Origin of the sequence: Sodalis sp. RH22, from assembly GCF_047324165.1 — a bacterium.
Lineage (GTDB): Bacteria > Pseudomonadota > Gammaproteobacteria > Enterobacterales > Enterobacteriaceae > Acerihabitans.
Genome location: NZ_CP178731.1, coordinates 2,586,652 through 3,048,024, shown reverse-complemented (window position 1 = coordinate 3,048,024; position 461,373 = coordinate 2,586,652). Strand labels below are relative to the sequence as shown.

Sequence of the window (461,373 nt, the reverse complement as noted above, 5' to 3'; positions counted from 1 at the left end):
GAGCTGTACGCAATCGAAGCCGACATCCGGGGGCGTCCGGCCGAAGAACGAAGGCGGGCGAGCGAAACGCGCTCCCGGCCGATACTCATCGGTCTGGAGCGCTGGATTCGGGTAAAGCTCACTACACTGTCGCGTCAGGCCGATACGGCCAAGGCGTTCAACTATCTGATGAATCACTGGCCGGCACTGTATTACTACGCCGGTATCACTACGCCGGTGATGGCTGGGCGGAGATCGACAATAATATCGCTGAAAACGCGCTGCGGGGGTGAGCCTGTGCCGAAAAAATTATCTGTTCTTCGGCTCTGATAGTGGCGGCGAACGTGCGGCGCTGATGTATACGCTAATCGGCAGTTGCAAATTAAACGGCGTGGAGCCGGAAGCGTATCTGCGCCATATACTGGCGACTACCGCGGATCATCCCATCAATAAGATCACAGAACTCCTGCCGTGGAACCTCAGTATCCCTGCTGAATAAGCATCAATATGGCCCTGAATTGACGCTTACTGTGATAGTAAAATACAGGAAATTATTAATTAATCGAAAGTAAAAATTTAATTTGTACCTAGATTTTAAATATTCTGCTTAAATGCGATTACACAACCTTTTTGATTAGTTGGATAATGAATATATAGCTCGTTTTATAACAATCAAATATAATCATTTAATAATTGTATTTAATGATTATGCTTTGCTCTCGATAAGGATAAATTTTTCACGACTTATTGTTTAATCTGAGCTTAATGCTTATTCTTGGCATGTTTTCTATAAAAGGAATTTCGGGAGCAAAGAATGACAGTAAGGGAAGTATTAGGGATTGATCTTGGTACGACGAACAGTGCAGCCAGCCTATGGCTGGATGGGCGTCCGGTTCTGGTTCCCAACAGGCACGGTCATTTACTGACGCCATCAGTTGTTGGCCTTGATGACCATGGCAATATTCTTATAGGGCAGAGTGCATATGCCAGATTAATCAGTCATCCCCATATGACTAAGGCGAGTTTCAAGCGCCATATGGGTTCATCCACCAAAATTCAAATAGGTCATTTAAGCTTTCGAGCGGAAGAAATCTCCGCACTTCTTTTACGTCAGTTGAAAGAGGATGTGGAAACCTGGAATAAAGGATCATTTACTGATGCGGTAATAACCGTTCCGGCCTATTTCAATGATGTGCAGCGCAGGGCGGTTAAAACCGCGGGTCAGCTTGCTGGACTCAATGTTGTGCGTTTGCTTAACGAACCGACCGCTGCATCTTTAGCTTTCGGTCTTCTCGAAAATCATGAACAGAAATACCTGACCTTCGATTTAGGTGGTGGCACATTTGACGTCTCCATTATCGATATGTTTGAAGGCGTAGTGGAAGTTCGTGCCAGTTGTGGTGATGTGATGCTCGGCGGTGATGATTTCAGTGAGGCAATTTGCCGATGGATGTTAGAGGTTCATCCCGACCTTGAGCAATACATCCCCCAGATACATCCAAGCCTTCTGGCACAGGCGGAGGCCATGAAACGGAGCATATCTCTCAATAGTAATGGTAAAGCAGAGTTGACATGGGGCGGAAAAGAGTGGCTTTGGTCTTTAGATGAACACCAGTTTGCACAATCCTGTCAACCTTTACTTGAGAGATTACAGCAACCTATTATGCAGGCGCTCCACGATGCGCGTTTTTCACTATCCGATCTCGATCATATTCTGCTGGTCGGAGGTGCTACCCGCATGCCGTTGATTCGCCAAACAGTGGCGCGATTATTTGGCCGATTCCCCCGATATGATCTCAACCCTGATGAAGCTGTTGCTCTCGGTGCCGGCGTGCAGGCTGGCATGATTATGGCTGACAGTGCGGTAGAAGAAATTATTCTCACTGATGTCATGCCTTTTACACTAGGCATAGAAATTGCCAAGCAACATTCTGGACAGCTGGAGGAAGGGTTTTTCCTGCCTTTAATTGAGCGCAACACGTTCCTACCGGTAAGCATCATGAAACGTGTTTGCACTGTATTTGACAATCAAAAGGTTGTGCTGGTCAAAATCTTTCAAGGTGAGGCGCGTCGGGTAAAGGACAATGTCTTCCTGGGTGAAATGTCGGTAGAGGTACCGCCGAAAAAGGCAGAGGAGGTTTCCCTAGACGTGCGTTTCACCTACACCGTTGATGGCCTATTAGAAATTCAATGTAGCCATGATGATGCAACTGTGCCGATATGTATGGTCATCGAAAAAGTTCCTGGGCAAATGAGTGAAAAACAAATCGCAGAAAGTTTGCAGAGGCTATCTAATCTGAAACAAAACCCCCGAGACAATCCTATCAACCGCGCTCTTCTTGACCGTGGAGCTCGGCTCTTCAATGTCCTGCTTGGTGATGAGCGGCAGTGGGCTGACACGGTTATCACTGCTTTCGAGCAGGCGTTAGACAGCCAGGACCCGCGCCAAATTGCCCTTACGCGACAGCGAGTAGAGGCAGCCCTCGATCGCCTTGACGATGGAACGTCATAATGGATATCTGGACGATTCTGAACATTGCGCCCACTGAAGATCTGGCGCTGATTCGGCGCACCTATGCACACCAATTAAAATTGCATCGGCCTGACCGTGATCCCAAAGGCTATCAGCAGTTACGCGAAGCCTTTGAGCAGGCAAAGACATTAGCGGCTCAGCCCAATTTATCATTGATACCTTTAGACATTTCAGAGAAAAAAATAAAGCAACCAATAGTGAATTCGGTTGAACTGGAGATTTGTGGCAGCAATTGCGCAGGGACACCGTGGCTGCATGTTCCGGTGTCTCCAATGCCTTATACATTAGACGATGTCGCTCAAGTAGCCAAAGATGTCGTGCATAATGAAATGGTGGGATTGCCGGCATTGGATCGTTTGTGGACGCAAATTACTCGAAATGGAAACCTGGAGCAGCAACAGCAATTTCACCAACATTTCGCCATGGCGCTGGCTAATCAGCCAGGGATAATTGAAGGAGATATCGAAACAGTTTCTAAGAGGCTAGGGTGGGGCTGGGAAAAAAATAACACCTACCCAATGTTGCAGCCATTCGTGGTACAGGCAATTGAAACACAAATGCGGCAGACTGAGCTGGCGAGGGTCTGGAAACGCATACAGGTGGACAGTGAATCGGCAAGTTGTAGTGTGCGTCTTGCTAATCAGTTATTACTGAGTGAACGCCAATCATTGCCATTCTGGACGAGGTTGACGCCAAATCTAGTCGCTGATATGCACAAGCAAGCCTCTTTTTTTAAATACAAATATCCTGAATTAGTTACAAGACTTAATCCCGTTATTTTTAATTTTGTGTTGCAACCTCGGTTAGCATTAAATTGGTCTGGCTTGTTCCTTTTTGCTTTCTGGGGGTCTCTTCTTTTATGCATATTACCACATGCGAAGTTAAGCAAGGGGTCGACTTTCCTGGTCGGCCTGGTGGTAGTCTATTATCTATACGGTTGCAATATTGCTCAGATATCTCTAATGCGGCGACCAAGATTGCTTAACGCATACTTGCTGATAGAGTACCTAATTTCAGTAGTCGCTGCCTTAATATTTTTTGGTACGCTATTTTGGCTAGTAATAAAAATGACTACGCCTTTGGGACGGTCTGCACCTTATACTTCAATGATTGGATGTTTTTTTATTATAGTTTTCTTTAGATTATCCTGGCCCAGACATATGCCAAAAATTTGTCGTCCAGGGGGTTTACTAAACCAAGTTTTTTCAAGTCCATGGCGCCTCATTAAGTCGCTTAAATTCTCAATCAAAGGATGGGTGAGTGAATTTGTATTTTACATAATCTGCGCATGTGTAACTCACGAATTGCTTGAATTGTTACCTTAGATTTTGCGTAAAACGGGGGCAGTCCAGTCAGTCAGAGCCATGTGAGGGTCACCCCATTCATCGCACTGAATGACCCGTAATTTGACCCCACATTTTCCAGATACCTAGGGATAAATCAAAACGTATCGGAAAGGGTTCTTGCGATAACCTATTGAATTTAATATATATTGATTCATAAGAAAGCATAAAAAAGAAATGGTGGTGCCCGGACTCGGACAAAAACGCCGGAAGCGTTTTTGCACAGCGCGTCAGCGCTGGCCCGCAGGGCGAGCCTCATGGATGAGGCGAGTCATCGAACGTCGTTCGATGGAGAGTCCCGATGCCAGAAAGCAAAAAACCAGCTGCTAAGCTGGATTCGCTACATCATGGTGCCCGACTCGGGGTCATCCAGTTTTCTATTAAGTTGAATTCCTTAATAAATTTTATCCCTGCCAGTTGTCAAGATCCGCAGGTTGACCCGTATTTTTGCTTGTAGATCATGAGAGTGGGTCGGTAGTACGGAAATAAGTCCGGTTCGTTCCTTCGGTTCGATTCCCCCTCAATATATATAAATCGTAATGACATTGGCGTTACGGGTTCTGTATAATTAATATCCATCTGGCCAGCCATTATGCTGTTTAACAAAGCAGATGGGGTTTAGGCTTAGTAAGCAATCAATGCCAGGCGAGCTACGCTTACCACGTCTCGCGCCACGGCCTGACTTCCGTCTCAAAACTCCAACCTTTCCTGGGCTGAGTCGTCATAAAGTAGGCGGCCTCGGCTACTGCTTGCGGAGCAACAAATTCATCTTCAGGTCTGTCAGGCATGCTTTCACGTGTCTTAGGTAGATCAACAATACCGTCAATCACCACAACTGAAACATGAATGCCTTCTGGCCATAACTTACGTGCCATGGATTCAGCCAGACTATGCTGTGCTGCTTTAGCTGGCGCAAATGCCGCTGTATTAGCGCCGCCACGGCGGGATGCCGTCGCGCCAATGAAAACAATATCGCCCTTTTGATTAGCCTTCATTAGAGGAATAATTTGCTGCGCGCACAGCAACGCTCCATAGGCATTGACTCGCCATGCCGATTCAAACTGTTCCGGCGTGATGGATTCAACGTCGGCAAAAACACCGGAACCGGCGTTGAAGATTAACACTTCCGCATGCCCCAGCTCTTTATGAATGGCGCTAAATGCCGTAACTACAGATGTCTGGTCTCCTACATCACATGCATAGGCTTTGGCATTACTGATCTTATTCGCCAGTTCCTGAGTTTTTTCGAGGCTACGCGCTAGCAGGGCAACACTATATCCAGCGTCTGAAAAACGTTTTGCCAGAGCCTGTCCATTCCCGGCTCCTGCTCCGGCAATCACTGCGACTGGGCGGGCGTTCTTATCACTCATGGTTATTGCTCCATTGATAGTTGGCTATGGCTTACCCTTTAAAATGCTAGAACATATTTTTATTTTTAGACGTTCATATTACGGAATTGTGTTTTCCATTTATGGAATAATAAAACCATCACTATATAAGATAGTATCTGCTCCGCAGCATTCCTGAATTTATTAGCCCGCTATGAAGGAAATATTAAAAATGAATCATTTGGGTCATTCATGTCAGTTTTTTGGCTGAATAAATTTTTTCATCAGGATGAACATTAACACCATGATAGTAGAAGATGCCGTTTTAGGGTTGATTGTTGTGGCTTTTATAACCGGTTTTGTTGTGAATATTATTGGCCCCACAGTTTCTTATTTTAAACATGTGGGGGTTAGCGACTCTGGTTACGGCATGACTTATTGTGACTGCAGCCGTTCTGGTCGCTCTCTATCATCAGGAAATAGGACGGTTTTTCATTCCCTTAATTTTACTTGCCTTTATACTCATCTCAATTTCACGACCTATCTCAGTTTCTGTTAAAAGTGACAGGTACTTTCTCTCATCTTAATTTTTGCCGGGCGGCGTAAGATTGCAGCCCTAAATCATCCACCTTTCATTTTAAATGTTCACGTAGGTACTCGATAAATACCTGAACTTTGGCAGGTAACAAACGTGTTTCCGTCAATGCATAGATTGTCACCGCTTCAGCTTCATAGGGCGCTAATATCCTTGTTAAATCATTACGTTTAACATCATCTGCAACGATGAGTTCTGGCAACACCGCTACCCCTATCCCCATCGTCGCCAGGCGGCGCATCATCCCGATGCTGTTCATCTGGAAACGCCCGGAAGTCCGAACACTCACCTTTTCCTCGCCATGATAGAGATGCCAGCTCGCGGTTTTTTCCGGGCGCATGACAAGGCATTCATGTTCAGACAGGGCTTGTGGTGTGTCAGGAGTGCCTTTTGCCGCAATATATTGTGGAGAAGCATAAACATATCGAGGTAATGCACCCAGTTTACGCGCTATTAGTCCTGAGTCGGGCAGCGCCCCCATCCGGATGGCGAGGTCGAAGGGTTCCGACACCAGATCGACATTTCGGGGAGTAAGGTCGAAATCAAAGCTGATGCCAGGATAACGCTCAGAGAACTGGCAGATGATCGGTGTCAGAACCACGATGGCAAAATCAGCCGGCAGTGAGATTCTTAGCAAACCTTCAGGATTGGCCAACATGGTACCCAGTTGTTCATGCGCAAGTCGGGCTTCATCCACAATACGTCGGCAGCGCTCATAATAAATCTGGCCCGCTTCAGTCAGTTCTATCTTGCGCGTTGTTCGATGTAACAACCGCAGGCCAATGGTCTTTTCCAGCTCCCCAATCTTGCGAGAAAGCGTAGAGTTTGGCATGCCTAACGACTCCGCCGCGCCGCGAAAGCTTTTAGCTTTAACGACTTCAACGAAGTAAGACATGTGATTCAGAAGCTCCATATGCATTGTTCCATCAGTGGAATGTTTAATTCTAATTTTAGCTATTTATTCCAAAAATTGGCAGCCTATAATTTAGTCATTCGCACCGAATTAACAAAATCCTTGCGATGTGCTAACAAATGCACCTGCATAAAAACATTATTAAACAATAGGATAATACTGATGAGCTTTGAAAGATTTACCGCTGACAATTCCGCCATGCTGTTGATTGATCATCAGGTTGGTACGATGGGCTGGGCAAAATCGATGCCTTTCGACGAACTTAAACGTAATGCTCTGATGCTGGCAAAATCGGCTGCCATTCTGGATATGCCCGTCGTGTTGACCTCGAGCATGGAAGAATATGCGCAGGGGCCATTGCTTGAAGAACTGGAAACAATTATTCCAAAAGAATTCAAGGCGCGCATCAAACGCATGGGCATCGTCAACGCTATGGATGATGAGAAATTTGCCGCGGCGGTTAAGGCGACGGGAAGAAAGAAATTGATCATTGCTGGCGTCACTAATGATGTCTGCACCGTGTACCCAGCCCTAACGCTTGCCGCACAGGGTTTTGACATCCAGGTTGTTGCAGATGCAGGCGCATCTCCAACCAAAATGGCGGATGACATCGCGCTGCGCCGTATGGATAAGAACGGCATTACGCTTACCACCACTAATCAGCTCATTGCTGAGCTGGCTGGTAGCTGGGCCACGCCTGAAGGTGAAAAACTGGTTCAGGTCCTCATGGAGTCATTCCAGTAAGTTTGGGCGTGGACAATAAATTCAACTATTGCGATAGCAATTTAGCCTCGTTAACCACTTCCTGGCTGGTCGCGCCGTAATAAGGAATCATCATGGGCAATATGCAAAAAATTTTTCGTAGTAATAAACACCGTCATGGTTCAGGTGGTTTTGGTATCGAAATCCTCTGGCCGGGTATGGTGCAGCAATCTGATGATAGTGGTATTGGCGCCATAGGTCGTATTGACCATGCGAATATAAAGCCGGGTACAGTTATCTCTATGCATCCACATAAAGACGATGAAATCCTGACTTATGTGCGTAAAGGGGAAATGCTGCATCTCGACACCGTGGGTAATGAAGAAAAGATCTCAAATTCGCGTCTGATGCTGATGAATGCGGGCCATACTTTTCAACACGAAGAGCGCATCTTGGGTAAGCATGGCGATTCTATGCAGTGCCTGCAAATTTTTGTGCGCCCTGTTCAGAGCAACCTAAGGCCTCAGGTCCAGTTCCATGATTTTGGCACGCCGTACAGTGAACATGCCTGGAGATTGATCGCTGGGCCAGAAAATGCGCCATTGATCTTCCGGTCCCAAACCTGGTTGCAGGATGCTCGCCTGAGCCAGAATGAAGAGCTATCTTTGCCGAACATTCCCGTCCTTGGCGTTACGAGAATACTTTATGTTTTCGAGGGGCGAGCAAAAATTGGCGATATTGAACTCGAGAGTGGTGAAAGCGTCATCATCAGCGACAATGGGGCACATACTATAAAAGTGGAACAAAATACCGATCTGGTTTTATTTACCACTGATCCAGCCGCAAGGGTTTTCCGTGAAGGTATGTTCAGCGGCAATATCAGGTAAAAACCATTGAATTTGGCGAAACAATATAAGCCTGCCAAAATTAATGGGGTTGGCTTTTTCTAGGTCAGGTCAAATAGCATTGCACTATTTTTTTGAGAGTAGATGATGACATGACTTGCGTTCTGTCTTTAACCATCGTGCCCAGTATTTTCTCTCTGTTTCGCTGCAAGCAAGTTTTGCCGGAGCGGCGGGCATTTCTCTGCTTAACCTTGTAAACCCGTATATCCGCCAGCTCAGGATGCAGTAACAACAGAGTCAATTTGTCAGCCGCTCTGCCGAACCCAGTCTGGAGCGCTCTGCCTGACATCCGGACTTTATAACCTTAGGGAACGTTTCAATTTTCCAGCGATGCTGTACCTTTCCAGCTTTTCCGTGGCCTCAGCCAGACTTGTCATCGGCAGGTCCGTCGGTAACCCAGTATGGCCGGTAAGACCAACGCCGTTCAGTCCATCACCCCCTAGATGGACGATGCCCTCACATCTCATCTGCGGGCCAGTCTGACCGTGGATGACCGGCCCATGACCTCGCCTCGCTTTGAGCCCGATGCCCATCTGCTGTGCGGGTACGGCCAGGCGCTGGCGCGGTGGCTGGTGGAACGTAGATTATCGCCGGACTCGGACAAAAACGCCGGGAGCGTTTTTGCACAGCGCTTTAGCGCTGGCCCGCAGGGCGAGCCTCAGGGATGAGGCGAGTCATCGAACGCCGTTCGATGGAGAGTCCAGACGCCAGAAAGCAAAAAACCAGCTGCTAAGCTGGTTTCTTTAATTCATGGTGCCCGGACTCGGACAAAAACGCCGGGAGCGTTTTTGCACAGCGCGTCAGCGCTGGCCCGCAGGGCGAGCCTCATGGATGAGGCGAGTCATCGAACGCCGTTCGATGGAGAGTCCAGACGCCAGAAAGCAAAAAACCAGCTGCTAAGCTGGTTTAATCAAAAATGGTGCCCGGACTCGGAATCGAACCAAGGACACGGGGATTTTCAATCCCCTGCTCTACCGACTGAGCTATCCGGGCAACGCGCCGCATTAAACCGTATTGACTGCTGTTCGTCAATGGATTTATCAAGGATTTATGCGTAACCCCACTCAATCGCTGACTTTTCAGGCAAAAGAGCGCGCAATTCAGCTCAACGCGCCGTTTTTACGGCACAGCGCCAGCCGCAGGATATCCTCCGCCAAACGGCGCGCCACGGCCACATCCTGGAGCTGATGCTTCACCAGCAGCTTGCTCAGGCAACCTTCCAGGATCAGTTCCATTTGCTGCGCCACCATGGTGGGATCATCGGTTTCCAACTGGTCGAGCAGTTCGCGGGTGTAGGCGTAGGATGCCTGTTTTTGCCGTTCGGCCAACTGATGGATCGGATGGTCGGCGGCCGGATAAAAACTACAGGCGGCAACAAACAGGCAGCCGGGGTAACGCTGCTGGCGCACCTGCTCGTCCAGTACCTTATAGCGCGCCAACAGCTTTTGCTGCGGGTCAAGGGTCGCATCCAGCAGCAGCTGGCTGCGCCAGCCGTCCACCTGCTCGCCGTGGTAGCGCAGGCAGTCCAGCAGCAGCGCCTCCCGGTCCGGCCAGTACTGCTCAAGCTCGGCGCGCGGAATCGCCAGGCCGTCGGCAAGCATCTCCAGTGAAACGAGGGTAAAACCTTTTTGTTCCAAAAGGTTCAACGCATAATCCAGTACCTGTTCGCGTTGCACGTATGCCTCCTAAAAGCTTGCGGTTGCCAGTCCCTAGTGTCGGTTATGGGGCGACTTTCTGCAAATGGCGCTGAAAGTCATCGGCATCCAGGAAGCCGGTTACCCTTGAGCCAGGAATTTCCCGTCCCTGGCGGTCGAAAAACAGGATGGTGGGCAGGCCCAACACCCGCAACTCCTTGAGCAGGGCCTGTTGCTCCGGCGAATTGGCCGTGACATCCGCCTGTAATAACGTCAGCTTGGCAAGCTGACGTTTCACCCCATCGGCGGGGAAGGTGTATTTTTCAAATTCTTTACAGGCGACGCACCAGTCCGCATACAAATCCAGCATCACCGGCCGGTCGGGCGAGGCGTTCAGCGCCTGGTTAATCTGCGCGCTGGTGGCAACGCGCCTGAAGACGGGCGCCGCGCCGTCCATGGCGGCATTTACGCCCGCCGTGGGCGAAAATGCCCAGTCCTGCAGCGGCCTGGCCGCCACGACCATCAGCACCAGCAGGATCATTTGCAGCAGTCGGGCGCCGCGAAAACGGCCCTCCCGGCTGGCGAGCAGCGCCCAGGCGAAAAAAGCGACCGCCAGCCCGCTCCACAGCCGCAGTCCCCAGGTATCGCCAAACACGCGCTCCAGCAAAAACACCGGCAGCGCCAGGATAACAAAGCCCATGCCTTGTTTGATCTGCTGCATCCACGGGCCGCCGCGCGGCAGCAGGCGGTGGCCGAACACCGCCACCAGGATCAGCGGGATCCCCATGCCCAGGGCATACAGATAAAGCGTCACGCCGCCGACGGCCAGGTTACCGCTTTGAGCAATATACAGCAAAATAGCGCCGAGCGGCGCGGTGGTGCAGGGCGAGCAAAACAGCCCCGCCAGCGCGCCCATGATAAAGACGCCGGGCAAGGCGCCGCCCCGCTGCCGATTGCTCCAGAGCGTCAGGCGGGTTTGCAGCGCCACCGGCAGTTGCAGGGTAAATAACCCGAACATGGACAGCGCCAGGAGGATAAACAGCGCCGACAGGCCGATCAGCACCGCGGGCTGCTGCAATGCGGCCTGGAACCGCAGCCCGGCGGCGGCCACCGCCATGCCGAGCGCGGTATAGGTTATCGCCATGCCCTGCACATATACCCCGGCAAGCGCCAGTACCCGTCCGGTGCTGAGCCGCGCCGTACCGGCGCCGAGGATAATGCCGGAAATCAGCGGATACATGGGCAGCACGCAGGGCGTAAAGGCGATGCCGATACCGATAAGCAGCGCCCATAGCGGGGAGAAGGGCAGGGCGCCGGCGTCCGCCGGCCGGGACGGCGTTATCGCCGCCGGTGCGGAAGGGGCGCCGGTGCCGGCGACCGGCGATAACGGCACCACCCGGGTCTCGGGCGGATAGCAAAAACCGGCGTCGGCGCAGCCCTGGTAGGTAACCCGCACCGTCGCGCCGCCGGACGCGTCCAGCAGCGGCACGTTTAACCGCAGGCTGGTGCGGTAGATTTGCACGTCGCCGAAAAATTCATCGTGATGGTTCAGCCCTGTGGGCATGGCGGGGTCGCCCAGCCGGGCGCCGGCCGGTTCCAGCTTGATTTGTTGGCGGTAAAGATAATAACCGGGGCGGATCTGCCAGCTCAGCGCCAAATCGGCGCCCTGCTGGTGAAAATCAAAACTAAACGCCTGGTCGGCCGGCACAAAGGTCGTGGCCGGCGAATTGCCGAACAGCGCGGCGGCGGCGGGCGGCGGCAGGCCGATGCCCAGCCATGCCAGCAGGATCAGTGTAAGGACGCGTTGAGCCATGATAGATAATCTGGATCGCCACCCTGGACGGGTAATACCAGTAACTCCGGAGTTTGATAAGGATGGTGTTTTTTAATGCAGGCAATCAGTTCTTGCTGATGGCGGACATGGCTTTTTATCAGCATCTGCACTTCGTCTTCCTGTTCCAGCTTGCCTTCCCAGAAATAAAACGAGGTTGCCCCCGGCAGCAGCGTGACGCAACCGGCCAGCTTCGCGCCGAGCAGGGTGCCCGCCAGCGCCTGCGCGGTGGTTTTATCCGGGGCGGTGCAAAGGATGATGATGATGCCGTTTTCAGCGGCGCCGCATGCGGTGGAGCTGTTTTCAGATGTTTGGGTTTCAGTCGTGTCCGCGGCGCCGGGATCGGCTGCCGGGATACGTTTTCCTGCCGGGAATTTTGCTGCCATGACAACCTCGCGGTATAGCGCCGACCGGCAGTATAACCCGGCCGGCGCTACGGCGACAGCAATGAAAAACGCAAGAGGCTACCCGCGGCTACTCGTTGTCATCGGTATAGCGTACGGCTTTATAGGTCGGATGCATCAGGTTTTCCAGCGAAAAGATGTCATCCAGCTCGGCCGGCGTCAGCAACCCGCGCTCCAGCACCACCTCACGCACGCTTTTACCGGTTTCGGCACAGATTTTACCGACGATATCGCCGTTATGGTGGCCGATAAACGGGTTGAGGTAGGTGATGATGCCGATGGAGTTGAACACATAAGCTTCGCATACCGCCCGATTGGCGGTAATGCCGTTAATGCATTTATCCAGCAGGTTAAAGCAGGCGTTGGTCAGGATATGCACCGATTCAAACATCGCCTGCCCGATAACCGGCTCCATCACGTTCAGCTGCAACTGACCGGCTTCGGCCGCCATGGTAATGCAGGTATCGTTGCCGATAACCTTGAAGCACACCTGGTTGACCACCTCCGGCACCACCGGATTGACCTTGGCCGGCATGATGGACGAGCCCGCCTGCAGCTGCGGCAGGTTGATTTCGTTAAGACCGGTGCGCGGACCGGAGGACAACAGCCTGAGATCGTTACAGATCTTGGAAAGTTTTACCGCCAGGCGCTTTAACGCGCTGTGTACCATGACATAAGCGCCGCAGTCGGAGGTCGCCTCGATAAGATCTTCCGCCGGCAGCAAGGGCAGGTTGCTGATTTCCGCCAGTTTCTGCACCGCCAGCGCCTGGTAGCCGTCGGGCGTGTTCAGCCGGGTGCCGATGGCGGTGGCGCCCAGGTTCACTTCCAACAGCAGCTCGGCGGTGCGCAGCAGGTTTTTATTTTCTTCTTTCAGCAGCACGGTAAAGGCATGGAATTCCTGGCCGAGGGTCATCGGCACGGCATCCTGCAGCTGGGTGCGGCCCATTTTCAGGATAGTGGCGAATTCCTGCGCCTTGCGCTCGAACCCTTCTCCCAGCTGGCCCACCGCCTCGACCAGCTTGAGGATGGAAATATAGACCGCGATACGAAAGCCGGTAGGGTAGACATCGTTGGTCGACTGGCATTTATTCAGGTGATCGTTGGGGTTAAGGTATTGGTATTCCCCCTTTTGATGGCCCATCAGCTCCAGGCCGAGATTCGCCAGCACCTCATTGGTATTCATGTTCACCGACGTGCCGGCGCCGCCCTGGAAAACGTCGATGGGAAACTGATCCAGGCAGCGGCCTTTATCCAGTACTTCGTCACAGGCGGCGACTATCGTATCGGCAATGGCGCGCGGCAGGGTATGCAGCTCCTTGTTGGCCAGCGCGGCCGCCTTTTTCACCATCACCATGCCGCGAACGAATTCGGGAATGTCGCTGATTTTGGTATTGCTGATATAGAAGTTTTCAATGGCGCGCAGCGTGTGGATGCCATAATAAGCTTCAGAAGGAACTTCACGTGTTCCCAACAGGTCTTCTTCTATACGAATGGTATTCGCCATGAGTACTTCCTTAATAAGCGATGTTTTTAACGATTGACGCTGGATAATTTCAGATTAATTTTATTATCCAGCGCGTTGCACTGACAATGCACTTGTGCTCATCATTATATGCTGCTTAAACACTGACGCTATTAAGTTGATCACGATTATCTAACAGAATTATTTTAATGGCTTGCCATTCGTCCGGCCTGGGTGCCGGCAGGGCGCGCGGCAAGTCCGCGTGATGTAAAGTGCGGTAAATAACCCGCGCCGACACCCGCGCTTCAGGATACCATAACCACAGGCACGTTTTTGTCATCAGCCCGCCGCCGTCCGCCAGCATCCAATGAGGCGCCCGCGCCGGGCCAGTCAACCCAAGGAGAATTCGGTGCGTTGGATACCCTTATTACTGATATTTCTCGTGGCCTATATAGAGATCACGATTTTTATACAAGTCGCGCATGTCATCGGCGTGCTTTTTACGCTGCTGCTGATTGTGCTGACCTCGTTTATCGGCGTGTCGCTGGTGCGTACCCAGGGGCTGAAGATCCTGGGCCAGATGCAGATCAAGATGGCCAACGGCGAAAGCCCGGCCGCTGAAATGATCAAAAGCGTCTCCATCCTGCTGGCGGGATTTCTGCTGCTGTTGCCCGGCTTTTTTACCGATTTTCTCGGCCTGTTGCTGTTGCTGCCGCCGGTGCAGAATTCACTGACCCTGAAACTGCTGCCCCACCTGCGGTTCCAGCGCGGCGCGGCCGGCGGTTTTGCCTCCCATGATGCGGGCGGCGATACCTTCGAGGGCGAGTACAAACGTAAGGATATTCCGCGCGACGCCATCGAACACCGGCCCGAAGATGATAAATAGATGTTAATTTTTTTGGCGCAGGCTGCTTTTTAACGCAATGAAAATACTGAGGTTTTATTTACGGCGGCTAAAAAACAGCCGCTCAGACAAAAAAATTCTTTTTTTTCCCCTTGAAGCGTAACCGAACGCCCCCATCTTAATCACCACGAGGCAGGGCATGAAGGCATGCCCGGCATTCATCCCGAAACAGATACGGACTTTCTTAAGGAGAGCTTTCAATGAAAATTCGTCCATTACATGATCGCGTTATCGTCAAGCGTAAAGAAGTTGAATCAAAATCGGCTGGCGGCATCGTTCTGACCGGTTCCGCGGCGGGTAAATCCACCCGTGGCGAAGTACTGGCAATCGGCCATGGCCGCATCCTCGAAAACGGTGAAATCAAAGCACTGGATGTGAAAGTCGGCGATATCGTGATTTTCAACGACGGCTATGGCGTGAAAGTAGAAAAGATCGATAACGAAGAAGTCTTGATCATGTCCGAAAGCGACATTCTGGCCATCGTCGAGGCGTAATTCTCGCGTAATCATCTGAACTGAACGAATTTAAGGGAAATTCAAATGGCAGCTAAAGACGTAAAATTCGGTAACGAAGCCCGCATCAAAATGCTGCGCGGCGTGAACATTCTGGCAGACGCGGTCAAAGTCACCCTGGGTCCCAAGGGCCGCAACGTGGTGCTGGACAAATCCTTCGGCGCGCCTGTCATCACGAAAGATGGCGTGTCCGTGGCGCGTGAAATCGAACTGGAAGACAAGTTCGAGAACATGGGCGCCCAGATGTTGAAAGAAGTTGCCTCCAAAGCGAATGACGCTGCGGGCGACGGCACCACCACCGCCACCGTTCTGGCTCAATCCATCGTCAATGAAGGTCTGAAAGCCGTTGCCGCTGGCATGAACCCGATGGACCTGAAACGGGGTATCGACAAAGCGGTTATCGCCGCCGTCGAAGAATTGAAAAAACTGTCCGTACCTTGCTCTGACTCCAAAGCCATCGCCCAGGTAGGCACCATCTCCGCCAACTCCGACGAAACCGTGGGTAAACTTATCGCTGAAGCCATGGCGAAAGTAGGCAAAGAAGGCGTTATCACCGTTGAAGAAGGCTCAGGCCTGCAGGACGAGCTGGACGTGGTTGAAGGTATGCAGTTCGACCGTGGCTACCTCTCTCCTTATTTCATCAACAAACCGGAAACCGGCGCTATCGAACTCGAAAGCCCGTTCATCCTGTTGGCTGATAAAAAAATCTCCAATATCCGCGAAATGCTGCCGGTACTGGAAGCCGTTGCCAAAGCCGGCAAACCGCTGCTGATCATCGCTGAAGACGTTGAGGGCGAAGCCCTGGCGACCCTGGTGGTCAACACCATGCGCGGCATCGTTAAAGTTGCGGCTGTCAAAGCCCCGGGCTTCGGCGACCGTCGTAAAGCCATGCTGCAGGACATCGCCGTCCTGACCGCCGGTACCGTGATTTCTGAAGAAATCGGCCTGGAACTGGAAAAAGCCACCCTGGAAGATATGGGCCAGGCGAAACGTGTCGTCATCACCAAAGACACCACCACCATCATCGACGGTATCGGCGATAAAGCCGTCATCGAAAGCCGGGTTGCGCAAATCAACCAGCAGCGTGACGACGCCACGTCCGACTACGATCGTGAAAAACTGCAGGAACGTGTTGCTAAACTTGCCGGCGGTGTTGCCGTGATTAAAGTGGGCGCCGCGACTGAAGTTGAAATGAAAGAGAAAAAAGCCCGCGTGGAAGATGCCCTGCATGCGACCCGTGCGGCCGTGGAAGAAGGCGTGGTTGCCGGCGGCGGCGTAGCGCTGATTCGCGTAGCCAACAGCATCACCGATCTGCGTGGCGACAATGAAGACCAGAATGTCGGCATCAAGATTGCCCGTCGCGCCATGGAAGCGCCTTTGCGCCAAATCGTGGCCAACGCCGGTGAAGAACCTTCCGTGATTGCCAACAACGTTAAAGCCAGCAACGGTAACATGGGCTATAACGCGGCAACCGAAGAATACGGCAACATGATCGAAATGGGTATCCTGGATCCAACCAAGGTAACCCGTTCCGCGCTGCAGTATGCGGCCTCCATTGCCAGTCTGATGATCACCACCGAATGTATGATCACCGATCTGCCGCGTGAAGACAAAGCAGATCTGGGTGGCGCCGGTGGCGGCATGGGCGGTATGGGCGGCATGGGCGGCATGATGTAATGCCCCTGTTGCGCTGATAGCGTTAAAAAACCCCGGCTTGCCGGGGTTTTTTTTTGGCAAAAAATTATCAACCGGACCGTTTTTAAGGTATAAACAGGTAGCGGTATGGGCAGGGTAAACAGCGGTTTATGCGCTGACGGTTGCCCAAGGGAAAATATGGCGCACAGCAAAATTTTTGCCGGACATATCACTATTCGAGGATAACGATGCGAATCAAATTTTTACTCTGTCTTGGTGCGGGCACTTTATTATTAGCGGGATGTGCCACTACTAATGAACTGTCCGCCGCGGGGCAGTCGGTGAAGTTCACCGAAGACCAGCCGGGCAGTAATTGCCAGGCGCTGGGCACGGTTACCGGCACGCAAAGCAACTGGTTGTCGGGGCAGGGCGGCGAAGGCAGCTCCATGCGCGGCGCGGCCAACGATCTGCGCAATAAAGCGGCGGCCATGGGCGGCAACGTTATTTATAAGGCCGCCAGCCCGGTCGGCTTTACGGAAACCTATCTCTCGAGTTTTGCCCCGCTGGACAGCAAGATCCAGGGCCAGGTCTATAAATGCCCGTAGCCGCTGGCTTCCTGATGCCGCCCGGCGGCGTCGGGAAGCACGGCTTAGCGCTGGCGTAGTTTTAAATCAAGCAGGGTTTTGCTGTTTTCCCCGCCGATCTCCCGCGCCAGCCGCGGCACCAGATAGCCCGAGACCTTCAACAGTAATTGCTGCATGATCTCCCGGGCTTCATGGTCATCCACCATAAAGTGCGCCGCGCCCTGTACCCGATCTAAAACATGCAGATAATAAGGCAGTATGCCGGCGTCAAACAGCGTTTCGCTCAGGGTCGCCAGCGTATCGGCGTTATCATTTACCCCCCGCAGCAGCACGCTTTGGTTGAGCAGCGTCACCTGCGCCATGCGCAGGTGTGTCATACTCTCGCGCAGCGGCCGGTCAATCTCGTTGGCATGATTGATATGGGTGACCAGCACGACATTGAGACGGCTGCCGGCCAGGCGCCGGCAAAGAGCGGGGGTGATGCGCGCCGGGATAACCACCGGCAAACGGGTATGGATGCGCAGGGTGCGCAGATGGGGAATGGCTTCCAGCTGGCCGATAAGCTCGTCCAGCTCATGATCCTTGGCCATCAGCGGATCGCCGCCGGAAAAAATAATCTCGTTCAGCTGCGGGTGCTGCCGGATATACTCCAGCGCCCCTGACCAATTGGCCCGGTTGCCCTGGTTATCCTGATAGGGGAAATGGCGCCTGAAGCAATAGCGGCAGTTAACCGCGCAGCCGCCCTTGACCAGCAGCAAGGCGCGGTTACGGTATTTATGCAGCAGGCCCGGTACTACGGATTGCTGTTCTTCCAGCGGATCGGTGCTGAAACCGGGCACCTGCAGAAATTCCTCGCGTAGGGTGAGGACCTGTCGCAGCAGCGGGTCGGCCGGATTGCCCGGCTCCATGCGCGCCACGAACGCCCTGGGCACCCGTAACGGGAATAACCGCCGCGCCGCCGCGCCATCGCGCAGGTCCGGATGGTCGCTGAGTTGCAATTGTTGCAAAAGTTCGATGGGATCGGTAATGACATCGGCAAGTTGACGCAACCAATCTTCTCTAGTTGGGGTGTTTCGGGTTACAATATCTGCCATTTTTTTGGCTTAACGACCACGTAATATTAAGAGGACCACCATGGCGTCTTATAGTACCAATGAATTCCGTTCCGGTCTCAAAATCATGCAGGACGGCGAGCCGTGCGCGATCATTGATAATGAATTCGTAAAACCGGGCAAAGGCCAGGCGTTCAACCGCGTGCGCATCCGTAAACTGATTTCCGGCAAGGTGCTGGAAAAAACGTTTAAATCCGGTGATTCCGTCGAGGCGGCCGATGTCATGGATATGAACCTGACTTACCTGTACAACGATGGTGAGTTTTGGCATTTTATGAATAACGAGACTTTTGAGCAACTGGCCGCCGATAAGAAAGCGGTGAGCGACGCCGCCAAATGGCTGGTTGAGCAGGCCGAATGCGTGCTGACCCTGTGGAACGGCGAGCCCATCGCCGTCACGCCGCCCAACTTTGTCGAGCTGGAAATCATCGAGACCGACCCAGGCCTGAAGGGCGACACCGCCGGCACCGGCGGCAAGCCCGCCACCCTGACCACCGGCGCGGTGGTAAAAGTACCGCTGTTCGTGCAGATTGGCGAAGTGATCAAAGTGGATACCCGCTCCGGCGAATACGTATCCCGCATCAAATAACCGTTCAACCGGCATGCCCTGAGGCGTTATCAGGGTCAGGGCAGGCCGGGCGTTTTCAGGCGTGCGGGGAATCCGGCGATTATGTTAGGAAAAACAGTTAAACTGATCGTTATCTCATTAGTCATGTCAGCGACGCTGAGCGGTTGCAATACCGCGCGCGGCTTCGGTGAAGATGTGCAACACCTTGGCGGCGCTATTACGCGTGGTGCCAGCAAGTAGCTCGCAGACATCGTGCAGCCAACATCCAGGACATTTTCCAGTAAATAGTCCTAAAAGTGCGCAACCGGCCATATGTTTAGTATGTTTTGCCGGTTTTTTACTATGCTTAAAAGGCAAGCTTTTATCCACAGCAGTGCTATTTCATTTAGACAAAAAGTGATTCTACAAAAGGAAATCGTTATGTTGAAGAAAAGTATAATTGCCCTTTTATCTGTTCTGGTGTTGTCCTCATTAACGGCTTGTAATACCACCCGCGGCGCCGGTGAAGATATTTCGGCAGGCGGACAGGCCGTACAGCGGGCTGCACAGTAATATACACGGCTGTATTCAGCTAATGCCTCTGTATCCTGGTGAAATAGCCGCTGTCAGCGGGTTATCGGGGAATGAGAACCGATAGTGACAGCGGTGTCGGACTATGACGCGGTCATTTTGATTAAAATGACCGTTTCGTCACATTTAACTAATCGATTAATTAAATTCATTGGTCATTTTGCTAACGGCGGCATAAGATTATCCTTCCTTAGCAGGACGACCTGGTAAGCTGTCTTTTCTTCTGGGGACGACCCCATCGTTATGAGGTCGTCTCACATGTCATGGTTATTACTTATCCTCGCCGGCCTGCTGGAAACTGTCTGGGCCATCGGCCTGAAATATACCGAGGGATTTACCCGCCTGCTGCCAAGCGTGGTGACGCTTATCGCGATGATCATCAGCATCACGCTGCTGGGCCTGGCCATGCGCACGCTGCCGGTGGGTACCGCCTATGCCGTCTGGACCGGGATAGGCGTGGTCGGCACGGTTATCGTCGGCATGCTGTGGCTGGGTGAACCCGCACATTGGCTGCGCATCGCCAGCCTGGCGATGATTATGCTGGGGATCCTGTGCCTGAAGCTGTCGCATTAGGCCGTTTCAGGATTGATCCACCCAGATAAGCCGGTCCACCGCAAAACCCAGCCGGGCGGCGGTAGCGACCAGGTGGTCGCGCGTGGCCTGCGGCAGCGTTTTGGCGCGGGCCAGGATCCAGAGATAATCGCGGTTGGGGCCGCAGACCAGGGCGTAATCATAGCCTTCATCCAGCGCGATCACATGGTAGCCGCCATAAAAAGGGCCGAAAAACGAGACCTTAAGCGAGGCCCGCTGCGGCGAAGCCAGGAAATAGGCTTTGCCGTTGCTTTGCCGGAAGCGTTGCGTGGCCGGGGAATAGCCTTTATTGATGACGTCGAGGCCTCCGTCGTCCCGCAGGCTATACTGCGCCGTGACATGATCGAGTCCGGTTTCGAAACGGTGATCCAGCCGGGCGATTTCATACCAGGTGCCCAGGTAGCGGTTAACATCGAACTTCTCCACCGGCCGGACGCCCGACGGCGGGTTGACGCTGCACGATAGCGACAGTAAGGACGAGGCGACCAGCGCGACGGTTCTCCATAGGGACATACATACTCCATCAATAGCCTGCCTGAACGGTAAGTGTACACCCATTGGCGGTATGCAGGCGGTAAAGCGGCAACCCGCGGACGATGCAGGCGACCGGATTGAACTAGGTTTGTCTGCCTGAACGGATAAAGGTAGACTTCATCCCCTGTTTAACGGGAGAAAAAGTTATGAGCGAAATGGCAAGCTGGTTACCGAGCGCCCCCATCGCTAATCTATTAAAAAGAGCGGTGGTGATGACCCAGCTCCGGCGATTTTTTACCGACCGCGGGTTACTCGAAGTGGAAACGCCGGCCATGAGCCAGGCCACCGTCACCGATATTCATCTGGTGCCCTTTCAGACGCATTATGTCGGGCCGGGCGCGGCGCAGGGGCTGCCGCTCTATTTGATGACCAGTCCTGAATACCATATGAAACGCCTGCTGGCGGCCGGCAGCGGGCCAATATTCCAGATAGGGCGCAGTTTTCGCAACGAGGAATCCGGCCGGCACCATAATCCCGAGTTCACCATGCTGGAATGGTATCGCCCCCACTACGATATGTACCGCCTGATGAACGAAGTGGACGATCTGCTCCAGCAAATCCTTGATTGCGACAGTGCGGAAACCCTGTCCTATCAGCAGGTGTTTATCCGCCATATCGGCATCGATCCCCTGTCGGCCGACAAGGCGCAGCTGTGCGAGGCCGCCGCCAAACTCGAGCTGTCCGGCATTGCCACGGTCGAGGAGGATCGCGATACCCTGCTGCAGTTATTGTTTGCCATGGGCGTGGAACCCCACATCGGGCGTGATAAACCGACGTTCGTTTACCATTTTCCCGCCACCCAGGCCGCGCTTGCGGAAATCAGTACCGAAGACCACCGGGTGGCCGATCGTTTTGAAGCCTATTTCAAAGGTATTGAACTGGCTAATGGTTTTCGCGAGCTCACCGACGCCGCGGAGCAACGCCAGCGGTTTACCCAGGATAACCGCAAGCGCGCCGCGCTGAACTTGCCGCAGCAGCCCATTGATGAAAACCTGCTGGCGGCGCTGGCGCACGGCATACCGGAATGCTCCGGGGTGGCCTTGGGGGTGGACCGGCTGGTGATGCTGGCGCTGAAGGCGGACAGCCTGTCCGAGGTTATCGCATTCCCGGTCGAGCGGGCCTGAGGGCCGTCCCCGGCTCAACAACGGGCATGGCGCGCCGCCGCCGCGCCCGTGCCGTCAGGCCGGCGGGAAAGAACCTGTCCCGCGCGGCTACAGGGACCCGGATCTGAACGTCGTTGCGCCTTTGGCGGTTTCCATGCGCACCTGGAAAGGTGGGAACGGCATTTCCAGGCCGTGTTCGCGGTAGCCTTCAAGAATCAATTGGTTCAGCTGATGGCGCAGCGGCATGCGGTGGCCCATTTCCGCCGCGTGCACCCGCAGATCGAAGAGCATAATCCCCTGCTGTAAATCCACCAGATAGGCTTCCGGCGCCGGGTTATCCAGCACCAGCGGACAGCGCTGCGCCGCCTGGGTCAGGATGCGGGTGACTTCTTCGCTGTCGGCGTCCGGAGGCGCCGGGATGGTCAGCACGATACGGGTGACGGAATCCGATAGGGACCAGTTAACAAACTGCTCGGTGACAAAAGCCTTATTCGGCATGATAATTTCTTTGCGATCCCAATCGGTGATGGTGGTGGCCCGGGTATTGATGCGGGTGATATTGCCGGTCAGGTCGCGGATGGTCACGGTATCGCCGATGCGGATCGGTTTTTCAAACAAGATGATCAGGCCGGAGATAAAATTGGCGAAAATTTCCTGCAGCCCGATGCCCAGGCCGACGGTGAGCGCCGCCACCAGCCACTGCAATTTCGCCCATTCGATGCCGATCCACGAAAAACCGATCAACGCGCCAATCAGCATCAGCATATATTTGGTGATGGTGGTAATCGCATAGCCGGTGCCCGGCGTCAGCACCAGATGCTGCAGCAGGGCCAGTTCCAACAGGGCCGGTAGGTTCCTGACCAGTTGGGTGGTGATGATCAGCACCAGCACCGCGACCAGCACCGAGGCCAGCGAAATCGACTGGATCCCTTCCTCGCCCTTGATGGTGGAACTCACATCCCACAGCTGGATATTTTCCAGGAAGGCAAACGCCGAATGAATCTCCGACCATAACCAGATAACCGACACCAGGGCGATAAGCGTCAGGAGGGATCGCACCAGACGCAGCGACTGGGCGCTGATAACGTCCAGGTCGACTATCGGCTCATCCACTTCGGCGGCGGCTTCGGAAAGCTGCGACGGGGACAGATCTTCCTCGTGACGGGCGCGTTGCGCCAGCATTTCCGCGCGGCGCTGCTTGGCGCGCTCAAAGGCGATGCGCCGCCGCTGGATAAACATCCAGCGGCGGATGATATGGTAAATGACCAGCAGGAAAAACCAGATCGCCACCGAGGTTTCCAGCCGCGCCAGCAGGTCCTGCGCCGTGGCGAGATGGCCGAGCAGGGCGGCAATCGCCGCGACCAGCGGCGCGCACAGCATCAGGTTCCACAGGGTGCGGTTGACCACGTTGTCCCCGGTGCCGGATTTATCCAGGTAAAGCGGGATGCCGGCCCGTTTCAGGCTGCTGGTCACCAGGCTCAGGGCCGCGCACAGCAGGACAAAGCACAGGCGGCCCAGGGTACTGGAGAATTCGCGGTCATTAAGATTATCGAAGGTGATCAGGGCCATGATCAGCGGCACGATAAGGCCGATGGCCAGGGAATAATAACGCATCGCCCGCGCCACCCGTTTCTCCGGCCAGCCGAGATGCACGATAAACAGACCGCGCGCATGGGCAAAGTGGGCGCTGACCATAAACAGCCACAGCACCGGCACCGTGGCGATCACGCCGTCGCCGATGGCTACCGCCACCGGATAAGGCCACGCATGCTGCAGGCCATAGCCCAGCGCCGCCCACAGCACCGGCAGGGGAAGGGCGGCGGCTATCGACCAGAACACGGTGCGCAGCGTCAGGTAAAAATAGTCTTGATTGACCTTGCCGACCTTACTGGCCGAGCGCTCGAGGAAGGCGTGGTAATGACGGCGGGAACTGATGCTGAAACCGACCAGCACGATGGCGCAGAACAGCGGGATCAGCGTCTCCTGGCTGGTCGCCATCATGACCATGGCGCCGCTGAGCTGGGTGGCGGTATCCAGCGAGACCAAACGCCTGAGATCCTGGGCCACGTGGAGCGGAAACGCGAGGGTGACCGGGCTGACGTCCGCCACCCAGAACAGATAGCGGTGCGCCGCTTCCCGGATTTCCGCCATGGCGTCCACCAGCTGGCTGTTGGCTACCTTGAGCTTCGTCATTTCCAGTATCTGGTTATCGTAGCCGGACAACAGGGAATTGAGCAGCTCGCGCTGGGTACGCAGCTGCGCGTCCAGGATGCGCCGCTGCTCGGGCGTCAGCGGCGATCCGTCGTCCTGCTTGCTTTGATCCAGCTGGGGACGTTTGTTCATCAGATCTTCATAATGCAGGCGGCTTACGCGCAGCTGGGCCATATCGCTGTCGAGCTGCTGCGGTTTGGGCAGATCCGGCAGGCGCGACACCTGGGCGCGCAGCGTCTCGCCGAGCGCCGGCGAATCCCCCAGCCATTGCGCCTGCTCGCGCAGGGTGCTCAGCGCTTGCCTGACCTGCAGCGCCTGCGCCGCGGCCTGGCGCTGCTGGGAGGCGATTAAATCCATACGCTGCGCCTGCTCGTTAAGCGCCACCGACAGTTCGCGGTTTATCTGCAGTTGGCTGGTGATGACGGCGGGCAGGTCGCCGCTTTGCTCCGCCAGCTGTTCTGTGCGCTCCAGCGCGCGCTCCGCCTCCTGCTGGCGGAGACTGTTGAGCCGAAAGCGCAGCGCCTGCAGGTCCATATCCACCCGGTCGTGGCGTTTTTTCAGCATATCCATCCGCAGGCGCGACAGTTCCTGGCGGTTGTTGGCGCTCAGTTGCGCCAGCTCCAGTTCGTTGACCCGCGCCCGCCGCGCGGCGGCTTCCGCCTGGATCTGCATGAGGTGCGCCTGCGCCAGCGGCGTGGCGGCGCTGGCGCTCTGTGCCTGCAGCCGCTGTTCGCTATCGCTCAGGGCCCGGCGCGCTTCGGTTTGCTGTTGCGGCAACTGGCCCAGCGAGTCGCTGATTTCCCGGGCCTGTTCCTGCTCCTGTTGCAGTTGACGTGCCAGTTCCTGCAGGTCGCTGCTGGTCTGCAGCACGCGCTGCTCCAGTTCGCTTAGCGAGAGTTTGCCGCTGACGTCGGCGGCTTTGTCCGGTTCGCTGTCGCGTTGATCGCGCAGTTCCCGCGTCAGTTGAGGGAAATTGTCGATGGCGCTGCGATATTGTCCGGCGCGCGCGGCGGATACCTTGCCGTCGTTGATAGACGAAAGCGCGCCCTGGAGGGCGTCGATGATTTCCGCTTGATTCGCCGCGCCCTTATTCGCTTCCGCCTGCTGAAGTTCTTTTTTAACCTGGGCTTCGTCGGGAAAAGCGGCGGCGAATGACGGGGCGGCGAGCAGCCACCCCAGCAATAGGATGATAATCGGGCGCAATCGGGTTCTCTCTGGTTGCTCCGGGCCGGTTAAGGCAACGGACTGTCCGCCTGGGCGATGCCGGTGGCGAGACGTTCGCCGACGCGGGTTGCCGCGCGACTGTGAAGATGATCGCCCAGGGAAACGCCGCCTTTGGCAAAAAGGTTCACCACCGTGGAGCCAAGCTTAAACCGCCCCATCTCCTGGCCTTTCAGAAATACCACCGCACCGTCTTCATCCGCCGTCGGATAGCGCCAGCGCTTGATAATGCCGTCGCGCGGCGGCGTCACCACGCCGGACCAGGTGGTCTCGATACTGCCGACAATGGTGGCGCCGACCAGGATTTGCGCCATCGGTCCAAAATCGGTGTCGAATACGCAGATCGCCCGTTCGTTGCGGGCGAACAGGTTCGGTATATTGGCCGCGGTCAGCGGATTGACCGAAAACAGCTCGCCCGGCACATAAATCATTTCCCGCAGGATGCCGTTGCAGGGCATATGCACCCGGTGATAATCGCGCGGCGCAAGATAGGTGGTGACAAACGCGCCGTCGCGAAAGAGCTCGACCAGACGCTCGTTGCCCGCCAGCAGCGCTTCCAGGCTATAGTGATGCCCCTTGGCCTGAAAAACCTGTTCGCCCGCTATCGGTCCCGATTGGGAAATGATGCCGTCCGCCGGCATGACCAGCGTATCGGGATCGCTGTCGATGGGACGCGCGTCATCGCGCAGCGGCCGGACAAAAAAAGCGTTGAAAGTAGGATAGGCCGACGTATCGGGCTGCTGCGCTTCCTGCATATCCACCCGGTAAACCCGCACGAACAGATCGATGACCAGTTTCGTCAGCCAACCTGCCTGCAGTTCGGCCCCCCAGCCGGCCAATTGGGTCAGCCAACGCTTGGGCAATAAATACTGCAATGCTATTTTGATCCTATCGAGCACAGAAACCTCGTACATGCGTGGGTGAAACAACAACGAACCGGGAGAAATTGTAGCGGCGCTCAGGATAAATGTCAGTGATCCGTTTCGGAAAAGGATTTACGTGTTTTTACCTGCGACATGCTGTCGAGTATCTGATGATAATTCTCGAAACGAATGGCAGAAATGTCGCCGCTCTCCACGGCGGCGCGGATGGCGCAGCCCGGATCGGTATCATGCCGGCAGTCGCGGAATTTACAGTTGCCCAGATACGGCCTGAATTCAATAAATCCCTGGGTGACCTGTTCTGGTTCCAGATGCCATAAGCCGAATTCCCGCACGCCGGGGGAATCGATAACCTGGCCGCCGCTTTTGAAATGATACATGCGCGCCGTGGTGGTGGTGTGCTGGCCGAGTCCCGAGTTATCGGACACGGTATTGACCACGATCTGCGCGTGTTCAGGAGGCAGCAGGGCATTAAGCAAGCTGGATTTGCCCACCCCGGACTGCCCCGCGAAGATGCTGATGCGATCCGTCAATGCCGCCTCAAGCCCTGCCATCCCCTCGCGCGTCTGGCTCGATACCATCAGTACGCGATAGCCTATCCGGCTGTAGACTTCCATGGTGGCGTCCACCCAGGCCCGTTCCTTTGCGTCCAGCAGGTCGATTTTATTAAGTACGATCAGCGGTTCAACCTCCACTGTCTCGCAGGCCACCAGATAGCGGTCGATAATGTTCATCGACAGCTCCGGCAAGATGGCCGATACAATCACGATTTGGTTCATATTGGCGGCGATGGGCTTGACGCCGTCGTAAAAATCCGGCCGCGTCAGCACCGAGGTCCGGGGATGAATCGCCTCGATGATGCCCTTGATGCCTGATGAGGCCTCGCTGCCGGGCCGCCAGACCACCCGATCGCCGGTCACCACCGAACCCAGCGTGCGGCGCAGGTTGCAGCGGTGTATGATACCGTCCGCCGCTTCCACGTCGGCGTGCATGCCGAAGCGGCTGACGACCGTGCCTTCCTGGGCCTGGCCTAAAAGCGAGTCATCCCAATCGACGCCGCGATCGGTTCTCAGGCGGCGCTGATGATTTGCCTGTACGCGCCGCTGCTGGCCTTTGGACAGTTTATTTTTAGTCACCGTGCCTCACTTGTAGCTCATGAATCGCCCGTGGCGATGAAAACGTCTATGATACACAGTATTCTAACAGAAACGCCGTGAAACCTTAGCAACGAGAAAATCATGCCGGTAAATGACAACAACCTGATTTGGATCGATCTGGAAATGACCGGGCTTGATCCCGAACGCGATCGCATTATTGAAATCGCCAGCCTGGTGACGGACGCCAACCTAAATATCCTGGCGGAAGGCCCGGTATTGGCCGTGCATCAGACGCAAGAGCAACTGGCCGTCATGGACGAGTGGAACGTGCGCACCCATACCGCCAGCGGCCTGGTGGAACGCGTCCGGGCCAGCCGTATCGACGAGGACAGTGCGGTGGCGTTAACGCTGGCGTTTCTGCGGGAATGGGTGCCCGCCGGGAAATCGCCCATCTGCGGCAACAGCATCGGCCAGGACCGTCGTTTCCTGTTCCGCTATATGCCGGAACTGGAGGCCTATTTCCACTATCGTTACCTGGATGTCAGCACGCTTAAGGAACTGGCCCGGCGCTGGAAACCGCAAATCCTGGAGGGGCTGACCAAAAACAGCAGCCACCAGGCCCTGGATGATATCCGCGAGTCGGTGGCGGAACTGGCCTATTACCGCGAGCATTTTATTCGTCTTTGATTATTTATCGCCGGCGCCGCGCCGCTCACTGGCCGCGCGGATAAGCCGCTGATGTTTCATTGATTGCCGGTAAAAACGCCATATTGCTGTTTTTATCGGCAGTTGAGCGAAAAGCGCAGATTTTTGCCCGTCGGGGCTTGCAGGGAAAATGTTTTCTCGTATAATGCGCTCCCCGTACCGGTGCAAAATATTGTCGTGGCCGCGTGCGTAATCGGAATATAGCGTCAGCGATAGACGTGGACTTTATCACTCGGTGATAGAGCATAAAAAGCGGGAATAGCTCAGTGGTAGAGCACAACCTTGCCAAGGTTGGGGTCGCGAGTTCGAGCCTCGTTTCCCGCTCCAAACATTGCAACATCGGGTTTCGTCGGCATGACAAAACGCGATGCATAAAGAAAAAATGCCTTCCGGCATAAAAAAGTGATTCAGAATAACAATGCGGGAATAGCTCAGTGGTAGAGCACAACCTTGCCAAGGTTGGGGTCGCGAGTTCGAGCCTCGTTTCCCGCTCCAATTAGTACGTCGCGGGCGCCCGTTCAGGGCGGTGACGGATAGATGCCACAGGGCGAAAGCCCTGTGGCATTTTTCATTGCAGTCCCGGCACGCCCCCCGACATCCCTCCCCGCAGGCAGGCCATACCACGGTCAGCGCCGTGAACGCCTCAGCGCAAAAAGCGTTTTTCAATAGCGCGCATATAAGCATCCCCTTGCCAGGTGATGATATCCTTGACCGCGGGAAGGGTGGCGTCGACATTCTGTATGCCGCCGTCACGGCGGATCTGCGCGAACACGGCGCGCATCGCGCCCGCGGCGGCGCGAATGGCGTGATTGCCGTAGATCACGATGCCCACCTTGCCGCTGGCGGCGATATCGGCCTCGGTAAGCTGCGGATACGCCGTGGGCACCAGCACCAGGGGAACCCGGCCTGTCCAGGCGGCGATAAAGGCCAGGATCTCGTCGGGCGTCTTCTGCCTGGAGTGGATCAGGATGGCGTCCGCGCCGGCTTCCTCATAGGCTGCGGCGCGGCGCAGGGCCTCGTCCTGGCCCAGCCCCGCGATCAGCGCCTCCACGCGGGCGATAACGACAAAATCCTTGTGCCGCCGGGCGGCGATCGCGGCGCCGATCTTGCCCTGGAATTCCTCGATGCGCACCAGTTCCTGGCGGCCCTGCGCGCGCAGGCTGGTGTCCTTGGGAAAGGTCTTGTCTTCCATCACCACGGCCGCTGCGCCGGCGGCCTCGTATTGCGGAATGATGTAGCTGACGTTCACCGCATTGCCGAAGCCGGTGTCGATATCGGCGATAAGCGGCGTCGACACGGTGGCGGCGATGGCGCGCATCATCTCCAGATGGGTGCCCATCGACAGGATGTTGGCATCGGGCACCGCATAGCTCGCCGACAGTTCAAAGCCGCTGCCCCAGATACCGTCAAAACCCGCTTCCTCGGCAAGCCGCGCCGCCAGCGGATTGTGCGCGGCCATGGCGGTAAACAGGCGGCGGCTGTCGAGCGCCGCGCGCAGGGTGTTGGATGTGTGCATTGGTATAGTCCTGATAGCAGTTGACGTGGTTGGATGTTACAAAAAGCAAGGCAATTCGCCAAGGGAATAAGGCCGGCGGCCGGCCCGTCCCGGATAACGGTTCAGGTCGCCGGTCGCGCGCCGTAATGTAAACGCACCACCCGCCCTTCCGTTGCCGTAACGGGTAAATCGCCGTCTACGGTTCGCCGGGGAGAGACAATAAATTTCCGCCGAGTTATTGACTCTCTTAGGGTATCAGTCCATAATCTCGTCCATTCCTGAGCGGGGATTTGTAAAAAAAGCTTTCTATTTCAAATGGTTGAAAGCAGCTGTTTCGAAAAGGCGCCTTTGCTCGGCAGATGTTTTTTATCGGCGGTCGACGTGATGACCCAGGGTCATTCCCGCAACAGACAGCCAGACGTTACTCAGTCACACATAAAGCGGGAATAGCTCAGTGGTAGAGCACAACCTTGCCAAGGTTGGGGTCGCGAGTTCGAGCCTCGTTTCCCGCTCCAACATCAAAATCCGCTTACATTCAATGGCTATCATGCATTTGCGCATCGCGGCGGTTACAGCGCGGGCCAAAATGTTTTGAACAGAGTTATCCACAGCGCAGCCTCGTAATAATAATTTTCCCTTACCAGTGTTCAGATCAAAAGAAAAGTTTAGTCCTTTGATATTTATCAATTAAAATTTATTTAAAAACGTCGGTGGCGCCTATTGCCTTTTTTAGCGTGCTTGATTGCCAACGGTTTTTTAATTTTATCCACAGGCGGGAATTTTTAAAACATTGCGCTATAATCAGCTGCCGCGGCTTACGCGTCGCGAACTAAACCCTTTTCAATCGCCCTTACCAGCCGCTTTTGCTGCGCGGTCTGTACGCTGACCGTCCCGGCGTCCCGCCGCAGCAGTTGCTGATCGATGGCCCAGCGTATATGCACGTCAAGCATGGCGTTTTCGCCCAGCCGTTCCCGCAGGGCGAGCACGACATTATCTTCATAAGGGGCATTGCCCAGGGCTACCGCCACGTTGCGCAGCCAGCGCAAATGGCCGATGCGCCTGATGGCCGACCCTTCGGTAACGCGCAGGAACCGCGCCTCGTCCCAGGCAAACAATGCCAGTAATTCCGGGGTATGCAGTACCGCCCGGGGGCTGAAGTCCGGCTCGTCGGTTAATTGGGAAAAACGGTTCCACGGGCAGATTAGCTGGCAATCGTCGCAACCGTAGATGCGGTTGCCAATCAGCGGACGCAGCGCCTCGGGGATCTCGCCGTCCAGTTCGATGGTAAGATAAGAAATGCAGCGGCGCGCATCCACCTGGTAGGGCGCGACAATGGCGCCGGTGGGGCAGGTGGTCATGCAGGCGACGCAGCGCCCGCATTGTTCCTCCTGGGGCTGGTCTACCGGCAGGGGCAAGTCGATGAGTAATTCCCCGAGGAAAAACCAGGAGCCGGCCTCGCGATTCAAGATTAGCGAGTGTTTACCAACCCAGCCGATGCCGGCCTTGGCGGCCAGGGGGCGCTCCATGATCGGCGCTGAGTCGACAAACGGCCGAAAGTTTACCCCTTGGCACCAATCCTGAATTTTGTTGCCCAACTGCTTAAGACGCTGACGTAAAACCTTGTGATAGTCGCGTCCCAGCGCATAGCGGCTAACATAACCCATACGGGGATTATTCAGGGTACGGGCAAAGGCGGCCCCGGCCGGCAGGTAATTCATCCTGACGCTGATGACCCGCAGGGTCCCGGGCAGCAATTCATGGGGGCGCGCGCGCAGCATGCCGTGACGGGACATCCAGGCCATTTCGCCGTGATACTGGTTGTCCAGCCAGGTTTGCAAGGCGGGCTCATGGGCGGCCAGATCGGTATCGCAGATGCCGACCTGTTGAAAACCCAGTTCCCGCCCCCATTGCTTGATAAGCCGGGCTAATTCCAAAAGATCAAAAGGGTATGACATGGCGGACCATAAAAAGAAAACAAGCTCTGCAAGTTTACCACATTCCGTCTACGGGGCGGAGTGGCTGCGGGGCTGGGAACCGGAGGCGGCGGATCTTGCCGGGGTAACGCTGTATGAATTAATGGAGCGCGCGGGGGCCGCCGCCTGGCGCGCCCTGAGCTGGCTTTATCCGTTTGCCGGCCATTACCTGATCCTGGCCGGCCACGGCAATAACGGCGGCGACGCCTACGTGGTGGCGCGCCTGGCCCGGTCGCAACGCAGGCAGGTAACGCTTATCGAGTGTAAGGGGACCCACCCGCTGCCGGAACAGGCCCGGCTGGCGCGCCAGGCGTGGCTGGATGCCGGCGGGACGGTCCTGGGGGCCGACGCCGTCTGGCCGGAGCGGACGGACGTGATTATCGACGGTTTGCTGGGCACCGGCCTGGCGGCGGCCCCGCGCGCGCCTTATAGCACCCTTATCGCGGCGGCTAACGGCCATGCCGCCCCGGTCGTCGCGCTGGATATTCCCTCCGGCCTGAATGCGCAAACCGGCGCGGTGGCGGGGGCGGTGATAAACGCGGCGCATACCCTGACTTTTATCGCCCTCAAGCCCGGTTTGCTGACCGGCAAAGCGCGCAGCGTGACCGGACGGCTACACTATGACGACCTGGGACTGGCGCCCTGGCTGGCGCGCCAGGCGCCGGTTATGGAACGGCTGACCGCTTCGCAGCTGACGCGCTGGCTCACACCGCGCGATCCCTGTTCCCATAAAGGGGATAACGGGCGTTTACTGATCGTCGGCGGCGATCGCGGCCTGTCCGGCGCCATTCGCATGACCGGAGAGGCGGCGCTGCGCGCCGGCGCCGGCCTGGTGCGGGTACTGACCCGTGAGGAAAATATCGCATCGTTGCTGACCGCCCGCCCGGAACTGATGGTCGAGCCCCTTAACGACGCGTCCCTGCGCCAGGGGCTCGAGTGGGCGGACGTCATTGTCATCGGCCCGGGACTGGGCCAGACGGAGTGGGGGAAAAATGCGCTGCGCGTTGTGGAAAACTGCACTAAACCTATGTTGTGGGATGCGGATGCGCTTAACCTGCTGGCATTCAACCCACAGAAACGTCACAATCGTATTATCACCCCGCATCCCGGGGAGGCCGCCCGCCTGCTGAATACTAAGGTAGGCGACATTGAAAGTGACCGCTTACTCGCGGCGAAAAATATCATTAAACGGTACGGCGGCGTGGTGGTCCTGAAAGGCGCCGGCACGCTTATTGCCGACGATGAAGGCCGCATGGCCGTCGCCGATGTCGGTAACGCCGGCATGGCCTCGGGCGGCATGGGCGATCTGCTGTCGGGCATTATCGGCGGTTTGCTGGCGCAGAAACTGCCGCTGTATGAGGCGGCCTGCGCCGGCTGTGTCGTGCATGGCGCCACCGCCGACCAGCTGGCGGCGGAAAAAGGAACGCGGGGTATGCTGGCCACGGATTTGCTGCCCGCGTTATCTCAATTTGTTAATCCTGAACGTATCGCATAGAAATCAGACATGGACAAACGTGTATTACCTTTGCCGGACGAAACGGCGACCATAGCATTAGGCGCGGCGCTGGCCGCGGCCTGCCGACAATCCTGTGTGATTTATCTCTATGGCGATCTGGGCGCCGGCAAAACAACGTTTTGCCGCGGTTTTTTACGCGCCCTGGGCTACGCGGGCAATGTGAAAAGCCCGACATACACCCTGGTCGAACCTTATGAATTAACGCCGAGGACGGTCTATCATTTCGACCTTTACCGTCTGGCGGATGCTGAAGAACTGGAGTTTATGGGCGTGCGTGATTATTTCGATCAGGATGCCCTGTGCCTGGTGGAATGGCCCCAAAAAGGCCAGGGAATACTGCCTGACGCCGATATCGTCCTGTCGCTTGAGTATGTCGGCGCCGGGCGCCAGGCGCAGCTGGAGCCCCGATCCGATCGCGGCGCGCATATCCTGGCGCGGCTGGCGTCACGCCGGGAAAATCATTCATGATGCTGAAGATCAGGACGATTTTATTCATTGTGTTCGGGTGCCTGATGGGACAGGCGTTAGCGGCAAACCTCAGCGATATCAATGTGACCAACGGCGACGAGCGCTCGACGGTGACGCTGGGTTTTGCCGCGCAGCCGGTGTATGCCTTCTTTTCCTTGCACAATCCGGAACGGGTGGTGGTGGATATCCGCGATAGCGCCGTGGCCCAAGGGCTGCCGCTGAACTTTAACGGCCAGAACATCATCAGCCGCATTCGCAGCAGCCAGGCGCCCGACGCGCAGAGTATCCGGCTGGTATTTGAACTGACGCGCAAATCGCGCGTGCAGGCCGCCGCCGCACAAGAGAACGGCCGCTATACCCTGGTCTTTACCTTGACCGGACAGCCCCGGCCGGCGCAGGCCAGGCCCGCGCAGGTTACCCCGTCGCCAAATCGCGCGCGCGTTACCCGCGCGGCGTCCGGCGAGGCGACGCCGGCGGCGCAGGACAATCCGTTTGACGGCGCGCCCGCCAACGCGGCGCCTGCCGCACGGGGACCGCGGCGCGCGGTGGCGTCCGGCGATCGGGTGGTGGTGGCCATCGATGCGGGGCACGGCGGGCAGGACCCCGGCGCCATCGGGCCAAACGGCCTGAAGGAGAAGAATGTCACCATCGCCATTGCCCGCAAACTGAAAGCGCTGCTGGATGCCGATCCGATGTTCAGGCCGGCGCTGACCCGCGACGGCGATTATTTTATCTCGGTCATGGGCCGCTCCGATGTGGCGCGTAAACAGGGCGCCAGCGTGCTGGTGTCGATACATGCCGATGCCGCGCCAAACCGCAGCGCCAACGGCGCGTCGGTTTGGGTCTTGTCCAACCGCCGCGCCAATAGCGAAATGGGCAACTGGCTGGAACAGCATGAAAAGCAATCGGAACTGCTCGGCGGCGCGGGGGATTTGCTGGCCAACAGCGCCGCCGATCCGTATCTCAGCCAGGCGGTGCTGGATTTGCAGTTCGGCCATTCACAGCGGGTAGGGTACGACGTCGCCACCCGGGTGCTGCGGCAGTTGCGCAACGTCGGCTCGCTACATAAAGCGCGGCCGGAGCACGCAAGCCTTGGAGTATTGCGCTCACCGGATATTCCATCGCTTCTGGTGGAAACCGGTTTTATCAGCAATACCGGCGAAGAGCGGTTGCTGGGCAGCAGTGATTACCAGGATAAAATTGCCAACGCCATTTATCTTGGCCTGCGGGCGTATTTCGCGTCGCATCCGCAGCAAAACGGTCCGAAGCTGGAAAACCGGCCGCAGGGCGTCAGTTCGGCGATGGATGCCGGCGCCAGCGGCGTGCAGGCGGTGTCGCAATCCACCGCCGGCGCGGTACAGCCCGCGGGCGGCGCGGCGGCATCGGCAACGGTGACCCGCCATACCGTGCAACGGGGCGAGACCCTGTCCGGCATCGCGGCGCAATATGGCGTCAGCATGGCCGCGCTGCGCGATCTGAATAAACTGAAACGGGATGTCGTCTGGGTAGGACAGCGGCTGAAAATTCCGGCGGGCGCCGTGCCGCAACAAACGCAGGCCGCCCGCGCGCGCCGTCATAAAGTGGCGGTGGGGGATTCGCTGACCGGCATTGCCGCAAAATATGGGGTGCGCAGCGATACCCTGAAACGCGTTAATAAGCTTAAATCCGATAATGTCATGTTAGGTCAGACGTTGATTATTCCACCCGCATAATGCCAGAGGTAATGCCGTCATGCCCATTCAGGTGCTGCCGCCACAGCTAGCCAACCAGATCGCCGCGGGCGAGGTGGTGGAACGCCCCGCGTCCGTGGTGAAGGAACTGGTGGAAAACAGCCTGGACGCCGGGGCCACCCGCATCGATATCGATATTGAAAAAGCCGGCGCCAGGCTTATCCGCATCCGCGATAACGGCTGCGGCATCGATAAAGACGAGCTGGCGCTGGCGTTGGCGCGCCACGCCACCAGTAAAATTGTTACGCTCGACGATCTCGAGGCGATCGTCAGCCTGGGTTTTCGCGGCGAAGCGCTGGCCAGCATCAGCTCTGTGTCGCGCCTGACCCTGACCTCGCGCACCGAGGCGCAGAGCGAAGCCTGGCAGGCCTATGCCGAAGGCCGCGATATGGACGTGACCCTGAAGCCGGCCGCGCATCCGGTGGGCTCGACGGTGGAAGTGCTGGACTTATTTTACAATACGCCGGCGCGGCGCAAATTCATGCGCACCGAAAAAACCGAGTTCGCCCATATCGACGAGGTGGTAAAACGCATCGCCCTGGCGCGTTTCGACGTGACCTTTACCCTTACGCATAACGGCAAGCCGGTGCGGCAATATCGCGCGGTGACCCAGGAAGCCCAGCATCTGCGCCGGCTGGGCAGTCTGTGCGGACCGGCTTTTGTGCAGCGCGCGCTGGCGGTGTCGTGGAGCCATGGCGATCTGACCATTCGCGGTTGGGTTGCCGACCCCCGCGGCGGCGGCGAGCTGCCGGAAATGCAATATTGTTACGTTAACCAGCGCATGATGCGCGATAAGCTGATTAACCATGCTATCCGCCAGGCCTATCTGGAGCAACTGACCGAAGGCCAGCAGCCGGCGTTTGTGCTGTATCTCGAGGTGGACCCGCATCAGGTGGATGTCAACGTCCATCCGGCCAAGCATGAGGTGCGTTTCCACCAGGCGCGCCTGGTGCATGACTTTATTTACCAGGCCATTATTTCGGTGCTGCAACAAAGCGCCGCGCCGGCGCTGCCCCTCAATGACGAGGCGCAATCCGCCGCGCACTGGTCGCCGGAAAATCGCCAGGCCGCGGGTAAAAATACCCTGACCGCCCCCGCCACGGCGCCGCTATTCCCCGCCGCCGAACGCCCGGGGCGCGCCGGTGGCCCGGCCCGGGGGGCCGTGTCTGCGGGGGCGTCCGGCAGGGGCGCCCTGCGCGAACCGGCGGCGGCTTATCCCGCCGGCCCCGGTTACCAGAAAAAAGAGGGCGAATTATACCGGCGGCTGATCCAGCCGGGCGCGCCGGCGCGGGAGGATCGCGCGGCAGGGGCGCGTGATGCGCGCCAAACCGCGGCGCTGCCGTCGGCCGCCGCGCCGGATGATACCGGCGACGCGCAGAGTTTCGGCCGGGTATTGTCCATTTACCCGCCCTGTTATGCCCTGGTGGAATTTCGCCGGCGCCTGGCGCTTATCGCACTGCCGGTGGCGGAGCGCTGCCTCAAGCGCCGGCAGCTGACGCCGGAGGGCGAAGGTCTGCGCGCGCAGCCGCTGTTGATTCCCTTGCGCATGGCGCTGCAAGAGCCCGAAGTGGCCGCCTACCATCGCCATCAGGCTTTATTGACTGAACTGGGGATTCAATTGCAGGTTCATCAGCTTCAGGCCACGCTTAATGGCGTACCTTTACCATTACGCCAACAAAATTTACAAAACTTGATTCCCGAACTGTTAGGCTATCTGTCGGGAAAGGAAGCGGTTTCCACCGACATTATCGCCGGCTGGATCGCCGGCCGGTTGAGCAGCGAGCAGCATGACTGGAGCCTTTCCCAGGCAATCCAACTGCTCGCCGAGGTAGAGCGGCTGTGTCCGCAATGGGTTAAAAATCCGCCCGGCGACCTGCTGGTGATGCTGGATCTCGAGGCCGCCGTAGAGGCCCTGAAGCATGAGTGACGTGATGAACGACGCGCACCGTCCCACGGCCCTGTTCCTGATGGGGCCGACCGCCTCGGGTAAAACCGCCTTGGCCATGGCGCTTTGCCGGCATTTGCCCGTAGAGATCATCAGCGTGGATTCGGCGCTGATCTATCGTGGCATGGATATCGGCACCGCAAAACCCGGACCGGAAGAACTGGCGCAGGCGCCGCATCGGCTCATCGACATTAAAGATCCGGCGCAAGCCTACTCGGCAGCGGATTTTAGCCGAGATGCGCTGCAGGCGATGTCAGAAATCACCGCATCCGGACGTATGCCGTTACTGGTTGGCGGTACAATGCTCTATTTCAAGGCGTTGCTCGAGGGATTATCCCCCTTGCCCCCGGCAAATCCTGAAATTAGGGAACGTATCGCCCTGGAAGCGGGTCTTAAGGGATGGGAGGCTATGCATCGTCAGTTGCAGACGATCGATCCGGTGGCGGCAACGCGTATTCATCCTAATGATCCCCAGAGACTGTCCAGAGCACTGGAAGTTTTTTTCGTTTCAGGTAAAACTCTAACGGAACTGACGAAAATATCTGGCGAAGCATTGCCTTATCGGGTTCATCAGTTTGCGATTGCGCCGCAAAACCGCGAAGAGTTGCATCAGCGTATCGAGCAACGTTTCCACCAGATGCTGGCCGCCGGTTTCGAGCAGGAGGCCAGGGCGCTTTACCTGCGCGGAGATTTGCACGCCGATCTGCCCTCCATCCGTTGTGTGGGTTATCGCCAGATGTGGTCATATCTCTCAGGTGAAATCGATTACGATGAAATGGTGTTTCGTGGGATTTGCGCAACCCGTCAGTTGGCCAAGCGCCAAATGACATGGTTGCGCGGTTGGCGGTCAGTGCACTGGCTCGATAGTGATAAGCCCCATTCAGCCTTAGATACGGTATTACAGGTTGTTAGTGCATAGGTCGGGTGATTGTGTACAATTGAAAAGTACTGAACGCGTTTTTTTTTTAAATCGTTAATTTTAGAGCCACACATGGTTCTTGTTACAAACAACAAGCACATAAGGAAAAGATAGAATGGCTAAGGGGCAATCTTTGCAAGATCCGTTCTTGAACGCATTGCGTCGGGAAAGGGTTCCGGTTTCTATTTATTTGGTGAATGGTATCAAATTGCAGGGCCAGATTGAGTCATTTGACCAGTTTGTCATTTTGTTGAAAAACACGGTTAGTCAGATGGTTTATAAGCATGCCATTTCTACGGTAGTACCATCGCGTGCGGTGTCGCATCACAATAACAATCCGGCCAGTGGTGCCAGCAGCAGCAATTATCATCATGGCAGCAATCCTGCGGCGCCTGCACAGCCCCAGGAAAGTGATGACGTCGAATAAGGCGCATCCGGCTTAACCATACCGCGGTGCTTTAGCGTGTCGCTGACGCTAAGGCTCCGTTACAACTGCGGATTATCCGTTTGAGAGGTTGTACGCTTGTTTGACCGTTACGATACCGGTGAGCAGGCCATACTGGTTCACATTTTTTTCTCACAAGACAAAGACACGGAAGATCTACAGGAATTTGAGTCGCTGGTATCTTCCGCCGGGGTAGAAGCGTTGCACGTCATCACCGGGAGCCGCAAGGCACCCCACCCCAAATATTATGTCGGTGAGGGAAAGGCCGTTGAAATCGCCGAAGCGGTTAAAACCAGTGGTGCGTCTGTTGTATTATTCGACCATGCGTTGTCGCCGGCCCAGGAACGAAATCTTGAGAGCCTGTGCCAATGCCGTGTTATCGACCGAACCGGACTGATTCTGGATATCTTCGCGCAGCGCGCGCGTACCCATGAGGGTAAGCTGCAGGTTGAGTTGGCGCAATTGCGTCATCTTGCCACGCGCCTGGTGCGGGGATGGACCCACCTTGAGCGGCAAAAAGGCGGTATCGGTTTGCGCGGGCCGGGTGAAACCCAGCTTGAAACCGACCGCCGGTTATTACGCAACCGCATTACCCTGATACTCTCGCGCCTGGAGCGGGTGGAAAAAACGCGCGAGCAGGGGCGCCGCGCCCGCAACCGCGCCGATGTCCCCACGGTATCGCTGGTGGGATACACCAATGCCGGTAAATCCACCCTGTTTAACCGGCTGACCCAGGCGGGGGTGTATGTCGCAGACCAGTTATTCGCCACCCTTGACCCCACGCTCAGGCGTATAGAAGTCGACGATGTCGGCGATACGGTCCTGGCGGATACCGTCGGTTTTATCCGCCATTTGCCCCATGATCTGGTGGCGGCGTTTAAGGCCACGCTGCAGGAAACGCGCGAAGCCACTTTATTGCTGCATATCGTGGATGCGTCGGATGTGCGCAGCCAGGAAAATATCGCCGCCGTGGATGCGGTGCTGGCTGAAATAGACGCGGATGAAATACCGGAATTATTAGTCATGAATAAAATCGATATGCTGGACGATTTTGTGCCGCGTATCGATCGCAATGAGGAAAATGTGCCGGTACGGGTATGGTTGTCCTCCCAGACCGGCGAAGGAATTCCGTTGCTTTTTCAGGCGCTGACCGAGCGCCTGTCGGGCGAGATTGCTCAGCACGAGCTGCGCTTGCCTCCGCAGGCGGGACGTCTACGCAGCAGGTTCTACCAGCTTCAGGCAATTGAAAAAGAATGGATCGAAGACGACGGCAGCATGGGTTTGATAGTCCGGTTACCCATCATCGACTGGCGTCGTCTTTGCAAGCAGGAAAACGAGTTGGCGGACTATCTTGTCTGACCGTCCTTTGGGAACAAAAGCCTGAAGACTACTAATTAAGTAAAATGGAGCTAAAACATGGCGTGGAATCAGCCCGGTAATAACGGACATGACCGCGACCCGTGGGGGAGCAGCAATAATAATAGCGGCAACTCTGGCGGAAATAATAATAAAGGCGGACGTGAACAAGGACCTCCCGATTTGGACGATATCTTCCGTAAGCTCGGCAAGAAGCTGGGCGGGTTCGGCGGCAAGAAGTCACCGGATAGCACCGGCGGCGTCAGCGGTCCCGCGCGCGGCGGCCGTTATGTCGGTCTCGCTGTCCTGGCGGTGGTCATCATCTGGGCCGGCAGCGGTTTTTATACCATCAAGGAAGCGGAGCGCGGGGTTGTCACACGTTTTGGCAAATTCGATCGCCTGGTCCAGCCCGGCCTGAACTGGAAACCCACCTTTATTGATCAGGTGGTGGCCGTGAACGTCGAATCGGTACGGGAGCTGGCCGCCTCCGGCGTGATGCTGACCGCCGATGAAAACGTGGTGCGCGTGGAAATGAACGTGCAGTACCGGGTTACCGATCCCGAGCGCTATCTGTTCAGCGTCACCAATGCCGATGACAGCCTGCGCCAGGCAACCGACAGCGCCCTGCGCGGCGTGATCGGCAAATACACCATGGATCGTATCCTCACCGAGGGTCGTACCGTGGTCAGAAGCGATACGCAGCGTGTGCTGGAAGAAACCATCCGTCCTTACGACATGGGCATTACCCTGCTGGACGTCAACTTCCAGGCCGCCCGCCCGCCCGAGGAAGTCAAAGCCGCGTTTGACGATGCCATTGCCGCCCGCGAAAACGAGCAGCAGTATATTCGTGAAGCCGAAGCCTACGCCAATGAGGTGCAGCCACGCGCCAACGGCCAGGCCCAGCGCATCCTTGAGGAAGGCCGCGCCTATCGGACCCGCACCGTGCTGGAGGCACAAGGCGAGGTGCAGCGTTTCGCCAAGCTGTTGCCTGAATACAAAGCCGCGCCGGAAATTACCCGCGAGCGTCTTTACATCGACTCGATGGAGCGTTTATTGAGCCATACCCGTAAAATTCTGGTGAACGATAAAGGCGGCAACAATGTGATGGTGCTGCCGTTGGATCAACTGCTGCGCAATCCGCCGGCCCCCGACGCCAGCCGTAAGGATACCAGCGCCAGTACCCTGCTGCGCCTGCCGCCGCTGTCCGTCAACGCCGCTGGAGTGGCGGAGCCGGGCCAGAATGAAAACAGCGGTTCCGGTTCCGTCATGGACCAGCGCAGGGCCAACGCCCAGCGTGACACCACCACTCGCGTAGGGAGGGAATAACCGATGCGTAAGCCTTTAATCCTTATTGTTGTCGTGGCGCTGGTGGTGTTGTACGCCTCGTTGTTCGTGGTGCAGGAAGGCCAGCGCGGCATCGTGCTGCGCTTTGGCAAGGTATTGCGCGATAGCGAAAACAAGCCGGAAATCTTCTCGCCCGGCCTGCATTTCAAGATTCCGTTTATCGAAACGGTAAAAACCCTTGACGCGCGTATCCAGACCATGGAAAACCAGGCCGATCGTTTCGTCACCATGGAAAAGAAAGATCTGATTGTCGATTCCTATATCAAATGGCGTATCAGCGACTTCAGCCGGTATTACCTGGCGACGGGCGGGGGCGATGTGTCCCAGGCCGAGGTGCTGCTGAAACGTAAATTCAGCGACCGGTTGCGTTCCGAACTGGGCCGTCTGGACGTGAAAGGGATCGTTACCGATTCGCGTAACCGTCTGATGACCGATGTGCGCGAGGCGCTTAACAGCGGGACCGCGGGCGATGGCGAGGTGGAAACCACCGCGGCGGATAACGCTATAGCGTCGGCGGCGGCGCGTGTGGAACGGGAAACCAAGGGCGCGCAGCCGGCGGTGAACTCGAACAGCATGGCGGCGCTGGGTATCGAAGTGGTGGATGTGCGTATTAAGCAGATCAGCCTGCCGGCCGAAGTGTCGGACGCCATTTTCCAGCGGATGCGGGCGGAGCGTGAGGCGGTAGCCCGTCGCCATCGCTCGCAGGGACAGGAAGAGGCGGAAAAGCTGCGCGCCGCCGCGGACTATGAAGTGACCCGTACGCTGGCGGAGGCTGAGCGTACCGCGCTTATCACCCGAGGCGAGGCCGATGCGGAAACCGCCCGGCTGTTTGCCGACGCGTTTAGCCAGGATCCGGCGTTCTTCGCTTTTATCCGCAGCCTGCGGGCTTACGAGAACAGCTTTAGCAGCAATAACGACATCATGGTGCTGAGTCCGGATAGTGATTTCTTCCGATTTATGAAATCACCGGCCACGACCACCACGACGCCGTTGGGTCGTTGAGTTGCTAAACCCCAGGCACGGTCTCCCTTTAACACGCCTGCCTGGCGATGGGTGTTGGCGGGCCTGCCCTGCCATGGGGTCTCGGTCGGGCGGGAAAGCCACGCCCGATTCGACCCCATCGGCATGGTCTCCCTTTAACACGCCTGCCTGGCGATGGGTGTTGGCGGGCCTACCCTGCCATGGGGTCTCGGTCGGGCGGGAAAACCACGCCCGATTCGACCCCATCGGCATGGTCTCCCTTTAACACGCCTGCCTGGCGATGGGTGTTGGCGCGGGCCTACCCCGCCATGGGGTCTCCCTTTAACACGCCTGCTTGGCGATGGGTGTTGGCGCGCTCCTGCCAGGGTTAACACGGTATTGTTATCAAGTACGGGCCCGTTTGTACGGGCCTTTTTTTTATGAGGTCGTCATGAATCCTACTGTATGGATGGCGTTGGGGCTGGTATTGGTGCTGGAAGGCCTCGGTCCTCTGCTGTTTCCGGGCGCCTGGCGCAAAATGATCGGCGCCATGACCACGCTGCCGGATAAATTATTACGTCGCTTCGGCGGCGGTCTAGTGGTGGCCGGCGGTGTAATCTACTACATGTTGCGAAGCAGAATGGGAGGATGATCGCACAGATAAAAAACAGTCCGGCCTGAGGTTAAAAAGTACTGAAAGCCCGGGACTGAGATGTTAGAATCCTTTTTTAAGCAATCTGGTGAATTGAGAGATGGGTAAGAACGTTGTCGTACTGGGCACCCAATGGGGTGACGAAGGTAAAGGCAAGGTCGTAGACCTGCTGACTGAACGGGCAAAATATGTGGTTCGCTACCAAGGCGGACACAATGCCGGTCATACTTTAGTTATCAACGGTGAAAAAACCGTACTTCATTTGATCCCCTCTGGTATTTTGCGTGAAAACGTAACCAGCATCATTGCCAACGGCGTCGTATTATCGCCGGAAGCCTTAATGAAAGAGATGGGCGAACTTGAAGCGCGCGGCGTACCGGTACGTGAACGTTTGCTGATCTCCGAAGCCTGCCCGCTGATCCTTTCCTACCATGTTGCTCTTGATATGGCGCGTGAGAAAGCCCGTGGCGACAAAGCCATCGGCACCACGGGACGCGGCATCGGCCCCGCCTACGAAGATAAAGTTGCGCGCCGCGGCCTGCGCGTCGGCGATCTGTTCAACAAAACCACCTTCGCCGCCAAGCTTAAGGAAATTGTTGAATACCATAACTTCCAACTAGTGAATTATTATAAAGTGGAAGCGGTGGACTACCAGACCATCCTTGACGACGTTCTCGCGGTTGCCGATATCCTCACCGGCCTGGTGGTTGATGTGTCCGAGCTGCTGGACACCGCCCGTAAAAACGGCGAGCTGATCATGTTTGAAGGCGCCCAGGGCACCTTGCTGGATATCGATCACGGTACCTATCCGTATGTCACCTCATCCAATACCACCGCGGGCGGCGTTGCCACCGGCTCGGGTATCGGCCCGCGTTATGTAGACTACGTGCTGGGCATTGTTAAAGCCTATTCCACGCGTGTCGGCGCAGGCCCCTTTCCCACCGAGCTGTTCGATGACGTCGGCGAATACCTTTGCACCAAAGGCAACGAATTCGGCGCGACCACCGGCCGCCGCCGCCGTACCGGCTGGCTGGACGCGGTTGCGGTGCGCCGCGCGGTGCTGATTAACTCTCTTTCCGGTTTCTGCATGACCAAGCTTGATGTGCTTGACGGCCTGAAGGAAGTGAAAATCTGCATTGCCTACCGCATGCCGGATGGCCGCGAACTTAAGACCACCCCGCTGGCGGCCGAAGGATGGGAAGGTATCGAACCTATCTATGAAAGCCTGCCGGGATGGAGCGAATCCACCTTCGGCGTAAAAGAGTTTGATAAGCTGCCGGAAGCGGCCAGGCGTTATATTCGCCGTGTCGAGGAAGTCACCGGCGTACCGGTTGATATTATCTCTACCGGTCCGGATCGCACGGAAACCATGATTTTACGTGATCCTTTTGACGCGTGATCGCGGTTAAATCGTAAAAGCCAAAAAATGTAACAAACCGGGCATTGCCCGGTTTTATATTTATTATTAATAAGTTAGCCCGTCGGTAGCCCCTGTCTCCTCCCCAGCAGTTGACAAGTCTTATAGCCTGATTGGTTCCTAAAGGTTACTCTTATTACCATCGTTTTCTTGTTATCTGTCCTCTTGTCGCCATGCCCGCTGTTAGGGATAGCAGAAGTGCGGTTAGCAGGACGTAAACCCCGATCAATAATATTGATCTGTTGTAGTGCGGATATAGCGTGGATGTTGTGCGGAACGTGGTCGAATCGTCCCAGCCAGCTGTTTAAAACAGGAAATCCGCCGCTCTACACATTATTGCTTGTTGAATGATATCGGCACAGCAACCTGTTTTGGACAATGGAGGTAGCGCATGTCACAAGATCCCTTTCTCGAACGAGAGGCAGAAAAATACGAATTTCCCATCCCCAGCCGGGAGTTTATCCTGGCGCACCTGGCCAAACGGGAAACGCCCGTCAGTCGCGAAGAGTTGGCGCAGGATTTGGGCATTACCGGCGAAGACCAGGTTGAAGGCCTGCGCCGCCGCCTGCGCGCCATGGAGCGCGACGGCCAGCTGATTTTTACCCGCCGGCAGTGCTATGCGCTGCCTGAACGCCTGGATTTGCTGCGTGGCACGGTTATCGGCCATCGCGATGGTTTTGGTTTTTTACGAGTGGAAGGCAGCAAAGACGATTTTTACCTGTCCGCGGAACAGATGAAAATGGCCATTCATGGCGACGTGGTAATGGCGCAGCCCCTGGTGTCCGATCGTAAAGGCCGGCGCGAAGCGCGCATTGTGCGCGTGCTGGTGCCCAAGACCAGCCAGATTGTCGGCCGCTATTTTACCGACGCCGGCAGCGCCTTTGTGGTGCCCGACGACAGCCGGTTGAGTTTTGATATCCTGATCCCGCCGGAAAGCACCGGCGGCGCTCGCATGGGTTTTGTGGTGGTGGTCGAACTGACCCAGCGCCCAACGCGGCGCACCAAGGCGGTCGGCAAGGTGGTGGAGGTGCTGGGCGACAATATGGGTACCAGCATGGCGGTGGATATCGCCTTGCGTACCCATGATATTCCCTATGTCTGGCCGCCGGAAGTGGAAAGCCAGGTCGCGGAGCTGAAGGAAGAGGTGCCCGAGGCGGCAAAACGCGGGCGGGTGGATCTCCGGAGCCTGCCGCTGATGACCATCGACGGCGAGGATGCCCGCGATTTCGATGACGCCGTGTTCGCCGAAAAGAAACGCGGCGGCGGATGGCGTCTGTGGGTGGCCATCGCCGACGTCAGTTATTACGTCCGTCCCAATACGCCGCTGGACAATGAGGCGCGCGGTCGCGGCACGTCGGTGTATTTTCCGTCGCAGGTCATCCCGATGCTGCCGGAAAAACTCTCCAACGGCCTGTGTTCCCTGAATCCGCAGGTGGACCGTTTATGCATGGTCTGCGAAATGACCATCTCCGCGCAGGGACGGCTCTCCTCCTATAAATTTTACGAGGCGGTGATGAATTCCCATGCGCGGCTGACCTATACCAAGGTATGGCAGATCCTGCAGGGCGATCGGGAACTGCGCGAGCACTACCATCCGCTGGTCAAGCCGATCCAAACGCTGCATGAAATGTACCAGACGCTGGAACAGGCCAGGGTACAGCGCGGCGGCATCTCGTTTGAAACCGACGAAGCCAAGTTTATCTTTAACGCCGAGCGCCGCATCGATCGCATCGAACCGGTGAAGCGCAACGACGCGCACAAACTGATTGAAGAATGCATGATCCTGGCCAATATCGCCGCCGCGCGTTTTGTCGAGAAAAACGACGAGCCGGCGCTGTACCGGGTGCATGACCGTCCCAGCAACGATCATATCACCGCGCTGCGCACCGTATTGGCCGAACTGGGCCTGACGCTGGGCGGCGGGATTAAACCGGAGCCGAAAGACTACGCCGAGATGATGAATATCGTCTCCACGCGTCCGGATCACGAGATGCTGCAAACCATGCTGCTGCGCTCGATGAAACAGGCGATTTACGACCCGGAAAACCGTGGTCACTTCGGTCTGGCGCTGCAGGCTTACGCGCACTTTACCTCGCCCATCCGCCGTTATCCGGATCTGTCTTTGCACCGCAGTATTAAATATCTGCTGGCGAAGCAGGAAGGCGAGGCCAAAGGCCGGTCCACCCCTACCGGCGGCTGGCATGCCGAAATGGCGGAAATGCTGCAGTTGGGCCAGCAAAGCTCCATGAACGAGCGGCGGGCCGACGAAGCGACCCGCGATGTGGCCGATTGGCTGAAATGTGACTTTATGCAGGATCACGTCGGCCAGACCTTCAGCGGCATTATCGCAAGCGTCACCGGCTTTGGCTTTTTTGTGCGTCTGAATGATTTGTTTATCGACGGCCTGGTGCACGTTTCAACCCTGGATAACGATTATTACCGCTATGACAATATCGGCCAGCGCTTGATTGGCGAGTCGGGCGGACGGGTCTATCGCCTCGGCGACGTGGTGGAAATCAAGGTTGAGGCGGTCCATATGGATGAGCGTAAAATCGATTTCTCCCTGATCTCCAGCAAGCGGCAGCCCAGAGGCGCGGGTAAAACCGAACGTGTGCGCACACAGCAGGCCGCACGCGGCGCCACTGGCGGCACCGGTAGCGACGGCAAGCCGCCGCGCCGCCGCCGCTCCGGCCCAAAGGCGGGTAACTTCGAACCGGACAGCGCCTTTCGGCCGAACGATGGCAAAGGGAGCAAACCTAAAAGCGCGCCGTCCAGGGCGGCCAGCGCAGGCGCGTCGGACGCCGCCACCGGTGATAACCCGCCTAAAAAGCCGTCGGCCAGCAAACCACGTCGCAGCAGGAAAAAAAGCGGCGCGGAAAGCAAGCCGGACCAGCAATAAGTCCGGGCGCCAGCGTGCCGGCGACCGCCGGCAGACCTTAATCCATGGGCCGTTACGGCCCATTCGGTGATAAAAGAGCAACATGAGCGAAATCATTTACGGTATTCATGCCGTTAAAGCTTTACTGGAACGCGATCCGCAGCGTTTTCTCGATGTGTATATCATGAAGGGCCGCGACGATCGCCGCCTGCATGAGCTGGTGGTGGCGCTGGAAGCCAACGGTATCGTCATCCAGGTGGCCAATCGCCAATGGCTGGATGAGGCCGCGGAAGGGGCGGTGCACCAGGGCATAGTGGCAAGGGTGCAGGAAGGGCGCCAACTGCAGGAAAATGATCTGGAGGGGCTGCTGGCACAGCATGCCGCGCCTTTCCTGCTGGTGCTGGACGGGATTACCGACCCGCATAACCTCGGCGCCTGCCTGCGCAGCGCCGATGCCGCCGGCGTACATGCGGTTATCGTGCCGCGCGATCGTTCGGCGCAGCTCAACGCCACCGCCAAGAAAGTGGCCAGCGGCGCGGCGGAAACCGTACCGCTGATTCGCGTCACCAACCTGGCGCGCACCCTGCGCATGTTGAAGGAACACAACGTCTGGATCGTCGGCACCGCGGGCGAGGCGGATCATCATCTGTATCAAAGCAAGCTGACCGGCCCGCTGGCGCTGGTCATGGGCGCGGAAGGCGAGGGCATGCGCCGCCTGACCCGCGAGCACTGCGATGAGCTGATCGGTATCCCGATGGCGGGCTCGGTCTCGTCGCTTAATGTTTCCGTGGCGGCGGGCGTTTGCCTGTTTGAGGCCGTGCGCCAGCGCCAGCTTCCCTGAATGGGCCTGCCGCCGCCGGCGCCGGACAACGTGGCTGGCGGCGAGCGTCCGGCGCCATGACCCTTCCCGCTTAACGATATAAAATGGCCTCGCCGCGCCAGATGCCGGCGATAACGTCTTCCGACAGCATAATGATCTGATAATAGCGGGCCTGGCGGGCATTGGCCTGCGCGCGCAGCGCAGCTTCGGCATCCATCGGGCTGCCGCGTTCCTCGACGGCGATCCGGCCTATTTTGGTCAAGGTGCCGGCCTGATTGCGGCTGATTTCCTGCGCCTGGGCAGTGGGCGCAGGCGGCGGGACCGGCTTGCCTTCAAGCACGCTGCAGCCCGCCGTCAGCATGCTCAGGAGCAGGATTATAGGGTAAAGTGGTTTCATCAATGTCGGCCATAAAAAAACAACGCAGTGAGATAGAGATAGTATAAAAGAATAATGCGAAGGGGGGGCAATATGGTTGAAATGCATCAGGAGTCCGTCGGCGGTATCGACGTCATCCATGCGGTGCCGGCGGGGGGATACCCGCTGCCGCTGCCGACAATTTTCTTTTACCACGGCTATACCTCGTCAAAAGAGGTATACAGCTATTTTGGTTATGCCCTGGCAAAGGCCGGATTTCGCGTTATCCTCCCGGATGCCGCCATGCACGGCGCGCGGTTTGACGGCGACGAGCAGCGGCGCCTGGCCCATTTTTGGGCAATTCTACGCGCTAATATCGACGAGATGCCCGCCATGAAAACACATTACCAGCAGCGGGGGCTTATCGATGACGGGCGCATCGGCGTATGCGGCGCGTCCATGGGCGGCATGACCGCGCTGGGCGCTATGGCGCGCTATGAATGGCTGCGCGTGGCGGCGGACTTTATGGGCTCGGGAGATTATCTGCGGCTGGCGAAAACCCTGTTCCCGCCCGTGGCGCTAACGTCAAGCGCCGGGCAAAAAGAGTTTGAGCGCCAGATGGCCCCCCTGGCCGGCTACGAAGTCTTCCATCAGCTCGAGAAGCTGGCAAACCGGCCGCTGTTGATTTGGCATGGCGAAGCCGACCCACTGGTCCCGGCCACGGAAAGCCGCCGCCTGTACCAGGCGCTGGAGGCGCGTGGGCCTCATCAGGCGACATACCTCACCGAACCCGGCATCGGCCATAAAATTACGGTAACCGCGCTGTCCGCCGCCGTGACGTTTTTCGGGCGGCACCTTTGACCCGGCATCCAGCGTCGACGGCCAATAAAAAAGCCCCACAGGGGGGCTAAAATAAACTTACTTTATAATTATTGATGATTCCCTGGTGTTGGGGATTCTATCGCCGCCTTATCCCGGCGGCGCCGGCGACTGTTCACCGTCGCCAGTGATTTATTATTAAACAGTATATGCCAGCGCGCAGGGGAGGGAAATAACACTTTATTGATTGAATAAATCAGTTTTTTTGAACAAAAAACATACATATTGAATAGTTTTTTTGCTAATTAATGCTTTTCTATATAACTGTGCCCGTTCACCGCCGCTTTCCCTGCGCATCGGTCCTTGTATTTGCCGCCGCATAAATGTAAGATTGCGCGTCATTTTTCAGCCGCACAATTATCACGTTCCTTGCTTCCATGGGCCGCGGTTGACCCTGACAGGAGGCTGAATAATCCGTAAGGAGCAATTCTGTATGCGTCATTACGAAATCGTTTTTATGGTTCATCCTGACCAAAGCGAACAGGTTCCAGGAATGATCGAGCGTTATACCGGTGTTATCACCAACGCGCAGGGCATCATTCATCGTCTGGAAGACTGGGGCCGCCGTCAACTGGCTTACCCGATCAATAAACTGCACAAAGCCCACTATGTTCTGTTGAACGTAGAAGCCTCGCAGGAAGTGATCGATGAGCTGGAAACAAACTTCCGCTTCAACGACGCCGTTATTCGCAGCATGATCATGCGCGTTAAACATCCGGTTTCCGAAGCCTCCCCGATGGTCAAAGCAAAAGATGAACGCCGCGATCGCCGTGAAGATTTCGCCACCGAAGCCAACGATGACAATGATGCTGGGGATTCTGAAGAGTAATCGATGATGACGGCGAACCGTCTGATGCTGTCCGGCACCGTGTGCAAGGCACCCATTCGAAAGGTCAGTCCGTCGGGTATTCCTCACTGCCAGTTTGTGCTTGAGCACCGCTCGCAGCAACAGGAAGCCGGTTTTTCACGGCAAGCATGGTGCCGTATGCCCGTGGTGGTCAGTGGAAAACAATCGCAAGAGATTACTCGCAGTATAACGGTCGGTACGCAGCTCACCATCCACGGTTTCATTTGCAGCCATCAAGGCCGCAATGGGCTGAATAAAATGGTCCTGCATGCCGAGCAGATTGAATTGATAGATTCTGGAGACTAGCCAAATGGCACGTTATTTCCGTCGTCGCAAATTCTGCCGTTTCACCGCGGAAGGCGTTATTGAGATTGACTATAAAGACATCGCTACGCTGAAAAACTACATCACCGAAAGCGGTAAAATTGTCCCGAGCCGTATCACCGGTACTCGTGCCAAATACCAACGCCAGTTGGCCCGTGCGATCAAACGCGCGCGCTACCTGTCTCTGTTGCCGTACACTGATCGTCATCAGTAATCGGTCACTGTCCACTAAGACTTTGAGAGGATAAGGTAATGCAAGTTATTCTGCTTGATAAAGTTGCCAACCTGGGTAGCTTAGGCGAACAAGTTAACGTTAAAGCGGGTTATGCCCGTAACTACTTGGTACCGCAAGGTAAAGCCGTTCCGGCCACCAAGAAAAACGTTGAGTATTTTGAAGAGCGTCGTGCTGAGCTGGAAGCCAAGCTGTCTGAAGTTCAGGCCGCGGCCCAGGCTCGCGCCGATAAAATCACTGAACTGGGAAGTGTTACCGTTGCGTCTAAAGCAGGCGACGAAGGTAAACTGTTCGGTTCTATCGGTACGCGCGACATCGCCGACGCCATCACCGCTGCCGGCGTCAACGTCGCCAAAAGTGAAGTGCGCCTGCCTAACGGTGTGCTGCGCACCATCGGCGACCATGATGTCAGCATCCAGGTTCACAGCGAAGTTTTCGCTACCCTGAATGTTATCGTGGTGGCTGAAGCCTAATCGAAAGATTAAGCGATTGATAAAACGCCGGCTTATGCCGGCGTTTTGCTGTCTGGCGCCCGGAGAACGCGCCATGGGCGGTCAACTGCCGGGGGCGAATTTCTGCGCGTTCATGGGGAAGGGTAGCCTGGCCGGGGTTAAGGCCCGCGTTTAATGACGCAGGTAACTGCCGTCGGCCTGCCTGACAAAACGTATGCGGCTGTTGGCGCTGGTTTCAATCGTCAGCGTCTGCACGACACCCTGGGCATTCTGCTGGATTTCCACCTGCTGACCCGCCTGCAAGCTGCTAAGCGGTTTGTCGTCGCCTTCCGCCTGCGCCATCGCGAATACATCCCCTACCGGCAGATTATGCTCGCGAAACAATTGCGCCAGCGTCTGGCCCTCGACGATGCGATAGCGATGCAGCTGGCCGTCGCCGGCGGCGGGCGCCGGGGCCGGGGCGGCGGACCGGTTATTGTCCACCAGCTCCGCCTGGATAACCGTTCCCTGGCCATTGGCCGCGGTTTTCGCACCGGGGGCGGGCGTGGTATCCGTCGAGGGCGAATAGGGCCAAAGTATCGCCGCCGCGATAATCAACGCGGCAATCAGCACCAGACGGCGATGCAGCGGCGGTAACGGACCCATCCACTGGAAACCGTCGGGTAAGTGCCATACTCTTTTCAGCAGGGTCAGCATTGGCCGGCCTGATGCGTTGGAATCATCATCGGGCAGCAGACGCAGAGGCCACTTCCATTTGAATCCGCCGTAACCCAACGGGGAAAAACGTGGGGTTTTGTTTTTCCCGGGCGAAATTCTGCCCATGATAACCTCTCTTGCAATGGTTTACCTGTTGTAACCCTCGCGAGTATAAAGCGGCGCACAGGGAACCTCCATAGCTTAATTGACCGGTAAGCAAGAAGCCTGCCTGCCCGATGCAGGACTCATATTCATCATAGAGGATTTTACCCCAAACGCCTGCGCTGTTATGCTGCGCCTTTCGCTTTTTACCATTTCAAGGAAAAAACATGAGCGTACCTTCTTTAGACAGCGTGGAAGCCCAGGCCAGTTACGGCATTGGTTTACAAGTGGGCCAGCAGTTGCAGGAGTCGGGACTGGAAGGCTTGCTGCCCGAGGCCCTGCTGGCCGGGCTGAGCGATGCGCTGGCCGGCAATTCCCCGGCGGTGCCGGTTGACGCCATCCACCGCGCCCTGCGCATTATCCATGAACGCGCGGACGCGGTTCGTCTCGATCGCCAGCAGCATCTGGCGGTGGCGGGACAGCAATTCCTGGACGCCAATGCCAAGGAAGAGGGCGTGCGCCAGACGGAGTCCGGTTTGCAGTTTAAGGTCCTGGCGCAGGGCGACGGCGCCATACCGAGCCGCCAGGACCGCGTGAGCGTCCATTATACCGGGCGTTTGCTGGACGGCACGGTATTCGACAGTTCGGTACAGCGCGGCCAGCCGGCGGAGTTTCCGGTTAACGGGGTTATTCCCGGCTGGATAGAAGCCCTGACGCTGATGCCGGTCGGCTCGAAGTGGGAATTGTACATTCCGCACAACCTGGCCTACGGCGAGCGCGGCGCCGGCGCGTCCATACCGCCGTTCAGCGCGCTGATCTTCGAAGTCGAGCTGCTGGAAATCCTCTGATCCCCGCGGGGCGCGTTTGGCGCGCCCCGCCGCCGACACCCGCCGCTAGATTATTCCGATGGCTATTTTGTGAAAAAAAGCTAGTCTGGTGAATATGATGTAATGATCCAGGGGTGAGACATGATTGAACAGATTAGCCGGCTCTCGCGTGAGGCGGGCGCTGCGATTATGCGGGTCTACGATGGCGGTGCGCCCGTCGAGCTGACCCATAAAACCGACGATTCACCGCTCACCGCCGCCGATCTGGCGGCGCATCGGGTTATTGTCGCCGGACTGAAGGCGCTGGCGTCCGATATTCCCATTCTGTCCGAAGAGGACCCGCCGGCGTGGGACGTGCGCCGCGGCTGGACCCGCTTCTGGCTGGTGGACCCGTTGGACGGCACCAAGGAGTTTTTGCGGCGCAACGGCGAGTTCACGGTGAATATTGCCTTGATCGAAGACGGCCAGCCGGTAATGGGCGTGGTGTATGCCCCGGTCACCGATATTCTTTACGCCGCCGACGCCGGCAATGCCTGGAAGATAACGCCTGACGGCGAACGGCTGGCCATCCACTGCAAGGAGGCCCGGCCCCCGCTGGTGGTCATCAGCCGTTCGCACAGCGACGATAGCGAATTACAGGATTATCTGGCCCAACTGGGCGAGCATCAAACGGTGACCATCGGCTCCTCGCTGAAATTTTGCCTGGTGGCGGAAGGCAGCGCGCAGCTTTATCCCCGCTTCGGACCGACCAGCGTCTGGGATACCGCCGCCGGCCATGCGGTGGCCGCCGCCGCCGGCGCGCTGGTCAACGACTGGACCGGCCGCACGTTGGATTACCATCCCCGCGAATCCTTTCTGAATCCGGGTTTCAGGGTGTCGTTGTTCTGAACCGGCCTTAATGCGCGCCGCCTGGCAACAGGCGGCGCAGCAGCGTGGTGACCTGCTGTATCTCGGCAAACGACAGCGCGCCCTCCTTGGCATACCGTACCCGCCCCTGGGCATCCAATACCATGATCGCCGAGCTTTTCGGCTGCAGATGCCACGCCTGCAGTACATTGCCATGGGCATCCAGAATAAACTGGGAGCCGGGATAAATGGTCTTGTGATTTTCCACCCAGTTGCGGGCGAACGAGGGCCCGCTGCCGAAGACGGCGTCGTTTTCGTTGATGATTGTCGTCGTTTGGTAATATTTTGCCGGTAAGTTGGTTTTCTTGAGCGCTTCAATCATCGCGGCGTTCATCTCGCTGGCGGAGGATTGGGCGGCAATATGTTGCACCAGTCTGATTTTTCCCGCGAGCTGCGAGCTATCCCAGAATTTATAGCTAAACTTCTCTTTCTGGAGCAGCAATTCGCCTTGTTCGGCGACCGCCACCTTAGGTAGGGTCTTGCCGATAACCAGGCTATGGGCAAGGGCGCCGCAGGATAGCGGCCATGCCAGGAGTAATACGATTAACGGGCAGCGCATGATGCGGCTCCTTTAAGCGAAGGGAGGCCCGGATCGGCGCCGGGCGAGGGGGTTACCACCCCGATCGCCGTATTGCGCCGGATGACCAAGCTAATGCGTTTTCAGCATATTAGTACTGCTGTAATAGATAGGGCTTTTATAGCATTCTGTCAAATTGTGTAAAAGCAGCTCAGTGTTCTGTTGTTGCGTGAACTTAAGCACATATGAAGACTCTTATAAAGTGCTAGTGTGAGTTCCCTTGCCGGGTTTAACAACGCAACGGCAGGACGAGAAAAATAACGGGAGTTGAGTAAAAAAATGAGAATCTTCCATCGCTATAACGCTATCAAGGTAGCAACCTACGTTAAGACTTTATTCCGCGGTCGTATTTATATCAAAGGCTTCGGCGCCTTCGAATTTGATAAAGGCAAGATTTTGCTGCCGAAGGTGCGCGACAAGCAGCATTTCCACGTCATGTCGGAAGTCAACCGGCAGGTCATGCGGCTCCAGTCCGACATGGGCTGACCGGCCCTTTTCCTGATTACCCTGCCCGCAATACGATAATGACCTGCCCCCGGCGACTGCGCGCCCGGGGGCAGGATAAATCGCGCCTAACGGCGGGACGTGGACCGGACTTTCGCCTCAGGCAACGTGCGAGGTGTCCGTCGTCTTGGCCAGCACCAGCGTGGATTTTTCCTCAATACGGGTCACCAGCAGCTGATCGATTTTATAGCTGTCGATGTCCACCACTTCGAATTTATAGCCGCCATAGCGCACAAAATCAGTACGTTTAGGTATCTTGCGCAGCATGAACATCATAAACCCGCCGATGGTTTCATAATTTCCCGCCTGCGGGAACTCATCGATATGCAGCACCCGCATCACGTCGTCGATGGGCGTGCCGCCCTCGATAAGCCACGAATTCTCGTCACGGGTAACGATCTGCTCTTCCAGCCCCTGTCCCACCAGGTCGCCCATCAGGGTGGTCATCACGTCGTTAAGGGTAATGATGCCCACCACCAGCGCGTATTCGTTAAGGATCACCGCAAAGTCCTCGCCCGCGGTCTTGAAGCTTTCCAGCGCTTCCGACAGGGTCAGGGTATCCGGTACGATCAGCGCCGAGCGGATCTGGACGCCGCTGTTCAACGCCAGGCTTTGGTTGCCCAGCACGCGGTTAAGCAAATCTTTCGAATCCACATAACCGACAATATGGTCAATGTTGGCGTCGCAGACCAAAAACTTTGAGTGAGGATGCGTTGAGATTTTTTCTTTTATACTGTCCTCGGTCTCGCGCAAATCGAAATAAATGATGCTTTCGCGCGACGTCATGGACGAGGGCACCGTGCGGGACTCCAGCTCAAACACATTCTCGATGAGCTCATGCTCTTGCTTGCGCAGCACGCCCGCCAGGGCGCCGGCCTCCACCACCGCGTAGATATCATCGGAGGTAATGTCGTCCTTGCGCACCATCGGCAGCTTCAGCATGCGGAAAATGACGTTGGCCAAACCGTTAAACAGCCAGACCAGCGGGCGGAAAACCAGCAGGCAGAAGCGCATCGGGTTGATAATCCGGATGGCGCAAGCCTCCGGTGAAATCATACCGATGCGTTTCGGGGTTAAATCGGCGAACAGGATAAACAGGCTGGTGACCAGCGTAAATGAACAGATAAAACTGATTTGATCGGCCATCTCCGGCGACATAAAACGAATAAGAATGGAGGCGAAGGAAGGTGAGAACGCCGCATCGCCCACGATACCGCCGAGGATAGCCACCGCGTTCAGGCCGATTTGGATGACGGTAAAGAAGATGCCGGGCGTCTCCTGGAGCTTAAGCACGCGTTTGGCGTTGATATTCCCTTCATCCGCCATCAGCTTGAGTTTAATTTTGCGCGAAGCGGCGAGGGAGATTTCCGATACGGAAAAAAATGCGCTCACCGCGATTAATAGCAGGATAAGCAGGATACTGTTTAGCATAATTCGACCACTTCGGGCTGACAGTTATGCCAGCGCGCCTTTGAAGGGCAACGTGTTGGTTAAAGATAACATATTTCAGTCTGTTACGGGGAGCCGAAACGTCATTTACGGCTGCGGGCAGCCTGCAGCGACAATGGTCAGCCCGTTGCGGATACGCGACGTCATCAACTGCCCGACCGACAGTGGGCACAGTATAACAGCAGCCCCCTGGGGGCTGCTAAGATTAATAACGTGATGGGTTCCGGCGTCTTGGCCAGAGCCGGTTTATCAACAGGCCCCGCTGGCGAGATTACGCCTGCGGCGGCATGCATACCCCGATGCCGCCGAGATTACAGTACCCCTGCGGATTTTTGTGCAGATATTGCTGGTGCTCGTCCTCGGCATAGTAGAACGGCGTGGCCGGTTCGATGGCGGTGGTGATGGCGCGCCGATCGCCGGCCTGCTCCATCGCCTGCTGGAAACGCTGTTTGCTGGCCTGCGCCTCGCGTTCCTGCTCCGGGGTCAGCACAAAAATCGCGGAGCGATATTGCGAACCGATATCGCCGCCCTGGCGCATACCCTGCGCCGGATCGTGATTTTCCCAGAAATACTGCAACAGCTCGCGATAGCTGATGATTGCCGGGTCAAACACCACCCGCACCGCTTCCGCATGGCCGGTCTGGCCGGTACAGACTTCGCGATAGGTTGGGTTCGGCGTATAGCCGCCGGCAAACCCCGCCGCCGTGCTGTAAACCCCCGGGATCTGCCAGAACAAACGCTCCACGCCCCAATAACATCCCATGGCGAACAGCGCCACCTCCATATGATCGGGAACGTGAGTCATGGAATGGCCGTTAACCACATGGGTGGTCGCCACCGGCATCGGCGTCAGGCGGCCCGGCAGGGCTTCGCTTTGTGATACAAGCTGGGTTTTATCAAAATTCTGCGCCACGATAGACTCCTGTTGAGACGATTATCGAAATAATGGGCTATTGCCTGTTGTCTTGTACACTTTCTTTACAGACAATAAACGCCAATATTACGTTAAGCTGTAAGCTTATGACTGTATTTTAGGGTAAAAGGACTAAAAACAACCCCAGGGTCGTTTAATAATAAATATGACGGCGATTGTGCGCGTAAGGAATCCACCCGCGGGAAAGTAAGAAAATTCAGGAGCCAGCGTGCCAAATAATCGCCTTCTTTGCCTGTTTTGCATTCTACTGGCTACGCCATGGTCCTACGCCGCCAACGTGCGATTGCAGGTGGAAGGACTGGAGGGAGAATTGCAGCGTAATGTCCGCGCGCGCCTGTCCACCATCGGCGCGGATGAAATCACGGCCGATGCGCGATTCCAGGCGCGCGTCGACGGCGTGGTGCGGGAAGGGCTGCGCGCCCTGGGCTACTACTCGCCGCAAATCGATTTTGAGTTCCGCCCGGCGGTCAACGGCGGACGGCCCGTGCTGCTGGCCAAGGTCGCGCCCGGCCAGCCGGTGAAAATCGCCGGCGTGAACATCAGCCTGCGCGGCGACGCGCGCACCGATAGGGATTACCTGGGCCTGGTGCGGCGCAGCCGGCCGGCCATCGGCAGCGTGCTCAATCATGGCGATTACACCAATTTTATCAGCGGCATGACCGGCCTGGCGGTACGCAACGGTTATTTTGACGCGGATTTCCCCAAGCGGCAGCTTGGCGTATCGCCGGAACGCCACGAAGCGTTCTGGGATGTGATCTTTGACAGCGGCCAGCGTTACCGCTTCGGCAAGGTGCGTTTTCACGGCGCGCAAATCCGCGAGGACTACCTGCAGAATATTCCCGCTATCCGCGAGGGCGACGAGTACAGCGCCGTCTCGCTGGCGGAGCTTAACCGCCAGCTTGCCGCCACCAACTGGTTTAACTCGGTGGTGGTCTCGCCCGATTTCAGCGCCGGGAAAACCAATAAGGTCCTGCCGCTGGACGCGGTGGTAACGCCGCGCAGCCGCAATATTATCGAAACCGGGGTCGGATTTGCCTCCGACGTCGGGCCCCGGGTCAGAACCACCTGGAACCGGCCCTGGCTCAACGACCGGGGCCATAGCCTGCAGACCACGCTGAGCGTATCCGCTCCCGAGCAGGCGCTGGATTTCAGTTATAAAATCCCGCTGCAAAAAAGCCCGCTGGAGCAATATTATGTGGTGCAAAGCGGGTTTAAGCGCGAAGACCTTAACGATACCAAATCCGATGCCACCACGGTCAACGTGGCGCGCTTCTGGGATTCTTCTTCCGGCTGGCAGCGCTCGGTCAACCTGCGCTGGAGCCTGGACCATTTTACCCAGGCCAATGTCACCGATACCACCATGCTGCTCTATCCCGGCTTCACGGTTAACCGTACCCGGCAGCGCGGCGGGCTGATGCCCACCTGGGGCGACTCCCAGCGTTATTCCATCGACGTGTCCGATACCACCTGGGGCTCGGATGTGGATTTTTTCATTCTGCAGGCGCAAAACGTCTGGGTACGCACCCTGGCGGATAAACACCGTTTCGTGGCGCGCTATAACCTGGGCTGGATCGAAACCAATAATTTTGATCGCGTGCCGCCGTCCCTGCGTTTTTTCGCCGGCGGCGATCGCAGCATCCGCGGCTACCGGTTCCGGGCCATATCTCCCCGCGACGAGGATGGCAAGCTCACCGGCGCCTCGAAGCTGGCCACCGGTTCCCTGGAGTATCAATACAATGTGACCGGCAGGTGGTGGGGAGCCACCTTTATCGATACCGGCCAGGCGGTGAATGATTTCCGGCAGACCAGCCTGAAAACCGGCGCCGGCGTCGGGGTAAGATGGCAGTCGCCGGTAGGCCCGATCAAACTGGACGTGGCCGCGCCCGTAGGCGATCCCGAGGAACATGGATTGCAGTTCTACATAGGATTAGGGACAGAACTATGAGTCTTGCAAAAAAAATCGGCCTCGGCATCCTGACCGTTATCGTACTGCTGCTCGGCGCGCTGGCGTATCTGATCGGCACCACCAGCGGCCTGCATCTGCTGCTGAACGGCGCCGCGCGCTGGGTGCCGGGACTGGACATCGTCAGCGTCAGCGGCGGCTGGCGCGATCTGACGCTGAAGGGGGTGCGCTATCAGCAGCCGGGCATGACGGTAAACGCGAACGAGCTGCATCTCGCGCTTGATTTCTCCTGCTTTCGGCACAGTGCGCTGTGCGTCAACGATCTTGCCTTGAGCGGGGTGGATGTGGCGATTGACACCGCCGCGCTGGCGCCGGGCCAGCCGGACGCCCCGGCCGCGGCGCAGGACACCACGGCGATAAGTACCCCCTATCCGCTGATCCTGCGTAATCTCAGCGTCAACGGGGTGCGGGTGCAAATCGACCATACGGTCATCGCCCTGGACAGGTTCCACACCGGCATGGATTTTCGCGGCAATACGCTTATCGTCACGCCCACGGAGATTAATGGCCTGCTGGTGGCCCTGCCGAAAGCGGCGGCGGTGCTGGCCGACCAGGCAATCGACGCCGTGGCCCAGACCGATGAGCAACGACGCGTCGCCGCCCGCCTGGCGGCCGAAAAGGCGGCGGCACAGGCGCCGCCCTTGGCGGAAACCTTAAAGGCGCTATTCGCCGCCCCCGTGTTGCCCGGATTGCCGGATATCCAGGTGCCGCTCAATATCCAACTGCAGGAACTGCGCGGTACGGACCTGCGGCTTACCGGCGATACCGATATCCAGGTAACAAGCTTCCTGATGCAGGGGCGGACGCTGGATCGGGAGATCACCCTGGAACGCCTGCGCATCGACGCCGTGCAGGGTTTGCTGAGCGCCAGCGGCAAGGCGCGCCTGGAGGGACAATGGCCGCTGGAATTAACCGTTAACACCCAACTGAATATCGATCCGGTCAAGGGCGAGAGGATCAGGCTGACGGTCGGCGGCAGTTTACGCGATCGCCTGGATACCGCCCTGAATTTTTCGGGGCCGGTCAAGGCGCAAATCAATGCCGGCCTGCGCCTGGCCGACAGCGGCCTGCCGCTGGAGGTGACGTTCGCCAGTCCTGGCGCGCAGTGGCCGTTGACCGGCGAACCGCAGTATCGCCTGCGCGATCTGGCGCTGAAGGTTGATGGCAAGGCGGTGGATTATACGCTTGCCATGCAGGGCGCCGTCAGCGGCGAGGGCCTGCCGCCGGCGGATCTGTCCCTTGAGGGGAAAGGCAATCCCACGCAGTTTACCTTGACGCGCCTGCGCGTGGCGGCTCTGGAGGGAACGACCGATCTGACGGCGGTGATTGACTGGAGCGATGCGGTGAGCTGGCGGAGCGAACTGACGCTCAGCGGCATCAATACCGCCCGGCAATGGCCCGATTGGCCGGCCCGGCTCGCGGGCAAGATTTCCACCCGGGGCAGCATCCACGGCGGCAGCTGGCAGCTGCGTATCCCCGAACTGACGCTTAACGGCAATATCAAACAAAACCCGGTGACCGCCCGCGGCTCCCTGAGCGGCAACGCCGCCGGGCAGTGGCATATTCCCGATCTCCGGCTGGCGCTGGGGCGCAACAGTTTGGATATCAAGGGTGATTTAAACCAGCAACTGGCTCTCGACGCCGTGCTCGATGCGCCGAACCTGAACGGCGTCCTGCCCGGCTTGGCCGGCACCGCCCGCGGCCGGTTCACGGTACGGGGCGAGCGGCAGACGCCGCAGGTCAACATGGATCTTAACGCCGTCGGACTGCGCTGGCAGTCCCTGGCCGTGCGTCGCATCGCCCTGGCCGGCAATCTGCGCGTTAGCGATATCGTGCGCGGCGACCTGAACCTGCGCCTGGATCAACTCCAGCAGGATAATCTGCTGGTGCGCCAGCTTACCCTGGCGGTAACCGGCGACGAGCGCCGCCACCAGCTGCGCCTGAATCTGCAGGGCGATCCGATTGCCGGCGAGCTATCGCTTAACGGCGGCTATGATCGGCAGCGGCAGCGCTGGCAAGGCGCCCTGACCCAGACGCGTATCGGCACGCCGGTGGGCGACTGGCGGTTAACCCGCGCCATGACGCTGGATTATCAGCGTAGCGCGCAGCGCGTCGTTATCGGCCCCCACTGCTGGCAGAATCCCAACGCCCGGCTTTGTGTTCCCGCCGCCATCGACGCCGGCGCCGGCGGCCGGGCCGCGGTGGTGCTCGAGCGTTTCGACCTGGCGATGATCCGTCCCTTCCTGCCGGCGGACACCGCGCTGAGCGGCCTGTTTACCGGCCGGGCGGAGGTGAGCTGGCAACCGGGCGGCGGATTGCCCCAGGCGCGAATCGCCCTGGTGGGCAAGGGGGTAAAGGTGGTACAAAATGTCCAGGGCAATGCGTTGCCGGTAGCCTTCGAGACGTTAAATCTCAACGCCGGCCTGGATCACGACCGCGCGCGTCTTGACTGGCAGGTGGGCATCGCCGGCAACGGCCAGTTTACCGGCCAGGTGGCGGTGGCCGATCCCCAGGGGCGGCGCACGCTTTCCGGCGACGTCACTATCAGCCGGCTGTCGCTGTCTGTCCTTAACCCCATTTTGTCGCGGGGAGAAAGCGCCGCCGGCATCCTGGACGCCCGTCTGCGCGTCGGCGGCAGCGTCGCCCGGCCGCAGCTGTATGGGCAATTGGGCCTGGACCGGCTGCTGATGCGCGGCAACTGGATGCCGTTTGCCATGAATGAAAGCCGTCTGGCGATGGTGTTCAACGGCACCAGTTCGACGCTGCAAGGGGTTATCCACACCACCCATGGACAGCTTAACCTTGGCGGCAGCGCCGACTGGAGCAATATCAGCGCCTGGCGCGCGCGGATTGCCGCCCAGGGCTCCGGGATAAGAATTACCGTGCCGCCCATGGTGCGCATGGATGTCTCACCTGATATTGTGTTGGAGGCCGCGCCGCAGGTCTTTACCCTTAACGGCCGGGTCGATATACCCTGGGCGCGGATCGAGGTGAAGGAATTGCCGCCGAGCGCGGTGGGCGTGTCGCCCGACGAAGTGATCCTCGATAAGCAGCTGCGCCCGGTGGAACAGGCAAAGGTCAACACGGTTATCAACAGCAACCTGGTTATCCATGTCGGCCGCGATGTGCGGCTGGATGCCTTCGGACTGAAGGCGCGGCTGGAGGGCGATCTGAAAATGATCCAGGATAAGCAGGGCCTGGGCCTGAACGGCCAGATCAATATCCCGTACGGCCGTTTCCGGGCCTATGGGCAGGATTTGAGCGTCCGGCGCGGGCAATTGATGTTCGCCGGTCCGCCGGATCAGCCGCTGCTGAACGTTGAGGCCATTCGTAACCCGGATAACACGGCGGATGGTGTGATCGCCGGCGTCAGGGTGACCGGCATGGCGGATCAGCCACGGCTTGAGGTGTTCACCGAACCGGTGAAATCGCAGCAGGAGGCGCTGTCTTACCTGCTGCGGGGCCAGGGGCTTAATACGCCCGGCGCCGACAGCAGCGCGATGACGTCGATGTTAATCGGGATGGGGGTTGCGCAAAGTGGGCAACTTGTGGGTAAAATCGGCGCAGCGTTCGGGGTAAGTAATTTAACCCTGGATACGCAAGGTGTCGGCGACGAGTCCCAGGTCGTGGTCAGTGGTTATGTTGCACCCGGCTTGCAAGTTAAATATGGGGTCGGTATTTTTGATTCATTGGCAACGTTAACGTTACGTTACCGTTTAATGCCGAGACTTTATCTGGAAGCCGTGTCTGGTCTCGATCAGGCATTGGACTTGCTCTATCAGTTTGAGTTTTAACAATGCGAATAATTGTCTACGGTAGTCTGCGACGCAATCAGGGCAACAGTCATTGGATGACGAACGGCCAGTGGTTAGGCGATCACGTGATCTCCGGCTTTGAATTATACGATCTCGGTCATTATCCGGCGGTCGTCCCCGGCACGGGAACGGTATATTGTGAGGTATATCGCATTGATTCCTCGACGTTGGCCGAGTTGGATGCCCTGCGCACCAAAAGCGGCGAGTATAAACGGGCCCTGATCGCGACGCCTTACGGCGGCGCCTGGATGTATGTCTACCAGCGGCCGGTGGAGGGATTGCGGCGGTTGTTGAGTGGGGACTGGGTAAAACGCGCCGAAGAATCCTGAACCCTGAGTGATGGCAAGGAAATGCGCAAACCAGGCTTTGCGCATTTCCTGGACAGGGACAGGCGTAACTTATTTCTTAGCGCGTTCGAAGGAGGCGATAATTTCCGCTTTAGCGGCTTCGGCGTTTTCCCAGCCCGACACTTTCACCCATTTGCCTGCTTCCAGATCTTTATAATGTTCGAAGAAATGGGTGATTTGCGCCCGCAGCAGCGGAGACAAGTCTTCCACGTCTTTCACATTGTCGTACTCTTTCGTCATTTTGGTGTGCGGCACCGCCACCAGCTTGGCGTCTTCGCCGGCTTCGTCGGTCATCTTGAGCACGCCTACCGGGCGGCAGCGAATAACGGAACCGGGTTGCAGCGGGTACGGCGTCGGCACCAATACATCGACCGGATCCCCGTCGAGCGAGAGGGTATGGTTGATGTAACCGTAGTTGCAAGGGTAAAACATCGCGGTGGACATGAAACGATCGACAAACAGCGCACCGGTTGCTTTATCAACTTCGTATTTGATCGGGGAAGCGTTGGCCGGGATTTCAATCACGACGTAAATATCCTCGGGAAGATCTTTTCCTGCCGGTACCAGATTCAAGCTCATGTCAGTTTCCTTAACCTTTCCAATAATAATGGCCTAGCGCCTATTATAACCAAAAAATGCGGTAGTTCACCGCCGAATACTTGCCTGCGGCGAATTAACCGACCCAATCCGGCCTGTGAGGTGACTCACATAACGGATATATAACGGATTGATCCCCGCTGAATCGATAAAGTCTTCGCCGGTGCCACCGATAACCGATGCAGGGCGGAGTGTACAGCCTCTGCCGGGTGATTTGTATTCATCAACATCTGAAAATGCAGGGGCGGAGCTATGTTGAAAACCATGAGCGTCAAGGTTGGATTACTGACCTGGCTGATCGTGATGACCATTATTTTATTTATTGTCGGGGGTATCGGCATTCGTACCATTCAGCAAAGTTCACGTTCCCTGCAAGCCATTAACCAGGTTCAGGGCGAGGAGTTGGGCCTGTTATCCCGCAGCTATAACGCTTCGCTCAGGGCGCGCACAGAGGCGTCACTGGCGGTAAGGCAGTATGAGACCGGCCTTATCAACGAAGCCCAGGCATCGACGGCCAATGTCAAGGCGTTGGCCAAGCTGGCCGACCAAGATATGGCGGCGTTTCTGGCGACCGGTTCGGTGACCGCCGAGGGCGCCAGGCGCGCCCAGCAGCTGAACCTGGTGTATCAGCGTTATAATGAACAGGGCGTTAAGCCCGTCATGGTCGCCCTGAATAATGCGAATCCGGACGGGTATTATCAGGTGCTGGAGACGCAGCTTACTCCGCTCAGCCTGGAGATGGATAAGGCGCTGGACACTTTTCAGCACTATGCGCTGCAGACCGGGCAGCAGATCCAGCGTGACGCCGCCGATGCCGCCCGTATCCAGTTGATGCTGACGATTGTCGCCTGTGTGCTGGCCCTGGTGTTGTCGGTGATAGCCTGGCTGGCGGTGCGCAGATTTATCCTGCGTCCGCTGGATGGCGCCATTGTCCATCTGGAACATATTGCCGCCGGCTCGCTGTATTATCCGGTGAGCGCCAGTAAAGCCACCGAGCTGGCGCGTCTGAACAATGCGCTGTCGTTGATGCAGGATGCGCTGGCCGGCACCGTGAGCGAGGTGCGTGTGGCGGGCGGCCAAATCGATACCGGCACGCGGGAATTGGCCCAGGGCAATACCCATCTTTCCCAGCGGACAGAAGCCTCCGCCGCGGCGCTTGAACAGACGGCGGCGAGTATGGAGCAGCTGACCCAGACGGTGAAACTGAATGCCGAGCATGCCCGTCAGGCCCATGAGCTGGCCAGGGCAGTGTCCGATACCGCCGACAAGGGGAGCGAGGTGGTCTGTTACGTGATTGAAAAGATGCAGGCGATTACCGCGAGTTCGCGTCGTATCGCCGATATCCTGGGCGTGATTGACGGTATTGCGTTCCAGACCAATATCCTGGCGCTGAACGCGGCGGTGGAAGCGGCGCGCGCCGGCGAGCAGGGCAGGGGATTTGCGGTGGTGGCCGGGGAGGTGCGTAACCTGGCCCATCGCAGCGCGGAGGCGGCGAAGGAGATCAAGGGGTTGATCCAAGAGTCGCAGGGGCGGGTTAACGAGGGGTCGGAGATGGCCCATACCGCCGGCGAGACCATGGATGAAATTTCCGAGGAAGTGATGCGGGTGACCAAGCTGATGCGTGAGATTTCCAATGCCACCGATGAGCAGAGCCGCGGCATTGAACAGATTAGCCTGGCGGTGTCGCAGATGGACGCGGTGGCGCAGCAGAACGCCTCGTTGGTGGAGGAATCAAGCGCGGCGACGCGTTCGCTGCAGGCGCAGTCGCAGCAGTTGGCGAAGAGTATGGCGGTGTTTCAGCTTGAGGAGGTGGCGGCAGTGGCGGAAGAAGTGAGTGACGTGGAGGCGGCGGCCTGAAGGTGTAGTACCGCTGATCTGGCGTTGGCGCGTGCTCCCTTGGACATATCTGTGTTGAGTTCGGCGTTGGCGGGCTGATATGGTCCGGCCATCATATTGGGCACCCGTGAATATGGATGTCGTCACGGCGGGGGGGTGTAGCTTGCGGCGAGGGTTATGTCGTTGCGGTAAGGTTTATGATGCCGCGGTGAGGGTTATGTCGTTGCGGTAAGGTTTATGATGCCGCGGTGCAGGTTTCGCTTGCCGTGCGTTCGTGCGTTCGGTGGTTATATGCAGTGCCGGGTGCCGGCAAGCGACAAAGAGGCCGTACCGCGACGGCCTCCTTGACCTCCGCGCGGCCGGCAGATCGTGCGCCGCTGCGCGGTTCCCGGCAGCGCTGCATCCCGGCTTTTTGGACCGCCCGATATGCGCTCCCAGCGCAATCCGGGCTTTCGCCGCTCCCGGCGGCTCATCCAGCCGCGATGCGCGCCGCCGGCGCACTCTATGCCGGCATCACGTCAACACCATCGCCTGTGAGCAAATCGGCGTTTTGGGGTTCTTAGCGGTATGCGCTTACCGGGAAAACTATCAGTATTCATTTTTTTAGTGGCTGATGGCTGAAAGCGTATTTTTTACTGCTAAAATTTAACGCTGAAAGATGAATGTTTTACTGTTCGACTGCATAACGATAACGGGTAAGGGCATGTCTGAATAACCGGTTTTTCGCTGCGCCAGCTGTATTCCCTACTCGTTGCATCCCATAATAGTTAATCCTATGCCGACGCCTGACCTTATCCTAAGCAACAGCGCCGCTATCGCTTCATAACATGCAGTACGAACAGCGACATGTGGACCGGCATAAAACGCGCTGACGGCGCCTGTGCCCCCGGCATGAGCCGCCGGGAGCGGCGAAAGGCCCGGTGGCGCCGGGAGCGCTAACCGGGCCGGTGCATAACGGGGGCATGGGCGGCGGAAGGCATCGCGCAGCGACGCGCGACCTGCCGGGCGCGCGGAGGTCAAGGAGGCCGTCGCGGTACGGCCTCTTTGTCGCTTGCCGGCACCGGGCACGCCATATAACCACCGAACGCACGGCAAGCGAAACCCGCACTGCGGCAACATAAGCCCCCCGCAAGCGCCAGCGAAATCCCAGCCAAAGCTGGCCGCTTTCCATTTAAATGCAGGCAAATGCAGGCGAAAAGGTTCGTCTATCTCTGTTACGGCGTGCTGTATACGCAGCAGCCCTAATGGGCGCGCTCTCCCTTGAACACGTCTGCTTTGAGATGAGTGTTGGCGGGCCTAGCGCGCCATGGGGCGCTCGGTCGGGCGGGAAAAGCACGCCCGATTCGACCCCATTGGCACGCTCTCCCTTGAACACGTCTGCTTTAAGTTCGGCGTTGGCGGGCCTAGCGCACCATGGGGCGCTCGGTCGGGAGGGAACACCACGCCCGATTCGACCCCATTGGCACGGTCTCCCTTGAACACGTCTGCTTTGAGATGAGTGTTGGCGGGCCTACCGCGCCATGGGGCCTCGGTCGGACGGGAACACCACGCCCGATTCGACCCCATTGGCACGCTCTCCCTTGAACACGTCTGTTTTGAGATGAGTGTTGGCGGGCCTACCGCGCCATGGGGCCTCGGTCGGGCGGGAACACCACGCCCGATTCGACCCCATCGGCACGGTCTCCCTTGAACACGTCTGTTTTGAGATGAGTGTTGGCGGGCCTACCGCGCCATGGGGCCTCGGTCGGGCGGGAACACCACGCCCGATTCGACTCCATCGGCACGCTCTCCCTTTAACACGTCTGCGTTGAGTTCAGCGTTAGCGGGCCTGCCGTGCCGCGAGGCGTGGTTATTATTCGTCGGGGAAATCGCGCATAAAGCGCTCAGCGTCGTTGACCATGGATTCGGTGCCGACAAAGAACGGCGAACGCTGGTGGAGCTGTTGCGGCACGATATCCAGGATGCGGTTTTTGCCGTCGCTGGCCTTGCCGCCGGCCTGTTCGGCCAGGAACGCGACCGGGTTGCATTCATACAGCAGGCGCAGTTTGCCCTGCGGATGCGTGGCGGTGCTGGGATAAAGGTAGATGCCGCCCTTGAGCAAATTGCGGTGGAAGTCGGATACCAGCGAGCCGATGTAGCGGGAAGTGTAGGGGCGGTGAGTGGCCTCGTCCATCTCCTGGCAGTATTTGATGTATTTTTTAACGCCGTTGGGGAACTTGATGTAGTTGCCTTCGTTAATGGAATACATATTGCCGGTGGCCGGGAAGCGTACGCTTTCGTGGGAGAGGCAAAATACGCCGATGGAAGGATCGTAGGTAAAAGCGTGGACCCCGCAGCCGGTGGTATAAACCAGCATGGTGGACGAGCCGTATACCACGTAACCCGCTGCGACCTGCTTGCTGCCGGGCTGGAGGAAATCCTCGAGCGTCACCGGCGTGCCCACCGGCGTGACCCGGCGGTAGATGGAAAATATCGTGCCTACCGAGACGTTGACATCGATATTGGATGAGCCGTCCAGCGGGTCCATCAGCACGACATATTTGCCGCTGGTGGAGCGCTCGCCGTCAAAAATAACGATTTCGTCTTCTTCTTCGGAAGCAATGCCCGCTACCTGTCCGCGCGCCTTCAGCGCCGCTTTTAATTTTTCATTGGCAAACAGGTCGAGTTTCATCTGCACTTCGCCCTGGATATTGGATACGCCGCTGGTGCCGAGGATATCCACCAAACCCGCTGTATTAATATCGCGGTGAATGATCTTCGCCCCTAATTTTATCGCGGAGAGTAACGCGGTAAGTTCACCGGTGGCATGTGGAAATTCGTGCTGTTTCTCTACGATAAATTCGCCTAACGTTTTCATATCACTTTCCCTGGATCCAAAGAATGACCATGTTGCTAAGGATGAAAAGCGGTACAATCGATTTTCACTGACCAATTTCACTGACCGATTTCACTGACCGAGTAACAGTCCGGTTAACCTGACAGAGCTAACACTCATCGATTTGCCGCTTACGTATGTAATGCAGTTTAGCTTAAACGAATGCGAGTACATCATCAAATCCGTTTATATCAGTCGGCCGCAGCGGTAGAATGAGCCGCAGTTCGTGTTAAAAAATGGAAAAATTATGCGCATACACATTCTCGGGATCTGCGGCACATTTATGGGTGGGCTGGCGATGCTGGCGCGCGCGTTGGGGCATGAAGTGACCGGGTCCGATGATAACGTCTATCCCCCGATGAGCACGCTGCTGCAGGATCAGGGCATTGTGCTGATCAAAGGTTACGATCCGGCGCAGCTGACGCCCGAGCCGGAACTGGTCATTATCGGTAATGCGATGAGCCGCGGCAATCCCTGTGTGGAAGCGGTACTGGAGCGGGGTATTCCTTACATGTCCGGCCCGCAGTGGCTGCACGATCGCGTGCTGCAGCAGCGTTGGGTGATAGCGGTGGCCGGCACCCATGGCAAAACCACCACCGCCGGCATGGTAACCTGGATCCTGGAGGAGTGCGGCTATCAGCCGGGGTTCGTGATAGGCGGCGTGCCGGGGAATTTTACCGTTTCCGCACGTTTAGGAGACGGCGCGTTTTTCGTGGTGGAAGCGGATGAATACGATTGTGCGTTTTTTGATAAGCGTTCCAAATTTGTCCATTATTGCCCGCGCACCCTGATTCTTAATAACCTTGAGTTCGATCATGCGGATATTTTTGACGATCTGAAAGCCATCCAAAAACAGTTCCACCATCTGGTCAGGCTGGTGCCCGGCAAAGGGAAAATCATCCTGCCCGATAACGACCCGCATCTGAAGCAGGTGATGGCGATGGGCTGCTGGAGCGAGCAGGAATATGTCGGTGAGGAAGGCAGCTGGCGGGCGAAAAAAAGCGCGGCGGACGCCAGCCGGTTCCAGGTCTTCCTGCAAGGCGAGCTGATGGGCGACGTGCAGTGGGATCTGGTGGGCGAGCACAATATGCATAATGGCCTGATGGCGATTGCCGCCGCCCGCCACGTGGGGGTGCAGCCGGCCGATGCCTGCCGGGCGTTGGGATCCTTTATCAATGCCCGCCGTCGTCTTGAGCTTAAAGGGACTGCCAACGGCGTGAAACTCTATGATGATTTCGCTCACCATCCCACTGCAATCCTGGCGACCCTAGCCGCGTTGCGCAGTAAAGTTGGCGGTACCGCGCGTATTCTGGCGGTGCTGGAACCGCGCTCCAACACCATGAAAATGGGCTTGAATAAAAATGAGCTGGCGCCTTCGCTGGGCCGCGCCGACGAGGTATTTTTATTCCAGCCCCAGCATATTCCCTGGCAGGTGAGCGAGGTGGCGGAGGCGTGCGTACAGCCGGCGCATTGGAGCGCCGATGTCGATACGCTGGTGGAAATGATTGTCAAGACGTCGCAACCGGGCGATTACATTCTGGTGATGAGCAACGGCGGCTTCGGCGGCATTCATGAAAAACTGCTGGCGCAGTTAAACCTGAAAGCCGGCCTGGCGGTGTAGGCGCCGTGCGCAAGCCAAAAAAAACCCCCGCAAGCGGGGGAAAAGGTTCGCCGGATAGGACGACGAGAGGGAATCGGCTGTCCGCGTCTTGGGTTATTACTGGACACAGGAATAACTGAGGGCGACGACGGCATAACCGCTTTGACTTCTGGAGTAAACTCTTTCTGCACTGCGTTATTGATTATTTTTTCAAGCCTTGACGAACCCGCCGGCTTTCAGCAATTCAGCCCAGGGCGCGGCGGCAAGTCGCTGCCGGTGCCCTCCATCCATGCGCTTATTTATACAACTCGGCCGTGGCGTGCCAGGTATCATTTTCACGGGCTTCCGTGATGTGGTATGCCGTTGCGCCTTTGGCTTGAGCAGCTTGATTCAGCGCCTGATGGATGTCGGAAGGCGCGCCCGCGATCCCGCCTACGCTTACGGTGCCGAACGAATGCAAGCCGCTGGCCTGATCCTGCGAGATTGATTCTGCGGCGAAGGCGCCGAAAGATAAGGCTGACATTACGGTCATCAGTGATACTGCGGTTTTAATTTTCATGTTTTATACCTCTACTATTCTTTTGACTGACGTTCTTCATGCTGTTCTTTATTGCTGACAACAGGATGAAAACGTGATGTTCATCACGAAACAAAGTATACACTAGTAACGGCAGGTATTAGTAGTTTGCTCATAATTTATTATGAAACTTTATTTTTGTACTTTCGCATGATATAAGAAAAAGCTATTAAAAGTGGTTGAATAATATACAATTCATGTTAAATAATTGTAATTTCAATCAGATAGCGGTTTTTAGCCAAACGTGCTGTCTGGCCGGCTTCCGGCGGTGGAAACCACCGCGGTGAAACCATAGAGAGAATATTAGCGGGGCTTAGGGCCACAAAGGCAGCATCATTTGTGGCGTGATTACGCTTTTGCAGCGGCATAAAAGCGATGAAAAGCACGAATGTTAGGCGCTGGCGTTATAACGCGCCCGATCGTCGGCTTAGAGTTCCTGTTCAAACAGAATAAGGATGGCTTCGTAAAGCTGCTTTACGCTAAAACCCTTGGCGGGGGTGGTAAAGATCGTATCGTCCCCGGCTATGGTGCCCAGGATGCCTTCGGATTTACCCAGGGAATCCAGCAGCCGCGCGATAAGCTGGGCGGCGCCGGGACTGGTATGGATAACGATAACCGCGTCGTTGTGATCGACATCCAGCACCAGGTTTTTCAGCGGACTGCTGGTGGTGGGCACGCCCAGCTCCGCCGGCAGGCAATAGACCATTTCCATCTTCGCGTTGCGGGTCCTTACCGCGCCGAATTTAGTCAGCATCCTTGATACCTTGGACTGGTTAATATTTTCAAATCCCTGTTCTTGCAATGCAAAAACGATTTCACCTTGGGAGCTGAATTTCTCTTCCTTAAGCAAGGCCTTAAAAGCTTTCACCAGTTCTTCTTGTTTAAAGTGGTTGCGCATATTTTCCCAAACCAGTAGCCAGTATTGTCCGACGAATTATGCATAAATTTGCATTTTTATGCAATAACAATGCGCAGCCACCGCCAGGATGGCCAAATTAAGTCGGCAAAACAATCAGCTTAGCAATATCTATTCAAACCGACCATGACCGGGCTCCCATATTTCATGGCCGTTAAAAGTAAAGAGAATGTTATTAATTTGATGTTGTTTTAACCATTGCTGTCGGTGTAGTGTGGACGCTAACCACGGGTATTGAACGGCGGCGACAGGCATTATCCGGTGAGGTCATCCGGCATGGGAATTCGGGCGGCTAATAGGGATAAAAAAGGGAAGTTAATGCGTCAATTCTCAAATTTGCGATCGCTGATTTGTTTTTACCCGTTTATGTCTCTATGATCATAACCAGATGATTTGACGGCATTTAATTTTTCCTATAATAATAAGGAGATTAGAATGAAAGTCGCAGTTCTCGGCGCAGCGGGTGGCATAGGCCAGGCCCTTGCCCTGTTGCTCAAAACCCAGCTCCCTCCAGGTTCAGAACTCTCTCTTTATGACATCGCCCCCGTAACGCCCGGCGTGGCGGTCGATCTCAGCCATATTCCCACCGCGGTCAAGATTAAGGGCTTTAGCGGCGAGGACGCAACCCCCGCCTTGGCAGGGGCGGACATCGTTCTTATTTCCGCCGGCGTGGCGCGTAAGCCCGGCATGGATCGCGCCGATCTGTTTAACGTCAATGCGGGCATTGTACGCAACCTGATCAACCAGGTGGCGAAAGCCTGTCCCACGGCGTTAATCGGCATTATCACCAATCCCGTCAATACCACCGTGGCGATTGCCGCTGAAGCGCTGAAGAAAGCCGGGGTGTATGACAAACGCAAGCTTTTCGGCGTCACTACCCTGGATATCATCCGTTCCAATACTTTTGTCGCCGAGCTGAAAGGCTTGCGGCCCGAGGACGTGGAAGTGCGTGTGATTGGCGGCCATTCCGGCGTCACTATCCTGCCTTTATTGTCACAGGTGAAAGGCGTGAGCTTCAGCGAGCAGGAAATCGCCGATCTCACCCGCCGTATCCAGAATGCCGGCACCGAGGTCGTGGAAGCGAAAGCCGGCGGCGGTTCGGCCACGTTATCAATGGGCCAGGCGGCGGCGCGGTTCGGCTTGTCGTTGGTGCGCGCCATGCAGGGTGAAGCCGGCGTGGTGGAATGCGCGTACGTTGAAGGGGACGGCGAATTTACCCGTTTCTTTGCCCAACCGCTGTTGTTGGGCAGACAAGGGCTGGAAGAACGTCAATCCATCGGTACCTTGAGCGCGTTCGAACAGCAGGCGCTGGAACAGATGAAGGATGTGCTGAAGAAAGATATCGAACTGGGCGAAAAATTCATTAATCAGTAGCCTGTACGCCGCGACCCGGAACCCTGGGCCGCGGCTGTTAGCGATCGCCATCGCACGTGCCGGCGGTGGGACGCGCCGGTCATCTGCCGGCCTCCGACCCTTTCCCCTTCATTTGGTCCCTTCTTCATCAGGTTAAACGTATTTTACCCCAGCTTATGTGGACATGTTTTTCATCATTTACCAGCATGTCTTATCGGCGATTTCTGCAATTAAAAACGCGTTTTACCTGCCGCTAGGTTAATTACCTTACTTAATTATTCTATTGATAAATAGTGTTTATTTTCAGTTTATGGGATAAAAACCAACCACGATCTCATTTTTACATCCGTTGTAGCGCTTACTGCTTTTTTTGTGTTGTAATTGACGTAACGGCAAGCCGTAATGGCTAAACTGCAAAAGCGAACCTATAACGGAACCGTGCCTGGGTAAGACCGCTGCGTTAAAAGGGTTTTACAGGTATTGCGGAATGGAGATAACGAGAGTTATTACCAGACAAGGAGGGAAACGATGGCACTAAAAAAGGAATGGATAGCCACGCATGAACTGATAGGCGTCGGTGGGTTGCCTAAAACGCGCCAAGGGCTGAACCGGCGGGCGCGCGAAGAAGGCTGGCATAAAAGGCGACGCGAAGGGGCACGCGGCAAGGCTGTGGAATATGCATGGCAAAGCCTGCCCGACACGGTAAAAAAAACGCTGTCGCTCCGTTCCGGTACTGCTGAATATAAGGTCTCGCAGCAGGAACCTTCTTCCACCTGGCTGGAAATTCACCGACAGCTCTCCTGCGCGGAACGCGACTTCGTGGTGTCGTTTATTTTAAGGGAGGGCGTTTTAAACCTGTTAAAACGCCTGGATTATCCCGATGAATCCCTGGCGGGACTCGATCGGGAGTAGGAGGGTAAGACCGGCGCGCCCGGGGGCGTATTGCGGCCTGGTTTACTGTCAGCGGGAGCGTATCAGGCTTTTTCTGTCAACCAACTGATTCGTCTTTGGATCAATGTAACGGCTGGGCCAGATTTCCAGTGGGTGTATGCCCAAGGCATTCCCTATAAGCCATTCGCCTTTCGGCCATGGGCGGGTCATGGCGTTCGCCAGGGTTGACGAACTCAAGCCTGCATCCCGAGAGACGGCCGCAAGCGTGGTGCCGCGTTTACGTAACGCTGCAATGATATCGGCGGAGTGCCAATCTTTTATCCTTTCACACATATTCAATCCCTTGCTGCTCACTGAGGGTAGGTAAATGCACTAATTAGCATAAGTAAGTAACCCGTAGTTGATTTCACTATGCCACCGGAAAATTTATAGCACATTTTTTCCTAAAGTTTTTCCACCATTTTCTCAATGATGTCAAATTTTGCTATGGACGTCCCTTTTTGGAATGCAATAGATATGAAAAAAGCCTGGTTTAAGACCTGTGAACTCATTGGTGTAGCCAAGCTTCCGGGTACCCGGCAAGGCATTACCGCGCGGGCACGGCGGGAAAACTGGATCCGCCGTCCGGTTGTGGGCGTGCAGGGAAAAGGCCTGGAATTCGCCATTGAGAGTTTACCAGCCGAAGTGCAACAAGAGCTCACCAGCCGGCAAATGCAGGAAACGCCCGTTGCCGAATACCAGATCAATCCCGCGCGCAAGGCGCCGGAAAAAGACCCTCTCGGGGCCTGGATGGCTATATATCAGCAATTTCAACCGGAGGAACGGGATGAGGTCATCAGCCTGGTGTTGCGCGAGGGGATTACGGGGTTTCTGACGCGCCTGGGCATGACGCCCAAGCGCTGATAATCACCGGGAACGGATTTGCCGGCGGGTTTCCCGCTATCGGCCGCCGGTTTCCTAAAATTGCCGTTGCACCGCCAGGTGCGCCAGGCTTTCCAGCGCCTGGCGAAAAGGGGTCGGCTCCAGGCAGGCGAGGCAGGTGATGGCGTTATCCGCTTCCGCTTCCGCACGCTGCCGGGTGTACTCGAGGGAACCGCACTGATGCATGGTTTCCAGTACCGCGTCGAGCAGGTGGCGGCCGTTGCCCTGGATAATGGCCTCGCGGATCATCGCCGCCTGCCGCGCGTCCCCGTGGCGCATGGCATGCAGCAGCGGCAGGGTGGGCTTGCCTTCATTCAGGTCGTCGCCGGTGTTTTTGCCCAGGGTCTTGCCGTCGGCGCCGTAATCCAGCAGATCATCGATTAGCTGGAAGGCGGTGCCCAGGTAACGGCCGTAATCCCGCAGGGCGTTTTCCTGCTCGGGGGTGGCGCCGGCCAAAATGGCGGAAGATTGCGCCGCCGCCTCGAACAGGCGGGCCGTCTTGCTGTAAATCACCCGCATGTAGCTCTCGATGCTGATATCGGGATCGTTGCAGTTCATTAACTGTAATACTTCGCCTTCGGCAATGACGTTAACCGCCTCCGACATCAGCGCCAGGACCCGCAGCGATTCCAGGCCGGTCATCATCTGGAAGGCGCGCGTGTAGATAAAATCCCCCACCAGGACGCTGGCGGCATTGCCGAACGCCGCGTTGGCCGTGGCCTTGCCCCGGCGCATATCGGATTCGTCAACCACGTCGTCATGCAATAAGGTGGCGGTATGGATAAATTCAATCAGCGCCGCCACGGTCACATGCTTTTTGCCGTCGTAATGCAAGGCCCTGGCCGCCAGCACGGCTATCATCGGGCGGATGCGCTTGCCCCCGCCGCTGATGATGTAGTGGCCAAGCTGATTGATAAGCGCGACTTCGGAGTTCAACTGCTCGAGGATAATCGCGTTGACGTCCGCCATATCATGTGCGGTAAGTTCTGTAATTTGATCAAGGTTCATTATTGTCTTTAGGCTTTATTTTAACCGTTAGATAGTAACGCTGCTCATGGGGCCAGATGGTAGAAACTGTGTTACTGATTGTACTTGAAAAATGCCAGAGATAAATGCCGGTGAAGAAACTGCGCTTTTTTCGTCTCCTGTATGTATTCTGCACTTGTCATAGGGCGCTTTTTTGCGTAGAATTCGCGCCCTATTGTGAATATTTATAGCGCACTGTGGACGAATCTAAGTTGAGTGCGCGGAAAGCGGAGTTTTTTATGTACGCGGTTTTCCAAAGTGGTGGTAAACAACACCGGGTCAGCGAAGGTCAGACTGTTCGCCTTGAAAAGCTGGACATCGCAACGGGTGAAACCGTTGAATTCGACCAGGTGATGATGATTGCCAACGGTGATGACATTCAGATCGGCGTTCCTTTCGTCAATGGCGGAAAGATTCAAGCTGAAGTAGTTGCCCATGGTCGTGGCGATAAAGTGACGATTGTTAAATTTCGTCGCCGTAAGCACTATCGTAAGCAACAAGGCCATCGTCAGTGGTTCACTGACGTGAAAATTACCGGTATCGGCGCCTAACAGGGGAGCACACTCATGGCACACAAAAAGGCTGGCGGCTCGACTCGTAACGGTCGCGACTCAGAAAGTAAACGCCTGGGCGTCAAACGCTTCGGCGGCGAAGCTGTTTTAGCAGGCAGCATCATCGTTCGCCAGCGTGGAACTAAATTCCACCCCGGCACCAACGTTGGTTGCGGTAAAGACCACACTCTGTTTGCTTTGGCTACTGGTAAAATCCAGTTCGAAGTTAAAGGACCGAAAAACCGCAAGTTTGTCAGCATCGTAGCAGCTGAATAAATTTTCCGTTTTTTGCTGGCCGCGGCTCCGATAGCCCGGCCCAGGCAACACGTCCCGATAACAGAGCAAAGCCCCGCAATTCTTGCGGGGCTTTTTACTTTTCTTTCCGGCCACGTTTCGCGTTAAACACTCATGAAGACAAATCAGCAGGCGGGACAGCAGGCAGGGGTGGGCATCATGCTGGCGCTCACCACCGCAATGTGCTGGGGGGCGTTGCCCATCGCCATGAAACAGGTGCTCACCGACATGGAGCCGTATACCGTGGTCTGGTACCGTTTCATCATGGCGGGTATCGGTCTGGCCGTCATCCTGGCGCCGCGTCGCCAACTGCCGTCATTAACGCTGTTTTTGCGCTGGCGCTGGCTGATGATGCTGGTTATCGCCACCGCGGGCTTGCTGGGCAACTTTATTTTCTTCAGTTCGTCGCTGCAATACCTTAGCCCGACCGCGTCGCAGGTCATCGGCCAGCTTTCGCCGGTGGGCATGATGTTCGCCAGCGTGCTGATCCTTAAGGAACGCATGCGCGGCACCCAGATTATCGGGGCGTTGATGCTGATAAGCGGCCTGGTGATGTTTTTTAATACCAGCCTGCTGGAGATCTTTACCCGGCTGACCGACTACACCCTGGGGGTGATCCTGGGGGTTTGCGCGGCGACGGTCTGGGTCTGTTACGGCGTGGCGCAAAAGGTTCTGCTGCGCCGGCTGGCCTCGCAACAGATCCTGTTTTTACTGTATGTTTTGTGTACAATAGCCTTATCCGTCGTGGCCAAGCCCGCGGCGGTGATGCACCTAAGCTTGTGGCAGGTTGCCTGCCTGGTATTTTGCGGTGCCAATACATTGGTTGGTTACGGCGCGCTGGCGGAAGCCATGGCGCGCTGGCAGGCGGCGCAGGTCAGCGCTATCGTCACGCTGACGCCCCTGTTCACCTTACTTTTTTCGGATTTGCTGTCACTGGCCTGGCCGGATTATTTCGCTGCTCCGGCGCTGAATATTGTCGGTTATCTGGGCGCGTTTGTCGTGGTGGCGGGTGCGATGTTTTCTGCGGCGGGCCATCGGCTCCTGCCCGTGCGGGCCAACACAGGACCGGTGCTGCCCATTAAGCCGCCCGGCAAATGAATTACGGAGAGTTTCCATGAAGTTTGTAGATGAGGCCGCCATCGTGGTGGTCGCGGGCGACGGCGGCAACGGTTGCGTCAGTTTCCGGCGGGAAAAATATATTCCTAACGGCGGTCCTGACGGCGGCGACGGCGGGGACGGCGGCGATGTCTATCTGCTGGCGGACCGGAACCTGAACACCCTGATCGATTATCGCTTCGAGAAATCCTTCCGCGCTGAACGCGGTCAAAACGGCCAAAGCCGGGACTGCACCGGCAAACGCGGCAAGGACATTACCATCAAAGTCCCGGTGGGCACCCGTATCCTCGACCAGGGCACCGGTGAAACCATGGCCGACATGACCCGCCATGAGCAACGCGTCATGGTGGCGAAAGGCGGTTTCCACGGCTTGGGCAACGCGCGCTTTAAATCTTCCATTAACCGCGCCCCGCGCCAGAAAACCGACGGCACCAAGGGCGAAAACCGCGAACTGCAGCTCGAACTGCTGCTGCTGGCCGATGTCGGCATGCTCGGGCTGCCCAATGCCGGCAAATCAACGTTTATCCGCGCGGTGTCCGCCGCCAAACCCAAGGTGGCCGACTATCCCTTCACCACCCTGGTGCCGAGCCTTGGCGTGGTGCGCATGGATAATGAGCAGAGCTTTGTGGTCGCCGATATCCCCGGCCTGATTGAGGGCGCGTCCGAAGGCGCCGGCCTGGGCATTCGTTTCCTGAAACACCTTGAGCGCTGCCGGGTGCTGCTGCACCTGATCGATCTCGCCCCCATCGATGAATCGGATCCCATCGAAAACGCCCGGATCATCGTCAAGGAGCTTGAGCGCTACAGTGAAAAGCTGGCCGCCAAGCCGCGCTGGCTGGTATTTAATAAGATCGACCTGCTCGACCCCGAAGAAGCGGATCGCCGGGCCAAGGCCATAGCCGCGGCGCTCGGCTGGCAGGAACAGTTTTATATTATTTCCGCCGCCAGCCAGCAGGGCGTTAAAGCGCTGTGCTGGGACGTGATGGCCTTCATTAACAGCCATCCCCACGATCTGCCGGCTGAAGAGGCCGCCGCCCCGGTCAAGGTTGAGTTTATGTGGGATGACTATCACCGCGAACAGCTGGAAAAAACCGAGATCGTCGCTGAAGAGGACGATCTGGACGATGACGATTGGGACGAAGATGATGAAGAAGGCGTGGAATTTATCTATCACCGCTGACGGTTCTGGATTTGCCGCGATCCTGCACGGGTTGCATTAATACGCGCCCGGGCGGCCTCACCGCCGCTACAACGCCCCTACCGCTGTTTGCGGGGGGCGTTTTTTTATGGACGAGGGGGGCGCCAATCAGTTGTTTTGATAGATATCTTTATATAACCGGCTTTCGAAACGTACCAGGGGAATGCGCCTGGCCTTTTGATCCTCGGGCGGCACCGCGTATCCCGAGAGATACTGCACAAAAGCCATGCGCTGGCCGCTGACGGTGGTGATAAAGCCCGCCAGGTTATAAACCCCCTGCAACGAGCCGGTTTTGGCCGAGACTTTACCGTCCACGCCCGCCTCGTGCAGCCCGGCGCGATACATCAGCGTGCCGTCATATCCCGCCAGCGGCAGCATGGAGATGAAATCCAGGGTTTGGTCATGCTGGCCGATATATTGCAGCACCTGCATCATGGTGGCCGGTGAAATCAGATCGTGGCGCGATAAGCCGGAACCGTCGACGATAATGGTATTGCCCAGATCGATGCCGGCCTGCTGGCGCAGGATTTGCCGTACCGCGTCCGAACCGGCGCGCCAGGTGCCGGGCACCTTGAAACGCTCGCGGCCGATGGTGCGAAATACCGTATCGGCAATCATGTTATCGGATTTCTTCAGCATCACCCGCAGCAAATCATGCAGGGGCGCGGAATACGTCTGCGCCAGTATCTTGCCCGGCGCGCCGGGAACGGTTTGACGCAGCAGGGTGCCCGCCACCTCGATACCCGCTTCTTTCAGCTCGCTTTTCAGGATGGCTCCCGCATAGCTTGCGCCATCCTGGATGGCAAACGCCAGCGGCAGGGGTTCGGCGCGCTGGGGCAGGCAGCCGGTCAGGGTAAAGCGGTTCAGCTCGCCCGGCACCACGTCCAGCTCGCAATATTGTGCCTCGGGGGACCCTTTCGCCAGGGTGCGTACCTGGCTGTACATCTGCACCGGGTAATACGAGGCCACGCGGATAAACGCATTATCGCCGGCCTTGGGCGCGCTGTAGAGCGAAACGGAGAAGCAGTTGCGATCGACGATGGCCGCGCCCGGCGGCGCGCTGAAGCATTGGGTCAAGTCATTCCACGGCCATCCCGGGGCTTTATCGTGGCTGGCGAAGGCGGAGGTGTCGATGAGCAGATTGCCCGAAACCTGGCGGATGCCCTGCTTGCGCAGTTCGGCGACCATATTGCGCAACTGCTGGCGCCCCAGGGTCGGATCGCCGCTAAAACGGGCGATCAGGTTGCCGCGCAGCACGCCGTTGCCGACCGTGCCGTCGCTTTCCAGGGTGGTGCTGAAACGATAGGCCGGCCCCAGTTGCAACAATGCCGCCAGCGCGGTGATCACTTTCTGGGTACTGGCCGGCAGGGCCATCTGCTGGCTGTGATAATCAATGGCCGGCGTGGGGGCGCCGATTTTTTGTGCAATCAATGCCAGGTTGGCGCCGTCGGGTAACAGTTCCGTATAATTTTCCACCGGCGCGCCGTGCGCGGACAGCATAATAACGCCGGTCAATCCTGTGAGTATTCCTACAAAACGCATAATATTGTGCAACGGCAAAGTAACGTGGTGCCATACTACGGTGCAAACAGGGTTAAAGTAAACGATGACCCATCGGGAACTCTGGGTTAAAATACGTATCAAAATGCAAACCAAGACTGACCAGGCTCGTTGCGCCAGGTGCGGTTTTTTTTGCTTTTCGCTTAGGTGGTAGCGCAAACGGCTACGCCGTGACAACATTCAGTACCGTCAGGACGGCGACTATTTTAGCAGGATGTATTCATTTAGAGGTATTGCCATGACACCAATTCCGATGACTTTGCGTGGTGCCGATAAGCTGCGGGAAGAGCTCGAGTTTTTGAAAAGCGTCCGCCGCCCGGAAATTATCAAGGCCATCGCCGAGGCTCGCGCGCACGGCGATCTGAAGGAAAACGCGGAATACCATGCCGCGCGCGATCAGCAAGGGTTCTGCGAAGGCCGTATCCAGGAAATCGAAGCGAAGCTGTCCAACGCGCAGATTATCGATGTCACCAAGATGTCGGCCGGCGGCCGGGTGATTTTTGGCGCTACGGTCACTATCCAGAACCTGGAAAACGAAGACGAGCAGACCTATCGCATCGTTGGCGACGACGAGGCCGATTTTAAACAAAATCTTATTTCCATCAATTCCCCCATGGCGCGGGGTCTGGTCGGCAAGGAAGTCGGCGATATCGCCCTGATCCGGACACCCGGCGGCGATGTGGAATATGAGATTTTGCAGATAGAATATCTTTAATACGCTGAAAAAGCGGAATGAGATGATTTGTAAAGAAAGGAAAAAGGCCGTAAGCGGCCTTTTCCTCTATCGGGGAACATGGCACCTTTTCAGCAGAAAAGGTGTATTCAGCGCGGTAAAGTGATTTTATGGTCTTTACCCGGCCGGTACAGAACCAGGACGCCGCCGATGGCCTGCACGTTAACGGCGCCGGTTTCACGCACGATGGCATCCGCGATAAGCGTTTTGGTCTCGCGTTCTTCCGCGGCAATTTTCACTTTGATAAGCTCATGATGTTCAAGAGCCTGTTCAATTTCTGCCAGCACGCCTTCGGTCAGGCCGTTATTGCCCAGCATGACGACCGGTTTTAGCGGATGAGCCAGGCTTTTCAGGTGCTGTTTTTGCTTATTATTAAGATTCATTTGTCTTTTTTGCTTACGTTGGGATTGAAAACGGTACATTCTACCGCCATCTCATGGTTATCACCAAATCGGTCGTGATTGTATCTGGCGCACGAGTGCCCGCATCCCATCACAAATGCACTCTTTCAGGATAGTTGGAAAACACGATGACCACCAAAAAGCGTTCTGGAAGCTCCAGTCGATGGCTACAGGAACACTTTAGCGATAAATATGTTCTCGAGGCACAAAAAAAAGGACTGCGTTCGCGTGCCTGGTTTAAACTTGAAGAAATACAGCAGGGCGACAAACTGTTCAAACCGGATATGGCTGTCGTGGATCTCGGCGCCGCGCCCGGCGGCTGGTCGCAGTATGTCGCCACGCAAATTGGCAAGAAAGGGCGTATCATCGCCTGTGATATTCTCCCCATGGATCCCATCGTGGGCGTCGATTTCCTGCAAGGCGACTTTCGCGACCCGCTGGTGCTGCAGGCCTTGCTTGATAGGGTAGGCGAAAGCAAAGTACAGGTGGTCATGAGCGATATGGCCCCTAATATGAGTGGCACGCCGGCCGTTGATATTCCCAAGGCCATGTATTTAGTCGAATTGGCCTTGGAGATGTGCCGGGATGTACTGGCACCTGGCGGCAGTTTTCTGGTTAAAGTCTTTCAGGGAGAAGGTTTTGATGAATACCTGCGGGAAATTCGCTCCCTATTTACGAAGGTAAAGATTCGTAAGCCAGACGCTTCGCGCGCACGATCGCGGGAAGTGTACATTGTGGCGACAGGGCGCAAATTATAGTACCCTACGCTAATTGTTAACACCGTTGTAATATGAGGTTAATCCCTTGAGTGACATGGCGAAAAACCTGATTCTCTGGTTGGTCATCGCAGTAGTGCTGATGTCTGTATTTCAGAGCTTCGGGCCCAGCGAGTCCAATAGCCGTAAGGTGGATTACTCTACCTTTATGTCTGAATTAAATCAGGATCAGATTCGGGAAGCGCGAATTAACGGACGTGAAATTAACGTTACCAAGAAAGACAGTAACCGCTATACCACGTTTATCCCGGTCAATGATCCCAAGTTGTTGGATATTCTGCTGACCCGGAACGTTAAAGTCGTCGGTGAGCCGCCGGAAGAACCAAGCCTGCTGGCCTCGATCTTTATTTCCTGGTTCCCGATGCTGTTGCTGATAGGCGTCTGGATCTTTTTTATGCGTCAAATGCAGGGCGGCGGCGGCAAGGGGGCGATGTCCTTCGGCAAGAGCAAGGCCCGGATGCTGACTGAAGATCAGATCAAAACCACCTTTGCCGACGTTGCGGGCTGCGACGAAGCAAAAGAAGAAGTCAGCGAACTGGTCGATTACCTGCGTGAACCGAGCCGCTTTCAGAAGCTGGGCGGGAAAATCCCTAAAGGCGTGCTGATGGTCGGGCCGCCCGGGACCGGTAAAACCCTGCTGGCCAAGGCCATTGCCGGTGAAGCCAAAGTTCCGTTCTTCACCATTTCCGGCTCGGATTTCGTGGAAATGTTTGTCGGCGTCGGCGCGTCGCGTGTGCGCGACATGTTTGAACAGGCAAAAAAAGCCGCGCCATGCATCATCTTTATCGATGAAATCGATGCGGTGGGGCGCCAGCGTGGCGCGGGCCTGGGCGGCGGTCATGACGAACGCGAACAGACCCTGAACCAAATGTTGGTGGAAATGGATGGCTTCGAAGGCAATGAAGGCATCATCGTTATCGCGGCGACCAACCGTCCCGACGTGCTGGACCCGGCGTTGCTGCGTCCCGGCCGTTTTGACCGCCAGGTGGTCGTCGGCCTGCCGGATGTGCGCGGCCGTGAGCAGATTCTGAAAGTCCATATGCGCCGGGTACCGTTGTCCACTGATATGGACCCGTCGGTCATTGCCCGCGGCACCCCCGGTTTCTCGGGCGCCGATTTGGCCAACCTGGTCAATGAAGCCGCGTTGTTTGCCGCCCGCGGCAGCAAACGCGTGGTCTCGATGGTGGAATTTGAAAAGGCCAAGGACAAAATCATGATGGGCGCCGAACGCCGCTCCATGGTGATGACCGAAGCGCAAAAGGAATCCACCGCCTACCACGAGGCGGGCCACGCCATTATCGGTCGCCTGGTGCCCGAGCACGATCCGGTGCATAAGGTGACGATTATTCCGCGCGGCCGCGCGCTGGGCGTGACGTTCTTCCTGCCGGAAGGCGACGCCATCAGCGCCAGCCGCCAGAAGCTGGAAAGCCAGATCTCCACGCTGTACGGCGGCCGTCTTGCCGAGGAAATCATTTACGGCGTGCAGAAGGTTTCCACCGGCGCGTCCAACGATATCAAGGTGGCAACGTCCATTGCGCGCAATATGGTGACCCAGTGGGGCTTCTCCGAAAAGCTGGGGCCGCTGCTTTACGCCGAGGAAGAAGGCGAAGTGTTCCTGGGCCGCTCGGTGGCTAAGGCCAAGCATATGTCCGATGAGACGGCGCGTATTATCGACCAGGAGGTGAAATCCCTGATTGAACGCAACTATGCCCGGGCGCGCACTCTGCTGATGGAAAATATGGATATCCTGCATTCGATGAAGGATGCCCTGATGAAATATGAAACCATCGACGCCCCGCAAATCGACGATTTAATGGGCCGTAAAGCAGTGCGTCCGCCCGCGGGCTGGGATGATTCGCCGAGCAATCACTCCTCCGACAACGGCGGCACGCCTAAAGCGCCGACGCCGGTGGATGAACCCAACACCCCGACTGGCAACACCATGTCGGAGCAGTTCGGCAACAACTAAGCGCCTAAACAAAGCGTGGTGCCCGTACTCTCCTCCAACAGCCCCGGCTCAGCAGCCGGGGCTTTTTTATGCCTGGCCGGCCGGCGCGCGTCCCTGGTCGTGTTGTGCTCCTGCCGGTGTCCTATTGCGCATCGCAATGCTAAGATATGCCCGCGGCCGTATTCCGGCCTCTTCCCATTACGTTTTTAACGACGATGACGCCAGGACGCTGATTCGCACCACGTATTGCTCAAAGGAGAAAATCGTATGCAACTTCAGCTTGGCCAGCGCGTACTCGATCTGGGTTCCCCGCAGGTGATGGGGATCCTGAACGTCACGCCGGACTCCTTTTCCGACGGCGGCAAGTATCGCCGGCTTGACGCGGCGCTGGCCCATGCGCAGGCCATGGTTGCGGCCGGCGCGACGCTGATTGATATCGGCGGGGAATCCACCCGGCCCGGCGCCGCCCCGGTAAGCGACCAGGAAGAGGCTGACCGCGTGCTGCCGGTCGTCAGCGCGCTGGCGCAGCGGCTGGATGTGGCAATCTCGGTGGATACCTCGCGCGCGCTGGTGATGCGCGAGAGCGCGGCGGCGGGCGCCCATTTGATAAACGATATCCGCGCCCTGCGCGATCCCGGCGCCCTGGAGGCGGCCCGCGACAGCGGACTGCCGGTTTGCCTGATGCACATGCAGGGTGAACCGCGATCCATGCAGCAGGCGCCGCATTATGACGATGTCCTGACGGAGGTAGATCGCTTTTTCGCCGGGCGTATCGCCGACTGCGTGGCGGCGGGAATCCCGAAAAACAAGCTATTGCTCGATCCGGGTTTCGGTTTCGGCAAGGATTTGGCGCATAATTACCGCCTTCTGGCCCGAGTGGGGGATTACCATCATTTCGGCCTGCCGCTCCTGGTGGGGATGTCGCGCAAATCCATGATAGGCCAACTTACCCAGGCGCCCGCGGAACAACGCGTTATCGGCAGCGTGGCCTGCGCGGTGATTGCCGCCATGCAGGGCGCGCAGATAATTCGCGTCCACGATGTCAAGGCAACCGTCGAGGCGATGCAAATCGTCACCGCGACTCTTTTAGCGAAGGAATCACTATTTGTATGAGTAACCATAAATACTTTGGCACCGACGGTATTCGCGGCAAGGTCGGCGAAAGCCCCATTACCCCTGATTTTGTGCTGAAGCTGGGATGGGCGGCGGGCAAGGTACTGGCGCGACATGGTTCGCGTAAAATCATTATCGGCAAGGACACGCGCATTTCGGGATATATGCTGGAGTCGGCGCTGGAGGCGGGGCTGGCCGCGGCGGGATTGTCCGCCGCCTTTACCGGGCCGATGCCCACCCCGGCCATTGCCTACCTGACCCGTACCTTCCGGGCGGAAGCGGGCATTGTCATTTCCGCCTCCCATAATCCCTATTACGACAACGGCATCAAATTTTTCTCCATCGACGGCACCAAGCTGCCGGATGCGGTGGAGGAGGCCATCGAAGCCGAGCTGGAAAAAAACCTGACCTGTGTGGAAAGCGCCGAGCTGGGCAAGGCAAGCCGCATTGTCGACGCGGCGGGCCGCTATATCGAGTTCTGCAAAGGCACGTTTCCCAGCAACAGCAGCCTGAAGGGATTAAAAATCGTGGTGGATTGCGCCAACGGCGCCACTTACCACATCGCCCCCAGCGTGCTGCGCGAACTGGGGGCGCAGGTGGTGGCCATAGGCTGCCAGCCGGACGGCATGAATATCAACCAGGAGTGCGGCGCCACCGACGTGCGCCTGTTGCAGCGGCGCGTGCTGGAAGACAAGGCCGATCTTGGCATTGCTTATGACGGCGACGGCGATCGGGTGATTATGATCGACCACCTGGGCAACAAGGTGGACGGGGATCAGATCCTCTATATCATCGCCCGGGAAAAACTGCGCCAGGGCCAGCTCAGCGGCGGCGTGGTGGGTACGCTGATGAGCAATATGGGGCTGGAACTGGCGCTTAGGCAGTTGGGTATCCCGTTTGTGCGCGCCAAGGTAGGCGACCGTTACGTGCTGGAGAAAATGCAGGAGAAGGGCTGGCGCATCGGCGCGGAAAATTCCGGCCACGTGATCCTGCTGGATAAGACCACCACCGGCGACGGCATTATCGCCGGATTGCAGGTTCTCTCCGCCATGGTGGGCAATCATATGACCCTGCACGATCTGTGCAGCGGCATGCGTCTGCTGCCGCAAATCCTGGTGAATGTGCGCTTTGCCGGCATCGGCGATCCGCTGGAATCGGCGGCGGTAAAACAGGCGCAGGCGGACGTCGAGATAGCCCTGGCGGGGCGGGGCCGGGTGCTGCTGCGTAAATCCGGTACCGAACCCCTGATCCGGGTTATGGTGGAGGGGGAGGACGCGGAACAGGTTAACCGCTTGGCGCATCTTATTGCCGATGCGGTAAAAGCGGCGGATTAAGCGGCATGGCGCGCGGGCAAGCGCGCTTCCCGCTGCGCGGATGACGTTTTTTTCCGCAATCAGCGCGTTAGCCGCAATTTGCCCTTGCACGACTTAACGGCTTTAGTTAGTATTCACACCCGCTCCAGTCGGAGATTGTGACAACCGGATTGGGGCCATAGCCTAACGCGCGGTTTAACCCGCAAGGATACTGAAAAGATTATGTACGAAGCTCTGTTAGTCATATTCCTGTTGATAGCTGTCGGGCTGGTTGCGCTGATTATGCTGCAACAAGGTAAAGGTGCTGATATGGGGGCCTCTTTCGGCGCAGGCGCTTCCGCGACCCTGTTCGGTTCGAGCGGTTCCGGTAACTTCATGACCCGTGTGACGGCCGTGCTGGCAACGCTGTTTTTTATCCTCAGTCTGGTGTTGGGCAACCTTAGCGGCAGCCACAGCCAGAAAGGCAGCGAGTGGGATAATTTGAACCAGGCTCCGCAAGCGCAAAAGGCACCGTCCGAAGCGCCGGCGAAACCGAATAACGATATCCCGCAGTAATAGGTACCGTTTTATCTGAAGCGACGGGCGAAAAGAAAGACGCCGGAGTGAGCAAATGCTGGTATGCCCAAGTGCGGGTGTCCAGGGATGTCGGTGTGCAGAAATGCCGGTATCTCACAATAGCGTCACGGCGTTAAGTAATACCTGAAAATAACCGGTAACCAGCCGGATAAAAAGATAACTGGTTGCGCAATGCAGCGGATGTGAAAAAATCAGTGCCGAGGTGGTGGAATTGGTAGACACGCTACCTTGAGGTGGTAGTGCCCGATTGGGCTTACGGGTTCAAGTCCCGTCCTCGGTACCAAGTTTAAATAGAAGACGTCGCTGGACGTCTTTTTGCTTTTTAAGCACCGTCAAACCGGCGGGCAAACAGGCTTACCCTTCTTCAATTCGATGTTACCCTAATCTTCCCCTCCCTGAATGACACCCCTCTTTCCCGTGCCGGCATTCATTTGACCATAAGCGATTTATACAATTATACGCCCATGCGATATGAGAAATTAGCAGCGAAATAATTTTACATGGCCGGCTTTGGGCCGGGATGGCGGATCGCGCCAAGAGTATTGTCGCCAAAATGCATCCGAGCATTTAATGAAAAAGTGGGGGAGTAAAATGACAACAGTATCCTTTACGCCAGGGCAACAGCCCCCGGAATACAGGGGTTGGCAGGAGCGGTTAACGCGCACTGAGCAAGATAAAATCGACGCCGCCGCCGCCGGGCAGGCGCTAAAAAACATGGGTTCCGCATTTGTCGGTAAACTCTCCGGGGCAAAGAATTCACTGCTGACGCTGCGCTCCGGTATTAAACAAACATCCTGGGCGGTTGGACATGGCATGGCGCGTCTGTTGGATAAACTCGCCATCGCCGGCAAGAGGATAGCCGCCGCCGCGCGCCGCTCTTCCCATGCAAGCGCTAGGGATATGCTCACCAAGCCGGTCTATAGGACCGTGCGGCCTGACCATGTTATCGGCCCCTTGCTGAATGACGGCGATTCACTGGCAGTCAATGGTAAAGAAATCAGGGACTATTTAATCAATAACCCCGGCAGTCCCCTTTTTGCCTCCGGCAATATCAAGATTACCGGACACACCATTAGCTTCATACAGCCGGAGACTATCCCGGGTACCGCGATGACCATTACCGGGCTGACCCTGGATAGCCGGGATAGCCACAGCGGCGAGGTACTCGGCGCGCTAAGGGAGGTTTTGCAGGATCCCAAAGCAATCTTCGGCAGCCTGGCTGAGTTATGCGCAATAATGACCGTGAACGACAAGCTCAACGTCGTGAAGATGCGCACCGCGCAGCTTATCGCTGACCAGTTGAACCAACCGTCGGTGAGGAAGGCATTGGTAACGCCGAAGTACGAATCGGCGATCAATAGCCTGGTGGCATATGACCCCAGAACGGATACCTATAAGCCCTGGTTTACCCCTGCGGCGCTTCACCGGAACGTCACGCCGCCCGGCGAACCGGCATCTGCGGCGCGCGCGCCTGAAAAGCCGGTGGTCCCGCCGCGTCCGCCATGGCTTAGCAACGCCAGGTCAGTAGCGGTTCCAAACCGGACGGCGGGTACTGAGTCCACCATTGCCGGGGGCGTTAATAACGGCGCCGTTAATGCGCCGGTTGGGCGCGCGGGACCAACGGTCCACGATGCCGGCAAGAGCGTGGCAGAGCTGCGCAAGCTATTTGATAAGCCATGACTCTCGCGGTATTGCCTGTGATGGTTGGCCGGGAAAAGCATAGCCGCGCGCGCTGTGCTTTTCCCCCGCGGGTCGACGCTCTCTTCCCATCACCGGATGTCGGCGCGCGCTGAAAGAAGGCTTGCCCGACCGCCGGTGTTATGAAATACTCTGCCTCCCCAATCGCTAACGTCAGCCGCGTGCGGTTTCTACCAGGCGTTGCAGTATCGGTGGTTTGCCGGCGTCATTTTCCGCTAGGAAAAAAACGCTATGGCCCTTAAAAGGCCGTAAATACATGAGATTGGCGGGATCTTTTGCTCAACGTTACCGTTTGTTATGTAATGATAACTTGCTTTTTTATGGTTATCGGCGTAATATTTGCAACGTTTTCAGACGCGGGGTGGAGCAGCCTGGTAGCTCGTCGGGCTCATAACCCGAAGGTCGTCGGTTCAAATCCGGCCCCCGCAACCACTTTCCCTTAGAGTTCTTTTTCAAATATACTGCCCAGTACGTTATACTGTTTGATATCGCAGCGGCGTTTGAAAAAAGATTCTATGGAATGTTGTAAAGCCGCTTTGCGGCTTACAGGGTCCCAGTCGCAAAAAGCCCCGAATTTTCGGGGTTTTTTGTTATTAAACTATAGAAATACTGGGCTTTTTAGCCCTTTTTTTATGTCTTGGGGGTGGGCTTGTCCACATTAGAACAAAAATTGACTGAGATGATCGCCGCACCGGTGGAAGCCTTGGGCTATGAGCTGGTAGGCATAGAATTCATCCGGGGCCGGCAGTCAACGTTACGCATCTATATTGATAGTGACAAGGGTATCACCGTCGATGATTGTGCTGATGTCAGCCGCCAGGTCAGCGCGGTGCTCGACGTCGAGGATCCGATCCAAGTGGCCTACAGCCTCGAGGTGTCTTCTCCGGGCCTCGATCGTCCGTTATTCGCCGCCGCGCATTATACGCAGTTCATCGGTGAAGAAGTCAGCGTGGTTTTGCGCATTGCGGTGCAAAACCGTCGCAAATGGCAGGGAATCATTAAAACGGTTGACGGCGAAATGATCACGGTGACGGTGGAAGGAAAAGATGAAGTGTTCGCTTTAAGCAACATCCAGAAAGCGAACCTGGTACCCCACTTTTAACGTTTTAATGAGGCAACTAGGATGAATAAAGAAATTCTGGCTGTTGTTGAAGCAGTTTCCAATGAGAAAGCGGTTCCGCGCGAAAAAATTTTTGAAGCGCTGGAAACTGCACTGGCTACGGCAACAAAGAAAAAATACGAGCAAGAGATTGAGGTTCGTGTCAATATCGATCGGAAAACCGGCGATTTCGAAACCTTTCGCCGTTGGGTCATCGTGAATGAAGTCACGCAGCCGACGCGCGAAATCACCTTTGACGCGGCGCAGTTTGAAGATCCGGCGGCCGTATTAGGCGGTTACGTCGAGGACGAAATTGAATCCGTGGTATTTGACCGCATCACGACCCAAACCGCTAAACAGGTTATCGTCCAGAAAGTGCGTGAAGCCGAACGCGCCATGGTCGTGGATCAGTTCCGCCAGCATGAAGGCGAAATCGTCACCGGCGTAGTGAAAAAAGTCAATCGCGACAATATCAGCCTCGATTTGGGCAGCAACGCCGAAGCGGTGATTGGCCGTGAAGACATGCTGCCGCGCGAGAACTTCCGCCCCGGGGATCGTATCCGCGGTGTTCTTTATTCAGTACGTCCGGAAGCACGCGGCGCCCAGCTGTTTGTGAGCCGTTCCCGCCCAGAAATGCTGATAGAATTATTCCGTATCGAAGTACCGGAAATCGGCGAAGAGGTCATTGAGATCAAGGCCGCCGCCCGCGATCCGGGTTCACGGGCTAAAATCGCCGTGAAAACCAACGACAAGCGTATCGATCCGGTCGGCGCCTGTGTCGGTATGCGCGGCGCGCGCGTACAGGCGGTGTCCAGCGAATTGGGCGGCGAACGTATCGATATCATCCTCTGGGATGATAATCCGGCGCAGTTTGTCATCAACGCCATGGCCCCGGCCGACGTGGCCTCCATCGTGGTCGATGAAGACAAGCACCAGATGGATATCGCGGTGGAATCCGGCAACCTGGCCCAGGCCATCGGCCGTAACGGGCAGAACGTCCGCCTGGCCTCGCAGCTAAGCGGCTGGGAGCTGAACGTGATGACCGTCGAGGATCTGCAGGAGAAACATCAGGCCGAAGCCCATGCCGCCATCGATATCTTCACCAAGTATCTGGACATTGATGAAGAATTCGCCACGGTACTGGTTGAAGAAGGCTTTTCCTCATTGGAGGAACTCGCGTATGTCCCAATGAAGGAACTGCTGGAAATCGAAGGGCTTGATGAAGAAATGGTAGAAGCGTTGCGTGAGCGGGCGAAAAACGCCCTGACCACGCTCGCCCTGGCGCAGGAAGAGAATCGCGGCGGGGGCAAGCCGGCTGAAGACCTGTTAAGTCTACCGGAGCTTGAGCGCGAAATGGCGTTCAAGCTGGCGGAGCGCGGTGTTTGTACGCTGGAAGATCTTGCCGAACAGGGTGTCGATGACCTGTCAGATATTGAAGGGCTGAGTAGTGAAAAAGCCGGTGAGCTGATTATGGCCGCGCGCAATATCTGTTGGTTTGGCGACAACGCGTAATAAACTGTAGCAGGAAAGGAACAGCATGACAGATGTAACCGTAAAATCGCTCGCCGCAGAAATTCAGACTCCGGTCGATCGCCTGGTACAGCAGTTTGCTGATGCTGGTATCGACAAGACCGAAGCCGATTCTGTGACCCAGCATGAAAAACAAACGTTATTAGCGCACCTGAACCGTGAGCGGGGCAGCGCGCCGAATAAACTCACTTTACAGCGTAAAACCCGCAGTACCTTGAATATTCCGAGTACAGGCGGTAAAAGTAAATCGGTGCAAATAGAAGTCCGCAAGAAACGCACGTACGTGCAACGCGATCCCCAGTCCGCCGAACAGGCGGAAGCGGAAGAGCTGGCTAAACGTGAAGCGGAAGAACTGGCCCTTCGTGAGGCTGAAGAGCGTGCTGCGCATGAAGCCGCTGAAAAAGCCAAGCATGAAGCCGAAGAAAAAGCAAAACGTGCGGCCGACGATAAAGCCAAACGTGAGGCCGCTGATACAGCGAAGCGTGTGGCAGCGGAAAGTGAAAAATTGACCAACCAGCAGACCAATAATATGACTAAGTCACCACAGGCGGTCGAAAAAGCCCGCCGTGAAGCCGAGGCCGCTGAGCTTAGACGTAAAGCGGAAGAGGAAACGCGTCGCAAGGTTGAAGAAAGTGCACGCCTCGCTGTCGAAGAAGCCAAGCGGATGGCGGAAGAAAACGGCGGCACCTGGGTTGCCACGCCGGAACCGACGGAAGAAGATGCCAGTGACTATCACGTCACCACCTCTCATCACGCCCGCGAGGCGGAAGATGAAAACGACCGTAAGGTCGAAGGTGAGCGTCGCGCCCGCACGCGCGGCGGCAAGGCGACCAAACAGAAAAAGACCAGCCGTCTGTCCGAATCCAAGGCCGACCGTGAAGAAGCGCGCGCCGTGGGCCGTAAAGGCAAGCGCAAGCCAAGCACGCTGCAGCAGAGCTTTAATAAGCCCGCCCAGATCGTTAACCGCGATGTGGTGATTGGCGAAACCGTCACCGTTGCCGAACTGGCCAATAAAATGGCGGTGAAAGGTTCCCAGGTTATCAAGGCGATGATGAAACTCGGCGCTATGGCGACCATCAACCAGGTTATCGATCAGGAAACCGCGCAGCTGGTGGCCGAGGAAATGGGCCATAAAGTTATCCTGCGCCGCGAGAATGAACTCGAAGAAATGGTGATGAGCGACCGCGATATCGACGCGGCGGCCGAACCCCGCGCGCCGGTGGTGACCATTATGGGTCACGTCGACCATGGTAAGACCTCGTTGCTCGACTATATCCGCTCCACGAAAGTGGCGGCAGGCGAAGCCGGCGGCATCACCCAGCATATCGGCGCCTACCATGTGGAAACCGAGAATGGCATGATCACTTTCCTGGATACCCCCGGACATGCGGCGTTTACCGCCATGCGTGCGCGCGGCGCCCAGGCGACGGATATCGTGGTGCTGGTCGTGGCCGCTGACGACGGCGTGATGCCGCAGACCATCGAGGCCATTCAGCACGCCAAGGCGGCGAAGGTGCCGGTCGTGGTGGCGGTGAATAAAATCGACAAACCCGAAGCCGATCCGGATCGGGTGAAGAACGAGTTAACCCAGTACGGCGTGATCCCGGAAGAATGGGGCGGCGAAAGCCAGTTCGTCAATGTGTCGGCGAAATCCGGCGTCGGTATCGACGAACTGCTTGACGCTATCCTGCTGCAGGCCGAAGTGCTGGAGCTTAAAGCCATCCGCAACGGCATGGCCAGCGGCGCGGTGATTGAATCCTTCCTGGATAAGGGCCGCGGCCCGGTTGCGACCGTACTGGTGCGCGAAGGCACGCTCAATAAAGGCGATATCGTCCTGTGCGGCTTTGAGTACGGCCGTGTGCGCGCGATGCGCGACGAGTTGGGACGTGAAGTCTCCTCGGCCGGCCCCTCCATCCCGGTAGAGATCCTCGGCCTGTCCGGCGTGCCCGCCGCGGGTGATGAAGCCACGGTGGTGCGTGACGAGAAGAAAGCGCGGGAAGTGGCCTTATACCGTCAGGGCAAATTCCGCGAAGTCAAACTGGCGCGCCAGCAGAAGTCCAAGCTGGAGAATATGTTCGCCAATATGACCGAAGGCGAAGTCTCCGAGCTGAATATCGTGCTGAAAGCCGACGTTCAGGGCTCCACCGAAGCGATTTGCGATGCTCTCGAAGCCTTGTCCACCGCTGAGGTTAAGGTCAAGATTGTCGGCTCCGGCGTCGGCGGCATCACCGAAACCGATGCCACCCTGGCCGCGGCGTCCAACGCCATCATCCTGGGCTTCAACGTTCGTGCCGATGCCTCCGCCCGCCGGGTGGTTGAAGCGGAAAGCCTGGACCTGCGCTACTACTCGGTTATCTATGACCTGATTGATGAAGTCAAACAGGCCATGAGCGGTATGCTGGCCCCGGAATATCGCCAGGAAATCATCGGTCTGGCCGAAGTGCGCGATGTGTTCCGCTCGCCGAAGTTCGGCGCCATCGCCGGTTGTATGGTGACGGAAGGCGTGGTGAAGCGTCACAACCGTATCCGCGTGCTGCGCGACAACGTCGTGATCTACGAAGGCGAGCTGGAATCCCTGCGCCGCTTCAAGGATGACGTCAACGAAGTGCGCAACGGCATGGAATGTGGTATCGGCGTGAAGAACTACAACGATGTCCGTCCGGGTGATGTGATTGAAGTCTTCGAAACCATCGAGATTCAACGCACCATCGAGTAAACCGCCGCGAACATTTATTGATGCAAGGGGGCTTATGCCCCCTGTTTTGTCTGGAGAAATTATAATGGCAAAAGAATATAGCCGAACCCAGCGCGTCGCCCAGGAAATGCAAAAAGAAATTGCCATCATCCTGCAGCGCGAAATCAAAGATCCCCGCGTCGGCATGGCCACCGTCTCCGGCGTGGAAGTGTCGCGCGACCTGGCCTACGCCAAGGTGTTCGTGACCTTCCTTAATGATAACGAACCACAGCAGATAAAAATCGGCATCACCGCGCTGCAGGACGCCTCAGGGTTTATCCGCAGCCTGCTGGGCAAGGCCATGCGCCTGCGCGTCGTGCCGGAACTGACCTTCTCCTACGATAACTCGCTGGTAGAAGGCATGCGCATGTCCAACCTGGTCAGCCAGGTGGTGCAAAAAGATCGCGCCCGCCGCAGCGAAGCCGAACCCGACGAGGGCGGCGAGGGCAAGGAAGACTGATGGGCCGCCCAAGTCGTCGCGGCCGCGATATTGACGGCATCGTATTGCTGGACAAGGGGATGGGCCTCTCCTCCAACGATTTGCTGCAAAAAGTTAAGCGGCTGTTCCACGCCAATAAAGCCGGGCACACCGGCGCGCTGGATCCGCTCGCCACCGGTATGCTGCCCATTTGCCTGGGGGAAGCGACTAAATTCTCCCAGCATCTGCTTGATGCGGACAAGCGCTACCGGGTGGTGGCCCGGCTGGGCCAGCGCACCGATACCTCCGATGCCGAGGGCATTATCATCAGCGAGCGTCCGGTGGCAATCGATCAGGTCCGGCTGGAGCAGGCCCTGGCGCGCTTTCGCGGCGAAACGCCGCAAACGCCCTCAATGTATTCGGCGCTGAAATACCAGGGCAAACCGCTGTATGAATATGCGCGCCAGGGAATAGATGTACCCCGTCCCACGCGTTTGATTACCCTGTATGCGCTGGAGTTGATCCGCTGGGATCAGGATAGCGTCGAGCTGGAAATCCATTGCTCGAAAGGCACCTATATCCGCACGATCGTCGACGATCTGGGCGAAATGCTGGGCTGCGGCGCCCATGTGATTGTCCTGCGCCGCCTGGCGGTGGCGCGTTATCCCGCGGAGCGCATGGTCACGCTGGAACAGTTGCAGGCGCTGGCCGCCGCCGATCCGCTGGCGCCGGCCACCCTCGCCGCGCTTGACAGCCTGCTGCTGCCGATGGACAGCGCGGTGGATGATATGCCCGAGCTCAATTTGCCGCCGGCCGCCGCCGGCCTGGTCAGAATGGGCCAAACGGTCGCCACGGCCGATGCGGCGCGGACGGGTATGGTCCGGTTGACCGAAGGGGTGGAACGGCGCTTTTTCGGCGTGGGGGAAATCACCGAAACCGGCCTGGTCGCCCCCCGGCGGCTGGTGGCCGAACCGCGCGTTTGATTGAGTGCGCGCCTTGCGATCGGGGTGCGCTAAGAGTAGAATAGCGCGGCTTATGAATGGGGTTGCTGAATTAGAGATCGGCGCCTGTGTATTTCACAATAAATCTGGAGTGTTATAATGTCTCTAAGTGTTGAAGCGAAAGCTAAAATTGTTACTGATTTCGGCCGTGATGCCAACGATAGCGGTTCCACCGAAGTACAGGTTGCTCTTTTGACCGCTCAAATCAGCCATTTGCAAGGCCATTTTGCGGAACATAAAAAAGATCACCACAGCCGTCGTGGCCTGCTGCGTATGGTTTCACAGCGTCGTAAGCTGCTTGACTACCTGAAAGGTAAAGATGTCGCACGTTACACCGGCCTGATCGAGCGCCTGGGCCTGCGTCGCTAAGCCAGACAGTTTCGGTAGAAAGGGGCCTTATGTGGCCCCTTTCTTCTAGGGAGCAATAACCTTTCCCGGTAATGCGTTGTTGCTTAAGTAGATTCTTCAATTGCTGACATACGCGCGGCTAATGAGAGACTTTATCCGCAGGGTAAGGATTGTCATTAGTCGCGAGGATGCGATAAGAAGATGGGTTAGTCATCGGTGAGTTTTTCTGATTATGCTCACCCTGAAAAAGGATATCATTTTGCTAAATCCGATCGTGCGCAAGTTTCAATACGGCCAACATACCGTCACCCTCGAAACCGGTATGATGGCTCGCCAGGCGACCGCCGCCGTGATGGTCAGCATGGACGACACCGCGGTATTCGTTACCGTGGTCGGGGCCAAGCAGGCCAAGCCGGGACAGAGTTTTTTCCCGCTGACCGTGAACTACCAGGAAAGAACGTATGCCGCCGGGCGTTTCCCGGGTGGCTTCTTCCGTCGCGAAGGCCGTCCCAGCGAAGGCGAAACCCTGATTTCCCGTCTGATTGACCGTCCGATTCGCCCGCTGTTCCCGGAAGGCTTCCTCAATGAAATCCAGGTGATTGCCACCGTGGTATCGGTCAATCCCCAGGTAAGCCCGGATATCGTGGCGATGATTGGCGCTTCCGCCGCCCTCAGTCTGTCCGGCATTCCGTTCAGCGGCCCGATCGGCGCGGCGCGTGTCGGTTATATCGATAGCCAGTACGTCCTGAACCCGACCATGGCCGAACTGGCCGTAAGCCGTCTGGACCTGGTGGTCGCCGGCACCGCGAACGCCGTGCTGATGGTTGAGTCCGAAGCGCAGCTGCTAAGCGAAGACGAAATGCTGGGCGCGGTGGTGTTCGGCCACGAACAACAGCAGATTGTCATCGACAATATCAATGCCCTGGTTGCCGAAGCCGGCAAACCGAAATGGGAATGGCATGCCCCGGAAGTCAACGCCGCGCTGCAAAGCCGCGTTGCCGCACTGGCTGAAGGCCGCCTGGGCGATGCTTACCATATTACGGAAAAACTTGAGCGCTACGCCCAGGTCAACGCCATCAAGGCCGATGTGGTTGCCGCGCTGCAGGCCGAGGACGACACCCTCGACGAAGGCGACATCAAGGAACTGCTGGGCAGCCTGGAAAAAACCGTGGTCCGTAGCCGCGTATTGCGTGGCGAACCGCGTATCGACGGTCGCGAAAAAGACATGATCCGCGGCCTGGATATCCGTACCGGCGTACTGCCGCGCACCCATGGCTCCGCCCTGTTTACCCGCGGCGAAACCCAGGCGCTGGTGACCGCCACCCTCGGCACCGAACGCGACGCCCAGAACATTGATGAGCTGACCGGCGAGCGTACCGACCGTTTCCTGCTACACTATAACTTTCCTCCGTACTGCGTTGGCGAAACCGGTATGGTCGGCTCGCCGAAACGTCGCGAAATCGGCCATGGCCGCCTGGCGAAACGCGGTGTGCTGGCGGTAATGCCTAAAGCGAGTGAATTCCCGTATACCGTGCGTGTGGTATCGGAAATTACGGAATCCAACGGTTCTTCGTCCATGGCCTCCGTTTGCGGCGCGTCATTGGCCTTGATGGACGCAGGGGTGCCTATCAAGGCGGCCGTTGCCGGCATCGCGATGGGCCTGGTGAAGGAAGGCGACAATTTTGTGGTCCTGTCCGATATCCTGGGCGACGAAGATCATCTTGGCGACATGGATTTCAAGGTGGCCGGCAGCCGTGAAGGCGTGACCGCGCTGCAAATGGATATTAAGATTGAAGGCATCACCCGCGAAATCATGCAGGTGGCGTTAAACCAGGCCAAAGGCGCCCGGTTGCATATCCTGGGCGTGATGGAACAGGCTATCAGCCTTCCGCGCGGCGATATCTCCCAGTTCGCGCCGCGTATCCATACCATTAAAATCAGTCCCGACAAGATCAAGGACGTGATTGGTAAAGGCGGCTCGGTTATCCGCGCGCTGACCGAAGAAACCGGCACCACCATCGAAATCGAAGATGACGGTACGGTGAAGGTGGCGGCGACCGATGGTGAAAAAGCCCGTCATGCCATTCGTCGTATCGAAGAGATTACCGCTGAAATCGAAGTGGGCCGCATCTATAATGGTAAAGTGACCCGTATCGTTGATTTTGGCGCGTTTGTGGCCATCGGCGGCGGCAAGGAAGGTCTGGTGCATATCTCGCAAATCGCCGACAAGCGCGTGGAGAAAGTGTCCGACTTCCTGCAGATGGGTCAGGAAGTCCCGGTTAAGGTCCTGGAAGTCGATCGCCAGGGGCGTGTGCGCCTGAGCATCAAGGAAGCGACCGCGCCCGGGCAGGATCAGGTTGTGCCGGAAGTAGAATAATCAGCACGGAATTAGAGTAGAATAACTGTTAGCGCATTTTACAGCTCCTTACCGGGTAGGGAGCTGTTCGTATCACAAGGGCGGGACGCCTTGTGTTAAGCCGATGGGGGACAGGACGTTCATCCAATGTTTTTCTTCGGGAGTGGGAAATGAGGCCTTACTTGCGCTGGTGGTTCGTTGCGATGGCGTTTATGCTGGCAGGATGCAGCAACATTGATTGGCGTAAAGATGACGTTTTAGCTGTGCCATTACAGCCGACGTTACAACAGGAAGTCATCCTGGCACGCATGGAACAAATCCTGGCGAGCCGGGCACTAACCGATGATGAACGAGCACAGCTATTATATGAGCGCGGAGTGCTGTATGATAGTCTCGGGTTGAGAGCGCTGGCGCGAAATGATTTTTCACAAGCGTTGGCTATCCGGCCTGATATGCCTGAGGTTTTTAACTATCTCGGCATTTATTTGACGCAGGCAGGCAATTTTGATGCTGCCTATGAAGCGTTTGATTCTGTACTAGAGCTTGATCCAACTTACAACTACGCGTATTTAAACCGTGGCATTGCCTTGTATTATGGAGGCCGCTACCGTTTGGCGCAGGATGATCTGCAGGCGTTTTATCGCGACGACCCAAATGATCCTTTCCGTTCGCTGTGGCTTTATCTGGTTGAGAAACAAATCGATACCAACAAAGCCAAAGATGCGCTGACTCAGCGCTATAAAAAAGCGAACAGGGGGCAATGGGGATGGAATATTGTCGAGTTCTACCTGGGGGACATCAGTGAAACTACGCTGATGGAGCGCCTTAAGGCGGACGCAACGGATAACACTTCGCTCGCCGAGCATCTCAGTGAAACTGACTTCTATTTAGGTAAGCATTACCTAAGTCTGGGGGACAAGAACTCCGCTTCGGCGCTGTTCAAACTGACGGTCGCTAACAACGTACATAACTTTGTTGAGCACCGCTATGCATTGTTGGAATTGGCGCTCTTAGGCCAAGGGCAAGACGACCTATCAGAATCGGACCAGCAATAGCTGACGAACTAAACTATTCAGCCCATTACCTTTTTTATCATCTGCAAGGGTGAGGGCTTGTTTGTTCGTTTTAAATCCAATTTGAGCCGGTTCACACTTTTGATGAAAATGAATGAATGTTTTCACGACGAGGTATGTAGACTGGCCGCCATGATGAAATGAGGCACGTGTACATGTCTGAAGTTGAAACCAAAGCAGAAATTAATTTTGCCGATCTGGGGCTTTCCACCCCCATCCTGAACGCCCTGACCGACCTGGGTTATGAAAAACCATCGCCGATCCAGTTAGAATGTATTCCGCAGCTGCTCGCGGGACGCGACGTCTTGGGTATGGCGCAAACCGGGAGCGGCAAGACCGCCGCGTTTGCCCTGCCTTTATTACACAATATCAATGCCGAACTGGCTGTACCGCAGGTGCTGGTGCTGGCGCCGACCCGTGAGCTGGCTGTGCAGGTCGCGGAAGCGATTTCCGATTTTGCCAAGCACATGAAAGGCATTAACGTGGTGGCGCTGTACGGCGGCCAGCGTTATGACGTGCAGCTGCGCGCCCTGCGCCAGGGTCCGCAGGTGGTGGTGGGCACGCCCGGTCGTTTGCTCGACCATTTGAAACGCGGCACCCTCGACCTGTCCAAATTAAGCGGACTGGTGCTGGACGAAGCCGATGAAATGCTGCGCATGGGCTTTATCGAAGACGTCGAAACCATTATGGCGCAGATCCCGGCCAAGCATCAGACCGCCTTGTTCTCGGCCACCATGCCGGAAGCGATTCGCCGCATTACCCGTCGTTTTATGAACGACCCGCAGGAAGTGCGCATTCAATCAAGCGTCACCACCCGTCCGGACATCAGCCAGAGCTACTGGACGGTGCAGGGCATGCGTAAGAATGAAGCGCTGGTCCGTTTCCTGGAAGCGGAAGACTTTGACGCCGCCATCATCTTCGTGCGCACCAAAAATGCCACGCTGGAAGTGGCGGAAGCGCTGGAGCACAGCGGCTACAACAGCGCGGCGCTGAACGGCGATATGAACCAGGCGTTGCGTGAGCAAACGCTGGACCGCCTGAAGGACGGCCGCCTCGATATCCTGATTGCCACCGATGTAGCTGCGCGCGGCCTGGATGTTGATCGCATCAGCCTGGTCGTGAACTACGATATCCCGATGGATTCTGAGTCCTACGTTCACCGTATCGGCCGTACCGGCCGTGCGGGCCGCGCCGGCCGTGCGTTGCTGTTTGTTGAAAACCGCGAACGCCGCCTGCTGCGTAATATCGAACGCATCATGAAGCTGACCATTCCGGAAGTGGAAATCCCGACCGGTGACGTCCTGAGCCAGCGTCGCCTGGCTAAATTCGCCGCCAAGGTCCAGGCCCAGTTGGAAAGCAGCGATTTGGATATGTACCGCGCGCTGCTGGCTAAATTACAGCCGGCGGAAGAGCTGGATATGGAAACGCTGGCCGCCGCGTTGCTGAAAATGGCCCAGGGCGAACGCCCGCTGATCCTGCCGCCTGATCCGGTCATTAATCGTCGTCCGCGCAGCGAGTTCCGCGATCGTGACGAACGTCGCCCTGAAGGCGCCGATCGCGGTGGCGAACGTCCGGCCCGCCGTGAACGTCGCGACGTTGGCGAAATGGATCTGTACCGCATTGAAGTGGGCCGTGATGACGGCGTTGAAGTACGTCATATCGTGGGCGCCATTGCCAACGAAGGCGATATCAGCAGCCGCTATATCGGCAATATCAAGCTGTTTGCTTCCCACTCCACCATTGAGCTGCCGAAAGGCATGCCGGGCGATATGCTGTCGCATTTCACCCGTACGCGCATCCTGAATAAACCGATGAACATGCAGTTTGTCGGCGAAGCAGTGGCCGCGCCGCGCGGTGAACGCCGTGGCGGCGGTGCCGGTGCCGGTGCGCCGCGTGGCGCCTTTGGCGGCGAACGTCGTGAAGGCGGCAACGGTGCTCCCGCCGGTCGTCGCAGCTTCAGCGGCAGCCGTGAAGGCGGCGCGCCGGCGGAACGTCGTTTCAGCGGCAGCCGTGACGGCCAGCGCGGGCCGCGTCGCGAAGGCGATGCCGCCGCCGCGCCGACCACGCGTCGCCGTGATGCATAATCGCTGAATGATAAAAAAACCCGCTGCGGCGGGTTTTTTTATGGCGGAAGGCAACCCGGCTCGGGGGACAGGGTCAGGTGGGATTTAACAAGCGATTACGCCGTCAGTGCCGACCGCGCCGCCATCGCCAGCTCAAACGAACGCAGCCGGGCCTGGTGATCAAAAATCTGGCCGTTGATCATCAGCTCATCCGCGCCGGTTTTATCGATAATCGCCTGCAGCCCGGCGCGCACCTGATCGCGATCGCCCACCACCGACATGCGCAGCGCCTGTTCCACGCCATATTGCTCGCCTTGCGACCATAACGCGTCGAGGTCCTGCACCGGCGCCGGCAGCGGGCCGGGCCGGCCGCGGCGCAGGTTAATGAACTGCTGCTGCATGGAGGTAAACAGGAAACGCGCGTCGCGTTCGCTGTCGGCGGCCACCACATTGATGCACACCATGGCGTAAGGCTGTTCGAGGGAGGCGGACGGTTTGAAATTCCGGCGGTAGAGATCCAATGCCTGCCACAACAGGTCCGGCGCGAAATGCGAGGCGAAGGCAAACGGCAGCCCCAATGCCGCCGCCAGCTGGGCGCTGTACAGACTGGAGCCCAGCAGCCAGATTGGCACATGCAATCCCTGTCCCGGCACGGCCTGCACCGGCTGGCCCGGCTTCGCGTCGTCGAAATAGCCCAACAGCTCCTGCACGTCGCGCGGGAAATTATCCACCTCGCCGGCCAAATGGCGGCGCAGGGCAATCATGGTACGCTGATCGGTGCCCGGGGCGCGTCCCAGGCCCAGATCGATACGTTTGGGGTAAAGGGTTGCCAGCGTGCCGAACTGTTCGGCAATCACCAACGGCGAATGGTTCGGCAGCATTACGCCGCCGGAGCCTATCCGCAGCGTCGTGGTGCCGCCGGCGATATAGCCCAGCAGCACCGCGGTGGCGGCACTGGCGATACCGGTCATATTGTGGTGCTCGGCCGCCCAGTAACGATGATAGCCCCAGGCTTCGGCGTGGCGGGCGAGATCAAGCGAGCATTCAAACGCCTGCCGGGGCGTGGAGCCCTGGGGTACCGGCGCCAGGTCGAGCAGCGAAAAAGCGATAGGTTGTTGTTTAATCATAAGTAAACTCACAGTCAGTCGTCGCCCATAGCTTTGCGGGCTAATGATAACTATGAGTATTACCCAATTTTCCGCTTTCCGATACTACTAATATTTGTAGGGTTATCGACCGCCGAATCCGCGGCGCACGCCTTGGGGACGCCCGCTACTCCACCAGTTCCAGCCCGGCGATACGCCGCCAGTAGCCGTTGCAGTCCCTGTCGCGCGTCAGCGCCAGGGGCTGCTGTCCCTGCTGGTTGGCCCTAAAACGCTCCAGCATGGCGAGGGTATCCATTCCCTGCGGCGACAGCCGAACCACATCCACCATACCTTGCATGGAGGTCTGTTCGTTAATCAGGTTATAGCAATAGCCGCTTTGGGTCTGGATGCCGTTGAGGACGAATACCCGCTGCTGTTCCTGCGACAAGACCTCGCGCCCCTGCGGATACTTAATGCAGCAGGTTTCACATTCGTCTTTCGGCCGGTTTTCCGAACGCGCGGTAAAACAGCGGGCGGAATAGGCCAGGGGAAGGTGGCCGTAGCTGAACAGTTCCACTTCAAACCCGCCGCGAAAACCGAGCTCGTCGCATTGCGCCAGAATATTGCCCAGCCATTCCCTGGACAGCTCCACCGGCATACACCAGCGCACCATGCCCTGGCGGTGCAGGATGCGCAGGGTATAGGCGTTATAGCAATTCAAGGCGGGACCGGCGACAAACGGCAGCCGGTGTTCCGCCGCGAGGTGCGCCAGGCCGATATCGTTCGCCTCCAGCAGAAACTCGCCGTTGTCCAGATAACGTTTCAGCTCGCTTAATTCCGATGGCGCCTGAATCAGCGCCAGCGTGGAAATCACCACCTGCTTGCCGGCGGACGCCACCGCTTTGGCAAGCGACAGCCAATCGCCGGTTTTCATGGCGCGGCGTTTACTGCAAATGGTCTCGCCCAGATAAATGATATCGGCGCTGCTGTCGCACGCCGCCTGGTAAAAGGCTTCGATATCCGTTTTCGGCCAGTAATAGAGTACCGGCCCCAATGCATATTTCATGTCGGGTCTCCTGTTACTGCCAGCGGCGATGATAGGCGCCAAGCGTGGTTTGCGTTCCTTCGGACACCGCGCCCAGCGCCTCGGTCCATGCGGGCAGCGGCGCAAAATCCTGGGGATTGGCGATACAGCTGTCGATAGCCTGGCGCCAGACCTTGGTCACCTGGCTGACGTAAGCGGGGCTGCGCTGCCGTCCTTCGATTTTCACCGAGGCGATATTGGCCGCCAGCAGTTCGGGAAGCAAAGACAGCGTATTGAGGCTGGTCGGCTCCTCCAGCGTATGATACTTCTGTCCGTCCACGTAATAGCGGCCTTTGCACAACGTCGGGTAGCCGGCGTTTTCGTCCGGGCCGTAGCTGTCGATAAGGACGTTGTTCAGACGCGATTCCATGGCGGAGCCGGTTTGCGTCCAGCGCACGAAACGCGCCGGTGAACAGGCGCCGACGGTATTGGGCGATTCGCCCGTCAGGTAGGAGGAGAGATAGCAGCGCCCCTCCGCCATGATGCACAGGCTGCCGAAGGCGAACACTTCCAGCGGTACCGGGCTGATAAGCGCCAGCTGTTTCACCTGATGCATCGACAGCACGCGCGGCAGCACCACCCGCGCCACGTCAAAATGCTGTTGGTAGAAGCGGATGGCCGCCTCGTTGGTGGCGGACGCCTGCACCGAGACATGGCGTTCAATCTGCGGATAACGCGCGGCGGCGTATTCCAGCATGGCGGGATCCGCCAGGATCAGCGCGTCCGCCCCCGCCTGGGCCGCCATATCCACGGCGCGTTGCCAGCGCGCGTAACCGTCAGGGTGGGCAAATGTATTAATGGCGATATGCAGTTTTCGTCCGTGGCGATGCACGTACTCCTGCGCTTCCTGCAGACGTTTGTCGGTAAAATTCAGGCCGGCGAAATGGCGGGCGTTGGTATCGTCCTTCAGGCCGATATACACCGCGTCGGCGCCGTTATCGACGGCAGCCTTGAGGGCCGGAAGGTTCCCGGCGGGACAGAGCAGCTCCATAAAGCTCCCGAATAGTGTGTTGGCATGGGCGCAGAGCGTGTCATGCCGTAAAGGATCATTAGCCAACGGGTTGTTTTAGCAGCAAATGATGCATAGTCGTTATGGCAATTCTAAATAAGGTTGGCGCGGGAAAGATTGATTTGAGGCAGCTTATGGCGTAATGACAGCATTTAAAGCTGCGACGGCTATGCTTAAATAAGCAATCTTTCTTTATGAATAATTGATGTAGACCCCGACTGGTTTTAACCACTGTGGCAAAATAGGCGCAGATTCGTTTAGAGGAGTAGAAACAGTGTTGGAAAAACTACGAGCACACTTGGTGCGCCGGGGGCCGTCGCTGTTGCGCTTGCCGATCACACTGACGCCGTTCGCGTTGCAGCGTCAGGTGTTGGAACAGGCGCTGCGCTGGCAGTTTCGCGCAGCGCTGGCCGAGGGTGAACTGGCTTTTCTGGAGGGGCGCTGGCTTAGGATCGAGGTCGAGGATATCGCGCTGGTATGGTATATGACCGTCGAAAATGAGCAACTGAAGGTCAGCCGCCAGGCGCGGGCCGATGTCAGCTTCAGCGGCAATGCCAACGATCTGATCCTTATCGCCGCCCGTAAGGAGGACCCCGACACGTTGTTTTTCCAGCGCCGGCTGCGCATCGAAGGCGATACCGAGCTTGGCCTGTACGTGAAAAATCTCATGGATTCGATTGATCTGGCCACCATGCCGCCCTTGCTGCGCGCGGCGCTGATGCAGATTGCCGCCTTTATTCAGGCCGGCTTGCAGGAGGGCGTGGATGCCGAGGGCATCCACGCATCCCAGCCGTGCTGATACGCGTGGAAATACCGGTGGATGCGCCGGGAATCGACAGCCTGCTGCGGCGGGCCTTCGGGCGCGACGCCGAGGCGGAGCTGGTCCATCGCCTGCGTGAGGATGGGCTGCTGACCCTGGGTATCGTGGCCACGGACGACGAAGGCGGGGTTATCGGCTACGCGGCGTTCAGCCCGGTGTGGATTGGCGGCGAGGATTGTCAGTGGGTCGGCCTGGCGCCGCTGGCGGTGGAGGCCGCTTTCCGCCGCCAGGGCATCGCCCGGCAGCTGATCTATGAGGGGCTGGACACCCTTAACGAGTTCGGTTATCGCGCCGTGGTGGTCCTGGGCGCGCCCGACTATTATTCGCGCTTCGGTTTCATTCCCGCCGCGCGTTCACAGCTGCATTGCCGCTGGCCCGGCGCGGAAGCCGCCTTCCAGCTGTTTACCCTGGCGGAGGATGCGCTGGAGGGCGTCAGCGGCCGGGTGGAATACGCCGAGCCGTTTAATCAGCTGGCGCTTTGACGGCCGGCTGCCCGCTATTTCCCGGATAGTCGCCGGTACGCCGTTGCGGCTGCAGGCTCGGCCAGATCGCCTCAAGCGTTGAAGCCTGGCTCGCGACCAGCCGCTCCTTTTGCGCCCGCGTCAGCTGCTTGATGCGATACTCCCATCGCAATGCCCCCCCCCGATCGCCGGCCGGGCAGTGGTAAACCAGAAGCAACGGACCTTTGCCGCGCAGGGCCTTGGCGCCGCTGCCGCGTTGGTGCTGCGCCAGCCGCCGGGCCACATCGGTGGTCACGCCGGTATAGAGGGCGCCGCCGGCGGTGCGAATCAGGTAAATATGCCAGCAAGGGGTCATGGAATTGCGCCTTAAGCAGCCAAACGAAATCTAGTGGGAAATGGCCTCTTGGGCAAAGAGTCCATGGGTAATATTTCCAGAAACAGCTATGATGGTACCTACTTTAACCGTCAGGCGTAAAGGACGATATTAAGCCCTTAATACGCTGTGCAAGGTTTGCAAAAGTTGCGCATAATTAATTGGACATGTAAGAACGCGTGGCGATATGCTGGTTATAACCTTATAAAGGATAAGAGATTATCGTGCGAACGGACGACCCCCTGAAAGCCATCGTAGCTTACCTGAAAAAGCAGCATGTTTTAACGCTTTGCACCGGCGACGCGCAGACCTTATGGTGCGCCAATTGCTTCTATGTGCTGAACGAACCCGATCTGTCGTTATATATGTTAACGGATCATACCACCCGCCACGGCATCCTGCTGGCGGAGAATCAACATGTCGCCGGCACCATCAGCGATCAGACCGTTACCATCAGTCTTATCAAGGGCATACAGTATAGCGGCGAGGTTAATCAGATCACCGGCGACGCGGCCCAGACGGCGCGCAAGCAGTATACCGCGCGCTTCCCGCTGGCCAAGCTCGCGACCTCGCCCATATGGCGTTTGCGTCTGGATGAAATTAAGCTGACCAACAATAAGCTGGGGTTCGGCACCAAGCTGAGCTGGAAGCGCGAAGACGATGAAGCTGATACAGGCCTGGCCAGTCGCCAGGCCTGAGACCCCGGGCGGATGCCCTGGGTTATTTCTTATTGAGAATACGCAGCGATTCCCGGTTAAACGCCGGTAAATCATCCGGTGTGCGGCTGGTTACCAGGGTATCGTTATCAATGACCACTTCTTTATCAAAAAAGTCGGCGCCGGCATTTTTTAAATCTACCGCCACCGCTTTTACCGTGGTCATTTTTTTACCGCGTACCGCATCGGCGCTTATCAGCAACTGCGGGCCATGGCAAATGGCGAAAATCGGTTTGCCGCTTTGCGCGAAGGCCCGCGTGAAATCAACAAAACGGTCGTCGCCGCGCAAGGAATCAGGCGAGTGGCCGCCGGGCAACAACAGGGCGTCGAATTGGTCCACATTGACCTCGTCGATGGACTTATCAATGGTCACCTTGGCCTCGCCGCGCTTGCCGGTGACGGTTTGGCCCGCTTTTTTATCGATGGTGATGACCTGGTGTCCGGCCTGCTGATAGGTCTGGGCCGGCGAGGTAAACTCCGCATCTTCGAATTCATCAGTAATTAAGACTGCGATTTTTTTGCTCATCCTGTCCTCCGTCAGATGAATAATGAACTGTCCTAAGCCTAGTGCCGGATTGGCCCGTCAGCAAGTTTGTTTATTAACTGTATATAATATAATCGGTTAGCGTTAATTGACGGCGGGATATTGGGGTAGGCGCGGGTGCGGGTTATTAAGATAATACTGAGGGATATTTTGCTGAAATATAAATGTCTCTCCCGGCGGCCTTATAAATAATGGCGGGCCGCGGCATTGAACGCGGCCCGGGCATTCATATCAGGATTCAGCCGTTTGGGTATTTTGCCTAAAAGAATTTAACGGGGCGATTTCGACCGAATTCCTGCCGCGTTTTTTTGCCAAATATAGGGCGCCATCGGCAGCGGTAAGCGAAGCTTCTATATCGCTGTCGGCCATAATGGCAATTCCGGCGCTAAGGGTCACGGTGGTGGAAACCTGATCGTTAAATAAATGCGGGATTTTTAAATCCAGCACGGCCTGCCTGACATTTTCAGCACAGGTCAGGGCATATCCGTCATCGACGTCTATCAGCAGTATCAGGAACTCCTCGCCGCCGTAGCGCACCACGATGTCCCGGGAGCGCACCGCATCGCGAATAGCCACCGCTACGGCGACCAAGGCCTTGTCGCCCATGGTGTGGCCGTAATTGTCGTTGTAGGCTTTGAAATGGTCGATATCCAGCAGCAGAATATAATGGCTGGTGGGGCCGTTGCCCGTCAGGTTGCTGAGCTTGTTTTGCAGGCCCCGGCGGTTAAACAGGCCGGTAAGGGGATCTATCATGCTGAGATCGCTGAATTTTTCCCGTTCTTCGCTGAGCCGGTTGACCAGTTCCGCCGTAAAGGCTTCGCTGCGTTTTTGCATCAGGCTGTGCAGCGTAAAGCTTATCAGCGGCAGCGCAATGGTGAACAGCAAGACCAGGATATGGTTGAACTGATCCAGCACGATAACCATCAGCGCCGGCGGCAGGCTGTGCAGGCAAAACGCCACGAAATAATCGGCCAGCGAAATAGCGCTGATGAAAAATACCATCATCAGGCTGAAGAGCAGGAAATTATTCTCAGCGGGCTGAAGCTGGTTATAGCGCACGGCGATATGCCAGGCCCAGAGTAAGCCAATAATAATTGCAAAAACATTCAGTTGATGAGCATAATTTCTCATTTTGTAATTACTCATCATTAAAGTAATTACACAAACGATCGCCACCAGTATGGATGGCGGCGTGGGAGAATGGGTATTATTCAGGGCGGTGGCGACATAAAAAACCGAAAAAGCGATATTAAGCAGCAAAAACAATAGCAACGACAGGCGAAGCTTACTCCTGCGGAGTTCTTCATAGCTGTAGGTATTTATCATGTCTTAACTTTTTAGCCCCGGCTGTCCACTATGGCAATAACAGACGACAAGAATTCTGAATAAACTATGATTATTAATAATTTGGTATCGTTATTATGAAAGTTTGGCTTAGAAAATTAATAGAATAATTTAACAGCTTTACACGTGGCTGTCACTCGCCGATGGAGCGTGATGCGAAAACAGGGGAAAAGAAGCCGTAGAGGCTGGAGGGGCGCAGCGTAGCTGCATGCCTGACCGACGCGACGGACTGACGAAGGGTCAGCGGCGCTGCGGTATCTACCGTGAAAAAACGAGCATGAATATGGTGCGAAGGGAGGGACTTGAACCCTCACGTCCGTAAGGACACTAACACCTGAAGCTAGCGCGTCTACCAATTCCGCCACCATCGCAGGCTATTCATCTCATACTTACACGTAAAACTTTTTATTCAGAACAGGCCGCCTGTACCGGGGTACGGCGTGCTTTCGTTCTGGTTACCGATTGGTGCGAAGGGAGGGACTTGAACCCTCACGTCCGTAAGGACACTAACACCTGAAGCTAGCGCGTCTACCAATTCCGCCACCATCGCGTGCAATCCGGCAACATCTTTTTATGCTAATAACATCGTGGTTGTATTTGGTGCGAAGGGAGGGACTTGAACCCTCACGTCCGAAAGGACACTAACACCTGAAGCTAGCGCGTCTACCAATTCCGCCACCATCGCCCGGCACCGGCAAGGCATAAGCCCTGCCACCACGGAGGCGAATTCTAGAGGTTTTAGCGTCAACGTCAATAATTATTTAAACCAAAGCGGGTATTTAGCGCAAAAAAATAGCCGCCGCCGCATCGGCGCGCGCGGCGGCGGCGGGAGGGTTGCCCGTTAGCCGCGTTTGCCGGCTTTATCTTTATCCTTGCCGCGCGAGACGGTATGGACCGCCTGGAAAACCTTGAAGCGGCCATTTTGCGCCAGCACGGCATGGCTGCCGAAAATGGAATCCAGCAAGGCCGGATAGGGCAAAAACGCATTGGCGACGATGCGCAACTGCCCGCCGATGCGCAAATGGGTTAACGCGCCGCGGATCAGGTTTTCGGCCGCCTGCAGATTGGTATGCATGCCGTCGTGGAACGGCGGGTTGGAAATAATCAGGTCAAAACGTCCCGGCATCGCTGAATACACATCGCTGACGACCACGTTGCCGGTCAGGCCGTTCGCCTCGAGCGTGGCCTGGCTTGCGGCCAGCGCCGGCGCGTGTACATCCCCGAGGGTCAGCTTGATGCCCGGCGAGCGTTTCGCCAGGACGGCGGCCAGGACGCCGGTACCGCAGCCGATGTCGGCCACCTCGCCGCTGAGCGACTGATCAAAGGTGGACAACAGCAGTTGGCTGCCGCTGTCGAGCCCGTCGCGGCTGAATACGCCCGGCAGCGTTTTCACCGTCAACCCGTTGAGCTGATATTCGTTCCAGTAAGACTCGAGGTCGAAGCGCGGCGCTGTTTCCAGCCGGCCGTGATACAGGCCGCAGCGGCGGGCGCTGTCGATTTTCACCAGGGGACAGTAGGGCGCCAGGAACGGCTCGGCGCTGCGTACGCCGCTGCGGTTTTCCCCCACCACGAAGACATCGCTGCCCACCGGCAGCAGCGCGAGGAGGTTGGTGAGCTGGAACTGTGCTTCCGGCTTATTTTTCGGCCAGAAATAGAGTAAAGTATCGCATTCGCGGACAAATTCCGCGTCGGCGACCAGGCCGTACTGCACGGACCCATCGTCCATTTTATCGCGCAGTGCCAGACAGTGGTGATACCAAGCGGTGTGGACACATACGTTTTGGGCGTCCAGTTCCGCCGGCAGGAGATCCTGCACATCGCCGGCGAACAGTACGCGTTTATCTGAAAAAATGTCCTCGTGACGGAGTATGACTTCACTGGCTGGTGTTAATACTGACATGCGACAAAGGCTCCTCATTAATCTGAGCGGGGAGTATAGTGCTTTATTGTCCGATGTTCGATGGACTTTATCGCCTGATGTGCGATGGATTGATATGCAACGACCGCGAATAGGATCAGTATGGCGTCGAGACGAGACTGGCAGTTACAGCAATTGGGCATCACGCAATGGGCGTTGCGACGCCCCGCGTCCCTGCAGGGAGAAGTGGCGGTCGTCCTGCCCGCCGATGTCCGCCTGCTGCTGATAGCCAGCCCCTTGCCGCCCATCGACCATCCCCTGGTGGGCGATGTGGCGCGCAGCCTGGATCTTGCGCCCGGTCAGCTGTATCCGCTCACGCCGGAACAGGTGGCGATGCTGCCGGAAGACACCCGCTGCCATAGCTGGTGGCTCGGGCGCGAGGCGACGCGTCCCCTGTCCGGTGTCTCCCTTTTCACCCCGCCGCTGGCTGAACTGCTGGGCAACGCAGCAGCCAAGCGCGATCTTTGGCGGCAGATTTGTCATCATGAACCAGATTTCCGCGCTGACGGTCTCTGACCTGGCCGCCGCCTGGCATATAGAGCAGGCCAGCCACGCATTCCCCTGGACGGCGAAAACCTTTGCCAGCAACCAGGGCGAGCGTTACCTGAATCTCAAGCTGACCGTGGCGGATACCCTGGCGGCGTTCGCCATCACCCAGACCGTGCTGGACGAGGCGACGCTGTTCAACATTGCCGTGCATCCGGATTTCCAGCGCCGCGGCCTGGGCCGATCGTTGCTGGAACATCTCATCGCCCAATTGGAACAGCGAGATATCCTGACGCTGTGGCTGGAGGTGCGGCAATCCAACCGGCCCGCCATCGCGCTGTACCGGTCCCTTGGCTTTAACGATGTCACGGTGCGCCGTGATTACTACCCGTCCGCCGTCGGGCGCGAGGATGCCATCATCATGGCGCTGCCGCTGGGGTGAACCGCACCGCCGCGCGCCAGTGCGCACACTATCAATGCGCACTTTCTCCATGTAGAATCTAGCACCAGCGATCCAGCCCATAATTTGTATGTACCCATCGAGAAACAGAAGATGAAGAATGCCACTTACGCCGCGGAAGTTGCGGCTCGGCGCACTTTTGCGATTATTTCGCACCCCGACGCCGGTAAAACCACCATCACCGAAAAAGTGCTGTTATTCGGGCACGCCATTCTTACCGCCGGTACGGTAAAGGGCCGCGGCTCAAGCCATCATGCCAAATCCGACTGGATGGAAATGGAAAAGCAGCGCGGCATTTCCATTACCACCTCGGTGATGCAATTCCCTTACCGGGACGCCCTGGTAAACTTGCTCGATACGCCGGGGCATGAAGATTTCTCCGAAGATACGTACCGCACGCTGACGGCGGTGGACTGCTGCCTGATGGTCATCGACTCCGCGAAAGGCGTCGAAGATCGTACCCGTAAACTGATGGAGGTGACGCGCCTGCGCGATACGCCGATCCTGACCTTTATGAACAAGGTCGATCGCGATATCCGCGATCCGACGGAACTGCTCGACGAGGTCGAACACGAGCTGCGCATCGCCTGCGCGCCCATCACCTGGCCCATTGGCTGCGGCAAGCTGTTTAAAGGGGTTTATCATCTCTACAAGGATGAGACCTATCTTTACCAGACCGGTAAAGGCCATACCATCCAGGAAGTGCGCACGGTCAAGGGGTTGCATAATCCGGATCTTGACGCGGCCATCGGCGAGGATCTGGCGGCGCAGCTGCGCGAGGAGCTGGAGCTGGTGCAGGGCGCCTCGCACGAGTTCGAAGAGCAGGCTTTCCTGCGCGGCGAGCTGACCCCGGTGTTTTTCGGCACCGCCTTGGGCAACTTTGGCGTCGATCATATGCTGGACGGCCTGGTTGAATGGGCGCCGCCGCCGATGCCGCGCAAGACCAATACCCGCGTCGTCACCGCCGATGAAGAAAAATTTACCGGCTTTGTGTTTAAGATCCAGGCGAATATGGACCCGAAACACCGTGACCGCGTGGCGTTTATGCGCGTGGTGTCGGGACGCTATGAAACCGGCATGAAGCTGCGCCAGGTCCGCACGGGCAAGGATGTGGTGATTGCCGATGCGCTGACGTTCATGGCCGGCGACCGCTCGCATATCGAAGAGGCGTATCCCGGCGATATCATCGGCCTGCACAACCACGGCACCATCCAGATTGGCGATACCTTCACCCAGGGCGAGGACATGAAGTTTACCGGCATCCCCAACTTCGCGCCGGAAATGTTCCGCCGTATCCGCCTGCGCGACCCGCTCAAGCAAAAGCAATTGCTGAAAGGGCTGGTCCAGCTGTCGGAAGAGGGCGCGGTTCAGGTATTCCGCCCGCTGACCAACAACGACCTGATTGTCGGCGCGGTCGGGGTGTTGCAGTTTGAAGTGGTGGTGGCCCGCCTGAAAAGCGAATACAACGTCGAGGCGCTGTATGAGTCGGTCAATGTGTCCACCGCCCGCTGGGTCGAATGCGCCGATGTGAAAAAACTCGAGGAGTTCAAGCGCAAGAACGAACTGAACCTGGCCCTGGACGGCGGCGATAACCTTTCTTATATTGCTCCGAGCATGGTTAACCTCAACCTGACCCAGGAACGCTATCCCGACATCCATTTCCACAAAACCCGCGAGCATTGATCCTCCCGGCGCGGGTTTTTCGCCCGTCCCCGCGCGCCCGCCTTTTTTAGCCGCGGCGTGGGGACGGAATCCACCGCCTTTCCTGTCGCGCCGCGCCTTGCGGCCGGAATGGTTATGTCCGCGCCGGGGTGCGGAATGTTCCTAAATCCTTGCTTAATCATTGGATTTAAGCTTTTTTTCCCGGATAACAATGCAATTTGTTATTTCTAGTCTATAGTTAAATTGTCTCTGACGGAGCGGTTAAATAAGCTAATAAAACCGTGCAAATCAGTATGATACGCTGCTCTTTATCACGAGAGCGGTATTTCTGCATTTTTGGATGCTTCCCCAGCCGAACGCGGGAGGCAGTTAGACCGGCCGCTATTTGTGGCGAAAACACCCTGATTCGGGTGGCAAGTTAAAAAGGAAACATCAATGAATAAGATCACGATGACAAAAACGCTCACGGCTATGGTTTTAGGTTCCATCCTGGCGGCTTCCACCGCGATGGCTAACGATACCATCAAGACAGAGGCGAACAGCACCGGCGCCAAAATCGATAATACGATGAAGACCGCCTCAAACTATATGGGCGACAGCGCGGTAACCGCCAAGGTGAAAAGCGCGTTGGTCGGCGATAAAGGTATCAACAGCACCGACATTTCCGTGGTGACCAATAACGGCGTAGTGACCCTGAGCGGCTTTGTGACCAACCAGGCCCAGGCTGAACGCGCCGTTACCGCCGCCAAATCCGTTGAAGGCGTGACCTCGGTCAGCGACAAGCTGCACGTGAAGGAAACGACCAACGCTTCGGTGAAAACCTATGCCGGCGACACGGCGATTACCAGCGAAGTGAAAGCCAAGCTGCTTGCCGATAGCATCGTCCCGTCCCGCAACGTGAAAGTGGAAACGTCCGACGGCATCGTGCAACTGAGCGGCCACGTTAAAAATGCCCGTGAAGCCTCGCGCGCCGAAAGCGTCGCCAAAGCAGTTGACGGCGTGAAAAGTGTCAAAAACGATCTTAAGTACTAATCTCTAAAGAACCAACGGTCAATGTCGCTTTGCGTTGCCGGTGCGCAGCGCAGGGCGATACCGTGTACGGCAAAACCAATAGTATTAAGCCGGTCCGGGGCGTTTAACGTCCGTGTTTCCCGGTAACACGAGAATTGTATTTCCATCATTTGGGTAAGGAGAAGCTTATGTTTCGTTGGGGCATTATTTTTCTGGTCATTGCCTTGATTGCGGCAGCATTAGGGTTCGGTGGTTTGGCAGGCACGGCGGCATGGGCGGCTAAAATCGTCTTCGTCGTGGGTATTATCCTGTTCCTGATAAGCCTGTTTACCGGCCGTCGCCGTATGTAGCCTTATCAGCGGGCCCCCGGTCCGTTAAGCAGTAACCGATAGATAGGGTTATTATCCGGAGAGGGAGTCAATACGCATCATGTTGACGACCTCTCCGGAGCGTTTTTCAGGTCCCCGCGCACCACCCCTCCCAGCCGTTAATCCGTGGTTCCCTTTCCTCTCCGCGCACGTGCTAAAGATGCTACTATTTACTTTTTCTCCTCCCTTTTGGGTGCGCCAGGCACGCGCAGGTAATACGCCATGATAAATCCGGTCTTTATCGATACCCATTGCCATTTTGATTTTGCCCCCTTCAGCGGTCACGAAACCGACAGCCTCGCCCTGGCCGCCGCGGCCGGCGTGCAGCGCATTATCGTGCCGGCGGTGGAGGCGGAGCGCTTTGCCGCCGTGCTGGCATTGGCCGACGCCCATGAGGCGCTGTATGCCGCCCTGGGCCTGCACCCCATCGCCATCACCCGCCATGATGACGCCGGGCTGTCGGCCCTGGCGCATCATTTGCGCCGGCCTCATCCACGACTGGTGGCGGTGGGGGAAATCGGCCTGGACAATTATATGGCGGAGCCCATGATGCCGCGCCAGGAAGCGTTATTGGCGGCCCAACTCCAGTTAGCCGGCCGCCATGATCTGCCGGTGATCCTGCATTCCCGGCGCACCCACGATCGCCTGGCGCAGATTTTGCGGCGCCATGATTTACCGCGCACCGGGGTGGTGCACGGGTTCGCCGGCAGCTACGAGCAGGCGGTGGCGTTTACCAAATTGGGTTATTATATCGGCGTCGGCGGCACCATTACCTATGAGCGCGCCAATAAAACACGCCAGGTAATGGCCAGGCTGCCCCTGGACCGCTTGCTGCTGGAAACCGACGCGCCCGATATGCCGGTGTCCGGCTTTCAGGGGCAGGCCAATCGTCCCGAACGCCTGCGCGTGACCTTTGCGTCGTTATGCGCGCTCAGGCCGGAGCCGCCGGAGCAGATTGCCGAAATAATATACCGCAATACCCTGGATTTATTCGGTTTGCCCTGTCAATAGCAAAATTTTCCGGCTGATAATCGGGATCGCACGCATAAATCTCAATCCTTAAGCAGCTTATTATCGTCGATTGTGGAAAAATAGAGCCAGCGCGTAAGGCAGGATGCGTTTACCCTGCGTCTTTGATTCAGGCTTATGCGGTGAGAGGGATCTTTAACGCCCGGAAATCAGCATGGTTCCGGGTCTTTCTTCATGGAACCAAGTCCGCTCGCCAACGTTACGGCGCGTTATAGCGATAGCCATGACGCCCCTTTTACAGATTCGGTTGCTACGTCGCCACACCGAAAAGTTGGAGAGTATTATGATTGATTTAACCGTTGCGGCCCGCCGTGCGTTGGGTCTGATGGATCTTACCACCCTGAATGATGACGATACCGCCGACAGCGTCGTCAGCCTGTGCCGACAGGCGAAAAGCCCGGCCGGCAATACCGCCGCCGTTTGCATCTACCCCCGCTTTATTCCCATCGCCAGACGCGCCTTGCAGCGCCAGGGCACGCCGGACATTCGGATTGCCACGGTCGCCAATTTCCCCCATGGCGATGACGATGCCGCCATTGCGCTGGCGGAAACACGCGCTTCGGTAGCCTACGGCGCGGATGAAGTCGATGTGGTGTTTCCCTACCGGGCGCTGATGGCCGGCAATGAACAACTGGGATTTGATCTGGTCGCCGGCTGCAAGGCGCTGTGCGCCGACAGCGGCGTGCTGCTGAAGGTGATCCTGGAAACCGGCGAGCTGCGCCGTCCGGAGCTTATCCGGCGCGCCGCCGAAATCGCCATCGACGCCGGCGCTGATTTTATTAAAACCTCCACCGGCAAGGTGCCGGTCAATGCCACGCTTTCAAGCGTTGAAATCATGCTGTCGGTTATCCATGACAAAGGCGTCGGCGCGCACGTGGGCGTAAAACCGGCGGGCGGCGTGCGCACCGCGGCGGAAGCGGCGGCCTACCTGGCGCTGGCGGACCGGATCATGGGGCCGCTGTGGGCTGACGCCCGGCATTTCCGCTTCGGCGCATCAAGCCTGCTGGCCAGCCTGCTCACCGTATTGGGCCAGGATATGCAGGTCACGGATAACGGTTATTGATCCCCTGATTGAGCATTGGAGAAGGCAATGACAAACCCGCCCGTTTCCGGGCGATAGCCATTTTTGTTTTGCAGGGGGTAACCGTGTTCCTGGCACAAGAAATTATTCGTAAAAAACGCGACGGCGAGCCGCTGAGTGAAGAAGAGATTCGGTTTTTCATCAATGGGGTCCGCGATAATACGGTTTCGGAAGGGCAGATCGCCGCCCTGGCGATGACCGTTTTTTTCCGCGACATGGATATTCGGGAACGGGTGGCGCTGACGCTGGCGATGCGCGACTCGGGCCATGTGCTTAACTGGCAGAACAGCGCCCTGGGCGGGCCGGTGCTGGATAAGCATTCGACCGGCGGCGTGGGTGATGTCACCTCGCTGATGCTGGGGCCGATGATTGCCGCCTGCGGCGGCTACGTGCCGATGGTTTCCGGCCGCGGACTGGGCCATACCGGCGGCACGCTCGATAAGCTCGAATCGATCCCGGGGCTGAATATTTTCCCTGACGATCAGGCGTTCCGCGCGATGATAAAACAGGTCGGCGTGGCGATCATCGGCCAGACCAACTCCCTGGCGCCGGCGGATAAACGGTTTTACGCCGTCCGCGACATCACGGCCACGGTGGATTCCATTGCGCTGATTACCGCCTCGATATTGGCCAAAAAACTGGCCGAGGGCCTGGATGCGCTGGTGATGGATGTGAAAGTCGGATCCGGGGCGTTGATGCCCGATTACCCGCAGTCCGAAGCGCTGGCGCGCGCTATCGTCGGCGTCGCCAACGGCGCCGGGTGCAAGACCACGGCGCTGTTGACCGATATGAACCAGGTCCTGGCGTCCAGCGCCGGCAATGCCCTGGAAGTGCGCGAGGCGGTGCGCTTCCTTACCGGCGAACAGCGTAATCCCAGACTGTATGAGGTCACCATGGCCTTGTGCAGCGAAATGATGGTGTCGTCGGGATTGGCGGCCACCGAACCGCTGGCGATGGCGCGGCTGCAGCAGGTACTGGACAACGGGGAAGCGGCGGAGCGTTTTGGCCGCATGATCGCGGCACAGGGCGGTCCGCATGATTTTATCAGCCGTTATGAGCACTATTTGCCCAAAGCCACGCTGAGCAAGCCGGTGCTCGCCGAACAAGCGGGTTTTATCGGCGCCATGGACACCCGCGCCCTGGGCCTGGCCGTGGTGGCTATGGGCGGCGGGCGCCGGCGCGCCGGCGATGCCATCGACTATAGCGTCGGTTTAACCGACATGGCGCGCCTGGGCGATGCGGTGCAGCCCGGACAGCCGCTGGCGAATATCCACGCCGCCAGCGAAGCCGGCTGGATGCAGGCGGCGGAGACGGTGCGCGCGGCCATTACCCTCACGCCGCAGCCGCCTGAAGCCCTGCCGGTGATTTACCGGCGTATCGCGGCGGATGACTGACTGCGTGGGGACGCTTCCGGCGACGATATCGTTCGCCGGGATACATGCGATTTTTTCTGATCCGCCGGGCCGGGGCCCTTATCCGGCGGGCGGATCAATCAGTTGGAGAAGACAATGAAACGTACCTATATCATGGTGCTCGACTCGTTCGGCATCGGCGCCGCCGCGGATGCGGAAAAATTCGGCGACAGCGGCTCGGATACCCTGGGCCATATTGCTGAACGATGCCAGCGCGGCGAGGCCAACCAGGGCCGCAGCGGACCGCTGCGGCTGCCCAACCTGTCGCGCCTGGGACTGGGAAAGGCCGCCGAGGAATCCACCGGGCATTTTCCCCCGGGGCTTGACCGCGACGCGGACATTATCGGCGCCTATGCCTACGCCAGCGAAATCTCCTCAGGGAAGGATACCCCGTCCGGACATTGGGAAATTGCCGGGGTACCGGTGATGTTTGACTGGGGCTATTTCCCCGATCCCCAGAACAGCTTCCCGCAGGAACTGCTGGACCGGCTGGTCGCCGATGCCGGGCTGCCGGGATATCTGGGCAACTGTCACTCTTCCGGCACGGTGATCCTGGATCAACTGGGCGAGGAGCATATGCGTACCGGCAAGCCGATTTTCTATACCTCCGCCGATTCGGTTTTCCAGATAGCCTGTCATGAAGAACGGTTCGGCCTGCAACGTTTGTACGACCTCTGCGAGCTGGCCCGGGAGATGCTGACCGCCGGCGGCTACAATATCGGCCGGGTGATCGCCCGGCCGTTTACCGGCGATAAAAGCGGTCATTTCCAGCGCACCGGCAACCGCCATGATCTGGCGGTGGAGCCGCCCTCCGCCACGGTATTGCAAAAGCTGGTGGAAGAAAAGGGCGGGCAGGTGGTGTCGGTGGGCAAGATCGCCGATATCTACGCCCAGGTGGGCATCACTAAAAAAATCAAGGCCACCGGCCTGGATGCGCTGTTCGACGCTACTTTGCGTGAAATGGAACTCGCGGGCGATAACACCATCGTCTTTACCAACTTTGTCGATTTTGATTCATCCTATGGCCACCGCCGCGACGTGGCCGGCTATGCGGCGGCGCTGGAGCTGTTCGACCGCCGCCTGCCGGAACTGCTCGCGCGGGTGACCGGCGAGGATATGATCATTCTGACCGCCGATCACGGCTGCGATCCCACCTGGCGCGGCACCGATCATACCCGCGAGCACGTGCCGGTGTTACTCTACGGCCCCGCCATCCGGCCGGGGTCCTATGGGCACCGCCGGACCTTCGCCGATATCGGCCAGACGGTGGCGGATTATTTTGGCCTGACACCCATGGATTATGGTAAATCCATCCTCCAGGCATGAAGGTAGTCAGGATTTTGCCTGTCCCGGCGCGGGCCGGGACAACGTTATTTTTTATTATTGAGTATAAGGAAAACCAACATGGCGACGCCGCATATTAACGCTGAACGAGGTGATTTTGCCGATGTGGTCCTGATGCCCGGCGATCCGCTGCGGGCGCAGCACATCGCCAATAACTTTCTCACGCAACCGCGCGAAGTTAATAACGTCCGCGGCATGCTGGGTTATACCGGCAGCTACAAAGGCCGGGCCATTTCAGTTATGGGTCACGGCATGGGCATCCCGTCCTGCTCCATTTACACCAAGGAGCTGATTACCGAGTTCGGGGTTGAACAGATCATCCGGGTCGGGTCCTGCGGCGCGCTGCGCGGCGATGTCAATGTGCGCGACGTGGTGATCGGCATGGGCGCCTGCACCGATTCCAAGGTTAACCGCATGCGTTTTAAGGATCATGACTTTGCGGCCATTGCCGATTATGACCTGCTGCGCCACGCGGTGGACGCGGCCAAGGCGGCGGGGGTCAATGTGCGCGTCGGCAATCTGTTCTCGGCGGATCTGTTTTACACCCCCGATCCGCAGATGTTCGACGTCATGGAAAAATACGGCGTCCTGGGCGTGGAAATGGAAGCCGCCGGTATCTACGGCGTGGCCGCGGAATTCGGCGCCAGGGCGCTGGCCATCTGCACCGTGTCCGACCATATCCGTACCGGCGAGGCCTTAAGCGCGGCGGATCGCCAGACCACGTTTAACGAGATGATCGAAATCGCGCTGGAGTCGGTGCTGCGCGGCGACGCGGCATAAAGACCACGCGGCCGGCGGCAAGGCGTCAACGCGCTGTTCCGCCGGTCAAGACGCGCAGGTTGGCAACGGCGCAAGGCGTGCCTGATGCGCGCGCTTAGTCGGTTTTGGTCCGCGCAGGATCATCGGGCGTGGCCGCAGCCGGGGCCGGCGCGTCGTTTTCGTCCCCTTTGCGTTCCGCCAACGGCGTGCTGGCGGTCAGCAGGTACGGGGACTGCTGCCAGCGGCTGCGGCGGTTTTGCAGCAGGGTGCGGGCCAGGATAATACCGATGGCCAGCGCCAGCAGAATCATCAGGCGCAGCAGGTTGGTGGTGTTATCCACCTGTTTGGCTTCGGTTTCCAGCACATGGGTATCAAGGGTCAGGCGGATAAAACCGCTGGGCCCGTCCTTATCGATAATGGTACGCACCAGCTGATGGTTAAAATAGCTGCCGGCGCGCTGGTGTTCGATAGCCAGCCGGTCGCGCACGCTAATGGTCTCCCCGGCGCGGGCTATCAGGCTCCCGTCCATGCTGTATACGCTGGCATCCAGGATACGGCTGCCCTTGGTCAGCGTATCCAGTATCGACTGGATGGGGGCATTGTTTTCCTCGCTGTCGGCCATCAGCGGCGCCAGTTGCCCCGCCAGCTGTCCTATCAGGGTGCCGGCCAGCTCATCCACCTGCGCCGAGCGGGCCATTTGATGGCTCAGGCTGAACCAGGACGCGCCCTGCATCAGGAAGACCAGCAGCGTCACGCAGATAAGCACGATGGCGGTGCGGTGTAAACGAAACGAGTGTCTGGCCCGGAGCATGGGATTCCTTTACTATTCTGAACGCTTTATGTTGCCAGAAGCGTCGACGATAGGATAGCTTGATGCGCGATGTTTTATCATGACGGTTATCCATGACTACAGGAGTGATTGATGCCTATTAGTTTGACGTACTGCGATCTCCCCGCCGGGATTTCACAGTGGCCGGGTCTCCCGTTATCATTAAGCGGCGACGAGGTCATGCCGCTGGATTACCGGGCCGGTCATACCGGCTGGCTGCTGTACGGCAAGGCGTTGGATAAATTTTCCCTTACCCGTTTCCAGCGTCGCCTGGGCGCGGCGATGGTTATCGTCTCCGCCTGGCATGTTGAAGACTACCAGGTGGTCAGGCTGGCCGGTCCGCTGACCGGGCTGGCCGCGCAGCTGGCCGCGGAGATGGAGCTGGATGTCGCGCCGTTTGGCAAAACGCCGCATCTGCATGCCCCCGGACTGCTGGTCATGGACATGGATTCCACCGCCATCCAGATAGAATGCATTGATGAAATCGCCAAACTGGCGGGCACGGGCGAGGAAGTCGCCGCCGTTACCGAACGCGCCATGCGCGGCGAGCTGGATTTCGCCGCCAGCCTGCGCCAGCGCGTGGCGACCCTTAAGGGCGCCGACGCCGATATCCTGCGCCAGGTGCGGGACAGTTTACCGTTGACGCCGGGCCTGGGCTCCCTGGTGACCAAATTGCAAAGCCTGGGCTGGCAGATAGCCATCGCTTCCGGCGGATTTACCTATTTCGCCGACTACCTGCGCGACCGGTTTCACCTGGTCGCCGTGGCGGCCAATGAACTGGGCATCCGCGACGGTAAGTTCACCGGCGAGGTGGTGGGGCCCATCGTCGATGCCGCCTATAAAGCCCGCATGCTGACCACCCTGGCGGAGCGGCTGGAAATCCCGCTGCACCAGACGGTGGCCATCGGCGACGGCGCCAATGACCTGTTGATGCTACAATCTGCGGGCCTGGGTATCGCATATCATGCCAAGCCCAAGGTGAATAAGCAGAGTAAGGTCATTATCCGCCATGCGGATCTGCTGGGCGTGCTGTGTATCCTGACCGGCAATCTTAAGAATGAAGAGCGCTAGGCGGCCGCCATGTGTTCCCTAGGCGGGTCTTCATTGTTTTCTCATTTCCGAGGTCATTGTGGCTAAAGCGGCGAAACGGGCATTTGTCTGTAATGAATGCGGGGCGGAATATCCGCGCTGGCAGGGCCAGTGCAGCGCCTGTGAAGCCTGGAATACCATCACCGAGGTCCGGGTGGCGTCTACCCCCGCCGCCGTGCGTAACGACCGCTTCAGCGGCTATTCCGGCGAAGCCGGCGTCAGCCGGGTGCGCAGGCTGGCGGATATCAGTCCCGAGGAACTGCCCCGTTTTTCCACGGGGTTCAAGGAGTTCGACCGGGTGCTGGGCGGCGGCGTGGTGCCGGGCAGCGCCATTTTGATCGGCGGCAGCCCCGGCGCCGGTAAAAGCACCCTGCTGCTGCAAACCCTGTGTAAATTGTCCGAACAGATGAAAACGCTGTATGTCACCGGCGAGGAGTCGTTGCAGCAGGTCGCCATGCGCGCGCACCGGCTGGCGCTGCCCACGGGCGGCCTGAACATGCTCTCGGAGACCAGTATCGAGCAAATTTGCCTGATTGCCGCCGAGGAAAAGCCGCGCCTGATGGTGATCGATTCCATCCAGGTGATGCATATGGCGGACATCCAGTCGTCGCCGGGCAGCGTTTCGCAGGTGCGGGAAACCGCCGCCTACCTGACCCGGTTCGCCAAAACCCAGGGCGTGGCGATCCTGATGGTCGGCCACGTGACCAAGGATGGCTCCCTGGCCGGCCCCAAGGTACTGGAACACTGCATCGACTGTTCCATCATGCTCGACGGTGATTCGGACTCCCGTTTCCGTACCCTGCGCAGCCATAAAAACCGCTTTGGGGCGGTGAACGAGCTGGGGGTGTTCGCCATGACCGAACAGGGGTTGCGGGAAGTCAGCAATCCGTCGGCCATTTTTCTCAGCCGCGGCGAGGAGATGACGCCCGGCAGCAGCGTGATGGTGGTTTGGGAAGGCACCCGTCCCCTGCTGGTGGAAATCCAGGCGCTGGTGGATCACTCCATGCTGGCCAATCCACGCCGGGTGGCGGTGGGCCTGGAGCAAAACCGTCTGGCGATCCTGCTGGCGGTGCTGCATCGCCACGGCGGCTTGCAAATGGCCGATCAGGATGTCTTTGTCAATGTGGTCGGCGGCGTCAAGGTGACGGAAACCAGCGCCGACCTGGCGCTGATGCTGGCGATGGTGTCCAGCCTGCGCGATCGTCCGTTGCCGCGGGATTTGGTGGTATTTGGCGAAGTGGGGCTGGCCGGCGAGATCCGCCCGGTGCCCAGCGGCCAGGAGCGCATTGCGGAGGCGGCCAAGCACGGTTTTCGCCGCGCCATCGTGCCCTTTGCCAATGTGCCGAAAAAAGCGCAGGACAATATGCAGATTTTTGGCGTGAAAAAGCTGGCCGACGCGCTGGACATCCTTGCCGAGCTTGAATGACCGGCGCGTTTACCGGCTGACGCCATGCGGATTTTTGCTTAAGCCATCAGAGGGAGGCGTATGTCGTCATTCGATTACCTGAAGAGTGCGATTAAACAACAGGGATGTACCCTACAGCAGGTCGCCGAGGCCAGCGGCATGACCAAAGGCTACCTCAGCCAGTTGCTGAACGCCAAAATCAAAAGCCCCAGCGCGCAGAAGCTGGAGGCCATCCACCGTTTCCTCGGGCTGGAGTTTCCGCGGCGGGAAAGGAAAATCGGCGTTATTTTCGGCAAGTTCTATCCCCTGCATACCGGCCATATCTACCTGATCCAGCGGGCGTGCAGCCAGGTGGACGAGCTGCACGTGATCCTCGGCTACGACGAGCCGCGCGATCGCAAATTATTTGAAGACAGCGCCATGTCGCAGCAGCCCACCGTCAGCGACAGGCTGCGCTGGCTGCTGCAAACCTTTAAATACCAGAAGAATATCCATATCCACGCCTTTAACGAGCAAGGCATGGAGCCTTATCCGCACGGCTGGGATGTCTGGAGCCGCGGCATTACCTCCTTTATGAAAGAGAAGGGCATCGCGCCGGGGTTTATCTATTCAAGCGAAGCGCGGGATGTTTCGCGCTACCGCGAGCATTTGGGCATCGAGACCATACTGGTCGACCCCAACCGGTCGTTTATGTCGATCAGCGGCGAGCAAATCCGCCAGGATCCGTTCCGTTATTGGGAATATATCCCGACCGAGGTCAAGCCGTTCTTTGTCCGCACCGTGGCGTTAATCGGCGGCGAGTCCAGCGGTAAATCCACCATGGTCAATAAACTGGCCAATATCTTTAATACCAGCAGCGCCTGGGAGTACGGCCGTGAATACATCTTCTCCCATTTGGGCGGCGATGAAATGGCGCTGCAGTATTCCGACTACGACAAGATCGCCCTGGGCCAGGCGCAATATATCGACTTCGCGGTGAAATACGCCAATAAAGTGGCGTTTATCGACACGGATTTCGTTACCAGCCAGGCGTTTTGCAAACGCTACCATGGCCGCGAGCACCCCTTTGTTCAGGCGATGATTGACGAGTACCGTTTTGATTTGGTTATTTTATTAAAGAATAATACGCCCTGGGTGGCCGACGGGTTGCGCAGCCTGGGCAATCCGGTGGATCGCGACGGTTTCCAGCGGCTGCTGGAGGACCTGCTGAACGCGAATAATATTCCCTTTGTGCGCATCGACGCGCCGGACTACGACCAGCGCTTTTTGCAATGCATCGATCTGGTGCGGGACCTGCTGGGGCAACGGTAAGCCTGGCGCCAGCCGCAAGCTAAACCCCCGCAAAGGTTGCCTGCGTCAATGAAGAAAAAATTCGCCGGTCCAGGGCGCCTCATTGGCATGAGGCGCCCATCGCTGGCGCTATCAGGACATTTTTTTATATTTAATCCGGTGCGGCTGTAGCGCTTCCGCGCCCAGCGTGCGTTTTTTCCACTCTTCGTATTCGGTAAAGTTGCCTTCAAAGAATTCGATCTTGCCTTCATCCTGATAGTCAATGATATGGGTGGCGATGCGGTCGAGGAACCAGCGGTCATGGGAGATCACCATGGCGCAGCCGGGGAACTCCAGCAGGGCGTTTTCCAGCGCGCGCAGGGTTTCCACATCCAGGTCATTGGTCGGTTCATCGAGCAGCAGCATATTGCCGCCCACCTGCAGCAGTTTGGCCAGATGCAGCCGCCCGCGCTCGCCGCCGGACAGTTCGCCGACGCGTTTGCCCTGATCGACGCCCTTGAAGTTAAAACGGCCGACATAAGCGCGGCTCGGCATTTCAAAATTGCCGATGCGCATAATATCCTGGCCGCCGGACACTTCTTCCCAGACGGTTTTACTGTTATCCATGCTATCGCGGAACTGGTCAACCGAGGCCAGTTGCACCGTATCGCCCAGCGTTACCGTACCGCTGTCCGCCTGTTCCTTGCCGGACAGGATACGGAACAGGGTCGACTTGCCGGCGCCGTTCGGGCCGATAATGCCGACGATCGCCCCTTTGGGGATCGAGAACGACAGGTTGTCTATCAGCAGCCGGTCGCCATAGGATTTCCTGAGGTTTTCCACCTCCAGCACTTTGTCGCCCAGGCGCGGTCCGGGTGGAATAAACAGCTCGCTGGTCTCGTTGCGCTTTTGGTATTCCACATTGTTAAGCTCTTCAAAGCGCGCCAGACGGGCCTTGCCTTTGGACTGGCGTCCCTTGGGATTCTGGCGCACCCATTCCAGTTCCTTCTCGATGGATTTGCGCCGCGCCGTTTCCGATGAGGCTTCCAGCGCCAGGCGCTGATCTTTTTGCTCCAGCCAGGAAGAATAGTTGCCTTCCCAGGGAATGCCCTCGCCGCGGTCCAGTTCCAGGATCCAGCCGGCCACGTTATCCAGGAAATAGCGGTCATGGGTAATGGCCACCACGGTGCCTTCGTAATCCAGCAGGAACCGCTCCAGCCAGGCGACCGACTCCGCATCCAGATGGTTGGTCGGCTCATCAAGCAGCAGCATGTCCGGTTTTTCCAGCAGCAGGCGGCAAATCGCCACGCGGCGGCGTTCCCCGCCCGACAGGGTGGCTATCTTCGCATCCCAGGGCGGCAGGCGCAGCGCATCGGCGGCGCGTTCCAGCTGGTTCTCCAGGTTATGGCCGTCATGGGCCTGGATAATGGCTTCCAGTTCGCCCTGTTCCCTGGCGAGCTTATCGAAATCCGCATCCGGTTCGGCATAGGCGGCATAGACCGCGTCCAGGCGCGTCAGCGCCTGTTTGACTTCCCCAACCGCCTCTTCAATCGCCTCGCGCACGGTTTGCTCTAAATTCAGCTGCGGCTCCTGGGACAGATAACCGATTTTGATACCCGCCTGCGGCCGCGCCTCGCCCTCAATTTCCGTGTCGATGCCGGCCATGATGCGCAGCAGGGTGGACTTACCGGCGCCGTTGAGCCCCAGCACGCCGATCTTGGCGCCGGGAAAAAAGCTGAGCGAGATATCTTTCAGGATATGACGTTTCGGCGGCACGATTTTGCCGACGCGATGCATGGTATAGACGTATTGAGCCACGTTGTTAAGAGCCTCTTTCTATCTGGTTTTAGCTATGCCCCGCGGCCTGCGCGGAGCATGTACGGGCAGTGCGCCAAGTGTCGCAATGGATAAGCGCCCAGTTTAGCCCGTTTTCGCATGCGATCCCAGCCATCACCGGACGATGTTGGTATCGTGCGCCGGCAGCGCGGAGGCCCGTATGCGCCGGCGGGTAAAATACAGCACCGTCACCAGCAAAGACAGCAGGCTGGTGACCGCGGGGATAATCACAATAGAGCGATGATAGGCTAACGTGACGCTGTGCTCGCCGTCGGTCAGGGCAACGCCGACCAGCCCGCTGTCCAGCCGGACGGTGTCCCGCCGTTTGCCGTCCACCAGCAGGTAATAGCCGGCATACATAATATAGGGCAGGGTAACGGTTTGCGTCCCCTGCGCCCGTATGATCATCGCCGGATAGCCCTGGCGATAGGTAGTGCCGATAATGGCGGCTGCGGGGTTGGCGAAGAAAGCGAAGTCGTTGATTTTCAGATGATCGAAGTTCTCGGGGCGCACGTTGTGGTTATTGAGGTAATCATCATAAAGAGAGGACGTATCCACATTCAGATAACGTACGCTTAAGGCCTTATGGATAAGAGGATACATCCCCGCGATGCACAGGCAGGCCAGTAGCATGACCAGCGCTTTTTTCCGCGCCATCATCGCCGCCAGCATGCCCGACGCATGCAAAGCGATGATGGCGGTGGCGCAGGACAGCAGCCGCCACGGGAACTGGATTAATTTTAACACCGGCACGCTATCGGGAATTTTATTCCAGGGTATCAAGTGGGTAGTGGCAATGATAAACAATAAAGCTATTAGGATCATTTTCTTCGACGCGCCGGATTTACCCCATTTCAGATAGGCCACGGCGAGCAGCAGCTGGATAACGCCCACCGATAAAAACATGCCCGGTTCGGATACGCCGTAGGTAGAAGACAGCGACAGCAGGGTTTCCGTCAGGCCGCTGCTGAACTTTAACAGGTCGTCGTACTTAAGCAGCTTGCCGCTGGTGGCGAAAATATCTGAATTATGGATATGATAAAACAAAGGCGCCCAATAAAATGCGCTAATCGAGACGACAATGAGAAACGACATCAGAAAAAAAGTTATATTGGCTTTAATAAAAACTGCCCGGGCGTTGAGCAGGCAAAATAAAACAAAAAACACTAAAAGCACCACCATGCTCGGGATATTGGCTAAAAATACGCCTAAGGCGCTAAACGGCAGCAGCCAGATATCCCTGCGATCGCGGATAAGGGAACTGCAACCCCTGATAAACAGCGGCATCAGCGACATGGCCAAACTTTCGCCCAGGGCAAAGCGAACATAGATATTGGTCAGGAAATATCCGGAAGTGATAAATAATATGGCGCAGAGCAACCCGGCCTGGGAAGACGAATGCTCTCGTTTAGCGGCGGAATAGGTCGAAAAAAAGGCAATGATGAAGAGGAGGAAATACACCATTTTCATCTGGCTAATGATATCAGCGGTATTAAATGTCAGCGCTTTCGCCGCCAAAAACAGCAAGGATGTCAACGGCGGATAAAACAGCTGCCATGAGTAGCCGAATTGCCCGGGCGACCAATAATCAAACAAGGGAGGGAACTGATTGTGCGCCAATTCGTTATTCAACGAAATCATTCTCTGGAAATGAGCGATCCAATCATGCCCGTTCCAAATGCCAATTTCTTTTAACGTTACCAGGAGTATGCATAAAACCAAGAAACTCAGAAAGATAAGCATCAGGTTGTTTTTCAATTTCACTTTCCATCACCTTAAAGCATGTTTGTTGCAAACATCATTCGGTAGTTGCAATTCTTTTAGACCGGGGCAAACAGGCACGGGCCACAGCCCACGGTTGACATGCCCGTGGTAAATAGACGGTTACGCGTTGCGTGCTCAGTTGCGCAGCGTAACCCAACCCCAGAACCGGGTATAGGGGCAACCCGCGTTCGCTACCGTTAAAAATCAGTAATGTGATCCAGCGCGCTGCCGTCGCCGGCCCGCTTTGCGCTTATTATCGCCGCTAAAAAAAATAACCGCGAAAATAATGACGATTGTCGCCGCTGCCGCTGGCATACGCCCGGTTGCTTAGCTAGCATGGTGACAGCAACCGGATTTATGGCAAACTGAACGAATGCGCCGGCGTCCGGAAAAGGACGCGGCAAAAAGACATTACGCTGAGGATAGAGTGGATATGGTCAAGGTGGACGGATGGCGGTATGTGGGCGCGGGTTTTATCTGCGCGCTGGCAAGCCTGGTGGCCGCAACCGGCAGCGCGCACGCGGACTCAATCGATGCGCAGCGCCAGCGCTATCAGCAGGTTAAGCAGGCCTGGGATAGCAACCAAATGGATGTGGTGTCGCAGCTGATGCCCACCCTGCGTGATTATCCCCTGTATCCCTATCTGGAGTACCGCGCCTTGTCGCAGGATCTTTCCCAGGCGAGCACGGCGCAGGTTAAGGCCTTTATGGATGCCAACCCGACGCTTATGCCTGCGCGCTCGCTGTCGGCCCGCTTTGTCAATGAGCTGGCCCAGCGCCAGGACTGGCAGGGGCTGCTGGCCTTCAGTCCGCAGCCGCCGAAACCGGTCTCCGCGCGCTGCAACTTTTATTACGCCAAATGGGCCACCGGGGCGCAGCAGGCGGCCTGGGACGGCGCCAAGGAGATCTGGCTCAACGGCCATTCCCTGCCGGAAAGCTGCAACAAATTATTCAGCGTCTGGGATCAGGCCGGGCAGCGCGGGCCATTGGCGATCCTCGAGCGGATGCGCCTGGCGATGAAAGAGGACAATACCAACCTGGTGAACGCGCTGTCGAAACAATTGCCGATTGAATACCAGACCATGGGCAGCGCGCTGGCGGCATTACAGGATAATCCCGCGACCCTGGAAGGCTTTGCCAGAAGCGTGGGACCGACGGATTTAACCCGCCAGGCCACGATTATCTCCTTTGCGCGCCTGGCCCGCGACGATGTGGAAAATGCCCGCGCCATGCTGCCGACCCTGGTGCGGCTGCAGAAAATGGACGACGGCGATCGCCTCGATCTCGAGGAAAGCGTCGCCTGGCGCCTGATGGGCACCGACGCCACGCCGGAACAGGCCGCCTGGCGCGACAACGTTATTTTACGCGGCCACTCCACCGCATTGCTCGAGCGGCGTATCCGCATGTCGCTGGGACAAGGCGATATGCGCGCGGTGGCCGCCTGGCTGGACCGCCTGCCGGAGGACGCCCGCCAGAAAGAGGAGTGGCGCTACTGGCGCGCGGTATTGCTTATCAACCAGGGGCGCAAAAGCGACGGCGAGCCGATACTGCGTGATTTGATGCAGGGACGCGGTTTTTACCCGATGGTCGCAGCACAGGAACTGGGCGTCAATTATGCCGTCAATGTGGCGCGCGCGGTCGCGCCGGCCCCCGAACTTATCAAACGGCCGGAAATCGCCCGCGTGCGCGAGCTGATGTACTGGAATATGGATAACCTGGCCAGGAACGAATGGAGCTCCCTCGTGGCCAGCCTGAGCCGGACGGAACAGGAAGGTCTGGCGCGTTACGCTTTTGAACAGCAATGGCCCGACCTGAGCGTGCAGGCGACGATTACCGGCAAGCTGTGGGATCATCTGGAAGAGCGTTTTCCCCTGGCCTGGCATAATGAATTTCGCCGCGCCACCGACGATAAAGGGATAAGCCAGAGTTACGCCATGGCGATAGCCCGCCAGGAAAGCGCCTGGAATCCTAAGGCGCTGTCGCCGGTCGGCGCGGCCGGCCTGATGCAGCTGATGCCCGCCACGGCCAAGCATACCGCCGAAATGTTTAATATCAGCAGTTATATGAACACCAGCCAGCTGTTGGATCCGCAGACCAACATCGAGCTGGGCACCACTTACCTGGAATATGTGTACCAGATGTTCGGCCGCAACCGGATCTTATCAAGCGTGGCCTATAACGCCGGCCCTGGGCGGGTGAACACCTGGCTTGGCAACAGCGCGGGGCGTATCGACGCGGTGGCTTTTATTGAGAGCATTCCGTTTTCGGAAACCCGCGGTTACGTGAAAAATGTCCTGGCCTATGACGTCTTTTACCGTTATTTCCTGCGTCAGCCCGCAAAAGTGCTGACGGACGCAGAGTGGCAACGGCGTTACTGAACCGGCGAGGAAAATAGGGTAGACTGCTGTACTCGTTAACAGGTATGGCGGGCGCTTATGAATGACATTACCACCTCCGTTGCCGGCGATGTGCCGCGGCATGAGCAGGAGTGGCGGCATTTTGCCGTGCTGTTGGGGCAGGCTTTTGCCGACGGTATGCATGTGCCGTTGCTGCAACTGATGTTGACCGCCGATGAGCGCGAAGCCATCGGCACGCGCATCCGCATTATCCGGGCGCTGCTGGACGGCGAGATGAGCCAGCGCGAATTAAAGAATTCCCTTGGCACCGGCATTGCCACCATCACCCGTGGTTCCAATAGCCTCAAGGCCGCATCGCCTGAATTAAAACAGTGGCTGGAGCATCATCTGCGGCATTTGCCGGATTAACCGCCGTGGCCGCGGCTGGTCTGGTAGATGGCGTTATTAAACGGCACCAGCGCCAATAGCAGGGCCTGATAATAGACGCTGCTGCGGGTCAGCCTGCCGGCGGTAAACACGCCGATGGCGCCGCCCTGGCGTTTAATATCCGTAATTCCGGTCAATCTGGCCATTTCCTGGCCTAATTCCCGCCCTTCAATGATTCCCTGTAATATACTTTCTGGTAATATTAAGCTGGCGGAGCGAGATTCACCGCGCAGGTGCGTATTTTCAATAACCATCCAGGCAAAGGTCATATTATCTGCAATACCCGCCTCGACACCGACCCAGAAATCCGCCTCGGGACAAACCTGACGCGCGGCCATGACCCGATTCCGCGCCCCGCTGCGGGTTTCGACATCGCCCATGGGCTGCGACGGCACGCCGCTGTCGACATCTATGCCTTCAACGCGGCAGCTGTCGGGCCCGTAGGTGTCGTTAAAGGCCTGGAGAATGGCATTGATTTTAGCCGGGTTAGTCGTTGCAGCCACCACATAATACATAATGTTTTTATCACTCCAGTCATTTTCACGCAGTATAACGGAAAAAAACCATGTTACAGGTCTATCTTGTTCGCCATGGCGAAACAGAATGGAATGCCTTGCGCCGTATCCAGGGACAATCCGACAGCGCGTTAACCGCCAAAGGCCAGCGCCAGGCGCAACAGGTCGCTGAACGCGTGCAGCGTATGGGTATTACCCATATCATCAGCAGCGACCTCGGACGCACGCGCCATACCGCCGATATCATCGCCCGGGCCTGCGGCTGCGATGTTCGCCCGGACCCCCGGCTGCGCGAGCTGGACATGGGCGTGCTGGAAATGCGCGATATCGATACCCTGACGCCGGAAGAAGAAAGCTGGCGCAAGCAATTGGTTAACGGAACGCCCGACGGGCGCATTCCCAAGGGGGAATCGATGACCGAACTGGCGCAGCGCATGCACGCGGCGCTGGACAGCTGCCGTGAACTGCCCGCCGGCAGCATGCCCCTGCTGGTGAGCCATGGCATGGCGCTGGGGTGCCTCATCAGTACCGTCCTGGGCTTGCCGCCCTATGCCGAGCGCCGGCTACGGTTACGCAACTGCTCTATTTCCCGCATGGACTTCCAGCAAAGCCCTTGGCTGGCGCCCGGCTGGGTGGTGGAGACCGCGGGCGACACCTCGCATCTGGATATGCCGGCGTTGGATGAAATCCAGCGTTAGCGTCGCACCGGTATCAGATATTCACAGCGGATGGTATGCGGCGCGGGCGCATCGGGCGCTCTTTCCTGCGGATAGAAACGCTCGATATCATGTCCGCGGCGGCGGGTCATTTTCATCATCGGCAGGCAGGTGCCATACAACGTTAAAATAAAGCTCTGCAGGCCGTCGGACGCGCCGTTATAAATAAACTGCGCGTAATCGCCGCCGTCCAGCGCGATCGGCTGGCCGTTTTGTACATTATCGGGCACGTCCTGGGGTTCGATGGCGGTGGTATACAGGATCTCCTGTTCGTCATCCTTTTCCTGGCTGGGGCGCGAGTGGTTCAGGCCGTACAGTACCGGCGGAATGGTTTTTGCCTCGCCCAGGTACTGGCGCCAGAACTGAATGCGCAACTCGGTACGGAACGTGGTGATCTGCTCCAGGGTGCAGGAATAGCTTTGCGTCAGGCCCACCAGCTGCATCGGCGGCAGGACGATGAATTCCGGCTGCGGCATTTCCCATTTTTCCAGCCGGATCGGCGGCCGGATGCCGCTGGAGTCCCATTCTTCCGCCCGGCGGTATAACGCGGGCGTCTGGGTGAACTGTTTTTTGAACGCGCGCGTAAAGGTTTGTTGCGAGTCGAACCGGTATTGCAGGGCAATATCCAGGATCGGCCGACTGGTTAGACGCAATGCCACGGCCGCTTTGGATAACCTGCGGGCCCTGATATACGCACCGATGGCATGACCTGTTACCTCTTTGAACATCCGCTGCAAATGCCATTTGGAATAACCGGCTTTTGCGGCGACATTGTCCAGGGACAGCGGCTGGTCAAGATGTCCTTCCAGCCAGCTTAACAGATCACGAATTATACCGGCTTGATCCATAGATCATCCTCAAAAAAGCATTTAGGGCACAATGAAAAAAGTTGACGCATGATAGCAATTTTTTTGCAGTTCGACCGTCAAAGATTTATTAGCTAATTAATACCTGCCATGATAGCAGCAATTCACCACCGGTAGTGAAGCCCGTACGCGGTCTTCGCCCCGCCGCCGATCCGTCCATTGAAAAGAAGTCTATCTCTATGAATAAACTGTTTTTTTCCGCATTGCTGCTCAGTTTGACAGCCACCGGCGTCGCCCGGTCCGAGGAAGTCGGCTCCGTTGACACTGTTTTCAAACTCTTTGGCCCCGATCACAAGATTGTCGTGGAGGCATTTGACGACCCTGATGTGCAGAATGTCACCTGCTACCTCAGCCGGGCCAAGACCGGCGGCATCAAGGGAGGATTGGGCCTGGCCGAGGATACCTCGGACGCGGCCATCTCCTGCCAGCAGGTCGGTCCCATTACCCTGACGGATAAAATCAAGAACGGTAAACAGACCGGCAGCGTTGTATTCCAAAAACGCACATCGCTGGTTTTTAAGCGGCTACAGGTGGTTCGTTTTTATGACGCGAAGCGTAATGCGCTGGTATACCTGTCCTACTCGGACCGGGTGGTGGAAGGATCGCCGAAAAATGCCCTGAGCGCGGTGCCGATTATTCCCTGGACCACACAGCATGAATAAAGCCGGTCAATAATAACATCGGGCGCCCATGCGGACGCCCGATGTGGTGATGCCATGGGGCGATTATTCTTCCAGATCGCCGCAGAAACGATAGCCTTCGCCATGGATGGTAGCGATGATTTCCGGCGTGTCGGGGGTGGATTCAAAATGCTTGCGGATGCGGCGGATGGTGACATCCACGGTACGATCGTGTGCTTTGAGTTCGCGACCGGTCATTTTTTTCAGCAGTTCGGCGCGGGATTGAATTTTGCCCGGATTTTCGCAAAAGTGCAGCATGGCGCGAAATTCGCTGCGCGGTAGCTTGTAATGATCGCCGGTGGGGCTTAACAATGAGCGGCTGTTGATATCCAGTTCCCAACCGTTGAATTTATAGCTTTCCACCAGTTTGCGCTCTTCGCCGCCACCGCCGAGATTCATGGTGCGCGACAACAGGTTGCGCGCGCGGATGGTAAGCTCGCGGGGATTGAACGGCTTGGTAATATAATCGTCGGCGCCGATTTCCAGGCCGAGGATTTTATCGACTTCATTATCGCGGCCAGTCAAAAACATCAGCGCAACGCTTGCATGCTCACGTAATTCACGCGCCAGCAGTAAACCATTTTTACCCGGCAGGTTAATATCCATAATTACCAGGTTGATGTCGTTTTCCGACAAAATCTGATGCATTTCAGCGCCATCGGTGGCTTCATGAACCATGTAGCCCTCGGCCTCGAAAATGCTTTTGAGGGTATTGCGGGTAACTGACTCGTCTTCAACGATAAGTATGTGCGGGGTCTGCATGTTTGCTACCTAAAATTACTAACAAAATTGGAAGAGGAAGTACAAAAGCCGCGGTTATCTACAACATTGCCCGGGGCATAATGCCGCATCCCCAACGCCATGAGGCTAAAGTACATAAACGTGCTCCAGATGACGAACGACGGATAACCTTGGCACCGCTAACCTGATTTTGGTCCGCTTTTTCTCAAGCTCAAATGCCGTATAGCTTACCCTTATTAACAACACTATAACAGCGCGAAACGAAATTGCCACGCAAGAAAATTTCATTTTGCTGACATATATCAAATTACCGTCCACGACAGCGCGCATTTCCGGAAAATCCCTTAAATACCAGCATATTTAAGCATTTTTGCCAAGAGCGCCAATTCGATTCAGCTTTAACGACGCGGTCTGAAATAGCGGTGGAATGATGATAATATCGGCGTCATTCGCCGCGATTTAAGAGACTCACCATGCAATTGCATATTATCCTGGTATCCCCGGCGCGTCCGGAGAATGTCGGCGCCGCGGCCCGGGCCATGAAAACCATGGGGTTCGGCTCGCTGCGTATCGTCGACAGCCGCGCGCACCTTCAGCCCGCCGCCGCCCGGGTCGCCCACGGCGCGACCGAGGTGTTGGAACGGGCCGTTCATTTCGACACGCTGGCGGCCGCCCTGGCGGATGTGGATTTTACGGTGGCCACCACCGCGCGTCACCGGGCCCGGTTCCACTATTACTGCACCGCCGCGCAATTGCTGCCGCAAATGCAGGAAAAACAACAGTGGATAACGCAGGCGGCGCTGGTATTCGGACGGGAAGATACCGGCCTGACCAACGAGGAACTGGCGCTGGCCGATATCCTGACCGGCGTGCCGATGCAGGCCGGCTATCCGTCCCTGAATCTCGGTCAGGCGGTGATGGTTTACTGTTATCAGCTGGCGGCGCTGAACCGGATTGCGCCTCAGGAGCACCCGCCGGCCATACCCGGGCAACTGGCTGCGCTGCATCAGCGCTTCGATCGGCTGTTCACGCAATTAAGCGTCGGCGATGATCATAAATTAACCGATTGGCTGCATCAGCGGCTTGGACTGGCGACCCAGCGGGACATCGCGATGTTGCACCAACTGCTGCAGGATATAGAAAAAGTATTGCCAGTAAATAATACCACGGCGTAGCGATAACCTGGCGTTTAAAACTATATGAATACGTTTCAGCCACATTATTATATGATTATTGGGCATTGCGAACAGTAAAATTCCGACCGCTGCGCTGAGTGATAAATAGCCAAACGCAAATTAACATTGACTTTTTACGGCAATTGCTTTACCAGTAAGCCATTAAAAAATAATATAGATTGCTTAAGACATGCGTTTTATCAGCCTGAACACCATTATTATTACCACCACCGATACCACAAGTAGCGGTGCGGGCTGACGCATACAGGATAAACAGAAAAAAGCCCGCACCTCACCAGTGCGGGCTTTTTTTTAAGCTTCAATCCAGGAGAGAGAAAAGAAATGCGCGTACTGAAATTCGGGGGTACCTCGGTCGCCAATGCGGAACGTTTTATTCGCGTTGCCGATATCATTGAAAGTAATACAGGTCAGGGACAGGTCGCCGCCGTGCTCTCCGCACCCGCAAAGATCACTAATCACCTGGTGTCGATGATCGACAAGACGCTCGGCGGGCTGGATATCCAGCCCGCCATGAACGACGCCGAGCGTATTTTCTCCGAGCTGCTGCAGGGCTTGTCCCAGGCCCAGCCCGGTTTTGACTTCGCCGCCCTGCGCAAGCTGGTGGATCAGGAGTTCGGCCAGCTTAAGCAGTTGCTGCACGGCATTACCTTGCTCAGGCAATGTCCGGACAGTATCAACGCCGCCATTATCTGCCGTGGGGAAAAGCTCTCCATCGCCATTATGGAAGCGGTGTTCGTCGCCCGCGGTTATGCCGTGACGGTAATAAATCCGGTGGAAAAACTGCTGGCGCAGGGCAGCTATCTGGAGTCCACCGTGGATATCGTGGAATCCACGCGGCGCATTAACGACGCCGCCATTCCCGCCGACCATATTATCCTGATGGCGGGGTTCACCGCCGGTAATGAGAAAGGCGAGCTGGTGGTGCTGGGCCGTAACGGCTCCGATTATTCGGCGGCGGTATTGGCCGCCTGCCTGCGCGCCGACTGCTGTGAAATCTGGACCGACGTGGATGGGGTATACACCTGCGATCCCCGCCAGGTGCCGGACGCGCGGTTATTGAAATCCATGTCCTACCAGGAGGCCATGGAATTATCGTACTTCGGCGCCAAAGTGCTGCATCCGCGCACCATCGCCCCGATTGCCCAGTTCCAGATACCCTGCCTGATAAAAAATACCGAAAACCCGCAGGCGCCCGGCACGCTTATCGGCCAGAGCGATCCCGACAGCGATAATCCGGTTAAGGGCATCACCCATTTAAACAATATGGCGATGATCAATGTTTCCGGCCCCGGCATGAAGGGGATGATCGGCATGGCGGCGCGGGTTTTCGCCGCCATGTCCCGGGCCGGCAGTTCGGTGGTATTGATTACCCAATCCTCATCGGAATACAGCATCAGCTTTTGCGTGCCGCATCATGAGCTGAACGGCGCGCGCAAGGCGCTGGAAGACGAATTTTACCTGGAACTGAAGGACGGCCTGCTGGAGCCGCTCGACGTCATGACCCAACTGGCGATTATTTCGGTCATCGGCGACGGTATGCGCACCCAGCGCGGCCTGTCCGCCAAGCTGTTCGCGGCCCTGGCGCGCGCCAATATCAATATTGTCGCCATCGCCCAGGGATCGTCCGAGCGGTCGATTTCGGTGGTGGTGGATAACGACGCCACCACCACCGGGGTGCGTGTCGCGCACCAGATGCTGTTTAACACCGACCAGGTGATCGAGGTGTTTGTCATCGGCGCCGGCGGCGTGGGCGGCGCGCTTATCGAGCAGATCCATCGCCAGCATCGGTGGCTGAAAGCGAAGCATATCGATTTGCGCGTCTGCGGCATCGCCAACTCGCGGGCGTTGCTGACCAGCGTGCACGGCATCTCGCTTGAAACCTGGCGCGAGGAGCTGGCGCAGGCCAAGGAGCCGTTCAACCTGGGACGCTTGATCCGTCTGGTAAAGGAGTATCATCTGCTTAATCCGGTGATCGTCGATTGCACCAGCAGCGCGGCGGTGGCCGACCAGTACGCGGACTTCCTGGCCGACGGCTTCCACGTGGTGACGCCTAATAAGAAAGCCAATACCGCCTCGATGCATTATTACCGGCAGATGCGCACCGCCGCCGCCAGGTCGCGGCGTAAATTCCTTTACGACACCAACGTGGGCGCGGGCCTGCCGGTTATCGAAAATTTGCAGAACCTGCTTAACGCCGGTGATGAACTGGTACGTTTTTCCGGTATTCTCTCCGGGTCGCTGTCGTTTATCTTCGGCAAGCTGGACGAGGGCATGTCGCTGTCGGCGGCGACGCTGGCGGCAAGGGCGCTCGGTTATACCGAACCGGACCCGCGCGATGACTTGTCAGGGATGGACGTCGCGCGTAAGTTATTGATTCTGGCGCGCGAGGCGGGTTATCAGCTTGAATTGGAGTCCATCGACGTCGAGCCGGTGCTGCCCGCGGATTTTGACAGCGCCGGCGATACCGACAGTTTCCTGGCGCGGCTGCCGGGTCTTGACGACGCCTTTGCCTCTAAAGTCGCCATGGCGCGGGAACAGGGCCAGGTGCTGCGTTATGTCGGCAGCATCCGGGATGGCCGCTGCCAGGTTAAGATAGCGGCGGTGGATGGCAACGATCCGTTGTACAAAGTGAAGGATGGCGAAAACGCGCTGGCGTTCTATACCCGTTATTACCAGCCGTTGCCGTTGGTGTTGCGCGGCTACGGCGCCGGCAATGATGTGACGGCCGCGGGCGTATTCGCGGATCTTCTGCGTACGTTGTCATGGAAGCTGGGAGTCTAAAATGGTTAAGGTGTATGCGCCGGCCTCGATCGGCAATGTCAGTGTCGGCTTTGATGTGCTGGGCGCCGCGGTATCGCCCGTGGACGGTACGTTGCTCGGGGACTGCGTGACGGTGGAGGATGCGGCGGCGTTCAGCCTGTGCAACGAAGGGCGTTTCGCCGGCAAGCTGCCGGCCGAAACCGAGCAGAATATTGTTTATCAATGCTGGGAACGTTTTTGCCAGGCGGTGGGTAAAACCGTCCCGGTGGCCATGCGGCTGGAAAAAAACATGCCCATCGGATCGGGGCTGGGATCCAGCGCCTGTTCGGTGGTGGCGGCGCTGGTGGCGATGAACGCCCATTGCGGTTATCCGCTGGATGAAAACCAGATGCTGACGCTGATGGGCGAAATGGAAGGCCGTATTTCCGGCAGCGTTCATTATGATAACGTGGCGCCCTGTTTCCTGGGCGGCATCCAGCTGATGCTGGAGGAAAACAGTATCATCAGCCAGCAGGTGCCCGGTTTCAGCGAATGGCTGTGGGTCATGGCCTATCCGGGCATCAAGGTCTCCACCGCCGAGGCGCGGGCAATCCTGCCCGCTCAATATCGCCGGCAGGATTGCATCAGCCACGGGCGTTTCCTGGCGGGTTTTATCCACGCCAGCCATACCCAGCAGCCGGCTCTGGCGGCAAAACTGATGAAGGATGTGATTGCCGAGCCTTACCGCACTAAACTGCTGCCGGGATTTACCGAAGCGCGCCAGGCCTGCGCCAGTATCGGCGCCCTGGCTTGCGGCATCTCCGGCTCGGGACCGACGCTGTTTGCGGTCTGCGATCGGGAAGATACCGCGCAGCGCCTGGCCGGCTGGCTGGAGCAGCACTACCTGCAAAATGATGAGGGTTTTGTTCATATATGCCGCCTGGATACCACCGGCGCGCGAGTGATGGGATAACGTATGAAACTGTATAATATTAAAGATCATAACGAGCAGGTCAGCTTCGCGCAGGCGATAAAGCAGGGGCTGGGACGCCAGCAGGGGCTGTTTTTCCCCGTCGATCTCCCGGAGTTCGCCTCGACGGAAATCGACGCCCTGCTGGATCTCGATCTGGTGACCCGCAGCGCGCGCATCCTGTCGGCCTATATCGGCGACGAGCTGCCGTTGGACGTTATCCATAAACGGGTGCAGGCCGCCTTCGAGTTCCCGGCCCCCGTGGTCAAGGTGAGCGAGGATATATCGGTCCTGGAGCTATTCCACGGCCCGACCCTGGCGTTCAAGGATTTCGGCGGCCGCTTTATGGCGCAGATGCTGACCGAAGTCGCCCGGGGCCAGCCGGTCACCATCCTCACCGCCACCTCCGGCGATACCGGCGCCGCGGTGGCGCACGCCTTCTACGGGCTGGAAAATGTCCGGGTGGTGATCCTGTACCCCCACGCCAAGATAAGCCCGCTGCAGGAAAAACTGTTCTGCACCCTGGGCGGCAATATCCATACCGTGGCGATTGACGGCGACTTTGACGCCTGCCAGGCGCTGGTCAAACATGCGTTCGACGACGAGCAACTCAAGCACGAACTGGGGCTGAACTCCGCCAACTCGATTAATATCAGCCGCCTGCTGGCGCAGATTTGCTATTACTTCGAAGCGGCGGCGCAGCTCTCGCAGGAGCAACGCAATCAATTGGTGGTTTCGGTGCCCAGCGGCAATTTTGGCGATTTGACCGCCGGCCTATTGGCAAAATCCCTCGGCCTGCCGATTAAACGCTTTATTGCCGCCACCAACGCCAACGATACCGTGCCGCGCTTTCTCGCCGACGGGAAATGGTTGCCCAACGCCACCGTGGCGACGCTATCCAATGCCATGGATGTCAGCCAGCCGAACAACTGGCCGCGCGTGGAGGAATTGTTCCGGCGTAAGAACTGGCGCCTTGATACCCTGGCCTACGGCTGCGTGAATGACGATGTTACCCGCGACACGATGCGCGAACTGGCGGGACTGGGGTATATATCGGAACCTCATGCGGCTATTGCCTACCGGTTACTGCGCGACCAGCTCCAGCCAGGGGAGTCCGGCCTGTTCCTGGGCACCGCGCATCCGGCGAAGTTTAAGGAAACCGTGGACGCGGTGCTGGGCCAATCGCTGCCGCTGCCCAAGGCGCTGGCGCTGCGGGCGACCCTGCCGCTGCTGTCAAGCCGGCTGCCGGCAGACTTTGGTCAGCTGCGCGCCCTGCTGATGGCCTTGCCGCAGTAATCCGCCACGACCGCCGCCGGTTCAGCCGCCGGCCGGCGCGCCTCGTAGGTACAGCCGCCATGGCCGTTCCGCCCCGCCGAGCGATAGGACGGCCGCGCTATCGCGCATCACGCCCGCCGTCCTAGCGTTCCGGTCGTTTAAAGACCATCTCCGACCCGCTGGATTCCTCCGGCGCATAGGCATAACCGCCGTCATTGAACGCGGTCAGCTGTTCCGGCTGCGTCAGCCGCCGGGTGATGATAAACCGGCTCATCATGCCGCGCGCTTTTTTGGCGTGGAAACTGATCACTTTATACTTGCCGTTTTTTTCATCCAGGAACACCGGCTTGATCACCCGCGCGGCCAACTGGTCCTTTATCACCGCCTTAAAATACTCCCCGGACGCCAAGTTAATCAGCACGTTATCGCCTTGCGCCGTCAGCGCCTCGTTGAGCTTTTGAGTCAGGGTTTTTCCCCAGAAATGGTATAAGTCCGGCCCGGCCGGGTTCGCCAGCCTGATACCCATTTCCAGGCGATAGGGCTGCATCAGGTCCAGGGGGCGCAGTATGCCGTACAGGCCGGACAGCATGCGCAAATGGGTTTGGGCGAAGTCGAAATCCGCCTCGCTGAAACTTTCCGCCGCCAGGCCGGCATAGACATCGCCTTTAAACGCCAGGATCGCCTGCCGGGCGTTGTCGGGTGAAAAATCCGCCCGCCAAGACTGAAAGCGCCCCGCGTTCAGCTGGGCCAGCTTATCACTGATGCCCATCAGGCCGGATAACTGCGCCGGGGTCAGTTTGCGGCACACGCGCATCAGTTTTTCGGCGCGGGCCAGCAGCTCGGGCTGGGTATAACGCCGGGTCGCCAGCGGGCTGGTGTAATCCAGCGTTTTGGCCGGGGAGATAACGATTAGCATGTCGTACGGTTCCTGTCTCTTAAGGGCTGGAGGTCAGCGGGATGATAAGCGGCGGTCATGTCGATTTGCGCGCCGCCGGGCGGTCCCAACTGCCGGGCGCCAGCTGCGCCGCGATAGCGGGGAAATTCGCGGCGTAGAACGTCGGCAGTTTGCCGACCGCGCGCTGGCTATTGTAATCGCGCGCCAGCATCAGGGCGATGCGCGACAGCAGCAGCAGCGCAATCAGGTTGGTCAGGGTCATCAGGCCCATCGCCAGGTCCGCCAGCCGCCATAATACCGGTACTTCCGCCAGACAGCCCAACATCACCGTCGCCAATGCCACGACGCGCAATATCTGCACCGGCCGTTTGGAGCGATGGCGGAAAAAACGCAGACTGCTTTCCGCGTAGGCGTAATTAGCGATAATCGAGGTAAAGGAAAAAATAAATACCACCATCACCATAAACGGCGTGCCCCACTGTCCCGTCGCCGCCAGCAATGACCGCTGGATCAGGGCGATGCCGCCGAGATCGGGCGCGGCCTGTTCCAGCGCGCCCGACGTCAGGATAATGGCCGCGGTGGCGCTGCAGATGACGATGGTATCGATAAACACCGCCAGCATCTGGATATATCCCTGCGACGCGGGGTGGGGCGGCCAGGGCGTGGCGGCGCCGGCGATATTGGGCGCCGAGCCCATGCCGGCCTCGTTGGAAAACAGCCCGCGCTGCACGCCCTGGAAAATGGCCTGGGAAAAACCATAGCCCAGGATTCCCGACGCGGCCTGCGGCAGGCCGAACGCGCTGTTGAACACCAGCTCCGCCACCGCCCCCAGGCGTCCGGCATGCTGCGCCATCACCCAGGCCGCCAGCAGCACATAGCACAAGGCCATCAGCGGGACCAGCCATTGGGAAAGCCGGGCGATAAGACGCAGGCCGCCGCACATGGCCAGTCCGCTTAACGCCGCCAGGCCCAGCCCCGTCTGGTAAGGCGCGAATCCGCAGGCGTCATGCAGCGACTGCGTAATGGCGCTGGCCTGCACCGCGCTGAATATACCGCCGTAGCCTATGAGTAGAAAGCAGGTAAAGAGTACGCCCATCCAGCGCAGGCCCAGGCCCTTTTCCATATACCAGGCGGGGCCGCCCCGGTAATGGCCGCGGCCGTCGCGCACCTTATATAATTGCGCCAGGGTGCTTTCGAAGAAGGCGGTGGCCATGCCGATAAACGCGGCCAGCCACATCCAGAATATCGCTCCCGGCCCGCCGATGACCAGGGACAACGCCACGCCGGTCAGGTTGCCGCAGCCGATGCGCGCCGCAAGCGTCGTGCATAATGCCTGAAACGGTGAAATGCCCGCGCCGTCGGCGCGGCCCGATCCCTTCAAGATGGAAAACACGTGGCCGAAGTAATGGAACTGAATAAAACCGGAGCGGAAAGTAAACCAAAGACCGGTGCCAATCAGCAGGTAAATTAACACTGAATTCCATAACAAATCGTCGATAAAGTTGAAGAGTTCAGCCATTTATTCCTCGTCTTCCCTGATAAGCGGCGCTTATGCCGATCCGCGGCCGGCAGCGGCCGATTTTATCCTGCCATGGCCGCATAATGCGCTGCCGCCGGGGCGGTGCCATTACGCTGGCGCCTCGCTTGCACCCATGCTTGCGCGTGGTATTATCAAAAAAGGCAGTGCAACGCCATAAGATATGCACACCCTTCACAATGAGATATTCCACCATGACAGATAAACTTAGTGCCCTACGCAAGATGACCTCCGTTGTCGCTGATACCGGTGATATCACCGCCATTAAACTGTATCAGCCCCAGGATGCAACCACCAACCCTTCATTGATCCTGAACGCGGCGCAGATTCCCGAATACCGCGGCTATATCGACCAGGCGGTTGCCTGGGCGCGTGATCAAAGCCGGGACGCGGCGGAACAGGTCAAATACGCCACCGATAAACTGGCGGTCAACATCGGGCTGGAAATTCTTAAGCTGGTGCCGGGGCGCGTTTCCACGGAAGTCGACGCCCGACTGTCCTATGACACCGAGGCAAGCGTCGCCAAAGCCAAAAGCCTGATTAAACTCTACAACGACGCCGGCATCGGCAACGATCGCATCCTGATTAAGCTGGCCTCGACCTGGCAGGGTATCCGCGCTGCCGAGCAACTGGAAAAGGCCGGCATCAACTGTAACCTGACGCTGCTGTTTTCCTTCGCCCAGGCCCGCGCCTGCGCCGAGGCCGGGGCCTACCTGATTTCGCCTTTCGTCGGCCGCATCCTTGACTGGCACAAAGCCAACGGCGAACGCAAGGAGTTTTCCCCGGAGCAGGATCCGGGCGTGATTTCCGTGACGGAAATCTACCGTTACTACAAAGAACACGGTTATGACACCGTGGTAATGGGCGCCAGCTTCCGCAACGTGGGCGAGATTATTGAACTCGCCGGTTGCGATCGCCTGACCATCGCGCCGCCGCTGCTGAAAGAGCTGGCCGCCACCGAAGGCACCCTTGAGCGTAAACTTTCCTATACGGGCGAGATCAAGCCGCGTCCGGCCAAGCTGACCGAGGCTGAATTCCTCTGGCAGCACAACTTGGATCCTATGGCGGTGGACAAACTGGCGGACGGGATCCGCAAGTTCGCCGTCGACCAGGAAAAGCTGGAAGCGATGATTAAAGACCTGCTGTAATCACCGTGGCCCCGGCCGGGCAGGCAAGCCGGCGCGGCCACCCGTTTACCAGCACCATTGCGGCCCGTAACGGGCCGTTTTTATTTGTGCGCACGGCGCTTCGCCGTTAAATTGCTATTATGGAAAAATCATGTCGACCGGAGGACGTTCTATGCAAATTTGCCGTATTGGCCTGGTATCCATATCTGATCGCGCGGCCAACGGCGTCTACCAGGATCAGGGCATCCCCGCGCTGGAATCCTGGTTACGGCAGGCGCTGATTTCACCTTTTACGCTGGAAACACGGCTGGTGCCCGACGAGCAGCCGCTGATTGAGCAAACTCTGCGCGAGCTGGTGGATGAAATGGGTTGCCATCTGGTGCTGACCACCGGCGGCACCGGCCCGGCGCGGCGTGATGTCACGCCGGATGCCACGCGGGCGATAGCGGATCGCGAAATGCCCGGGTTTGGCGAGCAAATGCGCCAGATCAGCCTGCATTTTGTGCCCACGGCTATCCTGTCCCGGCAAATGGGGGTGATCCGCAAACAGGCGCTGATCCTGAATCTGCCGGGCCAGCCCAGGGCTATCCAGGAAACGCTGGCGGGCGTCAGGGACGCGCAGGGGAACGTGGTGGTGCACGGCATCTTCGCCAGCATCCCTTATTGCATTCAACTGCTGGAAGGGCCTTATATCGAGACCGATCCCGCGATCGTGGCGGCGTTTCGTCCCAAAAACGCCCGGCGCCCCGACCCGGAGTAACCGCGGCGCGCGGCGGCGGCGGTAAACGCCGCCCCAGGGTGTGAAATTATATTTCCGCGCAGTAAGATTACCTTTACGTTGTATGCTATATTTTTTTCTTTTTTCTCTCTGGCCCGACGCGAATGACTATGCCTGCCGACCCGCAACGCCGATTGAACCGACAGGATTACAAAACCCTGTCGCTTGCCGCCCTGGGCGGCGCGCTGGAATTTTACGACTTTATTATCTTCGTGTTCTTTGCCGGGGTGATGGGAAAACTGTTCTTCCCGCCGGATTTGCCGGAGTGGCTGCGGCAACTGCAGACCTTCGGTATTTTTGCCGCCGGTTACCTGGCCCGGCCGCTGGGCGGCATTATCATGGCGCATTTCGGCGATAAAGCCGGCCGGAAAAAAATGTTCAGCCTGTCCATTCTGCTGATGGCGCTGCCGACGCTGATGATGGGCCTGCTGCCCACGTATGAAACCCTCGGCATCACCGCGCCGCTGCTGTTACTGGCGCTGCGCATCCTGCAGGGCGCGGCCATCGGCGGCGAAGTGCCGGGCGCCTGGGTCTTCGTCGCCGAACATGTGCCCCACAAGCGCATCGGGTTCGCCTGCGGCACGTTAACCGCCGGCCTGACCATCGGCATTTTATTAGGATCCTTTGTCGCCACCTTATTAAACACCTTCATGACGCCGCAGGGCGTGCTCCAGGGGGGCTGGCGCATTCCTTTTTTCCTCGGCGGCTTCTTCGGACTGGTCGCCATGTACCTGCGGCGCTGGCTGCGTGAGACCCCGGTGTTTATCGAGATGCAGATCCGCAAAGCGCTGGCGCAGGAAATGCCGCTGAAATCCGTGGTGATGAACCATAAAAAAGCGGTGCTGATTTCCATGCTGCTGACCTGGCTGCTCTCCGCCGGCATCGTGGTGGTGATCCTGATGGCGCCCCTGTGGCTGCAGCAGCAAATGGGCGCTACCCCGTCCCTGGCGCTCAAGGCCAACTGCGCGGCGATTATCGCGCTGGCCGTGGGCTGCGTGATAACCGGCGCCGTCATCGACCGCGTGGGCGCGGGCAAAACCTTTATCACCGGCTGCGTGATGCTGGGCGTCTTCAGCTGGCTGTTTTACCACACCGGCGCGGATCGGCCGTTGCCGCTGTACATCACCTATGCGCTGGCCGGCCTGAGCGTCGGCGTGGTGGGCGGCGTGCCTTATGTTATGGTCCATGCGTTTCCCTCGCCGGTGCGGTTCAGCGGTATTTCGTTTTCCTATAATGTGGCGTACGCCATTTTTGGCGGACTGACCCCGGTGATGGTCACCATGCTGATGCGCATCTCGCCGATGGCGCCTTCCTGGTATGTGCTCGGGCTATCGGTAATGGGGGTGTTGCTCGGCATTTGCCTGCCGTCCGGACTGCGGCATAAGCCGCCGCTGGCCGGTGGATTGAATTCCATCGCCTGATTTTACGTGCGGCGTGAAATAAATAGGTTCCTGTTTGTCATGGCACTTTTGGGAACGATTTAGTCATTTTTATAAAAATGCCCTGTATATCAAAGGACTGCGCGCCAGCCGCTCAGCGATGCGCGGCGCCCGGGGCCGCCGGGAGCGCGCAGAACGCTTTTTTTTTCCTGCTCCCCCTTGATGCGCGGCGCGGTGACCCCATCTTATTTGCAACCAACGTTGTTTAACCTGCTGACAAAAACGTGTCGCTGGCTTGAAAAAAAGTTAACCGGCCACATATCAGGTTTACGACCACAACGAATATGACTTTTTAGTGGAGATGTTTAGATGGGTAAAATTATTGGTATCGACTTGGGTACGACCAACTCTTGTATCGCAATTATTGAAGGCTCCAAACCTCGGGTGCTTGAAAACAGCGAAGGTGATCGTACTACCCCTTCCATTATTGCTTACACGCAGGACGGTGAAATTCTGGTTGGCCAGCCAGCTAAACGTCAGTCCGTTACGAACCCGCAGAACACGTTGTTCGCCATCAAGCGTTTGATCGGACGTCGTTTTGAGGATGAAGAAGTACAGCGTGATAAAAATATCATGCCGTATAAAATTATCGCTTCCGACAACGGCGACGCCTGGCTGGACGTGAAAGGCCAGAAAATGGCCCCGCCGCAGGTGTCCGCTGAAATCCTGAAAAAGATGAAGAAGACCGCGGAAGATTATCTGGGTGAGCCGGTTACCGAAGCGGTTATTACCGTGCCGGCCTACTTTAACGACGCCCAGCGCCAGGCGACCAAAGACGCCGGCCGTATCGCGGGCCTTGAAGTTAAACGTATTATTAACGAACCTACCGCCGCGGCGCTGGCTTACGGCCTGGATAAAGAAACGGGCAACCGCACCATCGCGGTCTATGACCTGGGCGGCGGTACCTTCGATATTTCCATCATCGAAATCGATGACGTGGACGGTGAAAAAACCTTTGAAGTGCTGGCGACCAACGGCGACACCCATTTGGGTGGCGAAGACTTCGACAGCCGCCTGATCAATTACCTGGTGGATGAGTTCAAGAAAGACCAGGGCATCGATCTGCGCAACGATCCGCTGGCCATGCAGCGTCTGAAGGAATCCGCTGAAAAGGCCAAGATCGAGCTGTCCTCCGCGCAGCAGACCGACGTGAACCTGCCGTACATCACGGCGGACGCCACCGGTCCGAAACATATGAACATCAAGGTGACCCGCGCCAAACTGGAATCGCTGGTTGAAGACCTGGTAAAACGCACCATGGACCCGCTGAAGATGGCGCTGAAAGACGCCGGACTGTCGGTCGGCGATATCAAGGACGTTATCCTGGTGGGCGGCCAGACCCGTATGCCGCTGGTGCAGAAGACCGTTACCGATTTCTTCGGTAAGGAACCGCGTAAAGACGTTAACCCGGATGAAGCCGTGGCTATCGGCGCCGCGGTGCAGGGCGGGGTGCTGGCCGGCGACGTGAAGGACGTGCTGTTGCTGGACGTCAGCCCGCTGTCGCTGGGCATTGAAACCATGGGTGGGGTCATGACGCCGCTGATCGCCAAGAACACCACCGTACCGACCAAGCATAGCCAGGTGTTCTCTACGGCGGAAGACAACCAGTCCGCGGTGACCATCCACGTGCTGCAGGGTGAACGTAAACGCGCCGCGGATAATAAATCCCTGGGCCAGTTCAACCTGGACGGGATTGCCCCCGCCATGCGCGGTACGCCGCAAATCGAAGTGACCTTCGATATCGACGCCGACGGCATCCTGCATGTGTCCGCCAAGGATAAGAACAGCGGCCGTGAACAGAAAATCACCATTAAGGCGTCGTCCGGTTTGACCGAGGATGAAATCCAGAAAATGGTGCGTGAAGCGGAAGCCAACGCGGAATCCGACCGCAAGTTCGAGGAACTGGTGCAGACCCGTAACCAGGCAGACCATCAGCTGCACAGCACCCGCAAGCAGTTGGAAGAAGCCGGCGACAAACTGCCCGCCGATGACAAAACGGCCATCGAATCCGCGCTGAGCGCGTTGGAAACCGCGCTGAAAGGCGAGGATAAGGCTGAGATCGAAGCCAAGATGCAGGCGCTGATCCAGGTTTCCGGCAAGCTGCTGGAAGTGGCGCAGCAGCAGGCGGCTCAGGCCGGCGCGGCGGAAGCTGGCGCTGAAGCCAATGCGGGCAAAAAAGATGACGACGTTGTCGACGCCGAATTTGAAGAAGTTAAAGATAAAAAATAATCGCCCTTGAGCGGGCACAGCCACGGTGAGTAATGCCGTGGCTGGCAACAGGCACGGGCGTCGGGGAAACCTTACGCCCGTGCAAGCATGTTGAGGGCAGGAAGAGACAATGGCGAAAAAAGACTATTACGAGATTTTAGGCCTTTCCAAAGATGCGGAAGAGCGTGAAATCAAAAAGGCCTACAAACGCCTGGCAATGAAATTCCACCCGGATCGTAACCCAGGGAATGCTGACGCCGAAGCAAAGTTCAAAGAAGCGAAAGAAGCCTATGAAATCCTGACCGACGCGCAAAAGCGCGCCGCGTATGATCAATACGGCCACGCCGCCTTCGAACAGGGCGGCATGGGCGGTGGTTATGGCGGCGGCGCCGCCGGCGGCGCGGACTTTACCGATATCTTCGGAGACGTCTTCGGCGATATCTTTGGTGGCGGGCGCCGCCAGCGCGCCAGCCGTGGGTCGGATCTTCGCTACAATATGGAGCTTACCCTCGAGGAAGCGGTCCGTGGCGTAACCAAGGAAATCCGCATCCCGACGCTTGAGGAATGCGACGTCTGCCATGGCAGCGGCGCCAAGCCCGGCACTTCCCCCGTTACCTGTCCTACCTGCCATGGCGCAGGCCAGGTGCAGATGCGCCAGGGTTTTTTTGCGGTGCAGCAGGCCTGTCCCACCTGTCAGGGACACGGCAAGATTATCAAGGAACCGTGCCACAAATGCCACGGCCACGGTCGTATTGAAAAGGCCAAGACGCTGTCGGTGAAAATTCCGGCGGGCGTCGATACCGGCGATCGCATCCGTCTGTCGGGCGAAGGCGAAGCGGGCGAGCAGGGCGCGCCGGCGGGGGATCTGTACGTACAGGTTCAGGTGCGTCAGCACCCCATCTTTGAACGTGAAGACAATAACCTGTTTTGCGAAGTGCCGATTAACTTCGCCATGGCGGCGCTGGGCGGCGAGATCGAAGTTCCCACGCTTGACGGCCGGGTGAAGCTGAAGGTGCCTGCGGAAACGCAAACCGGCAAGCTGTTCCGTATGCGCGGCAAAGGGGTGAAATCGGTACGCGGCGGCAACCAGGGCGATTTGCTGTGCCGCGTGGTGGTCGAAACGCCGGTGAAGCTTAACGAAAAACAGAAACAGCTGCTGCGTGAACTGGAAGAGAGTTTTGGCGGCCCGAGCGGCGATCAGAACAGCCCGCGTTCCAAAAGCTTTCTGGACGGCGTGAAGAAGTTTTTTGACGACCTGACGCGCTGAATTTTTGCGCCATCGGCGGTGTCTTTCGATCCCCGGCCCAGCGGCCGGGGATTTTTTTTGGCCTTTGCCTGTCCACCCGAGGCTTTCTCCTGCTTAAGCGCTGTTGCCGGTACGATATCGATAATGGCCGCTATAATTTAGGGGGAATAATTCTCTGGAGATAGACGCCATGGCCCGTGCCGCACTCCGCCCGGCAGTCCCCTTCACGCCGTCCGTAGAGACGTACCGACCCGACGAAGAGCAGACCCATCGGCAAATCGCCGACGTATTTAAGCACATCATCGGCAAGACACACCGTGATTTGGGCCATGCCCAGCGCGGCGTCCATGCCAAAAGCCACGCCCTGCTGCAAGGCCGGCTGGTTGTGCACAGCTCCCTGGCGCCTGAGCTGGCCCAGGGTATTTTTGCCAGGCCGCGTAGCTATGACGTGCTGCTGCGTATTTCGACCATCCCCGGCGACGTGTTGCGCGACGGGGTTTCCCTGCCGCGTGGCCTGGCGATCAAGGTGCTGGATGTAGCAGGGGAACGGTTGCCCGGGTCGGAAAACGACCTGACCCAGGATTTTTTACTGGCCACGGGACCCGCCTTTACCGCAGCGGACAGCCGGGCGTTCCTGAAAAACCTGAAACTGCTGGCCGCGACCACCGGTCGGGCGGAGTGGGCCAAAGCTGCCTTATCCGCCGTCCTGCGCCCGCTGGTGCGCGCCCTGAAGACGCTGGACGTCAACACCGGATTGCTGCAAGCCCTGGGCGGCTATCCGCTCACCAATCCGCTGGGGGATCGCTACTTTACCCAGGTAGCCAGCCGCTTCGGTGATTATATCGCCAAACTGGACGTGGTGCCGGAATCGGCCAATTTCCTGGCGCTGGCGGGCAAGGCGTTCGCGCTGGCCGGACGGCGGGACGCGCTGCGGGAGGAGGTGGCGCGCATCCTGGCGCGGGAGGGCGGCGCCTGGACCCTCAGGGCGCAGCTGTGCCGGGATTTGGCGGAAAATCCCGTTGAAGATGCCTCGGTGGCCTGGCCCGAGCAGGATAATCCCTACCTGCCGTTGGCGTCGATTATTGTCGAGCCGCAGCAAAGCTGGTCGCCCGGGCGCTCCCGTGCCATGGACGACGGTCTTTCCTTCCAGCCCTGGCATGGCGTCACCGCCCATCGGCCGCTGGGCGACATTATGCGGGCGCGCCGGCTGGCGTACCCGGTGTCGGTGGCGCAGCGCAGCGACCTGAATCAATGTCCGGTGCACGAGCCGCGCCAGCCCCCGGCGTGCTAAACATCCGCATTACCGGCGCGCCGCGGCGGCGGGTAAACCGGCGGTCAATCCTCCAGCCCGGCCGCCGGGGTATTTTTGCGAGCCGCGCTAAATAACGCGCCGGCGATGTTGGGTTTTTATTTACCTGGCTCCCGCCATCCCGCACAATAAATCCATTGTGCGCACTTCAAGGATATATTGTGTCTTCTCTTATTCACCGCTGGTTAAATCACGAAGCCTCGGGCGGCGTATTGTTGATTTTAGCCGCGTTAATTGCGCTGATCATGGCCAACACGCCGGCGCAGGCGGCCTATGAAGCGCTGATTTATTTTCCCCAGGGCGCCTCCGCCGGCCACGCCTCGCCATTGACGCTGCTTTTTTTGATCAACGACGGCTTGATGGCGATTTTCTTTTTGATGATCGGGCTGGAGGTGAAGCGCGAACTGATGGAAGGCGCGCTCGCCAGCCGCAGCCAGGCGGCGTTCCCCGCCATTGCCGCGCTGGGCGGCATGATAGCCCCGGCGATTATCTATACGCTGATTAACTGGAACACGCCGGCCAATCATGCCGGCTGGGCTATTCCCACCGCCACGGATATCGCGTTTGCGGTAGGCGTGATGGCGCTGTTGGGAAAACGGGTGCCCGCCAGTTTAAAGGCTTTTTTACTGGCGCTGGCCATTATTGACGATTTAGGCGCCATCGTAATTATCGCGGTATTCTACAATCACGATTTGTCGTTAATCGCCCTGGCGGGCGTGGCGGCGACGATTGCGGTGCTGGTGATGATGAACCGCAGCAATGTCCGTCATATCGGACTTTATCTGCTGGCCGGCGCGGTGCTGTGGGGCTGCGTGCTATTATCGGGCATTCATGCCACTCTCGCCGGGGTGATACTCGGCGCCCTGATCCCCCTGCGTTTGCCGTCACGGCCTGGGGCCCCGGCCTCAGCGCCGCAGACCCAGGCGTATTCTCCCGCCCTGGTGCTTGAGCACTATATTCAGCCCTGGGTGGTTTATCTTATCCTGCCGCTGTTTGCCTTCGCCAACGCCGGCGTTGGTCTGCATGGGCTAACCCCCGCCAGCCTGTTGTCGGTGCTGCCGGCCGGCATTGCCGTGGGGCTGGTGCTGGGTAAGCCGCTGGGCATCCTGCTGTTTTGTTTTGCATCCATCAGGCTGGGATTGGCCCGGCTGCCCGACGGCGTGGTCTTTAACCAGATTGCCGCCGCCGCGGTGCTGTGCGGTATCGGCTTTACCATGTCGATCTTTATCGCCGGGCTGGCGTTCGGCGCGCCGGGGGTGAGTCCGGACAGTATAACCTATGCCAAGCTCGGCATTCTGTCCGGTTCGGTGGTGGCGGCGATCTTGGGCTATATATCGCTGCGCCTGGCGCTGCCGATGCATAAGCCCGCCCCGGCCCGCTCCTGACCAAACAGGTCAGCGCCGCGCAACGCTACGCCATCAACGCCAAGCGCGGCGCTGAAGAACCGGAGGCAAACGCCAGATGCAAAAAAACCGGCCGAAGCCGGTTTTTTTAACAAAACACCAACGTAAGAACAGATCTTACTGCATTGCGTTGATACGCGCGGTCAGATTAGATTTATGACGCGCTGCTTTGTTTTTGTGGATCAAACCTTTACTGGCCTGACGGTCCACAATGGGTTGCATGGCAGAAAAAGCATTCTGCGCTGCATCTTTATCACCTGCATCGATAGCCGCGTATACTTTTTTGATAAAAGTACGCATCATAGAGCGACGGCTGGCATTGTGCTGACGACGCTTCTCAGACTGTACGGCGCGTTTCTTAGCTGATTTGATATTAGCCAAGGTCCAACTCCCAAACATGTTCTATGAGACAATTCAAAGGCCGAGGAATATGCCCTTTCGGCCTTCTTTTGTCAATGGATTTGTGCAAATAAGCGCCGCTTGACTACGCAACGCCTGTTACAATGTGATGGCGCAGGATTCTACCAGTTTCAGCGCGCGGAATACAGCCTTAGACGATAAAAAAGCGATTATCTGTAATAAACAAACCAATTCGCGGCATGGCGCCCGTCGGCCGGGCGGGGAAATGTCCTGTCCGGCAGAATAACCTGCGAAAAAAACCTGGTCGGGCAAAATAAGCATGACTTTCACCGTCGTTACTGTCAAAGATTGGATTCGCGGGTTAACCTTAGCGGCTGTACAAGGTATAATCCGCCGATTTCCTCAGTCTTGAGCCTGCTATGAAGCTTATTCGCGGTTTACATAACCTGCAGGCGCGTCCCCAAGGGTGCGTGCTCACTATTGGCAATTTTGATGGTTTCCATCGTGGGCATCAGGCGTTGATTGCACAATTGCAGACCGAAGGCCGCAAACGCGGCTTGCCGGTAATGGTAATGATATTCGAGCCCCAGCCGCAGGAACATTTTGCCGGCCGGGACGCACCGGCGCGGTTGACCCGCCTGCGGGATAAAGTGAAGTACCTGGCCCAGGCCGGGGTAGACGTAGTATTGTGCGTAACCTTCGATACGCGGTTCGCGGCCATCGGCGCCGAGTCGTTTGTCGCGGAGCTGCTGGTGAAAAAGCTCGGCGTCAGGTTTCTTTGCGTCGGCGACGATTTTCGCTTCGGCGCCGGGCGGCGGGGCGATTTCGCCTTTTTGCAGCAGGCGGGTATCGCGGCGGGCTTTGATGTCATGAGCACCGCCACGTATACGGAGGGCGGTAAGCGTATCAGCAGCACGGCGGTACGGGAGGCGCTTTGCAACGACCAGCTGGTTGTCGCCGAGATGCTCCTTGGCCATCCTTACCGTATTTCCGGGCGCGTGGAGCACGGCGACGAGCTGGGCCGCACCCTTGGCTTCCCCACGGCCAACGTCTCCCTAAAGGGCCGTCCAGCGCCCATTAACGGGGTCTATGCGGTGGAGGTCGGCGGACTGGCGGCGCAGCCGTTGCCCGGTGTGGCCAATATCGGCACCCGCCCGACGGTGGCGGGGCTTCGTCCGCGGCTTGAAGTGCATTTAATGGATATGGCGCAGGATCTTTATGGCCGCCATATAGAAGTGGTGATACGCGCAAAACTGCGCAATGAACAACGGTTTGCCTCCCTTGATGAGCTAAAGCGGCAAATCGCGAATGATGTGGTGAACGGCCGGGAATTCTTCGGACTGACGGCACCCCTCTAAACGCTCTAACCGAAAACGGAACCGAGAATCGAATGAGTGATTACAAAAACACCCTGAATTTGCCGGACACAGGGTTCCCGATGCGCGGCGATCTGGCCAAGCGCGAGCCTGGCATGCTGCAACGCTGGTATGAACAGGACCTGTACGGGATTATCCGTAACGCTAAAAAAGGCAAGAAAACCTTTATCCTGCATGACGGCCCTCCGTATGCCAACGGCAGTATCCATATCGGTCACTCGGTTAACAAGATTCTCAAAGACATTATTATCAAGTCCAAAGGCTTGATGGGCTATGACTCCCCCTATGTGCCGGGCTGGGATTGCCACGGCCTGCCGATTGAGCTGAAAGTTGAACAGATGATCGGCAAGCCGGGCGAAAAGGTCAGCGCCGCGGAATTCCGCGCCGCCTGCCGCAAATATGCCGCCGAGCAAGTGGAAGGCCAGAAAAAAGATTTTATCCGCCTGGGCGTGCTGGGCGAATGGGATCATCCTTACCTGACGATGGATTTCGGCACCGAAGCCAATATTATCCGTTCGCTCGGCAAAATCATCGCCAACGGCCATCTGCATAAAGGCGCCAAGCCGGTGCATTGGTGTATCGACTGCCGTTCCGCGCTGGCTGAGGCGGAAGTCGAGTATTACGATCGCACCTCGCCCTCCATCGACGTGGCTTTCCAGGCGGTCGACGCCGACGCCGTGGCGGCAAAATTCGGCGTGAGCGGGGTTGCCGGGCCGGTGTCGCTGGTGATCTGGACCACCACGCCCTGGACCCTGCCGGCCAACCGGGCGATTTCGGTCCATCCGGACTTCGAGTATCAGCTGGTCGCGGTGGACGGGCAAAACTGGATACTGGCCGCCGACCTGGTGGCAAGCGTAATGCAGCGTGCGGGTATCGCCCAATGGACCGTGCTGGGCAGTTGTAAAGGCGGCGCGCTGGAACTGCTGCGCTTTCGCCACCCGTTTATGGGCTTCGACGTGCCGGCGATCCTGGGTCAGCATGTGACGCTGGAAGCCGGTACCGGCGCGGTGCATACCGCGCCCGGCCATGGCCCGGACGATTATGTCATCGGCCAGCAATACGGCCTGGAGGTCGCCAATCCGGTGGGGCCGGACGGGTGCTACCTGCCGGGGACCTATCCGGATCTCGACGGGCTGCAGGTGTTCAAGGCCAACGATGTGGTGGTCGAATTATTGCGCGCGCACGGCGCGCTGGTGCATGTGGAAAAGCTGGTGCACAGCTATCCGCACTGCTGGCGTCATAAGACCCCCATCATTTTCCGCGCCACGCCGCAGTGGTTTATCAGCATGGATCAGAAAGGGCTGCGCAAACGTTCCCTGGAAGAAATCAGGGAAGTGCAGTGGATCCCGGGCTGGGGACAGGCGCGCATCGAAAATATGGTGGCCAATCGTCCCGACTGGTGTATCTCGCGCCAGCGCACCTGGGGCGTGCCGATGTCGCTGTTTGTCCATAAGGATACCGAGGAGCTCCATCCGCGCACGCTGGAGTTGATGGAAGAAGTGGCCAAACGGGTCGAGAAAGACGGCATCCAGGCCTGGTGGGATCTGGATCCCGCCGCTATCCTCGGGGCTGAGGCGGACGAGTATACCAAAGTGCCGGATACCCTGGACGTGTGGTTCGACTCCGGTTCGACGCACTCGTCCGTGGTAGCGGTCCGCCCGGAATTCGGCGGCCACGAGCCGGATATGTACCTGGAAGGTTCCGACCAGCATCGCGGCTGGTTTATGTCGTCGCTGATGATTTCCACCGCCATCAAAGGCCAGGCGCCCTATCGCCAGGTGCTGACCCACGGTTTTACCGTCGACGGGCAGGGGCGTAAAATGTCCAAATCCATCGGCAACGTGGTCAGCCCGCAGCAGGTGATGGATAAACTCGGCGGGGACATCCTGCGTCTGTGGGTGGCTTCCACCGATTATACCGGTGAAATGGCGGTCTCCGACGAGATCCTTAAGCGCTCCGCCGACGCGTACCGGCGTATTCGCAATACCGCGCGGTTCCTGCTGGCCAACCTGAATGGGTTCGACCCGGCGCTGCACAGCGTCAAGCCGCAGGAGATGGTGGTGCTGGATCGCTGGGCCGTGGGCCGGGCGCAGGCGGCGCAGGCGGAAATCATCGCCGCCTACGACAGCTATGACTTCCATAACGTCGTGCAGCGCATGATGCAGTTCTGCTCGGTGGAAATGGGGTCGTTTTACCTGGATATCATCAAAGATCGCCAGTACACCACCCAGGCCGACAGTATCGCCCGCCGCAGTTGCCAGACCGCGCTGTACCATATCGCCGAAGCGCTGGTGCGCTGGATGGCGCCGATCCTGTCTTTTACCGCCGATGAGATCTGGGGCTTCATGCCGGGTGAACGCGCCCAGTATGTCTTCACCGAAGAGTGGTATGAAGGGTTGTTCGGACTGGACGCCGGTGAAACCATGAACGACGCTTACTGGGAACAGGTGTTGAAGGTGCGCGGCGAAGTGAACAAAGTGCTTGAGCAGGCCCGCGCCGATAAAATCATCGGCGGGTCGCTGGAGGCCCGGGTCACCCTGTATGCCGAACCGGCCCTGGCGAAAACGCTGGGGGCGCTGGGTGAAGAGTTGTATTTTGCCCTGCTGACTTCGCGCGCCGATGTGGCTGATTACAGCGCGGCGGGAGAGGATGCCCAGCAGTGCGAAGGATTGAAGGGCCTTAAAATCGCCCTGGCTAAGGCCGATGGTGAAAAATGCCCGCGTTGCTGGCATTTTGAAACCGATATCGGCGCTGACGCCGGGCATCCCGAAATTTGCGGGCGTTGCGTCACTAACGTGGCCGGCCCGGGCGAAGAGCGTAAATTTGTCTGATGAGTAAATCCTTAGCATCCACCGGTCTGCGCTGGCTTTGGCTGGCGCTGGTCGTACTGATTATCGACCTGGGCAGCAAGCAGTTGATCATGCAGCATTTTATGTTGCATGAGACGTTGCCGCTGATCCCGTTTTTTAACATTTTTTATGCCCACAACTATGGCGCGGCGTTCAGTTTTCTGGCCGATAAAGGGGGATGGCAGCGTTGGATGTTTGCCATTATCGCCCTGGTCATCGCCGTGGCGTTGATGATATTAATGTACCGTTCAGACAGCCGCCAAAGAATGACCAATTGCGCCTACGCCTTGATTATCGGCGGCGCGCTGGGCAATCTCTTTGACCGCCTGGTGCATGGCGTGGTCATCGATTTCATTGATTTTTATGTCGGTGACTGGCACTTCCCCACCTTCAACGTGGCGGATTCGGCCATTTGTATCGGCGCACTCCTGATCGTGCTGGAAGGGTTTATGCATCCGGCCGATAAAACGGCTAAGCAGAAAGGTTAAGCGGCATGTCCGAACAGGTGCAGTCCGACAGCGCGGTGCTGGTGCATTTCGACCTTAAACTCGAGGATGGCACCCTCGCCGAATCCACCCGGCGCGAAAATAAACCGGCGCTGTTCCGTCTTGGCGATGATAGCCTTTCACCGGCCCTTGAACAGTCGTTGCTCGGGCTGCGCGTGGGGGATAAAAAATCGTTTTCCCTGGCGCCGGAGTCGGCGTTCGGGCCGGTTAATCCGGATTTGATCCAGTTTTTTTCCCGCCGGGATTTTATCGAAACCGGCGTGCCCGACGTGGGCACCATTATGCTGTTTACCGCCATCAGCGGTAATGAAATGCCCGGATTGATTCGTGACGTGGCCGAGGAGTCGATCACCGTGGATTTTAACCATCCGCTGGCGGGTCGCACGGTCTATTTCGATATCGACGTATTGGCAATTGATCCGCAGCAGGAGGATAAACATGCGCATCTTACTGGCTAACCCGCGGGGTTTTTGCGCCGGTGTCGACCGGGCCATCAGTATTGTCGAACGCGCGCTGGAGATTTACGGCGCGCCGATCTACGTGCGTCACGAAGTGGTGCACAATCGCTATGTGGTGGAGTCGCTGCGCGCCAGCGGCGCCATTTTTATCGAGCAAATTGACGAAGTGCCCGACGGCTCTATCCTGATTTTCTCGGCCCACGGCGTATCGCAGGCGGTGCGCGCCGAGGCGAAAAACCGCGATTTGACGGTATTCGACGCGACCTGCCCGCTGGTGACCAAGGTGCATATGGAAGTGGCGCGCGCCAGCCGTAAAGGAACGGAAGCCATTTTGATTGGTCACGCCGGGCATCCGGAGGTCGAGGGCACCATGGGGCAATACAATAACCCCAACGGCGGCATGTACCTGGTGGAGTCGCCCAAGGATGTCTGGAAACTGCGGGTGAAGGACGATGCCAACCTGTGCTTTATGACCCAGACCACGCTGTCGGTGGACGATACCTCGGATGTTATCGACGCGCTGCGCGAACGGTTTCCGTTGATTATCGGACCGCGTAAAGACGATATCTGTTATGCCACCACCAACCGCCAGGAAGCGGTGCGCGAGCTGGCCGCCGATGCTGACGTGGTGCTGGTGGTCGGCTCGAAAAACTCGTCTAACTCCAACCGGCTGGCCGAGCTGGCCCAGCGGGTGGGCAAACCGGCCTATCTTATCGATACCGCGGCGGATATCCAGGAAAGCTGGCTGCAGGGTATCGATACCATCGGGGTAACCGCCGGCGCTTCCGCGCCGGATATTCTGGTGCGGGAGGTGATTGCGCGTCTGCAGGGGCTCGGTGGCGAAGGGGCGGAGGAACTGATCGGGCGCGAGGAGAATATTGTGTTCGAGGTGCCGAAGGAGCTGCGGGTGAATGTGAGGGTGGTGGAGTAAGACCGGCTTTTGCTTGCGCCGCATGCTCTGTAAATGACATTTCCAGTCGCCCGCGGCGGTTTGATGCGGCGACGCGGTAAACCTGTTCTTATCGTGCCCCGGTACGTGCAAGCGAGGGGCTTCAAATCCCTTTTGGCGATCGATCAATTTGGCGGCAGTCAAATTGATCGTATTCAATGGGATGTGCCGGTTTTTTATCCCTGTTCTACAGTCTGAACCGGTATTCCGGGGCGCCGACGGCGCTGGTATAAACATGCAGCAACGCGCCGTCGAGCGCGCCGGGAGGATCGAGATTTTTGCCGGCGCTGGTGATAAATAATTCATTACGCCCGGGGCCGCCGAAAGCACAGCAGCTCGGTTGGCGTACCGGTAACGGCAGATCCTCGATTAGCGTCAGTTCGCCATCGCCGATGGCGTAGCGGCTCAGGCAGCCATGGCCGAAGCGCGCGTTGATCAGTTCTCCGGCCGCGGTCAGCGCCGAACCGTCGGGGGTCTTGTCTCCGGCATCGAATACCCGCAGGCGGGCGGTATTGATGGCGGCGGCGTCGCTGGCGTAAAACCGTTTTTCGGCGCTGTCGGCAAACCACACCCGGTCGCCATGCCACGCCAGGGTATTGGGGATGGTGACATGGCCCATCATGCTCCGCGGCCGCGCTTCGCCGGCGGCAAAGCGGTACCAGCCGCCGATAGGACGCTCTTCCGCCAGGTCCATGGTGCTAAACCATAATGAGCCGTCGGGGGCGATGGCCGCCTCGTTTGGCCGGGTGCCGGCGGCGTCGGCCGGGTAGGGGCACAGGAGCTCAAGGCGTGGGGTATCCCGGCCGGCGCTGCTCTTTTCATAGTGATAAAGCAGTATGCCCTGCTGCGCCACGATCAGGAACTGCTCTTCCCGCTCGGTCGGCAGCGCCGCGCTGAACAGACAATCCAACCGGCGCTGTTCGACGCATCCCCGGGAGGGCCAATAGCGCAACAGGCGCTGTTGCAAAATATCTACCCACAGCAGCGATTGGCTACGGCTGCACCAGACCGGCGTTTCGCCCAGGGCGGCGCGATAATCCCCAATGGCCTGGATTGTTGAGGTAAAAAAAGGACTCATCCTGTCTCTCCGTGGCGAGTGTTCGGCTGTAGATATCCAGTATAGCCGCTTCGCGCCGGATCATCCGCGCCCGGCACCGGCCCGGAGATGAATAAACATTCATTTCTCCCGCGCTGCGGCCGCACCCGGCCCGGTCCATTGCCGTGACTGATGAAAGCCGGCTTCTGACATATAATGCTAATTCCAGGGGAAATCCGCTGGCGGCAATCCGGGACGGCGGTTACCCTAAACTGATTTTATCATGCCAACCAACAGAGAGTGTCTATGAGCGTAACACCAGTTCGCATCGCCATCGCCGGTGCGGGCGGCCGTATGGGCCGCCAACTGATCCAGGCGGTAATGCAATCGGAACAGGCGTGCCTGGGGGCGGCGCTCGAGCGCGCCGGCTCAAGCCTGATTGGCGCGGACGCGGGGGAGTTGGCCGGGCAGGGCGCGTTGGGGATAAGGGTCGGCGACAGCCTGGAAGCCATTAAAGATGACTTTGATATCTTTATCGATTTTACCCGGCCGGAAGGCACCCTGACGCATATGGAATTTTGTCGGCTGCATGGCAAAGGCATGATTATCGGCACTACCGGTTTTGACGAGGGGCAGAAGGCGCGAATCGGGCAAGCCGCCGGGCAGATCGGCATTGTCTTTGCCGCTAATTTCAGCGTGGGGGTCAACGTTATGCTGAAATTACTGGATAAGGCCGCCAGGGTGATGGGCGACTATTGCGACATCGAGATCATCGAGGCGCACCACCGTCACAAGGTGGACGCGCCTTCTGGCACCGCGCTTGCCATGGGGGAAACCATCGCCGGGGCGCTGGGCCGCAACCTCAAGGACTGCGCCGTATACAGTCGCGAGGGCCATACCGGCGAGCGTGTGCCCCATTCCATCGGCTTCGCCGCCATACGCGCCGGGGACATTGTCGGCGAACATACCGCGATGTTTGCCGATAACGGCGAACGTATTGAGATTACCCATAAGGCTTCCAGCCGCATGACCTTTGCCAATGGCGCGGTCAGGGCGGCAATATGGCTGAAAGCGCAGAAAGCGGGCCTTTATACCATGGCGGATGTGCTGGATCTGGCAAGTTTATAACTCTATTTTTTACCGCCACCTGAAGTCTGCCATTTTATCACTCTGATTAAATAGAGATAATTTTATTTTATTGGAATTATCTCTAAAAAAATCGCTTTCAATGGAAATGGAAGGCCAAATGGCTTTAAGTTTGGCTTTCAGCGGTTATTTTTCTTGGTGATTGCCATTCTGGGCTGATTATTGCGCTTTCGCGCCTGCGCCGGTTCCTTTTAACAAATTTCTGTCCACGCAACCGGTTACTCATGCCCTAAATGAGTGCTTTTTAGCGGTTTCAAGGTGTGTAACCGGCTTAATTGCCATTATTTAGTAAAAAACATCAGCCCGGGGTGGACAAATGACCAGCTCATCATTAAAATGCGCCCAATTTGCCGAAAATCTACCTTGAAGGTGTTTTTTGCATTGATTAAGATCGTTAAATCTGAATTAATATGCAAATACAATGACTGAATATTCCTTGGAGGGTGTTTTGATAAAGTCAGCGCTGTTGGTTCTGGAAGACGGAACCCAATTCCACGGTCGGGCCATTGGGGCAGCGGGAACGGCAGTGGGGGAAGTGGTCTTCAATACATCGATGACCGGCTATCAAGAAATCCTCACCGATCCTTCCTATTCCCGCCAAATCGTTACTCTCACTTATCCCCATATCGGCAATGTCGGCACCAACGAAGCAGATGAAGAATCGTCCCGCATCCAGGCCCAAGGGTTGGTCATACGCGATTTGCCGCTTATCGCCAGTAATTTTCGCAGTACCGGTTCCCTGTCGGACTACCTCAAGCAAAATAATATCGTCGGTATCGCCGATATCGATACCCGCAAACTTACCCGCCTATTGCGCGAAAAAGGCGCCCAGAACGGCTGCATTATCGCCGGCGACGCGCCTGACGCGGCGCTGGCCTTGCAAAAAGCGCGCGAATTCCCGGGACTGAAGGGCATGGATCTGGCCAGGGAAGTCAGCACCGCCGAGCAATACAGCTGGACCCAGGGCAGTTGGGCATTGCATGCCGGCCTGCCTGCGCCGGCCGCGCCGGACGCGCTGCCCTACCATGTGGTGGCGTACGATTTCGGCATCAAACGCAATATCATGCGTATGCTGGTGGATCGCGGCTGCCGCCTGACGGTGGTGCCGGCGCAGACGCCGGCCGACGTCGTCCTGGCGATGGATCCCGACGGCATCTTCCTCGCCAACGGCCCGGGCGATCCCGAACCCTGCGATTACGCCATCGCCGCCATCAAAACCTTTCTCGAGACCGAGACGCCGATCTTCGGCATCTGTCTCGGCCACCAACTGCTGGCCCTGGCCAGCGGCGCCAAGACCGTCAAAATGAAGTTCGGCCACCACGGCGGCAACCACCCGGTAAAGGATATTGACGCCAACCGGGTCATGATTACCGCCCAGAACCACGGTTTTGCGGTGGATGAAACCACGCTGCCGGCGAATCTGCGCGTAACGCATACCTCGCTGTTCGACGGTTCGTTACAGGGATTGCACCGCACGGATAAGCCGGCGTTCTGTTTCCAGGGGCATCCGGAAGCCAGCCCCGGCCCGCATGACGCCGCGCCGCTGTTCGACCATTTTATCGAGTTGATCAAGACTTACCGTTCCCAGGCAAAATAATCAGGAGCAAGACCATGCCAAAACGTACAGATATATCCAGTATCCTGATTCTGGGCGCCGGCCCGATTGTCATCGGCCAGGCGTGCGAGTTCGATTACTCCGGCGCGCAGGCGTGCAAGGCCCTGCGTGAGGAAGGCTACCGCGTGGTGCTGGTGAACTCCAACCCGGCCACCATCATGACCGATCCCGATATGGCGGATGCCACTTATATCGAGCCTATCCATTGGGAAGTGGTGCGTAAAATCATCGAAAAAGAACGCCCCGACGCCATCCTGCCGACCATGGGCGGGCAAACCGCGCTGAACTGCGCGCTGGACCTGGAGCGCGAAGGCGTTCTGGCGGAGTTCGGCGTCACCATGATTGGCGCCACCGCCGATGCCATCGACAAAGCGGAAGACCGGCAGCGTTTTGATAAGGCGATGAAAAAAATCGGTCTTGAGACCGCGCGCTCCGGTTTTGCCCACAATATGGAAGAGGCGCTGGCGGTGGCGGCGGACGTGGGTTTCCCCTGCATTATCCGTCCGTCGTTTACCATGGGCGGGTCGGGCGGCGGCATTGCCTACAACCGCGAGGAGTTCGAGGAAATCTGCGAACGCGGCCTCGATCTGTCACCCACCACCGAGCTGCTGATCGATGAGTCGCTGATTGGCTGGAAAGAGTACGAGATGGAGGTGGTGCGCGATAAAAACGATAACTGCATCATCGTGTGCTCGATTGAAAATATTGACGCCATGGGCATCCATACCGGCGATTCCATTACCGTGGCGCCGGCGCAAACCCTGACCGATAAAGAATACCAAATCATGCGTAACGCCTCGATGGCGGTATTGCGTGAAATCGGCGTGGAAACCGGCGGCTCGAACGTGCAGTTTTCGGTAAACCCTAAAAACGGCCGGCTGATTATCATCGAAATGAACCCGCGGGTTTCCCGCTCCTCGGCCCTGGCCTCCAAGGCCACCGGTTTCCCGATTGCCAAGGTGGCCGCCAAGCTGGCGGTGGGGTATACCCTCGATGAACTGATGAACGATATCACCGGCGGACGCACGCCCGCCTCGTTCGAGCCGTCCATTGACTATGTCGTCACGAAAATTCCGCGCTTTAACTTCGAGAAGTTCGCCGGCGCCAATGACCGCCTGACCACGCAGATGAAGTCGGTGGGCGAGGTGATGGCCATCGGCCGCACGCAACAGGAATCGCTGCAAAAAGCCCTGCGCGGTCTGGAGGTGGGCGTCACCGGTTTTGACCCCAAGGTCAGCCTGGACGACCCGGAAGCGCTGACCAAGATCCGCCGCGAACTCAAAGACGCCGGCTGCGATCGCATCTGGTATATCGCCGATGCTTTCCGCGCCGGGCTGTCGGTGGACGGCGTCTTTAACCTGACCAATATCGACCGCTGGTTTCTGGTGCAGATAGAAGAGCTGGTCACGCTTGAAAACGTGGTGGCGGAGAAGGGCGTCGGCGCGCTGGACGCCGAATTCCTGCGCCAGCTGAAGCGCAAAGGCTTTGCCGATGCCCGCCTGGCGACGCTTGCCGGCGTGTCGGAGGGGGAGATTCGCAAACTGCGCGAAGAGTATAACCTGCACCCGGTCTATAAACGGGTCGATACCTGCGCCGCGGAGTTCGCCACCGATACCGCCTACATGTACTCCACCTATGACGAGGAGTGCGAATCCAATCCCAGCCGCGACCGGGAAAAAATCATGGTGCTGGGCGGCGGGCCAAACCGTATCGGCCAGGGCATCGAGTTCGACTACTGCTGCGTCCACGCCTCGCTGGCGCTGCGCGAGGACGGTTACGAGACCATTATGGTCAACTGTAACCCGGAGACGGTCTCCACCGATTACGACACGTCCGATCGCCTTTATTTTGAACCCGTTACGCTTGAAGATGTGCTGGAAATCGTGCGCATCGAGCAGCCGAAAGGGGTGATTGTCCAGTATGGCGGCCAGACCCCGCTTAAACTGGCCCGGGAGCTTGAAGCGGCGGGCGTGCCGATTATCGGCACCAGCCCCGATTCCATTGACCGCGCCGAAGATCGCGAGCGCTTCCAGCAGGCGGTGGAACGCCTGGGACTCAAGCAGCCGGCCAACGCCACGGTGACCACCATCGACCAGGCGGTGGAGAAGGCGGCGACCATCGGTTATCCGCTGGTGGTGCGTCCTTCCTATGTACTGGGCGGCAGGGCGATGGAAATCGTCAACGACGATGTCGATTTGCTGCGCTACTTCCAGACCGCCGTCAGCGTCTCCAATGACGCGCCGGTGCTGCTGGACCGTTTCCTTGACGACGCGGTGGAAGTGGACGTGGACGCCATCTGCGACGGCCAGCAGGTGCTGATTGGCGGCATTATGGAACATATCGAGCAGGCGGGCGTGCACTCCGGCGATTCAGCCTGTTCGCTGCCGGCCTATACCCTTAGCCAGGAAATACAGGACGTGATGCGCCGGCAGGTCGAGCAACTGGCGTTTGAACTGCGGGTGCGCGGGCTGATGAACGTGCAGTTCGCGGTTAAGGCCAATGAAGTCTATCTGATCGAGGTCAATCCGCGCGCCGCGCGTACGGTGCCGTTTGTTTCCAAAGCCACCGGCGTGCCGCTGGCGAAGGTTGCCGCCCGGGTGATGGTGGGGCAATCGCTGGCCGACCAGGGCATTACCAAAGAGGTTATCCCGCCGTATTACTCGGTCAAGGAAGTGGTGCTGCCGTTTAATAAATTCCCCGGCGTCGACCCCATCCTGGGGCCGGAAATGCGCTCCACCGGCGAGGTGATGGGCGTGGGCCGCACCTTTGCCGAAGCCTTCGCCAAAGCCATGCTGGGCAGCCAGTCCCGCATGAAAAAATCCGGCCGGGCGCTGCTGTCGGTGCGCGCCGGCGACAAGGGCCGGGTAGTGGATTTGGCGGCGAAACTGCTCAAGCACGGCTTTGAACTGGATGCCACGCACGGCACCGCGGTGATATTGGGCGAAGCGGGAATCAATCCCCGGCTGGTGAATAAAGTGCATGAAGGGCGGCCGCATATCCAGGACCGCATTAAAAACGGCGAATATACCTATATCGTCAATACCACCGCCGGACGCCAGGCAATCGCGGACTCGAAGCTTATCCGCCGCAGCGCGCTGCAGTATAAAGTGCACTACGACACCACCATGAACGGCGGCTTCGCCACCGCCATGGCGCTAAACTCGGACCCCACCGAACGCGTGATTTCAGTTCAGGAAATGCATGCGATGCTGAAGGGATAGCGGCATATCGCCGTATCCTGGCCAGGCGCGTGGCCGGGATACGGCGGCAAAATACGCTTATCCGTGCGGGACGCTCCAGGAGCGTCCCGATTTTTTTATCCCAGGGCGACCTTGATTCCCAGGGCAATCAGCACCCCGCCCAGCAGCTTGTCCACCAATTTTTGCGTTTTGGCGAGGGCGCGGCGCACGGGACCGCTTTGGATTAATAGCACCAGCAGCGGCCACCAGACCAGCGCCAGCAACAGGATAATACCCGCGTACCAGAGTTTTTCGGCAACGTCCGATTGCACCTGCAGCACTTGGGTAAACACCGCCAGGAAAAACAGTGTGGCCTTCGGATTGAGTAAGTTATTCAAATAGCCCTGGATAAAAGCGGTTTTCAGGCTTACCGGCTGATGCGGGGCATCGTTGAGGCTTATTCTGCCGGCGCCGCGGGATAGCAGCGCCTGGATGCCGATCCAGATCAAATATCCGGCGCCGGCGTATTTCAGCAGGTTAAACAGCCAGGGTGTGGTGGTAATCAGCACTGCCAGTCCGGCGACGCAATACGACATATGGGTGGCGACGCCGCAGATCACACCAAGGGATGTCATCATGGCGGCCCGTTTGCGATAGCGGGCGGCATTCCTTATCACCAGGAAAAAGTCGGGGCCGGGAGAAAGCATGCCAAGGGTGGCGATGGAGGCGACAAACAGTGAGGTTTCTAACATGACGGACTCGGCAATCAACCAGTAAGCGCTACAGGATAACGCCGGCGCAGGGGAAGCGCACCCTCGATTTGGTTCAGCACTTATGTACCGTATCGCGGCAGCGCAGGAACGCGGCGGGACGGGCGCGATCCCGTTGCCGGGAGAACGCCGCGCCGCCGCCGGCGTTTACAGCAGATCCTCCATCCTGAAGCTAAAACCTCCCGTCCGGGACGGTGGTTCCGTCGTTTGCCCGCGTGTTGCCCCATTTTCGCCTTTAAGGATCACATCCGCCCGGCCGCGCCGGGTAACGCACAGGACTTGCCCTTGTTCCAGGGACTCAAGCGCTTGCGCCAGGTTGTTGCGCAGCGCGGTGTAACTGATGGTTTGCATATCAGCATCCAATATAATGATGAATTATCCCTTAGGTTGGCCTTGCTTTGTTCAGTTAAGCTTAACATCGGGCATTTCAAAGCGCGGCGAAATGATGCCGTATAATGTCCAGCCGAGGAACGTGACGATCGCACCCCACATCATCGCCTCTTGCCCGGAGCTGTAGAGCGCATAAAAGCTGTATAGCGCGCCGAGAAAGGCGATGCCGTTGGTGACTCGCGCCCTGGCCGGCGGCAGGCCCGCGGATTTCTGGATCACCACGGTGGCCGCCATCGACAGGATATAAGGAATAATGTTGGTGACCACCGCCAGGTTCACCAGCACGTTGAACTGTTTGTTCAGCGACGGGCTGATGGTCATCAGCGACAGACCGGTCTGGATGGCGACGATGATAAGCATGCCTTTCACCGGCGCGTCCGCCTTATTCGTGTGGGAAAACACCTTGGGAAAATAGCCGGCGTCGGCGGAGGATTTGAAGACCTGGGCGATGGTAAACTGCCAGCCCAGCAGGGAACCGACGCATGACATGATCATCAGCGCCATGATGATTTTGCCGACGAAAGGCGTAAACATATAGGAAAACGCCAGCCCGAACGGCGCGGTGGAATTCGCCAGCGCCAGGTTGGGCACGATGCCGGCGATAACATTGGTGGAGACCACATAGATAACCGCTGCCCCGAGCGTGCCGCCCAATACGGCGATCGGCACGTTGCGTTCCGGGTTTTCCACCACGTCCATATTGGCGCAGGCGGATTCCAGCCCCAGGAACGCCCAAAGCGTCATGGCGATGGAGGAGCCTATGGCCTCGAAGGTGGGGATGGCATGGGGATTCCAGGCGGCCATGTAGGCGGCGCCGCTAAACCAAAACCACCCGATCAGGGAAATGCCAACAACTGGAATAATGACGCCCCATATAGTGATACTGCTGATGTTCCCGGTAATGCGCGCGCCGCCAAAATTGGCCATGGTGGCCAGCCACAGCACCACGATGGTGGCCAGGCAGATGCCAAGCGGCGTGAGGGTTTGTCCCACCAGTTCCGTACCGTAGCCAACGGCTGATATGGCAATGGCGACATTGGCGATCAGCAGGGAAACGCCATAGGTGTAATTGGCCATGAAGTTACCGGATTTGCCGAAGGCATATTCCGCATAGCCGCCCATCCCGCCGGGCTTGCGGCTGAACATGCCGCATTTGGCGAACGCGTAGGCCAACGCCATCGACCCCAGGGCGGTAACCAGCCAGGAGACAATGGACAGGGTCCCGACCTCCGCCAGTTTGGTGGGCAGCATGATAATGCCGGAACCCATCATATTCACGGCGGTCAGGACGGTGAGCTGCACCACGCCCATTTTATTTTTCGTTTTATTCATGATCATGGTCCTTTTTGTTTATTGTTTAACGACATAACCATAGGCGTGCTGTATTCCATCCCGATCGCGCTCAAGATAAACCCCCTGCAGCTCCGGCGAGAAGCCGGGCAGCAAATTGATGCCTTCCTCCAGCGCCAGGAAATACCGTTGCACGGCGCCGCCCCACACTTCGCCGGGCACCATGCAAAGCACTCCCGGCGGGTAGGGCAGCGCGCCCTCGGCGGCGATGCGGCCTTCCGCCTTGCTCAGCGGCACCAGTTCAACATGACCGCGCACGAACTCGCCGTTGGCATCCTGCGGATTCATCGCCACCCGCGGGAAGTTCCCCTGGCGGAACATGTCCTTTTGCAGTTGTTTAACGTCGTAACTGACATATAAGTCATGCATTTCCTGGCACAGGCGTCGCAGGGTATAACCCTGGTAGCGTTGTCCATGGCTGGCGACAATGGCGGGCAGGACGTCGGATAAAGGCGCATCTTGCAGTATAAAACGTTCAAAACGGGCGATCTGGGCGACCAGGTGCTGCATTTTAGCCATATCTTCCGCCGGCGTAAGCAGGAACAGAATGGAGTTCAGATCGCATTTCTCGGGCACGATGCCGTTTTCACGCAGAAAGTTGGCCAGGATGGTCGCGGGGATGCCGAAATCGGCATACTCGCCGCTGGCGGTGTCAATACCGGGGGTGGTCAGCAGCAGTTTGCAGGGATCGACAAAATACTGGTTTGGCGCATACCCGTCGAACCCATGCCATTTTTCACCGGGCACGAAATTAAAGAAACGCAGGTCCTGCGCCATTTCGGCGGTGTCAAAATCCTGCCAGGGACGCCCTTCCACGCTTACCGGTACAAAGGGCCTGATCATCGAGCAGGTATTCAGCAGGATCTTTCGGGTCTCGATGCCCAGGGCGACACAATCCGCCCACAAGCGTCGGCCGCTTTCGCCGGCATGCATCCTGGCATTGACATCCAGCGCCGCGAACAACGGATAAAAAGGGCTGGTGGAGGCATGCAGCATAAAGGCATTGTTAAAACGCTTATGATTGCAATATCGCGCCTGCCCCTTGATATGCTGGTCCTTTTTATGAATTTGCGAGGTTTGGGAAAATCCGGCCTGCTGCTTATGCACCGACTGGGTCACGATAATGCCCGGATCGTTTTCGTTTAGCTCCAGCAGCAGCGGGGAACAATCCTTCATCATGGGAATAAACTGTTCATAGCCGACCCAGGCCGAATCAAACAGGATGTAATCGCAGAGATGGCCGATCTTATCCACCACCTGGCGCGCGTTATATATCGTGCCGTCATAAGTCCCCAGTTGGATAACCGCCAGACGGAACGGCCGGGTTTCGCCTGCGCGTGCGGGGGCCACGCGGCGAATTTGCGCGCGCAGATAATCCTCCTCGAAACAGTGGGCATCGATGCCGCCGATAAAACCGAACGGATTACGGGCGGTCTCCAGGTAAACGGGCGTCGCGCCCGCCTGGATCAAGGCGCCGTGATGAACGGATTTATGATTATTGCGATCGAACAGTACCAGGTCGCCCCGCGCCAGCAGGGCATTGGTCACCACTTTATTCGATGCCGAGGTGCCGTTAAGGACAAAATACGTTTTATCGGCGTTAAAGACTTTGGCCGCATGCTGTTGCGCCGCGCAGGGCGCGCCTTCATGAATTAACAAATCGCCCAGCTTAACGTCGGCATTACACATATCCGCACGGAACAGCGTTTCGCCGAAAAAATCAAAAAACTGGCGTCCCACCGGATGCTTACGGAAAAACTGCCCGCCCTGATGACCCGGGCAGGCAAAGGAGGAATTACCCATTTCCACATATTTCTTTAACGTGGAAAAGAAAGGCGGCAATAATTCTTTTTCATATTTTGTCGCCGCGGACTCCACCTGTTTGCCGTAAAAATCGGCATTGCCGTCGCCCAGCTCAAATACGCCGTTAACCCTTGTCAGGTCATGATTCGCCAGCTCTTCGTGGCAGCCGATGGCGACAAAAATAGGGATGTCGAGACCGGTAAGTTTGATGGCGTCAATGGCGCCGCCATGGGTTTCTGATAAGGATAATACTACCGCCGCAATATCTGAAAAATCTGTATTAAGTATATCAACCGTCTCCCTTTCGCTATTAAAACATGATTTTACCGCGGCATTGGCGACAATTTTCAAGGGTTTCATTCTATTATATTCTCCTGGAACAGGGACAAAGGATTGCCTTCGGTTAAATAGGAATCGACAGTCCCATAGTTATTTTTTAAGCATAATGATGCGTAATAGTACCTGCCGTACTATTAATAAAATGATGGCCAGAATCATGGCGAATCATCATCTCACAGCCGTGGCGGGCTGAAGATCTTCCGGATGCTGTTCAGTACGGTTCATGGACAATAGCAGCCCATCAGGATGCGTTAAAACATCTGGCTGGCGGTATTATCTATGGAGAGACGGCAATGACAGTCCCGCAGAAGAGGATGCCATGTCCAAGGGAAATTTATCTGAAAGAGAAAAAAGAGAAAGAGAAATAGTCACGGCATCGGGGCATCATTAAATGCCTCACTCTGCGTATATGCGCCATTTTCCGGTTATTGTTTTCCATTATGGTTACCTGTTAGTGGGTAAGCAACGAACTGACAGGCGCTATACTATCGGCCATGGAGCCGTTTTCTGTGATCAATCTCATGATTATGGCGGTTCTTTATGGCCGCTATTTAGGCTTAATAAATAAAAATCCAGCGGCGGCAAGATTGTCTTTTTTAAAAAAAAATAAATGGACCGCATGATAATTCATTTCATTTTGGCGGGGGAAATTTCTGAAAAACGAGTGCGTAAATTTAAGCAGTTGAATATGATTAAAGACATGTACAGGTAAGGCACCAAAACAGGATTAAATCGCCTCAGCGCCCGTGATATTGGATTATCGACCAGGCTATCGTCCCTTGGACGGTCGCCAATGCTGTTTAACGCGGGATGCCCATAGAAGATCATCTGCATGATAATACGTAATTATTGCATATATCGGAAAGAGGAATATCCAGGCTTTGGCGCTGCGCAGGCGTGGATCGGCCCACGCCGGGGGGATAACGCCACACGCCCGATAGCACGAAATGCTAAACCCTAAAACGCGCCGGTAGATCAGTGTCATGTACAGCATCGGCGTTGAGAAGAAAGCCGGAGGAGTATTGTTTGCCGGGGTAGTTAATTTTATGTAGATATTAAGTTAATTTTTTAAAAGCCCCGCGGCGAATATCACCCGCCGGTATTTAGAACATTATGGCTTTCGTCATGGCATAATTATGGCTTGCCGCCGTTTTTGTTACATGTTAAGAAAAGAGCGTCCATTAAGCGTAGGGTTATCGGAGTGTGGTTGGGTATGGTGCATGTCGATGGGTAGTGAAATAACGCAAGATCAGCAGCGGGTTATCACCCGGCTGTGTATTGAATGCGCGCTCCTGCTGCTGCAGCATGGCGCGGAAAGCATGATCGTGGAGCAGTTGTCGACACGCCTTGGGCGGGCTTTGGGTGTCCAGCGGGTGGAAAGCTCTATTTCAGCCAATGCCATAGTATTGACCACCATTATCAATGATTTTTGCCTGACATCGACGCGCAAAAATAACGATCGCGGCATTAATATGCATGTGGTCACGCAGGTGCAGCATATCGTCATTATGACCGAGCATCGTTTGCTGGATGTCGCCGACGTGACCAAACGCCTGGCCAATATTAAAGCGATGCGCTACCCCCGCTGGCTGATGGTCATCATCGTCGGTCTCTCCTGCGGGTGTTTCAGCCGCCTGAATGGCGGGGGATGGGATGCCTTTGCCGTGACGCTGTTTGCCAGCGGACTGGCCATGTACGTGCGCCAGCTGTTGACCGCCCGGCAAATGAATCCGCTGATCAATTTTTGTATTACCGCGTTTGTCGCCACCTCCGCCTCCGGGCTGCTGATGCGGCTGCCGGTGTTCCAGGGCACGTCGCTGGTGGCGATGCCGGCCAGCGTCCTGCTGCTGGTGCCGGGTTTCCCGCTGATTAATGCGGTGGCGGATATGTTCAAGGGCCATGTCAATACCGGCCTGGCGCGCTGGACCATGGCCAGCCTGCTGACGTTATCGATTTGCATCGGTATTGTCCTGGCGATGGCGGTGTGGGATTTCCGGGGATGGTCATGAATCTGTTGCTGGCGTTACTGGAGGATATGCTGCTGGCGGCCGTACCGGCCCTGGGTTTCGCCATGGTGTTCAACGTGCCGGTAAAAGCGCTGCGCTATTGCGCGCTGCTCGGGGCCATCGGCCACGGAACGCGCATGTTGCTTATCCATTTCGGCATGAATATTGAATGGGCTTCCCTGCTGGCCGCGATCCTGATAGGCATCATCGGCATTCATTGGTCGCGCTGGCTGCTGGCGCACCCGAAGGTGTTTACCGTGGCGGCCGTGATCCCCATGTTTCCCGGCATCTCCGCCTACAGCGCGATGGTGGCGGCGGTGGAAATTTCCCATTTAGGCTATAGCGACGCGCTGATGTCGATCCTGGTTACGCAATTCCTCAAGGCGGGTTTTATTGTCGGCGCGCTGTCGATCGGGTTGTCGCTGCCGGGATTATGGCTATACCGAAAACGCCCGGGAGTATAGGTGTTAGGCGCTTTCTGAATTTTGTGATGGACGTCTGCCGAGGCGCTCGACGGTCGGCGGCAGTTTCCGTATAGTGGCAGCAATTTGACAGCTTGTAAGAGTTTATATGAAAATTAGCCTGATTGCCGCGCTGGCCGTCGATCGCGTGATTGGCCTTGAGAACGCCATGCCCTGGCATCTGCCTGCCGATATGGCCTGGTTTAAGCGCAATACCCTGCATAAACCGGTGATCATGGGCAGGCGTACCTATGAATCCATCGGCCAGCCCCTGCCGGGGCGGTTGAATATCGTCCTTAGCCGCCATCCGGCGGCGGACGACCGCGTCACCTGGGTGACCACGCCGGAACAGGCCCTGGCCGCCGCCGGTGAGGCGGAGGAAGTGATGGTGATTGGCGGCGGCAAGATCTATGCGCATTTCCTGCCGCAGGCCGCGCGTCTTTACCTGACGCATATTGATGCCGAGATTGACGGCGATACCTATTTCCCGGAGTACGAACCGGATCAGTGGCAGTCCACTTTCAGCGAATTCCACGATGCCGATGAGAAGAACAGCCACAGTTTCTGCTGGGAAATACTCGATCGCCGCTAAGCGCAGACGTCGGCGTTAACGCCGAATCAACGGCCATCCGGTCGTTGATTCCCTCCCCTTACATAAGCGCCGTGGCCTCGACGCCGCTCTCATCCTGGCGATTGGAGGGCTGGATAAAGTAGCGTTTATCTTCCCAGCGCAGCATGGTCAGGTGGCCGCCCCAGCAGCAGCCGGTGTCCAGCGCATACACATTCGCCGGCGTGCCTTTACCCTCAAGCGACGCCCAGTGACCGAAGGCAATGCTGTAGTTCTCCGCCACCGGTCCCGGGATCATAAACCAGGGCCGCAGCGGGGCAGGGGCGCTGCCGGGCGCATCCTTGGCAATCATATCCAACTGGCCGTTGGGGAAACAGTAGCGCATCCGGGTCAGGGCATTGGTGCTAAATCGCAGCCGCGCCAGGCCGCTTAGCTCGGGCGACCAATTGCTGGGCATATCCCCGTACATCGCGTCCAGGAACAGCGGGTAGCTGTCGCTGCTGAGTATCGCTTCCACTTCCCGGGCGCAGGTCTTGGCGGTGTCCAGATCCCACTGCGGGGTAATGCCGGCATGGGCCATCACCAGTTTTTTTTCTTCGTCCACCTGCAGCACCGGTTGCCGGCGCAGCCAGTTGATCAGCGTATCGGCGTCGGGGGCTTCCAGCAACGGGGTAATACGATCACGGGGTTTATTACGGCTGATGCCGGCGTAGACCGCCAGCAGGTGCAGATCATGATTGCCCAGCACCATCCGCACGCAGTCGCCGAGTTCGCGCACAAAACGCAACACTTCCAGCGAAGCGGGCCCGCGCGCCACCAGATCGCCGGTGAGCCAGAGGGTATCCGCCGCGGGATTGAAGGTCACTTGGGACAACAGTGACGTCAGCTCGTCGTAGCAGCCATGAATATCCCCGATTAAGTATGTCGACATAATTAGTGTATAAGTGTTGGGATTGCTAAGCGAAAGACGGGAATGGCAATACGAAAAGACTGCCCCTCATGATCCAGCATTTCATAGTGGCCTTCCATCGTGCCCAAAGGCGTTTCGAGAATGGCCCCGCTGGTATATTGAAACTCGCTGCCGGGCAGGATGATCGGCTGCTCGCCGACCACGCCCTCGCCCTGGACCTGTGTTTCCTTGCCGTTGGCGTTGGTTATCAGCCAATAACGCCCGACCAGCTGTACGTTATGCCGCCCGAGATTACGTACGGTAATAGTATAAGCAAAGACATAACGCTCCTGTTCGGGCATAGACTGTGTCTCGACATACATACTTTGAACCTGTACACAAACGCGTGGCGAATTAATCATGACAGCTGCTCCTGTTATTCCTGTTGCGAAGGGTGCTCCGCCAGCCAGTTCGCCAGTTGGCAGTACTGCGCCACGGTAATATTTTCAGCGCGCAGGATCGGGTCGATGCCCAATGCCTTTAATTGCTCCGCGGTAAAAAGGTTACCCAGGCTGTTACGCACGGTTTTGCGGCGCTGGTTAAACGCCTGGCTGGTAATGCGCGCCAGCACCTGCAGGTCGCTGACCGGGTAGGGCAGCTCGGCGTAAGGCACCAGCCGTACCACCGCGGAGTCCACTTTTGGCGCCGGCCGGAATGAGGTCGGCGGCACTTCCAGCACGGGAATGATCTGGCAATAATACTGCGCCATCACGCTCAGGCGGCCATAGGCTTTGCTGTCCGGGCCGGCGACCAGCCGGTTGACCACTTCTTTTTGCAACATAAAATGCATGTCGCGGATTGCCTGAGTATAGCCGAAAAGGTGAAACATCAACGGCGTGGAAATATTGTACGGGAGATTGCCGAATACCCGCAACGGCTGCCCAAGCTGTCGCGACAGTTCGGCAAAATCCACCGTCATGGCATCCTGCTGCACAATGGTCAGCTTGCTGTTCAGGAACGGATGCGTCGCCAGGCGGGCGGCCAGATCGCGATCAAGCTCGATGACCGTCATATGATCGATGCGTTCCGCCACCGGTTCGGTCAGCGCGCCGAGGCCGGGGCCGATTTCCACCATGGCCTGATCGGGCAGGGGATGGATGGCGGAGACGATGGAATCGATAATATTGCCGTCATGAAGAAAATTCTGACCAAAACGTTTGCGGGCCAGATGGCCCTGGTGAACAAGTTTACTCATTACGGTTATTTATCATTTTAATGGCGAGATTTAACGCCGTTTTGATGCTGCCGGCCTCCGCCAGACCAGTGCCGGCCAGTTCCAGCGCGGTGCCGTGATCGACGGAGGTACGTATAAAAGGTAAACCGAGGGTAATATTGACCGCGCGGCCAAAACCCTGGTATTTCAGTACCGGCAGGCCCTGGTCGTGGTACATCGCCAGCACCGCGTCGGCATGCTGCAGGTATTTGGGCTGAAACAGCGTGTCGGCCGGCAACGGCCCGACCAGGTCATAGCCTTCCCCGCGCAGGGCGTCCAGCGTGGGGATAATGATATCGATCTCTTCCCGGCCCATATGCCCGCCTTCGCCCGCATGGGGGTTCAGGCCGCAGACGTAGATACGTGGACGGGGAATGCCGAACTGCGCGCGTAAATCATGATCGAGAATGGCGATCACTTCCCGCAGGGTTTGCGCCGTGATGGCCGCCGGCACCGCCGATAATGGCAGGTGGGTGGTCGCCAGCGCCACGCGCAGCGATTCGGTGGCCAACATCATGACCACCCGTTCGCGCCGGCTGCGCCCGGCGAAAAATTCGGTATGGCCGGTAAAGGCCAGACCGCCGTCGTTAATAATGCCCTTGTGCACCGGGCCGGTAAGCAGGGCGGCGAACTCGCCGTCCAGGCATCCGTCGCAGGCGCGCGCCAGGGTGTCCACAACATAGCCGCTGTTGGCGACATCCAGCGCGCCGGGCGTAACCGGGGCGGGGGCGGTAATGGCCAGTACGCTGACGCTGCCGGCAGGCCTCGGCGCCGCCGGCTGCTGCGGCTGATAAGGGTAAAGCCGCAGCGGCAGCCCGAGGCGGCGCGCGCGGGCGAGCAGGACATCCGGATCGGCGCAGACCACCAGTTCCACCGGCCAGGCCTGCTGCGCCAGCATGGCGACCAGATCGGGACCAATCCCGGCGGGTTCGCCGGGAGTGATCGCCAGCCGCGCTTTATTGCGCATCGCCATCCATGATTTTGACGTAGGCGCCGGCACGCTGTTCCTGCATCCAGGTCTGCGATTCTTCGGCGAATTTGCGGTTGAACAGCAGGCGATAGGCCTGATCTTTTTTGGTGGCGTCGGTACGGTCAACCTGGCGCGTGTCGAGCAACTGGATCAGATGCCAGCCGAAAGAAGAATGCACCGGCTGGCTGATTTCGCCTTTCTTCAGGCGCATAAGCGCGTCCTGGAACGCGGGATCGTAAGCCTGCGGAGCGGCCCAGCCCAGATCGCCGCCCTGGTTGGCGGAGCCGGGGTCTTGTGACAGCAGTTTGGCCTGGGCGGCAAAATCGGTCTTGCCGCTTTTAATCAGCGCCAGCACCTCGTTAAGCTTGGCTTCGGCCTGCTGGTCGGTCAAGACCACCGACGGGCGCAGCAGGATATGCCGGGCATGGACTTCCGTGACCGAGACCTTTTCATCGCCGCCGCGGATATCGTTGACCTTCAGGATGTGGAAGCCGACGCCGGAGCGGATCGGACCGACAACCGCCCCTTTGGGCGCCCCCTGCAGGCGTTCAGCGAACAGGCTCGGCAATTCTTCCAGCTTGCCCCAGCCCATTTGGCCGCCTTTCAAAGCCTGCGGATCCGCTGAGTAGCTGATGGCCAGCTTGCCGAAATCGGCGCCGCCCTTGATTTGCTGCACCAGCGAGCCGGCCATGGCTTCCGCTTTATCCACCTGCTCCTGCGTCGGATTTTCCGGCAGCGGGATCAGGATATGGCTTAAATTGTATTGCGCGCCGTTGCCGGTTTGCGCCGCAATCTGCTGGGCCAGGGAATCCACTTCCTGCGGCAGGATGGTCACGCGGCGGCGTACTTCGCCGTTGCGCACTTCGGCAATCAGCATCTCCTTGCGGATTTGCTTACGATAGGTGTCGTAGCTGATGCCGTCATAGGCCAGGCGGCTGCGCAACTGATCCAGCGTCATTTTATTTTGCGCGGCAATGTTGGTAATGGATTGGGTCAGCTGTTCGTCCGTGACGGTAACGTTATTGCGCTGGGCGATGGACAGGATGATATTGTCCATGATCAAACGTTCGATAATCTGACGACGCAGCGTCGCGTCATCGGGCAACTGCTGTTTTGCATCCTGGGCATTGCGTTTCACCGATTGCAGCAGTCCGTCCACATCACTTTCGAGAACGACACTGTTATCGACCACGGCAGCAACTTTGTCCACCACTTGGGGCGCTGCGAACGCGGTTCCGGCGCACATCGCCATGCAGAGAATAAGCGTTCTCCAGTTTTTCATAACTTTTCCATTTATATCAGCCGCATTCGCGGATTCTAGATTAACGTTCGCTGGTCTGAAACGGCCTTAAAACGCCCGTTGGTACGGCAGTATGCCGGAACCCAGCAACTTGTCGGTACCGAGACCGTAATCGCTGCTCAGACCGCGCAGTTGTATATTAAACGTCACGGCATTGTCGTAATTACTGGTGTTACTGTTGTAGTTCCAACTGGTGATCTTGCGATCGTAGCCCACCGTCGCCGCCCAGCAACAGGTGTTGTACTGCACGCCAATCAGCTGTTCGGCGGGCTGGCTTGCCTTGGTATCATAATAATACGCGCCGACAAGCGACCACCGGTCGCGGATTGGCCAGCTGGCGATGGTGCCAATCTGCGCGATCCCCTGCTGATAGCCCGGATGCGAAATGTTGGGCAACATGGCTTGGATATATTCGGGACTGGCATAACGGTAGTTCAATTGAACCATCCGGTTATCGTCGCGACGGTATTCCAGGACCGCGTCGCCCAGCGCCACGCTGTTCAGCCGGGTATCATACTGTACGCCGCCGCGCGCGGCCCACTGGTTATTGATCTGCCAGAAGGTGTCGCCGGCCCAGACGACGCTGCCCGTTTCGGCATCCTGATCCAGGCTGCTGTTGGTCGAACCGGTGCGCGGACGGGTAAAGTAATAGATTTGACCCAGCGAAGCGTTAAAACGTTCAACCAGGGCGTCATCATAAAGCCGGGTGGTTACGCCGCCCGATACCTGGTTGGCGGAGGCGATGCGATCGAGGCCGCTGTAGCTGCGGTCGCGGAACAGGCCCGTATAGTCGGTCTGCAGCAGCGTGGAATCGTACACGTTGATATTGCTCTGGTCGCGGTAGGGCACATACAGGTATTGCACCCGCGGTTCCAGGGTCTGGGTATAATCCTGCGCCCAGTCCATATTCCGTTCAAAAATCATTTTGCCGTCGGTCTTGAACTGCGGCATCACCCGGTTGACCGTGCCATCCAGCCGGCTGTTGGGATTATTGGTATTGTAAGTATCGAGATTGTCCTGCTGATAATGGGTGGCCATCAGCTTGGTTTCGGTGTTCAGGCTGCCCCAGCGGTTGGCCAGCGGCAGGCTGATGGTCGGTTCGACATGCAGCCGCGTGGCCTCGGGGTTATTGCTGCTGACGCTGGTAAACTTGGCGGCCTGGCTGACGATGCGGGTATCAAACGGGCCGACATCGTTCTTGTAATAGGTGACGTCAAGCTGCGGCGCCGCGCGGTAGGCGCTGCTGTCGCCGAAATTAGAGAATATCTGGAACTGCTTGCTGGCCAGGGTGACGTCCCAGTTCTCGTCGGAATAACCGACGCTGAATTTCTGCGTGGCGTAGCCGTCGGTAGTGGAACCGTACTGCGAGGTCAGATCGGTAAAATAATAGGGATCGCTGACCCGGGTATAATCGACGTTGAAACGCCAGACGTCATCCATCACGCCGTTGTGCCGCCAGTACAGCATCCAGCGGTCGGTATTGCTGTCGGAGGGATGATCGGTGGCGTATTCCGAATCGCTGGGCAACCAGTCGAACTGCACCAGGCCCATCCCAGGCTTGGTCAGGTAGCGGAATTCGTTTTGCAACTGGGTGCCGCGTTTACTCATATAATGCGGCGTAATGGTGGCGTCGTAGTTTGGCGCCAGGTTCAGGTAATAGGGGGCGGAAAATTCAAAACCGCTCTTGGTGCCGTATTTGGCATTGGGGATCAGGAAGCCGGAACGGCGCTTATCGCCCACCGGCAGCTGAAGGTAAGGGCTGTAGAACACCGGCACCTTGCCGATCCTGAAGCGGGCGTTATAGATTTCCGCCACCTGTTCTTCACGGTCGTGGATGACTTCCGAGCCTTGTACGCTCCAGCTGTCGTCCCCGGGCAGGCATGAGGTAAAGGTGCCGTTTTCCAAGACCGTGTAGCGGTTTTGGCCGCGCATTTTCATGGTATCGGCATCGCCGCGTCCCTGGCGTCCCACCATCTGGTAGTCGCCCTGGTAAACGTCGGTGTCCTTGGTATTCAGGTTTGACCAGGCCTTAGGTCCATTGAGTTTGATCTGGTTATCGCTGTAATGGACGTCGCCGGTGGCCGTGGCGGTACGCACCGGGTCTTGCTGGCCGGACTGTGTCTGCTGTAGCTCCACCTGTTTGGCATTGAGCGTGCTGTTGCCCTGTTCCACGTCCACGTTGCCGGTAAACAGCGCGTTATCCGGGTAATTGGCCGTCGTATGGTCCGCCTGGATATGCACCGGCAGTTGATTCGGGTCGCCCGTGACCAGCGGCTTGGTATAGGCAGGCACGCCCAGCATGCATTGATCGGCAAAATCCGCCAACGCATGATGGCTATAAAGCGCCGACCAGATCAGGCTGGCCAGCAATGTAGGGAAACGTTTCTTCATATGCTTTTCGGGTGTTCCGTCATCTTGGGCTTCATGCCGTCAAACGGTCAGAGACTATCTCACTCACCGGAGTTGCGCCAGTGTTAAATCCTGCCGTTTATCCGCGCACCGTTAGGCACAGCGATAAATGACAGGTATGATAAAGCAAATTTGCAGTGACGGCATGATGAATTGAGGAGTATATGCGGTATTGGGGTAAGGTGTTGGGCGTTATTCTGGGTTTTCTATCCGGAGCAGGGTTTTGGGGCGTGGTGTTAGGCTTCCTGATTGGCCATATGATTGATAAGGCGCGCGGTGCACGGGGGGGCGGCGGCGGTTTTTTCGCCGATCAGCAGACCCGGCAGAATGTCTTTTTCCGCACCACCTTTCAGGTCATGGGGCATCTTACCAAATCAAAGGGGCGCGTTACCGAGGCGGATATCCAAAACGCCAGCCTGATGATGGATCGCCTGCGGCTTGACGGCGCCGCGCGCACCGCGGCGCAGCAGGCCTTCCGTGAAGGCAAGGAAAGCCAGTTTCCGCTGCGCGCGTCGCTGCGCGAGTTTCGCCAGGTCTGCTTCGGGCGTTTTGATCTCGTCAGGATGTTCCTGGAAATCCAAATCCAGGCCGCGTTCGCCGATGGATCGTTACATCCCAACGAGCGGCAGGTGCTGTATGTGATTGCCGAGGAACTGGGCATCTCGCGGGTGCAATTCGATCAGTTCCTCAGCATGATGGAGGGCGGCCAGCAGTTTGGCGGCGGCGATTACGCGCAGGGCGGCTACCGGCCCGGCGGCGAGCGCGGTCCCACGCTTGAGGACGCCTGCAAGGTGCTCGGCGTCAACAGTACCGACGACGCCATCGTTATCAAGCGCGCCTATCGCAAGCTGATGAGCGAACATCATCCGGATAAGCTGGTGGCGAAAGGGCTGCCGCCGGAAATGATGGAAATGGCCAAGCAGAAAACGCAGGCCATTCAGGCGGCCTACGATCTGATTAAGCGCGAGAAAGGGTTTCACTGATCGTCCGCCGCATGCATTACGGCGGGCCGCTCAGAAATCCGCTTCGCAGCGGAAATGAATGGGCGAGTGGAAGGCCGGGTGGGTAATGGCCAGCTCCTGGGCATGCAACAGCAGCCGGCCGGCCATGGCCTTGGCCTGCGGCGTGGCGTAAAAACCATCGCCCAGGATCGGATGACCGATAGCCTGCATATGCACCCGCAGCTGGTGCGAGCGCCCGGTGACCGGCATCAGCAGTACCCGCGCGGTGAGATCGGCGTCATAAGACAATACCCGGTATTGCGTTTGCGCCGCCTTGCCGGTGGCAAAGCACACCTTTTGCAGCGGCCGGTTGGGCCAGTCGCATATCAACGGTAAATCAATCAATCCCTCTTCCTGGGCGGGGTGTCCCCATACCCTGGCAATATAGGACTTGCGCGGCTCGCGTTCGCGGAACTGGCGTTTCAACTCCCGCTCCGCCGCCTTGGACAAGGCCACGACCATTACGCCGCTGGTGGCCATGTCCAGCCGGTGCACGGACTGCGCCAGCGGGAATTGCGCCAGGACCCGGGTCATCACGCTATCGTTATGCTCAGGCAAGCGGCCGGGAACCGATAGCAGGCCGCTGGGTTTGTTGACCGCCATAATATGCGCGTCCTGGTACAGGATATGCAGCCAGGGTTCGGTGGGCGGATTATAGGGTTCCATGCTGCTCCGGTTTGCCCGGGGCGTCGCCCCGGGTAGGTCATGCTTACTGATGGGTCACCACGATCAGGCGAATGGCATCCAGCCGCCAGTTTGCCTGGTCCAACTGCTCGAGCACCTGCTGGCGGTTGGACGCCAGCGTCTCCAGCTCGTCCTCGCGAATCGCCGGATTGACGGCCTTTAACGCCTCCAGGCGATGCAGTTCGGCGCTCAGGCTTTCGTCCGCCTGCCGCCGGGCGTTGTCTATCAATACCTGGGCCTGTTTCGCCACCAGCGCTTCGCTGCTTTGCAACAGCTTATGCACCTCCGGCTGTACCGCGCTGACCAGTTTACCGGCGGTATGACGCTTCACCGCGTTGAGCTGGCGATTAAACTGCTCGAATTCAACCTGGCCGGCCAAATCATTGCCGTTCTGATCAAGCAGCAACCGGACCGGCGTGGCGGGCAGGAAGCGGCTCAACTGCAGTTTTTTCGGCGCGGGCGCCTCCACCACATACACCAGTTCCACCAGCAGGGTGCCCGCCGGCAGCGCTTTATTGCGCAGCAACGATACCGCGCTGGTGCCGCTGTCACCCGATAATACCAGATCCAAACCGTTGCGGATGATCGGATGCTCCCAACTGATAAACTGGGTATCTTCCCGGGACAGCGCCTGCTCGCGGTTAAAGGTAATGGTGCATCCTTCCTCGGGCAGGCCCGGGAAATCAGGCACCAGCATATGCTCCGAGGGTGTCAGCACGATCAGGCTGTCGCTGCGATCTTCCTGGTTGATACCCACGATATCAAATAAGTTAAGCGCGAAATTCACCAACTGGGCGTCGCTGTCCTGGCCGGCGATGGCATCGGCCAGCGCCTGCGCCTGTTCACCGCCGTTGGAATGCTGCTCCAGCAGACGGTCGCGTCCCTGTTCCAGTTGCAGCTTCAACAGGTCGTGCTGGCGGCGGCAGGCGTGGATAAAGTCATCCAGGCCGTCGAGTTTGGCGGGTTCGCCCAGGTAGCCGATCAACTGCTGGTAGTATTGATCGTACAACGTCCGGCCGGTGGGACAGGTATGTTCAAACGCGTCCAGGCCTTCATGATACCAGCGGATCAGCACCGCTTGGGCCGTTTGCTCCAGATAAGGCACGAAGATCAGGATATCGTGGTTCTGGCCGATGCGATCCAGGCGGCCGATGCGCTGCTCCAGCAGATCCGGATTGAATGGCAGATCGAACATCACCATCCGGCTGGCGAACTGGAAGTTACGGCCCTCGGAGCCGATTTCCGAACAGAGCAGCACCTGGGCGCCGTCGTCTTGCGCGGCGAAATAGGCGGCGGCGCGGTCGCGGTCGAGCAGCGACAGACCTTCGTGGAACACCGCGGCGCGGATCCCTTCGCGCTCGCGCAATACCTGTTCAAGCTGCAGCGCGGTGGCGGCATGGGCGCAGATCACCAGCACTTTCTCCTGCCGGTTTTGCAGCAGGAAATCCATCAGCCATTCGACGCGGGGATCGAAGTTCCACCAGGTGGCGTTCTGGCCCTCGAACTGCTGATAAATCTGTTCGGGATACAGCATGTTGCGCGCCCGATCGTCCAGCGTCAGTTTACCGCCCATGATGCCGGCCACTTTAATGGCGGTCTGGTATTGCGCGGGCAGCGGCAGCCTGATTTGATGCAGCAGCCGGCGCGGGAAGCCTTTCACCCCCTGGCGGGTATTGCGAAACAGCACCCGGCTGGTGCCGTGGCGATCCATCAACATGGCGATCAGTTCATGACGCGCCGCCTGGGCGCGCTCATCCTCGCCATTGGCGACGGAAAGCAGGGGTTCGATGCTTTGCTCGCCTATCATATCGGCCAGCAGGTTCTTGGCGTCCTTGTCCAGCGCCTTGCCGTTCAGCAGCAGGGTCACCGCGTCGGCTACCGGGCGGTAACGCTGTTGCTCCGCCACGAACTCCTGGTAGTCATGGAACCGATCGGGATCCAGCAGCCGCAGCCGGGCGAAATGGCTTTGCAGCCCCAACTGCTCCGGGGTGGCGGTCAGCAATAAGATCCCGGGAATACTGCGCGCCAGCTGTTCGATGACCTGATATTCGCGGCTGGGGGCCTCCTCGCTCCAGGAAAGATGATGGGCTTCATCCACCACCATCAGGTCAAAATCGGCGTCGGCCAGCTTTTCCAGCCGCTCGTGGTTACGGCGGACAAAATCCAGCGAGCACAGCACCAGTTGTTCGGTTTCAAACGGATTATCGCTGTCCTGCATCGCTTCGGAGTAGCGCTCGTCATCGAACAGCGAGAACAGCAGGTTGAAACGGCGCAGCATTTCCACCAGCCATTGATGCATCAACGACTCGGGAACGATGATCAGCACCCGCTCGGCGCGGCCGGTGAGCAACTGCTGATGGATAATCATGCCGGCCTCGATGGTCTTGCCCAGGCCCACTTCGTCCGCCAGCAAAACCCGGGGAGCGTAGCGCTGTCCCACTTCGGAGGCGATATGCAACTGGTGGGGAATCAGGTTGGCGCGGATGCCGCGCAGTCCGTTCCAGGCCTGGCGGAACTGCTCACTGTGAAACTTGCGCGCCCGATAACGCAGGGCAAAACGGTCCATGCGATCGATCTGGCCGGCGAACAGTCGGTCCTGGGGTTTGCTGAAGGTCAGCTTGCTGTCGAGCAGGACTTCCCGCAGGGCCGTATCGGCCTGGCCGTTATCCAATCGGGTGCCGATGTAGGTCAGCAGGCCGTCTTCTTCACGCACGGATTCCACGCTGAGCTGCCAGCCCTCGTGGCTGGTGATGGTATCGCCGGGATTAAATATCACGCGGGTGATAGGCGCATCCGCGCGGGCATAAAGACGGTTTTCACCGATAGCGGAAAACAGCAGGGTGACCATGCGGGCATCCTGTGCCACCACGGTTCCCAGTCCTAATTCACTTTCCGTATCGCTGATCCAGCGTTGACCTAAGGTAAAAGGCATAAATTCTCGGCTCGGTGTTATGTTAGGCAAAAATACCGGCAATAGCGCGGCTTACCGCGGCCTGGTGCCACGGCGGTGAAAAATGCGGCAAGAGTGATGCTGAGGTCTGAAAAGGCGCTATGTTAATGGATGAGTGTCGCTTCGTCACCTACCAATCCATCACTTTCGCATCAAAACAGTCCCATCTGACCTGATATAAGCGTAGCAAAGTCATCGCGCAGGAAGGGGAGGATGGCATCCGCCACCGGCTGGAGCTGTTTGGCCAGGTAGTGATTATAGTCCGGCACGCTTTGCCGGATTTCCAGGGGCTCGGGACCGTGGGCGGTCATGATATAGCTTATCCACCCGCCGTTTTGGTACTGCTGCTGCCGGCCGTGACGGGCATTATACTCATCGGCGATAAGCGCCGCGCGGGCCTGGGGCGGCACGTTTTTCTGGTATTCGCTTAACCTGCGCCGCAGGCGTTTGCGATACACCAGCAGGGCGTCCAGCTCGCCGGACAGGGTGCGGCGGACATAATCGCGGACAAAATCCTGATACGGCTGGCGCCGGAAGATGCGCTCATACAATTGTTGCTGGAACTGCTGGGCCAGGGGCGTCCAGTCGCTGCGCACGGTTTCCAGGCCTTTAAATACCATGCGTTCGCCCTTGTCGTCCTGTACCAGGCCGGCATAACGTTTTTTGCTGCCCAGCTCCGCGCCGCGAATCGTAGGCATAAGGAAACGGGTGAAGTGTGTCTCGTACTCAAGTTCCAGCGCGCTTTCCAGCCCCATGGTGTCGCGCAGGTGCGTTTGCCACCATTGATTGATATCGCTGACCAGGCGTTGACCGATGGCATTGGCCGCTTCGCTATCGTGGGCGTGTTTCAGCCAGACAAACGTGGAGTCGGTATCGCCGTAGATTACCGGATAACCCCGGGCTTCGATAAGCTCGCGGGTGCGGTGCATAATGTCATGGCCGCGCAGGGTAATGGAGGAGGCCAGCCGGGCGTCGAAAAAACGGCAGCCGGGCGCGCCCAGCACGCCGTAGAAAGCGTTCATGATAATTTTCAACGCCTGCGATAAGGGCCGGTTATTTTCCCGTTTCGCCCGCTCGCGCCCGAGCCAAAGCTCCCGAACGATGTCCGGCAGGCAGTGATGGGTGCGGGAGAAGCGCGCGCCGATAAAACCCGCGACCGTCCCGTCCGGCGCGTCCCCGGCCATGCCTTCGATCAGCCCCACCGGATCAATGAGAAAGGTGCGGATAATAGAGGGATAAAGGCTTTTATAATCCAGCACCAGCACCGAGTCGTACAGGCCGGGGCGGGAATCCATGACATAACCGCCGGGGCTGGCCTGCATCGGTACATCGCCAAGATTGGGCGCCACAAAACCCGCCCGGTGCATTCTGGGCAGGTAGAGCCAGGTAAACGCGGCCACCGATCCGCCGCTGCGATCGGCGGCCAGCCCGGTGACGGTGGCGCGTTCCAGCAGAAACGCCAGCAGGCGGGTATGGTCAAAAATACGCGTCACCAGCTCACAGTCCTTGAGATTGTAGCGGGCCAGCGCCGGCTTATCTTCCTGGTACAACCGGTCGATTTCGTCCATGCGCTGGTAGGGCGTCGAGATATCCTTTCCCTCGCCCAGCAGCGTCTGCGCCACGTTTTCCAGGCTAAACGAGGAAAACTGCCAGAAGGCGGATTTCAGCGCCTCGATGCCGTCGATAATCAGGCGGCCGGCGGCGCTGGCGAAATAATGTCCCGCCTTGGCGCCATGTTCGCGCCATTCCAGCGCCGCGCCGCCGCGCCCGAGCAGCAAAGGCTGATGGTAGCGTTCCGCCTGTTTTTGCAGGATACGTAAATCGAACTGCACCAGGTTCCAGCCGATAACGGCATCGGGGTCATGGTCGGCGAACCACTGGTTCAGGCACTGGATCAACGCCGCGCGGGTGGGTACGTATTCAAGGAATCCGGACGACCCGGCGCCGGCGGCCGGGGGCTCGCCCAGCATATAAACCCGCCGCTGCCCGCAGCCTTGCAGACCGATGCAATAGAGTTCGCCAAAACGGTTGGTTTCAATATCCAGCGAAACCAGTTTCAGCGCGGGCCGGTAATCAGGCGACGGCTTAAGCCGAGCGTGGGTGATAACGCCGTTTTCCTGCACATGGCCGTCAAACCAGACCGGGGCGGTGATAAAACGCTCCATCAGATAACGCTCCGGTGGGCGAATGTCGGCTTCATACAGCGGTATGCCGGACTCGTGGCACCGTTTTTCCAGCCGGCCTAAATCGCGATAGTGCCGGCAGTAAACGCCGACCACCGGGCGACGATGAAAGTCACGCAGCGCCAGCGGACGCAGCTCGCAGCCGGGGATGGCGGCCGCCAGGGTTTGCGCGCGCGGCAGGCACTCCGCGGGCATAAACGCCACCGCTTGCTGCGGCGGCAGGCTGATTTTCCGCGCGCCGCCATCGGTCGCCAGCCAGAAATCGATGACGGCGCCGTCGGGAGTATCCCGCCAGTGGCGGGTAAGGACAAAACCCTGGCCGGGCAGGGATTGGTCTGGCATGGCGTCTGGATATCCGGTTAAAGTAAATGAAGCGTCGCCTTATCTCGGGCAACCTGATAATTATGATTATTTATACAGTATTTGTCCAGTTGCGCCGCGTCCGGACAAGCGCAGCCAAATCTTCATACAATTGTTACGTTGACCGGCGGGCCTTCTAACCCTGACAATCCATCGGCTTATAGAAACCTGAGGGGGTTATGCTGGCTTTTTTCGAACACTGGGTTACGCAGTCATTGGCTTTTTCGCTTTTTGCCGTCTCGTTGGTGGCATTTCTTGAATCCCTGGCTTTTGTCGGGCTGTTATTACCGGGTACGGTGATGATGGCGACGCTGGGCGCGCTTATCGGCAGCGGCGCGATGGGATTTTATCCCGCCTGGGCGGCCGGCATTATCGGATGCTTTCTTGGCGATTGGATTTCCTATGTTATCGGCCATGGCTGTAAAAAATCGCTGAAACGCTGGTCTTTCCTGAAAAAAAACCGCGCCACGTTGAATAAAATCGAACATGCCCTGCACCGGCATAGCGTGTTGACGATCCTGGCCGGCCGGTTTATCGGCCCTACCCGGCCGTTGGTGCCGATGGTGGCCGGGATGCTGGACCTGCCGCCCCTGAAATTCGCCTTGCCCAATGTTATCGGCTGCCTCACCTGGCCACCTGCGTATTTTATGCCCGGCATCCTGGCCGGGGTGGCTATTAATATCCCAGACGGACAGCACTCCGGGCAATTCCGTGGCCTGCTGTTAGGCGTGGCCCTGTTGGGCTGGCTGGCCGGCTGGCTTGGATGGCGCTGGTTGCGAACCGATAAACGCCAGGCCGATCGCCTCACCCGCTGGCTGCCGCTGTCGCGATTGCGCTGGCTGGCCCCCCTTTGCCTCCTGGCGATGGCGGCGGCGCTGGTTGCGCTTATCCAGCATCCGCTGATGCCGATCTACGCGGCTCAATTCTGGAAAGTAGTCAGGGTGTGACCGACGGCTTCAGTATTTGGAGAATAAGGTATATATCGCCTTACCTAAATCCGGCTGCGTTCCTATAATCGAGGAAAAATTCTCCGCCAGCACCGTTCCGGTACTGGTGAGTAATTCACGGAACTGCGGGGCGGTAAGGTTTTTTTTATTGGCGATGGCAATACTTGACAGGCATGCCGCCACACCCGCCACGATGGGATTGGCCGGCGAATTGCCGGAAAAATTATTGATGTACCAGGCATTGGTTTTATTGAGCAGCGTGGCATAACCGTATGAGGTCGTTACCACAAAATCACCCCAGCTCGAACTGTCTATGCGCGAACCAAAATTACTGTAGGCGGCCCTTAGTCCCGTCCTTGGGTCGAGGGCTCCGACAATAATAGCGCCTGAATCCCTTTGATGACGATTGAATTTGCCGTTAAGTATCGGATGGTCTAAATTAATCGCGCCATTCCCCGCCGCCTCAATAACGTGGATACCTTTGGATGTTAACGCGGAGATCATATCAAACCAGGCAGGTTCAAATTCGACCGGAAGATAACATTCCTGATTATAATAAGATCTATTTCCTCCTTGATGCTGCATACCTATTTGGATAACGTCTCCCGCCTTAAGACGGTGATAAAGGTTATAGAGATATTGCAGGCCCCGGGCGGCATAACCCACCTTCGCCCGGCTGGCGATCCCCATAATGCCATACCCCAGCTCCAGCCCCGCCATCACACCCACGGACGCGGTATTGTCGCAGCCGACGGTGACGGCGCCTTCGACAATAGCGCGCTCCGGAGGAAGGTTATTATGACCGGTGAACCAGGCATCAGGCTCGTTGGTAATGATGGTGACATTTTCGCCCCTGCCCCCGGCATAACTTAGACCGGCGGTGCCGTCGACACCGCCGAGCCTGAAGCTATTGAAACAATGCCGGGCAGGCCAAAGATAATATTGTAAAGGGACGAAGTTATAATTTTCCACGCCGTTAAGCGTTTTGGGCTCATCATCAAGGGTGGGTTGCTCGGTGTGAAGAGCGTTATAACTTCTTGCGCCCCGTAGCGATACGGGTTCGGTAGTGGGATAAACCGTCTCGACTGAGCTGAATAGCGCAATGGCGTGAAGTATTTCATTAATATATTCAACAGCGTTGACATTCTCATTAAAAAATTTGATTTTGAAATAGCGATCCAAGCCAAATGTTTTATTCATTTCTTTGGCCGCATCATCACGAGGGCTGCCGGATATGTCAAATAAAGGGGAAACTCCCATGGTTTCAAAGTTAAATTTGAGCTCGTGCTCAATTTTTTGCGCTTCTGAAAAGTAATACGCGCCGGCATTGTTTCGTTTAAGTTGAAACACGATGTTAGTGTATTTGACGCCCTGCTGGGCAAAGAAGTCAATTTTTTTAAGAATTTTGTCACTCATTATAGTTAACCCCCGATAATAAAATCGTATTTGACGGTTGACGATTCATCCCGTCATTTATGATGTTTGGTCTGATAAGAAGTAAAATTTGCACAAAGGCATTGCTGCCGCGGTGATTCAGTTTCTCCTGATGTTTAAATTAATGGTTTGCATAAATTTTTAATGAGAAAAAGATGACAGTCACTATTGTCCCTTCTTGCGCAGGGTGCATGACCTACTGTCGCGTAAAGTTAAATTCAGCTGTGTTAAATAAGATTCTTTAAAACTTAATGCAGATTGTACTCAATATACAATAATCGAAGTGGATGTTTAATAAGTGATTTTTATATATGATTTTTATTTAATATAAACTCTAATTGCAATAAATCAAACAACATTCTCAAATAATAGTGTGAAGCAAGTCAATATTTATTCTAATGTTAAATTATCTTAACTTTAAAATGCTATTTATACGTAATTTCTTATTTTTCATTAAATTCAAAGAAAAAAACATGGATAATAATAAAAAAAAGCTTATGTGTGGCGAAAAAACGGCGACCAGCAAAAGCGCAGGCCGGTTTTTCTTCCGCCGCGGAGGGACGTAACAGCAGTGGTTGTAAAACGTAATGGGGGGTGGTGTGATATGTTTGACAATATAATCATGATGTTGTGCGTGGGGTATTCAGTGGGGTGATACCGGGATGGGGCCGGATGGCGGCTTTTTGGCGTGAAAGGCCAGCATCCCAACTCCCTTATAGGCGGGCTGAAACGCTGGCGATAAAAATCACTACTCGTAAATTGCGGGCATTGCCAGGCGGCATGCGAAAACGCATGACGCTTTTCTGCCGTATCTTGATTATTTTATTTATGAGTTTCCCCAGCATTGACGATAAGCTGTTTACAAATACGTTCATTAGTACAACATAATTAAAATGCTATTACTGCCGATGCCTGTAACCACTGGGGTGCAACAATAAGCCCTTACCAATGGATGCTCTGCGGCATTTCCAGGCGACATTTAATTCCATCTCATAATAGTAACAATTTATTTGGCAAAATGTGAATCGGCTCAAGAATGCTATTTTTGGCTATTTGCCGCGATCTTATTCCAGCACGGGAAGCCATCGCGTCATTATGCGGCGCCGGGCATCGGTGATGTTAATCCTCTCCGGCCAACCGCGGGCGCGGGTCCGGCGCGTGCGGCGCAATACCCAGGACGGCGGCTTCGCCGGCTTCGCCGCTCGCCAGGCGCGCGGTCGGGCCGTCGTAATAAATGCGGCCATCGACAATCAGCAGGGTGCGCGGCGCGATGCGCACGGCGTCATCCAGGTTGTGCGATACCATTAACAGGGTCAGGCCGCGGCTGGCGCACACGTCGTTCACCCGTTGCAGCATATCGACACGCAAGGCGGGGTCGAGCGCGGAAAACGGCTCATCAAGCAGCAGGATGGGGCGGTCGCGCACCAGACAACGCGCCAGGGCCGCCCGCTGCCGTTGCCCGCCGGACAGTTGCCCCGGCAGGCGGTCCAGCAGTTTCTCCAGCCCTACCTGTGCCGCCACCGCATTTAACGCTTCCCGTTGCGCCGGAGTCAACGCCAACCCCGGATGCAGCCCAAGGCCGATGTTTTCCGCCACCGTCAGGTGAGCGAACAGGTTATGCTCCTGGAACAGCATGGAGACGGGGCGCCGGGCGGGCGGGGTGGCACTGTGATCCTGGCCGTTTAACCACAGGCTGCCGCTGTGCAGGGGCAGAAAACCGGCTATCAGGTTGAGCAGGGTGCTTTTGCCGGCACCGCTGGGGCCCAGGACGGCGACCTTTTCTCCCGCTGCCAGCCGCAGGTCAAAACGCATCGGCAAATGTTGGTAAAGATAGGTCGCTTTATCCAGTTTTATCATGCAGCCCCGTGAGTTTCTCGATTAGCGTAAATAATAAAAAGCACAGCGCCAATAGGAACAGCGCGGTAACGGCCCCGTCCTCGCTGCGATAAGCGCCGATTTGCTGGTAAAGATAGAGCGGCAGGGTCCGGAAATGTTCATTGCCGAACAACGCTACCACGCCAAAATCACCCAGCGACAGGATAGAGGCGAACGCCATGGCGCGGCCAATCGGCTGGCGCAGCGCGCGCCATTCCACCCAATGTAGCCGCGTCAGGCCGCGCATATCCAGGGACAGGCATAAACGATTATACCTTTCCGCCAGGTCCAGCATCGGCGTTTCCAGAATTTTCAGGGCGTAGGGAATGGCCATCAGCGCATTGGTCAGTATGACCAATGCATAGGGGGAGCGGGGCAATCCCAGGGTATGGGTGGCGATCAGGAAGAAACCGGTGGCCAGCACAATGCCCGGCATCGCCAGGATCAGCATGCCGCTAAGATCGAGCAGTTGCGCGGACCAGGGACGTTGACGCAGCCTCAGCTCGCGGCTGCTCCATAGCAGCATCAGCGTTAGCACCACGCACAGCAGGCCCGCGCCCAGGGCAATGCGCAGCGACGTCAGCAATGCCGACCACAGCGCCGGCTGCGACAGGACCCGCGCCATGCCCGTATTGACACCGCCGGCCACCACGGCCAGCAGGGGCGGCGCCAGCAGCGCCAGCGCCAGGACAATAACCAGCGCGTCGGTCAAACGGCGCGCCAGATTATCGCCGGGATTGCGCCACTGGGAAAAATGCGTCGCGCCGACGGGAAACGCGCGGGTCAGCCGTTGGCTGGACAAGACCAGCCCCAGGCAACAGATCATTTGCACCAGGGCCAGCAGCGCCGCGCGGCCGGGATCGTAGTCATAGCTTAAGGCCTGGTAAATCGCCAGCTCAATGGTGGTCGCCCGCGGTCCGCCGCCCAGCGACAGCACCGTGGCAAAACTGGCGAAACACAGCATAAATATCAGCGCCGCCGCAGGCAGCAGTTGACGGCGCAGATAAGGCCACTCAAGAATGCGGAAGAAATGCCAGCCCGCCATGTCCAGCTGCGCGGCCAGCTGGCGCTGCTCCACCGGAATGCCTTCCAGCGCCTGCAACAACAGGCGGGTGGCCAACGGCAGGTTAAAAAATACATGGGCCAGCAGGATCCCCCGCAGGCCGTAGGGTGAAAAACCGTAGGGAATATGCAGCCAGAGGCATAGCTGCGCCAGCCAGCCGTGGCGACCATACACGCTCAGGATGCCGAACACGGCCACCAGCACCGGCAGCACCAGCGTCATGGCGCAAAAGCGCAGCAACAGCAGGCGTCCCGGAAACCGCCGGCGGTAAAGCGCCCGCGCCAAAAAAACGGCGGGCAGCACCGATAGCAGCGCCGACAGCAGCGCCTGCCAAAAGGTAAAACGCAGGACATGCCACAGATAGCTGTCCGACAGCACGTCGCGCCATTGGAGCGTCGGCGCGTTCAGCCACAAGGCGCCGACCGCCGTCAGGGCCACGGCCGTAAGCATCAGCGCGGCCAGCAGTCCCGGCCATAACCAGCGCGGTATCATCGGCCAGGCATCATTGGCTGACGGAACGCAACCAATCCTGGGTCCACGCGCCGCGTTTGGCCGCCACGTCATCCGCGCTGAAATTCAACGTCTTGGCCGGCAATACGTCAAAGCCGGCCGGCAGCGCGGTTTTGATCACCGGATACATCCAGTTGCCGGTGGGAATGGTCTGCTGGAAAGCCGGGGAAACGACAAAACGCATAAACTGCTGCGCCAGCTGCGGATTTTTACTGGCGGCTAATTGTCCGGCCACCTCGACCTGGAGATAGTGGCCTTCGCTGAAGGTCGCCGCCGCATAGTTATCCTTCTTTTCCTCGTTGATATGATAGGCCGGCGACGTGGTATAGCTGAGCACCATGTCCGCTTCTCCTTTCAGGAATAAGCCATAGGCTTCGCTCCAGCCCTTGGGCACGGTAACGGTTTTTTTCGCCAGCCGTTGCCAGGCCTGGGGCGCTTTATCGCCATATACCTGCTGCACCCAGAGCAATAAGCCCAGTCCCGGGGTACTGGTGCGCGGATCTTCGTAAATGATTTTCAGCGCCTGCGGCCCGTCTATCAGTTCATGCAGGCTTTTGGGCGGATTTTTCAGCTTGTTCTTGTCATAGACAAACGCAAAATACCCGTAATCAAAAGGCAGGAAGGTGGGATCATGCCACGCCTGCGGCAAGGTCAGATGAGCGGTGTCGACGTTATGCGCCGTAAAGAGATGCGTATCCTGCGCGGGCTTAAGCAGGTTGTTATCCAGGCCCAGCACCACATCCGCGTCGCTGTTCTTGCCTTCGATGCGCAGACGGTTGAGCAGGGCGACGCCATCTTCCTGCACGACATATTTCAGCTCGCAGCCACAGTCTTTTTCAAAGGCGGTTTTTATCGCCGGCCCCGGGCCCCATTCGGAGGCAAAGGAATCATAGGTATAAACCGTCAGGACGGGTTTTGCCAACGCCGGGGCGGCGGCGAGCAATAGCAGGCAGGGTAACCATTTTTTCAACACTTTGCGCTCCTGGAAAAAAAAAGGCGGCAAAGGCGTTTGAGGCGGCAGCGGGACGCACTCTCAAATCCCTTCGCCGGTATTAGCCGGATCAGGTTCGACGGGTATACTCTCAGCTTGCGCGCCGGCTAACGCTATGCCGGACGCTTCGCACCCCGTTGAGAACAAATGCAAGTGTAATGGTTTTATCCCTGGCTTAACAGCCTGTCTTACGTGTCTTATGTGTCTTATGTGTCTTGCGGGTCTTGCGGGTCTTGCGGGTCCGGCGGGGCGAACCAGGCGGATTTGAAATCAAACCATCCCAGCGTATTCATCCTGACCCCGCGCATGCTGCGCTGGCCCTGTAGAATCAGCCAATGATGGAACAGCGGGTGCAGGCGATGGCCGGTGATAAGCGATTGGCACCATTGCGCCATGGACAGGCCCTTGCCGCGCCATTTCTCCAGCGCGTCGCTAAGGTCGGCCGGCAGGCAATGATGCATCAGCGGCATCTCGTAAAAGCTGGCGAACAGGGAATAATCCAGCGGCAGGTAAAAATTAGCGCTGCCGAGCCATAAATCGCTCTCGGCCTCACCGTTATGCCAGGCGGCATAATCCACGGTATTGATCACCAGCGCGATGTCCTGCCGGGCCAGCACCGCACCGAGCGCGCGGCAAAGATCATCGAATTCCGAATGGGCGCGATAAACCGTCAGGGTGATGCTGCGCAGCCCCGCGGGTCTTGGCCGCGGTTGCGCGACCCTGCTATGGCGCCAGCGCGGCAGGATACCGTAGGCCGGCGACCAGTAATGCTGGTAGGCCGATCCCGCCTCGGTCAGCATGGCGATGGGATCGATATTTTCACTCAGCCAGCGGCGGGTATCATCGTTTTGCATCAGCGGCGAACGGGCATCAAACAGCAGGAAATAGCAGCCTTCCTCCAGCCGGGTTTCCAATTGACCCGGGGTGCTGTTATCCGCCTGGAGCTGGACGCCGGAATAGCTCAGCTCGGCGGTGAGTTCCGGCAAGATCCAGATATTCACTTCATCAATCAGTGCGCGATAGCCGAAATAATCATCAAAGGCGCGAATCTTCAATAAGCTTTCCCGGTTGTCGATCACCGCATAGGGTCCGGTGCCGACGGGACGGCGGACGAAGTCCGGCATCGTCTCCCATTCCTGCGGCAAAATCATGGCCGGCACGCTGCCCAATAGCCAGGGCAGCCAGTCGTCCGCGGCGGTCAGGGCGACATCAACGGTATTGGGGATGGCGGACGAGACAGCTTTTATATGGCAAAACAGCGGATTTCCCCGCAGGCGCAGCAGCGAGCTGCACACATCCTGCGGCGTCAGTTCCCGCCCATGATGAAAATGGATCGCCGGACGCAGGTAAAAGCGCCATAACAACGGCGAAATTTGCTGCCAATGATGGGCGAGGTCCGCTTCCAGTTCCCCATTTTCCTCATTTATTTTGGTCAGGCCGCTGAAAATCTGCCGCACGATGTGGTTCTCAGAACGCCGCAAAGGACTGCCGGGCAGCAGGTTCAGCAGCGGGCGATAATACAGTACCCGCAATATGTGCTTGCCCTGGCGGAAGCTGCGGCCCAGATGGGAAAGCAGCATCTGGCGTACCCTGTCCTTATCGCCCACCAGTTGGACCAACTGCTCGATGCGATCCTGCTCCAGCAGATCCTCCGCCCGCTGCTGTTGCAACGCCAGGCCGGTATAGTGAAAGGTCAGCTGCGAGCGCTTGCCGCGCCCGGCTGTCGCCTGCCACTGCAGCCAGCCCATTTCCTGCATGGTTTTCAGCAGCGTACGCACATGCCGGCGCGTACAGCTCAGCGCCTGCGCCAGTTCGTTCAGGGTGGTTTCCTGTGTCTTGCCCTGGCAGCTTTGCCACAGGCGGATAAATTGTTGCTGCAGGCGTGGCGAGGACATAAAAGAGGAACACTCCTTAAAAAGTCATCTGTTTTTCTTCCGGTATCTTAAGCCGATACTGGTCGTGTCGAAAGGGCAGAATAGGGATTGTAACGATGAAAATAGCCAATTTGCGCCGGTTTTATCAGCATTATTTTATCGCCATCTGCGGGCGCGGCGTGATCCGTCCCGACAGGGGCCGCAGCGGACAGCGCATGGCGCTGTTGTTACAGGTAACCCAATGGCATACGGATTCACTGTCCGAGCAGGAATACCGGGAGTGGATGTGATGTCTCGTGGCGGGGGGTGATATAAAAGTCCTGCGGTATTTTCGCTTGCCGTAAGTTTGGTTTTATATGTTGAGCCGGGCGCTGGCAAGCGACAAGGGGATGGCAGTCGCGCCATCCCCTTGACCCCGCGCTCCCGGCAGATCGCGCGCCGCAAGCGGTACCTTCCTGCGCCGGATCCACCTTTTCGCACCGGCCCGTACGCGCTCCCGGCGCGAACGGGCCTCTCGCCGCGTCCAGCGGCTCGTGCCGGTGGAACCGGCTCCGTCAGCGCGCTCAATGCCGGCCAAAGGGCCGCTCCCCTTATCACCGGCGTTCACATTCCAGGCATTTAAGTTACCGGCGTACAAATTCCCGGCATTTAAGTTACCGGCGTACAAATTCCCGGCGTTCAAATAAAGACTTTTTAATTACAGACGTTGGTTTTGACGTTGTACCGGCATAAAGTGCGCTGGCGGCACAATGCCCGGCTGGATGAGCCGCCGGGAGCGGCGAAAGCTAAGGGTCGCGCCGGGAGCGCGTCCCGTGCGGTCCATAAGACGGGATATTGTGACGCCAGGGACCGCGCAGCGGCGCACGATCTGCCGGAAGCCGGGAGTCAAGAGGGATGGGCTAGCATCCCTCTTGTCGCTTGCCTGCACCAGGCAACAGGGAACGCCGCTGCTAGCGGCAAGAGAAACCTGCTCCCAGCGTACCCACGCCGTCGCCAGCAATCGACACTTAGTGCAAAAACGCCGGCTGGCTCGCCTCATAATCCGCAATCGCGCCTTCATGCTGCAACGTCAGTCCGATACTGTCCAGCCCGTTGATCATGCAATGCTTGCGAAACGCATCGATCTCGAACGGATAGCTCTTCTCGCCGGCAATGACCCGCTGGTGTTCCAAATCCACCGTGAAGGTGATGCCTTCATTGGCCGCGACCAGGAGGAACAGTTCATCCACCTGCTGCGGCGACAACGTAATGGGCAGCAGTTGGCTGTTAAAGCTGTTGCCGTAAAAAATATCGGCAAAGCTTGGCGCGATGATCGCCTGAAAGCCGTAATCGGCCAACGCCCAAGGCGCATGTTCACGCGACGAGCCGCAGCCGAAGTTTTCCCGCGCCAGTAAAATGCTGGCGCCGCGAAAGCGCGGTTTATTCAGCACAAAGTCGGGATTGGGCACCTTGCCGGCGTCGTCGAGAAAACGCCAGTCGTTAAACAGATGCTGGCCGAAACCGGTGCGGGTGACCTTTTGTAAAAACTGTTTCGGAATAATGGCGTCGGTATCCACGTTAGCGGCATCCAACGGCGCCACCAGCCCGGTATGTTGGGTAAATTTTGCCATAAAACTGTCTCCTTAATTCAATTCGCGAATGTCGGCAAAATGACCGGTAACCGCCGCCGCCGCCGCCATGGCCGGACTGACCAGATGAGTTCTGCCGCCGCGACCCTGGCGCCCTTCGAAATTACGATTGCTGGTGGATGCGCAACGCTCGCCTGGGTTAAGACGATCGTTATTCATGGCCAGGCACATGGAGCAGCCGGGTAAACGCCATTCAAAGCCGGCGTCCAAAAAGATTTTGTCCAGGCCTTCGGCTTCCGCCTGGGCCTTGACCGGTCCGGAACCCGGCACCACGATGGCCTGTACGCCGGTGGCGACGCGGCGCCCCTTGGCTACGGCGGCGGCCGCGCGTAAATCCTCGATGCGCGAGTTGGTGCAGGAACCGATAAACACTTTATCGATAGCCACGTCGGTCAGGCGGATGCCGGGCTGCAAATCCATATAAGCCAGCGCCTTGGCGGCGGAGTTGCGTTCCGCCGGATCGCTGAACGAGTCGGGCGACGGGATTATCTGGTTAATGGCAATCACCTGACCCGGATTGGTACCCCAGGTGACCTGCGGAGCGATATCGTCGGCGCGCAGGGTGACCACGCTATCGAAGACCGCGTCGTCGTCGGACTTCAGGGTATTCCAGTAGGCGACCGCCTGCAGCCAGTTATCGCTTTTCGGCGCGAACTGGCGGCCCTGCAGATAGGCGTAAGTCGTGTCGTCCGGCGCCACCAGACCGGCCTTGGCGCCCATTTCTATCGCCATATTGCACAGCGTCATGCGGCCTTCCATGCTCAGGGAGGTGATCGCCTCGCCGCAGAATTCCACCACATGGCCGGTACCGCCGGCGGAGCCGGTTTTACCGATGACCGCCAGCACGATATCCTTGGCGGTAATGCCGGGGGCGGCGCGGCCGGTAACCTCAATCTTCATGGTCTTGGCCCGGCCCTGTTTCAGGGTCTGGGTGGCCAGCACGTGCTCCACTTCCGAGGTGCCGATGCCGAAGGCCAGCGCGCCGAAGGCGCCGTGGGTGGCGGTATGGGAATCGCCGCAGACGATGGTCATGCCCGGCAGCGTCATGCCCTGCTCGGGACCGATCACATGTACGATGCCCTGGTAGGGATGGTTCAGGTCATACAGCTGGACGCCGAATTCCGCGCAGTTTTTTATCAGTTCCTGCATCTGGATACGGGCCATCTCGCCGCTGGCGTTAATGTCCCTGGTTTGGGTGGAGACATTATGGTCCATGGTGGCAAAGGTTTTTGACGGCTGGCGCACGGGACGGCCCATGGCGCGCAGGCCGTCGAACGCCTGCGGCGACGTCACCTCATGCACCAGGTGACGATCGATATACAATAAAGGCGTTTCTTCCGGCGCTTCGTAGACGACGTGCGCATCATATAATTTTTGATATAACGACTTGCCCATACTCTTCATGCCCCCTGGGTAATATAACCGGCGATAATACTGCCCATCTCATCGGTGCCGACCGCGGCGCCGCTGCCTGCCAGATCGGCGGTACGGTGTCCGGCTTCCAGCGCCTGGTTGACCGCCCGTTCAACGGCGGCGGCGGCTTCATCCAGGCCCAGGCTGTAGCGCAGCAACAGCGCGGTGGACAGGATTTGCGCCACCGGGTTGGCCAGGTTCTTGCCGGCGATATCCGGCGCCGAACCGCCCGCGGGCTCGTAGAGACCGAAGCCTTGTTCATTGAGGCTGGCGGAGGGCAGCATGCCCATCGAGCCGGTGATCATGGCGCATTCATCGGACAGGATGTCGCCGAACAGATTGGAGCACAGCAGCACGTCAAACTGGGACGGGTCCTTGATCAACTGCATGGTGGCGTTATCAATATATAAATGCGCCAACGCCACGTCCGGATAATCCTGGGCGATTTCAGTGACGATTTCGCGCCACATAATCGAGCTTTGCAGCACGTTGGCTTTATCGATCGAGGTCACTTTGCCGCGGCGCTTGCGGGCGGATTCAAAGGCGATGCGGGCGATGCGCTCGATTTCAAAGCGGTGGTAGACCTCGGTATCGAACGCGCGCTCATGCATGCCGCTGCCTTCCCTGCCTTTCGGCTGGCCGAAATAGATGCCGCCGGTCAGCTCGCGTACGCACAGGATATCAAACCCGCGGGCGGCGATATCGGCACGCAGCGGACAGAAATCCTCCAGACCCGGATACAGCCGCGCCGGACGCAGGTTGCTGAACAGTTTGAAGTGTTTACGCAGCGGCAACAGCGCGCCGCGCTCCGGCTGCTGGGCCGGCGGCAAGTGTTCCCATTTCGGGCCGCCCACCGAGCCGAACAAAATGGCGTCGGCCTGCTCGCAGCCGTTGACCGTGGCGGCGGGCAGCGGACTGCCGTGGCGATCGATGGCGGCGCCGCCGACGTCGTATTCGCTGGTGGTGATGCGTACGTCAAAATGCTGGCGCACGGCGGTTAAAATTTTGTAGGCCTGCGCCATGACTTCAGGGCCAATGCCGTCGCCCGGCAAAACCGCTATATGATATGTCTTGCTCATGTTCACACCGTTTCCTGGTAATCCCGTTTATTGTTTTGCCCTTGCAGACGCTGCAGTTCGATTTCGACCTGCCGCGCGCGCCAGATATTGTTCATCACGTGTATCATTGCCTTGGCCGAGGATTCGATGATATCGGTGGTCAGGCCGACCCCGTGGAAGCGGCGGCCGTGATAATCCACCACGATATCCACCTGGCCCAGCGCGTCGCGGCCGTGGCCTTTTGCGGTCAGCTGATATTTCTGCAGCGTGATGGGATAGTCGGTGATCCGGTTCAGCGCCTGGTAGACCGCGTCCACCGGACCATTGCCGGTTGCCGCTTCGGATTTGGTTTCCTCGCCGCACACCAGCTTAACCGACGCCGTGGCCATATCGTTGGAGCCGGACTGGACGCTGAAATAGTCCAGGCGGAAATGTTCGGGTTCTTCCTGCTGCTTGCTGATAAACGCCAGCGCCTCCAGGTCGTAATCGAATACCTGGCCTTTTTTGTCCGCCAGCTTGACGAAGGCGGCATACAGTTCGTCCAGATTATAATCCTGTTCCTGGTAGCCCATTTCCTGCATGCGATGCTTCACCGCCGCCCGGCCGGAACGCGAGGTCAGGTTTAACTGCACTTCCTTCAGACCGATGGTTTCCGGCGTCATGATTTCGTAGTTCTGGCGGTTCTTCAGCACGCCGTCCTGATGGATGCCGGAGGAGTGGGCAAAGGCGTTGGACCCCACCACCGCCTTGTTGGCCGGGATGGGCATATTGCACAGCTGGCTGACAATCTGGCTGGTACGGTAGATTTCCTGATGATTGATATTGGTGTGCACGCCCAGGATATCGGCGCGCACTTTAATCGCCATGATCACTTCTTCCAGCGCGGTGTTGCCGGCGCGCTCGCCGATGCCGTTCAGGGTGCCTTCGACCTGCCGGGCGCCGGCCTGCACCGCGGCGATGGAATTGCCGGTCGCCATGCCCAGATCGTCGTGGCAATGCACCGAGATAATGGCTTTATCAATATTGGGCACGCGTTCATACAGGGAGGTGATGATGCCGCCGAACTGCACCGGGGTGGTGTAGCCGACGGTATCGGGAATATTGATGGTGCGGGCGCCGGCGTTAATCGCCGCTTCGACGATACGGCACAGGTTATCGATCGGGGTCCTGCCGGCGTCTTCGCAAGAGAATTCCACATCGTCGGTGTAGTTGCGCGCGCGTTTGACCGACTGCACCGCCATCTCCATCACCTGTTCGAAGCTGCGCTTGAGCTTGGATTCAATATGCAGCGTGGAGGTCGCCAGGAACACATGGATGCGGAACGCCTCGGCGACGCGCAAGGCTTCGGCGGCCACATCGATATCTTTTTCCACGCAGCGGGCCAGGCCGCAAACCCGGCTGTTCTTGATTTGACGGGCAATGGTCTGGACCGACTCAAAGTCGCCGGGAGAGGACACCGGGAAACCCACTTCCATTACATCGATGCCCATTCTTTCCAGAGCCAGGGCGATTTGCAGTTTCTCTTTCACACTCAGGCTGGCCTGCAATGCTTGTTCACCGTCGCGCAGCGTGGTATCAAAAATTATAACTTGTTGGCTCATGATTAATCCTATCTTCGTTTTTGGACGCGGTTTCTGGGCACGTTGCGCGGGCAAAAAAAAACCCGCGCCATGCGCGGGTTCTTTATCTGGGACGTATGAGTCAGCTCTGAACTCCGTGTACCAGCGTACCGCGCATCGACAGTGCGAGTAGTAGTAGGCCTAGTAGACGGAAAGAAGCGAACATGTTAGAGCGGCGTCCCAGTTCATGAATGAGTCATTGTATTTATTGGTACAGGATTCATTGGCGGGTGTCAACCATTCATACGCAATGCTTATCACCGCGCGCATTTCGCGGTTAATCCATGCAAATGTTAAGATGCTGTAATTATCCCGTCCAGCAGCGCGGTGGGTTTTGTGCCGCGTTAAAAGCAGTGTTTTATAGCGTTAATCTCGAGATCGGTAGCGTAAAAATTATTAGCGCCGCCGCGGTGCTGATTTTTGCTATTTGCCTGCCTTATCATCTGGCGTTATCGTTACCGGTCATAAATTAATAACAAAAATATTTCAGGGGCAGCTTTTCCCATCCCTGTGCCAAGCGACAGCGGCCTGTTGCTGCTGCGAAGAACCTACGTAAGCCTGGAGGCAAACCCATGGAGATGTTGTCAGGAGCCGAGATGGTCGTCCGATCGTTAATCGACCAGGGCGTGAAGCATATATTCGGTTATCCCGGCGGGGCCGTGCTGGACATCTACGATGCGCTGCATACGGTAGGCGGGATCGATCATATCCTGGTGCGTCACGAGCAGGGCGCGGTGCATATGGCCGACGGCTATGCGCGCGCCACCGGCAAGGTGGGCGTGGTGCTGGTGACCTCCGGCCCGGGCGCCACCAATGCCGTGACCGGCATTGCCACCGCCTATATGGATTCCATTCCCCTGGTGGTGATTTCCGGCCAGGTGGCCAGTTCGCTTATCGGTTTCGACGCTTTTCAGGAATGCGATATGGTAGGGATTTCCCGCCCGGTGGTGAAACACAGCTTTTTGGTGAAGAAAACCGAAGATATCCCCGGCATCCTGAAAAAAGCCTTTTACCTTGCCGCCACCGGCCGTCCCGGCCCGGTGGTGATTGACGTGCCCAAGGATATCGTTAATCCGGCCAATAAATTTCCCTATCTTTACCCGGACTCGGTATCGCTGCGTTCCTATAATCCGACGGTACAGGGCCATAAAGGGCAAATACGCCGCGCGCTGCAAACCCTGCTGGCCGCCGAGCGTCCGGTTATCTATACCGGCGGCGGGGCGATAACCGCCGGTTGCCATCAGGAGCTGCGTCTGCTGGCCGAAAAACTCAATATACCGGTGACCAGTTCTTTGATGGGATTGGGCAGTTTCCCGGGTACACATCGCCAGAGCCTGGGCATGCTGGGGATGCACGGCACTTATGAAGCCAATATGGCGATGCATCGCGCCGATGTGATTTTTGCAGTCGGGGTGCGTTTTGACGATCGCACCACGAATAATTTATTAAAATACTGTCCGGATGCCACGGTGCTGCATATCGATATCGATCCGGCCTCGATTTCCAAAACCGTTACGGCGGACGTGCCCATCGTCGGCGACGCCCGCCAGGTGCTGGTGCAAATGCTGGATCAGTTGGAGCAGGGCGAGAATACGCAGCAGTTCGACGCGTTGCGCGACTGGTGGCAGGATATCGAACAGTGGCGCGCCCGCCATTGCCTGGACTACGATCACCGCAGCGGCAAGATCAAGCCGCAGGCGGTGATCGAAACCTTGTTCCGCCTGACCGGCGGCAAGGCGTATGTGACTTCGGATGTCGGCCAGCATCAGATGTTCGCCGCGCTCTATTATCAATTTGACCAGCCGCGCCACTGGATTAACTCCGGCGGCCTGGGCACCATGGGCTTCGGGTTGCCCGCCGCGCTTGGCGTGAAGTTGGCGCTGCCCGACGAAACGGTGATTTGTATTACCGGCGACGGGAGTATCCAGATGAATATTCAGGAGCTGTCCACGGCGCTGCAATATGATCTGCCGGTGGTGGTGGTGAGTCTGAACAATCGTTATCTGGGTATGGTGAAGCAGTGGCAGGATATGATCTATTCCGGCCGTCATTCCCAGTCCTATATGGAATCGCTGCCGGATTTCGTCAAGCTGGCGGAAGCCTACGGCCATGTGGGCATTTCCATCCAGTCGCCGGATGAGCTGGAAAGCAAGCTGGCCCAGGCGCTGGCGCAAAAGAATCGTCTGGTGTTCGTGGATGTGATGGTTGACGGTACGGAACATGTCTATCCCATGCAGATTCGGGGCGGCGGCATGGACGAAATGTGGTTAAGCAAAACGGAGAGGACCTGATCATGCGCCGGATTTTATCAGTATTGCTGGAAAACGAGTCGGGCGCGTTATCGCGGGTGATCGGGTTGTTTGCCCAGCGCGGTTACAATATCGAGAGCCTGACCGTGGCGCCGACCGACGATCCCACGTTGTCGCGCATGACCATCCAGACCATGGGCGACGCCAAGGTGCTGGAGCAAATCGAGAAACAGCTGCATAAGCTGGTGGATGTGCTGCGCGTGAGCGAGCTTGGGCAAGGGCAGGGTACTCATGTCGAGCGGGAAATCATGTTGGTGAAGGTGCAGGCCGAGGGCGGCGCGCGCGAGGAAGTGAAGCGCTGCGCCGATATTTTCCGCGGGCAGATCGTGGATGTGACCTCGTCGCTGTATACCGTTCAGCTGGCGGGGACCAGCGATAAGCTGGATGCTTTTTTGTCCACTATTCGCGACGTGGGCAGTATCGTCGAAGTGGCCCGGTCAGGGATCGTCGGGCTGGCGCGCGGCGATAAGGTGATGCGCTGAGCATCGAGTCGTAGGGGCGCTCTCCCTTTAACACGCTTTATGCGGCATCGGTGATGGCGGGCATAGCCTGCCATGGGGCCCCGGTCGGGCGGGCACACCACGCCCGATTCAACCCCATCGGCATGCTCTCCCTTTAACAGGTTTTATGCGGCATCGGTGATGGCGGGCATAGCCTGCCATGGGGCCTCGGTCGGGCGGGCACACCACGCCCGATTCAACCCCATCGGCATGCTCTCCCTTTAACAGGTTTTATGCGGCATCGGTGATGGCGGGCATAGCCTGCCATGGGGCCCCGGTCGGGCGGGCACACCACGCCCGATTCAACCCCATCGGCATGCTCTCCCTTTAACAGGTTTTATGCGGCATCGGTGATGGCGGGCATAGCCTGCCATGGGGCCTCGGTCGGGCGGGCACACCACGCCCGATTCAACCCCATCGGCATGCTCTCCCTTGAACACGCCTGCTTTAAGTTCGGCGTTGGCGGGCCTAGCGCACCATGGGGCGCTCGGTCGGGCGGGAAAAGCACGCCCGATTCGACCCCCATTGGCACGCATTCCCTTGAACACGTCTGCTTTACGTTTGGTGTTGGCACGCTCTTCCTTGAACAAAACGGTTTATGCTTTGTGTACCGCCATTTCCCCGCCTTACTCGCGCGTCTATTCGCTTCTTGGCGTTTTATGCTGATAAAAGTTGTAGCATAATGATATACCCCGATGAGAATATGGATATATTGGGTCACTGTTAAATCTTTCAGCGCAAAGGAGTCTCTGTGAAACTGGATGAAATCGCGCGCCTGGCAGGCGTTTCGCGCACAACCGCCAGTTATGTGATCAACGGTAAAGCGAAACAATACCGCGTTAGCGATAAAACCGTGGAAAAGGTGATGGCGGTGGTTCGGGAACATAACTACCATCCCAACGCGGTTGCCGCCGGTCTCAGGGCAGGGAGGACGCGTTCCATCGGCCTGGTGATACCCGATCTGGAGAATACCAGCTATACCCGCATCGCCAACTATCTGGAGCGCCAGGCGCGCCAGCGCGGCTATCAGTTGCTGATCGCCTGTTCCGAGGATCAGCCGGATAATGAAATGCGCTGCATTGAACATCTGCTGCAACGGCAGGTGGACGCCATTATCGTTTCCACGGCCTTGCCGCCGGAACATCCATTTTACCAGCGCTGGGCCACCGATCCTTTTCCTATTATCGCCCTCGATCGCGCGCTTGATCCCGATCATTTTATCAGCGTGGTGGGCGCGGATCAGGATGATGCGGAAATGTTGTCGCGGGAACTGCGCAGTTTTCACGGCGCGTCGGTTTTGTATTTAGGCGCTTTGCCCGAGCTGTCGGTGAGTTTCCTGCGCGAGCAGGGCTTCAGGCGCGGATGGGAAGGCGACGCCAGGCAGCCTGATTTCCTGTATGCCAATAGTTATGAGCGCTCGTCTTCGGCGGCGTTGTTCAGCCAGTATCTGGAGAGCCATGACATGCCGCAGGCGATTTTTACCACGTCGTTTTCCCTGCTGCAGGGCGTGATGGACGTGACATTAAAGCGTAGCGGCAGGCTGCCGCCCGATTTGGCGATCGCCACTTTCGGCGATAATGAACTGCTGGATTTCCTGGAGTGTCCGGTGCTGGCGGTGGCGCAGCGTCATCGTGAGGTGGCGGAGCGGGTGCTGGAACTGGTGCTGGCAAGCCTGGACGAGCCGCACAGGCCGAAACCGGGATTGACCCGTATCAGGCGCAGCCTGTTTCGCCGCGGCTCGCTCAGCCGCGCCTGAGGGCCTTGCCCGCCCTCGCCCGCAAGATGGTTAAGCCCGGTGACGCCGGGCTGTCGGGTTCCGGCCCGGCGCCAATGCTGCCGGACCGGGTTTGCGGGGTAAATCAGTTAACATAGCCTTTCACGTGGAACAGCCGGCGGCAATACTCAAGAAAATAGCCATATGCCACGCCCAGAATCATCGACCCTACCGCATTGGACGTGACCGCCGTCAAAATCTGTTGTGAATCCGCGCCGACCGCCAGCAGGATCAGGACATACACCGGCGATTGAAAACTGACATAGGCCAGCAAATCGGCAATGTTACGCGCCCAGAACCGGTTCGGGCCGTGACGGCGCGCCAATCTCAGCACCGCATCGCGATACTGGCCGAACGGCCAGGCAATGACAATGTTGACCGGAACGGAAAGCAATCTGGAGGATAAGGATTGTTGAAGTGTCATGCCGGACAGCAACACCTCAATAAACATCCCCGCGATAAAGCAATACACCACCAAAGCAAATGTGTCAGCCGCAGCCATGCGCAGACGAGATGAGCGCGAAAACATAACGGGTAGCTCCAAAGGAAAAAGGTCGCCGGGTGATGCGTTTACGCATCGGTGATAGTGTTTTGTGGTGTGTATTCTATGTGGCATAGAGTACATCACTGGATGTAAGTAGTTAACTAGCTAATAGTTTTTATTTCAATCATATGAGCAGCTCCTTATGCTTAATTTCCAGCGTTGATGTTCACGTTAAGCTATTTCATTCGGCCTGGAAACTTTAATGATTTATTTTCAATAAGTTATGTAGCGGTCGTTGGCGGAAGGTTTGGATTTGGCGGCAACTGTTCGCGAAATAAATGACAGTGAGCCAATTTTTACAGGCAAAATTTGTGTTAGGAATATTCTGGATTGGCTAATTAAGCTGGACATTCATAAATAAAATTGCGGATAAAATCGCCAGTTTTATCGGTAAATAAAAGTAAAGACCACATTATTAATGTCGGCGCATCTTTATATTTCAAAGCCTGTTTAGGATGGCTTGCGCGACGGCAATTATAAAAAAATTGCGCTAAAACAAATGCACCGCCGTCCAGGCCGATCTGGCGATTGAGCGAGGCGCCGCGGTAAGCGTATAATCGGCGCCGGCGACCCGACGCTCCCTCAGGCGGCTTGGTCTGGGTTTATATCAAAAAATTGCTAATTTTTAATCGAAACACCGCATTTATGAATATCATGATGTTATTAGTGTACTTTTTTGCCCCTCTGCAACTAATTCCCGTCAGAGTTTCTTAATTGATGCATAAATAATCCCATTCTTGCTCGTTAGTAGCTTGACAATGTTTTAATACCATTCGTACACTCTTTTGCGTGGGAATAAGTGGGGTTTCGTGGTGAAAAGGGTTTTTCGGGGGTAAATCGACATATGTTCCGTGGGGCAACGTTGGTTAATCTCGACAGTAAAGGCAGGCTAGCCGTGCCAACCCGCTACAGGGAAAAGCTGATCGAGGAAACGGATGGATTGATGGTGTGTACCATCGACCTCCACCAACCATGCCTGTTGCTTTATCCCCTGCCGGAATGGGAAGTGATTGAACAGAAGCTTTCCCGTCTGTCGAGCATGAACCCCGCCGAACGCCGAGTGCAGCGCCTGTTGTTGGGACATGCCAGCGAATGCCAGATGGATGGCGCCGGGCGGCTGCTTATTGCGCAAACATTACGGCTCCACGCCGGACTTACCAAAGAAGTGATGCTGGTTGGACAATTCAATAAATTTGAATTGTGGGATGAACAGACCTGGTATCAACAAGTCAAGGATGATATCGACGCTGAACTGTCGGCGCAGGAACCACTCTCTGTGCGACTACAAGACTTGTCACTATAGCTATGGCAGAAACTTATCAACATACCACCGTCTTGCTGGATGAAGCGGTTAACGGCCTGAACCTGCGCCCCAATGGCATTTACATTGACGGCACGTTCGGTCGCGGTGGTCATTCGCGCCTGATCCTGTCCCAATTGGGGGCGGAGGGACAACTGCTGGCTATTGATCGCGATCCCCAGGCCATTGAAGCCGCCCGCGCCATAGACGACCCCCGGTTCAGCGTTATCCACGGCCCGTTTTCCGCCATCGCGGACTATATGTCCGAGCGCGGGCTGACCGGCCGCGTGGACGGCATCCTGCTTGATTTGGGCGTGTCGTCGCCGCAGCTTGACGATCCGCTGCGCGGGTTTTCCTTTATGCGCGACGGTCCGCTGGATATGCGCATGGATACCTCCCGCGGGCTGTCCGCCGCCGAGTGGCTGGCCAAGGCCGGCGCCGACGATATCGCCTGGGTGTTAAAGACCTTCGGCGAAGAGCGCTTTGCCAAACGCATCGCCGAGGCCATCGTGGAAAAAAGCAAGCAGTCGCCGATGACGCGCACCCATGAACTGGCCGAGCTTATCGTTAACGCCAGCCCGTTTCGTGAAAAGCATAAGCATCCGGCGACCCGCAGCTTCCAGGCGATCCGCATTTATATCAATAGCGAGCTGGAAGAACTCGAACGGGCGCTGGATAGCGCCCTTGGCGTATTGGCGCCCGGCGGGCGCCTGTCGGTCATCAGCTTTCACTCGCTGGAAGATCGGCTGGTCAAACGTTTTATCCGCGACCATAGCCGCGGACCCCGGGTGCCTGCGCGCATGCCGTTGACCGAAGCGCAGATCGCCGAGCAGGGCGGCCAGGCGCAGCTTAAGCCGGTGGGCAAAATGCAGCCGTCGGAGCGGGAAGTGGCGGATAACCCGCGCGCGCGCAGCTCGGTGTTACGTTTTGCCGAGAGGCTGCCGTCATGATCGGCGGCGAACGGCACGGCCTGGTCGGCATTATCGGCGGCGATCTGCTGCGCCAGGGGAAAATCCCGTTTATTTTGCTGGTCGCCGTACTGGTGTCCGCGATTCTGGTGGTGACGACCACCCATGAAACGCGGCGCCTGACCGCCCAGCGCGAGCAACTGGTCCTGGAACGGGACGCGCTGGATATCGAATGGCGCAACCTGATCCTGGAGGAAAACGCCCTGGGCGACCATAGCCGGGTCGAACGTTTCGCCACGGAAAAACTGATGATGCAGCATGTGGATCCTTCACAGGAAAATATTGTGGTTCAACCTTAACGCAACCGGATAACTAAACATTTAATGAAAGCCGCGCGAGCGATAAAATTGAAACGCTATGTAGATCAGGCCAGCTTTGTCAGCTGGCGTTTTGCGTTGTTGTGCGGCTGTATTTTACTTGCGTTGCTGGGTCTGGTTTTTCGCGTGGGCTACTTGCAGGTTATCAATCCGGACATGCTGGTGCGCGAGGGCGATATGCGGTCGCTGCGTGTGCAGGAAGTGCCCACCGCGCGCGGCATGATAAGCGACCGTGCCGGGCGCCCCCTGGCGGTCAGCGTGCCGGTCAACGCCATTTGGGCCGACCCGAAAGAAGTGAACGAACATGGCGGCATCACCGTCGACAGCCGCTGGAAGGCGCTGTCCGACGCGTTATCCATCCCCCTCGATCAGATGTCCTCGCGCATTAACGCCAATCCCAAGGGACGCTTTGTTTACCTGGCGCGTCAGGTCAATCCGGCCATTGGCGACTATATCCACAAGCTGAAGCTGCCCGGTATTTATTTGCGCCAGGAGTCGCGGCGTTACTATCCGGCGGGGCAAGTTACCGCCCACCTGATCGGTTTTACCAATATCGACAGCCAGGGCATCGAAGGGGTGGAAAAAAGCTTCGACCGCTGGCTGACCGGCCAGCCCGGCGAGCGCACGGTGCGCAAAGACCGCTTCGGCAGGGTGATCGAGGATATCTCCACCGTCGATAGCCAGGCGGCGCATAACCTGGTCCTCAGTATCGACGAACGGCTCCAGGCGGTGGTCTACCGGGAATTGAACAACGCGGTGGCCTTTAATAAAGCCGAGTCGGGCACCGCGGTGCTGGTGGATGTCAACACCGGCGAGGTTCTGGCGATGGCCAACAGCCCTTCCTATAACCCTAATAACCTGAGCGGGACGACCAAGGACGTGATGCGCAACCGCGCCATCACCGATATTTTCGAACCGGGTTCCACGGTGAAGCCGATGGTGGTAATGACCGCCTTGCAGCGCGGCGTTATCAAGGAAAATAGCGTACTCAATACCGTGCCTTATTACATCAACGGCCATGAGATCAAAGACGTGGCCCGTTATGCTGAGCTGACCCTGACCGGGGTTTTGCAAAAATCGAGTAACGTCGGCGTTTCCAAGCTGGCGTTAGCGATGCCCTCCTCGGCGCTGGTAGATACCTACTCGCGTTTTGGCCTGGGTAAGGCGACCAATTTGGGGTTGGTCGGAGAAAGCAGTGGCTTATTTCCCCATAAACAACGGTGGTCTGACATAGAGAGGGCCACCTTCTCTTTCGGCTACGGGCTAATGGTAACGCCGTTACAGTTAGCGCGGGTCTATGCCACGGTCGGCAGCCTGGGCATTTTGCGCCCGCTGTCGATTACCAAGGTCGATCCGCCGGTGGCGGGCGAGCGTGTATTCCCCGAGACCCTGGTGCGCACCGTGGTGCATATGATGGAAAGCGTCGCGCTGCCCGGCGGCGGCGGCACCAAGGCCGCCATCAAAGGCTATCGCATCGCCATCAAGACCGGCACCGCGAAAAAGGTCGGTCCCGACGGACAATACATCAATAAATACATCGCCTATACCGCGGGCGTGGCGCCGGCCAGCCAGCCCCGCTTCGCGCTGGTGGTGGTTATCAACGATCCGCAGGCCGGCAAATACTACGGCGGCGCCGTATCCGCGCCGGTGTTCGGCGCCATTATGGGCGGCGTATTGCGAACGATGAACGTGGAACCGGATGCTCTTCAGACCGGAGATAAAAATGACATGGTAACTAATCGAAAAGAGGGATCAGGTGACCGATCGTAATTTGCGCGAATTGCTCGCTCCGTGGGTGCCCCAGGCGCCGGAGCGCGCGCTCAGGGAAATGACGCTGGACAGCCGCACGGCGGCTGCCGGGGATCTGTTTGTGGCCGTAGCCGGCCATAAAGCGGACGGGCGCAGCTATATTTCCCAGGCTATTGCGCAAGGTGTTGCCGCCGTGGTGGCGGAAGCCGACGGCGAGGCCGCGGATGGCGAGCTGCGCGAGCAGCATGGCGTCCCGGTTATCTACCTTGCCGGACTGAACGCGCGGTTATCGGCCCTGGCCGGCCGTTTTTACGGCCAGCCGTCGCAGGCGCTACGGCTGGCCGGCGTCACCGGCACCAACGGTAAAACCACCACCACCCACCTGCTGGCGCAATGGGCGCAGCTGATGGGTGACACGAGCGCCGTCATGGGCACCGTGGGCAACGGTTTATTCGGCCAGGTCGTCCCGGCGGAAAATACCACCGGCTCGGCCGTTGATGTGCAGCAGACGCTGTATCAGCTACATCAGCAGGGCGCGGAGTTCGCCGCCATGGAAGTCTCTTCCCATGGCCTGGTGCAGCACCGGGTGGCCGATGTGCATTTCGCCGCCGCCGCGTTTACCAACCTGAGCCGCGATCACCTGGATTACCATGGCGATATGGCCCATTACGAAGCGGCTAAATGGCAGCTGTTCGCCAGCCCTAATGTGGCGCAGCGCATTATCAACGCCGACGACGAGGTGGGCCGGCGCTGGCTGGCCCGGCTGCCTGAGGCGGTGGCGGTATCCGTCAGCCAGCGCCTGCCGTCGCCCTTGCCCGCCCGTTGGCTGCAGGCCACCCGGGTGCAGTATCACGCCACCGGCGTGGAAATCCAGTTTGATTCCAGCTGGGGCGGCGGGCAAATCCGCAGCCGGCTGATTGGCGAGTTTAATGTCAGCAACCTGCTGTTGGCCTTTGCCACCCTGCTGGCGCTGGGCTATCCGCTGGCTGAACTGGCCCGCAAAGCGGGGCAGTTACAGTCGGTAAACGGCCGTATGGAAGTATTTCATGCCGCCGGCAAACCTACGGTGGTGGTGGACTACGCCCATACGCCGGATGCGCTGGAAAAGGCGCTGGCGGCGGCCAGGCAGCACTGCCACGGTAAACTGTGGTGCGTGTTCGGCTGCGGCGGCGATCGTGATAAAGGTAAGCGCCCGCTGATGGGCGGCATCGCCGAACAATACGCCGATCGGGTGGTGATCACCGATGACAATCCACGCGGCGAGGCGCCGATGGCCATCATCAACGATATCCTGGCGGGGCTGCTGAATGCGGGCGGCGCCACGGTGATCCCGGGCCGGGCCGAAGCGGTAACCAGCGCCGTGATGCAGGCCGGCGAGCAGGACGTGGTGCTGGTGGCGGGCAAGGGCCATGAGGATTACCAACTGATCGGCAAGCAACGCCTGGATTACTCCGATCGTACCACCGTGGCGCGTTTATTGGGGGCGCTCGCATGATTAGCGTATCCCTCGCAACGCTGGCCCCGGTGCTGAACGCGGAATTTATCGGCGCGGACAGCGCGTTGGACAGCGTTATCAGCGCCGTATCCACCGATTCGCGCGCCGTGGCGCCGTCCGGTTTATTCGTGGCGCTCAAGGGCGAGACGTTCGATGCCCATGATTTTGCGCGGCAGGCTATTGCCGGCGGGGCTATCGCCCTGCTGGTGAGTAAGCGCTTACCGGTGGACGTGCCCCAACTGCTGGTGGCCGATACCCGCCGCGCCCTGGGATTGCTGGGCGCCTGGGTGCGCAGCCAGGTGCCCGCGCGGGTCGTGGCCCTGACCGGCTCGTCCGGCAAGACGTCGGTCAAGGAAATGACCGCCGCCATCCTGCGCCAGTGCGGACGGGTGTTATATACCGACGGCAATTTCAACAATGACATCGGCGTGCCGCTGACGCTGCTGCGCCTGACGCCCGCGGATGATTTTGCGGTTATCGAGCTTGGCGCCAACCATATCGGCGAAATCGCCTATACCACCGATCTGGTCAGGCCGGAAACGGCGCTGGTAAACAACCTGTCCGCCGCGCATCTGGCGGGTTTCGGTTCGCTGAGCGGCGTGGCGCAGGCCAAAGGCGAAATTTTCGGCAGTCTGCCGCCCCAGGGCCGGGCCATTATCAATGCCGATAGCCACGATTGGCCGCACTGGCAGGCGCTGCTGCAGCATAAGCAGGTATGGCGCTTCTCGCCGCAGGCGGGCGACGCGGTGGATTTTTACGCCAGCGACGTTTGCGCTACCCAGGGCGGAGTCGATTTTACGCTGCATTGCCCGTTGGGCGAATGCCGGGTGAAACTCCCCTTGCCGGGGCGCCATAACGTGGCGAACGCGCTGGCGGCCAGCGCGCTGGCGCTGTCGGTCGGCGCCACCCTTGAAGCCGTGGTTCTCGGCCTGGCGCAGCTGAGCGCCGTGCCGGGCCGGCTGTTTCCCATTACGTTGGGCCAGGGCCGGTTGTTGCTCGACGACAGCTATAACGCCAACGTCGGCTCGATGACCGCCGCGGCGCAGGTTTTGGCCGACATGCCGGGTTACCGGGTGATGGTGGTGGGCGATATGGCCGAGCTGGGCGACGGGGAAGAAGAATGCCATCGCCAGGTGGGCGACGCCATACGTATGGCGGGCATTGACAAAGTTTTAAGCGTCGGCAGGCTGAGCCAGGCAATAAGCGAAGCCAGCGGCCGAGGCGAACATTTCCAGGATAAAGCGTCGCTGACTTCCCGTCTGACGCAGTTACTGTCTGAACATGCGGTAATTACCCTATTAGTCAAAGGTTCACGTAGTTCCGCAATGGAGCAGGTAGTGCGCGCGTTACAGGAGAAAGCAACATGTTAGTTTGGCTGGCCGAACATTTGGTCCAATTTTATTCGGGCTTTAACGTCTTTTCGTATTTGACGTTCCGCGCCATCGTCAGCCTGCTGACCGCGTTATTTATTTCGCTGTGGATGGGACCGCATCTGATCGCCTGGCTGCAAAAATTGCAAATCGGCCAGGTGGTGCGCAGCGACGGACCGGAGTCGCATTTCAGCAAACGCGGCACTCCCACCATGGGCGGGCTGATGATTTTAACCTCCATCACCATTTCGGTGCTGATGTGGGCTTACCCGTCGAATCCGTATGTATGGTGCGTGCTGTTTGTGCTGCTGGGTTACGGCGTGGTCGGATTTATCGATGACTACCGCAAGGTGGTGCGCAAGGATACCAAGGGACTGATTGCCCGCTGGAAGTATTTCTGGCAGTCGATCATCGCCATTGCGGTGGCGTTTACCATGTACCAGGTGGGCAAAGGGACGCCGGCCACCCAACTGGTGGTGCCGTTTTTCAAGGACATCATGCCCCAGCTCGGGCTGCTGTATGTCCTGCTGGCCTACTTCGTCATCGTCGGCACCAGCAACGCGGTAAACCTGACCGACGGGCTGGACGGCCTGGCGATCATGCCGACGGTGTTTGTCGCCGCCGGGCTGGCGCTGGTGGCCTGGGCCACCGGGAATATGAATTTCGCCAACTATCTGCATATCCCCTATATCCGTTACGCGGGGGAACTGGTGATAGTCTGTACCGCCATCGTCGGCGCCGGGTTGGGTTTTTTATGGTTTAACACCTACCCGGCCCAGGTATTTATGGGCGATGTCGGCTCACTGGCGCTGGGCGGGGCGCTTGGCACCATTGCGGTACTGTTGCGCCAGGAGTTCCTGCTGGTGATCATGGGCGGCGTGTTTGTCATGGAGACCATGTCGGTGATCCTGCAGGTGGGGTCGTTTAAACTGCGCGGCCAGCGGATTTTCCGCATGGCGCCGATTCATCATCATTATGAGCTGAAAGGCTGGCCGGAACCGCGCGTGATCGTGCGCTTTTGGATAATCTCGCTGATGCTGGTCCTGATTGGACTGGCGACGCTGAAGGTGCGGTAACTATGATGACCGACTATCGGGGTAAAAATGTTGTCATTATCGGGTTGGGACTGACCGGTCTCTCCTGCGTTGATTTTTTTATCAGCCGAAACGTCACGCCCCGGGTGATGGACACCCGTTTTACACCGCCAGGGCTGGATAAGCTTGCCGATAAGGTGGAACGGCACCTGGGCGGCCTGAATGAAGACTGGCTGCTGGAGGCGGATCTGATCGTCGCCAGCCCCGGCATCGCCCTGGCGCATCCGGCCCTGGCCGCCGCCGCCGCCGCGGGCGTGGAAATCGTCGGCGATATTGAACTGTTTTGCCGCGAGGCCCGGGCGCCTATCGTGGCGATTACCGGTTCCAACGGCAAAAGCACCGTCACCATGCTGGTGGGCGAGATGGCGAAAAGCGCCGGCTGGCACGTGGGCGTGGGCGGTAATATCGGCTGGCCGGCGCTGATGCTGCTCAACGAGCCTTATCAGCTGTACGTGCTGGAACTGTCGAGCTTCCAATTGGAAACGACCTCCAGCCTGCGCGCCGCCGCCGCCACCATCCTCAATGTTACCGAGGATCATATGAACCGTTATCCGCTGGGTATGCAGCAGTACCGCGCGGCCAAATTAAAGATTTACGAACAGGCGCGGGTCTGCGTGGTGAATGCCGACGACGCCCTGACCATGCCGGTGCGCGGCAATGACCCGCGCTGCGTCAGTTTTGGCGTCGGCGCCGGGGATTACCGGCTCGATCTGCGTCCGGACGGCCAATGGCTGAGCGTCCGGGGCGAGGATGTGCTCAATACCGCCGCGATGAAGCTGACCGGACGCCATAACCATACCAACGCCCTGGCGGCGCTGGCCCTGGCCGATGCCGTATCCGTCCCGCGCGCGGCGAGCCTGAAGGCGCTGGAGACGTTTACCGGCCTGGCCCATCGTTTCCAACTGGCCTATGAACACCGCGGCGTGCGCTGGATCAATGACTCCAAGGCCACCAATGTCGGCAGTACCGAGGCGGCGCTGCATGGCCTGGCGGTCGACGGCACGCTGCATTTATTGCTGGGCGGCGACGGCAAATCGGCGGACTTTAGCCCGCTGCTGCCGCTGCTGCAGGGCGAACGGATAAGACTGTACTGCTTTGGCCGCGACGGCGCGCAGCTGGCCGGCCTGCGTCCGGAAGTCTCGACGCTCACCGAGACCCTGGAACAGGCGATGAAACTGATTGCCGGCCAATGCGGGGCAGGGGACATGGTCCTGCTGTCGCCGGCGTGCGCCAGCCTCGATCAATTCCGTAGTTTTGAACATCGCGGCGATGAATTCGTGCGGCTGGCAAAGGAGTTAGGCTGATGCATATGCCGGGGCTGAGCCGTTTTGGCGGACTGAAAGATTGGATTATGGGCGTGCGCGATGTCGAGGCGCCCACCAACGTGCTCTACGATCGCACTTTGCTTTGGCTGACGCTGGGCCTTGCCTGCCTCGGTTTTATCATGGTCACCTCGGCGTCGATGCCCATCGGCCAGCGGCTGTCCGACGACCCGTTTTATTTTGCCAAGCGCGATGCCTTTTACCTGGCGCTGGCGTTCGGCCTGTCGCTGGTGACGTTGCGCATACCGATGGAAGTCTGGCAGCGCTACAGCTCGGGCATGCTGCTGATCACCATGGTGATGCTGCTGGTGGTGTTGGTGGTGGGCAGTTCGGTCAACGGCGCCTCGCGCTGGATAGCGCTGGGACCGCTGCGTATCCAGCCGGCGGAATTATCCAAACTGTCGCTGTTTTGCTATCTCGCCAGTTACCTGGTGCGCAAAGTGGAAGAAGTCCGTACCAACTTCTGGGGCTTTTGCAAACCGATGGGCGTGATGGTGGTTCTGGCGGTGCTGCTGCTGGCGCAGCCCGACCTGGGCACCGTGGTGGTGCTGTTCGTGACCACGCTGGCGATGCTGTTTTTGGCCGGCGCGAAGCTGTGGCAGTTCCTGTCGATTATCGGCTCGGGCATTTTTGCCGTGGTGCTGTTGGTTATCGCCGAACCCTACCGTATGCGCCGCGTCACCTCGTTCTGGGATCCCTGGCAGGACCCCTTCGGCAGCGGTTACCAGCTGACCCAATCGCTGATGGCGTTCGGCCGCGGCGAATTCTGGGGACAGGGGCTGGGGAACTCGGTACAGAAACTGGAATATCTGCCCGAGGCGCATACCGACTTCATCTTTGCGATTTTAGGTGAGGAACTGGGGTATTTCGGTGTGGTTTTGGCGCTGTTGATGGTATTCTTCGTCGCTTTTCGCGCCATGTCCATCGGGCGCAAGGCGCTGGAGATCGATCAGCGCTTCTCCGGATTCCTGGCCTGCGCCATCGGGATCTGGTTCAGTTTCCAGGCGTTGGTCAACGTGGGGGCGGCCGCGGGCATGCTGCCCACCAAGGGGCTGACGTTGCCGCTTATCAGTTATGGTGGGTCGAGTTTGCTGATTATGTCTACCGCCATCGTATTATTATTGCGTATCGATTATGAAACGCGCCTGACCAAGGCGCAGGCGTTTGCAAGGGGGCCCCGATGACCGGCAAAACCAGGCGTTTAATGGTGATGGCCGGCGGTACCGGCGGTCATGTATTCCCGGGGCTGGCGGTGGCGCATTATCTGATGGCGCAGGGCTGGCAGGTACGCTGGCTGGGCACCGCCGATCGCATGGAAGCCGATCTGGTGCCGAAAAACGGTATCGACATTGATTTTATCCGCATCAGCGGATTACGCGGCAAAGGATGGCGGGCACAGCTGTATGCGCCGGTGCGCATCTGGCGGGCGGTGCGGCAGGCGAAAGCCATTATGCGCGCCTACCGGCCGGATGTGGTGCTGGGCATGGGCGGTTATGTTTCCGGTCCCGGCGGCCTGGCGGCGTGGCTGTGCGGGGTGCCGGTCGTCCTGCATGAGCAAAACGGCATCGCCGGCCTGACCAACCGCTGGCTGGCGAAGATAGCGACAAAAGTATTGCAGGCGTTTCCCGGCGCGTTTGCCAACGCCGACGTGGTGGGCAACCCGGTTCGCACCGATGTGCTGGCGCTGCCGTTGCCCGCGGAACGCCTGCGGGACCGGCAGGGATCGGTGCGGGTGCTGGTGATTGGCGGCAGCCAGGGCGCGCGCGTTTTGAACCAGACCATGCCCGGCGTGGCCGCCCGGCTGGGCGAGCGCATCACGCTTTGGCACCAGGTGGGCAAAGGCGCGCTGGACGAAGTGAACCAGGCTTATGCCGCGCTGGGACAGACCGGGCATAACGTGACCGAATTCATCGACGACATGGCGGCGGCTTACGGTTGGGCGGATGTGGTGGTTTGCCGCTCCGGCGCCCTGACGGTAAGTGAAATCGCCGCCGCCGGCCTGCCCGCGATTTTTGTGCCGTTTTTGCATAAAGACCGGCAGCAGTACTGGAACGCCCGTCCGCTGGAACAGGCGGGCGCGGCGCGGATTATCGAACAGCCGCAGTTCTCGGTGGACAGCGTGAGCGAGACGCTGGCCGGATGGGATCGATTGACGCTGCTGGCGATGGCGCAGAATGCCCGCAAAGCGGCGATTCCGGACGCGACGGAGCGGGTGGCGCGGGAAGTGGCGGCGGCGGTGAAGGCGGATAACCGCTACGCGCCGGCAATGTGACATTAACCGGACGGGGCCATGGCGCCGTCTGTTGAGAAATCATAATACTTTAAGTGGTTAAAACGTGAATACACAACAACTGGCGAAACTGCGAACTTTTGTACCCGAGATGCGGCGTGTGCGGCAAATCCATTTTGTCGGCATCGGCGGCGCGGGTATGGGCGGTATCGCGGAAGTGCTGGCGAACGAAGGCTATCAAATCAGCGGCTCCGATCTGGCGCCGAATGCCGTGACGCAGCAATTGACGGAACTGGGGGCCACGATCTTTTTTAACCACCGCCCGGAAAATATCAGCGAGGCAAGCGTCGTCGTCGTCTCCAGCGCCATCGCCAGCGACAATCCGGAAATCGTGGCGGCCAAAGAGGCCCGGATCCCGGTTATCCAGCGCGCGGAAATGCTGGCGGAGCTGATGCGTTTTCGCCATGGCATCGCCATCGCCGGCACCCATGGCAAGACCACCACCACCGCCATGGTGGCCAGTATTTACGCCCAGGCCGGGCTGGACCCGACCTTTGTCAACGGCGGATTGGTAAAGGCGGCCGGCGTGCACGCCCGGCTGGGGTGCAGCCGCTACCTGATCGCCGAAGCGGATGAAAGCGACGCCTCGTTCCTTCACCTGCAGCCGATGGTGGCGATTATCACCAATATCGAAGCCGACCATATGGATACCTACCAGGGCGATTTCGAACTGCTGAAACAGACGTTTATTACGTTTTTACATAATTTGCCGTTTTATGGCCGCGCGGTGATGTGCATGGACGATCCGGTGATTCGCGAGCTGCTGCCGAAAGTGGGCCGTCATATCACTACCTACGGCTTCAGCGATGACGCGGATGTGCGCATCACCGATTACCGCCAGCAGGGGGCCCAGGGCAGCTTTAATCTCCATCGGCAGGATAAGCCGGTGCTGGCGGTAACCCTTAACGCGCCGGGCCGCCACAACGCGCTCAACGCGGCGGCGGCGGTGGCGGTGGCTACCGAGGAAGGCATTGAGGACGACAGTATTTTGCAGGCGTTGTTCCAATTCCAGGGTACGGGGCGCCGTTTTGATTTCCTCGGCAGCTATCCCCTGGATAATGTGAACGGCAAGACGGGCGAGGTGATGCTGGTGGATGACTATGGCCACCATCCGACCGAGGTGGACGCCACCATCAAGGCGGCGCGCGCCGGCTGGCCGGATAAACGCCTGGTCATGGTGTTCCAGCCGCACCGGTATACCCGCACCCGCGATTTATATGAGGATTTCGCCAACGTGCTGTCCGGGGTGGATGTGTTGCTGATGCTGGATGTCTATCCCGCCGGCGAGTCGCCAATCCCGGGCGCCGACAGCCGCTCATTGTGCCGGACCATCCGTGGACGGGGAAAGATCGACCCCATCATGGTGCCGGACATGGAGTCGCTGCCGGAAATGCTGGCGCTGGCGTTGCAGGATAATGATCTGGTGCTGATGCAGGGCGCCGGAACCGTAGGCAAAATCGCGCGCAAAGTGGCCGATAACCATTTGCAGCCCCGACCAATCGCAGAGGGACGACATGCCTGATAACAACCATCCGCCGGGCGGCGTTTTCGTCAACCACCGCGTGCCGTTGCGGCCCGCAGATAGCGTGGCGGGCTGATATATGTCCCAGGCAGCGATAAACATCCGCAGCCGCGAGGCTGAAAGCGCCGCCACAGGGCGCAGCAACGGCGGCCAGCTGGCGGGGCTGATATTCCTGATGATGGTGCTCGCCACCATCGTCTGGGGCGGCTGGATGGTGGTCGGCTGGATGAAAGACGCGCATCGTCTGCCGCTTTCCCGGCTGGTGGTTACCGGACAACGTTATTACACCACCAACGATGATATCCGCCAGGCGATACTGGCGCTGGGCGCGCCGGGCACGTTTATGACCCAGGACGTCAATGTCATCCAGCAGCAGATAGAACGGCTGCCGTGGATCAAGCAGGCCAGCGTGCGCAAGCAGTGGCCCGATGAACTCAAAATCCACCTGGTGGAATATGTACCGGTGGCGCGCTGGAACGATTTGCATATGCTGGACGCCAGCGGCAAGGCCTTCAGCGTTCCCGCCGAGCGTATCGGCAACCAGCCCATGCCGATGCTGTACGGACCGGAAGGCAGCGAACAGGATGTGCTGACGGGCTACCGCACCATGAATGACGTGATGACCGCCCATAAATTTCAGTTAAAAACGGTCAGTATGAGCGCCCGGCATTCCTGGCAGCTGACGCTTGCGGATGATATCCGGCTGGAATTGGGCCGCGACGACCGGGCCCGGCGTTTGCAACGCTTTATCGGGATTTATCCGGTTCTACTCCAGCAGGCCCGGACCGATAACAAACGCATCAGCTATGTGGATTTGCGCTATGACGCGGGAGTCGCGGTAGGCTGGGCGCCGGCGTTTATCGATCAGCAGCAAAATAGTATTTCGCAACAGAATCAGGTACAGGCTAAATAATAATGATCAAGTCGACGGACAGAAAACTGGTAGTTGGACTGGAGATCGGTACGGCAAAGGTCGCCGCATTGGTAGGGGAAGTTCTGCCCGATGGCATGGTCAATATTATCGGGGTGGGCAGCTGCCCTTCCCGGGGTATGGATAAAGGCGGCGTAAACGATCTCGAATCGGTGGTGAAATGCGTCCAGCGCGCCATCGATCAGGCCGAGCTGATGGCGGATTGCCAAATCTCCTCGGTTTACCTGGCATTATCCGGCAAGCATATAAGTTGCCAGAACGAAATAGGGATGGTTCCTATTTCAGAAGAAGAAGTTACGCAGGAAGATGTGGAGAATGTGGTGCATACCGCCAAATCCGTGCGGGTGCGCGACGAACACCGGATTTTGCATGTGATACCCCAGGATTATGCCATCGACTACCAGGAAGGCATCAAAAATCCGGTCGGTTTATCCGGCGTGCGCATGCAGGCTAAGGTTCATCTGATAACCTGCCATAATGATATGGCGAAGAACATTGTTAAAGCCGTCGAGCGCTGCGGCCTGAAAGTGGATCAGCTGATTTTCGCCGGCCTGGCGTCCAGCTACGCGGTACTGACCGAGGACGAGCGCGAACTTGGCGTCTGCGTGGTGGATATCGGCGGCGGCACCATGGATATCGCGGTCTATACCGCGGGCGCCCTGCGGCATACCAAGGTGATACCGTACGCCGGCAACGTGGTGACCAGCGATATCGCCTATGCCTTCGGTACGCCGCCGGCCGACGCTGAGGCCATCAAGGTGCGCCACGGCTGCGCCCTGGGCTCGGCGGTCAGCAAAGACGAAACCGTCGAAGTCCCAAGCGTTGGCGGCCGTCCGCCGCGCAGTCTGCAACGGCAGACCCTGGCGGAAGTGATTGAGCCGCGTTATACGGAATTATTGAACCTGGTGAACGACGAAATCCTGCAACTGCAGGAGCAGCTTCGCCAGCAAGGGGTTAAGCATCATCTGGCCGCCGGTATCGTGTTAACCGGCGGCGCGGCGCAAATCGACGGCCTGGCGGCCTGCGCCCAACGGGTGTTCCATACGCAGGTGCGTATTGGACAACCGCTGAATATTACCGGTCTGACGGATTATGCGCAGGCACCGTACTATTCTACCGCTGTCGGGTTATTGCATTACGGTAAAGAGTCTCATTTGAGCGGTGAGATTGAAGTGGAAAAACGTACCTCGGTAAGCAACTGGGTCAAACGCATCAGCAGCTGGCTGAGGAAAGAGTTTTAATTGTTTACTTGCGGGGTCATGCTGTGCAGGCGGCTGGCTCCGATGCGACAGGCACAAAACGGAGAGAAACTATGTTTGAACCTATGGAATTAACCAACGACGCGGTGATTAAAGTCATCGGCGTCGGCGGCGGCGGCGGCAACGCCGTTGAGCATATGGTGCGCGAACGCATCGAAGGCGTGGAATTTTTTGCGGTCAACACCGATGCCCAGGCATTGCGTAAAACCGCGGTCGGCCAGACCATCCAGATTGGCGGCGGCATCACCAAAGGTCTGGGAGCGGGCGCCAATCCCGAGGTGGGTCGCAATTCCGCCGAGGAAGATCGCGAAGCGCTGCGCGCGGCGCTGGAAGGCGCGGATATGGTGTTTATCGCGGCCGGCATGGGCGGCGGCACCGGCACCGGGGCTGCGCCCGTGGTGGCGGAAGTGGCCAAGGAATTGGGCATTTTGACCGTGGCCGTGGTGACCAAGCCGTTTAATTTCGAAGGCAAGAAGCGCATGGCGTTTGCCGAGCAGGGGATCGCCGAGCTGTCCAAGCACGTGGACTCGCTTATCACCATCCCCAACGACAAATTGCTCAAGGTGCTCGGACGCGGTATTTCGCTGCTGGACGCCTTCGGCGCCGCCAACGACGTACTGAAAGGCGCGGTGCAGGGTATCGCGGAATTGATCACCCGTCCCGGTCTGATGAACGTCGACTTCGCCGACGTGCGCACCGTCATGTCCGAAATGGGCTATGCCATGATGGGCTCGGGCGTTGCCTGCGGCGAAGATCGCGCGGAAGAAGCGGCTGAAATGGCGATATCCAGCCCGCTGCTGGAAGATATCGATTTGTCCGGCGCGCGCGGCGTACTGGTCAATATCACCGCCGGCTTCGACCTGCGTCTGGATGAGTTTGAAACCGTGGGTAACACTATCCGCGCGTTCGCCTCCGACAACGCGACCGTGGTCATCGGTACCTCCCTTGACCCGGATATGAACGACGAGCTGCGTGTGACGGTCGTGGCCACCGGTATCGGCATGGACAAGCGTCCTGAAATTACCCTGGTGACCAATAAGCAAAACAGCCAGCCGATAATGGAAAACCGCTATCAGCAGCATAATCACGGCATGTCGCCCATACAGCAAGAGCAGAAAATTGCGGCCAAGGCGGTCAACGAGCAAAACTCGCAGGCCGGCAAGGAACCCGATTACCTGGATATCCCGGCGTTTTTGCGCAAGCAGGCCGACTAAATCAGACGAAATTGGGAATCTCCGCTCTTTGTGCTAAACTGCCCCACCGACGTTAGCCTATAATGTGTCGGTGGTATGGATAACATTGCGAGATAAACTGATGATCAAACAGCGGACACTGAAACGTATTGTGCAGGCCACAGGCGTTGGTTTACATACCGGTAAAAAGGTAAAACTGACCCTGCGCCCTGCATCGGCTAACACCGGGGTCATCTATCGCCGCACGGATTTGAATCCTCCGGTGGACTTCCCGGCGGATGCTAAATCGGTGCGGGATACCATGCTTTGCACGTGTCTGGTCAATGAGCATGATGTTCGTATATCCACCGTCGAACATCTTAATGCCGCATTGGCAGGTTTGGGCATCGACAACATCATCGTTGAAGTCAATGCGCCTGAAATTCCTATTATGGACGGCAGCGCCAGCCCCTTCGTCTATCTGCTGATGGACGCCGGAATCGAGGAGCTTAACTGCGCCAAGAAATTCCTGCGCATCAAGGACAAGGTTCGCGTTGAAGATGGCGATAAATGGGCTGAACTGACGCCGTTTAATGGTTTCAAGCTCGATTTTACCATTGATTTCAAACATCCTGCGATCGATGCAAGCTCGCAACGTTATTGCCTGAATTTTTCCGCCGAGTCTTTCGTGCGGCAAATCAGCCGCGCGCGCACCTTCGGGTTTATGCGCGACATCGAATACCTCCAGTCCCGGGGCCTGTGCCTGGGCGGTAGTTTCGATTGCGCCATCGTGGTTGATGATTATAAAGTGCTGAACGAAGATGGGCTGCGTTTTGAGGATGAGTTTGTTCGCCACAAAATGCTCGACGGTATCGGCGATCTGTATATGTGCGGCCACAATATCATTGGTTCGTTTACGGCGTTCAAGCCGGGCCATGCATTAAATAACAAATTGCTGCAGACCGTCCTGGCCCGCCAGGAAGCCTGGGAAATGGTGACTTTCGAAGACGAAGCCGAAATGCCGTTGGCATTTGCCGCGCCCTCGTTTGTGATTGCCTAACGCACGGGTATTTAGCGCTATAACGGACTGTTATTTCCCACGACGGGTGGGGTTGGCACCTTCTCCGGCCAGCCCTGCCAGCCGTTCGAGCAGCTTTTGCAGCTTCTCGGGGCTGCGGGCCGCCAGGTGGCGAATCGCCTCGGCGCTCTGCGGGCTTAGTCTGCGTCTTTTTATGTCCTCCCCCTGATCCTTTACCTGCCGCTCGCTGCTGTTTTGCGTGATCAAATGCCCTTTTGTTGCCAGTGTCGGGTTAATCCTGATGTCGATGGATGACAATGATGGTAGAATCTGCGCTCGTAAAGCGGATAATAACCGTGATTGTTCATAGCGTAACCTCATCATCCAACTGGCATTGGCGGTTTCAAGCACCAATACCCCTTGCCTGAAATTGGCTACGCGACACCAGGGTTTCATCGGCGCGGGAAGCAGCGCGGCCACTGCCTGGTTCAGCTTTAACAGCGCCACGGCGCGTTGCTGGATTTGCTGCAGGGTCTGGCGCTCCGGCGTCGCAAGAACAGTAAACAGGGTATCAATGGATTGTGGACGACTGTCGCGCATAACAACTCCGGCGGAATGCATTAAGTAATGGGTATTTTAAATTGTTGGCGACAATTTGGCAGACGTTATTTCTGGCCGCATCTCCTGTTGGGGATGGTCGCGGCCGGCTTTGGCGTGCCTTATGCCCTCAACAGCGGGCAGGAGCAGGCGCAGCTGGCCAATACCCTGCCAAGCCTGAGCCGGCAAAACGCCTGTCACGCCGGCTTTACCCACCTGGCCCTGCTGAAGGACGCCCAGCGCCGTCCGTCGTTTTCGGTGGATTATTGGCATCAGCATGCCATTCGCACGGTCATCCGCCATTTGTCCATTGCCTGGGTGGCGCAGCACGCCGGCGTTCCCGCATTGACGGCGGACAATGCCGCCCCGTTAAACCTGCAGCGCCAGGTCCTGTTAAGCTCCCTTAGCGCCCTGCTGACCCACGAGCCCAAGCTGCCGGCCGTCATTCGTCATATCGCCCGGGCGGACTACCGGCCCGTTATCGATCATCGTACAGGAATTCGCCTGGCGCAGGTACAGGGAATTCGCGCCGGACCCCTCCGCCTCAGCTAACCGTATATCACGGACTTTTTATACCCCTTACGCATCTATTGGCCGCTGCCTGATAATCAGCGCCGGCCGTGACGAGATTTAAATAATTATGTTATCTAAACTGCTTACAAAAGTTTTTGGTAGTCGCAACGATCGTACCCTGCGCCGCATGAGCAAAACCGTTGAACTGATTAACCGGATGGAGCCGGAGCTGGAAAAGCTGAGCGACGCGCAGCTGGCCGCCAAGACCGTGGAGTTCCGCGCCCGTCTGGAGAAGGGCGAAAGCGTCGACAGCTTACTGCCGGAATCCTTTGCCGTGGTGCGCGAGGCCAGTAAACGCGTCTTCGGCATGCGCCACTTCGATGTCCAGCTACAGGGCGGCATGGTGCTTAACGACCGCTGCATCGCGGAAATGCGCACCGGTGAAGGTAAAACGCTGACCGCCACCCTGCCGGCGTACCTGAACGCCCTGAGCGGCAGGGGCGTCCATGTGGTCACGGTCAATGACTACCTGGCCCAGCGCGATGCCGAAAACAACCGTCCGCTGTTTGAATTCCTCGGGCTGACCGTCGGCATCAACCTGCCGAATATGCCGGCTCCGGCCAAACGCGCCGCCTATGCCGCCGATATTACCTATGGCACCAATAACGAATACGGTTTCGATTACCTGCGCGACAACATGGCGTTCAGTCCGGAAGAGCGCGTACAGCGCAAACTGCACTACGCGCTGGTGGATGAGGTCGACTCCATCCTTATCGATGAAGCCCGTACGCCGCTGATTATCTCAGGCCCGGCGGAAGACAGCTCCGAAATGTATATCCGGGTGGATAAACTCATTCCCCACCTGATCCGCCAGGATAAAGAAGACTCCGACTCGTTCCAGGGCGAGGGGCATTTTTCGGTGGATGAAAAATCACGCCAGGTCAATCTCACCGAGCGCGGCCTGGTGCTGATTGAAGAACTGATGGTCCAGGCCGGTATTATGGAAGAGGGCGAGTCGCTCTATTCCCCGGCCAATATCATGCTGATGCATCACGTCACCGCCGCGCTGCGCGCCCACGTGCTGTTCTCGCGCGATGTGGACTATATCGTCAAGGACGGCGAGGTGATCATCGTCGACGAACATACCGGCCGCACCATGCCGGGACGCCGCTGGTCCGACGGGCTGCACCAGGCGGTGGAGGCCAAGGAGCATGTGGCGATCCAGAACGAAAACCAGACGCTGGCCTCCATCACGTTCCAGAATTACTTCCGCCTGTATGAAAAACTGGCCGGCATGACCGGTACCGCCGATACCGAGGCCTTTGAATTCAGCTCGATCTATAAGCTCGATACTATCGTGGTGCCGACCAACCGGCCGATGATCCGCAAGGATTTACCGGATCTGGTCTATATGACCGAAAAAGAAAAGATCGACGCCATCATCGATGATATCAAGGCCTGCTCCGCCAAAGGGCAGCCGGTGCTGGTGGGGACCATCTCCATCGAAAAATCCGAAGTGGTGTCGCGCGAGCTGGAAAAAGCCGGCATCGAGCATAAGGTGCTGAACGCTAAATTCCATGCCATGGAAGCGGATATCGTGGCCCAGGCCGGTTCGCCCTTTGCCGTGACCATCGCCACCAACATGGCCGGTCGCGGTACGGATATCGTGCTCGGCGGCAGCTGGCAGGCGGAGATTTCCCACCTGGAGAACCCGAGCGAAGAGGACATCGCCGCAATCAAAGCCGCCTGGCAGATTCGCCACGACGCGGTGCTGGCCTCCGGCGGCCTGCATATCATCGGTACCGAACGCCATGAATCGCGCCGTATCGATAACCAGCTGCGCGGCCGTTCCGGCCGTCAGGGCGACGCCGGCTCCTCGCGTTTCTACCTGTCGATGGAAGATGCCCTGATGCGTATCTTCGCGTCCGACCGCGTCACCGGCATGATGCGCAAGCTGGGCATGAAACCGGGCGAGGCCATCGAGCATCCTTGGGTGACCAAGGCTATCGCCAATGCGCAGCGCAAGGTGGAAAGCCGCAACTTCGACATCCGTAAACAGCTGCTGGAATACGATGACGTCGCCAACGACCAGCGCCGGGCTATCTATAGCCAGCGCAACGAACTGCTGGATGTGGCCGATATCAGCGAGACCATTATCAGCATCCGCGAGGACGTGCTGAAAACCGTGCTCGACAATCATATCCCGCCGCAGTCCCTGGAAGAAATGTGGGACGTGCCGGGACTGGAAAAACGGCTGAAGGACGATTTCGATCTGGATATGCCGATTGCGGAATGGCTGGATAAAGAGCCCGGCCTGCACGAGGAAACCCTGCGCGAGCGCATCCTGGAACAAACGCTGGAACAGTATAAGCGTAAAGAGGAGGTGGTCGGCACCGAGATGATGCGCAGCTTTGAAAAAGGCGTGATGCTGCAAACGCTTGATTCCTTATGGAAAGAACATCTGGCTGCGATGGACTATCTGCGCCAGGGTATCCATCTGCGTGGTTACGCCCAGAAAGATCCCAAGCAGGAATACAAGCGTGAATCTTTCGCCATGTTTGCCGCCATGCTGGAATCGCTGAAATATGAAGTCATCAGCACCCTGAGCAAGGTCCAGGTGCGCATGCCCGAGGAAGTGGAAGCCCTGGAGCAGCAGCGTCGTGAAGAGGCGGAGCGCCTGGCGCGCCAGCAGCAGCTTAGCCACCAGCCCGAGCCGATGCTTGCCGACGTGGGTGCCTTGGCCAACACGCCGGTGCATGAGGGACGCAAGGTCGGGCGCAACGATCCGTGCCCCTGCGGTTCCGGTAAAAAATATAAGCAGTGCCACGGCAAATTACAGCAATAATATAATAGTGATAGGCTAGGGACGCTGTCGCCTTAGGGTGACGGCGTTGAGCCGTGCTGAGATGATTTTATCGGAGTACCTGTGACAATAACTATTCGCACCATTGCCGTAGGCATTATCCGTAATGCGCAACAGCAGATCTTTATCGCCCAGCGGCCGGCGGACTCGCATATGGGCGGTTTCTGGGAATTCCCCGGCGGCAAAATGGAAGAGGGCGAAACCCCCGAGCAGGCGTTAAAACGGGAACTGCTGGAAGAGACCGGCATCAGGGTCGAACGGGCCGAACTGCTGGCCACCAGCCAGCACCAGTTTGCCGATCGGGATATGGCCTTCTATTTTTTCCTGGTCGAGGACTGGCAAGGCACGCCGTACGGCAAAGAGGGACAGCCGGTGCGCTGGTGCCCCCAGGCGGAACTGCGGGCCGATGAATTCCCGCCCGCCAATGCGTCAATCATCCGCCAGCTGATCGCCGCGACCTGACCTGCATCCGGCCCCGCCCCGGGGCCATATCACTTTCAGCGCTGATCTTCGCTCCAGTCTTCGCTATCGGTAAGCTGCGTATCACTGGGGATAACTTTTTCCTCATCGGCCCACTCGCCGAGATCAATCAGCTGGCAGCGTTTACTGCAAAAAGGCCGGAACTTGCTCTGCGCAGTCCACTCAACGTCCGCGCCGCAGGTGGGGCAGTTTACTACCATGATATCGTCACTCAATGTTAACTCCTGAAACCTTGCAAATCTGGCCGGCCGCTACGCCAACCGGTGCCTCGACCCGTTATCTTAACGCAATTGATCAACAGCAGGCCAATTCAAAGGACAAACGGTTCGGCACCACGCCGTTTTCGCTGTCCAGGGATAAGAACCGGATGGCGTAGCGGGTTTTATGGCCGGAAACCTGCGGGTAAAGCTGGGACACCAGCGGGATGCGCATACGCAGCAAATCGGCGTCCTCGGCGTTATCCTGGAAAAAGCCGTTCAGGCTGATCTGGTTTTTAAAGGGTTCCGAATGCCGGACCAAATCCAGCGTAATGGTTAACGCGCTGTGCAGCGGGTCAAATGTTTTCAGCCACAGATTCACCTGCTGATCGCGCACGGTCTGCGGCAGATGAAGCCAGATATGCAGGCCGGGCAAATCAAAGCTGCAGCAGCCGCCGGGAATGGACAGGCGCTGGCGCACCGAGCCGATTAAACGGTCCTCGCGTACCGCCTGTCCCAGGCGCGGCGCGGCCATCAATACTGCGGCGCACTGTTTGAGTTCGCTGCGCAGCGCCCTGACGCGCTCACTGTCGACGCCGGGCACGCCGTCCCACTGCAGCATTTTCTGCTGCTGGCGGTCCAGTTCCTTGAGCATTTCAGTGCGTACATCGCCACGCTCAAGCACATCCAGCAAATCGGAGACGCTGCGGAAAAACGGCAACGCGCTTGAGATGTCAGTCAACGTCGGATAGTTATACAGTTGCTGCAGTAAAAATTCCAAACGCAGCCAGGTGCGCATTTTTTCATTTAACGGATGCTCAAACAGCACCGTGGTCGAGTAGACGTCACTCATTTTAATTCATCCTGTCGGGTTGCTGATGCCGCAAGCTGAAGGTAACGGCGGTGCAGTTTTGCCACCTCGGCCGTTAGCGCTTCGGGACGCCCGCTATTATCTATAATATCGTCGGCACAGGCCAGACGCTGTTGGCGTGAAACCTGCGCGGCAAGAATGCTTTTGACCTGGTCGGGGCTGATGCCGTCGCGGCTTAGGGTGCGGGCAATCTGGATCTCTGTCGGCACATCGACCACCAGTACCCGGTCCGCCTGGGACTGCAATTGGTTTTCAATTAACAGCGGCACCACCCATAATACGTAATGTCCATCGGCGCGGGCCAGTTGTTGCCGGGTTTCTTGTTGGATAAGCGGATGCAGCAAACGGTTAAGCCAGTCCTTGTCGGCGGGTGAACTGAACACGCGCTGGCGCAGCAATGAGCGGTCAAGTCGTCCGTCGGGCAGCAGGATCCCGGCGCCAAAACGGGCCTGTATGGCACGCAGCGCGTCGCTCCCCGGTTCTACAACCTGGCGGGCGATAACATCGGCGTCGACAATCGTGGCACCCAGTGCGGCGAAGGCATTGGCCACGGTACTTTTGCCACTGCCGATTCCCCCTGTTAATGCAACAATATAACGCATACAGTCTACTGACTCCTTACTGTATTCCTTTCTGCCCGTTTGCAGGTAAATTGCTACGATTGTAGCGTATATCGGGCGGTTTTCGCAGTCTTGCCGTAAGAATAATCCGGCGTATGATACCGTCACTGGAATTGGCATTCTGTACCCGAAACTTATAAGCGACCCGTCGCCATTGACCAGGAAAAACCGTTATGCGTATTGAAGAAGATATCAAGTTAGGTTTTAAAGACGTCTTGATCCGCCCCAAGCGTTCTACCCTCAAGAGCCGCTCCGACGTCGAACTGCAGCGTGACTTTACCTTTAAGCACCCCGGGTGCTCCTGGTCGGGCGTGCCCATCATCGCCGCTAATATGGACACCGTCGGCACCTTTCGCATGGCGGAAGCCCTGGCATCCTTTGATGTCGTGACCGCGGTGCATAAACATTATAGCGTGGAGCAATGGCGCGCTTTTGTTGCGCGGGCCCCTGAATCGGTATTGCGGCATGTCATGGTCTCGACCGGCACCTCGGAAGCGGACTTCGTGAAAATGAAGCATATCCTGGCCCTGTCGCCGTTATTGACCTTTATCTGCATCGACGTGGCGAACGGCTATTCCGAGCATTTCGTTAATTTTGTGCAAAAAGCGCGCGCGGCCTGTCCCAATAATGTCATCTGCGCCGGCAACGTGGTCACCGGTGAAATGGTGGAGGAATTGATCCTGTCTGGCGCCGATATCGTCAAGGTGGGTATAGGACCGGGCTCGGTATGCACCACCCGCGTCAAGACCGGCGTAGGGTACCCGCAATTGTCGGCGGTGATTGAATGCGCGGACGCCGCCCATGGCTTAAGCGGCCAGATTGTCAGCGACGGCGGCTGCTCGGTGCCGGGCGACGTGGCGAAAGCCTTCGGCGGCGGGGCGGACTTTGTCATGCTGGGCGGCATGCTGGCCGGCCATGACGAATGCGAGGGCACGCTGGTGGAGGAAAACGGCGAAAAATTCATGCTGTTTTACGGCATGAGCTCCGAGTCGGCCATGAACCGCCATGTGGGCGGCGTGGCGCAGTACCGGGCGGCGGAAGGTAAAACCGTCAAGCTGCCGCTGCGCGGGCCGGTCGAACACTCCATACGCGATATCCTGGGCGGATTGCGCTCGGCCTGTACCTATGTCGGCGCGTCCCGCTTGAAAGAACTGACCAAACGCACCACCTTTATCCGCGTGGCCGAGCAGGAAAACCAGGTGTTTACCCAGCTGTAGCCTGTTGCGGTCCTATAGATGGCTATCATGCGAATGATAGCCATCCTGCGGCCCCACGCCTTAAGTCTGCATCCGCCTGCCTCAGATCCGGTCCGGCGTGTTCCTGCGTATTACCATCCCATCACCGGGACGGCGTCAGCCGTGGCCAAACAGATCGCCCATTTGCAGCAGCGGCAGATAAAGCGCCATCACCAGCGCGCACACCAGAGCGCCCATGATCAACAGCAGCAGGGGTTCGGCCAACTGCGCCAGCGCGTCGGCGCGCCGTTGCGCCTGTTCCTCATGCATGCTGGCCAGCCGGCGGAATACCTCGTCCAGCGTGCCGGAAAACTCGCCGGTCTTGATAAGCTGGTGGCAATGGCGCGGGAACAGGCGATGACGATAAAATGCCTGATGCAGCGCATATCCCCGCTGGATATGCCGCCGTAATTGCAGCGCCGCCTCGCGGTACAAGGGATGGCCGAGGGTGCGCGCGGCAATCTCCAGGCCATTATCCAGCGGCACACCGGCCGGGTGGGTCATGGCCAATGTCTGGAACAACTGGTAGAGCGCGTGATGACGCAGCAGCGTCCCCACCGCGGGCAAATATAACAACCCCGCCTGGAGGCGACGCCGCCATCGATCATGGTAATGGCAGAACCGTCGGTAAACCAGGAACAGCAGCGCTACCCCGGCAAGCAATGCCGGCGCATGCTCTTCCACGCCTGCCGCCGCGGCCAGCAGGCAGCGGGTCGGCCAGGGCAGGGGCAGATTGATGGCGGCATAGAGCCGGGAGAATTCCGGCAGAATCCATGCCAGGAGCAACCCCATGACCATCGTTGCCATCAGCAGGATAAACGCCGGATAGCGCAGCGCGCCCGTCACTTTTTTTGTTAACCTGCCGAGCCGTTCCTCATGGTCGGCGAGCGCCAGGCAGCAGCGATCCAGCCGGCCGGTCAGCTCGCCGAGCGCCATCATGGCGCAATAAACCGGTGGGAAGACCTGGGGAAAGTCGGCCAGGGCCTGGGACAGGGTGTGGCCCTGCTCGATCTTTTCGCCCAGCAGGCGCAGCAGGCACCGCCAGCCGGCGCGCGGGTGATCTTCCGCCAGCAGCTCCAGACTCTCGCGCAGCGGCAGCCCCGCGCCGAGCAGCGTCGCCAATTGGGCGGTCAGCGCGGCAAGCTGATGCCTGCGCCAATAGCCGGCCCCCAGATAGCCGGCGGTACGCAGGTGAAACGGTTGCAGATCCCGGCGGATCAACTGCCGGCGCGCCGAGGTTTTATCCCGCCCGAGGATCTGCCCGGCACAGGCTTCCCCGGCGGAGGTAACGCCGCGCCAGGAGTAAAGCCAGAAGCCGGTCATGCCGGTTCACCCAGTACCCGCGCCAGCTCATCAAGGGAGGTCACTCCCCGCGCCGCCAATACCAGGCCCGCGCGCCAAAGTCCCGAGGGACCTGGCCGGCCTTTGCGGTTGAACGCCGCGTCGTTCATGGCGCGCCCTGCCGCCTGTGCGGCATTGCATGGGCCGCTTTGGCGACTTTCCCCGGGGTACGCACCGTCATGGGGGGAGGGCTGCGCCGGCAACAAATGAAAAATGCCGCGCCGGCCGGCATAACCCTGGTGGCACTGTTCGCAACCCACGGCATGCCATTGACGGCGAGGCGCCCAGCCCGGCGGCAGCCGCAGCGCCGTTTGTTCCGGCGCGCCTGCCTCGCGGCGGCATAGCGGGCAGAGCTGCCTGACCAGCCGCTGTGCCATCACCAGCAGCAGGGCGGAGCGCGCCAGCTCGGCGTCCAGCCCGAACTGGCTAAGACGGGCCACGGCATCCGCGGCGGAGCGGGTATGCAGGGTTGCCAGCACCAAATGACCGGTCTGGGCGGCGTTAACCGCCATGGCGGCGGTCGCGCGATCGCGGATTTCACCCACCATGACCACATCGGGATCCTGGCGGAGCAGGGCGCGCAGCAACGCCGGAAAATCCAGCCTGGCCTTGGCGTTGACCTGGCATTGGGTCATGCCCGGCAGCGACATTTCCACCGGATCCTCCACGCTGCAAATATTCAGCCTGTCGCGCGCCAGGGTATTCAGCGCGCTGTAAAGCGTCATGGTTTTACCGCTGCCGGTCGGCCCCGTGAGCAGAATCAATCCCTGGGGACGGTGCAGCAGGCGCAGGAACCGCCGGCGCAGGGCCGCCGGCATGCCCAGTCGCTCCAGGGCGAGATCTTCCGGCGCCCCGCGCAACAGACGCAGCACCAGCTTCTCGCCGCGCAGCGTCGGCAGTGTGGAGAGCCGGCACGAGCAGTGCCTGTCAGGCGGTCCGAAGACAAATTGCCCGTCCTGGGGCAGGCGCCGCTCGGCGATATCCAGCCGGGCCATCATCTTTAAGCACACCAGCAGGCGCGCAGCAAGTATTGGCATGCAATGGGCGCTTTCCCGCAGCAGGCCGTCTACGCGCAACCGGATGCGATACTCGGCCGCGCCCGTGGGTTCGATATGGATATCCGACGCCTTGAGCGCTTGTGCCTGGTTGAGCAGCGCGTCGATATAATCCCGCAGCGCCGTGTCATCGTAGGTTGCCGTCACCCGCTACTCCTCCGCGCCATCCATGTGAAACAGCGCCTGGCAAGGCCCGAGCAGATGCCGGGCGTTCTCCATGGCGCGGCAGTCGCTGCCCCAGCGCAGCCCGTCGCCGTGCCGTTTGGGCGTCAAGGCCAGGGTCAGGCCCTTCAGCGCCTGTCTGCCGGTCAGGCTGATGACGCCGTCCTGCACCGTGACCCGGTCGACATAACGCGAGGCCATGCCCTCGGGTATGCCGTCCTGGCCCGCCTGGCACTCCCGGACCTCGCCGCGCTGCAACGCGCACAGCTCCACCGCCGATTTATAGGGGGCCAGCATCTGCAGCATATCCGTCATGGCGGCTTTATCCAGATAGCGCTGGTAGCCGGGCAGGCCGATAGCGCTGAGCATGGCGATAATGGCGATTACCACCATTAATTCCACCAAGGTAAATCCCTGTTGATTAAACATGCGTTTCCCTCGCAGCCGATCCTGCCCCGACCTTACCGGCAACGCCTTCGTCCGGCCAGCGGCGGGTCGCCATACGGGATAATGGTTGGCAAAAAAAACGCGATGAGTGACCTGATGTTTAGGAATTTTGCGTAGGATGCCGCAAAATTAAGGATAAGGAGGGGGGAAAGGCCTTCGGAGATGACCGAAGGCCTGTGGTATGGGATGCCCGGCTACTGGAACCGCATCGACAAGTCCAGCGCGCGGATATGTTTGGTCAGCGCGCCCACGGAGATATAGTCCACCCCGGTTTGGGCAAATTCACGGAGCGTGTCCAGCGTGACATTGCCCGAGACTTCCAGCAGGGCGCGCTTTTGTGTGGCCGCCACCGCCCGCTGCATATCGGCCGGCGTAAAATTATCCAGCATGATGATATCGGCGCCGGCGTCCAGCGCCTGGCGCAACTCGTCCAGGGTTTCCACTTCCACCTCCACCGGCACATCGTCGCGCAGGGCCAGTGCGTTGGCCACCGCGTTGGCGATAGAGCCGGCGGCGATGATATGGTTTTCCTTGATCAGGAAGGCGTCCGCCAGCCCCAGGCGGTGATTGCCGCCGCCGCCGCACAGCACGGCGTATTTCAGCGCGGTGCGCAGGCCGGGCAGCGTCTTGCGGGTATCGAGCAGTTGGGTCCCGGTGCCGGCCAGAAGATCAACGTAACGTTTGACCTCGCTGGCCACCCCGGACAGCGTCTGCACAAAATTCAGCGCGGTGCGCTCGCCGGTGAGCAGCAGATGCGCGGGGCCGCTTAAACGGCACAGCGGCTGGTTGACGCGGATCGCATCGCCGTCCTGTACCTGCCACGCGACGGAAACACCGCCGCCGAGCTGGGCAAAGACTTCCTCCAACCAGCGCTGGCCGCAGAAAATACCGTTTTCCCGGGTGATGATAACCGCGCTGGCCTCGCTCTCCTGCGCAAGCAAACGGGCGGTGATATCGGCTTTGGCGTCGGTGGTGCCGCCCAGGTCTTCGCGCAGGGCCTGGGTGACGGATAAGGGGATATCATGCTGAATACGCTCAAGCAATTCGGCCCGGCGGCGTTCGACGTTATAACGGCGTGTCGGCATAAAAAACTCCGAAATAGCGGATAAAGGGAATCGGAGAAACATGCTACTCTGTTGCTGGGATAAGTACCACCGCCGGTCTGCGCGAGGTGAATAATGCGGTTGGAAAATGGCTGGGTGCCGGGGGTCAGGCACGTGTTGTCGCCGCATTGCGATGAGCGGCCCGCGCACGAGGCGCCATCGCTATTGGTCGTGCATAATATCAGCCTGCCGCCGGGCCGCTTCGGCGGCGGGGATATCGACCGGCTCTTTACCGGCACGCTCGATCCCGCGGCGCATCCCTTTTTCCGCCAGGTTTATCAGTTGCGGGTTTCCGCGCACTGCCTGATTCGCCGCGACGGCGAAATTGTCCAGTACGTGCCGTTTGATAAACGCGCCTGGCATGCGGGCGTATCGACGTTCGACGGCCGGGAACGCTGCAATGATTTTTCCATTGGTATCGAGCTTGAAGGCACCGATAATATCCCTTACACCGACGCGCAGTACCACCGGCTGGCCGCGCTGACCGCCTTGTTGATGCGGCATTATCCGATTACGCCGGCGCGCATTACCGGCCATAGCGCTATCGCCCCGGCGCGTAAAACCGATCCCGGGCCGTCGTTTCGGTGGCAACATTACCTGCGGCTGGTTGCTGCGCGCTGCGGGGACATAAAGAAGGAGAGTCAGGGTTCATGACGCTGTTTACGCTACTATTGGTTTTGGCCTGGGAACGCCTGTTCAAGCAGGGCGAGCACTGGCAGCTGGATCACCATCTGGAACGGGTGTTTGTCCGCATCCGTCATGCCTCCCTGGCCCTGACCGTTTTAATGGCCCTGGGCTGGATGATTATCGTGGCGCTGTGCCTGCGGCTGCTGGCTAACTGGTTTTTTGGCGTGCCGTTGCTGGTGCTGTGGATCATCATTTCCCTGTTATGCATCGGCGCCGGCGGCATCCGTAAGCACTATCGGGCCTATTTGCGGGCCGCGGCCGCCAGCGACGGCCACGCCTGCGACGCCATGAGCGAAGAACTGGCCCTGATCCACGGCCTGCCGGTGGATTGCGATAAAGAGGAGCGTCTGCGCGAACTGCAGAACGCCCTGTTGTGGATAAACTTCCGTTTTTACCTGGCGCCGCTGTTCTGGCTGGTGGTCGGCGGCCCGTACGGTCCGGTGGGGCTGGCCGGCTATGCTTTCCTGCGCGCGTACCAAACCTGGATGGCGCGCCGCTCCACGCCACTCAAGCGCGCGCGTTCCGGCATCGATATGCTGTTGCACTGGCTGGACTGGATTCCGGTGCGTCTGGCGGGGGTGGCCTACGCGCTGCTGGGACACGGTGAAAAAGCGCTGCCCGCATGGTTTGCGTCCCTGGCGGATGTGCATACCGGCCAATATCAGGTATTAACCCGGCTGGCACAGTTCTCGCTGGCGCGGGAACCGCATCTGGACGACGTGCTGACGCCGCGCGCGGCGGTATCGCTGGCGAAAAAAATCACCCAGGTGATTGTGGTGGTGGTGGCGCTGCTGACCATCTACGGCGCTCTGGTTTAACGCCGTCAGCGCCACCGCCCGGCGTGGTTATCCGCCCGGCTAACCCGCGGTGTCCGCCGGTGGTTCGCCAAAGCGGGGCATGCCGTCCTCATCCCAGTCAAAGGCTTTAACCCGGGTATGCCGGTTGGGGTCGTACAACGGATCGCCGGTAATTTCCGTATACGGGCGGGCGTGATAGACCAGCACATCCTCGCCCCGTTCCCCAATGGTAAAGCTGTTATGGCCCGGCCCGAACTGCCGGTGTCGCCTATGGGTGCGGAACACCGGCTGCGGCAGCTTATGCCACTGCGCCGGGTCGGTAATATCGGCGTCGGCGTCGGCCCACAGCAAACCGATACAATAATTCTCGTCGGTAGCGCTGGCCGAATAGGTAATAAACAGCCGTCGCCCGTGGCGGATAAACGCCGGCCCCTCGTTAACCCAAAAACCGATGGTTTCCCACGGCAGTTCAGGACGGCTAATCATCACCGGCGCGGTGTTAAGCGAGGTGGGCGTCGCCAGTTCGGCCAGGTAAAGATTGGAGTTGCCCCGAATAGCCGGATCGTTCTGCGCCCACAGGTAATAATGCTTGTCCCGGTGGACAAAATGCGTCGCATCCAGCGAAAAGGTATCGAGCGGCGTTATGATGCGGCCTTTTTCACGCCATCGCCCGGTTAATGGATTGTCATCGGCGCACTCCAGCGCAAACATACGATGCTGGAACAGCCCGTCGACAATGTCAGGCGTTTTGGCGGCGGCAAAATAAATAATCCATTTCCCGTCGATAACATGCAGTTCAGGCGCCCAGATCAGCGCGCTCATTTCGCCGGTGGCCGGCTTGCGCCATATCACCGCCGGCTCCGCCCGCGCCAGGCCGGCAAGCGTGGTCGCGCGGCGGATCTCCAGCCGGTCGTATTCCGGCACCGAGGCGATAAAATAGTAGTACCCGTCGTGATGGCGGTAGATAAAGGGGTCGGCGCGCTGCTCTATCAGTGGGTTCGGCCAATGTCCTTCGGTCATGATAGCGTCTCCTGTTTATTCCGCGGTTTACGGATGTTTGGTTTCCAGCAGGGAGTCCTCGCGCCAGGCGCCCAGTTCATGATAATTCTCCCGGCGTTTTTCCAGCTCGTCCTGGATTTGCCGCATCAGCCGCCGATCCACTTTCAGCAGCCTGACCACGCCCGCGGTGATAAGGTAACCGACGCCCGGGATCACGGTAAACAGCAGCACGATGCCCTGGACGGCGCCGGGACTTTGCGTGATGGCGTCACCGCGATAGCCATAGGCGGACAGGATAAAACCGACAAAGGCGCCGGCCACCGCCAGTCCGACCTTCAGGAAAAACAAATTACCGGAAAAGCTGATGCCGGTAATGCGTTTGCCGGTTTTCCACTCGCCGTAGTCATCGACGTCCGCCATGAGCGACCAGTGCAGCGGCGAGGGGATCTGGTGCAGGATATTGAGCAGGAAATACATCACCAGGATAAGCGTGGTCAGATGCGGATCAAGGAAATAGAAACCGCAGGAAAACAGCGCCAGGATAATATTGGTCCAGAAAAATACCTTCAGCTTGCAAAAGCGGTCGGTCAACGGTTTGGCCAGCCAACTGCCGATCATCATGCCCACGACCCCCAGGCTGATAAACATACTGGCGAACCCGGAGGTTTTATCCATGGCATAGGTCACGTAGTACATGGTGGCCGCCATGCGGATAAAACCGGGACAAACGTTAAAGAAGGTCAGCAGCAGAATGCGTACCCATTGGTCGTTTTTCCAGATATCGCGCAGATCGGCCTTCAGCGCGTCATGGGTCGGGATCGCCGGTTTAACGCGTTCGCGCACGGTGGCGAAGCAGAATAAAAACATCAGGCAACCGATAATCGATAACACCGTCATCGCCCATTGAAACCCCTTGGCCCGGTTGCCGCCGCCAAACCAATCCACCATCGGCAGCAGGGTGAGCGAAATAATCAACGTCGCCACGCCGACCAGGATAAAACGCCAGGACTGGCAGGAGACCCGCTCCTGCGGATCGCTGGAAATCACTCCGCCGAGTGAACAGTAGGGAATATTAATGGCGGTGTAAATCAGCGACATCAGGAAATAGGTGGCGAAGGCATACACCACTTTGGCGCCGTAGCTCCAGTCCGGCGTGGTGTACATTAAAATGCTGAACACCGCGAACGGCACCGACAGCCACAGCAGATAAGGCCGGAACCGGCCCCATTTGGAGCGCGTGCGATCGGCGATGGCGCCCATGATCGGGTCGGTGACCGCGTCGATAATGCGCACCGACAGCAGCAATACGCCCACCAGGGCCGGCGCCAGGCCGAAAACGTCGGTGTAAAAATAGGCCAGGAACATGGTAATGGAACCCCATACCATATTGCAGCCGGCATCTCCCATGCCGAAACCAATTTTTTCCGTTAATGACAAAGCCTGTGTTTTCATGGATCTACTCTCCGTTGTAAACAAGACATGAAGTACAACAGGCAGTATTGGCCTATTCGGCGTGAAAGGATCGGCAGGATCGGGTTGATGAAATGGACAAACGGGTCATAACGGGAAATTTGTGAAGGCGCCGGCATTTTGTCGCGCAGGCCGGCGGAAAGAACTTTGCGCGGCCAGCCAGGCCGCGCAGAAGGCGGCTTAACGGCTCAGTTCGCCGGACGCGCGCTGATTTTTCTGTTTAAAATAAAAGCCGATGCCGAGCAGGCAAAGCCACACCGGGATCAGGTAGACCGAAATTTCCATGCCGGGGGTCATCAGCATCACCACCAGGATCGCCGCCATAAACAGCAGGCACAGATAGTTGCCGAACGGGTACCACAGCGCCTGGAATTTCGTCACCCTGGCCTGGCGGGCCATGGCGCGGCGAAACTTCAGGTGCGCCAGGCTTATCATGCCCCAGTTGATGACCAGGGCGGAAACCACCAGCGCCATCAACAGGCCGAAGGCTTTTCCGGGCATCAGATAGTTGATCAGCACGCAAACGGCGGTCGCCAGGGCCGACACGCCGATCGCCATGACCGGTACGCCACGACGATCGACCGCCGCCAGCAGCCTTGGGCCGTTGCCCTGGCGCGCCAGGCCGTACAGCATACGGCTGTTGCTGTAGACGCAGCTGTTGTATACCGATAGCGCAGCGGTCAGCACCACCAGGTTAAGGATGGTCGCCACCCAGTCGCTGTTGAGTGCATGGAAAATCAGCACAAAGGGACTGCCGCCTTCCACCACTTTGCTCCAGGGATACAACGACAGCAGAATAGCCAGCGAGCCGATATAAAACAGCAGGATGCGATAGATGACCTGGTTGGTGGCTTTGGGTATGCTTTGCTCCGGGTTATCGGCTTCGGCGGCGGTAATGCCCACCAGCTCCAGGCCGCCGAACGAAAACATGATCACCGCCATCGCCATAATCAGGCCGCTGACGCCATTGGGGAAGAACCCGCCCTGGGCCCAGAGGTTGGTCACGCTGGCGTCCGGGCCGCCGTGGCCGCTTATCAGCAACCAGGCGCCAAACACAATCATCGCGATAATGGCGACGACTTTGATAATGGCAAACCAAAATTCCATCTCGCCGTACACCTTGACGTTGGCGAGGTTGATGACGTTAATGACGATAAAAAATAGTGCCGCTGAGATCCAGGTCGGCAGGCCCGGCCACCAGTAATTCATATAAATGCCCACGGCGGTCAGTTCCGCCATGGCGACCAGTACGTACAGCACCCAGTAATTCCAGCCGGAAGCAAAGCCGGCAAAATCGCCCCAGTATTTATAGGCAAAATGGCTGAACGAACCGGCTACCGGTTCCTCGACCACCATTTCCCCTAATTGACGCATAATGAGAAAGGCGATAAAGCCGCCGATGGCATAGCCCAGGATCACCGACGGACCGGCCATTTTAATCGTTTGGGCAATCCCCAGGAACAAGCCCGTGCCGATCGCGCCACCTAAGGCAATAAGCTGAATATGGCGGTTTTTTAGCCCGCGTTTCAGCGTCTCTCCGCGCTGTTTACCATCCATCGAAAATCCTCTTTTAGTACGGTCTGCGGACCATCCCAGTGTAAAATTGCGGTCTGTAATCCCTGCATTACGTTTTATGTACGTTATATTTTACGTTAGCCGTCGAGCTATTTTTTGTCGCGGGCTGTCGTTGGCACAAGAATAGTGGTATGCAAAAAAGTTTGCACCTGATTTATGGGGTCGGACGGGAAAATACAAAACCCGCATGATCTGACGCATTTTCCAGGAGAGGCGGTAAAAAAAGGATGTTGTAAAAAAAGATGTAGCAACAATGTTATTGTTACACTTTGCCAGGCAATATTTGCTTATTATTTAATCTAAAATATTGGCTCAAACGGTTCAGCTTGGAGGATTGAACGTTGCAAAATGGTTAAATATGTCATTTCTCAAATTCAGTGGATGGAACTGGATAGTTATCAAATTGCAGCACAAGCTTAGTGCAATTGTTTAAATGTGCGGTGTTTCATGATTTAGGTCAAAGCCGTCATGGACAGGAGGTGAATACTTTGTTACTTTAGCGTCACGTTTATGAAATTGGTATTACCAATTGACTCCGCGCCAATCGCAAAGATGATTATAAATGGCCTATAGTAAAATCCGCCAGGCAAAACTTTCGGATGTCATCGAGCAGCAACTGGAATATTTGATTCTGGAAGGGACGTTGCGTCCCGGTGAAAAGCTGCCGCCGGAGCGCGAACTCGCCAAACAGTTCGACGTTTCCCGTCCCTCCCTAAGGGAAGCCATCCAGCGTCTCGAAGGCAAAGGCCTGCTCCTGCGCCGCCAGGGCGGCGGGACATTTGTTCAAAGCAATCTTTGGCAAAGCTTCAGCGACCCACTGGCTGAACTGCTGGCCGAACACCCGGAATCACAATACGATCTGCTGGAAACGCGCCATGCCCTCGAGGGGATTGCCGCTTATTACGCCGCGCTGCGCGGTACGGAAGAGGACCTCGACCGCATTCGCGATTGCCACCAGATTATCCAGCAGGCCCAGGAAAACGGCGATCTCGACGCCGAAGCCGATGCCGTACTGCAGTATCAAATCGCCGTCACCGAAGCCGCCCATAATGCGGTTTTATTGCATTTGGTGCGCTGTATGGGGCCGATGCTGGAAAAAAACGTACGTCAGAATTTTGAATTGCTCTACTCGCGCCGGGAAATGCTGGCGCAGGTGAGCAGTCACCGCGCCGGGATCTTCGCGGCGATAGTGGCACGCGAGCCGGAAAAAGCGCGCGAAGCTTCTCACCGCCATCTGGCGTTTATTGAGGAAATTTTGCTGGACCTCAGTCGGGAACACAGCAGGCGCGAACGATCGCTGCGCCGGCTCCAGCAACGCAAGGACTAAGCCTCCGGCGACGGGAGCTATGCCCTAAATAATTCGAGTTGCAGGAAGGCGGCGACACAGCGAATCCCCGGGAGCTTACTCAAGTAAGCGACCGGGGTGAGTGAGGAATGCCAACGCACCTGCAACTTGAAGTATGACGGGGATAAAACGGCAACGAAATAATGAGCCTGTCTTCGTGTGTTCTAACGCATCGGCGCCAACGAGCACAGGAAGACAGGCTCCAACTAAATCAATTTAATAGCGATAGATAAGGAACACCACCATGTCAGAACGTTTATACAATGACGTGGATCCGATCGAAACACGCGACTGGCTACAGGCGATCGAATCGGTTATCCGTGAAGAGGGTATTGAGCGCGCACAGTTCCTGATTGATCAGGTACTTGATGGCGCGCGTAAAGGTGGCGTCAGCATCGCTGCCGGTGCCTCGGGCCGTAATTATATCAACAGCATTCCGGTTGAAGACGAGCCTGAGTATCCCGGCAATCTGGAATTGGAGCGCCGCATTCGCTCCGCTATCCGCTGGAACGCCGTTATGGCGGTACTGCACGCATCGAAGAAAGATTTGGATTTGGGCGGCCACATGGCGTCGTTCCAGTCGTCCGCCACCATTTATGAAGTCTGCTTCAACCACTTCTTCCGTGCGCGCAACGATCAGGACGGCGGCGATCTGGTGTACTTCCAGGGCCATATTTCCCCCGGGATCTACGCCCGCGCCTTTATCGAAGGCCGCCTGACCGAAGACCAGATGAATAATTTCCGCCAGGAAGTCCACGGCAAAGGCCTGCCTTCCTATCCGCATCCCAAGCTGCTGCCTGAGTTCTGGCAGTTCCCGACCGTTTCCATGGGCCTGGGGCCGATCAGCGCCATCTATCAGGCTAAATTCCTCAAATACCTCAACCACCGCGGCCTGAAAAATACCACCGCGCAGACGGTATACGCTTTCCTGGGCGACGGTGAAATGGACGAACCGGAATCCAAGGGCGCGATCACCATCGCCACCCGCGAAAAGCTGGACAACCTGGTCTTTATCATCAACTGTAACCTGCAGCGCCTGGACGGCCCGGTTACCGGCAACGGCAAAATCATCAACGAGCTGGAAGGTATCTTCGGCGGCGCCGGCTGGGAAGTCATTAAGGTCATCTGGGGCAGCCGTTGGGATGAACTGTTGCGCAAGGATACCAGCGGCAAGCTTATCCAACTGATGAACGAAACCGTCGACGGCGACTACCAGACCTTTAAATCGAAGAACGGCGCCTATGTGCGCGAGCATTTCTTTGGTAAGTATCCGGAAACCGCCGCGCTGGTCAAGGATATGAGCGACGACGAAGTCTGGGCATTGAACCGTGGCGGACACGATCCGAAAAAAGTTTTCGCCGCGCTGCAAAAAGCGCAGAAGACCACCGGCAAGCCTATCGTCATCCTGGCCCATACCATTAAAGGCTACGGCATGGGCGAGACCGCGGAAGGCATGAACATTGCCCACCAGGTCAAGAAAATGAATATCGACGGCGTGCGCTATTTCCGCGATCGTTTCAATCTGTCCCCGGTGGTGTCCGATGAGACCATCGAGCAACTGCCCTATATCACCTTCAAGGAAGGTTCGGAAGAGTATGAATACCTGCATGCCCGCCGCAAGGCGCTGCACGGTTACCTGCCGACCCGCCTGAAGAACTTTACCAAGCCGCTGGAGCTGCCGACCCTGGCGGACTTCGGCGCGCTGCTGGAAGAACAGAAAAAAGAAATCTCCACCACCATCGCTTTTGTCCGTGTACTGAACGTGATGCTGAAGAACCCGTCGATCAAGGATCGCCTGGTGCCGATTATCGCCGATGAAGCGCGTACCTTCGGTATGGAAGGGTTGTTCCGCCAGATCGGCATCTACAGCCCGAACGGCCAGCAGTACACCCCGCAGGACCGTGAGCAGGTCGCTTATTACCGTGAAGACGAGAAAGGCCAGATCCTGCAGGAAGGGATTAATGAACTGGGCGCGGCGTCGTCCTGGCTGGCGGCGGCAACGTCCTACAGCACCAACGACCTGCCGATGATCCCGTTTTATATCTACTACTCCATGTTCGGCTTCCAGCGTATCGGCGATTTGTGCTGGGCGGCGGGCGACCAGCAGGCGCGCGGCTTCCTGATCGGCGGCACGTCGGGGCGCACCACCCTGAACGGCGAAGGTCTGCAGCACGAGGACGGCCATAGCCATATCCAGTCGCTGACCATCCCGAACTGTATCTCCTACGATCCGGCGTACGCCTATGAAGTGGCGGTCATCATGCATGACGGCCTGACCCGTATGTACGGCGAGGCGCAGGAAAACGTCTATTACTACCTGACCACGCTGAACGAAAACTACCATATGCCGGCCATGCCCGAAGGCGCGGAAGAGGGGATCCGCAAGGGTATCTATAAACTGGAAACCCTTGACGGCGCCAAAGGCAAGGTTCAGCTGATGGGCTCCGGCGCCATCCTGCGCCACGTGCGCGAAGCCGCCGGGATCCTTTCCCGGGACTACGGCGTCGGCTCCGATGTCTATAGCGTGACCTCCTTTACCGAACTGGCGCGCGACGGGCAGGATTGTGAACGCTGGAACATGCTGCACCCGGCTGAAAAACCGCGTGTGCCTTATGTCGCCCAGATCATGAGCGATGCGCCGGCGGTGGCCTCCACCGACTATATGAAACTGTTTGCCGAACAAATCCGCAACTTTATCCCGGCCAGCGAATTCCGGGTATTGGGTACGGATGGCTTCGGTCGTTCCGACAGCCGCGAAAACCTGCGTCATCATTTTGAAGTGGATGCGTCTTACGTGGTCGTGGCGGCGCTGGGCGAACTGGCCAAGCGTGGCGAAATCGACGCCGATGTGGTCGCCAAGGCGATCGCCAAGTTCGGCATCGACGCGGACAAAGTTAACCCGCGTTTGGCATAAGAGGTAGAGAAATCAATGGCTATTGAAATTAACGTACCGGATATCGGTACCGATGAAGTTGAAGTCACCGAAGTGCTGGTCAGCGTGGGCGACAAGGTTGATGCCGAACAATCGCTTATCACCGTCGAAGGCGACAAGGCCTCTATGGAAGTACCCTCGCCGCAGGCGGGGGTGGTCAAAGAGCTGAAAGTGGCGGTGGGCGATAAAGTCACCACCGGCAAGCTTATCATGGTCTTTGAAGACCAGGGCGGCGCGACGGAAGACAGCGCGCCGGCCAAGGCCGAGGCGTCAAACGATGCCAAGCCCGCCGAGGCGAAACCGCAGTCGGGCGGCGCAGCGGAAAGTAAAAATGTCGAGGTGCCGGATATCGGCGGCGACGAAGTGGAAGTGACCGAAGTGCTGGTCAAGGTCGGCGATACCGTGGCGGCCGAACAGTCGCTGATCACTGTCGAAGGCGACAAAGCCTCGATGGAAGTCCCGGCGCCGTTTGCCGGTAAAGTCACTGAAATCAAGGTCAATACCGGCGATAAAGTCAGCACCGGTTCGTTGATTATGGTGTTTGAAGTGGCGGGCGCGGGTGGCGCATCCGCCGCGCCGGCCCAGGACAGCAAGCCGGCCGCTGCCGCGCCGGCTCAATCCGGCGGCACGAAAGACGTCAATGTGCCGGATATCGGCGGCGACGAAGTGGAAGTGACCGAAGTGATGGTTAAGGTCGGCGACAAGGTCAGCGCCGAGCAGTCGCTGATTACCGTTGAAGGCGATAAAGCCTCGATGGAAGTCCCGGCACCGTTCGCCGGCACGGTTAAAGAGATCAAAATCAGCACCGGCGACAAGGTTAGCACCGGTACCCTGATCATGGTCTTTGAGGTGGAAGGCGCGGCTCCGGCCGCGGAGAAGACCGAGACCGCCGCCGCCGCGGCGCCGGCGCCCGCATCGCAGGCCAATAAAAACGCCGCGGCGGCGGCCCAGCCTAAAACCGAGGGCAAGAGCGAGTTTGCCGAAAACGACGCCTATGTGCACGCCACGCCGGTTATCCGCCGTTTGGCGCGTGAGTTCGGCGTTAATCTCGGCAAGGTGAAGGGGACCGGACGTAAAGGCCGTATCCTGCGCGAAGATATCCAGGCCTACGTCAAGGATGCGGTAAAACGCGCCGAGGCCGCTCCCGCAGCCGGCGCCGGCGGCTCTCTGCCGGGCCTGCTGCCGTGGCCGAAGGTGGATTTCAGCAAATTCGGCGATACGGAAGAAGTCGAACTGGGCCGCATTCAGAAAATTTCCGGCGCCAACCTGCATCGCAACTGGGTCATGATCCCGCACGTCACGCAATTCGACGAGGCGGATATCACTGAAGTTGAAAACTTCCGTAAACAGCAGAACGCCGAAGCGGAAAAGAAAAAGCTGGATGTGAAAATCACCCCGCTGGTGTTTATCATGAAGGCCGTGGCCAAGGCGCTGGAGGAACTGCCGCGCTTTAACAGCTCGCTGTCCGAGGATGCGCAGAAGCTGACGCTGAAGAAATACATCAATATCGGCGTGGCGGTGGATACGCCGAATGGCCTGGTGGTGCCGGTGTTCCGCGACGTGAATAAGAAGGGTATCTTTGAGCTGTCGCGCGAACTGGCGGAGATCTCGAAAAAGGCGCGTGACGGTAAACTGACGTCCTCCGATATGCAGGGCGGATGTTTCACCATCTCAAGCCTTGGCGGCATCGGCGGCACGGCGTTTACGCCTATCGTCAACGCGCCGGAAGTAGCGATCCTCGGCGTGTCCAAATCGGCGATGAAACCGGTATGGAACGGTAAGGAATTTACGCCGCGCCTGATGCTGCCGCTGTCCCTGTCCTATGACCATCGCGTCATCGACGGCGCGGCGGGTGCCCGGTTTATCAGTTTCATCAACAACGTAATGTCCGATATTCGTCGTCTGGTGATGTAAGCCCGAGGCCGGCCCCAGGGCCGGCCTGATTGTTTAATGTGACGCTGCCGGTTGGGCGCATTTTCCCCCGGCAGGGCAAACAGGTCACGCGCCGTCCGAACCCGCTTTGCAGATTATTAACATTTCTGTAAACTGGTTTTGATGGAGGCGTCCCGGTGGTATCGGCGCGTTATGCCTTTAATTCGTCAGAAAATTAACGCCTTACCGCTGGTCAAACAACTAAGAGGTCATGATGAGTACTGAAATCAAAACCCAGGTCGTGGTACTTGGGGCGGGCCCGGGGGGATATTCCGCCGCCTTCCGTTGCGCCGATTTAGGTCTGGAGACCGTGCTGGTCGAACGTTACGCGACACTGGGCGGTGTTTGCCTGAACGTGGGCTGTATTCCTTCCAAGGCGCTGCTGCATGTCGCCAAGGTGATTGAAGAAGCAAAAGCGCTAAGCGAAAACGGCATCACCTTTGGTGAACCGAAAACTGATATCGATAAAGTACGTACCTGGAAAGAACGGGTTGTCAACCAGTTGACCGGCGGACTGACCGGTATGGCCAAAGCCCGTAAAGTGAATGTTGTGCACGGCGTGGGTAAATTTACCGGCGCCAACACCCTGGTGGTGGAGGGCGAAAAAGGCACCACCACCATCAATTTCGACAATGCGATCATCGCCGCCGGCTCGCGGCCGATCACCTTGCCGTTTATTCCCCATGACGACCCGCGCGTATGGGATTCCACCGACGCGCTGGCGCTGCGCACCGTGCCGGAAAAGCTGCTGGTCATGGGCGGCGGCATTATCGGCCTGGAAATGGCCACGGTGTATTATGCGCTCGGCTCCAAAATCGACGTGGTCGAAATGTTCGATCAGGTGATCCCGGTGGCGGATAAGGATATCGTCAAGGTCTACACCAAACGCATCAGCAAGCAGTTCAACCTGATGCTGGAAACCAAGGTGACCACGGTGGAAGCCAAGGAAGACGGCATTTACGTCACCATGGAAGGCAAGAAGGCGCCCGCCGAGCCGCAGCGCTACGATGCGGTGCTGGTGGCTATCGGCCGCGTGCCGAACGGCAAGCTGCTTGACGCCGGCAAGGCCGGGGTGGAAGTGGACGATCGCGGTTTTATCCGCGTCGATAAACAGCTGCGCACCAATGTGCCGCATATCTATGCCATCGGCGATATCGTCGGCCAGCCGATGCTGGCGCACAAAGGCACTCACGAGGGCCACGTGGCGGCGGAAGTTATCGCCGGCAAGAAACATTACTTCGATCCCAAGGTCATCCCCTCGATTGCCTATACCGAGCCGGAAGTGGCCTGGGTCGGCGTGACCGAAAAAGAAGCGAAGGAAAAAGGCATCAGCTACGAAGTGGCCACCTTCCCCTGGGCGGCGTCCGGCCGCGCCATCGCTTCCGACTGCCAGGACGGCGTCACCAAGCTGATATTCGATAAAGAAAGCCATCGGGTGATCGGCGGCGCGGTGGTCGGCGTCAACGGCGGCGAGCTGCTGGGCGAAATCGGCCTGGCCATCGAGATGGGTTGCGACGCTGAGGATATTGCGCTGACCATCCATGCCCATCCGACGCTGCACGAATCGGTCGGCCTGGCGGCGGAAGTGTATGAAGGCAGCATTACCGACCTGCCGAACGCCAAGGCCAAGAAAAAGAAATAATCAAGTCTGATTAAGATTGGCTGATGGCTCCCTCAGCTCAGGAGCCGCGCCGGAAATCTAGAAAAATTTTTATACTGTGCAAAAATCCGGGAAAGTTTGCGTTCCTGGATTTTTTTACGCCTATTTTGCCTGGTCCTGCTCTTATCCCCCTTGGAAGCTACCCGAAATCCTCTCTTTGATTAAAGGTTTTCAAGATTATTAAAGATCGGGCAGCGGGCCTTGGAACATACATTTCAATAAACCAGGCATCCGTGGCATAACAGCACATCACGCCCGGCAAGCGTGGCCTGACATTGCATGACATAGCCATGCAGGTTTTACCACCACCCGACGCATCTGCAAATACTGTTATTTTTCAGTGGAATCGCAGCGCAGATATATTAAGAGAAGTCGAAATCCATAATCAGGCTGGATGCCGGTTATACTTGGCCTCCGGGTAATAAAGTTCCGAGCGCCACTAATTTAGCTAACGCATTCCGGAGAAGCGTCCAATCTGAATACAGAATAGTTTTGTCTCTGATCACAAATTTAAGCATGATCGTCTCGAATTGCATATATTAGCAGAGGATAACATAGAGATACTAAATTTTGAAATTGATTAGAATGCAACCAAATGCCATACTCACTGAATATAAACACTTAATATAGCCATGGAATATAAGCATTGTCATATGCCTTTATCCATCTATTTAATTAGAGATGTTATATGAGGTAAGCATAATGGAAATATTAAATAACTTTGCATTTGATGAATTACCGGCAACAAGTGATCTCACTGGTAATTTTGAAGCCAGAATATGTTATGCGCAAAATATTACGTTGTATCAAAGAGCAACCCCGCATGATATCCGTCCGCGTTTGGTGGCCCAACGAGATACCCTATTACTGGTACAGCCCCGAGTAACGCTTCCGCCATCGATTTCCGTAACTGGAACGCGTGCTGATGGCGTTAGACTCGGTGTTTTGGACCTGGTACCCCCTGCTCAGTTGCCGACGGTTGATTCACCTGCTATCACAAATATAATTTATGCTCGCAATATGTGGTCGGTTATATTACCCGCGACTTGGATAAACCCTGGTCTAAGGCTTTTATTTGAAGCCGGCAATCAATCTGGTAGTCTAAATAATATTGTTATTGGTGCTCCCAATGAAGTGATTATCCAAACAATCGATATCGGAATGTTGGTAACCCCCCGCGATCGTTTTGATTTTGCTAATCAGCCCAGTTTACATCGAGATTATTATCAAAAAATTCCCGTTAGCCGTCTTATTGTTGGAGAATACGAACCCATCCATCTTACACGTGTAGTCATGCCAAATGGTGTCATCTATACAAGCCAATCGGCGGACAATGGTAGTTGGCATACAGGGGATATGCGTGAATATATTGGTAAGTTTCTGATATCCCAAGGTATCAATTGCGCAAATTATGGTATTAATAGCTCTGATGGGTCTATTGAAATACCGGATAATTATGTTGCATTTCAAATTACTGCGCATAATTCACGTGGGCGCTATCAGAATGGAATTATAGTACATGGTGGAAGCGGTGGAAATGGAATGCTTACTATCGAAGATTCTTCAGGAGAAGAATGGAGTCATGAAGCAGGCCACGCATATAGCCTCGGTCATTATCCTGGACAATGGCGAGGTTCATCCCATCAACGCCCTAGTGTTAATGGTGTTAACGCCGCATGGGGTTGGGATCGCGATCTTAACCGATTTATCGCCAACTTTTTCTGGGATAAAGGAGGAAACCAAAATTGTTGCGGCGGTAGTATTCCCCCCTTCCAAGGCAACCGTTTTAATACTGATGTGATGGCATCAGGACATGCAAGTTCTCCTTTATCTTATTATGCGTTACATACGCCATATGTCCTTAATGTCATACAAAATTTTATTGAGCGGCACGCTGTTTTCTCAAGCAGTTCACCGACTGGTTTTAAAATTTGGGATCCACAAAGTCTGAGATATATTAATTACGTTAACTATGTCAGGCCACCTAGTGTTATTATTTCCCATCAAGCGCAGTTTAATGCTATAGCCAATGATACCAGTGGCAACTTTATCAGAACACAGCTTATACGCATGGGCATTGTGCAACTAATACCCAGTAACGGTAATTGGATTCGTAATGTTCATCTCCCTACGGCAGACGCACAACTCGAGGGTAGCATCGTTTGGGTAGATAGTGATGCACAATCAGATATGTTTATTATTATTGGTAATCAATCTCATCGAGTCTCATACAGGAATAGTAGTATTTTTATAGTAAGAAATAGGAATTGGATAATACTCGCTGACAATTTACCCTTTAACTCGAATACTCTTGAGATTATTTTACAACAAGAAGAAAAGAGAGCGTGCCCCCATCGTAATAAAAATAATTGTGAAGATAAATGCGATTGTGAGCGTGGCTGCGGTTCAGTGTCAAATAAAAATGAAGGAGATTTTGAAAATGCCAATTGTGGCGTTAAAACTGTAAATGGCTTAATTGATCCAAATGTCATGTTGCCCTTTTATCCACCTATTTACACAGATGATACTATTTATCGCATCGACACTCAACAACAATTGACGCGGCTGGGGAATGATCCTTCTGGTGCTGAACTAAGCAATATTTTACAAAGATTTCAAGAAGTTGAAATTATAGTTCGTGATGGTGCATGGACCAGTAATATTAGCTTTCCTGCTGCAAGAGCGATTAGCCTTGGTCGGATTATTTCTTTCACTAACCGGGCAACATGGGACGTGACGGTGATGGTTAATAATACTCCCATTATCTATAGAACTGGAGATTCGACACGCTATGTGGCTGAAAATAATCTTTGGCACTCGCGTGAAAAAAATGATGCGTTAGGAACGCGGGTACCTCGCCAATTTGGCGTTCCGGTAACGACGGTAGTGGGTTATTATGACCCCGAGAGAATTCTACCTACAACTATTTATCCTGCATTGCATGGTGGTTATGGTTTTATTTATTCTTCCTCCCAAAATGTCAGTCCGCTTGAATGCTATTTGCGGGTGACTACGTCAACAGATATTATTCATTATCAATTAGCAAGAGGCCGTATTAACCCTGCTGGAATGAATAAATTCCATATCAATATCAGGCAGATAGACCGGACCGCCAGAGCGGATATTATTATAAGAAATGTTATTGTTACCTCGTTAACGCTCAACCCTCCAACAACCAGATTGGGTTACACAGTCAATGGATTATCCTCTCGTTCAATGAAGTTTATAAATGGCAAGGCTAATATTAATGAATTAAATAATTTCCCGGAGAAATTATTTGGTTACTTAGCGGAAAATTTTACTGTCAATATTCAGCTCACTAAGACCGATCGGTTGGATATGTTGAAATTGCCTCCTTTCGCGTACAATGGTCAACGTGTGGAGATCGCAGGAAATTCGGGTTCTCCAACAAACGTGATTTTAGACGATAAACAGCAATATATTATTGCGCGTGGTGAAGTCGCAAAATTTATTTTTATAGAGGATGCCTGGCAAAAGGAGATAGATAGCCCAATGAGTTCTCAGGAAAACGCCGCTCTGAATACTGAAAATGATTTATCGTCAGATACCTAAAATCGGCACTCATAGCCGACAACTTCGGGTATATTGGCTGCGATGAGTGCATTTTAATTCAGGTCAAGACTTTTTAAAAACGAACTGAGGTAAATTTTGAATTAACGCACTTATCCATTTATTGTGGCATCCAAAAATTCGATGCTGCCTATGTTGCTTTCGGGTAGGCGTCCACATCGTATTTTTGGCAACGGTCTGTAGTTGTAACTATAAAATAGTGTTAATTTAACACAGTAAAATCAGCGCCATAGCCTTAACGTTTCAGCTAAAAATTATGTTGCTTAGTTGTAAACAAATTAACAGTGCGGTTAAATTCTGATAGACTGCCGAGAGCAATAAAAGTGAGCAATGACTTATTAAAGCGAGGAGATCGTCGTGCTAGAAGACTACCGTAAGCACGTGGCCGAACGTGCTGCCCAGGGGATTGTGCCAAAACCTCTTGACGCTGCGCAAATGGCGGCGCTGGTGACACTGCTGAAAAATCCGCCGACCGGCGAAGAAAATTTTTTACTGGATCTGTTAACTAACCGTGTTCCCCCAGGCGTAGACGAAGCGGCCTATGTCAAGGCCGGTTTCCTGGCCGCCGTCGCCAAAGGCGACGCGCACTCTCCGCTGCTTACGCCCGCCCGGGCGGTTGAATTGCTCGGCACCATGCAGGGCGGATACAATATCCAGCCGTTGGTTGACGCGCTGGATAGCGAGACCCTGGCGCCGATTGCTGCCGATGCGTTGAAACACATGCTGCTGATGTTTGACAGCTTTTTTGATGTTGAAGCCAAGGCCAGGGCCGGCAATGTCCACGCTCAGCGGGTGATGCGGGCCTGGGCCGACGCCGAATGGTTCCTGTCGCGCCCTGCGCTCGCGGAAAAAATCACCGTGACGGTATTTAAAGTCACCGGTGAAACCAATACCGATGACCTGTCGCCGGCGCCCGATGCCTGGTCCCGGCCGGATATTCCGCTGCACGCCCTGGCGATGCTGAAAAATGCCCGCGACGGTATCGATCCCGATCAGCCCGGCAGCGTCGGACCTATCAAACAAATTGAAGCGCTGAACCAGAAAGGCTTCCCGCTGGCCTATGTGGGCGATGTGGTCGGCACCGGCTCCTCGCGCAAATCCGCCACCAACTCGGTGCTGTGGTATATGGGCGACGACCTGCCTTACGTGCCGAATAAGCGGGGCGGCGGCGTGGTGCTGGGCAGCAAGATTGCGCCGATTTTCTTTAATACCATGGAAGACTCGGGCGCGCTGCCCATCGAGGTTGATGTCTCCGAGCTGAATATGGGCGACGTGATTGATATCTATCCGTTCAAGGGGGAGATTCGCGCCCATGATACCGACCGGCTGCTGGCCACCTTCGCGCTCAATACCGAGGTGCTGGTGGACGAAGTGCGCGCCGGCGGCCGCATTCCGCTTATCATCGGCCGTGGATTGACCGCGCGCGCCCGTGAATCCCTGGGCCTGCCGCCCAGCGAAATATTCCGCCATGCCCGGGCCGTGGTCGCCAGCGACAAGGGATTTACCCTGGCGCAGAAAATGGTCGGCCGCGCCTGCGGCGTGGAGGGCATCCGCCCCGGCCAGTATTGCGAGCCTAAAATGACCTCCGTCGGCTCGCAGGATACCACCGGCCCGATGACCCGCGATGAGCTGAAGGATCTGGCCTGCCTGGGCTTCTCCGCCGATCTGGTTATGCAGTCGTTTTGCCATACCGCCGCCTATCCGAAACCGGTGGATGTGGAGACCCACCATACCCTGCCGGACTTTATCATGAACCGCGGCGGCGTTTCGCTGCGCCCCGGCGACGGTATTATCCACTCCTGGCTGAACCGTATGCTATTGCCCGACACCGTCGGCACCGGCGGCGATTCCCATACCCGCTTCCCCATCGGCATTTCGTTCCCGGCGGGTTCCGGCCTGGTGGCGTTTGCCGCCGCCACCGGCGTCATGCCGCTGGATATGCCGGAATCGGTCCTGGTGCGTTTCAAGGGGAAGATGCAGCCCGGCATCACGCTGCGCGATCTGGTGCACGCCATTCCGTATTATGCCATCCAGCAGGGACTGCTGACGGTGGAAAAGAAGGGTAAGAAGAACATCTTCTCCGGCCGTATTTTGGAAATCGAGGGCCTGCCGGAGCTGAAGGTGGAACAGGCGTTTGAACTGGCGGACGCCTCGGCGGAACGTTCGGCGGCGGGTTGTACCATCAAATTGGATCAGGCGCCGATCGTCGAATACCTCAGTTCCAATATTGTGCTGCTGAAGTGGATGATAACCGAAGGCTACGGCGATCGCCGCACCCTGGAGCGCCGCATCAAGGGCATGGAAAGCTGGCTGGCCGATCCTCATCTGCTGGCGGCGGATGCCGACGCGGAATATGCCGCCGTGATTGAAATCGATCTGGCGGATATCAACCAACCGATCCTGTGCGCGCCGAACGACCCGGACGATGCCCGTCTGCTTTCCGAGGTGGCCGGCAATAAAATCGACGAAGTGTTTATCGGCTCCTGCATGACCAACATCGGCCACTTCCGCGCGGCGGGTAAATTGCTTGACCAGCACAAAGGCCAGCTGCCGACCCGTCTGTGGGTGGCGCCGCCGACCAAAATGGATGCCGCCCAGTTAACGGAAGAAGGCTATTACAGCATCTTCGGTAAAAGCGGGGCGCGCGTCGAGATCCCCGGCTGCTCATTGTGCATGGGCAACCAGGCGCGTGTGGCCGAAGGCGCGACGGTGGTTTCCACCTCTACCCGCAACTTCCCCAACCGATTGGGCAACGGCGCGGATGTCTACCTGGCTTCGGCGGAACTGGCGGCGGTAACCGCGCTGCTGGGACGTTTACCAACGGTGGAGGAATATTTGCAGGCCATTGCTCTGGTGGATAAAACCGCTGCCGATACGTATCGCTACCTGAACTTTGACCGGTTGACGGAGTATACCGACAAAGCCGACGAGGTGATTTTCCAGACGGCGGTGTAACTGGGTAATGCCTGGGATACGCAAACGTAACCCCCGGCGCTTCGATCCCACGGCCAGCCATTGCGGCTGGCCGTTTTTTTAGGGTTGAAAAGCAGAAGCGACTTTAAATTTTCAACGTAAGCTATGTGAAACAACCACCGCAATTCTAAAGTGGGCAAATAGGGTTTATATTTTATGTCACTTTTGATTTACCCGATAAAGTGCAAGGCACGGAGGTCTCTCTATGAATGCAGGCGTTTATCCTTGTTTATTAGCGAACGGCGCAAATTGCGCGCCGGGCGATAATTCCGCACAAAGTTATACCGGCGTTAATCGAATAGGGAATATTTTGAAAAATGTTTCCCATTCTGCAATTTCCTTGCAAAACCTGCCGGTCTCTTTTCCTTTTACTCTGCCGGACGCGCCACCTTGCGCGACGCCCGGAAATGATCACCATGAAGCGACCTCCGCTATGCCGCTGGATCCTGACGCGATGGCGGAAATAGTATTAGCCCGCAAAGATAAAATTATGTATGCCGGGCATTATGCCGCAAGAGGGCGTAAGCAGAAAAGAGAAACCGAGTTGGAAGCAGCCCTGGCGCTCGCCAATAATAATCCGTACGGAGAAGTACCGTTAATTTATGCGGCCAGCGTGGGCATGGGCGAAGTGGTCAAAATGTTTATATCGCAAGGGGTAAGCGTTGAAATAGCCGCAATCAGATGGCCGCATAAAGGGATGTTGCCGATACATGTCGCCACGGTTAATAACCAAAGTGCAGTGGTGGAAATATTACTGGATGCCGGCGCTCAGATCAATGCATGCTGGGTGGGGATGACGGCGTTAATGCTTTCTGAAGAATTCGCCGAGAGTGATATTTCAGTCACCCGGCTGCTTCTGGACAGAGGCATCGATTATGACGCCAGGGATTTTAAGGGCAACACCGCCCTGATGTATGCCGCGCGCTTGAATCTTTATGATCATTTTATGGCGATATTCGCTGCAGGCGCGGACCTTTGGTTGCTGAATAACCGTGGCGAGAGCGTATTTTTGGTGGCTTCACGCGCCTGTGATATGCGCATTGCCGCTTTTTTGCTGGCGCAAGGCGCGGATGTCAATGAAACCGACAATACCGGTTCGACGGCCATGGATTCCGCAAGGGCCATGCATCAGCTGGATATGATTACGCTATTGACGCAAGCGTATCAGAGTAATGACGCGGCGCCGGCGACGGCCGCTGTCGAGACCACCCGTCGCAAGCCGCCGACCACCAGCGCGCCTGCGCCGCCGCAGACTATCCTGCGCCCGCGCGGACGCTCCCCCGGCATTGTACCGCAAACCGGGCTGCCCCATACCCCGGCCAGGCCCGGCATAAGCGACGATATTCCAGACCGGCCCGCGGAACCGCTGACCCCTTTTATGATGGCGGCGAAAAAAGACGATTTGAAATTGATCGATGCCCTGCTGGCAAACCGGACGGATATTAACGAAGTTAACGCCATTGGCCGTACGGCGCTGATGCAAAGCGCCGAACGCGGCGCCAAGGTGACGGTCAATGCGCTATTGCTACGCGGCGCGAACGCTACGCTCGTTGATAATAACGGCCGGGACGCACTATTTTACGCCGCGCGGCGCGGTCATACGCCGGTTATGGCGTTGCTGCAACATCATAGTGCCGCGACGTCCGGCGCCGCGGGTCCCTCCGGCATTAACGGCATAAGGTTTGCTAATTTAATCAATAAAATAAAGCGTTTGAGCCAGTTATTTTTCCAGTAGCTGTGGCTTTTTTCAGGGATAGGTTTTTGTTCGCGGCCAAACGGGTTATACCAATGGTTTATACCTGGCGATGTGGCTGAAGGGCGGGCCGGCGCGTCATTCTCCGCCCTTTAACGCTCACGAGCGCGGTAAAACACAACATAGCTAACGATCTTATGCCGGTAAACGGGTAAAATAACCGTTACTGTACGGGCCTGCGCAGAAATTATCTGCCATCTCCCGCAATTGGCTGAGTATGGGCGGACGGCTATGGATTACGCGTTTCAACGGGATATCACCGGTCAGGTAAGAGTGACCTTTTCCATGGGGCATGAAGCCGTGGGACATTGGCTTAACGAAGAGGTCAAGGGCAATCTCGTGTTATTGGACGAGGTGGAGGGGCATATCAAGCGGTTGGCCGGCGGCCAGGACAGTTGGCAATGCGTCGGGCATGAGTACACTTTCTGGACCGATGGCGATGAGGTGATAATCCGCGCCAATGAACTTGCCTTTGTGAACGACGAACTGGAGGAAGGCATGAATTATTATGATGAAGAAAGCCTGTCGTTATGCGGGACCGATGATTTTTTGCAGGTTTTACGGCATTATCGCGACTTTAGTCTGTCCCGCTAACCCGCTGGTTATCATCCGATCCGGCTGCGACGTCGTTTGTTTTATTTATAAATAAGAACGTAACGATAAAAGTTATTCCCAGATTATCCGCCATGGCAACGAGTAGTGAAATTCAAAAAATAGTGTGCCTATGACATGATGGCGATGAAAAAATGATCATCAGGTGTCGCTATGAATTCTAACTCAATTAATTCAGGTGAAATTAATCAAGCTCCCTTGGAAGGAACATATCATTCTGCTGATGGCGAAAAGCCAGAAAAAGCATATTGGACAAAATTAAAGAAGCTTTCCGCCTGTGTTAATTTGTCTGTCAACGTACACACAGTAACAAACCCTCCTGCCGGTAATGATGGCGCACATCCGCTTAACCTTTGCCACGACGGCGGTCTAAAACGTCCCGCCGTCGTGGCGCCGGCGGCGCCCGCCGTTTCTTGCGCCGTGACGGCGCAAACGCCATGCGTGCCTGACCACTCGCCCGCCAAAAAAAACAGGCTTGGCCAACCCACGGCGCCGCCCGGTGTGCAGCACCGCGGCCATCAGGTCAATATTGCCCGCATAACGCCGTTGACCGGCCAACCCTCTCCCCTATTCCCGCCTGTGGAGGGGACCTTGCCGGCCTTGAGGGGGGAGCATCGCCAGGAAAAAAGCCTGAGTGTGCTCGTGGCGGCGGCCTATCTGGGCAGGGCGGATATTATCGCGGACATGGATAACCATGGCGTCAACCCCGAGATTTGGCATGGTCTGTTAAGGCGGGCGTTGTGTCATGCCTGCCTCTGCGGCGATGAGGCCTTGGTCCGCTTGTTCCTGAGTCATGCCGGTGCGGAAATCATCAATAGACCTGACTGCGAGGGTATAACGCCGCTGATGTATGCGATTTCTCACAATCAAATACCGGTGGTACGCCTGTTGCTGGCAAACGGGGCCAATCCAGATGCTAAAACCAAACAGGGGTTGACGGCCATGATGTTGGCCACCATGACCGGCAACGATAAGATAGTAGGTTATTTATTGGATTATCACGCCGACATCAACGCCGTTAATTTGATGGGCGCCTCGGCGCTGATGATATCTATTCAATATAATACTGAGCAACTTTTTTATTTATTACTGTCACAGGGTGCCGACCCTTTGCAAAGCGATTACCTGGGCCACGACGCTATGATATATGCCGCCATTTATGGTCGGCCAAGCATAATGATTCATTTGCTTAATAAAAATATCCGCCCTGACATGACGGATAGGAGGGGGTTTACACCTTTAATGCATGCCATTGGACAGCATCAGGAAACAATAGTAAAAATATTGATAAGCAATGGCGCCAATGTGAATGCGCAGGATATTTTAGGCACCACGCCTTTGATGTTGGCGGCTCATGCCTCCTGTGAAGATATCATCAAAAGACTTATCGAACACCAGGCCGATGTTTCCCTGACGGATTGTCTAAATCGCACGGCGCTGATGTATGCCGCCGTCAATGTCAATGACGTCATTTTAGCTACCCTTTCGCGTCAACCCTGCAATATCAATGCCGGCGATATCTATGGTGACACGGCGCTGGCATTTGCTTTGCAGCGCGGCGATGCCGCGATCATTAATGTCTTGTTGGAACGCGGCGCCGACCCCTTTATCAAAAACGCTTTCGGCTATACCAGCCTGATGTATGCGGCGCGCTATGGTGATAGCGACATTGTCAGGTCACTGCTGGACCGGAATCTTAACGTCAATGATATCGGCTGTGATGGCAGGACGGCGCTTAGCATTGCCGCTGCGCGGGGACATGTCGATATTGTCCGGCTGCTGATTGCGCACGGCGCCAACGGCGCAATAGCCGATAGCCATTGCCAGACCGCCATGGATTATGCCCGCTGTTATGGCCATAGGGCGGTGATTAAATTGCTGGCGGCAGGGGCTCCGGAGAGCGCAGGTAGGGAGGAATATTCCGGCTACGAAGCCTGAGCCGGTCCGAACACCTACCGGCGGGTCATACCACCGGCAGGTTGCGTCCGTAATAAATTTCCCGCATTTCTTTATACAGCAGGTCCGTGATCTCCTTGCGTTCGCTGGGGCTCAGATCTTCCGGCCTGGCATTGAACAGATAATGCTTTAAATCAAAATCCTTCAGCATCATCTTGGTATGGAAAATATTTTCCTGATAGATATTGACGTCCATCATGTGATACTGCGCCTTCATATCTTTCGATAGAAAGTTCTGTATTGAATTGATTTCATGATCAATATAATGTTTTATGCCATTGATATCCCGGGTAAAGCCTCTCACCCGATAATCCATGGTAACGATATCCGATTCTAATTGATGTATCAGGTAATTGAGCGCCTTCAACGGCGAAATCACGCCACAGGTTGAAACTTCAATATCGGCGCGGAACGTGCAAAGGCCGCCTTCCGGATGGCTTTCCGGATAGGTATGCACGCAGATATGGCTTTTATCCAGGTGCGCCACCACCGATTCCGGCAACGGCCCCGGGTGCTCCGATTTATCGATGCTGAGCGGATCGATAGGATCTTCGCTGACCAAAATGGTGACGCTTGCGCCTTGGGGTTCATAGTCCTGCCGCGCGATATGCAGGATGTTGGCGCCGATCATCGCGCAGGTATCGCTCAGGATCTCAGTCAGGCGATTGGCATTATATTGTTCGTCAATGTAAGCGATATATCCATCACGGTCGTCCGCCGTTTTGGCATAACAAATATCGTAAATACAAAAACCCAGGCTCTTGGTTAAATTATTAAAGCCGTGTAGTTTTAACTTCTGCAATTGAGTTCACCCCCTTATGGCTTGCGTCTCAGCGTGCTGACGACAAGGCATTGAGTAAATACTGCGGCAGGGCAAAGCTGCCGTGATGAATAGCTGCATTATAATAGCGGCATTCCAATTTCGCAGCGGAGAAGCGCGCCTTCAGCGTGGCGGCGTCCAGCTGGCGCAGCGCCGGGTCCTGACTGGCCCAGGCGAAGGTCATCAAACCGCCGTAGTAGGTCGGTATCGCCGCCTGGTAGAAGCTGACATCGCTGAAGTAATGGCTGAGTTTGCGGTGGCTGTGTACCGCCTCGTCCTGCTGTAAAAAACACACCCCGTTTTGGGCGACAAAAATGCCGCCTTCGTTCAGGCAGCGCGCGCAGCCCTGATAAAAATCAGACGTAAACAGGCTCGATCCCGGCCCGATAGGATCGGTACAGTCGGAGATGATCACATCAAAGGTGTCGTCGGTGGCGCCGACAAAATTCACGCCGTCGTCGATAACCAGATGAAAACGCGGATCGTCGAACGAGCCGGCGTTGTGCCCCGGCAGATATTGCCGGCAGAAGGTGACGACGCCGGCGTCGATTTCCACCATGGTCACGCTTTCTACGCCGGGGTGCCGGCAGACTTCACGCAGCATGCCGCCGTCGCCGCCGCCGATAATCAGCACCTTGCGGGCGTTGCCGTGGGCGATAAGCGGTACGTGGGCCATCATTTCGTGATAGATAAATTCATCGCGTTCGGTGGTTTGCACCACGCCGTCCAGCGCCATAACGCGGCCAAACGCGGCGTTGGCGAAAATCACCAGATCCTGATGCGCGGTTTTTTCCCGGTACAAGATAGCGTCCACGTGAAAATACTGCCCGAAATTATCATGCAGCGTTTCGTACCAGATGTCGTGTTGTGGCATGTTGGGATGTGACATGTTGAGCTAACCCTCGGCGAAAACCGCCATGAGAAAACGGCGCAACATAATAGCTAACTCCGCCCCACCTTGCACGGATGATTTTCACACAAACAGGATTTAAAACTCTTTATTTTGCGTAGGCGAGCAAACTAAGGGAATTTGTCGCCAGGCTTTCGCATTTCTTCGGCGTGGGAATGGCGATGCCGCTAAGATCGCGATAGCTGTCTTCTCCCAGGGCGCGCATGTCGAAACTGGCATAGTTGCTGAGGTCCCAACGGTTTTGTTGGGCAAAAATCAGGATGGCACGCCGGATTTGTTCATTGGGCATGTCGGTATAACCACAGTTGTTCTTCAGATAAACAAACACGGCGGTTAAATCGGCCATGTCTTCGGCTTCGGGTTCGGATAAGGCTTGTGACGCGGTTGAAAAACCCAGCAGCCCGAGCAACAGCGTCACCAATAGGGTGTATTTCATGTGAAAACCTGAATCATTCGTTATAGGTTGACGTTATCATATTTAATGATTTTCGCCCTAAGTTTTATTCTGCAGCCGCATTTTTGGCGGTGAAAACCGCTTGATGAAAGTATGGAGCAAACCTGGCGGATTGTCCCGCGCGCGGTGGGTAAAACCGCTAAGATTGCTGATACGCGCGGTGGGCTTGAGCGGGAAGGGCGGGCACGAAGAGCCGTGCAAACCTTGTGTCCGCGCATCGCATGCGCCTGGCGGTTATGCTAAAATTCGCCTCTTTTCAACTTTCTGTAATGTGATCCCGCTATGAAACACACCGTGGACGTCATGATTTCCGCCGGGGAAATCGCTGACCGGGTCGCGCAGCTTGGCCATGATATCAGCCTGCATTACCGCGACAGCGGCAGTGAGATGGTCCTGGTCGGCCTGTTGCGCGGCTCTTTTATGTTTATGGCCGACCTTTGCCGCGCCGTGACGGTGCCGCATGAAGTGGATTTCATGACCGCCTCCAGCTATGGCAGCGGCATGAGCAGCACGCGCGACGTTAAGATTTTGAAGGATCTTGATGAGGATATCCGCGGCAAGGATGTGCTGATCGTGGAAGATATCATTGATTCCGGCAACACGCTAAGTAAAGTGCGCGAGATCCTGCAACTGCGCCAGCCGAAATCCCTGGCTATCTGCACCTTGCTTGATAAGCCGGATCGCCGCGAGGTGCAGGTGCCGGTGGAGTGGGTGGGCTTTGCCATCCCCGACGAGTTCGTGGTGGGATACGGTATCGATTACGCGCAGCGCTACCGGCATTTGCCTTTTGTCGGCAAGGTCGTGCGTCAGGATTGACCGCCAGGCGGCGGTCCTTGGCGGTCTCAGGGATGACGCACGGGTAGCCGGCTATTTGCCGTGCTGTTGCAAAAGCGTGGCGATGCCCTGGCGGTAGCGCTGTTCCAGCGTCTCCCGGCTGGTGGCGGAGACGTCCATATTACGCAGCAGGCCGTCGTGTATGCTGTATACCCAGCCGTGCAGCTGCACCTTCTGGCCACGTTTCCAGGCCGAGCGCATAATGGTGGAGTGCCCCAGGTTGTAGACCTGCTCGATAACGTTGATTTCACATAAGGTGTTGAGGCGATCCTCGGGATGAAGCTCCCCCAGCATTGAGCTATGCTTGTACCACAAATCGCGGATATGCAGCAGCCAGTTGTCGATCAATCCCAGTTCCGGATTGTCGATGGCGGCCTGTACGCCGCCGCATCCGTAATGGCCGCAGATAATAATATGCTCGACTTCCAGTACGTCCACGGCGTACTGCACCACCGACAGGCAGTTGAGATCGGTATGGATAACCAGGTTGGCCACGTTGCGGTGCACAAACAGCTCCCCCGGCTCCAGACCGGTCAGCCTCTCCGCCGGCACCCGGCTATCGGAACAGCCTATCCAAAGGAATCGCGGCTTCTGGGCCAGCGCCAGACGCTCGAAGAAACCCGGGTCTTCTTCTTTGAGATGCTTAGACCAGGTTTGGTTGTTGCTGATAAGGTCCGTGATGTCTTTCATTGTGGTTTTTAGCCCGTAACGACGTAGTGCGATGCGTTAATATAGGTCAACCGTGCGTTTTTTTAAATCAGTTCGTCACATCCATTGAGAATAAGGTAAGTCGTTATCTATGACATATGCATTGGAGTTGGAGAAGTTGACCAAGACCTACGCAGGAGGCGTACAGGCGCTAAAAGGGATAGACCTTAATGTGGAAGCGGGGGACTTTTATGCGTTGCTGGGACCCAATGGCGCGGGTAAGTCCACCACCATCGGCATCATCAGCGCGCTGGTCAATAAAACCTCCGGCAAGGCGCGCGTATTCGGCTACGACATCGATAAAGATATTGTGAATGCCAAACGCCAGCTGGGCCTGGTACCGCAGGAATTTAATTTTAATCCGTTTGAAACCGTCTGGCAGATTGTGGTTCACCAGGCCGGTTATTACGGCGTGGAACGCAAAGTGGCGGAGAAGCGCGCCGAGAAGTACCTCAACCAGCTGGATTTATGGACCAAGCGCGACGAGCGCGCGCGCATGCTTTCCGGCGGGATGAAACGCCGCCTGATGATCGCCCGCGCCCTGATGCACGAGCCTAAGCTGCTCATCCTCGATGAACCCACCGCCGGCGTGGATATCGAGCTCAGACGTTCGATGTGGGGTTTCCTGCGCGATTTGAACGGCAGCGGCACCACCATCATCCTGACCACCCATTATCTGGAAGAAGCGGAAATGCTGTGTCGCAATATCGGCATTATCCAGAGCGGCGAACTGGTGGAAAATACGTCTATGCGGCTGCTGCTGTCCAAGCTGAAATCAGAAACCTTTATTCTCGATCTGGCGGCCAAGAGCCCGTTGCCGCAATTACAGGGGTATCGCCATCAGCTGCTGGACACCAGCACCCTGGAAGTGGAGGTGATGCGGGAACAGGGGCTGAACAGTTTGTTCGGCCAGCTCAGCTCCCAGGGGGTGCAGGTGTTGAGTATGCGTAATAAAGCCAACCGGCTGGAAGAGCTGTTTGTCACGCTGGTAAAAGACGACCGGGCCAGCAGGAGGGCCAAATTATGATGCATCTTTATTGGATCGCCTTAAAGAGTATCTGGCGTAAGGAAATAAACCGCTTCGGCCGGATCTGGATCCAGACGCTGGTGCCGCCGGTGATTACCATGGCATTGTATTTTATTATTTTCGGCAATCTTATCGGATCGCGCATCGGCGAAATGCATGGCTTTTCGTATATGCAATTTATCGTGCCGGGCCTGATTATGATGGCGGTGATTACCAATGCCTATACCAATGTCGCCTCCTCGTTCTTCAGCGCCAAGTTCCAGCGCAATATCGAGGAACTGCTGGTGGCGCCGGTGCCCACCCATATCATCATCGCCGGCTATGTGGGCGGCGGGGTGGCGCGCGGTATTTGCGTCGGCATTTTGGTTACCGCGATTTCGTTGTTTTTCGTGCCTTTCCATGTGCATTCATGGTGGGTGGTGGCGGTGACGCTTATTTTGACGGCGGTGCTGTTCTCGCTGGCCGGCCTGCTGAACGCGGTGTTTGCCAAAAGCTTTGACGATATCAGCCTGATCCCGACCTTTGTGCTGACGCCGCTGACCTACCTGGGCGGGGTGTTTTATTCCCTGACGCTGTTGCCGCCCATATGGCAGGCCATATCCAAGCTCAACCCCGTCGTCTATATGATAAGCGGCTTTCGTTTCGGTTTTCTGGGCATCAGCGACGTGCCGCTGGCGTTTACGCTGTCGGTGCTGGTGGTGTTTATCGTGGTGTTTTATGCCTGGTGCTGGTATTTGATCCAGCGCGGCAGCGGGCTGCGGACATAGGTAAAGGACGGCGGCGCATTTTTGCCAGAGGATGCGCCGCCGGGCGGCGTCAGGCCACCTGTACCGGTACCGCCTTGGCGGTGCGTTTCAGCTGGTTCTGGTCGTCGAAATAGGCCACCAGAGGCCGATGGCCGCGCGCCTCTTCATCCGGCATCTGCACGTAGGCGCAAATGATCAGCAAATCGCCGACGCAGGCGCAGCGGGCGGCCGCGCCGTTGACGGAAATAATGCGCGAGCCGCGCTCGGCGGCGATGGCGTAGGTGGAAAACCGCTGGCCGTTGTCGACGTTGTAGATATCGATAGCCTCATACTCCAGGATACCCGCCGCTTCCAGAAAGTCCTGATCGATGGCGCAGGAGCCTTCATAGTGCAAATCCGCCTGGGTCACGTGGACCCGGTGCAGCTTACCTCTTAGCATGGTGCGTTGCATAACGTTAAACCTTTGTACTTTCCCCGCCGGGGAGTGAAAACGCAAAATCGCCTTGGGACATCCACGCCAGTATTGACGATAGCCTCCTGGCTGTCCACAGGCCTGAGTGCTGCCCCATTACAACGTTAAATCCACCTGGGCGTTGTCAATTAAACGCGCCTTGCCCAGCCAGGCGGAAAACAGCACCACCGCGCGCGCGCTGTCCACCGTGAGCGGCTGCAAGGTATCGGCGTCGCGAATATCCAGGGCATCCGGCTGCAGGCCGGCGTGGCGCAGCCGTTCCGCCGCCTGTTGCAGCAGGGTATCGGTTTGGCGTTCGCCGTTTTTCATCTGCCCGATAAGCTGTTCCAGCACGCTGTGCAACCGGGGCGCTATCTGGCGCTCCCCGGCGGTGAGATAGCCGTTGCGCGAGCTTAGCGCCAGGCCGTCGGCGGCGCGCACCGTCGGTACGCCGACTATCTCGATGTCATAGCCCATATCCTTCACCATTTGGCGTATCAGCGCCAGCTGCTGGTAATCCTTCTGGCCGAAACAGGCGATATCCGGCTGCACCAGGTTAAACAGCTTACTGACAATGGTGGCTACGCCGCGGAAATGGCCCGGGCGGATGGCGCCTTCCAGAATAGCGGAAAAACGCGGCACATCCACAAACGTCTGGCTGGCGAGTCCGTCCGGATAAATCACCGCCGCCGCCGGCGCAAACACCGTATCAACGCCGCGCCGGGTCAGCTTTTCGCAATCTTCCTGCAGCGTGCGCGGGTACGCCGTGAGATCTTCGGGGCGATCGAATTGCATCGGATTGACGAAGATACTGACGATAACAATATCGGCACGGGCGCGGGCTTCATCCACCAGGGACATATGCCCATCGTGCAGATTCCCCATGGTCGGCACCAACGCAATACGTTTACCTTCCTGCCGCCACTGCTTAACAGCCTGACGCAGTTTCGGCGGGGTTTCGATAATCAACACGCCTATCTCCTGTCGTTATTGAAAACTGTGTTCCAGGCCGGGGAAAATACCCTGCTCGACCTCTTCGATATATAAACGCACCGCCGGGCGGATATCACCTGCCTGGGCCAGGAAATTCTTGACGAATTTTGGCGTCCCTTGGCCGGTAATGCCCAACGCGTCCTGCATCACCAGGATTTGCCCGTCGGTGACATTGCCCGCGCCGATGCCGATCACCGGTATGGCCAGCGCCTCGGTGACCCGCTGCGCGAGCGCCACGGGCACGCATTCCAGCACCAGCAACTGCGCGCCGGCCTGCTCAAGCGTCAGCGCGTCCTGTAATAACCGTTCCGCGCTGTCGCTGTCGCGGCCCTGCACTTTATACCCGCCGAAGATATTCACCGATTGCGGCGTCAGTCCCAGGTGGCCGCACACCGGCACCGCCCGTTCGGTCAAACCGCGCACGGCGTCGGCCAGCCAGCCGCCGCCCTCCAGCTTGACCATATTGGCGCCGGCACGCATCAGCACGGCGGCGCTGTCAAAGGCCTGCGCCGCCGTCGCATAGGACATGAACGGCAAATCCGCGAGCAGCAAGCACTGGGGCGCGCCGCGGCGCACGCACCGGGTATGGTAGGCAATCTCTTCCACCGTCACCGGCAGCGTGGAAGTCTGGCCCTGCATGGTCATGCCCAGAGAGTCGCCCACCAGCATTACCTGAATGCCTTCTTGCTCAAACAGGCGGGCAAAGCTGGCGTCATAGGCGGTCAGGGTGGCGAACTTGCGTTGCTGTTGTTTCCAGGCGCGCAGATGCGAAATGGTGGTCGGTTTCATCATAACCTCGGTCAGGCCGGTAACGCATAATTGAAATGAAGTGGCGCGTTATTCTAAATGAAGGCGGGGACAGGAGATAGTATTGTCTGAGCAAAACGTGCGGCAATGGAGGGGATGCGCGGAGAAGGGGAGCTTACCAGCGGCGCGCCCGGTGTTCATTATCCCAGAATTCCAGGCCGTTGCGCCCGGTGCGCACCAGCAGGTCCGCCAGCGCCTCGCCGTCGGGCAATACCAGGTCGGGGGCGAGCTCCGCCAGGGGATAAAGCACGAATTCACGGTGCTTCATATCATAGTGCGGCACCGTCAGCCGGGCGGTATGAAGCCGCAGGCCGCCGAACAGCAGGATATCCAGATCGAGCGTGCGCGGCCCCCAGCGGTCGGCTTTGCGCACCCGCCCCTGCCGCCGTTCGATGCGCTGGGTGTGATCGAGCAGCTGTTCCGGCGTGAGCGCGGTGTCAAGGGCGACGACGGCGTTGAGGTAATCGGGCTGGTCCTGCGGTCCCAGCGGCCGGCTGCGGTAAAAAGAGGAGCAGGCGTTCAGCCGGGTTTGCGGCAATTGGGCGAGGGCGTCCAGCGCGGCGTTAACCTGGTCAAGCGGATCCGCCAGGTTGCTGCCGATAGCCAGCCAGACTCGCGTCATCGGCACGCCGGACAGCGGCGCTGCGCCAGCCATGGTTAAGCCGGATCGCGATGCGGCGTGCGGCGGCGCGGACGGCGCGGACGCGGACGGGCGGTGGCGTCGTCGTCAAGGGTGGTGAGCAGGGACTTCTGCCGCGGCGGCGCGGCTTCCTGGAACTCGCGCCACCATTGGGTCAGCCGTTGCAATTCGGCGCTGTTTTCGACGTCGGCGCGCAGCGCCAGCAGATCGAAGGCCGCGCGGAATTTTGGATGCTCCATCAGCTTGAAGGCGCGTTTGCCCTGGCGGCGCGACAGGCGCAGCTGCAGCTGCCAGATATCGCGCATCAGCGTGGTCAGGCGTTTGGGAATGGCGAGCGAGCGGCACTGTTCGTCAAGAATATCGTTCAGCGCCAGCGAAAACGCGTCGAAATAGGCCAGGCCGCCTTCCTGCGTCAGCTTCTGCGCCTGTTCGAGCAGGGGATACCACAGCATGGCGGAGAACAGGAATGCGGGATTGACCCGCATGTCGTTCTGAATGCGATGATCGGTGTTTTTCAGTACCTGGGTGACCATCTGCTCCATAAAACTGTCACCCTGTTCGGTGAAGTTGCGGCTGATGAGCGGAAACATGGGCTGGAACAGCTGATATTCGCACAGCAGGCGGTAGGTCGGTTCGCCGTAACCGGCCTGCAGCAGTTTAAGCGATTCCTCGAACAGCCTGGCCGCCGGGATATCGCGCAGCAACGACGCCAGGCGCGGGATCGGCTCGGCGGTGGCCGCATCGACGGTCATGTTCAGCTTGGCGGCAAAACGCACCGCCCGCAGCATGCGCACCGGATCCTCGCGGTAGCGGGTTTCCGGATCGCCAATCAGGCGCACCACGCCTTCCTGCAAATCGCGCAGGCCGCCGGTATAGTCGCGCAGCGTAAAGTCGGCCACGCTGTAATAGAGGCTGTTGATGGTGAAATCGCGGCGCTGGGCGTCTTCCTCGATGGAGCCGAAGATATTGTCGCGCAGCAGCATGCCGTTTTGTCCTTGCAGCGCGGCGGCGGGGGCCTGCACCGCCGACCCGGCATCAACGTCATCGGGCACGTGGGTCAGATGATGGCCGCGAAAGGTCGCCACTTCGATGATTTCCGGTCCGAACATGACATGGGCGAGGCGAAAACGCCGGCCCACCAGACGGCAGTTGCGAAATAACTTGCGCATCTGCTCGGGGGTGGCATCGGTGGTAATGTCGAAATCCTTCGGTTTTCTACCCAACAGCAGGTCGCGCACGCCGCCGCCGACCAGATAGGCCTCGTATCCCGCTTTATTCAAGCGGTAAAGCACTTTCAGTGCATTTTCACTGATCTCTTTACGGGAGATGGTGTGCTGATCGCGCGGGATAATCGTCAAAGGGCGTCTATCCTCTGGTGCCGCCGCCACGGTTTCCCGGCTCAGCACCTTACGGCAGAAGTTGGCTACTCGGGTAAAAATAGTACACCTCAATAGTAACAAATAAACGGGAGCAACAAAAAACAGCGGCTAATCATAGCTCACCCCGGGTGTTTTGAGAACGTCTGGGGCGCATGTCGTGCCCGATGGCGAAATCGGTATGGATGCCAGGGACCAATGCATAATAGCCCAGTCTAACATACTCTCAAGGGTCAAATCCCGCCACCCTTGCGCTACCGGTTGATTTAAAAAAACTAATGCGTCGGCAAGCGTTGGCCGGGGGTCCCCCTGCGGCAACGGCGGCGCATGATTCTGCTTGGATAATTTGGCGCCCGTGGGCGTCAACGCCAGCGGTAAATGAATATATTCCGGTTCTTTATAACCTAATTGACGGTAGAGTGCCAATTGCCGCACGGTAGGCTCGATTAAATCGGCCCCGCGCACGATTTCGGTCACGCCGAGCGCCGCGTCGTCCACCACGACCGCCAGATTGTAGGCAAACAGACCGTCGCGGCGGCGGATAATAAAATCTTCCCGGGCCAGATCGGGGTCGGCGTAGATATCACCGCGCAAACGGTCATGGAAATGTGACACGGGGGCTATCTGGCGCAGGCGGATGGCGGCATTTTGCGCCGGCAGGCCGAGCGTGCGGCAATGACCGTCGTAAATGCCGCCCAGTTCCTGAATGCGGGCGCGGGTGCAGCGGCAATGATAGCTTAGCCCGCGCGCGCGCAAATCCGCCAGGACGTCAAGGTAAGCCGCGTGGCGTTGGGATTGGAAGCATACGGGTCCGTCCCAGTGCAGGCCGTAATGGGCCAACTGGCGTAAAATGGTATCGGCGGCGCCGGGGACTTCGCGGGGAGGATCGATATCTTCGATACGCACTCGCCACTGCCCATGCGAGGCGCGGGCCTGGAGAAAACTCCCCAGGGCCGCGACAAGCGAGCCAAAATGCAAGGCGCCTGAAGGCGAGGGGGCAAAACGCCCCATGTAGGTGCTGTGCGCAGCCATGACTCAGGAAAGGCGAATCCGTACAGTTACCGCGATGCCGTGGTCCGTTCCATGGGCGACATCGCGGCAATCTGGATTGATTTTACCCTGCCATCTGCTTTTCGCGGATTTCAGCCAAGGTCTTGCAATCAATGCATAAATCAGCGGTCGGCCGCGCTTCCAGGCGGCGAATGCCGATTTCCACGCCGCATGAGTCGCAGAAGCCGAAATCTTTGTCTTCTACTTTCTTCAGCGTTTTTTCGATCTTCTTGATCAATTTTCGTTCCCGATCGCGGTTACGCAGTTCAAGGCTGAATTCCTCTTCCTGCGCGGCGCGGTCCACGGGATCCGGGAAGTTGGCCGCTTCATCCTGCATATGCGAAACGGTACGACCCACTTCATCTCTGAGCTGGTTGCGCCATGCGTCGAGGATGCGCTTGAAATGCAGCAACTGGGCCGCATTCATATACTCCTCGCCCGGTTTCTGCTGGTACGGTTCCACCCCGGCGATGGCGAGAATGCTCAAGGAGGATGTCTTACGGTCTTGCCCTTCTTGCATGTTGCTTCTCCTTCATAACACGCACTATCGATCCCCAACGTGGGGAAAAAAACAGGCCGCTATAAATAACAGATGACGTTGAGGTTGGCAATTATTCCTGACGCCTACTTGACAAGAGTGTGAAGAAAGGCGTATCTGGCGGGCGGTTAAACTAAGGAAAAACGGGATGATTTATCCTTTTTTTCCAGAAAAGCCGCCTACGAAATAAATAACGGTAAAGCATTTTTCAGCACAATACCGTCCGGGGATAACTGCGCGCCATAGCAAAATACTTCCACGCCATGTTGCTGCGCCTGCAATACTAAATCGGCATAATGGGGGTCGATGTGCCGGGCGGGCGCCACCCGGGTGATTCCGGAGTGCAACACCGCAAAAAACAGTACGGCACGGTGACCCATTTCTGCCATTGCTTGTAGTTCTCGTAAATGTTTTTGTCCGCGTATCGTTACCGCATCGGGAAAATACCCCCACTCCTGTTGCAGTAATGTGACGGATTTCACCTCAATATAGCAGTTTGCGCGATTTTCCGCTGCTAATAACCAATCAATCCGACTATTTTCTACGCCATAACGCACTTCGGCAGTAAGTGTAGTATAGCCCGACAATTCGGGAACGGCGTCGGCGCGCACCGCCTCCGCCAGCAGGGCGTTAGCGCGCAGAGTATTCACTCCTATCCATTGACCACCGGCGGTTTCAGTTAGTTCCCAGCTATGCGGATATTGACGTTTACGGTTGTCCGAAGTCGAATACCACACTGTATCCCCGGGCACGGCGCAGCCGGTCATGGCGCCGGTGTTGGCGCAATGGATAGTCAGCTCCTCGCCCTCCGGGGTGACCACATCCGCCAGGAAACGTTTATAGCGCCGCACCAGGCGGGCGGATTTTAATTCTGGACTGAATCGCATGACATTTCCGTATAAGAGTTTTGCCGTCTCCCCCTCTCGCCAGGTCAGGCGAGCGGCCAGCTATCGAGCAGCATATAGCGGGCGCGCCCGTTGTCAAATAGCGAGGCGTACAGGCCGAAACTCCCGACCGCCATTTCCCATCCCGGCGTGCCGGACGGCAGCGCCACCGCCTGATGTGCCTGGCGCAGCAGCGTGACATGGGGATGGTACGGCAGCGGGCTTTGATAGCAGCCGTTGCGGGCCGCCTGCGCGCGCAGCCACTGCGCCAACTGCAATAACCCGCGCGGCGCGCGCTTCATGCCGAGCCACACCACGCCGGAGCCGGGCCAGTGTCCGCAATCGTCCAGGGTCAGGGTAAAGGGCTTTTGTTGCAATCTCATGGCGGCGGCGCGCAAGGCCTGTTCTTTGCCGGCGCCCACCTCGCCCAGGAACGCCAGGGTGATATGCAGGTTGGCCGCCGCCACCGGCCTGCCGGCCTCATAGGGAAAACGGGCGGCGCGCCAGTCGATAACCGCCTGGCGGACGCTATCGGGCAGGGCAATGGCAAAAAACAGGCGACGGGTGGAGGTCATGGCGGTCCCGGCTGGTGTCGTGGATGATTGACCGTTTCCCCTGGCCGGCCTGGTCGCCGATACCAGGGAAACGCGGCGAAGATTCTGTTCTTCAATCAAGCGATGCTACAATGCCCGGCCCAGAATGTTAATCTTTAACGGAGATGTCGTGACGTTATTACCGGTCGCCGCCGTAGTCGATGAGTTGCTGCAAGCGTTGCAAGGCGCCGCGCAGGTTCTGCTGCACGCGCCCACCGGCGCCGGCAAATCCACCTGGCTGCCGCTGGAAATCCTGCGGCGCGCCGGCCTGCCGGGGCGTATCCTGATGCTGGAGCCCCGGCGGCTGGCCGCCAAAAACGTGGCGCTGCGCCTGGCCGAACAACTGGACGAAACGCCCGGTCAGACCGTCGGCTACCGTATGCGCGCTGAAAGCCGCGTGGGGCCGCATACCCGGCTGGAGGTGGTGACCGAAGGCATCCTGACGCGCATGTTGCAGCAGGATCCGGAGCTGTCCGGCGTCGCCCTGGTTATCCTGGATGAATTCCATGAACGCAGCCTGCAGGCCGATCTGGCGCTGGCGCTGCTGCTGGATGTGCAGCAGGGACTGCGCGCCGATCTGCGGCTGCTTATCATGTCCGCCACCCTGGATGACCGGCGCCTGCTGGCGCTTCTGCCCGCCGCGCCGGTTATCCGTTCCGTCGGCCGCAGTTTTCCGGTGGAGCGGGTTTTTCATCCGCTGCCCTCACAGTCCGTCCCCGTCCAGGCGATTGCCGCGGCGGTCAGCGAGATGCTGTCATCCCATACCGGCTCGCTGCTGTTGTTTTTACCCGGCGTGGGGGAGATCAACCGCGTGCAGGCTTTGCTGTCTCCCCGGATCGGGGCGGAGGTCGATCTTTGCCCGCTGTATGGCGCCCTGACCCTGGACGAACAGCAGCGGGCCATCCGGCCGGCCCCGGCGGGGCGGCGCAAGGTGGTGCTGGCCACCAATATCGCCGAGACCAGCCTGACGATCGAGGGCATTCGCCTGGTGGTGGACAGCGGGCTGGAGCGGGTCAGCGAATTCGATGCCAGAAACGGGCTCAGCCGCCTGGTCACCCAGCGCGTCAGCCAGGCGTCCATGGTGCAGCGCGCCGGCCGTGCCGGCCGCCTGTCCCCCGGCGTGTGCTGGCACCTCTTTAGTCAATCGCAGGCGGAACGCGCGCCGGAACACGGCCGGCCGGAAATCCTGCAAAGCGATCTCAGCGGTTTTTATCTCGAATTACTGCAATGGGGCTGTACCGACCTGCTGACGCTCTGCTGGCTCGACCTGCCGCCGGAACCCAGCCTGGCCGCGGCCCGCCGCACCCTGCGCCAGCTGGATGCCGTCGATGGGGCGGAACGCCTGACGTCCCTGGGGCGCAAAATGGCGCAAGCAGGCTGCGAACCGCGCCTGGCGGCCATGCTGTGCCATGCGCGCGACGATGACGATAGCCTGGCGACGGCCGCGCTGCTGGCGGCCATTATCGAGGAACCGCCGCGCGCGGGGTCGCCAGATATGCGCGATGCGCTCGCGCGCCCGCAGTCCCACTGGCTGCGACGCGCCAGGCAACTGGCCAAACGGCTGTCGCCCCGCTGGGGCCGGCCGGACGCGGCGCTGGCGCCCGCGCTGCTGGCCTGGGGATTTCGCGATCGCATCGCCCGCCGGCGCGACGCCACCGGCCGCTATCAACTGGCCAACGGCCTGGGGGCGGCGCTGGCTCCCGACGAGGCGCTGTCGGCGATTGAATGGCTGATCGTGCCGGGGCTGATGCAACTGGGGCAAAATGCCGACGCGGCCATCCGGCTGGCGCTGCCGGTGGATATCGCCGCGCTGGTGGCCGCCCGTCCCGACTGGCTGACGGTCACCACCGCCATGCGCTGGGATGAGGAAAAGGGCAGCCTGCGCGTGCTCAGGCGTGAACAGCTCGGACAATTGATGTTACGCGAGCAGCCGCAGGCCAGGCCTTCCGGCGAGGTGATGCAGCAGGCGCTGCTCAACTGGATTGGCGAGCAGGGCCTGTCGGTGCTCAACTGGGACGGCCCGGCGCAGCAGCTGCGCCAGCGCCTGCTGTGCGCCCGCGACTGGCTGCCGGAGGCGGACTGGCCTGTGGTGGACGACGACGCGCTGCTGGCGGCCCTGCCGCTATGGCTGCAGCCGTCCCTGCAGGGCGTGCATGACGTGCGCGCCCTGCGCCAGGTGAATCTCGGCGAGGCGTTATTGCGCCTGCTGGACTGGCGATTGCGTCAACGACTGGATACTGCGCTGCCCAGCCACTACACTGTGCCCACCGGCAGCCGGCTGCCGGTGCGTTACCAGCACGGCGAGCCGCCGGTGCTGGCCGTAAGGATGCAGGAAATGTTCGGCGAGCAGGCCAGTCCGCTGCTGGCCGAAGGCCGCGTGGCGCTGGTGCTGGAGTTGTTATCGCCCGCCGGGCATCCGTTGCAGATTACCCGCGATCTGGCGGCGTTCTGGCAGGGGGCCTACCGCGAGGTGCAAAAAGAAATGAAGGGGCGTTACCCCAAGCATGTCTGGCCGGATAATCCGGCCATTGCAGTACCCACCCGGCGCACCAAAAAGTATCAGCAGGGTTGATTTCAGAGGTTTCCTCTTCCGGATAAGATGGTGGAGGAACAGAGTAGGCGGGGAATCCGTCGGAAGTATGGAGAATCATAACGATGTCTGGGGATGATCGCGAACCTATTGGACGTCATGGAAGACCGTCCGGCCGTAAAGTGACAAATAAACCGCCAGTGCGACGTCACCGGGACGACGACTACGAAGAAAATGACGATGCTCAGGACGACTATGACGATCAAGAGGAATACGTAATGCCGCCGCGCAAGCCGCCTGCGAAAGGCAAAGCGCGCCCGCCGCGCAAAAGCGGCAAGCGGCGCCTGCTGGGATTGCTTATCAAGATTTTCCTGGTGGTGGTGATTTTACTGGTGATCTACGGCGTCTACCTGGATGCGCAGATCCGCAGCCGCATCGACGGCAAGGTCTGGCAACTGCCGGCGGCGGTCTATGGCCGCATGGTGAACCTGGAGCCGGGCATGCCCTACAGCAAAAGCGAGATGGTCAACCTGCTGGAAGGGATGCAGTACCGCCAGGTGACCCGCATAACCCGCCCGGGCGAATTCAGCGTGCGCGCCAACAGCATCGATATGCTGCGCCGTCCCTTTGATTTCCCCGACAGCAAGGAAGGGCAGATCCATGCGGTGCTGACGTTTGATCGCGATCATCTGCTGCAAATTCAAAACCAGGATACGCAGCGGAACTTCGGCTTTTTCCGCCTCGATCCGCGCCTGATCACCATGCTGCAATCGCCCAACGGCGAGCAGCGGTTGTTTGTGCCCCGCGCCGGATTCCCCGATCTGCTGGTGGATACCCTGATAGCCACCGAAGATCGTCATTTTTACCAGCATGACGGCATCAGCATCAGCTCCATCGGCCGCGCCTTCCTGGCGAATATTACCGCCGGGCGCGCGGTGCAGGGGGGCAGTACGCTGACCCAGCAGTTGGTCAAGAATTTGTTCCTGACCAATGAGCGTTCCCTGTGGCGCAAGATCAACGAAGCCTATATGGCCGTGATCCTCGATTACCGCTACAGCAAGGATCGCATCCTTGAGCTGTATCTGAACGAAGTCTACCTCGGCCAGAGCGGCAGCGAACAGATCCGCGGATTCCCGTTGGCAAGCCTCTATTATTTCGGCCGGCCGGTGGATGAACTCAGCCTGGATCAGCAGGCCATGCTGGTGGGCATGGTCAAGGGCGCATCGCTGTACAATCCCTGGCGTAATCCGCAAATGGCGCTGGAGCGGCGTAACCTGGTGCTGAAGCTGTTGCAAAACCAACAGGTTATCGACGCGGATTTGTATAATATGCTGAGCGCGCGTCCGCTGGGGGTGCAGCCGCGAGGCGGGGTGATTACGCCGCAGCCGGCCTTTATGCAAATGGTGCGTCAGGAGCTGCAGGCGAAGCTGGGCGACAAGATTAACGATTTGTCCGGCGTGAAAATATTCACCACCCTTGATCCGATTTCGCAGGACGCGGCGGAAAGAGCTGTGGAGGCCGGTGTGCCGGCCCTGCGCGCCGGGCGCGGCGTCAGCGACCTTGAGAGCGCTATGGTGGTGGTGGACCGCTTTAGCGGCGAAGTGCGCGCCATGGTCGGCGGTTCCCAGCCGCAATTCGCCGGATTTAACCGCGCCATGCAGGCGCGGCGTCCGGTAGGGTCGCTGGCAAAACCGGCCACCTACCTGACCGCGCTGAGCCAGCCGGATAAGTACCGCCTGAACACCTGGATCGCCGATGAGCCCATTTCACTCAAGCAGCCGAACGGGCAGCTGTGGGCGCCGAAAAACTACGATCGTCAATTTCGCGGCAAGGTGATGCTGGTAGACGCGCTGGCCAATTCGCTTAATGTGCCGACGGTCAACCTGGGGCTGGCGGTGGGCCTGCCGGATATCGTCGCCACCCTGCAAAAACTGGGCATACCGAAAGAGGTGATCAACCCGGTGCCGGCCATGCTGCTGGGGGCCATCAGCCTCACGCCGATGGAAGTGGCGCAGGAATACCAGACCATTGCCAGCGGCGGCAACCGTGCGCCGCTGTCGGCGGTGCGCTCGGTGATAAGCGAGGACGGCAAGGTGCTTTACCAGAGCTTCCCGCAGGCGGAGCGCGTGGTGCCGGCCCAGGCGGCGTATCTGACGTTATACGGTATGCAGCAGGTGGTGGCGCGCGGCACGTCGCGTTCGCTGGCGGTGAAATTCCCCAATTTCCATCTGGCCGGGAAAACCGGTACCACCAACGATTTGCGCGATAGCTGGTTTGCCGGCGTGGACGGTAAAGAGGTGACCATCAGCTGGGTAGGGCGCGACAACAACGGCCCGGCCAAGCTGACCGGCGCCAACGGCGCGCTGACGATTTACCGCCGCTATCTGGAAAACCAGCCGCCGCTGACGCTTAACGTGATACCGCCCGAGGAGATCAACCAGATGTCCATCGACTATGCCGGCAATTTCGTCTGCAACAGCGACAGCAGCATGCGCGTGATCCCGGTCTGGACCGACAGTCCGCAGGCGCTGTGCCAGGCCAGCCAGGCGGTGGCCCAGCAGCCGGCGCAAACGCCGCCTGACCAGCAGCAGTCGGGCCAGCAGCAGCCGCAACAGGAGCAGCAGGAAGGCAGCGACGGCGTCGCCGGCTGGATCAAGGATATGTTCGGCAAATAGCTCGCCACCCCGGCTTGCCGGGGTGGGTTTGTTGACCAGGCGAAGGAACGCCGGCGATAGGTATTCTGTCGCCGCGCGATGCCTGGCGGCGACCTGCGAGGAAAAATCAGTTGCGATGCTGCTAATTATTGAGGGAAACTGCTATTATTGCTTCTTTGAATAATTATCATTTGCTTTATTGGGCTTATGCAAGATATCGCCACACCTTTAGCCAACGCCGCCGCCGCCAGGAACGCTACTTTTGCCCTGGATCAGGTGAGTTTCTCGGTACCCGGACGGGTACTACTCCAGCCGCTGTCGTTCACTTTTCCCCAGGGCAAGGTCTGTGGCCTGATAGGTCATAACGGCTCTGGTAAATCCACCCTGCTGAAGATCCTGGGCCGTCATCATGAGGCCAGCGGCGGCGTGGCGCGCCTGAATGATAAACCGCTGGCGGACTGGGAAAGCAAGGCTTTCGCCCGGCAGGTGGCGTATCTGCCGCAGCAACTGCCGGCGGCGGAAGGCATGACGGTGCGCGAGCTGGTGGCCCTGGGGCGTTATCCCTGGCACGGCGCGCTCGGCCGCTTCGGCAGCGCCGATCGCCGGCATGTGGAGGACGCCATCGAGGTGGTCGGCCTGCCCTCACTTGCCCACCGTCTGGTGGACAGCCTTTCCGGCGGCGAGCGTCAGCGCGCCTGGCTGGCGATGACCCTGGCGCAGGACAGCCGCTGCCTGCTGCTGGATGAACCCACCTCGGCCCTGGATATCGCCCATCAGGTGGACGTACTGGCCTTGATTAAGCGCATGAGCCAGGAGCGCGGCCTGACGGTTATCGCGGTATTGCATGATATCAATATGGCGGCGCGCTACTGCGATTACCTGACGGCGCTGCGCGGCGGCGCTATGATTGCCCAGGGATCGCCGCTGGAGCTGATGCGCGGCGACGTGCTGGAAACCATTTACGGTATTCCTATGGGCATCCTGCCGCATCCGGGCGGCGGCGCGCCGGTGAGTTTCGTGTTTTAATGCGCCGGCGTGATCAGACCCTGGGACGTCTGCGCCCCCAGCGCGCGCCCGGCGCCATTGCGACGGATGAGAGTCCGGGTATTGACGGCGGCCGCCGACGGCTGCTGGCCGCCCTGCTGCTGTCGCCCTTGTGCTGCGGTCTCGCGTCCTGGGGGACCGCGGCCCGGGGTGCGACCGATCGGACGGCAATGGGCGGATCCGTCCCGTCGCTGCCCTATCAGCGCATTATCGCCCTTGAATGGCTGCCGGTGGAGCTGCTGTTCGCCCTCGGCGTTACGCCGCTGGCCGTCGCCGGCACCCGGGATTACCGCTTATGGGTACAGGAGCCGGTGCTTCCGGCCTCGATTGTCGATGTCGGCCAGCGCACCGAACCTAATTTCGAACTGATCACCGCCCTCAAGCCGGACTTGATCCTGTATTCCCAGGGCTACGGGCCGCGCCCGGAACAATTGCGCGCCATTGCCCCCGCCATGGGGTTTAGTTTCACCGACGGGCAGGGGCGGCCGCTGACCACCGCGCGCGCCGGGCTGCTGGCCCTGGCGCAGCGCCTGGACAGGATGCCCGCCGCCCTGGCCCATCTGGCGTCTTTCGACCGCGAACTGGCCGAAGCCTGGCCGCAGCTGGCGTCATATCGCCGCCAGCCCCTGCTGATATTTTCCCTGATGGACGATCGTCACGCCCTGATCATCGGCGGCACCAGTTTATTCGGCCAGGTCATGGACCAACTGGCGCTAGCCAACGTCTGGCAGGGAGAAAATAATTTCTGGGGCACGGCGGTGGTGGGAATTGAACAACTGGCGACGCTGCCCCTGGCGCGGGCCATATGCCTGGATCACGGCGACGCCGCGCTGACGGCGCGCGTGGCCGCCACGCCGCTGTGGCAGGCCATGCCGTTTGTGCGCCGGAATATGTTGCGCACCGTGCCGGCCATCTGGATTTATGGCGCCACCCTTGCGGCCCTGCGTTTTTGCCGCATGCTGCAGCAGATGGAAAAACAATGGTGAGGCCATGAACCGTCGTAGCGCGCTTTTCCCGTTTTGTCTGCTGACGCTGCTGGCCCTGGGCGCGCTGGCGCTCAGCGCCTATAACGCCCAGCAGGTGCTGCCGGGCCAGCTATGGGCCGGGGCGCTGTGGCGGCCCGATATGCTGGATATCCGCCAGGTTATCTTCCACTACAGCACCTTGCCGCGCCTGGCGGTAGCGCCGCTGGTGGGCGCCGGCCTGGCGCTGGCCGGCGTGCTGTTCCAGCAGGTGCTGCGCAATCCGCTGGCCGAACCCTCGACCCTGGGCGTCGCCAGCGGCGCGCAATTGGGGGTCACCGTCACCACGCTGTGGCTGCTGCCCGGCGGAGCGCTGACCCAGCAACTGGCGGCCCTGCTCGGCGCGCTGGTCATCGGCGCGTTGGTCTTCGGCGTGGCCTGGGGAAAACGCATGTCGCCCGTGACCCTGATCCTGGCGGGCCTGGTGCTGAGCCTGTACTGCAGCGCCGTTAACAGCCTGCTGGCCATCTTCCATTACCAGCAGCTGGAAAATCTGTTTTTATGGAGCAGCGGGGCGCTTAACCAGCAGGACTGGGGCCAGGTAAGGTTCCTGCTGCCGCGTCTGGGGCTGGGGCTGCTGCTGGCCCTGCTGCTGATTCGCCCCATGACCTTGCTGGGCGTGGACGACGCCGTGGCGCGCAATCTCGGCCTGGGGCTGTCAACCGCCCGGCTGGCGGCGTTGGTATTGGCTATCGTGCTCAGCGCGTTGTTGGTGAACGCGGTGGGCGTGGTGGGGTTTATCGGCCTGTTCGCGCCGCTGCTGGCGAAACTGCTCGGCGCCCGGCGCCTGCTGCCGCGCCTGCTGCTGGCGCCGCTTATCGGCGCGCTGCTGCTGTGGTTTACCGATCAGGTCATGGTCTGGCTGGCGCGCGCGTGGCGTGACGTGCCCACCGGCGCGGCCACCGCGCTGATTGGCGCGCCGATCCTGCTCTGGCTGCTGCCCCGGCTGCGCCATGCCGTGGCGCCGGCGCAGCCGGGGCATGACGACGCGCCCCGCCCGGAGCGCGCCAATCCCGCGCTGTGGGCCGCGGGCGGATTGGCGTTGCTGCTGGCGCTGTTGTGCGTGGCGCTGATGCTGGGCCGTAACAGCCTGGGATGGAACTGGGCCGGCGGCGACGAGCTGCTGCGCCTGCTGCCCTGGCGCTGGCCGCGTACGCTGGCGGCATTAAGCGCCGGCGTGATGCTGGCCGCCGCCGGCACCCTGATCCAGAAACTGACCGCCAATCCCATGGGCAGCCCGGAAGTACTGGGTATCAGCGCCGGCGCCGCGTCGGCGGTGGTGTTGATGATGTTTTGGCTGCCCGGCGATGTCTTTATTTGGTTATTGCCTGCGGGTAGCCTGGGCGCCGCGCTGACGTTGGCGGCCATTTTGCTGGTGGCGGGACGGCGGCATTTTTCCACCCAGCGCATGCTGCTGGCGGGCATAGCCCTGGGTACTGCGTTCACCACGCTGGTGACCCTGCTGCTGGCCAGCGGCGATCCCCGCCTCGGCGGCCTGCTGACCTGGATTTCCGGATCGACCTATGGCGTGCAGGCGCCGCAGGCGGTAACCAGCGCGGTGACGGCGCTGGTACTGTTGCTGCTGGCGCCCTGCTGCCGCCGCTGGCTTAACGTGCTGCCGCTGGGCGGCGCAACCGCCCGGGCCCTGGGCCTGCCGCTGGCACGCGCCAGGCTGGCTATCCTGTTGCTGGCGGCGGTGCTGACCGCCGGCGCCACGCTGACCGTCGGTCCCTTGAGTTTTATCGGTTTGATGGCGCCGCATATGGCGCGGATGCTCGGCTTTCGCCGGGCGATGCCGCAGCTGGTTATGGCTGCGCTGCTGGGCGCGATGCTGATGCTGCTGGCCGACTGGGCCGGGCGCATGGCGATGTTTCCCGACCAGATCCCGGCGGGCCTGCTGGCGACCTTTATCGGCGCGCCGTATTTTATCTTTCTGCTGCGCCGCCAGGGTCGCTGAAGGGACGGGGGCTTACAGCCGGGCAAAACTGCGGCGGGCGGCGCCGATGGTTTGCGTCAGATCCTCGTCGCTGTGCGCCAGCGACATAAAACCGGCTTCAAACGCCGACGGCGCCAGGTAGACCCCTTCCTCCAGCATCATATGGAAAAAGCGTTTAAACCGTTCCACATCGCAGGCCATGACATCCTGATAGCCGGTCACCGCGGGCGCGTCGGTAAAGAAGATGCCGAACATGCCGCCGACGTGGTTTACCACCAGGGGAATGTTTTCCGCCCGCGCCGCCTCCAGCAATCCCCGCGCCAGGCGATCGGTCAGATCGGTCAGCGCCGGATAAATGCCGGGACGTGAAATCTCGGTCAGGCAGGCATAGCCCGCGGCCATGGCAATCGGATTGCCCGATAGCGTGCCGGCCTGGTAAACCGGGCCGGTGGGCGCCAGCGCCTGCATCACCTCGCGCCGCCCGCCAAACGCCCCCACCGGCATGCCGCCGCCGATGATTTTGCCCAGGCAGGTCAGGTCCGGCACCACGCCGTAATAGGACTGGGCGCCCGCCAGGGCCACCCGAAAACCGGTCATGACCTCGTCGATAATCAGCAGCGCGCCGAATTCATCGCACAGGGCGCGCAGGCCGGGCAGGAACGCCGGCAGCGGCGGCACGCAGTTCATATTGCCGGCCACCGGCTCGACGATAATGCAGGCGATCTCGCGCGGATAGAGTTCAAATACCTGCCGCACCGAATCCAGATCGTTAAAGGCGCAGGTGAGGGTGTGTTTGGCGAAATCGGCCGGCACGCCGGGAGAACTGGGCTGGCCGAGGGTCAGCGCGCCGGAGCCGGCCTTGACCAGCAGGCCGTCGGCATGGCCGTGATAACAGCCTTCGAATTTGATGATTTTATCGCGGCCGGTATAGCCGCGCGCCAGGCGAATGGCGCTCATGGTGGCCTCGGTGCCGGAGTTCACCATGCGCACCATATCCATGGACGGCACCAGTTCGGTCACCAGGGCGGCCATTTTCACCTCGATTTCGGTGGGCGCGCCGAAGCTCAGGCCGCGCCCGGCCGCCTCGATAACCGCCTCGCGTATCGCCGGATGGTTATGGCCCAATACCATCGGCCCCCAGGAACCGACATAATCGATATAGTCCTTTCCGTCCACATCATACAGCCTGGCGCCGTCCGCCCGCGCGATGAACAGCGGCGTGCCGCCGACGCCGTTAAACGCGCGCACCGGTGAATTAACCCCGCCGGGGATAAGCTTTTGCGCCTGGGCGTACAGATTTTCGGAATGGCTCATGAAACGGCTCCTGAAGAAAGAATAAAACGTTAACCCCGATAGTGTAATAAACTGGCAGGCAATAAGACATCTTTGTTGGGTGCAAAAACGCAAAACCGCCAGCGGCCTTGTCAGCACGGATTGACAAGCATTTTTGTAATACAATTATGCCTGACAGACAGTGTGATAGCGTAAAGTCCGTCGAATACTATGCCAAATAAGGTAGATTGCTCCGATGCCAGAACCCTTTCCTGCCGCGACCTCAGTGCCGGCCGGACGCCTTGCCCGCGTCCAGATGTTCAGCCGGCTCCTGTATCAAGATAAAACCCCGGTAACCGTACTCGCCATGGCCGCTCTCGTCGGTACCCTGGTGGGCGGGGTGGGCGTGGCATTTGAAAAAACGGTTGACTGGATGCTCGCCTGCCGTATCGCCGCCCTGGCCGACTTGCCGCAGCGCTGGCTGGTGCTGGTGCCGGCTGCGTTTTTTGCCTCAGGGGCGTTGGCCATGATCGGCTATTACCTGGTGCGAAAATATGCGCCCGAGGCGGGAGGCTCAGGTATTCCGGAAATTGAAGGCGCGCTGGAGGAACTGCGTCCGGTGCGGTGGTGGCGGGTGATCCCGGTTAAGTTTTTCGGCGGCATGGGTACGCTCGGCGCGGGCATGGTGCTGGGGCGCGAGGGACCGACGGTCCAATTGGGGGGAAATATCGGTCGCATGGTGCTGGATATGGTTGGCATGCGCAGCGCCGAGGCCCGGCATTCCCTGCTGGCAGCCGGCGCGGCGGCGGGATTAACGGCGGCGTTTAACGCGCCCCTGGCGGGGATCCTGTTTATCCTGGAAGAGATGCGGCCGCAGTTTCGCTATAACCTGATTTCAGTCAAGGCGGTATTTATCGGCGTTATCATGTCGAGCATCGTATTTCGCCTGTGCAACGGCGATCGTTCGGTCATCGACGTCGGCAGGCTGGCCGGCGCGCCGGTCGGTACTCTCTGGCTTTACCTGGTGCTGGGAATGCTGTTCGGCGTGGTGGGCGTGGTATTCAATACATTGATATTCCGCGCGCAAGATATGTTTTTACGCCTGCATGGCGGCAAATGCGCCAGATTTGTGATCATCGGCGGCATACTCGGCGGCCTGTGCGGTATTTTGGGTCTGATGCATCCCGAGGCTGCCGGCGGTGGTTTTGCCCTGATTCCCCTGGCAGCGGCGGGGCATTTTACCGCCGGCACCTTGTTGTTTATCTTTCTGGCCCGTATGTTGACGACCCTGTTGTGTTTCGGTTCCGGTGCGCCGGGCGGCATTTTTGCGCCCATGCTGGCGCTGGGAACCTTATTGGGCACGGCTTTCGGCATGATCGGCTGCCAATTATTTCCTGAGTATGCCTTGCAGCCCGGCACTTTTGCGATTGCGGGCATGGGAGCCTTATTTGCCGCCTCGGTGCGCGCGCCCTTGACCGGGATCGTGCTGGTGCTGGAAATGACCGACAATTATCAATTAATATTGCCGATGATTATCACCTGTCTGGGCGCAACGCTGCTGGCTCAGTTTTTAGGCGGCAAACCGCTCTATTCAGCAATCCTTGCCCGTACCTTGCAACGACAAACGCCCCCGCTGCCGGCGGATGCGCGATCGCACGCAGCGATAAACAAAATATCCTGAATGCGCAATACTTGAACGTAATTGACAGGTAGCGGATAATGAACATCCACATCGGGTTGTTATGCCTTCAGCCTGATGATTCTGGTTGGCGCGTTGGGAGTAGAGTAATGAGTGAAACTGCGGTACTGCCTTTACAATTTACCGATTCAGCGGCGAAAAAAGTGAAGCATCTGATAGCGGATGAAGAGAACCCGAACCTGAAATTGCGGGTTTATATCACCGGCGGTGGCTGTAGCGGCTTCCAGTATGGTTTTACTTTTGACGATAAAATCAACGAAGACGATTTGACCATTGAAAAACAAGGCGTTGCGCTGGTGGTAGACCCCATGAGCCTGCAATACCTGATCGGCGGTTCGGTGGATTATACCGAAGGGCTGGAAGGATCACGTTTTATCGTGACCAACCCGAACGCCAAGACCACCTGCGGCTGCGGATCGTCGTTCAGTATCTAAACCCCCGTCGGCACGCGTTCGATGATACCGGTACGGCGCGCCGCACCGGTTTTTTTATGTCCGCGTTTCGAGCGCGCGGGTCGGGCCGTTTATTTCCGGTCCTCAAGCGCAAAGGTCGGCAGCTTCAGATGCCAGCGGATTGCCGCCAGCCGGATGCCGAGCGTTATCGCCATGCCCAATACCGACGCGTGCTGGGCGCTGAGGTGGAAAACATGGAAAGCGGTGGTGTGGGCGATGCCGCCGATAATGCAGGCGGTGGCGTAAACCTCGGTACGCAGTATCATCGGGATTTCCCGCGCCAGCACATCCCGGATAATGCCGCCGCCCACGCCGGTGATAACGCCCATGCATACCGCGATCAGCGGGCCGGTGCCGCTGGCGAACGCCTTGTTGACGCCGATGCCGACAAATACCGCCAGGCCGATGGCGTCCAGCACCGGCAGGATCCATGTCGGCAGTTGGCGGGGTTGCCTTATCACCAGTATGGCGACAAAACAGGTGACCATCGCCACCACCAGATCGGTGGGATCCCGCACCCAAAACACCGGGCCATTATTCAGCGCCATATCCCGGATGGTGCCGCCGCCCACCGCGGTGACCACCCCCAGCACCAGCACCCCGAACGGGTCCATGCGTAATTTGCCGGCCAGCAGCACCCCGGACACGGCGAATACCGCCGTGCCGAGCACATCAAGAAAACCGAGCATCAGCGCGCTCCCGTGGCGGCGGCATCCGCCAGTTGCCGGCACAGCGCCTGCGCCGCCAGCAAAATGCGTGGCCCGCTGCGGTTAAACCAATCCTCGTTCAGCGCTATCACCGGCACGTCCAGCTGCGGCTGCCAAAAGTTCCTGATGGCGGTGACGCGCTCCTCGCCGCCGGCGACGACAATCACCTGCGGTTTACGGCCCAAGACCTGTTCGCGGCCCACCTGCGGCCAGGGAACCGGGCTGTCGGCAAAGATATTGCGCGCGCCGCACAGCGCCAGAATCTGGCTTTGCAGCGTCTGCTTGCCGGCGGTAAACAACGGCTGGGTGCCGAACTGCATGAACACCCGCGCCGGCGGATTGCCGGCGTAGCGGCGTTTCAGGTCCGCCGCCTGCTGGCGCACGGCGCGGGCGGCCTGGTGAGCCTGTTCGGGATGGGGGCTGTAGCGCGCCAGGCCATCAAGCGCGCGCGCCATATCTTCCACGCTCAGCGGATCGAGATAGACAATCGGGATACCGAAGGCGGCCAATTGATCCAGTTCACGCTGCGGATTGCCGCCGCGCCAGGCCAGGATAAGATCCGGCTTTAGCGCCAGCACCCGCTCTACGTTGATGCCCTGCCAGGAGGCGACCTGCTCGAGCTTTTGCGCGGCGGGAGGATAATCGGACCAACTGCTTACCGCCACCAGGACTTCTCCCATGCCGGCGGCATACGCCATTTCGGTGGCGTGGGGCGCCAGGCTGACGACCCGATGCGCCGCCCAGGCCGGCGGGGCGGCCAACAGCGCCAGCAGCAACGCGGCCAGGCCGCGCGCGCGGCTATCGCGCCGGGCCCGCGATCCCAGGGCCGATGCGTGCTTACGGATAGCAAACCAGGCCGGCAGCAGCATGGCCAGCGCATGCCTGCGGATAATAAACCAAGTCGGCGCCGGCATGGCCAGTGCGCGCGTAGGGATAGCCGGGCGCGTCACCCGGATGGGCGACATTACTGCCGCTGTCCGGCCAGGGTCTGCAGCATGGCCGCCACCAGGCGGCTGGACTGTTTGGCCGCCACCGCCAGGAATTCGTCAAAGCTAAGGTGAGACGCCTTGTCCGCCACATCGGAAATGGCGCGCACCACCACGAACGGCACCGCGAACTGGTGGCATACGTGGGCAATGGCCGTGGCTTCCATTTCCACCGCGATAGCCTGGGGAAAGGTGGCGCGGATACGGCTCAGGGGCTCGGCGCCGTTGATAAACGCGTCGCCGCTGACCACCAGGCCGCGCACGGCGTGCTGATCCAGCCGGGCGATGCAGCTCTCCGCCAGCGCGATCAGCGACGCGTCCGCGGCGAAGGCCGCCGGGCACTGCGCCATTTGCCCCGGTGCGTAACCAAAGGCGGTGACATCCACATCGTGGTAACGCACCTCGTCGGACACGACGATGTCCCCGACATTCAGGGATGCGTCCAGACCGCCGGCGGAACCGGTGTTGATAACATAATCCGGCTGGAAATGATCCAGCAGCAGCGTGGTGCCGAGCGCGGCCGAGACCTTGCCGATACCGGATTTCACCAAGGCCACGTCAACGCCCTGGAGCCGGCCGCTGTAAATATCGCATCCCGCCTGCTGCCAGGTGGTGCGGCCTTCCATCTGGTCGCGCAGCAGGGCCACTTCCTGTTCCATCGCGCCGATAATGCCTACTCTCATCTGGTTGTCCTTCTGGTTAAGAAACAGTGGATAATAAATAGTGAATAGTAATGTAACCGTTTAATTGCCGCCGCCATTCTATCACGGCCGCGGCCGGGAAATAATTGTCGCCGCTGTTGCATTTAGCGGCGGGTATGGGTATCACGGTATAAGAAATCATCCCGGGGAACATGATGTCCGCAATCGACTTTAGCAAGAAACTCAGTTTTCAGCGCCCGTTCAGCCATCCCATCGTCGCCGAGGATGAATATAGCGTCATCCGCCAGTTTGAAAGCGATCGGGGGCGGATTATCAATTCCGCCGCCATTCGCCGCCTGCAGCAGAAAACCCAGGTCTTTCCCCTGGAACGCAACGCGGCGGTGCGCTCCCGGCTGACCCACTCCATGGAGGTGCAACAGGTCGGACGGCATATCGTCAAAGAAATCTTCCACCAGCTCAAACGCGAGCGGCGCATCGCGCCGCTGGGGCTGGAGCAGTTGGAGGCGCCGTTTGAAAGCATCGTGGAAATGGCGTGCCTGATGCATGATATCGGCAATCCCCCGTTCGGTCATTTCGGCGAGGCGGCCATCAACGACTGGTTCAGCCAGCGCCTGGACATCGCCGGCCTGGGCAATGAGGCCCAGGGTAACGATCGTTGCCGGGTCGAGGTATTGCGCCTGCGCGCCGGCGAGGATGACGACAACGCGCTGCGCAGCCGTATCCGGCTCGATTTGTGTCATTTCGAAGGCAATGCCCAGGCCATCCGCATGGTGCACAGCCTGCTGAAGCTGAACCTGACCTATGCCCAGGTGGGCTGTATTTTAAAATATACCCGTCCGGCCTATTGGCGCGGCGCGATACCGGCCGAATTCAGCTATCTGATGAAAAAACCGGGCTACTATCTTGCCGAGGAAGAGTATGTCAAAGCGTTGCGCGAACAGCTGGGGCTGGGGGAATTTCATCGCTTCCCGCTGACGTATATCATGGAAGCCGCCGACGATATTTCTTATTGCATCGCCGATCTCGAAGATGCGGTGGAAAAAAAGATCTTTACCGTCGAACAGCTTTATAACTACCTGCAACAAGAATGGGGCGGCGTGGAGAAAGGCGATTTATTTGAAAAGGTGGTCGGCCAGGCATTCGATAAGATAATGCGCAACCAGGGGCTGCGCAGCGGCGATCAGTTTTTTATGTATTTGCGGGTAAATACCGTGGCACGGCTGGTGCCCCATGCGGCAAAACGGTTTCTCGATAATCTGTCGCCGATATTCGACGGATGCTTTAACCAGGCGCTGCTGGAAGATTCCAGTCCGGCTTACCGCTTATTGAAAATATTCAAAGGCGTGGCCTTCAAACATGTGTTCAACCATCCGGAAGTAGAACAGCTGGAATTACAGGGCTACCGGGTTATCAGCGGCCTGCTGGAAATCTACAACCCCCTGCTGGATATGCCGCTGGCGGCGTTTCGCGAGCTGGCGGCGCAGGATGACCACCGGGACTACATGATCCCCACCCGCCTGTTTCATAAATTATCCACCAAACATCGTCTGGCTTATGGTGAAGCGGTAGCCGGGTTAAATCGCTACCCGTCGCGCCAGCAGCCCATGATGGAATTTTATTATCGGGCGCGTTTAATTCAGGACTATATTAGCGGCATGACCGATCTTTATGCCTGGGATGAATACCGCCGCTTAATGGCCGCGGAGTAAGTCAGGGTTAGCGCAGTATTTGTAAATACGCCCAATACTTTTTTACCATTATGGTTTTTTTGCTACTGAACTTCGGGTTATTTGATTAATCTCACAGATACGACCACAGCAATGGGTCCGCATCATTACCTGATACTTACAGTTGAGACAATGTTAAATGAAAAAAACTTCTTTGGTCCTGAGTGCGCTGGCATTGTGTCTGGGTGTGGCGCTGGCGCCTGTTTCATTGTATGCGGCGGAAACCGCCTCGACCAATCAGCAGCTCCCAAGCCTGGCGCCGATGCTGGAAAAAGTCATGCCATCGGTGGTCAGCATCAGCGTCGAAGGCAGCACCGCCGTCAGTTCGGCGCGCGTGCCCGAGCAGTTCCAGCAGTTCTTTGGCCAGGATTCCCCGCTGTGCCAGGAAGGGTCGCCTTTCCAGGCGTCGCCCCTGTGCCAGGGCGGCGATGAGGACGGCGGCGGCGACGGCGAGGGCAATACCCCGCCGGCCAAGGAAAAATTCATGGCGCTGGGCGCGGGTGTGATTATCGATGCCCAGAAAGGCTACGTGGTGACCAACAATCATGTGGTCAACGACGCCACTAAAATCCAGGTGCAGCTGTATGACGGCCGCCGATTCGACGCCAAGATCATCGGCCGCGATCCCCGTTCCGATCTGGCGCTGGTGCAGCTGATCGACTTTAAAAACCTCACCGCCATCAAGATGGCCGATTCGGACCAGCTGCGGGTCGGCGATTATACCGTGGCCATCGGCAACCCTTACGGCCTGGGGGAAACCGCCACCTCGGGTATTGTGTCCGCGCTGGGGCGCAGCGGGCTGAATATTGAAAACTATGAAAACTTTATCCAGACCGATGCCGCCATCAACCGGGGCAACTCGGGCGGGGCGCTGGTTAACCTCAACGGTGAGCTTATCGGCATCAATACCGCCATACTGGCGCCGGACGGCGGCAATATCGGTATCGGCTTCGCCATTCCCAGCAACATGGTGAAAAACCTGACGGCGCAGCTGGTGGCCTATGGCCAGGTCAGGCGCGGCGAAATCGGCATTCTCGGCACCGAGCTCAATCCGGAGCTGGCCAAGGCGATGAAAGTCGACGCCCAGCGCGGCGCGTTTGTCAGCCAGGTGATGCCTAAATCCGCCGCCGAAAAGGCCGGGGTGAAAGCCGGCGATGTCATCGTCACCATGAACGGCCGGCCCATCAACAGCTTTGCCGCGTTCCGGGCGGATGTCAGCTCGCAGCCGGTCGGCACCAAGGTCCAGCTCGGCCTGCTGCGCGACGGCAAGCCGGTAACCGTCGATGTGATCCTGGAGCAGAGCACCCAGCCGCAGCTTGATTCGGGCAATGTCTTTACCGGCATCGAAGGCGCGGAATTGAGCAACATGGATACCGGCGATCAGCAGGGCGTCAAGGTGGACAATGTCAAGGCGGGCAGCACCGCGGCGAAAGTCGGCCTGAAGAAGGGCGATATCATCCTGGGCGTCAACCAGCAGCCGGTGCAGAATATCGGCGAACTGCGTAAAATCCTGGATGCCAAGCCGCCGATACTGGCGTTAAACGTCAAACGCGGCGATACCACGCTTTACCTGCTGGCGCAGTAATCCCCCGCGTCCGGCTCTCGCCACCAAGACGGCGTCATCACGACGCCGTCTTTTTTTGCCCGAAAGAATGTGATATCCCGCACAAAATAAGCGAGCAAGATCACGCTTTGTGCTTCTGCACAATGTATGAGCGCCAGCACCCGGGTATAATAGGGCAAAGGGCTTAACAGAACCGAGGCGGGGATGGCAACGTATCATCTTGATGCGAAATTGGCGCAAGAAATTGTGGCAAGAACGATGCAGATTATCGACAGCAATATCAACGTGATGGATGCGCGCGGCCGCATTATCGGCAGCGGCGATGAAGAGCGGGTCGGTGAACTGCACGAAGGCGCGTTATTGGCCCTGTCGCAGGCCCGGGTCGTGGATATCGACGACGGCGTGGCCCGGCATTTGCACGGGGTACGGCCCGGTATCAACCTCCCGCTGAAAATCGACGGCAATATCGTCGGCGTTATCGGCCTGACCGGCAATCCCAGTCAACTGCGGCAGTATGGCGAGCTGGTCTGCATGACGGCGGAAATGATGCTGGAGCAGGCGCGCTTGCTGCATATGCTGGCGCAGGACAGCCGGCTGCGCGAGGAACTGGTGCTGAATTTAATCCGCGCCGAGGAAGTCACGCCGGCGCTGATCGAATGGGCCCAGCGGCTGGGCATCGATATCAACCAGCCCAGGGTGGCGGCGGTGGTGGAGGTGGACAGCGGGCAGTTCGGCGTCGACAGCGCCATGGCGGAGCTGCAGCAGCTGCAAACGCTGCTCACCACGCCGGAGCGCGATAACCTGATCGCCATCGTATCGCTGACGGAAATGGTGGTGCTGAAACCCGCGCTGAACAGCCACGGGCGCTGGGATGCCGAAGAGCATCGTCGGCGGGTGGATACGCTGTTTTCGCGCATGACCGAAAGCAGCCGCCTGCGGGTACGTATCGCCCTGGGCAATTTTTTCCCCGGCGCCGGCGGTATTGCGCGCTCCTGGCGTACCGCGCGCACCACCATGTCGGTGGGCAAGCAGCGGCTGCCCGAGCAGCGCCGTTATTTTTATCCCGATCTGATGCTGCCGGTACTGCTCGACAGCCTGCGCGGCGGCTGGCAGGCCAGCGAGCTGGTGCGCCCGCTGGCAAAACTCAAGGCCATGGATAACAACGGCCTGCTGCGCCGCACGTTGATTGCCTGGTTCCGCCATAACGTTCAGCCCACGCCTACCTCCAAGGCGCTGTTTATCCACCGCAACACCCTGGAGTACCGCCTCAACCGCATTTCGGAAATGACCGGCCTGGATCTGGCCAATTTTGACGATCGGCTGCTGCTCTACGTGGCGCTGCAGCTGGATGACGAAGCCTGATCCCATCGTCCGCGGCCCACCCCATGTCGCCGGCAAACTCAGGGTACGGCCGGCCGTACCCTGGATGGGTTAACGCAGCATCGCCGGCCGTTTCCGGTCAAAGGTCCAGCCGGGAATCAGATACTGCATCGCCTGCGCGTCATTGCGCGCGCCGGACGGCATGCGCTTGTAAAGCTCATGCTGCCGTTCGATTTGCGCCATATCGATTTCCACGCCGAGCCCCGGTTTACCGTTGAGTGTGATCGCGCCGTCGACGATTTGCAGCGGTTCTTTGGTCAGATGCTCGCCTTCCTGCCAAATCCAGTGGGTATCCAGCGCGGTGGGCTTGCCCGGCGCGGCCGCGCCGACATGGATAAACATCGCCAGCGAAATATCAAAATGGTTATTGGAATGACAGCCCCAGGTCAGGCCCCATTCATCGCACAGCTGCGCCACGCGTATCGCGCCCTGCAGGGTCCAGAAATGCGGGTCGGCCAGCGGAATATCAATGGCGTTAAGCTGTACCGCGTGGTTTAGCTCGCGCCAGTTGGTGGCAATCATATTGGTCGCCACCGGCAGCCCGGTGGCCCGTTTGAATTCCGCCATCACCTCGCGCCCGGAAAAGCCCTGCTCGGCGCCGCAGGGGTCCTCGGCATAGGCCAGCACGCCGCGCATATCCTGGCACAAATCGATGGCTTCCCTAAGCGACCAGGCGCCGTTGGGGTCGATGGTAATACGCGCGTCCGGAAACCGCCTGGCCAGCGCCGTCACGGTCTCTATTTCGCTGGCGCCGGCCAGCACGCCGCCCTTGAGTTTGAAATCCTTGAAGCCATAACGATCCTGCGCGGCTTCCGCCTGGCGCACCAGGGCGTCGGTGGTCATGGCCGTCTCGCGGCGCAGCCGGTACCAGTCATGGGACGGCCGGCTGGGCCCGGCCTGATAGGGCAGGTCGGTCAGGCTCCTGTCGCCGACATAAAACAAATAGCCCAGCACAGGCACGCTGTCGCGCTGCTTACCAGGACCGAGCAGCTCCGCCACCGGCACGCCGAGATGTTGGCCCATCAGATCCAGCAGCGCGGCCTCGAGAGCGGCCACCGCGTTTACCCGCAGTTCAAAGGTCCAGGCGCCCTGGGCGAAAGAATCAAAATCGTTGCTGACATGCCCCTGGTGCACGTCGTGCACGATGCGGTTAAGCGTCGCCAGCGGCTGGCCCACCACCCGTTGCCGGGCGGCCAGCAGCGTGTTTAAAATCACCTCGCCGCCCGGGGCCTCGCCGACGCCGGTATGCCCGGCATTGTCGGTAAGGATGACAATATTGCGGGTAAAATAAGCGCCGTGGGCGCCGCCGATATTCATCAGCATGCTGTCATGGCCCGCGACCGGGATAACCTGCATGGCGGTCACCGTCGGCGCACCGTTAAAATCGCTGTGATCCATTCCCTACTCCTGCGGTTGCAAACTGCTATGTCAAAAAAAACCTTACGCCGTCAGCGGCTTAAGCACCAGGCGTTGAATCTTGCCCACGATAAACAGATAACTCAAAATCACCACCAGGCCGTTGGCGGCGACATAAATCAGGGCGCCGTCAAAGGATCCGGTTTTATTCAGGATATAACCGATGACAATCGGCGTGGTGATGGCGCCGATTTGCGTCACCAGGTTCAGTACGCCGCCGCTCAGGCCGACGATTTCTTTCGGCGCGGTGTCCGCGTTGACCGTCCAGCCCAGCGCGCCGATGCCTTTGCCGAAGAACGCCAGCGACATGGCCGCCACCACCACCACGTCGGAAGTGGTGTAGTTGCAAATCACCATACTGGTGCACATCAGCATGCCGATAATGATCGGCGTCTTGCGCGCCACCGACAGCGAAAATCCTTTGTTAAGCAGATAATCGGAGAAAATACCGCCGAGCACGCCGCCGATACAGCCGCAGATAGCTGGCAGCGCGGCGACAAAACCGGCCTGCAGGATGGACATGCCGCGTCCCTTCACCAGATAGATGGGGAACCAGGACAAGAAGAACCAGGTGATGGCGTTAACGCAATAGTTGGCCAGGTAAATACCCAGCAGCATCCGGCTGGAAAGCAGCTGCTTGATATACCCCATCTGCGGTCCGGCCTCGGTTTTCTGGTGGGCCGCCGCGTTATCCATATCCACCAGGCCGCCGCCGGCGCGGATATACTCCAGCTCCTGCTTGCTGACCTTCGGGTGGTCGAGCGGGCTGTACATGGTCTTGAACCAGACCAGGGACAGCACCACGCCCACCACGCCCATGACGATAAATACGTATTCCCAGCTTACTTCCTGGGTAATCCATCCCAACAGCGGATTGAAGATCACCAGCGCGGCATACTGGGAAATATTAAATATCGCCGAGGCGGTGCCGCGTTCCCTGACCGGGAACCAGGCGGAGACGATGCGGCTGTTGGCCGGCATCACCGGCGCCTCGGCGAACCCGACCATAAAGCGCAGGATAAACAGCATCATCGCCGCGGAGGCGAAGAAGTGCACAAACCCCTGCATAAAGGTAAATATCGACCAGATCAGAATGGCGGCGCCATAGATGATTTTTGAACCAAACCGATCCAGCAGCCAGCCGCCAGGCAGCTGCGCCAGGGTATAAGCCCAGCCGAACGCCGAGAAGATATAGCCCATTTGCAGCGGGTCGAGCCCCAGGTCGGCGGCGACGTGTGGACCGGCAATGGACAGGGTGGAACGGTCGGCGTAATTAACCGTACTGATGATAAACAGGATTGCCAGGATCCAAAACCTGGAGCGGGTTTTGTGGGTGGCGACGGAAATTGAGTTTTCGGCCATGATTCCTCTTCCCGGTAGGGGAATGTGATCGGGATATCGGGTACGTGGGTAGGGCGTCCCGCGTTGCTTTATAGCTATTATCGTCTTATGGTAGCGCTGACATTTTTGTGGCCGATGACTTCCGGCACGGGTAAGCAAGAGCTGAGTATAAGGGGAAGGGGTTGGCTGTACATTGTGCTGATGACTGAATGAAAAGTGGCAAAACAAGGGGTTTTAAGGCGAACGAACAGGGCGATGTGACCTGGGTCGAAGATCCAGGGAAACTTGTGATCGGTATAACATATCAGTGCAAGCGACTGTCGGTCCTTTTTTAAAATGACGTTTCATTTCAAGAAGTTATTATTTTTGCCGTTTCAGGATCGGGGTCACATAAAAGAATCCCGATTAGTGAGATGGCTCACGGCAGGTCATTAAAACGGCAATTTCAGTCCAGATTCTTCGTCAAGGCTTATGCATCTGCATAATGTCAGGGGCTTGCCATGACGTTATAGTCATGCCAGCGTTTCCGTTTGCGACGGTTCTCCGTCTCCGTATTGTGCCCTTTGCCAAGGAAAAAATATGACTCCTGTTATCACCACGATGCAAGTCATCCCGGTTGCCGGCCATGACAGCATGTTGCTTAACCTCAGTGGCGCCCATGGCCCGTTTTTCACCCGCAATATCGTTATTCTTACCGACAACGCCGGGCATACCGGCGTGGGTGAAATCCCAGGCGGAGAAAAAATACGCCAGACCCTGGAGGACGCCGCCGCGCTGGTGGTCGGCCAGCCCCTGGGCGAATATAAAAATGTCATGAGCGCCGTGCGCCGGCAATACGCCGATCGGGATGTCGCCGGCCGGGGCCAGCAGACGTTCGATTTGCGCATTACCATTCATGTCGTCACCGGCATCGAGGCGGCGATGCTTGACCTGCTGGGCCAGTTCCTGGAAGTGCCGGTGGCGGCGCTGCTGGGCGAGGGGCAACAGCGCGACGAGGTGGAAATGCTCGGCTACCTGTTTTATATCGGCGATCGCCTGCGTACCGATTTACCTTACCGCAGCCAGGCGGATGAGACCTGTGATTGGTATCGGCTGCGGCATGAACAGGCGCTGACGCCGGCGGCGGTGGTGCGGCTGGCCGAATCCGCCTATGAAAAATACGGTTTTAATGATTTCAAGCTCAAGGGCGGGGTGCTGGCCGGGCAGGAGGAAGCCGCGGCGGTTACCGCCCTTGCGGCGCGTTTTCCCCAGGCGCGCATCACCCTGGACCCCAACGGCGCCTGGTCGCTCGCCGAAGCTATCGCCCTGGGCAAACAACTGCGCGGGGTGCTGGCCTATGCCGAGGATCCCTGCGGCGCCGAGCAGGGCTTTTCCGGCCGCGAGGTGATGGCGGAGTTCAAGCGCGCCACCGGCCTGCCCACCGCCACCAATATGATCGCCACCGACTGGCGGCAAATGGGGCATACCCTGGCGCTGCAATCGGTGGACATTCCCTTAGCCGATCCGCACTTCTGGACAATGCAGGGGTCGGTACGGGTGGCGCAGCTGTGCCACGAATGGGGCCTGACCTGGGGCTCTCATTCCAACAATCATTTCGATATTTCGCTGGCGATGTTCACCCACGTGGCGGCCGCCGCGCCGGGAAACATCACCGCCATCGATACCCACTGGATCTGGCAGGAAGGGGACCAGCGCCTGACCAGGGAGCCGCTGCAAATCGTCGGCGGTAAAGTCAAGGTGCCGGAAAAACCGGGGCTCGGTATTGAACTGGATAGGGATCAGCTGATGAAGGGCAATGCGCTCTATCAGCAACATGGCCTTGGCGCGCGTGACGACGGCATCGCCATGCAATACCTGATCCCCAATTGGCGCTTCGATAATAAACGTCCGGCACTGGTGCGTTAGTGGTGCGTTAGCGCTGGGCGGCGCCCCGGTCCGCCTTGGGCGTGGGCGCCGTGGCGACAGCCGCAGGCTAATCCTGGGGTAAAAAAAAAAGGCCGGGAGCGATTCCCGGCCAACCTATCAAAGTTCATTCACACATAGCAAAGGGTGGTTCAGTGGTGGTAAGGGTAATCAGGTCACCGGCGCCGGGTTGAATACCGACAGGGCGTTATGAATGCCCCATTGATCGGACCAGGTTTTTTTGCGGCCGCTGGCGATATCCAGGATCAGTTCAAACAATTGCCAGCCCACGTCTTCAATGGTTGCCCTGCCGGTGGCGATGGAACCGGCGCTGATATCCATCAAATCAAACCAGCGGTCGGCCAGCGCGTCGCGCGTCGCCATCTTGATCACCGGCACGGCCACCAAACCATAGGGTGTGCCGCGCCCGGTGGTAAATACCTGTATGGTGATGCCGGAGGCAAGCTGCTGGGTACCGCAAATAAAATCACTGGCGGGGGTGGCGGCGAAAATCAGCCCCTTTTTCGTCGGACGCTGGCCGGGGGAGAGCACCTCCACAATGGCGCTGGTGCCTGATTTGGCGATGGAACCGAGCGATTTCTCAACAATATTGGCCAAACCGCCTTTTTTATTGCCCGGGGTGGTATTGGCGCTGCGATCGCTTTTACCATCGTCAAGGTAATTATCATACCAGGCCATTTCCTCCAGCAACCGGCGTCCCACCTGTTCGTCAGCCGCCCGCGGCGTCAGCAGGTGGATGGCGTCGCGCACTTCGGTCACTTCCGAAAACATCACCGTCGCGCCGCAGCGCACCAGCAGATCGGAGGCAAAGCCCACCGCCGGATTGGCGGTTACGCCGGAGAACGCATCGCTGCCGCCGCACTGCGTGCCCACCACCAGATCGGATACCGGGCAGGTTTGACGCTGGCGGGTGTTCAGACGCTGCAGATGATCTTCCGCTACCTGCAGAATATCATCCACCATGGACTTGAAGCCCACGTGTTTTTCGTCCTGGAGACGGGTGATGCTCACCCCCGGGCGTTCCACCGCGATGGGAATTTGATCCTCGGTACCGGCCAGCAGGCGTTCGGGCGGCAATTTTTCGCAGCCCAGGCCGATCACCATGATTTCGCCGCCGAAATTCGGGTTGAGGGAGATATTATGGATGGTGCGAATCGGCACCACCGCGGCGGGCGCATTAATGGCCACGCCGCAGCCGTACAGATGGCTTAGCCCGACCACGCCGTCGACGTTGGGGTATTTTGGCAACAGATCGCGTTCAATCAGTTTCACCACGTATTCAACCACGCCGGCCACGCATTGTACGCTGGTGGTAATGCCCAGCAGGTTTTTAGTGCCGACGCTGCCGTCGGCATTCCGGTATCCTTCGAAGGTATAGCCCTCCAGCGGCGGCAACGTCGGCGGGACCTTGGTGGCCAGCGGCAGGGTTTCCAGCGCCGGGGCCTTGGGCATCTCGACCAGCGATTCATCAATCCAGCTGCCCTGTTTGATTTCACGCAAGGCATAGCCAATCACTTCGCCATAACGGACGATATCGCCGCCGATAGCGATATCGCGCAGGGCGACTTTATGCCCTTGCGGAACATGCTCGATTAATTTCAAGCCGTCCGCGAATTGAGTGCCGGCCGGCAAACCATTATTGTTCACGATAATCGCGACGTTATCGTCGACGTGAACTTTGATATACAATGCCTTTTCCGCATTGGTCATTATTGTTGATGACATAAACGTCTCCGCAAATACTAATCTGTTGTTATAACCCGAACCAGCGTTCAGCCAGGATAACAATACGGGTGATGAGGATATTATATGCGGAATAGGGGCACTTCTCATTGTGCAAATGCACGATTTTATAGCGGCTATACCCGGGATTTATTTGTCATATGTTCAGTATAATGTGATAAAGGTCACCCTTCATTCGCGGCAGAATCCACGCCAAAAAATAACGTGACGACCGTCGTGCTTTCACGTGCTCATGTCCAAAAAATCGGTTATTTTAGGCTTAATTGTTGTGCTTATGCACAGTGCCATTTTTCACGATGGTTTTTATACTATGCAGGTCAGTTAAATAAGACACCAACCGGCCTACCGGTGAAATAAAAAGACTCTTACGAGAAAATATTAACTCACGATAAAAAAGCGCAACGCAAAAAATAGTGTGGTAATGATTTTTTGTGTTCCCGAAGTTTATCGCCTGATTAGAGCGTATTCAATGAGCACGACACCTCTGGTTTCAAGTAGAACAAAAACACATGTTCGTTATGTGATTTTATTAATTATCTTCCTGGTCACCGCGGTTAACTACGCCGATCGGGCAACCCTGTCCATTGCCGGTTCCGATGTCGCCAAGACGCTGGGGCTGGACGCCGGGCAAATGGGGCAGATATTCGCCGCGTTTGGCTGGGCTTACCTTATTATGCAAATTCCCGGCGGCTGGCTGCTGGACCGTTTCGGGTCCAAACGCGTTTATACCTACAGCCTGTTTTTCTGGTCGCTGTTTACGCTGCTGCAGGGATTCGTCGGCTTTTTCCCGGTGGCTTACGCGGCGATGACGCTGTTTATCCTGCGCTTTATGCTGGGTTTCTCCGAGGCGCCGTCTTTCCCGGCCAATGCGCGCATCGTCGCCGCCTGGTTCCCCACCATTGAACGCGGCACCGCGTCGGCGATTTTTAACTCGGCGCAGTATTTCGCCCTGGCGATATTTTCTCCCATCCTGGGCTGGCTGACCTATGCCTGGGGATGGGAACATGTCTTCACCGTCATGGGCGTGCTGGGTTTCATCATGACGATGGTGTGGATCAAATATATTCAAAACCCGAATAAACACCCCCGCGTTTCGCAGCAGGAGCTGGATTACATCGCCGCCGGCGGCGCCATGGTCGATATGGACACGCCGAGAGACGGTAAAAAAGACGGCCCGCGCTGGGATTATGTCAAACAGATGCTGACCAACCGCATGATGCTCGGCGTATTTTTCGGCCAGTATTTCATCAACAGTATTACTTGGTTCTTCCTGACCTGGTTCCCGATTTACCTGGTGCAGGATAAGGGCATGTCCATCCTGAAAGTGGGCCTGATTGCCTCGATCCCGGCGTTGTTCGGTTTTGCCGGCGGCGTCCTGGGCGGCGTGGTTTCCGATATTCTGATCAAGCGCGGCCACTCGCTGACCGTGGCACGTAAGATACCGATCGTCGTGGGCATGCTGCTGGCCACCAGCATTATCCTGTGCAACTACACCAACAATACGGTCATCGTGGTGGCGCTGATGGCGCTGGCGTTCTTCGGCAAAGGCTTCGGCGCCCTGGGCTGGCCGGTGATTTCCGATACTGCGCCGAAAGAAGTGATCGGCCTGTGCGGCGGCATATTCAATGTGTTCGGCAACGTGGCTTCCATCGTTACGCCGCTGGCTATCGGTTATATGGTCAAGGAATTGCATTCATTCAACGCCGCGCTGATCTTTGTCGGCTGTTCCGCCCTGGCGGCCATGCTGTGCTACCTGGTGGTGGTCGGCGAAATCAAGCGACTGGTGCTGGTTAAATCCTGATATCGCGGGCCCGGCGTTTTGGGGCCCGCTACTTTCTGTTTCATTGCATAGAGGTAAATTATGAACACTCCACTACTGCCTAACCGTTTTCGCCAGGGGTTACTTCAGGGGGAAACCCAGATTGGGTGCTGGTGCGCGCTGGCAAATCCCATTACCACGGAAGTGTTGGGCCTGGCGGGATTCGACTGGCTGGTACTGGACGGTGAGCACGCACCTAATGACGTCGGCACGTTTGTTCCGCAGTTGATGGCGCTTAAGGGCAGCCACAGCGCGCCGGTGGTGCGTCCGCCAACCAATGAGCCGGTGATTATCAAACGCCTGCTGGATATTGGTTTTTATAATTTCCTGATCCCGTTTGTCGAAACCGAAGAGCAGGCCCTGCGCGCGGTATCCTCCACCCGGTATCCACCCGCCGGCATCCGCGGCGTGTCGGTTTCCCATCGTTCCAATATGTTTGGCACCGTGCCGGACTATAACGCCACCATCAATGACAATATCACCGTGCTGGTGCAGATCGAAAGCCAGGAAGGCGTGGACAATATCGACGCCATCGCCGCTGTGGACGGCGTCGACGGTATCTTTGTCGGCCCGGGCGATTTGTCCGCGGCGCTGGGTTACCTGGGACAGCCGGGCCATGAAGCGGTGCAAAGCGTCATCCGCCATATTTTTGCCCGCGCCAAGGCCCATGGCAAGCCGAGCGGCATCCTGGCGCCGGTGGAAGCCGACGCCCGCCGTTATCTGGAGTGGGGCGCCACCTTCGTTGCGGTCGGCAGCGATCTCGGCGTATTCCGCGGCGGCACCCAGGCGCTGGCCGACAAATTTAAAAAATAACTGACATGGCGCGTCTGACGCGCCCTACACTTTTTATAGCAAGCGTTAAGAGGTAATAGTAATGAAAATTGGATTTATTGGCTTGGGCATCATGGGAAAACCAATGAGCAAAAACCTGCTGAAAGCGGGTTACTCATTAGTGGTACTGGATCGCAATACCGAAGCGGTAGCGGAAGTGGTTGCGGCCGGAGCCACCTCAGCCGACACGGCGAAGGCCGTGGCCGAACAAACCGATATCATTATCACCATGCTGCCGAACTCTCCGCATGTTAAAGAAGTGGTGCTGGGTGAAAACGGCGTGGTAGAAGGCGCCAAAGCCGGTACCCTGGTCATTGATATGAGCTCCATCGCGCCGTTGGCCAGCCGCGAAATCGCCGCCGCCCTGGCGGAAAAAGGCATCGACATGCTTGATGCCCCGGTCAGCGGCGGCGAGCCCAAAGCCATCGAAGGCACCCTGTCCGTGATGGTCGGCGGTGATAAGGCTTTATTCGACAAGAGCTTTGAACTGCTGAAGGCCATGGCGGCTTCCGTGGTGCATACCGGTGATATCGGCGCCGGTAACGTCACTAAACTGGCCAACCAGGTGATCGTGGCGCTGAATATCGCCGCCATGTCGGAAGCGCTGGTGCTGGCAACCAAGGCCGGCGTCGACCCGGAAAAAGTATTCCAGGCCATTCGCGGCGGACTGGCGGGCAGCACGGTGCTGGAAGCCAAGGCGCCGATGGTATTGGATCGCAACTTCAAGCCGGGTTTCCGCATTGACTTGCATATCAAGGATCTGGCCAATGCCCTGGATACGTCGCATGGCGTCGGCGCGCAACTGCCGTTAACCGCGGTGGTAATGGAAATGATGCAGGCCCTGAAGCAAGACGATTTGGGCAATGCGGATCACAGCGCCCTGGCTTGTTATTATGAAAAATTGGCCAAGATTGAAGTTAAGCGGCAATAAATTGGTCGGGCGCCGGACCGGCGCCCTGCGAGGCGGCAAAATAGCTATTTTGCCGGCTTCAGCTCAACAGGCGCAGGTAGTCTATGAAGATAGTAATCGCACCGGATTCTTACAAAGAAAGTTTGTCTGCCTTGGAGGTCGCAACGCAGATCGAACAGGGATTTCGTGACGTGTTTCCCGATGCCCATTACGTCAAATTGCCGGTGGCGGATGGCGGTGAGGGCACCGTGGAGGCCATGGTGGCGGCCACCGGGGGAGAAATCGTCAAGGTCAGGGTCACCGGCCCCCTTGGCGACCAGGTGGACGGCTTTTTCGGCCTGTCCGGCGATAAACAAACCGCGTTTATCGAAATGGCCGCCGCCAGCGGGCTGGAATTGGTGCGCGCCTGCGACCGCAATCCGCTGTTAACCACCTCTTTCGGCACCGGCGAGCTGATCCGCTGCGCACTGGATCACGGCGTTAAACATTGCATTATCGGCATCGGCGGCAGCGCCACCAACGACGGCGGCGCCGGCATGGTGCAGGCGCTGGGCGGCGGGCTGCTCGACGCGCAGGGTCAACAGATCGGTTACGGCGGCGGCGAGCTGGATAAGCTGGCGCGTATCGATATTACCCATCTGGATCCGCGCATCAGGGAATGCCGTTTCGAGGTGGCCTGCGACGTCACCAATCCCCTGACCGGCGATGAGGGCGCCACGGCGATATTCGGCCCGCAGAAAGGCGCGACGCCTGCCATGATCCGGCAACTTGACGCCTCGCTTGGGCATTATGCCGCCATTATCAAACGCGATTTGGATAAAGATGTCGAACATATCCCCGGCGCGGGCGCGGCCGGCGGCATGGGCGCCGGTTTACAGGCGTTTTGCGGCGCGGAGCTGCGCAAAGGTATCGAAATCGTTACCGAGGCGCTGGGACTGGATGCCCTGGTCAGGGACGCTACCCTGGTGATCACCGGGGAAGGGCGCATCGACAGCCAGACCATCCACGGTAAAGTGCCGATTGGGGTGGCGCTGGTCGCCAAACGCTATAACAAGCCGGTGATCGGCATCGCCGGCAGCCTGACCGCCGACGTGGGGGTGGTGCATCAGCACGGCCTGGACGCGGTGTTCAGCGTGTTATATGAAATCTGCACGCTGGAGGACGCGCTGGAAAACGCCGCCGCCAATGTGCGCATGACCGCGCGCAATATCGCGGCTACCATCAAGCTGGCCCGCGAGATGGCCTGATTTACAAGACGCCGGCTAAACGCCGGGGTAAAGGGTGGCGCAGCTTCACGGCGGCCACTCTTTTTTTTTGCGCGGCCTGGCCGGCGACGCCTAAGCCGTAAGAAAAGGCGCGGACGCCAGGGTGACATTTTCAATTTCATCCAGCATTTCCAGCCACTCCGGCTCTAGCGCCGCCAGCGGCGCGCCCGCGCGCAGTTGGCGTTCGATATCGGCGCAGAGCCGCCTGAGCCTGGGCACGCCGCTGTAGCTGCAACTGCCGTGCAGTTTGTGCACCAGCTCACCGATATGCGGGTCCTCGACGCCGTTTACCACGGCGGTCACCCGTTGTTTTACCTCGATTAAAAAGCTGACCAGCATCCCCAGCAGGTCTTGGGCCAAATCCGGTTTGTCGGCGGCCTGGCGCAGCGCCAACTGCCAATCCAGGGTGGCGTCCTGATTGTCCTGCTCCGCGGTCGCGTCCGCCGTCTGCGCGTGCGGCGAGCGGCGTACCTCTTCGGCGCCATAACGCGCCAGCAGCCGCTGCAATATGTTTTCGTCGATGGGTTTGGCCAGGTAATCATCCATGCCGGCCTCAAGCAGTTTTTCCCGCTCATTGCCCAGCGTATGGGCGGTAACCGCCACGATGGGCGTTTGCGCGTGGCGCGGCAACTGCCGCATCAGCTCGGCCGCGCGCAGGCCGTCAATTTCCGGCATCTGGATATCCATCAGGATCAGATCCAGCGGATGCCCGTCGGCGTAGGCCAGCGCTTCGCGGGCGTTTTGGCATAAAATGGTGTGTTCCACCTGCTCTTGCAGCAGCGCGCCGATAAGCTTCAGGTTGGCCGGATTGTCATCCACCGCCATGACGGTCAGCGGCAGGCGCGCGGCGCGGGGCGGCGTGACTTGGCTTACCACGGGCCGCGGCCGCGCGCGCAGCAAGGGTAAAAACCGGTTGGCGGAGACCGGCTTCGCCAGGCAGGCACAGGCGCCCATGCGTTTGATCTGCTCAGCCTCCACCATGGCGGGGCTGGGCAAGGCCAGGATCACGCAGCCGGCAATCCCGGCGGCTTCAGTCAGCTCGCGCTTGATATCGATTAACGAGAGGCGCTGCGTCACCGGTTTGCCGATAAGCAAAATATCATAGTGCCCCGCCGGCAGTTGCGTAAGCGTCGGACTGAAACTGACCGTCAGCGGCGTGGCGCGCAGCATATCCAGCGTCGCCTGGGCGGCGGCGGGGTTGGCTTCGACAAACGCCAGGCTTTTATCGCGCAGATGGGCATAATCCGGCGCGCCGTCGGCCCCGCTCAACTGCAGGGGGATATGAAACCAAAAGGACGAGCCGCGGTCGACCTGGCTGTGGAAATTGATATCGCCGCCCATTTCCTTGATCAGTTTCTGGGTAATCACCAGCCCCAGGCCGGTGCCGCCGTGGCGGCGGGTAATGCTGGCGTCCGCCTGGCGAAACGCCTGGAACAGCTGCGACTGCTGACGTTCGGCGATGCCGATCCCGGTATCGTGGATCTGCACCTCCAGCTCCATTTGATGGTTCCCGGTGCCGTGTTTTTCGATGCGGATATCGATATTGCCCTGTTCGGTAAACTTGATGGCGTTACCCAACAGGTTGGTAATGACCTGCTGCAGGCGCAGGGGATCGCCCACCACGCCGTCCGGCACATCCTGCTGCACGTTCAGGGTAATCTCCAGTCCCTTCTCGTGGGCGGTCTGCGCCAGCAGGACAATCACCTCATCAAGGGTGGCGCGCAGCGCGAACGGAATGGCCTCCAGCAGCAGCTTGCCGGCTTCCAGTTTGGAAAAATCCAGCACATCGTTAATAATGCTAAGCAGGTTATTGCCCGAACGTTCTATGGTCTGCAGGTAATCCCGCTGCGTCGGCGACAGCGGCGTTTTTAACGTCTGCCGGGTAAAACCGATGACGCCGTTAAGCGGGGTGCGCAGTTCGTGGGACATATTGGCCAGGAATTCCGATTTGATGCGCACCGCCTCCTGGGCGCGTTTTTTAGCCAGATCCAGCTCGACGTTCTGGATCTCCATCTGCTCCAGGGTTTCGCGCAGGTCCGAGGTGGCCTGATCGATATTCTGCTGCATTTCCTCATGATATGCCGTCAGCGACATGGCCATTGAGTTGATGCCGTTTTTCAGCATATCCAGCTCACCGAGCATATACCCCTCTACCCGGCTGTCGAGCTGGCCGCGCCGGATGCGATCGACCGTGCTGACCATATTGCGGATGGGGCCGGTAACATCGCGCATCAGGCGATAGGCGAACAGCATGGCGATACACAGACACAGCAGCAGCAGCAGCGTCGAGACAAAGGCTTCTTTATATTGCTGCAACCGTACCGAATCCAGGTCCAGCTCAATGGTAATATAGCCCAGCGGCGCGATGCGGGCGTCGGCCTGGTTTGCCGGGTCGGGCAAATCATCCTCCGACCAGATGGGCGCGCGCATGATAAGCGTACCGCCCAGGCGCGCCAGGGTCAGTTCGCCGGGCGGCGGACTGCCCGGCGGCAACTGCTGTTGGTTGATATTCTGGTGGTAGTTGGAGGTGGCGAAAAGTTTATTATTGGCATCGAACACGCTTATCGAGCGTACAATATCGGAGTGATGGCGATGCAGCAGGTTGACGAGATGGCGCACCGAGTCGCGGTCATGAAGGGTCATGCCGTAGACGGTTGATACCGCCAGCGGTTCGATAATGCTCGTGCCGGCAGCCACCAGCTGATTCTGCAATTCGTTATAACGATGAACGACAAAAAATGCGCTTAGCAGCAAACCGATCAATAACGTCGGCGCCAGAATCAGTATCATCATCCGCGCGCGCAAGCTGTATTTGGTCATAGCGTTCCAATATGGGAGAATGATAACCCGGCTATTCAGGAAACCTGTAACAAGCAATTATGGCGCAATTCTACTCTGCAAACCGTCGCGTGGCGACACAGCAAACCCTGACCGTGACCTGTCACGATCTGGATGGTTTCGGCCAGGGCGTGGCGCGCCACCAGGGGAAAACGATTTTTATCCCCGGTCTGTTGCCGGGTGAGCAGGCCGAGGTGCGCATCACCGAGGACAAACGCCAGTTTAGCCGGGGCCGGGTGACCAAAAGGTTAAACGACAGCCCGGAGCGGGTCGCGCCGCGCTGCCCGCATTTCGGCGTTTGCGGCGGATGCCAGCAGCAGCACATCAGCCAGGCGTTGCAACAGCAAAGCAAGGCCGCCACGCTGCGCACGCTGCTGACGCGGGAAATCGGCGCGATTCCGGGCGCTATCATTCGCGTGGGCGCGGACGCCTACGGCTACCGGCGGCGCGCGCGCCTGGGGCTGGAATACCGCCAAAAGTCCCGCTCCCTGGCCATGGGCTATCGCCAGGCGAAGTCCAGCGATGTGGTGGACATTACCCATTGCCCCATCCTGATCCCGGGCCTGGAGCAACTGCTGGCGCCGTTGAAAGCGGCGCTGGCGCAGCTAAAGGCGGCCAGGCGCCTGGGGCATGTGGAACTGGTGATGGCGGACAACGGGCCGCTGGTGGTGCTGCGCCATCTTGATGTGCTTGACGACGGCGACCGGCGGCGGCTGCTGGACTTCGCCGCGCGCCATCAGGTGATGATGTGGCTGGCCGCGGACAGCGAGTCGCTGGAATGCCTGCATGGCGAGCCGCCGGTATACCACATTGACGATTTGTGTCTACAGTTCAGCCCAAGGGATTTCATTCAGGTCAACGCCGAGGTTAACCGCCGCATGGTGGCGCTGGCGCTGGAATGGCTGGCGCCCGGGGCGGATGAGCGGGTGCTGGATTTGTTCTGCGGCATGGGCAACTTTACCCTGCCGCTGGCCAAACGCTGCGCCGAGGTTATCGGCGTGGAAGGGGTTGCGGCGCTAGTGGCGAATGGGCAATATAATGCACAACAGAATTTATTGAATAACGTCACCTTCTTTCATGACAATCTGGAAGAGGACGTGACCACACGGCCCTGGGCCAACCGGGGATTTGATAAAATATTGCTCGACCCGGCACGTGCCGGCGCCCTGGGCGTCATGTCCCATATTGCCGCCTGGGCGCCCCGGCGTATCGTCTATGTGTCTTGTAACCCCACAACACTTGCGCGGGATAGCACTGTGTTGATGGCGTCGGGGTATGTCCCGGCGCGCGTGGCTATGCTGGATATGTTTCCGCATAGCGGACATCTTGAATCGATGACGTTGTTTGTAAAAGATGCCGGCGTCTGTGCAAAGTAGGGAGTGGATATGGTTGCGGTAAGAAGTGCGCATTTGAATACAGCGGGCGAGTTTGTCCCCGAAGACTGGGTTGCCAGTCTGGGTCTTTCCAACCCGCAGTCAAGTGAGCGGCTGGCCGAAACCTGGCGTTATTGCGAGCAGCAATGTAAAGAGCACCCCGAGGCGGCGCTGATCCTCTGGCGCGGCATCGAGATGGTGGAGATCCTGTCCATGCTCAGCATGGACAGCGACAGCCTGTGCGCGGCGCTGCTGTTCCCCCTTGCCGACAGCGAGGTGGTCGAAGAAGCGGTGCTCGAGACGCAGTTCGGCAAGAAAATCGTCGATCTGGTGCACGGCGTGCGCGATATGGACGCCATCCGCCAGTTAAAAGCCACCACTAACGACTCCATGGCCCCGGAACAGGTGGATAACGTCCGGCGCATGCTGCTGGCCATCGTCGAAGATTTCCGCTGCGTGGTCATCAAGCTTGCCGAGCGTATCGCCCATTTGCGCGAACTGAAGGACGCCCCTGAGGATGAGCGGGTACTGGCGGCGAAAGAAAGTTCCAATATCTACGCGCCGCTGGCAAACCGGCTGGGGATCGGCCAGCTCAAGTGGGAACTGGAGGATTTCTGCTTCCGGTACCTGCATCCGGACGAGTACAAGCGCATTGCGCAACTGTTGCATGAGCGGCGTATCGATCGTGAGCAGTATATCGATGATTTTGTCGCCTCGCTGCGCGATGCGATGAAAGAGGAAGGGCTGAAAGCGGATATCTACGGGCGGCCCAAGCATATCTACAGCATCTGGCGCAAGATGCAGAAAAAATCGCTGGAGTTCGACGAGCTGTTTGACGTGCGCGCCGTGCGGGTGGTGGTGGAGCGGCTGCAGGATTGTTATGCCGCGCTCGGCATCGTCCATACGCATTTTCGCCATTTGCCCGATGAGTTCGACGATTACGTCGCCAACCCCAAACCCAACGGCTACCAGTCCATTCACACCGTGGTGCTGGGGCCGCGCGGCAAAACGCTGGAAATCCAGATCCGTACCCGGCAGATGCATGAGGACGCCGAACTGGGCGTGGCGGCGCACTGGAAGTACAAGGAAGGCGCCACCGCCACCGGCGGCGTGCGCTCCGGTTACGAAGAACGCATCGCCTGGCTGCGCAAGCTGCTGGCCTGGCAGGAAGAAATGGCGGATTCGGGGGAAATCCTCGACGAAGTGCGCAGCCAGGTGTTCGACGATCGGGTCTATGTCTTTACCCCGAAAGGCGACGTGATCGATTTGCCCGCCGGCTCCACGCCGCTGGATTTCGCCTACCATATCCACAGCGATGTGGGACACCGCTGCATCGGCGCCAAGATAAGCGGGCGCATCGTGCCCTTTACCTACCAGCTGCGCATGGGCGACCAGGTGGAGATCATCACCCAGAAGCAGCCGAACCCCAGCCGCGACTGGCTGAATCCCAACCTGGGATATGTCACCACCAGCCGCGGGCGCTCGAAGATCCATAACTGGTTCCGTAAACAGGACCGGGACAAGAATATCCTGGCCGGCCGCCAGCTGCTGGACGATGAACTGGAGCATTTGGGCCTGAGCATCAAGGAAGCCGAAAAGCTGCTGCTGCCGCGCTATAACGTCAATACCCTCGACGAGCTGCTGGCGTCCATCGGCGGCGGCGACGTGCGCATCAACCAGATGATTAACTTCCTGCAGGGCAAGCTGAACAAGCCCAGCCCGGAAGAGCAGGATCGCGCGGCGCTCAAGCAACTGACGCAAAAGCCGTCCGCGGTGCCGCGCTCGAAGGATAACGGCCGGGTGGTGGTGGAAGGGGTCGGCAACCTGATGCACCATATCGCCCGCTGCTGCCAGCCGATCCCCGGCGATGAGATTACCGGTTTCATTACCCGCGGCCGCGGCATCTCCATTCACCGCGCGGACTGCGAGCAATTGGCGGATTTACAGGCCAACGCCCCCGAACGCATTGTCGACGCCGTCTGGGGCGAGAGTTATTCCAGCGGCTACTCGCTGGTGGTGCGGGTGGTGGCCAACGATCGCAGCGGCCTGCTGCGCGATATCACCACTATCCTGGCCAATGAAAAGGTCAACGTGCTGGGCGTGGCCAGCCGCAGCGACATCAAACAGCAGCTGGCGACCATCGATATGGATATTGAAATCTATAACCTGCAGGTACTTGGCCGGGTATTGTCCAAACTTAATCAACTGCCGGACGTGATCGACGCGCGCCGGCTGCACGGAGAATAATATGACCGCGAACGCCATCGATGCCTCGGCCGCCGCCCAGGCCAGGCTGCTGGCCATCATGACCCGCCTGCGCGACCCGCGCACGGGCTGTCCGTGGGACAAGCGCCAGACGTTCGACACTATCGTCCCCTACACCCTGGAGGAGACCTACGAGGTGCTGGACGCCATTGCCCGGCGCGATTATGACGATTTGCGCGACGAATTGGGCGATTTGCTGTTCCAGGTGGTGTTTTACGCTGAAATGGCGCGCGAGCAGGGGCTGTTCGATTTTGCCGGCGTGTGCGACGCCATCAGCGATAAACTCGAGCGCCGCCATCCGCATATTTTTGCCCGGCAGCCCGGCGAGGACGGCGCGGCGCCTCCCGGCCAGTGGGAACAGCTCAAGGCGCGGGAACGGGCGGAAAAAGAACGCCTGTCGCCGCTCGACGATATTCCCGACGCCCTGCCGGCGTTGATGAAGGCGCAGAAAATCCAGCAGCGCTGCGCCACGGTGGGTTTTGACTGGACCACGCTCGGCCCGGTGGTGGACAAGGTCTACGAAGAAATCAACGAGGTGATGCACGAAGCCCGCCAGGCGGTGGTGGATGAAGATAAGCTTGAGGAAGAACTGGGCGATCTGCTGTTCGCCACCGTCAACCTGACCCGCCATTTGGGCAAGAAAGCGGAAACCGCTTTGCAAAAAGCCAACCGTAAATTCGAGCGCCGGTTTCGCCAGGTGGAAGAGATTATCCAGGCCCAGGGGCAAACCCTGCCCCAGGCCAGTCTCGAGCAGATGGAAGCCGCCTGGCGGCAAATAAAAAAACGGGAAATCGCCGGGTAAACTCATCATTGCCGCTATGTTAACGATAACGCCGTTTTCGTAGCTAATATACTATAAAATAAGGTATTTATGGCAAGCGGTCATCGACTGGGCCCGCTGATGCGGCCGTTATGCCGCCTGCGCGATTTGCAAAACGAACGTTTGTGGCCGATTCGCGCTTCAGGTATACTGTTTTCCCGTCTTGGTTATTCCGTCTTTACACCTAAATTCTCAGGTTCAGCATGACAACAAATTATATTTTTGTAACCGGCGGGGTCGTTTCCTCATTGGGTAAAGGCATTGCCGCGGCCTCCCTGGCGGCTATTCTCGAAGCCCGGGGACTCAACGTTACCATCATGAAGCTGGACCCCTACATCAATGTGGATCCGGGTACCATGAGCCCTATCCAGCACGGCGAAGTGTTTGTCACCGAGGACGGAGCGGAAACCGATCTGGATCTGGGTCACTACGAGCGCTTTATCCGCACCAAAATGTCGCGTCGTAATAATTTCACCACCGGCCGCATTTACTCCGACGTGCTGCGCAAAGAGCGCCGTGGCGATTATCTCGGCGCCACCATCCAGGTCATTCCGCATATCACCAACAATATCAAGGAACGCATCCTTGAAGGCGGCGAAGGCCACGACGTGGTGCTGGTGGAAATCGGCGGCACCGTGGGCGATATCGAATCCCTGCCGTTCCTCGAGGCCATCCGCCAGATGGCGGTGGACGTGGGCCGCGAACACACCATCTACATGCACCTCACCCTGGTGCCCTATATGGCCGCGTCGGGCGAGGTGAAAACCAAGCCGACCCAGCATTCGGTCAAGGAACTGCTTTCCATCGGCATCCAGCCGGACGTGCTGATTTGCCGTTCCGATCGCTCGGTACCCAATAACGAGCGGGCTAAAATCGCTTTATTCTGCAATGTGCCGGAAAAAGCGGTAATTTCCCTGAAAGATGTTGATTCCATTTATAAAATCCCGGCCCTCTTGAAATCCCAAGGCCTGGACGATTATATTTGTAAACGATTCAGCCTGAACTGTCCCGAGGCTAACCTGTCTGAATGGGAACAGGTGGTGTACGAGGAAGCCAACCCGGGCGGCGAAGTCACCATCGGCATGGTCGGTAAATATGTCGAACTGCCGGACGCGTATAAATCGGTTATCGAGGCGCTGAAGCACGCCGGGCTGAAAAACCGCCTGACGGTGAATATCAAGCTTATCGATTCGCAGGATGTGGAAACCCGCGGCGTGGAGATCCTGAAAAACCTCGATGCCATCCTGATTCCCGGCGGTTTCGGTTATCGCGGCGTCGAAGGCAAGATCCTGACCGCGCAGTACGCGCGTGAAAAGAAAATTCCCTACCTGGGCATCTGCCTGGGGTTGCAGGTGGCGTTAATCGAATTTGCCCGGCACGTGGCGGGCATGGAAAACGCAAACTCCACCGAATTTGTGCCAGACTGTAAGTACCCGGTGGTCGCGTTGATTACCGAGTGGCGCGACGAAAACGGCGTCGTGGAAACGCGCACCGAGCAAAGCGATCTGGGCGGCACCATGCGCCTGGGCAGCCAGGCTTGCCAGTTAACCGACGGCAGCCTGGTGCGCAGCATGTACGGCGAGCAGACCATCGTCGAGCGTCACCGCCACCGCTATGAAGTCAATAATATGCTGTTAAAGCCGATCGAAGCCGCCGGCCTGCGCGTTGCGGGGCTGTCGGGGGATAACCGCCTGGTGGAGATTATCGAATACCCGGATCATCCGTGGTTCGTGGCGTGCCAGTTCCATCCCGAGTTTACCTCGACGCCCCGTGACGGCCATCCGTTGTTCACCGGCTTCGTCAAGGCGGCCGGCGAGTACCAGAAGCGTCAGCTGAAATAAATTTGAACAGGCGGGCGGCGCGCGGTCAGGGTATCGCGGGCGGGTCGTCAGGAATTTTGTTTTAACTTGTACTGAGGAAATACTAAATGTCCAAAATTGTTAAAGTCATCGGCCGTGAAATCATCGATTCACGCGGCAATCCGACTGTAGAAGCAGAAGTGCATCTGGAAGGTGGTTTTGTAGGTTTGGCCGCTGCGCCGTCAGGTGCTTCCACCGGTTCGCGCGAAGCGCTTGAACTGCGTGACGGCGACAAATCGCGTTTTCTGGGTAAAGGCGTGACCAAGGCGGTTGCCGCGGTTAACGGTCCCATCGCTGAAGCGGTGCTGGGCAAGGACGCGAAAGACCAGGCCAATATCGACAAGATCATGATCGATCTGGACGGCACGGAAAACAAATCCAAATTTGGCGCCAACGCCATCCTGGCCGTTTCCCTGGCCGCGGCCAAGGCCGCCGCCGCGTCCAAAGGCATGCCTTTGTACGAACACATCGCTGAACTGAACGGCACCGCCGGCAAGTTCTCCATGCCGTTGCCGATGATGAACATCATCAACGGCGGCGAACATGCCGACAACAACGTCGACATCCAGGAATTCATGATCCAGCCGGTTGGCGCTAAAACCGTCAAGGAAGCGATTCGCATGGGTTCTGAAGTGTTCCATAACCTGGCGAAAGTGCTGAAGGCCAAGGGCCTGAATACCGCCGTTGGCGACGAAGGCGGCTATGCGCCGAACCTGGAATCCAACTCCGCCGCCCTGGCCGCCATCAAGGAAGCCGTGGAAAAAGCCGGTTATGTGCTGGGTAAAGATATCACCCTGGCCATGGACTGCGCCGCGTCTGAATTCTACAGCAAGGAAACCGGTAAATACGAACTGAAAGGCGAAGGCAAATCCTTCACCTCCGAAGAGTTCACCCACTACCTGGAAGGCCTGACCAAGACCTACCCGATCGTCTCCATCGAAGATGGCCTGGACGAATCGGATTGGGACGGCTTTGCCTACCAGACCAAAGTGCTGGGCGACAAAATCCAGCTGGTCGGTGATGACCTGTTCGTGACCAATACCAAGATCCTGAAAGAAGGTATCGATAAAGGCATCGCCAACTCCATCCTGATCAAATTCAACCAGATCGGTTCGTTGACCGAAACCCTGGCGGCGATCAAAATGGCGAAAGATGCCGGTTACACCACCATCATCTCTCACCGTTCCGGCGAAACCGAAGACGCCACCATTGCCGATCTGGCCGTGGGCACCGCCGCAGGTCAAATCAAGACCGGTTCCATGAGCCGTTCCGACCGCGTTGCCAAGTACAACCAGCTGATTCGCATCGAAGAAGCCCTGGGCGCACGCGCACCGTTCAACGGTCTGAAAGAAGTGAAAGGCCAGGCATAATTGCCCATTCCCGACTCAGTGCGTCGTTTGCCGGCATGCTGACAGGAAATGCGGATGATGTTTTTATCACTTTTCGCATCTTCAAAAGCCCCATCGTAAAGATGGGGCTTTTTCTTGTCGTTTAATAGGGATTCAGCCGAAATCCACATCTAGCGCCTGATAGACGGCATAGTATGTGTCAGTAGTTAGCCATAATAAAAGAATGACATGGTAACCGCTTTTATTCCATGGTAGTGGAATAAGCATGTTATCTTTTGGTTTTAATGCCGCCGCGTGCTGCCAGTAGGGGGTTTGCGGGTTCAGCATTTCCCAGAACGGCACCGGTTCAAACTGGTCGCGAGAATAAGGCCATCGTTGCGACCAATCATCCTTGGTGATAAACGCCCGATAGCCCCTGGTGGCGCGCAGGACGTAATATAACCATTCTACATATAATTCCTGACCGCGGTTTACCCTGATCCTGGGCCAGGTAAAGGGAATGCCTAAATAGAAAGTCATATCCTGGTCGTCCAAAGACACCAGGCCCCGCCTATCCTGGTGACCACCGCTAAGGATGTAAAAGTCAGAGGGTGGCGTTGAGCTTTCTACATCATCCTGAAATGGTTGGCGAACAGGCCCCGGGAACCGGTCGGGAAAATTTTTGCCCCCGGTTATGGCTTCGGCAAACCAGACTTCAAGATATCCCTGATTGGCAAGAAACTGGGCACGTGAGGGTGGGACCGTCAAGCGGCCAAGGCGGGCCCCATAATCAACGTTTGATTCGCCGGAACATAGCGGGCACTCGGCGCGCTGGATTTTATCTCGCTGACAATGGGCATAGGGTGGGTTAAAGAGACGATGGCCATTACCGATATGATTCACCCTATAAAAACATTTAATATTTGAATTTTTTTTAGGTGGGTCAACTGTTTTTGCTTTATGGTACATAAGCGTCTCCAGATTTACTCGCAACGGAAAATCTTATTATTAGTGTAAGCGTCAGCGAAATGAATGATCTTTACATTAAGTTGAAAAACCTGATAGCAAAAATTTCTATAGTTATCTGTATAATTAATTTACTTTTATATGTATGATTAAACCCGGTAATTGTTTTTAAATTGCAGGGCTTATTTCCATGTTAATATACAGTGTTTGAATCAATATCAATATCGAAAGCCTGATAAACGGCATCTTCAAAATCAGCTATAAGCCATAATAAGACGATGACATGATGCCCTGTTTTATTGAAGGGAATGGGAATTGAATGATGCGTTCTTGGTTGTAACTGCGCCGGGAACTGCCAAAAGGGGAACTCTTGGTTAATATTCTCCCAAAACGGACGCAGCTCCAACTGAGCTCGCGTAATACGGGCATTGGGATTCCAGTCGTCGCGGGTAATAAACGCCCGATAGCCTCTGGTGAGCCGTCGCCTATCGTAAAGCCATTCTATGTTTAATATCTGACCGGCGCTCAACCGTATCCTGGGCCATTGACGAATAGCGAACAAGGTGAAGATGGCGATTTGATTATCGGTAAAATTAACTGCACTAATCTCCCCACTTTGGCCGCCACTGAGAATAAAGCCATCCTCGGGCGGAGTTGCACTCCAGACATCATCCTGGAAAGGCCAAAAAACAGCTCCGCCATTGAGATCTGGGAAATTTTTTCCGCCGGTTGCTGTATTGACTTGCAGGGGGCTAAGCCTGCCTAAATCGACCAGGGTTTGCGCACGCGAAGCCGGAGTAACGATAGGCAAGGGTGGCACTGGCGTATCGTCGACGGTCGAGTTTATACAACAGCCTCTGTTGTTATGGCGAATATTATTGGACTGATCCCAATAAGGTGATAAAGAATAACCATCGCGCCAGTTACAACTGTTGCGATAGTCCCTTGAGTAATTGTCGTTAGGATTAACTTTCGATAAATGATCTTTAAGGGTATAATTTTTATTCATGATTTACTCCTGATAAAGCGGAACCGGTATAAATATATGTTGTTTTGATATTTAAGAATTTTGCTGCCAGTTTAAATATCATCGAATAGACAGTGAACAAAATCTTTTAAAAATATGGGATATAACAGGGTCAATGAGCAAAAGTTCCGGCCCAGCTATAGGCAGATATGTCCGCAGCTGGACCTTTGTTCCAGTAATGGATAACCTAACCGAAATCGACGTCAAACGCCTGATAGATAGCAATAGGCTGATTGGCTACCAGCCAGAGTAAAATAATGACATGATGACCCCTTTTGTTAAAGGGGAGCACTAAAGGCAACGTTATTCGAGGTTGTAAATCGCCTAGGTGCTCCTGCCAGGGAACTCCCTGATTGAGCGTATTGAAGAACGGAACGGGCTCCAGCTGATTACGCGCAATGCGAACTCTGGAATCCCAATTATCACGTGTGATAAACGCGCGATACCCCCTGGTGACTCTGGGTATGGTGTTCACCCACTGAATGGTCAAGGATTGCGCTGGGTTAACCCGTAATCTGGGCCATTGGTTGAAATTGCCGCCAGTCAGGCCACGTAATTCCTCATCTGTGGCATTGACGATATCGCGTGCGTCCCCATTACCGCCGCTGACGATCCGTCCATCAGGCGGGGGATTTGAACTTTCTATATCTGTGTGGAAAGGGAAAAGTACCGGGCCGGCAAATAAGTCAGGGAAATTTTTGCCCCCGGTCATTTCATCAACCAGGAACGGTGGTAAATACCCATTATTGAGCATAATCACCGCGCGCGAAGCCGGTGATACCACGCGACCGCTTTGCGGATCGATTGGCTCGTAAAAAGGGTAGGGAGGAGGATAGCCATAATTCTGCCGGTAATCTCCACCCTGACAGTGATCAGGCCGGTAGGGAAGTTGATTATTGTCTATATAACTCATGATGGGTTCCTTGTTATCAGGTAATTGGGGGAAAATGTAATAAGCCGGTTACATTAGCCAAAATCAACATCAAATGCCTGATAAAAGGCAAAGGGTTGATCGGCAACGAGCCAAAGCAATAGGATGACGTGATGGCCTCGTTTGTTAAAAGGTAACGACATATCAAATGTTAAACGTGGCGGTAGACTACCCTGATGAGCAAACCAGGGGCTCGCCTGATTTATTTCATCAAAGAATGGGGCGGGTTCAATCTGCGCTCGCGTTAAGCGAACATTTTGCACCCAGTTATCTCTGGTAATAAAAGCACGGTAACCACGAGTAATTCGAGGGGCATCTATCAGCCATTGGATGCGCAATACCTCAGCGGGATTTACACGCAGTCTTGGCCATTCCGTAAACTGAGGGCGAAAATTAGAAAATTCCGCATCGGTGAAATTAATTCTACCGCGCTGATCAAGATGACCGCCACTAAGTATAAAATTATCCGGGGGAGGCGTTGCGCTTTCAACATCCTCCTGAAACGGAAAGGGTACTTGCCCACCAAATAAGTTGGGAAAATTTTTGCCACCGGTGGTTTGATTTACCGTAAAGAATTCCAAGCCGTTCACATTCAGAAGAATTTGGGCGCGTGAAGCCGGCGACACTACGCGACCGGTTAGCGGGTCGAGCGGCTGGTAAAAAGGGTAGGGCTCCGGATAAATACCGCCACAGGGCGGTTTGACGGGATAAGGATGAGGCGGCTGTTGCGGACAGTCAGGGCGGTAATTTTCAACCGAATTGTGATCGGCGTTGCGATAGGCATCAGGGCGATTGGGATCTTGATTATAATCTATATGGCTCATAGTTAACTCCTGAAATGAAAAGTAATATATTTAGAAATAGTAGGGCCGTACCATTTTCAAAATTATTACACGGTCATTGTGATTGACGGTTCATGATTAATATGTGATTGCAATCATGAATGTTTTTTGTTGCCAAATGCCTTTTATGCTTGATAACCCTCTCGGCTCAACATTGGAATGAGCGTAAATAACGTTAATCCCGCGCCCGGTTGATATAGACGGCGGCAGGACATAATTTCGTTGCGCATTTAATTTGATTAATATCCACATCAAAGGCCTGATAAAAGCCATTATCAATATCCATACGCGGTCGGTTTGGGATTATAGCCTGTATAATTAATTGCAGAGTTGCTGCGATCCTGGTGCTGATCTGATTGGTAATATTAATATGCCGCCGCAGCGCCATCGGCCAGCGGCGGAGTGTTTATTTGGCTTAACCTATATCCACATCAAAACCCTGATAGAATCCGTTCGGCGAATCGGCAGTTACCCACACCATGACAATAATGTGATGACCTCTTTTGTTAAACGGTATCGGGGCGCTATGAAAAACCCGCGGGATCAACTGGTCACGAAAATTATTGAAGGGAACCAGCGGACTGATATCCTCATAGAAGGGTCTTGATTCGAGCTGCTCGCGGGTAATACGCTGATTGGGGTTCCAGCCGTCACGGGTGATAAACCAGCGATAGCCCCGGGTGACATGCGCCTGTTGATAAAACCATTCCACATTAAATCGCTGGCCCGGCGCTACCCGTAGCCTGGGCCAGCCGGCAAACCGGGGCGCCAGTTGGTTTAGCTCGGCATCGGTAAAATTGACCCTATTACGGTTACCGGTCCTGCCGCCGCTGATGATAAAGCCATCAGGCGGCGGCGCGGCGCCCCAGGCATCGGTTTGAAACGGTGGGGGAGGTGTTCCGCCTGTGGTGGCGGGAAAGTTTTTGCCCCCTTCCATTTCATTGGCTTCCCAGGCCGCCAACAAACCCTCATTGACCAGAAACTGGGCGCGTGATGGCGGGTTTATCACGCGTCCGTGGCGCGCCTCGACTTCCCGGTAATAGTTTTTATCAATGTAGCTGTAACAGTTATCGCGCGGGAAATCCTGCTGGCAAAGCGGAGGCGGATAGTCATGACAGCCGCTTCCTCCCCGGTGAGGGACGTGGCCGCCGTGCCCATAATGATGGGGATCCCGGTAACCGTCCTCATTCCGAGGGTAATTGGCGTAGTCATTCTCATGCTCGCGTTGATCAGGATAATTATCTGGTCTTTCGTTATCATAAGTGCCCATATCTGGCTCCTGTTAGGTCTCAAAAAGAAAAGCGGAATGGCATCCGCGGACTTACCTCTGATACAGGGCAGTATCGTTGAACGCGCGCGAGCGGGGTGTGATGACGCCGGGGAATGGTTTTTATTGCCAGTTGCCTTTTGTGGGGGTAACGCGGCAGTGAGGAAACATTAGGTATTGTGCCGCCGGCAAGAGAAATTTGGTCTGCTTCAGCTAAAATGTAATAATCACCGCCCTTATAGCTAGGCAATTAATCGAGAACATCATGCAGTACCCGCTTAACGAGATTTTCCAGACGCTTCAGGGCGAAGGCTATTTTACCGGCGTGCCGGCGATATTTATCCGCCTGCAGGGTTGCCCTGTGGGCTGCAGCTGGTGCGATACCAAACATACCTGGGAAATGGACCCGCTTCGGGAGGCCCCTCTGGGGGACATTACGTTAAAAACCGCCGACAGCGACCGCTGGGCCACGGTTACGCCGGAGGAACTGCTGGCGATGATTGAACAACAGGGCTATACCGCGCGGCATGTGGTGATTACCGGCGGCGAGCCGTGCATCCACGACCTGTATACGCTGACGCAGGTGCTGGAACAGCAGGGGTTCAGCTGCCAGATTGAAACCAGCGGTACCCACGAGGTGCGTTGCACCAGCCAGACCTGGGTAACGGTGTCGCCTAAAGTGGGCATGCGCGGCGGTATGGCGATTCTGCCCCAGGCGCTGGAACGCGCCGATGAGATTAAACATCCGGTGGCGCGGGAGCGGGATATCGAACAGCTTGATGCGCTGCTGGCCACACTTGAAGACGATAAACCGCGTATTATCGCCCTGCAGCCCGTCAGCCGGCAGGACGCCGCCACGAAATTGTGCATCGCCACCTGCATCGCCCGCAACTGGCGCCTGTCCATGCAAACCCACAAATACCTGAATATCGCCTGATCCGGTGAAACGACAGGCCCGGGCCGGCACCGCCGGGGGCTAAGCCGTTATCCGGCGCGCCGCCGATAGCGCGACTTTGCCAGGCGGATGCCGGAGCCTGTTATTGATCGCCGCGATAGATGCAGCCGGCGGTACAGGTTTCTTTCACCATGATGCCGCTCAGCAGGGGCAGGCGGGGTTTAAGCTGTTGCCAAATCCAGTGGGCCAGTACTTCGCTGGTGGGGTTTTCCAGGCCGGGGATATCATTAAGATAATAATGGTCAAGCTGGTCGAGGATCGGCCGAAACAGCGCCTTGAGCTCGGCGAAGTCGATCACCCAGCCGGTGAACGGATCCACTTCACCGGTGATTTCCACGCGCACCATAAACGAATGGCCGTGCAAACGCCCGCATTTATGACCGTCGGGCACATGCGGCAAACGGTGCGCCGCCTCAAAAGTAAATTCTTTAAATAACGTGGTTACCACTATAGGGCCTCTTGTCAAAACAAACGCTGCATGGTACCGAAATGCGGCTTATGATTCTATGTTATGTGCCGCCAACCCGTAATAAGTTGGCTAAGGGGCCATCAAAACACCATGAACGCGGTCCAATCCTTGCTTTTATTCCTCTCGCCTCGGCGAACCGCCGGGCTGTGGCTGTTATGCGCCCTGACGGCGTGCGCGTGCCGCGTCAGCGCCGCCGGGGGAGAAACGCTTGCCATACCCACGGCCGACGGCGCGATGAGGGTCTATCTCTATCGTCCGATGGCCGATGCGCGCGATATGCCGGTGGTCATGGTGCTGCACGGGGTCAAACGCGACGGCGCCCAGGCGCGGGATCAATGGATCGCCGCGGCCAATCATTACCATTTCCTGATTATAGCGCCCGAATTCCCCGGCACGCGTTATCCCGGCGCGCGGGGCTATATGTTGGGCAATACCGCGGCGGGTCCTGCGGTCCTTCCGGCAGCGCAATGGTCCTATTCCCGTATTGGCGATGTTTTCAACGCGCTGCGGCGCGAGGGCATTACGCGCCGCAGCGACTATCTGTTGTACGGCCATAGCGCCGGCTGCCAGTTTGTCCACCGGATGCTGATGGCGCTGCCGGATATGCCGGCCAGGGCGGTGGTCTGCGCCTCGGCCGGCTGGTGGACGCCGCCGGATCCGCGCCGATCCTGGCCTTACGGGCTGGCGCGCGCGCCTTTTACCCTGGATGCCGCCCAGGAAGCCCGCTTCTTTGCCCGACCGACGCTTATCATGGTCGGAGAGCAGGATAGGCGCACCCGGCGCACCGCGATGCGTAACACCCCGCAGGCCCAGGCGCAGGGAAAGAACCGGCTTGAACGCGCCGGCTGGTATTTCCGGCGTGCGCAATCCCTGGCGGAACAGCAGAAAATGCCGTTTCACTGGCAATTTATCAGCGTATCCGGCGCCGGGCATCAAAGTCCGTTGCTGGTGGATGAGGCGGCCCGCTTTCTTAACCAGTTTAAGTAATAAGTTTTACCGAAATAACTCTTTAGGCTATTTAGTTATTTATTATTGCCATCGCATCCTTTATTGATTGCGTCGCACTGAGTAACCTTACAAACTCTGGTGATCCCTTAATACACGCCCGGCCCTACTGGTACGCACAAGGAAATTCGAACAGCAATGACGACTCAGGCCCCACCAACTTCTTTGCTCCCGCTGAATCCGGAACAACTCGCCCGCCTGCAGGCTGCAACCGGTGATTTTTCGCCGCTGCAGATGGCCTGGGTATCCGGTTATTATTGGGGGCAGGTCAACCAGACGCCCGTCGCCGGTACCCCTCCGGCGCCCGCGCCGACGCAGGCGCACGCCATTACGCTGCTGTCCGCGTCGCAAACCGGCAACGCCCGGCGGGTGGCGGAACAGCTGCGCGACGATTTGATCGCCGCCAAACTGGATGTCACCCTGGTAAACGCCGGCGATTATAAATTTAAACACATCGCCCAGGAAAAGCTGCTGGTGATCGTCGCCTCCACCCAGGGCGAGGGCGATCCGCCGGAAGAGGCGGTGGCGCTGTATAAATACTTGTTTTCGAAAAAAGCCCCCCGGCTTGCCGATACGCGCTTTGCGGTATTGGGCCTCGGCGATACGTCCTATGAGCACTTTGCCAAGATAGGCAAGGATTTTGACGCGCGTCTGGCCGAGCTCGGCGCCCAGCGGCTGCTGGACAGGGTTGACGCCGATGTTGAATATCAGCCGGTGGCGCAAGCCTGGCGCCGGGATATCGTGGCGCTATTGCAAGCGCGGGTGCCGCAGGAAAGCGCGGCCCGGCACGAGATAACCCTCAGCGGCGCGGTAGATGAAGTCGATTCCACGCCTTATACCAAAGAACAGCCGCTGGTGGCCGCCATTGCGGCGTCGCAAAAAATTACCAGCCGCAGCTCGCTGAAAGACGTGCGCCATATCGAAATCGATCTCGGCGACTCCGGCCTGCGTTACCAGCCGGGAGACGCCCTGGGCGTCTGGTATGAAAACGACCCGGCGCTGGTGGACGAACTCTTGACGCTGCTATGGCTGGACGGCGGACAAACGGTGACGGTGGAAGGACAAACCTTATCCCTCGCCGATGCGCTGCGCGCTCATTACGAACTGACCCAGAACACTACCCTTATCGTCGGGGAGTATGCCGCCATGGCCCGCGACGAGGCGCTGCTGGCGCTGACGGCGGACAAGGAACGCCTGCAGCGGTACGCCCAATCGACGCCGATCGTGGATATGGTGCGCCAGGCGCCGGTGGAACTGGGCGCGGATCAGCTGCTGGCGCTGTTGCGTCCGCTAACGCCGCGGCTGTATTCCATCGCCTCGTCGCAGGCGGAGGTCAGCGACGAGGTGCATATCACGGTGGGCGTGGTGCGTTATGAGGTGGATGGCAGGCCGCGCACCGGCGGCGCCACCGGCTATCTGGCCGACCGGCTGGCCGAGGACGATCGGGTACGCATTTTTATCGAGCACAATAACAATTTCCGCCTGCCGGCCGATACCGACGCGCCGGTCATCATGATTGGACCCGGCACCGGCATCGCGCCGTTCCGCGCGTTTATGCAACAGCGGGAAGCGGATGGCGCCGCCGGCAAGAACTGGCTGTTTTTCGGCAATCCGCATTTTACCGACGATTTTCTCTACCAGGTGGAATGGCAGCGCTACAAAAAAGAGGGCCTGCTGACCGCGATTGATTTAGCCTGGTCGCGGGATCAGCCGGAGAAAATCTATGTACAGGACCGGCTGCGGCAAAAAGGCGCTGAAGTCTGGCGCTGGATCGAGCAGGGGGCGCATATTTATGTTTGCGGCGATGCCAACCATATGGCCAAAGACGTAGAGCAGGCATTACTGGACGTGGTAGCCGAGCACGGTGGCATGGACACCGAGCAGGCCGATGAATTTTTAAGCGAGCTGCGCATCGAGCGCCGCTATCAGCGGGACGTCTACTGATGAGTGAAAAACAACCTACTCCCCCCTTATCCGATAATGAACGGCTGAAAGGGGCAAGCAATTTTCTGCGCGGCACCATCGCCGAAGATTTGCACGACGGGCTGACCGGCGGCTTTAACGGCGATAATTTCCAGCTGATCCGTTTTCACGGCATGTATCAGCAAGACGATCGCGATTTGCGCGCCGAACGCACGGAACAAAAGCTGGAGCCGCTGATTAATATGATGCTGCGCTGCCGCCTGCCGGGGGGGATCATAACGCCGCGGCAGTGGCTGGGCATCGAGGCGTTTGCCGCCGAGCATACCCTGTACGGCAGCGTGCGCCTGACCACCCGCCAGACTTTTCAGTTCCACGGCGTGCTCAAACCCGACCTGAAGCAAATGCATCAACTGCTGCACAGCCTGGGGCTGGACTCCATCGCCACGGCGGGGGATGTCAATCGTAACGTGCTGTGCAGCGCCAATCCGGTGGAATCGGTGTTGCATCAGCAGGCCTATGAGTGGGCGAAAAAAATCTCCGAACATTTGCTTCCCAAGACCCGCGCCTACGCCGAGATCTGGCTGGACGGCGAGAAAAGCGAAACCACCGACCAGGAGCCGATCCTGGGGCCTACCTATCTGCCGCGTAAGTTCAAGACCACGGTTGTGGTGCCGCCGCTAAACGACGTCGACGTGCATGCCAACGATCTGAACTTCGTCGCCGTCAGCGACAACGGACAGCTGGTCGGGTTTAACGTGCTGGTGGGCGGCGGCCTGGCGATGACTCACGGTGATAATACCACCTATCCGCGCAAGGCCAGCGAATTTGGTTATATCGCGCTTGAACATACCCTGACCATCGCCGAGGCGGTGGTGGGCACCCAGCGCGACTGGGGTAATCGTTCCAACCGTAAAAACGCCAAGACCAAATACACCCTGGAGCGGGTCGGGGTCGACACCTTCAAAGCGGAGGTGGAACGGCGCGCCGGCATATCCTTCGCGCCGATCCGGCCTTATCACTTTACCGAGCGAGGCGATCGTTTCGGCTGGGTGAAAGGCGTGGAAAACCTCTGGCATTTAACCCTGTTTATCGAAAACGGCCGTATCCTGGATTATCCGGATCGGCTGCTTAAAACCGGCATGGCGGAGATTGCCCGCATCCATAAAGGGGATTTCCGGCTCACCGCCAACCAGAACCTGATCGTGGCCGGGGTGCCCGCGCGGGACAAGGCCAAAATCGAAGCCCTGGCGCGCAAGTACGGCCTGATTAACGACAGCGTCACCCCGCAGCGTAAAGCGTCCATGGCCTGCGTGGCGTTTCCCACCTGCCCGCTGGCGATGGCCGAGGCCGAGCGCTTCCTACCGCAGTTTGTCACCAAGGTGGAGGATATCATGTCCGCCCACGGCCTGGGCAACGACGAAATCATCCTGCGGGTGACCGGTTGTCCAAACGGCTGCGGCCGCGCGATGCTGGCGGAAATCGGCCTGGTCGGCAAAGCCATCGGCCGCTACAACCTGTATCTGGGCGGCGATCGCGCCGGTGAGCGTATTCCGCGCATGTACCGGGAAAACATCACCGAAGACGAGATCCTGGCCATTATCGACCAGACTGCCGGACGCTGGGCGGCCGAACGCCATCCGCAGGAAGCCTATGGTGATTTTGTTATCCGCGCCGGTATCGTCAAGCCGGTGGTTAACTCAGCCCAGGATTTTTATGACTAACCCGAGGGGCCACCTATGAGCAGCCTGAACCTGACCGAACTGAACCTGTTGCCGAAAGAAGAACAAACGGCGGCGCTCGCTGATACGAACCGTCAGCTTGAAACCCTGACGGCGCAAGAGCGGGTGGGCTGGGCGCTGGCAAACCTGCCCGGCGAAACGGTATTGTCATCAAGCTTCGGCATCCAGGCCGCGTTATGCCTGCATCTGGTGACCCGCCAGCGGCCGGATATCCCGGTGATCCTGACCGATACCGGCTATCTGTTCCCGGAAACCTATCAGTTTATTGATGAGCTGACCGACAAGCTGGGCCTCAATCTGCGGGTATTCCGCGCGGAACTTTCCCCCGCCTGGCAGGAGGCCCGTTACGGCAAACTGTGGGAGCAAGGGGTGGAGGGGATCGAAAAATACAACCAGATCAATAAAGTCGAACCGATGAACCGCGCCTTAAGCACGCTGAAAGCGCAAAGCTGGCTGGCGGGGCTGCGCCGCGAGCAGTCCGGCAGCCGCGCCCATCTGCCGGTGCTGGCCATCCAGCGCGGGGTATTTAAACTGCTGCCGATCATCGATTGGGACAATAAGCAGGTGTACCAGTATCTCAAAGCCCACGATCTTGGCTACCATCCCTTGTGGGAGCAGGGCTACCTGTCGGTGGGCGACACCCACACCACCCGCAAATGGGAACCGGGCATGAGCGAGGAAGAAACGCGCTTTTTCGGCCTCAAGCGCGAGTGCGGGCTGCACGAAGGTTAACAGCGGCTTCGCCGATAACCAACAACGCCGCCGGAGGCTTAACGTTTCCGGCGGCGTTGGCTATTCGGCATCGACGAGGAGGACGTCAATACCTTTATCGGCGAAAAAATCCAGCAGGGAGGACGGAATGTTATTGTCGGTGATGATTTTATCCACCCGTTCGATACTGATAATCTTATGCAGGCTAATGCGATGGAATTTCGAAGAGTCGGTAACGACGATGATTTTTTTCGAGGCATCGCACATACAGCGGTTCAGCCTGGCTTCATCTTCATTATGCGTTGTCACTCCCATCAGGGGGTCCAGCCCATCCACGCCTAAAAACAGCATATCGAAATGATAGTTTTGCAACGCGATTTCGGCCTGGCCGCCAAAAAATGATAAGGAGTGCCGCCTGAGCCGCCCGCCGGTCACTAATAAATCCACCCCGGGGGCATCAATCAACGCTTCCGCCACATTCATGCCGTTGGTCATCACGATGACCTCCTCATGATTATGCAGTTGCCGCGCAATTTCATACGTGGTGGTGCCGGAGTCCAGGATAATGGTGCTTCCCGGCGTGATGAGCGACGCGGCCAGTTTGCCGATGCGCTCCTTGATGGTGGCATTTTCCGAACGCTTGGCTTCGATTGACCGCTCCGCTTCCGCCGGGGACGCGGGAGACAGCATCGCCCCGCCATAAGCGCGGGTGGCGACGCCCTGTTTTTCGAGAAAGGACAGATCGTTACGGATGGTCACCGTCGACACATTAAAATCCGCCGCCAACACATTCACCTGCACGCTTCCCTGCGCCTTAAGTTGACTGACAATCCGCTCGCGCCGCGCGCTGGTCGTCATCGTTCTATTGCCAGGGCTCATCACATCGCATCCCTCATCACCACCTCCACTGCCGAAATTTGCCCCGTTGCGCTATAGAACCGCAAAGGAATCCGCCTAATTTCATCACCGCCAAACCTTTCATTCCCTTATGTCTTTCTTATTAACGCTATTGTAGCCACCCCCCAAGATGATGTCGACTGTTTAACCTTTCTTCATCCCCGCGGTGAAACGACGGAATCCAGACCCGACGCCGGCCTTATCCATCCGGCGGCACGTTACCTCCAGGAAAGGGAGGGTAAAGCTATCCATTTCGTTTTCTTATTTTTTGATCTTTATCACAGAGATCGATCTTTCATTTTCTTTCTTTATGGTCATGATGTAATCTTTTTACAACACAACGAAAGATATAAAAGGCAATACTCATGGAAACACAAAGCGCGGCGCTGCAAACGCTGCTGGCCCGGCATAAAGCAGGCCATCCGGTCGGGATCTATGCGGTTTGTTCGGCGCATCCCCTGGTGATTGAAGCCGCCCTGCGGCATGCGCAGGCGGAAAATACGCTGCTGCTGGTGGAAGCGACGTCCAACCAGGTCGACCAATATGGCGGTTATACCGGCATGACGCCGGCCGATTTTTACCACGCCATCATGGACCAGGCCGCGGCGATAGGTTTTGACGCCGGCCGGCTGATTCTGGGCGGCGATCATCTGGGACCCAACCGTTGGCAGGGACTGCCGGCCGCGCAGGCCATGAGCAAAGCGGAAGTGCTGATCGCCGCCTACGTGGCGGCGGGATTTAAAAAAATTCATCTTGATTGCAGCATGGCCTGTCAGGATGACGCCGTACCCCTGAGCGATGAGATTGTCGCAACGCGTTCGGCGCAATTAGCGGCAGTGGCTGAAATTACCTGCCATGACACCTTCGGCTGCCAGGATATTGTCTACATTATCGGCACGGAAGTGCCGGTTCCGGGCGGCGCCCAGGAGAATCTGCGGCAGTTGGACGTCACTGCGCCGCAGGCCGCGGCGCGCACAATTACCGCCCATCGCGACGCCTTTGCGCGGCAGGGTCTGGCGGACATCTGGCCCCGGGTCATAGGGCTGGTGGTGCAGCCCGGCGTGGAATTTGATCATACCCAGGTGATCGATTACCAACCCGGGCCTGCCGCCGCGTTAAGCCGGATGATTGATGACTACCCCTATCTGGTCTATGAAGCCCATTCCACCGATTACCAACGGCCCCAGGCTTACCGGCAACTGGTGCGGGATCATTTCGCCATTCTTAAGGTGGGCCCCGCGCTAACCTTCGCTTTGCGCGAAGCGTTGTTTGCCCTGGAGTGCATCGAGGAAGAAATTATCAGCCAGGACCGCTCTGAATTACGCGCCACCCTTGAACAGGTGATGCAAGAGCAGCCCGGGTATTGGCAGCAACATTATCACGGCGATGAAGAGGCTAAGCGATTATCGCGCCGGTATAGTTATTCGGATCGCATCAGGTACTACTGGCCGCATGACAGGGTGCAGCGCAGTTGCCAAAAGCTCATGCAAAACTTGGGGAATCAGGTCATTCCGCTGCCGTTGTTAAATCAGTATTTGCCGGAACAATACGCCAAAGTAAGGGATGGGAAATTAGTTCTCAATCCGAAAGATATTATTATCGATAAAATTATCGATGTGATTAAAGCATATTCATCAGCCTGTCATGAATAATCAAAGGCACGAAAAAATGACTGATTCTGTAAAAGCACCTTATCACCCGGAGCACGCCACGGCGCAGGAAATTATGCAGCAGCCGGCGACCTGGCGCAAAACCCTATTACTGATTGAACAGCAACGGGACCGCATCAATACCTTTTTAACGCCCTTATTGGCCCGTACGGATCTGCGGATTATCCTCACCGGCGCCGGAACTTCGGCTTTTATCGGTAAAATCCTGGTACCGGCGCTGCTGCCAAAATTAAACCTGCGCGTAGAGGCCATCGCCACCACCGACCTGGTCAGTAATCCCCGTGAATACCTGTCCGCTAACTGCCCCACGCTGCTGGTCTCCTTCGGGCGCTCGGGCAACAGCCCGGAAAGCGTGGCGGCAATAGAGCTTGCTAACCAGATGCTGGGGCAATGTTTCCATCTCATCATCACCTGTAATGAACGCGGCCGGTTACACCAGAATTTTGCTCAAAGCGCTAATACCTTGTCATTACTGACGCCGCCCGAAACGCACGATCGCGGCTTTGCCATGACCAGCAGCGTCAGTAACATGATGCTGGCCTGCCTGGCGGTATTTGCGCCCAGGCAGTATAACCTTGCCAGCTTTTTGCCCATTATCGAAAATAGCCAAAATATTATTGAGCATTATCTGCAACGGCCGACCTCATTATTTGGCCAAGATGAATATCATCGCGTGGTATACCTCGGCAGCGGTGGATTGCAAGGTATCGCGCAGGAATCGGCGCTCAAGATTCTTGAGCTTACCGCCGGAAAGATCAGCACCTTTTTTGATAGTCCCACCGGTTTCCGCCATGGACCGAAATCTATCGTGGACGGAAATACCCTGGTCGTGGTGTTTATTTCTAACTCGCCCTACACCAGAAAATACGATCTGGATCTGTTAGCCGAATTAAGGAATGACAACGTGGCGCGCCGGGTGGTTGCCATCGCCGACAGTCCTGTCCCGGGAATAGGCAAGGGCGAATATCTGTATTTGCCAAAGACCACTCATGCCGATGACGCCCATATTGGGTTTTGTTATTTACTCTATGCGCAAATATATGCCTATTTGACATCGCTGCAATCAGGCGCCTCGCCGGATAATCCTTCTCCCAGCGGCGTGGTAAACAGAGTCGTCGAAGGTGTGGTTATTCATAGGCTGGAAATAGAGAAATAAGCTAACCCGCTGCCGCGGTGACCGAATAATACAGCACATGACAGATAATGTCGTTAATCAGGGTATAAATCATGCGTATGGTATCCACAAAATATTTATTGGCACGGGCAAAAACTGAGAATTTTGCCGTGCCCGCGTTTAATATCCATAATGCCGAAACGATACAGGCGGTGCTCGAGGCCTGTCACGAACGTCAATCGCCGGTGATCCTGGCCGGCACGCCCAGTACCTTCAGACATATCTCTTTTAAGGATTTGCACGCCCTTTGCCAATCCTTTGCCGGTACCTTTGATATCCCCATCGCGCTGCATCTGGATCATCATGAGGCCCTTAGCGATATCCGCGATAAAGTTTTTGCCGGCGCCCGCAGCGCAATGATTGACGCCAGTCATTTGAATTTTGCCGACAATGTCGCCTTGGTGAAGGAGGTGACGACGTTTTGCCATAAATATGACTGTAGCGTGGAAGCGGAGCTGGGCAGGCTGGGCGGCATTGAAGATGATAAAAACGTCAGCGTCGGCGCGAGCTTTCTTACCGACCCGGATGAGGCGGTGGACTTTGTTAATCTTACCGGCATCGACAGCCTGGCCATCGCTATCGGCACGGCGCACGGTCTGTATAAAGACACGCCGAAAATAGATTTTGAGCGGCTGGCCATCATCAACGGCAGGATTGACATCCCGCTGGTATTACACGGCGGCAGCGATGTGCCCGATGACTATATTATCCGCGCCGTCAAGCTGGGTATCTGCAAAGTGAATGTCGGGACTGAATTGAAAATTGCCTTTGCCGGCGCGGTAAAAAAATACTTCGCCGCGAATCCGCAGGCGAACGATCCCCGCTTTTACATGCGGGAAGGCATGGATGCCATGAAAGAGGTGGTTTACAGTAAAATCCGCATTTGCGGTTCTGCCGGAAAATTGGCTATCGGGAGTGAATCATGATCTTTCTCGGGGTTGATGGGGGAGGCACCAAAACAGCCTTCGTGCTGATAAACTCGGATGGCGAGATATTGGCGCAGCATGAAGCTTCCACTTGCTACTATTTAAACGTCGGCCGCGAAAACAGCAAAACCATTATCGTCAACGGTATCGCGGAAGTCTGCCGGCGCGCCGAGATCGCGCCGGACATGATTGATTATTCTTTTTTCGGCCTGCCGGCCTACGGCGAAGTCTCGGCGGATGTGCCTTTTCTGGATCAGATTCCCGCCGTGTTGCTTAGCCCGGAAAAATATCGCTGCGATAACGATATGGTTTGCGGCTGGGCGGCAAGCCTTGGCTGCCGGGACGGCATCAATATCGTTTCCGGCACGGGCTCGATCGCCTATGGCGAGCATAATGGAAAAACCTCCCGCTGCGGCGGTTGGGGGGAGCTGTTCAGCGATGAGGGCAGCGCCTATTGGATCGGCTGTAATGCCCTCAATTTGTTTTCAAAAATGTCCGATCATCGGCTGAAAATGGATATTCTCTATGATCTGATTAAAAGCAAATACCACATTGATGTTGATCTTGATATCAATGATCTGGTGTTTAATAAATGGCAAGGAGACCGGACAAAAATCGCGTCGGTTGCCAGGGTCGCCTATGAAGCGGCGGTCGAGGGCGATAAAGAAAGCTATAAACTTTTTTGTACCGCAGCCCGTGAACTCGCCATGATGGTGGATTCGGTGCGCAAAGATCTGGCGTACTCACCCGATGAGACCACCCTGGTTTCGTTTACCGGCGGTGTTTTTAACTGCGGGGATATCATCCTTGATCCTTTTATGCATGAGCTGGCAAATCTCAGCGGTAGCTATTTAGTATGCCAACCAAAATATAATCCCTCTATGGGGGCCGCTATTTATGCCGCAAAGATAAGCGGTAATCCCCTGGCGAACGCTGTTCTCAATAAGCTTAAAATTGGAGAATAAAATGAAAAGCAACTCGTGGATAATCTATACCTTGATGGTGGTATTAACCTGGGGTGTGTGGGGCGGCGTGAGCGCATATCCGACCCAAAAATACAGTTTTCCTGATCAATGGGTTTATATCATATGGTCAATTACCATGCTTATCCCATGCTACTTTACGCTAAAAGGAAAAAAGATTGATTTTTCCCCGCAGGCGGTACTTTATGGGCTGGCGATCGGGTTTACCGGTGCGGGCGGGCAGTTATTGCTGTTTAAAACCCTCGGCATGGGTGCTCCGGCTTATCTGGTATTCCCCATTATCTCGATTTCGCCCGCAATCACGGTGATAATGTCGCTGGTGCTGTTGAAAGAAAGAATTAATTTTCTCGGTACTATCGGTATTATCCTGGCGCTATTGTCGATACTCGCCTTCAGCATAAGCCAGGGCGACGGTACGACAGTAAGCGGCTCATTGTGGCTGGTGTTTTCAGTTATTATTTGCCTGGCGTGGGGGTTGCAAGCGTTTTTTATGAAAAGGGCGTCCAACAATCACATTGAGGATAGCGCTATCTTCTTTTATATGACGCTAACGGGCCTGATCCTGGCGCCCATCGCCTATGCCATGATTCCTGATAAAAGCGGCAGTTATCCGGCGGCCGCCTATCTTATTACCGCCGCCACCCAGGTATTGAATGCCGTCGGCGCCTTATTCCTGGTGATGGCATTGTCCAGGGGGAAGGCTATCATCGTGGCGCCTTGCACCAATGCGCTGGCCCCGGTCCTTACGGCGGTAATATCATTATTATTGTACCAAACCCTGCCAACCGCTTACGCATTGATAGGCATTATTCTAGCCATTACAGGTTCCACTATTATGGTTTATTCTGAGGAGAAAAGCAGTACCGCGACAATACAGCCCACGCTTTAATAAAAAGCATGGTTTCATTTTATTATTAATTTGCGGACAGTATTGATACCGATTATCTCCGTTGCCACTCAGATCTGATATATGCAAAGGGTAACTGTTTAAAATCAGCCGTTTTACTTTATTATTATGCGCTTTAGGGTAATTGAACCTATTCTTATGGTTGGTTACTGTCATTAATTATAATTTGCTTTCGCTGTAATTCCCGCCATAGAACTGTATTGAATTATGGCGGCCCGGGTATGGGCCTCACCTCGCTGTGATACCGGCATGCGGTTTTCTTACCGCATGCTCCTTATTTCCATCGGGCTAGGATTTAGCCCCCTGCGTCAGTCCTTGCAACAGCGGCCACAACAGTTTCATGCTGTCGCGCGCGCGTTTACCGATTTGTCCGGTCAGGTGGGTATCAAGATACTGGATATTATCGCGCTGGCTCTGGTAACGCGCCATTCCCTGGGGAAAGTTACGACTGGGCTTGCGCTGCAGGCAACTGTCGCCGTTTGTGCCCGAGCCCACATCCAGCACCGAGAATCCCGCCTTGGCAAACGGCAGCGCGTCGCTGGCGCAAGCGGCCGAGGTCCTGATGCCGGGGCTTAAGATCAGCGGGATACCCGCCTGGCGCGCCTGGGCGCCCAGGTTTTTAACCAGTTCCTGCAGGCGGGCGTCGCCGCTGTCCGGGCTGTAATTGACCCGCAGCTTTTCGCCGGCCACCAGGCTGTCGAGGTTGATCACCAGCAGCGTATTGCGTTTTTCCTGCGCGGACATGCGTTGCAGATAATCATCCACGCCCAGGGTTTCCGGCTCCCCGGCGCTGAGCGCCACAAAACGCACGCCCACCGCCAACGTGCCGCGCCCCAACTGCTGCGCCAGACCCAGCATCACGCCGAGGCCGGACGCGTTATCGTCTACCCCCTGTAGCGTCAGGCCGCCCAAATTGTCATTCAGGTCCTTATCGCTGCGCGGCATAAAGGTATCGGCGTGGGCCACTATCAGCACTTCGCCGGGCGCCGCGCCGGCACGGGCGGCGATAACCGAGGTGGCGGTAATTCTGCGCCAGTCGGCTTTGCCGGCGCTGCCGTGGAACAGATAACGGGTATTGAAGGCGCGCAGATCGCTGTGGAAGCCCAGCTCGGTGAACCGACGCTGAAGATAATCCGCCGCCATCAGTTCCGCCGGGCTGCCCGCCATGCGGCCGGGAAAATAGGTAGCGATATAACGAATCTGCTCTTGCGCGTATTGGCTTGGAGTGAAGGCGGCGGCGGGGGCGGAAAACGCCAGCAGGGCGCCGAGGCACAGCGTTAAACGGGCGCGCTTGCTGCGACCGGGGTGAAACATAAAACAGTATCCTTAATAGACGGGAACGGCATCGGTTTTCGCCGCTCAACCCAGCGCTATAGTATGGTACCGCCCCGCGGGCAATACAATTTGTACCCATGGCCGCGACCGGCTGATCGCACGATTCGTTGCCCGCAATCCTCTTGGCGCGCGCGCATGAAAGGCGCCGTTATTCCATTAAAGCAATTGTAATTCCAATTAACTATTTCATAGAACCTAATCGCAAGACGTATAGTCACATTATTGCTAAGCCAAATCATAAAAGGTAGCTGTGGATTATTTACCTCTTTTTGCCGATCTCAGGCAGCGTCCGGTACTGGTGGTCGGCGGGGGCGAGGTTGCCGCACGCAAGATCCTGCTACTGCAGCGCGCCGGCGCACAGGTCAGGGTGGTTGCGCGCCGGCTTTCCCCCGATCTCGGTCGTCAGGCGCAAGCGGGCTATCTCCAATGGCTCGGGGAGAGTTTTGCCGCCGACATGCTGGACGGCGTGTTCCTGGTGATCGCCGCCACCAACGATCGGGCGCTGAACGCCGAGGTTTATGCCGCCGCCGACCAGCGGCATATCCTGGTCAATGTGGTGGACGATCAGCCCCAGTGTTCGTTTATCTTCCCCTCCATCGTCGATCGTTCGCCCATCATGGTGGCGATTTCCTCCGGGGGAAAGGCGCCGGTGCTGGCGCGCATACTGCGCGAAAAACTGGAATCCCTGCTGCCGGCCTTTCTTGGCCCGATGGCGGAGATGGCCGGCGCTTTTCGCGAGCGGGTAAAACAGCATTTTCCGGCCATGGACGCGCGGCGGCGTTTTTGGGAGCGGGCGTTTAACGGGCGTTTCGCCGGCCTGGCGGCGCAGGGGCGGCATGACGACGCCCAGGCGGCGCTGGAGCGGGAGCTTGACGCGCCGGCCGGACAGGCCGGCGACGTGGCACTGGTGGGCGCCGGCCCGGGCGACGCGGGCCTGTTGACGCTGCGCGCCCTGCAACTGATGCAGCAGGCGGACGTGGTGCTCCACGATTACCTGGTCAGCGCCGAGGTGCTGGAACTGGTGCGGCGGGATGCCGAGCTGATTTGCGTCGGTAAACGCGCCGGCGACTTTTGCATGCCGCAGGAAGAGATTAACCGGCAACTGGTCGAACACGCGCGGCAGGGCAAACGCGTGGTACGCCTGAAAGGCGGGGATCCGTTTATCTTCGGGCGCGGCGGCGAAGAGCTACAGGCGGTGGCCGCCGCCGGCATCCCTTTCCAGGTGGTGCCGGGGGTCACCGCCGCCGCGGGCGCCACCGCCTACGCCGGCATTCCTCTCACCCACCGCGACCATGCGCAAAGCGTGACCTTTATTACCGGCCACGCGCGCCGCGGCGGCGGCGATCTCGATTGGCCGGCGCTGGCGGCGGGCCGCCAGACCCTGGCTATCTATATGGGATTGATGAAAGCAGGGGACATCAGCCGGCAGCTTATCCTGCACGGCCGTTCGCCCTTGACGCCGGTGGCGGTGATAAGCCACGGCACCCTGGCCTCCCAGCAGGTGCTGACCGGTACCCTGGGACAACTCGACACCCTGGCGCAACAGGCGTCCACCCCGGCTTTGCTGGTCATCGGCGAAGTTGTCACCCTTCATGATGAAATCGCCTGGTTTGGCGTCCAACAATCGGCGGCGCAACAGCGCGCGACGTTGGTTAACCTGGCTTAAGGATGTAAAAATGGATCAACAACGACATACTCATTTGCGGCAACTGGAGGCGGAAAGCATCCATATTATCCGCGAGGTGGCGGCCGAATTCGCCAATCCGGTCATGATGTACTCCATCGGCAAGGATTCCTCGGTGATGCTGCATCTGGCCCGCAAGGCGTTTTTCCCGGGCACGCTGCCGTTTCCGCTGCTGCATGTGGATACCGGCTGGAAATTCCGCGAAATGTATGAATTTCGCGATCGCACCGCCAAGGCCTATGGCTTCGAGCTGCTGGTGCACCGTAATCCGGACGGGGTGGCGATGGGCATTAATCCCTTTATCCACGGCAGCGCCAAACATACCGATATCATGAAAACCGAAGGCCTTAAGCAGGCGCTGAATAAATACGGTTTCGACGCCGCGTTCGGCGGCGCCCGGCGCGACGAGGAAAAGTCCCGCGCCAAGGAGCGCATCTACTCCTTTCGCGATCGGTTGCACCGCTGGGACCCGAAAAACCAGCGGCCGGAGCTGTGGCATAACTATAACGGCCAGATCAACAAAGGCGAAAGCATCCGCGTCTTCCCGTTGTCCAACTGGACCGAGCTGGATATCTGGCAATATATCTACCTGGAAAACATAGAAATTGTGCCGCTTTACCTCGCCAAGCCGCGCCCGGTGCTGGAGCGCGACGGCATGCTGCTGATGGTGGATGACGACCGTATCGATCTGCAGCCGGGAGAAGTGATCAGCCAGCGCATGGTGCGGTTTCGCACCCTTGGCTGCTGGCCGCTTACCGGCGCGGTGGATTCCACGGCGCAGACCCTGCCCGAGATTATCGAGGAAATGCTGGTGTCCACCACCAGCGAAAGGCAGGGCCGGGTTATCGACCGCGATCAGTCCGGATCGATGGAACTGAAAAAGCGTCAGGGTTATTTTTAAGGAGCGATCGACATGAACACGACCATAGCTAAACAGATCGCCGAACAGGGCGGCGTGGAAGCCTACCTGCATGCGCAACAGTATAAAAGCCTGCTGCGCTTTCTCACCTGCGGCAGCGTGGACGACGGCAAAAGCACCCTGATTGGCCGCCTGCTGCACGATACCCGTCAAATTTATGAAGATCAGCTGACTACGCTGCACTCCGACAGCAAGCGCCTGGGCACCCAGGGCGAGAAGCTGGACCTCGCGCTGCTGGTGGACGGCCTGCAGGCGGAGCGGGAGCAGGGCATCACCATTGACGTGGCTTACCGCTATTTCTCCACGGAAAAGCGTAAATTCATTATTGCCGATACGCCGGGGCATGAACAGTACACGCGCAACATGGCCACCGGCGCGTCCACCTGCGATCTGGCGATCCTGTTAATCGACGCGCGCAAAGGCGTGCTGGACCAGACCCGCCGCCATAGTTTTATCAGTACGCTGCTGGGCATTCGTCATCTGGTGGTGGCGGTCAACAAGATGGATTTGGTGGACTACCGGCAGACTGTCTTTGAACAGTTCAAGCAGGATTACCTGCACTTCGCCGAGGAACTGCCGGTGGATCTGAGCATTACGTTTGTGCCGATTTCCGCCCTTGACGGCGATAACGTCGTCACGCCCAGCGTCGCCATGCCCTGGTATAACGGCCCGACGCTGCTGCAGGTGCTGGAAACGGTCGAAGTCATCAATCTTAATGAACAGCAGCCGATGCGTTTTCCCGTGCAGTACGTTAACCGGCCCAACCTGGATTTCCGTGGTTACGCCGGTACCGTGGCGGCGGGCGTGCTGCGGGTGGGGCAGCAGATAAAAGTGCTGCCTTCGGGCGTCACGTCCTCCATCGCCCGTATCGTGACCTTCGACGGCGACGTGGCCGAAGCCTGGGCAGGCGAGGCGGTGACGCTGGTCCTGGCGGATGAAATCGATATCAGCCGGGGCGATCTGGTGGTGGATGGCGCTGAAACGCTGCGCCCGGTGCGCAACGCCCTGGTGGATGTGGTCTGGATGACCGACAACCCGCTGGTGGCCGGCCAAAGCTTCGACATTAAAATCGGCGGTAAAAAGACCCGCGCCCGGATAGAAAATATCCAGTATCAGGTGGAGATCAACAGCCTGACCCAGCGCGTGGTCGACAGCCTGCCGCTCAATGGCATCGGTCTGGTGGAGCTGGCGTTCGACGAGCCGATGGCGGTGGATAAATACCCGCATAACGCCGTGACCGGCGGCATGATTTTTATCGACCGCCTGAGCAACGTGACCGTCGGCGCGGGCATGGTGCGCGAACCCTTGGCGGAGGTCTTTACCGAGCCCCAGCGCCACAGCGAATTCGAGCTGGAATTAAACGCGCTGGTGCGCCGCCACTTCCCGCACTGGGGCGCGCGTGATTTGCTGGGTGGTAAATAACCATGGCCCATCGGCATACCCCATACCCCGCGGCGCCCGACAGCAATATTGTCTGGCACGAACACCCGATAACCCGGGAGGATCGCGAACAGTTGCACCGGCATCAGGGAACGGTGGTCTGGTTTACCGGCCTTTCCGGCTCGGGCAAATCCACCCTGGCGGGCGCCCTTGAACAGGCTCTGCATCCGCTGGGCATCAGCACCTACCTGCTGGACGGCGATAACGTGCGCCATGGTTTATGCAGCGATTTGGGGTTCAGCGAAACGGATCGCCGGGAAAATATCCGCCGGGTGGGTGAAGTCGCCCGCCTGATGGTGGATGCCGGACTGGTGGTGCTGACCGCCTTTATTTCCCCGCATCGCGCAGAGCGCCGGATGGTGCGCGATCTGCTGCCCGCCGGACGCTTTATCGAAGTGTATGTGGACACGCCGCTGGACATTTGTGAAGCCCGCGATCCCAAAGGCCTGTATAAAAAAGCCCGCGCGGGGCGGTTGCCTAATTTTACCGGCATCGACGCGGTTTACGAGGCTCCCGAGCAGGCGGAAATTCATCTTGACGGCCAACAATTGGTAACACATTTGACCGGGCAATTGTTAGACCTGCTGCGTGGCCGCGTTATCATCAGTTCCTGAGAAGCCGCATCGGTATACCGGCCGTCCGGCCGCGTTACCACCAGCCCAGGAAGTGAGAGGTATGCTGAACGTCACCCAGACCAAGCGCGTCATGCCGGCCAAGGTTATCCCCGCCCCGGTAGCCGAACGCGCCGCCGAAGAGCCCGCTTATGGCTTTTGGGGGGCGATGGCGGGGTTTATCTTCTACTGGCTGGCCTTCGCCATTCCCATTCTTACCTATGGCGCCAATGCGCTATTCTTCCTGCTCTACACCTGGCCTTTTTTCCTGGCGTTAATCCCGGTATCGGTGCTGATCGGCCTGGTGTTCAGCGTTCTGCTGACCGGCCGGCTGATCCTGATGATCGCCTGCACCGGCCTGGCGGTTTTTTGCCTGTTCTGGCTGGTGTTCACCGCGCTCACCGGCTGGTAAAGCGTAAGAATGGGGTTACGACGGGTAACAAACCGTAAAAAAGCATTGGAAATGCGCGTAAAAAAGCAGCTTCAGCGTCTTTTCCCCGTCATTTTGGCGCCCGGTGTGGAGTCCTGGCCCAAGTTATGGGATGATTGGGCTGTCTTTTAGGGGGCGGGGATGGGAAAACTTACGCTGTTATTACTGGTATTGCTTGGCTGGCTGCAATATTCCTTGTGGCTGGGTAAAAATGGCGTGCACGATTTAGTCCGGGTCGAGGACGACGTGTCGGTCCAACAGGCCGGTAATGCAAAGCTTAAAGCGCGCAACGATCAATTATTCGCGGAAATCGATGATCTCAACGATGGACAAGAAGCCATTGAGGAACGATCACGCAATGAACTCGGCATGATTAAGCCGGGAGAGAGTTTCTATCGCCTGGTGCCGGATCAGTCTAAACGTCGGACGGCGGCGCCTGCTTCACAAGACAATCAATAATGACCACGTCGGCCGGGGCATTCCCCGCAACCATTGCTATTCTGCCGGCCGCCGGCATCGGCAGCCGCATGGGCACGGATTGTCCCAAGCAATACCTCGCCATTGGTGGTAAAACCCTGCTGGAGCATGCCATCGACGCGCTGCTGCGCCAGTCCTGCGTGCGCCATGTTATTGTCGCCATCAGTGCGGATGACCCTTATTTCGCCTCCCTGCCCATCGGCCGCGACGCGCGCGTCAGCCATGTTATCGGCGGGCGGGAGCGCGCCGATTCAGTGATGGCGGGCCTGCGCGCGGCGCGCGGGCGGGCGGGCGACGAAAAATGGGTACTGGTGCATGACGCCGCGCGTCCCTGCCTGCATCAGGACGACCTGGCCCGCCTGCTGGCGATCACCGCCCATACCGCCATCGGCGGCATCCTGGCGACGCCGGTGCGCGATACCATGAAGCGGGCCGGCGGCGATGCCATCGACCATACGGTGGATCGCAACCATCTCTGGCATGCCATGACCCCCCAACTTTTCCCCCTGGCCCTGCTGGAATCCTGCCTGGCCCGGGCGCTGGCGGACGGCGCGCGCGTTACCGACGAAGCCTCGGCGCTGGAGCACTGCGGCTACCGGCCGCTGCTGGTGGCGGGCCGCGCGGATAATATTAAAGTCACCTGCCCGGAGGATTTAGCCCTGGCAGCATTCTATTTGACCCAATTGCAAAACAGCGCCATTGCATAAGCATAATAATAAGGAGAGCCGGTGAAACGTATCCGTATCGGTCATGGTTTTGATGTCCACAAGTTCGGCGGCGAAGGCCCGTTGATTATCGGCGGCGTGCGTATTCCCTACACCCAGGGACTGCTCGCCCACTCCGACGGCGACGTGGCGCTGCATGCGGTGACCGACGCGCTGCTCGGCGCCGCCGCGCTCGGCGATATCGGCAAGCTGTTTCCGGATACCGATGCGGCTTACAAGGGCGCGGACAGCCGCGCGCTGCTGCGCGAAGCCTGGCGGCGCATACGGGAAAAAGGCTACCTCTTGGGCAATATCGATATCACCATTATCGCCCAGGCGCCGAAGATGGCCCCGCATATTCCGCAAATGCGGATTCATCTGGCGGAAGATCTGGCGTGCCATATGGATGATGTCAACGTCAAGGCCACCACCACCGAACAGTTGGGTTTTACCGGGCGCGGCGAAGGCATCGCCTGCGAGGCGGTGGCGTTGCTGCTAAAAGACGCATGATCGCCGACCTCAACCCCCTGAATTTATTCTGGCTGCACGGCAAGCCCGAAGCTACCGGTATCATCAAGGCGCAGCCCGCGGATTTCCAGGTGCTGGAAGATCTCGGGTTCGAGCCTGACGGCGCGGGCGAGCACGTGCTGGTACGGTTGCGTAAAAGCGGCGCCAATACGGTATTCGTCGCCGAAGAGCTGGCCAAATTCGCCGCCATCCCCGCCCGGTCGGTAAGTTATGCCGGGCTCAAGGATCGCCATGCGGTGACCGAACAGTGGTTCTGCCTCCATCTGCCGGGCAAGGAAACCCCGGATTTCTCCGCCTTCAGTCTTGAGGGGTGTGAGGTGGTGCGCAGTACGCGCCATGGCCGCAAGCTGCGCATCGGCACATTGAAAGGTAATGCCTTTGACTTGGTATTGCGTGAGATAAGCGATCGGGACGCCGTGGAAGATCGCCTGAATATCATTGCCCGCGAAGGCGTGCCCAACTATTTCGGCAGCCAGCGTTTCGGCCATCAGGGCAACAATCTCGATCGGGCGCTGCGCTGGGCGCGTGGCGAAATCAAGGTCAAGGAACGCGGCAAACGCAGTTTCTACCTCTCAAGCGCCCGCAGCGCGCTGTTCAATCTGGTGGCCAGCCAGCGTCTCGAGCGTCTTGGCCGCCGGCAGGTGCTGGCCGGCGACGCCCTGCAGCTTACCGGCCGGGGCAGTTGGTTTGTCGCCACCGATGAGGATATGCCGGACGCCCCCGCGCGCGTGGCCAGCGGCGAACTGAGCCTGACCGCGCCGCTGCCCGGGGACGGTTTGCCGGGCAGCGAGCGCGAGGCGCTGGCGTTTGAACAGCAGTGCCTGTCCGGCCAGCCGGAATTACTCGGATTATTGGCCCGGGAACGGCTGGAACCGGCGCGCCGCGCCCTGATGCTCAGGCCCGCCGATATGCGTTGGCACTGGCGCGACGACGCCACGCTTGCGTTGTCGTTCGCCCTGCCGGCGGGCAGCTTCGCCACCAGCGTTATCCGCGAACTGCTCGACGCGCCGGCGGACGTTGTCCTGTAAGCCCCCGTTGCCCGGGGCCATCCCGGCCACGGGTATTTTGCGGACCGGCCGGCACGGCAGGCTTCACCGCCGTAGCGTTTCATGCCATTATTACGGTTATTCCCGGCCTGCATCGCTGCCGTTCGTTTTGATGCGCAGGCCGATTTTGCCCAATGGGTGGGCGGCGCGTTAAAAACAATCAATAATTAATAAAGCTAATAATGATATGCGCATACTATTAAGTAATGATGATGGCATTCATGCGCCCGGCATCCAAGCGCTGGCGGCCGCCCTGCGCCAGTCTGCCGATGTGGACAGCGTGCAAATCGTGGCGCCCGATCGCAACCGCAGCGGAGCGTCGAACTCGCTGACCCTCGACCGGCCGCTGCGGGCGCTGAAAGAGGGCAACGGTGATATCGCGGTGCAATCCGGCACGCCCACCGACTGCGTCTATCTCGGCGTCACCGCCCTGATGCGCCCCGGTCCCGATATCGTGGTGTCCGGCATTAACACCGGTCCCAACCTGGGGGACGACGTTATTTATTCCGGCACGGTGGCCGCGGCCATGGAAGGACGGCACCTCGGCTTCCCGGCGCTGGCTATTTCACTAAACGGCGATACCTTTTATGATACCGCCGCGGTCATTGCCTGCAGGCTTATCCGGGCCTTGACCCTTGAGCCGCTGCGTACCGGCAGGATCCTGAACGTCAATGTCCCCGACCTGCCAATGTCTGCCATCAAGGGTATCAAGGTCACCCGTTGCGGCAGCCGGCATCCCGCCGCCCATGCCATCCGGCAGCTGGACCCGCGCGGCCGTGAAATATTCTGGATCGGCCCGCCCGGTGAAACGTTCGACAAAGGGCCCGATACTGATTTTGCCGCCATTGAGCAGGGGTATGTTTCCATTACGCCATTGCAGGTGGATTTAACCGCCTATTCCGCTCAATCGGTACTCACGTCGTGGTTGGCCAATGCGGAGGTCAGTTGGACATGGTAAACCGTCGCACCCAGGCCCTGCTCGAACAGCTTCGCCAGCAGGGAATAAGAGATGAACGGCTGTTGCAAGCCATCGAATCGGTACCGCGCGAGCGATTTATCGACGAAGCTTTCGAACATAAGGCATACGACAATACCGCCTTGCCCATCGGCTCGGGCCAGACCATTTCCCAACCCTATATCGTGGCGCGCATGACGGAGCTGCTCAGGCTCCAGCCGACATCGCGCGTGCTGGAAATCGGCACCGGCTCCGGCTACCAGACAGCGATTCTCGCGCACCTGGTGCAGCATGTCTGTTCCGTCGAGCGCATCAAGAAACTGCAGTGGCAGGCCAAACGCCGCCTCAAGCAGCTGGATTTGCATAATGTGTCCACCCGCCATGGCGACGGTTGGCTGGGCTGGCCGTCGCGCGGTCCTTTCGATGCCATTATCGTCACCGCCGCGCCGCCGGAGATACCCTCGGCGCTGATGGCCCAATTGGATGAAGGCGGCATTATGGTATTGCCGGTCGGCGAGGATACCCAGGATTTGACCACCGTCACGCGCCAGGATGGCGAGTTTAGGGTGGAAACCGTCGAAGCGGTGCGTTTTGTACCCCTGATCAGGGGAGAACTGGCATAATCGGCAGCATGTTTTTTACCCCTTCATCACTCCCATACGCCCGCGCGATGCCACCTGATATTTCTATACAACTGTTTTATGGCACCTTCCCCCGGATGTTGCTAGCATTAACAGCATAAAATTAACTTTTCGGAAATAGCTGAAAATACTCTCATTCATGAAGTAATGAGAGAAAATAGGATGTATAACGATAATGTCTGGCATGTTTGGAACGATGATTGGCTTTGCTGCCATAGGGGAGAGATGAGCATGGGAAGCCCGAAATGCTATTGGCGCCGCGTTGCGGTATGTTCAATGGCAAGTTTATGGTTGGCGGGTTGCGCCAGTGATGAGACAGCGGCACCAATCAGTAGCGTGGGCGGCGATAATAACAGCGGTATGACGACATCCGCCCCCGTCCAGAGACCACGGCTGCAACAGCAGCCATCGCAACCGCTGCCTACGCGGCAGCTGCAACCGGTACAGCCGGTACAGCCAGCCCAGCCGAACGTGGTTGGAAGCGTAAGTGCCGTTAACCAATCGTCTGAAGGTAATATTGTTTATAACCGCAGCTACACCTCTATTCCAAAAGGTTCCTATGGCGGTACTACCTATCAGGTCAAGCGCGGTGATACATTGTTTTATATCGCTTGGATTACCGGGAATGACTATCGTGATTTGGCAAAAAGGAATAATATTCCGGAACCTTATGGATTGAATGTAGGTCAAACCTTACAAGTGGGTAACGGAACGGCACCCCTAACCGGGAGCGGAACCGTGGCAGGCGGCGAAGTAAGCGGCGGAGGCATGCTGGCAAATCATAGCAGCGCTACCGTGGCTTCAGGCGCCACTGTCGCTCCAAATGCCGCTACGAATACGAAAATGATGAGCTCGGGTATTGATTCTCAAGCAAACAATGAGTATTCTGAAAATTCAGGTAAACAGAATGTAGGGAAAATGTTGCCATCTAACGGCGGCAAAATGTTACCCACATCGGGAGCAGTTGTTGCAACAACCGCCCCTGTTACCGCACCCGCTTCAACGTCCGGCACTATGATGTCGGGCGGCAGTACGGCGATAACCGGTTGGCGTTGGCCGACGGACGGAAAGATTATTGATAACTTCTCCGCTGCGGAAGGCGGCAATAAGGGTATCGATATTTCCGGTTCACGCGGACAATCCATCCTGGCCACCTCCGGCGGACGAGTCGTCTATGCCGGTAACGCTTTGCGAGGGTACGGTAATCTGATAATCATCAAACATAATGATGATTACCTGAGCGCCTATGCCCATAACGACACGATGCTGGTACGGGAACAACAAGAAGTGAGCGCCGGGCAGAAAATCGCTACCATGGGTAGCACGGGTACCAGCTCGGTTAGATTGCATTTTGAAATTCGTTACAAGGGGAAATCCGTAAACCCGCTGCGTTATCTCCCGCAGCGATAAATTGGTCGGAATATCCAGATATTCTGTCCTGGGATCACGGGTAGGAGCCATAGAATGAGCGAAAACACGCTGAAAGTAACCGAGTTACATGAAGAAGCCGAATTCGACGAGAACGGAGCCGAAACATTTGACGAGAAAGCGTTAATCGATGAGCCCGCTGATAATGATTTGGCGGAAGAAGAGTTGCTGTCTCAGGCGGCCAGCCAACGTGTGCTGGATGCCACGCAACTCTATTTGGGTGAGATCGGATACTCCCCATTGCTTACAGCTGAAGAAGAAGTGTATTTTGCCCGGCGTGCGCTTCGGGGTGATGTTGCCTCACGACGCCGTATGATTGAAAGCAACCTGCGGCTGGTGGTTAAAATCGCCCGCCGTTATGGCAACCGCGGACTGGCGCTGCTGGATTTGATCGAGGAAGGTAACCTGGGTCTTATCCGCGCGGTAGAGAAATTTGACCCGGAAAGAGGGTTCCGTTTCTCCACATACGCTACCTGGTGGATCCGCCAGACCATTGAACGGGCGATCATGAATCAAACCCGTACCATACGTCTGCCGATCCATATCGTAAAAGAATTGAATGTCTATTTACGCACCGCCAGGGAGTTGTCCCACAAGCTCGACCATGAGCCAAGCGCGGAGGAAATTGCCGAGCAGCTTGATAAACCGGTCGATGACGTCAGCCGTATGCTGCGCCTTAACGAACGTATTACTTCAGTGGATACTCCGCTCGGCGGGGATTCTGAAAAAGCCCTGTTGGACATTTTGTCCGATGACAAAGACAGCGGGCCGGAAGATACCACGCAAGACGATGATATGAAGCAAAGTATCGTTAAGTGGTTATTTGAACTGAACGCCAAGCAGCGTGAAGTGCTGGCCCGGCGTTTTGGCTTGTTAGGGTATGAAGCCGCCACGCTTGAGGATGTAGGCCGTGAGATCGGATTGACGCGTGAACGCGTCCGCCAGATCCAGGTTGAAGGTCTGCGCCGCCTGCGTGAAATCCTGCAAGGGCAGGGGCTGAACCTTGAGGCTCTGTTCCGGGAATAACCGCCCGGAAATAAAAAACGGTGAAGGGTAAACCTTCACCGTTTTTTTTTGTTTTATGGTAACCCCTGCGGACCGCGGTGGACCTAAAGCATTCCCTTCAGGCGATAAATCCACTCCAGCGCCGCCCTGGGCGTCAGCGTATCCGGATCAATCCCCTCAAGCGCGGCAACCGCCGGCGGCGTTTCTTCCTCCACCGGCGCCAGCAGCGACAGCTGCGAACCGTCCACCTTGCTGGCCGTGGCGCTGGTGGACAGGTTTTCCAGTTCCTTCAGTTTTTGCCGCGCCCGTTTAATCACCTCGCGCGGCACTCCGGCCAGCGCCGCCACCGACAGTCCATAGCTCTTGCTGGCGGCGCCATCCTGCACGGTATGCATAAAAGCAATGGTCTCGCCTTGTTCAAGCGCGTCCAGGTGGACATTCACCACCCCCTCCATCTTTTCCGGCAGGGTGGTCAGTTCAAAATAGTGGGTGGCGAACAAGGTCATGGCTTTAATCCGCCCGGCCAGGCTCTCAGCGCAGGCCCAGGCCAGCGATAAACCGTCATAGGTGGAGGTGCCGCGGCCGATTTCGTCCATCAGCACCAGGCTTTGCGGCGTGGCGTTGTGCAGGATATTGGCCGTCTCGGTCATTTCCACCATAAAAGTGGATCGTCCGGAGGCCAGATCGTCCGCCGCTCCCACCCGGGTAAAAATACGATCCACCGGTCCTATTACCGCCTGTGCGGCGGGGACAAAGCTGCCGATATAAGCCATCAGCACGATCAGCGCATTTTGCCGCATATAGGTGCTTTTGCCGCCCATGTTCGGGCCGGTAATGATCAGCATGCGCCGCTGGGCGGACAGCGCGAGCGGATTGGCGATAAACGGCTCGCTTAACACCCGCTCCACCACCGGGTGGCGTCCCGCCGAAATCCGGATCCCCGGCTGGTCGGTGAGCGTCGGACACACATAATTCAGCGTTTCGGCCCGTTCGGCCAGGTTGCTGAGCACGTCCAGCTCGGACAGCGCCGCCGCGCATTGCTGCAAGGGGCCGAGATGGGGCAATAGCAGATCAAATAACTGATCATAGAGCGCCTTTTCCAACGCCAGCGCTTTACCTTTGGAGGTCAGCACCTTGTCCTCGTACTCTTTGAGTTCCGGAATAATATAGCGTTCGGCGTTTTTCAGCGTCTGGCGGCGGACATAGTGCATCGGCGCCTGATGGCTTTGTCCCCGGCTGAGCTGGATATAATAGCCGTGCACAGCGTTAAAGCCGACTTTCAGGGTCTCAAGGCCGGTTTTTTCGCGCTCGCGGATTTCCAGGCGGTCGAGATAATCGGTGGCGCCGTCGGCCAGCGCCCGCCATTCATCCAGTTCCTCATGATAACCCGGCGCAATCACGCCGCCGTCGCGCACCAGCACCGGCGGCGCATCGACTACCGCCCGCTCGAGCAAGGTCCTTAATTCGTCAAACAGCCCCACCTGCGCGAGCAGATGGCGAATGTGCTCCGTCGGCTGCGGCGCCAGCAACGCATGGATAGCCGGAAACTGCTGGAAGGCATGGCGCATGCGCGCCAGATCGCGCGGGCGTGCCGAGCGCAGCGCCAGGCGCGCCAGGATACGCTCCAGGTCCCCAACCTGACGCAGCAGCGGCTGCAGCTCGGCGCAGGTCTCCTGCAGGCTGCTGATGGCCTGCTGGCGATGGGTCAGTACGGCGGTATCGCGGGTAGGCATATGCAGCCAGCGTTTCAGCATCCGGCTGCCCATCGCCGTCACGGTATGATCCAGTATTTCCGCCAGGGTATTGTCAAACCCGCCGCTAAGGTTTTGCGTTAACTCCAGATTGCGGCGCGTGGCGGCGTCCATCACGATGCCGTCCTGCTGGCGTTCAAGCGTGATGGCGCGGATATGGGGCAGCGAGGTGCGCTGGGTGTCCTTGACATACTGCAGCAGGCAGCCGGCGGCGCGCAGCGCGGCGCTGGCGCGCTCGATGCCGAAGCCATGCAAATCCCGGGTGCCGAACTGCAGATTAAGCTGCTGGCGGGCGGTATCGAGCTCAAACTCCCAGATCGGCCGGCGGCGCAGTCCACGGCGATGCTCAATCAGCCCCATTTCCTGCAATGTTTCGGGAAACAGCAGTTCAGCGGGGTTGGTGCGCTGCAATTCAGCGGCCATGGCCTCGCGATCGGCCGGTTCGCACACCAGAAAACGCCCGGAGCTAAGATCAAGGGTGGCATAACCGAACCCGGACGCCTCCTGCCACATGGCCGCCAGCAGATTATCCTGGCGTTCGTTTAACAGCGCTTCATCGCTCAGGGTTCCCGGCGTGACGATGCGCACCACCCTCCGCTCCACGGGGCCTTTGGTGGTGGCCGGATCGCCGATTTGCTCGCAAATGGCCACCGACTCGCCCAGCTGTACCAGCTTGGCCAGGTAGGTCTCCACCGCATGGTAAGGCACCCCGGCCATGGGGATCGGTTCGCCGGCGGATTGGCCGCGCCGGGTCAGCGAAATATCCATCAGCTGCGAGGCGCGCCGGGCGTCGTCAAAGAACAGCTCGTAGAAATCGCCCATCCGATAGAACAGCAAGATGTCAGGATGCTGCGCCTTGAGGCGCAGGTACTGCTGCATCATGGGGGTGTGTGCGTCGAAATTCTCTAGTGTACTCATCAGTTTATGATGTCCATTTTATTAAATTTTAAAGAGTTAGTGATATTTGTTGTTCTCATTGAGTTTCACTTTGTCTCATTGGATCTCATGAAATCCTACATTTCGTTTCATAAATGCGTAGGGAGCATGATAACGGAGTCTTTAGGGCAGGAAAACAAGAGGCAAAGCCACTGTCGTTTAAAGCGATAGAAATGATGAAGCCAGGTGACAAAGATAAAGCTGATATTGGCGAAAATCGTGGTTTACGTGTCTCCTGTGGTGCAACCGGGGTTAAGTGATCCTACCCAGATTTGACGGACATGCTGTTAAAAATAAGCTGCGCAATCAATACACGCCCGAGTTTCGCGAGCAAGCGTTGGCACTGGCCGACACCGTCGGCGTGGCTCAAGGTGCCCGAGAACTTAATCTCTATGAATCACAACTTTATAAGGGGCGTTCTAAAACCCGCCGGCAGAACAACAACGGTGAGCGGGAACAATAGCAACTCGCCGTGATCGCCCGCCTTAAGCGCCAACTCGCCGAGAAAGATGAGGAATTGGCTATCCTCCAAAAGGCGGCCACATACTTCGCCAATCGCCTGAAATGAAGTATGTGTTTATGAAAAATTATCAGGCAATATTTAGGGTAAAAAGCATGGCGCGTGTGTTGCATGCTTCTCGCAGTGGTTTCTATGCTTGGCTGGCTCGTCAAAGAGTACCGTCATCTCGCCAGCAGGCCAGGCAAACCCGCGATACCCGAGTCCTTGCTGCATTTAATCAAGCCAAACAGCGTTATGGCGCACCGAGACTCACCCTGGACTTACGCGAAGCCGGTTTTGGCTGGAATCGCAAAACAGTCGCGGACAGTCTGCGTCGCCAGGGGCTGAAGGCGCGTGCAGCACGGCGTTTTAAAGCCACGACGAATAGCAATCAAAGTCTGCCGGTGGCCCCCCACCTGTTGAATCAATGCCTTAACGCTGACATTCCGAATCAGAAATGGGTGGGTGACATTACGTACTTGTGGACAGAAGAAGGTTGGTTATATCTTTCTGTTATTATAGATCTTTATTCGCGCGCGGTAGTGGGTTGGTACATGTCTGAACGGATGACGGCAAAACTGGCCTGCGATGCACTGAAAATGGCATTACAGAGAAGAAAAAAACCTCGTGGTATCATTGTCCACACTGACAGAGGCAGCCAGCATTGTTCCCGAGATTACAGTAATATCTTAAAAGACAATAAGTTAAATCCAAGTATGAGCGCTAAAGGTTGTTGTTATGATAATGCCTGCGCTGAAAGCTTTTTCCATAGCCTGAAGGTTGAGCTGAGCCACGGAGAATATTTTGCCAGCAGACAGGAAATGAAAGACGCGGTGTTCAGTTACATTGAAATTGACTATAACCGCTACCGTCGGCACAGTGCCAATGGTGGGCTAAGCCCGGAACAATATGAACGAAAGAATCTCGCTTAGGGCTGTGTCCGTTATTGCTGGGTAGGATCAGAATTACTGGAACTCATTTTTGCGACAAGCACATAAGGAATTGTCATGCTCAAGAAACTCGCGGTTATCGTCTGCATGTTTAGCTTAACGGGTTGTGTGGTCGCCGATATGGATTCCAGCAATTATACAAGCGTCCCTTATGTGCAGATCTTTCAGAAAAAAGGGCAGCACGGTCATACCGATCGTGCGCAGCGAACTCGGGATCTTCATGCCTGTGGCGTGCCTGAAAACGAAAACCCTGACTCGCCTCGCTGGCAACGTGTTGGCGTCGCGCCGGGGCAAACCGTGGATCAGGCATTAGCCCGAGCGCATAAACTTGAACAATGTATGCGCGATAAAGGGTATGACACGCTTGAATTTTCAGAGTGCGGTCCGCTAAAGGCCCCGACAGGAAAATGTAATTAACCATGCTGAATAAAGCCGTACTGTTTTTCTGCGCTCTGCTCACTGGTTGCGTGGTCGCCGATATGGATTCCAGCAATTACACCTATCTCCCGTATGCACATACCATTCAGAAACCGGGCCAGCTCGGGCATACAGACGTTGCGCAGCGTACACGGGATCTCTACAGCTGCGGGCTGGATAAAAATATTGCGCCGGATTATTTTAGCCGGAATTATGTTCATCCTGGAGAAAGTCTTGAGCAGCATAAAAATCGTATCGGGAAAATAGAAAGTTGTATGCAGAGAAAAGGTTACATATTGCTTGACTACGGTGAATGCGGTCCGCTGAAAGCCCCGACAGGAAAATGTAATTAACGCTTCGTCTCTATTGATCGCGCTTTTCTGGCCCAACTCCACCGTTGGGCCAGATTATCAGCCTATCGCCTTCGTGAGGATATCCCGTTCCAGCTGTAACCGCTGTACTTGCTGTTTAAGCTGAGTAATTTCATCGAACAGAGCATCGCGCGTATCCTCAGGCGAAGCCACGTTACGTTTGCGCATGGATTGATATGCCTCGTCACCAAGCATTTCATCCTTCCATTTGTACAATACCTGCCGGCTGACGCCAAGCTTCTGTGCGATGACCCGCGCCGGGATGCGGCGCATGCACCGGTCCCTGACCGCCTGCCGCCTCTGTTCGGGCTCAAAAGTAATGTTATGCTTTTTGGTACTCGTGATCATCCGGAGCCTGCCGGGATGCAACTCGTCAATCCAGCGCACCAGAAGCTCACTGCAAGGGTATCCCAGTGTCCTGCAAGTAAATGCTAAACAACAAGCGTGGGTCAGATAGTGCTCTACAGCAGCCTGTTTTTGCTCGGTCGTATAGCGGGACACCCGCCACTTTTTCCAGTTAATTCTCCTGAGAATTCCCATGCACGAAGCCAGCGAATAAGGTTTTTACGAAACGGATACCCCAGCTCGCGAACAACCGGCGACGCTTTTCTGCCATATTTGACATAGAGTTCAACAGCACGGATACGCTCTTCGAACGAATACATGGACTACCTCCAAAGCAGTCCAAGTTTTCGTCCGCACTCCCGGTGGTCATAATTACATCGGTAGCGACACATAGAAATCCCCTCTGTATTCAGATTAGGAGAAAATTCTACTTATGCATGCACTGGTTTTTCGGGGGGATTACCATGGTTGTTCTCATGAATTATCACTCTATCGCAAGGAAAATCGCTACATCTTACATTCAGGTGCAGCGCCCATGATAACGGAGTCTCCATGGCAGGGAAACCAGCGGGAATGCCCTATCGTCAAAACCGGCAACGTCCCGCACGTCACCCGACCGTGGTGTGCATCCAACCTGGTGAGTTGCGGCAGCGTCGCCGGCAGGGGCGCTGTGCCGCCGCCGGGCTGAAACCGAAAAACAGCCCAGGTAAAAAGCCCGTGCTTTAAGCAACGGCGTCCCAGGGAGGCGATGGCACCCCCTACACCGGATAGCGCGCCGTTCAGGCCGGTTTTTTCGCGCCTTGCCGGCTGACGATATTTTCCCGCAGCCTATTAATTTCCTGATTGAGCCTCTGCAACTGGGCAAGCTCCATATCGGCGTTGCAAAACAGCGCCTCGGACAGGCACGATGACGGCTCTTCCAGCCGTTGTCCTTTGTCGGTGATGGAGATCATGACCTGCCGCTCGTCCTCGGGATTGCGCACGCGTTCGATAAATCCCTCCGTTTCCAGCCGTTTTAGCAGCGGCGTCAGCGTACTGGTTTCCAGCCCCAGCGCGTCGCCGATGCTGCCGATCGATTGTTTGCCCTGTTCCCACAAGACATTCAGCACCAGATACTGCGGATAGGTCACGCCCATGGCGTCAAGCATCGGTTTATAAAGCCGCTTGATGGCGATGGAGGTGGAGTAAATGGCATAGCAAAGCTGCTCCGCCAGACGGGGACGATGTACCACGGCATGCTCCTTAAGCACCAGTCTGAACAGTATCATACCACCGTTAATCGCTTATTAGCTATCGCGATAACAAATAGCTTGACATCAAAGGGTGTGCTGCTAATGTTAATAGCATATTACTTATCGCGATAATTGTTATTGAGATAATTAATATCCACACCAACTATCAACGAGGAAAACTTTATGCTGAAGAAAACGCTGACACGTCTGGCCGCCGTCATGGCATTGTCTTTCGCCGCCCTGGGCACCGCGCTGGCAAGTCCCGTTAAAAATATTGTCCTGGTCCATGGCGCTTTTGCCGATGGTTCCGGTTGGCAAGAGGTGACCCGCATCCTGGACAAGGCCGGCTATCATGTTGCCATTGTGCAGGAGCCGCAAACGTCTTTGGCCGACGACGTCGCGGCCACCCGCCGGATTCTCGGCCAGCAACAGGGCAAATCGCTGCTGGTCGGGCACAGCTATGGCGGCTTTATTATCAGCGAAGCCGGCCAGGATCCTTCCGTTGCCGGTCTGGTGTACATTGCCGCTCTACAGCCTGAAAAAGGGGAAACGCTTGCCGGTCTGTCAGGCAAAATCCCTCCGGCCACGAAAGGCATCGCCGAAACCGCCGACCATTTCCTCTACCTGAAACCCGAGCTTTATCACGCCGATTTCGCAGCCGATCTGCCGGTGGGCCAGGCCAGCTTTATGGCACGCTCCCAGGTCATGCCCGCCGCCGCTATTTTCACCACGCCTGCGGCGGAACCGGCCTGGAAAACCAAACCCAGCTGGGCGTTGGTCGCGACGCAGGACCGGGCCATTAATCCGGATCTGGAACGGTTCATGGCCAAACGCGCGCAAAGCCATGTCGTTGAAGTTAAGGCCAGCCATGCGGTCTTCGCCTCACAGCCGCGGCAGGTCGCGGCGCTGATTGAGAAGGCCGCGCAAAGCCTGTCCGAGTAACGCCGACCGATAACGTCACCGCAAATCCAAGCCATTATCCCGGCGGTAAACGGGAAATGGCTTCAACCCCACTGAGTGAAATGCCAAGGCAACACGGATAACCACCGTCGCCATCCGCCAGGCCATGCTGTTCTCCGGCCCGGTAAACAAGGTAGAATCCCCGCGTGCCGTCATGGTGACGGCTAATCAGCCAGAGTTTATCTCGTTATTGTTCTTATTAAGGAGTTAAAGTGAATCAATTACCCCATTGCCCCCAATGCGGATCCGCCTTCACCTGGCAGGACGCGGAGCACTACAACTGTCCGGAATGCGGGCATGAATGGTCGGCAACGGCGGATGCGACTGCCGCCCGGGAAGGGTTGATCGTTAAGGATGCCAACGGCAACCTGCTGGCGGACGGCGACACGGTTACCGTTATAAAAGATTTAAAGGTGAAAGGCAGCGCCTCGTCGCTGAAAATCGGCACAAAAGTAAAAGGCATTCGACTGGTTGAAGGCGATCATAATATTGATTGCAAAATCGACGGCTTCGGTGCGATGAAGCTGAAATCGGAATTTGTCAAAAAAAGCTGAACGGCAACCGGCGGTTATCCCTGGTTTGCGCCAGTATCAGGGATGGACGGGACTTTGATGGTAAACGAGACGATACCTGGGGCGGCGGCTCGGGTGGTTGCCCGTGACCTCACATCGCGGGTAAAAATCGCCTGCATGTCTCCTGTGCAGTGCATGCTATATCTTAAGATTAATTATTATTTATTTTAAATTACATTCATACCAACTGAAATATATATCTCTGTTCAGGTACATAAGTTATTTCAAGGCAAAAAAGTTTAATTGCATGACAAAAATTAAATCCCACGCCATGATACGCATCGCCCAGACGGGCATGGCCGATATATAATTTCAGGATCTGCCTTTTGCGGACATGATATGTGGAATAAAATAGTATGTTACCTTGCTATCAGATAAATACAGCAGGTTATGGCGCACTGCCTATAAAAGAAGACACGGATGAGGATAAGGTTGATAGCCGGTTTCAGGACAATTCCCATGCGTCACATGCGCTAGAACAATCCCTAAAGTTACAGCAAGACCTCGCCGGTATAGAGGTTGCCACCGAACCATTGATAAAACATGCAACCAGTATTTGCCGCCAGCTGGATGCATTGGCGGGCGATTTATTAGCGACGCTGAAGGCCGATGAATTACCGGACGCGGAACGTATGCTGGATAGCGTAACGACTCTGCTTGAAAAGGGAGGAGACATTACGTTATCCACCTGCCCGGGCACGGCGGAGCATCAACTGGCGCTGCATCTTCGCCATGAGCTGCGTCAGCATCCCGGGGCGACGTTTTATGACCGCGGGCGTGTAATGATTGATTTTATCGGCGCCGTCATGAGCAATGATTATACCATTGTGACCGGTACCGGTGCGCGTCGCATCGCTAATGTTATTACCGTGGCGACGCGCACCGGCACTATTGTTGCTTTTACTACCCTGCTGCGGCAAATGGTCGGTTTTGCTGTGGAAAAGAATTTCTTCTTGCTGGGCGCGACAGCCTCGTTACCGCCACGCCTGGTCGCGGGCATTGTCTCGATGTTGTTGGGACCCGCGCTTAACCTGGCCGGCGCGGTGCGTGATGAAAGGAACGGCACCGCCACCATCGTCTCGCGCGCCTCCCGTATTGCCATGGGATTATTAAGCTCCGGCGCGCTGATGCTGGTGGCAAGCAACCGGCCAGGTTTTACTCTTGGAACGCTGATGGGATCCGTGGGGGCGCAGACGCTGACCTATACCTTGATGCGGGATCTGCTTCAACTGTTTTTTCCCTTGCACGATAATGGCGGTCTGAATGCCGGCGGCCTTATCTGTTCCAGCCTGTTTTACGGCCTGGCGCAGGGGGGGCTGGGCGTCGCCATGACGGGGCTCGCACCGCATTCGGGCGCCGGCTATGTCATGGATGAAGCCGAACGGATCACCAAACAGATGATGGATTGGGCTTCCGCCGCCAGTGCGGCCGCGGTGGTTATACAGCCGAATATTGTCCATGACCTCCTGCGCGGCGCGTTGAATGCCCTAACCGAGGTATTTGACGATCTGCAGCGCCCGGCGCTGATGCGCTGGTTCGCCGCTACGCCGGCAACGCCACTGCTTCGTCGTCGCACCGGCCATTCTTGCGCCCCCAATACACCGACGTCGCGCCTAGAAGGGGTACGCATCGGGCTAAGCCGGCCGCGCATCGGCAACGGCCACTGGCCGACCGCCGGGCAGGCCGCAGAACAATTTCTCACCACCAATGCCATGCGTACCTCCTTCTTTACCGCAGTGACCAGCATCGCCCTGACGGCGGCCTCGGTATTGGGTACCACCCGTTTGACCAATACCGATCAGCTTTTGGTGGTCAATACGCTTATCGCCGCCGTGGTGATGGTGGGCTATCCGGCTTTTATCGCGGCCCATGATAAGCCAGAGGCAACACCTGCCGCCGCGAAGGTGTGAGCAAGGCTAATGTGTTCTTTTGAAAGACGTCGATGTCTGCCCATCCGCTGGCACCGGCCAATCGGCTTTCTCCCGCTGTTGCGACGCGCTGGCTTTCAGCGACGATAGCGCTAATGGTTAAAAAAAAAGCATAAATCTTAACAGTTATAACGTCTCTGCCGGTACAGGACGGGCTGCTATGGTAAATGAACAGTCCGTTCCCCTTCGACCTGGCGCCGCTTGGTTAAAATACTATAATTTTTTTCAATAAACTGATATTAAAAGACTTAATGTAAGTTACTTGCATAGCCATTTGATTAAATTTATTCATCATTTTTTTGATGGAAAAGTTTGAATGGTCCGTTTATGGTTATCTGACAACCTCCGGAAAATAATGACCGGCCCTATTTTTTGATATTCACTGTCCGCTGGAGAATGCCATGGGGTAATATTAATACAGATACAGGCATCCAGCTTGATGCGGCGCGCTGATTAGCCACAAAAGCAAGTTGCATTAATTGATACACCAAAATATGTCGCAGCAGCGTGAGAGGCAATCATCCCTGGATTTTTTGCCGGTCACACCTGTGCCATCGGATAATATCGATCGCGGAAATGTGATGTGAACAGACGTTTTGCCGCCCGGTGGAGTCGATATGCCCATGGCGAAAGTAGTGCGAGTAAAAATTGATGCGCCCTTTGTTATATATTTTCTGATTTGGCAAAATACGCATTTGACAGGCACGCGAAGACTATAATACAACCTATAAATATTGTTGATTTATCATCAGAAAGGGATGATCGGTCATGGCTATTTATTAACTGTTGCTGGGGTGGGGCATGGACGGATCATTGATTTTCTGTCAAGACGCTATTTTGAGATTTCGTTCGGATTATGATGATTTGACGGCTATCCCATTGTTGTCTTTACAGTCGTGCCTGGAGGAAAATGATCCCTTTTTCTTGCTAAAATTTTTTCGTCATCCGGTTATCATTGAGCAAGATACCACTTTATCCCATATGATGCTGGCTATTGAGCCTTGGGCGATAATGTTAGGCATCTATCTTGATATAGACGTTATGGCCTATATTGATGAAGTGAGAAAACCCTCCCAGGCGCAATCCATATTTGACTGGATCGGCCTGCAAAAAGTGACATCGATTCATCGCGCTTATCAGCACCAAGACAGTAAGCCCGGTGACGTTTTTCCAACCTATTCAAACCGCGAACGCATTCCCACCAAGCGGTTTGATATTGAAGTCAACTACAGCGCCAATGGTTATAAAAATAATGATAAAGAGCATTATAGTATCAGCGGCGATATCCATACCATCAAAAACGTACCTGTGGTGGTAAGCGACAGACAAGTCTTGGCCAGCTATGGTTATGAAAATGACAATCTCATGAATCGGGAATATGCAGGAGTGTCGGTTAATAATAAAATAAGATATATCCAGGGAGAAATGAATTTTTGTTTTTATGAGGTGATGGAAGCATTATTCAGTGATGGACTATTCTATTCATCCCCGCAGGCCGCAAATGCTAATCTGGCGATGATAAAAAAAATGGCGGAAATGCTGGACAGTAACGAACCCGATGGCCTGGAAGAACATGCCGATGAGAATTCAGATAATACTGACAACGTCTATACCGATAAAAAAATAGCCATCTCTATTGCGGAAGGCGTGCTGGATCCGCTGATCGACCATATCGAAGCAGAAAAAATGTATTGGCGCTACATAAAATCATTGTGTGATTCCAATAGCGAGCGGCCGGTAAGAATCGGCCGTATTGAGGAAGCCAGATTGCCGGAATATCGCTTTTCCAACTTTATCATGGAGGATGTCGATTGAGGCTATCGCGGCGTTGCGTATTCCAGCTTAAAAATATTGACGCCAGTGACGGCGTCAATACACAACAACTTTATTCGTAACGTCGGAAATAGACTTCCAGCCTGGCCTGTAGTTTGCTGAGCACGGTGCTGAACATGAGGTAAATAAATGCTGCCTCAATATACAGTATCAGGGGTTCATAAGTGACGGACACGATACGCTGCGCCGCCAGGAACATTTCCGGCACGGTGATCACCGCCGCCAATGAAGTATCCTTGATCAGCGAAATAAAGGAGTTGGCCAGCGGCGGCAGCGACACAAATACCGACTGCGGCAAGATTACGCGGCGCATGGCCTGGTTGCTGCTCATGCCGATGGCGTAGGCCGCTTCCCATTGTACCTTGGGGACCGACAGTATGGCGCCGCGGATAATTTCCGAGCTATAGGCGCCGACGCTGAGGATAAACCCTATCAGCGCAGCCGGAAAAGCGTCCAGGGTGATGCCGGCGCTGGGCAAACCATAAAAAATCAGGAATAACTGCACCAACAGCGGCGTACCGCGTATCACCCAGACATAAAAGTCCATTATCCCTTTTAGCGGCTGCGGACCGTACAGGCGGATCAGCGCCACCACGAAACCCACCGCCAGCCCGCCGATAAAGGAAAGTATCGCCAGCGGCAAGGTAAACATGACTCCAGCGGCGAACAATCGCCAGAAGGAGTCCAACATCAGTTGTAGCCACGGCGGCATCTGCTAGAACTCCTGCTGCAAAAACATTATTGAGAAATGTCCTGACCGAAGTAACGAATGGCGATGGTTTTATAGGTGCCGTCCGCTTTGACTTCATCCAGCGCGGTATTCAGCGCTTTCACCAGATCGGGCTGATTTTTGCGGATCAGGATGCCTGAAGGGGCGTTGGCGTCCTGGGTGGCGACGATTTTCAGCGGCGCGTCCGGTTTGTGTTTTTTGAAGTCCAGGAAGGACAGGTTATCGTTAAGCGTTGCGGTCGCGCGGCGGCTCAATACCAAATCCAGCGACTGGTTAAAACCGTCGGTGGGCACCAGCTCGGCACCGTACTTGGTGGCCACCTGGGAATAATTACTGGTCAGGCTTTGGGCGGCTTTCTGGCCTTTGAGGTCGTCGAAACTCTTGATGGTCGTATTGTCGTCACGCACGATCAGCACGACTTTCGAGTCGATGTAGGGCTTGGAAAAATCATATTTCGCCTGGCGTTCAGGCGTAATGCCCACCTGGTTTATCACGGCGTCATAACGCTTGGCGTCCAGGCCGGCGATCAGGCCGTCCCAGCGTCCTTCGATAAACTTCGCCTTAACGCCGAGTTTCGCGGCGACCGCCCGGCCGAGATCAACGTCAAATCCCACCAGCTTATCGCTGCTATCATGGTAGGTATAAGGCGCGTAGGTGCCTTCGGTGCCGAAGGTGATGGTGCCGGCGGCTTTAATCGCCGCGAGGCCGTCTTCCGCCTGCGCCTGTACTGCGGTGACAAGCAGCGAACCGACTAAAAGTGCTAATGTCGTTTTTTTCATCGTTATTCCTGAAGTGACAAGGTTAAGGGCGCGCAACGCGCGCATGCCTGAAGATGTCGGGAATGCTAATCCACTTTGGATCTTCCAATAAATGTTATTAAGTAATTAGAAAGTACATAAAATTATAACAGATAGTTTAATAAGAACTTTAGTGCATCAATACAGTGGTTACAAGCGAAAAATGCGGCCTCCGTAACCCGGCCGGTTCAGGTTATACTCAATGGCAACGATAGCCGCGACGGCGGACCTTTTCCCGTTTGACACCTCTGTTATCAGGATGGGAGTATCATGAACGACAGCGATCTTTTAATGCTCAGCACCCGGATTGGGGCGGCGCTGAAACAGACCGGCAGTGTTATCACCTGCGCCGAGTCCTGCACCGGCGGGTGGGTGGCCAAGGTCCTCACCGACGTCGCCGGCAGTTCAGGCTGGTTCGAGCGCGGGTTTGTCACTTACAGTAACCAGGCCAAATCCGAGATGCTGGGCGTCAAGGTCAGTACCCTCGAACAGCATGGCGCGGTCAGCGATCCGGTGGTATTGGAAATGGCCCGTGGCGCGCTGGCGGCGGCGGGGGCGGATTACGCCGTAGCCATTAGCGGTATCGCGGGGCCGGACGGAGGAACGCTGGAGAAGCCGGTCGGCACCGTGTGGTTTGGTTTTGCCGGCCGGCACCGGACGGTGTTCTCGCAGTTGATGCATTTTGACGGTGATCGGGATGCGGTGCGGCGTCAGGCGGTACATTTCGCGTTAAAAACCGTCATAGACACATTTCTCTGAAAATGTACTTGATACTGTATGATTGTACAGTATAATTGGCATCAGTATCGGCATAGATGTTTGGCGAAAAGAGGGTAGCGATGTCGCTCCCTGCTTGATAGGAGTTGAAATGGCTATTGATGAGAATAAACAAAAGGCGTTAGCAGCAGCGTTAAGCCAGATTGAAAAACAGTTTGGCAAGGGCTCTATCATGCGCCTGGGTGAAGATCGTTCAATGGATGTTGAAACAATCTCCACGGGTTCTCTTTCCCTTGATATTGCACTGGGCGCCGGCGGCTTGCCCATGGGACGCATCGTTGAAATCTATGGGCCGGAATCGTCGGGTAAAACCACCCTGACCCTGCAGGTGATTGCCTCCGCGCAGCGTGAAGGTAAAACCTGCGCGTTTATCGATGCCGAGCACGCCCTTGATCCTATCTACGCAAAAAAACTTGGCGTGGATATCGACAACCTGCTGTGTTCGCAGCCCGACACCGGCGAACAGGCTCTGGAAATCTGCGATGCCCTGACCCGCTCCGGCGCGGTTGACGTTATCATCGTCGACTCCGTGGCGGCGCTGACCCCGAAAGCTGAAATCGAAGGCGAAATCGGCGACTCGCACATGGGGCTGGCGGCACGTATGATGAGCCAGGCCATGCGTAAACTGGCGGGTAACCTGAAAAACGCCAATACGCTGTTGATATTTATCAACCAGATTCGCATGAAGATCGGCGTCATGTTCGGTAACCCGGAAACCACCACCGGCGGTAACGCGCTGAAATTCTACGCTTCGGTACGTCTAGACATACGCCGCATCGGCTCCGTCAAAGAAGGCGAAGTGGTGGTGGGCAGCGAAACACGCGTTAAAGTGGTGAAGAACAAAGTCGCCGCGCCGTTTAAGCAGGCTGAATTCCAAATCCTCTATGGCGAGGGTATCAATATCCGCGGTGAACTGGTGGACTTGGGCGTTAAGCACAAACTCATCGAAAAAGCCGGGGCATGGTATAGCTACAACGGTGAAAAAATCGGTCAGGGCAAGGCCAATGCCTGCGTGTTCCTGAAGGAGCGCCCGGAAATTGCGGCGGAGCTGGATAAAAAACTGCGTGATATGCTGTTAAACAGCCCTGAAACGACCAGTTTTGCCGGCGAAAGCGACGATATTGATGAAAGCGCGGCCCGTGAGAGCAGTGAAGAGGCATAATACCGCCCGGGCAGGGGACCGGGGGCGGTTTGTCCCCTGGGTCGCCGGCTTATGAGCACATTGCTCGATCGCGCCTTACGTTTGCTCACGCTGCGCGATCACAGCGAAGCGGAGCTGCGTCGTAAACTGGCGACGCAGCCGGCCGCCAGGCAGAGATTCAAAGCAAGAGCGGTGGTTAAGGCGGCGGATGCGCTGGAGATCACAGAAGACGATATTCAGGAAGTTATTGACTATTGCCTGCAAAATGACTGGCTGGACGATGCCCGTTTCGCCCTGCGTTATGTGAACAGTCGCAGCAAAAGAGGCTATGGCGAACAAAAGATCCGCATGGAACTGTTGCAAAAGGGAATAGACAGGGAAATCATAGATAACGCCTTTACCGAAGCACAAATCGATCGGTCGGCGCAGGCGCAGGATGTTGCCTGGAAAAAATTCGGCCAACCGCTTCCCCCCGATCGGGAGGCCCGGGCCAAAGTGCAGCGTTACCTTCTTTCCCGCGGTTTTTCCTACGATGAGATTCGATCAATTTATATAAATTTTTAATTTGATGGCCTGTGGGATTTTACTTCCCCTCCAAGAAAATTTATCTTATTCCCACTTTTGAGTTCGTGAACGCTACTGTAGCGCCCCAATACTGCGCTATTCTGTTTCCGATCCGTTCGTTTAGCTTGATTCCAGGACAACTATGAGCAAGAGCACCGCTGAGATCCGTCAAGCGTTTCTCGATTTTTTCCATAGCAAAGGCCACCAGGTAGTTGCAAGTAGCTCCCTGGTGCCAGATAACGATCCGACATTGCTTTTTACCAATGCCGGCATGAACCAATTCAAGGATGTTTTCCTCGGGCTGGATAAACGCCAATACCGGCGTGCCACCACATCCCAGCGCTGCGTGCGCGCGGGCGGTAAACATAACGACCTGGAAAATGTCGGGTATACCGCGCGCCACCATACCTTTTTTGAGATGCTGGGTAATTTCAGCTTCGGCGACTACTTCAAGCAGGACGCCATCAACTTTGCGTGGGAACTCCTTACCGGCGCCGCCTGGTTCAACCTGCCGAAGGAAAAGCTCTGGGTGACCGTCTATGCCACCGACGACGAGGCCTATAACATTTGGGCGCGGGACGTCGGCGTGCCAGAAGAACGCATTATCCGCATTGGCGACAATAAAGGCGGCGCCTATGCGTCGGATAACTTCTGGCAGATGGGCGATACCGGTCCCTGCGGCCCGTGCTCGGAAATTTTCTACGATCATGGCGATCATATCTGGGGCGGTCCTCCGGGAAGCCCGGAGGAAGACGGCGATCGGTACATTGAAATCTGGAATTTAGTGTTTATGCAGTTTAACCGTCAATCAGACGGTACCATGCTGCCGCTGCCCAAGCCCTCGGTGGATACCGGCATGGGACTGGAGCGCATATCCGCGGTGCTGCAACACGTTAACTCGAATTATGACATCGACCTGTTCCGTACGCTTATCGAGGCGGTGGCGCAGGTGACCGGTTGCGCCGACCTGGGCAGCAAATCGTTACGCGTGATCGCCGACCATATCCGCTCCTGCGCCTTCCTGATTGCTGACGGCGTGGTGCCGTCCAACGAAGGCCGCGGCTATGTCCTGCGGCGCATCATCCGCCGCGCCGTACGGCATGGCAACATGCTGGGCGCCGGGGATGCCTTCTTCCATCGGCTGGTTGCGCCGCTGATTGACGTGATGGGTCCGGCCGCCGCGGAGTTGAAACAGCAGCAGGCAAGGGTTGAGCAGGTGCTGCAAACCGAGGAAGAACAATTCGCCCGTACGCTGGAGCGCGGCCTGGCCTTGCTGGACGAGGAACTGGGCAAGCTTAAGGGCGATACCCTGGACGGTGAAACCGCCTTTCGCCTGTATGATACCTATGGTTTCCCGCTGGACCTGACCGCCGATGTCTGCCGTGAGCGGCAACTGAAGGTGGACGAAGAGGGCTTTGAGCGGGCCATGGATGCGCAGCGCCGCCGCGCCCGCGAGTCCAGCGGTTTCGGCGCCGACTACAACAGCATGCTGCGCGTGGATAAAGCCACCCGGTTCTTCGGTTATGACGAAGCGCAGCATACCGGCACCGTGGTCGCGTTGTTTCGCAACGGTGAGCCGGTGCAGTCCATACGCCAGGGTGACGACGCCGTCGTGGTCCTGGACGAAACGCCGTTTTATGGCGAATCCGGCGGCCAGGTGGGCGACAAGGGCGAGCTTAAGGCCACGCAGGGGCTGTTTACGGTCGACGATACGCAAAAGTACGGCCAGGCGTTCGGGCACGTCGGCCGGCTGGCCATGGGCGAACTCAAGGTCGGGGATGCGGTGAGCGCCAGCGTGGACGAAGCGCGCCGCTCCCGTATTCGCCTTAACCATTCCGCCACCCACTTGTTGCACGCGGCGCTACGGCAGGTGCTGGGCTCCCATGTGGCGCAAAAAGGCTCTCTGGTCAACGATCAATACCTGCGTTTCGATTTCTCCCACTTTGAAGCGATGAAACCCCAGCAGATCCGTGCCGTGGAGGATATCGTCAACCAGCAAATCCGCCGGAACCTGCCCATCGAGACCGAGATCATGGATCTGGAGGCCGCGCGCGGCACCGGGGCCATGGCGCTTTTCGGCGAGAAGTACGACGCCAAGGTACGGGTGCTGCGCATGGGTGATTTCTCCACCGAACTGTGCGGCGGTATCCATGCCAGCCGCACCGGGGATATCGGCCTGTTCCGCATCATCTCCGAATCCGGCACCGCGGCCGGCATCCGCCGCATTGAAGCCGTGACCGGCGAAGGGGCTTTAGCCAGCCTGCATCAGCAAAGCGATTTGATTCATGGCATCGCCCAGTTGGTCAAAGGGGATAACCAAAGTCTGGCGGATAAGGTAAAAGCCCTGATCGAGCGCTCCCGGCAGTTGGAGAAAGAGATCCAGCAGCTCAAAAGCCAGCAGGCGGCGCAGGAAAGTTCGGCGCTGTCCGGCAACGTTAAGCTGGTTAACGGCGTGAAGCTGCTGGTCAGCAAACTGGATAACGTTGAACCCAAGATGCTGCGCACCATGGTGGATGATCTGAAAAACCAGCTGGGGTCGGCGGTGATTGTGCTGGCGACCGTCGCCGATGATAAAGTCAGCCTGATCGCGGGCGTCACCAAAGATTTAACCGACCGCGTTAAGGCCGGCGACCTTATCGGCCAACTGGCCCAGCAGGTGGGCGGCAAAGGCGGCGGCCGGCCTGATATGGCCCAGGCCGGCGGTACCGACGTCAAGGCGCTGCCCGCGGCATTGGCCGGCGTAGAGGCCTGGCTGGCGACTAAAATCTAAAGCGGATAAGAATACGTTATGATAAACGCCATAGCTTTCTGTTAAGTTATGGCGTTTGGATTCGTATTATCCGCTGAGTCAAAAGTTAGGCGCGAAGCTGGTCATATCGACTAAACTTATACCAGATGTTGAAAGTCGTCAGCCTGCTGGCATTTTATGTCGCTTACATGACTTACGTTTTCACGGTATATGATGGATAATGGCGGGAAACTGAGAGACCCGACTCTTTTAATCTTTCAAGGAGCAAAGAATGCTTATTCTGACTCGTCGAGTTGGTGAAACCCTCATGATTGGCGATGAGGTAACGGTTACGGTTTTAGGAGTCAAGGGCAACCAGGTACGTATCGGTGTCAATGCGCCTAAAGAAGTCTCTGTTCACCGTGAAGAAATATACCAGCGTATCCAGGCTGAAAAATCACAACAGAATCCCTTCTGATCTTTTCAGGCGCCTTGCTTGCGCGGGGCGCTAATCTCTCCTTTCCTGCTGTAAAATCATTTAATTTTTACTGATTATTTCTACATAAAATCTTTACCAACAGCTTGCATTTTCCCGGATAAGGGCGGTGCCGGGCGTTATTGTGCTGTCAATCTGGTCAAGTTGCATGGCTTTTGCGCAAACGCTCGCCAGACGGGAAAAATTGTTTGACTTATCAGGCCGGGAAAGTAATATGTGCGCCACGCAGTGCCGATGAGCTTTAACATCGGCGCGTAGGTGAGGTGGCCGAGAGGCTGAAGGCGCTCCCCTGCTAAGGGAGTATACGGTCAAAAGCTGTATCGAGGGTTCGAATCCCTCCCTCACCGCCATTATTTAAGAATGCATCCATAGCTCAGCTGGATAGAGTACTCGGCTACGAACCGAGCGGTCGGAGGTTCGAATCCTCCTGGATGCACCATTAATTGACCTGTTGCACGGTCAGGAAAAATCAGTTTTGTTACTACAATGCATCCATAGCTCAGCTGGATAGAGTACTCGGCTACGAACCGAGCGGTCGGAGGTTCGAATCCTCCTGGATGCACCATTTTTTATATTTAGACCCTCTGCTTTACGGCTTATCTTATTTGCATCCATAGCTCAGCTGGATAGAGTACTCGGCTACGAACCGAGCGGTCGGAGGTTCGAATCCTCCTGGATGCACCATGTCGGTGCTTCTGTTGTTGCCAGCGCTGCTCGCGCATTGTCTACGGCCTCGACGTTTTCCCCCTCTCTTTGTTATTTGCCTGGCCTGCTTTCCCTGCGGCGTACCGGTGATATTCCTAATTTAACGCGTGCCACTCTTTCCCCCTACGGCATTCGCCCCCGGTCCGGCTCGCCGCAATACAGAAAAAGCGACAATTTTATGACTTTGCGTTACAGTAAAGGCTTATTTTTAGCATCAGGAAACGACGATGTACGATCGGTACGCAGGGTTGATCTTCGATATGGACGGCACGTTGCTCGATACTGAGCCGACCCATCATAAAGCCTGGCACCAGGTGCTTGGTAAACACGATATGCATTATGATGGTGCAGCCATGGCCGGCTTAAATGGATCGCCAACCTGGCGTATTGCCAAAACCATTATCGACAACCATGGATCCAGTATGGATCCTTACCTGCTGGCGCTTGAAAAAACCGCGGCGGTGGAATTGATGCTGCTGGACAATGTCCGGCCGTTGCCGTTAATCGAGGTGGTGAAAGCCTACCATGGCAAGCGTCCCATGGCGGTGGGCACGGGCAGCGAGCATCGCATGGCCGTGTCGCTGCTGGAACACCTCGGGCTATTACACTATTTCGACGCCATCGTCGGTGCCGATGATGTGACCCGGCATAAACCCTTTCCTGATACTTTTTTGCGTTGCGCCGAGCTGATGGGCGTGGCGCCAGGAAAATGCGTCGTCTTCGAAGACGCCGATTTTGGCATTCAGGCTGCCCGCGCGGCCGGCATGGCATTTGTCGATGTGCGGATGCCATAAAAAAACCTTGACGCCATGGTGGCCGGCTTGCCATTGTCATCGCCTGGCGTGCGGCGCCGGCATAAACCATGCTGCTGCCTTCTTATCGCCGCCGCCGTGGCGGCTTGGCGTCCGGTTAAGCGCAAAGCCCGTAATGATCTCTTTATAGTTGGGAAAAGCATTACATTAGGACCTATCAATCCGGTTAACATTTCCGGGACTCACCTGATGATGAATGCGTAAATGATAACGATAGATAGCGATAAACGAGCAGATTCAATTATGCTTACCCAATACAAAATTAACTGCGGGAGGTCAATTTGATCCCGGACGTATCTGAAGCACTTTCATGGCTGGAAGCCAATCCTCATGCGTTGGAGGGGATTCGCCGGGGTGTGGAGCGCGAAACCTTGCGCATCACCGCCAATGGCCGTTTGGCGCAAACCCCGCATCCGGAATCACTGGGCGCGGCGTTGACGCATAAATGGATTACGACGGATTTTGCCGAAGCATTGCTCGAATTTATCACGCCGGTGGACGAAGATATCGATCACCTGCTGGCCTTCTTGCGCGACATCCATCGTCATGTGGCGCGCAATCTTGGCGAAGAACGCATGTGGCCGATGAGCATGCCGTGTTTTATCGATCATAGCCAGCCGATCGAACTGGCTCAATACGGCTCGTCCAATATCGGGTGTTTCAAGACCCTGTACCGCGAAGGCCTGAAGAACCGTTATGGCGCGCTGATGCAGATCATCTCCGGGGTACATTATAATTTTTCGCTCCCCCTGGCGTTCTGGCAGGCACGGCTGGGCGTCACGGATGAGCTCAGCGGCAAAGCGGCGATTTCCGACGGGTATCTACGCCTTATCCGCAATTATTATCGCTTCGGCTGGATAATACCCTATCTGTTCGGGGCGTCGCCGGCGGTCTGTTCTTCATTCCTTGACGGCCGCGAAACCGATTTGCCGTTTGAACGCTCGACATCCGGCATGATTTACCTGCCGTTCGCAACGTCGCTGCGACTGAGCGATCTGGGTTATACCAATAAGTCCCAAAGCCAGCTGGGGATTACCTTCAACCGGATTGACGAGTATATCGCCGCCCTGAAGCGGGCCATTAAGACGCCCTCGGCCGATTACCAGCGTATCGGGTTGGAAAAGAACGGCAAGCGGCTGCAAATCAACACCAACGTACTGCAGATCGAAAACGAACTCTATGCGCCGGTACGCCCCAAGCGTGTGACCCAAAAAGGCGAATCACCTTCCGACGCGTTAGAGCGCGGAGGCATCGAATATATCGAAGTGCGGTCGCTTGATATCAATCCCTTCTCGCCGATCGGCATTGACGAACAACAGGCGCGCTTTCTGGATCTTTTCCTGATTTGGTGTACGCTGGCTGAGGCCCCGGAAATGAGCGCGGAGGAGGTGCTGTGCACCCGCACCAACTGGAATAAAGTCATTCTGGAAGGACGCAAACCCGGCCTGACCCTGGGGGTAGACTGTGGTTCACAGCAGGAGCCGCTGGCCGAGATCGGCAAGGCGCTGTTCCGTGATTTGCGCCGTGTGGCGGTCATTCTTGATGGCAATAACCATAATTATCACTACCGCCAGGCCTGCGATAACCTGGTGGCCGGCTTTGACGATCCGGCCCTGACCTTCTCGGCGCGCATTCTTGAGGCGATGAAGGAACATGGCATTGGCGGCCTGGGCTTGATTCTGGCGAATAATTATCGTCAGACCCTGTGCGATGAGCCGTTGGAAATACTGAATGAAGAGCTGTTGGCAAAGGAGCAGGCGCGTTCCTGGCAACGGCAGCGCGAGATTGAAGCGGGTGATAGCGTAAGTTTTGAGCAGTTTGTTGCGCAGCATAACGCCGGCTGAAAAAGAAAAGGCCACAGAGGACTGTGGCCAAATAAACATCTCTGAATACAGGGATGATGATAACAAATGCGCGTCTTTCACTAATTCAGACTCGCGCCAAGGAAAAAAGTTTCCTTACAATGGTAAAAAAAATTAATTTTTTCTAAGAGGAGGTGACGTATGCCACTACTGGATAGCTTTACCGTAGACCACACCCGCATGGCAGCCCCAGCGGTTCGTGTTGCGAAGACCATGAAAACTCCCCATGGCGATACCATCACCGTCTTTGATTTGCGTTTTTGCCGGCCTAACCTGGAAGTGATGCCTGAGCGCGGCATTCACACCCTGGAACATTTATTCGCCGGTTTTATGCGTAATCACCTGAATGGCGACGGTGTGGAAATCGTCGATATTTCCCCCATGGGCTGCCGTACCGGCTTTTATATGAGCCTTATCGGCGCGCCGGATGAAGTGCGTGTCGCCAACGCGTGGAAAGCCGCCATGGCCGATGTGCTGAAAGTCACCGACCAGAACAAAATCCCCGAGTTGAATGAATATCAATGCGGCACCTATCATATGCATTCCCTACCGGAAGCGCAGGAGATTGCCCAGCATATTCTGGACAACGATATCCGGGTGAACCATAACGAGGAACTGGCGCTGCCGAAAGAAAAGCTGGCAGAGCTGCATATCTAAACCCGAGCAGTGCCCGCGGGTGTGATGGGCAAGACAGCTACGCTTCACCCTCCTTGCCCATGATACCCGCCCCCGGCCTGTGGGCCGGTTTAAGCTAGGCTTCGTCCACGCCCTTTTTAAAGGCCTTCAGCGGCGTAATGCGCACCTGCTTGATCATATTGTCCTGCACCGCCATGATTTCAATCTTGTAGCTATCTATCTGGGTATGCGTGCCCACCGGCGGGATATCCTGCAGCGCTTCGAGCAGCATGCCGTTAACCGTGCGCGCCTCGGCTTCCGGCAGCGTCCAGTTAAAGGCTTTATTCAGTTCGCGGATATTGGCGCCGCCGTCGATCAAGACCGACCCGTCGCTTTGCGGTATCACTTCCTCCGCCAGGGTGGGGGACATGGACGTGGTAAAGTCGCCGACAATCTCCTCCAGTATGTCCTCGACCGTCACCAGTCCCTGGATATCCCCGTATTCATCGACGATAAGACCGACCTTTTCCTTGTTCCGCTGGAATTTCACCAACTGGATATTCAGCGGCGTGCCCTCGGGAATGTAGTAGATCTCATCGGCGGCGCGCAGCAGGTTTTCCTTGGTGAATTCCTGCTTCTCCGTCATCAGGCGGTAGGCTTCGCGCACCCGCAGCATGCCGATGGCATCGTCGAGATTATCGCGGTACAGCACGATGCGTCCGTGGGGCGAGTGGGTCAGCTGGCGGATGATATTGCGCCATTCATCGTTGACGTTGATACCGACAATTTCATTGCGCGGCACCATAATGTCGCCGACGCTCACCTTTTCCAAATCCAGTACCGAGAGCAGCATGTCCTGGTTGCGCCGCGAAATCAGCGAGCGGGACTCATTGAAGATGGATCGCAGTTCATCCTTGCTCAGGGCGTCGTTCAGATTAGACGGGACTTTAATGCCCATGATGCGCATCAGGAGGCGGGTAATGATATTCAGCAGCCAGACCAGTGGCATCATGATTTTTTGCAGCGGCGCCAGCAGCAGGCTGCTGGGCAGGGCAATATGCTCTGGGTACAGCGCCGCCACCGTTTTTGGCAGCACTTCGGCGAACAGCAGGATGACAAAAGTCAGGATGCCGGTGGCGATCGCCACGCCGATATCGCCATACAGGCGCATGCCGACGATGGTGGCCAGCGCCGAGGCCAGGATATTCACCAGGTTATTGCCAATCAATACCAGGCTCAACAGTCGGTCGGTACGGCGCAGTAACTTCTCGACGCGCCGGGCGGCGCGGTTGCCCTGTTTGGCCAGGTGTCGCAGGCGGTAACGGTTGAGCGTCATCATGCCGGTTTCAGAGGCCGAAAAATAGGCGGACACCAGTACCATAATCACCAGGATAATTATCAGCGTACTGGTTGAAACATGTTCCAACGTGGGCATTCCTTGTAGGGGTGAATAAAGCGGTTAACGACCAGCCGTAACGGGTGGTCGTTGACTTCTCGCTAGCCGGCCAGAATATTCTGCCAAATGCGGCTGCCGAAATAGGCCAGGGTCAGCAACAGCACGCCGACCAAACTCAGCCATACCACGCGGCGCCCGCGCCAGCCTTTACGATAATGGCCCCACAATAAAACAATATAGACCAACCAGGCGACGAAGGAGAGCACTGCTTTATGCAGATTCTCACCGCTGAACATATTTTGCATATACAGCAGGCCGGTGCTCAGGGTCAGCGTAAGCAGCACCACCCCGACCTGGGTAATATGGAACATCTTGCGCTCAATGCCCATCAGCGGCGGCATATCGGCGCTGAATGTCAGCCGTTTTGTCTTGAGCAGATGATCCAGCCAGGCCAGTTGGAAGGCGTATAAAGCGGCGATGATCAGCACCGCATAAGAAAACAGCGCCAGGCCGATATGGATCAGCAGCCCCGGGGTGGCCTCGAGATGGGTGATAAATTCGCCGGGCATCAGGGTGGAGGCGGCCAAATGAATCATGGCGAAAATATACACCACCGGCAGCAGAAACCAGCCGCGGTTACGCGCGGCGACGATGGTCATGACAATGGCTATCAGCAGGCTCACCAGGGAGCCGATATTCAGCAGGCTCAGGTTCTGGCCGGCATGAACGCCGAATATACGCAAATACAACGTGCAGGCGTGGCAAATCAGCGCCACCGCGGCGGACAGCAGCGCCAGGCGGCGATAGGCGTCGTTCCTGCGCAAAACGGTGGGCAGGATCAGGCCGAGACTTACGGCGTAGGCAACAAAAGCCAGTAGGGCAATCCAGGACATATCGCAAATAGGCTTTGGCAAGGAATAAAGAGGCGACCAGTATAGCCTCAGCGGCGTCCCGCACCAAACGTTCTCGTCGCGGGGCAGCGATCTGCCGCTGCTTCGTGTTATACTCGCCGGCAATAATGTCGCACAAGCGGCCGGACTCCAGGTTGAGTAAAGAACGATGTTTGAAAATTTATCCGACAGATTATCGCGCTCGTTGCGCAATATCAGCGGCCGGGGCCGCCTGACAGAAGAGAACATTAAAGATACCCTGCGCGAGGTGCGCCTGGCGCTGCTCGAAGCCGACGTGGCTCTGCCCGTGGTGCGTGATTTTATCAATCGGGTAAAAGAGCGCGCGGTCGGCCAGGAGGTCAATAAAAGCCTGACGCCGGGCCAGGAATTCGTCAAAATCGTACGTACCGAGCTGGTCAGCGCGATGGGCGAGGAAAACAGCGAGCTCAACCTGGCGGCTCAACCGCCGGCGGTGGTGCTGATGGCGGGCCTGCAAGGGGCCGGTAAAACCACAAGCGTCGCCAAGCTTGGCAAATACCTGCGCGAAAAGCATAAGAAAAAAGTGCTGGTGGTGTCCGCCGACGTTTATCGGCCGGCGGCCATCAAACAGCTGGAAACCCTGGCTGAGACGGTGGGCGTGGATTTTTTCCCGTCCGATGCCGGCCAACGGCCCATTGATATCGTCAAGCAGGCGTTGCAGCAGGCAAAGCTGAAATTCTACGACGTGTTGCTGGTGGATACCGCCGGCCGTTTGCACGTCGATGAAGCCATGATGGACGAGATCAAGCAGATCCACGCGGCCGTGGTGCCGGTGGAGACGCTGTTCGTCGTCGACGCCATGACCGGCCAGGACGCCGCCAATACCGCCAAGGCGTTTAACGAGGCGCTGCCCCTCACCGGCGTGATCCTGACCAAGGTCGACGGCGACGCGCGCGGCGGGGCGGCGTTGTCCATCCGCCATATCACCGGCAAACCGATTAAATTCATGGGCGTGGGGGAAAAAACCGACGCCCTGGAGCCATTCTACCCGGAACGCATCGCCGGACGGATCCTGGGCATGGGCGATGTACTGTCGTTAATCGAGGATATCGAAAGCAAGGTCGACCGCGTCCAGGCTGAAAAGCTGGCTAATAAGCTGAAAAAGGGCGATGGTTTCGATTTAACCGATTTTCTCGACCAGCTTAAGCAAATGCGCAGTATGGGCGGCATGGCCAGCATGATGAGCAAGCTGCCCGGCGCCGGCCAACTGCCGGCCAATGTTAAATCGCAAATGGACGACAGCGTCCTGGTGCGCATGGAGGCTATCATCAATTCCATGACGTTCAAGGAGCGCGCGCAGCCTGAGATTATCAAAGGGTCGCGTAAACGCCGTATCGCCACCGGCTGTGGTTTGCAGGTGCAGGACGTAAACCGCATGCTCAAGCAGTTCGACGATATGCAGCGTATGATGAAAAAGATGAAGAAGGGCGGAATGGCGAAAATGCTGCGCGGCATGAAAGGCATGATGCCGCCGGGATTCACCGGGCGTTAACTATCGATTGCTTTTTGCCCCAAAACGCGTAGAATTTCGGAGCTTTTTATACTACTGCTTTAAATGGCAACTGGGCCCCGTTCCTCGATGGGGCCCGGTTGTTTTATTAACTAAAGAGGATGTTATGGTAACAATTCGTTTGGCACGTGGCGGCGCAAAAAAACGCCCGTTTTATCAAATCGTCGTGACTGACAGCCGCAATGCGCGTGATGGTCGCTTTATTGAACGTATTGGCTTCTACAACCCGATCGCTTCCGGTCAGGCTGAAGGCCTGCGTTTAGACCTGGATCGCATCGAGCATTGGGTCGGCCAGGGCGCCACCGTTTCAGAACGCGTTTCTGGTCTTATCAAAGACGCGAAGAAAGCGGCTTAAAGGATCTCGGTGGCGGCTATGAGCAAACAAATCCGTACCGCAATTCCCACCAACCCCATTATCGTGGGCAAAATGGGATCGACGTATGGCATTCGCGGTTGGCTCAGAGTGTTTTCTTCCACTGAAGAATCCGAAAGCATTTTTGATTACCAGCCCTGGTTTATCAAACGGGCGGGTGAGTGGCAGTGTATCGAGCTGGAAGGCTGGAAGCGCCACAGTCAGGATTTGATCATCAAGGTCAAAGGCATGGAAGACCGGGAAGCGGCGTCTCTGCTGACGAACTGTGAAATCGTCGTGGATTCAACGCAGCTGCCGGCTCTGGACGCGGGTGATTATTACTGGAAAGACCTTACGGGTTGCCGGGTAGTAACCACTGCGGGCTACGAGCTGGGCGGCGTCATTGATATGATGGAAACCGGCTCTAACGATGTCATGGTGGTAAAAGCCAACCTGAAAGATGCCTTCGGTATCCAGGAGCGGTTGATTCCGTTCCTCGACGGACAGGTTATCAAAAAGGTGGATCTCGGCGCTCATGTGATTGAGGTCGATTGGGATCCAAGTTTTTGAGCCCCGGTGGTAAAACAGTGATAATGGGTGGAACGGCGTTATGTGGATTGGTGTTATCAGCCTGTTTCCCGAAATGTTTCGCGCCATCACTGATTACGGGGTAACTGGCCGGGCAGTGAAAAACGGCCTGCTGAGTATGCAGTGCTGGAGTCCGCGTGATTTCACGCACGACAGGCATCGTACCGTGGACGAACGCCCGTATGGCGGCGGACCGGGCATGCTGATGATGGTGCAGCCCTTGCGGGACGCGATTCACGAGGCAAAAAAACAAGCAGGCGCCGGGGCGAAGGTTATTTATCTTTCCCCGCAGGGACGTAAGCTCAATCAGCAAGGTGTGAGCGAGCTGGCCGCCAACCCGAAGATGATTCTGGTGTGCGGCCGTTATGAAGGTATAGACGAGCGGCTGATAGCCACCGAAATTGATGAAGAATGGTCAATCGGTGATTATGTGCTCAGCGGCGGTGAATTGGCGGCCATGGCGCTGATTGATTCCGTCTCCCGGTTTATTCCGGGGGTATTGGGTCATGAGGCCTCGGCGGCGGAGGACTCCTTCGCCGAGGGCTTGCTGGACTGTCCGCACTATACCCGTCCCGAAGAGTTGGCAGGCATGGAGGTTCCGCCGGTGTTACTGTCGGGCAACCATGCGCAGATACGCCGCTGGCGTTTGAAACAGTCACTGGGCCGTACCTGGCTTAGAAGACCTGAACTTCTGGAAAGCCTAGCTCTGACTGACGAGCAAGCAAAGTTGCTGGCTGAGTTCCAACGGGAATATCAGCCCGAGCGACAAAACTAATAGGGGTATGCCAGCCTTGTTGCTGACAGCCCGAACACTCAGTTTACCTAGGGTAAGAGACCTATTATGAGCAACATTATTAAACAGATTGAAGAAGAACAGATGAAGCAGGACGTACCTGCATTCCGTCCGGGTGATTCCGTGGAAGTGAAGGTATGGGTTGTTGAAGGCAGCAAAAAACGTCTGCAGGCATTCGAGGGCGTGGTTATCGCTATTCGTAACCGCGGTCTGCATTCTGCATTCACTGTTCGCAAAATTTCCAATGGCGAAGGTGTTGAGCGTGTGTTCCAGACTCATTCACCGGTTATCGACAGCATCACGGTTAAACGCCGTGGCGCCGTGCGCCAGGCCAAACTGTATTACCTGCGTGAACGTACTGGTAAGTCTGCGCGTATCAAAGAACGTCTTAACGCCTAGTACGCTTTCGCAACATCCGAAAGCATTTAGTTATCAAAGGCCGGCCGGTAGGCCGGCCTTTTTTCTCTTTTTTACCTTGCCCTGCAAAAAATTTCTGTATTGGTTCATTACGTGATCCAGCGACCTGTAATCCTCGTCTGTGCTGTTTTCACTGTCCCGCGCTAAGGCCTCTCAGGCAATCGACAGGGTCGATTTGCGCGCTGCCGGACCCTCACCCCGCCATATCGTTAGCGCACGATAGACATTCCTTCGGCGCTATCGGGAATACTCCTGTTTTGCAGCGGATGGCGAAAGCTGATTAAAGGGAGTGGCCGAAGGTGATCACCGATTCCGATCTGACTTTGCGGCGTGCGCGGCGGCACGTTGTTCAATGGGTTTATCGTAAATATATATTTACAGTAAAATGATTTTAGCCTGAAGTTTACGTCCACATAGAGGATGGGTAAAATCACCCTATGCGGTAAATTTGTTATAATATATTGTAAATAAAGGTTTTTTGTTTGATGGAGTAGGGCGGTGTTCGCGCGGTATCGCCCCGTTTACGCGGATGCTAAAAAGGAATACGATTGGTACCATAATATTTACACATATGGATTGAAAACTTTACGGAGCATGGTATGGTATAGCCCATACGCAGCGGGAATACGCTTTTGCGACCCGCGGCAATAACCTCTGGTCAGGACTTCTCTCATGCAAAAAGACGCGCTCAATAATGTTCATATCCTTGATGAACAAGTGATGATAACGCCGGAAGAACTAAAACGGCAGTTCCCTTTAACCGATGCCGAGCAGCAGGCTATCGCCGCGGCGCGGCAAACCATTGCCGATATTATCCACGGCCGCGATCCCCGGCTGCTGGTGGTATGCGGCCCCTGTTCCATCCATGACCTGGATTCGGCGCTGGACTATGCCCGGCGGCTGACGGAACTGTCGGCGGAGCTGAGCGATCAGCTGTATATCGTTATGCGCGTCTATTTCGAAAAACCCCGCACCACCGTGGGCTGGAAGGGCCTGATTAACGACCCGTACATGGACAACTCCTTCGACGTGGAGGCCGGCCTGAAAATTGCCCGCGGCCTGCTGCTGGATTTGGTGCGCATGGGCCTGCCGCTGGCCACCGAGGCGCTGGATCCGAACAGCCCGCAGTATCTTGGCGATCTGTTCAGCTGGTCCGCCATCGGCGCGCGCACCACCGAGTCCCAGACCCATCGTGAAATGGCCTCCGGCCTGTCGATGCCGGTCGGTTTTAAAAACGGCACCGACGGCAGCCTGGCGACCGCCATCAATGCCATGCGCGCCGCCGCCATGCCGCACCGCTTTGTGGGCATCAACCAGGCGGGGCAGGTAGCGCTACTGCAAACCCGCGGTAATCCTGACGGGCACGTCATTTTGCGCGGCGGCAAGCAGCCCAATTACCATGCCGCCGACATTGCCGACTGTGAACAGCAGATGGCCAAGGCCGGTCTTAACGCGGCGCTGATGATTGATTGCAGCCATGGCAATTCCAATAAAGATTATCGTCGCCAGGGCGAGGTGGCGCAATCGGCGCTGGCGCAAATCAAGGCGGGAAACCGTTCCATTATCGGCCTGATGCTGGAAAGCCATATACACGAAGGCAACCAGTCCTCCGAGCAGCCCCGAGCCGCTATGCGCTATGGCGTATCGGTAACGGACGCCTGTATCAATTGGCAAAGTACCGATACACTGTTACGACAACTGCACAATGAACTGCGCGGCGTCCTGGCGGGACGGCTGGCGGGAGAATAAGAGCGTATGGTAGCGGAGCTTAACGCGTTACGGGATCAGATTGATGAAGTGGATAAGTCCTTATTAGCTTTGCTGGCCCGGCGGCTGCAGCTGGTGGCCGAGGTGGGCGAGGTGAAAAGCCGTTACGGTCTGCCGATTTATGCCCCCGATCGCGAGGCGGCCATGCTGGCGTCGCGCCGGCAAGAGGCGGCGGCGCAGGGTGTGCCGCCTGATTTGATCGAGGATGTGCTAAGACGCGTGATGCGCGAATCCTATTCCAGCGAAAACGATAAGGGTTTCAAATCGCTTTGTCCGCAGCTGCGACCGGTGGTGATTGTCGGCGGCGGCGGCCAGATGGGCGGGCTGTTTAAAAAAATGCTGCAGCTCTCCGGTTACCAGGTCAGGATCCTGGAACAGGATGACTGGGCGCGGGCATCGGAACTGTTGGCGGACGCGGGCATGGTGATCGTCAGTGTGCCAATCCACCTGACGGTCGAGGTCATTGAGCGCCTGCCGCCGTTGCCGGAGGACTGTATCCTGCTGGATCTGGCGTCGATAAAAAACGCACCGCTACAAGCGATGCTGGCCGCCCATAACGGGCCGGTTTTGGGACTGCATCCCATGTTCGGTCCCGACAGCGGCAGCCTGGCCAAGCAGGTGGTAGTCTATTGCGATGGCCGGCAGCCTGAGGCCTATCAATGGCTGCTGGAACAAATCCAGGTATGGGGCGCCCGGCTGCACCGCACCAGCGCCGTGGAGCACGACCAGAATATGGCGTTTATCCAGGCGCTGCGCCATTTCGCCACCTTTGCTTATGGCATGCACCTGGCGGAAGAGAATGTCGAGCTGGAACAGCTGCTGGCCTTGTCGTCGCCGATATACCGCCTGGAGCTGGCGATGATCGGACGCTTATTTGCCCAGGATCCGCAATTGTATGCGGACATTATTATGTCCTCGGAAAGTAACCTGGCGCTGATTAAGCGTTATTACCAGCGCTTCGGCGAGGCCATTTCCTTGCTGGAGCAAGGGGATAAACAGGCGTTTATCGCCCGCTTTAAAAAGATAGAGCATTGGTTCGGCCGCTACGCCCAAAGCTTTCTGGAGGAAAGTCGCTTGCTGCTGCGCCAGGCCAATGATATCCGCAAATAGTCAGGTTCAACCAACGCAGGGCCATGTGATATGGCCCGTTTCATGTCAGCGCCAGTGAGCGCGCGATTTATTGTGGATCGACCGGCACCACGTTTTCCGACGGGTAGCAACCCAGCACTTTCAGCGACCGGGTGATGGCCTGTAGCCCGATCAACGCCTTTTGCATCGCCGCGCCGCGTAAATTAGCCTGTACGTCGATATAAAACATCTCTTCGCGCGGATTGCCGTGAATGGGCCGCGACTCCAGCCGCGTCATCACAATACCCTGATCGCGCAGCACCAGCAGCGCCTCCACCAGCGCGCCGGACTGCTGGCCGGTGGCCATAATCAGGGTGGTCTTGGCCGGTACCTGCTCGGACACGTCAATGGCCTTGCGCGCCAGCACAATAAAGCGGGTGAAATTTTGCTGTTGATTGGCCAGATTGTGTTCCAGCACCTGCAGGCCGTACAACGCGCCGCCAGGGCCGCTGCCGAGCGCCGCCGCATGCGGGGAGCGCAGCGCCGCCACTTTTTCCATGGCGGCGGCGGTGCTTTCGCAATACTCAATCTTCCACTGCGGATAGCGGCTGATAAACTGGCTGCACTGCTGGAACGGCTGCGGATGGCTATACACCACCTCTATTTGGTCGAGACTGCTCTCGCCGGTGACCAGCATACAGTGATCGATGGGATTGGTCAGTTCCCCCACCAAGGAGAGATGGGTATGTTGCAGCAGGTCGTAGACGTCGTTAATGGATCCTGAGCTGCTGTTTTCAATGGGCAGCACGCCATAATCGGCCTGGCCGGTCTCCACCATCTGGATGATGTCGGGAAACTTCTGGCAACCGCATTCCACCACCTGATCAAAATAGCGTGCGCCGTATTGCCGCGCGGCCAGATGTGAATAAGAGCCTTTCGGCCCCAAAAAAGCGACGCGTGCCGAGCGCTCCAGGGTTTGGTTCAGGTTGGATTGCAACAGTGCCTGCTGGGTCAGCACGGAATCTTCGATAATCAGCTGAAACAGCCGCGTAATATAAAATCCGTCGAGATTGAGTTTTTTGCCTTCCGTGACCAGGTGTTCCAGCAGCATCCGTTCACGTTCCTTATCGCGGATGGGACGGTGGGTGGTTAATTTGCTGCGCGCCACGTCGAGCGCCAGCCCGCGTCTTTCCGCCAGCAGTGATAACAGCTTTAAATCCAGTGCGCTGATGCGTTCGCGCAGTGCCAATAATGGGTTGTCGCTCATGTTGTTAGCTACCTTTCAATCGGTCATAAAAAAAGCCTCCTGTTTTCAGGAGGCTTTTTTGTTCGTCTTCGTATTCTTTCTCATAGGACGACGGCCTCCCGTTCAGGGGAAGATAAAAAAGAAGGCGAAGAAAAACGGTGTGGTATGCATGGTATCGACTTTGTAGTTATCCGGAGGCTTACAGTAACCGCTGGCTTTTCATTCTGTCAATATAAAACGCGCCATTAAGGCGCGTTATGATCGTTGTATCGGCTATCCAGGCCTGCCCGCTGCCGGGATGGGATCATCGCCTGGCCGGCATGCGGTTATTCTTCGACAATGTTTGTCGCGGCGGTCTTGACGCATTCCGCGGCGCGGCGGGCTTCGCCCTTATGCTGTACCTTATTGAGCTGGCGTTCCAGCTTGGTAATCAGTTCGTTGATGGCAGCATACATGTCCTGGTTGCTGGCGCTGGCGACTAATTGCCCGTTAGGCGTATTGAGGGTGGCATCGGCCACAAATCCCTGAGGTTGCTTGGAGAGGATTATATGAGGATTTATCAGTTGGGTCTGCCATTTAGCCAGTTTAGCCAGGCGTTCTTCCGCATGTTGACGAATGGCCGGAGTAATATCCATTTGCTTACTGGTAATATTGATAATCATATCACTACCTCTCTACCTATTTCCGTCTACGTAATTTAAGCATACCCCCAGAATGACGGGAAAGTGTGATTTATGTCACTTATTTTTCGGGGTTGAGCGGGCGATCACAGGTTTTGTGACACCCTCGCGCTAAAGCGGGCGCAAGGCTTGAGTGTTGCGGATGAATGGGGCATTATCGAATGGATAAGTCAGGTGGCGTCCTGTCGATTTATCCCGCCCAAGCCCTCCCCAATTTCCTTTTTAATGCCCCGTCCTGACCAAAAAAAACGGTAGCCGAAGCTACCGGGATTTCGTTGTCGGCGTGCGCCGGTAATCAGGCTGGATTGGCGCTGATGACTTTTGCCACTTTGTCGGCCTGTCCCTGAAGCTGCAACTGCCGGTAAGCATTTTGCATCAAAGGCAGCGCGTCGCGTGTGGCCTGGGCGTCGGGGAAATCACGCAGCATCTGCTCGACCCGGTTGACCACCGCGACATAGGCGCCGCGTTTGGTGTAAAACTGTACGACGGCCAGCTCATACTTGGCCAGGCGATCCTTCAGATAAACCAGACGTTTGCCGGCATCCGTGGCATACTGACTGTTCGGATAGCCGCGAACCAGTTGCGTAAAATCACGATAGGCCGCGCGGGCATGCTCCGGGTCGCGGTCGGAACGATCCACGCCGAAGAACCCTTGCAATGCGCTGTCGTCCAGCGCCATATCTGTCAGGCCACGCATGTAGAGGACATAGTCGACGTTTGGATGCGTCGGATTCAGGCGCAGAAAGCGATCGATCGAGGCTTGGGCTAAAGTGAGATCCGCCGATTTATAATAGGCATAAATCAAGTCAAGCTGAACCTGCTGCGCATAGGGACCGAACGGATAGCGGTTATCCAGTGCTTCCAGTTCCCTGATGGCTCCCTTATAGTTGCCGTCCTGCAATTTGAGCTGTGCGGAAGCATAAATCTCGGCGGGCGGATTATCCGGAACGGGATCCTTGGAACTGGAGCAACCGACCAGCATCAGGCTCAATGTGGCTGCTGCCACCAGATATTTCATACGCATCATGACGTTTTGCTTATCCTCGAGTGTTATTCCGGGAGACTGTCCGTTAAGCTCCCGAATGAGACCAGCTACAATAGCATATTATTCTAAACGGCATTGCCGTGAAAACCCTTTGATAACGAAGAAGCTGCATATGGCACAACAACTACTACTCACCGGTGTGGTGAATGAATCACAACTCGGGCAACGATTAGATCAGGCTTTGGCCGAAATGTTCCCTGATTATTCCCGATCGCGCATAAAAGTCTGGATTCTGGATGGACTGGTCCAGGTTAACGGGATCGTGCTCCCAACGCCGAAAGAAAAGGTGCTGGGAGGAGAAAACATTGAAATCAATGCGGTTCTTGAAGAGGACACGCGCTGGGCGGCCCAGGATATCGCCCTGAATATCGTCTATGAAGACGACGATATCATGGTGCTGAATAAACCCCGCGATTTGGTGGTGCATCCCGGCGCCGGCAATGCCGACGGCACTATCCTGAACGCGTTGCTGCATTATTTTCCGCCGATTGCCGAAGTTCCCCGGGCCGGCATCGTCCATCGCCTGGATAAGGATACCACCGGGCTGATGGTGGTCGCCAAGACGGTTCCGGCGCAGACCCGGCTGGTGGAATCCCTGCAGGCGCGGGAAATTACCCGTGAATATGAAGCGGTGGCCATCGGCAATATGACCGCCGGCGGCACGGTGGAGCAGCCGATTTCCCGCCATCCCAGCAAGCGTACCCATATGGCGGTGAGCCCGATGGGCAAACCCGCGGTCACCCATTATCGCATCATGGAGCATTTCCGTGTGCATACCCGTCTGCGGCTGCGGCTGGAAACCGGCCGCACCCATCAGATCCGGGTGCATATGGCGCATATCAACCATCCTCTGGTGGGCGACCCTTTATACGGCGGCCGGCCGCGTCCGCCCAAAGGCGCCTCCGACGCCTTTGTCGCACTGTTGCGCGGCTTCGATCGCCAGGCGCTCCATGCCACCATGTTGCGCCTGTATCATCCCATCACCTCCATTGAAATGGAATGGCATGCGCCGCTGCCGCAGGATATGGTGGATTTGATCGCCGCGATGCAGGCGGACGTCGCGATGGCCAACGAGCAGATGGAATAACCATGAGCCGGCCGATCGTCCCCGACTGGCCCGCGCCCGCCAACGTGCGCGCCTGTTCCACCACCCGCCGTGGCGGGGTAAGCCATCCGCCCTACGACTCGCTTAACCTGGGCGATCATGTCGGCGACGATGCGGACGCGGTGGCGGAAAACCGGCAACGGCTGATTGCGCTGGCGGGACTGCCCGCCGCGCCGCGCTGGCTGCAACAGGTCCATGGCACCGACGTCGCTACGCTGACCGGGGACGCGCCGGCGCTTAACCAGGCCGATGCGGCCTATACCCGCGAGATCGGGCAGGTCTGCGCGATCATGACCGCCGATTGTCTGCCGGTGCTGTTCTGCGATCGCGCCGGCACGGAGGTGGCGGCCGCCCATGCGGGCTGGCGGGGTTTATGCGCCGGCATCCTGGAAAATACGCTGGCGGGATTCCATGCCGACGCCGGTTCGATCATGGCCTGGCTTGGACCGGCCATCGGCCCGGCCTCGTTTGAGGTCGGCGCTGAGGTTAAGGCGGCGTTTGTTGACCGGGATCCGCAGGCCGCGGACGCTTTTCTTCCCCATGGCGATAAATATCTCGCCGATATCTATCACCTGGCCCGATTGCGGCTGCGCGCCGCCGGCGTTGGCCAGATCTATGGCGGGGATCGCTGTACTGTGACCCAGGCAGCATCATATTTCTCCTATCGGCGCGATGGTGTCACTGGACGTATGGCAACTTTGGTCTGGCTGATATAATCTCTTTCACCAAGACGGTCCATGGCGGATAAGCGGTATCTCCCACTTATTTGGCGAAATATCCTTGAATTTTAAATAAACGACCTTATTTAATCTCCAGTAGCAATTTTGACCAATATGGGAGGAGTTATGCGCTTGGATCGTCTTACCAATAAATTCCAGCTTGCCCTCGCCGACGCTCAATCACTAGCGCTTGGGCGCGACAATCAATTTATCGAACCGCTTCACGTCATGCAGGCCTTGCTTAACCAGGAGGGCGGCACGGTGCGTCCGTTGCTGCAATCCGCGGGCATCAACCCCGGGCCGTTGCGCACCGAGATTGAAAAAGCCATCGAGCGCCTGCCCCAGGTGGAAGGCACCGGCGGCGACGTGCAGCCTTCCCAGGATCTGGTGCGGGTACTGAACCTGTGCGACAAACTGGCGCAAAAACGCGCCGATAGTTTTATTTCGTCCGAACTGTTCGTGCTGGCGGCGCTCGATTCGCGCGGGACCCTGGCGGATTTGCTCAAATCAGCCGGCGCGAGCACGGAAAAAATCACCCAGGCTATCGAGCAAATGCGGGGCGGGGACAACGTGAACGATCAAGGTGCCGAAGATCAACGGCAGGCATTAAAAAAATATACCATCGATCTGACCGAGCGGGCGGAGCTCGGCAAACTGGACCCGGTTATCGGCCGTGACGAGGAAATCCGGCGCACGATCCAGGTCCTGCAGCGCCGCACCAAGAATAATCCGGTGTTAATCGGCGAGCCGGGGGTGGGTAAAACCGCCATCGTCGAAGGACTGGCGCAGCGTATCATTAACGGCGAAGTGCCCGAAGGCATGAAAAACAGCCGGGTGCTGTCATTGGACATGGGCTCGCTGGTGGCCGGGGCAAAATATCGCGGGGAGTTCGAGGAACGCCTGAAAGGGGTGCTGAGCGATCTGTCGAAACAGGAAGGCCACATTATCCTGTTTATCGATGAGCTGCATACCATGGTCGGCGCCGGTAAAGCCGACGGGGCGATGGATGCCGGCAATATGCTTAAACCCGCGCTGGCGCGCGGCGAGCTGCATTGCGTCGGCGCCACTACGCTCAATGAGTACCGGCAGTATATCGAGAAGGACGCCGCGCTGGAGCGCCGGTTCCAGAAAGTATTTGTCGCCGAACCGAGCGTGGAGGATACCATCGCCATCCTGCGCGGCCTGAAAGAACGCTATGAGCTGCATCACCATGTGCAGATCACCGACCCGGCCATCGTGGCCGCGGCGACGCTGTCCCATCGCTATATTTCCGATCGGCAACTGCCGGATAAGGCTATCGACCTGATAGACGAAGCGGCCTCCAGCATCCGTATTCAAATGGATTCCAAACCGGAGGCGCTGGACCGTCTTGAACGGCGTATTATCCAGCTTAAGCTTGAGCAACAGGCGCTGAAGAAGGAATCCGACGACGCCAGCATCAAACGGCTGGAGATGCTGGAAGCCGAACTGTCGCAGAAGGAACGGGAGTATTCCGAACTGGAAGAAGAGTGGAAAGCCGAAAAAGCCTCGCTTTCCGGTACCCAGTCCCTGAAAGCGGAGCTGGAGCAGGCGAAGCTTTCCATTGAGCAGGCCAGGCGGGTAGGTGATTTGGCGCGCATGTCCGAATTACAGTACGGTAAGATCCCCGAACTGGAAAAACAGTTGGCGGCGGCGGCCCAGGCGGAAGGCAAAACCATGCGCCTGCTGCGCAACCGGGTCACCGATGTTGAGATTGCCGAAGTCCTGGCGCGCTGGACCGGTATTCCGGTCTCGCGCATGCTGGAAAGCGAACGTGACAAACTGGTGCGCATGGAACAGGAACTGCACCATCGGGTCATCGGCCAGAACGAGGCGGTGGAGGCCGTGTCCAACGCCATCAGGCGCAGCCGCGCCGGATTGGCGGACCCCAACCGGCCCATCGGTTCGTTTATGTTCCTCGGTCCGACCGGGGTGGGTAAAACCGAGCTGTGCAAAGCGTTGGCGACCTTCTTGTTTAGCAGCGACGACGCCATGGTACGTATCGACATGTCGGAATTTATGGAGAAGCACTCTGTTTCGCGGCTGGTGGGCGCGCCTCCGGGATATGTCGGTTATGAGGAAGGCGGTTATCTGACGGAAGCCGTTCGCCGCCGCCCTTATTCGGTTATCCTGCTCGATGAAATCGAAAAGGCGCATCCCGATGTGTTCAATATCCTGCTGCAGGTGCTGGACGACGGGCGCTTAACCGACGGTCAGGGGCGTACGGTGGATTTCCGCAATACGGTGGTGATCATGACCTCCAACCTGGGGTCCGATATTATCCAGGAGCGGTTTGGCCAGATGAACTATCAGGAAATGAAAGATATGGTGCTGGGTGTGGTCAGCCATCATTTCCGTCCGGAATTCATTAACCGGGTCGATGAAGTGGTGGTCTTCCATCCCCTGGGTCGCGAGCATATCGCTGAAATCGCGCAAATCCAGCTGCAGCGTCTGTACAAACGGCTGGAAGATCGCGGCTACAGCATGACGCTGAGCGCCGAGGCGCTGGCGCTGCTCAGCGAGGAGGGGTTCGATCCGGTATACGGCGCGCGGCCGCTGAAACGCGCTATCCAGCAGGAAATAGAAAACCCGCTGTCGCAGCAGATGTTGTCAGGTACGCTTATCCCGGGCGTCCCCATCCGGCTGGAAGTGGAAAACGGCCATATCGTGGCCAGGCAATAACCGCATATCGCAATAACCTGGCAAAAAAGCCCCGCCGTGTTCACGGCGGGGCTTTTTTACTATGTCCGGCCTGCTGTTTGGTCGCACCGGGCATTCATATCCGTATCGATCGCCACCGTCCCCGTGATGCTTGGCTTGACCCCGGCCGCTTGACCGCGCCTTCTGCGGGCTGGATAAAACGCCGTTTACCCACGTTTTGCGCTAATATTGAGCACTTGAAATTTTTTTTCGAAATAGCCCTTGTCACCTGCGAGAAAGTCCCTATAATGCGCCTCCACTGACCGGGAACAAACGCTAACGCGACGCCGGGTCGGGAAGGGAAAAGCGCCCGGTACGGGCAAATAAAAGCTTGACTCTTCAACGGGAAAGCGTAATATACGCAACCCGCGCCGGGTGAGTTTTGTTATCACGCTGGCCATGCTCTTTAACAATTTATCAGACAATCTGTGTGGGCACTCACAAGACCGTATCGAAACACAAAAATACCAAGTCTTGAAGAGTGAACAAACAGTTAATTCATAAGATTAACAGTATGACAATCTTTGAGCATCAAGCTTTTAATTGAAGAGTTTGATCATGGCTCAGATTGAACGCTGGCGGCAGGCCTAACACATGCAAGTCGAGCGGCAGCGGAAAGTAGCTTGCTACTTTGCCGGCGAGCGGCGGACGGGTGAGTAATGTCTGGGGATCTGCCTGATGGTGGGGGATAACTACTGGAAACGGTAGCTAATACCGCATAACGTCGCAAGACCAAAGTGGGGGACCTTCGGGCCTCACGCCATCGGATGAACCCAGATGGGATTAGCTAGTAGGTGAGGTAATGGCTCACCTAGGCGACGATCCCTAGCTGGTCTGAGAGGATGACCAGCCACACTGGAACTGAGACACGGTCCAGACTCCTACGGGAGGCAGCAGTGGGGAATATTGCACAATGGGCGCAAGCCTGATGCAGCCATGCCGCGTGTGTGAAGAAGGCCTTCGGGTTGTAAAGCACTTTCAGCGGGGAGGAAGGCGATAAGGTTAATAACCTTGTTGATTGACGTTACCCGCAGAAGAAGCACCGGCTAACTCCGTGCCAGCAGCCGCGGTAATACGGAGGGTGCGAGCGTTAATCGGAATTACTGGGCGTAAAGCGTACGCAGGCGGTCTGTTAAGTCAGATGTGAAATCCCCGGGCTTAACCCGGGAACTGCATTTGAAACTGGCAGGCTAGAGTCTCGTAGAGGGGGGTAGAATTCCAGGTGTAGCGGTGAAATGCGTAGAGATCTGGAGGAATACCGGTGGCGAAGGCGGCCCCCTGGACGAAGACTGACGCTCAGGTACGAAAGCGTGGGGAGCAAACAGGATTAGATACCCTGGTAGTCCACGCTGTAAACGATGTCGATTTGAAGGTTGTGGCCTTGAGCCGTGGCTTTCGGAGCTAACGCGTTAAATCGACCGCCTGGGGAGTACGGCCGCAAGGTTAAAACTCAAATGAATTGACGGGGGCCCGCACAAGCGGTGGAGCATGTGGTTTAATTCGATGCAACGCGAAGAACCTTACCTACTCTTGACATCCAGAGAAGTTTGCAGAGATGCGAACGTGCCTTCGGGAGCTCTGAGACAGGTGCTGCATGGCTGTCGTCAGCTCGTGTTGTGAAATGTTGGGTTAAGTCCCGCAACGAGCGCAACCCTTATCCTTTGTTGCCAGCACGTAATGGTGGGAACTCAAAGGAGACTGCCGGTGACAAACCGGAGGAAGGTGGGGATGACGTCAAGTCATCATGGCCCTTACGAGTAGGGCTACACACGTGCTACAATGGCGCATACAAAGAGAAGCGAACTCGCGAGAGCAAGCGGACCTCACAAAGTGCGTCGTAGTCCGGATTGGAGTCTGCAACTCGACTCCATGAAGTCGGAATCGCTAGTAATCGTGGATCAGAATGCCACGGTGAATACGTTCCCGGGCCTTGTACACACCGCCCGTCACACCATGGGAGTGGGTTGCAAAAGAAGTAGGTAGCTTAACCTTCGGGAGGGCGCTTACCACTTTGTGATTCATGACTGGGGTGAAGTCGTAACAAGGTAACCGTAGGGGAACCTGCGGTTGGATCACCTCCTTACCGAAATAGATACTAGATTGTGTAGTGTCCACACAGATTGTCTGATAACTGTAATGAGCAAACAGCTCGTATGGTTTTTTTTGCGAAGCAGCACTGCTTCGTGATCCTATCTTTGTCCCCTTCGTCTAGTGGCCTAGGACACTGCCCTTTCACGGCGGTAACAGGGGTTCGAACCCCCTAGGGGACGCCATATCCCGCTGTCTATTTCAGAGCACACTCTTATGAGTATGCTGCGAAATACATGCTCTTTAACAATCCGGAACAAGCTGAAAATTTGAAAAAAAACATGCTGAGCAAAATCAGTATGCGATTCTCTCAAAGCAAGCAAACCTAATAAGGTCGCCGTGTCGATGGCGCCCTTGTTGAGGGATGAGCGAGAAAGTCCCGGCCAAGGCGCACGGCGCGCAGCCAGCGGAGTGGACTGTATGTCCATGAGCATGGCGAGCACCGCGCAACACCGGCAGGGGCCTTTCGCAGCCATTCCGAAGACACTTTAGGGTTGTGAGGTTAAGTGAATAAGCGTACACGGTGGATGCCTAGGCAGTCAGAGGCGATGAAGGACGTGCTAATCCGCGAAATGCGCCGGTGAGCTGATATGAAGCGCTATCAGCCGGCGATGTCCGAATGGGGAAACCCAGTGCAATTCGTTGCACTATCATTACGTGAATCCATAGCGTATTGAGGCGAACCGGGGGAACTGAAACATCTCAGTACCCCGAGGAAAAGAAATCAACCGAGATTCCCCTAGTAGCGGCGAGCGAACGGGGAACAGCCCAGAGTCACCATCAGCATTTGTATCAGGAGAACGGTCTGGAAAGTCCGGCAACACAGGGTGATAGCCCCGTATCCGAAGGTGCAAGTGCTGTGAGCTCGATGAGTAGGGCGGGACACGTGATATCCTGTCTGAAGATGGGGGGACCATCCTCCAAGGCTAAATACTCCTGACTGACCGATAGTGAACCAGTACCGTGAGGGAAAGGCGAAAAGAACCCCGGCGAGGGGAGTGAAATAGAACCTGAAACCGTGTACGTACAAGCAGTGGGAGCCTTGATTTATCAGGGTGACTGCGTACCTTTTGTATAATGGGTCAGCGACTTATATTCTGTAGCAAGGTTAACCGAATAGGGGAGCCGTAGGGAAACCGAGTCTTAACTGGGCGTTAAGTTGCAGGGTATAGACCCGAAACCCGGTGATCTAGCCATGGGCAGGTTGAAGGTTGGGTAACACTAACTGGAGGACCGAACCGACTAATGTTGAAAAATTAGCGGATGACTTGTGGCTGGGGGTGAAAGGCCAATCAAACCGGGAGATAGCTGGTTCTCCCCGAAAGCTATTTAGGTAGCGCCTCGTGAATTCATCTTCGGGGGTAGAGCACTGTTTCGGCTAGGGGTCCACCCCGGATTACCAACCCGATGCAAACTGCGAATACCGAAGAATGTTACCACGGGAGACACACGGCGGGTGCTAACGTCCGTCGTGAAGAGGGAAACAACCCAGACCGCCAGCTAAGGTCCCAAAGTCATGGTTAAGTGGGAAACGATGTGGGAAGGCATAGACAGCCAGGATGTTGGCTTAGAAGCAGCCATCATTTAAAGAAAGCGTAATAGCTCACTGGTCGAGTCGGCCTGCGCGGAAGATGTAACGGGGCTAAACCATGCACCGAAGCTGCGGCAGCGATACCTTCGGGTATTGTTGGGTAGGGGAGCGTTCTGTAAGCCTGCGAAGGTGGCCTGTGAGGGCTGCTGGAGGTATCAGAAGTGCGAATGCTGACATAAGTAACGATAAAGCGGGTGAAAAGCCCGCTCGCCGGAAGACCAAGGGTTCCTGTCCAACGTTAATCGGGGCAGGGTGAGTCGACCCCTAAGGCGAGGCCGAAAGGCGTAGTCGATGGGAAACAGGTTAATATTCCTGTACTGGGTGTGACTGCGAAGGGGGGACGGAGAAAGCTAGGTTCGCCGGGCGACGGTTGTCCCGGTTTAAGCGTGAAGGTGGAAAGAGCAGGTAAATCCGCTTTTTCATTCAACACTGAGGCGTGATAACGAGCCACTACGGTGGTGAAGGAATTGATGCTACGCTTCCAGGAAAAGCCTCTAAGCTCCAGGTCACATCGAATCGTACCCCAAACCGACACAGGTGGTCAGGTAGAGAATACCAAGGCGCTTGAGAGAACTCGGGTGAAGGAACTAGGCAAAATGGTGCCGTAACTTCGGGAGAAGGCACGCTGGCATTAGGTGGAGGGACTTGCTCCCCGAGCTGAAGCCAGTCGCAGATACCAGCTGGCTGCAACTGTTTATTAAAAACACAGCACTGTGCAAACACGAAAGTGGACGTATACGGTGTGACGCCTGCCCGGTGCCGGAAGGTTAATTGATGGGGTTATCCGTAAGGAGAAGCTCTTGATCGAAGCCCCGGTAAACGGCGGCCGTAACTATAACGGTCCTAAGGTAGCGAAATTCCTTGTCGGGTAAGTTCCGACCTGCACGAATGGCGTAATGATGGCCAGGCTGTCTCCACCCGAGACTCAGTGAAATTGAACTCGCTGTGAAGATGCAGTGTACCCGCGGCAAGACGGAAAGACCCCGTGAACCTTTACTATAGCTTGACACTGAACATTGAGCCTTGATGTGTAGGATAGGTGGGAGGCTTTGAAGTGTGGACGCCAGTCTGCATGGAGCCAACCTTGAAATACCACCCTTTAATGTTTGATGTTCTAACTCCGGCCCGTAATCCGGGTCGAGGACAGTGTCTGGTGGGTAGTTTGACTGGGGCGGTCTCCTCCTAAAGAGTAACGGAGGAGCACGAAGGTTAGCTAATCACGGTCGGACATCGTGAGGTTAGTGCAAAGGCATAAGCTAGCTTGACTGCGAGAGTGACGGCTCGAGCAGGTGCGAAAGCAGGTCTTAGTGATCCGGTGGTTCTGAATGGAAGGGCCATCGCTCAACGGATAAAAGGTACTCCGGGGATAACAGGCTGATACCGCCCAAGAGTTCATATCGACGGCGGTGTTTGGCACCTCGATGTCGGCTCATCACATCCTGGGGCTGAAGTAGGTCCCAAGGGTATGGCTGTTCGCCATTTAAAGTGGTACGCGAGCTGGGTTTAGAACGTCGTGAGACAGTTCGGTCCCTATCTGCCGTGGGCGTTGGAAGATTGAGAGGGGCTGCTCCTAGTACGAGAGGACCGGAGTGGACGCACCACTGGTGTTCGGGTTGTCATGCCAATGGCATTGCCCGGTAGCTACGTGCGGAAGAGATAACCGCTGAAAGCATCTAAGCGGGAAACTTGCCTCGAGATGAGTCTTCCCTGTGGCTTTAAGCCACCTGAAGGGACGTTAAAGACGATGACGTTGATAGGTCGGGTGTGTAAGCGCAGCGATGCGTTGAGCTAACCGATACTAATGACCCGTGAGGCTTAACCTTACAACACCTAAAGTGTTTGACGCAAAGAGAGCGTTGCCCCCAGGGGTGGCGAGAGAATTTTCAGCTTGTAACGGAAAGTATTAAACACAACCGGTCGAGATATTGACGGGTTGTCAACAACGCGGAGCGTTGGCCTTGCACAGGGGAAATGACAAAATCGCCGGGAGCGATTTTGTACAGCGCACAGCGCTGGCCCGCAGGGCGAGTCTCAGGATGAGACGAGAAATTTGCCTGGCGGCACTAGCGCGGTGGTCCCACCTGACCCCATGCCGAACTCAGCAGTGAAACGCCGTAGCGCCGATGGTAGTGTGGGGTCTCCCCATGCGAGAGTAGGGAACTGCCAGGCATCCATTAAGACCAATACCTTGAGCGAAGCGAAAGGCGTTGGTCAAGCACCGCAAACGGTTTTAACATGCGTTGACCCCGCAAATGTTATGTTTGGGTGTAGTACCGAATCGTGGTGCGGTAGTTCAGTCGGTTAGAATACCGGCCTGTCACGCCGGGGGTCGCGGGTTCGAGTCCCGTCCGCACCGCCACCCTAAATAAGGCCCTGAACATATGTTCAGGGTTTTTTTTATGCCTGATGTTACCCCTGCTATCTCACGACAAATATTTTCCCTTCCTCACGCACTATCCCCGCTGGGCAAACTCCAGGGTAAAATCATTATTTATCATAGATCTTTGACTAATTAATGCGGCCCATTAATAACAGGCAAATCGTTAGGCGGCGGGGCAAACAGGCGCATGGCCCCGGTTAAAACAAATTTTATGGTACAATGAGTGAAACCGATGCCGTATTGTGCTTCGGCGTTGAATTTAAAAATTAAACATTCTATAAAAGATCATGATCGTAACAATGTCTGTGGATAAAAAATAGCTGTCCAAATGAATCCATTAATCATGACACAGACGCAAAAGAAACAGTTAAATAGGCGGTAACCGTGGCAAAAAAAACATATTCAGTCAGGTATGTTGCGGGACAGCCGGTTGAGCGTATTTTCCCCCCACTTGCCTTCAGTCGCCTTGGTCAAGCGTTGCCTCCCGGCGAGCCGTTGCCGGGATCCAAGCTATTGCGGGTAATGGTCTGGAACATCTACAAACAGCAGCGTGCTGATTGGCTCTCCGTGCTGCAAGGGTTCGGCAAGGATGCCCAACTGGTATTATTGCAGGAGGCACAAACCACGCCGGAGCTGGTGAGGTTTGCTACATCAAATTATCTGGCGACCGACCAGGTGCCGGCACTGATATTTCCGCAGCATCCGTCGGGTGTCATGACATTGTCCGCGGCACATCCGGTTTATTGTTGCCCGCTGCGCGAGCGGGAACCGCTGCTGCGTTTGGCGAAATCCGCCCTGGTCACCGTTTATCCCCTGTATGACGGGCAACTGATGATGGTGGTCAATATCCATGCGGTTAACTTCAGCCTGGGCGTGGACGTCTACAGCAAGCAGCTGGGGCCGATTGGCGAGCAAATCCTGAATCATCAGGGACCGGTGATCATGGCGGGTGATTTTAATGCCTGGAGCCGGCAGCGGATTACGGCTTTATATCGTTTTGCCGATCGGATGACGTTGCGCGAAGTGAAGTTTATCGACGATCAGCGCCGCCGCGCTTTTGGCCGTCCGCTGGATTTTGTGTTTTACCGGGGGCTGAAAGTCACCGAGGCATCGGTACTGGTCACGCAGGCCTCGGATCATAATCCGCTGCTGGTTGAGTTTGAACCCCATAAGCGCACCGATAAATCGGTGCCGGAAACCAAAATCGTCGGAATACCGAATGCCGGTTAGGTGAGCGGGGCATGATCCAGGCATAAAAAAAACAAGCACCGCGGTGCTTGTTTTTTTATGTGCCGTAACCCGTCAGGAGTCGGTGGCTTTGCCGTTGACAAACAACGTCAGCTTCAGGCCTGGCTGCAAGGTGCCGGCATTATCCAGCGCGCCGTTCCAGCGCTTGACGTCCTGTATATCGACACCGTGCCGTTTGGCAATGCTGGACAAAGAATCACCCTTACGTACCCGGTAGGTGATGCTGCCGCCGTTATTGGCCACCGGCAGCGCCTGTCCGGCTTTGCCGCCGAGGCTATTGTCCGCCACCTGCAATGTTTGCCCGACTTTCAGGCTGCTGCTGGTACGCAGGTTGTTCCATTTCAACAAGTCGCTCGCCTTCACATTCAGACGTTTGGCAATGCCCGACAAGGTATCTCCGGAACGTACCTGGTATTTCGCGCCGCTGACTGCCGTATCCGCCAACTGGGTGGATTGCTGCACCGCTGCGATGTCGCCTACCGCCAGCGAATCCCTCAGCTGTGTGGCGTGGGCTTTGGGCAACATAATGTAATGCGGGCCGTTTGGCGCGGTTACGTTACGCTTGTAGCCGGTATTGAAGCTTTTCAGCTTCGTTAACGACAAACCCGACATTTCCGCCGCCTGGCTCAAACCTATTTGCTGACCCACTTCCACGCGCGCTAAAGCGCGGTCGTCATTGCTTTTCGGCAGGGCGACGCCGTATTGTTTGCTATTCTTAATAATATTACTAAGCGCAAGCATTTTCGGCACATAGATAGTGGTCTCGCGCGGCAATGACAGTGCCCAAAAATCGGTGGGTTTCCCCTTCGCTTTATTGGATTTCATCGCCTGAATGACCCGTCCTTCACCGCTGTTATAAGCAGCAATCGTCAACAACCAATCACCGTCGAACATGCGATTGAGACGTTGCATCATATCGAGTGCAGCGGTGGTGGACGCGACGACATCGCGACGACCGTCATACCATTGGTTTTGCTTTAGGCCATAATTCCTGCCAGTTGTGGGCACAATCTGCCAAAGGCCAGCCGCGTTTGAGGCGGATGTTGCCTTAGGGTCAAAAGCGCTCTCCACTATGGGTAGCAGTACCAGTTCCATCGGCATTTTTCGTTGCTTAATCTGCTCGACAATCCAGTACATGTACGGCTCTGCCCGTAATGTTACATCGTGGAGATAGCTCTTATTACTTAAATAACGCTTTTTTTGCTCGCGGATCCGGGCGTTTTCCGGTATCTGCATCTTCAGCTCGTCGCTAATGAAGTTCCACAAATCAGGCTGCGCGAGGCTTGAATCTCCAAGCCATCGCGCCGAGATCGCTCGGCCGTCTGTGTACTTTCCTGCTTCACCTTGACCTGCCGAAGAAACACTCTGTGCATGCTGTTCGGGAGGTGAGTCGGCCGACCTGGACGACTGACAACCCACGAGCAAGACCGAGGCGATTAAGATCGCATGAGTCTTCATTCTGTATGTCAATAGTTGCTTAAAAGACAAGCAATAATACTTTGAACATTCCGACATTACAACCTAAACCTTCAGAAATGATCCTTCTTCTCCCGTAATAAGGCAAAAATACGCCATTCCTCGTGCAGTGCATGATGTGGGTCTAACTTTCTTTGTAAATCAATGTCATGGCAACGTAAGAATAGGTTAATTTTACCCTCTAAATGTAGTTTTGAGGGCAGGCTGGCTTGGTTTTTTGCCCGTAACTGCTTAATTTCACGCTCATAAGCGGCGATCGTTGTATCTTCGGGTAATATCGACCGCGCAAAGGCCAGATTGGCTAAAGTATACTCATGCGCGGCGCAGAGCAATGTCTCGGGTGGTAGTTGTTTAACTTTTTGAAAAGACTCATACATTTGCTTTGGCGTGCCTTCGAATAAACGCCCGCAGCCGGCGGAAAATACCGTGTCGCCACAAAATAAATAGGGCGCGCTATAAAATCCGATATGTCCTAATGTGTGGCCGGGCAAGGCCAGCACGGAAAAGGACATATTAAGCGCTTCCACCCGATCGTTTTCCCCGACAATATGGTCGGCGCCCTTGGCGGCGGTCTCCTGCGGTCCATAGACCGGGACATCGAAATGCCGGCGCAGCTCCGGCACGCCGCTCACATGATCCTGGTGGTGATGGGTTAAAAAGATAGCTTTCAGCGTCAGGCGCCTGGCGGTCAGTTCAGCGATGACCTGCGCCGACTCGCCGGGGTCGACGATAATGCATTCCTGGGCGTCGTTATGCAAAAGCCAAATGTAATTATCCGCAAACGCGGGAATACTGATAAGATTCATTGATCACCTCTGTTCATTTTTTCTTATGGCACTTAGAAGATAGTCAAACATGAAACCAGCGCAAATTACGCAGCCTATCATCGCGCCAACCTCATGGGATGACCTCCCATACGGAGCTAACTACCGTCGGGCGCTGGAGACCAGCCTGTTGCCCTGGTGGCCCAAATTATTCGGTTTTCATCTCATTAAAATAGGCGCGCTCAGCGGGGACATCGATACCAGTGAATGCGCTATTTCACATCAGGTCAATGTCGGCATCAAAGGTGATAACCTGGACGTCATCGCCGATCCCTTTCAATTGCCGTTCGCCAACAAATCCACCGACGCCTGCCTGCTGGCCCACACGCTGTCCTACACCTCGGATCCGCACCGTCTGCTGCGGGAAATCGACCGGGTGTTGATTGATGACGGCTGGCTGATTATTACCACGTTCAACCCGGTGAGTCTGCTGGGCATCGGCAAACTCTGCCCAATCGTGCAGCGCCGGCAGCCCTATCGCAGCCGGATGTATACCCAGATGCGGTTACTGGACTGGCTTAGCGTGCTGAATTTTGAAGTGATGCACCGTTCGCGTTTCCAGGTGCTGCCGTGGCGTCGCCGGGGCGGGCGTCTGTTGAGCGAGCATCTGCCCGCTATTGGATGCCTGAGCATGATTGTCGCGCGCAAACGTACCTTCCCGCTCACGCTCAATCCCCTGAAAAGCAAAACCCTCAAGGCGTCGCTCCGGCGCACGGTAGGCGCCGCCAGCCGGAGCAACTGATGCGCCCGCTATTTTTCCGGCTGGTAACCGATATCGTCGAACGCCGGATTGCACGCCGCGCTGCGGGCAAGCTCGTCGCAGCGTTCGTTTTCCGGATGGCCGGCATGGCCCTTTACCCAATCCCAGCGCAGGACATGGGTTTGGATAGCTAAATCCAGCCGCTGCCACAGATCAACATTTTTGACCGGTTTCTTTTCGGCAGTTTTCCAGCCGCGCTTTTTCCAGTTATGAATCCATTGGGTAATGCCCTGGCGTACATACTGGCTATCGGTGCTGATAACCACTTCGCAGGGGTCTTTAAGCGCCTCCAGCGCGACAATGGCCGCCATGAGTTCCATGCGGTTGTTGGTGGTAAGCCGGTAACCGGCGCTGAATATTTTTTCATGCTGCTTATAGCGCAGTATGGCACCGTATCCGCCCGGGCCGGGATTGCCCAGACAAGATCCATCGGTGAAAATTTCTACCTGTTTCTGCATCTCTGGTAGACTACCTTCATGTTAAAAAAACCAAGTCTGACATAAATGAACGCAACGGGCACTGGAATTACGCGCCAGATTGTTCTGGATACTGAAACCACCGGTATGAACAAACTGGGGGTTCATTACGAAGGTCATAAGATCATCGAGATCGGCGCGGTCGAGGTCATCAACCGTCGGCTTACCGGCAGGCACTTCCATGTTTACCTGAAGCCGGATCGGCTGGTCGACCCGGAAGCCTATAATATCCATGGCATCAGCGATGAATTCCTGGCGGATAAACCCACGTTTGAGCAGGTGGCGGACGAATTTATCGAGTTTATCCGCGGCGGCGAGCTGGTCATCCATAACGCGCCCTTCGATATCGGCTTTATGGATTACGAGTTCGGCAAGCTTAACCGCGGGATCGGCAAAACCGATACCTTCTGTAAAGTCACCGATAGCCTGTTCCTGGCGCGTAAACTCTTCCCGGGCAAACGCAACAGCCTGGATGCGCTTTGCGATCGTTATTTGATCGATAATACCAAGCGTACCCTGCACGGCGCCTTGCTTGACGCCGAAATCCTGGCGGAAGTGTACCTGGCCATGACCGGCGGGCAGACGTCGATGCGTTTTTCCATGGAAGGGGAGAGCGGGCGGCGCAACGCTGACGGCGGCGAGAATATTCAGCGGGTGGTGCGCGCGCAGTCGCAGCTAAAGGTTATTTATGCCAGCGAGGAGGAAATGGCGGCGCATGAATCACGGCTCGACCTGGTGAAGAAAAAGGGCGGCAGCTGTTTGTGGCGACCGGAAAGCGAAGAGCAAACACACTGATATCCGCTATTCCGGCTGAATAAACAACGTTATGTCCAAATAATCGCCAAACAACATATTGCCGGGTGAAAAGCATTGACGACGACCGGCGCTGACCGTACTATTCGCCTCGCTTTCCCGACAAAGCACATGTGCGGTGTGGTAGTTCAGTCGGTTAGAATACCGGCCTGTCACGCCGGGGGTCGCGGGTTCGAGTCCCGTCCACACCGCCAACTAATTCCCAATGGGCTGCTGCGTTTACGCTGCGGCCCATGTTGTTTTTTAACACCCTTGGCGAGCGCGCGGCGTGTTTCTGGTTAACCTCTTTTGCGATAGCGCGGCGTGTTTCAGGCGCCGCGCGATGTCACGATAATAATCTAGGCGCCCGTCAGCCTGCGTATTGGGCAATGCCGTTGCCAAACGACCAATTCTCTTTCTTTACTTCGATAAGATTAATAAACACATCCTCGGGCGATACGCCCAGCGCCTCGCGCAGTCCACCGGCAATGGTTTTGTAGAGCGATTTTTTCTGCTCGATGCTGCGGCCCTCATTCAGGGTAATCTGGATGATGACCAGCTTATCCGTACGGTTAATGCCGAGGTAACCGGCATCATAAATAAAATGATCGCCGTCGTGCTCGCCGAGAATCTGGAAATTATCATGTTCGGGCACATTGATGGCGCTTTTCATCGCCTGATAAACGACTTTACCCACCCGGCCAATATAGGTCGGGTCGGGATTTTTCTTGATATCGATACGAACCAGCGGCATAACGTTCACTCCACGGCAAAATTGAAGAATATCCGGCCATCCGACTATCCATGGCCGCGAATGCAGCAATAGTAGGGTATGACCCCACGCCATGCAAGAGCACGTTCCCCGGAGGGTATACCGGCAGTGCCGTAGCGGATGGCGGGTGGGCAGGCGGTGGTATTTCTGCTGGTGAGAGAACTATCCGCGCCTTTTTGCAGACTAAACTTAGACACCGGATCTTTAAAAGGAACTGATCATGAGTGAAGCGACCGACAAAAAAAGTTTTTCGTTTAATAAAAACTATCCGCGCGACCTGATCGGTTATGCCGGCAAGCCTCCTCACGCCGCCTGGCCGGAACAGGCCCGCATAGCAGTGCAGTTCGTGCTGAATTACGAAGAAGGTTCCGAAAACAGCGTATTGCATGGCGATACGGGATCCGAGCAGTTTCTGTCGGATATTATCGGCGCGGCAAGCTACCCCGAGCGCCATATGTCCATGGAATCTTTATATGAGTACGGATCCCGTGCCGGTTTCTGGCGCATCCAGCAGGAGTTTGAACGGCGCGGGTTGCCGCTGACCGTGTTCGGCGTAGCTATGGCGTTGGCGCGTAATCCCGCGGTGGTCGAGGCCATCAAAGGCGCGGGTTACGATGTGGTCAGCCATGGCTGGCGCTGGCTGCATTATCAGGGGATGGACGCCAAAACCGAGCGCCAGCATATGCAGCAGGCGATAGACACGTTAACCGAACTGTTCGGCAAGACGCCGCTGGGCTGGTATACCGGCCGTGATAGTCCCAATACCCGCAGGCTGGTGGTGGAACATGGCGGCATTCTCTACGACAGCGATTATTATGGCGACGACTTGCCCTTTTGGACTCAGGTGGCCTGTACGGACGGCTCGGTAAAACCGCATCTGATCATCCCTTATACCCTCGAGGCGAACGATATGCGGTTTAACACGCCGCAGGGATTTAACAGCGGCGAGCAATTTTTCACTTATCTTAAAGACAGCTTTGACGTGTTGTACGCGGAAGGGGAAACGTCGCCGAAAATGATGTCGGTGGGGATGCATTGCCGGATACTCGGGCGGCCAGGACGTTTCCGTGCCCTGCAGCGTTTCCTGGATTATGTGCAGCAGCATGAGCGGGTCTGGATTTGCCGCCGGCAGGACATCGCCGATCACTGGATAACCCATCATCCTTTCGCGGCCGGGCATACCACGCCGGAAGATAAACCGGCCTGAAATCCCTCCCGCGCGCTCTCGACCGGCCAAGCGCGGGGAGGGCCGTTTCAGCTCATCTGGCTGATATGCGCGGCGACAATGCGCCAGCCGCAGGCCAGTTTGACCCAGGTCTGGGTTTGACGACCGATCTTATCGTTGCCAGAGCGGGTAAATTCGGTGCAGGCCACCGCCAAATCATCGCCAAAGGTGGTGATGGCCGTATTTTGCAACACCCGATCCAGGCCCGCCGGCGACCGCGCCGCCCGGAAAGCCTGGATGGCCTCGATACCGTACAGGTTTTCACCGGCGCCGTACCTGACGGTGCGGGGATCGTGCCAGAACAGCTCGTCGAGCGTGGCGACATCATTCGTGATCAGCGCTTGTTCATATTGGTAAAAGGCGGCGTTAACTTCCGCCAGGATGGCCGGACGATCGATATATTCACTTTTCATGCTGCGTTTACTCTTGCTATGGTCACGTTGACAATGCCGCGCTGCTCCGGTGCCCAGGGGTAGCGGCTAGAGTAACATTGCCGGGGTCCGCCGGTATCATTATCTTTACTCAATGCTGGATTAAGCAAGAGACGTTCCAATATAACCGCGGGGCACGGCCCGGGCGGGCGCAGACGCACGCCAATGGTGCGCTGGCGAATGAGGTTTTTTGGTGCGCGGGTGAGTGATGTTGCGCTGTAATGGTGCGTTGCCTGCCGGAGAGTATGCCGTTGCGTCGCCGCCCCATAGATATTGCGCGCATCTTGCCCGGCGCATTATGCAGGCTATGGCGCGCAAATGCCGGCAATCCACCGTGGCCGCACCATGGCACGGCAGTTGCACAGGGCAGTTGCATAAGGCAGTTGCAGTAGTTATCGCCATCCAGGCAAGCGTTACGGTTCAGGCGCATTCTTTATGCCGCTCATCCGCCCCGGCGCGGTGCGCCGGCCTGCGAAGCGGCGGGCTGTGCCGGACGGCGATCATCTCTTTATTGTTCCGCGTCGATACAGGGTCGCGGCCCAGCGTGGGACTGACAACCGGCAGAGGAGACGGCCTATGACGCTCGATGAATTTAATCAGGCCCCGCAGTCGGCGGTGGCGGAGCTCCTGCTCGCCTGCGCGGCTATCCCCGCCTGGGCCGGGAAAATCGTGGCGGCCAGGCCGTTTACCTGCGTGGATCAGCTGCTGGCGTTTGCCGGTGAGCTGGCGCTGGCCTGGCGCGCGGAACAGGTGGACCTTGCCCTGGCGCATCATCCCCGCATCGGTGAACGCCCCGGCGGCGATAGTGCCGGCGCCGGACATTCCCTGCGCGAGCAGGCGGGGGTCGATCCTGCCGACGCGCGTCTGGCCGCCGATTTGCGGGAGGGCAACCGGCGCTACGAACAACGCTTCGGGCAGGTGTTCCTGATCCGCGCCGCCGGGCGCAGCGGTCATGAAATCCTGGCGAACCTGCGCCGCCGCCTGGATAATAGCCCCGAAGAGGAAACGCGCGAAACCGCGCTGCAGTTAAGGGAAATCGCCCTGCTACGTTTAAGCAAGGAGCTGGAGGAATGTTGATGACCGGTTGCAAGATTACCACCCATATCCTGGATACCTCACGGGGCACGCCGGCGGTACAGGTGAAGGTGAAGCTGGAAAGGGAAAAGTATTTCACATGGGAGGCGATCGCGCGGGGATTAACCGACAGCGACGGCCGGCTCACCACGCTAACGCCCGACGGCATACCGCCGGGACATTACCGGCTTAGCGCGGCATTCGGCGCCTGGTTTGCCCAACAGGGCATCAGCGCCTTATACGGCTCGGCAATAATCGATTTTTTTGTGCGCGAAGAGCAGGACCATCTGCATTTACCCCTGCTGATCAATCCCTACGGCTGGTCCACCTACCAGGGCAGTTAAGCCAGGCCGGCGGCACCGGGCGCGGGCGCATCAAGCGTAAAGCTATCGGCGTCGAGCCAGGCGGGAAACGCCGCGCGATACTCGCGCAGGCTGGCGAGGGATAGAGTGGCATCCAGGCGCTCGGCCCGCCCCGGCCCGCCCTGGGCCAGCACGTTACCCGCCGGGTCAATAATCATGCTGTCGCCGCTGTACTGATGACCGTTGCCGTCGGTGCCGACGCGGTTGCAGCCCGCGACATAGGCCTGGTTCTCGATGGCGCGGGCCGCCAGCAGGGTTTGCCAGTGAGACGCGCGCGGCGCCGGCCAGTTGGCGACATACAGCGCCAGATCGTAATCCTGGCGGTTGCGCGACCATGCCGGAAAGCGCAGGTCATAACAAACCTGCGGCAGGATGCGCCAGCCGCGCCAGTCCACCACCACCCGCTTTTGTCCGGCCTGGTAGTGATGATGCTCATCCGCCATGCGAAACAGATGGCGTTTATCATAAAGATGAACCCGACCCTGCGGTGCTACCAGCAAAAAGCGGTTCACCGCGCCCTCCGGCGTGCCGATGGCCGCGCTGCCGCCGATCATGGCGCCGGTGGCGTCGGCCCATTGTTGCAGCCACGCCACCACCCGGCCCTGCGGCAGCGCGCGGCCGGCCGCTTCCATGGCGAAGCCGGTGGTGAACATTTCCGGCAGGATAATCAGATCGCGTCCCTGGGCGTCGGCCAGCAGGCCGTCGAAATGAGCCAGGTTAGCCTCGCCGTCCATCCAGGCCAGAGGCTGTTGCAACAGGCTGATATTCAAAGTTGACATAAACGCTCCGCGGCGGCATCAAGGGTGGCATCCTGTTTGGCAAAACACAGCCGGATCAGTTTGTGGGCAAAGGGATCGGCGCAGAACACCGACAAGGGAATGGCGGCAACGCCGACGTTCACGGTGAGCCACCGGCAGAACGCCACATCATCCATATCCGAGACCGCGCTATAGTCGGCCAGCAGGAAATAGGTGCCCTCGCAGGGCAACAACTCCAGCCGGCTCGGCGCCAGCGCCTGCACCAGGTGATCGCGCCGGTCGCGGTAAAACGCGGGCAACTGTCGCCAATGTTGCGGCTCGTCGCGCAGCATATCGGCCAGCGCCAGCTGCGCCGGGGTATTGACGGCAAAGGTCAGGTACTGATGAATCTTACGTACTTCGGCGCTGAGCGCCGCCGGAGCCACGCAATAACCTACCTTCCAGCCGGTCATATGGTAGGTTTTACCGAATGACGAGACGGCAATGGCGCGCTGGCGCAGCTCGGGGTGCGTCAGCACGCTGGCATGGCCGCCGGCGGCAAAACAGATATGTTCATACACCTCGTCGCTGAGCACATAGATTTCCCGCCCGGCGATGGCCTGCCAAAGCGCAGCGAAATCGTCGTCCCGCCATACAGTGGCGGAGGGATTATGCGGCGTGTTCAGGATCACCAGGCGGGTGCGATCGTTAAGCTGCGCGCCAAACGCCGCCCAGTCGACGCGAAACGACGGCGGCGTCAGCGCAATGTGCCGGGTCACGCCGCCGGCCAGGGTGACCGCCGGGGCGTAGCTGTCATAGCTGGGATCAAAGCAGATCACTTCATCACCGGCGCGCACCAGGGCGCTGATGGCGGCGAACAGGGCTTCCGTGGCCCCGGCAGTGACCGTAACCTCCTGATCCTGGTCTGGCCGCCAGCCGTACAGTTGTTCGGTTTTATCGGCAATCGCCGCACGCAGCGCAGGTACGCCGGTCATCGGCGCATATTGATTAGACCCTTGGGCCACATGGTACGCCAGCCGCGCCTTAAGATGTTCCGGGCCGTCAAAATCCGGGAACCCCTGCGAGAGGTTGATGGCCTGGTGCTGCTGCGCCAGCGCGCTCATCTGGGTGAAAATAGTGGTGCCCAAGGCGGGGAGTTTGCTTTGCGGAACGTAGATGCTGCTCATGGCTAATTACCACTCTTAAAAGCCGGTTTTTACCTCAATATAACACGCTCAGCATAATTAACAATCGGGACGTTTAGATGGTTAAACGGCTAAATCCGCCGTTGGGCGAGTTTTATATCGCAGCACCTAAACGGCGCAAAAGCGATAACATACTCTCACTCTTCTGTTTTTGGCCCGATGACATTTCAGTCGGTCAAAACGACTGAATTAATAGGACAAATTTTTTCGGCAGCATGCGGTGCTTAAAAAGGCCACTATAATTGCTTCTTTGAACCGCAACGGAATGAGAGACAGATGATTAACGCAAAAAGAATCGCAGCACCCCTGGTTATCGGCTTTGGGCTGCTTTCCGGTTTTGCCCAGGCGGCGACCCAGACCTATGCCATGGATCCCGCGCACACCTCAGTGGTGTTCTCCTGGAACCATTTTGGCTTTTCCAATCCGACCGCTGATTTTTCAAACGTTACCGGTAATATTCATCTGGATGATGCCGACATCGCCCGTTCGACGGTGGATGTATCTATTCCGGTTGCCACGGTGGATACCCACGTCAAGGCGCTGACGGACGATTTCAAGGGTAAGGACTATTTCGATCTGGCCGCTTACCCCCTGGCCACGTTCCGCAGCACAAAAATCGTCAGCGAGGGCGCCAATAAATATAAAGTTTACGGTGAACTGAAAATTAAAAATATCACCAAACCGGTGATCCTGGACGCGGTGCTGAACAAAAAAGGCGAGCATCCGATGGCGAAAAAACAGGCGGTCGGGTTTAATGCCACCACCACCATCAAGCGCTCTGATTTTGCCATGGACAAATATGTGCCTATGGTCAGCGACGCCGTGGCTATCAGCATTTCCACCGAGGCCCTGGTGAAGTAACGGTCATGGCGTGAATGCAACCCCACCGGCCGGCGCCAGGCCCGCCGGTGCAAGCGCCGCCGTTGGGCGCAGCGCCGGCGGGCATAGTCTCCGCCGTCGTTGCTTCGCCGTTGCTTTTTGCGGCATCACCATTCCATCCTGGCTCTAAACTGCAAATTCCATGTGGTAACGCAAGGGCACGGGATTAACTTCGCTTCTCGTGGTTTAGCCGATCCGGTAAACTGATGGCTGGGATAACGATTAAATTAGCCAGCCTATACCGAGGGAACCATGTATCAGGACTTGATTCGTAGTGAACTTAACGAAGCGGCGGCAACGCTTGCCAAATTTCTCAGCGACGATCGCCATCTGCAGTCGATAGAAGACGCCGCCATTATGATTGCCGATTCTTTTAAAGCCGGCGGCAAGGTGCTCTCCTGCGGCAACGGCGGTTCCCATTGCGACGCCATGCATTTCGCCGAGGAACTGACCGGCCGTTATCGCGATAACCGCCCGGCGTATCCGGCCATCGCCATTTCCGATCCCAGCCACCTGTCCTGCGTCAGCAATGATTTTGGCTACGACTTTGTCTTTTCACGTTACGTGGAAGCGCTGGGTAATAAAGGCGATGTCCTGCTGGGCATCTCCACGTCCGGCAATTCGGCCAATATCATCCGCGCCGTGGCGGCGGCCCGCGCCAAAGGCATGAAAGTCATCGTGCTCACCGGCAAGGACGGCGGCAAGATGGCCGGCACCGCCGACGTGGAAATCCGTGTGCCGCATTTCGGTTATGCCGATCGTATTCAGGAAATCCATATCAAGGCGATCCATATCCTGATCCAACTGATTGAAAAAGAGATGGCGGCGGGCGCGTAATTACGGCGTTCAGACGCCCTGGCATAGGAGACGGGTCATGTGCGAACTGCTCGGGATGAGTGCCAATGTACCGACGGACATTTGCTTCAGCTTTACCGGGTTAGTACAACGCGGCGGCCGTACGGGGCCGCACAAGGATGGCTGGGGTATCACCTTTTACGAGGGCATGGGCTGCCGGACCTTCAAGGATCCGTTGCCGAGTTTCAATTCGCCTATCGCCCGGCTGGTGCAGGATTATCCGATTAAATCCTGCGCGGTGGTGTCGCATATCCGCCAGGCCAACCGCGGCAAGGTGTCGTTGGAAAATACCCATCCGTTTACCCGCGAGCTGTGGGGACGCAACTGGACCTTCGCCCATAACGGCCAGCTGCGGGGGTTTCGCCAGTTGGATACCGGCTGTTATCGCCCGGTGGGGAAAACCGACAGCGAATATGCCTTTTGCTGGCTGCTGGCCCGGCTGGCGGCGCGCTATCCGCGCACCCCGGCTAACTGGCCGGCGGTATTTCGCTATATTGCGGTGCTTGCCGGCGAGCTGCGGCAAAAGGGCATCTTCAATATGTTGCTGTCGGACGGCCGTTTTGTGATGGGGTATTGTTCCACGAATCTGTATTGGATCACCCGGCGGGCGCCGTTTGGCAAGGCGACATTGCTTGACCAGGATGTGGAGATCGATTTCCAGCAGCAGACCACGCCAAACGACGTGGTCACCGTTATCGCCACGCAGCCGCTGACGGGGAATGAAACCTGGCACAAGATTGCGCCAGGGGAGAGCGTATTATTTCGTTTCGGAGAGCGCGAACTGTGAAATTACCGGGGTGCCGCTGTTTAACTGCAGCGGCGCGTTGATGGTGTATTGACCGTTGACGACCGCCACCGCCGGCGGCTGGTGGTAGCGGGCAAAATAGGCATAACCCGGTTCAAGTGAACGCCAGAAAGGATAATACGTCGAAAAACGGTGGCGCTGCAGGTTTGCCTCGGTCATCCGGAACGGGAAAATATGGATATTGACCTGGGCCTGTCCGTTTTGCAACGCGGCTTCCACATAATGATAAATTTCGGCGATATATCCATCGGTCATGGCATAACAGCCAATAGAACGGCAGTCGCCATGGATCATTAGCATCGCGCCGGAATAGCCTTGCGATTGATCGTAGGCGTTGGGAAAACCGATATTTATCGCCCGATAATAATGACTGTTCGGATTTAGGTTACGGTTGGTAATTGAATAAAACCCTTCCGGGCTTTTAAAATCCCCTTCCCGGCGTTTCGGACCCAGGCCGCCGGAGAAATTACAAATGCGGTAGCTGCCCAGCATGCGGTATTCATTACCCATTTTGGCATACAGTTCAAGCGTTCGTTCTTCTTTAAAGATCTGAATAAAAACCGGTGAGCCTAATAGTTGTGCCTTTAATTCTTTCGATACCTGCGTCTGCGCCTGCTCACTGGCATAACTGACGGACGTCATGGCCGGTATACAAAACAATATCGCAAACAACAGCGCGATTTTGCCCATTATCATTCCTGCGTAGTCAAAATAATAAAGATGCCGGGCAACGGGGCGTTGTCGGCGGACCCTTTAAAAAACGGCAAGTAAAACAACTAAAACAGCGACAAGATATCACTGCCTGTATATTTATCAAGATACGTTTTGTATAAATTCGTCGTCTTACTGTATACTTGTACAGTTAAGGGGGATAAATGCGTAAAATCATACATGTCGATATGGATTGCTTCTTCGCGGCGGTGGAAATGCGCGACGATCCGACTTTACGCGATATCCCCATCGCCATCGGCGGCCGGGCGGACCGGCGCGGGGTCATCAGCACCGCTAATTATCCGGCCCGGGTATTCGGCGTGCATAGCGCCATGTCGACCGCCATGGCGCTGAAACTCTGCCCGCATTTAAAACTGCTGCCCGGGCGCATGGCGGCCTACAAAGAAGCCTCGGAACATATCCGGCATATATTCAGCCAATATACGCCGCTGATTGAACCGCTGTCGCTGGACGAAGCTTTCCTGGATGTGACGGACAGCCATCATCACAGCGGGTCGGCTACGCTGATGGCCCAGGCCATCCGCCGCCAGATTGCCGACGAGCTGAACCTTACCGCCTCGGCGGGCGTGGCGCCGGTAAAATTCTTAGCCAAGATTGCTTCGGACCTGAATAAGCCCAACGGACAGTATGTGATTACTCCCGGGGACGTGCCGGCTTTTCTGGCGCAGTTGCCGTTAGGCAAAATACCCGGCGTGGGTAAAGTCACCGCCAAAAAACTCGCCGACATGGGCTTAACGACCTGCCTGGATGTACAACGCTGTGATCTGGCGACGCTGCTGCGGCAGTTTGGTAAATTCGGCCGGGTGATCTGGGAGCGTTCACAGGGTATCGACGAACGGGAGGTCTCGTCCGATCGCCTGCGCAAATCCGTCGGCGTCGAGCGCACGCTGGCGGAAGATATCGTCGCCTGGGTAGAGTGCGAGGCCATTATCGAACAGCTTTACCCGGAACTGGAGCGACGTCTTGGCCGGGTCAGGCCGGATCTGCATATCGCCCGGCAGGGCATTAAGCTGAAGTTCGCCGATTTCCAGCAGACCACCCAGGAGCATGTCTGGCCGAAGTTGAACAAAGAGGATTTGCTGCATATTGCGCGGCAGGCCTGGGAGCAGCGGCGCGGCGATCGCGGCGTGCGGCTGGTGGGGCTGCATGTAACGTTATTGGATCCGCAAATCGAGCGTCAGCTCATGCTTAATTGGGAAGACGATTTGCGCCACCGGCCTCTTCCCTGAGGCGCGGGGGCGTTACGCTTTAGTGCTTTTCAGGAATGGCTTTCAGCAGCGCGGTAAGCAATATCCAGTATTGGCCGACGCTTTTAATATGCACCTGTTCATCCGGGGAGTGCGGTCCTGTAATGGTCGGCCCGATGGACACCATATCCATGCGCGGATAGGGTTTTTTAAACAGACCGCATTCAAGACCGGCGTGGATCACCTGGATATTGGGGGTTTTGTTAAACAGCTTCTGGTAGGTCTCGCGCACCAGATGCATCACCGGCGAATTGGCGTCCGGTTTCCAGCCCGGGTAGCTGCCCTTGGCGGCTGTTTCGGCGCCGGCCAACTGGCCCAGGGCGGTGAGCGTGCCCACCACCTCTTCCTTGCCGCTGTCGATAAGCGAGCGGATCAGGCAGCGAATCATCGCTTGATCCGTCGCCATCGAGACCACGCCGACGTTCAGCGAGGTTTCCACCACGCCTTTGACGTCGTCGCTCATGCGGATCACGCCGTTGGGCGTGGCGTTAAGCAGGGCGATAAACCGATCGCCGCAGGCTTTGGTCAGCGCCTGCGCGTCCGATGTCGCCGGCTCAATCTCAATCGCCAGTTTCTTTTCCACCGCCGCCAGTTCGGCCTTGATCACCGCCAGGTATTCCTGCGCCAGGGCGTTCAGGCTCTCGGCGTTTTCCTGCGGCAGGGCGAGGGTGGCAAAGGCCTCGCGCGGAATGGCGTTACGCAGCGTGCCGCCGTTAAGATCCAGCAGGCGGATATCCAGCTTTTGCGCGTGCCGGGACAGGAAACGGGCCAGCAGTTTATTGGCGTTGCCCAGTCCCAGGTGGATATCGCCGCCGGAATGGCCGCCTTTCAGTCCTTTAACGGTCAGCTTGAGGATCTGGTAGCCGGCCGGCACCGCCTCGCGCTCAAGGGGCAGGACGGTTTTAAAATCAACCCCGCCGGCGCAGCCCATATAGATTTCGCCTTCTTCCTCGGAATCGGTATTGATCAGGATCTCGGCCTGCAGCCAGCCCGGCTGTAAACCAAAGGCGCCCGCCATGCCGGTTTCCTCGGTCATGGTCAGCAACACTTCCAGCGGGCCGTGCTGCACACTGTCGTCGGCCAGCACCGCCAGCGCGGAGGCCATGCCGATACCGTTATCGGCGCCGAGCGTGGTGCCGCGTGCCTTGACCCAGTCGCCGTCGACATAAGGCTGGATGGGATCGGTGGTAAAATCATGGATGGTATCGCTGTTTTTCTGCGGCACCATATCCAGATGCGCCTGCAGCACCACCGGCTGGCGTTTCTCATACCCCGGCGTGGCGGGCTTGCGCAGCAGGACATTGCCGACCGCGTCGCGCTCCCCATGCAAGCCTTTTTCCTGCGCCCAGCGCAGGATATGGGTAGCCAGCGCTTCTTCATGATAAGAGGGATGGGGAATGGAGCAGATCTTGGCGAATATCTGCCATAACGGCTGAGGTGAAAGTTGAGTCAGTTCAGACACGATAAAAACTCCTGTTACAACGTAAGACCCGGTCTGGTCATTAATAAACAGCCCGCAGACGGTCGGATGGTTACCAAAGAGAAATAAAGAATACCACTTTACTTTGCCCGGGTGGGAAACCGCGGTTAAAAAGGGAGGTAGCGCTGGTATTTCGGCGGTGGCGTCTTTATAATCTCGCGCAACCTTTTTTCCCTGTACTTTTAAGCCGACCCAATCCGGCTGGGACAGCATTTATGAGCGAAAAATACGTCGTAACCTGGGACATGTTGCAAATTCAGGCGCGGAAACTGGCCCAACGGCTACTCCCCGCAGAACAGTGGAAGGGCATTATCGCGGTCAGCCGCGGCGGCCTGGTCCCGGGATCGCTGCTGGCGCGCGAGCTGAATATCCGCCACGTGGACACCGTTTGCATCTCCAGCTATGACCATAACAACCAGCGCGAACTCAAGGTGCTTAAACGCGCCGAGGGCGACGGCGAAGGCTTTATCGTCATTGACGACCTGGTGGATACCGGCGGCACCGCCAAAGCCATCCGCGATATGTACCCCAAAGCCCATTTCGTGACGATTTTCGCTAAGCCCGCCGGCCGGCCGCTGGTGGATGACTATATGGTCGATATTCCTCAGGACACCTGGATCGAACAGCCATGGGATATGGGCGTGGTGTTTATTCCCCCGTTAGTCGGTAAATAAACAGCGGGGAAATAGTCCGTCGCACCCTCGCCCCGGGTTGGCTTCACGGCCGTTAATCCGGGGATGATTCCCGACCGCACGCCCGGCACCATGCCGGGCGTTGGTTTATTTGTCGCGCAATGAGCAATCTTGCTAATATAACCCCTCATTCATAGATTTTGGCTGATGGAGGCAATAGCTCAATGAGCGGCACCAATCTGAGCGAAGTACTGTTTAAACCCACGTTCAAGCAACAGGAAACCTCGACACTGGTCACCCGGCCGCGCCATATCGGCAGGCAAGCCGCCATCCTCGCCGCCCTCGAGGGCACCAACCCCGGTAATTGGTATCGCATGATCAACCGCCTGCTGTGGATTTGGCGCGGTATCGATCCCTGGGAGATTGAAGAGGTGCTGGCCCGTATCGCCGCCAGCAAAAGCGAAAGGACCGACGATCGCCTGCTGGATACCGTGATCGGCTACCGGCCCGGCAACTGGATTTATGAGTGGTCCCATCAGGGCATGGCGTGGCAACAGCGCGGCATGGATGAGCCGGATGCCGCGCTTGCCGGGCGGCATTGGCTGCAGGCGGCCAATTTCTACAGCGTGGCCGCGTATCCCCATTTGTGCGGCGACCTGTTGGCGGAACAGGCGCAAACCCTGGCCAACCGCGCCTGGGAGGAAGCCGCCTCCCGGCTCAGCTATGAGCTGAAAGCGCTGACCTTCCCCGTTGCCGGCGGCGGCAGCGTGACGGGATTTTTGCATTTGCCGGCGCAGGGAAAAGGCCCGTTTCCCACCGTACTGGTGTGCGGTGGCCTGGATATGCTGCAAAACGACACCTACCGCCTGTTCCATGACTATTTTGCCCCGGCGGGCCTGGCAATGTTGACCATTGATATGCCGTCCATCGGTTTTTCGTCGAAATGGACCCTGAACCAGGATTCCAGCTTTCTCCACCAGCAGGTGTTAAAAGGCCTGGCGGATATTCCGTGGGTCGACCCCAGGCGCGTCATGGCTTTCGGGTTTCGTTTCGGCGCCAATATCGCCGTCCGGCTGGCGTATCTGGAGTCCCGGCGCCTGCGCGGCGTCGCCTGCCTCGGACCGGTGGTGCACGCGCTGCTTACCGATCCGGCGCGCCAGGATCAGGCGCCGGATATGTATATGGACGTGCTGGCCAGCCGCATGGGCATGGCCAACGCCTCGGATGCGGCGCTGAAAATCGAGCTGAGCCGTTATTCGCTCAAGATCCAGGGACTGCTGGGCAGGCGCTGCCCAACGCCGATGCTGTCCGGCTTTTGGGATAACGATCCCTTTAGCCCGAAGGAAGAGGCCGCGCTTATCGCGTCGTCATCGTTGTCCGGCACCTTATTTCGCATAAAATCGGCGCCGGTGTATCAGAATTTTCATCGGGCGCTGCTCGAAATCCGCGACTGGCTGGCAAAATGTGACTAAGTAAGTTTGCTTAATCCTATAGATTTGCTACATAAAGAAGTCAGTATTCATTTTGAGGCATTTGAGGTTATCAGCATGGCGTTAGTAAGTGGACATCCGAAAAGCAGGTTGATGAAAGGATTTACCGCGCTCGGCCCCTATATCCGCGAAGGGCAGTGCAGCGACAATCATTTTTTCTTTGATTGCCTGGCGGTATGCATCAATATGCAGCCCTCGCCGGAAAAACGTGAATTCTGGGGATGGTGGATCGATCTGGAAGCTGAAGAGAACCGTTATACCTATGCCTATCATCTGGGCATGTTCGATAAAGCGGGTCGCTGGAATGAGGAAAAAATCAGCGATCCGGCGGTAATCGATAAGCTGGAAAGTTCGCTGCGCGCTTTTCATACCCGCCTGCGCGCTTATATCCTGTCGCTTGAGATGACGCTGGAACCGGCGGATAACTTCAAAGAAGAGCCCTTTGTCCTGAAAGACTAACGCCATCACGCACCTGCTTTTTATCTTATTTCGCGTTATGCTGGCGGGCATAACGCTTTTTCTTTTTATAAAGACCAGGCACGCCTTTTTAACTTTATTACGGTAGATATGTTATGGATGGCAGCCAGACATTGGTTGTGAAGTTGGGCACCAGCGTTTTGACCGGCGGATCGCGCCGGCTTAACCGCGCCCATATCGTCGAGCTGGTGCGCCAGTGCGCGCAGTTGCACGCCGCCGGCCACAGGATTGTGATTGTCACTTCCGGCGCCATTGCCGCCGGTCGCGAGCACCTGGGCTATCCGGAATTGCCCGCGACCATTGCGTCAAAACAGCTGTTGGCCGCCGTCGGCCAAAGCAGCCTGATCCAGCTCTGGGAACAGCTGTTTTCCATTTACGGCATCCATATCGGCCAGATGCTGCTCACCCGCGCGGATATGGAAGATCGCGAGCGTTTCCTCAACGCCCGCGACACGCTGCGCGCGCTGCTGGATAACCGCATCGTGCCGGTTATCAATGAAAACGACGCGGTGGCCACCGCTGAAATAAAGGTGGGCGATAACGATAATCTCTCGGCGCTGGTGGCCATTCTGGCCGACGCCGATAAACTGCTGCTGCTGACCGACCAGGCCGGGCTGTATACCGCCGACCCGCGCACCAACCCCGACGCTACGCTTATCACCGAGGTCACGGCCATTAACGACGCCCTGCGCGCCATTGCCGGCGACAGCGTCTCGGGCCTGGGCACCGGCGGCATGGCGACCAAAATCCAGGCGGCGGACGTCGCCAGCCGGGCCGGCGTCGATGTGGTCATCGCCGCCGGCAGCAAGCCGGGCGTGATTGGCGATATGATGGCGGATCGGCCGGTGGGCACCCGTTTCCATGCGCAGCAAATGCCGCTGGAAACGCGCAAGCGCTGGCTGTTCGGGCCGCCGCCGGCAGGGGATATCACCGTCGATAACGGCGCGCTGGCGGCGATCCGCGAGCGGGGCAGCTCGTTATTGCCCAAGGGCATCCGCTCGGTGGACGGCGATTTCTCCCGTGGCGTGGTGGTGCGTATCCGCGGTCTTGACGGCCAGGATCTGGCCCATGGCGTCAGCCGTTATAACAGCGACGCGCTGCGCATGATCGCCGGCCGCCATTCGCAGGACATCAGCGCCATCCTCGGCTACGAGTACGGGCCGGTCGCCATCCATCGCGACGATATGATTATTTATTAAGGAGTAGCTATGCTTGAGCAAATGGGCAAAGACGCCAAAGCGGCATCCTGGCAACTGGCCGTGCTGAGCAGCGCCGACAAAGACCGGGCCCTGCTGGCCATCGCCGATCGCCTGGAAGCGCAAAGCGGGGATATCCTGGCGGCCAATGCGCTGGATATGGCCGACGCGCGGCAAAACGGCCTGAGCGATGCCTTGCAGGACCGTCTGCTGCTTACCCCGGCGCGTTTATCCGCCATCGCCGCCGACGTGCGCCAGGTTTGCCGCCTGACGGATCCGGTCGGCCAGGTGATCGACGGCCGCCAACTGGACAACGGCCTGAAGCTGGAACGACGCCGCGTACCTTTGGGCGTGGTGGCTGTGATTTATGAAGCGCGCCCCAACGTCACGGTGGACGTGGCGGCTTTATGCCTGAAAACCGGCAACGCGGTGATCCTGCGCGGCGGCAAAGAGACCCACCGCACCAATGCCGCCACCGTCAAGGCTATTCAGCAGGCGCTGGTGGACTGCCAGTTGCCGCCTGGCGCGGTACAGGCCATCGATAATCCCGATCGCGCCCTGGTGAACGAACTACTGAGGCTTGATCGCTACGTGGATATGCTGATCCCGCGCGGCGGGGCGGGGCTGCATAAGTTATGTCGCGAAAATTCCACGATCCCGGTGATTACCGGCGGTATCGGCGTATGTCATATCTATGCCGATGAGACCGTCGATATTGAGCCGGCGCTCAAGGTTATCGAGAACGCCAAAATCCAGCGTCCCAGCGCCTGCAACTCCCTGGAGACTCTGCTGGTGCACGAGGCTGTCGCGCCGGCCTTCCTGAGCCGTTTAAGCAGGCATATGCACAGCCTAGGCGTGACGCTGCATGCCGACCACGGCGCGCGGCCGTTTCTGGCCGACGGTCCGGCGGCCTGCGTGCCGGTGGAGGAGGCCAATTATCAGGATGAATGGCTGTCTCTGGATTTGAACGTCAAGGTGGTGAAAGGCTTTGACGAGGCGGTCGATCATATCCGCAGATACGGCACCCAGCATTCGGATGCCATTCTCACCCAGTCGCTGGCTAACGCGGAACGCTTTGTGCGCGAGGTGGATTCGTCGGCGGTATATGTCAATGCGAGCACTCGCTTCACCGACGGCGGCCAGTTCGGCCTGGGCGCGGAAGTGGCGGTAAGCACCCAAAAGCTCCATGCGCGCGGCCCGATGGGTTTGGAAGCGCTAACCACCTATAAATGGATTGGGTATGGGGATAATCTCAGCAGGGCGTGACAGCGCTCAGGTGTGGATGACCTCAGCGCCCGCCGGGACCGGACGGGCGACGGTTACGGCAATCGCTCCTGTGGCGCGGATACCTGTCAGGCCCCTAGTGCGTTAAGACGCTTATCGTGATAGCAGGCGCTTACTTCTATTATTACCGCCAGGCGCCGCGGCTATTCCCGGTGGCGCCTGGCGATGCTCAGGCGGCCTAAAACGCATCCGGCCGGGCCTGTTGTTTGGCAACGCCATCGCGGTCGTTCTTTTATTCCAACCCATCATCATACTTGCTGAATATTCCCCGGCCCCGTTCTATAAACTCCAGGGTATTGCCCTCCGGGTCATCCAGGAAAAGCGTGCCGATACCGTTATCCAGCTGGCCGGCGCCGTCGGTGAGATAATACACTTCCATCGTGACGGACATCTGGTATGGCTGGAGTCCTTGTGCAAGCAGAAAGCCGGCGCAGCGGTTAAGGTCACCCACCTGGAAGGCGATATGCCGAGATGGATCGCGTGGCGCCAGCGTGCCGTTCGACGGCATCAGGTGCAGGCAAAAGCCCCGGCCGGCGTTCAGCCAGTTACGTTTAATGGGGTGAGGCCGCATGCCGAGCGCGTCGCGATAATATGCCAGCATAAGATCCATATCGCTCACCGCCAGTGCGGCATGATGGATGCCTTGCAGTTGCATTGTTTCCTCCGGGCAGCGCTGACAGAGTCCATCAGACTTATGGGAAAATAATAGTTAGTACTTACTATAGAGCATCCTGTCAGCGATGACGCGGCGCGGTATGGCAGGATAAGTGGCGATAATGTAGGCGCGGGTTGATCTTAAACGGCTATTTGCTGTTTTTATCGGCATACGCGCGCCCGCCTATTGACTCTTTCACCGCTTTTGCATAACGTGTCCCACCGAGATTCATCCCGCATGACACAGCTTCATCATGCCGATATAGCTCAGTTGGTAGAGCAGCGCATTCGTAATGCGAAGGTCGTAGGTTCGACTCCTATTATCGGCACCATTTCAAACTCTTCCCAAGTCTACCGAAATAAATTAACAGCCCGTATACTAAGCAGTGTAGCCCGTTTCTTATCTCCCATTATCTACCAGACTGATCTTCCCCGCAGTAATCAGGACCAGGCTAAACGGGAATTTTCTGTCCCCCTTATCTTTAAAAAAAACAATCCAGACATGAAAAAGATCCGCTGTACCGAAGAGCACATTGCTTTTGCCCTGAAGCAGGCTGAAACCGGCCCTCGCGCGGGCTATTTCATGCCTGTCATCCAGCCGTAACCTTCCTCACCTATTCTCACCCTGTCATTATTTAATTGCCCCATTTCGTTTTCGCCCGCCATCTGGTGGGCTTTTTTATGCGGGCAATGTCAAATGTTAAAGCCTACGCTCAATGCTATCTATGACGCTGACAGTCCAGGGGCCGTATCTGGCTGGATTGATTAGAATGTCTGTGCCCGTCTTCAATCATTACCTCTTCTTCGGGGAGGGTTTAGCCTGCCGGAATTCTGCTTTTAACGGGAGAAAAAAATCGGTCTTGGGTCAATCTCGTGATAGTGGCAAGTTTAATTAACTATTTTCTGTCTGACGCCGATAGTTAAGGGCTGCTGAATGGTTTACGACATGCAGCCCTTCTATCCGGCACATCTCAGGTGAAAATAAATATGACAATTACACAGCGTCTGTTCTTGGTCTTTTCTCTGCTGTCAGCCTCACTTATTGCCCTGGTGATTGTGGCCGTTCTGGTAGTAACAGGATTTCAGGCACGTTTTCAGTATGTCCAGAGCAATACTGTTCCTTCCATTATCGACTTAAGCAAAATGGTGGATGGCAGCAACCAGCTGATTATCTGGATGTACCGGCATCAGAGCGTAACCGACCCGGCCAGACAAGCCAAAGTTGAGAAAAAACTCAGCGAGCTGGTAAGTAATCTGAAGTCTCTCAATCAGTTCTATCTGGATAACGAAATTTCCAACGACAGCGACCGGCAAATGACGGAGGCTGGCCTGGCCAGCATACAAGATATCCAGAACAAACTGCCGGCCTTCCTGAAAGGCTCCCGTGAGCAGAATAACGCGGTCTCCCTCGGTGAGCTCCAGGGCGACGCCGGTGTAGGTGAAGCCGCCCGCGGCCTCATCGCCGGCTACATGAAGCAGTTGCAGTTGAACGTAGACGTCGGTGAAACGCTCAAAAATCAGAATACCCAAATCTATCAGTTGACGTTACGGGGCATGATTGGCGGGTCGGCACTGGTGATCCTTATCCTCGGCTTATTCAGTGTGAAGACGATAACCGGTATCCGCAGAAACCTTAACGCCATGCGTTCCACCATGGAGAATGCCAGTTCCCGCTTGGACCTGACCCTGCGGGCGGATGATTCACGTAAAGACGAAATTGGCCTGACGGCAAAAGCATTCAATGCCCTGGTGGAAAATGTTGCCGCCTCGCTGTTGTCCGTGAGCGCGTCCTCCCAATCCGTCACTACGGCCTCGACGCAGATATCGGCAGGCAACGAGAACCTTTCGTCCCGTACCGAAGAGCAGGCTGCCTCCCTGGAGCAGACGGCGGCCAGCATGTCAGAGTTGAGTGAAACGGTACGGCAGACTGCCGAAAATACCGGTATGGCAAGCCAGCTTTCACAGAATGCCCGCCGGCTCTCGGAAGACAGCTCAGCTAAGGTCAGCACCATGCTGGGCACAATGTCCGATATCAGGAACAGTTCTGCAAAAATTACCGATATCATCTCGCTTATTGAAGGTATTGCTTTCCAGACCAATATTCTGGCGCTGAATGCCGCAGTTGAAGCGGCGCGGGCCGGGGAACAGGGGCGCGGATTTGCAGTCGTTGCCGGTGAAGTCCGTAGTCTGGCACAGCGCTCATCGTCTTCAGCCCGTGAGATCAAAGTGCTGATTGAGTCTTCCATGAGTTTCGTGGAGAAAGGGGCGGGTCAGGCGGAAGAAGTCGGGCAGAATATGGCCGGTATGAAGGACGCAATCAGTCAGGTCGCAGACCTGGTGAATGAAATCGCGGCCGCCGCTAAAGAGCAGATGCTGGGTATTGGCCAGGTCCACCAGGCGGTTAACCAGATGGACGACGTGACGCAGCAGAATGCGGCACTCGTACAGGAAGCCTCGGCCGCCTCGCACTCGCTAATGGAGCAGGCCACCGTCCTCAATCAGCTGGTAGCCACGTTTGTTATCGAATCACCGTCAACGGGAAAATTCCCCTCCGCGCTAAGCCCGGCAGGAGTGGCGAAATCGTCACCTTACGGACTGACAACGAAGAAAAAGACAGCGGAGACGGAAGAAGGCTGGCAAAGTTTCTGACCCGTGTAAAAAAGTCAAGATGAGGCGGCGGGATTCAGAACCCTGCCTCATGCAACTCCGTGGATGATCACCGATAAAAAAAGCCCAGCATGACGGCTGGGCCTGATGCTCAATATTGCCATGTTACCAAAGTCCGATGATCTTCCACCAGAAAGCGCCCAGTATTGACCATACCAACACATTAAATAAGGTCACGATAAAACCTAACTTCCACCACTCCCTTTGTCCTATATATCCTCCAGCAAAAAATATTGCCGCCGGGCCAGACGAATAATGCGTAATGGCCTGATATAAAGAAGAGCAAAAGGCTAATAATAAGCATACCAGCATCGGCGGTGCGCCCACAGCAATGCCTACGGTTATAAATGCTGGATACATGACGAGAATATGCGGGATCCCCCCCGCAAAGAAATACGCAGAAAAAACATAGATGCTGACCAGTATGATCAATACGGGCAGAACCGGCATACCCGATAAGCTGACCTGTACCCAATCCGCAAATACCTTAAAGAAACCTGATTTTGATAAATTTTCCGCCAAGCCGTACATACCGCCCAACCACACCAGCGTGTCCCAAGCGCCACTTTCATTGATCACGTCCTTCCAGTCGATGACTTCCGCCAGCAACATAAGACAGACGCCGGCCAGGGCAATAACGGTCGCGGAGATTTTAGTCATTCCGCTGGTGCCCCAACCGATAATGGTCAATACCAGGATTATGCAAAGTAAAATTTCTTTAAAAGACATTTTGCCCATGGCCTGAAGCGACGATTTGGCAATCTGTTTGGTTTCCGGAGTCTGGTTCGATTCAGGTGGGTAAATCTTGTGCAGCAAATACGGCATGATCAACAGACAAAACAGCGCCGGCACAAACGCCGCCATTGCCCATATGCTCCAGGAAATTTCTATGCCCGCGATTTTGGAAGCAAACGCCACCATTAACAGATTGCCGGCTTGCCCCGTTAGGGTCAGGCAGGCGGCAACGCTGTCGACTTGTACCACCGTCTGCACGAGGTACGCCCCCAGTTTCCTGGCGGAGCTGCCGGGTTTAGAGCCGCTGACCTCCGCTACGCTTCGGACAATGGGAAACATGATGCCCCCACAGCGCGCGGTCGCCGAGGGAACGCAAAAGCTTATCAGGACATCGCTGAATGCCAGGGTATAGCCAAGCTTAAGGGAACTGCTGCCAAAGCGCTGCAACAAGGCATAAGCAATCCGGTTGCCCAGGCCGGTTTTAATCAAGCCGCGTGAAAAGAGAAACGCAGCGACGATAAGCCACACCACATCGGCACTGTAGCCGACCAGCACCCCTTTGACATCCAAAACGCCAAACATCGCCGCGACAACCAGGGATGCAATGGTAATAACCCCCAACGTCAGGGGCTGCAGCATAAAACCGAAAGCGGTGGAAAAAAATATTGCAAATAAATGCCAATTTTGAGGCGTAAACCCAATCGGGATGGGAATATTCCAAATGATGGCGCCAAACAAAACGCAAATGCCGATCCTGGCCCATTTTTTCTTAAGGGCAGAATGGTCAGGCATTTTTTCAAGCATGACAGCGCTCATAGAGAGTTCCTTGTAAGTATATCTATGTGCAAAAATATCCCTTCATAAAAAATGAATAATATAAAAGCAAATAGACATGAGAAGCTTTAGGCGAAAATAACAGTCACCATGGAGATGAATTATTTTACCGGCGTAATAGCCTGCCCTTCTTCGAAATAGCTTCTGATATTACGCACCGCTAAGTTTGCCATATCAGTACGGGTCTCAACGGTGTTGCTTGCCAGGTGGGGGGTAAGGACAACGTTGTCAAATTGGAACAGCTCACGCGGGATAACGGGCTCGTCTTCAAATACGTCTAGCCCCGCACCCAAGATGTCCTTATTATTTAATGCCTCGATCAATGCCGCAGTGTCGACAACAGTGCCGCGGGCGATATTTACCAAGATCCCGGATTTACCCAAGGCTTGTAATACCTCTTTGTTTATCGCATGGAAAGTTTCAGCACCACCCGGTAGGGTCAATACTAAAAAATCACAGGATTCCGCCAGCGCCACCAGGGTATCGAAACGTTTGAAGTTTTGTTCTTTGGAATAGGGGTCATAAAAATGTATTGGCATGCCAAAACCCTGCGCCCTGGTTGCTACCGCCTGCCCGACATTGCCCAGGCCCGCAATCCCGCATATTTTGCCGTGCATCCGCGAGGCGGAAGGAAATTGTCCATTTAACCAGGATTTAGAACGGGAAAAACGATCGGCCTCGCAAATACGGCGAGAGACGCTTAACATCAGCGCCAAACCGGTATCCGCCACACATTCACTGAGGACCTTAGGTGTATTCGTCACCACCAGATTACGGGCACGCGCCGCATCCAGATCGACGGCATCCAGGCCAACGCCAAAAATCGACACCATCTCCAGCTGAGGCAAGGCATTGATAATTCTTCTATTTATTCCAAGATGGGATCGGGTCACCACCCCGCGTATCCGCGTGGCGGTTTGGCTTAATAATTCTTCTTTGTCTTCCGTCAACCAATAATTATGTATGGTAAATGTCTCTGCCAGTTCGTCCAGCATAACCGGGGGAAGAGGCGAAATAACCATTACTTCTATTTTTTTAGTGTCCATAACATATCCCGTTTAAAGTTTAAAGCGACATAACGTGACGGCTAATCCGGCGCAGCGAATTATCCTAATCCCATGATGATATAAATTAACATTTGCAGGCAATGTGACTAATAACACCCCAAGCAATTAACATACGGATGGGTAACATCGACATTTTGATACCAGAAACAGCCGTTGTTTATAATCGATCAGCATCCATATTATCTTTTCATTATTTAATTGCAGTCACTATGCAAAGATATGTAAACAACAGCATTGGGCAAAAGCTCAAAGATAAATTATAAAATTGGTACATAAGCCAAGATAATTTGATGCAAATCCCAAATTTGAACAATAAATTTGAATTTACGTTATATTGGAAAAATATGCGTAATATGTCGCATCATTTTTAAAATAAATGATATTTTGAAAATTTATATCAATTATATGATAGTCATCACATATAAATGTTAATTGATTTATGGTTTACTTGTGTCCATGTGTTTACCGTCTCATTTTGTTATAACCGTATCGCGTTACCCTGGTTAAAAAGAAATAGTGCTGATGCCTTGCTCAAGCGCAATGATAAAGTCTGCGCGGGGCCAATGAGGGTGCCTGCGCGACGTTAACGGATTTCAACAGTCAACCCGCGGCGGGCTGTTTCGCTCAAAGTGTAATAGAGAGTCGCAATGGGTTTGTTTTCGTGATATCGGTCACTGATAAGCGGTCAATTGCCTAGATTGTCGCGCTGATCAATTTTTAAAAATGTGCATTTGCATAACCGTTGGGCCAGCAATTTGATTTATACTTAATATACTTCAGCATTATCGCAGTAACATTGGCAAAAAAAGTGCACGGTAAATACCCGGCAGAGGGAATAATCTCCTGCGGAGGTTTTTTCTGACGATCTTCCGTTTTAGGTGCGATTTATATGGGATGCCGCAGCAAAAAACGTCTTAGTGTAAATGTAATGTTGCATTTGCTTGGCAGTGGTTTAACGCTATGGCACAAACGAGGGTTGTGGGTGTAATAACATCTGTTATGTCTTACGGATTGTTTATACTTACTGCCGGTTGATGACGACGTCATGATTCATTCTGAAGGGATACGCAATGATATTCAGTAAACTGGCCGACTGGAATAAAGAACAAAGCGCATTTCATCCGGTGTTCAATACAATAATAGATTATATACGCAACAATGATTTAGCCGGTCTTATGGTGGGTAAACACATCATAATTCCTGATAAGCTCTTCTTTTTTATGCAATCGTACGACACCATTGACCTGAGTGAATGTAAACCGGAATCCCATGTGGAATATGTTGACTTTCAGTATTTGTTGTCTGGGGAGGAAAAGATTGGCTTTTCTCGCGTGGATGATGGCGTAAAGATAACAGAAGACAAAACGCCAGGTAGCGATATGATTTATTACGACCTCAACACTCGGCAAGATGTTTTAACCATGGGGCCGGGGGAGTTTGGTATTTTTTTTCCTGATGATATCCATCGGACCCGAGGCCGTAGCGGTAATGATACATCCATACTAAAAGCGGTTTTCAAAATCCACTTGAGCATGTTGGTATAATTCAGGTAATACAATTTACAGGAGATAGGTATGTCCGAGTCAATACAGCAAGTAGAAAACGCCAGGATAGCGCTCGTCACGGGCGCCGGTAGCGGTATAGGCCGAGCCGTTGCTTTGGGATTGCTCCAGGACGGATTTACCGTTGTTCTCACCGGGCGGCGCATTGAGCCCCTGCTTGAAGTCCAGGATGCGGCAAAGGCGGCGGGACAGCAGGCGATTGCCATAACCGCAGATGTTCGCGACCCTGAAAGCGTGGAAGCGTTATTTGCCCAAATCGCGGCACGGTATGGCCGTCTTGATGTGTTGTTTAATAACGCGGGCGTCAATGCGCCCGCCGTTCCAATGGATGAATTGCCCTTGGACAAATGGCTCAATGCCATTAATACCAATGTCACCGGTGTATTTCTTTGCGCCCGCGCGGCCTTCGGTTTAATGAGGAAACAAACGCCCCAGGGCGGACGTATCATCAACAACGGTTCGATCTCCGCACATACTCCCCGGCCCTTCACCGCGCCCTATACTGCCAGTAAACATGCCGTCTCGGGTTTGACGAAAAGCATTGCTCTGGACGGGCGCGCGTTTAATATCGTTTGCGGCCAGATTGATATCGGCAACGCGTTGACCACGTTGTCGGAACGGATGACCAGAGGCGTTTTGCAAGCGGATGGACGCACGGCGGCGGAACCGATGGTCGACGTTAAATATATTGCTGACGCGGTGCGGCACATGGCGGCGTTACCTTTATCAGCAAATATTCTCACTATGACGGTAATGGCCAGCAATATGCCCTTTGTCGGGCGCGGATAAACCGGCGCTCAGTCTTAATCATTATTGCCTGGGACCCCGGCGCTATCAGGGACGATGAGGCTGTACCATAGCGCGCTTATCAACGGGGTTCTTAATCACTGCACCTATTGTCGCAGGCCCGGCATCCTCCTCCGGGCCTGCAAGCGTCAGTCGTTCAGCTTTACCTCACTGATGTCTTGAATAAAAATGGTAAAATATCAGTCAATTACTCCAGATGGCGTCACGCATTACTAGCGTGGGAAAACGCGCAGGACATCTTTTGACGGCGGCGGTTATTTTGCTTTGCTGAACGCCCAGGTTGACCCATGACAAGGCGGCACCCGCGTGCGGCCCTTTATAATCAGGCCCGTTTGTTTTCTTATTGGCGTGCAAGCATGGCTTATCAACTTAATCTCAATTGGCCCGAGTTTTTAGAGAAATATTGGCAAAAACAACCCGTTATATTAAAAAACGCCTTCCCGGATTTTGTCGATCCCATTACGCCGGACGAATTGGCCGGCCTGGCGATGGAGGCAGAGGTTGACAGCCGGCTGGTCAGCCATGCAAATGGCCAGTGGCAGGCCAGCAATGGGCCGTTCGAGCATTTTGATAATCTGGGAGAAACCGGTTGGTCGCTTTTGGCCCAAGCCGTTAACCACTGGCATGCCCCGTCTGCCGAGCTGGTGCGTCCGTTTCGCGTGCTGCCGGACTGGCGTTTAGACGACCTGATGATTTCTTTTTCCGTGCCGGGCGGCGGCGTCGGACCGCATATCGATCAGTACGATGTCTTTATCATCCAGGGGATGGGACGCCGCCGCTGGCGTGTCGGCGCTAAACTGCCCCTGAAGCAGTTTTGCCCGCATCCGGCGCTGCTGCACGTCGAGCCGTTTATGCCCATCATTGATGAAGACCTTGCGCCCGGCGATATTTTATACATTCCGCCCGGTTTTCCGCACGACGGTTTCACTCACGAAACCGCCCTTAACTATTCCGTAGGCTTTCGCGGACCAAACGGCAGGGATTTAATCAGCAGCTTCGCCGACTATGCGCTGGAAAACGATCTGGGCGGCGAGCACTACAGCGATCCTGATTTAACGTGCCGGGAACATCCGGGCCGTGTCGAAAATGCTGAATTGGACCGTCTGCGCGCGATGATGATCGAGATGATGAATCAGCCGGAAGATTTTGCCCAGTGGTTTGGCCGCTTCGCGACGACCCCGCGCCACGAGCTGGATATCGCGCCCGCACAGCCGCTCTACAAGGAAGATGAGATTGTCGGCGCCCTGATGGCGGGCAAGGTTCTGACGCGCTTGGGCGGCTTGCGGGTCCTGCAGGTCGGCGAGAGCTTTTTCGTCAACAGCGAACGGCTGGAAACGGCCGATCCCGCAGGCGCCGACGTCCTGTGCCGCCACACCCTGATTGGTAAGGACGCGCTGGGCAAGGCGCTGGACAACCCGGCTTTCGTCACGGCGTTAACCGGGCTGGTTAATCAGGGTTATTGGTTCCTTGACGAATAGGCTACAGGCGCCGTGAATGGCATTTTCAGGGATGTCCGCGCACCAACGCATCGACGCGACAGGGTGAGGGCTCGGCATCGCCGGCGGAGAAACAGTGGTAATGATTACCAAGGCTGCGCGGAACGGGCCCGGTAACGATCGTCATGGGCAGTGTGGGTGAATACAGGGAAGAAAGGGGCGCTGGACACGCCCCATGATCTTATTTGCTGCGGCCCAGGATAAAGCCGAGCAGCAGTCCGATGGTGCCGATGGCGGCAAGTCCCACCAGCGGGTTTTCACGGACATGTTCCCTAACACCGGCAGCCGCATCGTTTAATGCTTCGGAGACTTTCGCCGTGGCCTGCCTGGCGGCGCCTTTAGCTTCTTGTTCGGGGGAATCTACGGCCTCGCCGAATTTTTTCTGGGCAGCCCCAGCGAATTGTTCTGCTTTGTTCTTTGCCTTGTCGGCAACATCACCGATGGTGTCATTATTGGTTTTTGTGATCTCAGACATAACTTTCCCTCCTTTAATTATCGACAAGAATAAGCGTAGTTAAGTTTTGCTAATAGACATAATCGCAGGCCAGCTTTCGGACTATTGGAATATTGCAAAGCCCATCCCGGGTCGGCGGCATGGCCGCTACGCTGAAAAGGCCTTGTCCAGGCGAGCATACCGGCAGTCAGAACCGCGGCTGGAAACGGGCAAAAGAAATGTGGGCGATAGCCCAGGCTTGTCCCTGCCGGATGGCAGGTTCTGCTTACGATTCCACGGTGGCGTAACTGGCGTTACTAAGGCAATAACCGGCCACCGCTTTGCGCCTGCGCAGCGTCAGGCGACTGGGATCATCGCCAGGGGGATCTGCGAAAACGCTGATCATGGCGGTATTCAGCGGATAATGCCTTATCCTTAACGGCATCGATAAGCTGCTGTAAAAATTAATATAATCCACCGCGGTGCATCTATAATGCAATGTCGCGAAAAATACCCTGGTACTGTTTAACGCCACTTAAGATAAATAGTTATCTATTCTAAGGTGTTAAACGTATTTAAGCGCAGCGGTAATATTTAATTTTTATCAAAAACAGATAGCTAGATAATAATTGTAAAAAATAATACATGACGGGTTAGCGAAATTTTCGCCATGTTCTATAGTATGGTAAAAGAAAGGTAAGTTTTATTTAAGTCTCTCCCGCCATTTTGCCGCGAGACGCGTTATTCATGGATATGCTTTGTTAGCGACAGGCATTCGGCTTCTGTATTTCTGTTTTAAATAAAAAATATCAATTATTTGAATTTTGTTATCCGGCAAGTCAGCGGGGTCTTCATGCCCCATGCCTGAATATTAGTTAGAACGCATAATTCTTACGGCCGATTAACAAAGAGATAAAGTTTTAATATCTAGAGGCGGCGGCATGACTATTTTCAGCAGTTTTTGGCAGGCGGGATTTGAAGCTGCGGATCATCGCAACCGGTTGGGTGAAATACTTGCATTAAACGAGGCAACCGGGCACATAGAACGCGTTCTGCAGGATTATAACGCGTTAAAAGCATTTAATATTACAACGGTTCGAGAAAGTGTCGGCTGGCGCCTGGTTGAAGGTAAGGAGGGTTATGATTTTTCCTCCCTGGCGGTCCGGATGGCGGCGGCAAATAAATCAGGGATGCAACTATGCTGGACGATATGCCATTACGGTTGGCCGGAAGATATTGATGTGTTTTCGCCAGACTTTGTTTCCCGCTTCGCCCGTTTATGCGGCGCCGTGGCCGCGTTTCTACGGCCTTATTATTCCCATGCCCCCGTCTATTCGCCGATAAATGAAATCTCTTTTACCAGTTGGGGAATTTCGGTGGGGTTATTTTCATGTTCCGCGCCGCCCGGGGTGGAGATAGGAAAATCAAGTAAACGCCAATTGGTTCGGGCATGTCTTGCCGCATGTGATGCTATTTGGGCAGCGGACCCGCGGGCGCGGATTCTACATTGTGACCCGATTATTTTTACCGTGGCTTCGGATAGCCGGCCTGAGGGGATGCGGCAGGCCGCTGATTGGCAAGCCGCCCAGTTTGAATCCTGGGACATGCTGTCAGGCGTTAGCGCGCCTGAACTGGGCGGCGCGCCGCGCTATCTGGATATCATTGGAGCCAATTATTATCATGATAACCAATGGGAAAGCGAAAATAACCAACGGCTCTTCTGGCATTTGGGCGACCCGCGGCGCCGTCCCCTGCACGATATGTTACAAGAGCTCTACCATCGCTACAAACGCCCCCTACTCCTGGCGGAAACCAGTCACGTGGGCAGCGGACGCGGAGCCTGGATAGGCCAGATTGCCGCCGATATCGCCCAGGCGCAAATAGCGGGAGTCGAGCTGCTGGGCATTTGTCTTTATCCCATTATCGACCGACCTGACTGGGAAAATAAAAACGTCTGGCACCATAGCGGATTATGGGACCTCGACCGTGAGGGGCCGGACCCGCTGGCTCGGATACTGGATGCTGTTTATGCCTCTGCTCTCCTGCGAGCCCAGCATATGCTGGCGCTTTTCCAAAGACAATTAGGCGTATTAGCAAGCGCCGGAGAAAATACTTATATTATGAAAAATATATACGTTTTTAGCCATCTGCGCTGGGATTTCGTTTTTCAACGCCCTCAGCATCTCATGACGCGCCTGGCGCAACATTATCGCATCTTTTTTATAGAAGAACCTATTTTCTCTCTGCTGGAACCAGGCCTGAATATAACGACCCCGGCGCCGAATATCACTGTTATCCAGCCGCATACGCCTATACAGGCCGCAGGTTTCCATGATAGCCAGATTCCCTATATTCAACAGCTTCTTGCTGAGTTAATGCCAGAAAACGAGATGCCCATCGTCTGGTTTTATACGCCTATGGCGTTGCCGTTACTGGCTGTCTTTACTCCTGCGCTGGTTATTTATGATTGCATGGATGAGCTGTCCGCATTTGAAAAAGCGCCCAGACAACTTATGCAACGCGAATCCGCCTTGCTGGCGCGTGCCGATATCGTTTTTACCGGCGGTCCCAGTTTATATGCCGCCAAGGCGGGGCGACATCCTAATGTGCACTGTTTTGCCAGCAGCGTGGATACCATTCATTTTGAACAAGCCCGGGACAGGACAAATCATCATCCGCTCCAGGATCAACTGCCCCATCCGCGGCTGGGGTATTTCGGCGTGATTGATGAACGCATGGATCTGGCTTTGCTTGCGGCCCTGGCGGATGCGCATCCGCAATGGCAGTTGATAATGGTTGGGCCGGTAGTCAAAATAGATCCTGCGTTCCTTCCCCAGCGGCCTAATATTCATTACTTTGGCATGCAGCCTTATCAGGCATTGCCCCAGTTTCTTGCCGGGTGGGATGTCTGCTTAATGCCTTTTGCCCTGAACGCATCAACGCGTTTTATCAGCCCGACCAAGGTGCTTGAATATATGGCGGCGTTATTGCCGGTGGTGAGCAGCGCCATTACCGATGTTGAGGAACCTTATGGTCATGTCGTCGCTATCGGACAGGATCACGCAGGCTTTATTCGCGCTTGTGAAGACGCGCTGGTTATACCGCCGGCATCCCGGGCAATGCAACAGCAGCAAATGAAAGCCATTGTTGATGCGACCTCCTGGGACAAAACAGCGCAGGCGATGCATGAGTTAATAGAAAATGAGCTGACCGTTTCACCATCTCGTCCTACAGCGGACACGCCTGTCGCGCAGGCGGAGCAAGGATTGCCGGTAACGCCGGCTTTACGGCTGACGCCGCCCCACCCGGCAAGCGCATCGCCCGTCCGCTGTCTTATCCTCGGCGCGGGGCCGACGGGGCTGAGCGCTGCATATCATTATGGTTCGGGGGCCCTGCTGCTTGAACGCAACAAGACGGTAGGCGGATGGTGCCGCTCCGTCGAAGATCGCGGCTTCACCTTTGATTATGCAGGGCATATCATGTTTTCCAATGATCCCTATGTCCTCGCCATGTATGACATGCTGTTGGGCGATAATATCCATTGGCAAGAGCGTGAGGCATGGATTTACACCGACGGTATTTACACCCGTTATCCTTTTCAGGGCGCGTTGCATGGACTGCCGGCCGCTATCATAAAGGAATGTATCCTTGGGGCGATAGCGGCGCGTTATGAACCGCCCGGCGCCGCCGGCGCGCCTATGCTAAAAGAACGCTGCGTTACCCATGGCGTGGAGGAGCATGGCACGCATACGGACTGCTGCGCCGATGGCGCGGTACCGGATTTTGTTCTTGGCCGCGCCACCGACCGGCATGGACGGAAAGAAGATTTTGAGCAGTTTATCTACCGGACCTGGGGTGCGGGCATCGCCAGGCATTTCGCCATTCCTTACAATAAGAAATTATGGACGGTTCCGCTCGCGGATATGGAAACCTCCTGGCTGGGCGGGCGTGTGCCGCTGCCTGACCTGGCGCAAATCATTGAAGGCGCCCTGGGGTCGACAGCCAAGCCCATGGGACCTAATGCCCGCTTCGGGTATCCGCTGCGTGGCGGCTTTCAGGCGTTGATGTCGGGTTTCCTGCCGCATATCGGCGGTACGGTTGAAACCGGCGCCGAGGTGAAGCAAATCCTGGCGCACCAGCATATCGCCGTCCTGGCCGACGGCAGGCAATACAGTTATGAGCAGTTGATCAGCACCATGCCGCTGCCGGAATTGATACGCATCATCGGAGACGAGGTTCCTGTAGACGTCAGGGCGGCGGCGGCCGGGTTACGCCATGTGTCGGTCCGCTGCGTCAACCTGGGTATCGGTCGCGCAAATTTGACCGATAAACATTGGATTTATTTTGCCGGCAATACCGTTTTTCATCGGATTTTCGTCCAGGGCAACGCCAGTCCCTTATGTAACCCTCCCGGCGGGTGCGGATTGACCTGCGAAATAAGCTATTCACCGCTCAAACCGCTCCCCGCAGAAGGAAAACAGCTTATCGACAGGTGCATCGCCGAGTGTATTGCCGTGGGGATGTTTAGCGCGGAGGATACTGTTATCACGGCTAACCAAATTGACATTCCTTATGCCTACGTGATTTACGATCATGCCCGTGAGCAGAATATTGCCACGGTGCGTCAGTGGCTATTGCTTCACGATATCGTGCTGTCAGGGCGCTACAGTGAATGGGAGTATTATAATTCCGACCATGCTTTCATCGCCGGGAAAACAGCGGCTGAAAAAGTGAAAAGCCGTGCCTATCGGCAGGGAGCGGGATCCTAGGAACGGATGATGCTAAGGTTAAACAGATCACTGCCGGCCGGCGTTATCGTTTACGGGCGCTACCCTGTATGCTGACGTTCTGGCCGCGGGCTATTGTGATGTTTAACAGGAGTTTTTTATGCTGGGCATTATCAGAGTCTTAACCCATGACGATCGGGCCTTTGTGGAAGAGCATGGCCGTCTGATCCAACAGCAGTATGGGACGATCTCCCTGAGTCGTTGCATCCCCGACCAGCGCCAAGGTATTTATGACGATGCCAGCCAGTCCCTGGCAATACCGAAAATTATCGCGCTGGGACAGGCGCTGCAAGCGGAAGGCTGTAATGCATTATTCCTGAGCTGTGCGGCCGATCCGGGACTGGCGGAACTGCGCCGGGCAGTGACCGTTCCCGTCATCGGGGCCGGCAGCGCGTCCGCAAGCGTGGCCGCCATGCTTAAACGTCCTGTGGCGGTGATGGGGATAGGGGCCGGCGCGCCGGCGCCGTTTAAACAACTGCTTGGCGAAGCGGTGGTTTATGCGCGGCCGGAAGGGGTCTTCAACACGACGGATCTTTTAAGCGCTCAGGGGCGGGAAAGCGCGCTGGCTTGCGCCGATACGCTTTATCGCCAGGGCGCGGAAGTCATTGCTTTTTCCTGTACGGGGTTTTCTACCATCGCCCTGGCCGACAGCATCCGCCGTCATTTAGGCAAGATAGCCATTGATGCGGTCAGCGCGGCGGGGTTGTTTATCAGCCAGCTGGCGCCGCGCTAACATAATGTGTCGCCGGCTCCTGGCGATCGGTTAAGGGGTGCGGCGCTATTTTCATCAGGGCATAGCTCAACAGAGCCGATGTCTATGCCATCGGATGCGCTGTGCGCGGCACCGGGCCGGGGCGTTATTTTTTTTGCCGCTGGCTGCGGTAGGTGTCCAGCACCACGGCCACAATGATAACCGCGCCGGTAATGACCCGTTTCGTCGGTTCGCTTGCGCCTATTTGCGCCAGTCCCGCCGCCAGCACTGAAATAATCAAAGCGCCCAGGAAGGTGCAAATGACGGAACCGCGTCCGCCCATCAGGCTGGTGCCGCCGATGACGACGGCGGCAATCACCTGCAGTTCCATACCCACGCCGCCGTTGGGATCCGCCGCTTCGAGACGGGCGACCTGGAACAGCGATGCCAGGCCGGATAATCCCCCCATCAGGGCAAATACCGCGATTTTATAGGGACCGGGATTGATTCCCGCCAGGCGTACCGCTTCCTCATTGGTGCCGATGCCAATAAGATGGCGGCCGAAAATGGTACGGGTTAATGCCAGGTGCCCTAATAAAATCACCAGGGCGGCGATCACAAACGATGGCGAGATCCCAAGGACAATCGGATCGGCCAGATAATCAAAAATTGAACCGATATAGGCCGTCCGGGAATCGGTTAATTGATAGGCCGCTCCCCGCGCCATTTCCAGCATGCCCAACGACACGATAAACGAAGGGATACGCCAGAAGACCGTGATAAATCCGGTAAGCGAGCCCACGAGCGTCGCCAGCGCCACGCCCGACAGTGCGGCAAGCCAGGGATTCCAGTGCAGATTGAGGTAGGTGACGCTGACAACGGCGGCGGCTAATGCCAGCAGCGAGCCCACGGAAAGATCGATGCCCGCGATGATCAACACAAAGGTCATCCCTACCGACATCACCATTAAATCCGGAATCTGATTGGCAATGGTGCTGAAGGTATTCAGGCTTAAAAAATGATCGCTGAGAAAGGAAAACAGCACGATCATCGCCAGCAGCGCGCCGATCAGTCCCAGATAACTGCTCAGTCCCCGCCAGGAAGAGGGCGATAACCTTTTTTCCGCCGGTAGTGATTCCCTATTCTGCGGCCCGGTGTGATGAGATAATGGTGTTTTACGCATCGAGTGGTTTCCCTGGGCCGGCCTGGGTGGCGGCAACCTTTTCTGTTTGTTGATAGCCGGAAAATGCCGCGGCCAGAATACCGTCCTGCGTCCAGGCGCCGCGTGTAAACAGGCCTGCTAATTTCCCGGCGGAAAGGACGGCGATACGGTCGCAAATCAGCATTAATTCGCGCAGGTCGCTGGACACGACGATCAGGCCTTTGCCGTCCTGGGTTAGCTCATTCATGAGTAAATAGATATCCCGTTTGGCCCCCACGTCTATCCCGCGCGTTGGTTCGTCAAATAAAATGACGTCGCAGTTGCGCTCCAGCCAGCGGCTGATCAGCACCTTCTGCTGGTTGCCTCCGGACAAGCTTTCGACCGGCTGGCCGCTGCCCGTGGCGCGAATGCCCAGGTTGTCGATGTGTTTTTGCGCCAAACGCTGTTCATGGCGCGCGTTGACCACGGAGAAGCGGCTTATTTTATCGCGGTTTCCCAGGGAGATATTGGCGGCGATAGACTGCGGCAATAGCAACCCCTCGCCTTTGCGATCTTCGGTAACCAGCGCAATCCGGTGGCGGATCGCGTCGGCTGGGGAGCGAAGGGTGACCGGCAGCAGCGGATCGCCCACTGATAATTGCCCGTGCTCCACCGGGTCCGCACCAAATATGGCGCGCAATAATTCGGTCCGTCCCGCGCCAACCAATCCACCGATCCCCAGGACTTCGCCACGATGCAGGGTCAATGAAACGTCCTGAATAATATGACCCCGCCTGAAGTGCTCTACTTTTAAAATGGGCGCGCCCTGCCGGCGCGCGCTGATATCCAGGGTACTTTCCAGATCGCGACCCACCATTAACGACACCAGTTGGTCGCTGCTGTAGCGTCTGATATCGTCCGTGCACACGACATGGCCATCCCGTAAGACGGTAACATCGTCGGCAATCATCGCCAGTTCATCCAGACGATGGGAAATATAGATAAGCGAGACGCCGCGCTGCTTAAAGCGCTTAATTTGGCTGAACAATAATTCGACTTCGCGACTGGTCAGCATCGCTGTCGGTTCGTCTAAAATAAGGATGCGGCTTTCACCGATTAAGTTACGGGCAATCTCAATCATTTGCTGATGGCCCAGGCCAAGTTCACCGACCAGCGTATCCGGGTCAATCATTTGCAGGCCCACCAACGCCATTACCGGCCGGGCCATGTCGCGCAGGCGTTTGCGATTGATCCAGCCCGCGCGGTGAGGTAATTGATCGATAAATAAGTTTTCCGCCACCGAAAGGGTTGGCAGCAGGTTGAGCTCTTGCATCACCATGCGGATACCTCTTTTTTCCGCGTCTTTTCTGCTCGCCGGCGTATAAGGCTGGCCCTGGTACAGCATAGTGCCCGTGGTGGGTATGACCAGGCCGCCGATTATTTTGGATAACGTGCTTTTACCCGCGCCGTTTTCACCCGTCAGCGCCAGGACTTTTCCCGGGTATAATTTCAGGTTCACATCCGTCAGCACCGGCTCGCTATAGGTTTTGCCGATACCCTTTATTGCTAGAATTTCATGCCGGTCTGTCATATTCAGGGTTATCCGGTGATGGCAGCATAACTGCGTTAACAGGCGGGTCAAAATACCGGGAACAGGTGCGCTTTGTTTGGCGCTAACCCTTGGCGTTTAACGCTGCCGCGGCGTGAGCGGCAACGTTAAACCACAGGGATATTCCGGTCCCAGGCATCAGCACCGCTCAGCGGCCCGGGTGTTTATTGCTTGACGATCAGTTTGACCGGCGTTTCTACGCTGCTGGCCAGTTCGCTTTGCTTTTTCCCGTTTTCCAGGGCGGTTAACGCGGCATTGATACCAAAAACCGCCTGCTGAGAGGCAAACTGATCGGCGGTCGCCAATACCCGCCCATCGGCCAGCATCGGTTTGATCGCCGCGATATTGTCATAGCCCACCACCTGGACCTGGCCCTTTTTCCCGGCTGCGCGAACCGCGGAAACCGCGCCCAGCGCCATATTATCGTTATCCGCCAATAACGCCTTGATATTGGGGTATTCGCTTAACATCGCCGCGGCAATGGCATTGGCATTATTAATCTCCCACTGTCCGGACTGTACCGACACGACTTTTATGCCTGCCTGCGCCATGGCATCCTGGTAGCCCTGCGTGCGCTGCTGGGAATTGGTCGAGGTAGGGATGCCTTCAATAATGCCCACCTGATCGCCGGCCTTAAGATGTTTTGCTAAATAATCCCCGATGCTTTTAGCGCCTTTACGGTTATCCGGGCCGACAAAGGGCACATTTAAGCCTTTGTCCTTCAGAACGGCGGCATCAAACTGATTATCGATATTGATAACAATAATGCCGGCATCAATCGCTTTTTTAACCACGGGTACCAGGGCTTTGGAGTCCGACGGGGCAATAATAATGGCGTCCGCCTTTGACACAATCATCTGTTCCACAATTTGAATCTGATTAGCTGTGTCGGTTTCATTTTTAATGCCGTTGGAAATAAGATCGAATTTATCGGCATGTTGTTTCTGGTAATCTTTCGCACCCGTTTCCATCGTCAGGAAAAATTCATTTGCCAGTGATTTCATGACCAGCGCGATCTTGGGTTTGTGATGCTGCGTGTCAGCGGCGGAAACCGGCAACGCAGCGGCGGCGGAAAACGCCAGTACCGCAACGGCACCTATAACTTTAAGAAATGGTACATTTTTCATGAAATTATCCTTTCTAGAGAGACACTATAAAGACAACAGCGTTGCGGTTGCCACAGCCCTGTTGTGCGTATACCCCGTTCCGCCGGCAACGGTACGCAAAACGTGGGTATAAATGAAAAGACCTCCTTTATCGGTGAAACAGCCAATAAGAATCTATTGTTGCATTCGATGATAAACCAGCGAGCTGTTCGGCATATTTGATGCCCCTTTACGCTCGACTTTCAGGGAGGCGAACGCGCAGGCATATCGCACGGCATCGGTTAATTTTTTACCATTGGCTATGCATCCGGCCAATGCGCCGGTAAAAGCATCTCCCGCGCCGCTGGTATCCATTACCGCTGATTTATAGGCGGGAACATAGGTAAAAATATCGCCGTCAAATAATAAACAACCCCGCTCGCCGAGCGTGATGATGACACATTTAGCCCCTTGGTTATGGATGCTTTTCGCCGCGGTTTTTGCTGAATGAATATCGGTGATTGCGATGCCGGACAGCGCTTCCGCCTCGATTTTATTCGGCGTGATAATATCAATTAAATGCAATATCTCCTTCACTTCCGAGACATAGGGCGCAGGGTTCACTACTATTACGCACTGAAATGATTTAGCTTGCATAATGGCAAAACGGGTGATGGGGAAATTATTCTCCAGCTGGGTTAAAAATACTTTACAGCTCTGGATGATATTTAAATCGAATAAAATATCTTCTTGTGTAAAGGTTTCGTTGGCGCCAAGGTCGATGCTGATCATGTTATCGCCAGTGGTATTGGAAACCCAGACAATGGCGATCCCCGTGGCAGCTATTTCATTTTCAAAAATAGTGAACGAGGAAATTTCAGTATTGGTAATGTATTTTCTCGCTTTCTCTGAAAATTCATCCATTCCCAATTTTATTGCCAGATGAACGTTATTATTTATTTTCGCTGCCGCCACCGCCTGATTGGTTCCTTTGCCGCCGGCATAAAAATGAGTGGACGATGACCGGATGGTTTGACCTATTTGCGGCAACATCATTGTTTCCGATACTATATCGACATTGAACGAGCCGAGAATATAGATGCCGTCGTCGAGAAGCTTTTCTTGTTGATCGGATTCCGTATAAGAATCCATGCTGCTGTCACCCAGGCCTTTGAGAATGGTATTGATGACGGATTTCTCAAAGAGTGATTCATCAGCGACCTCAGCTAACTTAGCGCCGCCGTGAAATAGCATGCAGTTGGCATGTGAACTCAATTCTTTCAGATCATTGCGAATGGTGCGCGTAGTGACGCTTAACTCTTTCGCCAGCTCTGCGACATAGACATTTTTATCCCTCACCAGCTTAACTCGAATCGCTTTTTGTCTTTCGCTTTTGTTCATCAAGTCTTACCCCGGAACCCATAATATGAAATGAGGAACGGTGTTTATCACGCAAAGCTCATAAAAAAGCCTAAAAAAGGGAAAATTTTTTTCCGATTACCGTTTAAACGGCAAGATCAGGAGATGCGTCACATAATAGCATTGGCGCAAGGAGCGACTGGGTTTGGAATAACCCGGGCGCAATACTGGCGTGTCATTGGGACGAGGGCAAACCGTTTTTATTGTGCCCGGGAAAGGGTGACGCAGGGAGCGCCGATCTGGCCGGTACCGCCATTGATAACGATTTTCATCATTGCCTACCTCGCGCCCCGGCCACGGGGCGCTTTGTCGTGATATGACGAAAGCCGCGAATCGGCCGCCTTAACGCAAACCCGCCTTGTCGAGACCGAATACCTTGTCGGCCGAACCCGGTACGGCCCGGAAAGCCACGCCGGCGCGATTCCAGGCGTTAATCGCCATGACGGCGAAAGTCAGATCGGAAATTTCCTTTTCGGAAAATTGGCCGCGCACGTGTTCATAGAGCTCATCCGGCACATCGCCCGACAGTTTGGTGAGGGATTCGGCCCACGCCAACGCCGCGCGCTCGCGCGGTTGGAATAGGGGGGATTCGCGCCAGATTGCCACGTGATGCAGGCGCAGCGCGGACTCTCCGCGGATGGTCGCCTGTTTGATATGCATATCGAGGCAGAAGCCGCAGCCGTTAAGCTGGGAGGCGCGCACCTCGATCAAATCGATAATTCCCTCCTCGATGACGCCGTTTCGCACGGCGGCCGAGAACGCGATCAATTGCTGATACTGCTCGGGGGACAACTGGGCATAATTGAGACGTTGGGTCATTTGTCATTTCTCCGGGTGATTAAGGATATTTGTTATCCTTATGGATATATAATATCCTTAATTAAGCGCCTGTAAAGCTGCGCCGCAGCGAGACGGCGGCATAGGGGCTATAACCAAAAGTATGGAGCGACCTTATGGACATAGTATCCGCCTTGCGCAGCTTTCTGCGCGTCGCCGAAACCGGCTCGTTTTCCGCCGCCGCCGCCGATCTGGGCGTCACCCAGCCAGCCGTTTCCCGGCAGGTTTCGGCGCTTGAAAGCCATTTAACGATCCGGCTGCTGCACCGGACCACGAGCGGTCTGGCGCTGACGGCCGAGGGGGAACGGGCTATTCCTTTTGCGCTAAGGGTACTGGCGGCCGTCGACGAACTGGGCGACGCGGCCGGCCTGGGCTGCGCCGCCGCCTCGGGCAAGGTGCGCCTGAGCGTGCCGGGGCCGCTGGGGATGTATCTGGGCGGGCTGCTGGCGCCGTTTCTGGCGGCCTATCCCGGTTTGTCCGTTGAACTGGTGCTGCGGGAAAACCCGTCTGACCTGCTGGAAGAGGGGATTGATCTCGAAGTCCGGCTGGGGCCGGTGTTGGCGAATGGGCTGATCTGCCGGCATATCGGGTGGACTACGGCGTTTCTTGTGGCGGCGCCATCCTATCTGTCCCGGAGCGCCGCGCCAAGCGCGCCGGCGGAGTTACAACACCATGAGTGTCTTTACTACAACCGCGGCGGGGAGGGCATGACCTGGTATTTCTCCGACGGTTCGGCGGAGACGGCCGTGCGGGTGGCGCCAAGGCTGATTTCCAATAATGCGCTTGCGGTGTACCGCGCGGCGCTCTCGGGTGCGGGGCTGGCGATCCTGTCCCATCTCGTTGCCGGCCCCGATATCGCGACGGGCCGGTTTATCGCCGTGATGCCAGGCTTTCCGCCGTCCCGGTTGCCTATGCATGTGGTCTATCTCTCGCGCCGCAATATCCCGCTGCGCGTCAAGGCGGTGCTGGATTTCCTGATGACGGCGGTAGGGGCCGATCCGGCGATGTCCCTGTAGCATGGTGAAAGGACAGCGGCGCGGGATATGGCGTACGCGGTGTCAGCCGGAGTGTTCCAGCAGCCAGTCCATGGTGCGTTTGAGCAGGTCGTCCGGGACATCCTCGGCCAGGGTCAACGCGAGGGAAGCCAGGCTTACGCCCGCGAGGGAATGGCGCCAGGCCGCATCGGCATCCCACATGATGCGCGCTATCGGACAGGGTTTGCTGTCGCAGGTTCCCTTTGCCCGGCAGGGGTTGTTGCCCCGTATTTCATTGCAAATAAACGTCTGGCGTTTACCCTCGACGGCTTCGACGATATCCAGGAAGGTGATCTCAGACGGCGCCCTGGCCAGCCGGTAGCCGCCGCCCGGGCCGAGCGTGGTCGCGACCAGGCCGGCTTGGGAGAGACTTTGCAGCGCTTTCGACAGATATTCCTTCGGCAGGCCGTGAAATTCCGCCAGGGTTTTCGTGGACAAATAGCGTTCCGCCGGCATACCGGCGAGCAGGGCGCAGCAATGGAGGGCCCACTCGACCTGACTCTTGAGGATCATGATTTTATCCGTTACAACACAACGACGGTTACGGATATATAATATCCGTAACTGAGACGTTTTGTAAATATGCCGCCCAAGTAAACCTATTCTGAGCTATTTTTTTGAATAATGGCTTCTAACGATACAATCAGCGTAAGGGAGGATCACAATATGCGTCCGGAATTTATCAGGCATTGGCGTGAGCTGGAGGGTGACGACGTGGCGGCCTATGAAGATAGCGGCGAGCGCATGTCGATTGGCGCGCCGTTGGGCCGAATGCTTGGCCTTAGCCGGATTGGTATTCATCATGAACGGCTGCCGCCGGGGCGCCGGACCACCTATCCCCATGCTGAAAGCGCGGAGGAGGAGTTTATCTATGTGCTGGAAGGGGATCCGCATGTCTGGATAAACGGCGTTATGCATCAGCTCTCGCCGGGTGAATCGGTGGGATTCCCAGCCGGCACAGGCATCTGCCATACCTTTATCAATAACAGCGAACGAGAAGTCCGGCTATTGGTGGTCGGCGAGGCGTCCAAACCCGATAACAGGATCCATTACCCAAAAAACCAGCAATATGAATTGACGCGCAAAGACCGCTGGGTGTCACCGCCAGAGCAGGAATTTGGCGCACATGAGGGCATGCCGGACCGGCCGGAGGGCCAGTCGTAATCAAGATACGATTTGAGTCAGCCGGGGGCCGGATTCAGATAAGCGATGCCGGGCCATTCCCTCTGGTCAAAAAAGGGGCTCCAGGGCAAGAGCGGTCGCATGGGCATGCGTTTGGGATTGCCTGTATCATTAGGCCCCCGGTTGTGCCGGGTTAAAGCGGCTTAAAGAAAGCTGCCGGTCTTTGCGGGCGCGGCGGGCGATATCCGCGTTGGGATCGCCGTTAAAACCATGGAACCCGCCGGGGTAAACGTTCAACGCTACCGGCACGCCCGCGCGGATTAACCTGCGGGCATACTCCAGATTTTCGTCGAGAAACAAATCCAGCGTGCCCACCCCAATCCAGGCTGGCGGCAAACCGCCCAGGTAATTCGCTCTCGCCGCCGCCGCATACATGCAAATATCCTCGCCGCCCGGCTCGGCGCCCAAATACGACTGCCAGCCGAAACGGTTGCTTTCCCGCGTCCAGATAAATTCGCCGGTTATCGGATTAGGATCGGTCTCCACCACCGTGCGATCATCAAGCATCGGGTACATCAGGTTCTGAAAAGCCAGCGCCGGTGCGCCACGGTCCCTGGCGAGCAGCGCCAGCCCGGCGGCCAGTCCCGCGCCGGCGCTGTCGCCAATCACGCCGATGTGCCGGGGATCAACGCCCAATTCACCAGCGTATTGCGCCATCCAGGCCAGCGCGGTAAAACAATCTTCCAGCGGACCGGGGAAGCGCGTCTCGGGCGACAGCCGGTAATCAACCGAGACAACGACGCAATCCTGCCGGCTTGCGGTGAGGCGGGTAAGCGGCAGCGATTGTTCCGGGCTACCCATCAGAAATCCGCCGCCGTGGATATGGAGGATGCCCATCCGGCCTTTTTTCACCGCGAGCGGAGCGATAACCATCACCCGCACCGGCGGCGCGCCGTCCTGCCCGGGGATTAAATGTTCGGTCATGGACAGCGCCAGCCCATCGTCGCGCGCGGCGTTGTCCAGCGCGGCCGCCTGCCGTTGGGCGCGCATCGCCGGCAGGACCTGGGCATCAAGCGTGGGATGTTCCAATTGTGATAATAATGGCTGCAGTTCGGGATCGACTAAATGGTAAGTACTCATCCGTGAAGGTCCTTCGGGCGGGTTTACGCTAAAAAATAACACCGCGGCTCGCCGGGAAGCAAGCCGCGGCAGAATTTAACGCTTAACTTATACCTTTACCACCTTCAGCAGATGATCCGCCAAACGCAGGCTTAATGCCGCGCCGGTAAGCGTGGGGTTCATGCAGGAGGTGGAGGCATCACGCTGGTGCCGGCAATAAACAGATTAGGGTGATCGTGAGAGTGGCAATGACTGTTTACGACGGAGTGATTGATTATGTTCACGCTGGAAAAAGACAGCTTCGGGCAAACGCCCAAACCTAAGGCCTTCGGTATCCGATAACCCTGGCGATAAGAGGGGGTATTGCGCCTCACGCGGCCGGCGCTGAATGTTCTATTATGGTGTATCACTGCCCCGTTATGGGGCATCGTTCGCCGGTACATTTGATTAACGCCTTGTTATTGCTATTTATTGCAAATTGGCACGTTTCTTTCATATTCCTTCGTGTCAAGCCGGGGCACGGTCCCATAAGTCTTGTGAAAATTTAACCTTTACAGGTAATGAAGCCTGATCCCCTTTGCGGGTGGTCAGGCTTTTTTTTTGCGAGGAAGGCAGCAGATGCGCGCAGTGATTGAGGTCGGTATCTTACTTTCCACCGAAGGCACCTACCGCCATATGGCGGAAAGCGCGCTGGCCGGGATGCGTCACGCATTGGCGGAAACCAATGCCGATCCCTGTTTCCCGTATATCCTGAACGCCACCCATATCAACCCGGCGGGTAATCTTAGCGCCTATAGCGCGGGGGTCGAACGGCTGATAAGCGCCGGCGCGCGGCATATCTTCGGCACTATCACGTCCGCCAGCCGTAAAGAAATCATTCCCGATCTGGAGCAACATAATGCCCTGCTGTGGTACGGCTGTCCGTATGAAGGATATGAGAGCAGCGAGCAGGTTATCTATCTGGGCGGCTGTCCCAACCAGACATTATTGCCGCTATTGCGCCTGGCGCTGGGGGAATTCGGCAAACGCGCCTGGCTGACGGGATCAAACTATGTCTGGGGCTGGGAAAGCAACCGCATCGCCCGGGAAGCGATCGAGATTGCCGGCGGCGAGGTGCTGGCGGAGAAATACCTGCATCTCGGTCATACCGCGGTGGAGGAACTGGCGGAGCAGACCCTGCGGGCCGCACCGGATTTTGTACTCAATAACCTGGTTGGCGAATCTTCTTATGCCTTTTTACGCCGGCTGGATCGGCTCTGCGCCCAGGCCGGCCGGATGTTGCCGGTATTAAGCTGCAACCTGACCGAAGCGGAAACCAGCCAGTTGGGGGAAATACGCGCGCTGCGGCTGCTCTCCTGCGGTCCGTTTTTTGCCGCCACCAATACCGCCTTCTGTCATCGGCAACAATTGCTGCATGGCTGGACCCGTTTTTCCCACTATTACACCGGGGCCTGGCTGGCGGTAAAACTGTTCGCCAACGCCCTGCAACAGTCCATGGACAGCGATCCGGACGCCATCCGCCGGGCGCTGTATCTTAACGGGCAACAAACTGCCCTCGGCGCCCTGTCTGTCTCGTCACGCAATAACCATACGTTTTTGCCCTGCCATATCGCGGAACTGCGCCACGGCGCGTTTCACCTGTTGTACAGCGAGTCGCACCCGGTCGCGCCCGACCCGTATTTAACGGCGACGGATCTCCAGGCTGCTTTTGCCCCGGCATCGACGCGGCCCGTATTGAGGATCGTAAAATGAAGACACTCTCCCCTCCGGATTTTGACACGCGGCCGCTGTTATTAGTGGATTGCGACCCCCGCACGCTGGCGACGTTGGAAAAATGCCTGCCGCGCATGGGCGGGCGCTGGGTTACGCTTTGCGCCGACGGCCCGCTGCCGCCTGGCCCTGTTTGCGCCGCGCTGGTGGAGCTGGAATATTTCGCCAGTCCCAGGACCCTGGAGATGCTGCGACAGCGCGCGGTGCCCATCGTGGTGCTGACGTCCCATGAGGCTTTATCGCAAATCCAACGGGCGCTGGTGCTCGGCGCGACCGCGCTACTGCCGAAACCGATTAATCAACGCGCCATCTATACCACCCTGATGATGGCTATCGGCCTGCGCCACCAGCTTACGACGCAGGAGGAACAACTGATGCAGCTACGCCTGCGCGTCAGCGCCATGCCCGTGGTGAGCCGGGCCGTCGCGGCGCTGATGGTGGACGGTAACTGCGATGAACAGCAGGCATGGGCCGGGCTGCGCGGCGAAGCCATGCGCCACAACCTGCGTATGGAAGAGGCGGCGGAAAAATACCTCGCTTTCCGGCAACAACAACGGTTGGGAGAAGGTTAACCATGTTATTGCGTTTATACCGCCGTCCGATGCTGTTGCTGTCCGTGCTGTTTATTGTGCTGGTGATACTGGCGGCGCTGTTCGCCCCCTGGCTGGCCCCGTTCGACCCGGATGAGCAGTTTGTCGAGGGCCTGAGCCTGGACGGCGCGCCGCTGCCGCCGGATCGCGGCTTCTGGCTCGGCACTGATTTGCTGGGCCGAGATCTGCTCTCAAGGCTTATCTGGGGGGCGCGCACCTCCCTGCTGGTGGGCGTGGTCGCCAATGGCATGGCAGTGCTGATTGGCGTGGTGGTCGGTCTATGCGCCGGCTATATCCAGGGGCGCATCGGCAATCTGCTGATGCGTATCACCGATTTGATGATGGCGTTTCCGGCGCTGCTGCTGGCTATCGCCCTCGCCGCGATTTTCCAGCCCAGCGTGTGGATCGTCGCGTTGGTCATCGCCATGGTGAACTGGGTCCAGATTGCGCGGGTGATCTATGCCGAAACCGTCGCACTCAGCGCGCGTGATTTTGTCGCCGTGGAGCGCACCATAGGCGCCGGACCGTGGCGAATCCTCATCGTGCATCTGATTCCCCACCTGGTGCCCACCATTCTGGTCTGGGCCACCCTCGGCATCTCCACCACCGTATTGCTGGAAGCCACGCTCTCCTTCCTGGGGGTCGGGGTACAACCGCCGATGGCGAGCTGGGGCAATATCATTTTTGAAAGCCAGACCTATTTTACGTCGGCGCCCTGGCTGGTATTCCTGCCTGGCGCGGCAATCGTATTGCTGTCGCTGGCGTTTAATATCGTCGGCGACGCCCTGCGCGATGCGCTGGATCCCACCCTGAAACGAGGTCTGTGATGCCGTTTATAAGCCGTCGTTTGCTGCACGCCGCCCTGATTTTATTAGGTGTGACCTTTATCAGCTATATGCTGCTGTTTTTACTGCCCGCGGACCCGGTGCGCCAGATTGCCGGGCGCAGCGCCACCCCGGAAGTGATCGCCAGCATCCGCCATCAACTGGAGCTGGACCTGCCGTTCTGGCAGCAATATACCCACTATCTGCTGCGGTTGCTGCATGGCGATCTCGGCCGTTCATTTATCCAGCGCAGCGAGGTTAGCGCGCTGATTTCTGCGCGCATCGGCCCGTCCCTGGAACTGATGGCGGCGGGGATCCTGTGCGAACTTTTACTTGGCATTACCCTCGGCACCCTGGCGGCGGTCAAACGCAATACCGTGCTCGACAAACTGCTGATGGCCTTCTCGTTTATTGGCGTTTCCGCACCGCAATTTATCGCCGCGATGCTGTTTCTGTATCTGTTTTCGGCGGTGCTTGACTGGTTTCCGATGGGTGGCTACGGCGGTTTTAGTCACCTGGCGCTACCGGCGCTGACGCTTGGCGTGCTGGGCAGCGGCTGGTATTCGCGCATGCTGCGCTCAATGATGATTGACGTCCTGCATGAGGATTTTGTCCGTACCGCCCGGGCCAAAGGATTAAGCCGGGCGCGGGTGCTGTTCCGTCATGTGCTGCCCAACGCCGTATTGCCGCTGATCCCGATGATTGGCATTGATATCGGCATCTTCCTGGGCGGGCTGGTGGTGGTGGAGTCGGTGTTTGGCTGGCCGGGGATCGGGCAATTGGCCTGGCAGGCGATCCAGCAGGTCGATATTCCGGTGATTGTCGGCGTTACCACGGTATCTGCGGTGGCGATTGTCGGCGGCAACCTTATTGCGGATCTGCTGCTGCCATGGGTGGATCCGCGCATTGATATCAAGAACTCGAGGGGAAGACCATGAAAAAGCGCTTAGTGATGATGGCGGTGGCGGCGGCATGTTTCGCCGGGGCGGCCCATGCGGAGGAGGCGAGGCAGGGCGGCAATGCGGTGGTCACGTATCAGAATGACGTGGCGACGCTTGATCCGGCGATTGGTTATGACTGGCAGAACTGGTCGATGATCAAAAGCCTGTTTGACGGCCTGATGGATTATAAACCGGGCACCACCGACCTGGTCAACGACCTGGCGGAAAATTACACCGTCTCTGATGACGGGCTGGTCTATACGTTTACGCTACGCAAAGGCGTGAAGTTCCATAACGGCCGCGAGATGAAGGCTGCCGACGTGAAATACTCGCTGGAGCGCACCGTTAATCCGAAAACCCAAAGCCCGGGGGCCGGGTTCTTCAGCTCCATTGCCGGCTACGATGATATGGCGTCCGGTAAAGCGGAACACCTTGCCGGTATTGAAACGCCGGACGATTATACCGTCAAGATCACCCTCAAGGCGCCGAATGCCACCTTCCTGCATGTGATGGCGCTGAATTTCGCTTCTGTCGTTCCCCATGAAGCGGTGGAACAATGGGGCGCGGATTTCGGCAAACATCCGGTTGGCACCGGGGCTTTTGAGTTGAGCACATGGAAGCTTGGCCAGGAATTGGTGTTCAAGAAGAATCCCAACTACTTCCGCAGTGGTCTGCCGCACCTTGATACCATCACCTTTGAAGTGGGGCAGGATCCCTCGGTGGCCCTGCTGCGCCTTGAGCGCGGGGAAGTGGATATCGCCGGTGACGGCGTGCCGCCGGCCCGGTTCCTGCAATTTAAGCAAGACCCCAAATATAAGGGGCTGCTGGTGACCGGCGATCAGCTCCAGACCGGTTACCTGACCATGAAAACCACCCTAAAGCCGTTCGATAACCTGAAGGTGCGTCAGGCGGTCAATATGGCCATCAACAAAGATCGTATCGTGCGCATTATCAACGGCCGCGCCGTTGCGGCCAACCAGCCGCTACCCCCGGCGATGCCCGGCTATGACACCGCCTATAAAGGGCTGGGTTATGACGTGGCGAAGGCCAAACAGCTGCTTGGCGAGGCAGGGTTTGCCAATGGTTTCAGCACCGAACTGTATGTGATGAATACCGATCCGCAGCCGCGCATCGCCCAGTCTATCCAGCAGGATCTGGCCAAGGTGGGTATTCGCGCCAGCATTAAATCTCTGGCCCAGGCCAACGTCATTGCCGCAGGCGGTTCAGCCGATCAGGCGCCGATGGTCTGGTCCGGCGGCATGGCGTGGATTGCCGACTTCCCGGATCCATCCAACTTCTGGGGACCGATCCTCGGCTGCGGCGGCGCGGTGGATGGCGGCTGGAACTGGGCGCGCTACTGTAATAAAACCCTGGACGCCGAAGCCGAAAAAGCCGACAGCATGGCCAAACCCGATCAGCAGGACGCGCGTATCGCCGCCTGGCGCAAAATTTTCATCAGCGCCATGGATGATGCGCCCTGGGTGCCCATTTTTAACGAAAAACGTTTCACGGTACGTTCCGCCAATATGGGCGGGGAGGACGCGCTGTACGTCGACCCGGTGCATGTTCCGGTCAACTATGACTATATCTGGAAAAAATAATCCGCCTGGCGGGCCGGCCGGCACCGGTTCGCCGCTATTGAAGGAGAGATGGCATGTGTCAAAACTGCCTGGTTAAAACCATTCATCACGCGCAGCACCATTTCGGCTGGGATAACAGCCTTGTCCCCGAGGCCCGCGTCGCGTCCGGCACCACGCTTGAGTTTCACTGTCTTGACTCGTCCAACGGTTTTTTCACGCCGCAATCCACCGCCGCCGATGTCGGCGCCATGCCGTTTGACAAAATCAATCCGGTTAACGGTCCTGTATACGTGGAAGGCGCCTTGCCTGGTGATGTGCTGAAAGTGACTATCGACGCCTTCCGCCCCTCCGGTTTCGGCTGGACGGCCAATATCCCCGGCTTCGGGCTGCTGGCGGATCAGTTCACCACGCCGGCGCTGGCCTTATGGCATTACGATAAAACCACGCTGGCGCCCTGCGCGTTTGGCCGCCATGGACGGGTGCCGCTGAAGCCTTTTGCCGGCACCATCGGCGTGGCGCCGGCCGAGGCAGGCCTGCATTCCATCGTGCCGCCCAGGCGGGTGGGCGGCAACCTGGATATTCGCGATCTCAACGCGGGTTGTACCCTTTACCTGCCGGTGGAAGTGGAGGGCGCGCTGTTTTCGATCGGCGATACCCATGCCGCGCAGGGCGACGGCGAGGTGTGCGGCACGGCGATTGAAAGCGCCATGGACGCGGTGGTGAAACTGGAAGTGGTAAAAAACATGCCGTTGGCCACGCCGCGTTTTTCCACCCCAGGGCCGGTGACCGATCATCTCGACAAGGCGGGATACGAGGTATTTACCGGCGTAGGTCCGGATCTGATGACCGCCGCCCGTGACGCGCTGCGCTACTGTATCGACGCCCTGTGCCGGGAGCAGTATATGAGCCCGGAGGATGCCTATATGCTGTGCTCGGTCTGCGGCGATCTCCGCATCAGTGAAATTGTCGACATGCCGAACTGGGTGGTGTCGTTCTACTTTCCGAAACTGGTTTTACAGTGAGGTACTTGCGATGCAGCCAGCCCTGATTTCAGTGGAGCGTCTGTCAATTGAATTCGGCTCCCGCCGGGTGGTGGATGATGTCAGCTTTGCATTATTGCCGGGCAAAACGTTGTGCATCGCCGGGGAATCGGGCAGCGGCAAATCCCTGGCGTCCCTGGCCATTATGGGGCTGCTGCCCAATGAGGCGAGCGTGCCCGGCGGGGCCATTGTATTTGACGGCCGCGATCTGCTGAGCCTGTCGGATCCTGAGATGCAGCCGCTGCGCGGCAAGCAGATCGGCATGATTTTCCAGGAGCCGATGACCTCCCTTAACCCGCTGATGACCGTCGGGCAACAACTGGAGGAAACGCTGCAACGCCATGAACCCTTCGATCGCCGTGCCCGGCGTATGCGGGTCGTGGAGATGCTGGACGCGGTAAAATTCACCCAGGTGGAAAAGCGTCTTAAACAGTACCCGCACGAACTGTCCGGCGGGATGCGCCAGCGGGTGATGATTGCCATGGCGATGCTGTGCAAACCTCGTGTACTGATTGCCGATGAGCCGACCACCGCGCTGGATGTCACCATCCAGGCGCAAATCCTGCAGTTAATGCGCGAGCTGCAGCGGGAGTTCAATACCAGCGTATTGATGATCACCCATGATATGGGGGTGGTAGCGGAAATGGCGGATGACGTGGTGGTCATGAACCAGGGACGCATTGAGGAGCGCGCCCCGGCGGCGCAGCTGTTCCACGCGCCGCGGGCAGCCTATACCCGCAAGCTGCTGGCGGCGGTGCCGGTGCTGGGCAGCGCGCCGCCGATTGCCCCGGTGGAGCATGCCGAGCCGCTGCTGTCGGTAAACCGCCTGACGGTACGTTTCCCGGTGCGCCGGGAGGGCTTTAGCCCGCGCCGCCAGGTCTTTGCGGTGGATAACGTCACGTTTGATCTCTGGCCGGGAGAGACCTTAGGCATTGTGGGCGAAAGTGGTTGCGGTAAGTCCAGCCTCGGCAAGGCGCTGATGAATATGGTGCCGTTCGAGGGCAGCGCGCGGCTGGCCGGGCAGGAACTTAACGGCCTGCGAGGGGACGCGCTCAACGCTGTGCGCCAGGAGATCCAGATGGTGTTCCAGGACCCGTACGCCGCGCTTAATCCACGCCAATCGGTTTTTGAACTGGTGGGGGAGCCGATGCTTATCCATCAGCGCATGCGCGGGGAGGAAAGACGCGCGCGCGTGGGCCAGCTGCTGGAACAGGTCGGGTTGCCGGCCGGTGTCATGGATCGCTATCCGCACCAGTTCTCCGGCGGCCAGCGGCAGCGTATCTGCATTGCCCGGGCGCTGGCGCTGAACCCCCGGCTTATCATCGCCGATGAATCGGTATCGGCGCTGGACGTGTCGGTGCAGGCGCAGGTGCTGGCGTTGCTGGAGGCGTTGCGCGGGGAGTACCGGCTCAGCTATGTCTTTATTTCCCATGACATGGCGGTGGTTGAGCGCATTTGCCATCGGGTCGCGGTCCTGTTCGCCGGCCGGATTGTCGAGATTGGCCCACGGGATCAGGTATTGCATCATCCGCGTCATCCCTACACCCGCCGGCTGCTGAGCGCGGTGCCCATGCCGGACGTCAGCCAAAAACGGGATTTCCACAGTCTGCTGACCGATATGGCCCGCCCGGACCCCATCAAGCCGCTTGGCTGGCAAAGTCCGCCGCAGCAGTTTACCGACTACGGCAACGGACACCTGGCTGCCTGTTAAGCATGACATGGCCGCGAGCGGCTGTGTCGTTCGCGAAGCAGCGGTCCTGAGCCGCAGATGAGGGATTACCCAATCTGTCATCTGCCCGCCATGTCGTTGTCATCGATGCTGTTTATGGTCGGAGGAACGCATTTGGAGGTGTTCCTATGTTTAGCATGGAAACGGTGCTTCAGGATCTGAACCCACGGCATAAAACCGCGCCCTGGCAACTCAGGCTGCTGAAATGGCTATTTCGCGAAAAAGAGTTTCATCAGTTAGCCGATAATTACCGGCATCTGAAGGGACTGGACATGGTGGAGCAGATCCTTGAATTTTTAAATATCCAGTGCGAACTGACCGAGCGCGATCTTGAGCAAATCCCCAGCTACGGTCCGGTCGTGGTGGTGGCCAACCATCCGATCGGCACCATCGACGGGCTGGTGTTGCTGTGCGCGGTCGCGTCGGTGCGCAGCGATGTCAAGGTGGTGGCGAACCGGCTGCTGTCGCGCGTGGAATCGTTAAGCAGCCTGATGATCCCGGTGGATAATATGGGCAACCGGACGCGCCGTACGCAGGTGGCGCTGATGCAGGAACACCTCGATAACCAGGGCGTGCTGATCGTGTTCCCGGCGGGAGAAGTCTCGCGTCTTGGCAGCAAAGGCGTACGTGACGGCCGCTGGCGCACCGGTTTTATCCGTCTGGCCGCCAAAAGCCGTGCGCCCGTCGTGCCGGTGCATATCGGCGGCGGCAACAGCGCGTGGTTTTATCTGTGTTCGCTGCTTTACCGCCCGCTGTCCTCGCTGTTATTGGTGCGGGAGATGTTCCGCCAGCGCGGCAACCGCCTTAAATTACATATCGGCGCGCGCATACCCTACGCCAACTGGCATGATGGCCATACCGACGTCAATGTCCTGGCCGGACGCTTTCGCCGTCATGTTTACCGCATCGGGCTGGGTAAAGACGGTTTGTTCGCCACCGAGTCGGCCATTGCCCGCGCCGAAGATCGCGCCGTCCTGAAGCGCGCGCTGTCCGCCAGCGAAACGCTGGGCCGGACGCCTGATGGCAAAATCATCTATTTATACCGGCGCACCGGCGAAGAGTACGTGCCGATATTGCGCGAATTGGGCCGTCTGCGGGAAATCGCCTTTCGCGCCGTCGGGGAAGGCAGCGGCCGCCGCCGCGATCTCGATAGCTATGACGACGATTATTATCACCTGGTGCTCTGGGATCCGCAGGAGCTGGAGATCATCGGCGCCTACCGCTTTATTCCCACCGCCGGGCACATTAAGCAAAAAGGCATTGCGGGTCTCTACAGCCAGAGCCTGTTCCATTATGGCCATGAAATGGATCCCATTCTCGATCAGGGTATCGAGCTGGGGCGGAGTTTTATCCAGCCCCGGTATTGGGGCAAGCGCGGCCTGGATTACCTGTGGCTGGGGATTGGCGCGTATCTGGCTACCTATCCGCAATACCGCTATCTGTTCGGCCCGGTGTCGATTTCCGGCGGCCTGCCGCTGGCGGCGCGGGATATACTGGTCGCGTTTTACCGACTCTATTTTGCCCCGGCGCTGCCGCTGGCGACATCGCGGCGGCCCTATCCGGCGTCGCTGCCCGAGGTGCTGGCGCAATTTACCGGGGATGATTATCAGGCGGATTTGCAAAAGCTGAAGCAGCTGTTAAGTCATTTTGGCTGCAGTATCCCGCCGCTGTACAAACAGTATTCTGAACTGTGCGCCACCGGCGGCGTGCAATTTATCGACTTCGGCAGCGACCCCGCGTTCAACAACTGTATAGACGGACTGGTGCTGGTTGACCTGACCCAACTCAAACCCGCGCGTTATGCCCGCTATATTGGCTTCCATAACGCCGCGCTTAAGCAGCCTGCTTAACCGTCAGTCTTTTCCCACCACCGGGTGAATGCCTGCCCCGGGCGGTCCAGCAACACGGCTTCGCCAATCACCGGCGTCAAGAGTCTGTAGGTTTTATCCCGGCTGGCGGCGGACAGGCGGATGTACGGATCGTCCCAGGCATGGTTGGACATGCAAAACCGCCCGGAGTGACCGGCTAACAGCGCGCCGGCGCGCACGTCCGTCGCCGCCAGGGCAACTTGCTCAGGCATCATATGAATGTACTTCCAGCTCTTGTCGTATTGCCCATTCTCCATAATGGCCAGGTCGACCGCGCCAAAGCGGTCGCCTATAGCGGCAAAATGCGGCCCGTAGCCGCTGTCGCCGCTGTAGAAAACCCTGCGGGCCGGTGTTTCCAGCATAAAGCTGGCCCACAACGTTTTGTTGCGGGCCAGGCCACGGCCGGAAAAATGACGGGCCGGCAGGACATGGACGGTAAAATCGGCGGCAAAAACCCATTCCTGGTCCCAATCCGATTCATGGATAATCTCCGGTGAGAATCCCCAATATTCCAAATGCGCGCCGACGCCCAGCGGGCAAAGGATGGTTTTTATTTTTGTCCTCAGGGCGGTCAGGGTGGGATAATCCAGATGATCCCAATGATCGTGGGAAATAATCAGGTAATCGATCTCGGGCATATCCGCGGCGGAATACGGATAGTCGCCCTTAAAAGCCCGGTTAAAAACAGAAAAGGGCGCGGCGTAGGCGCTGAATACCGGGTCTATCAGGATCCTGTGGCCGCCAAGCTGCATAAAATAAGACGAATGCCCCAGCCATAGCACTGTATCCTGGCCGGCATCAAGCGCTTTCAGGTCTGTTTTCACCATCGGCAGGGCACCCGCGGGTTTCACCCGTTGACGGCTACCGAAAATAAATTCCCATAACAGCGCCACATATCCGGCGCCTTCTGTCAGCTGGGGCGTGGGCAGTGGGTTACGAAACTCGCCGCCGGTGAAGTTAACGGAGGCGCTGATACGCTCCAAACGCTTTCCCGCGGGCAATTTACCGAATGCCGGCAGAGAAAAAAAAGAGGAAAAACCGCTGGATCTGTCTGATAACATGGTGATCACGACCGTTGGGCTAACGTTCTATTGGCGGAGTATGCCTTGGCGCTACGGGCGGGCATGGTAAAATGGCTTGAATATGAGTGATTACATACTCATTATAGGGGGAACGGATTTACCGTCAATATGATCTTGCCCGTTGCGGCAAAAACCGTTGATTGCCGGACGATAAGGCGGCAGGGGTCTATCTTTTGATGATGAAAAAGGAGGGTGCCGCGTGGCTCGCCCGAAAAGTGAAGAGAAAAGGCTTGCCCTGCTCGAGGCCGCGACGGTGACGGTCGCGGAGTTTGGGTTGGGCGCGTCCACCGCGCGCATAGCCGTAAGGGCGGGTGTCGCCGAAGGCACGCTGTTCCGGTATTTCGCCACCAAAGACGACTTGCTGAATGCGCTCTACCTGCACCTCAAGCAAAACCTGTGCGGAGCGATGATGCTGGATTATAACCGCGCCGGGCCGATTAAGGAGCGCGCGCGCGCTGTATGGAACAGTTATATCGAGTGGGGCTTGGTTAACCCAGCCGCTAATAAGGCGATGCGCCAGCTGGCCGTTTCTGAAAAGATAAGTCCCGCCACTCTCGCCAGCGTGGCCGAACTGTTTCCGGATTTAAAGGCGCTGTCCGATGCCTGTTTTTTCAATCATGTTTTTATAACAGGGCAGTCGGCTTTTGCCGAGGCGATATTTATGGCGCTGGCGCAAACCACGATGGAATTTGCAGCGCGCGGAACGGATGAAATCGCGGCCTACAAGGCGGCAGGATTCGATGCCATGTGGCGGGCTTGCGCCAACGAGCAATGAACCACGCCGCGCGCCAGGCAAAGAGATTCATCAGGGTGGATAAGCCCCGGCACGGCGTCGGGGCGTGTATTCATCCAACGCTTTGCCAATAGGATATTGATATTATGTTAGCACGCTGGTATAGCTTTATAGGATGCGAACGGCGGCAATAACACGTCGTGCAGCGGCCGTCGTGCGCATGTCCCGGTTTTTAGGGCCGTGGAAAGGCGGTGGTCAAGGTGATGGTATGGGCATGTTTTATTAGCGAGGAAAAATATGACCGAAAATAAATGCGAATTAACTTACTCCCAGGTAACAACGCTGTGCTTTATGGCTTTTTTTATCCTGGCCGCGGGCATCTGCTGGATTCACGTCTGGCCATAAGCTGATCGCGTATCAGCGTCGCCTGTTCGGTTAGCCCGGCGGTGGCCTTGTCTCAGGATGCTGCATCCGCCCGGATGTAGCCAATGCCTTGCGTCCTTAATTTGTCGTCATTCCCCCTCTTTGTTCACCACGCAAAAATAACGCCGGCCGTCGTTGACATAATAGATGTCGATCAACATATAATCGAAATTAGATGTCAGTCATCATCTAAATAACGTGGCAACGCATTATCCGCTCCGCTAAATCATAACAACAGAGACAGGGGAACAACCATGGGTTTACTGCAAGGTAAGGTGGCATTGGTTACCGGCGGCACGTCGGGCATCGGCAGGGCCAGCGCTATCCTGTTCGCCCGCGAAGGCGCGCGGGTGGTGTTAACCGGGCGGCAGGAAGACGCCGGGCGCGCCGTGGTGGCCGAGATTGTCAAGGCGGGCGGCAGCGCATTATTTATTGCGGCGGACCTGACGCGCACAGAGACTATCGCCGCGGTCATTGAGCAGGCGGCGGCGCATTACGGCAGGCTGGACTGCGCGTTCAATAATGCCGGCGTGTCCGGCGGCGGTCCGATAGACTCTCTCGACGAAGCGCTGTGGGATCGCGTTCTTGACACCAACCTGAAAGCGGCGTTCTTTTGCCTGCAGGCGGAAGTCGCTCAGATGAAGCGTCAGGGAGGCGGCGGCGCGATTGTCTTTAACGGTTCGGTACTGGCGAACATCGCCCAGCCCGGGACGACGGTTTACAGCGCCAGCAAAGGCGGCATAGTCTCGCTCGCCCGCGCGGCGGCCGTGGAGTTTGGGCCGGCCGGTATCCGGGTGAATTCCATTAATCCGTCCATCACCCGCACGCCGATGACGCAGGGCCGTATTACCACCGATGAACAAGGCAACGCCTCGCATCCCTATGCCCTGGGCATCCCGCTGGGACGCATGGCGGAACCGGAAGAAATGGCGCAGGTCGCGTTGTTCCTGCTATCGGATCGCGCCTCCTATGTGACGGGACAGGCGCTGGTGGTGGATGGCGGCCAAAGCGCGATGTAACAAAAGGGAAGAAGGCCGGCGCGATGTCGCAAAACTGACGCCGGCAGATAAAGCCGTTCAGGTTTGAAAACCGACCTGCCGGTGATACGGCAAGGCTTACAAATCCATAATGATTTGTTTGACGACGCCGATGATCCGGCAGTTGCCGTTTACTTCGAGCATTTTATAGTTGGGATTGAGCGGTACCAGATATTTAAACGGGCCGTCGGTGGTGAATTTTTTCAGGGTGGCTTCGTTGCTGCCTTCCAGTTGGGCGACCACGATCTTACCGTTGGCTTCATCACTGCCGCCAAAATCGGGATCGACCACGACCACCGAACCGTCGGGGATACTGGGCGCGCCATGGGGATTGGTCATGGAATCCCCCCTGACCTTAAGGGCAAAAGCGAACTCCGACACCGAGGCCGTGGTATAAATCCAATCCCTGGCATCATCGAGGGTGACGGGTTTTTCCGATTCGGTCCAAATACCGGCCTGCACCCAGGATAACAACGGGATTTCCTTAATGCCGAAACGCGCGGTTGGCGGCAGGGGCGGATGCCCGGCGCCGGCTTCCCCTTTACCGTCCACAAGCCAGGCGGGGCGACACTGCAAGGCTGCGGCCAGCGCCTGGAGATTGGCGCCGCCGGGCTGGTAATCTCCCGACTCCCATCCCGTCACCGTGACGCGGCTGACCCCCACCAGGTTGGCCAGGACCTGCTGGGTGATGTTTAACTCTTTGCGCCTGGCACGAATGCGATTGCTCATTTCCATGTCGGTTATCCTACCATTATCTGATGTAAGTTTTATTGACTTTTTTATGTCAGATATCCTACTATTTAAAGGTCAGTATATCTGACATCAAGGTCTTTATGAAGCAAAAAGACAACATATCCTACGCATGATGTCGGGGGTGCGGCCTCCGGACATAAAAAAGCACCCCGGCAACCCTCTCCCGGCGCGGTGCTGGAGAAGGAGGTACCCACGATGACGGAACTAATAACAGCAATCACCCTGGCCAAGCGGCTGGAGAGCCGCCGGTTATGGCGGCGCGCCGCGCGCCAGTGGCTGGCGGTAATCGATATTACGCCGGATACGCATGAACGCCTGCGCGAAGGATTTATCGCCCGTAGGGAAAAATGCATTACGAACGGCAACTGTTTTTGCGGCGATTACGGCGGCATCAGCGAGGCAAGGATCATTGAGCAATGAACGTCCGCCGGGGATTGTCCCTGAACGGGGGGCAAGCTCTGCGCGACAGGTGGAGAACAGCGTATGCCCGGGAAATTGACTACCGCAGGAGCCTATTCTATGTCCGGTTTTCTTATCGCTATCGGCAACATCGGTACCTGGCTATGCCATCTGGACTGGGACAAAATCGCCATCATCCTCGGGGTGGTGATTGGCATAGCCACTTATTTCACCAATCTGTATTTCCAGCGGCGGCAGACCAAAGCCATTGAGCGGGCCGCGCAGAAAGGCAATACCCTTATTCCGCCGTTGTAACGCCGGGGCGCCGGGCGATACCGGCACCCAGGCTTGATTAACCGGGGGAGGGCGCGGGACTACCCGCATTGTCCGGGCTGGACCTATGGGATTTCATCGGAGAGGGGACATGATAACGTAGCCCCGGCGGGCGCCGGGGCATGCGGTTGACTCCCTGTTATTCTGCAAGGGTAAGCCATTCCGCCGAGTCATCGAACATTTCCTCAACGATGCGGGCCAGGATGGCTTTATCGCTTTTGCTGGCATCCGTATCCAGGCCGTTGCGCTGCATCGGCTTGATGTTGACCTCGGCGTCAGGGAAAACCTGCTGTACGCGTTTGGTCAGCTCGGCCAGGATAAGACCGCCGGCGTCGGGCAAGGCGGTAAAATTTCTTTTGTCGTAAATCAGTTCAACATGCATGATCTATCCTTTTATTTATACTGGGTAAATATACAGTTTTTTCCGGAGCGAATGCAAGTTGCTTTGACGGTTTCTCGCGGTAAAAACGGCGCCGCGTCGATCGGGGCGGCATTGACTCGCCGTGTTCGGGCGTAATCATGGCGCCGGCCTGCCTGGCGGGGTATACTTTTACGGTGCGCTAAATCCTGTTCGCCGCTGTAATTACCTGATTTTTGATGGTAACCGAATCGCAGGTATGCCTGGGAAAACATATGATTAATCCAATTTACCGATTGCCGGTGTTGATCCTGCTGGCCGGCCTGGCCGTCAATGCGGCCGCGGCTGAAAAAGAATGCCCCGCGGCAAAAAAAAATATCAATGACAGTAATAACCTCATCATGCTGAGCGGCACCGCCAAAGGCGACATCCGGCTGGTGGTGGCGGGGATGGTGGGAAAAGATCTGGATGAACAGGCCCGCTCAAGCATCAGTTTCGACACCTGCGGCGCCCTTATCGAGGAAGCGTACGATTACCACAAAACGGAGGGCCGCATGACCCTGCGCATGTCCAATCACACGGTAAAATCCGCTGATGGCTGGGAGAGCGAGTACGATATCGCCATCATTCTCGATCAAGACGGCAAGCCAACGCTGGTTAACCATAAGCAGGGCAAAAGCCGGTTTTTTACCGGTAAAAACGGCGTGATCACCTCCTCGACCGATGCCTTTACTATTAACGAGCGGCCCGGATTTACCACCGGGACCTATGACTACGATAATAATTTGCGTCTGGTCAAAAGCACGGCGCGGGGCACCGACGCGTTCAGCAACGATGAATATATTTACGCCTATGATAAAAAAGGTTATTTCATCTCGATGCGTTCGAACCATGGTCAAACCCGTTATCAGTATGATGCCGACGGCAGGGAGGCGGGTTCTTTCTCGGTGTCACGGACGCCGGTAAGCCAGCTCACCAAAGTGGAGCAGTGCCAGCGCAACGACGACGTGGGCAACTGCATCCTGAGTTATGGCAGCGACACGGAAATTTTACCGCAGTCGATTATCAGACGACACCGCAGCACGGCCACGCAATACCAGTATTGGGACAGCGCGGAATCACATTGATTTTCCCGTGACTTAGGCCTGCATATTCTTTTTGCCGGCATCAAGCCGCCATTATCTTTTGGCGGCGGATGGCGGCTTACTCTTTTCGTTCCTAATCTTGATAGGTTGACCCGGAAATTGATGGCGCCCGCCAGGCGTTCTCATGCCCCGTATGCAATGCTGACGATAGCGTCGGCGGCTCTTATCCCCACTCACCCGAAAAAAGGATCAGACAACATGAGCACTATCACAACCGATGACGGGACGCAGATATTCTATAAGGACTGGGGCACCGGCCAGCCGGTGGTTTTTTCCCACGGCTGGCCGCTGACCGCCGATGCCTGGGACAGCCAGATGATGTTCCTTGCCGACAAGGGCTATCGGGTTATCGCCCATGACCGGCGCAGCCATGGCCGGTCGGCCCAGACGTGGGACGGGAATGATATGGATACCTATGCCGATGATCTCGCGGCCCTTATCGCCAGCCTGGATCTGCAGGACGCCATCCTTATCGGCCATTCCACCGGCGGCGGGGAAGTGGCGCGCTATATCGGTCGCCATGGTACCGGACGCGTGGCCAAAGCGGTGCTGATAAGCGCAGTGCCGCCGCTGATGCTGCAAACGGCGGCGAATCCCGAGGGCGTGCCGATAACGGTTTTCGACGGTATCCGGGCCGGCGTGTCGGCGGATCGATCGCAATTTTATCAAGATCTCGCGGTCTCGTTTTATGGTTATAACCGCGACGGCGCCAAACTCTCCCAGGGGGTGATAGATGCTTTCTGGCTGCAGGGGATGGCGGGCGGCATCGCCGGGCAATATGCCTGCATCAAGCAGTTCTCGCAGACGGATTTCACCGAGGATCTGAAAAAATTCGACGTGCCGACCCTGGTGCTGCAGGGCGATGACGATCAAATCGTGCCGCTAGAGGTTTCGGGCCGTAAATCAGCCAAGATCATTCCCGACGCCACGTTAAAAGTATTGGCCGGCGCGTCCCACGGTATGTGTACCGTGGATGCCGATAAGGTGAACGCCGCGCTGCTTGAATTTCTCCAGGCCTGATTTCATCAGCGTTTTTTTGCCAAAAAAAAAAGCTGCCGCGGCAGCTTTTTTGACGTCATGGAAATTAATACATGGCACCGGGCGGTACGTCTTTCACGGTATTAACGTATGACAGCAGAATTTTTTTCAGGAATTTACGGAATTTCATATGCTTTCCCTCACCAGGTTTGTTCGCCTGTAACGTGTTTGCGTTTGATGAGGTAATAATATGACCTCCGTCACATAAATGCAAATATTTGTGATGCGCATCACATAAAAAAGAGCATTTTTTTACAATGCCGGCGACGTGTTTTAACACATCGCGCCAATCCGGGGCGGGGATTATAACAGCGGGGTCGCTTTGTCATTTTCATCCACCGCGACAAAATTAAACTGCCCCCGCACCACTTCCTCCCGGCCCGCCGCGTACATATCTTCAAGGAAAATGGCGACATCCACGGTGATGCTGGTCCTGCCCACCCGGCTAACCCTGCCCACCAGCTCGATAATGGTGCCGGAAGGAATGGGCCGGCTGAAGGTGATTTTTTCCGTGGATACCGTTACCAGCCGTTTGCGGCAGAAGCGGGTGGCGGTAATAAAGGAAACCTCATCCATCCATGCCAGGGCGGTGCCGCCGAACAGGGTCGAATGATGGTTTATGGTGGTGGGAAACACCACCTTGGCGACGGTGGTGGTGGATTGCAGGATTTTTTGCTTTATTTCTGCGCTTAACTCATCGTGCATAGCAATACCTTCACATCTTTTTAACAAGTTAGTGAAGTGATTATGCCTGATATCGCGCGCGCATCCCAGAGGTGCGGCAGGGCCGGAGTTCAGGTCGCCGCTAGACGATACTGTTGATAACCCCGCCGTCCACCCGCAGCGCCGCGCCGGTGGTGGCCGATGCTTGCCGGGAGCAGGTATATACCACCAGGTTGGCCACTTCCTCGGGGGTCGCCAGCCGTTGGATAATAGAGGTTGACCGGTGGGTGCGCACAAAATCGGTTCCCGCCTGTTCAATACTCACGCCCGCATCCCGGGCGGAATCCTTCAGCATCTCGCGCACGCCTTCGGACAGCGTTGGGCCGGGCAGTACCGAGTTTACCGTGACCCCGGTGCCGGCGGCGAGTTTGGCCAACCCGCCCGCGACGGCCAGCTGCGCCGTTTTGGTCACCCCGTAATGGATCATTTCCGGCGGGATATTAAGCGCCGACTCCGATGAAATAAACACGATGCGCCCCCAGTCGCGTTCCAGCATGCCTTGCAGGTAAAAACGCGCCAGTCGTATGCCGGACATAACGTTGGTCTGGAAATAACGCTCCCACTCATCGTCATCCACGTCGAAAAAAGGCTTAGGGCCGTAAATGCCGGCGTTATTGACGATAATATCGGCGGCGGGTACGGCGCCGGTAAGCGTAGCCACGCCCGCCGCATCGGACAAATCAGCCGCCACGCCTTCAACCGCCGCCTGCGGCACCGTGTGTCGCAACTGGCCCAGCGCCTTATCTACCGTGGCCTGGCTGCGGCCGTTAATCACCACTGACGCGCCGGCGCGCGCCAGCCCAGTGGCGATGGCAAAACCGATGCCGCCGGTGGAGGCGGTGACGATGGCGCGTTTTCCCGATAAATCAATATGCATAATACTCTCCAGAAAAAAATGCGAGGACATGGCGCGGGACAACCTGTTCACCAGCTTATCTCCGCCGGCCGTAAGACGCGACAATAAGTTCGCTTCTGATGATGCTGAAGGTGCGCGTCTGAATGAATGATAGGTCATGATGGTTGCGGCGTTAAGCGGGGCAAGGCGAACCCCTGCGTCTTTGTGACGCGGTCCTCACGCTGCGCCGGCGATATCGGGCAGGCAAACTGCCGTCGGCCTGCGGTTATGCCAGGTTTTCAGCCAGGAAGTGCAGTAGCCGTTTGATGCGGGGCGGCTGGAATTTATTCCGATTATACAGGGCGACAAGGGGCGCCGGTTCAATAAAATACTGATCCAATACCGTCACCAGCCGGCCCGCGGCCAGGTCTTCACTGATATCCAGGATCGACTTATAAGCGAATCCGTATCCCATGACGGCCCATTTGCGGCTAATGTCGTCGTCATTGGTGGTGTAGGCGGGGGTCATGGTCAGCTGCCGCGGCATTTTTGCTTCATCGCGATAAACCCATTGCTCCTGATTGCCTAAGGTATTAATCAGGGCAATGGACGGCAATGCCTGCAGATGGGGGGGCGCCAGCGGTGGATCCAATTGCGCCAGCAGCGCCGGAGCAACGCATACCACCCGATGACTGTCGGCCAGTTTATAGGCCGTCATGCCGGCGTCGTCGTGCTGCCCATAGCGGATGGCGATGTCAATGTCGTCGCCGATCGGGGCGGTCGTGGCATCGGCCAGAGAGAGAATAAAGTGTATTGCGGGAAAGTCTTGGCGAAAGCGCTCCAATAAGCCAATCAGACGATTGCGGCCAACGTCGGAGGGGGCGGTAATGCGTATCGCGCCCTTGATGTCATCCTTGCCCGAACGCAACAGCTCGGTGACGTCATTAAGCTGTTCCACGGCGCGCTGGCTATAGCTTAGGAACAGCTTGCCCTCGTCGGTCAGCCTGAGCTGGCGGGTGGTCCGTTCAAACAGGCGCACCTTGAGACCGGTCTCCAGACGCACGATGCAGGCGCTCGCCGCCGCCGGAGAACAACCGAGCTTACGTCCCGCCGCCGAAAAACTGCCCAACATCGCCGCTTCGATAAAAAGTCGCAAATCACTTAAACGTTCCACTCATTATCCTTAATCTCATCTCTTTTACATTAGCATCCTTTATTATGCTGGATGACGGCGGAATTCGCCTTATTCTGCCGTTGCGTTAATTCCCCATCCCAACATAAGGTATTGACAACGGCTAATTTAGCGTATAAGGCCAGCGTCTTGACGCGCGCGCTCGGCCGCCAGCCGCGCCCTGAAATCATTCAGCGCGCTAATCTCTCGCCGCAGCGCGTTTGCCCGCGCCGTCTGCCCGCGCCGGACCGGGCTTATGTCGGTACCGGGAATCAGCCTGGCCAACGCCGCCAGCAGCTCAGGCAGGGGCTGGTTTTTGTTCTGCCTGACAAAATGGCTAAGCGCGACATAAGTCAGCGGAATATAAGCTGATTCACTATGCACAATCATCCGTGGATGACGGCGGTAGAAGCCCAACAGCTGGATTTTCGCATCCGCGACAATCTCATTTTCCCGGCAAGTGCCTTCACGGGCCGGCGCCTGCGCCGGCCTGAAACGACGGTCCTTCGCCCGAACTCCCGCGGCCGGCGGCAGGCCGCTTAGCCGCCCGGCGCCGATATCCGCGAAAACGCCCAGGGCGGCACTGACAAAAGAAATATCTGACCATCGCATATCAACTTCCTCTGAAATGAGTCACAGTGGTTGGTTCTGGGTTATCCGCTGATGCAGCAGGTCATCGACGATAAGCAGGTCCTGCCGCCAAAGCGCGCATGCCTGGTCCAGGTCATCATTAATGCCGGTTAACCTTTGTTCGCGCCTTGTTATCGCCCGGCCGACAAAATAATCCAGTGAATCCAGCAGGGCGGCGGCGGCGCGGGCGCGGGCGGCGGCGAGCCCCCCGGGATAGCACGCGATCAAATCATCCAACTGCCGTCGTACTTCCCCGCTCAG

At 57.2% G+C, this 461,373-nt stretch carries 397 protein-coding genes, 17 tRNA genes, 3 rRNA genes, 5 pseudogenes, 1 riboswitch and 2 other annotated features (2 of these 425 cut by a window edge); of the genes and pseudogenes, 269 read left to right on the top strand and 153 right to left on the bottom strand.

Features of this window, described 5'->3' with window-relative positions:
* From ACL2XN_RS13955 to ACL2XN_RS13945, 3 genes and pseudogenes are all read left to right on the top strand, one after another.
* Window positions 1–478, top strand: a pseudogene (locus ACL2XN_RS13955) (IS66 family transposase) (its annotated part extends 81 nt beyond the left edge of the window); the annotation flags it as partial.
* A gap of 315 nt (window positions 479–793) precedes the next feature.
* A complete protein-coding gene (locus ACL2XN_RS13950; protein WP_413722066.1) occupies window positions 794–2,491 on the top strand; it encodes an Hsp70 family protein in 1,698 nt (565 codons plus the stop codon).
* Window positions 2,491–3,837 (top strand): hypothetical protein, encoded by a 1,347-nt coding sequence (locus tag ACL2XN_RS13945; RefSeq protein ID WP_413722067.1) that lies wholly within the window; start codon window positions 2,491–2,493, stop codon window positions 3,835–3,837. The genes ACL2XN_RS13950 and ACL2XN_RS13945 overlap by 1 nt, the downstream gene beginning before the upstream one ends.
* A 674-nt stretch (window positions 3,838–4,511) precedes the next feature.
* Here the strand turns inward: ACL2XN_RS13945 and ACL2XN_RS13940 are convergent.
* Window positions 4,512–5,225 (bottom strand): SDR family NAD(P)-dependent oxidoreductase, encoded by a 714-nt coding sequence (locus ACL2XN_RS13940; RefSeq protein WP_413722068.1) that lies wholly within the window; start codon window positions 5,223–5,225, stop codon window positions 4,512–4,514.
* Window positions 5,226–5,815: 590 nt separating this feature from the next.
* Window positions 5,816–6,691 (bottom strand): LysR family transcriptional regulator, encoded by an 876-nt coding sequence (locus tag ACL2XN_RS13935; protein ID WP_413727201.1) that lies wholly within the window; start codon window positions 6,689–6,691, stop codon window positions 5,816–5,818.
* A 162-nt stretch (window positions 6,692–6,853) separates the two neighbouring features.
* Between ACL2XN_RS13935 and ACL2XN_RS13930 the strand changes: the two genes are divergently transcribed.
* The 3 genes from ACL2XN_RS13930 to ACL2XN_RS13920 all read left to right on the top strand — a co-directional run bounded on the left by ACL2XN_RS13930 (window position 6,854) and on the right by ACL2XN_RS13920 (window position 8,966).
* Entirely contained in the window at window positions 6,854–7,435 is a 582-nt protein-coding gene (locus tag ACL2XN_RS13930) for an isochorismatase family protein (RefSeq protein ID WP_413727200.1), read from the top strand.
* 92 nt (window positions 7,436–7,527) lie between these two features.
* Window positions 7,528–8,280, top strand: a complete 753-nt coding sequence (locus ACL2XN_RS13925) for a pirin family protein (RefSeq protein WP_413728904.1) — start codon at window positions 7,528–7,530, stop codon at window positions 8,278–8,280.
* A 518-nt stretch (window positions 8,281–8,798) separates the two neighbouring features.
* Window positions 8,799–8,966, top strand: coding sequence for a hypothetical protein (locus ACL2XN_RS13920; RefSeq protein WP_413722072.1), 168 nt, complete (start codon window positions 8,799–8,801; stop codon window positions 8,964–8,966).
* Window positions 8,967–9,215: 249 nt separating this feature from the next.
* Here the strand turns inward: ACL2XN_RS13920 and ACL2XN_RS13915 are convergent.
* The 5 genes from ACL2XN_RS13915 to aspA form a co-directional block, all read right to left on the bottom strand.
* A tRNA-Phe gene (locus tag ACL2XN_RS13915) sits at window positions 9,216–9,291 on the bottom strand.
* A gap of 107 nt (window positions 9,292–9,398) precedes the next feature.
* On the bottom strand, window positions 9,399–9,974 hold the full coding sequence (gene dicD, locus ACL2XN_RS13910; RefSeq protein WP_410012179.1) for a division control transcriptional repressor DicD: 576 nt from the start codon (window positions 9,972–9,974) through the stop codon (window positions 9,399–9,401).
* Window positions 9,975–10,017: 43 nt separating this feature from the next.
* Window positions 10,018–11,745 (bottom strand): protein-disulfide reductase DsbD, encoded by a 1,728-nt coding sequence (locus tag ACL2XN_RS13905; protein ID WP_413728903.1) that lies wholly within the window; start codon window positions 11,743–11,745, stop codon window positions 10,018–10,020.
* Window positions 11,721–12,029, bottom strand: a complete 309-nt coding sequence (gene cutA / locus ACL2XN_RS13900; RefSeq protein WP_410016632.1) for a divalent cation tolerance protein CutA — start codon at window positions 12,027–12,029, stop codon at window positions 11,721–11,723. The genes ACL2XN_RS13905 and cutA overlap by 25 nt, the downstream gene beginning before the upstream one ends.
* A gap of 208 nt (window positions 12,030–12,237) precedes the next feature.
* On the bottom strand, window positions 12,238–13,671 hold the full coding sequence (gene aspA, locus ACL2XN_RS13895) for an aspartate ammonia-lyase (protein ID WP_410012177.1): 1,434 nt from the start codon (window positions 13,669–13,671) through the stop codon (window positions 12,238–12,240).
* Window positions 13,672–14,038: 367 nt separating this feature from the next.
* Between aspA and ACL2XN_RS13890 the strand changes: the two genes are divergently transcribed.
* From ACL2XN_RS13890 to ACL2XN_RS13875, 4 genes are all read left to right on the top strand, one after another.
* Window positions 14,039–14,515, top strand: coding sequence for an FxsA family protein (locus ACL2XN_RS13890; RefSeq protein WP_410012176.1), 477 nt, complete (start codon window positions 14,039–14,041; stop codon window positions 14,513–14,515).
* A 218-nt stretch (window positions 14,516–14,733) separates the two neighbouring features.
* Window positions 14,734–15,027, top strand: coding sequence for a co-chaperone GroES (locus ACL2XN_RS13885; RefSeq protein WP_132925602.1), 294 nt, complete (start codon window positions 14,734–14,736; stop codon window positions 15,025–15,027).
* Window positions 15,028–15,072: 45 nt separating this feature from the next.
* Window positions 15,073–16,722, top strand: coding sequence for a chaperonin GroEL (groL, locus tag ACL2XN_RS13880; RefSeq protein ID WP_413727196.1), 1,650 nt, complete (start codon window positions 15,073–15,075; stop codon window positions 16,720–16,722).
* Window positions 16,723–16,928: 206 nt separating this feature from the next.
* Window positions 16,929–17,285, top strand: coding sequence for a DUF4156 domain-containing protein (locus ACL2XN_RS13875; protein ID WP_410012174.1), 357 nt, complete (start codon window positions 16,929–16,931; stop codon window positions 17,283–17,285).
* A gap of 44 nt (window positions 17,286–17,329) precedes the next feature.
* On the opposite strand, the gene epmB is transcribed toward ACL2XN_RS13875, so the two are convergent.
* Window positions 17,330–18,358, bottom strand: a complete 1,029-nt coding sequence (gene epmB / locus ACL2XN_RS13870; protein ID WP_413728902.1) for an EF-P beta-lysylation protein EpmB — start codon at window positions 18,356–18,358, stop codon at window positions 17,330–17,332.
* 40 nt (window positions 18,359–18,398) lie between these two features.
* Here epmB and efp point away from each other — a divergent pair, with 40 nt between their 5' ends.
* The 4 genes from efp to sugE all read left to right on the top strand — a co-directional run bounded on the left by efp (window position 18,399) and on the right by sugE (window position 20,087).
* Window positions 18,399–18,965 carry an elongation factor P gene (gene efp / locus ACL2XN_RS13865; RefSeq protein ID WP_410012172.1) on the top strand — a complete coding sequence of 189 codons (567 nt, stop codon included), beginning with the start codon at window positions 18,399–18,401 and terminating at the stop codon, window positions 18,963–18,965.
* Between the two features lie 81 nt (window positions 18,966–19,046).
* A complete protein-coding gene (locus ACL2XN_RS13860) occupies window positions 19,047–19,184 on the top strand; it encodes an entericidin A/B family lipoprotein (RefSeq protein WP_410012171.1) in 138 nt (45 codons plus the stop codon).
* A gap of 180 nt (window positions 19,185–19,364) precedes the next feature.
* Window positions 19,365–19,496, top strand: coding sequence for an entericidin A/B family lipoprotein (locus ACL2XN_RS13855; RefSeq protein WP_162364129.1), 132 nt, complete (start codon window positions 19,365–19,367; stop codon window positions 19,494–19,496).
* Between the two features lie 276 nt (window positions 19,497–19,772).
* Window positions 19,773–20,087, top strand: coding sequence for a quaternary ammonium compound efflux SMR transporter SugE (gene sugE, locus ACL2XN_RS13850; RefSeq protein WP_410012170.1), 315 nt, complete (start codon window positions 19,773–19,775; stop codon window positions 20,085–20,087).
* 6 nt (window positions 20,088–20,093) lie between these two features.
* On the opposite strand, the gene blc is transcribed toward sugE, so the two are convergent.
* Window positions 20,094–20,618, bottom strand: coding sequence for an outer membrane lipoprotein Blc (gene blc, locus ACL2XN_RS13845; protein WP_413722074.1), 525 nt, complete (start codon window positions 20,616–20,618; stop codon window positions 20,094–20,096).
* 167 nt (window positions 20,619–20,785) lie between these two features.
* On the opposite strand from blc, the gene epmA reads away from it, so the two are divergent.
* Window positions 20,786–21,763: an elongation factor P--(R)-beta-lysine ligase gene (epmA, locus tag ACL2XN_RS13840; RefSeq protein ID WP_410012167.1), complete on the top strand. Its 978-nt coding sequence runs from the start codon at window positions 20,786–20,788 to the stop codon at window positions 21,761–21,763.
* Window positions 21,764–21,850: 87 nt separating this feature from the next.
* Here the strand turns inward: epmA and mscM are convergent, their stop codons facing one another.
* From mscM to rsgA, 3 genes are all read right to left on the bottom strand, one after another.
* Window positions 21,851–25,156: a miniconductance mechanosensitive channel MscM gene (gene mscM / locus ACL2XN_RS13835; RefSeq protein WP_413722075.1), complete on the bottom strand. Its 3,306-nt coding sequence runs from the start codon at window positions 25,154–25,156 to the stop codon at window positions 21,851–21,853.
* Window positions 25,157–25,185: 29 nt separating this feature from the next.
* Window positions 25,186–26,073, bottom strand: a complete 888-nt coding sequence (asd, locus tag ACL2XN_RS13830) for an archaetidylserine decarboxylase (RefSeq protein WP_413722076.1) — start codon at window positions 26,071–26,073, stop codon at window positions 25,186–25,188.
* 71 nt (window positions 26,074–26,144) lie between these two features.
* On the bottom strand, window positions 26,145–27,191 hold the full coding sequence (rsgA, locus tag ACL2XN_RS13825; RefSeq protein WP_413728901.1) for a small ribosomal subunit biogenesis GTPase RsgA: 1,047 nt from the start codon (window positions 27,189–27,191) through the stop codon (window positions 26,145–26,147).
* Between the two features lie 102 nt (window positions 27,192–27,293).
* Here rsgA and orn point away from each other — a divergent pair, with 102 nt between their 5' ends.
* The 3 genes from orn to ACL2XN_RS13810 all read left to right on the top strand — a co-directional run bounded on the left by orn (window position 27,294) and on the right by ACL2XN_RS13810 (window position 28,352).
* A complete protein-coding gene (orn, locus tag ACL2XN_RS13820) occupies window positions 27,294–27,839 on the top strand; it encodes an oligoribonuclease (protein ID WP_413722078.1) in 546 nt (181 codons plus the stop codon).
* A 270-nt stretch (window positions 27,840–28,109) separates the two neighbouring features.
* Window positions 28,110–28,184 (top strand) — tRNA-Gly (locus ACL2XN_RS13815).
* Between the two features lie 93 nt (window positions 28,185–28,277).
* Window positions 28,278–28,352: transfer RNA gene (locus ACL2XN_RS13810), tRNA-Gly, on the top strand.
* A gap of 148 nt (window positions 28,353–28,500) precedes the next feature.
* Here ACL2XN_RS13810 and ACL2XN_RS13805 read toward each other — a convergent pair.
* The gene (locus ACL2XN_RS13805; RefSeq protein ID WP_413722079.1) at window positions 28,501–29,373 is read right to left on the bottom strand and encodes a phosphonopyruvate hydrolase; all 873 of its coding nucleotides are present in this window, start codon (window positions 29,371–29,373) and stop codon (window positions 28,501–28,503) included.
* A gap of 419 nt (window positions 29,374–29,792) precedes the next feature.
* On the opposite strand from ACL2XN_RS13805, the gene ACL2XN_RS13800 reads away from it, so the two are divergent.
* Window positions 29,793–29,867: transfer RNA gene (locus ACL2XN_RS13800), tRNA-Gly, on the top strand.
* A gap of 300 nt (window positions 29,868–30,167) precedes the next feature.
* On the opposite strand, the gene queG is transcribed toward ACL2XN_RS13800, so the two are convergent.
* Window positions 30,168–31,307, bottom strand: coding sequence for a tRNA epoxyqueuosine(34) reductase QueG (gene queG, locus ACL2XN_RS13795; RefSeq protein ID WP_413722080.1), 1,140 nt, complete (start codon window positions 31,305–31,307; stop codon window positions 30,168–30,170).
* On the opposite strand from queG, the gene nnr reads away from it, so the two are divergent.
* The 13 genes from nnr (at window position 31,306) to rlmB (ending at window position 47,796) form a co-directional block, all read left to right on the top strand.
* Window positions 31,306–32,820 carry a bifunctional ADP-dependent NAD(P)H-hydrate dehydratase/NAD(P)H-hydrate epimerase gene (nnr, locus tag ACL2XN_RS13790; protein ID WP_413728900.1) on the top strand — a complete coding sequence of 505 codons (1,515 nt, stop codon included), beginning with the start codon at window positions 31,306–31,308 and terminating at the stop codon, window positions 32,818–32,820. The genes queG and nnr overlap by 2 nt on opposite strands.
* Before the next feature lie 9 nt (window positions 32,821–32,829).
* On the top strand, window positions 32,830–33,309 hold the full coding sequence (gene tsaE / locus ACL2XN_RS13785) for a tRNA (adenosine(37)-N6)-threonylcarbamoyltransferase complex ATPase subunit type 1 TsaE (protein ID WP_410012159.1): 480 nt from the start codon (window positions 32,830–32,832) through the stop codon (window positions 33,307–33,309).
* Complete coding sequence (gene amiB, locus ACL2XN_RS13780) at window positions 33,306–35,021, top strand: N-acetylmuramoyl-L-alanine amidase AmiB (RefSeq protein WP_413728899.1); 1,716 nt, start codon at window positions 33,306–33,308, stop codon at window positions 35,019–35,021. Before tsaE ends, amiB begins: the two co-directional genes overlap by 4 nt.
* A gap of 19 nt (window positions 35,022–35,040) precedes the next feature.
* Window positions 35,041–36,966 (top strand): DNA mismatch repair endonuclease MutL, encoded by a 1,926-nt coding sequence (mutL, locus tag ACL2XN_RS13775; RefSeq protein ID WP_413728898.1) that lies wholly within the window; start codon window positions 35,041–35,043, stop codon window positions 36,964–36,966.
* Window positions 36,967–36,970: 4 nt separating this feature from the next.
* Window positions 36,971–37,903 carry a tRNA (adenosine(37)-N6)-dimethylallyltransferase MiaA gene (gene miaA, locus ACL2XN_RS13770; RefSeq protein ID WP_410016631.1) on the top strand — a complete coding sequence of 311 codons (933 nt, stop codon included), beginning with the start codon at window positions 36,971–36,973 and terminating at the stop codon, window positions 37,901–37,903.
* Between the two features lie 115 nt (window positions 37,904–38,018).
* Window positions 38,019–38,330: an RNA chaperone Hfq gene (hfq, locus tag ACL2XN_RS13765; protein WP_331121869.1), complete on the top strand. Its 312-nt coding sequence runs from the start codon at window positions 38,019–38,021 to the stop codon at window positions 38,328–38,330.
* A 96-nt stretch (window positions 38,331–38,426) separates the two neighbouring features.
* Window positions 38,427–39,707, top strand: coding sequence for a ribosome rescue GTPase HflX (gene hflX / locus ACL2XN_RS13760; RefSeq protein WP_410012156.1), 1,281 nt, complete (start codon window positions 38,427–38,429; stop codon window positions 39,705–39,707).
* Window positions 39,708–39,764: 57 nt separating this feature from the next.
* Window positions 39,765–41,030 (top strand): FtsH protease activity modulator HflK, encoded by a 1,266-nt coding sequence (gene hflK, locus ACL2XN_RS13755; protein ID WP_410012154.1) that lies wholly within the window; start codon window positions 39,765–39,767, stop codon window positions 41,028–41,030.
* Between the two features lie 3 nt (window positions 41,031–41,033).
* Window positions 41,034–42,050: a protease modulator HflC gene (hflC, locus tag ACL2XN_RS13750; RefSeq protein WP_410012153.1), complete on the top strand. Its 1,017-nt coding sequence runs from the start codon at window positions 41,034–41,036 to the stop codon at window positions 42,048–42,050.
* A gap of 409 nt (window positions 42,051–42,459) precedes the next feature.
* Window positions 42,460–42,660 (top strand): DUF2065 family protein, encoded by a 201-nt coding sequence (locus ACL2XN_RS13745; protein WP_410012152.1) that lies wholly within the window; start codon window positions 42,460–42,462, stop codon window positions 42,658–42,660.
* 100 nt (window positions 42,661–42,760) lie between these two features.
* Window positions 42,761–44,059, top strand: coding sequence for an adenylosuccinate synthase (locus ACL2XN_RS13740; RefSeq protein WP_410012151.1), 1,299 nt, complete (start codon window positions 42,761–42,763; stop codon window positions 44,057–44,059).
* A gap of 409 nt (window positions 44,060–44,468) precedes the next feature.
* Window positions 44,469–46,976, top strand: a complete 2,508-nt coding sequence (gene rnr / locus ACL2XN_RS13735; protein WP_410016547.1) for a ribonuclease R — start codon at window positions 44,469–44,471, stop codon at window positions 46,974–46,976.
* 82 nt (window positions 46,977–47,058) lie between these two features.
* Window positions 47,059–47,796, top strand: coding sequence for a 23S rRNA (guanosine(2251)-2'-O)-methyltransferase RlmB (gene rlmB, locus ACL2XN_RS13730; RefSeq protein WP_410016546.1), 738 nt, complete (start codon window positions 47,059–47,061; stop codon window positions 47,794–47,796).
* Window positions 47,797–47,866: 70 nt separating this feature from the next.
* On the opposite strand, the gene bsmA is transcribed toward rlmB, so the two are convergent.
* Complete coding sequence (bsmA, locus tag ACL2XN_RS13725; RefSeq protein ID WP_413727190.1) at window positions 47,867–48,172, bottom strand: biofilm peroxide resistance protein BsmA; 306 nt, start codon at window positions 48,170–48,172, stop codon at window positions 47,867–47,869.
* Between the two features lie 72 nt (window positions 48,173–48,244).
* Between bsmA and yjfP the strand changes: the two genes are divergently transcribed.
* From yjfP to rplI, 5 genes are all read left to right on the top strand, one after another.
* A complete protein-coding gene (gene yjfP / locus ACL2XN_RS13720) occupies window positions 48,245–48,991 on the top strand; it encodes an esterase (RefSeq protein ID WP_413728897.1) in 747 nt (248 codons plus the stop codon).
* A gap of 451 nt (window positions 48,992–49,442) precedes the next feature.
* Window positions 49,443–49,838 carry a 30S ribosomal protein S6 gene (gene rpsF, locus ACL2XN_RS13715; protein WP_162364108.1) on the top strand — a complete coding sequence of 132 codons (396 nt, stop codon included), beginning with the start codon at window positions 49,443–49,445 and terminating at the stop codon, window positions 49,836–49,838.
* A gap of 6 nt (window positions 49,839–49,844) precedes the next feature.
* Window positions 49,845–50,162 (top strand): primosomal replication protein N, encoded by a 318-nt coding sequence (priB, locus tag ACL2XN_RS13710; protein WP_331120002.1) that lies wholly within the window; start codon window positions 49,845–49,847, stop codon window positions 50,160–50,162.
* A gap of 4 nt (window positions 50,163–50,166) precedes the next feature.
* Window positions 50,167–50,394, top strand: a complete 228-nt coding sequence (rpsR, locus tag ACL2XN_RS13705) for a 30S ribosomal protein S18 (RefSeq protein WP_048637617.1) — start codon at window positions 50,167–50,169, stop codon at window positions 50,392–50,394.
* A 38-nt stretch (window positions 50,395–50,432) separates the two neighbouring features.
* Complete coding sequence (rplI, locus tag ACL2XN_RS13700; RefSeq protein WP_410016543.1) at window positions 50,433–50,885, top strand: 50S ribosomal protein L9; 453 nt, start codon at window positions 50,433–50,435, stop codon at window positions 50,883–50,885.
* 150 nt (window positions 50,886–51,035) lie between these two features.
* Here the strand turns inward: rplI and ACL2XN_RS13695 are convergent, their stop codons facing one another.
* The gene (locus ACL2XN_RS13695; protein ID WP_413728896.1) at window positions 51,036–51,686 is read right to left on the bottom strand and encodes a LysM-like peptidoglycan-binding domain-containing protein; all 651 of its coding nucleotides are present in this window, start codon (window positions 51,684–51,686) and stop codon (window positions 51,036–51,038) included.
* Between the two features lie 203 nt (window positions 51,687–51,889).
* Between ACL2XN_RS13695 and ACL2XN_RS13690 the strand changes: the two genes are divergently transcribed.
* Together ACL2XN_RS13690 and cysQ are read left to right on the top strand one after the other, a co-directional pair.
* A complete protein-coding gene (locus ACL2XN_RS13690; RefSeq protein ID WP_410016541.1) occupies window positions 51,890–52,510 on the top strand; it encodes a peptidylprolyl isomerase in 621 nt (206 codons plus the stop codon).
* 120 nt (window positions 52,511–52,630) lie between these two features.
* The gene (cysQ, locus tag ACL2XN_RS13685; protein ID WP_413728895.1) at window positions 52,631–53,377 is read left to right on the top strand and encodes a 3'(2'),5'-bisphosphate nucleotidase CysQ; all 747 of its coding nucleotides are present in this window, start codon (window positions 52,631–52,633) and stop codon (window positions 53,375–53,377) included.
* Between the two features lie 7 nt (window positions 53,378–53,384).
* Here the strand turns inward: cysQ and ACL2XN_RS13680 are convergent, their stop codons facing one another.
* A complete protein-coding gene (locus ACL2XN_RS13680; protein WP_413728894.1) occupies window positions 53,385–53,954 on the bottom strand; it encodes a YtfJ family protein in 570 nt (189 codons plus the stop codon).
* A 297-nt stretch (window positions 53,955–54,251) separates the two neighbouring features.
* Here ACL2XN_RS13680 and ACL2XN_RS13675 point away from each other — a divergent pair, with 297 nt between their 5' ends.
* Window positions 54,252–54,458, top strand: a complete 207-nt coding sequence (locus tag ACL2XN_RS13675; RefSeq protein ID WP_162364102.1) for a DUF1107 domain-containing protein — start codon at window positions 54,252–54,254, stop codon at window positions 54,456–54,458.
* A 117-nt stretch (window positions 54,459–54,575) separates the two neighbouring features.
* On the opposite strand, the gene ACL2XN_RS13670 is transcribed toward ACL2XN_RS13675, so the two are convergent.
* Window positions 54,576–55,907: a hemolysin family protein gene (locus ACL2XN_RS13670; RefSeq protein WP_410016538.1), complete on the bottom strand. Its 1,332-nt coding sequence runs from the start codon at window positions 55,905–55,907 to the stop codon at window positions 54,576–54,578.
* A gap of 289 nt (window positions 55,908–56,196) precedes the next feature.
* A complete protein-coding gene (msrA, locus tag ACL2XN_RS13665; protein WP_410016537.1) occupies window positions 56,197–56,838 on the bottom strand; it encodes a peptide-methionine (S)-S-oxide reductase MsrA in 642 nt (213 codons plus the stop codon).
* Window positions 56,839–57,067: 229 nt separating this feature from the next.
* Here msrA and tamA point away from each other — a divergent pair, with 229 nt between their 5' ends.
* From tamA to ACL2XN_RS13650, 3 genes are read left to right on the top strand one after another with little or no spacing between them, the layout of a single operon-like run.
* Entirely contained in the window at window positions 57,068–58,804 is a 1,737-nt protein-coding gene (gene tamA / locus ACL2XN_RS13660; RefSeq protein ID WP_410016536.1) for an autotransporter assembly complex protein TamA, read from the top strand.
* Complete coding sequence (gene tamB, locus ACL2XN_RS13655; protein ID WP_413728893.1) at window positions 58,801–62,616, top strand: autotransporter assembly complex protein TamB; 3,816 nt, start codon at window positions 58,801–58,803, stop codon at window positions 62,614–62,616. Before tamA ends, tamB begins: the two co-directional genes overlap by 4 nt.
* A gap of 2 nt (window positions 62,617–62,618) precedes the next feature.
* On the top strand, window positions 62,619–62,966 hold the full coding sequence (locus ACL2XN_RS13650; protein ID WP_410016534.1) for a gamma-glutamylcyclotransferase: 348 nt from the start codon (window positions 62,619–62,621) through the stop codon (window positions 62,964–62,966).
* Window positions 62,967–63,035: 69 nt separating this feature from the next.
* Here the strand turns inward: ACL2XN_RS13650 and ppa are convergent, their stop codons facing one another.
* Window positions 63,036–63,563 carry an inorganic diphosphatase gene (gene ppa, locus ACL2XN_RS13645; protein WP_410016533.1) on the bottom strand — a complete coding sequence of 176 codons (528 nt, stop codon included), beginning with the start codon at window positions 63,561–63,563 and terminating at the stop codon, window positions 63,036–63,038.
* A 270-nt stretch (window positions 63,564–63,833) separates the two neighbouring features.
* Between ppa and ACL2XN_RS13640 the strand changes: the two genes are divergently transcribed.
* Window positions 63,834–65,438, top strand: a complete 1,605-nt coding sequence (locus ACL2XN_RS13640; protein WP_410016532.1) for a methyl-accepting chemotaxis protein — start codon at window positions 63,834–63,836, stop codon at window positions 65,436–65,438.
* Between the two features lie 1,831 nt (window positions 65,439–67,269).
* On the opposite strand, the gene fbp is transcribed toward ACL2XN_RS13640, so the two are convergent.
* On the bottom strand, window positions 67,270–68,274 hold the full coding sequence (gene fbp / locus ACL2XN_RS13635) for a class 1 fructose-bisphosphatase (RefSeq protein WP_410016531.1): 1,005 nt from the start codon (window positions 68,272–68,274) through the stop codon (window positions 67,270–67,272).
* Window positions 68,275–68,539: 265 nt separating this feature from the next.
* Between fbp and mpl the strand changes: the two genes are divergently transcribed.
* Window positions 68,540–69,913 (top strand): UDP-N-acetylmuramate:L-alanyl-gamma-D-glutamyl-meso-diaminopimelate ligase, encoded by a 1,374-nt coding sequence (gene mpl / locus ACL2XN_RS13630; RefSeq protein WP_410016530.1) that lies wholly within the window; start codon window positions 68,540–68,542, stop codon window positions 69,911–69,913.
* Window positions 69,914–70,187: 274 nt separating this feature from the next.
* On the opposite strand, the gene yhcN is transcribed toward mpl, so the two are convergent.
* On the bottom strand, window positions 70,188–70,451 hold the full coding sequence (yhcN, locus tag ACL2XN_RS13625) for a peroxide/acid stress response protein YhcN (RefSeq protein ID WP_413722088.1): 264 nt from the start codon (window positions 70,449–70,451) through the stop codon (window positions 70,188–70,190).
* Between the two features lie 445 nt (window positions 70,452–70,896).
* Window positions 70,897–71,367, bottom strand: coding sequence for a transcriptional regulator ArgR (argR, locus tag ACL2XN_RS13620; RefSeq protein WP_410016528.1), 471 nt, complete (start codon window positions 71,365–71,367; stop codon window positions 70,897–70,899).
* Window positions 71,368–71,820: 453 nt separating this feature from the next.
* Between argR and mdh the strand changes: the two genes are divergently transcribed.
* Window positions 71,821–72,759: a malate dehydrogenase gene (mdh, locus tag ACL2XN_RS13615; protein ID WP_413722089.1), complete on the top strand. Its 939-nt coding sequence runs from the start codon at window positions 71,821–71,823 to the stop codon at window positions 72,757–72,759.
* A gap of 507 nt (window positions 72,760–73,266) precedes the next feature.
* A complete protein-coding gene (locus tag ACL2XN_RS13610) occupies window positions 73,267–73,650 on the top strand; it encodes a DNA-binding protein (protein ID WP_410016526.1) in 384 nt (127 codons plus the stop codon).
* A gap of 48 nt (window positions 73,651–73,698) precedes the next feature.
* Here ACL2XN_RS13610 and ACL2XN_RS13605 read toward each other — a convergent pair whose 3' ends face one another.
* A complete protein-coding gene (locus ACL2XN_RS13605; RefSeq protein WP_410016525.1) occupies window positions 73,699–73,962 on the bottom strand; it encodes a helix-turn-helix domain-containing protein in 264 nt (87 codons plus the stop codon).
* Window positions 73,963–74,145: 183 nt separating this feature from the next.
* Between ACL2XN_RS13605 and ACL2XN_RS13600 the strand changes: the two genes are divergently transcribed.
* Complete coding sequence (locus ACL2XN_RS13600) at window positions 74,146–74,532, top strand: DNA-binding protein (protein ID WP_413728892.1); 387 nt, start codon at window positions 74,146–74,148, stop codon at window positions 74,530–74,532.
* Window positions 74,533–74,586: 54 nt separating this feature from the next.
* Here ACL2XN_RS13600 and ispB read toward each other — a convergent pair whose 3' ends face one another.
* On the bottom strand, window positions 74,587–75,558 hold the full coding sequence (gene ispB / locus ACL2XN_RS13595) for an octaprenyl diphosphate synthase (protein WP_410016523.1): 972 nt from the start codon (window positions 75,556–75,558) through the stop codon (window positions 74,587–74,589).
* Window positions 75,559–75,815: 257 nt separating this feature from the next.
* On the opposite strand from ispB, the gene rplU reads away from it, so the two are divergent.
* The 4 genes from rplU (at window position 75,816) to cgtA (ending at window position 78,717) form a co-directional block, all read left to right on the top strand.
* Window positions 75,816–76,127 (top strand): 50S ribosomal protein L21, encoded by a 312-nt coding sequence (gene rplU / locus ACL2XN_RS13590; RefSeq protein WP_162364085.1) that lies wholly within the window; start codon window positions 75,816–75,818, stop codon window positions 76,125–76,127.
* Window positions 76,128–76,142: 15 nt separating this feature from the next.
* Window positions 76,143–76,403 carry a 50S ribosomal protein L27 gene (gene rpmA, locus ACL2XN_RS13585; protein WP_162364084.1) on the top strand — a complete coding sequence of 87 codons (261 nt, stop codon included), beginning with the start codon at window positions 76,143–76,145 and terminating at the stop codon, window positions 76,401–76,403.
* A 132-nt stretch (window positions 76,404–76,535) separates the two neighbouring features.
* Window positions 76,536–77,519, top strand: a complete 984-nt coding sequence (locus tag ACL2XN_RS13580) for a DMT family transporter (protein ID WP_413728891.1) — start codon at window positions 76,536–76,538, stop codon at window positions 77,517–77,519.
* Between the two features lie 16 nt (window positions 77,520–77,535).
* Window positions 77,536–78,717, top strand: coding sequence for an Obg family GTPase CgtA (gene cgtA, locus ACL2XN_RS13575; RefSeq protein ID WP_410016521.1), 1,182 nt, complete (start codon window positions 77,536–77,538; stop codon window positions 78,715–78,717).
* A gap of 126 nt (window positions 78,718–78,843) precedes the next feature.
* Here cgtA and dacB read toward each other — a convergent pair whose 3' ends face one another.
* Entirely contained in the window at window positions 78,844–80,277 is a 1,434-nt protein-coding gene (gene dacB, locus ACL2XN_RS13570; RefSeq protein ID WP_413728890.1) for a serine-type D-Ala-D-Ala carboxypeptidase, read from the bottom strand.
* Window positions 80,278–80,533: 256 nt separating this feature from the next.
* Here dacB and greA point away from each other — a divergent pair, with 256 nt between their 5' ends.
* Window positions 80,534–81,010 (top strand): transcription elongation factor GreA, encoded by a 477-nt coding sequence (gene greA, locus ACL2XN_RS13565; RefSeq protein ID WP_410016519.1) that lies wholly within the window; start codon window positions 80,534–80,536, stop codon window positions 81,008–81,010.
* Between the two features lie 107 nt (window positions 81,011–81,117).
* On the opposite strand, the gene yhbY is transcribed toward greA, so the two are convergent.
* Window positions 81,118–81,411 carry a ribosome assembly RNA-binding protein YhbY gene (yhbY, locus tag ACL2XN_RS13560; protein WP_162364080.1) on the bottom strand — a complete coding sequence of 98 codons (294 nt, stop codon included), beginning with the start codon at window positions 81,409–81,411 and terminating at the stop codon, window positions 81,118–81,120.
* Window positions 81,412–81,557: 146 nt separating this feature from the next.
* Between yhbY and rlmE the strand changes: the two genes are divergently transcribed.
* The 5 genes from rlmE to secG all read left to right on the top strand — a co-directional run bounded on the left by rlmE (window position 81,558) and on the right by secG (window position 87,134).
* Window positions 81,558–82,187, top strand: coding sequence for a 23S rRNA (uridine(2552)-2'-O)-methyltransferase RlmE (gene rlmE / locus ACL2XN_RS13555; protein WP_413722091.1), 630 nt, complete (start codon window positions 81,558–81,560; stop codon window positions 82,185–82,187).
* Between the two features lie 55 nt (window positions 82,188–82,242).
* Window positions 82,243–84,174 (top strand): ATP-dependent zinc metalloprotease FtsH, encoded by a 1,932-nt coding sequence (ftsH, locus tag ACL2XN_RS13550; protein WP_410016518.1) that lies wholly within the window; start codon window positions 82,243–82,245, stop codon window positions 84,172–84,174.
* Window positions 84,175–84,420: 246 nt separating this feature from the next.
* Window positions 84,421–85,266: a dihydropteroate synthase gene (folP, locus tag ACL2XN_RS13545; protein WP_413728889.1), complete on the top strand. Its 846-nt coding sequence runs from the start codon at window positions 84,421–84,423 to the stop codon at window positions 85,264–85,266.
* Window positions 85,263–86,600, top strand: a complete 1,338-nt coding sequence (glmM, locus tag ACL2XN_RS13540; protein ID WP_410016516.1) for a phosphoglucosamine mutase — start codon at window positions 85,263–85,265, stop codon at window positions 86,598–86,600. Before folP ends, glmM begins: the two co-directional genes overlap by 4 nt.
* Window positions 86,601–86,801: 201 nt before the next feature.
* On the top strand, window positions 86,802–87,134 hold the full coding sequence (secG, locus tag ACL2XN_RS13535) for a preprotein translocase subunit SecG (RefSeq protein ID WP_410016515.1): 333 nt from the start codon (window positions 86,802–86,804) through the stop codon (window positions 87,132–87,134).
* A 114-nt stretch (window positions 87,135–87,248) separates the two neighbouring features.
* Here the strand turns inward: secG and ACL2XN_RS13530 are convergent, their stop codons facing one another.
* Window positions 87,249–87,377, bottom strand: a complete 129-nt coding sequence (locus tag ACL2XN_RS13530) for a hypothetical protein (RefSeq protein ID WP_410016514.1) — start codon at window positions 87,375–87,377, stop codon at window positions 87,249–87,251.
* On the opposite strand from ACL2XN_RS13530, the gene ACL2XN_RS13525 reads away from it, so the two are divergent.
* From ACL2XN_RS13525 to ACL2XN_RS13470, 12 genes are all read left to right on the top strand, one after another.
* Window positions 87,352–87,438 (top strand) — tRNA-Leu (locus tag ACL2XN_RS13525). The two genes, ACL2XN_RS13530 and ACL2XN_RS13525, sit on opposite strands and share 26 nt — an antisense overlap.
* 308 nt (window positions 87,439–87,746) lie before the next feature.
* The gene (locus ACL2XN_RS13520) at window positions 87,747–88,835 is read left to right on the top strand and encodes a hypothetical protein (protein ID WP_413728888.1); all 1,089 of its coding nucleotides are present in this window, start codon (window positions 87,747–87,749) and stop codon (window positions 88,833–88,835) included.
* A 373-nt stretch (window positions 88,836–89,208) separates the two neighbouring features.
* Window positions 89,209–89,285, top strand: a tRNA-Met gene (locus tag ACL2XN_RS13515).
* Between the two features lie 217 nt (window positions 89,286–89,502).
* A complete protein-coding gene (gene rimP / locus ACL2XN_RS13510; protein ID WP_410016512.1) occupies window positions 89,503–89,955 on the top strand; it encodes a ribosome maturation factor RimP in 453 nt (150 codons plus the stop codon).
* Window positions 89,956–89,976: 21 nt separating this feature from the next.
* The gene (gene nusA, locus ACL2XN_RS13505; RefSeq protein ID WP_410016511.1) at window positions 89,977–91,464 is read left to right on the top strand and encodes a transcription termination factor NusA; all 1,488 of its coding nucleotides are present in this window, start codon (window positions 89,977–89,979) and stop codon (window positions 91,462–91,464) included.
* 25 nt (window positions 91,465–91,489) lie between these two features.
* Window positions 91,490–94,198, top strand: a complete 2,709-nt coding sequence (gene infB / locus ACL2XN_RS13500) for a translation initiation factor IF-2 (protein ID WP_410016510.1) — start codon at window positions 91,490–91,492, stop codon at window positions 94,196–94,198.
* Between the two features lie 64 nt (window positions 94,199–94,262).
* Window positions 94,263–94,676, top strand: coding sequence for a 30S ribosome-binding factor RbfA (gene rbfA / locus ACL2XN_RS13495; protein ID WP_410016509.1), 414 nt, complete (start codon window positions 94,263–94,265; stop codon window positions 94,674–94,676).
* Complete coding sequence (gene truB / locus ACL2XN_RS13490; protein WP_413728887.1) at window positions 94,676–95,617, top strand: tRNA pseudouridine(55) synthase TruB; 942 nt, start codon at window positions 94,676–94,678, stop codon at window positions 95,615–95,617. Before rbfA ends, truB begins: the two co-directional genes overlap by 1 nt.
* 117 nt (window positions 95,618–95,734) lie before the next feature.
* The gene (gene rpsO, locus ACL2XN_RS13485; RefSeq protein ID WP_331123068.1) at window positions 95,735–96,004 is read left to right on the top strand and encodes a 30S ribosomal protein S15; all 270 of its coding nucleotides are present in this window, start codon (window positions 95,735–95,737) and stop codon (window positions 96,002–96,004) included.
* Window positions 96,005–96,242: 238 nt separating this feature from the next.
* Complete coding sequence (gene pnp, locus ACL2XN_RS13480; protein WP_410016507.1) at window positions 96,243–98,360, top strand: polyribonucleotide nucleotidyltransferase; 2,118 nt, start codon at window positions 96,243–96,245, stop codon at window positions 98,358–98,360.
* A gap of 149 nt (window positions 98,361–98,509) precedes the next feature.
* A complete protein-coding gene (gene nlpI, locus ACL2XN_RS13475; protein ID WP_410016506.1) occupies window positions 98,510–99,394 on the top strand; it encodes a lipoprotein NlpI in 885 nt (294 codons plus the stop codon).
* A gap of 173 nt (window positions 99,395–99,567) precedes the next feature.
* Window positions 99,568–101,496 carry a DEAD/DEAH family ATP-dependent RNA helicase gene (locus ACL2XN_RS13470; RefSeq protein WP_413722095.1) on the top strand — a complete coding sequence of 643 codons (1,929 nt, stop codon included), beginning with the start codon at window positions 99,568–99,570 and terminating at the stop codon, window positions 101,494–101,496.
* Window positions 101,497–101,591: 95 nt separating this feature from the next.
* Here the strand turns inward: ACL2XN_RS13470 and ACL2XN_RS13465 are convergent, their stop codons facing one another.
* The 3 genes from ACL2XN_RS13465 to ubiU all read right to left on the bottom strand — a co-directional run bounded on the left by ACL2XN_RS13465 (window position 101,592) and on the right by ubiU (window position 104,635).
* Window positions 101,592–102,602 carry a luciferase-like monooxygenase gene (locus tag ACL2XN_RS13465; protein ID WP_410016504.1) on the bottom strand — a complete coding sequence of 337 codons (1,011 nt, stop codon included), beginning with the start codon at window positions 102,600–102,602 and terminating at the stop codon, window positions 101,592–101,594.
* 145 nt (window positions 102,603–102,747) lie between these two features.
* Window positions 102,748–103,626 carry a U32 family peptidase gene (locus ACL2XN_RS13460; RefSeq protein WP_413728886.1) on the bottom strand — a complete coding sequence of 293 codons (879 nt, stop codon included), beginning with the start codon at window positions 103,624–103,626 and terminating at the stop codon, window positions 102,748–102,750.
* Between the two features lie 13 nt (window positions 103,627–103,639).
* Window positions 103,640–104,635: a ubiquinone anaerobic biosynthesis protein UbiU gene (ubiU, locus tag ACL2XN_RS13455; RefSeq protein ID WP_410016502.1), complete on the bottom strand. Its 996-nt coding sequence runs from the start codon at window positions 104,633–104,635 to the stop codon at window positions 103,640–103,642.
* Between the two features lie 292 nt (window positions 104,636–104,927).
* Here ubiU and ubiT point away from each other — a divergent pair, with 292 nt between their 5' ends.
* Together ubiT and ACL2XN_RS13445 are read left to right on the top strand one after the other, a co-directional pair.
* Entirely contained in the window at window positions 104,928–105,452 is a 525-nt protein-coding gene (gene ubiT / locus ACL2XN_RS13450) for a ubiquinone anaerobic biosynthesis accessory factor UbiT (RefSeq protein ID WP_413722098.1), read from the top strand.
* Window positions 105,446–105,955, top strand: coding sequence for a GNAT family N-acetyltransferase (locus tag ACL2XN_RS13445; RefSeq protein ID WP_410016500.1), 510 nt, complete (start codon window positions 105,446–105,448; stop codon window positions 105,953–105,955). Before ubiT ends, ACL2XN_RS13445 begins: the two co-directional genes overlap by 7 nt.
* Here the strand turns inward: ACL2XN_RS13445 and ACL2XN_RS13440 are convergent.
* Window positions 105,936–106,289 carry a GIY-YIG nuclease family protein gene (locus tag ACL2XN_RS13440; RefSeq protein WP_410016499.1) on the bottom strand — a complete coding sequence of 118 codons (354 nt, stop codon included), beginning with the start codon at window positions 106,287–106,289 and terminating at the stop codon, window positions 105,936–105,938. The two genes, ACL2XN_RS13445 and ACL2XN_RS13440, sit on opposite strands and share 20 nt — an antisense overlap.
* Before the next feature lie 242 nt (window positions 106,290–106,531).
* On the opposite strand from ACL2XN_RS13440, the gene ACL2XN_RS13435 reads away from it, so the two are divergent.
* Window positions 106,532–107,005, top strand: a complete 474-nt coding sequence (locus tag ACL2XN_RS13435) for a YhbP family protein (RefSeq protein ID WP_410016498.1) — start codon at window positions 106,532–106,534, stop codon at window positions 107,003–107,005.
* A gap of 22 nt (window positions 107,006–107,027) precedes the next feature.
* Here the strand turns inward: ACL2XN_RS13435 and ACL2XN_RS13430 are convergent, their stop codons facing one another.
* From ACL2XN_RS13430 to rsmC, 6 genes are all read right to left on the bottom strand, one after another.
* On the bottom strand, window positions 107,028–107,549 hold the full coding sequence (locus ACL2XN_RS13430) for a type 1 glutamine amidotransferase domain-containing protein (protein ID WP_410016497.1): 522 nt from the start codon (window positions 107,547–107,549) through the stop codon (window positions 107,028–107,030).
* 249 nt (window positions 107,550–107,798) lie between these two features.
* Window positions 107,799–108,893, bottom strand: a complete 1,095-nt coding sequence (locus tag ACL2XN_RS13425; RefSeq protein WP_410016496.1) for a GGDEF domain-containing protein — start codon at window positions 108,891–108,893, stop codon at window positions 107,799–107,801.
* A gap of 302 nt (window positions 108,894–109,195) precedes the next feature.
* A tRNA-Leu gene (locus ACL2XN_RS13420) sits at window positions 109,196–109,282 on the bottom strand.
* Window positions 109,283–109,374: 92 nt separating this feature from the next.
* Window positions 109,375–109,461, bottom strand: a tRNA-Leu gene (locus ACL2XN_RS13415).
* A 48-nt stretch (window positions 109,462–109,509) separates the two neighbouring features.
* Window positions 109,510–109,596, bottom strand: a tRNA-Leu gene (locus ACL2XN_RS13410).
* 156 nt (window positions 109,597–109,752) lie between these two features.
* On the bottom strand, window positions 109,753–110,811 hold the full coding sequence (rsmC, locus tag ACL2XN_RS13405) for a 16S rRNA (guanine(1207)-N(2))-methyltransferase RsmC (RefSeq protein WP_413728885.1): 1,059 nt from the start codon (window positions 110,809–110,811) through the stop codon (window positions 109,753–109,755).
* Between the two features lie 120 nt (window positions 110,812–110,931).
* On the opposite strand from rsmC, the gene ACL2XN_RS13400 reads away from it, so the two are divergent.
* The 10 genes from ACL2XN_RS13400 to deoD all read left to right on the top strand — a co-directional run bounded on the left by ACL2XN_RS13400 (window position 110,932) and on the right by deoD (window position 120,462).
* Window positions 110,932–111,345: a DNA polymerase III subunit psi gene (locus tag ACL2XN_RS13400; protein ID WP_410016494.1), complete on the top strand. Its 414-nt coding sequence runs from the start codon at window positions 110,932–110,934 to the stop codon at window positions 111,343–111,345.
* Window positions 111,314–111,757, top strand: a complete 444-nt coding sequence (gene rimI, locus ACL2XN_RS13395) for a ribosomal protein S18-alanine N-acetyltransferase (protein ID WP_410016493.1) — start codon at window positions 111,314–111,316, stop codon at window positions 111,755–111,757. The genes ACL2XN_RS13400 and rimI overlap by 32 nt, the downstream gene beginning before the upstream one ends.
* Window positions 111,758–111,868: 111 nt before the next feature.
* Complete coding sequence (gene prfC, locus ACL2XN_RS13390) at window positions 111,869–113,458, top strand: peptide chain release factor 3 (protein ID WP_410016492.1); 1,590 nt, start codon at window positions 111,869–111,871, stop codon at window positions 113,456–113,458.
* Window positions 113,459–113,872: 414 nt separating this feature from the next.
* Window positions 113,873–114,469, top strand: coding sequence for a molecular chaperone OsmY (gene osmY / locus ACL2XN_RS13385; protein ID WP_410016491.1), 597 nt, complete (start codon window positions 113,873–113,875; stop codon window positions 114,467–114,469).
* A gap of 167 nt (window positions 114,470–114,636) precedes the next feature.
* Window positions 114,637–114,798, top strand: coding sequence for a DUF1328 domain-containing protein (locus ACL2XN_RS13380; RefSeq protein ID WP_162364050.1), 162 nt, complete (start codon window positions 114,637–114,639; stop codon window positions 114,796–114,798).
* Between the two features lie 240 nt (window positions 114,799–115,038).
* The gene (locus ACL2XN_RS13375) at window positions 115,039–115,827 is read left to right on the top strand and encodes a TatD family hydrolase (RefSeq protein WP_410016490.1); all 789 of its coding nucleotides are present in this window, start codon (window positions 115,039–115,041) and stop codon (window positions 115,825–115,827) included.
* A gap of 301 nt (window positions 115,828–116,128) precedes the next feature.
* Window positions 116,129–116,908, top strand: coding sequence for a deoxyribose-phosphate aldolase (gene deoC / locus ACL2XN_RS13370; protein ID WP_413722101.1), 780 nt, complete (start codon window positions 116,129–116,131; stop codon window positions 116,906–116,908).
* 83 nt (window positions 116,909–116,991) lie between these two features.
* Window positions 116,992–118,320, top strand: a complete 1,329-nt coding sequence (gene deoA / locus ACL2XN_RS13365; RefSeq protein WP_410016630.1) for a thymidine phosphorylase — start codon at window positions 116,992–116,994, stop codon at window positions 118,318–118,320.
* A 114-nt stretch (window positions 118,321–118,434) separates the two neighbouring features.
* The gene (gene deoB / locus ACL2XN_RS13360; RefSeq protein ID WP_410016488.1) at window positions 118,435–119,664 is read left to right on the top strand and encodes a phosphopentomutase; all 1,230 of its coding nucleotides are present in this window, start codon (window positions 118,435–118,437) and stop codon (window positions 119,662–119,664) included.
* Window positions 119,665–119,742: 78 nt separating this feature from the next.
* Window positions 119,743–120,462 (top strand): purine-nucleoside phosphorylase, encoded by a 720-nt coding sequence (gene deoD / locus ACL2XN_RS13355; protein WP_413722103.1) that lies wholly within the window; start codon window positions 119,743–119,745, stop codon window positions 120,460–120,462.
* Window positions 120,463–120,556: 94 nt separating this feature from the next.
* Here the strand turns inward: deoD and ACL2XN_RS13350 are convergent, their stop codons facing one another.
* Window positions 120,557–121,252: a YtjB family periplasmic protein gene (locus tag ACL2XN_RS13350; RefSeq protein WP_413727174.1), complete on the bottom strand. Its 696-nt coding sequence runs from the start codon at window positions 121,250–121,252 to the stop codon at window positions 120,557–120,559.
* 111 nt (window positions 121,253–121,363) lie between these two features.
* Between ACL2XN_RS13350 and serB the strand changes: the two genes are divergently transcribed.
* The 3 genes from serB to nadR are packed head-to-tail and all read left to right on the top strand — an operon-like array spanning window position 121,364 to window position 125,075.
* Window positions 121,364–122,341 carry a phosphoserine phosphatase gene (gene serB / locus ACL2XN_RS13345; protein ID WP_413722104.1) on the top strand — a complete coding sequence of 326 codons (978 nt, stop codon included), beginning with the start codon at window positions 121,364–121,366 and terminating at the stop codon, window positions 122,339–122,341.
* Between the two features lie 58 nt (window positions 122,342–122,399).
* On the top strand, window positions 122,400–123,785 hold the full coding sequence (radA, locus tag ACL2XN_RS13340) for a DNA repair protein RadA (protein WP_410016484.1): 1,386 nt from the start codon (window positions 122,400–122,402) through the stop codon (window positions 123,783–123,785).
* A 60-nt stretch (window positions 123,786–123,845) separates the two neighbouring features.
* Window positions 123,846–125,075, top strand: a complete 1,230-nt coding sequence (gene nadR, locus ACL2XN_RS13335) for a multifunctional transcriptional regulator/nicotinamide-nucleotide adenylyltransferase/ribosylnicotinamide kinase NadR (protein WP_410016483.1) — start codon at window positions 123,846–123,848, stop codon at window positions 125,073–125,075.
* A gap of 111 nt (window positions 125,076–125,186) precedes the next feature.
* Here nadR and ettA read toward each other — a convergent pair whose 3' ends face one another.
* Both ettA and ACL2XN_RS13325 read right to left on the bottom strand, forming a co-directional pair.
* Complete coding sequence (gene ettA / locus ACL2XN_RS13330; protein WP_410016482.1) at window positions 125,187–126,851, bottom strand: energy-dependent translational throttle protein EttA; 1,665 nt, start codon at window positions 126,849–126,851, stop codon at window positions 125,187–125,189.
* A 132-nt stretch (window positions 126,852–126,983) separates the two neighbouring features.
* Entirely contained in the window at window positions 126,984–128,501 is a 1,518-nt protein-coding gene (locus ACL2XN_RS13325; RefSeq protein ID WP_413728884.1) for a hypothetical protein, read from the bottom strand.
* Window positions 128,502–129,075: 574 nt separating this feature from the next.
* Between ACL2XN_RS13325 and sltY the strand changes: the two genes are divergently transcribed.
* Both sltY and trpR read left to right on the top strand, forming a co-directional pair.
* Window positions 129,076–131,010 carry a murein transglycosylase gene (sltY, locus tag ACL2XN_RS13320; protein WP_410016629.1) on the top strand — a complete coding sequence of 645 codons (1,935 nt, stop codon included), beginning with the start codon at window positions 129,076–129,078 and terminating at the stop codon, window positions 131,008–131,010.
* 57 nt (window positions 131,011–131,067) lie between these two features.
* Window positions 131,068–131,397, top strand: coding sequence for a trp operon repressor (gene trpR / locus ACL2XN_RS13315; RefSeq protein WP_410016480.1), 330 nt, complete (start codon window positions 131,068–131,070; stop codon window positions 131,395–131,397).
* On the opposite strand, the gene yjjX is transcribed toward trpR, so the two are convergent.
* A complete protein-coding gene (yjjX, locus tag ACL2XN_RS13310; RefSeq protein WP_410016479.1) occupies window positions 131,394–131,930 on the bottom strand; it encodes an inosine/xanthosine triphosphatase in 537 nt (178 codons plus the stop codon). The genes trpR and yjjX overlap by 4 nt on opposite strands.
* A 50-nt stretch (window positions 131,931–131,980) precedes the next feature.
* On the opposite strand from yjjX, the gene gpmB reads away from it, so the two are divergent.
* Window positions 131,981–132,628: a 2,3-diphosphoglycerate-dependent phosphoglycerate mutase GpmB gene (gene gpmB, locus ACL2XN_RS13305; protein WP_413722107.1), complete on the top strand. Its 648-nt coding sequence runs from the start codon at window positions 131,981–131,983 to the stop codon at window positions 132,626–132,628.
* Here the strand turns inward: gpmB and robA are convergent.
* Window positions 132,625–133,494 (bottom strand): MDR efflux pump AcrAB transcriptional activator RobA, encoded by an 870-nt coding sequence (gene robA, locus ACL2XN_RS13300; RefSeq protein WP_413728883.1) that lies wholly within the window; start codon window positions 133,492–133,494, stop codon window positions 132,625–132,627. The two genes, gpmB and robA, sit on opposite strands and share 4 nt — an antisense overlap.
* A gap of 197 nt (window positions 133,495–133,691) precedes the next feature.
* On the opposite strand from robA, the gene creA reads away from it, so the two are divergent.
* Window positions 133,692–134,174 carry a protein CreA gene (creA, locus tag ACL2XN_RS13295; RefSeq protein WP_413727171.1) on the top strand — a complete coding sequence of 161 codons (483 nt, stop codon included), beginning with the start codon at window positions 133,692–133,694 and terminating at the stop codon, window positions 134,172–134,174.
* Between the two features lie 63 nt (window positions 134,175–134,237).
* Here creA and arcA read toward each other — a convergent pair whose 3' ends face one another.
* Window positions 134,238–134,954 carry a two-component system response regulator ArcA gene (arcA, locus tag ACL2XN_RS13290; RefSeq protein WP_162364033.1) on the bottom strand — a complete coding sequence of 239 codons (717 nt, stop codon included), beginning with the start codon at window positions 134,952–134,954 and terminating at the stop codon, window positions 134,238–134,240.
* 452 nt (window positions 134,955–135,406) lie between these two features.
* Between arcA and ACL2XN_RS13285 the strand changes: the two genes are divergently transcribed.
* From ACL2XN_RS13285 to thrC, 5 genes are all read left to right on the top strand, one after another.
* The gene (locus ACL2XN_RS13285) at window positions 135,407–136,108 is read left to right on the top strand and encodes a tRNA/rRNA methyltransferase (protein WP_410016475.1); all 702 of its coding nucleotides are present in this window, start codon (window positions 135,407–135,409) and stop codon (window positions 136,106–136,108) included.
* Window positions 136,109–136,298: 190 nt separating this feature from the next.
* Window positions 136,299–136,367, top strand: coding sequence for a thr operon leader peptide (gene thrL / locus ACL2XN_RS13280; protein ID WP_410016628.1), 69 nt, complete (start codon window positions 136,299–136,301; stop codon window positions 136,365–136,367).
* Window positions 136,306–136,423 (top strand) — a sequence feature (Thr leader region). (Overlaps the previous gene by 62 nt.)
* A gap of 27 nt (window positions 136,424–136,450) precedes the next feature.
* Window positions 136,451–138,910 (top strand): bifunctional aspartate kinase/homoserine dehydrogenase I, encoded by a 2,460-nt coding sequence (gene thrA / locus ACL2XN_RS13275; RefSeq protein ID WP_410016474.1) that lies wholly within the window; start codon window positions 136,451–136,453, stop codon window positions 138,908–138,910.
* 1 nt (window position 138,911) lies between these two features.
* The gene (gene thrB / locus ACL2XN_RS13270) at window positions 138,912–139,841 is read left to right on the top strand and encodes a homoserine kinase (RefSeq protein ID WP_413722111.1); all 930 of its coding nucleotides are present in this window, start codon (window positions 138,912–138,914) and stop codon (window positions 139,839–139,841) included.
* A 3-nt stretch (window positions 139,842–139,844) separates the two neighbouring features.
* A complete protein-coding gene (thrC, locus tag ACL2XN_RS13265) occupies window positions 139,845–141,134 on the top strand; it encodes a threonine synthase (RefSeq protein ID WP_413730945.1) in 1,290 nt (429 codons plus the stop codon).
* A 121-nt stretch (window positions 141,135–141,255) separates the two neighbouring features.
* Here thrC and yaaA read toward each other — a convergent pair whose 3' ends face one another.
* Both yaaA and ACL2XN_RS13255 read right to left on the bottom strand, forming a co-directional pair.
* Window positions 141,256–142,029: a peroxide stress protein YaaA gene (yaaA, locus tag ACL2XN_RS13260; RefSeq protein ID WP_413730944.1), complete on the bottom strand. Its 774-nt coding sequence runs from the start codon at window positions 142,027–142,029 to the stop codon at window positions 141,256–141,258.
* Between the two features lie 55 nt (window positions 142,030–142,084).
* Complete coding sequence (locus ACL2XN_RS13255; RefSeq protein ID WP_413727168.1) at window positions 142,085–143,527, bottom strand: alanine/glycine:cation symporter family protein; 1,443 nt, start codon at window positions 143,525–143,527, stop codon at window positions 142,085–142,087.
* A 212-nt stretch (window positions 143,528–143,739) separates the two neighbouring features.
* Between ACL2XN_RS13255 and tal the strand changes: the two genes are divergently transcribed.
* The 7 genes from tal (at window position 143,740) to nhaA (ending at window position 153,037) form a co-directional block, all read left to right on the top strand.
* Window positions 143,740–144,693 (top strand): transaldolase, encoded by a 954-nt coding sequence (tal, locus tag ACL2XN_RS13250; RefSeq protein WP_410016470.1) that lies wholly within the window; start codon window positions 143,740–143,742, stop codon window positions 144,691–144,693.
* Window positions 144,694–144,844: 151 nt separating this feature from the next.
* Window positions 144,845–145,432 carry a molybdopterin adenylyltransferase gene (gene mog / locus ACL2XN_RS13245; protein ID WP_410016469.1) on the top strand — a complete coding sequence of 196 codons (588 nt, stop codon included), beginning with the start codon at window positions 144,845–144,847 and terminating at the stop codon, window positions 145,430–145,432.
* A gap of 128 nt (window positions 145,433–145,560) precedes the next feature.
* Window positions 145,561–146,871, top strand: coding sequence for an MFS transporter (locus ACL2XN_RS13240; RefSeq protein WP_413730974.1), 1,311 nt, complete (start codon window positions 145,561–145,563; stop codon window positions 146,869–146,871).
* Window positions 146,872–147,198: 327 nt separating this feature from the next.
* Window positions 147,199–149,118: a molecular chaperone DnaK gene (gene dnaK, locus ACL2XN_RS13235; protein WP_410016468.1), complete on the top strand. Its 1,920-nt coding sequence runs from the start codon at window positions 147,199–147,201 to the stop codon at window positions 149,116–149,118.
* A 109-nt stretch (window positions 149,119–149,227) separates the two neighbouring features.
* Window positions 149,228–150,364 (top strand): molecular chaperone DnaJ, encoded by a 1,137-nt coding sequence (gene dnaJ / locus ACL2XN_RS13230; protein WP_413722114.1) that lies wholly within the window; start codon window positions 149,228–149,230, stop codon window positions 150,362–150,364.
* Window positions 150,365–150,533: 169 nt separating this feature from the next.
* Window positions 150,534–151,634 (top strand): catalase family protein, encoded by a 1,101-nt coding sequence (locus tag ACL2XN_RS13225; protein WP_413730943.1) that lies wholly within the window; start codon window positions 150,534–150,536, stop codon window positions 151,632–151,634.
* 179 nt (window positions 151,635–151,813) lie between these two features.
* Window positions 151,814–153,037, top strand: a complete 1,224-nt coding sequence (nhaA, locus tag ACL2XN_RS13220) for a Na+/H+ antiporter NhaA (protein ID WP_413730942.1) — start codon at window positions 151,814–151,816, stop codon at window positions 153,035–153,037.
* Window positions 153,038–153,172: 135 nt separating this feature from the next.
* Here the strand turns inward: nhaA and rpsT are convergent, their stop codons facing one another.
* The gene (rpsT, locus tag ACL2XN_RS13215) at window positions 153,173–153,436 is read right to left on the bottom strand and encodes a 30S ribosomal protein S20 (RefSeq protein WP_162364018.1); all 264 of its coding nucleotides are present in this window, start codon (window positions 153,434–153,436) and stop codon (window positions 153,173–153,175) included.
* A gap of 398 nt (window positions 153,437–153,834) precedes the next feature.
* On the opposite strand from rpsT, the gene ribF reads away from it, so the two are divergent.
* Genes ribF through ispH form a run of 5 tightly spaced genes read left to right on the top strand, consistent with a single transcriptional unit; the run spans window position 153,835 to window position 159,535 of the window.
* Window positions 153,835–154,773: a bifunctional riboflavin kinase/FAD synthetase gene (gene ribF / locus ACL2XN_RS13210; protein ID WP_410016464.1), complete on the top strand. Its 939-nt coding sequence runs from the start codon at window positions 153,835–153,837 to the stop codon at window positions 154,771–154,773.
* A gap of 32 nt (window positions 154,774–154,805) precedes the next feature.
* Window positions 154,806–157,622, top strand: coding sequence for an isoleucine--tRNA ligase (ileS, locus tag ACL2XN_RS13205; RefSeq protein ID WP_413730941.1), 2,817 nt, complete (start codon window positions 154,806–154,808; stop codon window positions 157,620–157,622).
* Window positions 157,622–158,128, top strand: a complete 507-nt coding sequence (gene lspA / locus ACL2XN_RS13200) for a signal peptidase II (protein ID WP_410016462.1) — start codon at window positions 157,622–157,624, stop codon at window positions 158,126–158,128. The genes ileS and lspA overlap by 1 nt, the downstream gene beginning before the upstream one ends.
* Window positions 158,129–158,133: 5 nt before the next feature.
* Window positions 158,134–158,604, top strand: coding sequence for an FKBP-type peptidyl-prolyl cis-trans isomerase (gene fkpB, locus ACL2XN_RS13195; RefSeq protein WP_413722118.1), 471 nt, complete (start codon window positions 158,134–158,136; stop codon window positions 158,602–158,604).
* The gene (gene ispH, locus ACL2XN_RS13190; protein ID WP_410016460.1) at window positions 158,585–159,535 is read left to right on the top strand and encodes a 4-hydroxy-3-methylbut-2-enyl diphosphate reductase; all 951 of its coding nucleotides are present in this window, start codon (window positions 158,585–158,587) and stop codon (window positions 159,533–159,535) included. Before fkpB ends, ispH begins: the two co-directional genes overlap by 20 nt.
* A gap of 205 nt (window positions 159,536–159,740) precedes the next feature.
* On the opposite strand, the gene ACL2XN_RS13185 is transcribed toward ispH, so the two are convergent.
* Complete coding sequence (locus ACL2XN_RS13185) at window positions 159,741–160,631, bottom strand: SMP-30/gluconolactonase/LRE family protein (RefSeq protein WP_413722119.1); 891 nt, start codon at window positions 160,629–160,631, stop codon at window positions 159,741–159,743.
* Between the two features lie 264 nt (window positions 160,632–160,895).
* Here ACL2XN_RS13185 and dapB point away from each other — a divergent pair, with 264 nt between their 5' ends.
* The 3 genes from dapB to carB all read left to right on the top strand — a co-directional run bounded on the left by dapB (window position 160,896) and on the right by carB (window position 166,571).
* A complete protein-coding gene (dapB, locus tag ACL2XN_RS13180) occupies window positions 160,896–161,717 on the top strand; it encodes a 4-hydroxy-tetrahydrodipicolinate reductase (RefSeq protein WP_413730940.1) in 822 nt (273 codons plus the stop codon).
* Between the two features lie 466 nt (window positions 161,718–162,183).
* Complete coding sequence (gene carA, locus ACL2XN_RS13175) at window positions 162,184–163,332, top strand: glutamine-hydrolyzing carbamoyl-phosphate synthase small subunit (RefSeq protein WP_410016457.1); 1,149 nt, start codon at window positions 162,184–162,186, stop codon at window positions 163,330–163,332.
* Window positions 163,333–163,346: 14 nt separating this feature from the next.
* Window positions 163,347–166,571, top strand: a complete 3,225-nt coding sequence (gene carB, locus ACL2XN_RS13170; protein ID WP_410016456.1) for a carbamoyl-phosphate synthase large subunit — start codon at window positions 163,347–163,349, stop codon at window positions 166,569–166,571.
* Between the two features lie 95 nt (window positions 166,572–166,666).
* Here the strand turns inward: carB and ACL2XN_RS13165 are convergent, their stop codons facing one another.
* The 5 genes from ACL2XN_RS13165 to ACL2XN_RS13145 all read right to left on the bottom strand — a co-directional run bounded on the left by ACL2XN_RS13165 (window position 166,667) and on the right by ACL2XN_RS13145 (window position 171,566).
* Window positions 166,667–167,281 carry a LysE family translocator gene (locus ACL2XN_RS13165; RefSeq protein ID WP_410016455.1) on the bottom strand — a complete coding sequence of 205 codons (615 nt, stop codon included), beginning with the start codon at window positions 167,279–167,281 and terminating at the stop codon, window positions 166,667–166,669.
* A gap of 165 nt (window positions 167,282–167,446) precedes the next feature.
* Window positions 167,447–167,650 carry a type II toxin-antitoxin system Phd/YefM family antitoxin gene (locus ACL2XN_RS13160; protein ID WP_410016454.1) on the bottom strand — a complete coding sequence of 68 codons (204 nt, stop codon included), beginning with the start codon at window positions 167,648–167,650 and terminating at the stop codon, window positions 167,447–167,449.
* A 51-nt stretch (window positions 167,651–167,701) separates the two neighbouring features.
* Window positions 167,702–169,021, bottom strand: coding sequence for a putrescine-ornithine antiporter (gene potE / locus ACL2XN_RS13155; protein WP_410016453.1), 1,320 nt, complete (start codon window positions 169,019–169,021; stop codon window positions 167,702–167,704).
* A gap of 18 nt (window positions 169,022–169,039) precedes the next feature.
* Window positions 169,040–171,202, bottom strand: a complete 2,163-nt coding sequence (gene speF, locus ACL2XN_RS13150) for an ornithine decarboxylase SpeF (RefSeq protein WP_413730939.1) — start codon at window positions 171,200–171,202, stop codon at window positions 169,040–169,042.
* A gap of 313 nt (window positions 171,203–171,515) precedes the next feature.
* Complete coding sequence (locus tag ACL2XN_RS13145; protein WP_413730973.1) at window positions 171,516–171,566, bottom strand: hypothetical protein; 51 nt, start codon at window positions 171,564–171,566, stop codon at window positions 171,516–171,518.
* An 835-nt stretch (window positions 171,567–172,401) separates the two neighbouring features.
* On the opposite strand from ACL2XN_RS13145, the gene ACL2XN_RS13140 reads away from it, so the two are divergent.
* From ACL2XN_RS13140 to folA, 3 genes are all read left to right on the top strand, one after another.
* The gene (locus ACL2XN_RS13140) at window positions 172,402–173,190 is read left to right on the top strand and encodes a threonine/serine exporter ThrE family protein (RefSeq protein WP_410016451.1); all 789 of its coding nucleotides are present in this window, start codon (window positions 172,402–172,404) and stop codon (window positions 173,188–173,190) included.
* Window positions 173,187–173,651, top strand: a complete 465-nt coding sequence (locus ACL2XN_RS13135) for a threonine/serine exporter (RefSeq protein ID WP_410016450.1) — start codon at window positions 173,187–173,189, stop codon at window positions 173,649–173,651. The genes ACL2XN_RS13140 and ACL2XN_RS13135 overlap by 4 nt, the downstream gene beginning before the upstream one ends.
* Before the next feature lie 106 nt (window positions 173,652–173,757).
* On the top strand, window positions 173,758–174,240 hold the full coding sequence (gene folA / locus ACL2XN_RS13130) for a type 3 dihydrofolate reductase (protein ID WP_413722122.1): 483 nt from the start codon (window positions 173,758–173,760) through the stop codon (window positions 174,238–174,240).
* Between the two features lie 58 nt (window positions 174,241–174,298).
* Here folA and apaH read toward each other — a convergent pair whose 3' ends face one another.
* The 6 genes from apaH to lptD form a co-directional block, all read right to left on the bottom strand.
* Window positions 174,299–175,147: a bis(5'-nucleosyl)-tetraphosphatase (symmetrical) ApaH gene (gene apaH / locus ACL2XN_RS13125; RefSeq protein WP_413722123.1), complete on the bottom strand. Its 849-nt coding sequence runs from the start codon at window positions 175,145–175,147 to the stop codon at window positions 174,299–174,301.
* A gap of 2 nt (window positions 175,148–175,149) precedes the next feature.
* On the bottom strand, window positions 175,150–175,527 hold the full coding sequence (gene apaG / locus ACL2XN_RS13120; RefSeq protein ID WP_410016447.1) for a Co2+/Mg2+ efflux protein ApaG: 378 nt from the start codon (window positions 175,525–175,527) through the stop codon (window positions 175,150–175,152).
* A 14-nt stretch (window positions 175,528–175,541) separates the two neighbouring features.
* Complete coding sequence (gene rsmA, locus ACL2XN_RS13115; RefSeq protein WP_410016446.1) at window positions 175,542–176,360, bottom strand: 16S rRNA (adenine(1518)-N(6)/adenine(1519)-N(6))-dimethyltransferase RsmA; 819 nt, start codon at window positions 176,358–176,360, stop codon at window positions 175,542–175,544.
* Window positions 176,353–177,345, bottom strand: a complete 993-nt coding sequence (gene pdxA / locus ACL2XN_RS13110) for a 4-hydroxythreonine-4-phosphate dehydrogenase PdxA (RefSeq protein ID WP_410016445.1) — start codon at window positions 177,343–177,345, stop codon at window positions 176,353–176,355. Before pdxA ends, rsmA begins: the two co-directional genes overlap by 8 nt.
* The gene (gene surA, locus ACL2XN_RS13105) at window positions 177,335–178,630 is read right to left on the bottom strand and encodes a peptidylprolyl isomerase SurA (RefSeq protein ID WP_413722125.1); all 1,296 of its coding nucleotides are present in this window, start codon (window positions 178,628–178,630) and stop codon (window positions 177,335–177,337) included. Before surA ends, pdxA begins: the two co-directional genes overlap by 11 nt.
* A gap of 66 nt (window positions 178,631–178,696) precedes the next feature.
* Window positions 178,697–181,039, bottom strand: a complete 2,343-nt coding sequence (gene lptD / locus ACL2XN_RS13100) for an LPS assembly protein LptD (RefSeq protein WP_413730938.1) — start codon at window positions 181,037–181,039, stop codon at window positions 178,697–178,699.
* Between the two features lie 182 nt (window positions 181,040–181,221).
* Between lptD and djlA the strand changes: the two genes are divergently transcribed.
* Window positions 181,222–182,040: a co-chaperone DjlA gene (djlA, locus tag ACL2XN_RS13095; RefSeq protein ID WP_413722127.1), complete on the top strand. Its 819-nt coding sequence runs from the start codon at window positions 181,222–181,224 to the stop codon at window positions 182,038–182,040.
* Window positions 182,041–182,070: 30 nt separating this feature from the next.
* Here djlA and rluA read toward each other — a convergent pair whose 3' ends face one another.
* The 3 genes from rluA to ACL2XN_RS13080 all read right to left on the bottom strand — a co-directional run bounded on the left by rluA (window position 182,071) and on the right by ACL2XN_RS13080 (window position 188,217).
* On the bottom strand, window positions 182,071–182,724 hold the full coding sequence (gene rluA, locus ACL2XN_RS13090; protein WP_410016441.1) for a bifunctional tRNA pseudouridine(32) synthase/23S rRNA pseudouridine(746) synthase RluA: 654 nt from the start codon (window positions 182,722–182,724) through the stop codon (window positions 182,071–182,073).
* A 43-nt stretch (window positions 182,725–182,767) separates the two neighbouring features.
* The gene (rapA, locus tag ACL2XN_RS13085) at window positions 182,768–185,674 is read right to left on the bottom strand and encodes an RNA polymerase-associated protein RapA (RefSeq protein WP_410016440.1); all 2,907 of its coding nucleotides are present in this window, start codon (window positions 185,672–185,674) and stop codon (window positions 182,768–182,770) included.
* A gap of 170 nt (window positions 185,675–185,844) precedes the next feature.
* The gene (locus ACL2XN_RS13080) at window positions 185,845–188,217 is read right to left on the bottom strand and encodes a DNA polymerase II (protein ID WP_413730937.1); all 2,373 of its coding nucleotides are present in this window, start codon (window positions 188,215–188,217) and stop codon (window positions 185,845–185,847) included.
* Window positions 188,218–188,414: 197 nt separating this feature from the next.
* Here ACL2XN_RS13080 and ACL2XN_RS13075 point away from each other — a divergent pair, with 197 nt between their 5' ends.
* The gene (locus ACL2XN_RS13075; protein WP_410016438.1) at window positions 188,415–189,182 is read left to right on the top strand and encodes a DedA family protein; all 768 of its coding nucleotides are present in this window, start codon (window positions 188,415–188,417) and stop codon (window positions 189,180–189,182) included.
* Between the two features lie 9 nt (window positions 189,183–189,191).
* Here the strand turns inward: ACL2XN_RS13075 and ACL2XN_RS13070 are convergent, their stop codons facing one another.
* The 5 genes from ACL2XN_RS13070 to sgrR form a co-directional block, all read right to left on the bottom strand.
* Window positions 189,192–190,598 carry a S8 family serine peptidase gene (locus tag ACL2XN_RS13070; protein WP_413722130.1) on the bottom strand — a complete coding sequence of 469 codons (1,407 nt, stop codon included), beginning with the start codon at window positions 190,596–190,598 and terminating at the stop codon, window positions 189,192–189,194.
* 1,137 nt (window positions 190,599–191,735) lie between these two features.
* A complete protein-coding gene (gene thiQ / locus ACL2XN_RS13065; RefSeq protein ID WP_413730936.1) occupies window positions 191,736–192,473 on the bottom strand; it encodes a thiamine ABC transporter ATP-binding protein ThiQ in 738 nt (245 codons plus the stop codon).
* Window positions 192,457–194,046, bottom strand: coding sequence for a thiamine/thiamine pyrophosphate ABC transporter permease ThiP (thiP, locus tag ACL2XN_RS13060; protein ID WP_413730935.1), 1,590 nt, complete (start codon window positions 194,044–194,046; stop codon window positions 192,457–192,459). Before thiP ends, thiQ begins: the two co-directional genes overlap by 17 nt.
* 10 nt (window positions 194,047–194,056) lie before the next feature.
* Window positions 194,057–195,037, bottom strand: a complete 981-nt coding sequence (thiB, locus tag ACL2XN_RS13055; protein WP_413730934.1) for a thiamine ABC transporter substrate binding subunit — start codon at window positions 195,035–195,037, stop codon at window positions 194,057–194,059.
* 47 nt (window positions 195,038–195,084) lie between these two features.
* Window positions 195,085–195,202: riboswitch (TPP riboswitch) on the bottom strand.
* 59 nt (window positions 195,203–195,261) lie between these two features.
* Window positions 195,262–196,950, bottom strand: a complete 1,689-nt coding sequence (sgrR, locus tag ACL2XN_RS13050) for an HTH-type transcriptional regulator SgrR (RefSeq protein WP_413730933.1) — start codon at window positions 196,948–196,950, stop codon at window positions 195,262–195,264.
* 95 nt (window positions 196,951–197,045) lie between these two features.
* Between sgrR and sgrT the strand changes: the two genes are divergently transcribed.
* Window positions 197,046–197,219 (top strand): glucose uptake inhibitor SgrT, encoded by a 174-nt coding sequence (gene sgrT / locus ACL2XN_RS13045; protein WP_413727152.1) that lies wholly within the window; start codon window positions 197,046–197,048, stop codon window positions 197,217–197,219.
* A 717-nt stretch (window positions 197,220–197,936) separates the two neighbouring features.
* Here the strand turns inward: sgrT and leuD are convergent.
* Genes leuD through leuA form a run of 4 tightly spaced genes read right to left on the bottom strand, consistent with a single transcriptional unit; the run spans window position 197,937 to window position 202,629 of the window.
* A complete protein-coding gene (gene leuD / locus ACL2XN_RS13040; protein ID WP_413722136.1) occupies window positions 197,937–198,539 on the bottom strand; it encodes a 3-isopropylmalate dehydratase small subunit in 603 nt (200 codons plus the stop codon).
* A 12-nt stretch (window positions 198,540–198,551) separates the two neighbouring features.
* Window positions 198,552–199,952 carry a 3-isopropylmalate dehydratase large subunit gene (gene leuC, locus ACL2XN_RS13035; protein WP_413722137.1) on the bottom strand — a complete coding sequence of 467 codons (1,401 nt, stop codon included), beginning with the start codon at window positions 199,950–199,952 and terminating at the stop codon, window positions 198,552–198,554.
* A gap of 5 nt (window positions 199,953–199,957) precedes the next feature.
* Window positions 199,958–201,049: a 3-isopropylmalate dehydrogenase gene (leuB, locus tag ACL2XN_RS13030; protein WP_413730932.1), complete on the bottom strand. Its 1,092-nt coding sequence runs from the start codon at window positions 201,047–201,049 to the stop codon at window positions 199,958–199,960.
* Window positions 201,050–201,051: 2 nt separating this feature from the next.
* The gene (leuA, locus tag ACL2XN_RS13025) at window positions 201,052–202,629 is read right to left on the bottom strand and encodes a 2-isopropylmalate synthase (protein ID WP_410016428.1); all 1,578 of its coding nucleotides are present in this window, start codon (window positions 202,627–202,629) and stop codon (window positions 201,052–201,054) included.
* A 590-nt stretch (window positions 202,630–203,219) separates the two neighbouring features.
* Between leuA and ilvI the strand changes: the two genes are divergently transcribed.
* The 3 genes from ilvI to cra all read left to right on the top strand — a co-directional run bounded on the left by ilvI (window position 203,220) and on the right by cra (window position 207,212).
* Entirely contained in the window at window positions 203,220–204,938 is a 1,719-nt protein-coding gene (gene ilvI / locus ACL2XN_RS13020) for an acetolactate synthase 3 large subunit (protein WP_413727151.1), read from the top strand.
* A 2-nt stretch (window positions 204,939–204,940) separates the two neighbouring features.
* Complete coding sequence (ilvN, locus tag ACL2XN_RS13015; protein WP_410016426.1) at window positions 204,941–205,438, top strand: acetolactate synthase small subunit; 498 nt, start codon at window positions 204,941–204,943, stop codon at window positions 205,436–205,438.
* 769 nt (window positions 205,439–206,207) lie between these two features.
* Window positions 206,208–207,212, top strand: a complete 1,005-nt coding sequence (cra, locus tag ACL2XN_RS13010; RefSeq protein WP_410016424.1) for a catabolite repressor/activator — start codon at window positions 206,208–206,210, stop codon at window positions 207,210–207,212.
* 103 nt (window positions 207,213–207,315) lie between these two features.
* On the opposite strand, the gene ACL2XN_RS13005 is transcribed toward cra, so the two are convergent.
* Window positions 207,316–207,759: an L-alanine exporter AlaE gene (locus ACL2XN_RS13005; protein WP_410016423.1), complete on the bottom strand. Its 444-nt coding sequence runs from the start codon at window positions 207,757–207,759 to the stop codon at window positions 207,316–207,318.
* A gap of 859 nt (window positions 207,760–208,618) precedes the next feature.
* Between ACL2XN_RS13005 and mraZ the strand changes: the two genes are divergently transcribed.
* The 15 genes from mraZ to lpxC all read left to right on the top strand — a co-directional run bounded on the left by mraZ (window position 208,619) and on the right by lpxC (window position 225,623).
* Window positions 208,619–209,077 carry a division/cell wall cluster transcriptional repressor MraZ gene (gene mraZ / locus ACL2XN_RS13000; RefSeq protein ID WP_413722139.1) on the top strand — a complete coding sequence of 153 codons (459 nt, stop codon included), beginning with the start codon at window positions 208,619–208,621 and terminating at the stop codon, window positions 209,075–209,077.
* A gap of 2 nt (window positions 209,078–209,079) precedes the next feature.
* Window positions 209,080–210,024 (top strand): 16S rRNA (cytosine(1402)-N(4))-methyltransferase RsmH, encoded by a 945-nt coding sequence (gene rsmH / locus ACL2XN_RS12995; RefSeq protein ID WP_413722140.1) that lies wholly within the window; start codon window positions 209,080–209,082, stop codon window positions 210,022–210,024.
* Window positions 210,021–210,341, top strand: a complete 321-nt coding sequence (ftsL, locus tag ACL2XN_RS12990) for a cell division protein FtsL (RefSeq protein ID WP_410016421.1) — start codon at window positions 210,021–210,023, stop codon at window positions 210,339–210,341. Before rsmH ends, ftsL begins: the two co-directional genes overlap by 4 nt.
* A gap of 24 nt (window positions 210,342–210,365) precedes the next feature.
* A complete protein-coding gene (locus tag ACL2XN_RS12985) occupies window positions 210,366–212,129 on the top strand; it encodes a peptidoglycan glycosyltransferase FtsI (protein WP_410016420.1) in 1,764 nt (587 codons plus the stop codon).
* A complete protein-coding gene (gene murE, locus ACL2XN_RS12980; RefSeq protein ID WP_413722141.1) occupies window positions 212,116–213,603 on the top strand; it encodes a UDP-N-acetylmuramoyl-L-alanyl-D-glutamate--2,6-diaminopimelate ligase in 1,488 nt (495 codons plus the stop codon). Before ACL2XN_RS12985 ends, murE begins: the two co-directional genes overlap by 14 nt.
* Window positions 213,600–214,973: a UDP-N-acetylmuramoyl-tripeptide--D-alanyl-D-alanine ligase gene (murF, locus tag ACL2XN_RS12975; protein WP_413722142.1), complete on the top strand. Its 1,374-nt coding sequence runs from the start codon at window positions 213,600–213,602 to the stop codon at window positions 214,971–214,973. Before murE ends, murF begins: the two co-directional genes overlap by 4 nt.
* The gene (gene mraY, locus ACL2XN_RS12970; protein ID WP_410016417.1) at window positions 214,967–216,049 is read left to right on the top strand and encodes a phospho-N-acetylmuramoyl-pentapeptide-transferase; all 1,083 of its coding nucleotides are present in this window, start codon (window positions 214,967–214,969) and stop codon (window positions 216,047–216,049) included. Before murF ends, mraY begins: the two co-directional genes overlap by 7 nt.
* A 5-nt stretch (window positions 216,050–216,054) precedes the next feature.
* On the top strand, window positions 216,055–217,371 hold the full coding sequence (gene murD / locus ACL2XN_RS12965; protein WP_413728822.1) for a UDP-N-acetylmuramoyl-L-alanine--D-glutamate ligase: 1,317 nt from the start codon (window positions 216,055–216,057) through the stop codon (window positions 217,369–217,371).
* Entirely contained in the window at window positions 217,371–218,573 is a 1,203-nt protein-coding gene (gene ftsW / locus ACL2XN_RS12960) for a cell division protein FtsW (protein WP_410016416.1), read from the top strand. The genes murD and ftsW overlap by 1 nt, the downstream gene beginning before the upstream one ends.
* Window positions 218,570–219,661 carry an undecaprenyldiphospho-muramoylpentapeptide beta-N-acetylglucosaminyltransferase gene (gene murG / locus ACL2XN_RS12955; RefSeq protein WP_413730931.1) on the top strand — a complete coding sequence of 364 codons (1,092 nt, stop codon included), beginning with the start codon at window positions 218,570–218,572 and terminating at the stop codon, window positions 219,659–219,661. Before ftsW ends, murG begins: the two co-directional genes overlap by 4 nt.
* Window positions 219,662–219,725: 64 nt before the next feature.
* Window positions 219,726–221,201, top strand: coding sequence for a UDP-N-acetylmuramate--L-alanine ligase (gene murC / locus ACL2XN_RS12950; RefSeq protein ID WP_410016414.1), 1,476 nt, complete (start codon window positions 219,726–219,728; stop codon window positions 221,199–221,201).
* Window positions 221,202–221,280: 79 nt separating this feature from the next.
* Complete coding sequence (gene ftsQ, locus ACL2XN_RS12945) at window positions 221,281–222,114, top strand: cell division protein FtsQ (protein ID WP_410016413.1); 834 nt, start codon at window positions 221,281–221,283, stop codon at window positions 222,112–222,114.
* Between the two features lie 2 nt (window positions 222,115–222,116).
* Window positions 222,117–223,373: a cell division protein FtsA gene (ftsA, locus tag ACL2XN_RS12940; RefSeq protein ID WP_162363969.1), complete on the top strand. Its 1,257-nt coding sequence runs from the start codon at window positions 222,117–222,119 to the stop codon at window positions 223,371–223,373.
* A gap of 71 nt (window positions 223,374–223,444) precedes the next feature.
* The gene (gene ftsZ, locus ACL2XN_RS12935; protein ID WP_410016412.1) at window positions 223,445–224,605 is read left to right on the top strand and encodes a cell division protein FtsZ; all 1,161 of its coding nucleotides are present in this window, start codon (window positions 223,445–223,447) and stop codon (window positions 224,603–224,605) included.
* Between the two features lie 100 nt (window positions 224,606–224,705).
* Window positions 224,706–225,623, top strand: coding sequence for a UDP-3-O-acyl-N-acetylglucosamine deacetylase (gene lpxC, locus ACL2XN_RS12930; RefSeq protein ID WP_410016411.1), 918 nt, complete (start codon window positions 224,706–224,708; stop codon window positions 225,621–225,623).
* Window positions 225,624–225,653: 30 nt separating this feature from the next.
* On the opposite strand, the gene ACL2XN_RS12925 is transcribed toward lpxC, so the two are convergent.
* Complete coding sequence (locus tag ACL2XN_RS12925; protein ID WP_413730930.1) at window positions 225,654–226,181, bottom strand: DUF721 domain-containing protein; 528 nt, start codon at window positions 226,179–226,181, stop codon at window positions 225,654–225,656.
* A gap of 27 nt (window positions 226,182–226,208) precedes the next feature.
* On the opposite strand from ACL2XN_RS12925, the gene secM reads away from it, so the two are divergent.
* The 3 genes from secM (at window position 226,209) to mutT (ending at window position 230,016) form a co-directional block, all read left to right on the top strand.
* On the top strand, window positions 226,209–226,730 hold the full coding sequence (gene secM, locus ACL2XN_RS12920) for a secA translation cis-regulator SecM (RefSeq protein ID WP_410016409.1): 522 nt from the start codon (window positions 226,209–226,211) through the stop codon (window positions 226,728–226,730).
* An 88-nt stretch (window positions 226,731–226,818) separates the two neighbouring features.
* On the top strand, window positions 226,819–229,536 hold the full coding sequence (gene secA / locus ACL2XN_RS12915) for a preprotein translocase subunit SecA (RefSeq protein ID WP_410016408.1): 2,718 nt from the start codon (window positions 226,819–226,821) through the stop codon (window positions 229,534–229,536).
* Between the two features lie 87 nt (window positions 229,537–229,623).
* Window positions 229,624–230,016, top strand: a complete 393-nt coding sequence (gene mutT, locus ACL2XN_RS12910) for an 8-oxo-dGTP diphosphatase MutT (RefSeq protein ID WP_410016624.1) — start codon at window positions 229,624–229,626, stop codon at window positions 230,014–230,016.
* A gap of 35 nt (window positions 230,017–230,051) precedes the next feature.
* Here mutT and yacG read toward each other — a convergent pair whose 3' ends face one another.
* The 3 genes from yacG to coaE all read right to left on the bottom strand — a co-directional run bounded on the left by yacG (window position 230,052) and on the right by coaE (window position 231,704).
* Window positions 230,052–230,234, bottom strand: coding sequence for a DNA gyrase inhibitor YacG (yacG, locus tag ACL2XN_RS12905; protein ID WP_410016623.1), 183 nt, complete (start codon window positions 230,232–230,234; stop codon window positions 230,052–230,054).
* Window positions 230,235–230,328: 94 nt separating this feature from the next.
* Window positions 230,329–231,084 carry a cell division protein ZapD gene (gene zapD, locus ACL2XN_RS12900; RefSeq protein WP_410016407.1) on the bottom strand — a complete coding sequence of 252 codons (756 nt, stop codon included), beginning with the start codon at window positions 231,082–231,084 and terminating at the stop codon, window positions 230,329–230,331.
* The gene (gene coaE / locus ACL2XN_RS12895) at window positions 231,081–231,704 is read right to left on the bottom strand and encodes a dephospho-CoA kinase (RefSeq protein WP_413727146.1); all 624 of its coding nucleotides are present in this window, start codon (window positions 231,702–231,704) and stop codon (window positions 231,081–231,083) included. Before coaE ends, zapD begins: the two co-directional genes overlap by 4 nt.
* A gap of 191 nt (window positions 231,705–231,895) precedes the next feature.
* Here coaE and ACL2XN_RS12890 point away from each other — a divergent pair, with 191 nt between their 5' ends.
* The gene (locus tag ACL2XN_RS12890; protein ID WP_410016405.1) at window positions 231,896–232,939 is read left to right on the top strand and encodes a GMP reductase; all 1,044 of its coding nucleotides are present in this window, start codon (window positions 231,896–231,898) and stop codon (window positions 232,937–232,939) included.
* Between the two features lie 135 nt (window positions 232,940–233,074).
* On the opposite strand, the gene hofC is transcribed toward ACL2XN_RS12890, so the two are convergent.
* The 4 genes from hofC to nadC all read right to left on the bottom strand — a co-directional run bounded on the left by hofC (window position 233,075) and on the right by nadC (window position 237,047).
* Window positions 233,075–234,280, bottom strand: a complete 1,206-nt coding sequence (gene hofC / locus ACL2XN_RS12885; RefSeq protein ID WP_413730929.1) for a protein transport protein HofC — start codon at window positions 234,278–234,280, stop codon at window positions 233,075–233,077.
* The gene (locus ACL2XN_RS12880; protein WP_410016403.1) at window positions 234,277–235,500 is read right to left on the bottom strand and encodes an ATPase, T2SS/T4P/T4SS family; all 1,224 of its coding nucleotides are present in this window, start codon (window positions 235,498–235,500) and stop codon (window positions 234,277–234,279) included. The genes hofC and ACL2XN_RS12880 overlap by 4 nt, the downstream gene beginning before the upstream one ends.
* Window positions 235,501–235,503: 3 nt before the next feature.
* Window positions 235,504–235,944: a prepilin peptidase-dependent pilin gene (gene ppdD / locus ACL2XN_RS12875; protein ID WP_410016402.1), complete on the bottom strand. Its 441-nt coding sequence runs from the start codon at window positions 235,942–235,944 to the stop codon at window positions 235,504–235,506.
* 212 nt (window positions 235,945–236,156) lie between these two features.
* Window positions 236,157–237,047, bottom strand: a complete 891-nt coding sequence (gene nadC, locus ACL2XN_RS12870; RefSeq protein ID WP_410016401.1) for a carboxylating nicotinate-nucleotide diphosphorylase — start codon at window positions 237,045–237,047, stop codon at window positions 236,157–236,159.
* Between the two features lie 93 nt (window positions 237,048–237,140).
* Here nadC and ampD point away from each other — a divergent pair, with 93 nt between their 5' ends.
* On the top strand, window positions 237,141–237,719 hold the full coding sequence (gene ampD / locus ACL2XN_RS12865; protein WP_413722146.1) for a 1,6-anhydro-N-acetylmuramyl-L-alanine amidase AmpD: 579 nt from the start codon (window positions 237,141–237,143) through the stop codon (window positions 237,717–237,719).
* Window positions 237,716–238,570 (top strand): beta-lactamase regulator AmpE, encoded by an 855-nt coding sequence (ampE, locus tag ACL2XN_RS12860; protein ID WP_413730928.1) that lies wholly within the window; start codon window positions 237,716–237,718, stop codon window positions 238,568–238,570. The genes ampD and ampE overlap by 4 nt, the downstream gene beginning before the upstream one ends.
* 39 nt (window positions 238,571–238,609) lie before the next feature.
* On the opposite strand, the gene ACL2XN_RS12855 is transcribed toward ampE, so the two are convergent.
* From ACL2XN_RS12855 to ACL2XN_RS12845, 3 genes are all read right to left on the bottom strand, one after another.
* Window positions 238,610–239,569, bottom strand: a complete 960-nt coding sequence (locus ACL2XN_RS12855) for a family 43 glycosylhydrolase (protein WP_413730927.1) — start codon at window positions 239,567–239,569, stop codon at window positions 238,610–238,612.
* A gap of 27 nt (window positions 239,570–239,596) precedes the next feature.
* Window positions 239,597–241,000: a glycoside-pentoside-hexuronide (GPH):cation symporter gene (locus ACL2XN_RS12850; RefSeq protein ID WP_413730926.1), complete on the bottom strand. Its 1,404-nt coding sequence runs from the start codon at window positions 240,998–241,000 to the stop codon at window positions 239,597–239,599.
* Window positions 241,001–241,198: 198 nt separating this feature from the next.
* A complete protein-coding gene (locus ACL2XN_RS12845; RefSeq protein WP_410016396.1) occupies window positions 241,199–242,575 on the bottom strand; it encodes an amino acid permease in 1,377 nt (458 codons plus the stop codon).
* A gap of 580 nt (window positions 242,576–243,155) precedes the next feature.
* Here ACL2XN_RS12845 and pdhR point away from each other — a divergent pair.
* The 9 genes from pdhR to ACL2XN_RS12800 all read left to right on the top strand — a co-directional run bounded on the left by pdhR (window position 243,156) and on the right by ACL2XN_RS12800 (window position 261,329).
* A complete protein-coding gene (pdhR, locus tag ACL2XN_RS12840; RefSeq protein WP_162363949.1) occupies window positions 243,156–243,920 on the top strand; it encodes a pyruvate dehydrogenase complex transcriptional repressor PdhR in 765 nt (254 codons plus the stop codon).
* A 262-nt stretch (window positions 243,921–244,182) separates the two neighbouring features.
* Complete coding sequence (gene aceE, locus ACL2XN_RS12835) at window positions 244,183–246,852, top strand: pyruvate dehydrogenase (acetyl-transferring), homodimeric type (RefSeq protein ID WP_410016395.1); 2,670 nt, start codon at window positions 244,183–244,185, stop codon at window positions 246,850–246,852.
* Between the two features lie 15 nt (window positions 246,853–246,867).
* Entirely contained in the window at window positions 246,868–248,784 is a 1,917-nt protein-coding gene (gene aceF, locus ACL2XN_RS12830) for a pyruvate dehydrogenase complex dihydrolipoyllysine-residue acetyltransferase (RefSeq protein ID WP_413722147.1), read from the top strand.
* Window positions 248,785–249,016: 232 nt separating this feature from the next.
* The gene (gene lpdA, locus ACL2XN_RS12825) at window positions 249,017–250,444 is read left to right on the top strand and encodes a dihydrolipoyl dehydrogenase (protein ID WP_413723545.1); all 1,428 of its coding nucleotides are present in this window, start codon (window positions 249,017–249,019) and stop codon (window positions 250,442–250,444) included.
* Window positions 250,445–251,164: 720 nt separating this feature from the next.
* Window positions 251,165–254,035 carry a M66 family metalloprotease gene (locus tag ACL2XN_RS12820; RefSeq protein WP_413730925.1) on the top strand — a complete coding sequence of 957 codons (2,871 nt, stop codon included), beginning with the start codon at window positions 251,165–251,167 and terminating at the stop codon, window positions 254,033–254,035.
* Between the two features lie 375 nt (window positions 254,036–254,410).
* The gene (gene acnB, locus ACL2XN_RS12815; RefSeq protein WP_410016392.1) at window positions 254,411–257,008 is read left to right on the top strand and encodes a bifunctional aconitate hydratase 2/2-methylisocitrate dehydratase; all 2,598 of its coding nucleotides are present in this window, start codon (window positions 254,411–254,413) and stop codon (window positions 257,006–257,008) included.
* A 451-nt stretch (window positions 257,009–257,459) separates the two neighbouring features.
* A complete protein-coding gene (locus tag ACL2XN_RS12810; protein ID WP_413727142.1) occupies window positions 257,460–258,761 on the top strand; it encodes an ankyrin repeat domain-containing protein in 1,302 nt (433 codons plus the stop codon).
* Window positions 258,762–259,010: 249 nt separating this feature from the next.
* Window positions 259,011–259,373 carry a YacL family protein gene (locus tag ACL2XN_RS12805; RefSeq protein WP_410016390.1) on the top strand — a complete coding sequence of 121 codons (363 nt, stop codon included), beginning with the start codon at window positions 259,011–259,013 and terminating at the stop codon, window positions 259,371–259,373.
* Window positions 259,374–259,544: 171 nt separating this feature from the next.
* Window positions 259,545–261,329 (top strand): ankyrin repeat domain-containing protein, encoded by a 1,785-nt coding sequence (locus ACL2XN_RS12800; protein ID WP_413730924.1) that lies wholly within the window; start codon window positions 259,545–259,547, stop codon window positions 261,327–261,329.
* A gap of 25 nt (window positions 261,330–261,354) precedes the next feature.
* Here the strand turns inward: ACL2XN_RS12800 and speD are convergent, their stop codons facing one another.
* The 3 genes from speD to ACL2XN_RS12785 all read right to left on the bottom strand — a co-directional run bounded on the left by speD (window position 261,355) and on the right by ACL2XN_RS12785 (window position 263,513).
* Entirely contained in the window at window positions 261,355–262,149 is a 795-nt protein-coding gene (gene speD / locus ACL2XN_RS12795; protein WP_413722151.1) for an adenosylmethionine decarboxylase, read from the bottom strand.
* 28 nt (window positions 262,150–262,177) lie between these two features.
* Window positions 262,178–263,041: a polyamine aminopropyltransferase gene (speE, locus tag ACL2XN_RS12790; protein ID WP_410016622.1), complete on the bottom strand. Its 864-nt coding sequence runs from the start codon at window positions 263,039–263,041 to the stop codon at window positions 262,178–262,180.
* A gap of 124 nt (window positions 263,042–263,165) precedes the next feature.
* Entirely contained in the window at window positions 263,166–263,513 is a 348-nt protein-coding gene (locus ACL2XN_RS12785; protein WP_410016387.1) for a YacC family pilotin-like protein, read from the bottom strand.
* A 300-nt stretch (window positions 263,514–263,813) separates the two neighbouring features.
* On the opposite strand from ACL2XN_RS12785, the gene hpt reads away from it, so the two are divergent.
* A complete protein-coding gene (hpt, locus tag ACL2XN_RS12780) occupies window positions 263,814–264,347 on the top strand; it encodes a hypoxanthine phosphoribosyltransferase (RefSeq protein WP_410016386.1) in 534 nt (177 codons plus the stop codon).
* 51 nt (window positions 264,348–264,398) lie between these two features.
* Here the strand turns inward: hpt and can are convergent, their stop codons facing one another.
* On the bottom strand, window positions 264,399–265,055 hold the full coding sequence (gene can / locus ACL2XN_RS12775; protein ID WP_410016385.1) for a carbonate dehydratase: 657 nt from the start codon (window positions 265,053–265,055) through the stop codon (window positions 264,399–264,401).
* A 109-nt stretch (window positions 265,056–265,164) separates the two neighbouring features.
* Between can and ACL2XN_RS12770 the strand changes: the two genes are divergently transcribed.
* Complete coding sequence (locus ACL2XN_RS12770; protein WP_413722152.1) at window positions 265,165–266,100, top strand: ABC transporter ATP-binding protein; 936 nt, start codon at window positions 265,165–265,167, stop codon at window positions 266,098–266,100.
* Entirely contained in the window at window positions 266,100–266,867 is a 768-nt protein-coding gene (locus tag ACL2XN_RS12765; RefSeq protein WP_410016621.1) for an ABC transporter permease, read from the top strand. Before ACL2XN_RS12770 ends, ACL2XN_RS12765 begins: the two co-directional genes overlap by 1 nt.
* Window positions 266,868–266,916: 49 nt before the next feature.
* On the opposite strand, the gene panD is transcribed toward ACL2XN_RS12765, so the two are convergent.
* The 9 genes from panD to thpR all read right to left on the bottom strand — a co-directional run bounded on the left by panD (window position 266,917) and on the right by thpR (window position 274,160).
* Window positions 266,917–267,297: an aspartate 1-decarboxylase gene (gene panD / locus ACL2XN_RS12760; RefSeq protein WP_410016383.1), complete on the bottom strand. Its 381-nt coding sequence runs from the start codon at window positions 267,295–267,297 to the stop codon at window positions 266,917–266,919.
* Between the two features lie 117 nt (window positions 267,298–267,414).
* On the bottom strand, window positions 267,415–268,269 hold the full coding sequence (panC, locus tag ACL2XN_RS12755; protein ID WP_413730923.1) for a pantoate--beta-alanine ligase: 855 nt from the start codon (window positions 268,267–268,269) through the stop codon (window positions 267,415–267,417).
* 15 nt (window positions 268,270–268,284) lie between these two features.
* A complete protein-coding gene (gene panB / locus ACL2XN_RS12750) occupies window positions 268,285–269,079 on the bottom strand; it encodes a 3-methyl-2-oxobutanoate hydroxymethyltransferase (protein ID WP_410016620.1) in 795 nt (264 codons plus the stop codon).
* A gap of 133 nt (window positions 269,080–269,212) precedes the next feature.
* Complete coding sequence (gene folK, locus ACL2XN_RS12745; RefSeq protein WP_413730972.1) at window positions 269,213–269,719, bottom strand: 2-amino-4-hydroxy-6-hydroxymethyldihydropteridine diphosphokinase; 507 nt, start codon at window positions 269,717–269,719, stop codon at window positions 269,213–269,215.
* A 35-nt stretch (window positions 269,720–269,754) separates the two neighbouring features.
* Window positions 269,755–271,176, bottom strand: coding sequence for a polynucleotide adenylyltransferase PcnB (pcnB, locus tag ACL2XN_RS12740; RefSeq protein ID WP_410016618.1), 1,422 nt, complete (start codon window positions 271,174–271,176; stop codon window positions 269,755–269,757).
* A 48-nt stretch (window positions 271,177–271,224) separates the two neighbouring features.
* Window positions 271,225–272,145 (bottom strand): tRNA glutamyl-Q(34) synthetase GluQRS, encoded by a 921-nt coding sequence (gene gluQRS, locus ACL2XN_RS12735; RefSeq protein ID WP_413727140.1) that lies wholly within the window; start codon window positions 272,143–272,145, stop codon window positions 271,225–271,227.
* 82 nt (window positions 272,146–272,227) lie between these two features.
* Window positions 272,228–272,683, bottom strand: coding sequence for an RNA polymerase-binding protein DksA (gene dksA / locus ACL2XN_RS12730; RefSeq protein ID WP_162363932.1), 456 nt, complete (start codon window positions 272,681–272,683; stop codon window positions 272,228–272,230).
* A gap of 197 nt (window positions 272,684–272,880) precedes the next feature.
* Window positions 272,881–273,588, bottom strand: a complete 708-nt coding sequence (gene sfsA, locus ACL2XN_RS12725; RefSeq protein WP_410016380.1) for a DNA/RNA nuclease SfsA — start codon at window positions 273,586–273,588, stop codon at window positions 272,881–272,883.
* A gap of 44 nt (window positions 273,589–273,632) precedes the next feature.
* A complete protein-coding gene (gene thpR, locus ACL2XN_RS12720) occupies window positions 273,633–274,160 on the bottom strand; it encodes an RNA 2',3'-cyclic phosphodiesterase (RefSeq protein ID WP_413730922.1) in 528 nt (175 codons plus the stop codon).
* 124 nt (window positions 274,161–274,284) lie between these two features.
* Here thpR and hrpB point away from each other — a divergent pair, with 124 nt between their 5' ends.
* The 5 genes from hrpB (at window position 274,285) to fhuB (ending at window position 283,385) form a co-directional block, all read left to right on the top strand.
* Entirely contained in the window at window positions 274,285–276,750 is a 2,466-nt protein-coding gene (gene hrpB, locus ACL2XN_RS12715) for an ATP-dependent helicase HrpB (RefSeq protein ID WP_413730921.1), read from the top strand.
* Between the two features lie 83 nt (window positions 276,751–276,833).
* Complete coding sequence (mrcB, locus tag ACL2XN_RS12710) at window positions 276,834–279,383, top strand: bifunctional glycosyl transferase/transpeptidase (RefSeq protein ID WP_413730920.1); 2,550 nt, start codon at window positions 276,834–276,836, stop codon at window positions 279,381–279,383.
* A gap of 186 nt (window positions 279,384–279,569) precedes the next feature.
* Complete coding sequence (gene fhuC / locus ACL2XN_RS12705; RefSeq protein WP_413730919.1) at window positions 279,570–280,388, top strand: Fe3+-hydroxamate ABC transporter ATP-binding protein FhuC; 819 nt, start codon at window positions 279,570–279,572, stop codon at window positions 280,386–280,388.
* Window positions 280,388–281,392: a Fe(3+)-hydroxamate ABC transporter substrate-binding protein FhuD gene (gene fhuD, locus ACL2XN_RS12700; protein ID WP_410016375.1), complete on the top strand. Its 1,005-nt coding sequence runs from the start codon at window positions 280,388–280,390 to the stop codon at window positions 281,390–281,392. The genes fhuC and fhuD overlap by 1 nt, the downstream gene beginning before the upstream one ends.
* Before the next feature lie 4 nt (window positions 281,393–281,396).
* The gene (fhuB, locus tag ACL2XN_RS12695) at window positions 281,397–283,385 is read left to right on the top strand and encodes a Fe(3+)-hydroxamate ABC transporter permease FhuB (RefSeq protein WP_413722159.1); all 1,989 of its coding nucleotides are present in this window, start codon (window positions 281,397–281,399) and stop codon (window positions 283,383–283,385) included.
* 12 nt (window positions 283,386–283,397) lie between these two features.
* On the opposite strand, the gene hemL is transcribed toward fhuB, so the two are convergent.
* On the bottom strand, window positions 283,398–284,678 hold the full coding sequence (hemL, locus tag ACL2XN_RS12690; RefSeq protein ID WP_413722160.1) for a glutamate-1-semialdehyde 2,1-aminomutase: 1,281 nt from the start codon (window positions 284,676–284,678) through the stop codon (window positions 283,398–283,400).
* Window positions 284,679–284,952: 274 nt separating this feature from the next.
* Between hemL and clcA the strand changes: the two genes are divergently transcribed.
* Together clcA and erpA are read left to right on the top strand one after the other, a co-directional pair.
* Entirely contained in the window at window positions 284,953–286,317 is a 1,365-nt protein-coding gene (clcA, locus tag ACL2XN_RS12685) for a H(+)/Cl(-) exchange transporter ClcA (RefSeq protein ID WP_410016617.1), read from the top strand.
* 107 nt (window positions 286,318–286,424) lie between these two features.
* Window positions 286,425–286,769 carry an iron-sulfur cluster insertion protein ErpA gene (erpA, locus tag ACL2XN_RS12680; protein WP_162363924.1) on the top strand — a complete coding sequence of 115 codons (345 nt, stop codon included), beginning with the start codon at window positions 286,425–286,427 and terminating at the stop codon, window positions 286,767–286,769.
* An 89-nt stretch (window positions 286,770–286,858) separates the two neighbouring features.
* Here erpA and ACL2XN_RS12675 read toward each other — a convergent pair whose 3' ends face one another.
* The 3 genes from ACL2XN_RS12675 to mtnN are packed head-to-tail and all read right to left on the bottom strand — an operon-like array spanning window position 286,859 to window position 289,163.
* A complete protein-coding gene (locus tag ACL2XN_RS12675) occupies window positions 286,859–287,476 on the bottom strand; it encodes a TRIC cation channel family protein (RefSeq protein WP_410016372.1) in 618 nt (205 codons plus the stop codon).
* A complete protein-coding gene (btuF, locus tag ACL2XN_RS12670; RefSeq protein WP_410016371.1) occupies window positions 287,476–288,459 on the bottom strand; it encodes a vitamin B12 ABC transporter substrate-binding protein BtuF in 984 nt (327 codons plus the stop codon). The genes ACL2XN_RS12675 and btuF overlap by 1 nt, the downstream gene beginning before the upstream one ends.
* Window positions 288,459–289,163, bottom strand: coding sequence for a 5'-methylthioadenosine/S-adenosylhomocysteine nucleosidase (gene mtnN / locus ACL2XN_RS12665; protein WP_413730918.1), 705 nt, complete (start codon window positions 289,161–289,163; stop codon window positions 288,459–288,461). Before mtnN ends, btuF begins: the two co-directional genes overlap by 1 nt.
* Window positions 289,164–289,336: 173 nt before the next feature.
* Here mtnN and dgt point away from each other — a divergent pair, with 173 nt between their 5' ends.
* From dgt to ACL2XN_RS12650, 3 genes are all read left to right on the top strand, one after another.
* Window positions 289,337–290,851, top strand: coding sequence for a dGTPase (gene dgt / locus ACL2XN_RS12660; protein ID WP_413723547.1), 1,515 nt, complete (start codon window positions 289,337–289,339; stop codon window positions 290,849–290,851).
* A gap of 157 nt (window positions 290,852–291,008) precedes the next feature.
* Window positions 291,009–292,454: a serine endoprotease DegP gene (degP, locus tag ACL2XN_RS12655; protein WP_410016369.1), complete on the top strand. Its 1,446-nt coding sequence runs from the start codon at window positions 291,009–291,011 to the stop codon at window positions 292,452–292,454.
* A gap of 183 nt (window positions 292,455–292,637) precedes the next feature.
* On the top strand, window positions 292,638–293,795 hold the full coding sequence (locus ACL2XN_RS12650; protein ID WP_410016368.1) for a CdaR family transcriptional regulator: 1,158 nt from the start codon (window positions 292,638–292,640) through the stop codon (window positions 293,793–293,795).
* Window positions 293,796–293,864: 69 nt separating this feature from the next.
* Here the strand turns inward: ACL2XN_RS12650 and ACL2XN_RS12645 are convergent, their stop codons facing one another.
* Window positions 293,865–295,211 (bottom strand): enolase C-terminal domain-like protein, encoded by a 1,347-nt coding sequence (locus ACL2XN_RS12645; protein WP_410016367.1) that lies wholly within the window; start codon window positions 295,209–295,211, stop codon window positions 293,865–293,867.
* A 42-nt stretch (window positions 295,212–295,253) separates the two neighbouring features.
* Complete coding sequence (locus ACL2XN_RS12640; protein WP_410016366.1) at window positions 295,254–296,591, bottom strand: MFS transporter; 1,338 nt, start codon at window positions 296,589–296,591, stop codon at window positions 295,254–295,256.
* 558 nt (window positions 296,592–297,149) lie between these two features.
* Here ACL2XN_RS12640 and gudD point away from each other — a divergent pair.
* Entirely contained in the window at window positions 297,150–298,475 is a 1,326-nt protein-coding gene (gene gudD / locus ACL2XN_RS12635) for a glucarate dehydratase (protein WP_413730917.1), read from the top strand.
* 168 nt (window positions 298,476–298,643) lie between these two features.
* Here gudD and garD read toward each other — a convergent pair whose 3' ends face one another.
* A complete protein-coding gene (garD, locus tag ACL2XN_RS12630; RefSeq protein ID WP_410016364.1) occupies window positions 298,644–300,218 on the bottom strand; it encodes a galactarate dehydratase in 1,575 nt (524 codons plus the stop codon).
* Between the two features lie 487 nt (window positions 300,219–300,705).
* On the opposite strand from garD, the gene ACL2XN_RS12625 reads away from it, so the two are divergent.
* From ACL2XN_RS12625 to ACL2XN_RS12610, 4 genes are all read left to right on the top strand, one after another.
* Window positions 300,706–302,037: an MFS transporter gene (locus ACL2XN_RS12625; protein WP_410016363.1), complete on the top strand. Its 1,332-nt coding sequence runs from the start codon at window positions 300,706–300,708 to the stop codon at window positions 302,035–302,037.
* 60 nt (window positions 302,038–302,097) lie between these two features.
* Entirely contained in the window at window positions 302,098–302,868 is a 771-nt protein-coding gene (gene garL / locus ACL2XN_RS12620) for a 2-dehydro-3-deoxyglucarate aldolase (protein ID WP_410016362.1), read from the top strand.
* Between the two features lie 55 nt (window positions 302,869–302,923).
* Window positions 302,924–303,817 (top strand): 2-hydroxy-3-oxopropionate reductase, encoded by an 894-nt coding sequence (garR, locus tag ACL2XN_RS12615; RefSeq protein WP_410016615.1) that lies wholly within the window; start codon window positions 302,924–302,926, stop codon window positions 303,815–303,817.
* 83 nt (window positions 303,818–303,900) lie between these two features.
* On the top strand, window positions 303,901–305,043 hold the full coding sequence (locus tag ACL2XN_RS12610; RefSeq protein WP_410016361.1) for a glycerate kinase: 1,143 nt from the start codon (window positions 303,901–303,903) through the stop codon (window positions 305,041–305,043).
* A 90-nt stretch (window positions 305,044–305,133) separates the two neighbouring features.
* Here the strand turns inward: ACL2XN_RS12610 and barA are convergent, their stop codons facing one another.
* The gene (gene barA, locus ACL2XN_RS12605) at window positions 305,134–307,881 is read right to left on the bottom strand and encodes a two-component sensor histidine kinase BarA (RefSeq protein WP_413722164.1); all 2,748 of its coding nucleotides are present in this window, start codon (window positions 307,879–307,881) and stop codon (window positions 305,134–305,136) included.
* Between the two features lie 59 nt (window positions 307,882–307,940).
* Here barA and rlmD point away from each other — a divergent pair, with 59 nt between their 5' ends.
* From rlmD to eno, 5 genes are all read left to right on the top strand, one after another.
* Complete coding sequence (rlmD, locus tag ACL2XN_RS12600) at window positions 307,941–309,275, top strand: 23S rRNA (uracil(1939)-C(5))-methyltransferase RlmD (protein ID WP_413730916.1); 1,335 nt, start codon at window positions 307,941–307,943, stop codon at window positions 309,273–309,275.
* A 9-nt stretch (window positions 309,276–309,284) separates the two neighbouring features.
* Complete coding sequence (gene relA, locus ACL2XN_RS12595; RefSeq protein WP_413730915.1) at window positions 309,285–311,519, top strand: GTP diphosphokinase; 2,235 nt, start codon at window positions 309,285–309,287, stop codon at window positions 311,517–311,519.
* A gap of 1 nt (window position 311,520) precedes the next feature.
* Window positions 311,521–312,339, top strand: coding sequence for a nucleoside triphosphate pyrophosphohydrolase (mazG, locus tag ACL2XN_RS12590; RefSeq protein ID WP_413727126.1), 819 nt, complete (start codon window positions 311,521–311,523; stop codon window positions 312,337–312,339).
* 221 nt (window positions 312,340–312,560) lie between these two features.
* The gene (gene pyrG, locus ACL2XN_RS12585) at window positions 312,561–314,198 is read left to right on the top strand and encodes a glutamine hydrolyzing CTP synthase (RefSeq protein ID WP_410016356.1); all 1,638 of its coding nucleotides are present in this window, start codon (window positions 312,561–312,563) and stop codon (window positions 314,196–314,198) included.
* Window positions 314,199–314,284: 86 nt separating this feature from the next.
* The gene (eno, locus tag ACL2XN_RS12580) at window positions 314,285–315,586 is read left to right on the top strand and encodes a phosphopyruvate hydratase (protein WP_410016355.1); all 1,302 of its coding nucleotides are present in this window, start codon (window positions 314,285–314,287) and stop codon (window positions 315,584–315,586) included.
* Between the two features lie 132 nt (window positions 315,587–315,718).
* On the opposite strand, the gene ACL2XN_RS12575 is transcribed toward eno, so the two are convergent.
* From ACL2XN_RS12575 to ACL2XN_RS12555, 5 genes are all read right to left on the bottom strand, one after another.
* Window positions 315,719–316,513, bottom strand: coding sequence for a lytic polysaccharide monooxygenase (locus ACL2XN_RS12575; RefSeq protein ID WP_413730914.1), 795 nt, complete (start codon window positions 316,511–316,513; stop codon window positions 315,719–315,721).
* A 190-nt stretch (window positions 316,514–316,703) separates the two neighbouring features.
* Entirely contained in the window at window positions 316,704–317,519 is an 816-nt protein-coding gene (locus ACL2XN_RS12570; protein ID WP_413730913.1) for a lytic polysaccharide monooxygenase, read from the bottom strand.
* Between the two features lie 205 nt (window positions 317,520–317,724).
* Window positions 317,725–318,450: a lytic polysaccharide monooxygenase auxiliary activity family 9 protein gene (locus ACL2XN_RS12565; RefSeq protein ID WP_413730912.1), complete on the bottom strand. Its 726-nt coding sequence runs from the start codon at window positions 318,448–318,450 to the stop codon at window positions 317,725–317,727.
* A gap of 53 nt (window positions 318,451–318,503) precedes the next feature.
* Window positions 318,504–319,292, bottom strand: a complete 789-nt coding sequence (locus tag ACL2XN_RS12560; RefSeq protein ID WP_413727122.1) for a lytic polysaccharide monooxygenase auxiliary activity family 9 protein — start codon at window positions 319,290–319,292, stop codon at window positions 318,504–318,506.
* Between the two features lie 433 nt (window positions 319,293–319,725).
* Complete coding sequence (locus ACL2XN_RS12555; RefSeq protein WP_410016350.1) at window positions 319,726–320,580, bottom strand: lytic polysaccharide monooxygenase auxiliary activity family 9 protein; 855 nt, start codon at window positions 320,578–320,580, stop codon at window positions 319,726–319,728.
* 262 nt (window positions 320,581–320,842) lie between these two features.
* Between ACL2XN_RS12555 and queE the strand changes: the two genes are divergently transcribed.
* The gene (gene queE / locus ACL2XN_RS12550; protein ID WP_410016349.1) at window positions 320,843–321,514 is read left to right on the top strand and encodes a 7-carboxy-7-deazaguanine synthase QueE; all 672 of its coding nucleotides are present in this window, start codon (window positions 320,843–320,845) and stop codon (window positions 321,512–321,514) included.
* A gap of 100 nt (window positions 321,515–321,614) precedes the next feature.
* Here the strand turns inward: queE and queD are convergent, their stop codons facing one another.
* Entirely contained in the window at window positions 321,615–321,983 is a 369-nt protein-coding gene (queD, locus tag ACL2XN_RS12545) for a 6-carboxytetrahydropterin synthase QueD (RefSeq protein WP_410016614.1), read from the bottom strand.
* Window positions 321,984–322,091: 108 nt separating this feature from the next.
* On the opposite strand from queD, the gene ACL2XN_RS12540 reads away from it, so the two are divergent.
* The 4 genes from ACL2XN_RS12540 (at window position 322,092) to ACL2XN_RS12525 (ending at window position 327,400) form a co-directional block, all read left to right on the top strand.
* Window positions 322,092–322,988, top strand: a complete 897-nt coding sequence (locus ACL2XN_RS12540) for a hypothetical protein (protein ID WP_413730911.1) — start codon at window positions 322,092–322,094, stop codon at window positions 322,986–322,988.
* 156 nt (window positions 322,989–323,144) lie between these two features.
* Window positions 323,145–324,950, top strand: a complete 1,806-nt coding sequence (gene cysJ, locus ACL2XN_RS12535) for an NADPH-dependent assimilatory sulfite reductase flavoprotein subunit (protein WP_413730910.1) — start codon at window positions 323,145–323,147, stop codon at window positions 324,948–324,950.
* Entirely contained in the window at window positions 324,950–326,650 is a 1,701-nt protein-coding gene (cysI, locus tag ACL2XN_RS12530; protein WP_410016346.1) for an assimilatory sulfite reductase (NADPH) hemoprotein subunit, read from the top strand. The genes cysJ and cysI overlap by 1 nt, the downstream gene beginning before the upstream one ends.
* 15 nt (window positions 326,651–326,665) lie before the next feature.
* Window positions 326,666–327,400, top strand: a complete 735-nt coding sequence (locus tag ACL2XN_RS12525; RefSeq protein ID WP_410016345.1) for a phosphoadenylyl-sulfate reductase — start codon at window positions 326,666–326,668, stop codon at window positions 327,398–327,400.
* 60 nt (window positions 327,401–327,460) lie between these two features.
* On the opposite strand, the gene agaR is transcribed toward ACL2XN_RS12525, so the two are convergent.
* Window positions 327,461–328,258, bottom strand: a complete 798-nt coding sequence (agaR, locus tag ACL2XN_RS12520; protein WP_410016344.1) for a transcriptional repressor AgaR — start codon at window positions 328,256–328,258, stop codon at window positions 327,461–327,463.
* Window positions 328,259–328,641: 383 nt separating this feature from the next.
* On the opposite strand from agaR, the gene kbaZ reads away from it, so the two are divergent.
* The 5 genes from kbaZ (at window position 328,642) to ACL2XN_RS12495 (ending at window position 333,918) form a co-directional block, all read left to right on the top strand.
* Entirely contained in the window at window positions 328,642–329,928 is a 1,287-nt protein-coding gene (kbaZ, locus tag ACL2XN_RS12515) for a tagatose-bisphosphate aldolase subunit KbaZ (protein ID WP_413730909.1), read from the top strand.
* A gap of 16 nt (window positions 329,929–329,944) precedes the next feature.
* Window positions 329,945–331,102, top strand: a complete 1,158-nt coding sequence (locus tag ACL2XN_RS12510; protein ID WP_413730908.1) for an SIS domain-containing protein — start codon at window positions 329,945–329,947, stop codon at window positions 331,100–331,102.
* Window positions 331,103–331,173: 71 nt separating this feature from the next.
* On the top strand, window positions 331,174–332,046 hold the full coding sequence (locus ACL2XN_RS12505) for a tagatose bisphosphate family class II aldolase (protein WP_413730907.1): 873 nt from the start codon (window positions 331,174–331,176) through the stop codon (window positions 332,044–332,046).
* Window positions 332,043–333,011, top strand: coding sequence for an N-acetylglucosamine kinase (locus ACL2XN_RS12500; RefSeq protein WP_410016340.1), 969 nt, complete (start codon window positions 332,043–332,045; stop codon window positions 333,009–333,011). Before ACL2XN_RS12505 ends, ACL2XN_RS12500 begins: the two co-directional genes overlap by 4 nt.
* Before the next feature lies 1 nt (window position 333,012).
* Window positions 333,013–333,918 (top strand): DMT family transporter, encoded by a 906-nt coding sequence (locus ACL2XN_RS12495; protein WP_410016339.1) that lies wholly within the window; start codon window positions 333,013–333,015, stop codon window positions 333,916–333,918.
* Window positions 333,919–334,224: 306 nt separating this feature from the next.
* On the opposite strand, the gene ACL2XN_RS12490 is transcribed toward ACL2XN_RS12495, so the two are convergent.
* Window positions 334,225–335,250 carry an aminopeptidase gene (locus ACL2XN_RS12490; RefSeq protein ID WP_413730906.1) on the bottom strand — a complete coding sequence of 342 codons (1,026 nt, stop codon included), beginning with the start codon at window positions 335,248–335,250 and terminating at the stop codon, window positions 334,225–334,227.
* A 271-nt stretch (window positions 335,251–335,521) separates the two neighbouring features.
* Here ACL2XN_RS12490 and cysG point away from each other — a divergent pair, with 271 nt between their 5' ends.
* From cysG to rpoS, 13 genes are all read left to right on the top strand, one after another.
* Complete coding sequence (gene cysG, locus ACL2XN_RS12485; RefSeq protein WP_413730905.1) at window positions 335,522–336,937, top strand: siroheme synthase CysG; 1,416 nt, start codon at window positions 335,522–335,524, stop codon at window positions 336,935–336,937.
* Between the two features lie 10 nt (window positions 336,938–336,947).
* Window positions 336,948–337,856 (top strand): sulfate adenylyltransferase subunit CysD, encoded by a 909-nt coding sequence (cysD, locus tag ACL2XN_RS12480; protein WP_410016336.1) that lies wholly within the window; start codon window positions 336,948–336,950, stop codon window positions 337,854–337,856.
* Window positions 337,857–337,868: 12 nt separating this feature from the next.
* Window positions 337,869–339,296, top strand: a complete 1,428-nt coding sequence (gene cysN, locus ACL2XN_RS12475; protein ID WP_413727117.1) for a sulfate adenylyltransferase subunit CysN — start codon at window positions 337,869–337,871, stop codon at window positions 339,294–339,296.
* 2 nt (window positions 339,297–339,298) lie between these two features.
* Window positions 339,299–339,928: an adenylyl-sulfate kinase gene (gene cysC / locus ACL2XN_RS12470; protein ID WP_413730904.1), complete on the top strand. Its 630-nt coding sequence runs from the start codon at window positions 339,299–339,301 to the stop codon at window positions 339,926–339,928.
* Window positions 339,929–340,019: 91 nt separating this feature from the next.
* Entirely contained in the window at window positions 340,020–340,337 is a 318-nt protein-coding gene (locus ACL2XN_RS12465; protein WP_410016613.1) for a DUF3561 family protein, read from the top strand.
* Window positions 340,338–340,496: 159 nt separating this feature from the next.
* On the top strand, window positions 340,497–340,814 hold the full coding sequence (gene ftsB, locus ACL2XN_RS12460; RefSeq protein ID WP_331122399.1) for a cell division protein FtsB: 318 nt from the start codon (window positions 340,497–340,499) through the stop codon (window positions 340,812–340,814).
* Window positions 340,814–341,539 carry a 2-C-methyl-D-erythritol 4-phosphate cytidylyltransferase gene (gene ispD / locus ACL2XN_RS12455; protein ID WP_413722175.1) on the top strand — a complete coding sequence of 242 codons (726 nt, stop codon included), beginning with the start codon at window positions 340,814–340,816 and terminating at the stop codon, window positions 341,537–341,539. The genes ftsB and ispD overlap by 1 nt, the downstream gene beginning before the upstream one ends.
* A 30-nt stretch (window positions 341,540–341,569) precedes the next feature.
* Window positions 341,570–342,046, top strand: a complete 477-nt coding sequence (ispF, locus tag ACL2XN_RS12450) for a 2-C-methyl-D-erythritol 2,4-cyclodiphosphate synthase (RefSeq protein WP_410016612.1) — start codon at window positions 341,570–341,572, stop codon at window positions 342,044–342,046.
* Entirely contained in the window at window positions 342,043–343,092 is a 1,050-nt protein-coding gene (gene truD / locus ACL2XN_RS12445; RefSeq protein WP_413722176.1) for a tRNA pseudouridine(13) synthase TruD, read from the top strand. Before ispF ends, truD begins: the two co-directional genes overlap by 4 nt.
* A 205-nt stretch (window positions 343,093–343,297) precedes the next feature.
* Window positions 343,298–344,068: a 5'/3'-nucleotidase SurE gene (surE, locus tag ACL2XN_RS12440; RefSeq protein WP_410016331.1), complete on the top strand. Its 771-nt coding sequence runs from the start codon at window positions 343,298–343,300 to the stop codon at window positions 344,066–344,068.
* Window positions 344,062–344,688: a protein-L-isoaspartate(D-aspartate) O-methyltransferase gene (locus tag ACL2XN_RS12435; protein ID WP_410016330.1), complete on the top strand. Its 627-nt coding sequence runs from the start codon at window positions 344,062–344,064 to the stop codon at window positions 344,686–344,688. The genes surE and ACL2XN_RS12435 overlap by 7 nt, the downstream gene beginning before the upstream one ends.
* 243 nt (window positions 344,689–344,931) lie before the next feature.
* Complete coding sequence (nlpD, locus tag ACL2XN_RS12430) at window positions 344,932–346,116, top strand: murein hydrolase activator NlpD (protein ID WP_413730971.1); 1,185 nt, start codon at window positions 344,932–344,934, stop codon at window positions 346,114–346,116.
* A gap of 54 nt (window positions 346,117–346,170) precedes the next feature.
* Window positions 346,171–347,160, top strand: a complete 990-nt coding sequence (gene rpoS, locus ACL2XN_RS12425) for an RNA polymerase sigma factor RpoS (protein ID WP_410016329.1) — start codon at window positions 346,171–346,173, stop codon at window positions 347,158–347,160.
* An 83-nt stretch (window positions 347,161–347,243) separates the two neighbouring features.
* On the opposite strand, the gene mutS is transcribed toward rpoS, so the two are convergent.
* Entirely contained in the window at window positions 347,244–349,808 is a 2,565-nt protein-coding gene (gene mutS / locus ACL2XN_RS12420; protein WP_413730903.1) for a DNA mismatch repair protein MutS, read from the bottom strand.
* Between the two features lie 113 nt (window positions 349,809–349,921).
* On the opposite strand from mutS, the pseudogene ACL2XN_RS12415 reads away from it, so the two are divergent.
* The 4 genes and pseudogenes from ACL2XN_RS12415 to ACL2XN_RS12400 form a co-directional block, all read left to right on the top strand.
* Window positions 349,922–350,083: pseudogene (locus ACL2XN_RS12415) on the top strand (integrase); the annotation flags it as partial.
* Window positions 350,084–350,085: 2 nt separating this feature from the next.
* Window positions 350,086–351,257: pseudogene (locus tag ACL2XN_RS12410) on the top strand (IS3 family transposase).
* A gap of 75 nt (window positions 351,258–351,332) precedes the next feature.
* Complete coding sequence (locus ACL2XN_RS12405) at window positions 351,333–351,692, top strand: hypothetical protein (RefSeq protein WP_413722178.1); 360 nt, start codon at window positions 351,333–351,335, stop codon at window positions 351,690–351,692.
* Between the two features lie 2 nt (window positions 351,693–351,694).
* Complete coding sequence (locus ACL2XN_RS12400; protein ID WP_413730902.1) at window positions 351,695–352,045, top strand: hypothetical protein; 351 nt, start codon at window positions 351,695–351,697, stop codon at window positions 352,043–352,045.
* 57 nt (window positions 352,046–352,102) lie between these two features.
* Here the strand turns inward: ACL2XN_RS12400 and ACL2XN_RS12395 are convergent, their stop codons facing one another.
* The gene (locus ACL2XN_RS12395) at window positions 352,103–352,603 is read right to left on the bottom strand and encodes a transposase (protein ID WP_413730901.1); all 501 of its coding nucleotides are present in this window, start codon (window positions 352,601–352,603) and stop codon (window positions 352,103–352,105) included.
* 584 nt (window positions 352,604–353,187) lie between these two features.
* Complete coding sequence (locus tag ACL2XN_RS12390; protein ID WP_413730900.1) at window positions 353,188–353,676, bottom strand: MarR family winged helix-turn-helix transcriptional regulator; 489 nt, start codon at window positions 353,674–353,676, stop codon at window positions 353,188–353,190.
* A 147-nt stretch (window positions 353,677–353,823) separates the two neighbouring features.
* Here ACL2XN_RS12390 and ACL2XN_RS12385 point away from each other — a divergent pair, with 147 nt between their 5' ends.
* The 4 genes from ACL2XN_RS12385 to ACL2XN_RS12370 all read left to right on the top strand — a co-directional run bounded on the left by ACL2XN_RS12385 (window position 353,824) and on the right by ACL2XN_RS12370 (window position 358,915).
* On the top strand, window positions 353,824–354,582 hold the full coding sequence (locus tag ACL2XN_RS12385; protein ID WP_413730899.1) for an alpha/beta hydrolase: 759 nt from the start codon (window positions 353,824–353,826) through the stop codon (window positions 354,580–354,582).
* Between the two features lie 230 nt (window positions 354,583–354,812).
* On the top strand, window positions 354,813–355,154 hold the full coding sequence (locus tag ACL2XN_RS12380; protein WP_413730898.1) for a zinc ribbon domain-containing protein YjdM: 342 nt from the start codon (window positions 354,813–354,815) through the stop codon (window positions 355,152–355,154).
* A 551-nt stretch (window positions 355,155–355,705) separates the two neighbouring features.
* Window positions 355,706–357,082, top strand: coding sequence for a hypothetical protein (locus tag ACL2XN_RS12375; protein WP_413730897.1), 1,377 nt, complete (start codon window positions 355,706–355,708; stop codon window positions 357,080–357,082).
* An 819-nt stretch (window positions 357,083–357,901) separates the two neighbouring features.
* Window positions 357,902–358,915: a hypothetical protein gene (locus tag ACL2XN_RS12370; RefSeq protein WP_413722182.1), complete on the top strand. Its 1,014-nt coding sequence runs from the start codon at window positions 357,902–357,904 to the stop codon at window positions 358,913–358,915.
* Between the two features lie 70 nt (window positions 358,916–358,985).
* Here the strand turns inward: ACL2XN_RS12370 and ACL2XN_RS12365 are convergent, their stop codons facing one another.
* Window positions 358,986–359,645: an amino acid ABC transporter permease gene (locus ACL2XN_RS12365; RefSeq protein ID WP_410016322.1), complete on the bottom strand. Its 660-nt coding sequence runs from the start codon at window positions 359,643–359,645 to the stop codon at window positions 358,986–358,988.
* Window positions 359,646–359,671: 26 nt separating this feature from the next.
* Window positions 359,672–360,442 (bottom strand): amino acid ABC transporter substrate-binding protein, encoded by a 771-nt coding sequence (locus ACL2XN_RS12360; RefSeq protein ID WP_413722183.1) that lies wholly within the window; start codon window positions 360,440–360,442, stop codon window positions 359,672–359,674.
* A gap of 288 nt (window positions 360,443–360,730) precedes the next feature.
* On the opposite strand from ACL2XN_RS12360, the gene pncC reads away from it, so the two are divergent.
* The 12 genes from pncC (at window position 360,731) to luxS (ending at window position 370,202) form a co-directional block, all read left to right on the top strand.
* Window positions 360,731–361,219, top strand: coding sequence for a nicotinamide-nucleotide amidase (gene pncC, locus ACL2XN_RS12355; protein ID WP_413722184.1), 489 nt, complete (start codon window positions 360,731–360,733; stop codon window positions 361,217–361,219).
* Between the two features lie 109 nt (window positions 361,220–361,328).
* On the top strand, window positions 361,329–362,399 hold the full coding sequence (gene recA, locus ACL2XN_RS12350; protein ID WP_410016319.1) for a recombinase RecA: 1,071 nt from the start codon (window positions 361,329–361,331) through the stop codon (window positions 362,397–362,399).
* A 51-nt stretch (window positions 362,400–362,450) separates the two neighbouring features.
* Window positions 362,451–362,942 carry a regulatory protein RecX gene (locus tag ACL2XN_RS12345; protein ID WP_410016318.1) on the top strand — a complete coding sequence of 164 codons (492 nt, stop codon included), beginning with the start codon at window positions 362,451–362,453 and terminating at the stop codon, window positions 362,940–362,942.
* 142 nt (window positions 362,943–363,084) lie between these two features.
* Entirely contained in the window at window positions 363,085–365,712 is a 2,628-nt protein-coding gene (alaS, locus tag ACL2XN_RS12340) for an alanine--tRNA ligase (RefSeq protein WP_413727111.1), read from the top strand.
* Between the two features lie 250 nt (window positions 365,713–365,962).
* The gene (gene csrA / locus ACL2XN_RS12335) at window positions 365,963–366,148 is read left to right on the top strand and encodes a carbon storage regulator CsrA (RefSeq protein ID WP_132926210.1); all 186 of its coding nucleotides are present in this window, start codon (window positions 365,963–365,965) and stop codon (window positions 366,146–366,148) included.
* Between the two features lie 275 nt (window positions 366,149–366,423).
* Window positions 366,424–366,516, top strand: a tRNA-Ser gene (locus tag ACL2XN_RS12330).
* 12 nt (window positions 366,517–366,528) lie between these two features.
* A tRNA-Arg gene (locus ACL2XN_RS12325) sits at window positions 366,529–366,605 on the top strand.
* A gap of 49 nt (window positions 366,606–366,654) precedes the next feature.
* A tRNA-Arg gene (locus ACL2XN_RS12320) sits at window positions 366,655–366,731 on the top strand.
* A gap of 42 nt (window positions 366,732–366,773) precedes the next feature.
* Window positions 366,774–366,850 (top strand) — tRNA-Arg (locus ACL2XN_RS12315).
* A 248-nt stretch (window positions 366,851–367,098) separates the two neighbouring features.
* Window positions 367,099–367,665 (top strand): fructose-1-phosphate/6-phosphogluconate phosphatase, encoded by a 567-nt coding sequence (gene yqaB, locus ACL2XN_RS12310; protein WP_410016316.1) that lies wholly within the window; start codon window positions 367,099–367,101, stop codon window positions 367,663–367,665.
* Between the two features lie 299 nt (window positions 367,666–367,964).
* Window positions 367,965–369,527 (top strand): glutamate--cysteine ligase, encoded by a 1,563-nt coding sequence (gshA, locus tag ACL2XN_RS12305; protein WP_413722186.1) that lies wholly within the window; start codon window positions 367,965–367,967, stop codon window positions 369,525–369,527.
* Window positions 369,528–369,686: 159 nt separating this feature from the next.
* Window positions 369,687–370,202 carry an S-ribosylhomocysteine lyase gene (gene luxS, locus ACL2XN_RS12300; RefSeq protein WP_410016314.1) on the top strand — a complete coding sequence of 172 codons (516 nt, stop codon included), beginning with the start codon at window positions 369,687–369,689 and terminating at the stop codon, window positions 370,200–370,202.
* Window positions 370,203–370,296: 94 nt separating this feature from the next.
* On the opposite strand, the gene ACL2XN_RS12295 is transcribed toward luxS, so the two are convergent.
* A complete protein-coding gene (locus tag ACL2XN_RS12295; protein WP_410016313.1) occupies window positions 370,297–371,586 on the bottom strand; it encodes an HlyC/CorC family transporter in 1,290 nt (429 codons plus the stop codon).
* Between the two features lie 71 nt (window positions 371,587–371,657).
* A complete protein-coding gene (locus tag ACL2XN_RS12290) occupies window positions 371,658–372,449 on the bottom strand; it encodes an inner membrane protein YpjD (protein WP_410016312.1) in 792 nt (263 codons plus the stop codon).
* 166 nt (window positions 372,450–372,615) lie between these two features.
* On the opposite strand from ACL2XN_RS12290, the gene ffh reads away from it, so the two are divergent.
* The 7 genes from ffh to tyrA all read left to right on the top strand — a co-directional run bounded on the left by ffh (window position 372,616) and on the right by tyrA (window position 379,022).
* The gene (gene ffh, locus ACL2XN_RS12285) at window positions 372,616–373,977 is read left to right on the top strand and encodes a signal recognition particle protein (RefSeq protein ID WP_410016311.1); all 1,362 of its coding nucleotides are present in this window, start codon (window positions 372,616–372,618) and stop codon (window positions 373,975–373,977) included.
* Between the two features lie 124 nt (window positions 373,978–374,101).
* Window positions 374,102–374,350 (top strand): 30S ribosomal protein S16, encoded by a 249-nt coding sequence (rpsP, locus tag ACL2XN_RS12280; protein WP_162363866.1) that lies wholly within the window; start codon window positions 374,102–374,104, stop codon window positions 374,348–374,350.
* Window positions 374,351–374,368: 18 nt separating this feature from the next.
* Window positions 374,369–374,917 carry a ribosome maturation factor RimM gene (gene rimM, locus ACL2XN_RS12275; protein WP_410016310.1) on the top strand — a complete coding sequence of 183 codons (549 nt, stop codon included), beginning with the start codon at window positions 374,369–374,371 and terminating at the stop codon, window positions 374,915–374,917.
* Between the two features lie 40 nt (window positions 374,918–374,957).
* Window positions 374,958–375,710 carry a tRNA (guanosine(37)-N1)-methyltransferase TrmD gene (trmD, locus tag ACL2XN_RS12270; RefSeq protein WP_413722187.1) on the top strand — a complete coding sequence of 251 codons (753 nt, stop codon included), beginning with the start codon at window positions 374,958–374,960 and terminating at the stop codon, window positions 375,708–375,710.
* A 66-nt stretch (window positions 375,711–375,776) separates the two neighbouring features.
* Window positions 375,777–376,127, top strand: coding sequence for a 50S ribosomal protein L19 (rplS, locus tag ACL2XN_RS12265; RefSeq protein ID WP_331123114.1), 351 nt, complete (start codon window positions 375,777–375,779; stop codon window positions 376,125–376,127).
* 690 nt (window positions 376,128–376,817) lie between these two features.
* Complete coding sequence (locus ACL2XN_RS12260) at window positions 376,818–377,894, top strand: 3-deoxy-7-phosphoheptulonate synthase (RefSeq protein WP_410016308.1); 1,077 nt, start codon at window positions 376,818–376,820, stop codon at window positions 377,892–377,894.
* A 6-nt stretch (window positions 377,895–377,900) separates the two neighbouring features.
* Entirely contained in the window at window positions 377,901–379,022 is a 1,122-nt protein-coding gene (gene tyrA, locus ACL2XN_RS12255; protein ID WP_410016307.1) for a bifunctional chorismate mutase/prephenate dehydrogenase, read from the top strand.
* Window positions 379,023–379,089: 67 nt separating this feature from the next.
* Here the strand turns inward: tyrA and pheA are convergent, their stop codons facing one another.
* The 4 genes from pheA to bamD all read right to left on the bottom strand — a co-directional run bounded on the left by pheA (window position 379,090) and on the right by bamD (window position 381,933).
* On the bottom strand, window positions 379,090–380,247 hold the full coding sequence (gene pheA / locus ACL2XN_RS12250; RefSeq protein ID WP_410016306.1) for a bifunctional chorismate mutase/prephenate dehydratase: 1,158 nt from the start codon (window positions 380,245–380,247) through the stop codon (window positions 379,090–379,092).
* Window positions 380,248–380,272: 25 nt separating this feature from the next.
* Window positions 380,273–380,398 (bottom strand) — a sequence feature (Phe leader region).
* Window positions 380,350–380,397, bottom strand: coding sequence for a hypothetical protein (locus ACL2XN_RS12245; RefSeq protein WP_218586196.1), 48 nt, complete (start codon window positions 380,395–380,397; stop codon window positions 380,350–380,352). It overlaps the preceding feature by 48 nt.
* A gap of 154 nt (window positions 380,399–380,552) precedes the next feature.
* A complete protein-coding gene (raiA, locus tag ACL2XN_RS12240; RefSeq protein ID WP_410016305.1) occupies window positions 380,553–380,888 on the bottom strand; it encodes a ribosome-associated translation inhibitor RaiA in 336 nt (111 codons plus the stop codon).
* 313 nt (window positions 380,889–381,201) lie between these two features.
* A complete protein-coding gene (bamD, locus tag ACL2XN_RS12235) occupies window positions 381,202–381,933 on the bottom strand; it encodes an outer membrane protein assembly factor BamD (protein WP_410016304.1) in 732 nt (243 codons plus the stop codon).
* A gap of 130 nt (window positions 381,934–382,063) precedes the next feature.
* Here bamD and rluD point away from each other — a divergent pair, with 130 nt between their 5' ends.
* The 9 genes from rluD to ACL2XN_RS12190 all read left to right on the top strand — a co-directional run bounded on the left by rluD (window position 382,064) and on the right by ACL2XN_RS12190 (window position 393,782).
* The gene (gene rluD, locus ACL2XN_RS12230) at window positions 382,064–383,038 is read left to right on the top strand and encodes a 23S rRNA pseudouridine(1911/1915/1917) synthase RluD (protein WP_410016303.1); all 975 of its coding nucleotides are present in this window, start codon (window positions 382,064–382,066) and stop codon (window positions 383,036–383,038) included.
* Between the two features lie 2 nt (window positions 383,039–383,040).
* The gene (gene yfiH, locus ACL2XN_RS12225; protein WP_413722189.1) at window positions 383,041–383,772 is read left to right on the top strand and encodes a purine nucleoside phosphorylase YfiH; all 732 of its coding nucleotides are present in this window, start codon (window positions 383,041–383,043) and stop codon (window positions 383,770–383,772) included.
* A 129-nt stretch (window positions 383,773–383,901) separates the two neighbouring features.
* Complete coding sequence (clpB, locus tag ACL2XN_RS12220; RefSeq protein ID WP_410016301.1) at window positions 383,902–386,475, top strand: ATP-dependent chaperone ClpB; 2,574 nt, start codon at window positions 383,902–383,904, stop codon at window positions 386,473–386,475.
* 558 nt (window positions 386,476–387,033) lie between these two features.
* A 16S ribosomal RNA gene (locus ACL2XN_RS12215) occupies window positions 387,034–388,576 on the top strand.
* Window positions 388,577–388,690: 114 nt separating this feature from the next.
* A tRNA-Glu gene (locus tag ACL2XN_RS12210) sits at window positions 388,691–388,766 on the top strand.
* A 315-nt stretch (window positions 388,767–389,081) separates the two neighbouring features.
* A 23S ribosomal RNA gene (locus ACL2XN_RS12205) occupies window positions 389,082–391,995 on the top strand.
* Window positions 391,996–392,225: 230 nt separating this feature from the next.
* Window positions 392,226–392,341, top strand: a 5S ribosomal RNA gene (rrf, locus tag ACL2XN_RS12200).
* The 16S, 23S and 5S rRNA genes sit together here with 2 tRNA genes alongside, the layout of an rRNA operon.
* 113 nt (window positions 392,342–392,454) lie before the next feature.
* Window positions 392,455–392,531, top strand: a tRNA-Asp gene (locus ACL2XN_RS12195).
* 405 nt (window positions 392,532–392,936) lie between these two features.
* On the top strand, window positions 392,937–393,782 hold the full coding sequence (locus tag ACL2XN_RS12190) for an endonuclease/exonuclease/phosphatase family protein (RefSeq protein ID WP_410016300.1): 846 nt from the start codon (window positions 392,937–392,939) through the stop codon (window positions 393,780–393,782).
* 72 nt (window positions 393,783–393,854) lie between these two features.
* On the opposite strand, the gene mltD is transcribed toward ACL2XN_RS12190, so the two are convergent.
* Together mltD and gloB are read right to left on the bottom strand one after the other, a co-directional pair.
* Window positions 393,855–395,258: a murein transglycosylase D gene (mltD, locus tag ACL2XN_RS12185; RefSeq protein ID WP_410016299.1), complete on the bottom strand. Its 1,404-nt coding sequence runs from the start codon at window positions 395,256–395,258 to the stop codon at window positions 393,855–393,857.
* A 71-nt stretch (window positions 395,259–395,329) separates the two neighbouring features.
* Complete coding sequence (gloB, locus tag ACL2XN_RS12180; RefSeq protein WP_413730896.1) at window positions 395,330–396,082, bottom strand: hydroxyacylglutathione hydrolase; 753 nt, start codon at window positions 396,080–396,082, stop codon at window positions 395,330–395,332.
* Window positions 396,083–396,131: 49 nt separating this feature from the next.
* On the opposite strand from gloB, the gene ACL2XN_RS12175 reads away from it, so the two are divergent.
* Window positions 396,132–396,842: a class I SAM-dependent methyltransferase gene (locus tag ACL2XN_RS12175; protein WP_410016297.1), complete on the top strand. Its 711-nt coding sequence runs from the start codon at window positions 396,132–396,134 to the stop codon at window positions 396,840–396,842.
* Window positions 396,843–396,850: 8 nt separating this feature from the next.
* On the opposite strand, the pseudogene rnhA reads toward ACL2XN_RS12175, so the two are convergent.
* Window positions 396,851–397,419: pseudogene (gene rnhA, locus ACL2XN_RS12170) on the bottom strand (ribonuclease HI).
* On the opposite strand from rnhA, the gene dnaQ reads away from it, so the two are divergent.
* Together dnaQ and ACL2XN_RS12160 are read left to right on the top strand one after the other, a co-directional pair.
* Window positions 397,364–398,131: a DNA polymerase III subunit epsilon gene (gene dnaQ / locus ACL2XN_RS12165; protein WP_410016296.1), complete on the top strand. Its 768-nt coding sequence runs from the start codon at window positions 397,364–397,366 to the stop codon at window positions 398,129–398,131. The pseudogene rnhA and the gene dnaQ overlap by 56 nt on opposite strands.
* Window positions 398,132–398,266: 135 nt before the next feature.
* Window positions 398,267–398,343 (top strand) — tRNA-Asp (locus tag ACL2XN_RS12160).
* Window positions 398,344–398,498: 155 nt separating this feature from the next.
* On the opposite strand, the gene ACL2XN_RS12155 is transcribed toward ACL2XN_RS12160, so the two are convergent.
* Entirely contained in the window at window positions 398,499–398,882 is a 384-nt protein-coding gene (locus ACL2XN_RS12155; RefSeq protein ID WP_410016295.1) for a tautomerase family protein, read from the bottom strand.
* A 238-nt stretch (window positions 398,883–399,120) separates the two neighbouring features.
* On the opposite strand from ACL2XN_RS12155, the gene puuE reads away from it, so the two are divergent.
* Entirely contained in the window at window positions 399,121–400,107 is a 987-nt protein-coding gene (gene puuE / locus ACL2XN_RS12150; RefSeq protein WP_413722192.1) for an allantoinase PuuE, read from the top strand.
* Between the two features lie 47 nt (window positions 400,108–400,154).
* Here puuE and hpxZ read toward each other — a convergent pair whose 3' ends face one another.
* Window positions 400,155–400,538 carry an oxalurate catabolism protein HpxZ gene (gene hpxZ / locus ACL2XN_RS12145; protein WP_410016293.1) on the bottom strand — a complete coding sequence of 128 codons (384 nt, stop codon included), beginning with the start codon at window positions 400,536–400,538 and terminating at the stop codon, window positions 400,155–400,157.
* A gap of 594 nt (window positions 400,539–401,132) precedes the next feature.
* On the opposite strand from hpxZ, the gene uraD reads away from it, so the two are divergent.
* Both uraD and uraH read left to right on the top strand, forming a co-directional pair.
* Window positions 401,133–401,633, top strand: coding sequence for a 2-oxo-4-hydroxy-4-carboxy-5-ureidoimidazoline decarboxylase (gene uraD, locus ACL2XN_RS12140; protein ID WP_413730895.1), 501 nt, complete (start codon window positions 401,133–401,135; stop codon window positions 401,631–401,633).
* A complete protein-coding gene (gene uraH / locus ACL2XN_RS12135) occupies window positions 401,633–401,974 on the top strand; it encodes a hydroxyisourate hydrolase (RefSeq protein WP_413722194.1) in 342 nt (113 codons plus the stop codon). Before uraD ends, uraH begins: the two co-directional genes overlap by 1 nt.
* On the opposite strand, the gene ACL2XN_RS12130 is transcribed toward uraH, so the two are convergent.
* Together ACL2XN_RS12130 and ACL2XN_RS12125 are read right to left on the bottom strand one after the other, a co-directional pair.
* Window positions 401,971–402,771: an amidohydrolase gene (locus ACL2XN_RS12130; protein WP_413730894.1), complete on the bottom strand. Its 801-nt coding sequence runs from the start codon at window positions 402,769–402,771 to the stop codon at window positions 401,971–401,973. The genes uraH and ACL2XN_RS12130 overlap by 4 nt on opposite strands.
* Window positions 402,759–403,916 carry a pyridoxal phosphate-dependent aminotransferase gene (locus tag ACL2XN_RS12125; protein ID WP_413727103.1) on the bottom strand — a complete coding sequence of 386 codons (1,158 nt, stop codon included), beginning with the start codon at window positions 403,914–403,916 and terminating at the stop codon, window positions 402,759–402,761. The genes ACL2XN_RS12130 and ACL2XN_RS12125 overlap by 13 nt, the downstream gene beginning before the upstream one ends.
* A gap of 294 nt (window positions 403,917–404,210) precedes the next feature.
* Here ACL2XN_RS12125 and ACL2XN_RS12120 point away from each other — a divergent pair, with 294 nt between their 5' ends.
* The 3 genes from ACL2XN_RS12120 to ACL2XN_RS12110 all read left to right on the top strand — a co-directional run bounded on the left by ACL2XN_RS12120 (window position 404,211) and on the right by ACL2XN_RS12110 (window position 406,455).
* Window positions 404,211–404,795: a YceI family protein gene (locus ACL2XN_RS12120; protein ID WP_413722196.1), complete on the top strand. Its 585-nt coding sequence runs from the start codon at window positions 404,211–404,213 to the stop codon at window positions 404,793–404,795.
* 270 nt (window positions 404,796–405,065) lie between these two features.
* Window positions 405,066–405,650 carry a D-sedoheptulose 7-phosphate isomerase gene (gene lpcA / locus ACL2XN_RS12115; protein WP_413722197.1) on the top strand — a complete coding sequence of 195 codons (585 nt, stop codon included), beginning with the start codon at window positions 405,066–405,068 and terminating at the stop codon, window positions 405,648–405,650.
* A gap of 37 nt (window positions 405,651–405,687) precedes the next feature.
* A complete protein-coding gene (locus tag ACL2XN_RS12110; protein ID WP_410016286.1) occupies window positions 405,688–406,455 on the top strand; it encodes a class II glutamine amidotransferase in 768 nt (255 codons plus the stop codon).
* On the opposite strand, the gene dpaA is transcribed toward ACL2XN_RS12110, so the two are convergent.
* Window positions 406,426–407,163 carry a peptidoglycan meso-diaminopimelic acid protein amidase gene (gene dpaA / locus ACL2XN_RS12105; protein WP_410016285.1) on the bottom strand — a complete coding sequence of 246 codons (738 nt, stop codon included), beginning with the start codon at window positions 407,161–407,163 and terminating at the stop codon, window positions 406,426–406,428. The two genes, ACL2XN_RS12110 and dpaA, sit on opposite strands and share 30 nt — an antisense overlap.
* 185 nt (window positions 407,164–407,348) lie before the next feature.
* Between dpaA and dinB the strand changes: the two genes are divergently transcribed.
* Window positions 407,349–408,434 carry a DNA polymerase IV gene (gene dinB, locus ACL2XN_RS12100; RefSeq protein ID WP_413722198.1) on the top strand — a complete coding sequence of 362 codons (1,086 nt, stop codon included), beginning with the start codon at window positions 407,349–407,351 and terminating at the stop codon, window positions 408,432–408,434.
* 19 nt (window positions 408,435–408,453) lie between these two features.
* Here dinB and pepD read toward each other — a convergent pair whose 3' ends face one another.
* The gene (gene pepD / locus ACL2XN_RS12095; RefSeq protein ID WP_410016283.1) at window positions 408,454–409,914 is read right to left on the bottom strand and encodes a beta-Ala-His dipeptidase; all 1,461 of its coding nucleotides are present in this window, start codon (window positions 409,912–409,914) and stop codon (window positions 408,454–408,456) included.
* Window positions 409,915–410,147: 233 nt separating this feature from the next.
* Here pepD and gpt point away from each other — a divergent pair, with 233 nt between their 5' ends.
* The 5 genes from gpt to proA all read left to right on the top strand — a co-directional run bounded on the left by gpt (window position 410,148) and on the right by proA (window position 414,993).
* Window positions 410,148–410,606 (top strand): xanthine phosphoribosyltransferase, encoded by a 459-nt coding sequence (gene gpt / locus ACL2XN_RS12090; RefSeq protein WP_162367625.1) that lies wholly within the window; start codon window positions 410,148–410,150, stop codon window positions 410,604–410,606.
* Between the two features lie 182 nt (window positions 410,607–410,788).
* Window positions 410,789–412,036, top strand: coding sequence for an esterase FrsA (gene frsA, locus ACL2XN_RS12085; RefSeq protein ID WP_413722199.1), 1,248 nt, complete (start codon window positions 410,789–410,791; stop codon window positions 412,034–412,036).
* A gap of 75 nt (window positions 412,037–412,111) precedes the next feature.
* The gene (crl, locus tag ACL2XN_RS12080) at window positions 412,112–412,513 is read left to right on the top strand and encodes a sigma factor-binding protein Crl (RefSeq protein WP_410016281.1); all 402 of its coding nucleotides are present in this window, start codon (window positions 412,112–412,114) and stop codon (window positions 412,511–412,513) included.
* 113 nt (window positions 412,514–412,626) lie between these two features.
* The gene (gene proB / locus ACL2XN_RS12075) at window positions 412,627–413,730 is read left to right on the top strand and encodes a glutamate 5-kinase (RefSeq protein WP_410016280.1); all 1,104 of its coding nucleotides are present in this window, start codon (window positions 412,627–412,629) and stop codon (window positions 413,728–413,730) included.
* A 9-nt stretch (window positions 413,731–413,739) separates the two neighbouring features.
* Complete coding sequence (gene proA / locus ACL2XN_RS12070; protein WP_413730893.1) at window positions 413,740–414,993, top strand: glutamate-5-semialdehyde dehydrogenase; 1,254 nt, start codon at window positions 413,740–413,742, stop codon at window positions 414,991–414,993.
* Between the two features lie 250 nt (window positions 414,994–415,243).
* On the opposite strand, the gene ACL2XN_RS12065 is transcribed toward proA, so the two are convergent.
* Window positions 415,244–415,666 (bottom strand): VOC family protein, encoded by a 423-nt coding sequence (locus tag ACL2XN_RS12065; RefSeq protein WP_413730892.1) that lies wholly within the window; start codon window positions 415,664–415,666, stop codon window positions 415,244–415,246.
* A 255-nt stretch (window positions 415,667–415,921) separates the two neighbouring features.
* Here ACL2XN_RS12065 and ACL2XN_RS12060 point away from each other — a divergent pair.
* Together ACL2XN_RS12060 and ACL2XN_RS12055 are read left to right on the top strand one after the other, a co-directional pair.
* Window positions 415,922–415,997, top strand: a tRNA-Thr gene (locus ACL2XN_RS12060).
* A gap of 655 nt (window positions 415,998–416,652) precedes the next feature.
* Window positions 416,653–418,314, top strand: a complete 1,662-nt coding sequence (locus ACL2XN_RS12055; protein ID WP_413730891.1) for a methyl-accepting chemotaxis protein — start codon at window positions 416,653–416,655, stop codon at window positions 418,312–418,314.
* A 123-nt stretch (window positions 418,315–418,437) separates the two neighbouring features.
* Here ACL2XN_RS12055 and ACL2XN_RS12050 read toward each other — a convergent pair whose 3' ends face one another.
* On the bottom strand, window positions 418,438–419,883 hold the full coding sequence (locus ACL2XN_RS12050) for a DASS family sodium-coupled anion symporter (RefSeq protein WP_413722204.1): 1,446 nt from the start codon (window positions 419,881–419,883) through the stop codon (window positions 418,438–418,440).
* Between the two features lie 119 nt (window positions 419,884–420,002).
* Entirely contained in the window at window positions 420,003–420,947 is a 945-nt protein-coding gene (locus ACL2XN_RS12045; protein ID WP_413722205.1) for a 2-hydroxyacid dehydrogenase, read from the bottom strand.
* Window positions 420,948–422,038: 1,091 nt separating this feature from the next.
* On the opposite strand from ACL2XN_RS12045, the gene ACL2XN_RS12040 reads away from it, so the two are divergent.
* The 3 genes from ACL2XN_RS12040 to ACL2XN_RS12030 all read left to right on the top strand — a co-directional run bounded on the left by ACL2XN_RS12040 (window position 422,039) and on the right by ACL2XN_RS12030 (window position 424,815).
* On the top strand, window positions 422,039–422,512 hold the full coding sequence (locus ACL2XN_RS12040; protein WP_410016273.1) for a YhcH/YjgK/YiaL family protein: 474 nt from the start codon (window positions 422,039–422,041) through the stop codon (window positions 422,510–422,512).
* 30 nt (window positions 422,513–422,542) lie between these two features.
* Complete coding sequence (locus tag ACL2XN_RS12035) at window positions 422,543–423,319, top strand: SDR family oxidoreductase (RefSeq protein WP_413722207.1); 777 nt, start codon at window positions 422,543–422,545, stop codon at window positions 423,317–423,319.
* A 374-nt stretch (window positions 423,320–423,693) separates the two neighbouring features.
* On the top strand, window positions 423,694–424,815 hold the full coding sequence (locus tag ACL2XN_RS12030; protein WP_413730890.1) for a JmjC domain-containing protein: 1,122 nt from the start codon (window positions 423,694–423,696) through the stop codon (window positions 424,813–424,815).
* A gap of 199 nt (window positions 424,816–425,014) precedes the next feature.
* Here the strand turns inward: ACL2XN_RS12030 and ACL2XN_RS12025 are convergent, their stop codons facing one another.
* The gene (locus ACL2XN_RS12025; protein WP_410016270.1) at window positions 425,015–425,308 is read right to left on the bottom strand and encodes a CsbD family protein; all 294 of its coding nucleotides are present in this window, start codon (window positions 425,306–425,308) and stop codon (window positions 425,015–425,017) included.
* An 899-nt stretch (window positions 425,309–426,207) separates the two neighbouring features.
* On the opposite strand from ACL2XN_RS12025, the gene ACL2XN_RS12020 reads away from it, so the two are divergent.
* Together ACL2XN_RS12020 and ACL2XN_RS12015 are read left to right on the top strand one after the other, a co-directional pair.
* Complete coding sequence (locus ACL2XN_RS12020; RefSeq protein WP_413730889.1) at window positions 426,208–430,035, top strand: NAD(P)-binding protein; 3,828 nt, start codon at window positions 426,208–426,210, stop codon at window positions 430,033–430,035.
* A 118-nt stretch (window positions 430,036–430,153) separates the two neighbouring features.
* Entirely contained in the window at window positions 430,154–430,786 is a 633-nt protein-coding gene (locus ACL2XN_RS12015) for an aspartate/glutamate racemase family protein (RefSeq protein ID WP_413727096.1), read from the top strand.
* 124 nt (window positions 430,787–430,910) lie between these two features.
* Here ACL2XN_RS12015 and ACL2XN_RS12010 read toward each other — a convergent pair whose 3' ends face one another.
* From ACL2XN_RS12010 to ACL2XN_RS11990, 5 genes are all read right to left on the bottom strand, one after another.
* Window positions 430,911–431,927 carry an ABC transporter permease gene (locus ACL2XN_RS12010; protein WP_410016267.1) on the bottom strand — a complete coding sequence of 339 codons (1,017 nt, stop codon included), beginning with the start codon at window positions 431,925–431,927 and terminating at the stop codon, window positions 430,911–430,913.
* Window positions 431,920–433,476, bottom strand: coding sequence for a sugar ABC transporter ATP-binding protein (locus ACL2XN_RS12005; protein ID WP_413722212.1), 1,557 nt, complete (start codon window positions 433,474–433,476; stop codon window positions 431,920–431,922). The genes ACL2XN_RS12010 and ACL2XN_RS12005 overlap by 8 nt, the downstream gene beginning before the upstream one ends.
* A 182-nt stretch (window positions 433,477–433,658) precedes the next feature.
* Window positions 433,659–434,621 (bottom strand): sugar ABC transporter substrate-binding protein, encoded by a 963-nt coding sequence (locus ACL2XN_RS12000; RefSeq protein ID WP_410016265.1) that lies wholly within the window; start codon window positions 434,619–434,621, stop codon window positions 433,659–433,661.
* 153 nt (window positions 434,622–434,774) lie between these two features.
* Entirely contained in the window at window positions 434,775–435,980 is a 1,206-nt protein-coding gene (locus ACL2XN_RS11995; RefSeq protein WP_413722214.1) for a PfkB family carbohydrate kinase, read from the bottom strand.
* Between the two features lie 360 nt (window positions 435,981–436,340).
* Window positions 436,341–436,817, bottom strand: coding sequence for a carboxymuconolactone decarboxylase family protein (locus ACL2XN_RS11990; RefSeq protein ID WP_410016263.1), 477 nt, complete (start codon window positions 436,815–436,817; stop codon window positions 436,341–436,343).
* Window positions 436,818–436,951: 134 nt separating this feature from the next.
* Here ACL2XN_RS11990 and ACL2XN_RS11985 point away from each other — a divergent pair, with 134 nt between their 5' ends.
* Complete coding sequence (locus ACL2XN_RS11985) at window positions 436,952–437,851, top strand: LysR family transcriptional regulator (protein ID WP_413730888.1); 900 nt, start codon at window positions 436,952–436,954, stop codon at window positions 437,849–437,851.
* 42 nt (window positions 437,852–437,893) lie between these two features.
* Here the strand turns inward: ACL2XN_RS11985 and ACL2XN_RS11980 are convergent, their stop codons facing one another.
* Window positions 437,894–438,382, bottom strand: a complete 489-nt coding sequence (locus ACL2XN_RS11980; RefSeq protein ID WP_410016261.1) for an RrF2 family transcriptional regulator — start codon at window positions 438,380–438,382, stop codon at window positions 437,894–437,896.
* 153 nt (window positions 438,383–438,535) lie between these two features.
* Between ACL2XN_RS11980 and ACL2XN_RS11975 the strand changes: the two genes are divergently transcribed.
* Complete coding sequence (locus ACL2XN_RS11975; protein ID WP_413730887.1) at window positions 438,536–439,033, top strand: cupin domain-containing protein; 498 nt, start codon at window positions 438,536–438,538, stop codon at window positions 439,031–439,033.
* A gap of 129 nt (window positions 439,034–439,162) precedes the next feature.
* On the opposite strand, the gene ACL2XN_RS11970 is transcribed toward ACL2XN_RS11975, so the two are convergent.
* Window positions 439,163–440,131 (bottom strand): alpha/beta hydrolase, encoded by a 969-nt coding sequence (locus ACL2XN_RS11970; protein ID WP_413730886.1) that lies wholly within the window; start codon window positions 440,129–440,131, stop codon window positions 439,163–439,165.
* Between the two features lie 87 nt (window positions 440,132–440,218).
* Window positions 440,219–440,376 (bottom strand): annotated as a pseudogene (locus tag ACL2XN_RS11965) (GMC oxidoreductase); the annotation flags it as partial.
* A 352-nt stretch (window positions 440,377–440,728) separates the two neighbouring features.
* On the opposite strand from ACL2XN_RS11965, the gene ACL2XN_RS11960 reads away from it, so the two are divergent.
* The 8 genes from ACL2XN_RS11960 (at window position 440,729) to ACL2XN_RS11925 (ending at window position 450,434) form a co-directional block, all read left to right on the top strand.
* Window positions 440,729–441,862 carry a transporter substrate-binding protein gene (locus ACL2XN_RS11960; protein ID WP_413722218.1) on the top strand — a complete coding sequence of 378 codons (1,134 nt, stop codon included), beginning with the start codon at window positions 440,729–440,731 and terminating at the stop codon, window positions 441,860–441,862.
* On the top strand, window positions 441,859–442,452 hold the full coding sequence (locus ACL2XN_RS11955; RefSeq protein ID WP_413727092.1) for an ANTAR domain-containing response regulator: 594 nt from the start codon (window positions 441,859–441,861) through the stop codon (window positions 442,450–442,452). The genes ACL2XN_RS11960 and ACL2XN_RS11955 overlap by 4 nt, the downstream gene beginning before the upstream one ends.
* Window positions 442,453–442,454: 2 nt before the next feature.
* Window positions 442,455–443,297, top strand: a complete 843-nt coding sequence (locus ACL2XN_RS11950; protein WP_413722220.1) for an ABC transporter permease — start codon at window positions 442,455–442,457, stop codon at window positions 443,295–443,297.
* The gene (locus ACL2XN_RS11945) at window positions 443,297–444,232 is read left to right on the top strand and encodes an ABC transporter permease (RefSeq protein ID WP_413722221.1); all 936 of its coding nucleotides are present in this window, start codon (window positions 443,297–443,299) and stop codon (window positions 444,230–444,232) included. Before ACL2XN_RS11950 ends, ACL2XN_RS11945 begins: the two co-directional genes overlap by 1 nt.
* Window positions 444,229–445,836, top strand: a complete 1,608-nt coding sequence (locus ACL2XN_RS11940; protein ID WP_413722222.1) for an ABC transporter substrate-binding protein — start codon at window positions 444,229–444,231, stop codon at window positions 445,834–445,836. The genes ACL2XN_RS11945 and ACL2XN_RS11940 overlap by 4 nt, the downstream gene beginning before the upstream one ends.
* A 53-nt stretch (window positions 445,837–445,889) precedes the next feature.
* Window positions 445,890–446,837 (top strand): acetamidase/formamidase family protein, encoded by a 948-nt coding sequence (locus ACL2XN_RS11935; RefSeq protein WP_413730885.1) that lies wholly within the window; start codon window positions 445,890–445,892, stop codon window positions 446,835–446,837.
* Window positions 446,838–446,847: 10 nt separating this feature from the next.
* The gene (locus tag ACL2XN_RS11930) at window positions 446,848–448,566 is read left to right on the top strand and encodes an ABC transporter ATP-binding protein (protein WP_413730884.1); all 1,719 of its coding nucleotides are present in this window, start codon (window positions 446,848–446,850) and stop codon (window positions 448,564–448,566) included.
* Between the two features lie 146 nt (window positions 448,567–448,712).
* On the top strand, window positions 448,713–450,434 hold the full coding sequence (locus ACL2XN_RS11925) for a lysophospholipid acyltransferase family protein (protein ID WP_413730883.1): 1,722 nt from the start codon (window positions 448,713–448,715) through the stop codon (window positions 450,432–450,434).
* Here the strand turns inward: ACL2XN_RS11925 and ACL2XN_RS11920 are convergent.
* Complete coding sequence (locus tag ACL2XN_RS11920) at window positions 450,431–451,513, bottom strand: MBL fold metallo-hydrolase (protein ID WP_413727086.1); 1,083 nt, start codon at window positions 451,511–451,513, stop codon at window positions 450,431–450,433. The two genes, ACL2XN_RS11925 and ACL2XN_RS11920, sit on opposite strands and share 4 nt — an antisense overlap.
* A 220-nt stretch (window positions 451,514–451,733) precedes the next feature.
* Here ACL2XN_RS11920 and ACL2XN_RS11915 point away from each other — a divergent pair, with 220 nt between their 5' ends.
* Entirely contained in the window at window positions 451,734–452,309 is a 576-nt protein-coding gene (locus tag ACL2XN_RS11915; protein ID WP_413722227.1) for a TetR/AcrR family transcriptional regulator, read from the top strand.
* Between the two features lie 635 nt (window positions 452,310–452,944).
* Window positions 452,945–453,709, top strand: a complete 765-nt coding sequence (locus tag ACL2XN_RS11910) for an SDR family NAD(P)-dependent oxidoreductase (RefSeq protein ID WP_413730882.1) — start codon at window positions 452,945–452,947, stop codon at window positions 453,707–453,709.
* 96 nt (window positions 453,710–453,805) lie between these two features.
* Here the strand turns inward: ACL2XN_RS11910 and ACL2XN_RS11905 are convergent, their stop codons facing one another.
* Window positions 453,806–454,462 (bottom strand): LexA family protein, encoded by a 657-nt coding sequence (locus ACL2XN_RS11905; protein ID WP_410016252.1) that lies wholly within the window; start codon window positions 454,460–454,462, stop codon window positions 453,806–453,808.
* 213 nt (window positions 454,463–454,675) lie between these two features.
* Between ACL2XN_RS11905 and ACL2XN_RS11900 the strand changes: the two genes are divergently transcribed.
* Both ACL2XN_RS11900 and ACL2XN_RS11895 read left to right on the top strand, forming a co-directional pair.
* Entirely contained in the window at window positions 454,676–454,900 is a 225-nt protein-coding gene (locus ACL2XN_RS11900; RefSeq protein ID WP_410016251.1) for a PerC family transcriptional regulator, read from the top strand.
* Between the two features lie 99 nt (window positions 454,901–454,999).
* Window positions 455,000–455,194, top strand: a complete 195-nt coding sequence (locus ACL2XN_RS11895; protein ID WP_413730881.1) for a phage holin — start codon at window positions 455,000–455,002, stop codon at window positions 455,192–455,194.
* A gap of 157 nt (window positions 455,195–455,351) precedes the next feature.
* Here the strand turns inward: ACL2XN_RS11895 and ACL2XN_RS11890 are convergent, their stop codons facing one another.
* The gene (locus ACL2XN_RS11890) at window positions 455,352–455,594 is read right to left on the bottom strand and encodes a DinI-like family protein (RefSeq protein WP_410016249.1); all 243 of its coding nucleotides are present in this window, start codon (window positions 455,592–455,594) and stop codon (window positions 455,352–455,354) included.
* 251 nt (window positions 455,595–455,845) lie between these two features.
* On the opposite strand from ACL2XN_RS11890, the gene ACL2XN_RS11885 reads away from it, so the two are divergent.
* Window positions 455,846–456,697 carry a hypothetical protein gene (locus ACL2XN_RS11885; RefSeq protein ID WP_413722229.1) on the top strand — a complete coding sequence of 284 codons (852 nt, stop codon included), beginning with the start codon at window positions 455,846–455,848 and terminating at the stop codon, window positions 456,695–456,697.
* 216 nt (window positions 456,698–456,913) lie between these two features.
* Window positions 456,914–457,735 carry an alpha/beta fold hydrolase gene (locus ACL2XN_RS11880; RefSeq protein WP_410016247.1) on the top strand — a complete coding sequence of 274 codons (822 nt, stop codon included), beginning with the start codon at window positions 456,914–456,916 and terminating at the stop codon, window positions 457,733–457,735.
* Between the two features lie 64 nt (window positions 457,736–457,799).
* Here the strand turns inward: ACL2XN_RS11880 and azuC are convergent, their stop codons facing one another.
* The 6 genes from azuC to ACL2XN_RS11850 form a co-directional block, all read right to left on the bottom strand.
* Window positions 457,800–457,883 (bottom strand): stress response protein AzuC, encoded by an 84-nt coding sequence (gene azuC / locus ACL2XN_RS11875; RefSeq protein ID WP_162367771.1) that lies wholly within the window; start codon window positions 457,881–457,883, stop codon window positions 457,800–457,802.
* 173 nt (window positions 457,884–458,056) lie between these two features.
* Complete coding sequence (locus ACL2XN_RS11870; RefSeq protein ID WP_410016246.1) at window positions 458,057–458,458, bottom strand: acyl-CoA thioesterase; 402 nt, start codon at window positions 458,456–458,458, stop codon at window positions 458,057–458,059.
* Between the two features lie 100 nt (window positions 458,459–458,558).
* Window positions 458,559–459,353, bottom strand: coding sequence for an SDR family NAD(P)-dependent oxidoreductase (locus ACL2XN_RS11865; RefSeq protein ID WP_413730880.1), 795 nt, complete (start codon window positions 459,351–459,353; stop codon window positions 458,559–458,561).
* A 244-nt stretch (window positions 459,354–459,597) separates the two neighbouring features.
* Window positions 459,598–460,485, bottom strand: coding sequence for a LysR family transcriptional regulator (locus ACL2XN_RS11860; protein WP_413730879.1), 888 nt, complete (start codon window positions 460,483–460,485; stop codon window positions 459,598–459,600).
* A 126-nt stretch (window positions 460,486–460,611) separates the two neighbouring features.
* The gene (locus ACL2XN_RS11855) at window positions 460,612–461,094 is read right to left on the bottom strand and encodes a hypothetical protein (protein ID WP_413730878.1); all 483 of its coding nucleotides are present in this window, start codon (window positions 461,092–461,094) and stop codon (window positions 460,612–460,614) included.
* A 21-nt stretch (window positions 461,095–461,115) separates the two neighbouring features.
* Window positions 461,116–461,373 carry the final stretch of a hypothetical protein gene (locus ACL2XN_RS11850; protein ID WP_413730877.1) on the bottom strand. The gene runs 576 nt beyond the window's last position, so the window shows 258 of its 834 coding nt (coding positions 577–834); its start codon lies off the right edge, out of view; the stop codon is at window positions 461,116–461,118.

Excerpts from the sequence above, each read along its gene's own strand:
- hemL (WP_413722160.1), bottom strand. The coding sequence starts at position 284,678 with ATGAGCCATTCCGAAAATCTGTACGCCCAGGCGCAAAAGCTTATCCCC.
- leuC (WP_413722137.1), bottom strand. The coding sequence starts at position 199,952 with ATGGGCAAGTCGTTATATCAAAAATTATATGATGCGCACGTCGTCTAC.
- mltD (WP_410016299.1), bottom strand. The coding sequence starts at position 395,258 with ATGAAGACTCATGCGATCTTAATCGCCTCGGTCTTGCTCGTGGGTTGT.
- clcA (WP_410016617.1), top strand. The coding sequence starts at position 284,953 with ATGTTCAGCCGGCTCCTGTATCAAGATAAAACCCCGGTAACCGTACTC.
- ftsQ (WP_410016413.1), top strand. The coding sequence starts at position 221,281 with ATGTCCCAGGCAGCGATAAACATCCGCAGCCGCGAGGCTGAAAGCGCC.
- azuC (WP_162367771.1), bottom strand. The coding sequence starts at position 457,883 with ATGAAATTCCGTAAATTCCTGAAAAAAATTCTGCTGTCATACGTTAAT.
- rsmH (WP_413722140.1), top strand. The coding sequence starts at position 209,080 with ATGGCAGAAACTTATCAACATACCACCGTCTTGCTGGATGAAGCGGTT.
- ACL2XN_RS13885 (WP_132925602.1), top strand. The coding sequence starts at position 14,734 with ATGAAAATTCGTCCATTACATGATCGCGTTATCGTCAAGCGTAAAGAA.
- ACL2XN_RS12855 (WP_413730927.1), bottom strand. The coding sequence starts at position 239,569 with ATGACCGAAGGACATTGGCCGAACCCACTGATAGAGCAGCGCGCCGAC.
- ACL2XN_RS13930 (WP_413727200.1), top strand. The coding sequence starts at position 6,854 with ATGAGCTTTGAAAGATTTACCGCTGACAATTCCGCCATGCTGTTGATT.
- speF (WP_413730939.1), bottom strand. The coding sequence starts at position 171,202 with ATGAAACCCTTGAAAATTGTCGCCAATGCCGCGGTAAAATCATGTTTT.
- ACL2XN_RS13070 (WP_413722130.1), bottom strand. The coding sequence starts at position 190,598 with ATGAGTGACAAAATTCTTAAAAAAATTGACTTCTTTGCCCAGCAGGGC.
- ftsL (WP_410016421.1), top strand. The coding sequence starts at position 210,021 with ATGATCGGCGGCGAACGGCACGGCCTGGTCGGCATTATCGGCGGCGAT.
- ACL2XN_RS12890 (WP_410016405.1), top strand. The coding sequence starts at position 231,896 with ATGCGTATTGAAGAAGATATCAAGTTAGGTTTTAAAGACGTCTTGATC.
- leuB (WP_413730932.1), bottom strand. The coding sequence starts at position 201,049 with ATGAGCAAGACATATCATATAGCGGTTTTGCCGGGCGACGGCATTGGC.
- ACL2XN_RS12120 (WP_413722196.1), top strand. The coding sequence starts at position 404,211 with ATGATTAACGCAAAAAGAATCGCAGCACCCCTGGTTATCGGCTTTGGG.
- gpt (WP_162367625.1), top strand. The coding sequence starts at position 410,148 with ATGAGCGAAAAATACGTCGTAACCTGGGACATGTTGCAAATTCAGGCG.
- ACL2XN_RS12495 (WP_410016339.1), top strand. The coding sequence starts at position 333,013 with ATGAAAAGCAACTCGTGGATAATCTATACCTTGATGGTGGTATTAACC.
- ileS (WP_413730941.1), top strand. The coding sequence starts at position 154,806 with ATGAGTGATTACAAAAACACCCTGAATTTGCCGGACACAGGGTTCCCG.
- serB (WP_413722104.1), top strand. The coding sequence starts at position 121,364 with ATGCCTATTAGTTTGACGTACTGCGATCTCCCCGCCGGGATTTCACAG.
- rpsF (WP_162364108.1), top strand. The coding sequence starts at position 49,443 with ATGCGTCATTACGAAATCGTTTTTATGGTTCATCCTGACCAAAGCGAA.
- apaH (WP_413722123.1), bottom strand. The coding sequence starts at position 175,147 with ATGTCGACATACTTAATCGGGGATATTCATGGCTGCTACGACGAGCTG.
- ACL2XN_RS12055 (WP_413730891.1), top strand. The coding sequence starts at position 416,653 with ATGACAATTACACAGCGTCTGTTCTTGGTCTTTTCTCTGCTGTCAGCC.
- tyrA (WP_410016307.1), top strand. The coding sequence starts at position 377,901 with ATGGTAGCGGAGCTTAACGCGTTACGGGATCAGATTGATGAAGTGGAT.
- rlmD (WP_413730916.1), top strand. The coding sequence starts at position 307,941 with ATGGCGCAATTCTACTCTGCAAACCGTCGCGTGGCGACACAGCAAACC.
- ACL2XN_RS13430 (WP_410016497.1), bottom strand. The coding sequence starts at position 107,549 with ATGAGCAAAAAAATCGCAGTCTTAATTACTGATGAATTCGAAGATGCG.
- ftsZ (WP_410016412.1), top strand. The coding sequence starts at position 223,445 with ATGTTTGAACCTATGGAATTAACCAACGACGCGGTGATTAAAGTCATC.
- secG (WP_410016515.1), top strand. The coding sequence starts at position 86,802 with ATGTACGAAGCTCTGTTAGTCATATTCCTGTTGATAGCTGTCGGGCTG.
- mraY (WP_410016417.1), top strand. The coding sequence starts at position 214,967 with ATGTTAGTTTGGCTGGCCGAACATTTGGTCCAATTTTATTCGGGCTTT.
- thiQ (WP_413730936.1), bottom strand. The coding sequence starts at position 192,473 with ATGATAAAACTGGATAAAGCGACCTATCTTTACCAACATTTGCCGATG.
- fhuB (WP_413722159.1), top strand. The coding sequence starts at position 281,397 with ATGAACCGTCGTAGCGCGCTTTTCCCGTTTTGTCTGCTGACGCTGCTG.
- ACL2XN_RS13925 (WP_413728904.1), top strand. The coding sequence starts at position 7,528 with ATGGGCAATATGCAAAAAATTTTTCGTAGTAATAAACACCGTCATGGT.
- ACL2XN_RS13075 (WP_410016438.1), top strand. The coding sequence starts at position 188,415 with ATGCTGGCTTTTTTCGAACACTGGGTTACGCAGTCATTGGCTTTTTCG.
- proA (WP_413730893.1), top strand. The coding sequence starts at position 413,740 with ATGCTTGAGCAAATGGGCAAAGACGCCAAAGCGGCATCCTGGCAACTG.
- gudD (WP_413730917.1), top strand. The coding sequence starts at position 297,150 with ATGACTCCTGTTATCACCACGATGCAAGTCATCCCGGTTGCCGGCCAT.
- aceE (WP_410016395.1), top strand. The coding sequence starts at position 244,183 with ATGTCAGAACGTTTATACAATGACGTGGATCCGATCGAAACACGCGAC.
- ffh (WP_410016311.1), top strand. The coding sequence starts at position 372,616 with ATGTTTGAAAATTTATCCGACAGATTATCGCGCTCGTTGCGCAATATC.
- frsA (WP_413722199.1), top strand. The coding sequence starts at position 410,789 with ATGAGCGGCACCAATCTGAGCGAAGTACTGTTTAAACCCACGTTCAAG.
- sgrR (WP_413730933.1), bottom strand. The coding sequence starts at position 196,950 with ATGTCCTCGCCACGCCTGCAGCAACAATTTATCCGCCTGTGGCAAAGC.
- ACL2XN_RS12575 (WP_413730914.1), bottom strand. The coding sequence starts at position 316,513 with ATGTACCATAAAGCAAAAACAGTTGACCCACCTAAAAAAAATTCAAAT.
- thrC (WP_413730945.1), top strand. The coding sequence starts at position 139,845 with ATGAAACTGTATAATATTAAAGATCATAACGAGCAGGTCAGCTTCGCG.
- dnaK (WP_410016468.1), top strand. The coding sequence starts at position 147,199 with ATGGGTAAAATTATTGGTATCGACTTGGGTACGACCAACTCTTGTATC.
- cysJ (WP_413730910.1), top strand. The coding sequence starts at position 323,145 with ATGACGACTCAGGCCCCACCAACTTCTTTGCTCCCGCTGAATCCGGAA.
- aspA (WP_410012177.1), bottom strand. The coding sequence starts at position 13,671 with ATGGCGAATACCATTCGTATAGAAGAAGACCTGTTGGGAACACGTGAA.
- rpsO (WP_331123068.1), top strand. The coding sequence starts at position 95,735 with ATGTCTCTAAGTGTTGAAGCGAAAGCTAAAATTGTTACTGATTTCGGC.
- ACL2XN_RS12130 (WP_413730894.1), bottom strand. The coding sequence starts at position 402,771 with ATGTCAACTTTGAATATCAGCCTGTTGCAACAGCCTCTGGCCTGGATG.
- ACL2XN_RS11960 (WP_413722218.1), top strand. The coding sequence starts at position 440,729 with ATGCGCGCAGTGATTGAGGTCGGTATCTTACTTTCCACCGAAGGCACC.
- ACL2XN_RS13805 (WP_413722079.1), bottom strand. The coding sequence starts at position 29,373 with ATGCACACATCCAACACCCTGCGCGCGGCGCTCGACAGCCGCCGCCTG.
- mtnN (WP_413730918.1), bottom strand. The coding sequence starts at position 289,163 with ATGAGAGTAGGCATTATCGGCGCGATGGAACAGGAAGTGGCCCTGCTG.
- rpsR (WP_048637617.1), top strand. The coding sequence starts at position 50,167 with ATGGCACGTTATTTCCGTCGTCGCAAATTCTGCCGTTTCACCGCGGAA.
- rlmE (WP_413722091.1), top strand. The coding sequence starts at position 81,558 with ATGACCACCAAAAAGCGTTCTGGAAGCTCCAGTCGATGGCTACAGGAA.
- ACL2XN_RS12650 (WP_410016368.1), top strand. The coding sequence starts at position 292,638 with ATGGCAACGTATCATCTTGATGCGAAATTGGCGCAAGAAATTGTGGCA.
- ACL2XN_RS11955 (WP_413727092.1), top strand. The coding sequence starts at position 441,859 with ATGAAGACACTCTCCCCTCCGGATTTTGACACGCGGCCGCTGTTATTA.
- ACL2XN_RS11930 (WP_413730884.1), top strand. The coding sequence starts at position 446,848 with ATGCAGCCAGCCCTGATTTCAGTGGAGCGTCTGTCAATTGAATTCGGC.
- ACL2XN_RS12050 (WP_413722204.1), bottom strand. The coding sequence starts at position 419,883 with ATGAGCGCTGTCATGCTTGAAAAAATGCCTGACCATTCTGCCCTTAAG.
- lpdA (WP_413723545.1), top strand. The coding sequence starts at position 249,017 with ATGAGTACTGAAATCAAAACCCAGGTCGTGGTACTTGGGGCGGGCCCG.
- yqaB (WP_410016316.1), top strand. The coding sequence starts at position 367,099 with ATGTACGATCGGTACGCAGGGTTGATCTTCGATATGGACGGCACGTTG.
- gluQRS (WP_413727140.1), bottom strand. The coding sequence starts at position 272,145 with ATGGCTGCGCACAGCACCTACATGGGGCGTTTTGCCCCCTCGCCTTCA.
- uraD (WP_413730895.1), top strand. The coding sequence starts at position 401,133 with ATGACGCTCGATGAATTTAATCAGGCCCCGCAGTCGGCGGTGGCGGAG.
- murG (WP_413730931.1), top strand. The coding sequence starts at position 218,570 with ATGACCGGCAAAACCAGGCGTTTAATGGTGATGGCCGGCGGTACCGGC.
- ACL2XN_RS12800 (WP_413730924.1), top strand. The coding sequence starts at position 259,545 with ATGAATTCTAACTCAATTAATTCAGGTGAAATTAATCAAGCTCCCTTG.
- mpl (WP_410016530.1), top strand. The coding sequence starts at position 68,540 with ATGCGCATACACATTCTCGGGATCTGCGGCACATTTATGGGTGGGCTG.
- ACL2XN_RS13945 (WP_413722067.1), top strand. The coding sequence starts at position 2,491 with ATGGATATCTGGACGATTCTGAACATTGCGCCCACTGAAGATCTGGCG.
- bamD (WP_410016304.1), bottom strand. The coding sequence starts at position 381,933 with ATGATGCGTATGAAATATCTGGTGGCAGCAGCCACATTGAGCCTGATG.
- pdhR (WP_162363949.1), top strand. The coding sequence starts at position 243,156 with ATGGCCTATAGTAAAATCCGCCAGGCAAAACTTTCGGATGTCATCGAG.
- uraH (WP_413722194.1), top strand. The coding sequence starts at position 401,633 with ATGACCGGTTGCAAGATTACCACCCATATCCTGGATACCTCACGGGGC.
- ACL2XN_RS13670 (WP_410016538.1), bottom strand. The coding sequence starts at position 55,907 with ATGCTAAACAGTATCCTGCTTATCCTGCTATTAATCGCGGTGAGCGCA.
- ACL2XN_RS13580 (WP_413728891.1), top strand. The coding sequence starts at position 76,536 with ATGAAGACAAATCAGCAGGCGGGACAGCAGGCAGGGGTGGGCATCATG.
- deoD (WP_413722103.1), top strand. The coding sequence starts at position 119,743 with ATGGCGACGCCGCATATTAACGCTGAACGAGGTGATTTTGCCGATGTG.
- ACL2XN_RS13920 (WP_413722072.1), top strand. The coding sequence starts at position 8,799 with ATGACCTCGCCTCGCTTTGAGCCCGATGCCCATCTGCTGTGCGGGTAC.
- mutS (WP_413730903.1), bottom strand. The coding sequence starts at position 349,808 with ATGAGTACACTAGAGAATTTCGACGCACACACCCCCATGATGCAGCAG.
- dgt (WP_413723547.1), top strand. The coding sequence starts at position 289,337 with ATGTCCGCAATCGACTTTAGCAAGAAACTCAGTTTTCAGCGCCCGTTC.
- lpxC (WP_410016411.1), top strand. The coding sequence starts at position 224,706 with ATGATCAAACAGCGGACACTGAAACGTATTGTGCAGGCCACAGGCGTT.
- gloB (WP_413730896.1), bottom strand. The coding sequence starts at position 396,082 with ATGAATCTTATCAGTATTCCCGCGTTTGCGGATAATTACATTTGGCTT.
- ACL2XN_RS12040 (WP_410016273.1), top strand. The coding sequence starts at position 422,039 with ATGATATTCAGTAAACTGGCCGACTGGAATAAAGAACAAAGCGCATTT.
- ispB (WP_410016523.1), bottom strand. The coding sequence starts at position 75,558 with ATGAACCTTGATCAAATTACAGAACTTACCGCACATGATATGGCGGAC.
- ACL2XN_RS13185 (WP_413722119.1), bottom strand. The coding sequence starts at position 160,631 with ATGAGTCCTTTTTTTACCTCAACAATCCAGGCCATTGGGGATTATCGC.
- folA (WP_413722122.1), top strand. The coding sequence starts at position 173,758 with ATGAAAATTAGCCTGATTGCCGCGCTGGCCGTCGATCGCGTGATTGGC.
- creA (WP_413727171.1), top strand. The coding sequence starts at position 133,692 with ATGAATAAACTGTTTTTTTCCGCATTGCTGCTCAGTTTGACAGCCACC.
- dinB (WP_413722198.1), top strand. The coding sequence starts at position 407,349 with ATGCGTAAAATCATACATGTCGATATGGATTGCTTCTTCGCGGCGGTG.
- ACL2XN_RS12770 (WP_413722152.1), top strand. The coding sequence starts at position 265,165 with ATGACATATGCATTGGAGTTGGAGAAGTTGACCAAGACCTACGCAGGA.
- ACL2XN_RS12405 (WP_413722178.1), top strand. The coding sequence starts at position 351,333 with ATGCTCAAGAAACTCGCGGTTATCGTCTGCATGTTTAGCTTAACGGGT.
- rapA (WP_410016440.1), bottom strand. The coding sequence starts at position 185,674 with ATGCCTTTTACCTTAGGTCAACGCTGGATCAGCGATACGGAAAGTGAA.
- ACL2XN_RS12110 (WP_410016286.1), top strand. The coding sequence starts at position 405,688 with ATGTGCGAACTGCTCGGGATGAGTGCCAATGTACCGACGGACATTTGC.
- rnr (WP_410016547.1), top strand. The coding sequence starts at position 44,469 with ATGTCACAAGATCCCTTTCTCGAACGAGAGGCAGAAAAATACGAATTT.
- carB (WP_410016456.1), top strand. The coding sequence starts at position 163,347 with ATGCCAAAACGTACAGATATATCCAGTATCCTGATTCTGGGCGCCGGC.
- ACL2XN_RS12510 (WP_413730908.1), top strand. The coding sequence starts at position 329,945 with ATGACTGATTCTGTAAAAGCACCTTATCACCCGGAGCACGCCACGGCG.
- aceF (WP_413722147.1), top strand. The coding sequence starts at position 246,868 with ATGGCTATTGAAATTAACGTACCGGATATCGGTACCGATGAAGTTGAA.
- murF (WP_413722142.1), top strand. The coding sequence starts at position 213,600 with ATGATTAGCGTATCCCTCGCAACGCTGGCCCCGGTGCTGAACGCGGAA.
- ACL2XN_RS13875 (WP_410012174.1), top strand. The coding sequence starts at position 16,929 with ATGCGAATCAAATTTTTACTCTGTCTTGGTGCGGGCACTTTATTATTA.
- thiP (WP_413730935.1), bottom strand. The coding sequence starts at position 194,046 with ATGATACCGCGCTGGTTATGGCCGGGACTGCTGGCCGCGCTGATGCTT.
- rpoS (WP_410016329.1), top strand. The coding sequence starts at position 346,171 with ATGAGCGAAAACACGCTGAAAGTAACCGAGTTACATGAAGAAGCCGAA.
- ispH (WP_410016460.1), top strand. The coding sequence starts at position 158,585 with ATGCGCATCTTACTGGCTAACCCGCGGGGTTTTTGCGCCGGTGTCGAC.
- ACL2XN_RS11885 (WP_413722229.1), top strand. The coding sequence starts at position 455,846 with ATGATTAATCCAATTTACCGATTGCCGGTGTTGATCCTGCTGGCCGGC.
- sfsA (WP_410016380.1), bottom strand. The coding sequence starts at position 273,588 with ATGCGATTCAGTCCAGAATTAAAATCCGCCCGCCTGGTGCGGCGCTAT.
- ACL2XN_RS13520 (WP_413728888.1), top strand. The coding sequence starts at position 87,747 with ATGACAACAGTATCCTTTACGCCAGGGCAACAGCCCCCGGAATACAGG.
- ACL2XN_RS12010 (WP_410016267.1), bottom strand. The coding sequence starts at position 431,927 with ATGCGTAAAACACCATTATCTCATCACACCGGGCCGCAGAATAGGGAA.
- tal (WP_410016470.1), top strand. The coding sequence starts at position 143,740 with ATGACAGATAAACTTAGTGCCCTACGCAAGATGACCTCCGTTGTCGCT.
- puuE (WP_413722192.1), top strand. The coding sequence starts at position 399,121 with ATGAGTGAAGCGACCGACAAAAAAAGTTTTTCGTTTAATAAAAACTAT.
- ACL2XN_RS13745 (WP_410012152.1), top strand. The coding sequence starts at position 42,460 with ATGAATCCTACTGTATGGATGGCGTTGGGGCTGGTATTGGTGCTGGAA.
- ACL2XN_RS12785 (WP_410016387.1), bottom strand. The coding sequence starts at position 263,513 with ATGAAATACACCCTATTGGTGACGCTGTTGCTCGGGCTGCTGGGTTTT.
- trmD (WP_413722187.1), top strand. The coding sequence starts at position 374,958 with ATGTGGATTGGTGTTATCAGCCTGTTTCCCGAAATGTTTCGCGCCATC.
- ACL2XN_RS12065 (WP_413730892.1), bottom strand. The coding sequence starts at position 415,666 with ATGCAACTGCAAGGCATCCATCATGCCGCACTGGCGGTGAGCGATATG.
- efp (WP_410012172.1), top strand. The coding sequence starts at position 18,399 with ATGGCGTCTTATAGTACCAATGAATTCCGTTCCGGTCTCAAAATCATG.
- ACL2XN_RS11950 (WP_413722220.1), top strand. The coding sequence starts at position 442,455 with ATGTTATTGCGTTTATACCGCCGTCCGATGCTGTTGCTGTCCGTGCTG.
- ACL2XN_RS13610 (WP_410016526.1), top strand. The coding sequence starts at position 73,267 with ATGGCACTAAAAAAGGAATGGATAGCCACGCATGAACTGATAGGCGTC.
- ACL2XN_RS12675 (WP_410016372.1), bottom strand. The coding sequence starts at position 287,476 with ATGCTCGGTTTTCTTGATGTGCTCGGCACGGCGGTATTCGCCGTGTCC.
- rlmB (WP_410016546.1), top strand. The coding sequence starts at position 47,059 with ATGAGCGAAATCATTTACGGTATTCATGCCGTTAAAGCTTTACTGGAA.
- ACL2XN_RS13680 (WP_413728894.1), bottom strand. The coding sequence starts at position 53,954 with ATGCGCTGCCCGTTAATCGTATTACTCCTGGCATGGCCGCTATCCTGC.
- dnaQ (WP_410016296.1), top strand. The coding sequence starts at position 397,364 with ATGAACGCAACGGGCACTGGAATTACGCGCCAGATTGTTCTGGATACT.
- ACL2XN_RS12500 (WP_410016340.1), top strand. The coding sequence starts at position 332,043 with ATGATCTTTCTCGGGGTTGATGGGGGAGGCACCAAAACAGCCTTCGTG.
- ACL2XN_RS11920 (WP_413727086.1), bottom strand. The coding sequence starts at position 451,513 with ATGTTATCAGACAGATCCAGCGGTTTTTCCTCTTTTTTTTCTCTGCCG.
- ACL2XN_RS11870 (WP_410016246.1), bottom strand. The coding sequence starts at position 458,458 with ATGCACGATGAGTTAAGCGCAGAAATAAAGCAAAAAATCCTGCAATCC.
- ilvI (WP_413727151.1), top strand. The coding sequence starts at position 203,220 with ATGGAGATGTTGTCAGGAGCCGAGATGGTCGTCCGATCGTTAATCGAC.
- ACL2XN_RS13600 (WP_413728892.1), top strand. The coding sequence starts at position 74,146 with ATGAAAAAAGCCTGGTTTAAGACCTGTGAACTCATTGGTGTAGCCAAG.
- kbaZ (WP_413730909.1), top strand. The coding sequence starts at position 328,642 with ATGGAAACACAAAGCGCGGCGCTGCAAACGCTGCTGGCCCGGCATAAA.
- rluA (WP_410016441.1), bottom strand. The coding sequence starts at position 182,724 with ATGGAACCCTATAATCCGCCCACCGAACCCTGGCTGCATATCCTGTAC.
- ACL2XN_RS11935 (WP_413730885.1), top strand. The coding sequence starts at position 445,890 with ATGTGTCAAAACTGCCTGGTTAAAACCATTCATCACGCGCAGCACCAT.
- ACL2XN_RS12035 (WP_413722207.1), top strand. The coding sequence starts at position 422,543 with ATGTCCGAGTCAATACAGCAAGTAGAAAACGCCAGGATAGCGCTCGTC.
- ACL2XN_RS11990 (WP_410016263.1), bottom strand. The coding sequence starts at position 436,817 with ATGACCCAACGTCTCAATTATGCCCAGTTGTCCCCCGAGCAGTATCAG.
- ppdD (WP_410016402.1), bottom strand. The coding sequence starts at position 235,944 with ATGTTTAATCAACAGGGATTTACCTTGGTGGAATTAATGGTGGTAATC.
- erpA (WP_162363924.1), top strand. The coding sequence starts at position 286,425 with ATGAGTGAAACTGCGGTACTGCCTTTACAATTTACCGATTCAGCGGCG.
- ACL2XN_RS11900 (WP_410016251.1), top strand. The coding sequence starts at position 454,676 with ATGACGGAACTAATAACAGCAATCACCCTGGCCAAGCGGCTGGAGAGC.
- ACL2XN_RS13135 (WP_410016450.1), top strand. The coding sequence starts at position 173,187 with ATGAATCTGTTGCTGGCGTTACTGGAGGATATGCTGCTGGCGGCCGTA.
- ampD (WP_413722146.1), top strand. The coding sequence starts at position 237,141 with ATGCGGTTGGAAAATGGCTGGGTGCCGGGGGTCAGGCACGTGTTGTCG.
- surA (WP_413722125.1), bottom strand. The coding sequence starts at position 178,630 with ATGAAAAACTGGAGAACGCTTATTCTCTGCATGGCGATGTGCGCCGGA.
- ACL2XN_RS13225 (WP_413730943.1), top strand. The coding sequence starts at position 150,534 with ATGGCCCGTGCCGCACTCCGCCCGGCAGTCCCCTTCACGCCGTCCGTA.
- gpmB (WP_413722107.1), top strand. The coding sequence starts at position 131,981 with ATGTTACAGGTCTATCTTGTTCGCCATGGCGAAACAGAATGGAATGCC.
- dapB (WP_413730940.1), top strand. The coding sequence starts at position 160,896 with ATGAGCGTAACACCAGTTCGCATCGCCATCGCCGGTGCGGGCGGCCGT.
- ACL2XN_RS13375 (WP_410016490.1), top strand. The coding sequence starts at position 115,039 with ATGATAAATCCGGTCTTTATCGATACCCATTGCCATTTTGATTTTGCC.
- ACL2XN_RS12505 (WP_413730907.1), top strand. The coding sequence starts at position 331,174 with ATGCGTATGGTATCCACAAAATATTTATTGGCACGGGCAAAAACTGAG.
- ACL2XN_RS11880 (WP_410016247.1), top strand. The coding sequence starts at position 456,914 with ATGAGCACTATCACAACCGATGACGGGACGCAGATATTCTATAAGGAC.
- groL (WP_413727196.1), top strand. The coding sequence starts at position 15,073 with ATGGCAGCTAAAGACGTAAAATTCGGTAACGAAGCCCGCATCAAAATG.
- potE (WP_410016453.1), bottom strand. The coding sequence starts at position 169,021 with ATGAATAAAACGAAAAATAAAATGGGCGTGGTGCAGCTCACCGTCCTG.
- ACL2XN_RS12125 (WP_413727103.1), bottom strand. The coding sequence starts at position 403,916 with ATGAGCAGCATCTACGTTCCGCAAAGCAAACTCCCCGCCTTGGGCACC.
- ACL2XN_RS12260 (WP_410016308.1), top strand. The coding sequence starts at position 376,818 with ATGCAAAAAGACGCGCTCAATAATGTTCATATCCTTGATGAACAAGTG.
- ACL2XN_RS13425 (WP_410016496.1), bottom strand. The coding sequence starts at position 108,893 with ATGATAAATACCTACAGCTATGAAGAACTCCGCAGGAGTAAGCTTCGC.
- ftsW (WP_410016416.1), top strand. The coding sequence starts at position 217,371 with ATGCATATGCCGGGGCTGAGCCGTTTTGGCGGACTGAAAGATTGGATT.
- ACL2XN_RS13950 (WP_413722066.1), top strand. The coding sequence starts at position 794 with ATGACAGTAAGGGAAGTATTAGGGATTGATCTTGGTACGACGAACAGT.
- ACL2XN_RS12985 (WP_410016420.1), top strand. The coding sequence starts at position 210,366 with ATGAAAGCCGCGCGAGCGATAAAATTGAAACGCTATGTAGATCAGGCC.
- ACL2XN_RS12385 (WP_413730899.1), top strand. The coding sequence starts at position 353,824 with ATGCTGAAGAAAACGCTGACACGTCTGGCCGCCGTCATGGCATTGTCT.
- deoC (WP_413722101.1), top strand. The coding sequence starts at position 116,129 with ATGATTGATTTAACCGTTGCGGCCCGCCGTGCGTTGGGTCTGATGGAT.
- lptD (WP_413730938.1), bottom strand. The coding sequence starts at position 181,039 with ATGAAGAAACGTTTCCCTACATTGCTGGCCAGCCTGATCTGGTCGGCG.
- blc (WP_413722074.1), bottom strand. The coding sequence starts at position 20,618 with ATGTCCCTATGGAGAACCGTCGCGCTGGTCGCCTCGTCCTTACTGTCG.
- ACL2XN_RS12765 (WP_410016621.1), top strand. The coding sequence starts at position 266,100 with ATGCATCTTTATTGGATCGCCTTAAAGAGTATCTGGCGTAAGGAAATA.
- alaS (WP_413727111.1), top strand. The coding sequence starts at position 363,085 with ATGAGCAAGAGCACCGCTGAGATCCGTCAAGCGTTTCTCGATTTTTTC.
- ACL2XN_RS12850 (WP_413730926.1), bottom strand. The coding sequence starts at position 241,000 with ATGAAAACACAGGCTTTGTCATTAACGGAAAAAATTGGTTTCGGCATG.
- ACL2XN_RS12540 (WP_413730911.1), top strand. The coding sequence starts at position 322,092 with ATGAACGCGGTCCAATCCTTGCTTTTATTCCTCTCGCCTCGGCGAACC.
- lpcA (WP_413722197.1), top strand. The coding sequence starts at position 405,066 with ATGTATCAGGACTTGATTCGTAGTGAACTTAACGAAGCGGCGGCAACG.
- ACL2XN_RS11970 (WP_413730886.1), bottom strand. The coding sequence starts at position 440,131 with ATGAGTACTTACCATTTAGTCGATCCCGAACTGCAGCCATTATTATCA.
- argR (WP_410016528.1), bottom strand. The coding sequence starts at position 71,367 with ATGCGCAACCACTTTAAACAAGAAGAACTGGTGAAAGCTTTTAAGGCC.
- ACL2XN_RS12555 (WP_410016350.1), bottom strand. The coding sequence starts at position 320,580 with ATGGGCACTTATGATAACGAAAGACCAGATAATTATCCTGATCAACGC.
- cysQ (WP_413728895.1), top strand. The coding sequence starts at position 52,631 with ATGATTGAACAGATTAGCCGGCTCTCGCGTGAGGCGGGCGCTGCGATT.
- ilvN (WP_410016426.1), top strand. The coding sequence starts at position 204,941 with ATGCGCCGGATTTTATCAGTATTGCTGGAAAACGAGTCGGGCGCGTTA.
- truB (WP_413728887.1), top strand. The coding sequence starts at position 94,676 with ATGGGCCGCCCAAGTCGTCGCGGCCGCGATATTGACGGCATCGTATTG.
- luxS (WP_410016314.1), top strand. The coding sequence starts at position 369,687 with ATGCCACTACTGGATAGCTTTACCGTAGACCACACCCGCATGGCAGCC.
- ACL2XN_RS11865 (WP_413730880.1), bottom strand. The coding sequence starts at position 459,353 with ATGCATATTGATTTATCGGGAAAACGCGCCATCGTCACCGCCTCCACC.
- hpxZ (WP_410016293.1), bottom strand. The coding sequence starts at position 400,538 with ATGAAAAGTGAATATATCGATCGTCCGGCCATCCTGGCGGAAGTTAAC.
- pyrG (WP_410016356.1), top strand. The coding sequence starts at position 312,561 with ATGACAACAAATTATATTTTTGTAACCGGCGGGGTCGTTTCCTCATTG.
- ACL2XN_RS13285 (WP_410016475.1), top strand. The coding sequence starts at position 135,407 with ATGCAATTGCATATTATCCTGGTATCCCCGGCGCGTCCGGAGAATGTC.
- lspA (WP_410016462.1), top strand. The coding sequence starts at position 157,622 with ATGAGTAAATCCTTAGCATCCACCGGTCTGCGCTGGCTTTGGCTGGCG.
- ACL2XN_RS11905 (WP_410016252.1), bottom strand. The coding sequence starts at position 454,462 with ATGGAAATGAGCAATCGCATTCGTGCCAGGCGCAAAGAGTTAAACATC.
- ACL2XN_RS12395 (WP_413730901.1), bottom strand. The coding sequence starts at position 352,603 with ATGGGAATTCTCAGGAGAATTAACTGGAAAAAGTGGCGGGTGTCCCGC.
- ACL2XN_RS13440 (WP_410016499.1), bottom strand. The coding sequence starts at position 106,289 with ATGACCCCTTGCTGGCATATTTACCTGATTCGCACCGCCGGCGGCGCC.
- glmM (WP_410016516.1), top strand. The coding sequence starts at position 85,263 with ATGAGTAACCATAAATACTTTGGCACCGACGGTATTCGCGGCAAGGTC.
- secM (WP_410016409.1), top strand. The coding sequence starts at position 226,209 with ATGGGTATTTTAAATTGTTGGCGACAATTTGGCAGACGTTATTTCTGG.
- dacB (WP_413728890.1), bottom strand. The coding sequence starts at position 80,277 with ATGCGTTTTGTAGGAATACTCACAGGATTGACCGGCGTTATTATGCTG.
- rbfA (WP_410016509.1), top strand. The coding sequence starts at position 94,263 with ATGGCAAAAGAATATAGCCGAACCCAGCGCGTCGCCCAGGAAATGCAA.
- ACL2XN_RS11855 (WP_413730878.1), bottom strand. The coding sequence starts at position 461,094 with ATGCGATGGTCAGATATTTCTTTTGTCAGTGCCGCCCTGGGCGTTTTC.
- fhuC (WP_413730919.1), top strand. The coding sequence starts at position 279,570 with ATGCAAGATATCGCCACACCTTTAGCCAACGCCGCCGCCGCCAGGAAC.
- thpR (WP_413730922.1), bottom strand. The coding sequence starts at position 274,160 with ATGACCTCCACCCGTCGCCTGTTTTTTGCCATTGCCCTGCCCGATAGC.
- secA (WP_410016408.1), top strand. The coding sequence starts at position 226,819 with ATGTTATCTAAACTGCTTACAAAAGTTTTTGGTAGTCGCAACGATCGT.
- arcA (WP_162364033.1), bottom strand. The coding sequence starts at position 134,954 with ATGCAGACCCCGCACATACTTATCGTTGAAGACGAGTCAGTTACCCGC.
- nadC (WP_410016401.1), bottom strand. The coding sequence starts at position 237,047 with ATGCCGACACGCCGTTATAACGTCGAACGCCGCCGGGCCGAATTGCTT.
- ACL2XN_RS12290 (WP_410016312.1), bottom strand. The coding sequence starts at position 372,449 with ATGTCCTGGATTGCCCTACTGGCTTTTGTTGCCTACGCCGTAAGTCTC.
- ACL2XN_RS13140 (WP_410016451.1), top strand. The coding sequence starts at position 172,402 with ATGTCGATGGGTAGTGAAATAACGCAAGATCAGCAGCGGGTTATCACC.
- robA (WP_413728883.1), bottom strand. The coding sequence starts at position 133,494 with ATGGATCAAGCCGGTATAATTCGTGATCTGTTAAGCTGGCTGGAAGGA.
- ACL2XN_RS12820 (WP_413730925.1), top strand. The coding sequence starts at position 251,165 with ATGGAAATATTAAATAACTTTGCATTTGATGAATTACCGGCAACAAGT.
- priB (WP_331120002.1), top strand. The coding sequence starts at position 49,845 with ATGACGGCGAACCGTCTGATGCTGTCCGGCACCGTGTGCAAGGCACCC.
- hfq (WP_331121869.1), top strand. The coding sequence starts at position 38,019 with ATGGCTAAGGGGCAATCTTTGCAAGATCCGTTCTTGAACGCATTGCGT.
- yaaA (WP_413730944.1), bottom strand. The coding sequence starts at position 142,029 with ATGCTAATCGTTATCTCCCCGGCCAAAACGCTGGATTACACCAGCCCG.
- orn (WP_413722078.1), top strand. The coding sequence starts at position 27,294 with ATGCCGGTAAATGACAACAACCTGATTTGGATCGATCTGGAAATGACC.
- ACL2XN_RS12000 (WP_410016265.1), bottom strand. The coding sequence starts at position 434,621 with ATGAAAAATGTACCATTTCTTAAAGTTATAGGTGCCGTTGCGGTACTG.
- ACL2XN_RS12645 (WP_410016367.1), bottom strand. The coding sequence starts at position 295,211 with ATGGATCACAGCGATTTTAACGGTGCGCCGACGGTGACCGCCATGCAG.
- fhuD (WP_410016375.1), top strand. The coding sequence starts at position 280,388 with ATGCGCCGGCGTGATCAGACCCTGGGACGTCTGCGCCCCCAGCGCGCG.
- ACL2XN_RS13350 (WP_413727174.1), bottom strand. The coding sequence starts at position 121,252 with ATGCTCCGGGCCAGACACTCGTTTCGTTTACACCGCACCGCCATCGTG.
- bsmA (WP_413727190.1), bottom strand. The coding sequence starts at position 48,172 with ATGAAACCACTTTACCCTATAATCCTGCTCCTGAGCATGCTGACGGCG.
- hofC (WP_413730929.1), bottom strand. The coding sequence starts at position 234,280 with ATGACCGGCTTCTGGCTTTACTCCTGGCGCGGCGTTACCTCCGCCGGG.
- miaA (WP_410016631.1), top strand. The coding sequence starts at position 36,971 with ATGAACGACGCGCACCGTCCCACGGCCCTGTTCCTGATGGGGCCGACC.
- hflK (WP_410012154.1), top strand. The coding sequence starts at position 39,765 with ATGGCGTGGAATCAGCCCGGTAATAACGGACATGACCGCGACCCGTGG.
- ACL2XN_RS12015 (WP_413727096.1), top strand. The coding sequence starts at position 430,154 with ATGCTGGGCATTATCAGAGTCTTAACCCATGACGATCGGGCCTTTGTG.
- crl (WP_410016281.1), top strand. The coding sequence starts at position 412,112 with ATGGCGTTAGTAAGTGGACATCCGAAAAGCAGGTTGATGAAAGGATTT.
- ACL2XN_RS13640 (WP_410016532.1), top strand. The coding sequence starts at position 63,834 with ATGTTGAAAACCATGAGCGTCAAGGTTGGATTACTGACCTGGCTGATC.
- ACL2XN_RS12025 (WP_410016270.1), bottom strand. The coding sequence starts at position 425,308 with ATGTCTGAGATCACAAAAACCAATAATGACACCATCGGTGATGTTGCC.
- yjfP (WP_413728897.1), top strand. The coding sequence starts at position 48,245 with ATGGTTGAAATGCATCAGGAGTCCGTCGGCGGTATCGACGTCATCCAT.
- leuD (WP_413722136.1), bottom strand. The coding sequence starts at position 198,539 with ATGGCAAAATTTACCCAACATACCGGGCTGGTGGCGCCGTTGGATGCC.
- cysN (WP_413727117.1), top strand. The coding sequence starts at position 337,869 with ATGAACACGACCATAGCTAAACAGATCGCCGAACAGGGCGGCGTGGAA.
- fbp (WP_410016531.1), bottom strand. The coding sequence starts at position 68,274 with ATGAAAACGTTAGGCGAATTTATCGTAGAGAAACAGCACGAATTTCCA.
- panD (WP_410016383.1), bottom strand. The coding sequence starts at position 267,297 with ATGCAACGCACCATGCTAAGAGGTAAGCTGCACCGGGTCCACGTGACC.
- ACL2XN_RS12465 (WP_410016613.1), top strand. The coding sequence starts at position 340,020 with ATGCCGGCCAAGGTTATCCCCGCCCCGGTAGCCGAACGCGCCGCCGAA.
- ACL2XN_RS11910 (WP_413730882.1), top strand. The coding sequence starts at position 452,945 with ATGGGTTTACTGCAAGGTAAGGTGGCATTGGTTACCGGCGGCACGTCG.
- ACL2XN_RS11975 (WP_413730887.1), top strand. The coding sequence starts at position 438,536 with ATGCGTCCGGAATTTATCAGGCATTGGCGTGAGCTGGAGGGTGACGAC.
- ftsA (WP_162363969.1), top strand. The coding sequence starts at position 222,117 with ATGATCAAGTCGACGGACAGAAAACTGGTAGTTGGACTGGAGATCGGT.
- ACL2XN_RS12155 (WP_410016295.1), bottom strand. The coding sequence starts at position 398,882 with ATGCCGCTGGTTCGTATCGATATCAAGAAAAATCCCGACCCGACCTAT.
- ispD (WP_413722175.1), top strand. The coding sequence starts at position 340,814 with ATGACCACGTCGGCCGGGGCATTCCCCGCAACCATTGCTATTCTGCCG.
- pncC (WP_413722184.1), top strand. The coding sequence starts at position 360,731 with ATGAACGACAGCGATCTTTTAATGCTCAGCACCCGGATTGGGGCGGCG.
- djlA (WP_413722127.1), top strand. The coding sequence starts at position 181,222 with ATGCGGTATTGGGGTAAGGTGTTGGGCGTTATTCTGGGTTTTCTATCC.
- clpB (WP_410016301.1), top strand. The coding sequence starts at position 383,902 with ATGCGCTTGGATCGTCTTACCAATAAATTCCAGCTTGCCCTCGCCGAC.
- mrcB (WP_413730920.1), top strand. The coding sequence starts at position 276,834 with ATGTCTGGGGATGATCGCGAACCTATTGGACGTCATGGAAGACCGTCC.
- ACL2XN_RS12625 (WP_410016363.1), top strand. The coding sequence starts at position 300,706 with ATGAGCACGACACCTCTGGTTTCAAGTAGAACAAAAACACATGTTCGT.
- btuF (WP_410016371.1), bottom strand. The coding sequence starts at position 288,459 with ATGTCGCCCATCCGGGTGACGCGCCCGGCTATCCCTACGCGCGCACTG.
- surE (WP_410016331.1), top strand. The coding sequence starts at position 343,298 with ATGCGCATACTATTAAGTAATGATGATGGCATTCATGCGCCCGGCATC.
- tsaE (WP_410012159.1), top strand. The coding sequence starts at position 32,830 with ATGGACAAACGTGTATTACCTTTGCCGGACGAAACGGCGACCATAGCA.
- yfiH (WP_413722189.1), top strand. The coding sequence starts at position 383,041 with ATGAGCCGGCCGATCGTCCCCGACTGGCCCGCGCCCGCCAACGTGCGC.
- cysD (WP_410016336.1), top strand. The coding sequence starts at position 336,948 with ATGGATCAACAACGACATACTCATTTGCGGCAACTGGAGGCGGAAAGC.
- ACL2XN_RS13460 (WP_413728886.1), bottom strand. The coding sequence starts at position 103,626 with ATGAAATATGCATTGGGGCCGGTACTCTATTACTGGCCGAAAACGGAT.
- proB (WP_410016280.1), top strand. The coding sequence starts at position 412,627 with ATGGATGGCAGCCAGACATTGGTTGTGAAGTTGGGCACCAGCGTTTTG.
- rimI (WP_410016493.1), top strand. The coding sequence starts at position 111,314 with ATGAACCAGATTTCCGCGCTGACGGTCTCTGACCTGGCCGCCGCCTGG.
- ACL2XN_RS11995 (WP_413722214.1), bottom strand. The coding sequence starts at position 435,980 with ATGAACAAAAGCGAAAGACAAAAAGCGATTCGAGTTAAGCTGGTGAGG.
- yhcN (WP_413722088.1), bottom strand. The coding sequence starts at position 70,451 with ATGAAAATTAAAACCGCAGTATCACTGATGACCGTAATGTCAGCCTTA.
- yacG (WP_410016623.1), bottom strand. The coding sequence starts at position 230,234 with ATGGTAGTAAACTGCCCCACCTGCGGCGCGGACGTTGAGTGGACTGCG.
- ACL2XN_RS13470 (WP_413722095.1), top strand. The coding sequence starts at position 99,568 with ATGTCTGAAGTTGAAACCAAAGCAGAAATTAATTTTGCCGATCTGGGG.
- coaE (WP_413727146.1), bottom strand. The coding sequence starts at position 231,704 with ATGCGTTATATTGTTGCATTAACAGGGGGAATCGGCAGTGGCAAAAGT.
- dksA (WP_162363932.1), bottom strand. The coding sequence starts at position 272,683 with ATGCAAGAAGGGCAAGACCGTAAGACATCCTCCTTGAGCATTCTCGCC.
- ACL2XN_RS13240 (WP_413730974.1), top strand. The coding sequence starts at position 145,561 with ATGCCTGCCGACCCGCAACGCCGATTGAACCGACAGGATTACAAAACC.
- rluD (WP_410016303.1), top strand. The coding sequence starts at position 382,064 with ATGGCACAACAACTACTACTCACCGGTGTGGTGAATGAATCACAACTC.
- ACL2XN_RS13935 (WP_413727201.1), bottom strand. The coding sequence starts at position 6,691 with ATGGAGCTTCTGAATCACATGTCTTACTTCGTTGAAGTCGTTAAAGCT.
- ACL2XN_RS13465 (WP_410016504.1), bottom strand. The coding sequence starts at position 102,602 with ATGATTAAACAACAACCTATCGCTTTTTCGCTGCTCGACCTGGCGCCG.
- ACL2XN_RS13380 (WP_162364050.1), top strand. The coding sequence starts at position 114,637 with ATGTTTCGTTGGGGCATTATTTTTCTGGTCATTGCCTTGATTGCGGCA.
- queG (WP_413722080.1), bottom strand. The coding sequence starts at position 31,307 with ATGTCATACCCTTTTGATCTTTTGGAATTAGCCCGGCTTATCAAGCAA.
- ACL2XN_RS12045 (WP_413722205.1), bottom strand. The coding sequence starts at position 420,947 with ATGGACACTAAAAAAATAGAAGTAATGGTTATTTCGCCTCTTCCCCCG.
- ACL2XN_RS12845 (WP_410016396.1), bottom strand. The coding sequence starts at position 242,575 with ATGGATGGTAAACAGCGCGGAGAGACGCTGAAACGCGGGCTAAAAAAC.
- relA (WP_413730915.1), top strand. The coding sequence starts at position 309,285 with ATGGTTGCGGTAAGAAGTGCGCATTTGAATACAGCGGGCGAGTTTGTC.
- ACL2XN_RS12400 (WP_413730902.1), top strand. The coding sequence starts at position 351,695 with ATGCTGAATAAAGCCGTACTGTTTTTCTGCGCTCTGCTCACTGGTTGC.
- trpR (WP_410016480.1), top strand. The coding sequence starts at position 131,068 with ATGAATGACATTACCACCTCCGTTGCCGGCGATGTGCCGCGGCATGAG.
- rsmA (WP_410016446.1), bottom strand. The coding sequence starts at position 176,360 with ATGAGTAAACTTGTTCACCAGGGCCATCTGGCCCGCAAACGTTTTGGT.
- ACL2XN_RS13160 (WP_410016454.1), bottom strand. The coding sequence starts at position 167,650 with ATGCAAACCATCAGTTACACCGCGCTGCGCAACAACCTGGCGCAAGCG.
- ACL2XN_RS13905 (WP_413728903.1), bottom strand. The coding sequence starts at position 11,745 with ATGGCTCAACGCGTCCTTACACTGATCCTGCTGGCATGGCTGGGCATC.
- fkpB (WP_413722118.1), top strand. The coding sequence starts at position 158,134 with ATGTCCGAACAGGTGCAGTCCGACAGCGCGGTGCTGGTGCATTTCGAC.
- osmY (WP_410016491.1), top strand. The coding sequence starts at position 113,873 with ATGAATAAGATCACGATGACAAAAACGCTCACGGCTATGGTTTTAGGT.
- ACL2XN_RS12610 (WP_410016361.1), top strand. The coding sequence starts at position 303,901 with ATGAAGATAGTAATCGCACCGGATTCTTACAAAGAAAGTTTGTCTGCC.
- ACL2XN_RS12810 (WP_413727142.1), top strand. The coding sequence starts at position 257,460 with ATGCCGCTGGATCCTGACGCGATGGCGGAAATAGTATTAGCCCGCAAA.
- nnr (WP_413728900.1), top strand. The coding sequence starts at position 31,306 with ATGGCGGACCATAAAAAGAAAACAAGCTCTGCAAGTTTACCACATTCC.
- ftsH (WP_410016518.1), top strand. The coding sequence starts at position 82,243 with ATGGCGAAAAACCTGATTCTCTGGTTGGTCATCGCAGTAGTGCTGATG.
- epmA (WP_410012167.1), top strand. The coding sequence starts at position 20,786 with ATGAGCGAAATGGCAAGCTGGTTACCGAGCGCCCCCATCGCTAATCTA.
- hpt (WP_410016386.1), top strand. The coding sequence starts at position 263,814 with ATGAAACACACCGTGGACGTCATGATTTCCGCCGGGGAAATCGCTGAC.
- ACL2XN_RS12490 (WP_413730906.1), bottom strand. The coding sequence starts at position 335,250 with ATGTTTCACCCCGGTCGCAGCAAGCGCGCCCGTTTAACGCTGTGCCTC.
- ftsB (WP_331122399.1), top strand. The coding sequence starts at position 340,497 with ATGGGAAAACTTACGCTGTTATTACTGGTATTGCTTGGCTGGCTGCAA.
- sgrT (WP_413727152.1), top strand. The coding sequence starts at position 197,046 with ATGAAAATAGCCAATTTGCGCCGGTTTTATCAGCATTATTTTATCGCC.
- mutL (WP_413728898.1), top strand. The coding sequence starts at position 35,041 with ATGCCCATTCAGGTGCTGCCGCCACAGCTAGCCAACCAGATCGCCGCG.
- zapD (WP_410016407.1), bottom strand. The coding sequence starts at position 231,084 with ATGAGTGACGTCTACTCGACCACGGTGCTGTTTGAGCATCCGTTAAAT.
- ACL2XN_RS11985 (WP_413730888.1), top strand. The coding sequence starts at position 436,952 with ATGGACATAGTATCCGCCTTGCGCAGCTTTCTGCGCGTCGCCGAAACC.
- deoB (WP_410016488.1), top strand. The coding sequence starts at position 118,435 with ATGAAACGTACCTATATCATGGTGCTCGACTCGTTCGGCATCGGCGCC.
- ACL2XN_RS12370 (WP_413722182.1), top strand. The coding sequence starts at position 357,902 with ATGGACGGATCATTGATTTTCTGTCAAGACGCTATTTTGAGATTTCGT.
- rplS (WP_331123114.1), top strand. The coding sequence starts at position 375,777 with ATGAGCAACATTATTAAACAGATTGAAGAAGAACAGATGAAGCAGGAC.
- ACL2XN_RS13860 (WP_410012171.1), top strand. The coding sequence starts at position 19,047 with ATGTTAGGAAAAACAGTTAAACTGATCGTTATCTCATTAGTCATGTCA.
- ACL2XN_RS13255 (WP_413727168.1), bottom strand. The coding sequence starts at position 143,527 with ATGGCTGAACTCTTCAACTTTATCGACGATTTGTTATGGAATTCAGTG.
- ACL2XN_RS13695 (WP_413728896.1), bottom strand. The coding sequence starts at position 51,686 with ATGGGCAGAATTTCGCCCGGGAAAAACAAAACCCCACGTTTTTCCCCG.
- ACL2XN_RS11895 (WP_413730881.1), top strand. The coding sequence starts at position 455,000 with ATGTCCGGTTTTCTTATCGCTATCGGCAACATCGGTACCTGGCTATGC.
- ACL2XN_RS12565 (WP_413730912.1), bottom strand. The coding sequence starts at position 318,450 with ATGAGTTATATAGACAATAATCAACTTCCCTACCGGCCTGATCACTGT.
- nlpD (WP_413730971.1), top strand. The coding sequence starts at position 344,932 with ATGAGCATGGGAAGCCCGAAATGCTATTGGCGCCGCGTTGCGGTATGT.
- ppa (WP_410016533.1), bottom strand. The coding sequence starts at position 63,563 with ATGAGCTTGAATCTGGTACCGGCAGGAAAAGATCTTCCCGAGGATATT.
- rsmC (WP_413728885.1), bottom strand. The coding sequence starts at position 110,811 with ATGTCAGTATTAACACCAGCCAGTGAAGTCATACTCCGTCACGAGGAC.
- ACL2XN_RS12345 (WP_410016318.1), top strand. The coding sequence starts at position 362,451 with ATGAGCACATTGCTCGATCGCGCCTTACGTTTGCTCACGCTGCGCGAT.
- ACL2XN_RS12570 (WP_413730913.1), bottom strand. The coding sequence starts at position 317,519 with ATGAATAAAAATTATACCCTTAAAGATCATTTATCGAAAGTTAATCCT.
- rimM (WP_410016310.1), top strand. The coding sequence starts at position 374,369 with ATGAGCAAACAAATCCGTACCGCAATTCCCACCAACCCCATTATCGTG.
- agaR (WP_410016344.1), bottom strand. The coding sequence starts at position 328,258 with ATGAGCCCTGGCAATAGAACGATGACGACCAGCGCGCGGCGCGAGCGG.
- ACL2XN_RS13005 (WP_410016423.1), bottom strand. The coding sequence starts at position 207,759 with ATGTTTTCGCGCTCATCTCGTCTGCGCATGGCTGCGGCTGACACATTT.
- mraZ (WP_413722139.1), top strand. The coding sequence starts at position 208,619 with ATGTTCCGTGGGGCAACGTTGGTTAATCTCGACAGTAAAGGCAGGCTA.
- cysC (WP_413730904.1), top strand. The coding sequence starts at position 339,299 with ATGGCCCATCGGCATACCCCATACCCCGCGGCGCCCGACAGCAATATT.
- pdxA (WP_410016445.1), bottom strand. The coding sequence starts at position 177,345 with ATGCGCAATAAAGCGCGGCTGGCGATCACTCCCGGCGAACCCGCCGGG.
- ACL2XN_RS11945 (WP_413722221.1), top strand. The coding sequence starts at position 443,297 with ATGCCGTTTATAAGCCGTCGTTTGCTGCACGCCGCCCTGATTTTATTA.
- garL (WP_410016362.1), top strand. The coding sequence starts at position 302,098 with ATGAACACTCCACTACTGCCTAACCGTTTTCGCCAGGGGTTACTTCAG.
- barA (WP_413722164.1), bottom strand. The coding sequence starts at position 307,881 with ATGACCAAATACAGCTTGCGCGCGCGGATGATGATACTGATTCTGGCG.
- ACL2XN_RS13400 (WP_410016494.1), top strand. The coding sequence starts at position 110,932 with ATGGCGTCGAGACGAGACTGGCAGTTACAGCAATTGGGCATCACGCAA.
- eno (WP_410016355.1), top strand. The coding sequence starts at position 314,285 with ATGTCCAAAATTGTTAAAGTCATCGGCCGTGAAATCATCGATTCACGC.
- ACL2XN_RS12525 (WP_410016345.1), top strand. The coding sequence starts at position 326,666 with ATGAGCAGCCTGAACCTGACCGAACTGAACCTGTTGCCGAAAGAAGAA.
- ACL2XN_RS13080 (WP_413730937.1), bottom strand. The coding sequence starts at position 188,217 with ATGCCAGACCAATCCCTGCCCGGCCAGGGTTTTGTCCTTACCCGCCAC.
- panB (WP_410016620.1), bottom strand. The coding sequence starts at position 269,079 with ATGAAACCGACCACCATTTCGCATCTGCGCGCCTGGAAACAACAGCAA.
- leuA (WP_410016428.1), bottom strand. The coding sequence starts at position 202,629 with ATGAGCCAACAAGTTATAATTTTTGATACCACGCTGCGCGACGGTGAA.
- ACL2XN_RS11925 (WP_413730883.1), top strand. The coding sequence starts at position 448,713 with ATGTTTAGCATGGAAACGGTGCTTCAGGATCTGAACCCACGGCATAAA.
- prfC (WP_410016492.1), top strand. The coding sequence starts at position 111,869 with ATGAAGAATGCCACTTACGCCGCGGAAGTTGCGGCTCGGCGCACTTTT.
- queE (WP_410016349.1), top strand. The coding sequence starts at position 320,843 with ATGCAGTACCCGCTTAACGAGATTTTCCAGACGCTTCAGGGCGAAGGC.
- rpsP (WP_162363866.1), top strand. The coding sequence starts at position 374,102 with ATGGTAACAATTCGTTTGGCACGTGGCGGCGCAAAAAAACGCCCGTTT.
- folK (WP_413730972.1), bottom strand. The coding sequence starts at position 269,719 with ATGACGCGAGTCTGGCTGGCTATCGGCAGCAACCTGGCGGATCCGCTT.
- thrA (WP_410016474.1), top strand. The coding sequence starts at position 136,451 with ATGCGCGTACTGAAATTCGGGGGTACCTCGGTCGCCAATGCGGAACGT.
- ACL2XN_RS12175 (WP_410016297.1), top strand. The coding sequence starts at position 396,132 with ATGAAACCAGCGCAAATTACGCAGCCTATCATCGCGCCAACCTCATGG.
- ribF (WP_410016464.1), top strand. The coding sequence starts at position 153,835 with ATGAAGCTTATTCGCGGTTTACATAACCTGCAGGCGCGTCCCCAAGGG.
- mdh (WP_413722089.1), top strand. The coding sequence starts at position 71,821 with ATGAAAGTCGCAGTTCTCGGCGCAGCGGGTGGCATAGGCCAGGCCCTT.
- ampE (WP_413730928.1), top strand. The coding sequence starts at position 237,716 with ATGACGCTGTTTACGCTACTATTGGTTTTGGCCTGGGAACGCCTGTTC.
- ACL2XN_RS12390 (WP_413730900.1), bottom strand. The coding sequence starts at position 353,676 with ATGATACTGTTCAGACTGGTGCTTAAGGAGCATGCCGTGGTACATCGT.
- ACL2XN_RS12365 (WP_410016322.1), bottom strand. The coding sequence starts at position 359,645 with ATGCCGCCGTGGCTACAACTGATGTTGGACTCCTTCTGGCGATTGTTC.
- rplU (WP_162364085.1), top strand. The coding sequence starts at position 75,816 with ATGTACGCGGTTTTCCAAAGTGGTGGTAAACAACACCGGGTCAGCGAA.
- epmB (WP_413728902.1), bottom strand. The coding sequence starts at position 18,358 with ATGGCAGATATTGTAACCCGAAACACCCCAACTAGAGAAGATTGGTTG.
- ACL2XN_RS12640 (WP_410016366.1), bottom strand. The coding sequence starts at position 296,591 with ATGGCCGAAAACTCAATTTCCGTCGCCACCCACAAAACCCGCTCCAGG.
- ACL2XN_RS13690 (WP_410016541.1), top strand. The coding sequence starts at position 51,890 with ATGAGCGTACCTTCTTTAGACAGCGTGGAAGCCCAGGCCAGTTACGGC.
- nlpI (WP_410016506.1), top strand. The coding sequence starts at position 98,510 with ATGAGGCCTTACTTGCGCTGGTGGTTCGTTGCGATGGCGTTTATGCTG.
- rplI (WP_410016543.1), top strand. The coding sequence starts at position 50,433 with ATGCAAGTTATTCTGCTTGATAAAGTTGCCAACCTGGGTAGCTTAGGC.
- apaG (WP_410016447.1), bottom strand. The coding sequence starts at position 175,527 with ATGATTAATTCGCCACGCGTTTGTGTACAGGTTCAAAGTATGTATGTC.
- speE (WP_410016622.1), bottom strand. The coding sequence starts at position 263,041 with ATGCCACAACACGACATCTGGTACGAAACGCTGCATGATAATTTCGGG.
- ACL2XN_RS12805 (WP_410016390.1), top strand. The coding sequence starts at position 259,011 with ATGGATTACGCGTTTCAACGGGATATCACCGGTCAGGTAAGAGTGACC.
- ACL2XN_RS13605 (WP_410016525.1), bottom strand. The coding sequence starts at position 73,962 with ATGTGTGAAAGGATAAAAGATTGGCACTCCGCCGATATCATTGCAGCG.
- hrpB (WP_413730921.1), top strand. The coding sequence starts at position 274,285 with ATGTTAATCTTTAACGGAGATGTCGTGACGTTATTACCGGTCGCCGCC.
- ACL2XN_RS11890 (WP_410016249.1), bottom strand. The coding sequence starts at position 455,594 with ATGCATGTTGAACTGATTTACGACAAAAGAAATTTTACCGCCTTGCCC.
- cgtA (WP_410016521.1), top strand. The coding sequence starts at position 77,536 with ATGAAGTTTGTAGATGAGGCCGCCATCGTGGTGGTCGCGGGCGACGGC.
- dnaJ (WP_413722114.1), top strand. The coding sequence starts at position 149,228 with ATGGCGAAAAAAGACTATTACGAGATTTTAGGCCTTTCCAAAGATGCG.
- can (WP_410016385.1), bottom strand. The coding sequence starts at position 265,055 with ATGAAAGACATCACGGACCTTATCAGCAACAACCAAACCTGGTCTAAG.
- thrB (WP_413722111.1), top strand. The coding sequence starts at position 138,912 with ATGGTTAAGGTGTATGCGCCGGCCTCGATCGGCAATGTCAGTGTCGGC.
- ACL2XN_RS13165 (WP_410016455.1), bottom strand. The coding sequence starts at position 167,281 with ATGTTAGAAACCTCACTGTTTGTCGCCTCCATCGCCACCCTTGGCATG.
- sugE (WP_410012170.1), top strand. The coding sequence starts at position 19,773 with ATGTCATGGTTATTACTTATCCTCGCCGGCCTGCTGGAAACTGTCTGG.
- greA (WP_410016519.1), top strand. The coding sequence starts at position 80,534 with ATGACACCAATTCCGATGACTTTGCGTGGTGCCGATAAGCTGCGGGAA.
- degP (WP_410016369.1), top strand. The coding sequence starts at position 291,009 with ATGAAAAAAACTTCTTTGGTCCTGAGTGCGCTGGCATTGTGTCTGGGT.
- ACL2XN_RS13650 (WP_410016534.1), top strand. The coding sequence starts at position 62,619 with ATGCGAATAATTGTCTACGGTAGTCTGCGACGCAATCAGGGCAACAGT.
- ACL2XN_RS11980 (WP_410016261.1), bottom strand. The coding sequence starts at position 438,382 with ATGATCCTCAAGAGTCAGGTCGAGTGGGCCCTCCATTGCTGCGCCCTG.
- ACL2XN_RS13740 (WP_410012151.1), top strand. The coding sequence starts at position 42,761 with ATGGGTAAGAACGTTGTCGTACTGGGCACCCAATGGGGTGACGAAGGT.
- csrA (WP_132926210.1), top strand. The coding sequence starts at position 365,963 with ATGCTTATTCTGACTCGTCGAGTTGGTGAAACCCTCATGATTGGCGAT.
- recA (WP_410016319.1), top strand. The coding sequence starts at position 361,329 with ATGGCTATTGATGAGAATAAACAAAAGGCGTTAGCAGCAGCGTTAAGC.
- raiA (WP_410016305.1), bottom strand. The coding sequence starts at position 380,888 with ATGATTATCAATATTACCAGTAAGCAAATGGATATTACTCCGGCCATT.
- ACL2XN_RS13940 (WP_413722068.1), bottom strand. The coding sequence starts at position 5,225 with ATGAGTGATAAGAACGCCCGCCCAGTCGCAGTGATTGCCGGAGCAGGA.
- folP (WP_413728889.1), top strand. The coding sequence starts at position 84,421 with ATGCAACTTCAGCTTGGCCAGCGCGTACTCGATCTGGGTTCCCCGCAG.
- mog (WP_410016469.1), top strand. The coding sequence starts at position 144,845 with ATGCAAATTTGCCGTATTGGCCTGGTATCCATATCTGATCGCGCGGCC.
- murD (WP_413728822.1), top strand. The coding sequence starts at position 216,055 with ATGACCGACTATCGGGGTAAAAATGTTGTCATTATCGGGTTGGGACTG.
- ACL2XN_RS11940 (WP_413722222.1), top strand. The coding sequence starts at position 444,229 with ATGAAAAAGCGCTTAGTGATGATGGCGGTGGCGGCGGCATGTTTCGCC.
- ACL2XN_RS12435 (WP_410016330.1), top strand. The coding sequence starts at position 344,062 with ATGGTAAACCGTCGCACCCAGGCCCTGCTCGAACAGCTTCGCCAGCAG.
- ubiU (WP_410016502.1), bottom strand. The coding sequence starts at position 104,635 with ATGGAGCTGCTCTGTCCCGCCGGGAACCTTCCGGCCCTCAAGGCTGCC.
- tamB (WP_413728893.1), top strand. The coding sequence starts at position 58,801 with ATGAGTCTTGCAAAAAAAATCGGCCTCGGCATCCTGACCGTTATCGTA.
- cysI (WP_410016346.1), top strand. The coding sequence starts at position 324,950 with ATGAGTGAAAAACAACCTACTCCCCCCTTATCCGATAATGAACGGCTG.
- rpmA (WP_162364084.1), top strand. The coding sequence starts at position 76,143 with ATGGCACACAAAAAGGCTGGCGGCTCGACTCGTAACGGTCGCGACTCA.
- truD (WP_413722176.1), top strand. The coding sequence starts at position 342,043 with ATGATCGCCGACCTCAACCCCCTGAATTTATTCTGGCTGCACGGCAAG.
- ACL2XN_RS12560 (WP_413727122.1), bottom strand. The coding sequence starts at position 319,292 with ATGAGCCATATAGATTATAATCAAGATCCCAATCGCCCTGATGCCTAT.
- infB (WP_410016510.1), top strand. The coding sequence starts at position 91,490 with ATGACAGATGTAACCGTAAAATCGCTCGCCGCAGAAATTCAGACTCCG.
- ACL2XN_RS12020 (WP_413730889.1), top strand. The coding sequence starts at position 426,208 with ATGACTATTTTCAGCAGTTTTTGGCAGGCGGGATTTGAAGCTGCGGAT.
- mazG (WP_413727126.1), top strand. The coding sequence starts at position 311,521 with ATGACCGCGAACGCCATCGATGCCTCGGCCGCCGCCCAGGCCAGGCTG.
- garD (WP_410016364.1), bottom strand. The coding sequence starts at position 300,218 with ATGTCATCAACAATAATGACCAATGCGGAAAAGGCATTGTATATCAAA.
- yhbY (WP_162364080.1), bottom strand. The coding sequence starts at position 81,411 with ATGAATCTTAATAATAAGCAAAAACAGCACCTGAAAAGCCTGGCTCAT.
- dpaA (WP_410016285.1), bottom strand. The coding sequence starts at position 407,163 with ATGGGCAAAATCGCGCTGTTGTTTGCGATATTGTTTTGTATACCGGCC.
- ACL2XN_RS13675 (WP_162364102.1), top strand. The coding sequence starts at position 54,252 with ATGAGAATCTTCCATCGCTATAACGCTATCAAGGTAGCAACCTACGTT.
- ACL2XN_RS12005 (WP_413722212.1), bottom strand. The coding sequence starts at position 433,476 with ATGACAGACCGGCATGAAATTCTAGCAATAAAGGGTATCGGCAAAACC.
- nusA (WP_410016511.1), top strand. The coding sequence starts at position 89,977 with ATGAATAAAGAAATTCTGGCTGTTGTTGAAGCAGTTTCCAATGAGAAA.
- nadR (WP_410016483.1), top strand. The coding sequence starts at position 123,846 with ATGTCGTCATTCGATTACCTGAAGAGTGCGATTAAACAACAGGGATGT.
- ACL2XN_RS12360 (WP_413722183.1), bottom strand. The coding sequence starts at position 360,442 with ATGAAAAAAACGACATTAGCACTTTTAGTCGGTTCGCTGCTTGTCACC.
- hflC (WP_410012153.1), top strand. The coding sequence starts at position 41,034 with ATGCGTAAGCCTTTAATCCTTATTGTTGTCGTGGCGCTGGTGGTGTTG.
- ACL2XN_RS13855 (WP_162364129.1), top strand. The coding sequence starts at position 19,365 with ATGTTGAAGAAAAGTATAATTGCCCTTTTATCTGTTCTGGTGTTGTCC.
- ACL2XN_RS12925 (WP_413730930.1), bottom strand. The coding sequence starts at position 226,181 with ATGCGCGACAGTCGTCCACAATCCATTGATACCCTGTTTACTGTTCTT.
- pheA (WP_410016306.1), bottom strand. The coding sequence starts at position 380,247 with ATGAGCGACAACCCATTATTGGCACTGCGCGAACGCATCAGCGCACTG.
- yjjX (WP_410016479.1), bottom strand. The coding sequence starts at position 131,930 with ATGTATTATGTGGTGGCTGCAACGACTAACCCGGCTAAAATCAATGCC.
- ACL2XN_RS12030 (WP_413730890.1), top strand. The coding sequence starts at position 423,694 with ATGGCTTATCAACTTAATCTCAATTGGCCCGAGTTTTTAGAGAAATAT.
- amiB (WP_413728899.1), top strand. The coding sequence starts at position 33,306 with ATGATGCTGAAGATCAGGACGATTTTATTCATTGTGTTCGGGTGCCTG.